Here is a 441,749-nt window from a genome sequence, read left to right on the forward strand (position 1 = left end):
GCGGGCCAGGGAGTCAATGTCGGGTTCCGCGACGTCGCGACTTTGGTCGAGGTGCTGGTCGACGGTAAGCGCCTGGGGCTCGATCTCGGCGATCCGCAATTGCTCGCGCGCTATCAGCGCTGGCGCGGGCTCGACACCTTGATGGTCGCCGCCGCCACCGACGGGCTGACGCGTCTGTTCGGCATTCCCGGCAAGACCGCCGCGGCCGTCCGCCGGCTCGGGCTGTCCGCCGTCGACAAGCTGCCGCCGCTCAAGGACTGGTTCATGGCAGAAGCGCGCGGTGAAAGCGGCGATGTGCCCAAGTTGCTGCAGGGCGAGCGGATATGATCCTGGGTGACGGTTTCACCGGCGCCTTTCAGCGCTAGCCCAGTGCCAGCATCGCCGCGAGGAGCAGTCCGAGCGGCACGGCCGGAATGATCAGGCCGAGCAGCAGCTTCCGCCGCGTATAGCGAATCGCCGCTGCGATCTCGAAGCCCGCGCCGACGAGCAGCGCCGGCGGCAGCGCCCAGGCGCTGAAAAAGGCGAGCCACAACGTCTGGTTCTGCTCCGATCCAGGCGCATCGAACATCATCACGCTCATCACCGCGAAGAATGCCGCGAGCAGCGCCGCCAGCAACTCGGCCACCGCCAGCGCCGCGGCGAGGAGGCGGAGCCGCGGCGGGCTCACTGCAGAGTCCCCCATCCTCACCATGCCGCCCGTAGAATTGCATCAGCTGGACGATCAATTCGGCGCGATCGCTGAGCGTATCGGCCTCCAGCAGCGCCTGTTTCGAAGCGGGATCGAACGGTGCGATCTGGGCGATGCCGTTGACCAGCGATTCGTCGTCGAGCCGGGTCACCGCCTCCCAATCGACGGCATAGCCCAGGCCGTCCGCAAACTTGCGCGATTCGATTTCAAGACTGGCGCGGCTGATCGAGGCGAGGATCTGGCCCTCCCCCGCCGGCTCCAGCTCGGCCTCAACCTGACGGAACGGCGTAGTGACGTCGAGCTCGCGCAGGATCGTGAAGCGGGCCAGCCCCTCGAGCACGATGTCGAAACGCCCATCGTCAAGCGCCTCGACCTCGGCGATCCGCCCGACACAGCCCATGCCGAACAAAGCCGGCGACTCACCATGCTCGCGCGGCTGGATCATCCCGATGCGCCGGTCGCGCGCCAGGCTGTCGGTCACCATAGAGCGGTATCGCGGCTCGAAGATGTGGAGCGGCAAGTGCATCCGCGGGAACAGCAGCGCCCCGCTCAATGGGAAGATCGAGAGGCGGGTCTTGGTCACCCGAACAGGATCGCCGAAAGCTTGCGCCGCTGCGCCGAGACCCAGGGATCCTCAAGACCGACGGCTTCGAACAGCTTGAGCAGGCGCGCGCGGGCGGCGCCTTCGTTCCATTCCTTGTCGTCGGCGATCATCGCCAGCAGGGTGCTTGCGGCGGCATCGCGGTCGCCTGCCGCCATCTGGCCGCCGGCGAGTTCGTAGCGCGCATCCATGTCCCCCGTTGCGGCCTGGGCGGCGAGCCCCGACAGATCCTCGACCGGCGCAGCTTCGACCGCGAGGCTGACTGCGGCGCGGGCGCGCTCGACCTCGGGTGATTTGGCAACTTCGTCGGGCAGATCGGCAAGCGCAAGCTCGGCCTCGCCGGTGCGGCCGAGCGCCAGCAGCGCGCGGGCGCGGCCCGCGGTGATCGCGGGATGGCCCGGCGCCATCTCGGCGATCTGGTCGAACACCGAAAGCGCGCGCTCGGCATCGCCTTCGGCCAGCACCTGCTCGGCCATGGCGATCAGCGGTTCAAGCTCGGCTTCCTGTGCGGCGTCTTCGCTATCCACAGGAAGCTGGCGCAGGATCTGGTCGAGCATCGTGCGCAGCTGCGTCTCGGTCCGTGCCGAAGAGAGATCGGCAACGAGCTGCCCCTGGAACATCGCATAGACCGTCGGGATCGAGCGGACCTGGAATTGCGCGGCGATGAACTTGTTAGCGTCGACATCGATCTTGGCGAGCTTGACGCCTTTGGAGGCATATTCCTCAGAGACCTTCTCGAGCACCGGGGTCAGCTGCTTGCATGGCCCGCACCAATCGGCCCAAAAATCGAGAATCATCAGCGAAGTCATCGAAGGCTCGACGACGTCGCGGCGGAAACCGTCCACGGCTTCCTTGTCGGCAGGCGTCATTCCAAGCGTGGCCATGTGGCGCTCCAGCAGTCACGGGTTCGGGGCCTATGTGGGGGTTCGGCGCGCACCCGCCAAGCATTTTCGCCAAGCACTTAGGGAGTGTGGCCAAGGGGGTTGCACTGCTTGCAGGCCGCTGCTAGTGGCCGCGCCTCACCCGCCCGGTTCCGCCGGGCAGACGCCAGAGCGGGCGTAGCTCAGGGGTAGAGCACGACCTTGCCAAGGTCGGGGTCGAGGGTTCGAATCCCTTCGCCCGCTCCAGCTTCCGCAGCGATTTAGCTGCGCTAAATCGTGATCAGCGGAGCACGGCCGCCTCGCCCTTGCGAGGACCGACGACGCGGCTTTGCCGCGGCGCTAGCGAAACCCAGCGTTTCCTCCACCGACCTTGCCGCGTCACGCCCCACCCCCACATTCGGGTTGCGTTCATCCGCTCCTCGTAGAGACCCCGTCATGAAGTCCCTGATGATCAAAATGCTCCCGGCCGCACTGGCTTCGCTCCCTTTCCTCCCCGTCACGGCCCAAGCCAATAACACCCTAATCTCCACCGAGTGGCGCAACCCGGGCAACAGCGTCCATGTCCGCATCGATCGCTGCGGCGCGCAGCTTTGCGGCACCGTGACTTGGGCGAGCCCCAAGGCGATCGCCGATGCGCGGCGCGGCGGCACCCAGAATTTGATCGGCACGCGCCTTTTCCGCGACCTGCAGCCGGTCAGCGACGGCGTGTTCCGCGGCAAGGTCTTCGTGCCCGACATTCGCCAGACCTTCTCGGGCACGCTCAACTTCGCCGGCGGCGATACGATGGTTGGCAAGGGCTGCCTGCTGTTCGGCATGGTCTGCAAATCGCAGACCTGGTCGCGCGTCCGCTGATTCGCGGCTAGGGTGCTGGGCATGACCCAGGCACCCATACGAATCGGAATCGGCGGCTGGACCTTCGAGCCCTGGCGCGGAGGCGCTTTCTATCCGCCTGGCCTGAGCCAGAAAAAAGAGCTCGAATATGCCTCACGCCAGCTGAGCGCGATCGAAGTCAACGGCACGTATTATTCGAGCTTCAAGCCCCAGACCTTCGAGAATTGGGCGAGCACCGCCCCGGACGGCTTTGTCTTTACGGTCAAGGGATCGCGCTTCTGCACCAATCGCAAGGTGCTCGCCGAAGCCGGCGAATCGGTGCAGCGATTCGTCAGCCAGGGGATCACAGCGTTGGGTGACAAGCTGGGGCCGATCTTCTGGCAATTCATGGCGACCAAGAAGTTCGACGCGGTGGATTTCCAGGCGTTCCTCGATCTGTTGCCGCGGAGCCAGGACGGCATCGCGCTGCGCCACGCCATCCAGGTACGGCATGAGAGTTTCGGAGTCCCCGAATTCGTCGAGATGTGCCGCAAGGCCGGGGTCGCGCTCGTCTATGCCGACTCGCCGCAATATCCGGCGATCGCCGACATAACCGGCGACTTCGTCTATGCCCGGCTAGAGGCGGGCGAGGATGACAACCCGCTTTGCTATCCCGAAGCCGACTTTCCGCGCTGGACCCAGGCTGCCCGGACCTGGGCGGACGGCGGGCAGCCCGAAGGGCTCCCCTATGTCGCTGACGAAGCGCCACCGGCCCAGCCGCGCGAGACCTTCATCTTCTTCATCCATGGCGGCAAGGTCCGCGCGCCAGCAGCCGCGCAGGAATTGATCAGGCGCCTCGCTTAGGGCTTGTCCGCTCCGAGACCATCCGCTCGCCATCGATCACGATCGGGCTGGCCAGTCCCGGCACACCTTCGCGCACGATCTGCATGCCGCGCGCGATCACTTGGGGATCGGCGAACACATCGGCGACAGTGTTGATCGGCCCCGCGGGCACCCCGGCGCGCTCCATCGCTTCGTAGAGATCGGCCTTGCGCCACGCAGCGATGCTGGCAGCAAGCAAGGGGATCAGCGCCGTTCGATTGGTCACCCGCGCCGGATTGGTTGCGAAGCGTTCGTCAGCCGCCAGATCGAGCCCGAGCACGCCGCACAGTTTGCGGAACTGCGAATCGTTGCCGACCGCGACGATCAAATCGCCGTCACAGGTCGCGAACGCCTGATAGGGCACGAGATTGGCGTGGCCGTTGCCCATCCGGCTCGGCACCTTGGCGGGGTTCGCCATCCAGTTAAGCGCCTGGTTAGCCAACACCCCCACCTGGGTATCGAGCAAGGCCATGTCGATATGCGCGCCTTTGCCGCTCTCGTCGCGGCGGCGCAGCGCGGCGAGGATCGCGACCGCCGAATAGACGCCCGTGAAGATGTCGGCATAGGCGACGCCTGATTTCTGTGGAGCGCCGTCGGGCTCGCCGGTCAGCGACATCGCGCCGCCCATGCCCTGGATGATGAAGTCGTATCCGGCGCGGGCCGCATAAGGCCCGTCCTGGCCAAAACCGGTGATCGAGCAGACCACCAGCCGCGGATGAGCGGCGATCAGGCTCGCGGGATCGAGGCCGTATTTGACCAGCCCGCCGACCTTGTAATTCTCGATCACGACATCGGCTTCGGCGATCAGCGCCCGCGCCTCGGCCTGGCCCTGGACGCAAGCGATATCAATCGCCCGCCCGGTCTTGCCCCGGTTGCAGGCGTGGAAATAGGCTGCGTCGAGGTTTTCGCCCTCAGGCGAATGCATGAAGGGCGGTCCCCAATGCCGGGTATCGTCGCCTTCTCCCGGCCGTTCGATCTTGGTCACCTCTGCGCCGAGATCGGCCAGCAATTGCCCGCACCACGGCCCGGCAAGGATCCGCGCCAGCTCGACGACCTTGATCCCCGCGAGCGGCTTCATGACCGGCGGATTACATAATAGACATGGTCGTGCAGCAGCGTCCCGTCGCCGCGCTCGATGCGGCCCTCTTGAAGCACCCCGCCGATCTTCTCCATCGCCTTGCGCGAGCGGATATTGTTTTGTCCGACCACGAACACCGCACCGCTGACAAAGCGATGGATGTGATCGAGCATCAGCCGCTTGATCTCGCGATTATAGGCCCCGCCCCAATATTCGCGCGCAATGAAGGTCCAGCCGATCTCCACTTCGTCGCGCACGGCGTCGGGAAAGGCATAGCGGCTCGCGCCGATGATGCGCCCGCTTGCCCTGTCCAGGATCGTCACTCCACCGCCGCTCGCCAGCGCATCCTCGAAATATTTGGCGAACACGCTTTCCTGCCAGCGATCCTTTGCCGGATGGACTTCCCAGATCAGCGGATCGCTGGCGATTGCGAACAGATCGTCCCAATCCTTGCGGAGGGTCGGCCGGATCGTGACCAGTTCGCCTTCAAGCCTCGGCTGGAGGTCCATCAGAACGCGGCGATCCCAGTGATCGCGCGGCCCAGGATCAGCGCATGAACGTCGTGCGTGCCCTCATAGGTGTTGACCGTCTCAAGGTTGATCGCGTGGCGCATCACATGGAATTCGGCGGAAATGCCGTTGCCGCCATGCATGTCGCGGGCGATGCGCGCGATATCCAGAGCCTTGCCGCAATTATTGCGCTTGATGATACTGATCGCCTCGGGCGAGAGCGTGCCATCATCGAACATCCGGCCGCAGCGGAGCGCCGCCTGCAGCCCCAGCGCGATCTCGGTTTCCATATTGGCGAGCTTGAGCTGCACCAGCTGCGTCGCAGCAAGCGGCCGGCCAAACTGCGCGCGGTCGAGCGTATATTGCCGCGCCGCATGCATGCAGGCTTCTGCCGCACCCATCGTGCCCCATGCGATGCCATAACGCGCACGGTTGAGGCAGCCGAACGGCCCTTTGAGCCCCTGCACGTCGGGAAGCAGTGCGTCCTCGCCGACTTCGACGCCGTCCATGACGATTTCGCCGGTGATGCTGGCGCGCAGGCTCAATTTGCCTTCAATCTTGGGCGCCGAAAGTCCGGCCATGCCCTTTTCGAGCACGAAGCCCTTGATCCCGCCGCCATGGGCCTCGCTTTTCGCCCAGACGACGAACACGTCGGCGATCGGCGAATTGGTGATCCACATCTTGGATCCGGTCAGCCGGTATCCGTCCGCGGTTTTTTCTGCTCGCGTCCGCATGCCCCCGGGATCGGAGCCTGCATCGGGCTCTGTCAGCCCGAAACAGCCAACCCATTCCCCGCTCGCCAGCTTGGGAAGATATTTTCGCTTCTGCTCCTCGGTCCCATAGGCATTGATCGGATGCATCACGAGGCTCGACTGAACGCTCATCGCCGAGCGATATCCCGAATCGACGCGCTCGACCTCGCGCGCGACCAGCCCATAGGCGACATAACCAAGGCCAGCCCCGCCATATTCCTCGGGGATCGTCGCGCCGAGCAGGCCGAGCCCGCCCATTTCGCGCATGATCTCGCGATCGAAATCCTCGTCGAGAAACGCCCGCGTCACGCGCGGCAGCAGCTCACCCTGCGCGTAATCGCGCGCCGCATCGCGAACCATCCGTTCTTCGTCGGTAAGCTGCGCGTCGAGCGCGAACGGGTCCTGCCAGTCGAACCGGCCCATCTCTGCCATTTTTCTTCCTCTCTTAGCCGGCGGTGGCCGGGGCCGCGACGGGAGATTCCACCGCAGCGCTTTCGATTTCGGTGAGTGCGCGCCGGGCCGAGACATAGCGCTTGGCGGCGCCGGTCCAGCTCTCGGCATTGGCGGCGCCGGGCATGTGCGCGATTTCGGCAAGCGCGGCTTCGACATCGCCGGCATCGAGCGCGCGGCGCGCGCGTGCAAGCCGGTCGCTCGGGCGCGGGCTTGGTGAACCGGCGCTGCGCACCACGATCATGTCGCTCAATATGCGGCGCGCGCGTGCCCACAGGCTGTCGTCCGGCGCACTCGCCAGCCGCGGCGCAATCGTTTCCAGCGCGAGGCGCAGATCTTCGAGCGTCACCGGTTGCGCCGCGACCTGGACGATCGCGGCAACCGCATCGCCCTGCCGCTCGCCGAAGCGCGCGCGAAGCTGGTTCTCGAGCGAACCCAGCGGCTGGCCGCGCTCGACGGCGCGGCGAACGGCGGAGGCAATCATCAGCCGCTCGGCCTGGGTCGCATAAGACGACGCGGCGCGGGCGCTGCCATCGACATCGCGGATGCGCAACTCGAGCAGGTCGAGCTTGCCGGCGAGCGCCGCCTCGCGGGCATTGAGCGTCGCGATATCCGTGCCCGGCGGCAGAGTGGGGATCGATGGCTGCTGGGCCGGCCGCGCGGCGGGCGATGCCAGCGGGGCGGTTACAGGAGGCGCTCGATTGAAGCCGCCGCCCAATTGCACTGCGCCCAGCGCGACTGCGATGCCGCCTAGAAAGGCGATCCCGCCGATCAGACTGGTGCCTTGAAGCAGATTGCGGCGCGGGGGCTCCGGCGCGAAGGGCTCGTCGCTCATTGGGCCTTAATCGCCTCGCCTGCCTGCCGGGTCAATCGGCGAGCGCCAAAGCCATGTCGATCATCGCTTCCGTCGAGGGGGTGTCAGGCACGACCACGCGCTCCCAGCCGCTGCCCGCCGCCTCGGCAACCGCTTGGCTGACTGCGACGAGAGCAATCCCACGGTTGCGCGCAATCTCCACCAGTCGCTGGGCGGCGCGTGCGGATTGGACGAGCACAACCGACCCCGTCAGCCGCGCCGCGACCTCAGGCGTGATCGGCAGCGGCTCGCTGGCATAAACGGTGACGACCCGGGCGATGATCGGGCTTGGCGCGAAGGTTCGTTCGCGCCCCGCCAGATGCAGCGCGCGGCGTACCCCGCCGGCCTCGGCCCGCGCGAGCAGGTCCGTCGCGCCCGAATCGCCATTGGTCACCACATCGAAGCCGAATCGCCGCGCCGCCTCGCCGGTCACGTTACCCACTGCATGTACTGGCAGGCCAATGAAGCGCTGGAGATTGGCCCCGCCATGGCGCACGGCGTTGGCACTGGTCAGGATCAGCGCGTCGAAATCGGCTGGATCGGGCGCCCGCCACGCCACCGGCATCGCCGCGAACAGCGGCAGCCGGATCGCGACGCGCCCTGCGGCCTCGATCGCCGCGGCAGTCACGCGGTTGCCCGGCTCGGGCCGCAGCACCGCGATGGGGCGGCTCATCCCTCGAACAGCCGCCGCACTGCCTCGGGCGCGCGATCGAGCAAATCACGCGCCAGCGCCGCGGGAAGCGCCAAATCAAGCGGTGCGCCTTCGATCTGGCCATGGACATGCTCGGCGCCGTCTTCAGAGAACAGTTCGGCGGTCAGCGTCAGAATCGCGCCTTCGATCACGGCGAGGGCCGCGACCGGCGAGTGGCAATCGGCCTTGAGCGCCGCCAGCAACGCACGCTCGGCAAGGATGCAGCGATGCGTTTCGGGATGGTCGATCGCGGCCAGTATGTCGCGTGCCTGCGCATCCTCGGCACGGACTTCGATTCCGATCGCGCCCTGCGCCGGGGCGGGGAGGATAACATTGGTCGGGATCGCATGGCCGACGTCATGGCGCCCGAGCCGCTCTAGCCCCGCGGCCGCGAGCAAAGTCGCGTGGGCTTCGCCCGCAGCGAGTCGCGCCAGCCGCGTGTCGACATTGCCGCGGAACATGACGATCTTCAGGTCGGCGCGCAGCCGTCGCATCTGCGCAGCGCGCCGGGGCGAGCTGGTGCCGATAACGGCGCCAGCTGGCAGCGCCGCCACCGAATCGGCCCCGACGATACGGTCCTGCACGTCGGCGCGCGGCAGCAATGCCGCAATCGCGATCATGTCCGGGCGGACCGTCTCGACATCCTTCATCGAATGCACTGCGCAATCGATTTCGCCCGCCAGCAATGCGCGGTCGAGCTCCTTGGTCCACAGCGCTTTGCCGCCGATCTCTGCCAGCGGACGGTCCTGCACGCGGTCGCCCGTGGTCTTGATCGGGACGATCTCGAACGCGTCATGGCCCAACGCATGCGCCGCCGCGAGCGCATCGCGCACCAGATGCGCCTGGGTCAGAGCCAGCGGCGAGCCGCGCGTACCGATGCGGAAAGCTGTCATGCTTGCGCTAATGCGCTCGCAGCCTAGATGGATGCAATGCTCATCCTCGGCCTTGAATCGAGTTGCGACGAGACGGCTGCCGCCCTGGTGACTGGCGACCGGCAGATCCTGGCGCACAAGCTTGCCGGACAGGAAGAGGCGCACCGGCCTTATGGCGGCGTCGTCCCCGAGATCGCGGCGCGCGCGCATGTCGAGATGCTGGGGCCGCTGGTTGAGGCCGCGCTGGCCGAGGCGGGCGTGTCGCTCGGCGATGTCGACGCCATTGCCGCCACTGCCGGGCCGGGGCTGATCGGCGGTGTCATGGTGGGGCTGGTGACGGGCAAGGCACTGGCGCTAGCCGCGGGCAAGCCGCTGGTCGCGGTCAATCATCTGGAAGGCCATGCCCTCTCGCCGCGGCTCAGCGATCCAAGCCTCGAATTTCCCTATCTGCTGCTGCTCGTCTCGGGTGGGCATTGCCAGTTGCTGCTGGTCGAAGGTCCAGGGCGGTACCGCCGGCTGGCCACCACGATCGACGATGCAGCTGGCGAAGCGTTCGACAAGACTGCCAAGCTGCTCGGCCTGGGCTTTCCGGGTGGCCCCGCAGTCGAGCAAGCCGCGCTGAGGGGCGACCCAAGGGGAGTGCCGCTCCCACGCCCGCTGGTCGGCAGTGCCGAGCCGCATTTCTCCTTTGCCGGCCTCAAGAGCGATGTTGCGCGCAAGGCAACGCTCTATCCTGTCGCGGACATGGCCGCCTCGTTCCAGCAGGCGGTGATCGATTGCCTGGTCGACCGCACGCGCATCGCGCTCGGCAAGGTGCAAGTGAAGGCACTGGTCGTGGCCGGCGGAGTCGCTGCCAACAAGGCGGTACGCGCGGCGCTCGAGTCGCTGGCCGCTAAACATGACCTGCGCTTCATCGCGCCGCCGCTCTGGCTCTGCACCGACAACGCGGCAATGATCGCCTGGGCGGGGGCCGAACGCTTCGCCGCAGGTCTCACCGATCCGCTCGATTTCCCGGCCCGCCCGCGCTGGCCGCTCGATCCGGATGCGGAAAAGGTGCGTGGCGCGGGAGTGAAGGCATGAAGATCGGTGTTATCGGCGGCGGGGCATGGGGCACCGCTTTGGCGCAGGTCTCAGCGCGGGGTGGACCCGTGACGCTCTGGGCGCGCGAAAGCGAAGTGGTCGAAAGCATCAATGCTGCGCACGAGAACCGCGTCTTCCTCGCCGGGGTGCCGCTCTCGGAAGCCATTCGTGCGACTTGGGATCCTGCCGACCTTGGGGATATGGACGCGCTGCTCGTCGTTGCGCCCGCGCAGCATGTCCGCGCGGTCCTGTCGGGCATGGCGGTCGGCAACACGCCGCTGGTGCTCTGCGCCAAGGGCATCGAGGCCGGAACGCGGCTTCTGGTCGGCGAAGTCGCGCACCAAGTCGCGCCCGACGCGCCGATTGCAGTGCTCTCCGGTCCGACCTTTGCCCATGAAGTCGCCAAGGGTCTGCCGACCGCGGTTACCCTCGCGTGCGAAGACGAAGCCTTGGGCGCGCGCCTCGCCGAGCGGCTCGCAGGCCCAGCCTTCCGCACCTATGCCTCGGCAGACGTTGTCGGCGCCGAGATCGGCGGCGCGGTCAAGAATGTGCTCGCCATCGCCTGTGGCGTGGTCGAGGGCGCGGGGCTCGGGCAGAATGCTCGCGCCGCGCTGATCGCGCGCGGCTTTGCCGAAATGACGCGCTTCGGGCTCGCCCGCGGTGCCCAGGCGGAGACGCTTACCGGCCTGTCGGGCCTCGGCGACTTGGTGCTCACCTGCTCCTCGACCAGCTCGCGCAATTTCTCGCTCGGGCTCGGGCTAGGCCAGGGCCGCAGCGCCGCCGAATTGTTGAGTGACCGCAAGACCGTGGCGGAGGGCGCCTTCACGGCGCCGGTCCTCCGCGAAGCTGCCGCGGAGGCAGGCGTGGACATGCCGGTCTGCGAGGCCGTCAACGCACTTCTCGACGGCGCCCCGGTCGCCTCGGTGATCGAAGCTTTGCTCAGCCGACCCCTGCGTGCCGAGGCAGTATGAGGCGCTGGGCGGCGCTGCTCCGCGGCGTCAATCTCGGCGCGCGTACGTTGCTCTCCGCTGATCTCAAGGCAGTTACTGAAGGCCTGGGCTACACTCGTGTCGAAACGCTGCTCGCATCGGGCAATGTCGTATTCGACGCCGCCGAGGATGGCCCCGAAATCGAGCGCGAGCTCGAAGCTGCGCTATTAACACACGGACTCAAGACCGACGTCATGGTCCGCGACCTTGCCGAGATGAACGCCGTGATCGCCGCCAATCCCTATCCCGAGGCTGCGCTCGATCATCCAAGCCATGTGCTGGTCACCTTCCACCGCGACGCGTTTCCGCCCGAGGCGCTGGAGCGGCTCGCTGCGCTCCATGATGGCCCCGAACTGCTCCACGCATCCGGCCGCGAGCTCTATTCGGATTATCGCAGCCAGATCGGCATGCGCGAATCCAAGCTGCTCGGCGCAATGAAGAAAGCGAAATTCCCGGCCATCGCCACCGCGCGCAATTGGAATACGGTGGGCAAGCTCGCGGCCATGCTTGCGGACTAGAAGTCGACCGCGACGCCCTTGCGTTCCCAATCGCCATAGCGCGTCGGATCAAGAGGGTCGCTGATCGGCTCGGTAGCCTCGGGCTGGGGTACCGGCGGGCTCGGCGTCAGATAGGCCGGCGGCTGGGTATTTTCGGGGCGCTCGCCCATTTGCATTGCCTCGATCGCTGTTGACGCCCAAATCGGCGCGCAATGAACCGAAATCAACCCAGGTCCTCACGCGGCGCCGTCCCTGATGCGCCCGGCGTCCCTGCGCGCCGCGCCGCGCTTCAGTTGCTGGACGCGGTGCTGCGCCGCGGTCTCGCGCTCGAAGCGGCCCTCGACAAGGCGGCCGCCGGCCTGCCGCCCAGCGATCGCGGACTCGCGCATGCCATCGCTGCCGAGACGCTGCGCCGCCTCCCCGATCTCGACGCGTTGATCGACGGCGCGACTCAGCGTCCGCTGCCCGACGATGCCAAGGCGCGCTTTGCGCTGCGCATCGCGCTCGTCCAGGCGATGGTACTCGGCACGCCTGGCCATGCCGCGATTTCGACGGTGCTGCCGCTTGTCGATGGCGGCCCGCGCAAGCTCGTCCATGGCGTGTTCGGCACGGTGACGCGCTCGGGCGCATTGCTTCCCGAGCCGCCGACGCTCCCCGATTCGGTTGCTTTGCGATGGCATGCGGCCTGGGGCGACCAGATGATCGAGGATGCCGAACTCGCCATCGCCGCGCCGCCACCCCTCGATCTCACGCTTCGTGAAGCCCTAGATCTGGAAGGCGCGGTCAGTCTCGTCCCCGGCCATGCCCGCCTCCCTGCCGGCACTTCGGTAATGGAGCTGCCGGGCTTCGAGGAAGGCAAGTTCTGGGTCCAGGATCTTGCCGCCTCGCTCCCCGCCCGGCTGATCGGCACAGGCAAGGGCACTGCGTACGACCTCTGCGCCGCCCCCGGCGGCAAAACGCTCCAGCTCGCCTTGGCTGGCTGGCAGGTCACGGCCGTGGACGTCTCCGAAAGTCGTCTTGCGCGACTTCGCGACAATCTCGACCGCACCGGCCTAGAGGCCGAGATCGTCGCCGCCGACCTACTGCTGTGGAAGCCCGGGCACCAGGCCGACGCAGTCCTGCTCGATGCTCCTTGCAGCGCGACCGGCATTTTTCGCCGCCACCCGGACGTCCTCCATCGCGTCCGGCCCTCGCTGATCAAGGAAATGGCAGAGCTTCAGGGCAAATTGCTCCACCGCGCGTCGCAATGGGTAAAGCCCGGCGGCACGCTGGTCTACGCGACCTGCTCGCTCGAACCGGAAGAAGGCGAAGGGCAGCTCGAACGCTTCCTTGCGCACCATCCGGACTATGCGATCGACCCCGTCCGCGCCCAGGAGCTCCCCGAGGGCGTAGGCCCTCTGGATAATGGCACGCTGCGCCTCCATCCCGGCCTGCTTGCCGAGCAAGGCCGTCTCGACGGCTTCTTCATCGCCCGCTTGCGACGCAACGCTTAGTTGCGCCCGAATCGCCCCGTGCTAAGGATTCCGGCATGGCCGTCCGCATCGCCCCCTCGATCCTATCCGCCGATTTCGCAAATCTCGGCGCCGAAGTGCGCGCGATCGACGCGGCGGGGGCCGACTGGATCCATGTAGATGTGATGGACGGGCATTTCGTGCCCAACATCACGATCGGGCCGGCGGTCATCAAGGCGCTGCGGCCGCATACGGCCAAGCCCTTCGACGTCCATCTGATGATCGCGCCGGTCGATCCGATGCTCGCGGCATTCGCGGACGCGGGCGCCGATTGCATCTCGGTCCATCCCGAAAGCGGCCCGCATTTGCATCGCACACTCCAGACGATCAAGGCGCTCGGCAAGCGCGCCGGAATCGTGCTCAATCCCGCCACGCCGGCGGATGTGATCGACAATGTCATCGATTTGATCGACTTGGTCCTAGTGATGAGCGTCAATCCGGGCTTTGGCGGGCAGAAGTTCATCGAATCGCAGCTCGCCAAGATCACGGCGCTTCGCCAACGGATCACCGGCTCTGGCCGGGCCATCGACTTGGAAGTGGATGGAGGGATCGATCGTGAGACTGCGCCGCGCGCAATCGCCGCCGGCGCCGACGCGCTCGTCGCCGGGACTGCGAGCTTCGCCGGCGGTCCCACACAGTATGCCGCCAATATCGCGGCACTTCGAGGCGGATGAGCGATGATGCTGCCGACTCCGCCGCCGACGGAGTCGAGCCGGGCAAGCGGCTGGTCCGTACCGGCGGAAGCGCCGGGCTCAGCCTTGCCGACCGCATCAGCGAACGCTTCCATCGCCTCGCCTGGCGCACTCCGCTGCACAATATGCGCCTGAAGGGGCGGCACCCGCTCAAGCTGATCGCCGTCGCCGAAGATCCCTTTTTCGGCGATCCCGAGCGCGGCAATGCGTTGCTTGATGGGGTAGTAATGTTCCGCGGCGAGGAGCGCTCGATTGCGGGGCTCGATTTCGCCCGCGCCGACTGGTCCAAGCCGTTCGGCGAACATCTCCAGAGCTTCGCCTGGCTGCGCGACCTCTCCAGCGTCACCGTCCGCGTCACGGCGGCGCCCATCGCAGAGACGATTACGGCGCGCTGGCTCGCAGCCCATGCCGACAAGGTTTCGGAGCCCGCTTGGCGCCCCGATCTGTGGGGCCGCCGCATCCTGTTCTGGACCGCGCACGCGCCGCTGATCCTCTCGGCCAACGATTTGGTTTATCGTTCGAGCGTGCTCCACGCGCTTGCCCGCGGTGCCCGGCATCTCGATCGCGCCGCCGATCGCGTGCCGCTGGGCGTGCCGCGCATCGCCGCCTGGTGCGGTGTGCTGGCGGCAGGACTGATGATCCCCGGCGGCGATCCGCGCCGCTCGTTCGGCGAGACGGGCCTCAAGCGCGCGCTCGACGGTTCGGTGTTCGATGATGGCGGCAGCGTTGGGCGCTCGCCCGCAGGCCAGCTCGAGGCGATCCAGCTGCTGACAATGCTGTGCGAGAGCTATGAGGCGCGCCGCATCGAGCCGCCCGCCTTTGTCCAGGCCGCGCTCGCCAAGATGGTCACGGCGTTGCTCGGCGTCTGCCACGGCGATGGCGGGCTGGCCAGCTGGCAGGGATCGGGGCCGATATCGGGTGAGGTCATTGCCCAGTCGATCGAGGCGACCGGGGTGCGCACCCGGCCCCTCAAGCAGGCGCGCGAATGGGGCTACCAGCGACTGGCGCACGGCAGCACCGTGCTGATTATCGACGCTGCCCCGCCTCCGCTCTCACGGCTCGTTCAGGGCGGCTGCGCTTCGACGCTTGCCTTCGAGCTCTCCGACGGCAAGCACCGCATCGTCGTCAATTGCGGCGGTTCGGGCATGGCCGACGCCAGTATTCCCAATGCACTCGCCGAAGGGCTGCGAACCACCGCCGCGCATTCTACGCTGGTCCTTGCCGACAGCAATTCGACGGCGATCCATTCCGATGGGACGCTCGGGCGCGGGGTGATCGAAGTCGAACTGGCGCGCCACGAAAGCGAGAATGGCAGCCGAGTCGAGGCCAGCCATGACGGCTATGTCCGTCGCTTCGGCTTTCTCCATCGGCGCGTAGTGGCGCTGGGCGGGGACGGGCGCGACATTCGCGGCGAGGACATGCTGATTCCCGTCGACAAGCGCCGCAAGAAGGGCATGACGGCGTTCGCGGTGCGCTTCCATCTCCACCCCTCGGTCGAGATATCGCCGACTGCGGATGGCCTGGCGGCGATCCTGCGCACGCCGGACGGACATCTGTGGCAATTCCGGGCCAAGGGCGCCGCGCTCGCGGTCGAGGATTCGATCTGGATCGACGGCATGGGCAAGCCGGTCGCGAGCGAGCAGCTGGTAATCACCGCCGAATCGCCTCCCGGCGGTGCGAATGTCAGTTGGGTCTTCCACCGCGCGAAGTGAAGGGTTGCGCCGCGCGTGGGCATCCGTAGATGGGCCCATGGATCAGGTCAGCATCAAGCGCGCGCTCCTCTCGGTCTCGGACAAGACCGGCATAATCGAGCTGGGTCAGTCGCTCGCCGCGAGCGGCGTCGAACTGGTTTCGACCGGGGGTACGGCCAAGGCATTGCGCGATGCGGGCCTCGAAGTTCGCGATATATCCGACCTGACCGGCTTCCCCGAAATGATGGACGGCCGGGTCAAGACGCTCCATCCCAAGGTTCATGGCGGGCTGCTCGCGGTGCGCGACAATGCCGAGCATGTCGCCTCGATGGACGAGCACGCGATCGGCGCGATCGACCTCGTCGTGGTCAATCTCTATCCCTTCGCGCAAACGGTGGCCAAGGGCGCCGAACGCGGCGAGATCATCGAAAATATCGATATCGGGGGACCCTCGATGGTGCGCTCGGCTGCGAAGAATCACGAAAGCGTGGCGATCGTCACCGATCCCGCCGACTATGCGCTGGTTGCCGCCGGCAGCACGACGCTGGCCGACCGCCGCAAGCTTGCCGCCAAGGCCTATGCCGCCACCGCCGCCTATGATGCGGCAATCGCCAGCTGGTTCGCGTTTGCCGATCAGGGCGAGCAATTCCCGGCCACGCTGCCGGTGGCGCTGACCAAGGGACCAGAGCTTCGCTACGGCGAAAATCCGCATCAGTCTGCCGCGCTTTATCTGCCGCAGACCGGCACGCGCGGTATTGCCCAGGCTGAGCAGCTTCAGGGCAAGGCGCTCAGCTATAACAATTACAACGATGCCGATGCCGCGCTCGAGCTGGTCAGCGAATTCCGCGATGGCCCGCCGACGGTGGTGATCGTGAAGCACGCCAACCCCTGCGGCGTCGCCAGCGCGGATACGCTGCTACAGGCCTATCAGGCGGCGCTTGCCTGCGATCCGGTCAGTGCGTTTGGCGGGATCATTGCAGTGAACCGTCCGCTCGACGGCCCGACGGCGGAGGCGATTGCGGGGATCTTCACTGAAGTGGTCGCCTGCCCCGCCGCCGACGATGCGGCGCGGGCAGTGTTCGCCGCCAAGAAGAATCTGCGCTTGCTGATCACCGGCGAACTGCCCGATCCGGCACGGCCGGGGCTGATGCTCAAGTCGATCGCCGGCGGCATGCTCGTCCAATCGCGCGACGATGGCCAGCTCGGCGATCTCAAGGTCGTGACCCGGCGCCAGCCGACCGAACAGGAGCTGGCCGACTGCCGCTTCGCCTGGACCGTGGCAAAGCACGTCAAGTCGAATGCCATCATCTATGCCAAAGACGGCGCCACCGCGGGCGTCGGTGCAGGGCAGATGAACCGCCTCGAATCGGCGCGCATTGCCGCATGGAAAGCCAAGGACGCCGCCGAAAAGGCCGGCTGGGCCGAGCCGCGCACGATCGGCTCGGCAGTGGCTTCCGATGCCTTTTTCCCCTTTGCCGACGGACTATTGGCGGCAGTCGAGGCTGGCGCCACCGCAGTGATCCAGCCCGGCGGCTCGATCCGCGACGACGAAGTCATTGCCGCGGCGGACGAAGCAGGACTGGCGATGGTCTTCACCGGCATCCGCCACTTCCGGCACTAGATCTTCTCTTCCACCGGCAGTGTCGCGCCGGCCGCGGGTATCTTGCGGAACAGCGATTTGTCCTCCGGCCCGAAGCCGAACTTGATGATCACATAGAGATAAGTGATCAGGATCGCCGGCATGCCGATGCTGAGCTCGGCCCATTCGTAATGCCGGGGCAGCGAGGTGAAGGCCGCACCGACCAGGCTGGCGATGGCGATCGCGGCAAAGAAGCTTGGGCGCACGCTGATCACCGGGGCGCCGGTCAGCCGGCGCAGCATATACGCCTTTATGCCCGAACCTATGGTCAGCGAGATCGCCAGCGCCAGTGCGGGGGCCGCGGCCTGATACCCAATCGACAGGCCCTCGGCGCGCGCGATCAGGATGAAGACGAAGCTGAGCACGATCTGCAGCGCCAGCACTGCGACCGACACCGCTAGGTTCCGCAGCCGGGCGATATAGACCAGAGCAGTCTCGCAGACCGCGCCCGTGGAAGCGAGCACTTCGGCGATTAGCAGGATGCAGAGCGCGCCCGCGCCGACTGGGAATTGCGGACCGATCAGCCCCATCACGCCGCCTGCCGGAATCGAGAACATCACTGCCAGCGCCGCTTGCGCGCCGATGATCCAGAAACCGACTTGGCACACCTGTCGGCCAATCGCCGCCATGTCGCCCGCCGCCAGACTCTGCGTGATTACCGGGCCCAGGATCGGATCGAAGCTGGTCTTGAGCTTCTGCGGCACCGATGCGACCTGCTGCGCCATGTAATAGATGCCGACCACCGCGGGCGAGAACATCAGCCCGAGGATGAAGCGATCGACATTGCGCGTCGCCCATTCGATCGTGTCGGCGCCGGCGAGGGGCGCGTTGCGGCGCGCGAGCTGCCAGATCTCGGCGGGACGGGGGCGCCAGCCATGCGGGATGCCATATTCCCGGAGGAAGGGCACCATCGAGGCGACCAGCGCCGCGACCATCGCCAGCGCATAGGCGAAGAGCAGCCCATCGCGCGTCGAGACATAGGAAAAGCCGAACGCCGCGATGCTGATCGTCCACGGCTCGATCACTGCCCGCGCAGTCACCGATGCCTTGACGTTGTGCCGATAAGCCAGAGCGGCGAGCACCACGTCCGAACCGGCGGTCGCGAACACCGCCAGCGCGACGAACCGCTCCGCGCCGGTGAGCGGACTGTTGGGGAACATCACCTGCGGAAACGCAATCAGCAGGCACGCCGCGATCGCCGACGCGACCAGCGCGACTACCAAGGCATCGAACACGACATGATTGTGCGGCCGCTCGGTAGTCGCCAGCGCCTGCGCCAGCCCGCGCTTGAGCCCCAAGGTCGCGACCAGCGCCGCGAACTCGATTACCAGCACCGCGATCGCATAGCGCCCGACCACATCGGGACCATAAAAGCGCCCCGCGATGAAAAGGAACGGCAACCGCGCGACGAGTCGCATCATGAAGCCGAGCATGTTGGTCCGCCCGCCCTTGGCGAGGGCATTGATGTCCTGGGAGCCCCCCATCTCGCTCAATGCGCGGCGCCCCAGCTTTTGCCGACCCCGATCTCGACGCCGAGCGGCACGCTGAGCTTGACCGCGGGCTCTGCGGCGGTGGCCATCACGCGCTCGATGATCGGCTTGGCGGCTTCGACATCGCCTTCGGGCAGTTCGAACACGAGTTCGTCATGCACCTGCATTAGCATGCGCACATTGGACAATCCGGCTTCGGCAAGCGCCGGCCCCATGCGGGCCATCGCGCGCTTGATGATGTCGGCGCTCGTGCCTTGGATCGGCGCGTTGATCGCGGCGCGCTCGGCGCCCTGCCGCTCGTGCTGGACTTTGGATTTGATGCGAGGGAAGTGCGTCTTCCGCCCGAAGAGCGTGGTCGTATAGCCCTTTTCGCGGACCTGCTCGATCGTCGCGCCGATATAATTGTTGATGCCCGGGAAGCGCTCGAAATAGCGATTGATCATGTCCTGCGCTTCGTCCGCCGTGACATCGAGCCGGCCAGCGAGGCCCCAGCGCGAGATGCCGTAGAGGATCGCGAAGTTGATGGTCTTGGCGCGCCCGCGGGTGTCACGGTTCACTTCGCCGAACAGCTCCATCGCCGTCATCGAGTGGATGTCGTCGCCATTTTCGAACGCGGTGCGCAGCGCGGGCACGTCGGCGATATGCGCGGCGAGGCGGAGTTCGATCTGCGAATAGTCCGCCGCCAGGATCACATTGCCAGGCTCGGCGACGAATGCGTCCCGGATTTGTCTGCCGACTTCGGTGCGGATCGGGATATTCTGGAGGTTCGGATCGGTCGACGACAGCCGTCCGGTCTGCGCGCCGGTCAGCGAATAGCTGGTATGGACGCGACCAGTCTCGGGATTGATCTGCGCCTGGAGCGCATCGGTATAAGTCGATTTGAGCTTCGAGAGCTGGCGCCAGTCGAGGACCTTGGCGGCCATTACCCGCCCCGGCGAGTCCTTGTCTGCTGCGATCCGTTCCAGCTCGTTGACGTCAGTCGAATAGACCCCCGACTTGCCCTTGCGCCCGCCCTTGATCCCCATGCCTTCGAACAGCACATCGCCCAATTGCTTGGGGCTGCCGATGGTGAATTTGAACCCGGCGATGCCGTGAATCTCTTCTTCCAGCGCAGCCATCTGCTTGGAGAATTCGTCCGACAATCGTGCGAGCGTCGCCGCATCGACCTTGACGCCCTCGCGCTCCATCCCCGCAATCACCGAGACCAAGTCCCGGTCGACCATCTCGTAGACGCGCGTCACGCCTTCATAGGCCAATCGCGGCTTGAAGCGGTTCCACAGCCGCAGCGTCACGTCGGCATCCTCGGCGGCGTAGCGGGTGGCGGCCTTGAGATCGACTTCGCGGAAGCTCAATTGCTTCTTGCCGGTGCCGACCACGTCCTTGAACGCGATGCAGCTGTGCGAGAGGTGCGTCGCCGCCAGCTCGTCCATGCCGTGGCCGTGCAGACCCGCATCGAGATCGAAGCTCATCACGATCGTGTCGTCATAGGGCGTCACGTTCACGCCGCGCTGGCGCAGCACGATCAGATCATATTTGAGGTTGTGCCCGATCTTGAGCACCGACGGGTCTTCGAACAGCGTCTTGAGCCGTGCCAGTGCGAGATCGCTATCGAGCTGCACCGGCTTCTCGGCGAACATGTCCGATCCGCCGTGCGTCAGCGGGATGTAGCAGGCCTTATTGGGTGCCAGTGCGAGGCTGACACCGCAGAGCCCGGCGCGCATCGCGTCCAGCTCGCTGGTCTCGGTATCGACCGCGACCCAGCCCTGATGCCGCGCATCGGCGATCCAGCGGTCAAGCGCATCCTCGGTGACCACCGTCTCGTATGCATCGTGATCGCAGGGCGGATCTTCGGGCAGGCCAGGCGCGTCGTGCACTTCGACCGGTGCATCGGCGACTGCCGAGAGCCGATTGATCAGCGTGCGGAAGCCGTGATGCTCGAGGAACGCGCGCAGCGGCGCATCGGGGATGCCCTGTAATTCCAGACTGTCGAGCGGATCGGGCAGCGGGACCTCGCAGGCGAGCGTGACGAGCTTGCGCGAAAGCCGCGCCATATCGGCATGCTCGATCAGATTCTCGCGCATCTTCGACGGCTTCATCGCGGGCGCGGCGGCGAGCACCGCTTCGAGATCGCCGAATTCCTGGATCAATTTCGCCGCGGTCTTGGGGCCGATTCCCGGCACTCCCGGCACATTGTCGACGCTGTCGCCCATCAGCGCCAGCACTTCGCCCAATTGCTTTGGCGGCACGCCGAACTTCTCGATGACCGCCTCGTCGCCGAGACGCCGGTTGTTCATCGTGTCGTACATGTCGAGCCCGGGCTCGATCAGCTGCATCAGATCCTTGTCCGAACTGACGATCGTGACCTGCCATCCCTGCGCCAGCGCCGCCTTGGCATAGCTCGCAATCAGATCGTCCGCCTCCCAACCCAGTTCCTCGATGCAGGGAAGCGAGAAGGCGCGGGTGGCGTCGCGGATCATCGGAAATTGGGGTCTGAGATCCTCGGGCGCAGGAGGACGCTGCGCCTTGTACTTATCGTACAGATCGTTGCGGAAAGTATGCTCGCTCTTGTCGAGGATGACCGCCATGTGCGTCGGCCCCTCGGCCTTGTGCAGCTCGTCTACGAGCTTCCACAGCATCGTCGTATAGCCATAGACGGCGCCCACCGGCTCGCCATGCTTGTTGGTGAGCGGGGGCAGCCGGTGGTAGGCGCGGAAGATATAGCCGGAGCCGTCGACGAGATAGAGATGGGGCATGGGAGGATGGGCTTAGCAGCGGCGAAATGCGCCGTCACCCTCGCCCTTCCGTTCCCCATCGCAACGCCGGGGGTGGCTAGCGTCCGTGATTGGAAACGATCGCCGCGGCGACCTGCTGCATGAGCATCTGCCGCTCACGCACCGGGCGCGTCGTGTCGCCGACCATCACTGCCAGAGCATAGGATCGGCCATCGCGCGCGGTGAGGATGCCGACGTCGTTGAAGCCGGCGGTGCGCCCGCCAAGATCCTGTCCGGTGCCGGTCTTGTGCGCATAGCCCCAGCCCGGTGGCACGGCGGCGCGGACGCGGGCGCGCCCGGTGCGTGCCGCCGCCATGGTTTGGATCAGCCATTCGGTCGATGTCGGCGACAAAAGCTCGCCGCGCTTCAGACGCGCCAGCGCGCCGGCGATCGCCAGCGGCGCGGCGCCATCGGGCGGATCGGAGACATAAGCCTCGAACGCCGCTTTGCGGACGGAGGGCGACAGCCGCGACCGCGCCACCGCGAAGGCATTGCCCATAGAATATTCGGGCCGCCATTCGAGCCCGGCAGTGCCTGCCTGGAGCAGCCGCTCGCCGGGGCCGAAGCGGATCGGGCCAAGCCCCCGCCGGGCAATGAAATCGCGCACCACTTCGGGTCCGCCGACCAGGCGCAGCAGCTTGTCGTTGCAGGTATTGTCGCTCATCTGCATCGCGCGACGAATGAGCTCGGCAATGTTGGTCTGGTAGGGCTGGCCATTCTTGACCAGCGCGGCAATCGGCTGGTGGAACACCGTGAAATCCTCGCGGCCGATGCTGACTGGAGTGTCGAGCGACAATCGGCCCTGATCGATCTGGTCGAGCACGGTCATCGTCACCCACAGCTTGCTCACGCTCTGCTGCGGCAATTTGCGCTCGCCGCCCGACGAGATCAGCCAGCCCTGATCGACGCTCGCCACCGACACGCCAGCCACGCCGCTGAAGTTGCGCACTAGCGAGTCGAGCGACGAGACCAGTCCCTGCGGCGCGGGCGCAGTCGGCTTGAAAATCGCCTTGAGCGCGGCCGGGACCGGCAGCGACACCTTGTAGCTGGGCGCCGGCAGATAGGCCGCGAGTTGCGCATCCTGATGTACCGAACAGCCCATCAGCATCGCCGGGCCAAGCCCCGCGATGGTCACTGCTCGCTGCATTTTCGAGAACGCGAAGGATTCCCGCACGCTTACAACCCCTTGCCCATAGGCGAACATGCGGCGGATGCGTTCCATGCGAAAGAGTCGGTCCGTGATCATGCGACGAATCACGTCTCTATAGCGGTGAACCGTGAACAGGGCGGAAATGGCGGGCATCTGCGATGCCCAACGCCCCAGCATCGCATGCGGGCTCAAGGCACCAAAATGGTGTCGACTGCCGCTGCCGCGGTCTCGGGATAGTCGATCGTGTAGTGCAGCCCGCGGCTCTCCTTGCGATGGAGCGCCGAGCGCACGATCAGATCGGCGCTTTCGAGCAGATTGCGCAACTCGATCAGATCGGGCGTCACCCGGAAATGACCGTAATAGTCGTTAACTTCCTCACGCAGCATCTGGATGCGCCGCTGCGCGCGCTCGAGCCGCTTGGTCGAGCGGACGATGCCGACATAATTCCACATGAAGCGCCGGATCTCGGTCCAGTTCTGCTTTATGACGACTTCCTCGTCGGAATGCGTCACTCGGCTTTCGTCCCACGGGCGGATGGCCGGGGGCGGGGCGAGATCGTTCCAGCGCGCTGCAATGTCGGCCGCCGCGGCCTCCCCGAACACGAAGCATTCGAGCAGGCTGTTGCTCGCCAGACGATTGGCGCCGTGCAGCCCCGATTGGCTGACTTCGCCCGCGGCATAGAGATGCGGCAAGTCGGTGCGCCCCGCGCGATCGATCACCACGCCGCCACAGGTGTAATGCTGGGCGGGGACCACGGGAATGGGCTGCGTCGTCATGTCGATGCCCAGCCCGAGCAGTTTTTCATGGATGTTGGGAAAATGCTCGCGGACGAATTCGGGGGGCATATGGCTGATGTCGAGATGGACATAATCCAGGCCGTCGCGCTTGATCTCGGCATCTATTGCCCGCGCCACCACGTCACGCGGGGCCAGCTCCATCCGCTTGGCATCGTAATCGGTCATGAAGCGCTTGCCGGTGATCGGATTGATCAGCCGGCCGCCTTCGCCGCGTACTGCCTCGGTGATCAGGAAATTCTTGACGTCGAGATTGTAGAGGCAGGTCGGGTGGAATTGCATGAATTCCATGTTCGAGATCCGGCACCCCGCGCGCCACGCCATTGCGATCCCGTCCCCGGTCGCGCCGCGCGGCGCAGTCGAGAACAGATAGGTCCGCCCCGCGCCCCCGGTCGCCAGGATCGTCGCGCGCGCAGTGAAAAGCTCCACGGCGTTGGAGGCGCGGTTGAAGGCATAGACGCCCCAGACATTGCCGGCCCCCGAATAGCGTTCCTCATGCCGGCTCGTGGCGAGATCGATCACCACCATATCGGCCACGAGTGTGATGTTCGGATGCGCGCGCGCGGCGTTGAGCAATGCCTCCTGCACCGCCCATCCCGTTGCGTCATTGACGTGGACGATGCGCCGATGGCTGTGCCCGCCCTCGCGCGTCAGATGCAGCGCGTCGTGATCCATGTTGAACGGCACGCCGAGCTTTTCGAGCCGCGCGATCGCCGCGGGCGCATTCTCGACGACGAACTCGACGACGCCGCGGTCGTTGAGCCCGGCGCCCGCGATCATCGTGTCCTCGATATGGCTTTCGAAGGTGTCGCCCGGCTCGAGCACCGCCGCGATCCCGCCTTGCGCCCAGGCCGTGGCGCCTTCGTTCATCGCGCCCTTGGCAAGCACGGTCACCTTGAAGCGCTCGGCGAGATTGAGCGCCGCAGTCAGCCCCGCCGCGCCCGAACCGATGATGAGGATGTCGCTTTCGTGCATCTGCAAAGCCTTAGAGGCGCGAGGCCCCCGCTGTACAGGCTGGCCGCTTGTTCATAGGCTGCCGGGATGGACGAGAGCCGCCGCGCCGAACTCTATGCCCGCCGTGCGGCGGCGACTGAAGCGGCGCGCAGGAGCAGCTTCGCAGCCGATCGCGCGGCGCTGGCGCGGCAGATCCCGATCCTCGCGGCGCTCGAAGATGCGGGCGAGGACTATGACAGCCGCGATTATCGCGCGCTTACCGGTGCGCTGAACCTTTGGGCGCACCGGCCGGAGGAGATGGTCACCGAAGGCTGGGTAGAGTTTCCGGGCGATCCCGCCGCGCGCGAGGCTATGATCCTTCAGGAGCTGCGCAGCCGAGTCGGCGAGGACGGGCCGATCACCGTGATCCTGCGGTGGGAGGAGATGGTGCTCCAGCTGCGCCTGCCTGTGCTCGCGCGCCATCTGGCGACGCTGGTTCGCAACGCCCATACCAGCGAGATCGGTTTCGCCGCGCCGCCGGCGGACTGGATTATCGAAGTCAACAAGCGCGGGATCGCGACCGGGCGGTTGGGCGGTTGGGCGATTAGGCCGCGGACGACCGCGTCAGATTGAGGAACACGTCCTCCAGATCGGCTTCGCGAGTCGAGACATCGACGATCCCCAGCCCCGCGCCCTGCACGGCACCCAGCACTTCGCCGGCATTCGCCTGGTCCTTGCGATAGGTGATCACCAGAATCCGCTCGCCCTTGAGCTCGATCTTCTGGAAGCACTGATTCTGCGGGGCATCGCCCACATCGCGATCGACCGTGACTTCGACGACCTTCTCCTGCGCCATCCCCACTAGCTCGCGCGTCGGCTTGTTGGCGATCAACTGGCCGTGGTTGATAATCGCGATCCGGTCGCAGAGCTGCTCGGCTTCCTCGAGATAATGCGTCGTCAGCACCACGGTCACGCCGCGGGCGTTGAGCTGCTTCACATAGGCCCAGAGCTGCTGGCGAAGCTCGACATCGACGCCCGCGGTCGGCTCGTCGAGCACCAGCACGGGGGGCGAATGCACCATTGCCTTTGCCACCATCAGCCGCCGCTTCATGCCCCCCGAAAGCGTGCGCGAATAGGCGTCGGCCTTGTCCTCCAGATGCACGGCGCGGAGCAATGCCATCGCATCGAACGCGCCCTTCTTGACGCCATAGAGTCCCGCCTGGATCTCCAGCGTCTCCTTGGGCGTGAAGAAGGGATCGAACAATATCTCCTGGTTGACGATCCCGATCGACGCCTTGGCGTTGCGCGGGTGCCGGTCCACATCGAAGCCCCAGATATCGACCTTGCCGCCGGTTTTGTTGACCAAGCCCGCCAGGATGTTGATCAGCGTCGACTTGCCCGCGCCGTTCGGCCCCAGCAGCCCGAAAATCTCGCCGCGCGGCACATCGAACGTCACCCCATCGAGCGCGCGCTTGCCGCCCTTATAGGTCTTGCAGAGGTCCTGGATCGCGATTGCTGCCTGGGTCATGCTCAAGCGCATAAGACTGTGCGGTGGCGATTGCGAGCCTTCTCCGTGCTTGCTATCGGCTTCCGCATGATCGCACCCCCTGAGACTATTCGCACCAGCCACGCCCGCGTCGCCTGTGACGGCTCGGGGCCCGGCGTCCCCGCAGCGCTCGGCCATCCACGCGTGTTTCTCCAGATCGACGAGCATGGCTATGTCGATTGCGGCTATTGCGACCGGCGCTTCGTGCTGATTGGTGGGCCCGCGGATGGCGCGGATCAGTCGCAATTGCCTGATCATCCGGCTGGCGCGAGCATCTAAGTCTCCTATATCTGCGGGATGAGCATCCCGTCAGACCCCCGCGCCTTTCTCTACCGCGACGCCCTCGATCCCGAAACCGCAGTGAAATTGACGTCCGACGCGCTCTCCCGCGCCGAGGATGGCGAGCTTTATCTGCAATATCGCAAGACCGAAGCGTTCGGGTTCGACGACGGCCGGCTCAAGACCGCGAGCTTCGACACGCAATCGGGCTTCGGCCTGCGCGCCGTTTCGGGCGAGACCACTGCTTTCGCCCATGCCAATGAAATCACGCCGGCCGCGATCCGCCGCGCCGCGGAGACGATGGCGCTGATCGATCCAGCCAAGGGCGCCAAGGCCGCGCCGCCCAAAGGCAATAACCGCCACCTTTACACCGATCAGGACCCGCTTGATCTCGTTCCCTTCGCCGACAAGGTGAATTTGTGTCAGACGATCGATGCCGCCGCTCGCGCCCGCGACAGCCGCGTCGTCCAAGTTTCGGTCAGCCTCACCGGGCAGTGGAGCGTTATCGAGATCGTCCGCCCCGACGGCTTCATCGCTACCGACGTGCGGCCCCTCGTCCGCCTCAACGTCTCGATCGTCGTCGAGCAGAACGACAAGCGCGAGACCGGCACTTTCGGCACCGGTGGCCGCGCGCTTTATGACCGTCTGCTCGAGCCCGCCACTTGGAACCGAGCGATCGACGAGGCGCTTGCCCAGGCGCTCGTCAATCTTGACGCCGAGGAAGCCCCCGCCGGCGATATGACCGTGCTGTGCGGGCCCGGCTGGCCTGGCGTGCTCCTCCACGAGGCCGTCGGTCACGGCCTGGAAGGCGATTTCAACCGCAAGGGCACCAGCGCCTTTTCGGGTCGGATCGGTGAGCGCGTGGCCGCGCCGGGAGTGACGGTGGTCGATGACGGCTCGATCCAAGATCGCCGCGGCTCGTTGTCGATCGACGACGAAGGCACCCCGACGCAGGAGAATATCCTGATCGAGGACGGCGTGCTCAAGGGCTATATCCAGGACCGCCTCAACGCCCGCCTGATGGGGGTCGCGCCCACCGGCAATGGCCGCCGCGAATCGTTCCAGCACGCCCCGATGCCCCGCATGACCAACACCTTCATGCGCGGCGGAAACGACGATCCCGCCGAACTGATGAGCCGGGTCAAGAAGGGTATCTATGCGCGCAGCTTCGGCGGCGGGCAGGTCGATATCGTCTCGGGCAAGTTCGTCTTCTCGTGCACCGAGGCCTATCGCATCGAGAACGGCAAGCTCGGCCGTCCGATCAAGGGCGCGACGCTGATCGGCGACGGGCCGACGGTGCTCAATAAGGTCACCGGCATCGGCAACGACTTCGCATTGGACGAAGGTGTCGGCATGTGTGGCAAGGGCGGGCAGAGCGTCCCTGCCGGGGTCGGCCAGCCGACCTTGCTGGTCGAGGGTCTGACCGTAGGCGGCACCGCGGCATGAGCGCGCTGCCGGCACTCGATTGGGCCGGCTGGCGCGAAACCGCGCTGCATCTGCAATTGATGACTCAGATCGTCGGCAAGGTCCGCCTCGCCCACACGCCCTGGCTCAATCATGGCTGGCATGTCGCGCTCTATCCAACTGCGCACGGCCTCGACACCAGCCCGATCCCCGCGCCCGGCGGTTCGATCCAGATCAATTTCGACCTGCTCGGCGACACGCTCTATATCGCCAGCGAGCGCGGCGAGACGCGGACCGTGCCGCTCAGGGCCGGCACTATCGCAAACTTTTACGCGGCGGTGATGACTGCGCTCGACGACCTTGGCGCGCCGACGCGGATCGCCGCGATGCCCAACGAGATGGCCGATCCGGTCCCCTTCGCCGAAGACCATCAGGAGCGCCCCTATGACGGCGACGCGGTACGCCGCTTCCACGCCGCTTTGCTGTTCGCGACGCAGCGCTTCAAGATCTTCCGCACCGGTTTTCTCGGCAAAGCGAGCCCGGTGCATTTCTTCTGGGGCAGCTTCGATCTCGCGGTCACGCGCTTCTCGGGCCGGCCTGCGCCGCTGCATCCCGGTGGTGTCCCGGGCCTGCCCGATGATGTCACGCGCGAGGCCTATAGCCATGAAGTGTCGAGCGCGGGCTTCTGGCCCGGCAGCGACGCCTATCCGCACGCCGCCTTCTATTCCTACGCCTATCCGTCGCCGGCGGGCTTCGCGGATGCCAGGGCCGGTCCCGATGCCGCGCGCTTCGATTCGGCGCTCGGCGAATTCCTCCTCGATTACGACGCGGTGCGCACATCGCCCGATCCCGAAGCGGCGCTCGCCGACTTCCTCGAGGCGACCTATGCCGCGGCAGCAGGTCTCGGCAATTGGGACCGTGCCGCGCTCGAGTGCGTGCCAGGCGTCCCACGCAAGCCGCGGACGGTCTGATGGCACTTGTCGAACTCGGCCGCTTTGATCGGCAGGAGGCCTATATCGTCCAGACTGCGCTGGAGGACGCCGAGATCATGTCATTCGTCTTCGATGCCGGTGCCAGCATCGCCGACGGCAGTTATTTGCTCATCCCGGTGCGCGTGATGGTCGATGACGAAGACTTGGGCGCCGCGCGATCTGTGTTGGACGCGGCTGCCTGATTTTTAAGCATCCTTTCGCAACTGCACAAAAAGTTACCGCGCGTTAATCGTTGATTGCGCCGCATCCCGCGGAAACGCGCGATTCTTGCGGATGGCACGGCGCTTGCTCTTGGGCCCTCGGGACATTGTCTCCGGGGAAACCGCCAAGAGGGGGCGACATGAAGCTGATCATCGCCATCATAAAACCGTTCAAGCTCGACGAAGTCCGCGAGGCGCTCACTGGCGTCGGCGTCGCCGGGATGACCGTAACCGAGGTCAAGGGGTTTGGCCGGCAGAAGGGCCAGACCGAGATTTACCGTGGTGCGGAATACAGCACCAACATGGTTCCCAAGATCAAGATCGAGATCGCCTGCGGCGCCGACATCGCCGACCGCGTGGTCGAGACGATCCAGGCCGCGGCCAATACCGGCGCGATCGGCGACGGCAAGATCTTCGTCCTCGATGTCGGCCAGGCCGTGCGCATCCGCACCGGCGAGACCGACGAGACCGCGCTGTGAAGGGGGTAATGATGAAGCAAACACTCAAGCTCGCCGGCTTGGCTGGCCTTTCGCTGTTCGCGGCGATGCCCGCCTGGGCGCAGGAAGCGGCCGCCGCGGCGCCCGCCGCCACGGTCGACAAGGGCGACACTGCCTGGATGATGATGTCGACTGTCCTCGTCCTCGCGATGATCCTTCCCGGCCTCGCGCTTTTCTATGGCGGCCTCGCCCGCACCAAGAACATGCTTTCGGTGATGACGCAGATCGGCGCCGTCGCCTGCCTCGCCATGCTCGTCTGGGTGATGTGGGGCTACACCATGGCGTTCGGCCCCGATGCGTCGGACGGGCTCAAGCCCTATATCTCGGGCTTCGGCAAGCTGTTCCTCGCCGGGGTGACCGCCGACTCCAAGGCCGCGACATTCACTGCCGGGGTCGAGATTCCCGAATATGTCTTCATCAGCTTCCAGATGACCTTTGCCGCGATCACGGTCGCGCTGGTGCTGGGATCGGTGGTCGAGCGCATCAAATTCTCGGCAGTGATGGTCTTCGCGCTGATCTGGCTGACGATCGTTTATTTCCCGATCGCACACATGGTGTGGGCAGCAGGCGGCTGGTTCTTCGAAGCCGGCGCGCTCGATTTCGCGGGCGGCACCGTGGTGCACATCAATGCGGGCGTCTCGGCGCTGGTCGCGGCTCTGCTGATCGGCAAGCGCATCGGCTACCCGACCGAGCGCATGGCCCCGCACAGCCTGACGCTCACCATGGTCGGCACCGGGCTGCTGTGGGTCGGCTGGTTCGGCTTCAACGCCGGCTCGGCGCTCGAGGCAAATGGCTCGGCGGCGCTGGCGATGATCAACACCTTCGTCGCCACTGCATCGGCAGCACTGTTCTGGATGCTCGCCGAGCGCGCAGCCGGTCACAAGGCATCGGCGCTGGGCTTCTGCTCGGGCGTCATCGCCGGCCTGGTTGCGGTCACGCCTGCCGCCGGCAATGTCGGTCCGTTCGGGGCGATCGTCCTCGGCGCGATCGCTTCGGTGGTCTGCTTCTTCTTCGTGACGGTGGTGAAGCCCAAGCTTGGCTATGACGATTCGCTCGACGCGTTCGGCATTCACGGCATCGGCGGCATCGTCGGCGCGATCGGCACGGGCATCCTCTATTACCCGCAATTCGGCGGCCCCGGCGACGGTTCGAAGCCGATGATGGAGCAGGTGATCACCCAGGCATCGGCCGTGGGCGTCACTATCCTATGGGCAGCAGTGGGCACGGCGATCGCGATCATCGTCGCCAAGGCACTCACCGGCGGCCGCGTTGCTCCCGAAATCGAGCAGGAAGGGCTCGATCTCGGCGAGCATGGCGAGCGCGCCTACAACCCTTGAGCAATCGGGCGCCGCGCGTTCACTCCTCTCCGAGTGCGCGGTGCCCCACCCAGGTTCCTCCTGCGGACATACTGGGCCGGTGGTTCGACCACCGGCCCTTTTTTTGAGCGCAAGCCGGGCGTAGACGGGCACATGGCCCGCGCAGACCAGACCGAAATCCGCATGCGGATCCTGATCGAGCAGCCGGTGACCGGGGTGCTGCACAGCCTCCAATCGGGCAATGACAAGGTGCTCGATCCGAAGGTGTCGAAAGCGGGCGAGGCTTTAGCCTTTGATTTCCCGATCCGCATCGCGCCGGGCCCCAAATTCTTCGGCGATCAGGTGCGGCGCGAGGGGCCGGAGCGGCGCTTCGTTTATATCCGCATCGGCCAGAGCGCGGGCGACTGCTTCTCGCCCTGGTCGCGGCGGATGAAGATCGACGTGCACGATATCCCGCAGGACCTGCTCGATCGCGCCATGGCGGGGGGCGTGGTCGAGCTGCTGGTCAATGGCACGGCAAGGGACGGCACGCCCGCCTGCGCCACGGTGCCGGTGACTGCGCGCCGAGTCGCCGAGCTCTAGGCCAGATCCTCACGCACGAAATCGGCACAGCGCTCGCCGATCATCACCGAGGGCGCATTGGTGTTGCCGCCGATGAGCCGCGGCATGATCGAGGCGTCGGCGATATACAGGCCTTCCACCCCGCGCACGCGCAGCCGCGGATCGACCACGGCGCCGGGGTCCGATCCCATCCGTGCGGTGCCCACCGGGTGATAGACCGTGTCCGCCCGCGCTCTGATCAGCCGCTCCAGTGCGGCATCGTCGTCCAGGTCGATCGGATAGCGGTCGCGGCCCTTGAAGCGCGTCATCGGCGGGGTTTGGAGGATGCGGTACATCGCGCGCACGCCGTGCTTGAGCACTTCCATGTCGCGCTGGTCCCCCAGGAAATTGGGATCGATCAGCGGCGCCGCAGCGGGATCGAGCGACTGGAGGCGCACATTGCCCTTGCTCTCGGGCCGCAGCACGCAGGCGTGGCACGAATAGCCATGCCCCTTCACCGGGTTGCGGCCATGATCCTCGACGATCGCGATCAGGAAATGGAGCTGCACGTCGGGCCGCTCGCCCGCCAGCGGCGTCCGGATGAACCCGCCCGCCTCGGCATAAGGCGAAGTCATCCCGCCTTTGCGCGTGAAGATCCAACGCGCCATCGAGCCCAGCGATTTGAGCGTGCCGCCGAGCGAGCGCCCGAGGAAGTAGCTGCCCTTGGTCTCGAACGCGGCGACATAGTCGATATGGTCCTGCAGCCCGGCGCCGACCTCGGGCCGGTCGACGCGCACCGCCAGCCCCATTTCCTTCAGATGCTTGGCCGGGCCGATCCCCGACAGCATCAGCAATTGGGGGGTCTGGAATGCGCCGCCTGCCAGGATCACTGCGCGCTTGGCGCGGATCTCGCGCGCCTGGCCGTCGCGCTGATAGGCGACGCCCCAGACGCGGTCGCCATCGAACAATATCCGCTCGACCAAGGCATCGGTCAGGATCGTCAGATTGTCGCGGCGCTGGCCCAGATAGGCGCGCGCCGCGGTCCAGCGTTCGCCGTTCCGCTGAGTCACCTGATAGAGGCCGACTCCGTCTTGCCGTTCGCCGTTGAAATCGGAATTCTCCGGGATCTGCAATGCAGCCGCCGCTTCGATAAAGGCGTGGCTGCCGCCATGCGCGTGGTTCTGCTCGCTCACCCAGAGCGGCCCGCTATCGCCGTGATAGTCGTCGGCACCGCGGACATTATGCTCGGCGCGCTTGAAATAGGGCAGCACTTCGTCCCAGCCCCAGCCGGCACAACCGAGATCGCGCCACTCGTCATAATCGCCGGGATGCCCGCGAACATAGAGCATCGCATTGATCGCCGAGGAGCCCCCCAGGCCCCGCCCACGCGGCTGATACCCGCGGCGGCCGTTGAGCCCCGGCTGCGGCACCGTCTCGAAGCGGTAATTGGTCGCAGGCCCCTGGAACGGCATCATGCCAGGCATCGTGGTCTTGATGCTGGTGTTGCGGCCCCCGGCCTCGAGCACGCAGACGCTATACTTGCCGCCTTCGCTCAGGCGGCCTGCGGCGGCGCTCCCGCCCGATCCTCCGCCGATGACGACGATGTCGGCTTCTTCCACGCTGCCCCCTGTTGCTGTTTCGCTTCCCAGCGCGCCTTGATGATCTCTGATGTATCGCGGCTCCCGTCATGGCTCCAGCCCGGCGGCTTGACCATATACCCGATTCGGGACTGCCAGTCGGGCGCGTGCCACACGTCCTTGGCGATGCCGATCCATTCGTGGAACGCCGCCCACAGCACATTGAAGCTGCCGAGATCCTTGACGATGCCGTAGCGTGGCCGGTCATCGTCGAGCTCGGGCGTGTAGGTGCCGAACATCTTGTCCCAGACGATGAATACCCCGGCATAATTCTTGTCGAGATAGCGCGGGTTGGTGGCATGGTGGACGCGGTGATGCGAGGGCGTGTTCATCACTGCCTCGAACCAGCGCGGCATCCGCCCGATCACTTCGGTGTGAATCCAGAACTGATAGATGAGGTTCACGCCCGCGACGAAGAACACCATCGCCGGATGGAAGCCGATCAGGAACAAGGGCACGCGGAACAGGAAGTTGACCGAGACGAACCCGGTCCAGGTCTGCCGCAGCGCGGTCGACAGATTATAATGCTGCGAGCTGTGATGGATGACATGGCTCGCCCAGAACCAGCGCACCCGGTGCGCCGATCGGTGGAAGGCGTAATAAGCCAGGTCGTCGATGACGAAGGCGATCGCGAACCAATACCAGGCCCAGCCGATATCGAAGAGCCGAAACTGCCACAGCCACATCGCCAGCGCGAACACCGCGCCGCCGGTGATCAGCCCCGCCACTGTGCTGCCGAGCCCCAGCGACAGCGACGTCAGCGTATCGCGCGGGCAATAACGCTTCCGGTCCTTCGCCCGGGCGACCACCATTTCGGCGAGCACGAGCAGCACGAAGGCGGGGATCGCGTAATCGACTGGGTTGGGCAGCGCCATCGGCTCCATTTACACTGATGTCAGCAACTCGCCAAGCCGACTAGTGCAGCGTTACGACTTCGCCTCGGCCGGCCGACCGCGCAGCGGTTTCCACTTCGCGCACTTCATTATCGGTAACGCCCAGCAGGGTAACCGAACCGAACAAGCGCTCGCCGGTGTCGATCGCCACGCCTTCGACCGCGGCGGAAAGGCGAAGCGGCGGGATCAGCCTGCGTGCTACAATCTGAGCGCCGTGCCGCTTGAGCACCGCGACCGTTCCAACGCCCGCTACCAACGCCGTCGATCCATCCACGCTCACCAGCGCCGGGCCCGATTCAAATCCGGACAGCGTGCTCTCAGCAAAGCGCGCCGCGGTCTCGGCATCGACAATCCGGCTCTCGCCCAGCTTGAGCAGCCGCGCGACTCCTGCCAGCGCAAGGATCGCGACCAGCGATCCCCCGAACAGCCAGGCCTCGTTCAAGCCTTGCCCGCCAGCTGGTCCAACACCGGACGAATGCCCGAGAGGTCGTATCCCGCCGCCGCCGCCTTGGCGGTCAGTTCCTCGGGATCGCCCCCCCGGCTGGCTTCGGCCAAAGCCCATAAATTGCACGAGCGCGTGCCCGAGCGGCAATAAGCGAGCATCGGCTTGTCGGTCGATCCGAGCGCGGCGACCATTTCATCCACCTGGCGCTGGGTCATCCCGCCCATCACCGTCGGGATCGCCACATAGCCCATGCCCGCCGCCTCGGCCGCGGCGCGCATCTCGGCGCTGCTCGGCTGCCCACCTTCCTCATCGTCGGGCCGATTGTTGATGACGAAGCCGAAGCCTGCCGCGGCGAGCGCGGGCATGTCCTCGGGCGAAAGCTGGGGAGCGACCGAAATGCTGTCGTCGATAAACCGGATCATGCCGCCTCGCGGATCACTTGCAGGAAGGCGTCACCATAAGCCTCCAACTTGCGGCTGCCTATGCCCGAGATGCGGCCGAGCGCGGCGATGCTTTCCGGCCGCGCGCTCGCCATGTCGCGCAGCACCGAATCGTGGAAGATCACATAAGGCGGCACCTGCGCCTCCATCGCCAGCTCGCGGCGGCGAGCGCGCAGCGCCTCGAACAAAGGATCGCCGATCGGATTGAGCTCGCCGCCGGGCTTGCCACGCCGCGCGCGCCGGGCGCGCTTGGGCGGCAGGACGAGCGAGAGCTTCTCCTCGCCTTTCATGATCACCTTGGCCGCGGGACCGAATTCGAGCCCGCCATGCGCATTGGCGCGCAAGGCATCGCGCAGCAGCAGCGCGCGCGCGACCGGCTTGATCAGTGCGATTTCCTCACCCTCGACAATCCCGAACACCGAGAGCTTCTCATGCCCGTTCATCAGGCTGCGCTCGCTCGACTGGCCCAGCAATATGCTCTCGATATAGCCCACGCCGAACATCATCCCCGTACGGAACACCGCCGAGAGGAATTTCTGCGCGACCACGCTCGCGTCCACCGCCGCGGGCGGATTCAGGCAATTGTCGCAATTGCCGCAATTCTCGGGTGCATCGCTCTCGCCGAAATGCCGGAGCAGGATGCGCCGCCGGCATCCCGCGGTCTCGACCAAGGCACCCAGCGCAGTCAGCCGCGTCCGCTCGCCGGGCTGGCGTGCGGGCTCGACTTCGCCGATCCGCTGGCGGGCCTTGGCGAAATCCTCGGCGCCCCAGAAAAGCTGCGCCACCGCCGGATCGCCATCGCGCCCGGCGCGGCCTGTTTCCTGATAATAGGCCTCGATCGATTTGGGCATGCCGGCATGCGCGACGAAGCGCACATCGGGCTTGTCGATTCCCATGCCGAAGGCAATCGTCGCGACGATCACCATGTCTTCGGAAGCGACGAACGCCGCCTGGTTGCGCCGCCGCACTTCGGGCTCGAGCCCGGCATGATAGGGCAGGGTGCGCCGTCCGGTTGCGGCCAGCTTTGCCGCGAGCTTGTCCACCCCGGCACGGCTCTGGACATAGACGATCCCCGGCCCCGGCTGCTCGGCGATCAGATCCTCGATCTGGCGCGTGGTGTTGTCGCGCGGGCTGATCAGATAGCGGATATTGGGGCGATCGAACCCCGCGACGATCATCCCCTCATGCGGAATGCCGAGCTGCTCGCAGATATCGGCGCGGGTATGCGCATCGGCAGTCGCAGTGAGCGCCAGCCGCGGCACCTCCGGGAAACGGTCGAGCAGCGGCCGCAGCAGGCGATAGTCGGGGCGAAAATCATGCCCCCATTCGGAAACGCAATGCGCCTCGTCGATCGCGAACAGGCTGAGCTTGGCTTGGCCGAGCAAGTTGCGGAAGCCCTCGCCCGAAGCCCGCTCGGGCGCCACGTAGAGCAGGTCCAGTTCGCCCGCACGGAACCGCGAGATCGTCTCCTCGCGATTGTCGTCGGCGCTGGTCAAAGTCGCCGCGCGAATGCCTACGGCTTCGGCGGCGCGAAGCTGGTCGTGCATCAGCGCGATCAGCGGGGAGACGACGAGGCACGTCCCCTCGAGCATCGCCGCGGGCAGCTGATAGGTCAGCGACTTGCCCGCGCCGGTGGGCATCACCGCAAGCGTGCGCTGGCCGCCGAGCACGCGGCCCACCACTTGGTCCTGCACCCCGCGAAACTCGGGGAAGCCGAAGACCTTATGCAATGTATCGAGCGCGTTCACTCGGCTCGCCTAAGCTGCCCTCGCTTGCCCCGCAACCGCGTGTTAGCCTCGCCGCCATGCACGACATCACCGACAATACCGAACGCCACCGCTTCGAACTCGCGCTGGACGGCCACACTGCCTTCGCCGCGTACGAAGTCGAAGGCGATGTGATCACCTTCACCCACACCGTCGTCCCGCCCCAGGTGCAGGGGCAAGGCGTCGCCACCCGCCTGATCGGGGCAGCGCTCGCCGAGGTGCGCAAGCGCGGCCTCAAGCTGGTCGCGCAGTGCGAGTTCGTCCGCGCTTATCTCGACAAGCATCCCGAGGACCGCGACCTCATCGCCGGCTGACTTATTCGCAGCGGACTCCGTCCGCGGGCGTCCACGGCTCCAGCCGCATCTTGCTGACCACGACGCGCTCTACCGGATAGGGCCAGTGCTCCACGCCGGTCTTCTTGGGCAGGACCACGCAGACATCGGTCGGCTGAACCTTGCCATTCACGCGGATCGTCGCGCGCCAGACAAAGGCGCGGTCATAGCCGTTGGCGATCACCAGCAGAGATCCGGGCTTTTCGCCGGCGACAGGCGTGAGCCGCAGCCGCACCAGGCCCGGCGCCACGCTCGGCACGGGTCCGGTCATCGGCTTGGCGGCTGCGCCCATTGCCTCTTGATGATCGCCCCGCGCGAATTGCGCGCCGGTCTCGGTCTCGAAGGCATCCGGCGCGATGTTTGCCGGTTTCGAGGCACCCGGCGTGCCATCAAGCACCAGCGTCACTTCGGTTCCCATCGCCACCACCGCTTTGACCTGTGCCTGCGCGGCTGCCGGCAACAGCATTGCCGCAGTCAGTGCGAGTGCAGTCCCTATCCGCATCATTTCTCTCCCCCCGGTGAAAACCCGGCCACTATCCGCCGCCCGCGCCAGCCCCGCAAGTCCATCCACAGGCTTTCGGCGAACCGAGCTTGCCTCTGCCTCCCCGCATCCGCCAAACGGCGGGCGATGACGGTACGTGTAGACATGGGGGCGGACGAGCGCGGCGATCCGGCCACGCTCGATCTGGAGGAGCTGCTCGCCACGCGTCTGCTGGTCCAGGGCAATTCGGGCTCGGGCAAATCGCATCTGCTGCGCCGCCTGCTCGAGCGCTCGGCAGGGCATGTCCAGCAAGTAGTGATCGATCCGGAAGGCGATTTCGTCACGCTGGGCGAACGCTATGGCCATATCGCCATCGAGGCTGCCGAGCACAGCGAACGCGACGTCGCCCGCTTCGCCACGCGCATCCGCGAGCACCGCGCCTCGGTGGTGCTCAGCCTCGAAGGGCTGGAGGCGGAAGGCCAGATGAAATGCGCCGCCGCCTTCCTCTCCGGGCTGTTCGATGCGCCGCGCGAGCATTGGTATCCGGCATTGGTGGTGGTCGACGAAGCCCAGCTCTTCGCGCCCTCGGGCGGCGGCGAAGTCGCCGAGGAAGTCCGCCGCGCGTCGCTGACCGCGATGACCAACCTCATGTGCCGCGGCCGCAAGCGCGGCCTTGCCGGAGTCATCGCCACCCAGCGCCTCGCCAAGCTCGCCAAGAATGTTGCGGCGGAGGCCTCCAATTTCCTGATGGGCCGTACCTTCCTCGATATCGACATGCAGCGCGCCGCCGATCTGCTCGGCATGGAGCGCCGTCAGGCCGAGCAGATCCGCGATTTGCAGCGCGGGCATTTCCTGGCGCTCGGCCCGGCAATCTCGCGCCGCCCGATCTCGATCCGGATCGGCGAGGTCGAAACCTCGGCGCGCAGCGGCAGCCCCAAATTGACGCCGCTGCCCGAGGCTCCGGCGGCAGACATGCGAGACTTGCTGCTCGCCCCCGCCGAACCGAGCTGGACTCCCCCCGCACCGCCCGAACGCGCGCCGGTCGCGTCCGGAAGCCTGCTCGAAGCACTCGCGCGCTCGGTCCCGTCGCCCGAGCCCGAGACGCAGGTCGCGCCCGAAGATGCCGCCGAACGCATCGCCGAAGTCCTCCGCGCGATCGTCGAGGATCCGGATTCGGCGCTGCGCTCGCCTTCGGTGCTCTATCAGGATTTCCTCGTCCGCTGCCGTATGGTCGGCCTTGCCCGGCCGCCGCTCGATCTCTCGGGGTTCGTCCGGCGGCTCTCGGCCGCGCGCGCGGGCATTCATGGCGACCCTGATCAGGATTGGAGTCAGGCGCTTGACGCCGCCAAGGCGCTACCCGACGACATGCTCGGCCCCTTCCTGCTCGTTGCCCGCGCCGCCCGCGAAGGGCTGCCCTGCCCGAGCGATACCGAGCTCGCCGCAACCTATGGCACCAGCTCGCTCGGCCGCGTCCGCCGTCTGGTCCAATATATCGAGAGCCGCGAGCTGTTCGTCACCCGCGTCGATCTGGCGGGCAAACGCTCGATCACCATCCCGGGGCTCGGCTGGACCACCCAGGCGGCCGAGATCGGCTAGCGACGGAGGCGATCAGCCGCGGTTAAGCCTGGCGAGTCCGTATTGCACCGTGGAGGTGCCATGATGATCAAGCTGCTGATGTTGGTCGCGCCGATAATTGTGAGCGCCGATACTGCACCCCTGATTATCGGACCTGGCCAAATGGTGATGGCGCAGGTGCATAATTTGCTCGCGCGGCTTCGCGTCGATCCCGGCGCGCCGAGTTTGCCGGTCTTTACTCCGGATTTTGCCCGGCGCGCCGCGTTCGAGGCGGGATGGATCGATGTCGAGGCGCGGATTGGCCCGGTCAAAGTCCCCGGCGAGACTGCCGTGGTCCGCTTCGACATGGGAACCGGCGAGTTCAAGCGCCGCGTCGCTTGGTTCACCGCGCCCTTTATCGAGGGATCGGATGGCACGATCGGCCCAGGCGGCCTCCCTGCGCCGGTGGTGCGCTTCGATCTGCGCCCCCCGAAACGGGGCGAGCGCAGCATCGCATTGCCCCTCGCCAGCTTCGGAGCCGAAGGCATGGGCGTGCGCATGCCGCTGGGCGGGCGGCATATCGAAGTGCTTTTCGCGCCGCACCGCGAACGCACGATCGCCACGGCAAGTGCAGGCGCCACGATCGCCGCCGCACAAAACGGCGCATTCGACGGCACACCTTCGACCATGGTCATCCATTTCGGCATCCGCCGCCCGGTCCGCCATTTGTCGCTGCTCACGCCGCTGACGATCGGGCCACTGGCGCTGTCGGGATTGACCGTCCGCACTGCGGATTTCGGAACCACAAATAGCATCCCCGACACCGCTGCCTTCGCAGCCGCCGATCCCGACGAAGTGATCGTAATGGGCAAGAAAAAAGCGAAGGAGCTGACGCTCGAAATCGGCCACGACTATCTCGACCGCTGCTCGTCGATCGTTTTCGACAAGCCGGCGCGGACGATTACGCTCAGCTGCCGTTGATCACGCGCCGCAGCCAGGCCTCGGTCAGCTCGGGTTGCGTCACCGGCAGCATGTGCCCGCCCTCGACGATCTCGACCTGTCCGCCGCGAATCGCCGAGGCCGTATCGGTGCCGTGCAGCTCGGGATCGAGCAGGGCATCGCCATGCGCATAGAGGATCGAAACCGGCACCTCGATCTCGCCGTACCGCGGCGCCTGCACTTGCATCGCGCCCTGCGCCATGCCCATCTCAAAGGTGCCTGACATGAACCCTTGCGGCCGGATCGCCAGTGCCCCGCCGCCGCGGATGGCAAAATCCTCAGGCACCGGATCGGGGTGGAACACTGCCGCGGTGCTCAATTTGCCGCGGCGCATCGCGATCGGGATGGCCAGCGTCCACGCCAGAGCTCGGCGCAGCGGCCTGGGCACGGCATAGCCCTTGAGCGGCTCGGGCGGGCGCTCGATCGGCTGCGTATAGGGGGCGATCAAGGCCAGCCCGCGGACCTTGCCGGGATGGGCCAATGCCAATGCGAGCGACACTGCGCCGCCCATCGAATGCCCCACCACTAGCGCCTTTTCGAGCCCCAACCGATCGATCAATGCGGCGATGGCATCGGCCTGCTCAGCAATGTCGAGCCGCCTGCCGGTCAGCCGCGAATAGCCCCAGCCCGGCCGGTCGATCACCACCACCCGGTGGTCGCGCGCCATCGCCGGAGCGAGGAAATACGTGAAGATCCGCCAATTGCTGAGGATGCCGTGGATCATCACGATCGTTGGCGCGTCGCGCGGGCCAAGATCCATGTAATGAAAGTCCACGCCGGCAATCTCGGTGCGCTGCCCCTCGGCCGGAATCGCACCCTCGATCTTGCGGGTTACATAAGCCGCCCAGCCAATCAGGGCGGCGATCAGAACCATCAGTCCCACCAGGCCCCAGATCATCGCGCGTCCCTCCCTTATTCGGCGGCGATCTCGCCTTGGGCACGTTCCTGCGCCTGCCGTGCCCACATTTCCGCATAAAGCCCGCGCTTGCGCAACAGCTGTGCGTGGGTGCCCTGCTCGGCGACGCGCCCGGCTTCGAGCACGATGATGCGATCGGCATGGACCACGGTCGAGAGCCGGTGCGCGATGACGATCGTCGTGCGGCCCTGCTCGATTGCCTCCAGCGTCGCCTGGATGTCCGCCTCTGTGCGGCTGTCCAACGCGCTGGTCGCCTCGTCGAGGATCAGGATCGGCGGGTTCTTGACCAGGGTCCGTGCAATCGCGACGCGCTGCTTCTCGCCCCCCGAAAGCTTGAGCCCGCGTTCGCCCACCCGCGTGTCGAAGCCGTCGGGCAGCGACTGGATGAACCCCGCGATCGCTGCGCCCCGCGCCGCATCGGCGACTTCCTCGGGGCTGGCCCCCTCGCGGCCGTAAGCGATATTGTACCCCACCGTATCGTTGAACAGCACCGTATCCTGCGGGACGATTCCGATCGCCGCGCGGAGACTCGACTGGGTGACCTGGCTGATATCCTGTCCGTCGATTGTCACGCGCCCGCCCGTGAGATCGTAGAAACGATACAATATGCGCGCGAGCGTCGATTTGCCCGCGCCCGAAGGCCCGACAACTGCAACGGTGGCGCCCGCCGGGATATCTAGGTCGATGCCCTTCAATATCTCGCGCTCGGGATCATAGGCGAAGCGCACATCCTCGAAGCGGACATGCCCCGGGCCCACTGCAAGCGGCAGCGCTCCGGGCGCATCCTTCACTTCGGCATCGGTGTCGATCAAGTCGAACATGGACCCCATGTCGATCACGCCCTGGCGGATCGTGCGATAGACCATGCCCAGCAAGTCGAGCGGGCGAAACAGCTGCGCGAGCAGGGTCGAGACCAAAACCACGTCGCCCGGCGTGAATTGTCCGCTCGACCAGCCATAGACGACCAGCACCATGCCTGCAGCCAGCATCAGATTGGTGATCAGACTCTGCCCGATATTGAGCCAAGCTAGCGAATTCTCGCTCACCGTCGCCGCCTTGGCATAAGCGGTGACTGCATCTTCGTAGCGCCTGGCTTCGCGCTCCTCGGCGTTGAAATATTTGACCGTCTCGAAATTGAGCAGCGAATCCACTGCATGCGCCACCGCGCCGGTGTCGAGATCGTTCATCTGCTGGCGCAGCTTGGCGCGCCAATCGGTCACCCAGCGGGTGAAGGCGATATAGACCACGACCATCACCAGCGTGCCCGCGACCAGCCAGCCCGAAAAGCGCGTATAGAAGATGCCGAGCACCAGGCAGAGTTCGAGGATCGTCGGCGCGATGTTGAACAGCAGGAAATAGAGCATCGTATCGATGCTCTTGGTCCCGCGCTCGACCACCTTGGTGACCGCGCCCGTCCGCCGCTCGAGATGGAAGCGCAGCGAGAGATTGTGGAGGTGGCGGAATACGTCCGCCGCCAGCCGCCGGGTCGCTTCCTGCCCGACCCGCTCGAACACTGCGTTGCGCAGATTGTCGAAAATCGTCGATCCCAGCCGCGCCGCGGCATAGCCGATCACCAGCAAGGTCACGAACACCGTCGCGTTGGGAATGCCCGCAGGCTTGGCCATTGCATCGATGGCGCCCTGCAGCGCAAACGGCGCGCCATAGACCTGCACCAGCTTCGAACAGACCACGAGCAGCATCGCGATGACGATGCGCACGCGCAGCCCCGGCGCATCCTTGGGCCAGAGATAGGGGAGGAACCGCTTTATCGTGCCGAGCAGCGGACGCTCGGGCGCGGAAGTCGAAGTTTCGGGAGGCATCGCGCCTGATTTGGGGCGTCCGGCGCATCGATGCAACGTCCAGTGTCTTCACGCCGGGAACGGCACTGGCCCCCGCGAGTTGTTAACTTTTGAAGGGACGATGCGATGGAACAGGTGATTTACTTGCTGGCGATCATGGGCTGCGGCGACGATAATCTCGCCTGCCAGCAAGCCCGCGTCGAGCCGGTTCGCTACGAATCCTTCGCGGCTTGTCAGCAAGCCATGCCCGCTGCGCTCGGTCGCAACACCGATATCGACTATCCGGTGATTGCCGCCGCCTGCCAGCGCCAGAATGTGCGCGTCGTCGATGCCAATCCGCGGACGAACACCGGCAGCTGAACCCGTTTCGCAGCGCGCGCGAATGCGCTAGCGTGCCCTCGATCGACAGGGGGCATGCATGCAGAAGGTTTTGAGCGTCGTCGCGGGGGTAGTTATCCTCTTTGTGATCCTGATCGCGGTTCAGATGTTCGCGCCGCTGCTCCATCCGATCCCTGCTGGCACGCGCCCCGGAGATCCCGCCGCGCTTGCCCTGTGGATGTCGACTGCGCCGGTTTCCGCCCAGGCACTGATCGTGCTCGCCTGGCTGCTGAGTGCGCTCGGCGGTGCCTGGGTTGCCCTCCGCATCTCGCGCTGGGCGCCGGCCGCATGGGCCATCGGCGCGATCGGCGCAGCAATGGCAGCTGCGAACGTCCTGCGCTTCGAACATCCTCTGTGGATGCAGATCGCCGCCGTGCTCGCGCCGTTGCTCGGCGGCTGGCTTGCTACTCGCCTTGGCTCGGCGCGTGGCCGCCCGGACGAGTCCATAGATGGCTAGGCCGCTCCTCTAACAGGAACAGCCGCTTGCGCGCTGCTGCCTGCCACGCCGCCTTGCCGATCCAGCCGAGCTTGTCGAACGCGCCCGTCGTCACCCGGTGATCCCAGGCATGGTCGCCCGCCGCGACCACCTTGCGGGCAATGTCGCCATAGATCCCTGCCGCTGCCAGCACGGCCCAGGCCGAGCGGAAGCTTAGCTGGCGCGTGCCGATCCGCGCGCTCTCGGCATGCTCTTCGGCGCGCTCGCCCATCCGCCGCATCAGCATGCTCAGCCGCGGCCGGAAAGGCGGCTTCATGTGCTGGCCAGGCGGCACATCGATTTCGGTCAGCCAGTCGTCGGGTAAATAGCTGCGCCCGGCGCGGTCGTCCTCTTCCACATCGCGCGCGATATTGGCGAGCTGGAACGCGATGCCCAGATCCGCGGCGCGGTCGAGCGTGTCCTCGTCCTCGGGCGATACGCCCATGATGATCGCCATCATGCAGCCGACCGCACCCGCCACATGGTAGCAATAGCGGTAAAGGTCATTCTCGTGCCGGGGCCCCCAGCCATCGGCGTCCAGAGCGAAGCCTTGGATCACGTCCCACACGAAGCGGTGCGGCATGTCGGTCTCGGCAACCACGATCCGCAGCGCATCGAATGCCGGATCGCCTACCCATTCGCCCCGCAGCGCCTGCTCGGTCTTGGCGCGCATCTCCGCCAGTCCCGCCTGCGGATCGGCAACCACGGTCATGCCATGGCCATGGTCCTGCCCGTCGGCCAGATCGTCGCACGCGCGGCACCAGGCATAAAGCAGCCATGCCCGCTGGCGGGTCTTCCGAGCAAACAACCGGCTCGCCGCCGCGAAGCTCTTGCTCCCCCGCGTGATCGACTCCCCCGCCGTCGCTACGATCGCCGCCCGCGACGGCTTCACAAATCGTCGCGCTTCATGTGGATGATCGGCACGGTCGGCGCGGCATTGGCCATCTTGTCGAGCAGCCCGTCCAGCTCGGTATCGACCAGCAGCAGCCCCTGATGCTGCGGCCGCAGGAAACCGACCTTGCCCATATGCTCCCAGAATTCGACGAGCTTGTCGTAATAGCCGGCGACGTTGAGCAGCCCGATCGGATCGCTGTGATAGCCAAGCTGCGCCCAGCTCAGGGCTTCAAACAATTCGTCCATCGTCCCGGTGCCGCCGGGCAGATTGACGAAACCATCGCCCAGCTCGACGAAGCGCGCCTTGCGCTCGTGCATCGTCTCGACGACGTGCAATTCGGTGAGCCCGCGATGCGCGACTTCGGCGTTGACCAAGGCGGTCGGGATCACTCCAATGACTTCGCCGCCTGCCTCTAGGCAGGAATCCGCGACCGCGCCCATCAGCCCGAGCTTGCCGCCGCCATATACCAGCCCGATCCCGCGTTCGGCCAGGCTGCGGCCCACGCTGCGCGCGCATTCGATATAGACCGGGTCGGCCGGGGTCGCCGATCCGCAATAGACTGCGATACGCTTCACTTATTCTCTCCAAGCATCAAAGCCGCGGTCGCCTTGGCACTGCCGACCACGCCGGGGATACCCGCGCCCGGATGCGTCCCCGCGCCGACGAAGTACAGGTTCGAAATCGCATCGTCACGATTGTGGGTGCGGAACCATGCGCTCTGCGTCAGCAGCGGCTCGAGGCTAAATGCCGATCCCAGATGGGCATTGAGATCGTCGCGGAAATCGGGTGGCGCATAGCTGAATTTGGTGACGATCCGGTCCTTGAGATCGGGGATCAGCCGCCGCTGGATTTCGGCGAGGATACGCTCCTCGAGTATCGGCCCCAATTCGCTCCAGTCCGCGGGAAACTTGCCGAGATGCGGCACCGGCGCCAGCGCATAGAAGGTTGAATGTCCCTCGGGCGCCATGCCCGCATCCGATGCGCTGGGATGATGGAGGTACAGCGAGAAATCTTCGCTCAGCACGCCATGATCGTAAATGTCCGCCAGCAGCCCCTGATAGCGCGGCCCGAACAGGATGTTGTGGTGCGGAATCTCGGGAAAGGTCCCGCGCAGCCCGAAATGCACGACGAACAGCGAAGGGGAGAAGCGCTTGCGCTCCAGGCTGCGAGCCGCGCGCTGCCCGCTGCGCGAAGTCTTGAGCAAATCCCGATAGCTGTGCACGACATCGGCATTGCTCGCCACGGCATCGACGCTCAGCTCGAATCCGCTTTGGGTGCGCACCCCGGTTACTCGGTCGCCCAGCGTGTCGATGCCCGTCACCGCGTCGCCGAGCCGGACCACGCCGCCCAGCCGTTCGAAATGCCTGACCATCCCGGCCACCAGCCGGTTGGTCCCGCCCTCGGCCCACCACACGCCGCCGTCGCGCTCGAGCTTGTGGATCAGCGCATAGATCGCGCTGGTCTTCATCGGATTGCCGCCGACCAACAATGTATGGAACGACAGCGCCTGGCGCAGTTTCTCATTCTTCACGAAGCTGGAGACCATCGAATAGACCGAGCGCCACGCTTGGTATTTCGCCAGCGACGGCGCCGCCATCAGCATCGATTTGAAATCGAGGAACGCCACCGTCCCCAATTTCACATAGCCTTCCTCATACACGCCCGCCGAATATTCGAGGAACTTGGCATATCCCGCCACATCCTCGGGATTGAGCTGCGCGATCGCCGCGCCCAATTGAGCATCGTCGTTGGAATAATCGAACGCCACCCCGTCGGGCCAGGACAGCCGGTAGAACGGCGTGACCGAGCGCAGCGTCACGTCCTCCGAAATATCATGTCCCGAGATCCGCCACAGTTCGGCCAGCGTCTCGGGCGCAGTGATTACGGTGGGGCCGGCATCGAAGGTAAAGCCGTCGCGTTCCCAATAATAAGCCCGCCCGCCGGGCTTGTCGCGCGCTTCGATCAGCGTGGTATCCACCCCCGCCGATTGCAGCCGGATCGCGAGCGCCAGCCCACCCAATCCAGCGCCGATTACTGCCGCACGTTTCACTTGCCCGTTCTCCTGAGCGCCGCCACTGCGCGCCCGATCGGCACCGGCGGCTTGCCCGCCAATGTCCGCACACGATCGAAAGTCGTCGAATTGCCCGCGTAGAAGCGCGCGATCAGCTGAGGGCTGAGCCGATAGAAACGCTCGAGCACGCGATAGCGCTCCGCCGGCTCGGCCGCCTTGAACAGCATCCGCGCCAGCATCCGGTAAAAGCGCCGCCTGCGCCACGTCACCCGCGCGAAATCGTGGAGCAGATCGTGCAACGCCGGCCCGGAAAGGTCGCTCGCACTCGCCACCAGATTTGCCGTGCGCACTGCATCGGGAAGCGAATAGCTGGTCAGCGGATGAAACAGCCCGGCGCGTACCCCGGCCTTGGCCACCTTGTTGCCCCCGGATTGCCAATAGGCCTCGAAATCGCCGCCCATCGCCACCGGCAGCGAACCCGCTTCCTCGCGCACGATCCTTTCGGCATGCCATCCCTTGGCCGTGGCATAGGCATCGAGCCGGCTGCGCACTGCTTCGAGGTCGATCTCGGACGTGTCGCTATAATAGGTGTCCTCGACGAACACCCGCGTCGCCGCAAAGGGCAGCGCATAGACGAAGCGATAGCCGTCCTCCTGCGTCACGGTCGCGTCCATGATCATCGGCCGTTCGGGGGCATGGGCATCGCCGAGCGCCAGCTCGCGTCCGTAGAATTTCTGCCAGCCGCATTCGAGCGCCGATAAATCCCCGGCGCCCCGGCAATCGATCACGCCGCCGGCCTCGATCTGATCGCCGTCCGTAAACACCACGGCCTTGCTGGTCGCCACCGCCACCTTGCGCCGCGTCATCACTGCGCCTTCGGGCATCGCCCCGCGCACCACCGCGTCGAGCCGCCGCGATTCGACCGAATAATAGGGCGCCTTGATCGTCCGCGCGTGTGCCGGAAAAGCCACGTCGTACGCAGGCCAGCCATGGCAGATCAAAGGCGCGGTCAGCCAGCGATTGGCCGGCGCCACGTCGCTCGCGAAGAACGACCAGAGATGGTTGCCGCCAATGTCGCGCCCACCCTCGATCAGCCGCACATCCAGATGCGGCCGCTTCTTCCGGAGCGCCAGGGCAAGCAGTCCCCCGGACAGTCCGCCACCGACAATGGCGACGTCGCAATGGATCGTTGCGGGCATCTTGGCGGCCTAGCCCAAGCCTTTGGTGGCGTACAAACAAAAACCCCTCCCGGCCGCAGCCGGAAGGGGCAGGGGTGGCGGGAGCGGCCGTGCGGCCACGCCCGAGAGCTTGGTTCAGGCGGCCCGAAGCAGCGGCAATTCTTCGGCCATCGCCCGCGCCACCGAAGGCCGCGCGCGCAGCCGCGTGCGATAGGCGAGCAGCACCGGCCAATCCTCGATCTTCACTTGCGAGAATTCGCACCAGTTGAGCACCGCGAGCAGATAGGCGTCGGCCACGCTGAACTGGTCCTCGAGATATTCGCGGCCCTCCAGGTGTCGCGTCAGGACCGCGAACGGCTTGGCCGCGCGCGCTCGCGCCGCATCGCGATCGCCTTCGCCCGCGGTCTTGCCAAGCAGCGGCGCGAACACGGATTTGTGGAGCTCGGTCGCAGTGAAATTGAGCCAGGCCAGCATTCGGTAATGCGCGTCCGAAAAGCCGGTGAAGCTCAGCATCCCCTCGGGCGCCAGCTCGGCGATATAGGTCAGCACTGCGGGTCCCTCAGAGAGCATGAAGCCTGTGCTGGTCTCGATCGCTGGCACATATCCCATCGGGCTGATGCCCTTGAAATCACGCCCGTCGGGCAGCCGGCAATCGGCTGGTACTTCAACGAATTCGGCGTCGAGCCCGGCTTCCTCCAACGCGATCCGCGCCGCCAGCGAGCAGGCAAAGGGCTTGAAATAAAGCTTCATTACGGCCTCCCAGGAACGACTTGTATTTTTATACAATCTCGCACAATAATAAGTGCGTCAAGGGATTTTATGCGAACCGGTACAGAAACAGCTCCGCGGCCCCGCGGCCGTCCGCGCAAGTTCGATGAGGACCGGGTGCTCTCTCAGGCGCTCCAGCGCTTCCGCACGCATGGCTTTGCCAGCACGTCGCTCGACGATCTCGCCGAGGCGACCGGCGTAAACCGCCCGAGCCTCTATGCCGCGTTCGGCGACAAGAAGGCGCTCTACCTCGCCGCGCTGGCGCGCACCCGGCAATGGCTGGAGGCCAGTTTCGACACGCTGATTGCCGCCGATTATCCGCTCGAGAAGATGCTCAAGGCGCTCTTCCTCAGTGCGATCGAGGGCTATCTCACCGGCGAGACCGGCCCCTCGGGATGCATCGCGATCAACACCGCCGCCACCGAAGCCGTGACCGATCCCGATATCCGCGCCGCGCTCGCCAGCATCCTCGCGCTGGAAGATTCGAAGATCGAAGCGGCGCTCCGTCAGGCGGGCAGCCCATCGCCCGCAGCGCATGCCCGGCTGGCCGCCTCTTTGCTCCATTCGCTGAGCGTGCGGGCGAGGGCGGGGGAACCCCGCGAGGCGCTGATCGCAATTGCTACGGACTTCACGGCAGTGATTGCCAGCGCCGCGCGCTAGTCGTTGTCGAACTCCAGGCGCCCCGCTAGCCTCCCGCTACCCCATCGGAGTGAAGCCCGTTCGCGTCCTTTTATATATTCTTCTGGCGCTCGGCATGCCCGCCGCGGCGCACGCCCAGGCCGGTGCGCAATATCCTGCAACGGCGTCGACGCGGTTTATCGATGCCGAGCGGCTGGCGGCCGAGCCCCCTAAGGGCATCGCCGAATTCGCCGCTGCGCTGCGCGCGCTTGCCGCCGAATTTGCCCCGTTGGAGGCGGCGCTGCTTGCCGATGCCGGCAAGCTCGACGAGATCGGGCGCCGCCGCGATGCGCTGAAGGGTAGCGACAAATCAAAGGAACTGGCCAGGCTCGCCGATGAATATGAAGCGGCCCGTCGCGACCTGGTTGCGCGGCGCCAAAATGGCGAGCTTCTCTATGCCAAGCGCAGCAAGGAAACGGTCCAGCCGATCACCGCGCGCATCGGGGAAGCGTCGCGGCGCTTCGCGCAGTTGCGTGGTTTCATCGATCTGCGCTTCGCCCAGCCCGAAGATCTCGCGCCCTTCGCACAGGCCGGCGCCCGCGAAGTCACCGCCGATTTCGTCTCCTGGTACGCGCGGAACGCCGCGCAATGAGCCCGCTCCGCATTCCCCGCCCGGCCGCGCTCGCGGCACTGGGCCTCGGCCTGATCTTCGCGCTGATCCTGCTGGCGATGCACCGCCCGCCCATCTGCCCCTGCGGCAGCATCAAGCTCTGGCACGGCATCGTCCAGTCGAGCGAGAACAGCCAGCATGTCGCCGATTGGTACAGCTTCAGCCACGTCATCCACGGCTTCCTGTTCTATGCCGCCGCGCATTTCTGGCTGCGCGAGCCCGCCCGCAAATGGGCGCTGCCGATCGCGGTCCTGATCGAAGGGCTGTGGGAAGCCTTGGAAAACTCGCCGATCATCATCAACCGCTACCGCGAAGCAACGATGGCGCTCGGCTATTCGGGCGACAGTATCCTGAATTCTCTATCGGACATCGCTTGGATGTCCTTCGGTTTCTGGCTCGCCACTCGCCTCTCGGCGCGGACGATCATCGCCCTGGCGCTGCTTTTCGAGGTCGCCACGCTGATCCTGATCCGCGACAATCTCACGCTCAATGTGCTGATGCTGGTGTCGCCGATCGACGCGATCCGCACCTGGCAGGGCCAAGGCGGGTTCTTCTGATCATTTTTTCGGCAGAATGGTTCGCGACAATCGAGGTTGGAAAGGCGTAAGGGCGGGGCGATGCTCGCCGCCATCCTCCTCTCCGCGCTCGCAATGACGCTGATCGTCGGCATCCGCTATCTGATCACCTCGGGTGCCTTTGCGCTCGCCACTCGCGCCAGGCACCCCGGCCTCTACACCGGCCAGACCAAGCAAATCCGCAAGGAGATCGGCTGGAGCCTCGCCAGCGCCGCGATCTACGGCGTGCCAGCGGGGGTGGTCGCCTGGGGCTGGCAGAATCGTGGCTGGACGCAGATTTACACCGATATCCACGCCTGGCCGCTCTGGTATCTGCCGCTGTCGGTGCTGCTCTATCTGCTCGCGCACGACACGTGGTTTTATTGGACGCACCGCTGGATGCATCGCCCGCGCTGGTTTCGCATAGCCCATGCCGTCCACCATGCCAGCCGGCCGCCCACCGCCTGGGCGGCGATGAGCTTCCACTGGGTCGAGGCGCTCAGCGGCGCTGTGGTAATTCCGCTACTCGTGTTCGTGATTCCGGTGCATGTCGCCGCGCTTGGATTGGTGCTTGCGATCATGACGGTTATGGGTGTCACCAATCATATGGGCTGGGAGATATTTCCCCGCTTCATCCATCGCGGGCCATTGGGGGCATGGCTGATTACCGCGAGTCACCACCAGCGCCACCACGAATTCTATGGATGCAATTATGGGCTCTATTTCCGGCATTGGGACCGGCTCTGCGGGACGGACAAAGGGCTTGGCGATTTCGCTCGCGCTGCTGCTGACCGCCGCCGCGCCCCTTCCGGAAGCTAGCCTCCAGATCGAAGTCACGGCGCTGCGCTCGCAAAAGGGCGTGATCCAGCTTTGCCTTACGCGCGAGCCGATTGGCTTTCCCGATTGCAGCAAGGACCCCGGCTCGATCCGCCGCACGCTGCCGGCGAGCAATCCGCGTATCCGGTTCACCGGCCTCACCCCCGGCAATTACGCCATCGCCGTGATTCACGACGCCAATGGCAATGCCAAGCTCGATACGATGATGGGCATCCCCCGCGAAGGCTTCGGCTTCTCGCGCAATCCTGCGATCGGCTTCGGCCCGCCCACCTTCGATGCGGCGCGCTTCGCACTCGGTGCCAGTGCCGAACTGCAACAGGTGCGGATGCGTTACCTGCTATAGGAACGCTTTGGCTCGGGCGCGCGTTTTGCACTGCAACATCGTCCCGGAGCTTTCTTATGTTCGTCCGTATCGCCGCGCTCGCCTTGCCATTGCTCCTCGCCGCGCCGGCCTTTGCGCAGGACAGCCCTCCCGCGGAGCAGGCCGAAGTCGCCAGCGAAGGCAATGCTCGGCTCACCCTGGGCGCGGGCGGCGCTTATTATCCGGATTATGAGGGATCGAGCCACAATCGCTGGTCGCCCATCCCCGCGGCCAACGGCACGATTGGGGGTATGAGCTTCACCGTGCTCGCCAATCGCGCCAGCCTCGATGTCATTCCCGATGCCGCCGGCCCCGGCTGGGACTTCCAGCTCGGCCCCGTGGCGGTGCTCAACCAGAATCGCAGCAATGCCGATGCGATCCACGACCGCCGCGTCCGCGCACTTGGCGAGATCGACACCTCGGTCGAAGTCGGCGGCTATGTCGGCATCGGCAAGACCGGGCTGATCACCAGCGATTTCGACAAGCTCACGCTCTCGGTCAGCTATCGCAAGGGCATTAGCGGCGACAATCGCAGCGGCGTCTGGAACCCCTCGATCACGTATTCCACTCCGCTCAGCACCAAGGCGCTGGTCAGCATCTTTACGTCGGCTGAGATCACCGAAGACCGCTATGCCCGCCTCTATTTCGGCGTCACTCCCGCACAGAGCCTGGCGAGCGGCCTGCCTGCTTTCCGTCCCCAGGGCGGGCAGAAGGACATCACCTTCGGCGGCTTCTTCACTTACGCGCTGGCGGGCAACCTCACCAAGGGCCTCAGCCTCGTCGTTGGCGGCACCTATCGCAAGCTCGTCAACGATTTCGCCGATTCGCCCCTCGTCGCCATCGCCGGCGATCGCAACCAATGGACCGGTGCCGCAGGGCTGGCGCTGACTTTCTGAGTTCGGGACGCCCCCGCTGGACAATCGCCGCCGCTAGCCTAGCAAGGTCATCGGGCCGGTAGGGGGAAGTCACATGGCGTTTTCGACGATTCGGGCGCTTTGCCTGTTTTCCGCTCTCCTACCGCTTTCCGCGCACGCCCAGAAACGCCTGGGCTCGGCCGGGGCGTGGGAAGTCACGCGCTATGGCGCGGGGGGCTGCGAGATCAGCACTGGCGTGTTCGACGATGCGGGCCGGTCGATCAGCATCAAGCTCCACACCAAAGGTGACGAAACCGGGCTGGAACTGTTCGGCGCCGAATCGTCGTTCAGCATCGCGCGTAGCCAATCGCTGGCGATCCGCACCGGCCCTTCGGGAGTCGATTTCGGCCGCGTGGCGGTCACGCAAAAGCCCGGCCTCAACGGCGACATGACCACGCTCCGGGGAAATCTCGCGGCGGGCTTCGTCCCGGCCCTCAGCAGCAGCGGCACGATCGTGATTGCCCGGCCCGGCCTCGCCGCGCTCCAGACCATAACCCCGCCGTCCACCACGCGCGCGCTCGCCGCGCTCGAGATGTGCCGCAAGGGCGGGCCCGAAGCGCTGGTGGCTGGATCGTCGACCGCGCCGGCGGCCCTCGCGCCCAATCGCAAGGCGGTCGCGCGCGCCCCGGAAGACTGGTTCTCGCACGCCGATTTCGCCGGCATCGACCTTGCCAGCTCGGCGCCCTGGCGCGCGAAGGTGGGGATCGATGCGGCGGGCAAGGTCACCGACTGCGCGACGATCGGCTCGACCGGCATGCCGGCGCTCGATATCGCCGCCTGCGCTTTGGTGCGGCAGCGGGGCCGTTTCCTCCCCGCGACCGACGCGCAAGGCCGCTCGACTGCCAGCGAGCGCATCATGCAGTTCGATCTGAAGGCATATCTCTGAGCGTCAACGCCGCTGGACGCCGCCCGACCTTCCGCTTACACCGCTGCCATCCCCGGGGGAGCGCTGATGCCGCGCTTGAGAGGGAGGCCGCAGCCTCCGACCCGCTGAACCTGATCCGGTTGACACCGGCGTAGGGAGTGGGCGTGGCTTCACCCGAGGTCCGTTTTCTCCCTGATTTGGAGAAGACGAATGGCCGACCTTCCCGCGCGCACCGAACTCGCCGTCACTACCGGCCCCATCCGCGGCAGCCGCAAAGTGCATGTCGGCCCGCTCGGCGTCGCGATGCGCGAAATCGATCTCGAATTGTCGTCCGGCGAGCCCCCCGTCCGCGTCTACGACACTTCGGGGCCGTACACCGATCCCCAGGCCCGCATCGACATCATGGCCGGCCTTCCCGAGCTCCGCGCCCCCTGGATCCGCGCCCGCGGCGACGTCCAGGAAGTCGCTCAACGCGAAGTCCGGCCCGAGGATAACGGCCAGCTCGGCCCTGACCGGAGCGGCGGCGTCCAGCCCTTCCCCAATGTCCGCAAGACCGTGCTGCGCGCGCGTGCCGGCATGAACGTCAGCCAGATGCATTATGCGCGGCAGGGCATCGTCACCCCCGAGATGGAATATGTCGCCGTCCGCGAGAATCTCGGCCGCCAGCGGCTGGCGGAATATAAGCGCGACGGCGAGGATTTCGGCGCCAGCATTCCCGATTACGTCACGCCCGAATTCGTCCGCGACGAAGTCGCCCGCGGCCGCGCGATCATCCCAAACAACATCAACCACCCCGAATCCGAGCCGATGGCGATCGGGCGCAACTTCCTGGTCAAGATCAACGCCAATATCGGCAATTCCGCCGTCGCCTCCAACGTCGCCACCGAAGTCGACAAGATGGTCTGGTCGATCCGTTGGGGCGCGGACACGGTGATGGACCTCTCCACCGGCCGCAACATCCACGACACCCGTGAGTGGATCATCCGCAATTCGCCGGTCCCGATCGGCACCGTCCCGATCTACCAGGCGCTGGAGAAAGTCGGCGGCGTCGCCGAGGATTTGACCTGGGAAATCTACCGCGACACCCTGATCGAGCAGGCCGAGCAGGGCGTCGATTATTTCACCATCCACGCCGGCGTCCGCCTCGGCTATATCCCGATGGCCGCCAAGCGCGTCACCGGCATCGTCAGCCGCGGCGGATCGATCATGGCCAAATGGTGCCTGGCGCACCACCGCGAGAGCTTCCTCTACGAGCGCTTCGACGAAATCACCGAGATCATGAAAGCCTATGACATCGCCTATTCGCTGGGCGACGGCCTGCGCCCCGGCTCGATCGCCGACGCCAATGATGAGGCCCAGTTCGCCGAGCTCTACACGCTGGGCGAGCTCACTCACCGCGCGTGGAAGAGCGACGTCCAGGTCATGATCGAAGGCCCCGGACATGTGCCGATGCACAAGATCCGCGAAAACATGACCAAGCAGCTCGAAGTCTGCGGCGAGGCGCCCTTCTACACATTGGGGCCGCTCACCACCGATATCGCCCCCGGCTACGATCACATCACCAGCGCCATCGGCGCCGCCCAGATCGGCTGGTACGGCACGGCGATGCTCTGTTACGTCACCCCCAAGGAGCATCTCGGCCTCCCCGACCGCGACGACGTCAAGGTCGGCGTGGTGACCTATAAGCTGGCCGCCCACGCCGCCGATCTCGCCAAGGGGCATCCCGCCGCGCAAGTCCGCGACGACGCGCTCTCCCGTGCGAGGTTCGAGTTCCGCTGGCGCGACCAGTTCAACCTGTCGCTCGATCCCGACACTGCCGAGGATTATCACGACCAGACGCTCCCGGCAGAAGGCGCCAAGTCGGCGCATTTCTGCTCGATGTGCGGCCCCAAATTCTGCTCGATGCAGATCAGCCAGGAAGTCCGCGACTTCGCCTCCAAGCAGAATCAGGGCGTCGAAGGCTTCATCGCCACCGGCCCGACCGGCGCCGAAACCGCCGCCGCCAGCAAGGCCGCGGCGCTCGCCGGCATGGAAGAGATGAGCAAGCGCTTCAAGGAAACCGGCAGCGAGCTCTATATGGGCGCCGGCGGAAGGGAGCACGACTGACCTTCACTTCCCTCTCCCCTCGGGGGAGAGGGAAGTGAGCCGCGAAGCGGCGGAAGGCTGAGGGTGAGAGCGATAGAACGCCACTCCCCCGACCACTTCGTCACCCCGGACTTGTTCCGGGGTCCAATGCGCGGCAAGCGTGAGCAAGAGGCTCATGCGACAGCGCGCGGAACCCTGGACCCCCGGAACAAGCCCGAGGTGATGGGTCCGGGATAGCCATCGCCCGACGACGGCATTACCCTCCCCGATATGCCCCCCGCCTTCCTCATGATCGACGATTTCCTGGCCAACCCGCACGAGCTCCGCCGCCAGGCGCTCGGCCTCGGCTACGATCCCGCGAACAAGAAGGGCAATTATCCGGGCCTCACCTCAGAGCGCCCGCTCGCGATCCCCGGCCTCGACGATTATGTCGGCCAAGCGATCGGCGCTCCCGTAAAGCCCGCCCCCGGCACCCTCCACGGCCATTGCCGCCTCACGCTGAAGGGCGATCGCGGCCTCAGCGGTGTCCATATCGATCCCGCTTTCTATTCGGGCATCCTCTATCTGAGCCTGCCCGAGGATTGCCGCGGCGGCACCGATTTCTACCGCCACCGCCGCACCAGCCTCGATCGCGTCCCGCAAACCGCAGAGGGCGTCCACGCCGCCGGCTATGCCGACGTCAATGTGCTGATCGAGGAAGTGGTCAACCACGACACGCTAAAGCCCGCCAAATGGGAACGCAGCTTCACCGCCCCGATGCGCTTCAACCGCCTGATCCTGTTCAGCCCCTGGATGTTCCACAATTCCGCGGCGGGGTTTGGGGATCGGCCGGAGAATGGGCGGCTTGCGTATCTGATGTTTTTTGCCGCCGCGCCCGCAGCCTAGGCGACGCTGCGCTCGGGGACGAGCTTCTCCACCAGCCGCTTCATCTCCGTCGGCGTCGTCTGTCCCGCCACCACTTCGTGATAGCCGATCCCGGCCTTGCGCAGCGCTTCCTTCTTGATCGCGTCGCGCGCTGCGGCCGTGCCCTGATGATGCCCCGTCCCCTGATATTCGATCGCGTGCCGCGCCGCGCAGCCCTCGTCCATCAGCAGCAGATCGACCCGCTTGGAATTGATGCAGCGATAAGCGGCTTCATCCTCGCTGGCGATGAACTCGCCGACGCAGACCTGCGCCATCACCTGCCAACCGGAATTGCGCGCGATCACCATGCGGTCGAGCTCGCGAAACACCCGCGCTTCGGATTTGTTGAGCAGGGCCCGGGGCTTGAACTCGGCCTGCATCACTAGCTTGAGCTGATCGACCGCCACATCCGCAGCGTCGGCAACAACCTTCGGCCGCTGCACATCCGCACGCGGAGCCCATGCTTTCTTGCCCCGCCATTTGATCCGCCGCTCCGCCCGGCGCTGTCCTTCGACCAGCCGCTCGACCGATATGCCGATCCCCGCACCCGCCGCCAGCGTCAGGAGCAGAAGCGCAGGTTGCGCGAGCAAGGCGTCGAAGGCTGCCAACATCGGAGCCCAAACTGGCATAGAACCTTATGCAACGGGTAAAAGCGGCGTCAGTGGCCACCGGGAACGCACCTTCGCCGCGCGACGCGCTTCGACCGCCTGATCCCTGTTGGCTTCCTAGTACGCACAATGCCGCCGCGGAACTTGGAATGGCGTTGAACGCGAGGCTAGCGCCTTTGATGTGGTCAGTGGCACAGTGGACGTCACTAACTAATCGATTCTTACAAGTTATCTAGGACGAACAGGCGCATACCTAATATAACCGGCTAAGTTTCGATGTCTTGCATTGAAGTAAAGATGTGGCACTATCCAGTGAGGAGGTGTTGCCATGGCTCGAGCTACAGAAGATGACATTGCATTATGCGTGGCACGTATCGCGGTGGGGCGAAGCGATAAAATTTGCACATTTAGCCGGGCCCGTAGCACCATACCCGGGATGATAAGCCTTTCGAAGGGTGACTTGGAGCAGTCCGTAGCGAGACCAGGCGAGCCAATGTGGCATCAATTGATCAGGAATATTAAGAGCCATGACGGGGTTGATGGAAATTGGATTGATCGCGGGCTCCTGGAGCACGTGAAGGGCCGTGGTTACCGAGTCACACCAAAAGGCGAGAAGTTCCTGACGTCGACGAGCTACTAGCAAAGCGGCGCTTATAACCGGTGGGAAGCCACCTTAATTCGGTATCAGGACGTGCCTCCTTATCCCAGACGAACCACGCATAGGCTGTTGTGCCAGAGCCCTTTTGAACCGCCCCAGCAGGATAGAATGTAATCCGCTCGCTGAAGACCCAGACCCGCGAGGGTGGAATTTTTCTAAAGATTGTCTCTTGTCGATTGGCTCCCTCAAGGAACGCAAGCCGAAGAAGCAATGCTAGCTTCCTTCGCGTAGTTCGAGTGCCTGCGTGAACGAATCCCTCGGCGGCGTTGTACGGGGGATTTGTTATCACGTTGTCAGCAATGCGAGTGGACTGGAGAAAATCCACACCGCCCTCCCCATAGCCACGATCGACGAGGTCCGAGCTTATAACCGGGCAACCAGTGTGTTTAAGCACTTCAGACATTGATCCGTCACCACAAGCGCTTTCCCAAATCTCACCCTCAAAATTCTCATTCTCGATGAGAGCGTGGGTGGCCCATGCCGGCGTAGGGAAGAAATCCGGACCATCTAAGTCCGCAAACCTCTTAAGGGTCGGCTTAAAGCCGCCGTTCAAATTGTAGGTCAAATCCATGGATAAAAGGTAGCAGAATCAGATATTTAGTCAAATCCGACTAAGTGACTCATATGACTTCATTTTCCGGCGATCAGACCACACACGTAAAAATGCTGTCGCGCACTTCCATTGTATATATGCCTGAGATAAGAACATAGCGGGGTGATTGAGGGAACTGGCGTGGAACACGGCGCAGACAAAGCTACGAGACACATCAATCGCGCTCCGGCAGTCAATATCCACCACGCCACGCGATATGCTCAGCGAAGTGGCCTTCCCCTAAATACCTTTGTCACCGTCAACTTTACCGAGTTAGGCATCGACGCAGTGGCGAGCAGAACGCTTCGCAAACTACTGTCTCAACGTTTTGCACCTTGGCTTCGTAGGTCGGCTCCAATCCGACAGAAGCCAGCGCCAACGTATGTCTGGACAATTGAGAATACCTCCTCGACGGTGGCCGCCCATTTGCTGGTCCATATTCCAGCAAAAACAAAACGAGCATTTAGTCAAAAGCTACTAGATTGGCTTGAAGGTCTGTCTGGTTCGCGTCCGCAGAAGCGCACGGTCCAAATTAAGCGAGTTCACAATCTAGTCGGCGTGAAGCGATACGTGCTGAAGGGGATCAATCCGGCTTGGGCCGCGCATCTCGGCATTCGGCCTTCTGATCAGGGAATTGTAAACGGAAAGCGCTCTGGCTTTAGTCGAAATCTGGGCCCGACGGCGAGGCGAGCCGGCGGTTATAAGCCACGACGGCAAGTGGTTTCTGCTTGAGGATGCCCCACCTAGCCCACATCGCCCTGCTCGTCCGAGACTATGACGAAGCCCTCGCCTTCTACACCATCACCCTCGGCTTCACGATTGTCGAAGACACCCACCAGCCCGAGCAGGAGAAGCGCCCCAGGGATTCCGCAGGAATCGCGTCCAAAAGGTGGGTCACCATCCGGCCGCCCAACGCGCTCGAAAACGCCACAACCATCCTCCTCGCCCGCGCCACCGGCCCCGAGCAGCAGGCCGCGATCGGCAATCAGGCCGGGGGCCGCGTCTTCCTCTTCCTCGCAACGGACGATTTCGACCGCGACTTCGCCGCCTACACCGCTGCCGGGGTGACCTTCGTCCGCCCGCCGCAAGTTCAGCCCTATGGCAAGGTCGCGGTGTTCGAGGATCTCTACGGCAATCGCTGGGACCTCGTGCAATTCACGCGTTGATCCCGCCCGCACCCGCGGGCATTCTCGCGGCCATGGACTCCAGCACTCCACTCGCCACGCCGCAGACCGCGCGCACCACGCTGGATATCGGCCAGAAGCTATGCATCGAGACCGAAGTGCGCGTCACGCCGATCGGGCTGATCGCAATCGGCGCATTGGTGTGCGGGATCCTGCTCTCGGTCCCGCCGATCATCCGCGCCGGCGCCCGTGCGGCCGCCGAGCGCAAGCGTCCGGGCGCCTGAAGCCATGACCTACGCTGCAGACGCTCAACCACCCTTCTACCACGGCACCCGCGCCGATCTCGCCCCCGGCGCGCTGATCGCCCCAGGCTTCGCCTCCAATTATGGCGCCCGAAATCAGGCGAGCTGGGTCTATTTCTCGGGCACGCTCGAAGCCGCGATCTGGGGCGCCGAACTGGCGCAGGGCGAAGGCAAGGAGCGCATCTACATCGTCGAGCCGATCGGCGCGTTCGTCGATGATCCCAATCTCACCGATCAGAAATTCCCCGGCAACCCGACGGCGTCGTATCGCTCGCAAGCGCCGCTCAAGGTCATGGGCGAAGTCCCGGAATGGCAGGGCCACGCCCCCGAGCAGCTCCAGCACATGAAGGATCATATCGCGCGGCTCAAGGCCGAAGGCGTCGAGGCGATCGACTAGGCGACCCGCCGCCCACCCCATCACCCCGGACTCGTTCCGGAGTCCATGGTGCCACGCGCGATGATCTGGAGGCGTTTCGTCTTCGCCAAGCCGCGCGCTGGCCCCCGGGCCTTCGCCGGGGTGCGCCCGCCTCACAAAACCCTTCCAATGTAGGAAATGATTTGCTCCACACTCGTGGATGCAACAGCCGACTCAGCCCGATCCGCCGGTCCGCGGGCACTGGACCCCCGCCCGCCAGCGCATCTTCCTCGCCGCCTTACGCGATACCGGCAGCGTCGCCCGCGCCGCGCGTGCTGCGGGCATGTCGCGCTCAAGTGCGCACCGTTTGCGCCTGCGTCTCGCCGGCACGCCGTTCGATCGCAATTGGGATCAGGCGCTGGCATTCCACGCGCGCTGCATGCACGCGCCGTTTGCGCCGGAATCGCTGGCGTCCGTCGCCGCGGCGGCGCGCGCGTGAGGCGTGGGCGTCGTCTTGGTGGCGCGCCGGTGGCGCGTCGCGGGCGCCTTCCCGGCGCGTCGCAGGCGCAAAACCGCGAAGACCCCCGATTCGACTAAACTTCCTCAACATATCCCGCCGCCATTCGCCCATGACAGAAGCGGCGCCCCGGCTTACAGGGTCGCGGGGCCTGAACATCGGAGTGAACATCAGCGTGATCAGCATCAATCCCGCCCATGATCCCGCCGAGCTGGCCAAGGCCTATGCCGCAGATGGCGGGCGCATGCAGGTGCGTGATTTCTTCGTCGCCGAGCATGCCGAGCGCCTCCACCAGATCCTGCGCACCCAGACGCCGTGGTGGCTGGCCTTCAACGAAGGCGCCAAGGTCCATCAGCTGCCCCCGAAATATCTCGCGACGCTGACCCAGCCGCAGCTCAATCAGATTCTGGCGGGGATCCAGCAGCGCGCGCGCACCGGCTATCAATATCTCTACCAGTTCAATCCGATGATCGCCGAATATTTCATGGAAGGCGGACCCGTTGGCGGGCCGGTCCTCGCGGCGATGGAGTTCCTCAATCGCCCCGCGACTCTCGATTTCTTCCGCACGCTAACCGGCTCGCCCGATATCCAGTGGATCGATGCGCACGCCACGCTGTTCCGCTCGGGCAATTTCCTCAAGGAGCATACCGACGGCGACGACAATAACAGCCGGGTCACTGCCTATGTCCTCAATTTCACCAAGGGGTGGCAGCGCGATTGGGGCGGCTTCCTGCAATTCTTCGACGAAGGCTCGTACGACGTCGAGAAGGCCTATTGCCCGACATTCAATGCCATCAACCTGTTCCAGGTCCCCCGCGATCACAGCGTCGGCATGGTCTCGTCCTTCGCCGGCGGCGAACGCTATTCGATCACCGGCTGGTTCCGCCGCGATGCGCCGCCGGGCGAATTCGGGCGGGTGCCGCTATAAGCGAGGCCGCGCCCTCAATCATTGATCGTGACCATGTTGACCGGCTTTTCCTTGGTCGAGGCATTGGCCGCGTTCGCCTTGGGCTTTTCGGCCTTGGGCTTGCGGACTTCCTTGTTCGATTTCATCTGGCCCTTGGCCATAAAGCATCCTTCGCAGGCGGGTTGCCCGCGGCCACTCTAGCGCGAACCGCGGGCCGGGGGAATCCTCAGCCGGTCGGCGTTGCGACTTCGGCCTTGCCGATTTCGAGGTCGCCCTGGTCTTCGCCGTCCCAATAATGTGCGCGCTCGCCCTTGACCTTGATCAGCACGAGTCCAGGCGTGTCGACGCCCTGCTCGAACCACATCTCCAGGTCCTTGGTCCAATGCTCCTCGAACGCGGCCTTGTCCTTGATGACGCTGGCGGTGCCTTCGATCGATACGAACACCGGCTTCATCTTGAGCAGCCCGGCCTTGCCCTGGAAGCCCAAAGCCACCTTGGGATTGGCGCGGATGTCGTCGATCAGGCGGGTGTCCTCCAGGCTGAAGAACCAATTGTCGCCGTCATATTCGACATCGCGATTGTTGCTCATCGGCCGCGAGGCGATCGTCCCGCCGGTCGAATGGGTGGAGAGCATCGCAAAATCGATGTCGCGCATCATCTCGGCGATCTGGGCGAGGGTCTTGGGCATGTGGGTGCTCCTGTGAGGGTCGGAGCGGTAACGCGGCTAACTCAGTTTAGTTCGGGCAGTGCCCAGTCGATCGCTTGGAGGCCGCGGCTCTCCAGAAAGGCATTGGCCTTCGAGAAATGCCGGCACCCCAGAAAGCCGGTATGGGCGGAGAGCGGGGAAGGGTGCGGCGCCTTGAGCACCAGATGCCGCGGATCGACAAAGGCGGCCTTCTTCTGGGCATGCGAGCCCCAAAGCATGAATACCACCGGATCGGGCTTGGCATTGACCAGCCGGATCACCGCGTCGGTGAACCGTTCCCACCCCCGCCCCTGGTGCGATGCGGCCATGCTCATCTGCACCGTCAGCACCGCATTGAGCAGCAGCACGCCCTGCTCCGCCCAATGCTCGAGAAAGCCGTGGGCGGCACGCGGAATGCCGAGATCGGCCTGCATTTCCTTGTAGATATTCTGCAGGCTCGGCGGCGTCCGCACCCCCGGCTGCACCGAGAAGCAAAGCCCATGCGCCTGCCCCTCGCCATGATAGGGATCCTGCCCCAGGATCACGACCCGCACCTTGTCCAGCGGCGTCAAATCGAGCGCGCGAAACCAGTCCTCGCTGCGCGGAAATATCCGCTTCCCCGCCGCCTTCTCCGCCACGAGGAAGGTGCGCAGCGCCGCCATATAGGGATCGGCGAACTCGCCTTTCAGCGGCTCCAGCCAGCTCGGATGCAGTTTCGGTTCGCCCATCGCCCAAGCTCTCCGCAACGAGTCCGCCCCTGTCAACGTTCAGCCCGGATGAACGCACTCGAACCGATGGAAGCCAAGTCAGTCGATACCCTGCCTTCGGGTGACGGCTGGCAATTCGAACCCAAATGGGATGGCTTCCGCTGCCTCGTCTTCAAGGCCGGCAAGGAAGTGGAGCTCATCTCCAAATCGGGCAAGCCGCTCGCCCGCTATTTCCCCGAAGTCGCAGCCGCCATCGCCGCGCTCCCGGAGAAGACGTTGGCGCTCGACGGCGAGTTGCTGATCCCGGTCGGCCCCAGCCTGTCGTTCGAGTCGCTGCAGATGCGCCTCCACCCCGCCGAGAGCCGTATCCGCAAGCTCTCTGCCGAAACCCCCGCCCGGCTGATGCTGTTCGATTGGCTCGCCGAACCCGCGCTCCCGCTCGGCGAACGCCGTAAGAAGCTGGAGGCCTTCTACGCCAGGCACCGCTCCGAAACGCTGCGCCTCTCCCCCGTCACCGAAGACCCTGTGACCGCCCAGCGCTGGCTCGATGGCGCCGGCGGCGCGCTCGACGGCGTCGTCGCCAAGCGCCTCGACGAGCCCTACCAGCCCGGCGCGCGGGCGATGCGCAAGATCAAGCGCCTGCGCACCGCGGACTGCGTCGTCGGCGGCTTCCGCTATGCCAGCGCCAGGCGCGAAGTCGGCTCGCTCCTGCTCGGTCTCTACGATGATGCGGGCCTGCTTCACCATGTCGGCTTCACCTCCGGGCTGTCCGCAGTCGACAAGCCCGCTTTGACCGAACAACTCGAAGCCCTGATCGGAGCGCCCGGCTTCACCGGCGATGCCCCCGGCGGGCCGAGCCGCTGGTCGACCGAGCGCTCGTCCGAGTGGCAGCCGCTCCGCCACGAGCTTATCGCCGAAGTCCGCTACGATCATGTTTCGGGCCGGCGCTTCCGCCACGGCACCGGCTTCCTGCGCTGGCGGCCCGACAAGGCGCCGCGCCAATGCACGATGGAACAATTGGGCGAAGAAGCGCGGCCCGCGATCGTCGAAGCTGCGCTGGCGCAGGCCGGCGGCTAGTGGCAGAACCGGGCGAAACATTGGGGAGGACCAGCATGCCCGTCACCGGAAGCTGCCATTGCGGCGCGATTGCCTATACGCTCGACGAGGAAGCGCCGACTGGGGCGATGACCTGCAATTGCTCGATCTGCCGCCGCAAGGGATATGTGCTGCACTTCTCCACGCCCGACAAATTCACGCTGCACACCAGCCGCGACGCCATCACCACCTACACCTTCAACAGCCACAATATCCGCCACCAATTCTGCGCGACCTGTGGCTGCGCACCCTTTGGCGAAGGCACCGGCCCGGGCGGCCAGGCGGCGGTGGTGATCAATCTGCGCTGCGCCGACGATGTCGACCTAGACGCGCTCCAGATCCAGAAGTTCGACGGCGCGAGCCTCTAATCCGGTGCACGTTTCGCACGACCCCGCCGCCCTCCCCGCCGAGACGATCGGCTTCGATCAATTCCTGGCGGTCGATATCCGCGTCGGCACGATCCTCGAGGCGCTGCCCTTCCCCGAGGCGCGCAAGCCCGCCTACAAATTGCTCATCGATTTCGGCGCCGCGATCGGCGTCAAGCGCTCCTCGGCGCAGATCACCGAGCATTATACGCTGGAGGAATTGCCCGGCACGCAGGTTGCTGCGGTGGTCAATTTTCCACCGCGTCAGATCGGCCCGGTCATGTCCGAAGTCCTCACTCTCGGCTTCCCCGATGCCGCGGGCAAGGTGGTGCTGGTCCGCCCCAGCGTATCCGTGCCGAATGGCGGGCGACTGTTCTAGGTATCGCTAACATTTCCAATTGATTGCAGCCGCTCTCCCGCATAGCCTTGGCGAAAATGGGGGAGAGAAGGATGTCGCTGCGCACCGCATTGGTCTTGGGCCTGCTCGCTATTCCCGCCGCTGCCGCGCCCTTTGCCGCGCAGGGCAGGGGGTCGCAGGACGACCCCGGGCCAATGATCAACGATCCGAACCCAGCGACCTTCCAGGTCTATGGCCTTCCATCGCCGCCGAAATCGGTCAAGGACGATAGCGTCCAGGGCGGTCGCGCGCTCAACGTCCCCGTCACCGGCGGCGGCACGCCTTATGCGGTCGGCGTAAACGTGCCGCTCAACAAGCCGGTAAAGGCTGGCGATCAGCTAACCGTGATGTTCTACGCCAAGCTTCAGAAGGCCGAGCCCGGCGTGACCAGTGCAAAGGTCACCGCCCAGGTCCAGCTTTCGAGTGCGCCCTATACTGCAATTGCCGGGAAGCCGTTCGACGTGCCGATGGAATGGAAGCTGTTCACGGTCACAGCTGTCGCCGACAAGGATTATCCGAAAGGCACTCTCACTGCGGCCTTCCACATCAACACCGGCAAGCAGACGATCGGGCTTGGCCTGGTCGCAGTGTTCGCCAAGCCGAAATAAGCGTCAGGCCCGGACCGCCGTCACCAGATAATTGAGCGCCTCGTTCGACGAAGTGACGAATCCCCGCGCGGGCGAGAAACTCAGCCCCGCACGGTCGATGACGCGCAACCCAGCGTTGCGAAGCAGCGCCTCCAATTCCTCGGGATTGAGGAACCGGCTCCAATCGTGCGTGCCCTTGGGGATAGCCCCGCTGCCTTCGCCGATCGTGATCATCGCCAGCCGCGACAAAGGCGTGCGGTTGGGCGTCGAGAGGATCATCAGCCCGCCCGGCGCCAGCGCATCGGCAAGCCCGCGCGCGAACGCGGCGGGATCGCTGACATGCTCGATCACTTCCATCGACACGACCAAGTCGAAGCTCCGCCCGGCAAGATTCTCGATCCCGCCCGCGACATAGACCACGGCCAGCCCCGAAGCCGCAGCATGCGCCCGCGCCGCACCGACATTCTCGGCGGCCGCGTCCACCCCGGTCATCGCCGCCCCCAGCCGGGCCAGCGGCTCGGTCAGCAGTCCCGCGCCGCAGCCGACATCCACCCCGGTCCGCCCGGCAAGCGGCGCGAACGACGTGCCATCGCCACCCCAATGCGCGTCCACGGCGGCGCGAATATAGCCCAGCCGCGCAGGGTTGAGCCGGTGGAGCATCGCCGACGAGCCCTTGGGGTCCCACCATTCGCTGGCGAGCCTGCCGAAATGCTCAGCTTCGCGGGGGTCAATAGTTGCTATTGTTGCCTTGGCCATGCGCGGCTCCTATCAGCCTGCCTTCCTCCACCCAAGGCCCGGAAGCAACCACCCCGCCATGGCACGCATCGTGATGAAGTTCGGCGGCACCTCAATGGCGGGGATCGAGCGCATACGCAGCGCCGCCGCGCGGGTGAAGCGCGAGCGGGATGCGGGCAATGAGGTCGCCGTCGTCGTGTCGGCGATGGCGGGCGAGACCGACCGGCTGGTCGGCTTCTGCCGCGAGGCTTCGTCGCTTTACGATCCCAAGGAATATGACGTCGTCGTCTCGGCCGGCGAGCAGATCACCAGCGGCTTGCTGGCGATCGCGCTCCAGGCAGTGGGCGTGCAGGCGCGCAGCTGGATGGGCTGGCAGCTCCCGATCCGCACTTCGGACGGACATGCCTCGGCGCGGATCGCCGATATCGATACCACTGCGCTCAATGCGTCGCTCGCAGCCGGCGAAGTCGCAGTGATCCCCGGCTTCCAGGGTCTGGCTCCAGGCGAGCGCGTCACCACCCTCGGCCGGGGCGGTTCGGACACTTCGGCAGTCGCGATGGCCGCTGCGATGAAGGCCGATCGCTGCGATATCTACACCGATGTCGATGGGGTCTACACGACCGACCCGCGCATCGTGCCCAGGGCGCGCAAATTGAAGCGCGTCACCTATGAGGAAATGCTCGAGCTCGCCAGCGTCGGCGCAAAGGTGCTCCAGACCCGCTCGGTGGGGCTGGCAATGAAGGAAAACGTCCGCGTCCAGGTGCTCTCTTCGTTCGTCGACGCCGATGGCGAAAGCGAGCCGGGCACCTTGATCGTGGGCGAAGAGGAGATCGACGACATGGAACGCCAGCTCATCACGGGCATCGCGCACGACAAGAACGAAGCCAAGGTGACGCTCACCGCGGTGCCCGATCGCCCCGGCTCGGTCGCCTCGATCTTCACGCCGCTGGCCGAAGCGAACATCAATGTCGACATGATCGTCCAGAACATCGCGCATTCGACCGGCTCAACCGACGTGACTTTCACCGTGCCCCAGGCCGAACTCGTCCGCGCGCTCGATGTGCTGGAGAAGTCGCAAGGTGATATCGGCTATGTGACGATGGTCCACGATACCCGCGTCTCGAAGGTCTCGATCGTCGGCGTCGGGATGCGCAGCCATGCCGGCGTCGCGGCGACGATGTTCAAGACGCTCGGCGAGCGCGGGATCAACATCCAGGCCATCGCGACGTCGGAGATCAAGGTCTCCGTGCTGATCGAAGAGGATTATACCGAGCTGGCGGTGCGTGTGCTCCACACGGCCTATGGCCTCGATGCCGTGGACGCTGCCTGAGCCTTCAGCGCAACGTGAGGGCCGCCGTCACGCCAAAATGATCGGAAGGATATTCGCTGTCCACCGGCGTGTCGCCGATCAGCCGCGCTTGGCCGATGACGAAGCTGCGCCGCTCCGCCAGGATATGATCGATCACGCGCGGCGCATGCCCGCGCGACGCGACCAAAGTCGTCTCGACCGCGCCCGGGGCCAGCGCCGTATCGAGCCCGCGCGCCAGCAGCGGCGCAATCGCGGCTTCGTCCAGCGACGTGTTGAAATCGCCCATCACCACCAGCGGTACTCCGTCCTTGGGCAGCCAGCCGAGCAAATCGCTAATCTGCTCGGCGCGCATCGGCCCTTGATCCGGTTGCCAGGCGAGATGGGTATTCACCACGTCCACCGGGCGCCCCCGCAGATCGACCCGCACCCGGATCGCAGTGCGATAGTCCTTGAGCGGTTCTAGCCTTTTCGTGTCCACCGCGATCACCGGCAGCCGCGTCAGGATCGCATTGCCATAGCGGTTCGCCGCGCCCTCGGGCGATGTCGACATAAAATGCACCGAATAGTCGCCCAGCGCTGCCGCCAGCGTCTCCGCCTGGTTGGGCAGGTTCTTGCGCGAATCCTGGAGCACTTCCTGCAGCGCGATCACATCGGGATCGGCACCGCGCAGCGCGTCCGCGATCAAGCCGAGCCGCGCCGGCCAATTGCCGGCATCGTGCCAGATGTTGAACGTCGCCACTCGCAATACGCGACGCGTAGAAGCGCGCGGGGCGCAGCCCGCGATCGGCAAAGCGGCCGCGGCGGCGATCAGGGTACGGCGGTCGAGCATGCCGGCGTCCTACATGGCCGTATCTACAATGCGAAGCCGGACTGACTTGGGCCGGGTCGATCTGCTAAGGGCGCCCGCGTGACTCACAAACTGCCCATCCGGATTGCCGCACTTTATCAATTCACGCGCTTCGATGACGTCGCGGCCTTGCAGGGCCCCCTCGCCGAAACCTGCCGTGCGCAAGGCGTGAGGGGGACGCTGCTGCTCGCGCCCGAAGGCATCAATGGGACGATCGCCGGATCGGACCAGGGCGTGGATTCAGTGCTTGCGCACATCCGCGCGCTCCCTGGATGTGCTGCGTTGGAAGTCAAGGAGTCGCGCGCCGCATCTTTGCCGTTCCATCGCATGAAGGTCCGGCTCAAGCGCGAGATCGTGACGATGGGCGAGCCCGATATCGACCCGCTCGACGTCGGCCATTATGTGGCGCCCGAGGATTGGAACGCTTTGATCGAGCAGCCGGGCACGATCCTGATCGACACCCGCAACGATTATGAAGTCGCGCTCGGCACCTTCGCGGGCGCCACCGATCCGCACACGCGCACCTTCAGCGAATTCCCCGACTGGTTTCGCGCGCATCGCGAGGAATTAGGCGCCGCGCCGAAAGTCGCGATGTTCTGCACCGGCGGGATCCGCTGCGAAAAGGCCACGGCGTTCCTCAAGGCCGAAGGGATCGACCAGGTCTATCATCTGAAAGGCGGCATCCTCTCCTATCTCGAGCACGTCCCGCCCGAACAGAGCCGCTGGGAAGGCGACTGCTTCGTATTCGACGAACGCGTGACCGTGAAGCACGGCCTCGAGCCGGGCGCCTACGAACTCTGCCGCGCCTGCCGGATGCCGGTCGGCTCCGCGGAAAAGGCGTCGCCGCTTTATGCCGAGGGGGTGTCGTGCCCCGCCTGCCACGACGAACGCAGCGACGCGCAACGCACGCGCTATGCCGAGCGCCACCGCCAGGCCCAGCTCGCAGCGAAGCGCGGCGAGGCGCATGTCGGCGCGGTGTTTACCGGCGCCGGCGCAGACACCGACTGATCCCTCGCGCCGAATCCGCCATTTTCCGGTCGCGATGCCGCCTTATCCTCTGTGCTTGTTGCGCCGCGTGATGTGGCGCGTTCCCCGATGGCGACTGGATTCGGGGCGGCTGAGCCGGCGCGGCACCGCCTTGTTGCTCGCAATTGCGATCGAAGCGCTCGTCGTGTTGCTGCTTCTGTTTCTCGTGCCGCCGATAGCAGGGCAAAAGGACAGCCGCTCGCCCACTGTCTTCTCGGTCGACGCATCCGACAAGGCCGACGAAGAGGAAGTCGCCAAGCCCGACAAGGCCAAGCCCACCGAACGCACCACGCGGCCGCCCTCCATGCTCCGACCCGAAGTGCCGCCGCCGCCTGTGCCGCCCAAGCCAAGCGGCGAAGTTCCCTTCATCGTGATGTCGCATGCCGAGCTTCGCGCTGCCGATATCGCCAATATGCGCTCAAGCCCCTCCGAGCCGGCGGCTGCGGCGCCATCCGCCGCGAGCGGTTCTGCGCGCACCGGTGATTCGCCGGTCGTCGGCAAGGCCCCCAATGGCGAGCCGCTCTACGCCGCCGAATGGTATCGCCGCCCGCGCCAGGTCGAGCTTGATCCGTATCTGCCGCGGCGCTGGGCGCGCGGTGGCTCGGGGCTGATCGCCTGCCGCACTGCGGCGCGCTACCGGGTCGAGGATTGCAAGATTCTGGGGGAGAGCCCGTCAGGATCGGGCTATGGCTATGCCGTGCTCCAGGCCTCGTTCCAGTTTCTGGTCCGCCCACCCCGCGTCGGCGGCAAGGAAAAGGTCGGTGAATGGGTGTCGATCCGCATCGACTATACGATCACGGCCAAGTGAAGGGCTTGCCGCTGGGCGCGCCTCGGGCGTAGGGGCGCTCCATGACGATCGGACAAGAGAGATTGCAGCGCCGCATGGCGCGGGGTGCCGCCTTCCTCGGCAGCGAAGTCGCAATCATGTGCGGCGCGATGTCCTGGGTCAGCGAGCGCAATCTCGTTTCGGCGATGTCGAACGCAGGCGGCTTCGGGCTGATCGCATGCGGCGCGATGACGCCCGAACTGCTCGATGCCGAGATTGCAGCGACCAAAAAGCTCACGAACAAGCCCTTCGGCGTCAATCTCATCACGATGCATCCGATGCTGATGGACCTGATCCAGGTCTGCGCGAAGCACCAGGTAAGCCATGTCGTGCTCGCCGGCGGGCTTCCGCCCACCGGCAGCCTCGACGCGATCAAGTCGAACGGCGCCAAGCTGATCTGCTTCGCGCCCGCGCTGAGCCTCGCCAAGAAGCTGATCCGCTCGGGCGTCGATGCCCTTGTGGTCGAGGGCATGGAAGCCGGCGGGCATATCGGTCCGGTCTCGACCAGCGTGCTCGCGCAGGAAATCCTTCCCGAAGTCAGCGAGCAGGTGCCTGTGTTCGTAGCCGGCGGCATCGGCCGTGGCGAAGCGATTGCGGGTTATCTCGATCAGGGCGCGGCGGGCGTACAGCTTGGCACGCGTTTCGTCTGCGCGACCGAGAGCATTGCACATGCCAACTTCAAACGCGCCTTCATCCGCGCTTCGGCCCGCGATGCCGTCGCCAGCGTCCAGATCGATCCGCGGCTTCCCGTGATCCCGGTTCGCGCGCTCAAGAATGCGTCGTCCGAGCTGTTCACAGCCAAGCAGCGCGAAGTTGCGCAGCTTTTGGATGAGGGCAAGGTCGAGATGATGGAAGCCCAGCTCCAGATCGAGCATTATTGGGCCGGTGCGCTGCGCCGCGCCGTGATCGACGGCGATGTCGACAATGGCTCGCTGATGGCCGGCCAGTCGGTCGGCATGGTCAGCAAGGAAGAGCCGGTCGCCGAAATCATCGCCACTTTGATGGCCGAAGCCGCGCACGCACTGGAGAAACGCGCCGCTTGACTGTAGCAACACAGTAAATATCCTGCGCGCCATGTCAGCGATGGCGCACCGCGTCGGAGTTCCAGGCCCCGCAGGTCGGGGGATATCGTTCGGCCTGTCGCTGGCGATCGCGTCCTTGCTGCTTTCCGCGCTGCTCGTCGGATTCCGGGTTCAGGAACTGTCGCCGCCCGACGATCCGCTTCGCGTCGATCTGCTGCCGCCGCCCCTCGATCGCCCGCCGCCCGATCCGAAGCCCAACCTTGTCCAGAAGCGCGCGCCGGTATTCGGCGGCAGCCCGAGGCCGGTCGAGCGACCCGATGTCTCGTTTCCGCCGATCCCGCTACCGGTGTCGGCGCCACCACCTTTGCCGGTTCCTGCCGACGTCAAGGCGGTCAATGTCGCGGAGGGCAAGGGCGAGATCGGCACGGGCAGCGGAACCGGCGCCGGTATCGGTGACGGCGCGGGCTCCGGCGCCGGGATCCAGCCGGCGCGCTGGGTAAGCCAGCCCGGCGACCGCGAGCTCTGGCCGTTCTATCCGCAAAAGGCACGCGCCAAGCGGCTTAGCGGATCGGCGGTGCTGCGCTGCGAACTGGTGTGGAACCAGCATGTCCGCGCCTGTCGCGTCGTCGGCCAGACGCCGCTCGGTGCCGGCTTCGGTACTGCCGCGCTGGCCGCGGCGCCCAGCTTCCGCATTCATCCGCCGAAGCGCGATGGGCAGATTATCCGCAGGAGCACGATCGAGATCGAACTGCATTTCAGGCTGCGGCCCGTCCCCTGAGGAAACGGGCCCGCCATCAGCGTCCTTTGGCGAGCCGCCAAAGCTCGACCAGGCATTGCAGGGTCCAGATCACGCCGATCGCAACCACTCCGATGTGCAGCGCCAAATCCATGCTCTCCTGCATCCTCGCGGCCGGCCCTGCCTCCATGCCGTCCGGCAACACTGTGATCAGCCGCCCTGCCTGGTAAAGGATTGCCACCACCGCCACGCCCCCGAGCGTCGTCACCACCGACAATATCGCCCGCGCACTCTTCCAGCGCGGCCGCAGCCACTGGATCAGATTGTAGACCAGCTGGGCGGCGATCAATGCGAATATCGGCCGGTAGAGCTCAGCCCAGACCGGTGCTGGCGTAAGCTGGACCCCGCCTCCTCCCGGCGCGAAGGGCAGCGGATAGGCACCCGCCCACCACAGCAGGAACGCAATCCCGATCCCGACCTCGAACGCAGATTCCCAGCTGCGCTTGCTCCGCGTTTTGAGCGCGGGCAGTTCGGCGGGCTTCCAGCTGTGGAGCTGCTCGCGCAGCCAGCCGGTGCGCTCGATCACTGCGAACAGCAGTGTCACCAATGCCGCGTGTGACAGCAGGGTCCAGATCGCGCCGTTGAAAGCGTGCATCGCGGTCTGCACCGCCGCCCGCCCGGCAAACAATGCATCGGCCACGCCGACCACCACGAGCACGGTCGCGCTGATCATCAGCACCACCCGCAGCGAAAACAGATAGAAGGGAAACAGCTCTGGGCCGATCAGCGACTGATGCTTGCGATAGCCCGAAGCTACGATCAGCGGGTGGCCGAATTCGGTGAGCAGTGTGCTCGTCTCGTCCTTGGTCAGCGGCCGGCCGAGCATTTCCTCGCGATCCTCGACTCGCGCGGCGATCAAGTCGCGCAGCTCGGCGATGATATCGTCGGCCGAATCGTCCTTTGCGCCCGGAGGCAGGTTCCAGCGCACCGCGCCGAGATAGCGTTCGATCAGGTCCATCATTTTTCCCCCTTGATATCGAGGCGCAGGATCGATTCGGAGATCGCGTTCCATTCGCCGAGCAATTGACCGAGCACGCGACCGCCATCGGTGCTGAGCCGATAGAAGCGCTTGTTGCGCTTGGCTTCCTCGCGCCATTCGCTGGTGAGCAGGCCCTGCGTCTCGAGCCGGCGCAGCAGCGGATAAAGCGCGCCTTCGTCGATCGGCAGCCCGGCTTCTTCCAGGCTCTGGCGCAGCGTGTAGCCGTAGCGTTCCTCGCGCAGCGCCACGAGCACGGCGAGCACGAGCGAGCCCCGCCGCAGCTCCACGCGCATTTTGTCGAACAGATCGTCTTCACCCGGCATCAGCCTGTATCTCGTATCGTGTATGATATACACTGTATGACACATAGTAATAAATGATGCAAGGGCTTGGCCGGGGCGACCGCAAGTATGGTAACCGGCTGATCCGCTACGTTTCTTGGCCTCGGTTTCATGTCTCGCCCCGACACTCGAACCATGGGGCATTCACGATGACGCGAGCGCTGCGCTTAATTCGATCTTTACCATTCCAGGCTCAGAGATTCGGCACGCCGGGGGGCGTCGAGGATCGAACAATGCGTGCCCCGCTTCCGCTTTCGCTTTCGCTGCTTCTGGTGCTCACGGCTTGTGCAGGCGGCACGCGGCCCGCTGCGCCCGAACTTGCCGCAGTGCCGGCACCGGCGCCGATACGCGCAATGCCGACTCCGCCATTCAGCGCCGCGCCGAACCTCGTCCTGCCGGCGCGTCTCGCCGATGGCAGCTATGCGACGCCCAATCGCGACCTCTCGGATTCGGCGGCGGTCTGGCACATGCGCTCGGCGCTCAACGTTGCGGTGCTCAATTGTACGCACAGCCCCGATCTCGCCGCCGGCTATAATCGCCTGCTCAGCGCACACCGTCCGGCGCTGGCGCGCGCGCATACGGCCCTGTCGGCCGAATATCACGACAAGGATTTCGATGCGGCAATGACGCGGGTGTACAATTATTTCTCGCAGCCGCCCGCCCAGCCATACTTCTGCCCGGTGGCCACTGCCATCCTGAGCGAGGCGGCAAGCGTTCCGGCTGCCGACTTCACCGGCTTCGCGCGCGCCGCGGTCGTCCGGCTCGATGCGCCGTTCGTCGCTTTCTACCGCGCGTATGACGCGTATCGCGCCGATCTCGCCGCATGGCGCGCCGGGGGCCAGCAAGCCATAACTCCGCGCCTCGCCTATGACGCGCGCGAATTCCTGAGCGACGATGCCATGGCGGGCGCCGAAGAAGCCCTTCGCGTCGCTACCCGCTAGCATCGTTGTAACACCGGCGCGCAATCTGTTAGCGCTGGCTTATGGCCCACACCGCAGCCGCCTCAGCCCGCGAGATCCTGACGCGCCTTCACGATGTGATGGCGCGAAAGCTGCCTGCGCAGTCGAAGCTCAATTCGGTCGTGCAGACGATTGGGGAAGTCCTCACCAGCGAAGTCTGCTCGATCTATCTGCTGCGCGAAGGCGTGCTCGAACTCTTTGCGACCCGCGGCCTTTCGCAGGACGCCGTTCACGTCACCAAGCTGGCGCTGGGCGAGGGCCTGGTCGGCACCATCGCCGCCAATGTCGAGACGCTCAATCTCGACGAGGCCGAGATGCACCCTGCATTCGCCTATCGCCCGGAGACGGGGGAAGAAGCGTTTCACAGCTTTGCTGGCGTGCCGATCATCCGGCGCGAGCGCGCAGTGGGCGTGCTCGCAGTCCAGCATGCCGAGCCGCGCCGCTATGCCGATGTCGAGATCGAGGCGCTGCAGACCGTCGCGATGGTGCTCTCCGAGCTGATCGCCAATGCCGATCTGGTCGATTCCACCGGCGGCACTTCGATCCGCCCGCAGCCCACTGCGGCGTCCCATGCGACTGGCTTCAAGCTGGTTGAGGGAATGGCCGCCGGCGTCGCCGTCTTCCACCAGCCGCGCATCACCATCGAGCATACCGTCGCCGAAGATACCGAGGCCGAGCGCCACCGCGTCTATGCCGCGTTCGACAAGATGCGCGAGCAGATCGACAAGATGACCAGCCAGGCCGAGTTCGGCGTCGGCGGCGAGCATGACGAGATTCTCGCGACCTATCGGATGTTTGCCTATGACGAAGGCTGGTCGCGCCGGATCAACGAGGCGATCGATTCCGGCCTGACCGCCGAGGCCGCGATCGAACGCGTCCAGCAGCGCACCCGTCAGCGCATGCGCGAGATCGACGATCCCCTCCTCCGCGATCGGATGCACGATCTCGAGGATCTGGCCAACCGGCTGCTGCGCATCGTCTCGGGCCAACTCGGCACTGCGGCGCAGATGGGTTTGCGTCAGGATTCGATCCTGATCGCGCGCAATATGGGGCCCGCCGAGCTGCTCGAATATGACCGGCGGCGTCTTAAGGGTGTGATCCTGGAGGAGGGCTCGCTGACCGCGCACGTCACCATCGTCGCCCGGGCGATGGGCGTGCCGGTGCTCGGCCGCGTCAAGGATGTCCGGCGCCTCGTCGCCGAAGGGGACATGCTGCTGCTCGACACTGGCGAGGAAAGCGTCTTTGCCCGGCCCACCCCGGCGATGGAGGAAGCCTTCTCCGCCAAGCTGGCGCTCAGCCAGAAGCGCCGCGCCGCTTTCGCGCGCCTGCGTGGCGAAGTGCCGGTCACCAAGGACGGCCACCGCCTTACTGTGATGGTCAATGCCGGGTTGCGCGACGATCTGGCGGCGCTGGACCTCACCGGCGCCGACGGCATCGGCCTGTTCCGCACCGAATTCCAGTTTCTCGTTTCGGCAACGCTCCCCCGGCGCGCCGAGCAGAAGCGGCTCTACAAGGATGTCCTCGAAAGCGCGGGCGACCGCCCGGTCACCTTCCGCACCGTCGATATCGGCGGCGACAAGGCTTTGCCCTATCTCAATCATGACGAGCATGGCGACGAAGAGAACCCGGCCATGGGCTGGCGCGCGCTGCGCTTGGCCCTCGACCGCGATGGCCTGATGAAGGCACAGGCGCGTGCCTTGATCGAGGCCGGCGCGGGCAAGACGCTCAACGTGATGTTTCCGATGGTCTCCGAGCCCTGGGAGTTCGACGAGGCCAAGGCATTGTTCGAGGCGCAGCGCGACTGGGTGGCGGCGCGCGGCAAGATGATGCCGCTCGAAATCCGCTACGGTGCGATGCTCGAAGTGCCGGCGCTCGCCGAAGTGCTCGACATATTGCTGCCCAGGCTCGATTTCCTCTCGATCGGGACGAACGATCTTACCCAGTTCCTATTTGCCGCGGACCGCGCGCATCCTAAGCTGGCATTGCGGTACGACTGGCTCAGCCCCTCGATCCTGCGCTTCCTCAAGCGCGTCACCGATCAGTGCAAGGCGGCGGGCGTCCAGGTCGGTGTCTGCGGTGAGATGGGCGGGCGTCCGCTCGAAGCCATGGCGCTGATCGGGCTCGGCATCGAGCGCCTGTCGATCACGCCGGCGGCGATCGGCCCGATCAAGGCGATGGTCCGCTCCCTCGACCGCGCACCGTTGCTCGGGGTGATGGAGGAGCTGCTCGCCGATGGCCGCACGCCGATCCGCCAGGCCCTCACCGCCTGGGCTTCGGAACATTCGGTCGAACTGAGTTGAACCAGGGCCGGATTTGCGGCTGGGAGCGTTGACAGGGGCGTGCACCTGAGGGACACCGCGCCTGTGGCGGGCCAACGGGCGCATTCCCGCCGCTGGAGAGCATGATGGAAGGCGAGACTGCCGAAGGCCCTACGCTGTTTCCCGCCACCGTCGGCGAGAAATTGCGCGGCGCGCGTGAGGCGCAGGGGCTCGAGCTCGCCGAAGTCGCGGCGCGCACGCGGATCCCGCAGCGGCATCTCGAAGAGATCGAGCGATCCAATTATTCGGGCCTGCCGTCGATCACCTATGCGCTGGGCTTCGCCAAATCCTATGCCCGCGCAGTGGGTGCCGACGAAGTCGAGATCGCGCGCGAATTGCGTATCGAGCTCGACCGCAATCCCGATCGCGCCGCGCCCGTCCCGTCCTATGAGATGGAGGATCCCGATCGGGTCCCTCCGCGCGGACTGGCCTGGGCCGGGCTGATCGTCGCGCTGCTCGTGCTGGTCGGCGTCGGCCTGTGGTACGGCACCGGCTGGTTCCGCGGCAGCCCGCCGCCGCCCGAAAGCCTGACCATCCCGGAAGGCACTTCGGCAGGCGCACCCGGCACCATCACGCCCGCTGTGGCGCCTGTCGCCGGGGGGCAGGTCACTCTGGTGGCGCGCGATACGGTCTGGCTGCGCGTCAGCGACGCCAACGGCCAGAAGCTGTTCGAGAAGGAAATGGCCGCGGGTGAGCGCTATGACGTTCCCGCGAACGCCGATCGCCCCCATGTCCGCACGCCGCGTCCGGATCGGCTTCAGGTGTTGATCAACGGCTCGAACGTGCCGCCTCTGTCCGAAAAGGCCGAATTGGTCGACGTGCAGGTGAGCGCCGCCGCGCTGCAGGCGCGCGGCCAGCCTTCGCCCGCGGCCTCGTCCAGCGCCACGCCGGCGCGGACCCCGGCTCCGGCCCCTTCGTCCTCGCCTGTAGCGGCTCCGTCGGCCACCCCGACCCGAGCGCCGGTTGGGCCCTCGCCGACGCCAACGCCGCGCGCGACCCCGCAGGCTGCGACGAGCAACACCACCACCGCGCCATAATGAACTGGCGGGGGCCGCGGCGTCTCCGCTATACGAAGCCGTTCTTACCAGCGGCAATCCTGCACCGGGGGGTGTGAATCTATGCGTATCTTGATGGCGGCGGCACTCGTGACCACTGCAATTGGCACTATCGGAACCGCCCAGGCGCAGGATGCCGCGATCGGCGGACGCGTCGATCGGCTCGAGCGCGAGATGCGCGCGGTCCAGCGCAAGGTATTCCCCGGCGGGGCGGGCCAGACCGTCGAGCCACAGATCGTGCCCGAGTCCAACACCAATGTGCCGGGCGTGCCGTCTTCGGGGCCGCTGGTCGATCTCGGCGCGCGCGTCTCGGCGCTCGAAAGCCAATCGGCCGCGATCACCGGCCAGGTCGAGCAGGGCCAGTATCGCCTGCGCCAGCTCGAAGAGGCCTTCAACGCCTATAAGCGCTCGACTGACGCGCGGATCAAGGCGCTGGAAGACACCGCTTCCTCGGTCGCCGAGCGCGATCCGATCGTCCCCGCCGCCGATGTTGCGGTGGTGACTCCCAAACCGGCCACGCCCAAGCCCACGACTCCCAAGCCCTCCGCCGATACGCCCAAGCCGACGGGGCCCCGCGCCGCGCAGGTTGCGGCAATCGAACGGCCCGACAGCGGCGATGCGGCGGAGGATGGCTATTCCTATGGCTATCGCCTGTGGCAGGCCAAGCTCTACCCCGAGGCGCGCCGCGAGCTCGAAACCGTCGCGACCAAATATCCCAAGCACCGCCGCGCCAGCTATGCGCAGAACCTGCTCGGCCGCGCCTATCTCGACGCCAATGCGCCGAGCCTTGCCGCGGTCGCGTTCTACGAGAATTACAAGAAGAACCCCAATGGCGAGCGCGCGCCCGACAGCCTCTATTATCTGGCCCAGGCGCTGGTGAAGCTGAAAAAGCCGTCGAGCGAAGTGTGCAAGGTCTATGGCGAGCTCACTCAGCTTTACGGCGAGAAGCTTTCCGCCGAGATGACTGCCGGCGTGGCCAAGGGGCGCACCGAGCAGAAGTGCAAGTGATCCGGTGACGCTCGATCCGGCGACGGTCGAGCGGTTCCGGCGCGACCTGCAGGCGCTGATCCAATCCTCCCCCGGAGACGGAGGGGGACCAGCGAAACTGGGGGAGGATTTTAGGGTGGCCCTCGCCGTCTCCGGCGGTCCGGACAGCATGGCGATGCTGGCGCTCGCCCATGCCGCTTTCCCCGGCCATTTGATCGCAGCCACCGTCGATCACCAACTGCGCCAGGGCTCCGCTCAGGAAGCGGCGATGGCCGCCGAACATTGCGCCACCCTCAGCGTCGCCCACACCATCCTCCGCCCCACAGACCCGATCCGCGGCGCCAGCATTCAGGCCCGCGCCCGCGAAGCGCGCTATGCGCTGCTCACCGCATGGGCGCTGGACCAGGGGGCAGGGGCCCTGCTCACTGCGCACCACGCCGACGACCAAGCCGAGACTTTCCTGATGCGCGCCGCGCGTGGATCGGGGGTTGCGGGGCTGGCCGGCATCCGCGCCCGCCGCGATCTCGAAGCCGGCGGCGGCACGCTCGCCTTGGTGCGCCCGCTCCTCAAATGGCGCCGCGCCGAACTGCGCGCGATCGCCGAGGCAAAGGGCCCCTTCGTCGAAGACCCCAGCAATGCCGATCCGGCGCATGATCGTACGCGGTTCCGCCAATTGCTTGCCGCAAGCCCCGAGCTAGACGCGGCGCAGATCGCCGCCACTGCCGAATATGCCGCCGAGGCACAGCAGGCGCTCGACGATGTGACCATTTTGCTGTGGAATGACCGTGCTATGCTGTCGGAAGGCCGCGTCACGCTCGACCTGGATGGGCTAAGCCGTGAGCTAAGCCGCCGTCTCGTTCGCCGCGCAATCGGGCATCTCCTCGCCCGCCCGTTCGACGCGGCCGGAATCGAACCTTTGCTCGACGCCTATACGGCGGGCAGAGGCGCAACGCGCGCCGGCGTGATGATGTCGGTGCGGGACAGGACGGCCATTTTCCGGCTGGCCCCGCCGCGCCGATCACACTGATCGACCCAAAGCATGCACCGTTCCATTGCCATTAACCTGCGTGCGCCTATCTTGGGGGTCACGAAAGGTGCGACATCTCGATGAACGACAACGACAAGCAGCAAGGCGACGGCAACGGCGGCGGCAGCCCCTGGATGAAGAGCCTGTTGATCTGGGTGGGGATTCTAGCGGCGCTCGCGCTGTTCGTGACGATGTTCGATCGTCCCGGCGCGCAGGCCGCGGGCAACACGATCCCCTATTCGGCCTTCCTCGACAAGGTCGAGGCGGGTGAGGTTCGTGAAGTCAATCTCTCGCCCAGCACCGGCGCCGTCGCGGGCATCCTCACCGGCGACAGCAAGTTCCGCACCACAAATCCCGGCGACGCCCAGCTCGTCGAGCGGCTCCGCGCCAAGGGCGTGGTGATCAATGCGCGTCCCGAAGAGACGCCGTCGATCTGGCTCTACATGCTCTATAATTCGCTGCCGTTCTTGCTCTTCTTGGGCATTGCCTTCTTCGTACTGCGCCAGATGCAGAAGAATTCGGGCTCGGGCGCGATGGGCTTTGGCAAGTCGCGCGCGAAATTGCTCACCCAGAAGGAAGGCAAGGTCACCTTCGACGACGTCGCCGGCATCGATGAGGCGCGCGACGAGCTGCAGGAGATCGTCGAGTTCCTCAAGGACCCGACCAAGTTCGCGCGTCTTGGTGGCAAGATCCCCAAGGGCGCACTGCTGGTCGGCTCGCCCGGCACCGGCAAGACGCTGCTCGCCCGCGCGATCGCGGGTGAGGCAGGTGTGCCGTTCTTCAGCATTTCGGGCTCGGACTTTGTCGAGATGTTCGTCGGCGTCGGCGCCAGCCGCGTGCGCGACATGTTCGAACAGGCCAAGAAGTCGGCTCCCTGCATCGTCTTCATCGACGAAATCGACGCAGTCGGTCGTTCGCGCGGCGCCGGGCTTGGCAACCAGAATGACGAGCGCGAGCAGACCCTCAATCAGCTTCTCGTTGAGATGGACGGCTTCGATTCGAACGAAGGCATCATCATCGTCGCCGCGACCAACCGCCCCGACGTGCTCGATCCCGCTTTGCTGCGTCCAGGCCGCTTCGATCGCCAGGTCCAGGTGCCGCGTCCGGATATCGAGGGCCGCGTGAAGATCCTCCAGGTCCATATGAAGAAGGTGCCGCTGGCCCCGGACGTCGATCCGCGCGTCATCGCGCGCGGCACGCCGGGCTTTTCGGGCGCCGATCTCGCCAATCTTGTGAACGAAGGCGCGTTGCTCGCTGCCCGCCGTGGCAAGCGGCTGGTGGCGGCGCAGGAATTCGACGACGCGCGTGACAAGGTGCTGATGGGTGCCGAGCGCCGCTCGATGGTGATGACCGAGGATGAGAAGCGGATGACCGCTTATCACGAAGCGGGTCACGCCCTGGTTTTCGCGCACGAACCCACCGCCGATCCGATCCACAAGGCGACGATCATCCCGCGCGGTTTCGCGCTTGGCATGGTACAGCCGCTCCCCGAGCGGGACAGCTATTCCTATCACCGCGACAAGATGCATGCCGATATCGCCGTCGCCTTTGGTGGCCGTGTCGCCGAGGAGCTGGTGTTCGGCTATGACAAGGTCAGCTCGGGCGCGTCGAGCGACATCCAGCAGGCCAGCAAGCTCGCCCGCGCGATGGTCACCAAATGGGGCCTGTCGGACGCCGTCGGCCCGCTCGATTTCAGCGACAGCCATGAAAGCTTCGGTTACGCGATGCAGCAGGCCAAGCCGATGTCGGACGAAACCGCGCGGATGATCGATAGCGAAGTCAAGCGCTTCGTCGAACAGGGCCTGGGCCGTGCGCGCCAGATCCTGACCGATCATGTCGATCAGCTTCACACGATCGCGCTGGCGCTGCTCGAATTCGAGACGCTGACAGGTGAGGAGATCAAGCGGCTGATCGCCGGCGAGGATCTCGGGCGCGACGATCCCGATGCTCCGACGCCTACGGTTGCAGTCGCGGGCACGTCGATCCCCAAGATCCGCCGTCCCAAGAATCCGTTCGGCAATCCCACGCCGCAAGGGGCCTGATCCCGCACGGCAATCGGCCGCCCGAGTTCAGCCACAGTCTTTCGCGAAAACCCTTCCTCGAAATTTCGAGGGAGGGTTTTCGTATGCGGCGTCTGGTTCTGGCGGCTTTGGCACTAACGATGATCGCGACACCGGCAAGCGCGATGAACGTGGCCGAGTTCCTCGCCAAGGCAAAGGCGCTGCAGGCCAAGGGGATGCTTGCCTGGTTTTCCTCCGATTATACGGTGCTGAAGAACGAAATGCTCGCGATCGGGTCCGCCTATCGCGCCGATGTCGATGCCGACAAGGCCGCCGGCCGCAAGCCGCACAGCTGCCCCCCACCCAAGGGCAAAGCAAAGATGACGCCCCAGGAATTGCTCGCCGATCTCGAGCGGATCCCGGCCGCGCAGCGCGGCATGAGCATGAAGGCGGCATTTTACGGCATCATGCAGCGCCGCTATCCGTGCCGCTGATCTAGCCGGTCATCCCCAGCGCGAGCAGGATCAGTAGGAACAGCAGCAGCACGATCACGATGAACACCGTCAGGATCACCGAACGCACGATTGCCGAGAACCAGCCGAGCCCATAAGCCTGTTTGAGCTGGCGGGTGAGGTGAACGAACGGCACCGCCGACAGCAACAATCCGAGCCATCCGCCGGCCAGCCCCAGCGTCGCCGCCACGGTGATGACGATGAACAGCAGTGACATGAACGCAATCGAATAGGTGATGAACACCGTATGGTCGTAGAGATGAAACTCGCGCCGCCACGCGAACAACAGCCATAGGAATGGCAGCGATAGCGGGATGAGTAACCACGAGAATTTGTAGATGCTCGATTGCAGCTTGTAGAGCATCAGCGACGGGTTCTTGTTCCACTTCTCGATGCCGTGATCGAGCGGCGGCCAGCCGCTGTAGCGCGTGGACATGTGGAAGCCATTGCCGTCGCTGGTCTTTTCGACCTTGGGCAGGTCGGCGATGACGCGGTCGAGTTCGGCAATGCGTTTTTCGTTCCGCACCCGCTTGGGATGGCCCACCGGACGGCGATCGAGCGAGGTGGCCAGTTCCTTGCGTTCTTCGATCATGCCCTTGCGCGCCGCTTCGATCTGCGTCTCGGGGCTGCCGGTCTTGATGTCGCTCGGCGCCGTGATCCCGGCCCAAGAAAACACCGCGAACATCGCGAAGATCGAGAACAGGAACAGCGCCATTGGCGAGACGAAGCGTGCCCGCTCGCCTTCCACATAGCGCCGCGTAAGCTCGCCGGGCCGCCAGGCGAGCAATGGCAGCGTGCGCCATAGCTTGCCCTCGAAATGGGCGACACCGTGCAGGATTTCGTGCCCGATCGCGCCGAGCGAGCGATGGACGTGCCCGCTCTGCCCGCAGCGGTGGCAATGCGGCCCCACCAGTGTCGTGCCGCAATTTAGGCAGAGCTCCGCCTCGCCATGTCCTTCGCCCGCGCGCGGCTCGACTGCGCGCCCGAGCATTGCGCCCGTCGCCAGTTCCCCGGCAGCTTCGATTTCCCCCACCATGATGCGGGCCTATCAGCTTCGTTTCGTGCGTGCTAGCGGATCGGAATGGCCGAACCGAACGTGCCCGAGATGATCGCCGAAATGGGCAAGCGCGCCCGTGCCTCCGCAATGCGGCTCGCGGCGATGGCCAGCGCCGACAAGAGCCGCGCCTTGCTCGCCGCGGCCCAGGCGATCCGCGAAGATGCGGAAGCGATCGTCGCCGCCAATGCTCTCGATATGGCCGGCGCGGAGGCAAAGGGCTTGTCCGGCGCACTGCTCGATCGGCTGCGGCTCGACGCTGCCCGCGTCGAGAGCACTGCCGCCGGAGTCGAAGCCGTCGCCCGTCTCGAGGACCCCGTCGGCCGCATCATCGAGCGCACCGAACGGCCCAATGGGCTGGTCCTCACCCGCGTCCGCGTGCCGATCGGGGTGATCGGCATCATCTATGAAAGTCGTCCCAACGTCACTGCCGATGCCGGCGTGCTGGCGGCGATGTCGGGCAATGCCGCGATTCTCCGCGGGGGTTCCGAGGCGGTGCACAGCAACCGCGCAATCCACTCCGCGCTCGCACGCGGGCTCGAGGCCGGGGGCATGCCCGTCGACGCAGTCCAGCTCGTCTCCACCACCGATCGCGCGGCGGTTGGCGCAATGCTCGCCGCCGAGGGGCTGATCGACATGGTCGTGCCGCGCGGGGGCAAGAGCCTCGTCTCGCGCGTCCAGGCCGAAGCCCGCGTTCCCGTGCTCGCGCATCTCGACGGCATCAACCACACTTATATCGACCGCGCCGCAGACCCCGAGATGGCGCGCGATCTCGCGCTCAACGCCAAGATGCGCCGCACCGGCATCTGTGGCGCCACCGAAACCCTGCTCATCGACCGCGCGTTTGTCGATCCCGCCCCCGTCTTGGCTTCGTTAGCCGATGCCGGCTGCGAACTGCGCGGCGATGCCGAAATCCAGGCGATCGAACCGCGCGCGCTGCCTGCGACCGGTGAAGATTGGGATACCGAATATCTCGACAGCATCCTCTCGGTGAAGCTAGTCGATGGCGCGGACGAAGCCATGGCGCACATCGCTTCGCACGGCTCGCACCACACTGACGCGATCGTCACCGAGGACGAAACCACCGCCGAGCGCTTTCTCGCCCAAGTCGACAGCGCCATCGTCATATGGAACGCCTCCACCCAGTTTGCCGATGGCGGCGAGTTCGGCCTCGGCGCCGAGATCGGCATCTCCACCGGCCGCCTCCACGCCCGCGGCCCCGTCGCGCTGGAGGGCCTGACGACGTACAAATGGGTCGTGCGCGGCACCGGCCAGGCGCGGCCTTGAAACGGATCGGCCTGCTCGGCGGCTCGTTCAACCCGGCGCATAAGGGCCATCGCGCGATCTCCCTCCACGCCATCCGCGTGCTCGATCTTGACGAAGTGTGGTGGCTGGTCTCGCCCGGCAATCCGCTCAAGCCAGCCGAGGGCATGGCGCCGCTCGCCGCGCGCGTTGCCTCAGCCCGCGCCATGGCCCGCCACGCCCCGATCCGCGCAACCGCGATCGAGGCGCGCCTCAAGACCCGCTACACCGCCGATACGCTCGCCAAGCTCCCCCGGATCTTCCCCAAGCATCGCTTCATCTGGCTGATGGGCGCGGATAACCTCAATCAGTTTCACCGGTGGCGCGATTGGCGCGGGATCGCGCGGCAGGTTCCGATTGCGGTTATCGCCCGTCCGGGATATGATGCAGGTGCCCGCGCAAGTCCTGCGATGGGTTGGCTGCGGCGCGCTGTGCGGCCCGCAGGCCAGGCTAAGAACTGGACGAGTTGGAGATTGCCGGGCCTCGTGCTGCTGCGCTTCCGCCCCGATCCGACTTCGGCGACAAGCCTTCGGGCCGCCGACCCTGCCTGGCATCGGCGTTTCCCGCCGGCTCCAAAACCCAGTGGCACAGCTCTCGTTCACCCTTAGGAGGCCCCTTGGCCACATCGCCCAATGTCACGCCTGTTCCCAAGTCCGACGGAGTCGAGGCGCTGCACAAGCTCATTCTGGCATCGCTCGACGACGATCAGGCGGTCGAGACCGTCTCGATCCCGCTCGCCGGCAAGAGCAGCATCGCCGATTACATGGTCGTGTCCTCAGGGCGCTCGACTCGCCAGGTCGCATCCATGGCGAACAAGCTTGCCGAAAAGATCAAGGCCGAGAGCGGCCGCTCACCCCGCGTTGAAGGCCTGCAGACCGCCGATTGGGTGCTGATCGATGCCGGCGACGTGATCGTCCACTTGTTCCGCCCCGAAGTGCGCAGCTTCTACAATCTCGAACGCATGTGGTCGTTCGGCGAAGCCCCCGCCGCCAACGCCTGAGCCGGCCATGCTCCTCCACATCGTAGCGAGGGGCAAGATCGGGCGCTCACCCGAGGCGGAGCTGGTTACCCGCTATCTCAAGCGCGTGACCTGGCCGACCCGGGTCACCGAATTGCCCGATACCGGCGGCAAGATGCCCGATCTCGCCCCCGGCACGCGCGTCGTGATGCTCGACGAGACCGGCGACAATCTGCCCTCGCGCGTGCTGGCCGAGCGGCTTGGCGCCTGGCGCGACGATGGCGTACGCGAGACCCGCTTCCTGATCGGCGCCGCGGACGGCTTCGGCCCGGACGAGCGCGCGCAGGCAGACCTCCTCCTCTCCTTCGGCCGTGCCACCTGGCCGCACATGCTGGCCCGCGCGATGCTCGCCGAGCAATTGTGGCGCGCCGCCTCAATCCTTGCCAACCATCCCTATCACCGCGAAGGGTGATCGCGTGATCCGCGCCGCCGTCCTCTCCGCAAGCATGTTTGCGATTCTGGCGACCGGCAGCTTGGCCGCCGCGCAAATCCCCAGCCTCGCCGAGCAGCAGGGGCGGCTGCGCAGCGCCAACAACCAGTCCCAGGCCGCACAGGCCCGCGCCAAGGCGCTTGAGCAAGCCGCCGCGGGCGAGCGTGACCAAGCGGCGCAGGCGCGCGCGCAGGAACAAGCCGCCGCCGAGCGGATCAAGGCCGCGGAGGCCGATATCGCCGCCGCCACCGCGCGGATCGGCATCGTCGATCGCCAACTCGCCGAGCAGCGCACTCTGGTCGCCGAGCGCCAGGGCCCGATCCTCCGCCTGATCGCCGCGCTTCAGTCGATGGCCCGCCGCCCGCCGGTGCTCGGCCTCGTCCAGCCCGGCTCGACCGAAGACATGGTCCATGTCCGCGCCGTGCTCGGAACCGCCATGCCGGTGGTCGAGGCGCGCACTGCCAGTGTCCGCGTCGAGCTTCAGCGTATCCGCGGCCTGCGCGCCCAGGCGGCATCCGCAGTCGCAAGCCTGCGCGAAGCACGCGGCCGGATCGAGTCCGAGCGCGTGGCTTTGGTCAAGCTCGAGGGCGAGCATCGCGCCCGCTCGCGCGAGCTCGATCGCGGCGCGCTGGTCGAATCGGACCGCGCTTTAGCCCTTGGCGAACGCGCCCGCGAAATCGTCGATCAGATGGAAAATGCCGGCGAGGCTGCCGAAATCCAGGGCGATCTCTCGGCGCTTCCCGGCCCGCTCCCGCGCACCGGCGACACGGCCGCGCCCCGCCGCAGCGCCGGTAGCGCTCCCTATCGCCTGCCGGTCGCTGGGCAAGTCGTGACCGGGCTTGGCGAGCTTTCCGCCACCGGAGTGCGCGCCCGCGGCATCACGCTAGCCTGCGTTGCCGAAGCGCCGGTCATCGCGCCCGCTGCCGGCCGCATCGTCTATGCCGGGCCGTTCCGGGCCTATGGAGCGGTGGTGATCATCGATCACGGCAAGGGCTGGACTTCGCTGGTCACCGGGCTAGGCGCGGTCGCAGTCAAGGTCGGCGATCAAGTCGGGCAGGGCGCCGCGATCGGCCGCGCGCCGGGCGGAGACGCGCCTCAGATCACGATCGAGCTGCGCCGCCGCGGCGAACCGATGGATCTTGCCCAATTGCTCGACTAGCCCGCCGGCCGAGCTTCTTCGTCACCTCCGAAACAAGTCGGGGTGGCAGCGCATGTTTGGCGAACGAACCGCACAGCGACACCTGACACGCCGTGCAAATGCCGTTATCCTGCACTACATCACTTGTGCCCTACGCTCGCCGCCAGTCGCTTATTTGAAGGTCGTCCCGATGCTCCGTCCGCTTCTCCAGGTCACCGCCGCGGTCAGCGCGCTCGCACTGATCCCCATCGCCTCGGGCGCGATGGCGCAGGTCGATACTGCGAGCTACCGCCAGCTCGACATGTTCATGGAGGTCTTCAATCGCGTGAAGGCCAATTATGTCGACAAGGTCGATGACGCGACTTTGGTGAAGGGCGCGATCCAGGGCATGCTCGCCGCGCTCGATCCGCATTCCTCCTATGCCGACGGGCTCGAATTCGACAATCTCAAGATCCAGACCGACGGCAATTATGGCGGACTCGGGCTGACGGTCACGCAGGAAAACGGCGCGGTGAAGGTCATCGCGCCGACCGAGGACACGCCCGCTGCGCGCGCCGGCATCAAGTCGGGCGATTTCATCACCCATCTCGATGGCAAGTTCATCGTCGGCGGCGGGCTCGATGAGGCGATCGAGCAGATGCGCGGCAAGCCGGGCACCAAGATCACCCTCACCATCGTCCGCCCCGGCGCCGAAAAGCCGCTCCAGTTCACGCTGGTGCGCGAAGTCATCATCCAGAAGCCGGTGAAGTGGGAAGTGAAGGACGGCGTCGGCATCATCAACATCAACACCTTCACGGCGCAGACCGGCGCGGACACGATCAAGGCGATCCAAGAGATCGACAAGAAGCTTGGCCGCAAGCCGCTCGGCTATATCGTCGATTTGCGCGAGAATGGCGGCGGTCTGCTCAGCGAGGCAATCGCCGTGTCCGACGTGTTCCTCAGCCATGGTGAGATCGTCTCCCAGCGCGGCCGCGAGAAGGGCGATATCGAGCGCTATTATGCCGAATCGATGGTCCCCGGCGATCTCGCGCGCGGGCTGCCGATCGTGGTGCTGGTCGATTCGGGCACCGCTTCGGCTTCCGAGATCGTGGCGGGCGCAATCCAGGACCATCATCGTGGGCTGGTGATGGGCGTGCGCAGCTTCGGCAAGGGATCGGTCCAGTCGATCCTGCAGATGGGCGATCGCGCCGCACTGCGCCTGACCACGGCACGTTACTACACGCCGTCGGGCCATTCGGTGCAGGAGGGCGGCATCCGCCCCGATCTCGTCGTGCCGCAAATCTCGGACAAGGATTACAAGGATCGCCCCGTCATCCGCGAAGCCGACCTCCGGCGTCACCTGATCAACAGCGATAAGGTCGACGACAATGTCCTCGAAGAGGATGTCGCGACCGATCCGCGCTTCTCCGCCACGGCGGAGCAATTGAAGAAGCAGGGGATCGAGGATTTCCAGCTCCATTACGCGCTCAAGACGATCGCGCGCCTCGGCCCCAAGCCGCAGGTCGCGGCGAAGAATCGCTGATATGCGCAGCGACGGACTTCGCACCGCGCGCCTGATCGCACTGCTCCTCCCGCTGGTGCTGATCGCCGGCGCACTCGGCTCGCAGGTGATCGGCGGTCTCGTGCCTTGCGAGATGTGTCACTGGCAACGCTGGCCGCATTATGCCGCGATCATCGTGGCTGCATGCTCGTTCGCCATTCGCCACCGGCCGACCCAGATGCTGTTCGTGCTGTTCGCCGCGGTGCTCATCGCCGTCTCGGGTGGCATCGGCATATTCCACGCCGGCGTCGAATATCATTGGTGGCCCGGAATCACCCCCTGCTCGACGCATGTCGCGGGCGGCGATCCTATGGAAATCCTGCGCCAGCAGATCGGTGCGCCGATCGTCCGCTGCGACGCAGCGCAATGGGAGCTGTTCGGAATCAGCCTGGCCGGGTTCAATGCGATCCTTTCGCTCGGCGGCGCAATATTGATCTTCGCACTGGCCGTGCGGCGCTCACGATGAGCTGGAAGCCCGGCGACGCGCGCGAGCGCATGCATTCGATGGTCCGGGTCGACCAGGCCGGCGAATATGGTGCGACGCGCATCTATGCCGGGCAGCTGGCGGTGATGGGGGATCGCATCCCCACCGCGCGCACCATCGCCGGCATGGCCGCGCAGGAAGAGCGCCACCGCGCCTTTTTCGATGCGATGATGGCGCGCCGTGAGGTGCGCCCGACTGCGCTCCAGCCTTTCTGGAACGTGGCGGGTTTCGCGCTCGGCGCAGTCACCGCCGCGATCGGCCCCAGCGCGGCGATGGCATGCACCGCCGCCGTCGAGACCGAGATCGATTTGCACTATAGCCAGCAGCTCGAGGAATTGGGAGACGGCGATCCCGAGCTGCGCGACGCCGTCGCGCAGTTTCGTGACGAGGAGCTCGAGCACCGCGACACCGCGATCGCGGCGGGGGCGGAGAACCTTATCGGCTATCCATTGTTGTCCGGACTGATACGCTTGGGCTGCCGTGCCGCGATTGCGCTGTCCAAGCGAATCTGACAGGCCAGGTTAACGCGGGCACTCGCATAAGGCGCGCTAAGCCCATCGAAGGAGCAGGCAGATGTTGAAGAAGATCGCTCTCCTGGCCGCATTTGTGGCGGCCCCCGCCTTGATTCCGACCGCACAGGCGCAGTCTGGCTCCCAAAACAGTGTGCTGCTGATCTACGGCAACGATAAATGCCCGACCAACAGCGATGGCGAAGAGATCGTCATTTGCCGCCGCCTCGACGAATCCGAGCGCTTCCGAATCCCTAAGACGTTGCGTGAGACCGAAGGTCGCCCCCAGGCCAATGAGAGCTGGGCGGTCCGCTCGGAGGGTGCGCTTGGCGCGGGCCGGATGGGCACCGGCAGCTGCTCGACCGTCGGCGTCGGCGGATCGACCGGCTGCTTCGTCCAGCAGGCGACTGCCGCCAAGAAGGAGCGCCAGGCCGCCAAGAAGGAAGCCGAGAACCTCCCCCTTCCCTAAACTCCTTACCTCCCCTCCCTCCAAGGGAGGGGCTGGGGGTGGGTGGCCTCCGGGTGATATGGCTAGGCAAGAGCTTACGGCGAGGTATCGCTAACCTTTTGCTCGCTGACCCAGCGACATCCCAAAAATCCACTCCGGCGGATCCCGCCGCACTGCATCCACAATCAGCCACAGCACCGCCGCGCCCCGGATTACCGCCGCGCACGCGACATCGGCAAAGTGCGCCGCCGGCCAGGCGCGTTCCATCCCGGCAAAATACCAGAATTCGGCGAAATAGGCTGCCACGTCCCCCAGCAGGAACAGCCCGACCGGCCATAAGCGCGGCGCCGTCAGCAGCAGCATCGGGTAGAGCCACAAGTCGAATTGCGGCGAATAGACCTTGTTGGTGAGCATGAACCAGGCAAGCACCGGCGTGAACAGCACCCAGAGATGCTCGTAGTGTCGCCGCCAGCCAAGGCCGACGATCGCCGCCGCACCCGCTACGAACAGGATCGCCGCATAGCGGTTTTGGTCGTCGGCCCAGGTGAACAGCCAGCCCATATTGGCCAGCACATTCCACGTCCCCGCCGCCGTCCCGCCGCGCTCTTGGGAAAAGCGGTAGAATTCGCTCCAATTCTCGGTGGCGAGCAGCGCCGGCAGCGCGTTGACGAGCGCCCAGGCCCCGATAGCCGCCGCCGATAGCGCAGTCGCGCGGAGCAGCCGCTCCGGCCAGGTCCGCTCGCGCTCGAACAACGCGCTCAGGCCCAGCAGCGGCAGCATCAGCACCGGCCACAGCTTCGCCGCAGTGCCGAGACCCGCCATCGCCGCCGCGCTCACCAGCCAGCCTCGGCGGGCAAGCAGCATCGCCCCGACCGCCAGCGCAACTGCCACCATGTCCCAATTATGCCCGACATACAGGATCAGCGGCGGCGCCAGCGCCCACATCCATAGCCGCCGGCTGTCCATCCCCGCATTCACGAATAGCGACAGCACCAGTGCGGCGAGCAGCGCGTTCACTACCGTTACTACGCCCAGGAAATGCGTGGCATTGGCGCTCTGCCCGAACAGCAGCCGGGTGATGCCCCCCTCCACCCAGATCGCGGCGCCGGTGAGCACCGGATATTCCATCCGTGCCTGGAAATAAGGCGCCTTGCCCTTGTCGACTTCGCGTGCCGTCCAGAACGGGACGGCGTCACTATAGCAGCCGGTAGTGTATTGCTCGCCGCCGCTCCACCCGCCAACCGTGCAATGCGCCTTGAAGAGCCAACCTAGAGAGCAAGTGAGGACGAGTGCCAACATAAGCGTCCGCAAGTTCCGCTGGCCCATCAAATCTATCCCTTCGCCGCGCATTTCCCACAAGCTGCTGGACTCTGCAATCTCAAGAACATAGATGGAACATATGGCACAATTGGATTTGCGCGCAAAACTGGCGATCCTCGCCGATGCCGCCAAATATGACGCCTCTTGCGCCTCCTCCGGCACCGCCAAGCGCAAGTCGTCGGCGGGGGGCAAGGGCATCGGCTCGACCGAAGGCATGGGCATTTGCCATGCCTATGCGCCGGACGGCCGCTGCATTTCGCTGCTCAAGATTCTGCTGACCAACAGCTGCGTGTTCGATTGCCATTATTGCATCAACCGCAAAAGTTCGAACGTCCGCCGCGCGCGTTTCACGCCGGAGGAAGTCGTTGATCTCACCCTCAATTTCTACAAGCGCAATTATATCGAGGGACTGTTCCTCTCCTCGGGAATCATTGCCTCGCCCAATTACACGATGGAGCAGATCGTCCGGGTCGCGAAGCTGCTGCGCGAAGGGCATGACTTCCACGGTTATATTCATTTGAAAACCATTCCCGACGCCGATCCCGAGCTTATCCATCAGGCGGGGCTCTATGCCGATCGTGTCTCGATCAATGTCGAGCTGCCGACGGTTGCCGGCCTCAACCGGCTCGCCCCGGAAAAATCCGCGCCGCGCATCGAAGGCGCAATGAGGGATGTCAAATCCTCGATCCAGGATTTGGGCGACGCTAAGAAGCGCTTCAAATCGGCCCCGAAATTTGCGCCCGCTGGCCAATCGACGCAGATGATTGTCGGCGCGGACGCGGCAACCGATGGCGACATCATCCAGCGCGCCGCCGGGCTTTATGACCGTTTTGCCCTGCGCCGCGTCTATTATTCGGCGTTCAGCCCGATCCCGGATGCTAGCGCCGTCCTGCCGCTGCAGCGGCCTCCGCTGATGCGGGAGCACCGGCTCTATCAGTCTGATTGGCTGATGCGTTTCTACGATTATCAGCCGGCTGAAGTCGCTCAGGCCGCTGACCCCGCGACGGGCATGCTGCCGCTTGATATCGATCCCAAGCTTGCCTGGGCGCTCAAGTTTCGCGATCGCTTTCCCGTCGACGTCAATCGCGCGCCCCGCGAAGCCTTATTGCGCGTACCCGGCCTTGGCGTGAAGGCAGTCGATGCGATCCTCGCCACGCGCCGGTGGCGGCGGCTGCGGCTCGCGGATGTCGCGCGGCTTACCGTTTCGATCGCGAAGATGCGCCCCTTCCTCGTCACCGAGGATTGGCGGCCCGTGGCGCTCACCGATCGCGCCGATCTTCGCAGCTTCGTGGCGCCCAAGCGCGAACAGCTAGAACTATTCGCCGCCTGAATTGTTAGGGCCGCGCAACAAGGGAGCTCATATGGCCGACGCGCGCATCTTTCAGGACCTCAAAGCCGATCACGACCGCCACCGCGCCATGCTCGCCGAGCTGGCCGCTGCCAATTTAGCCGATCGCGCCGAATTGTTCGAAGCGCTCCGCATCGAAATTAGCGCGCATGCCGCCGCGGAGGAGGAATCGCTCTACGCGACGATGCTCGCCAATCCCGACCTTCGCGACGAAGCCCGCCATTCGGTTTCCGAGCACAAGGAAGTCGACGATTATTTCGGTGAGCTGAGCGATCTCGATCCCGAGAGCCCCGAATGGACTGCCAAGTTCGAGGAGATGCGCCACCGCTACGAGCATCACATCGACGAGGAGGAAGAGGATATGTTTCCCGCCGCTTCCGACAAGTTGTCGAGCGCAGAGGAGGCGCGCCTCGCCGAAGTCTTCGAGCGCCGCAAGCCCAAGGAAAAAGAGCGTGCCGAAGAGACTGCGTCGGGCGACGAGCGCGAGTAATTAACAAGGGTGTCAATTCACTCCTGCTTGGCTAGACTTGCCGAAAAGCAGGAGAGAATGATGCTTCGGACCGTGCTGTATGCCGTGTTGCTGGTTGCCGCGCCTGCCGCCGCAAAGGATGTGGTGGTCGAGGCCGGCGCCAATGCCCAGGAACGGCTCCAGACCGCATTGATCGAGGCTGAGCCCGGCGATGTGGTCCGCATCGGCGCGGGGCGGTTCGATCTGACCGACGGCCTCAGCCTCGACGTCGACCGCGTCACCGTGCGCGGCGCTGGACCCGACAAGACGGTGCTCAGCTTCAAGGGACAGATGGGCGCGGGCGAAGGATTGCTAGTGACATCCGACGACGTGGTGCTGCGCGATTTCGCGGTAGAGGACACGCGCGGCGACGGCATCAAGTCCAAGGGCGCAGACCGTATCGTCTATAGGAACATCCGCGTCGAATGGACCGGCGGTCCCAAGGAAACCAACGGCGCGTACGGCGTCTATCCGGTCTCCAGCACCCACATCCTTGTCGATGGCGTGCTGGTGAAGGGCGCGTCGGATGCGGGCATCTATGTGGGTCAGTCCGAGCAGATCGTGGTGCGCAATTCCACGGTCAGCGGCAATGTCGCGGGCATCGAGATCGAGAATAGCCGTCACGCCGATGTCTATGGTAACACCGCCACGCACAATACCGGTGGCATCCTCGTCTTCGATTTGCCCAACCTCCCCAAGATGGGTGGCGGCGATGTGCGCGTGTTCAAGAATCGGGTGATCGACAATGATCAGGCCAATTTCGCACCCAAGGGCAATATCGTCGCCACGGTCCGCAAGGGCACCGGCGTGCTGATCATGGCCAATGACAATGTCAGCGTCACCGACAACGACTTGTCGGGCAACGCGACGAGCAACATCATGCTGATCTCGTACCGCGAGAAATATGACGACGCGAAATACAATCCCCTGCCGCGCAGCATCAGCATCTCGGGCAATCGCCACGGCAAGGCCGGGTTCGCGCCGCAGCTCCCCGGCGGCGATCAGCTCGCTGCGGCGTTCGGCGGCAGCATTCCCCCAATTTTGTGGGACGGCACCGGCGATCCCGCCACGCTGCATGTCGATGACGGAGTGCCGGTGCTCGGAATGGGATTGAAGCTCGGCGCGCCGGTTGAGACGGCGCAGCCGGGCCTCGCCAAGCTCACCGGTGCCGCATCTCCAAGCGCGGCGCGCGTGGTCCTGCCGCCGGCGATGGAGGCGGCGGCCAAGTGAAGTCGTTGCTTGCCGCGGCGCTGATCTTCGGGGCCGCGCTTCTCGGTCGGCCTAATGCGGTCAACGACGCGGCGATCACCGCCGATGGCTTTCCTGCGCATCTTTCGGAGTACGGATTCTTCGCCGATCTGGCGACGCGCACGCCCAACGCGCGCGTCGCCGCTTATGACCTCGAGACGCCGCTCTTCTCAGACTATGCCGAGAAGCAGCGCTATCTCTATCTGCCCGTGGGAGTGAAGGCGGGGTACCAGCCCGACAAGGCGCTCGATCTTCCTGTCGGAGCGGCGCTGATCAAGACCTTTGGCTACCAACAGGGCGGCGCATTCAAGCCGCTGGAGACGCGCCTGCTGCTCCACCGCGCCAGCGGCTGGGTGGCGATCCCCTATGTGTGGAATGCCGCGGGGACCGACGCCGATCTCAAACGCGCCGGCATGCGCGTGCCCGTAACTTTCACCGATCCTTTGGGCGAGCCGCGGAGCATCAGCTATGCGGTGCCCAACCAGAACCAGTGCAAGGATTGCCACGCGTTGGATGGCAAGATCGCGCCGATCGGGGTCAAGGCGCGCTATTTGAACCAGGACGGCCAGCTCGAAGGGCTGCTCGCGGCGGGGATGCTCGACCGGCTGCCCAGGGGGGCGCCGCGCGTGGCGCGGTGGGACGATGCCAAGGCTCCGCTCGGCGATCGCGCGCGCGCCTATCTCGAGATCAATTGCGCGCATTGCCACAATCCTGCGGGTGCCGCTTCCAACTCCGGCCTGTTCCTCGACTGGCAGCAGCCCGACGCGAACGCGCGCGGTATCCTGAAGCGCCCGGTGGCTGCGGGCAGGGGCTCGGGCGGGCGCGACTTCGCGATCCAGCCGGGCAATGCCGATGCCTCGATCCTGATCTACCGGATGGAAAGCACCGATCCCGGCATCGCCATGCCCGAACTCGGCCGCGCCACGGTCCATAAGGAAGGCGTCGCGATGCTACGCGAATGGATCGATTCCGGCGCCAAGCGTTGAGAGCCGATGCGTGTCGTAGGGTTAGCCGCCGAGGATGATTTCGAAGGCTGGCGCGATGCCGCCCGCGCGCTGGCCGGGGCTGCGGTGCCGCCCTCCGAGGTCGTCTGGCAAGTCGGCGACCGTCCGGCCGATCTGTTCGGCGACGAAGCCGTGCTCCAATCCGCAGCACCCCGCCCGTTCAAGGTGCCGCGCGCGTTTCTCGATCTCGCCCAGACCATTATCCTCCACAGCGAGCCCCAGCGCTTCGCTTTGCTCTATACCTTGCTGGCCGGGCTGATCGACAACCCCAAGCGCATCGACGATCATGCCGACCCGCTCGTCCGCCGGCTCGAGGAAATGGCTAAGGCGGTCCGCCGCGACATTCACAAGATGCGCGCCTTTGTGCGCTTCCGCGAAATCGAGCAGGACGGCGCGGCGCGCTATGTCGCCTGGTTCGAGCCCGAGCATCACATCGTCCGCGCCAATGCCCGCTTCTTCGTCGATCGCTTCGCCAACATGCGCTGGTCGATCCTCACGCCCGAGCTCTCGATCCACTGGGACGGCGAGACACTGTCGGAAGGGCCGGGCGCGACCAAGGCCGATGCGCCGGAGGGCGATCCGATCGAGGATGTCTGGAAGACCTACTACACTTCGACCTTCAACCCGGCGCGATTGAAGGTCGGCGCGATGCTCAAGGAGATGCCGCGAAAATATTGGAAAAACATGCCCGAGACGGCGTTGGTCAAGGATCTGGTCGCCGGCGCGCGCCAGCGGGAGACGGCAATGGTTCAGTCGGCGCGAGACAATCTGGGCGGCAATATCGCCGGCGCATGGCAGGCGCTACGCGACGAGGCGATGGGCTGCACGCGCTGCCATCTCTACAAGCATGCGACCCAGACCGTGTTCGGCGAGGGCCCGGTCGATGCCCGGATGATGTTCGTCGGCGAACAGCCGGGCGACAATGAGGATCTGGAAGGCCGGCCGTTTGTGGGCCCCGCAGGCCAGATGTTCGACCGCGCCATTGGCGAGGCGGGGATCGACCGCGCGGGGGTCTACGTCACCAATGCGGTCAAGCATTTCAAGTTCGAGCAGCGCGGCAAGCGCCGCATCCACTCCAAGCCCGATGCCGGAGAGATCACCGCGTGCCGCTGGTGGTACGAGCAGGAGCGGCTGCTCATCCGCCCGGAAATGACCGTCGCGCTCGGCGCCACTGCGGCGCGACAGATGCTCGGCAAGGCAGTCACGATCACGGCGATGCGCGGCCGTGCGCTCGAACTGGCCGAAGGCAAGCTTGGCTGGGTGACCATCCACCCCAGCTTCCTGCTGCGCATGCCCGATCGCGAGCGCGCCGCCGACGAATATGCGATGTTCGTCGAGGATCTGAAGGGCGCGGCCAAGGCGCTCGACTGACGCGAATGTTCCCAATGTTCGCACTGACCAAGGGCGTTGCGTGCCGGCAATTTCAAAGAGCGGACGGCAGCGCCGACCGACTCAGCCAAGCAGGCGAAATCCTATTGTGCAAGCTTTTCGGCAATAGCCCTGACTTTCTCGACCCGGCCGGGGGCGTATTTCTCGACCATCGCCTTATAGTGTGCCAGCGTCTCGGGATCGGCGCGCTCGGGCGAGCCGCTGTCGAACGGCGGATGCGGATCATATTCGAGACTGAGCTGGATGAACTTGGCGTGCGCCTCGCCACGGATCGCCGCGGTCAGCGCCAGCGCGAAATCGATCCCTGCAGTAACGCCGCCACCGGTCACGCGATTGCGATCGAAGACGACTCGCTCGGCCACCGGCTCGACCCCGAAAAAGGCCAGTTGTTCGCGTGAGGCCCAATGGCATGCCGCACGATATCCGCCGAGCAGACCCGCAGCGGCGAGCAGGAGCGAACCGGTGCACACGCTGGTCACCCACTCGGCCTCGGCGCCGACTTGCCGCAGCCAGGCGAGCGTCTCCTCGTCCTCCATCGCCGGCACCGTGCCGAAACCCCCGGGCACACAGAGGATATCGGTGCGCAGCACATCGGCGAAAGTGGCGGTCGGCAGCAGCGCAAATTGCGCGTCGGTCGGAACCGGCGCCATCGTCTTCGCGACGAGATCGAGCTTGGCATCGCCGAGCCGCGACAGGACCTGGGCCGGCGCGGTCAGATCAAGCTGGGTGACGCCCGGGAAGAGCAGGAAGGCGATGTGCAGCGGTGCAGTCATGCGGCCAGGTTTAGGCGATCCTGCTACGAACCGCCACGCCGCCGCTACGAACGTCCCCTATTGATTGTTTCGCCTTTACGGGCCGCCCGGTACCAAGGACGCGTGATCCTGGACACCAGCCCTGTACCGCCGACAATGACAGGCGGCGCGCGCCGCATGCTGGCGCTGTTCATCGTGCTGTTCTGGATCGCGCAATACGGATTGATCACCGCGCAGCGCATGGCCTTTGTCGAGAGCGAAAGCCTTGCCGGATTGGTGCCGCGATTATGCGTCGCGATGCTTGCGATCGGCTTGTCTTTCGGCATCGCCAATATCCTGGCGCGCACTCGCCGCGCCTCGCCGCGTGCCCGGGTGGCGATCACGATCGGGCTCGCGGTGGCCGCCACCCCGCTGCATGCCCTCGCCAATTTCGCGGTCTTTCAGCTGTTCCTGCCGGCGAAGAGCCCGCTCCTCGAAATCCTGATGAGCTATCTGCCGGCGCTGATGCAGTGGCTGTCATCCTATGCCGCGGTGTCGGGGATGATCTACGCGCTGCTCACGCATTTCGAAGCGCAGGAACGCGACCGCGAGATCGGGCGCCTGCAGCGCGTGGCCAGCGACGCGCAGCTGCGGGCGTTGCGCTATCAGCTCAATCCGCATTTCATGTTCAACACGCTAAATTCGGTCACGGCGCTGATCTCGGCAGGGCATGCCGAGGATGCCGAGGCGATGGTCGAGAATCTCGCCGATTTCCTCCGCGCCGGGCTCTCGCTCGATGCGCTCGAAGACATCACGCTCAAGCGCGAACTCGAGCTCCAATCGCTCTATCTCGCCATCGAGAAAGTGCGGTTCGCCGATCGGCTGCATGTCCGCGAGGAAGTCAGCGCCGAAGCCGCGCGCGCATTGGTGCCGAGCCTGGTGACCCAGCCGCTGATCGAAAATGCGATCCGCCACGCCGTCGCGGTGACGGCCGAGCCGATCGACTTGTGCATCCGCGCGCATGTCGAGGCGGAACGGCTGCACGTCGCCATCCGCAACACTGCACCGACCAACCCGCGTCCGGCGCGGCACGGCACGGGAGTGGGACTCGGCAACGTCGAGGAGCGGCTGCGCGCGCGTTTCGGGGCAGACGTGGATTTCGCCGCCGGGCCGACCGGCGACGGTAAATATGAAGTGCATTTCGCAATCCCATGCCTGCGCGCGGGAGAGGCGGAATGATCCGGCTGCTGCTGTGCGACGATGAGGCGCTGGCGCTGCAGCGGCTGGGCGACATGCTGGCGCGATTTCCCGATGTCGAAGTCGTCGCGCTCGCCAGCGACGGGGGCGAGGCGATCGAGCGCATCATCGAATTCGCTCCCGATGCCGTGCTGCTCGATGTCGAGATGCCGTATCTCGACGGGTTCGACGTGGTCGAGGAAGTGATCCGGCGCGGCGGAGCCTGCCCGCTGATCGTCTTCGCCACTGCGTTTCCGCGCTTCGCCACGCTTGCCTTCGAAACCGGAGCGATCGATTTCCTCACCAAGCCGGTGCGCCTGACGCGGCTGGAGACCACGCTCGAGCGCATTCGTGGCGCGCTTGCCGACCGAAGCGCAGGCGAGCGGCTGGCCGAACTGTCGCGCCAGCTCGAGACGCTGCGCCGCGCGGGCAATATTGCTGCCGACGATCCGCATATCTGGATCCAGCGCCGCGGCGAAACGGTGCGCGTCTCGCTCCAGCGGATCGACTGGATCCGCGCCGAGGCCGAATATGTCCGCATCGTCGTCGGCCAGGCCAGCTACCTCCATCGCGAGCCGCTGAGCGAGTTCCTGACTCGGCTGGACGAGGCCGAATTCCTGCGCGTCCACCGCTCGCTGATCGTCAATCGCCGCCGAATCGGCGCCGTGCGGCGCAATCCCACCGGCAGCTATCGGCTGACCATGGAGGATGGCACCGATCTGCCGGTCGGGCGCAGCTATCGCAAGGCCGTGCGCGGCCTGATCGCCGACGGTGCGGAGGACCGGAAATGAAGCTTGCGACCATGGCCCGATTGCCGGTGTTGGCGGCTTTGCTGCTCGTCTCCGGCAATGCTTTGCCCGATCGGAGCGACTATTCGGCGATCCGCACCGCCTGGGCCGAGGCCCGTACGGCGGCGCGCAGCGACGTGGCGGCGGCGCTTCCCCGCTACGATGCGCTGATCGAGAGTGCGAAGGGCAATAACGGCGTGCTCCTGTCGGCGATCTCGGTTGCGGCGAAGGCGCAGGATCGCGCGCGGCTGGCGCGATGGTTGGTCTTGTTCGTTGGGCAGGGCGGCGGGCTCGATGCTGGCGACCGCGCGGAGATCGCGGCGCTGCTGGGTCCCAGCTCGGAAGTCGTGCTCGCACAGGCGGCGCGCAACGCCGAGTCTATCGGTGGTGCGGAAATCATCGCGGAGATTCCTGGCGATCTACCGCTCGTCGAGGGCATTGCCCGCGACCCGCGAAGCGGCGCGCTGTTCGCATCGAGCGTCACCACGCGCCAGATCGAGCGCATCGCGCCGGGCGGCGTCCGCACGACCTTTTTGCGCCTGAGCGAAGCTGAGGGCTTCCCGATGGCGCTTGCGTTCGACAGCCGGCGGCGGCTGCTATGGGCTGCAGTCGACAGCGCGCTCTTCCCTGGCGACAGGCCGGGTGCGGGGGGAGTGATGCGGATTTCGGCATCGGGCGCGCGCGCGCTGACCGGCGTGCAGGGCGCGAAGCTGCACATCGGCGATATCGCGCTCGGCGCCGATGGCAGTGTCTTCGCCGCGGATTCGCGAAGCGGCGCGATCTATCGCTGCGCGCCGGGATGCGCGGAACTGAGCCTGCTCGTCCCGCCGGGGCGGCTGCGCAGCGCACAGGGCATGGCCGTCACCGCCGATGGCAAGCGGATCTACGTCGCCGATTATGGCTATGGCCTGCTCGCAATCGACATGGGCGACGGATCGACGGTCCGTATCGATGCGGCGCCGGGGATAGCGCTCGACGGAGTCGACGGACTGGCACTGCGTGGGGGAAAGCTGGTCGCGGTGCAGAATGGCTGGGTGCCCGCGCGGGTGATCGAGATCGGGCTCGACCGTCGCGGCATGCGCGCCACTTCGCTTCGCGTGCTGGCGCGGGGCACTCCCGCGGCCGCGGCTCCGGGGCAATTCGTGCTCGGGCCGGGCCGCGACCTGCTGATGGTCGCCAACAGTCAATGGGCGCGGCTCGAAAAGCCGGCCGCGGGCCGCTCGCCCCCGGTTTCGACGCGGCTCGTGCGCCTGATCGAGACCAAGGCGGGACGCCGGTAGCGAAAAGCGGGCGGTTGCCACGCAGCCGCTCTTCGTAGCAGCCGCACTGCCGCTCGTGGCAATCGCCGCCGGGCCGCGGCCACGCTCCCTAGGCTGGCTTTCCGAACAGGAGGCTGCCATGCAACCCACTCCCGACATTGCCCGCGCGGCAAAGGTTCGCCACCGCCTGGCGCAGCCGCCCGCGCCGCGCCGCGCCGCGCAATGCTGTCCGCATTGCGGCCATGCTGCCGAGACCGTGATCAAGCGCGGCGCGATCCTGATCCACAACGATCCGATCGAAGTGACCTGGCAGGGGCTGCCGGTGCCGCTCTCGCCGACCGAGGCGCATGTGTTCCGCATGATCGCGCTGCGCGGCCGCGCCTCCAACGTGGCGATCGACGCGGCGCTCAGCGAATTCGGCTCAAATCCCGAAACCCGCCCAGTGGTGATGATGCGCATCCGCCGCAAGTTCATCGCGCTCGGCGGCGGCGACCCGTTCGTACGGCTGGGGCAGCACGGCGTGCGGCTGCGCATCCACGCCGATGCACAGGGTTCATCGGCAACGCTGATCGGGCTCAGTGCATCGCCGCAGCTGGCGTGAACATATCAAGCAGAGCTTCTGTATAGCTGCTGTATATCTCACCCTATGTTTACAGCATTCGCTGTATGCTTGAGGTAACAGCTGAATAATCTCCGGTTTACAACCGCAAATCAAACTATAGCTAAACCAGAATATCTGGGATTTGTCTTGGGGTAATCAGGCGATCCGGATGAACAGGGAGAATCCAATGCGCAAGATATCCTATCTGACCAGCACGATGCTGTGCACGACTTTCGCGATGATCGCGCTGCCGAGCGCAGCACTCGCGCAGGACGCTCCGGCCCCCGCCCAGGCACCCAGCGAAGAGCCGGCCGCACAGGACGAAGGCGAGGCGATCGTGGTCACCGGGTCGCTGTTCCGCCGCACCAACAGCGAGACGCCGTCGCCGGTCACGGTGCTGAGCGCCGAGACGCTAGAGCAGCGCGGGTTGAATACCGTCGCCGAGGCCATGCAGCGCATTTCGGCCAATGGTGCGGGCACGATCTCGCAGGGCTGGAACACCGGCAGCAACTTCGCCAGCGGCGCGACCGCGCCTTCGCTGCGCGGGCTGACGGTGCAATCGACCTTGTCGATCTCGGACGGGCTGCGGCTGGCGCCCTATCCGCTCGCCGATGACGGCCAGCGCAATTTCGTCGACCTCAACACGATCCCGACCGCGGCGATCGAGCGCATCGAAGTGCTGCGTGACGGCGCCTCCTCGACCTATGGCGCCGATGCGATCGCGGGCGTGATCAACGTCATCACCAAGAAGGAAGTGCAGGGCCTGCACCTCGACGGCAGCGCAGGCATTTCGCAGCGCGGCGATGCCGGCGAGCAGCGCATCTCGGCGGTGTGGGGCACTGGCGATCTCGAAGAGAACCGCTTCAATTTCTATTTGACCGGCGAATATCAACGCTCGGATTCGCTGCGAGTCAGCGACCGCGATTATCCCTATAATTCGGGCGATCTGACTCGTGTCTGCAATGCGGCGGGCAGCTGCATGAACAACAACAATCTCAACAGCGTTACCCCCGAAACCGGGGTCTTCAATGGCCTGTTCAGCATTCCCGGCGTCGCCCTGGTCCGCCCGGTCAACGTGGCGGGTGCCGCCACCGGCAACGGGCGCTATGCCTATCTCAACCCCGGAGCGGGCTGCCGCGGCTTCAAGGTGGTGACCATCGCCGCAGCGCAAAACGCCGCCTCGCCGCTCAATGTTTGCGAAGTCGATAATCACGGCAATTATCGGTACCTGCAGCCTGAGATCCAGCGCTATGGCGGTTCTGCGCGCTTCACCGTCAATCTGGGTGACAATGCGCAGCTCTATGCGATGGCGCAATTCTATAACACCAAGGTCCATGCCATCGGCCTGTCCTCGGGCTTCAACGGAACGCCGCCGCCGCCGCGTCCGATCAACATGGCCGCCTATAACGTCATCCTGCCGGTCTATGTCTGCGCGGCGGGCGTGGGCACGCTCAACGGCCTGAACACCGGGTGCAACGCCGCCAATGGTACGCTGAACCCGTATAATCCCTATGCAGCCGCGGGGCAGACCGCGCACATCCTTTACCGATCGAACCGTTCGACCGCGACCGACACCGACTCGCGCACGCTGCGCGGCGTGATCGGCATCGACGGCAGCTTCGGTGACGACTGGAATTATTCCGCCAGCTTCACCGCGATGAATTCGCGGCTGATCCGCACCCAGAGTGGCTTCAACAATCTCCAGCGTGTCGCCGATGCCGTGGCGCGCGGCCAGTTCAACTTTTTCGAGCCCAATCTGACTCCGCAGGCCGTCTACGATTATATCGCACCGGAAAGCCGGGTCCGCTCGGACTCGGACCTGTGGCAGGCGAGCGCTACGCTGGCGAAGGACATACTGACGCTTCCCGGCGGTCCGCTGCAGGTGGCGGTCGGCGCGCAGCTTCGCCACGAGGCGATCAATGCGCCAAGCGCCAATCCGGAAAACACGGCCAACCCCTATAACCGCTATGTGACGATCAACGCGGTCGGCACCAAGGGCAGCCGCCAGGTCCGCTCGGCCTTCTTCGAAGTCAATGCGCCGATCATCGAGCAGCTCGAGATCAATGCCTCGGGCCGCTTCGACGATTATTCATCGGGTCAGAGCAATTTCTCGCCCAAGATCGGTGCCAAGTTCACGCCGATCAAGCAGATCGCGATCCGCGGCACCTTCTCGAAGGGCTTCCGCATCCCCTCGTTCAACGAATCCTTCGGTCTGCCGACCACGGGCTTTGTGGCGCGCCAGCTCAACCCTGCGATCCCCGCCCAGGCCGCCTTCATCGCGGCACATGGCGGCAATGCCTATTCGACCGGAGCGTTCAATTTGGGTCTGACGCAGGTCGGCAATCCCAACCTCAAGCCCGAAAGGTCGACCAGCTTCACGCTCGGGGCGATCTTCGAGCCGATCCGCAATGTCAGCTTCACCGCCGATTATTGGCAGATCCGCGTCAAAGACCTGATCACCGGCCTGTTGGACAATGGCCCGGCGTTCAATGCCTATTATGCCAATAATGGCGTGGTGAATATTCCGGGGGTCACGGCGGTGCTGCCGGGCATTCCCGACGTCGCCTTCCCGAACGCGCTGCCGCAGATCGGCTTCATCGTCTCGCCCTATCAGAATACGAGCTCGCAGCTCGCCAGCGGGTTCGATTTCGGCCTGAATGCGCGCTTCGATGTGGTCGATGGCGTCACGCTGACCAGCAACGCCGAGGCATCGTACCAGCTCAAATACGAAGTCACCGGTGACGGCCAGACCTTCGATTATGCCGGGACGCTCAGCCCCTGCAACATCACTTCCTGCTCGGGCGCGCCGCGCTGGAGGGCGAACTGGCAGAACACATTGCAATTCGGCGGAACCACGGTCTCAACGACGGTCTATTACACCAGCGGATACGACAATGCCTCGATCGACTTTGGCGGGATCAAGGGCGATTGCGCCTTTAACGCCGCCAATCACACTTCGGTGGGGGTGTATAACGATGGCTCGCCGATCCTGTGCAATGCCAAGGCGACCTGGAACGTGGATCTGACTGCGAGCCAGAAGATCGGCGAGAATTTCCTGCTATATCTGAACGTGCTCAACGCTCTCGATCTGAAGGCGCCGTTCGATCCGTCCTCGACCTATCAGATCTTCCAGTTCAACCCGGCCTGGGCTGGCCCCAACATCATGGGCCGTTATTTCCGGATTGGCGCGAAGGTCGATTTCTAGCGTAATCCAGCAGGCTAGAGCATGCTCTCGATGGCGCGGGTGGGCATCGGCCCGCCCGCGCCAAATTCGTTTCGGAGCCGCATCGTGGACCCTGCGGCCCCTTATTTCGTTACGCATGGCGGCGGAATAGGGTGTGATGGCTGTTCGAGCTGCCCGAATGTCGCTGACACAGTTCGGAAACGTATGTTAGCGCCCCTTTGGCGCCGACTTTACGGGACGTCAGGAGCAACGCCGAATGCCGCAGCCTAGATCCGGCGACGCCCGCACCGGAACAGACGGTCTCGACAATGTTCTCGCGGGAGGTTTCCAGCGTGCGCGGACGTTCCTGCTGGAGGGAAATCCCGGAACCGGGAAAACCACCATCGCCATGCAATTCCTGGCCTCCGGGGTCGAGCTGGGCGAGCGCTGCCTATATGTCACGCTTTCCGAGACCGAGGACGAACTGCGCGCCTCCGCCGCTTCGCATGGCTGGTCGCTCGACGGAATCGAGATATACGAACTGATCCCGCCCGAGAATTTGCTCGATGAAGACCAGCAGCAGAGCCTGCTTTACTCGTCGGACCTGGAGCTGGGCGAAACCACCAAGCGGATTTTCGAGGCGTTCGAGCAGATCAAGCCCGATCGCGTGGTGCTGGACAGTCTTTCCGAGATCCGCCTGCTGGCGCAGAGTTCGCTTCGTTATCGCCGGCAAATCCTCTCACTGAAACATTATTTCGCCCGCACCGGCGCGACGGTGCTAATGCTCGACGATTTGACGACCGATACCAACGACAAGACCGTCCATTCGGTGGCGCATGGCGTGGTGCGGCTCGATGAAATGGCGCCCGATTACGGCGCCGAGCGGCGCAGGATGCGAGTGATCAAATATCGCGGGCGGCGTTTTCGCGGTGGATATCATGACTTCGCCATCACCACCGGCGGCGTTAGGGTATATCCGCGATTGGTCTCTGCCGAGCACAAGACCGATTTCAGCCGCGAGCTGCTGGGGACCGACTCCCCCGAGTTGAATGCGCTGATGGGAGGGGGCGTCCATCGCGGATCGAGCCTGCTCGTGCTGGGTCCGGCGGGCACCGGCAAGTCGCTGTTGTTGCTGACGTTCATCAAGACCGCAGTGGCGCGCGGCGAGCGCGCGGCGATGTTCATATTCGACGAAGAGCGCGAATTGCTGATCGAGCGCGCCAAGGGCCTGGGCATCGATTTGCGGGCGATGATCGACGCCGGGAATCTGGTGCTGGAGCAGGTTGACGCCGCGGAATCGACGCCCGGAGAATTTTCGGACCGGGTCCGCGCGTGCGTCGAGGCGCATGGCGCAAGAACCGTCGCGATCGACAGTTTGAACGGATATCAGGCGGCGATGCCCGGCGAGCATGCCCTGGTGCTCCATATGCACGAGCTGCTCCAATATCTGAACCGCCAGGGCGCGACGACTTTCCTGACCGTGGCGCAGCACGGCCTAGTCGGTGACATGAAGTCCCCGGTGGACCTCACCTATCTGGCGGATACGGTGCTGCTGCTGCGCTATTTCGAAGCGATGGGGCACGTTCGCCGGGCGATCTCGGTCGTCAAGAAGCGCACCGGAGCCCATGAGCATGCGATCCGCGAATATCAGATCGGTGGACGCGGCATCACGCTGGGCGAGCCGCTGGTGAATTTCCAGGGCGTGCTCCGCGGCGTCCCGACGATCATCGGCAATACCGAGCTGCTGCGGCGCGAAGACGCGTGAGGCGAACCGGGGTTTCTGAACGCGCGCTGATATTGGCGCCGCGCGGGCGTGATGCCGCCATTGCCGGCGAGATGCTAGGCGAGGCGGGTATCGCCGCGGCAAAATGCGCGTCGCTCGCGGCGCTCATTGAGGAGCTCGAGGGCGGGGCGGGATTCATCGTCGTCACCGAGGAAGCGATCGCCACGGCGAACCTCAACGCACTTTCTGCGTGGATCGAGGATCAGGAGGAATGGTCTGATCTGCCCTTCATCCTCATCACGACGCGCGGCGGCGGGCTGGAGCGAAATCCCGCCGCGGTCCGCCATCTCGAAGTGCTGGGTAACGTCACTTTTCTCGAGCGGCCTTTCCACCCGACGACTCTGATCAGCCTTGCCCGCTCGGCACTTCGCGCGCGGCGCCGCCAATATGAGGCTCGGGCCAGGCTCGTGGCCTTGCGCGAAAGCGAGGCACGCTTCCGCACGCTGTTCGACACGATGGACGAAGGCTTCTGCGTGATCGAATTCGTGGACGGACCGCATGGGGTCATGAGCGACTATCTGCACGTCCAGGCCAACCCCGCTTATGAGCGCCATGCCGGCATCGCCAACGTGGTGGGCAAGCGCGTGCGCGAGATGGTGGGCGATGAGGCCGACGAATGGGTAAGGCTGTACCGCGGCGTGCTGGAGAGCGGCGAGCCCATCCGCTTCGAGCGCGAACTGGTCGCCACCGGCCGCCACCTCGAACTGGCGGCATTCCGGGTCGAGCCTGCCAACCGGCGCGAAGTCGCCGTGATCTTCCAGGACATCACCGATCGCTCGCGCGCCCAGGCGGCGCTGCGCGACTTGAACGAGACGCTCGAGCGCCGGGTTGCCGACGCCATTGCCGAGCGCGAATCGGCGCTGGCGCAATTGCATGAAGCACAGAAGCTGGAGACTATCGGCCAGCTCACTGGCGGCGTCGCGCACGACTTCAACAATCTGCTGACTCCGATCACCGGCGCGCTCGATCTGCTGGGGCGGCGCTATGAGGACGATGCCCGCTCGGCGCGGCTGATTGACGGCGCGCTGCAATCGGCGGAGCGGGCCAAGATATTGGTGCAGCGGCTGCTCGGCTTCGCGCGGCGCCAATCGCTGGAAACCCAGGCCCTCGATCTTGCCGAACTGCTGCACGGCATGCGCGATCTGGTGGCGAGTTCGACCGGCTCGGGGGTCGAGCTGGAGATCGTCGCGCCTGACGACCTGCCGCTGGCCATGGCCGATCCCAACCAGCTCGAGCTGGCGATCCTCAACCTGTGCGTCAACGCCCGCGATGCGATGCCGCGCGGCGGCACGCTGACGCTGGCGGTAGAGTCGGCTTTGATCGACAAGCGATCCAGCCTGGCGTTAGCGCCCGGCACCTATCTGCGCCTGTCGGTGATCGATTCGGGCACCGGCATGGACGCAGCGACGCTCACGCGCGCGGTCGAGCCCTTTTACTCGACCAAGGAAATGGGCAAGGGCACGGGCCTGGGCCTGTCGATGGTCCACGGACTGGCGGCGCAGCTCGGCGGGACGTTTGTGCTGGACAGCGCGCCGGGCAAGGGGACTCGCGCGATCCTGTATCTGCCGGCCGCGTCGCAATCCGCGCGCGCCGCCGTCCGACTGCCGGATTCTGCAGCCTCGGGAGCCCAGCACAAATTGGCCGTCCTGCTCGTCGACGACGAACCGCTCGTGCGCGCAGGTACTGCGGAAATGCTGCGTGAAATGGGGCATGACGTGGCGGAAGCCGCGGGCGGTGCCGAGGCTTTGGCGGCGCTGAGCGACGGGCTCGAAGTCGACGCGATCGTCACCGATTACATGATGCCGCGGATGGACGGAGCGGAGCTGGCATTGCGGGCGCGGACGCTGTTGCCCGGAACCCCGGTTCTCGTCGTCACGGGCTATGCCGGCGGTGATCTCAATATCGGGCTGCCCCAGCTGGCCAAGCCATTCCGCCAGGCCGACCTCGCAGCCGCCCTGTCGCGCCTCACGCGTGGTCAGTAAGGACGCCGTCGACCGAGGCTATTTGCGAACTGTATAGAGATACGCCGCCATGTCGCGGGCGTCGCGCTCGGTCACACCCTGATCGGGCATGCCGCTGCCGGGGGCGACTTGCTGGGGGCGACGAAGCCAGCTTTCGAGATTGCCGGGCGTGTTGGCGAGCTTGCCTGCGATCTCGGCGCGAACTGCGATGCCGTTTAGCGCGGGGCCGGTCGCTCCGGTGGCGCCCGCGATCCCCGGGATGCGGTGACATGCGCCGCAATTGTATCGGGCAATGGCGGCTTTGCCTGCGTCCGCGCTGCCGCCGGTCATTGCCTCGGCATGGGTGCGTGCCTGGGCCGCGTCCTGGCGATAGATGCCGGCGACCGATGCGATGCCGGCGAGCGCGGCGGCGCCTGCCAGGATCAGTGCGAAGCGCAGCTCAGACGGCATCGGCAGTCCTTGGCGGTGTGAGCAAGGTGCGGACGAGGACAAGCGCGGTAATCAGATGGACGAGCCCGCCCGGCACCCACATGATCAATCCAGCGATCTGCTGGTCCTCGGCAGGGCTGAGCCCAAAGGGCGCGAGCGCCAGCCGGGCATAGCCGGGATACCAGGGCGAATCCGAGAAGGCCATCAAGGCGCCCAGCGCGCCGGTTACGAACGACGTGACGAGCAGGCAGAAGGCGGCCAGCGCACGCTCGCCCAGCGCCGAGGCCCCCGCGCCGCGACGGCCGAGCATGGCGGTCCAGAAGAGCAGAGCGCTCAGGATGAAACAGACATGCTGCGCGGCGTGCCATCCCTCGCTGGCCAGCGCCATGTCGAACAATGCGGGCATGTGCCAGATCCATAGCATCGCCGCTTGAAACAGTGTCGCGACGACTGCGCCGGTGGACCAGCGGAATGTTGTCGAAACCCATCGGCTGGACGCGACCCGTCCGATCGCGCGGCGGGCGGCAGGCGGGAAAGCCCAGAGCATCGCCGAAAGCGGCTCTGCCATCACCAGCAGCGGCGCGGCGAGCAGCATCAGCAATTCGTGCTCGATCATGTGCGCCGTGAACGATTGCTCGCCCGCCGCATGAAGCGGCGAGACCAATGCGCCCGCCAGGGTCAGCCATCCGGCAGCGAAAAGCCAGCCCCGCTTGCGAAGCTGCGCCCGTCCGCCGCTCGATCGCGCATGGAGCTTCCACCAGCCCAACGCGAAGAGGGATGCGGCGAGCAGCAGCGGCAGGGTGATCCACGGATCCCAGGTCCAACCCGGCGGCTCGCCATGATCATGGCCGCCATGCGCCCAGGCGGGGGCGGCGAACATGCAGGCGCACAGCGCGATGGGCCGGATCAGTTTACGCATGACGGCACGATCAGCACGCTCAGGGTCTGGAATGCGATCGCCAGCGCGAAGATGCCGGCAAGCAATAAAGCTACGCGCGAGAGCCATGCCCGTGGGGGCGTCTGGTCGCTCGCCGGCTTGGCGCAGGGCCAGACGATCGCCGCCGCCACCCCGCATGCCGTCAGGCTCGCCATACCCCAGGCCAGCCCGAGCCAATCGCCCACCGGCTCGCAATCGACCTTGAGCACGCTGCCGAGCCCGAGTTGGAACAGGTACCAGGCAGCAGGCGGCACGAGCAGCGCGATCCAAGGCCGCACGCGAGCGCCGCGGCTGAGAGGGGCGGCTTCGCTCATCCCAGCCGCGGCGCCAGATAGATCAATGCGGCGATCGGCAACCAGCTGAACACGACGAAGGTCCAGTAATTGGCATTGTCCTCGACATCGGCAAACTGATCGTCGCCGACTTCATGCGTATAGAGCCAGACCGACTGGACCGCGGTGTCGCCGATATCGGTGATCAAATGGCTGGTGTGCAGCACCAGCAGCAGCCAGACCACCGAGCCATAAGCATTGTCGTGCCATGTCACGTTGAGATGCATGAATGCCAGCCCGCGGGGAATGAGCAGCAACAGGCCGATAATGGTCATCGCCAGCGTGCCGATCCGCACGCCATGCTCGTCCTTCGCCATCGCCTTGCGGCGGACCCACAGATTGGGAACCTCGCTGAGCAGCAGCCCCGTGGTCAGCACCGCGGGCCAGAACAGGTCCGGCGGGCGAATGCCGGCGGGCGGCCAGCCCTGCGTCTGGCTCATCAGATAGAGATAGCAGCCCATTGCCAGCGCGAAGACCGTGCCTTCGATCGCCATGAAGCCGATATTGCCCCACCAGACCAAGTGGCGCGCGCCCGATGCGCTCTCGGGCAGGTACGAGAGATCGCCGACGGTGCGGGTGCGGATTGCGTCGCTCATCGGTTGCGCGTCCGCAAGGGCCCGGTCGTCGAGCGTTCACGCTCGGGCCAGAACCAGATGGTGAGCGTGATCGCCACCGGGATGGCTCCCCAGACCAGCGCCCAGGGCGTGAAGATGCTGCCGACGAACAGCATCGTCACGGCGATCGCAGCGAATAACGGGGCAATCGAAGGCTTGGGGCTTTTCTGGCGATATTCGGGCTCGGCCTCGACCACCGACGTGACGAGCACTTCGCGGCGATCATCGGCCAGACCGGTCATCACCGCCAGCCCGTCCCTCTGCGTCCAGAGCGGGGTGAGGCTGTCGATCACGGGGGTGTGATCGAAATTGTGCTGCGGCGGCGGCGAGGGTGCCGACCATTCGAGCGTCGGCCCGCCCCAGGGATCGGCACCTGCGCGCTTGCCGCGATAATAGCTCCAGAATGCATTGGCGACGAACAGCATGCCCCCGGCGACGGCGATCGCCGATCCGATCGAGGCGACCATGTTGAGCGGCCCCCAGCCCATGCCCTCGCTATAGGTGTAGATGCGGCGCGGCATGCCCTGGAGCCCGAGGATGTGCATCGGGAAGAAGCCGAGATTGAAGCCGCCGACGATCAGCCAGAAGCTGACCTTGCCCCAGAATTCGGACATCATCCGCCCGGTTGCCTTGGGATACCAATAGGCGAAGGCACCGAACAGCGGGAACATCGCGCCGCCGATCAGCACGTAATGGAAATGGGCGACGATGAAGTAGGTGTCGGTCAGCTGCTGGTCGAGCGGCGCGGACGCGGCCATCACGCCCGAAAGCCCGCCGATCACGAAAGTGGCGATAAAGCCGGTGACCCAGAGCAAGGGCGTATCGAAGCGCGGCCGCCCGCTCCACATGGTCGCGAGCCAGCAGAAGATCTGGATGCCGGCGGGTAGCGCCACTGCCATGCTTGCAGCCGTGTAGAAATCGTTGCCGAGCCGCGGCAGCCCGACCGCGAACATGTGATGCACCCACAGCCCGAAAGCGAGCGCGGCGATGCCGAGCATCGACAGCACCACTGCGACATGGCCGAACAACGTGCGGCGCGAAAAGGTCTCGACGATCACCGAGACGAACCCCGCCGCGGGCAGGAAGATGATATAGACCTCGGGGTGGCCGAACCACCAGAAGAGGTGCTGGAACAGCACCGGATCGCCGCCTGCGGCCGATGCGAAGAACTGGGTCGAGACCAGCCGGTCGGAGATCAGCATGCTGGTGACGAGCATCACTGCCGGCAAAGCGAACACCGTCATCACCGAGGCGAGGAACATCGCCCAGACGAACAATGGGATGCGCGACAGCGTCATGCCGGGCGGGCGCATCTTGAGCACCGTGGCGACGATATTCACCGATGCCGCTAGCGCCGCGACTTCGGTGAAGGTGATCATCTGCGCCCAGATGTCGGCGCGGTGCCCGGGCGAATAAGCCGGGCCGGAGAGCGGGGGATATTCGAACCAGCCGAGATCGGGGGTGATACCGAGCGCGTGCGGCACCCACAGCATCAGCACGCCGCCCAGATACAGCCAGTAGCTGAAGGCCGCAAGGCGCGGGAAGGCAAGCGCCCGCTGTCCCAGCATCAGCGGCACCAGCCATATCGCCATCGCCTCCATCGCCGGGACAGAGACCAGGAACAGCATCGTCGAGCCATGCAGCGAGAAGGCTTCGTTATAGAGTTGCGGGGTCATCCGCTCCATGTCCGGCCCGGCGAGCTGCAGCCGCATGTCGAGCGCGAGCATGCCGGCGAGGAACAGCAGGCCGACCACGGTGAAGATATACCGCGCGGCGATCCGCTTGTGATCGACGGTGGTGAGGAAGCCCCAGATACCGGGGGCGTCGCGCCACGATGCCGCAAGCGCATCGGGCGGCGGTGCTGGCTCGTCCGGCGCGTTCATTTGAGCCCCATCAGATAGCGGGAGACGGCGTCGGCATCGGCAGGCGAAAGCGCGACCGGGGGCATCATCGTGCCCGGCTTGATCGCCTGGGGCTGGGCGATCCAGCCCTGGATCGCGCCGCGGCTCATCGTCAGCGTGCCGGCTGCTACCGAACGACGCGAGCCGAAATGCGTGAGGTCGGGGCCTGCCCTGCCGATGGCCGGCGTGCCGCGGATTACGTGGCACATCGCGCATTGGCCTTGCGTCACCACCTGCAGCCCGCGCGCTGGCGCCGGATCGGCGGGCGTGCCGGCGGGCCGTTTCTGCCCGGCGAGCCAGCCGGCGAATTCCTCAGGAGTCTCGACTTTCACGTCAAAGGCCATGTGGGCGTGCTGCGCCCCGCAGAACTCCGCACATTGCCCGCGAAACCAGCCCAAGCGCGTCGGGGTCAAATCGAGCGTGTTTATCCGCCCAGGAATCAGATCGAGCTTCTGGGCGATGTTCGGGACCCAGAAGCTGTGGACCACGTCCGACGATCCCAGCGACACGCGCGTCGTGCGGCCGAGCGGCAGATGCAACTCATTGGCAGTCTCGATCCATCCGCCGGTCGCGGGATCGCGATACTCGATCCGCCACCACCATTGATGCCCGGTGACGCGCACCTCCAGCGCATCGCGCGCCCGCGCCTGGGCGATGGTGCGATCGACCAGGAAGCTGCCGACGATAAGCGTGGTCAGTCCCACGACAATCAACCCGCACCACAGGATCAGCGAGCGGTTGAGGCCGCGATCGGCGGGATTGATGCTCGGCTCGGCGTTCTCCCTGCGCCGGCGCCAGGCCCGCCCGATGCTCACGCCCAGCGCGCCCAGCACGAGCAGGTACATGAAGCCGCACACCGCCATCATCAGCCAGAACAGCGAATGAATGCTCGAAGCCTGCTCACCGGCAGGAGCGAGCATCGACTGGAAGCCGCCGCATCCGCCGAGCGACAGCAGCGACAACGAGAGCATGATCTTGCGCGCGATCATCGGACCGGTCCGGTCCATTTGGCGCCCTGCGGCTCGCCGACTTGATCCATGTCCTGGCGGCGGCGTTTTTCGGGGGTCAGCTGCGGCAGCGTGCGGACATAGGCAGTGATCTGCCAGAGCTGCTCGGCCGGGATACGCTCGCCATAATTGGCAAGCGCCCCCGGATGGCCCTTGGCGATGAAAGCATAGACCTGATCGAGATCGCTGCCGTGCGACCACAGCTTGTCGCCCAGGTTCAGCGCGCCCCTGGCCTCGCCGCCATGGCATTCGCCGCAGCCATACCAGGTGAAATAGCGGCCGCCCTGCGAGACCTGGTAGACGTTGCGCTCATATTTGGCCGCGCGCGGATCCTGCGCGCCCGTTGGCGCGGTTTGCGGCAGATCGGCGCCCAGAGTTCGCGATTCCTCGCTGCATCCGGCAGCAAGAAATGCGCACGCCGCGAATAAGGACCAAGACACTCCGCGCACATGTCTGGGTCGCCAAATGCGCTCTATCGGTCAACAACCCAGGTTAAGTCAGGCGCGACGGTGCTGGCGATCTCAGGTCACGATGCGGACCGGCACGCCCTTGGCCGCGGGGGTCTTGGACTCCTGGTCGTGATGACTGAGCGGCACGAGCGGGTTCATCTCGGGATAATAGGACGCGACGCAGCCGCGCGGCAGCAGGAAGGGCGTGACCGTCAGCCCGTCGACCTGACGATGGACGCCGTCCCCGGCATCGCTTTTGAGCCCCACGATCTGGCCCTGCTGGAGCCCTGCCAGCGCGATCTCGTCGGGGTGCATCAGCAGCACGTCGCGGGTGCCTTCGATGCCGCGCAGCCGGTCCGAATAGCCATAGATCGTGGTGTTGAATTGATCGTTGGAGCGCAGGGTGATCAGCCGGTAGCGCCCCGGTGCATCCTCGAAGCCGACTGCCGACATGTGCTTGGGGACAGTGAATTGCGCCTTGCCGCTCTCGGTCTTCCAGATGCGTTCGCGCGCGGCATTGCCGCGATAGAAGCCGCCGGGAGTGAACATGCGGGCATTATAGTCGGCGAACTGCTCGGGATAGGTCCGCTCGATCAGGTCGCGGACATTGCCGTAATGGCCGACCCATTCGTCCCATTTGACCTTGGGATTGGGCGGAAGCGTCGCCTTGGCGATGCCAGCGACGATCGCCGGTTCGGACAACAGATGCTTGCTCGCGGGCTTGTTGGTGCCGATCGATCCGTGGATGCAGCTGAGGCTGTCTTCCATCGTCACGGTCTGGCGCCCGCCTGCCTGCACATCCTCTTCAGTGCGGCTGAGGCAGGGCAGCAGATAGGCGATCTGGCCGTTGATCAAATGGCTGCGATTGAGCTTGGTCGCGATCTGGACGGTGAGGCGCAGCCGCGTCCAGGCTTCCTCCATCTTGCCGCGCTCGGGGATCGCGCGGATGAAATTGCCGCCAAGCCCGACGAACGCTTTTACTTCGCCGCTGAGGATCTTCTCGCACGCCTCGACGGTGTTCATGCCCTTTTCGCGCGGCGGTTCGAAGCCGAACATCTCGGCAAGCTTGTCGAGCGGGACGAGCTCGGGCTTTTCGGCGATGCCGACGGTGCGCTGGCCCTGGACGTTCGAATGCCCGCGCACCGGCGAGCAGCCCGTCCCCTCGCGGCCGATATTGCCCTTGAGCAGGAGCAGATTGACCACCATCGCCAGATTCTCGAAGCCGTGGACCTGCTGGGTCAATCCCATGCCGTACATGATGATGCTGTTCTTGGCTTCGACATAGATCTGCCCGGCGGCCTCGAGATCGGCACGGGCAAGGCCGGATTCGCGCTCGATCTCGTCCCAGCCGATCGTGTCGATATGCGCCTTGAGCGCTTCGAAATCCTGGGTGTGCTGTTCGATGAAATCCACATCGAGCACATGGCGCTTGTCCTCCGCCCAGCTCTTCGCCTCGGCAGCGAACACGTGCTTGATCAGCCCTGTGATTGCCGCGATGTCGCCGCCGGGGCGGACCTGCAGATAGAGTTGCGAGATCTGGGTCGGCTTTTTGAGATGCAGCATCTCGGCCGGGCTCTGCGGATCGCGGAACACTTCGAGCCCGCGCTCGCGGATCGGATTGAAGGTAACGATCCTGACCCCGCGCTCGACCGCTTCCTTGAGCGGATGGAGCATGCGCGGGCTGTTCGATCCGGTGTTCTGGCCGAAGAAGAAGATCGCGTCGCAGTGATGGAAGTCGCTGAGCACGCTGGTGCCCACCGGCACGCCGATCAGCTTCTTGAGCGCTACCGAAGTGGTCTCGTGGCACATGTTGGAGGAATCGGGCAGATTGTTGTGCCCATAGAGCCGCGCGAACAGCTGGAACATATAGGCGGTCTCGAGGCTCGCCCGGCCCGATGTGTAAAAGACCGCGTTCTTGGGATCGATCGCCGCCAGCTCGCGGCCGATCACGTCGAACGCCTCCTGCCAGTCGCACGGCACATAGGTGTCGCTCGCCGGATCGTAGCGCATCGGGTGGGTGAGCCGCCCGAGTTGCTCAAGATCATGGTCGCGCCAGGTCTTGAGCTCGGCGATCTTGTGCTTGGCAAGCACTTTGGGGGTGCAGCGCCGGGTGGTCAGGTCCCAGAGCGTTGCCTTGGCGCCATTCTCGCAGAATTCGAGCGCATGCGGTTGCGCCGGCTTGGTCCAGGCGCACGAGACGCACATGAAGCCGCCGGGCTTGTTCTGCCGCTTGAGCGTGCGCAGCGCGCCCAGCCGATCGACTTCGCGAAGCCCCGTCTGGACGATGCCGCGCATCGATCCCCAGCCGCCCTCCTCACCTTTGTAATGGACGGTGCCCTTCTTGTCCTTGTCGTCCATGGCTCCATCTCCTCCCGCACAGCTTACGCCCCTGCTTTCCCCGATCAACTGTCATGCCCGGATAAAGGATGCACCGGCCCGGCTCGGTTCAGCGCGCCAGTGCGGCCAGATCGTCCGGCGTGTTGATGTTGACGATCGACTCTGGAAGGCTTGCCGCCTGCGCGCCCGCAACGGCGGCCCAGCCGCGCATCGAACGCCGCGGATCGCTGGACACGAAGGCGTCGAGCGCTTCGGCCAGATCGCTCGGCCACCAGCCGATCAGCGGCATCTCTGCCAGATACGTCGCGGTGCCGCCGGCGCGCAGTTTCTCGACGAGATTTTCAGGCAGCACCGGCGTGTCGCAGCCAATGCTCGCCACGCCTTCGAACCCGTTGGCTTGCGCATGAAACAGCGCGGCAGCCAGTCCGCCTAGCGGGCCTAGTCCCGGGCGCGGGCGATCGGGCAAATGGGTGATGCCGGGCAACACGGGCTCGCCGCCACACACCACCAATGCATCGATCTGCCTCCCAAGCGCGCGCGCGGCGTGCGCGATCAACGCTTCGCCGCGATATATAGCGAGCGCCTTGTTCGAGCCGAAGCGGCTGGCCGCGCCGCCCGCAAGGATCGCGCCCAGCACCGTCATTCGGGGACCATGAGCACTGCGTCGGAGCGGGCGAGCACCACCAGCCGCACCCCCGCTTCGCGCGCGCGAGCAATGGCGAGGCTGGTCGGCGCCGAGACCGTCACCAGCATCGGACAGCCGGCCAGCGCAGCTTTCTCGACCAGTTCGTACGAGCAGCGCGAGGACAGCAGCGCAAAGCCGCCCTCCCAGTCGAGCCCGCCGCGGAGCATCGCGCCGATCAGTTTGTCGAAGGCGGTGTGCCGCCCGACATCCTCGCGGACGAGCAGAAGCGTGCCATCCGCGGCCACAAGCGCGGCGGCATGGACGGCGCCCGTCACCCGGTTGAGTGGCTGATGCGCACGCAGGCTCTTTAAAGCGGCGAAGATCGTGGCATCGATCGCGAGCGATGTCTGCTTGACCCTGGGCAACGGGCGAATCGCCTGTTCGAGATTCTCGATGCCGCACAACCCGCAGGAGGATTCCGCCACCCGGTGCCGAACCCGCTCCACCACCCCCGGAACTCGCGACGGCGCCAAGGTCACACGTACCAGCTGGCCACGCTCGGCGGCATGAATTTCGATCTCGATCAGATCCTCAAAGCCCGCGATCAGGCGCTCGGAAAGCGCGAATCCGGCAGCGAAATCCTCGAGGTCGGCGGGGCTCGCCATGACGACGGCATAGCCCAGCCCATTGAATTCAAGCGCAACCGGGCATTCGACCGCAATCGCCCGCTGCAGGTCGCGGCGGACGCCATCGTCGGCGACCGACACGAGATCGTGGAGCACGGCCTGGCCTGACGCCAAGAGATCGCGATCGATGCTCATTCTGGTTGTGCAGCGGCCATTGCTGCCGACCCATGCGCCTCTCGGGCGTCACGGGACAACAGTAAAAAGCCATCATCCTCGTCGATAGGCGGCAACCATTTCGTGGATCGACGGGGTGACGTCCCCGCGCCGATAACCGAGCAGACGCGCTTCTTCGGAATCGGGATCGTAGAAAACCGTATTACCGCGACCGAAATAGATGGAGCGGTCGGGGAAGATCGGCGCCTCTTCGTCGCGCACCGGCGGCGGGGCGCGGCCGGCTGCTTCGAAATAGGCGCCAAAATATTGCTGGAAGGTGAGATTTTCGTCGCCGACCAGATAGATCTTTCCTGAATCCCCCCGATCAAGCGCACCCGCAATCGCCTCGGCGAGCGAGCGCACAGAGATGAAATTGACTCCGCCCGGCGGCACAAATTCGGGCATCGGCGCGAGTTCACCGAGTGCGAAGCGGACGTGCGAATCAAAGAAAGGAACCGACACCCCTTCGACTGCACCGATCACCAGCGGGGCGTTGACGCTTATCGCCGCAAAATCGCGGGCGGCGAGCGCGGCGATGCCGAGTTCGGCGTCGCGCCGTGACCGGATATAGGCGTTGGTTTCTATGAGATGGGGCGCGGCCTGCGTGTAGAAGCTGCCGACATTTACCGCGCGCCGAATGCCCGCGGCGCGTGCGGCTGCGAAGAAGCGGGGAACTGCCTCGGCATTCGCGGCGTGCCAATGCTCGTCTCCGGCGCCGGCCGGTTTGTGGCGTATGTCGTTGCCCGCCGTGAACACCAGCCGGTCGAAGCCGGCAAGCACCCCGGCGTCTTCTTCCCGCGTATAATCGAGCCGTGCGAAATCGAATTGGGCGAGCGGCGATCCTGTCGCGGGAGGCGTCCTGCCCGCTATCGTCACGTTGTGACCTTGCGAGCGAAGCAGATAGGCTGTGGCCGTTCCGATAAAGCCTGCACCACCCACGATCAGCGTTTTCATTTCTCACCTCCCACTCTATCTCGACCAACTCTACCAAACGGTCGGTGTCAAGATGTGGTTTCGGCTTGTACGGCCAGCGCCCTGCGGTATCTTGACAACCAAACGGTCAGAAGAATGTGAGGTTGTGCCATGCCATTGGAGCTCATCCAGATCGGGATGAATACGTCCGATCATCCGGCCAGCCTCGAACTGTTCACCGAGGCTTTCGGGTTCCGCAACGCCGGGGGCCAGGTGATCATGGGTGACCTGATCCAAATCCAGGGCCTCGATCGCTCGGCGCATGCGATGATGTGGTGGCTGGTTGGTGCGCAACCGCGCCTGCAGCTCGAATTCTTTCATCACACGCGGCCGGTGCAGCGGCCATTGCCGGAGGATTGGCGCCCCTGCGATCTGGGATGGAGCAGGTTCGGTATCGCCGTCGAGCGCTTCGACCACGCATTGGCAGAGATGGCCAGGCGCGGGATCGCACCGATCGCGGGGATTGCCATGGTGGGCGGCCTGCGGCGCTGCGCCTATCGCGATCCCTGGATCGGGGTGATCGTAGAAGTGATGGAAGATGGCGAAGCGCTGCGCATGCGGACGGGGCGCGAGGCAGGACCGGCTCTGGTCTATGCCGCGGGATCGGTGTCCGACCTCAGCGCCGCGCACGACTATTATACGCAGGTGCTGGCGCTGCCGTTGGCCATGGATGCCTCGCTGCACGATGCCGACAGCGATGCGCTGTGGGGCATGGCTGGGGCGCAATCGAAATCCTTCCTGGTCGATGCCGGCGATGTGCTGCTCGAGATCGTGCAGTACACCGATCCGTCCGGGCAGGCGCGCCGGTCTGATTATCGTGCATCGGACCAGGGCGTGGTCAATGTGGCGCTCGGCGCGCGCGAAAAGCCGCCGATCGAGGCTGCCTTCGCGCGGCTGAAAGAGGCGGGATATCGCCCGCCTTATCTGGTCGATATCGGCGAGTTGCTGGCCGGATATATCCTGGATGCCGAGCGCGAAGTCGAACTCGCGGTGATTCCGGAGGCGCTCGAGGCTCCGCTCGGCTTCGTGCCGCTTAACCCGTTTCTGGGCGCGAGTGCATGAGCGAGCAAGGCTCGATACCGGGCCCGCCGGATGTAGCCGGACTGTCGCTCGACGGAATCGAGACAGTGGTGATCGACCCGCGCGAAAATCGCGCATTGTGCGAGACTATGGGCGTGGCACCCGATCCGCAGGGCAGGGCGCATCCCAGCTATTTCTATATCGCCACCCAAATGGGCATGGGACTGACCGTCCGTGAACTCTGCGCAGCATGCGATTTCAATGTTGCTGACGGGCCGATGATGGCGACGAGCGGGGCAAGATTTCACGCACCGCTGATGACCGCGCAACCCTATCTGGTGCGAGGGCGAATCGCGAGCTTGGTTCGCAAGCAGAGCCGAAAGCTCGGGCTAATGGATCTGCTCGACTATCGGCTGCGGCTGGAGACGCTCGACGGTATTTGTGCAGTCGAAACGCATAATGTCTGGGTGCTTCCACGCGGCCCGCGGGCCGCATGACGGCGCGCGGCGACGCGATCGGGCCGGCGTCAATCCTGGTGCGGGCTGAATCGATGCCAATATGGGCCCGCGCACTACGCGATCCAAACCCCATTCATGTCGATCCCGACGCGGTCCGCGCGGCCGGCCTGGGAACCCGCGTCATCAATCAGGGGCCAGCCAATATCGGCTATCTGGTCAATGCGGTGTCTGCGCACTTTCCCGGATGCGTCTTCGAGCAGATGGATTTCAGGTTCGTCGACAATGTCAGGGCCGGAGATATCGCAGTGGCGACGGGGGTCGTCTGCTCGGTCGAGGTGCTCGACCATGGACTGCGCGTCGAATGCAATTTGATGCTCGCAGTGGAAGGCCGCGCGGCCCTGACCGGCACCGCGACGCTGGTCACGGCAGGCTAGCCCTTGACGCCGCCTCGCGGCTTAGCGGCCGGAAGCGTAAGCCCGTCGGTGAGCAGCGTGGCGATCTCCGCCGCGGCATCTTCGAGCGGACGACGGCCGTGCGGGCGCAGCCATTCGTGCGTGCTGGTGATTGCGCTCGAGATCAGCTTCGATGCAAGCGACAGGTCCATGTCGGCCGAAACCATCTTCTTGGACTGCGCTTCCTTCATCAGCCGCTGGACGGTCTGTGCATACATCTCGCGATCGGAGATGATTTCCTTGCGGCGATCCTCGGGGATATTCTCGAAATCGCGCTGGAAGATCACCAGCCGGGCGTGATTGGCGCCCGAGAAGACCGCACAGCGCTTCAGGTACAGCCGAAGCTGCTCGATCGGGTCGTCCGAACCGAATTCGACCGAGGCGACGATTTCCTCGCCATCGGTGTGCAGGCCCTTCAAGATTTCGAAGAGCAGGTCTTCCTTGGAGCGGATATAATAATATAGGCTGCCCTTGAGCAGGCCGACTGCGTCGCTGACGTCCTGCATCGAAGTACCGATGAAGCCTTTGCGGCGAAACAGATCGGTCGAGACCTCAAGAATTTGCTGCCACCGCTCCTGGGAATCCTGGCGGCCTACTTGCTTGCGCTGCGTAGCGCGCTTCGGGCCAGCTCCCATCTGCACATTGGTATTTTGCATAGGCAGCGCGCGCTCCTGAATCATCTCGCGTGTAGCGCGAATTCAACCGTTTGTCTGGCTAGCAACCCGTTATGGGATAAACAAGCAATCTATTCGCTTAGAGTTATCAACCGAACGGTTGGCATTTCGTACGCACCCTGCTAGACCTGAATCCAAGGAATTGGAGGGGTATGCATGACGGTCGAGCTCTCAGGGGAGCATCGCGCTTTTCGGGAAATGGTCGAGCGCTTCGTGGCCGCCGAAATGCCGAAGGATTGGGCGCGCGAGCTGGAGGCGCGCGAAGACGAATATCCGCTGGAGCTGTGGGACAAGTTCACGGCCGGGGGGTTCCACGGCCTTGGCATCGCCGACGAATATGGCGGTGCTGGTGGCGACGTGATCATGCAAGTGATTGCCGCGCGCGCGCTGGCACGGACGCTGGCCGGACTGGCCTGGCTTTGGGGCATCAATTCCTTTGCCGGCGCCAAGGCGCTGACCCAGCATGGGAGCGACGAGCAGAAGCGCCGCTTTCTACCCGATATCGCCGCGGGCAAGCTGCGTGCGGCGATCTCGCTGACTGAGCCGGGCGGCGGCACCGACGTGCTGGGCGCGATGCGCACTTTCGGCGAAAAGGTCGAGGGCGGCTGGCGGATTTCGGGCGAGAAGATCTGGAGCTCGCAATCGCACGTCGCAGACTATCTTTTACTGCTCGCCCGAACCGAGCGCGAGCCGGCCAAGAATCATCATGGGCTCACCCTGTTCTGGATGCCCGCGCGCTCGCCTGGCATCACCATCACGCCGCTCAAAAAGATGGGTATGCGCGCGATGGGCAGCTGCTCGATCCATCTCGACAATGTGTTCGTGCCCGACGATCTGGTGCTCGGGCAGCCCGGCAATGGCTGGTACATGCTCTTGCCGATGCTTAACAGCGAGCGGCTTCTGATGAGCGCTTTCTGTCTGGGCTATATCGATGGCGTGCTCGAAGATGCGCTCGATTATGCCAAGCAGCGCCACGCGTTCGGCAAGCCGATCGGGCAGTTCCAGGCGATCCAGCATTATATCGCCGACATCAGAATCGCCCAATATTCGGTTGAGTGCATGCTGATGGATTGCGCCGCCAAGGTGCATGCCGGCACCGACACGCTGATCGAGACGACGATGCTAAAGGTGATCGCCGCGGAGCAGAGCAATCGCTGCGCCGATCTCGGCATCCAGATTCTGGGTGGGATGGGCTATTCGGCCGAGACCGACATGCAGCGTTATTGGCGAGACAGCCGGCTCCAGCGGATCGGCCCGATCACCGACGAAATGGCCCGCAACATCATCGCCGAGCAGCTTGGCCTGCCGCGATCCTTCTGATGGAAACCGTACCGATGAAACCCGCCGCCGCCGCGCTCGCGCCGCTGTTCGAACCGTTCGATGGTGGTGGACTCTCGCTCCGCAACCGAATCGCGATGTCGCCGATGACGCGGTGGAAATCACCCGACCAGGTGCCAGGCGAGGACGTCGCCGCTTATTACCGGCGCCGTGCGGAAAACGAAGTCGGGCTGATCATCACCGAAGGAACGACAGTCGACCACCCGGTCTCCTCTTATTCGGTGCGAGTCCCCGCCTTTCATGGCCGGGCCCTGGATGGCTGGCGCCGCGTAGTGGACGAGGTCCACAATGCAGGGGGCAAGATCGTGCCCCAGCTATGGCATGTCGGGATCATGCGCGATCCGCGCACCGACGATTATCCCAATAGCCACCTGCCGAGCGCCAGCCCGTCGGGCATGTTCAAGCCGGGCGGAAAATGCGTGTTCGATCCGATCGATATCAATGAGATCCGGGCGATACAGCAGAGCTTCGCGCGGGCGGCCGCGGATGCGCGCGAACTGGGGTTCGATGGGCTCGAGATTCACGGCGCACATGGCTATATTCTCGACCAGTTCCTGTGGTCCGGGCTCAACCGGCGGACCGATCAATATGGTGGCGATGCCGTCGAGCGCGGTCGCTTTGCCGTCGAACTGATCGAGGCGGTGCGCGCCGCCGTGGGGCCTGATTTCCCGATCATCCTGCGCATCTCGCAGTGGAAGCAGCAGGATTATGACGCGCGGCTGGCAGAGACCCCGGAGGCGCTAGGCGCGATCTTCCGCCCGATAGCCGAGGCCGGCGTGGACATTTTCCATGTTTCGCAGCGGCGCTGGTGGGAGGCCGAATTTCCCAGCTCTTCGATCAACGCTGCCGGCTGGATCAAGCAGCTGACGGGACGCCCCGTGATTACGGTGGGCAGCGTGGGGCTGGCGGGGCCTATGTCAGTGACGGACCTAGGCGAACGCAGCGCACCTTCCGCCGATCTGGCGCCGCTTGCCGTGCGAATGGCAGCGGACGAGTTCGATATCGTCGCAGTAGGCCGGGCGTTGCTCACCGATCCGCAATGGGCTCGCAAGGTGAAGGAGGGGCAATTCGACGAACTTCAGCCCTTTTCCAAGGACGCGCTCAAGACGCTGTCGTGAAACGCCCGAGAGGCCCACTGGCCGGCATACGGATCGTGGAGTTCGAGGGCATTGGACCACTACCCTATGCCGTGATGCTCCTCGCCGACATGGGTGCGGAAGTTCTGCGGATCACGCGGCCTTGCGCGCCCTGGCCCGACGTCCCGATCGTGTCGCGCGGGCGGGCATCCTTGCTTCTCGATCTCAAGCGACCCGAGGATTTAGCAATTGCGAAGCAGGCGATCGCGCTCGCCGATGTGGTGGTCGAGGGCTTCAGGCCGGGAGTGATGGAGGCGTTTGAGCTGGGGCCTGATGCCATGCGCGCCGCGAACCCGCGGCTGATCTATGCGCGGATGACGGGGTGGGGGCAGACGGGACCGCTGGCCCGATCCGCCGGGCACGACATCAATTATATCGCATTGTCCGGCATGCTCGACTTGCTCGGCCGCGATGGCGCGGTTCCACAGGCGCCGCTCAATCTGCTCGGCGACTATGCGGGCGGCAGTCTGTTCGTGGTGATGGGGGTGCTCGCCGCATTGCTGGAACGGGAGAAATCGGGAGAAGGCCAAGTGATCGACGCCGCAATTATCGACGGCGCTGCGTCGCTGCTGTCGCCGATCCAGGGGATGGCGCAGGCGGGGCTGCTTGGCGACGACCCGGCCAACGGCATGCTTTCCGGGGGCGCCGCTTATTATGATGTCTATCGCTGCGCGGACGGGCAGGATCTGGCGGTCGGGCCGCTCGAGCCCAAGTTCCGTCGTGCACTGGCCCAAGCACTCAGCCTCGATCCTGCCGCGCTGGATGGCGAGGCTGCGCAGGTGCGCGATTTGCTGACGGGATTATTCGGGACGCGGCCCCGCGGCGCCTGGCAAGAGCTGTTCGAGCATATCGATGCATGCGTGACACCGGTGCTCAGCATGGCCGATGCCGCCGTCCACCCGCATCTCGTCGCCCGGGGAACCTATGTTGAAGGGATCCCGGCACCCGCGCCGCGATTTTCACGTACGCCGAGCTCGCCAGCGGTCTCGGAGGACGGCGCCGCGCGACTTGCCGCCTGGCGCGGCGGCGGCTGAGGCTACCAACCTTCGATCGCGCCGATGCCGAGTTCCTCGATCGTATCGAGGACCCGCGTCAGCCGTTCGTCCTCGATCATCTGGCGCGGCGGGCGAACATGCCCGCCAGGCAAACCGAGCCGGTTGAGCGCAGGCTTGACCACGCGAGTGCCGCCACTGTCGAGCGAGATGCCGAAAAGCCTGATGAGCTTGCCGAACGCTTCCATTAGCCCCGCCAGATCGTCCGTCTCATAGCGCTCGATAATCGATACGCAGAGCCGCGGCGCGATGTTGCCGTCCGCGGAGATATAGCCGTGTGCGCCAAGCGCCAGCGCAGTCAGCGCCTGCATCGGTCCGCCCACCATGATCGCGACGCGGTCGCCGACGGTGCGGATCAGTTCGGAGAGATAGAACAGGTCCGGATGGGTGCAGTTGATGCCGGTGAAGTGCGGGTATTGATCGACCAACCGGCTAACCAGCGGTAGCGGGAAGCGATAGCCTACGGAGAAATGCGTCGAGAAGACCAGCGGCAGGTCCGAGCCTTCGAGAACATCGACCATATAGGTCTCGATCTCCTCGGGCGTCAGCGACAGGTCGTGGCCGATATCGAGCGAATAGACTTGCGACGCATCCACCCCGCAATCCTTGGCCAGCGCCAGGAATTCGATCATCTGGCGAGACGTGCGCGGCTCAACGCCCATTGCCCGCACCGGCACTTTGCCCTTCAGCTCTTCGGCGGCGATGCGCAGCACCGTCTCGGTGTCGACGCGCGAGTTGGTATAGCCCTCTCCGCTGCCGCTGCCGCCGACATAGGCGCCGATTCCGGCGGCGCCGAGCCGCTGGAGATGGGCACGATAGGCGCCTTCGTCGATCGTGCCGCTTGCCGTGTACGGCGTGATGCTGGTGACGAACGTGCCGCGCGCGATCTCGGTGGTCATCGCGCCAATCCCCCTAGTTCATCTTGCGTTCGTCGAGGCCGAGGCTCCGGCCGATGATTTCCTTCATGATCTCCGACGTGCCGCCGAAGATGCGGCTGATCCGCGCATCGGTGTACATCCGGCTGATCCGGTACTCGTCCATATAGCCGGCGCCGCCATGCAGCTGGACGCATTCGTCCATCACCCGGCCTTCTAGCTCGCTGGTCAGCAGCTTGGCGGCGGAGGCATCTTCCGACGTCAGTTCGCCGGCGTTGAGCAGCAGCACGCACTGGTCGACAAAGGTCTGCGCCATATCGAGCTCGGCGCGCATCTCGGCCATCTTGAAACGGGTGTTCTGGAATGCGCCGATGGGGCGGCCGAAGGCGCGGCGCTCCTTCACATAATCGAGCGTGAGATCGAACGCGGTCTGCGCCGTGCCCACGAAGCAGATCGCCGCGACCAGCCGCTCCTGCGCCAAAAAGCGCGCGAGATATTTGAAGCCCTGACCCGGCTCACCGAGAAGATTGTCAGCGGGCACGCGAACGTCGTTGAAGAATAGTTCGGCGGTGTCCTGGCTCTTGAGACCCATCTTGGCGAGCTTCCGCCCGCGCTCGAACCCTTCCATCCCGCGCTCGACGATGAACAGGCTGATCCCGTGCGGCTTTACCGGATCGGTCCGCGCCGCGACGACGATCACGTCGCCCAGGATGCCGTTGGAGATATAGGTCTTGGCGCCGTTGAGCAGCCAGTGCCCGTCTTGCTGCACGGCGCTGGTGCGCATGCCGGCCAAGTCGCTGCCGGTGGAAGGTTCGGTCATCGCCACCGCCAGGATCTTCCCGCCCGCGACGATGCCGGGAAGAAAGCGATCCTTCTGCGCCTGGGTGCCAAGCTCGGCGATGTAGGGCGCGACGAGATCGTTGTGCAGGTGAATGTAGAAGCCGAGATCGCCGTGGCGCATATTCTCTTCGACGATGATCTGCTCGAAGCGGAAATCCTCGATGCCCGCGCCGCCATAGCGCTCGTCGGCCCAGGTGCAGAGCAAGCCTGCTGCGCCGGCCTTTAGATATAGTTCGCGATCGACCATCCCGGCTTCGCGCCAGCGCTCCGCATGGGGGGCAACTTCGGTCTGCATGAAGTGCCGCACCGTGCTGCGGAACTCCTCATGCTCCGGCTCGAAGATCAGGCGGCGCATGCCGGCTCCGCTGCTTCGGGCGCCTTGTAGAAAGGCTCGTTGCGCTCGGCGCGGGCACGCAGCCAGGCCGAGGGAGCGAAGCGTGGGCCATATTCCTGCGCGAGCCGATCCGCTTCACGCACAAAGGCCTGAATCCCGATCGTATCGATATAGCTGATCGTCCCCCCGGTCCATGCGGGCACGCCCCAGCCGTAAACCGAGCCGAGATCCGCATCTTCGGGCGTGGTCAGCACGCCCTCCTCGATGCAGCGCGCCGATTCAATAGCCTGGATGTAGAGCAGGCGCTTCTTGATATCCTCGACATCATAATCGTCGCGCTGCGGGAAGTGCTCGGCAAGCGCTGGCCACAGGCGCTTCTTGCCGCCCTCGGGATAGTCGTAATAGCCCCCGCCGGTCTTGCGGCCGCCGCGCCCTAATTCGTCGCGCATCCGGCGGAGCGCTGCCGAACCGGCAGGGGGCCTATAGCCTTTCACTTCCGCCACGGCCTGATCGATGATCTTGAGCGGCAAGTCGAACGAGACTTCATCCTGCAGTGCCAACGGTCCGACCGGCATGCCGATCTGGCGCGCGGCGTTTTCGATCACGGCTGGCGGCACGCCTTCGGCCAGCATCGCCCCGCCCTCATGCGTCATCACTGCAAAGACGCGACTGGTGTAGAAGCCGCGGCTGTCATTGGCGACGATCGGGGTCTTGCGGAGCTGCGCCACGAAATCGAGTGCCTTGGCGAGCGTTTCGGGACTGGTCTTTTGGCCGCGAATGACTTCGACCAGCCCCATCCGGTCCACCGGCGAGAAGAAGTGCATGCCGATGAACTGGTCCGGGCGCTGCGAGGCTTCGGCGAGGCCGGTGATCGGCAGCGTCGACGTGTTGGTGGCATAGACCGCGCCTGCGGGAAGCACTGCCTCGGCCTTGCGCGTCGTCTCGTTCTTGATCTCGGTATTTTCGAACACGGCCTCGATCACGATGTCGCAGCCGGCAAGCAGCGCGAAGTCGTCGGTCGCAGTGATCCGTGCCATTACCGCATCGGCAGCGGCCTGATCGCGTTTGCCCTTGTCCACGTCGCGGGCAAGTGCCTTGGCCGAATACGCCTTGCCCGCTTCGGCCGTGGCAGTGTCGCGGTCGATCAGCACGACCTGCGCGCCCGATAATGCACTGACCAGCGCAATCCCCGAGCCCATCATTCCGGCACCAAGCACACCGACCTTCTCAGCTCTGAACTTGGGGACGCCGCCCGGTCGGCCTGCGCCCTTTTCCGCCGCAGCCTTTGAGATGAAAGTGGTGCGAATGATGTTGCGTGCGACCGGGCCGGTAAGCAGCAAGGCGAAATATTTGCTTTCGACCGAAAGCGCCTTGTCGATCGGCAGCTGTACCCCTTCGAACACGCACGAGACGATGGCGGCGGGAGCGGGAAGGTTCGTGCCGCGCTTCGCTGCGCCCGCCGAGGCCGCTGCGAAAAACGCAGCATTGTCGGGATCCAGCAGCCCGCGAGCGCCGGGGGCTGCGTACCCCTTATTGTCCCAGGGCTTGATGGGGTCGGGGTTTGCCGCCAGCCAGTCTGCCGCCGCTTGGAGCAACTCCCCACGCGGCACCACTTGGTGGACGAGCCCCAACGCCAGCGCTTCCGAACCGCCGACCGTCCGTCCGCTGAGCAGGAGATCGAGCGCAGTGGGGATGCCTGCGATGCGCGGCAGCCGCTGGGTGCCACCCGATCCGGGAAGCAGCCCGACATTGACTTCGGGAAGGCCGACCACGGCCTTGGGATCGTCAACCAGGATTCGGCCGTGACACGCGAGGGCGAGTTCAAAACCCCCGCCCAGTGCGAGTCCGTTCAGCGCAGCGACCCAGGGCTTGCCTGAGCGCTCGATCGCGCGGTGCATGCGCGTCGCCTGCCAGCTGAAATCATAGGCCTGCTTGCGAGTGCGCGTCTCATAGGCGCCGACCAGCTGCTTGAGATCAGCCCCGGCCATGAATGCGGGCTTGGCAGAGGTGAGGATTACGCCGCGTATCGCCATATTGTCCGCAATCGCCGCGATGGCCTCTTCCATCTCCGCCACCCACTCGGCGGAGACAAGGTTCATGCTCTCCGTCGCATGGTCTAGCGCTAGCACGGCAATGCCGTCGGCGCGGAAGTCGAGCGAGATGTGGCGCATGGTCATTCCTGCAATCAGACGCGTTCGATGATGGTCGCGGTGCCGAGGCCGTTCGCGGCGCATAGCGTCACGAGCGCTGTCGAGAGGTCGCGCCGCTCCAGTTCGTCGAGCACGGTGCCCAGTATCATCGCGCCGGTGGCACCGAGGGGGTGGCCGAGCGCGATCGCGCCGCCGGCGACATTCACGATCGAATGATCGATCTGCATCGCTTCCATGAAGCGCAGCACCACGCTGGCGAAGGCTTCGTTGAGCTCCCACAGGTCGATATCGTCCTTGCTCATGCCGAGCCTGGCGAGCGCCTTGTTGCTCACCGCGGCGGGAGCCGTCAGCATGATCGTGGGTTCCGAGCCGATCGATGCAAAGCCGCGGATCTTCGCGCGGGGCTTGAGCCCGGCTTTCTCGCCGAATGCCTTGGAGCCAACCAGCACGGCGCCCGAACCATCGACGATGCCGGATGAGTTGCCGCCGGTATGGACGTGTTCGAGCGCTTCGATCTCGGGATAGCGGGCAAGCGCCACGGCACCATAGCCCGATGCCGCCAGCCCTGCGAATGCGGGCTTGAGCTTGCCTAGACTCTCGACCGTGCTTTCGGGACGGCGATGCTCGTCATGATCGAGCAGCACCTCACCCATCACGTCGGTCACCGGCACGATCGAATGGATGAAACGCCCCTGATCCCAGCTCTCCGCCGCGCGGCGCTGGCTCTCGGCAGCATAGGCATCGACGTCCTGGCGTGAGAAGCCGTCGAGCGTGGCAATCATGTCGGCGCCAATGCCTTGCGGGGCATAGTGATTGTGGATCGCGACGCGCGGATCGGAGGTCCAGGCGCCGCTGTCTGCGCCCATGAAGGTGCGGCTCATCGATTCGACGCCGCCGCCGATTCCCGCATCGCTCATCCCGCTCATCACTTGGGCGGCGATATTGTTGACCGCCTCCAGCCCCGACGCACAAAAGCGGTGGATCTGCTGCCCCGGCACGCGCTGATCATAGCCCGCCGACAAGATTCCGGCGCGGGCGATGACACCACCTTGCTCGCCCACCGGCTGGGCGCAACCAACCACGACATCATCGAGCAGCGCCGTATCGAGCCCGTTGCGGTCACGAAGCGCGCGCAGGACCTGAGCGAGCAATTCTACCGAAGTGACTTCATGAAGCGCGCCATCGGGCCGTCCGCGGCCGCGCGGCGTGCGTACGTGATCGTAGATGAAAGCATCGGTCATGAAACTGCAATACCATACGTTTGGTTGATTACAAGGTGGGTCGCATCGTGGTGTGTTCGGCTGCGAACTGCTCGCGCAGCCGGTATTTGAGAATCTTGGTCGCCGACATCGGCCATTCGTCGACGAAGCGGACATGGCGTGGGATCTTGAAGCGGGCGATCCTGCCGCTGCAGAACTCGCGCAACTCGGCCTCATCCAGTGCGTGGCCCGGCTTCAGCTGGACGAAGGCGACGGGCACCTCGCCATATCGCGCATCGGGCGTCCCGACGACTTGCGTCAGCATGATCGCCGGGTGCGTGGCGAGAAAGGATTCGACTTCGAGCGCAGAGACATTTTCCCCACCCACCTTGAGCTGATCCTTAAAGCGTCCGTGGAAGGTGAGGAATCCTTCGGTATCGACCGAGCCGACATCGCCGGTGAGGAAAAAGCCGTCGGGAGTAAATTGCCCGGCCGTCAGTTGCGGGTCGTTCCAGTAGCGATCGAACAGCGCCTTCCCGCGGATAGCGAGTTCACCGGGTACGCCCGGCAGGAGCGGCGCATGGCTTTCGACGTCGAGGATGCGGAGTTCCCAACCTTCGAGCGGCGTTCCGCATGTCCCGAGCCGCTTGGCGGCATTGTCGCCGGGCGAGCCATAAACGGCGGTGCCGCTGGCTTCGGTCATTCCAAATGCGCCAATCAGCGGCGCTTGCGGAACAGCGGCCTGAATGCGTTGCTGAAGTTCCTCCGGCGCGACGTTGCACGACAGGCGGAGGCGCGAGAAATCCGCTTCGGCGAAGCGCGGATGCTCGATTATCGCGAGCGTGATCGTTGGGAAGAGCGGGTAGAAAACGGTCGGCGGGTGACGGCGCATGATGCCGATCGCCCCCTCGGGTTCGAAATGGCGCATCCCGGCATGCGTTCCGCCTGCTGCCAGCATCATGGCGGGGAAGAGAAGGCCGCCGATGTGAAACATCGGCAGCGGACACCACCAGAGGTCGTTCGCGCTGAGCGCAAACCGGTCGATGATCGCCCAGCAATTCGCCATCAGGCCGCGATTGGTGATGACGCAGCCCTTGGGGCTGGCGGTCGTGCCCGACGTATACATCAGCAGCAGCGGATCGGCCGGGAGCGGTGCTTCGGGCAGCGGACCCTCGTCCATCGCCAACGGTCGATCGGCGCGGGCGATGACCCTCAGGTCAGGCGAAGTGTCGAGCGAGAGCCGGTGCCAGTTGTCCGGCGGTAGATCCGGAAGCGCCTCGCGGAGCAAGGATGCGAAATCGACGATCTCGGGAATCGCATCGATCGTAATCAACGCAGTCATGCCCGAATCGAGAATAAGATGACGCAGTTCGAGCGCCTTGAAGCGCACGTTCATGGGAACGAGCACCACTCCAAGCATCGCCGCTCCGGCAACGAACTCGAGATAATCGAGCCCGTTGGGCAGCAGCAGGCCAACGCGGTCGCCGCTGCGGGCGCCTAGCGCCATGATCTGCCGCGCCCGCCGCTCGGCGTCATCCCGGAACTCGGCGAAGCTGCGCGTCTCCTCATCGAGGATGAGCGCGATACGCCGGGGTCCGCGCGCCGCCGAATTGCGGATCGCTTGGGCAAGGGTCAGGGGGCGGGGCGCCACCGTTGGGCTCCTGTCGGCGGTTATTCCGCCGCCTGGGTCGCGGGATGCCAATTCCCGTCGTCATGCGTTTCATAGGGTGCGGCGATTTCCAGCAGGATGCCGTGTGCGCTCTTGGGCGAAACCCAGCCCCAGCGCTGCCAGGGCATGTTGGGATCGCCGGCGATCTCGCCCGTCAGTTCTATGCCCTTTTCCTTGAGCTCGTTCAGCGATTTCTCGAGCGTCGGCGTGGTCAGGCAGATGTGATGGACATGCTCGCCCTTCTTCGCGAGCCGCTCGCCGAGCTTGGAGGCGGGGTCGGGCTGCATCAGCTGGATTTCGACGCCATGGTCCGAGACGAAGGTGCACCAGTGCATCTTGTCACCGCCGCCATCGAAATCGTCATAGCGCACGATCGGCCGCGCCAGCTGGCCTGGATCGAGCACCGAAAGAATCTTGGTCCAATCGTCGATCGCCTGATCGAGGTCGTTCACCAGGAAGGAAATATGGGCAATCGGGCCGCTCGGCATGGTCCTCACCTTTCCGTTTCTACAAGGGTGAAATGCTGGCCAGCCGCCGATTATTTTTCCGGCGACGCAGCATCATCCTTGATCGCTTTCACGAATCGAACTATCGGTTGATTGGCGGATTGGCAACAGCCGTTGTCATTTCGCAGAAGGGCATGGGGTGCCTTCGGTAAGCGCATTGGGGAGGCAGCGGATCATGAAGCATCGAGCGATCTGCGAGCGTTTCGTGACTGCGCTCGGGCAGGGCGACTGGCCGGCAATGGATCAGATGCTTCATCCCGACTTCGAAGTCGTGGAGGCCGAAGGGCTGCCTTATGCAGGCACATATTGCGGTTTCGAGGGATGGCGGCAGCTGTCCGACGCGGTGCTCTCCACCTGGTCGGGCTTCCGCCTGCAATTGGTCGAAATGCACGGTGGCGACGATGATGCGGCAGTGATGCGCTTCGCGATGTCCGGCCGCTCCCGAAAGACGGGCACTGCCTGGGAAACCACGGTGCTCGAGCTCTGGAAATTCCGCGACGGGAAACTGGTGCGGATCGACCCCTATTATTTCGACACAAATCTACTCGCAAGGGCCGACGCTGCATGAATCTTCTTACCCAACCGGCACGAACCGGCGCTTCGGCGCAGGTCGGGCCGGCCAATCTGTTCGACGTCAGCGGCAAGACCGTCCTGATCACCGGCGGGGCGCAGGGACTTGGCCGGATGATCGCCGAAGGTTTCATCGACGCCGGCGCAACGGTGATCATCACCTCGCGCAAGCTCGAAGTGGCGGCCGAGGCTGCAGAGGAAATGGCGCGGCGTGGAACATGTCATGCGTTCCAGGCGGATCTCGGCACGACCGAAGGCTGCGAGGCGCTGACGCGCGCGATCCTCGAAAACCACGAGCAGATCCATGTGCTGATCAACAATGCCGGCCGCACCTGGGGAGAGCCGCTCGAGCAATTCTCCGATCGCGGCTGGAGTTCGGTGATGCCGATCAATCTCCAGGCGCCCTTCATGATGGTCCGCGACCTTTTGCCCGCGCTCAAGGCCGCAGCGAGCGAAGGCGATCCTGCCCGCGTGATCAATATCGGCTCGATTGTCGGCGTCGTCGTGGAGCCGCTGACGGCCTATTCCTATGCCGCGAGCAAGGCGGCGATCCACCATTTGTCGCGAGTGCTTGCCGCCGAGCTTGCCGAGTTCCGCATCACCGTGAACAGCGTAGTGCCCGGCTATTTCCCGACCAACATGACCGAATATATGCGCGATGACGGCGAATATGCGGAACTCACCGCACGGGTCCCTCTTGGGCGGCTCGGACAATCCTCGGACATCGTAGGGGCGTGTATCCTGCTCGCGTCGAAGGCGGGCGCCTACATGACCGGATCGGAAGTCACGATCGATGGCGGCATGAGCGGCTGCCGCTGACATAGTTTGACCACGCAAGAGCAGACCAGAGCTGCCAATCGAAGACAGAAAGCAGGAGAGAGTAGATGGAGCGTCCGCCCAGCCAGCCGCGTCGCGAGACAATCGCAACCGACGAACGTCCGGCCTATGATTCGATCGTGAAGCGCTTCCGTGCCTGGTTCAACGCTGGAGACGCGCCGCCGGAGGAGCATTTCGAAGTCGGCACCTATTTCGGAGCGCTGCTCAACAGCCCCAACATGTGCTCGCTGGCGTCGCAGATGGGCGGCTTCTTCCGCAATGTCGGCAACGGCACCGGCTCCTATTCGCACGCCGACCGTGAATTCGTCGATCAGGTGCTCGCGGACGAATTCAAGAGCAACGTCGTCCAGCATGTGCATATCATCGACGCAGTAAAATCCGGCGTGCGGATCGAGGCCATCGAAGCGTTGCGTGCGGGGCGGCCTCAGGATCTCAACGAGGACGAGCAGTTGCTCGACCGCTATATCCGGCAGGTGGTCAACGGGAAGGTCGATACTGAGACCTATGGCCGCATCCTTGCGCGAATGGGCGGCAAGCGCGGACTGGTCGAGTTCACCGGGTTCATTCTGTGGCTGCAATGGATCATGCGAATGATGGAAGCGCTCGACACCGGGACGTTGAGCGATCCGGAAGTCGACGATCTGGTCAAGGAGGCCCGCGCGCTTTCTGCGGAAAAGGATTGGGCAGGCGGCGGCGGCAACTGGCACCCCGCCAGCCAGCTGCAGACCCAGCAATAAGCGCGCCGGGGGAAGTCGCGATGGACATGGTGAGAATGGGCCGGTCGGGACTGAAGGTCTCGGCCGTCGGATTAGGCTGTAACAATTTCGGCTGGTCGATCGGCCCTGAGGAATCCAGGCCGGTGGTGCACAAGGCGCTCGACGCCGGCATCACTCTGTTCGACACCGCCGACTTCTACGGCTCTCCGCCGGGCAATGCGGAGACCGTGCTCGGCCCGCTGATCCGCGGGCAGCGCGACAATATCGTGCTGACCACGAAGTTCGGCTTCCCCTTCGACGGTGGCGCTCCGGACAATTCGCGCGGATTCATCCTCCGCCAGCTCGAAGGCAGCCTCGAGCGGCTCGGCACCGATTGGGTCGATATCTACATGATCCACATCCCCGATGAGGGGACGCCGCTCGACGAGACCCTGCGGGCGCTGGACGACATCGTCACTTCGGGCAAGGCGCGCTACATCGCCGTCTCCAACATGGCGCCATGGCGCGTCGTCGAGGCGGATTGGGTCGCGCGCGAATTGCGCACGCATCGTTTCATCTGCAGCCAGAACGAATACAGCCTGCTTCAGCGCGAGCCGGAGAAAGAGCTCATCCCCGCGCTTCTCCACCGCGGCATGACGCTCAATCCCTATTTCCCGCTCGCCTCGGGAATGCTCACCGGCAAATATCTCGAGGGCGGCGAGGGGAGGCTCAAGGACAATTTCCTCGGGCTCGGCAACATGTTCCTCACCGAGCGCAACCACGCCATTGTCCGCCGGCTTGATACCTACGCCAAGGAACGCGGCCATATTCTGATCGAACTGGCGATGAGCTGGCTCGCTTGCCAGCCGGCGGTGGCCGGGATCATTGCGGGCGCCACCAAGCCCGAGCAGGTCGAGCAGAACGTAAAGGCGGCATCGTGGAAGATGAGCGCGGAAGAACTCTACGAAATCGCCGCGATAACCGTCTGAGAGGAGGCTGGCATGATCAACGGTGTCCACCACGTCTCGATCGCGACGACCGATCTGGAGCCGATGCTGGTTTTCTACCGCGATCTGCTCGGCTTCGAAGTGCGCGAGGCGTGGCGCGTAGAGCAAACCGACGAGACTTTCCAGACGATCGTCGGGCTCAAGGACGCCGCCTTTCACGCCGCCTGGCTGCGTGCGGGCAATGTGGAGATTGAGATTTTCCACTACCTCCATCCGCGCGGGCGTCCGCTGCCGCCAAGCCCTGCCTGCGACGCCGGCATCCGCCACATCTGCTTCGACATCAGCGATCTCGCAGGCGAATATGCCCGGCTTAAGGCAGCGAGCGTCGAGTTCTTCTCCGAGCCCCAGCATGTCCCGGCCGCGGGGGTGACTACGGTCTATGCGCGAGACCCAGACGGCAATATCGTCGAGCTACAGGAAGTGCATCCCGGCAGCGCGATCCCGCAAATCGCGAGCTTCGCGCCGCTCGGCCGGGCCTAGGCTTCGACCGCTTCCGCCGCCGCCCTGCGCATGACGTGCTTCATGATCTTGCCGGTGCCGTTGCGGGGGAAAGCATCGACCACGTCGATCTGCTTGGGGAGCATGTGCCGTCCCAGCCGCTCTTCCATCAACGCCTGGAGTGCATTGCGGTCCAGGCGAGCGCCCGGTTTCAGGCGGACCGCGGCAGCCACTGCCTCGCCCCAGCGCGGATGCGGCACGCCATAGACCGCGACTTCGGCGATAGCGGCATCCTGCGCGATTACCTCCTCGATGTCCTTGGGATAGATGTTCACGCCGCCGCTGATGATCATGTCCTTCTTGCGGTCGACGATGAAATAATAGCCGCTGGCGTCGCGCCTGCCGAGATCGCCGGTGTGCAGCCAGCCCTTCTCCAGCGCAGCTGCGGTTTCGGCCTCGCGGCCCCAATAGCGGCTCATGATGTTGGGCCCGCGCACCAGCATCTCGCCCACCGTGCCGTGCGGCACCTCGCCGCCCGCATCGTCGGCGATCATCATCTCGCAAAGCCGCATCGGATGCCCGATCGAGCCGAGCACGGCATTATGTTCGAGTCCGCCGAGCGTGCAGCAATGCGAGGTGGTTTCAGTCATGCCATAGGCATGGACGAAGACGGGGCGACCAATCGTCGCTAGCGCGTCTTCGAGACGGGTCCGCGTCATCGGCGCAGCGCCATATTCGACCGTGCGCAGTGAAGTAAAATCGGTGACCCCGAAATCGGGATGATCCAGCAGGTCATAGATGATGGTGGGCACGCAGAAGACGTGCGTCACGCGCTCCGCCGCGATGGTCCGCAGCACGAAGCCAGGCTCGAACTTGGGCGAGAGGATCGTCCGCGCGCCAACCGACAGATGCAGTACCGAGTGGACGATCGCAGCATGGTAGAGCGGCGCGATCTGCAGGTTGACGCTGTCGATTGTCGGCCTGAGTACGGCGGCCAGATTGTGCCAGTCTGCCTGATAGCTGCCATGCGTCAGCACGACGCCTTTGGGCAGCGACGTGGTGCCGCTGGTGTAGACGATGGCGGCGTCGTCATCCGTATTGGTCTTTTCGAGCGGGCAGTCTTCCGTCGCGCCGGCCAGCAGCGTTTCATAGTCGATCTGCTCGCCGCTCGCGCCATCCACCAGAATGACCGAGCCGACTGAATCCACGCCCTCAGCCAGCGTCAGCGTCTCGGCAAAGCGCGGCGAAGAGATCACCGCAACTGGCCGGCAATTTTCCATCAGCAGGCAATGCTCGCGCGGCGTTAGCAGCGAGTTCAGCGGAACATAGAGTCCGCCGATCGCAGTGATTGCAAAGAAGGATTCGAGGAATTGCGGGCAATTGGCGAGGAGCACGCAGATGCGGTCGCCCTTGGCCACACCCCGCCCTTTAAGCGCATTGCCCAGCCGCCGCACGCGGGCCGCGAACTCCGCATGGGTCCAGCGCCGTCCCTCGAACGCAATCGCCTCGCGCGCTGGATCGATTGCCGGATTGTCGAGGATTTGGCGGGCGATATTCGTCATTGCAGAGCTTCCCCTCGTCGCCGCGCCAGTTGCCGCCTCATCCGCGGCTATAGCCCATCGCCATGAAGGTCTCCTTGGCGATGAGCACCTTCATGATTTCGTTCGTGCCGGCACCGATCTCGTGGTGCTTGCCGTCGCGGTAGAGGCGTGCGGTCTTATTGTCCTCGAGCTGTCCGGCTCCGCCCCAAATCTGGACCGCGTCACCTGACGCCTTGGTGAGCATCCGCGACGAATAGAGCTTCAGGATCGCTGCCTCGCGGGTGACCTTTTCGCCGCGGTCGAGCGCGCGGAGCAAGCGGAACAGCATGGTGCGGGACATTTCGATGCCGGTCGCCATTTCGGCAATCATCTCCTGGACGAGTTGATATTGCCGGATCGCCTTGCCGAAGACCTTGCGCTCGTCGGCATAGGCCACCGCCTGGTCGAGACAGGCCTGGGCAAGGCCGATCGTCGATGCGCCGACCAGCACGCGCTCGGCATCGAGCGAATCCATCAGCATGCGAAAGCCATTGCCGACGCGGCCGAGGATCTGGCTTTCGGGAACGCGGATATTGTCCATGAAAACCTCGCCGGTGGGCGAGGAGCGCATGCCGAGCTTGTTGAACGGGCGCCCGGTCTCGAAACCCTCCATCCCGCGTTCGAGAATGAACCAGGTGCCGCCGTCGATGCGGCTGGCTTCGTCGCTGGTTCGCGCGATGATGACCAGAAAATCGCCATCCGGGGCATTGGTTACCCACGCCTTTTGGCCCGACAGGATCCAATGGTCGCCATCCTTTACTGCGCGGGTCTTCGGATTGAGCGCGTCGGAGCCGCCGGTCGGCTCGGTGATGCCCATCCCGCCGACTTTTTCCCCGGCGAGTACCGGCACCAGATATTTGCGCTTCTGCTCCTCGGTGCCGTGGCGGTCGATCGCGCGGGCAAAGAGCATGATATCGGCGAACAGCACCAGATCGAGCCCGGCATCGACGCGTGCGGTTTCCTCGCTGACGATAGCACGCGTCGCGTACGAACCGCCCGAGCCGCCATATTCCTCGCTGAAGCACGTGCCGAGCAGGCCGAGATCGCCCAGGCGCTTCATCAGCGATCTGGGGGGGCGCCGTCGGCCTGCATCTGCGGCACCAGCGGCTCGACTTCCTGGACCATGAAGCGGCGCACGCTGTCCTGCAGCATGCGCTCGTCATCGTTGAGCAGATCGTCCATTATGCTGCCACCTCGGCGTTCCAGCCGAGCCCGAAGAGCCGGTCGATACGGTCGCGGTTCTTGCGGTCCATCTTTTCGAACACGCCGATGCGGCTGATCGCCGGCAGGCCCAGGGACTTGCCAAGGTCCGCGCGAAGCTCGGCAACCTTGAAACCGACCGACATGGTATCGAACACCGGAATTCCGGTGCCGGGCACTTCGGCCAAGCCATTGGTCGAGGCCATCACGCTCAGCCCCGCGCTGCCGAGCACGATCACATTGGCGCCGCGATCGATGAGCTTGCGCGCCGCCGCCACCACCGAGTCGATGACCGGTCCGGGCGTGACGAACCCGTCGGTAAAGGCCGCGACGGAAGGGATGCTGATCTTTTCGATTCCTGCCAGGCGACCGACCAATCCCGCGCTTTCGGTCATCGTCTCGCAATATTCGACCCAGCTCGGATCCTGCACCGTGACGATGCCGATCTTCTTGCCATATTGCGCGGCGAGATGGAGCGTGGCTTCCATCGGGCCGACCATCGGAATGTCGATCAGCGTACGCGCCTCGATCACGCCGGGATCGCCCGAACATGCGACCATGACTGCATCGCAACCCTCGGCTTCGGCCTCGACTGCGCGCTGGACGACGTCGATCTTGTTGAGGATGATCGGGAAGGCAAACACCGTATCCGCCGCGCGCCGCAGCCGCGCGACATATTTGTGGACGATCTCGGTATCCGGCCGCTTCACCCGCGCAAAATTGGCGTCGATAAGCTTGGTATAATCACGCGACAGCTCTTCGCAATTCACGTGGACGACGCAGATCTTCATGCTTTCCTCCGGATGGGGCGGGGCCTCATGTCATTGGCCTTTGAAATCGGCAGGGCGTTTTTCGAGAAATGCGGCAACGCCTTCTTGGACGTCGCGCGATCGAAACAGCCTGGCGAACAGACTGGTCTCGAGGCGCAGCGCTTCGGCCAGCCCCAGCTCGAGCCCGAGATTGACTGCCTGCTTGGCGGCGCTGACTGCGAGCGGCGCATTGCCTGCAATCCGGCGGGCGAGCGCCATGGCGTGCGCAAACAGATCGGCAGTCGCGACCACTTCATCGACCAGCCCGATCTGCTGCGCCTCGACCGCCGAGATCCGGTCACCGGTGAACAGCAGCCGCTTGGCGGTGCCTATGGGAATGAGGCGGGGCAGGTTTTGGGTTCCACCCGCGCCGGGAATGATGCCGAGCGACACTTCGGGTTGCCCAAACAATGCATCCACCGCGGCGATGCGGATGTCGCACGCCATCATCAGCTCGCATCCGCCGCCCAACGCGCTGCCGTTTACTGCCGCAATAACGGGGCAGGGGAAGTGGAAGATTACTTCCTGAATGATCTGTATGCGGCGCGCGTAGCGCTCGGCGGAAACCTCGTCGAGCGTTTGGAAATGGCGGATATCGCCGCCTGCCACGAAGAAGCGCCCGGCGCCAGTCAGCACCACCACGCGCGCGGGCGGCTGGGCTGCGGCGATCGTGTCGAACGCCGCAAGCAATGCCTCGCCCACATCGGGGTGGAATGCGTTGACCGGCGGATTGTCGATGGTGACGACATGAATCCCGCCTTCCGCATTTACGCTTACAAGCCCGCCCACATCCGCCTCGGCTTTCGTTCGCTCACGCGTCAATCGATGACGATAGGGAAGGAAGGATGGTCGAACGGCCTGTCCAGGACGAGCCCGCGATCATCGGTGCGGTGATTGGGCGCGCCGTTATAGCAGATGCGTGCGTCCATGCGCCGCGAGCCCCAGGCCCAGCGATCGTGTGTGGTCGACTGGTTGGGCTGCGAATAATGCATGGTCAGGCTGTGATGAGCCAGCGCGTCGCCCGGCATCATGTGAAACGCCGGCGAGACCTCGAACTGATCGAGCAGCCACGGATAAATCTCGACCGCACCGTCGGCGCAGAAGCTGCCGTCGGGCCGGCGATACGTCGTCGCCTTGCCCATCGGAGGCAGCTTGTGGCTGCCGCTGAGATATTGGAGGCAGCCCATGTCGGGCGTGATTTCGACGGCGGCGACCCAGATCTGGAGGTCGTTGGCCCGATCCAGCGGCGTGGCAGGATAATCCTGATGCCAGGGCGTCGCGTTGGAGAAGAAGCTGTCGCCCTTGCCGCGCGCGGGCTTGTGAAACACGCTGTCCGCGAAAAGCCGCAGCGGGCGAGTTCTGATCATCCGCGCGCTGGCCTCGCCCAGCTCGCGACAGCATGCGAGCGCTTCCATCCATGCGTCGCTCTCGCGCAAATTGGTCGAGGCGACATATTCGACGAGATTGGCGCCGGTCGTGCCCGGCGCACGCTCGCTGACATAGCCGTCCGCACCGCTGATCCGGTCCTCGATCACCTTTTGCATATGCTCGTAGAGCTCGCCGGCGAGCGCGGGGGTGAACAGCGCATCGAGCTTTACCCAGCCATATTCCTCGAAGAATTCCACTTCGGCATCGGTCACTTCGCGAATCTGGTCGAACCCCGTGGGTATCACTTGTGCAGCTTCAAGCACCTCTGCCTCCATACCGTCCAGTTTGCCCGGCTATCTACCAACCATACGGAAGGTAGGCCGGCTTGTCGAGCGCATTTGGCTCAATATGCGGCCTGCCTTCCGAATTGCGGGCGGCGCTTTTCGCGCATCGCGGCAAGCGCCTCCCGGTGATCGGGAGTCATGACCGTAAGTGCCTCATAAGCGGCGAGCATGTCGATCTCGGCGATGGCGGCGGCGCGCAGCCCAGCGTTGAGCGCGATCTTGGTATAGCGGATCGCCTGCTGGGCGCCGCGCGCGAGTTTGTGGGCGATCTGCGCAACCTTGGCGTCGAGTTCCTCTTCGGAAACGACATGGTTGATCAGTCCCATCTCCTTGCCTTCGGCGGCAGTCGCGAGATCGCCGGTCAGCAGCAATTCCTTTGCCCGCATGTGCCCGATGATGTGCGGCAGGATGATCGCGGCGCCATCGCCGGCAGTCAGCCCGACGCGGACATGGGGGTCCCCGAAACGCGCGCTTTCCGCCGCAACGATGATATCGCAGCCCAGTGCCAGCGTCGCGCCGAGCCCTATCGCGTCGCCGTTCATCCGACAGATTAGCGGCTTGGGGAATTCGAGCATCGACAGCACGATCTGCTTGATCTCCTCGATGATCGGCAGAAACCGGCAGGGATCCGCCGCGCTTTCCTCCATCCATTCGAGATTGCCCCCGGCGCAGAACGCACGCCCGGCGCCGGTGAAGATCACCAAGTCTACGCGATCGTCGGCCGCCAGCGTGCGGAACACCCAGCACAGCTCGCTATGCATCTCCGGTCCCACGGCATTGAGCTGACCGGGGTTGTCGAGCGTCAGCGTAGCGATGTTGCCGTCATGCGTGACCGTCATGGTCTTGAGATCGGTCAGCTTCATGCAGCCCTCCGCTGAGTGAGTTCGAGATGGCGGCGACGATGATAATCGAGGTCGCCGTACGTCCGCGCGATGGCCCGGATGCGCTTGTAATAATGGCCGACGGCGGTTTCCTCGGTCATGCCGATTCCGCCATGGAGTTGAATCGCCTGGCCGCAGACGAATTCGCTCGCCTGAATGATCGTAACCATTGTCGCCGAGACCGCCGCGGCACGTGCCGCAGGTGGTGCATCGGCGGCGGCGAGCCCGCGCAACACCATCGAGCGGGCGTTTTCGAGCTTCACATACATTTCGGCGATGCGATGCGTGAGTACCTGGAACTTGGACAGGGTCCGCCCGAATTGCTCGCGGGTCTTCAGATATTCGGCGGTCATATCGAGCGCCGCATGCATGCAGCCGACTGCTTCCGCCGCGAGCATCATCGATGCCTCGTCTACCGCGCAATCGAGCGCTGCTTGGGCGTCGGCGATCACGAGCGTGGCGGGGGCTGCGCTGAAAGCGAGATCACAGGCGCGGCGCTGATCGATCGTGCGGTAGCGCCGGATCGTGAGCCCTGGGGCATCCGCATCGACCCGTAGCAATGCGGTTTTGCCTTCGAGGCGCACGGAGACCAGGAAGTGGTCGGCGCTGGGGCCGTCCGGGACGATCAGCTTAATACCGTCCACGACATGCCCGTTGGCCGCGACGCGCGCTTGAGTCGCGACGATGCCGGGGTCGAAGTTCGAATTGGCTTCTTCGGTTGCCAATGCGACGATGGCTTCACCCCCGGCGATCTGCCCGATTAGCGCGGCATGATCGCCGGGCGCGTCGGCTCGAGTGAGCAGGCGCGGGGCAAGGACGGCGCCGGAGACATAGGGCGCCGCGACGAGGCCGCGACCGAAGCCCTCCATCAGCAGGGATGCTTCGATCAGGCCGCACCCCAGCCCGCCCATATCCTCTGGTACCAGGAGCATCAGCCAGCCGAGATCGGCGAAGCGCGCCCAATCCTTGCGCGAGAATCCGTCGGGCGAGTGCGCGTAGGCGTGCGCCTGCTCGAAACCGTGCTCGTCGGCCACGTATCGCTCGACGCTGTCCTTGAGCGCAACCTGTTCGTCGCTGAGCGTGAAGTCCACCTGTCTTCTCCGAGAGAGTTAGAGGCCAAACTGCTGCTTGGCGATGATCCCGCGCTGAATCTCGTTGCTGCCGGCGTAGATCGTCGTCGCGCGCAGGAAGAGCTGACGGGCGGCCAGTCCGGGGACATAGGCCGCGGGGTCGGCGGGCAGGTCGTTGCGGCCGATGTCGGCCTCGTCATAATAGATGCGGCCGCGCGGCCCGATAATGTCGACGGCGAGGTCGGCCATGCGCTGCTGCAATTCGCTGGCGACGATCTTGAGCCCCGAGGCGATGCCGGCATTCTTGCTGCCGCTGATCACTTCGCGCAGCACCGACCATTCGAGCCCGTCCAGGTCGATCTCGAGCTGCGCGATGCGACGGTGAATCTCGGTCTGGTCGCCCCTCGCTTCCAAATCTGCAATGTCCTTGAGCAGCTCAAGGTCGCGCTTGGCTCGGGGCACGTGCGCGTTGGTGATCCGCTCGTTGGCGAGGAGGAATTTGGCATAGTCCCAGCCCTTGCCGTTTTCACCGAGAAGGTTTTCGGCGGGGACGCGAACATGCTCGAAAAAGACTTCGTTGACGCTGTGGCCCTCATCGATGGTGAGGATCGGACGAACCGTCACACCGGGGGAATCCATCGGGAACATCAGCATGGAAAGGCCGCCCTTTTGCGGGGGCAGATCGGGATTGGTGCGGGCGAGGCAGAACATCCAATCGGCATAATGGGCTTCAGTGGTCCAGAGCTTCTGGCCGTTGAGAACGAAGTGATTGCCGTCGAGGATCGCGGTGGTGCGCACCGATGCGAGGTCCGAGCCCGACGAGGGTTCGGAGAACCCCTGACACCAGAAGATCTCGCCGGTGAGGATATCGGGAATGTAGCGCGCCTTCTGCGCTTCGGTGCCGAAGGTGTAGAGCAAGGGCCCGACCAGCCGCAGCCCGAAATAACTGGGGAAGGGAGCGTCGGCCGCTGCGCATTCTTCCTCGAAGATATGAACGTGGAGCGGCGACCAGCCGGTGCCGCCATATTGCTGCGGCCAGTGTGCCGCGGCCCAGCCGCGATCGTTGAGGATGCGGTTCCACAGCTTGAGATCGGCCTTGGTGGGATGCGCGCCCTGGCGCGTGCGTTGCGCCATGTCGGGCGGCACGAGACCGCGAAGCGCGGCGCGGATCTCGCTGCGAAAACGCTCGTCCGCTTCGGAGAACTTCAAATCCATATCTACTCCGATGCTTCGGCGATGCGGCGCGCGGTTTCGCGCAACAGATCCTTGCGGACCTTGCCGATCGCAGTGCGTGGCAGGTCCTCGACCAGTTCGAGATGCTCCGGGATCTTCTGCTTGGCCATGCCGGCGCCGACCAGGAAGCGTGCCATCTCGGGGAGGTCGATACGCTGGTCGCCGGTGGGAATGACGAAAGCGCAGACCATCTCGCCGGTCCGTGCATTGGGCATAGCAACCACTGCGATGTCAGCGATCGCGGGATGACCGAGCAAGACGTCCTCCACCTCCTTCGGGCTGATATTCTCGCCGCCCCGGATGATGATGTCTTTCTTGCGCCCCGTGATTAGGATGAAGTCGTCATGGACGATCCGCCCAAGGTCTCCCATTCGGAAGAACCCCTCTTCGTCGAGCGTGCCGGCATTGTCCTCTTCACGGGTGTAACCGACGAGCATCTGGGGACCGCGCGCGACGATCTCGCCTTCCTCGCCGAGGGGAAGCAGTTCGCCGGTGATCGGATCGACCACGCGGGCCTCGCATCCCAGAATCTGGCCATCGGTCTCTGCGCCGAGAGCGGCATGCGTGCGGGTGTTGATGCCGCCGGTGATGTTGGGGACCTCAGTTGCACCATAGATGCGCGAGAAGGCGCAGTGGGGAAACCATTCGGTGGCTTCGTGGATGAGTTCGGGCCGCACCTGCGCGCCGCCGCACAGATAGAAGCGTAAATCAGGAAGATGTTCGTTCGCTCGCTGGGCCTCGTCGAGCAGGTCCTGGAGAAAAATAGTCGACGCGATCATACCAGTCGCGCGGTGCCGCCGCATGGCTTCGAGCGCGGCGACGGGATCCCAGACATCGGCCAGGATCGTGGTGATGCCCAGCGTGAACGGCATGCACAACGAATAGAGCATGCCGGTAACGTGCGTGACCGGCGAGGGATTATAGAGCAGGTCGTGCGCATCGACGCCGAGATGGCGGTGCCGCGCCCAATTCTCAGCCTGAAGGCTATTGTGACTGTGCAGAACGCCCTTTGCGCGGCCAGTGGTGCCCGAGGTGTACATCACCAGCTTCACCGCGTTGGGATCGGCGCCGGGGAGGGCTGCAGTCGCATCGCCTTCCGCCAGCAGTGCATCATAGCTGGTGAGATCGCCGGGATCGCCGCGCGCCACGACGATCTCGACATCCGCGCCGATCCGCCGGGCCATCGCGGCATAGTCGAAGTTGCGGAAGACGGCCGGGATGAACAGCATCCGGCTGCGGCTGTCGCGCAGCATGAAGGCGACTTCGGAGTCGCGGTAGATCGGCGTGATCGGGCCTATCACCAGTCCTGCCATCGCCGCCGCCAGGCCGATCACCACGGCTTCGCGCCAATTGGGGAGCTGGAAGCTGATGGTGTCACCGGGCTTGTAGCCGCGGCGGACCAGCGCACTTGCGAGCAGCCGCGCTTCCCTGTCGAGCTCGCCGAGCGTGAAGCTGCGCGCGCCTTCGATCACCGCGACATGATCGGGCATCGTCGCCAGCCTCTCCGCGAGATGATCGGCAACGGTCTTGTCGGCCCATGAGCCCGACGTGACGAACTCCGCGGCGCGAGGGGCGTCCCAGCGTGTCAGCCAGCCCCCTACGTCACGCCGCACCGCATCTACCTCCCGTTTGTTTGAATAAACTTAGTTCCGGCAAATGAGGAAGTCAATTTGCTTCATTTGCCAGAATCGCATTGCCGAGCCCGCCATCACGGATCGACTGGAAGGCGCTGGCGACATGCGACAATTGGTGGGTATCGAAATGTGCCGCGATGGCGACGCTGAAGCCCTGGGCATCCATCGTGCGATTGAGCGAGCGCTTGAGAATAGAGAGTGCAAAGGGTGACGCCTTGGCGATGCGCTGCGCCAGCTCCATCGTGCGCTCCTCCAACTCGGCACGCGGCACGACATGATTGACCATGCCCAGCCTCTCGCCCTCCGCTGCGCTGATCCGCCCCCCGGTATATAGCATTTCGCGCGCCTTGCGCTGGCCGAGCACCCAGGGATGGACCAGCACTTCGACGGCTGCGGCACCCAGGCTGTGCGCCACCGGATCGGAAAAAAAGGCGTCGTCGGCGGCCATGACGATGTCGCACATGTTGGCGACCATGAAGCCGGCGGCGATGCAGGCTCCCTGGACCTGCGCGATGACCGGCTTTGGCGTGTGGAAGATCTGCAGCGTATAATCGAGATAGCGCTTCACTTCGAATTGCCAGCGCTCCTCGACGGTGAAGTCGCCGCGCTCGCGCTGCGCTTCCTTGAGATCGTGGCCCGCCGAGAAATGCTCGCCCTTGCCGGCGAGGATGATGACATGGACCGTGTCGTCCTCGGCCGCAGCGGTGAAGGCATGGTTCAGATCGTCAAGCAGCTGGCGGCTCTCTGCGTTGCGCGCCTCGGGCCGGTTATGGCTGATCCGGCGGACCGCGCCGAACTGCTCGATCGCCAGGGTTTCGTATTGCACGCAGCTTCCTTTCGAAACGGCGGGGGGCGCAGTCCACGCGCCCCTCGCTTCAGTCTATTTTGCGTAGGCCGGCTCGCGTTCGGCCTTGGCCGCGCTGCCGCGGGCGAGCGAATCGAGGCGTGACGCGTAGAGCTTGCCGCCCTTGGCGATCGCCAGGAAATTGGCGGGATCGGCGAGCAGCTTGATGTTGGCCACGGGATCGCCATCGACAATGATGAAATCGGCGAGCTTGCCCTTGGCGATGGTGCCGAGCTCGTCATTGCCCGCGACCATCTCGCCGCCGAACTTGGTGGCCCAGCGGATCACGTCGAGCGGCGGGATGCCGGCGACGGTGACGTAGAAATCGAGCTCCTCGCCATAGGTGCCGTGATCGAGCGGCTGCGCGCCGTAATCGTCTCCGAGCGTCATCTTGAGGCCGGCCTTGTTGGCGATCGGCAGCATCTCGATCATCTCGTCCATGCCGCGCTGCATCTCGTCGATCAGCGAGCCGGTCCAGATCTGGCAGGCGAGATACGGGTAGCGGATGCTGGGGACGAGGAAGACGTCCTTTTCCAGCATCGCATCGATGCATTCCTGATCCAGCCCATCGCCATGATCGACGATGTCGATGCCCAGCCGGACGCAGGCGAGGAGGCCTTTCTTGTTGGCGATGTGCGCGCGAATGCGGGCGTTGCGTGAATGCGCAGTATCGATCGCGGCCTTGAGCTCTTCCTCGCTCATCTCGAGATCGGGATAATTGCCGACCACGCCGTGCCCGGGCGTGGCAAAGATCTTGATCATTTCCGCGCCGCGCTTGAGTTCTTCACGGACCGCCCGGCGGAAGGAGTCCACCCCGTCGGCGATGTTGGTCTGGGAGGTCATGCCGCTGCCCCAATGCCATTCGAAGCCGTCCTGCGAATGACCGGTGGTGCTGACATCGCGGCTGCCGGCAACCACGCGCGGCCCCTCGATCAGACCCTGCTCGATGGCCTGCTTGCAGGCGAAGTCGATGGCATAGGGCGCGCCTGCGCTGACCACGCCGGTGAAGCCGGTATAGAGCGCCTGGCGCAGATGATTCGCGGCGCGCAGGGTCTGGATGGCGGGGGGCGCTTCCATGCCGACGGGGAGCTTCTCCGCGGCGCTGAAGCGCGTGTAGGTCGCGTGGTAATGGCCATGGACCATGCCCGGCATGACCGTACGGCCGCCCAGATCGTAGACGTCGCCATCGGGATCGCTCGATTCATAGGTGCCGGTGTCGACGGCCTCGAAGCGATCGCCGTTGACGATGATCGTGACATTGTCGCGCGGTGCGTTGTCGCCGTCGAGCAGGCGGGCGTTCGTCAGAACCAGGCGTCGCATATCAACCTCTCCCAAATTGCCTTCGGTACGGGATGCCGCGAGCCGCCGATTCGCTGTCGCGCATGCATGGGCGACAAGGATCGCAGCGCACGGCCTGCCCCGCCCAGCCGGTTACGATTGCCGATATCCTATGCCTTCCAACCGTTTGTCGCAATCAGTTTTTCTACCTTATGTTTGATTGTTTTGGATCGCGCTTGACCAATGCTGCGACGCCATGCCAAACAATCGGTAGATGGAAATTCGGAAGCATCAAGGAGAGCGGTGATGTCGAAAGTGTGGGTCAAGGGGCATGCACGGGCCAAGGATGGCGACACTGCGCGCTTCGAGAAATGGGCGGCGGATCTGGTCGAGAAGATCCGCAGCTCGGACCCCAACACCTTGGCGTTCGGCGTCTACCCGACCGGCAGCAACGACGAATATGTCTTTCTCGAGCTCTATGCCGATTCATCCGCGGCGATGGGCCATTTCGCCAATGTCGGACCGCTGCTCGGCGAGATGGGCAATGTCGCGGACCCGACCGGGGCGGCGCTCGAAGTCTATGGCAATATCAGCGATGAGCTGCGTGGCGCCTATGCGGCCTGGGGACCTGTCGTGCTTGTGCCCGTATCGGATTGTTGAGCCGCTGAAATGCAAGCGAAGCCGCGCAGCGTAGTGATTGGTGGGGGCGGGGGGCTCGGCGTTGCGATCTGCCGTGCGCTTGCCGGAAGCGGCATGCAGGTGGTGCTGGCCGATCTAGACGGCGCGCGCGCCAGGGGCCTTGCCGATGCGCTTCGCGCCGAGGGGCTGGATGTCGCCGCCGAGCAATGCGACGCCGCATCGGCCGCGGATGTAGAAGCAATGGCCGGGCGGCTGGAGGCTGGCGGGCCAGTGGATGCCGTGATCGCGATGGCGGGAGTCGTCCGCAACGATCTGGTCGTCAAGGTAAAGGATGCGGATTTCGACCTGACCATCGCCACGCACCTGAAGGGCACGCTGAACGCGTTGCGCGCCTTCCTGCCGGCGATGCGCAAGCGCGGCTATGGCCGGTTCGTCACGATGAGCTCGATCGCCGCGCGGGGATCGATGGGCGGCGCGAGCTATTCGGCGGCGAAGGCGGGAATCGAGGGGCTGACCCGCACCGCGGCGATCGAAATGGCCAGCAGCGGCGTGACGGTGAATTGCGTCGCGCCCGGCCTGGTCAATGCGGGCATGTTTCTGACCGTACCCGAAGACTATCAGAAATCGAGCCTGGCATCGGTGCCGATGGCGCGTGCCGCCGAACCCGCCGAGATCGCCGATTGCGTGCGCTTCCTCGCATCGCGCGAGGCGAGCTATGTTACCGGGCAAACGCTCAACATCTGCGGCGGGCTCAGCATCGGGCCGCTCTAGGCGCGCGCGTAGAATGAACGGAGAGGTCATGCTCAATCTCAATTCCAGGCTGCTGTTCCATATTTCGATCGAGCCCGACGACTATCAGATCCTCGGCCAGACCCATGCCGGCGGCGAGCGGATGACCGTGCCGATCCGCAGCGGCTATTTCGAAGGCGAGCGGATGCGGGGGATCGTAATGCCTGGTGGGTCGGACTGGATCATCCGACGGCCCGACGACGTGCTCCAGCTCAACGTGCGCATCACACTCAAGACCGACGACGATCAGCTCATCGCCATGCGCTATCGCGGGCTGCGCCATGGCTCACCGGAAATGCACGCGAAAGCGACGCGGGGCGAGGCGATCGACTGGGAGAAATATTACTTCCGCACCGCGATCGAATTCGAAACCGCGTCGGAGAAATATTCCTGGATGAACAAGATCTTCGCGATCGGCGTCGGCTATCGCGAAGCCGGTGGCCCGCGCTATTTCGTCCACGAGATATTGTGAGGGCAGCCGCCGCGTGACGGACAACGTGACGTTCGTCGCCGGCGGGACCGGTGGCCTGGGTTCGGCGATCTGCGAGACGCTCGCGGGAGAAGGCCGGCGGGTGTTCCTAACCTGTCACAGCAATGTGGAAGCGGCGAAGCGGCTTGTCGAGGCGGGGGCGGCGATCGGGTACAGCCAGGCCGATCTGGGGTCGATCGAGCAGGTCGAGCGGGCGCTCGATGCGGCGGGAAAGCTGGGTTCGGTCGATGCGATCGTCTATGCGGCTGGCCCGCCAATCCCGCAGCGCTGGTTCTCGTTGGTCACGCCCGAAGACTGGCGCCGCAACGTGATCGGCGAGCTCGATGGGTTCTTCAATCTCGCCCACGCCGTTCTGCCGCGGTTGCGTGCATGCGGCGCATCGGCGCTGGTGGCGGCGACGAGCTTTGCGACGCGACGCGTTATCGCCGGCGACATTCTCTCGGCAGTGCCCAAGGCGGGCATCGAAATGCTCGTCCGCCAGATCGCGCGTGAAGAGGGGCGATACGGGATCCGCGCCAATTGCGTTGCGCCAGGCATCATTGATGCTGGGCTCGGACTGAAAGCCCAGCAGGAGCATCACACGCCGAAAATCTGGGACGCCCAGCGCAGGTCCGTGCCGCTCCGGCGCTTCGGCACCGCGCAGGTGATCGCCGATGCCGTCGCGTTCCTGCTCTCCGAACGTGCCGCCTATATCACCGGCCAGTCCATCGCCGTCGACGGCGGCATGTCGACATGACCGGCCTCGTTTCCATTCAATCAGGAGTATCGTGATGGCCGAAGCATATATCGTGGCCGCTGCCCGCACTGCCGGCGGCCGCCGCAAGGGGCGGCTGTCAGGATGGCATCCTGCGGATCTGGCGGGGTTAGTCATCAATGCGCTGATCGAGCGCGCCGGAGCCGATCCGGCAATGATCGAGGACGTGATCATGGGCTGCGTCACCCAGGCGGGCGAGCAGTCGTCGAATGTCGCGCGCTGGGCGGCGCTGGCTGCCGGACTCCCCGAATCGGTTCCCGGCGTGTCGATCGACCGGCAATGCGGTTCGTCACAACAGGCACTGCATTTCGCCGCCGCGACGGTGATGTCGGGCCAGATGGATTGCGTGGTCGCAGCGGGTGTCGAGAGCATGAGCCGCGTGCCGATGGGGTTGGCGTCGGATCACCTCGGCAAAGAGGGCTTCGGATCGCATAAGGGCGTGCGCAACGAAGAGCGCTATCCCGGAATCGTATTCAGCCAGTTTTACGGGGCCGAGGAAATCGCGCGGAAGAACGGCTTCACCCGCAAGGATCTCGACCAGTTCGGTCTTTCGAGCCAGCAGCGGGCCAAGGCCGCGACCGAAGCCGGCTATTTTGATGATGAGATCGTACCGGTCGATATCATCCTGCCGGATGGCACGCCGGACATCCATCGGATCGACGAGGGAATCCGCTTCGATGCCACGCTCGAATCGATCGGCAGCGTGAAGTCGATCGTGGAAGGCGGCCGCGTTTCCGCGGCGACTGCCAGCCAGATCTGTGACGGCGCATCGGGGGTGCTTGTCGTCAACGAGCATGGGCTCAAGGCATTGGGCGTCGCGCCACTTGCACGGATTCACTCGATGACGGTGACGGGTGGCGATCCGGTGGTGATGCTGGAAGAGCCGCTGTTCGCCACCGATCGCGCATTGAAGCGTGCGGGCATGACGATCGGGGAAATCGACCTGCACGAAGTCAACGAGGCGTTTGCACCGATCCCGATGGCCTGGCTGAGACATGCCGGCGCAGATCCGGACAAGCTCAATGTGCATGGCGGCGCGATCGCGCTCGGCCACCCGCTAGGAGCATCGGGCACGAAACTGATGACGACACTGGTGCATGCGTTGAAGCGCACCGGGGGCCGATATGGCCTGCAGACGATGTGCGAAGGCGGCGGCATGGCGAACGTTACGATCGTAGAGCGGCTTTAAGGGAAACATCGCGCCCGACGCGCGAAATGCCTGCTCGCACGCCCGGAAAATTCAGTCCATTCTGGTACATAAAGGAGGGCATCCGGACTTTTCGAACGTACGATTGGTATTCTTGACAAACAATCGGTAGGCAGGCACGTTATATCGGGATTAGGGCCAAAAAGGCCATGTCGGGGAGGATTGTTTGTGAACAGGAATCGTATTCCGTTGCTGCTGGCGGCATCTGCTCTAACTGCAATTTCGGCGCCCGCATGGGCGCAATCGACGCCGGGCTCCGCCGCCAGCGAACCGGAATCAAGTCAGACTGCAGCGACCGAAACTAAGGATGACGGCGAGATTGTCGTCACTGCCCAGCGCCGCAGCGAGCGGCTTACCGACGTGCCGATTTCGGTCACCGCCATTAGCGGCGAAGCTATGAGCTCGGCAGGCGTTGCGATCACCACCGATCTTGACCGCGTGACTCCGGGGCTGACCTTCACGACGACCGCGTCCCACGCTCAGCCGAACATTCGCGGCGTCGGCAGTGCGCTCACCGGTCCGGGCGCGGACAACAACGTCGCGATCTATGTCGACGGTGTCTACCAGGCGGCCCAGAGCACGCTGTTCATGGACTTCAACAACATCCAGCAGATCGAAGTACTGAAAGGGCCGCAGGGCACGCTGTTCGGTCGCAACGCAACCGGCGGCGCGATCACAATCAAGACGCTCGATCCGGGCTTCGACTTGGACGTTCGCGCAGGCGCGAGCTATGGGCGCTTCAACGACCTCAAGCTCACCGGCTATGTGAACCTTCCAATCGGCGATAAGGTCGCGATCAACGTCGCCGGCCTGTACCGCAACATGGACGGCTACATCACCAATATCTTCAACGGGAAGAAGATACCGGGGCCGCACAACGTGGCCTTCACCGGCAAGCTCCTGTTCCAGCCGACCGAGAATTTCCGCATGATCCTGACCGGCGGTTTCATGGACCGCGAGGATCAGAAGAACGAGGCATTCGCGCCGTACGGAAAGACCTCCGCTTATTTCGCAAATCCCAGCTTCGTGGTGCCGGGCCCCTATCAGACCAATCAGGATCTTCAGCCGCGCTATCTGGTCAAATCGCGGTCGGCGAGCCTGCGTACTGAGCTTGATCTGGATGCAGGCACGCTTTCCACGACTACCGGCTATATCAAGTATAACGGCGATCTCGGGTTCGATAACGATCAGGCGCCGGGTTCTGCGGGCTTTTCGAGCCTGCTCGATCGTTCGGAGATGTTCAGCCAGGAAGTGAACTTCGCCTCCGAGAAGTTCGGTGCGTTCAGCTTCGTCACCGGTCTGTATTTCTACAAGGACGATTCGGGTCGCGACCAGCCAATCTCGGCCAGCTTCGGAGCCACGCCGTTCCTCCGCACGGTCTCAAGCGTCAAGACCACCGCTTATGCGGGCTATGCCGAAGCCAATATCGACTTGAGCGACAAGCTGCATGCTATCGCCGGCCTTCGCTACAGCCATGAAAAGAAGGTGGGCCGCGGGCGCCGCGTAGTCGGCGCAGGAACGCCGGTTGATCTCGCGGATAGCTGGAACGCTCTGACACCGCGCTTTGCGCTACGCTACGAACTGACCGATCGCTCGAATATCTATGCGAGCTACAGCAAGGGTTTCAAATCCGGCGTGTTCAACGTCGCCGGATTGCAGACCCAGCCGGTGAATCCCGAGAACATCAATGCGTATGAAATCGGGTTCAAGACGAGCAACCGCGGCTTCCGCTTCAACGCATCGGTCTTCTATTACGACTACCAGGACATCCAGGTTCAATCGCAGCTGAGCACGACGACCCTCGTGTTCCAGAATGCCGCCGCGGCGACGATCTATGGCGCCGATTTCGACGTTGCATTCGATCTGAGCGATGAATTCTCGATCACGGCCGGCGGTGCCTATACCCATGGCCGCTACGATAAATTCCCGGGCGCACTCACCACGGCGAAGGACCCGACCACCGGCCGGGTGTCCATCATCGGCTATCTCGATCAAAGCGGCAAAGCCACGGTGCGCACGCCCGAGTTCAGCGGCAACATATCGGCCAATTACAACAAGCAGACATCGGCGGGCACGCTCGGCCTGAATACGACCTACTCGTACATCGACAAATATTTCATCGGACCGGACAATCGCGCATTCGTCCCCGGTAACAGCCAACTCAGTGCCGAAGCTTCGTGGACTACGAAGGACGATCGCTGGCGCTTCGCGATTTGGGGCAAGAACCTCACCAACGAAGTCCGCCTGCTGTTCCTGACCACCGGCGCGCAGGGCGATCTCGCCATCTACGATCTGCCACGGACATATGGCGTGTCGGTCGGCTTCAACTTCAAATAAGTCTGGTCACGATCTCGCGCGGCGAGTGGCCTGGTGCTTCAATGCTCGGGCAACTCGCCGCGCTTTTGCGTCCGGCATCCAGGAGAAGAATAGATGCGAGCGATTGTCACGGGTGCGGCGAGCGGAATCGGGCGGGTAGTGGCGCATCGGCTGAACGCGGATTCGATCGCGCGCGAAGGCCGGGGGGCGCAGCTCACCCTCGCCGATATTGCTGCCGATCCCCTCGAAGCGGTGGCGGCGGCGCTGGTTGCCGAGGGCGCCGAAGTGACGACGCTAGCGGCCGATCTGGCGGACCCGGCAGTGTCGCAGCAGATCGTCGATTTGGCGGCACGCACTTATGGCGGCCTGGATACGCTGATCAGCAATGCCGGGCTGCTGCGGTCGGGGTCGCTGCTCGATCTCTCGCTAGAGGATTATGAACTAACCTTTGCAGTCAATACGCGCCCAACCTGGCTGCTTATCAGGGCCGCGCGCGAGCACCTGCGCGATTCGCAAGGGTCGGTCGTCGTCACGGCTTCGATCGCGGCGCACCATCCGATCCCCGCGCAGGGGGCCTATTCGGCCAGCAAGGCGGCGCTGCTGATGATGGCGCGCCAGCTTGCCTGCGAACTCGGGCCGGAAGGGATCCGTATCAACACCGTTTCGCCAGGGGCGACGCTGACGGGGATCGCCGGGGACATGGTGATCGACCCGGCGGTCACCGAGCGCGGCGGCCCCGAAAGGAACCGCAACCCGCTGGGGTTCATTTCGTTGCCCGAGGATCAGGCCGCGGCAATCGTATTCCTCGCCGGGCCCGATGCGCGGTTCATCACCGGCTCCGATCTAGGCGTCGATGGCGGCGTTCGGACCCAGTTGATGGTGAAGTCCGGGCACCCTCTCAATCCCAGTTGATTGCTCAGGGCTGGCGCGGGTCGAATGCGGGGCGGGGGAGGCTGGCCAAGGCGACGCTGCTCGCCGCCATGAGCACGATCGCGAGCCACAGGAACGGCCTGTAATCGCCATATCGATCGAACACATAGGACGCACCGAGCGGTCCGGTAGCGACGCTGATCGAAATCGCGGCAAGAAGTCCGCCAAACAGCGCGCCGAAGCTCTTGAGGCCGAAATGCCGCGTAGTGAGATAGACAATCACGTCCATTTCCGCCCCTACGGCCAGGCCGATTAAACATGCCGCAGCCACGACGCCGGCATGGCTATCTCCTGCTAGGAGCAGCAACAGACAGCCCCCGGCCGGCAGCAGGAATGCGCCGGCGCCGACGAGCGACGCACGGAAATGATCCAGCAGGGCGCCGGTCCCAAGCCTGCCCGCGATCGAGGAAAGGCCGATCAGCGCGGCGATGCCGGCCGCAGTGAGCGCATCGAAGCCGTTGCCCGTCAGGATTGGGACGAAGTGGATTACCAGCGCGATTGTAGGGAAGGTGAAGAGCAAGCTCGCCAGTAGCAGGCGTACATAAATGGACGAGCGAAGTCCCGTCAGAAATTGGATGCCCGAAGCATGCCGCTCGGCCACCGCCTTCACGTCGCTCTTGCCGGCAGGTTTGTCGTGCGCGCCGCGGAAGAACAGGAAAATGATCGGAAATGCGACTGCGAGCCAGATGCCGGCTTGCGCGCCCAATGCGTTTCGCCACCCGTAGCTGGCGATCAACTTGGTCGCGAGATACGGGAAAAGCGCAGCGGCGACCGAGGCTCCGCACAAGGTGACTGCGAAGGCGAGTCCGCGAGATGCTTCGAAGCGCGTGGCGACGGCGCTAGTCCAAATCGTCGCCTGCACCGGAAGCATTGCGAATGCCATTACACCCCACAGCATATACCAGTTTGCAGGATCGCCGGTCGCCGTGCCGAGCAGAGTGAAGGCGGCAAGCGTGACCACGATGCCGACCACACCGAAGATGCGCGGCCCGATTCGATCGAGCATCATCCCGATGGGAATGCCAAAGGCTGCCTGAACGAGAGTAGCCACGGTGAGTCCTGCGGTCGTCTGCATCCGCGACCAGCCGAATTCGGCGCTGATCGGGCCGATATATGAGCCCAGCCCGTAAATGTGGATGACGCTGGTGGCATAGCCGAGCGCAGCAGCGATCGGCAGCATGTAATGCTGCCGCCATTCGGCGCCTGCGCCGGTCTGGGGCTTTGTCATTCACTCTCCATCGGGCTCCGCGTCTTATGGTACCAGCCCGGCGCGAAGTACCGAAAGACTGGCTCTGACTGCATTGAACCAAACGTACGGTCGGTCAGTCAATCGAAATTCGTGATCGAGGGCCATTCCGATTGCCAAGCCATGCAAGGCCAACTACTATTTCGACCAAATGGTGGATAGAAAATCCCAGATATTGAGAGGGCTCGAGATGCAGTCATTTGACCATGAAGTCGATGTGATCGTGGTCGGCTCGGGCTCGGCCGGAATGACGGCTGCCTGGGCAGCCGCACGCAAGGGACTGCGCGTGTTGATCCTCGAAAAGACCGAATATTACGGTGGCAACAGCGCGCTTTCCGGCGGCGGCGCGTGGATGCCAAATTCTCCGGCACTGAAGCGCAGCGGTCATGTCAGCGACCCAGCGGACGTGCTCGCCTATCTGCGCACGCTGGCGCCGGAGATCGACGAAGGGCGTCACCGCCGCTTCCTCGACGAAGCGCCGCGGCTGTGCGAGGCGCTCGAGACCCTACCTTATTTCCGCAGCGGCTTTTATTGGGGCCGCGGCTACTCCGATTACCATCCCGACAAGGGCGGCGACACGCAAGGGCGCGGCATCTGGCCCAACCCGATGGACGTTCGGATGCTGGGAGACGAGGCGGACACGCTACGCGAAAGCAATCTGATGCGCGGCGCGCCAAAGGGCGTGTGGGTCACCAGCAAGGATTTCAGCGACATCATTCGGGTGCGCTGGGGCGGCTCGCTGCGCCGCTACAAGATCATGTTTCGCATGGCGTGGCGCAAGCTGCATGCCCATGCCACCGGCGCGAAGGTCATCACCTCGGGCCAGGCGCTGATGGCGAGGCTGCGCATGGCCGTGCGCGACGCGGGCGTGCCCTTATGGCTCAACACGCCGATGACCTCGCTGCTGAGCGACGGCAGGGGCGCGGTGTGCGGGGTCGAGGCAATGCGCGATGGCAAGCCCGTGCAAATCGGCGCGCGACGCGGCGTGGTGATCGCGGCGGGAGGATTCGAGTTCAACGAGACGATGCGGCGCCAGCATCAGCCGACGCTGCGCGGCGTGGGTCATAGCCATGGCTCGCCGGGAAATACCGGTGACGGGATTCGTGCGGGCGAGGAGCTCGGCGCGGCGACCGATCTGATGGACGATGCGTGGTGGATGCCCGCCATCGATACGCCGGGCATGCCGCGGCCCACGGTCAGCGAGCGCCAGGCACCGGCGCAATTCATCGTCAATCTGGAGGGCAAGCGCTTCGTCAACGAATCGGGACCCTATACCGATTTCGGCCACGCCCAGATCGCCGGCGACTACATGAAGACCTACATGATCATGGACCATCATGGCTGGACGCATAACATGGTCGCCGGGCATATGCCGGGACTGCCGATGCCCAAGGCGTGGCTGGATCACGGCACCGCGATTGTTGCCGACACGATCGAGGAACTGGCGGTGAAGATTGGCGTGCCACCGGCTAATCTGGCAGCGACCACCGAGCGCTTCAACGGCTTCGCGCGTGCGGACCGCGACTTGGATTACCATCGCGGCGAAAGCGCATACGACAATTTCTATGGCGACCATCGCTACAAGAATCCGAACCTCGCCGAAGTGAAGCACGGGCCATTCTATGCCTTCCGTATGGTGCTCGGCGATCTCGGAACCAAAGGCGGCCTCCTCACCAATGAGAATGCGCAGGTGCTCGACAAAAACGGCGTGCCGATCGCAGGGCTATTTGCCGCCGGCAACAGCAGCGCGTCGGTAATGGGACACAGCTATGCGGGCCCAGGCGCAACCATCGGTCCGGCCATGACCTTCGGCTGGATCGCAGCGCATATGCTGGCCGGCAGCAATCGCACCGAGCTGGACCACGCCGCCTGACCTTTCATCACGGATAGACTGTCGGGAAATTAGGGTGGTCGAACAGCCTGCGCGGTTCAAGACCCAGTCCGTCGGTGTTGAAATTGGCTTGGCCGGTATAGCGGGTACGCCCCGAGATTCGGTAGCTCGACATCGCCCAGCGCACGCGGTTCGTCGTGTTGGTGCCGGACGCATGCCAGGTCAGCGAATTGTGGAACAGCGCGTCGCCCTGCTCATAATCGCGAGTCTGGCTTTCCTCGAAGCGCTCGAAGAGTTGCGGATAAAGCTCGGTCGCCTTCTCGCCGACCTCGCCGACCATTCCGCCCGGCATCGTGTGCTGCGAGCCATTGAGATGAGACATCGGGCCCATCTCGCGCGTAATCGGAACCAGGGCCAGCCAGAACTGCACTGCCTCTGCCCGATCTATCGGCAGGCTCGGAAAATCCTGATGCCAGTCGACCTCGCGCGCGACCTTCGAAACACTGGGGTATTTGACGTGCAGTGTTTCGGATAGCGGCTTGACCGAGGGCACGTTCATCAGCCTGGCCGCTGCCTCGCCGAACTTGCGCTGAGTCACGTAATTGAACATCCAGGGATCCTCCTGGCGGATCCCGAAATACAAATCGAAACGCTTGGAGAATTTGTCGACGACCGCGCGGAATTCTTCCTGTTCGGCGGGATCCTCGGGCCATTCGCGCCACCGCAGACCGGTCCACGCGGCGTAATGCTCGATCACTTGTTCGCAGAGTTCGGGAGCGACGAAGCCGGGGACGTGGACCCAGCCCTTCTCGTTATAATGCGCGATCTCGTCCGCGGTCAGCGAGCGGATCTGGCTTGAAAGATCCAGGGCCTCGATGGCTGCCCCCGATTTGACGGCCGTCACCTTGCTCATTCGCTCTCCCCAACCAGGATATATTTCTACCTGCCGTTTGTATGATATAGGGGTAGAAAAGCAACAACGGTGTTTGCGAGCGTGAGAGCAGTAGGATGATTCCAAGAGACTTGCGTGTGCAGCCGCCGCGGGATGCCGTGGGCGTCGACGAACGGGCGGCGTATGACCGTGTGGTTGGTCGGCAGACTGCCTATGGCTATGCCAGCGCCACCCCGGGCTATACGCAGCGTGCCAAGGGCGAGGAGGCAGGCCCCTATTTCGGGGCGCTGCTGCGCTCGCCGCGCATCGCTGACCATATAAGCGAACTAGGCGTCTTCTACCGGCGCCGTGGCGAAGAGCCGGACAGTTTCAGCCATGCGGACCGCGAATGGGTCGACATCGTCCTCGGCAGCCATCTCGGCTACAATATGTGGGGTCATATCTGCGACGGGCTGGCAGTGGGTGTGCGGAGTGATGCAATTCTCGCGATCCTTGAGCACCGTGACGCGGATCTGGAGGCAGACGAGCGCCGCCTGGCAGATATCATTCGCCGCTTTTCCGACGGTCGGTTGGACGATGGTGAGGACTGGATATTCCTCGACAGGCGGTTCGGCGAGCGCGGCGCGATCGAATACCTCGCCTGGCTCGGTCATCTCACTATGACGATTCGCCTCATCCAGGCGTTTATCGGGCGCCAGTCGAGTTCGGATGCGGAAACTGCGATTAAGCTGCGGGCGTTGATCGAAAGCGACGCAGACTTGCCGGATCCTCTAGCGCGGATTCCACCGCTCGACTTCGAAGGCCGGGTGCTTTGACTAGCGAACGGCTGGCGAGGATGCGATTGCACCCCGGGGGGCCGGCACGGGAAGGCCGAGATCTGGCGGAGCGGGTGGGATTCGAACCCACGATACGCTTTTGACGTATACTCACTTTCCAGGCGAGCGCCTTCGACCACTCGGCCACCGCTCCGCAATGCTCTGGAAGGCGTGCCGATAGAGCGTGCGAGGGAGCTAGGCAAGCGCGGCGCGGCGTGCCAGTTTCTCGGCCATGCTCAAGCCCCTGCTCGCGCTGCTCGCGCTCTCCGCCACTTTCCCCGCTTATGCCCAAACCGCCGGTCAGGCCGCCGCGCCTTTGCCCAGCGATGCCGCGCCCGAAGATTGGCGGGATATCCCCGATGACGAGATCATGGTGATCACGTTCAAAGACGGTCGGCAGGTCTATATCCGGCTCGCGGCGCGACTGGCGCCGGGACATGTCTCAAACGTCCGGAAAATCGCGATGGCGCATTGGTGGGACAATACCAGCGTCTACCGGGTGCAGGAAAATTGGGTGACGCAATGGGGCGGGGACGAGAAGCCCGCGCCGCCCGAAATCCTGGCACGGCCGCCTGCGGAATTCGAGATCGCGGCGTTCGAGCCGGCGCAGCGCCTGTCCAGGGCCGATGGCTATTCGACGGCATCGGGCGTGACCGCCGACGGCTGGCCGATCGCGACCGACGGCAAGGCGGCGTGGCTGACGCATTGCTATGGCATGGTCGGCGTCGCGCGCGATCAATTGCCCGATACCGGCGCGGGCACCGAATTGTTCACGCCGATCGGCCAATCGGCGCGGCGGCTGGATCGCAATTACACCGTGGTCGGGCGGATTATCGAGGGCATGGCGTTCATGTCGGCAATGCCGCGGAGCAGTGCGGCGATGGGCGTATATGCCAGCCCCGCGGAGCGCACCGAAATCGCCTCGGTGCGGCTCGCCAGCCAATTGCCGGGCGACGAGCGTCCGCGCTTCCAATATCGCGCGACCGACAATGCCCGTTATGCGGCGCTGATCGCAATGCGCGAAAAGCCCGCCGCGCCGACCGTGGCGACCGGGCTGGAGGTCTGCGACTTGACCCCCGGCGTGCGCCGCAGGCCGTGAGCTGCTAGCGGCCGACCCAGTCGGCGACTTGTGCCGCAACCTGGTTTGCGGCCTGGTTGAGCGCGGCGCCGACGGGTGCCGCCTCGACCGGCGTGACCGCCACGCGCGCTTCGAAGCGGCGCTTCTCGATCACCGTTTCCTTGCCGCGGATCAGCGCCGCGTCATAGGTGACCACTGCTTCGCCGGTATCGGCATCGACGCCGAAGGTGCGCAATTCGCCCATCAGATAGGCGCCAGGATCGAGCTGCGACTGGCGCGTCGATAGCACCAGCCGGCCGGTGCGCGACGTGATCGTATCGCCGAGCATGCGCGCAAAGAGCTGGTTCGGACGCTCGACCCATTGCGCATCCTTCACATAGGCAATCGCGGTGCCGCCCAAATGAACCGGGATGCGCGACGAGGACAGTTCCTGCGGCACCGAAGGCACCGAAATGGTGATCGTCGCGGCCAAGTTCGAACGCTGTGATTCGCCCACCGGCAGATCGACCGCCGAATCGAGCGTCAACAGATTGGCCGGCGGCTTGCCCCCGAATGAGATGCAGCCCGAGAGCGATGCCGCGAGCAGCGGGACCAGGAGAAAGCGCTTGTGCATCATGGCTCTCACTTCTTCTTGCCGGGTTTATAGTCGGGCAGCTTGGGGGAGCCCAGAATGCTGCCGGCGCCGCCCTGATCGATCTTTTCGGCGACCGAGGCGAGCGACTGCGACATCACGCGCAGGTCCTGGACGAGCTGGCCAACCTCGGGGATGGTTTTCTTGGAAAAGGCCTGGATGCCGGGGCGGGCATCGCCGATCGTCGAATCGAGCGTCTCCATGCTCTTCTGCGCCGCCGCGATGGTGCGGTTCAGATTGACGATCGTCGGCTTGATATTTTCCGCCAGAACCCCGTTCGTGGTGCCGGCAAGGTTGCCGATCTGCTCGGCGGCAATGCCGGCCTTCTGGATCGCGATGCGCGTCTCGGCCAGCGTCGCGGCAATTTCGGGGCCGCGATCGGCAAGCGCGTCAGTCAGCCTGTTGGTATTCTCAAGAATGCCCGCGATCGAAACCTGGTTCTTGTCGCCGAGCAGGTCGGAGAGGCGCTCGGTCAGCGTCGAGAGCCGTTCCAGCAGCTTCGGTGCCGAACTCAGCAGCGCGCCGAGACCGCCGGCCTTTGTCGGGATGACGGGCACGCCGAGCGGGCAGGCCGCCTTGGGGTTCTCGGCGGGGCAGACGATCGGCGGCGCGCCCTTGACCGCGCCGTCGAGCTGGACGCTGGATGGGCCGGTGAAGCTGCCCTGGATTGTCGCAGTGGTGCCCTCGAGGATCGGTACGTCGGGCTTTACGGCGATGCGCACGCGCACCAGGCTGGGATCGGGTTGCCAGAAGGAGATTTCCTTGACCTGCCCCGAGGGGACACCCGAAAACGTCACCTGCGAGCCCGCGCTCAGCCCATCGACCGCCTGCTTGAAGAAGATGTCATATTCGCGGTCGTCGCCACCGCTCAGCCGGGCGAGCCAGACGGCGAAGAGCGCCAGCACAGCGAGCAGGATCAGCACGACGCTGCCGACAAGCACATGGTTCGATCGCGTTTCCATCAGGCTCTGTCCTCATGCGCGGCTTGGGCCTCGTGTCTGGCCTTTCCGGCGACCGCAGCGCGTCCGCGCGGTCCATTGAAATATTCCTGAATCCACGGATGATCCAGCGCAAGCAGCTCGGGAATCGTTCCCACTGCGATGACCTTCTTGTCGGCGAGCACCGCAACGCGATCGCAAATCGCATAAAGCGTGTCGAGATCGTGGGTGATTAGGAACACGGTGAGCCCCAGGGTCTTCTGGAGCGACGCAGTGAGCTCGTCGAACGCCGCGGCGCCGATCGGATCGAGGCCTGCGGTCGGCTCGTCGAGGAAGAGCAATTCGGGATCGAGCGCGAGCGCGCGCGCAAGCCCGGCGCGCTTCTTCATGCCGCCGGACAATTCCGAGGGGTATTTGGGGCCGGCTTCCGCGGGGAGGCCGCTCATCATTACCTTGTATCCGGCAATCTCGTTGAGCAGCGTCTGATCGAGATTGGGATAATATTCCTTGAGCGGCACCTGGACGTTTTCGGCGACGGTGAGCGTCGAGAAGAGAGCGCCGCCTTGGAAGAGGATCCCCCAGCGCTTGCGGATTTCGGTCGCCTCGGTCTCGTCGCGGCCGATCGTCGATTCGTCGAACACTTCGACTTCGCCAGCCAGCGGGGTCTGCAGCCCGATGATCGAGCGCATCAGCACCGATTTGCCGGTGCCCGATCCACCAACCACGCCAAGAATTTCACCGCGGCGCACTTCGAGATCGAGGCCGTCATGCACTACAGCATCGCCAAAGCCATTGCGCAGGCCGCGGACGCGAATGACTATTTCGGAGCGGGAGGGACGGTTCACATCCATCCAATCTGGCTGAAGAAGACCGCGAAAAACGCGTCGAGCACGATCACGAGGAAGATGGCCTGAACCACTGCGGTGGTGGTGCGGTGGCCGACCTGCTCGGCATCGCCTTCAACCTGCATGCCCTGGAAGCAACCCGCAACGGCGATGATCACGCCAAACACCGGCGCCTTGATCAACCCCACCCATAAATCCTGCATCGGCACGACTTCGCGGATCTTCATGATGAAGGTGATCGGTGGGATGCCGAGCTGGATCCAGCACAGCAGTCCGCCGCCGATGATCCCGATCAGTGCCGAATAGAAAGCCAGCAACGGCATCATCAGCACGACGGCGATGGTGCGGGGCAAAACCAGCGCCTCCATCGGCGAGACGCCGATCGTGCGCATCGCATCGATTTCCTCGGTGAGCTTCATCGTGCCGATCTGCGCGGCAAAGGCCGAGCCCGAGCGGCCCGCAACCATGATCGCGGTCATCAGCACGCCGAGCTCGCGCAGCGTGATCCGGCCGACGAGATTGATCGTGTAGATCTCGGCGCCGAACTGGCGGAGCTGGACTGCGCCCTGCTGCGCGATGACGATGCCGATCAGGAAGCTCATCAGCCCGATAATGCCGAGCGCCGAAACGCCGACGACTTCGAAGCGCTGCACCGTTGCGTTGAGCCGGAAGCGCCTGGGATGCGTCAGCACGTTCCAGAACGCGATCAGCGTCGCGCCGAGGAAGCCGAGCAGCCCGTACAGCGTCTTGACCGCGACCACGACGGCATCGCCGATCTCGCCAAGCACGCGCCCGACCAGCCCAGGCTCGGGCAGGGCCGGGGCAATCGGGCATTCGGACGCGGCGACCTGTTCGAGCAGATATTTCTCGTCGGGCTGCATGCCGACAATCTCGGCTTGGTGGTCGCGCGCGAAGCGATGGACCAGCCAGGCGCCGACAGTATCGAGCCGTTCGATCTGGTGGAGATCGAGCGTTGCGACCGGGCCAGGCTCGGCGCTCAGCCGCTCGGGCAAGTCGCCGATACAGGCAAGCGACAAATTGCCGGAGAAGCGCAGGGTCGCGCTACCATCCGAATCGATACGCTCGAAGTTCGCAGGCCCCTTCATATCGGGCACCTTTCGGCGATTCGCCCTTCTGCGGCAAGGATTTGCTCTGGTGCGGCTCTACGCCCTCGTTCTACATGTCCCAATGCGGCACCTGGCAATCTACGACATGGACAAGACGATCACGCGCCAGGCGACGTGGATGCGGTTCCTGATCGCGTCCGCCAAGCGCCGCGCGTCGTGGCGGCTGGGGCTGTATCCCGTCGCGGGGCTGGGGGCGCTCGGCTATCTGCTCAAGCTGACCGATCGCTCCGGGCTCAAGCGGTTCACGCAGCGGCTGATGCTGGGCGGCGCGCTGACGCCCGATGCGATGGACGAACTGGCCGACGCCTTCGCCGATGCCGAACTGGAACATGGCGTGCTCCACGGCGCGCGCGAACGGATCGAAGCGGACCGCGCCGCGGGCTACACGCTCGTCATGGCGACCGCGTCGCACGGCTATTACGCCGCCGCGATTGCGCGCCGCCTGGGCATGAATGCTGTAGTCGCCACTCGGGCGAGCCGCGATGAACAAGGCCGTATTCTCTCCAGTCTCGATGGGGATAACTGTTACGGCCCCGTAAAGCTCCGCATGATCCTCGACTGGATGCGCGAGCAGGGGATCCCCCGCCAAGATGCGTATATCCGCGCCTATTCGGACCATGTCTCCGATGCGCCGTTGCTGGCATGGGCGGACGAAGGATTTGCAGTCAACGCGCATGGGCCGCTCAAGGCGCTGGCTTCAGAGAAGGGCTGGCCGGAACTGGATTGGCGCTAGCGCTCAAAGCCAAGCATCCACGGCGTGGATCGCGACGCCGACCAGACCGCCCACTAGTGTCCCATTCACCCGGATATATTGCAGATCGCGGCCGACGGCGTTTTCCAGCCGGCCGGTGACGGTCTCGGCATCCCAGCCCTTGATCGTGTCCGAAACCAGCCGGACGATACCGTCGCCATAGTCGGATGCGGCGCCGACCGCGGCGCGGCGCACGAAGCGATTGATTGTATCGGCCAGGCGCGCATCGCCCTGTAGCGTCTCACCCAATTGGCGAAGTGCTCCGCCAAGGGCGCCGGCTAGCACTCGATCGGGATCGCGTGCGATTCGAAGCAGTGCGGCGCGGCCGGATTCCCATACGCCCAACCACCAATCGCCCAGCGCGGGATTGTCGAGCAGTTCGTTCTTGAATGCTTCGACTTGCTCGCGCTTCGCGGCATCATGCTGCAGATCATGGGCAAGCTGGGCGAGCCCCTCTTCCGCCTTTGCGCGCAGGGGATGGCGTGGATCGTCGGCCATGTCGTTCAGCAGCTTGGTCAGCCCGGCGATGATCTTGTTGGCAAGCGTCTCGTCGAGCCCGGTCCAGCGGAGCACTGAGCCGGCGCGTTCATGCACCATCGCGCGGATCAGATGATCGTTGGCTTCCAGCACCCGCGCCGCCCAATGGACCATGCCGTCGAGCAAAGGCCGATGGCGATCCTCCGCGATGGCGGTGGCCAGCGCCCGCCCGAGCAAGGGCGCGATCTCCAGGGCGCGGAGTCGATCAGCCAGCGCCCGCTTCGCCATGCCGCCCAGCCGCTCCTGATCGAGCGCTTCCAGCATGTCGGCCGCCAGCCGGCCGATCCCTGCGCGCAGCCGCCCGCGACCAGCGCCGGGGTCAGACAGCCAGCGTCCTGCAGCGCGGGCCACATCCAGCCACTGCATCCGCCGCGCGACGACCGCGGGGGTGAGGAAATTGTCGCGGAGGAACTGAGCGAGCGTCCCCGCGATCCGATCCTTGTTGCGCGGAATGATCGCGGTGTGCGGGATCGGCAGGCCCAGCGGGTGGCGGAACAGGGCGGTGACGGCGAACCAATCGGCCAATCCGCCCACCATCGCCGCTTCGGCAAAGGCGCGAACATAGCCGATGGCGGGGTGGACATGATCGAGGGCGCGCGCCGCGAGGAAGAGTGCGGCCATTGCCACCAGCAGCCCGGTCGCGACGATGCGCATGCGCCGCAGCTCGGGCGTTGATGCGGAAAGGGGAGCGCGCGACCCGGTCACACGCTCCCCAATCCCTGAAGCCGCAGGAGGTTCACTCCGCCGGCTGCGGCGCGTCGTCCCCGGGCTTGTGGTCGATCATCCCGCCCTTGCCGTCGGTGCCGATCACGCGGCTGCCGTCGTCGCCGGGGCGATAGGTGAGCAGCCGCTTCGATAGCCGCGGCCCGAGCCATTGTTCGAGGCCGACCGCCAGGCTGAACAGCGCCGGGACCATCACCAGCGTCAGCACGGTCGAAAGGATCAGGCCGCCGATCACGACGATGCCCATCGGCGCGCGCCACGACGAATCGCCGCTGAGCGAAATCGCCGTCGGCACCATGCCCGCAACCATCGCGACCGTGGTCATCACGATCGGCTGCGCGCGCTTGTGGCCCGCGTCGACGATGGCCGTGAACTTGTCGACGCCCTTGGCCATTTCCTCGAGCGCGAAATCGACCAGCAGGATCGAGTTCTTGGCGACGATGCCGAACAGCATCAGGATGCCGATGAACACCGGCAGCGAGAGCGGCTGCCCCGCGATCCACAAGGCGATCAGGCCGCCCAGCGGGGCGTTGAGCAGCGAGCCCATGTTGACCAAGGGCGACATGAAGCGGCGATAGAGCAGCACCAGCACCGCGAAGACCAGGAACACGCCGGTTGCCAGCGCGATGAAGAAGTTGCGGAGCATCTCGCCCTGCCACTTGGCCTGGCCGACGGTGAGCTCGCCGACCCCGACCGGCAGGTTCTTCATCACCGGCAGGTCGTGGATCTTCTTCATCGCCACGCCCGAGACCACGGCCTTGCCCGTCTTGGGATCGGTCGCGAGATCGGCGCCGACGACAATGCGGCGCTGGAGGTTGAGGCGTTCGATCTTGGTCGGGCCCGTCCCGAAGCCGATATCGGCGACGACGCCGAGCGGAACCGAGCCGCCGGCCTGGGTCGGGATCGGCAAATTCTGCAGCGTCGACAGCTTGGCGCGGGCATCCTCCTGGAGCGCGACGTTGATCGAGATCTGCCGGTCCGAGAGCGAGAATTTCGCACTGTTCTGTTCGATATCGCCAAGCGTCGCGTTGCGGACCGCACTCGAAATCGCAGCAGTGGTCACGCCCATATTGGCGGCGAGATCGAGCCGCGGACGGATCACGATCTCTGGCCGGTTGAGATCGCCCGAGATGCGCGGCGCTACGACTTCGGGCAGCTTGGACATCTGCTCGACAAGCTGGAGCGCGGTCTTGGTCAGCTGTGCGGGATCCTCGCCGCCCAGCGTGATCGTCAGCGCGCGGCCGCTCGAGCCCCAGCCGCCCTGCGCGCGGAAGCCCACCCGGGCATCGGCGAACTTGAGCAGGTCCGGAGTGATCCGGCGCGTGAACTCGTCGCTGGTTTCCTTGCGATCGTCCTTGAGCATGACCGTGACGCGGCCATTGCCCACGAACGCGCGCTCATAGATGTTGGCGACGTCGGGCTCGGTACGCAGGCGATCGGCGACTTGCTTCACGATGCGGTCGGTCTGCTCGAGCGTGGTGCCAGGCACCATCTCGACGGTGGCGGTGACCTGATCCTCGTCCTGCGTCGGCTGGAAGGTCATCGGGAGGATGGCAAAGAACAGGGCGGTGAGCGCGAGCGAGCCGATAAAGCCGGCGATTGCCGACCAGCGATGCCGCAGCGTCCAGCGCAGCAGCCCGACATAGCCGTTGAGCAAGCGGCCCTCGCCATGTGGGCGGTGCCCCTTGGCCTTGAGGAAATAGGCCGCGATCATCGGCGTGAGCAGGCGGGCGACCGCAAGGCTCATCAGCACCGAAGCGACGACGGTGAGGCCGAAATTCTTGAAGAACTGCCCCGAGACGCCCGGCATCAGCCCCACAGGCAGGAACACCGCGACGATCGACATGGTGGTGGCGAGCACCGCGACGCCGATCTCGTCGGCGGCGTCGATCGATGCCTGATAGGCGGATTTGCCCATTCGCATGTGTCTGACGATATTCTCGATCTCGACGATCGCATCGTCGACAAGCACACCCGCGACCAGGCTCAATGCGAGCAATGTCATCTGGTTGAGCGTGAAGCCCAGCAAATCCATGAACCAGAAGGCCGGGATCGCCGATAGCGGGATCGCGAGCGCCGAAATGAAGGTCGCGCGCCAATCGCGCAGGAAGATCAGCACGACGAAGACCGCCAGGACCGCCCCCTCGATCATCGCTTCCATGGCCGAATGATATTGCTGCTCGGCGTACTTGCTCCAGTTGGACAGCAGCTCGAAGCGGACCTTGGGATTGTTTTCCTGCAGCTTCTTGAGCTTGGCGTCGGTCTCGTGGAAGATCGACACGTCCGAGGCGCCCTTGGCGCGCTGGATGTCGAACGAAATCACCGAATGGCCATTGAAGCGCGCTGCACTCCGCAGCTCGGCGAAGCTGTCGCTTACGCTCGCGAGATCGGCGAGGCGCACCGTGCGGCCACTGCCGATGGCGATCTGGGTCTGGCTGAGCTCATAGGCGTCCTTGGCATTGCCGAGCACGCGGACCGATTGCTCATATCCCGAAATCTCGGTGCGGCCGCCTGCCGCATTGACGTTCACGGCGCGCAGCTGCTGGTTCACCTGGCTCGACGTCACGCCATAAGCCTGGAGCTTCGCGGGATCGAGTTGGACGCGGATCTGGCGATTGACGCCGCCATTGCGGTTGACCGCAGACATGCCCTCGATCGAGAGCAAATCCTTGGCGACCGTGTTGTCGATATACCAGCTCAGTTCCTCGACCGTCATGTCGGTCGCGATCGCCGTGAAGCTGGCAATGTCGTTGTCGCTGGCCGAATCGACGCGGCCGATCTGCGGCTCGAGAATGCCGTCGGGCAGATTGCCGCGGACCTGCTGGACTGCGCTGCGCACGTCCTCGACCGCGCGGTCGATCGGCGTGCCGATCGCGAGCTGGACGACCGTGGTCGACTGGCCCTCGGTCACGTTCGAGTTGATCTCGTCGATGCCCTGAAGGCTGCGGACCGCGCTCTCGACCTTCTGCGTGATCTGCGTCTCGAGCTCGCTCGGCGCGGCGCCCGGCTGGCTGATCGAAACCCATACCACCGGGAAATCAATGTCCGGATTGTTGTTCACGTCCATCCGGTTGAAGCTCATCAGCCCGGCGATGGTCAGGAACAGAAACAGGACGATGGGGGGAACCGGGTTCCGGATCGCCCAAGCCGAGATATTGCGAAAGCCCATGGCTTGATCCTACTTCTTGAGCCCGGCCGGGATAACTTTCTGCCCCGGATTGAGGAAGGCGCCCGCAGTCATCACGACGCGCTCGGTGCCGGCAAGCCCTTGCGTGATCGCGACGCCCGCATCGCTCACTTCGCCGGTCACGACCGGCGTGCGGATCGCCTCGTTCTTGGCGTTGAGCGTATAGACGTAATTGCCCTGCGCATCGCTCTGGATCGCCGATTGCGGCAGGATCACTGCGCTGACGGCACCGGTGGTGATCCGTGCGCTGGCGAAGCCGCCGGGACGAAGCGCCTTGTCGTAGTTGAGTGCGATTCGCGCGATGCCCTGGCGGTTCTGCGGGTCGATGACCGGCGAGACCTGCCAGACTTGGCCCTTGAAAACCGCGTTCGAGCCGGTCGGCGTAACTTCCGCCTGCACTCCGGCGCTGACCTTTTGCAGGTCGGATTCCGCGAGCTGGGTGCGCAGCTCCATCTGGCCGCCCATTGCGAGGCGGAAGAGCACGCCCGAGCCTGAGCTGACGATCTGGCCGGGCTCGACGCCGCGCGTCAGCACGAGGCCGGCTGCGGGCGCGCGAATGTCGAGACGGCGGTTGCGCGCCGAGGTTTCGGCGGCCTGCGCCTGCGCGACGCGGACGCGGGCATTGGCCTGGTCGCGAGTCGCGGTCTTGCGGTCGATATCGGCCTTGGAAATGAACCCGCCGCCGACGAGCTTCTGCGCGCGGTCCAGCTCGGACTGGGCGAGGCGCGCATCGGCCTGGGCAACGCGCACCTGCGCCGAGAGCGACTGGGCGGTCTGCGACTGGACCGAGCGATCGACCGTGGCGAGAACCTGACCGGCACCGACCCAGCTGCCCGGCTCGACGAGCACGCGCGTGATCAGACCGCCTTCGCCGGCAACGCCGACCGGCATTTCGCGGCGCGCAGCGAGCGTTCCGGTTCCGGTAACGACCGTCTGGATCGTCGCGCGTCCCGGGCTGGAGACCGTGACCGTGGGAAGCTGCGACTGGTTACCGGCAGCCGCGGACTTGCCGGCTGCGCCCTTGTCCGCGGAGCTCTTTCCCATCACATAGAAAGCAAGCAATCCCGCGACGACGATCACCCCCAACGTGATCCAGATCCAGCGGCGGCTGCGCCGCGTGCCGTCTTCCCCGGTGAATTCCAGCCGCTCCTGCCGTCCGAACATCTTGGCCTCGTAATTCATGTGCGTCTCTCGTCCCCGCCGGTTGGCCGGTCCCCCAATGACGCACTGTATTAGATGAATAAGGCACCAACGGCAAGAGCCATCGGCGCCCGGGCGGCGGAATGCGCTTTCCGGCGGTTTTTCGCAAGTGTCCGGATCGTTTCAATCAAGAAACGTGTTGCAATGCCTCCATCATGGAGCGACCTTTCTTCCCGGCTCGCCGCGACGGGCCGCAAACAGGAGGAAAATATGCCTGAGGGTATCATCCAATGGCTGCTGATCGGTCTGGTCGCAGGCGCGCTCGGCAAGCTGATCATGCCGGGCAAGGATCCCGGGGGGATCATCGTTACCATCCTGATCGGCATCGCCGGCGCGTTGCTCGCCTTTTACCTGACGCCGATGCTCGGGATCGACGTGAGCAGCGCCGGCTGGAAGGCCTATGCCGCGGCCACGGTGGGCGCTGTCGTCCTGCTGGCACTCTATCGGCTGGTGATGGTCCGCCGGGTCTGATCTTGTAGCGCCGGTACCGCGCGCACCAACGCATGTCGTTCAGCTTTCATTTGTCCCGCGTACGGCAGGCCGTGCGCGGGACAATTGTTTCAGGAGTAAAACGAATGATTCGCACCGCCCTTATCGGCACCGTAGGCCTGCTCGCTCTGTCGGCGCTGCCCGCCGCGGCGCAGGAAATGCGACCGGTTCTGCTCGACGGTACGGTGCTGGAAGTCTCCGCCGAAGGCATCAGCACCCGCGTGCCTGATGTCGCGGTAATCCAGGCCGGGGTGATCACCCAGGCTGCCAGCGCAAGTGTTGCGATGGCGCAAAACAGCGCGCGCATGGCTGCAGTGCTCGCGGCGCTTCGTGCGGCGGGGGTTGCCGAGCGCGATCTGCAGACCTCGTCGATCTCGCTCAGCCCGCAATATCGCTATGAGAATAATCAGCCGCCGATCCTCACCGGCTATCAGGCTTCGAACCAGGTTTCGGTGCGCTTCCGCGATATCGCCAAAAGCGGCGCGATCCTCGATGCGCTGGTAGAGCAAGGCGCAAACAATATCGCCGGGCCCAATCTGACGGTCGACAAGCCCGAGACCGCGCTCGACGAAGCGCGTACCGACGCCATCCGCAAGGCGCGCGCCCGCGCGACGCTCTATGCCCAGGCGGCCGGGCTCAAGGTCGATCGGATCCTGGCTATTTCGGAAAGCGGGGCGATGCCCGCGCCGGTTCCGGTGATGGCGTTCCGCGCCAAAGCCGAAGCCGCGGCCGATACGCAGGTGGTGGCCGGCGAGCAGCAGCTCAGCGTCACAATATCGGTGCGCTTCCTGCTCAAATAGGCAAACAAAAGGGGCCGCTCCGTTGCCGGAGCGGCCCCTTTTTATGCGTCTGCCTGTCTTAGCGGACCGAACCGCGACGGACGAGGTTGACGATCGCCAGCAGGACGACCGCGCCGAGCAGCGAGACCAGGAAGGTCGTGACCGTGATCGCGCCATCGTTGATATCGCCGCGGCCGAGCAGGAAGCCGCCGATTGCTGCGCCGATGATGCCGACGATGATGTTCAGGAAGATGCCCTGCTGACCGTCGGTGCGCATGATGATGCTTGCGAGCCAGCCGACCACACCGCCGATTACCAGCCAAATGATGAGACCCATGGAAAATCCCTCCGTTATTAGCCCGGCGGGCCGGGCGACGGGGGAATTACTCGCAACCGGTCATATTGGTTCCGTATCGAAATTTCACATGGATCAGGGAACTACATCGCAGAAACGAAACGGCCCGCCTTCCGGGAGGTGGAAGGCGGGCCGCTTTGCTCCTTGGGAGAAGCTCTCAATATTTCTGCTGGCGCTCATAGAGCGAGCGATAGTGCTGGATGCGCGTGACGCGCAGCCCAGGCATGCCCGAGCGATCGATCGCCCGCTGCCAACCGGCGAATTCCTCGACCGTGAGGCTGTAGCGCTCGCAGACTTCGTCCACGCTCAACAGGCCGCCATTGACCGCCGCGACGACTTCCGCCTTGCGCCGGACCACCCATCGGGTCGTCTCGGGCGGCGGTAGCGTGTCCAGCGTCAGCGGCTCGCCGAGCGGGCCGATAACCTTCGCAGGACGGATCTTCTGGTTTTCAATCATCTGACCTCACGACGGGGCGGGGGCCCCTTACTCAAACTGTGTAACGACCAATAACCGGCGGGCTTGAACATCGGTTGAAGCGGCACGGTAAACAGGCCCTTCATTTGCCTTGCCAACGCGTTAGCGCGAGCGCGGCGGCACGGTGGAACGCGCCATGCGCCGGCGCGAGCATCGCATCGACGGGAAGCGTCCTGCCGAGCCGCGCCTGCGCACGCGCCGTCGGGCTCGCCGCCTGCCGCGCGACAACGCCGACCAGCAATATGGCCAGCTCGATCGGCATGGCGGTTACCGCCACATCGCGATCCAGTCTGGCGAAACTCAAATCCACAAATACGCATCCGCTACTATGTCGTCGGATGAGCGGTTGTAGCGGCGAGTGCTGAAGGGGCCGTAAAGGAGAAGCAAACCGGCGCTTAACCAGGGTTACCAGAATCCAACGTGCGCTATTCCTTCTTCGTGACCCCTGCCTTGTGCCGGGGTCCACTCCTCCGCCTGGCACGGAGCAAGAGGTCCGAACGCCGTCGTCAGCCGCGCGGCGGACACCGGAACAAGTCCAGGGTGACAAGTTGCTATGCTGGTATCCGGCGACGCGACCGCCTATGTGGCGCGAGTCATGACTCCCGCGGATTTCCAGCTCGAAGGGCCGCTGAACAAGCGGCGGATCGTCGTCGCTATGTCGGGTGGCGTCGATTCCTCGGTGGTGGCCGCGCTGGCCGCGCAGACCGGTGCCGAGACGATCGGCGTGACGCTCCAGCTCTATGATCATGGCGAGGCCGTGGGTCGCGCCGGCTCGTGCTGTGCGGGGCGCGACATCCGCGATGCTCGCGCCGTGTGCGACAAGCTCGGCATCGCGCATTATGTGTTCGATCACGAAAGCAGCTTCCGTGAGACCGTGATCGACGATTTCGCCGACGAATATATCGCCGGGCGAACCCCGATCCCCTGCGTGAAGTGCAATATGGGGCCGAAATTCACCGATCTGTTCAAGCTCGCCCGCGATCTCGGCGCCGATTGCCTGGCAACGGGGCATTATGTGCAGCGCGTGATGGGCGCGAACGGCCCCGAACTGCACCGCGCAGTCGATCCCGCACGCGACCAGAGCTATTTTCTGTTCGCGACCACCAGCGCGCAGCTCGATTTCCTGCGCTTTCCCTTAGGCGGGCTTCCCAAGGCACGCGTGCGCGAGCTTGCTGCGGAATTCGGGTTGGGGGTCTCCGGCAAGCCTGATAGCCAGGACATCTGCTTCGTGCCCGACGGTGATTATGCATCATTGGTCAAGAAGCTGCGGCCCGAGGCGGACCTGGGCGGCGATATCGTGGACGAGAGCGGGCGCGTGCTCGGCAGGCACAAGGGCCTGATCCACTTCACCGTCGGCCAGCGCCGTGGCATCGAGATCGGCGGCACGCCCGAGCCACTCTATGTGCTGCGGCTGGATCCCGCGACGCGTGAGCTGATCGTCGGACCGAAGTCGGCGCTCGCGGTCCGCGCGGCGCGGATCGAGGGGGTGAACTGGATCGGCGAGGGTTATGAAGGCCCGATCACGGCCAAGGTGCGTTCGCTCGCCAAGCCGGTGCCGGTGCGACTGGAGGGCGACCGCGTGATTTTCGCCGCACCCGAATATGGCGTCGCGCCGGGGCAGGCGGCGGTGCTCTATGCGGGCGACCGCGTCCTAGGGGGCGGCTGGATCGCCGAGACCGAACGCGCGGAGCTTGCTGCAGCTTAGCTCCCTCTCCCATCGGGAGAGGGAAGGGGCCCGCCGCGAAGCGGTGGGAAGGGTGAGGGCGACCTGCCCCATCACCCTCACCTTTCCGGCGCTTTGCGCCTCCCTTCTTCTCCCGGCGGGAGAGGAAATTTACAGCGTGAACTCTCCCTCGATCACCGTCACGCACTGGCCGCCGAGGATCACCCAGCCCCCCTCCAGCGTGCAGGCGATATGCCCGCCGCGCTTGCTCGCCTGATAGGCCGTGAAGCTGTCGCGGCCGAGCCGTTTGGCCCAATAGGGCACCAGCACGGAATGCGCCGAGCCGGTAACGGGGTCCTCGTCGATCCCTGCCGCGGGCGCGAAGACGCGGCTGACGACATCGGTATCCGTGCCCGGCGCGGTGACGATATTCAGCGTGTGGCCGATCGCGGCGAGCGCGCGAAAATCGGGGCGCAACGCGAGGACAGCTTCGGCGCTGTCGAGCACGGTCAGGTCATAGCCATTCGGATGCCGCAGCGTCTCGCCACCCGAGATGCCAAGCGCCTCGCGCAGGCCCGACACTTCGGCAGGCTCGGGCGCATAAGCAGGAAGCGCCATGCGGTAGCCCGCGCGATCGCGCGCCACGCTGAGCACGCCCGCCTTGCGCGTCTGGAAGGATACGCCGTCGCGCGACGGATCGGCGGACAGAACGAAATGCCCGCTCGCCAGCGTGGCATGCCCGCATAGCGCCACTTCGGTACCGGGCGTGAACCAGCGCAGCTCGAAATCGGCGCCCGTGCCGCCATCATCCTCGCTGCCGGCGATCGGCACGATGAACGCGGTTTCGCTGAGGTTGTTTTCCTCGGCGATCTGCTGAAGCAATGCGTCGTCGAGCCAGGCGCGCAGCGGCATCACTGAGGCGGGATTGCCCGTGAACGGCGCGCCGGCAAATGCATCGATTTGGGCGAAGGGAATCTTCATCAGGCTTCCTTGAGCAAATCGGCCTCGGCGAGCGGATTGCCCGGCTCGTCGACATGGCCTTCGGGGTCGACGTGAATCAGGATCTCGGTGCCGGGAAATTCCTTGCCGAGCTGAATTTCCAGCGCCTCGACCACGTCATGCGCTTCGAGGATCGTCATCTGCGCGTCCATCGCAATGTGGAACTGAACGAAATCCTTGTTGCCGCTGGAGCGGGTGCGCAAATCGTGGAGGCTCTTGAGCTCGGGGTGGCGCGCCGCAACTTCGACAAAGGCGCGGCGCCTGTCCTCGGGCCATTCCTTGTCCATCAGCTGGTCGATCGCCGCCTCGCTCGCGCGCCATGCGCCCCATAATAGCCAGAAGGCGATGACGATGCCGAACGCCGCATCCGCCCCGGTCACGCCGGCCCAGCCTTCGAGCAGCAACGCCGCGATCACGGCGCCGTTGAGGAACAGGTCCGACTGATAATGGATGCGATCGGCGCCGATTGCGATCGATCCGGTCTGGCGCAGGACCGACTTCTGATATTGGGTGAGCGCCAGCGTGACGGCGATCGCGACGAGCGAGACGGCGATGCCATATTGCGCATCAGTGGTCTCAGTCTGGTGCGTCAGCCGCTCGATGGCGCGAATCAGGATCGCCAGCGCAGAGATGGTGATGATGACGACCTGAAACAGCGCCGCCAACGCCTCCGCCTTGCCATGGCCGAAGCGGTGATCGTCATCGGCGGGCTGCGCCGCCCAATGCACCCCGCCGAGCGTGACCAGCGAGGCGACCAGGTCGAGGACGCTGTCCGCCAGGCTGGCGAGCACTGCGACCGAGCCGGTCCGCCACGCGGCATAGGCCTTGAGGCTGCCGAGCAGGATCGCCGCGGCAACGCTCGCCAGCGCGGCGCGGCGCGCGAGGTTGATCACGGGTAAAGCAGCCCCTCGCTCCAGGCCTCACCGCCGCGCGTGAAGACGCGCCGTTCATGGAGCCGATGCGCGCGGTCCTGCCAGAATTCGATTGCGTGCGGCGTCACGCGATACCCGCCCCAATGCGGCGGGCGCGGCACATCCTGCCCCTCGAAGCGCGCGCGCATTTCCTCGTACCGCGCCTCGAAAGTTTCGCGGTCGGCGAGCGGGCGCGACTGATCCGATGCCCAGGCGCCAAGCTGCGAATCGCGGCTGCGGCTGGCGAAATAGGCGTCGCTTTCCGCATCGCTCGCGAAGCGTACTGCGCCCTCGATCCGGATCTGGCGGCGCAGCGATTTCCAGTGAAACAGCAAAGCCGCCTTGCTGCCGTCCCCCAGCTCGGCCGCCTTGCGGCTCTCGCGGTTGGTGTAGAAAACGAAGCCGTCCGGCCCATGCCCCTTGAGCAGCACCATTCGCACCGAAGGCTGGCCGTCCGCTGCCACCGTAGCGAGCGCCATCGCGTTCGAATCGTTGAGTTCGGTTTCGCGCGCTTCTGCGTACCAGAGATCGAATAGCTGGAAGGGATCGGTGACCATGCTGTGCCTTTAGCGAAGGATCGGAACGACTCCCAGCCTCAGGATTTGAATCGGCCTCGCAACGAAGGATTCAGGGCATGGCGGCGCGCGCATATTGGCAGGGACAGATACGGCTCGCGCTCGTCTCGATACCGGTGGAAATCTACACCGCGACCAAATCGGGCGCGCAGATTGCCTTCCACCAGATCCACGAGCCGAGCGGCAAGCGCATCAAATATGAGAAGACCGCGCCGGGTGTCGGCGCGGTCGATCCCGACGAGATCGTCAAGGGCTTCGAGGTCGAGAAGGGCGAATATGTCCTGCTCGAACAGGACGAGATCGACGCGGTCAAACTGGAATCGAAGAAGACGCTCGAGCTCACCCAGTTCGTCGACGCCCACGAAATCGACGTGCTCTATTACGAGAAGCCCTATTTCGTCGTTCCCGCGGACGATCTCGCCGAGGAAGCCTTTATCGTTTTGCGTGAGGCGCTGCGGCGTTCCAAGAAGGTCGGGCTCGGCCAATTGGCGATGCGCGGCCGCGAATATGTCGTCAGCCTCAAGCCGTGCGGTCGCGGCATGGTGCTCGAGACTTTGCGCTACGCCGATGAAGTCAACAAGGCGCAGGGCTATTTCCGCGACATTCCGGATAGCGAGCCCGATCCCGAGCTGCTCGATCTGGCCGAGACGCTGATCCAGAAAAAAGCCAGTAAGTTCGACCCCGCCGAATTCCACGACCGCTATGTCGATGCGCTGCGCGACCTGATCGAGCGCAAGAAAAAGGCCAAGGGCAAGAAGATCATCGAGGAGGAAGACACGGGCCCCGACAAGCGCGGCTCGAACGTCGTCGATCTGATGGCGGCACTCAAGAAGTCGCTGGAGAAGGGCGGCAGCGCGGCAAAGGCACCGGCGAAAAAGGCGCCTGTCAAGAAAGAACCCGCCAAGAAAGCTCCGGTGAAGAAACGTGCCTAAGCCCAATCTGCTCGACAAATATAATGCCAAGCGCGATTTCGCGCAGACCGCCGAACCTGCCGGCACGATCGCCCGCACCGGCGGCAATCGCTTCATGGTCCAGAAGCATGATGCGACGCGCCTGCACTGGGATTTGCGCCTCGAAGTCGACGGCGTGCTCAAGAGCTGGGCGGTCACGCGCGGCCCCAGCATCGACCCCGGCGAAAAGCGCCTCGCGGTGCGCACCGAAGATCATCCGCTCTCTTATGCCGATTTCGAAGGTACGATCCCCAAGGGCCAATATGGCGGCGGCACGGTGATGCTGTGGGACGACGGCGCCTGGGAGCCGATCGAGGGCAAGAGCGCGAAGGATCTGGAGAGGGGCCATCTCCATTTCCGGCTCGACGGCGTGCGGATGAAGGGCGAGTGGCTGCTGATCCGCCTCAAGCCGCGCGGCAAGGAGAAGGCCGAGAACTGGCTGCTCCGCAAGATCGACGACGAGCATGCCGGGGCCACCGATTTTCTCGTCGAGACCGGGCTGACGAGCATCAAGACCGGGCGGACGATGCTGGAGATCGCGGAGGGCGTGAAACCGCGCAAGCTCCCCAAGGCCGCCAAGGAGGCAGCGCCGCCCAAACCCAAGAAAGGCGGTGCGGGCAAAGCGCCCGGTTTCCAGGAACCACAGCTCGCCACTTTGGTGGACAGCGTCCCTGCAGGGAACAACTGGTTCCACGAAGTCAAATATGACGGCTATCGCGCGCTGATCGCAGTCGGCGCCGGCGATCCCAAGATCTACACCCGCTCGGGGCTCGACTGGACCGCGAAATTCCCCAGCATCGCCGAGGCGGCAAAGACCATCCCCGGCCCGGCTTTGCTCGACGGCGAGATCGTCGCCTACAAGGACGGCAAGCCCGATTTCTCGACGCTGCAGGAGGCGATCTCCGCCGGTGGCGAGGGACTCACCTATTTCGCGTTCGACTTGCTCCAGGAGGGCGGCGAGGATCTCACCAAGCAGCAGCAGCTTGCCCGCAAGGAGCGGCTGCGCATCCTGCTCGAAGCAGCCGACGAGCGGATCCAGTTTTCCGAGCATATCGTCGGCGCCGGCGAGAAGCTTTTCGAGACGATGTGCCGCGAAGGCTATGAGGGGATCGTCTCGAAGCGCGCCGATGCGCCCTATCGCGGCACGCGAACCAAATCCTGGCTCAAGGTCAAATGCATCCGCCGCCAGGAATTCGTGATCATCGGCTGGACGCCTTCGAGCGCCAAGGGCCGCGGCTTTCGCTCGCTGTTGCTCGCGGTCAACGGCCCCGAAGGCCTCGTCTATGCCGGCAAGGTCGGCACCGGGTTCAACCAGGAGCGGCTGTTCGATCTGCGCGACCGTTTCGACAAGATTCCCGCCGACAAGCCCGCCGCCAAGGTACCCCGCCCCGAGGCGCGCGGCGCGAACTGGATCGAGCCCAAGCTCGTCGCTGAAGTCGCCTTCTCCGAATTCACTGCCGAGAATGTCGTCCGCCACGCCAGCTTCATTGCGCTGCGCGAAGACAAGAAGCCCGAGCAGATCGTCGCCGAAAAGCCCGCGCCTTTGCCCGAGGCGCCCGAAAGCAACGTCAAGATCAGCAACCGCGAGCGCGTCATTTATCCCGAAAACGGACTGACCAAAGGCGATCTCGCCGATTATTATGCCGCTGTCGCGCCCAACATCCTGCGCTGGCTCGCCAATCGCCCGATCAGCCTCGTCCGCTGCCCACAGGGGCGGGCCAAATATTGCTTCTTCCAGAAGCACGATGCGGGATCGTTCGGCGAGCACGTCAAGCATGTCGATGTTCGCGAGAAGGACGGCTCGATCGAGCCCTATCTCTATGTGGACGATGTGGACGGCATGCTGACCTGCGTCCAGATGGGAACAATCGAATTCCACGGCTGGGGCGCACCCGTCGCCGATATCGAGAGGCCCGATCGGCTGGTGTTCGATCTCGATCCCGATGAGGGGCTCGGGTTCGAAGAGGTCAAGAAGGCCGCCTTCGACATCAAGGGGCATCTCGCCGATATCGGCCTTACCAGCTGGCCGCTGCTTTCGGGCGGCAAGGGCATCCATGTCGTCGTGCCGCTGATTCCCAAGGCCGAATGGCCCGAAGTGCGCAGCTTTGCCGAGCGCTTCTCGCGTGCCCTGGCGCAGGCCGAGCCCGACCGCTTCACCGCCAACCTCAAGAAAGTAACGCGCAAGGGCAAGATCTTCCTCGACTATCTGCGCAACCAGCGCGGCGCGACCGCAGTGCTGCCTTACGTCGCGCGGGCGCGGGAGACTGCGCCGGTCGCGGCCCCGGTCACCTGGACCGAGCTGCGCGACATCGAGAATGCCAAGCGCTGGACGATCCGCGATGCCGCGGAATTGAACGAACGCGCCGCCAGCCGCGCGCTGCATGGCTGGGGCGAGGCGAGCCAGGAATTGCCGGACCTTTAGCTTGTTACCCCAGCTCCTTCATCGTCATCCCCGCGGAAGCGGGGATCCAGAGCCAAGCAGCACATCGCCCCGCTACCCTGGGTTCCCGCTTTCGCGGGAATGACGAAGGGAGGCTAGCAGGAATGACCGAGGCGGGGCATTTCCCATGTTGCGCCACAGCATGGTTTCCCTAAGAGTCCCGTGAAAGGGGAGCCGAGTGGCCAGCAGCGCCGCCAGTTTGTTCGACGCCGGCACGATCGCCGACCGCTGGGTCGCCGATTATTGCGCCGATGCGCGCGACGGCGATGTGCTCTGCCGGACGCGCACCGACGCCGATGCGTGGAGCGCCCTGTTCGAGGAACTGGCGGGCCTTAGCGGCGAAAGCCTGGAACATGCCCGCGAACGCGCGCAGCGCCATGCGGCCGATATCGGCACTGGTTTCCGCATCGCGGGTGAGGGTGAGGGCGATGAGCGCCCCTGGCCGCTTTCGCCAGTGCCGTTGCTCATACCCCAGGCCGAATGGGCGGGCATCGAAGCGGGCGCCGTCCAGCGTGCCGAGCTGATGGAGTCCCTGCTCGCCGACCTTTATGGCGAGCAGAAGCTGGTGGCCGATGGGCACGTTCCCGCCGCTTTGGTGACGGGTAGCCCCTATTTCCTGCGGCCCCTGACCCGGCTCGATCCTCCGGGAGGCCATCACCTTCAGTTCGTAGCGTTCGATCTGTGCCGCGGCCCGAGCGGCGAATGGCGCGTGCTCGTCGATCACCTCCGCGCACCCGCTGGCGCCGGCTATGCGCTGGAAAATCGGCTGGCGATGGCGCGCACGCTGGGGGGGTTGCAGAACCGGCTCAACATCGCCCGCCACGCGCCCTTCTTTGCGGCGTTCCGCGAGGGGCTGGCGGCATCGTGCCGCCGCGTCGAGCCGCGGATGGCGCTGCTCACGCCGGGGCGGCTCAATCCCAGCTATGCCGAACAGGCGCATCTCGCGCGCTATCTGGGCTTCCTGCTCGTCGAAGGCCCCGATCTCGCGGTGCTCGACGACAAGCTCTATGTTCGCACCATCGCCGGCCTCAAGCGGATCGATGCGCTGTGGCACCGGCTCGATCCGCGGCTGCTCGATCCGCTGGCGCTCGATTCGCATTCGACGATCGGGGTGCCGGGGCTGATCGACGCCGTCGCCGCCGGCAATGTCGTGATCGCCAATGCGCCGGGCGCCGCCTTGCTCGAAGCGCCGGCCTTCGGGGCGTTCCTGCCTAAATTGAGCAAGGTGCTCGGCGAGCCGCTGCTGCTCCCCAATATCGCGACCTGGTGGTGCGGGCAGGATGCGGCGCGCGCGCATGTCGAGGCCAATCTCGATACGCTGCTGATCGCGCCGGCCTTCGGCGCGCCACCGCTCGGCCTGCCTGAAGGCAAGGCAGTCCTCGGCTCCAGGCTTGGGGCCCCGGAACGTGCGGCCTTGCTCGAAGACATGGGGCGCCGTCCGCAGGATTATGTCGGGCAGGAAGTGGTGCGGCTCTCGACCATGCCGGTCGTCGCCGAGGACGCGCTTGCCCCGCGCCCGTTCACCCTGCGAATCTTCGCGGCGCGCGGGGCGGAGGGCAATTGGTGCGTGATGCCGGGTGGCTTCGCGCGGATCGGCGAGCATGCCGATGCCCGGGCTGCGGTGATGGGCGAGGGCGTCTGGTCCGCCGACGTCGCGATCCACGGCCCCGATCCGGTCGCTCCGGTTTCGCTGCTTCCCTCAGGCGATTCGACTCAGTTGCGCCGCAATCCCGGCACCTTGCCCAGCCGCGTCGCCGATAACCTCTTCTGGCTCGGCCGCTATCTCGAACGCGGCGAAGCGCTGCTCGGCGTGCTGCGCGTGCTGCTCGGCCATTCGATCAGCGCCGACACCGGCGCTGCTCTTTCCGAAGATACGGTGCGGCGGCTTGTCGGACTGGTCGTCATGAGCGGTGCGGCGCCCGAGCCCAAGGCATATAAGCGCGCTGACCTGACGGCGCTGGTGCGCACCGCGCTCGAGGGCGAGCAGGGCTGGTACAGCGTCCGCCACGCCAATGCGCAGGCGCGAATGATCGGCGGAGTTTCTCGCGACCGCCTCTCGGCCGACATGCTGCGCCTGCTCGACGCGCCATTTCCCACGCGTGGCGGCGTGCTCGACCGGGCCGGAAGCCTCCAACGGCGCTATTCGGCGCTTGCCGGGCTGGCGGCGGAGCATATGGGGCGCACCGATGCGTGGCGTTTCCACGATCTCGGGCGGCGGATCGAGCGCGCGCAGGCGGCGATCCGTGCGCTTCGTGCATTCGGGGGGCCGGATGCGACAAGCGACGATCTTTCCACCCTGCTCGACCTTGCCGACAGCCAAATCAGTTATCGCCAGCGTTATCTGACCGGGATGGCGCGCGTGCCGGTGCTCGATCTGATCACGCTCGATCCCACCAATCCGCGCGCAGTGGCCTTCCAGGTCGCGGCGATCTCGGGGCATCTCAACAGGCTGCCCGTGCTTTCCGATACCGGCCTGGCCGAAGCCCAGCAGGAGCAGGCGCGCGAGCTTGCCGCGATCCTGGTGACCGCGCACGCGACGCGGATCGACGATATGGTGCTGAGCAACATGGCCGTGCGCCTCTCCAATCTCTCGGACGCAATCGCGCGCCGCTATTTCCTCCAGGGCGCCGAGCCCTTGCGCGCAGCGGGGATGGTGCTGGCGTGATGCTCTATAATATCCGGCATGTGACGCGCTTCGATTATGCGCGCCCGGTCGGCTTCGCCCGCAATAATCTCAGACTCCAGCCGATCTTCTGGTCGGGACAGGAAATCGAGGATTACAGCCTCACGATCGAGCCGCATGGCCGCGTCCATCCGGCGCGCGCGGAAGCCGGGCTTGCGAATGTGATGCGGATGGTGGTCGAGGCCCCGGCGCTGAGCCTCACCATCACCAGCACGGCGCGGGTGCGCGTCGATAGGCCGATCCCGTTTCCGCGAGACAGCGATCCGACTTTGGCTGAAGTCGCCAAATGGGCGCGCGAGAGCCGCGATGCGTCGGCGGCGAGCCCCGCCAGCTATCTGTTTCCCTCGCCGCTGATCCCGCTCGATGCCGAGATCGCCGAATGGTGCGCCGAGGATTTGGCGCCGGGCCGCGGCGTGCTCGATGCTGCATTCGCGCTCTCCAGCCGCATCCAGCGCGAGTTCGATTTCGACACCGAAGCGACGATGGTGGACACGTCCCCGCGTGAGGCATTCCTTAAGCGCGGCGGCGTCTGCCAGGATTTCGCGCAGATTATGATCACCGGGCTACGCAGCGCCGGGCTGCCCGCGGCCTATGTCTCGGGCTATCTGCGCACGCTGCCGCCCGAGGGCCAGCCGCGGCTGGTCGGCGCCGACGCCACGCACGCCTGGGTGCTGGTCTGGGCCGGGCCTGAATTGGGCTGGGTCGGCGTCGATCCGACCAACGGCATCTGGATGGCGGAGGATCATATCGTCGTCGCGATCGGGCGCGATTATTCGGACATCGCGCCGGTGGACGGCGTCGTGCTCGGATCGGGCGCGCAGAAGATGCACGTCTCGGTCGATGTCGAGCCCTTGACCGAGCCGGCTCCACGGGTCTTGCACGCAAGCGCTGCCGCGCCGAAATAACGCGCGGACAAAAGGGACGAGAATGGCCGATCCGTATGCAACTCTGGGGGTAACGCGCGGCGCCGACGAGGCGACGATCAAGAAGGCGTATCGCAAGCTCGCCAAGGAGCTGCACCCCGACAAGAACAAGGACAATCCCAAGGCCACCGAGCGCTTCAGCAAGGTGACCCAAGCCTATGATCTGCTCACCGACAAGGACAAGCGCGCCCGCTTCGACCGCGGCGAGATCGATGGCGACGGCAATCCGGCGGCACCCTTCGGCTTTGGCGGCGGCGGCCCCGGTGGCCCGCAAGGCGGCTTCAGTGCGCGCGATTTCGGCGGCGATAGCGGCGGCTTCAGCGACATTTTCGAAGGCCTGTTCGGCGGCCGCGGCGGCGCCAATCAGGGCGGCGGCTTTGCCAGCGGCTTCGGGCGGCGCGCGGCACCCAAGGGAGCGAATGTCGCTTATCGCCTAGCCGTGTCGTTCGAGGATGCCGCCAGGCTGAGCCCGCAGCGGATCACGCTGCGTGACGGCAAGACCATCGATTTGAAACTCCCCGCCGGCGTCGAGAGCGGCACCCAGATGCGCCTGACCGGCAAGGGCGACGAAGGCCCAGGTGGCAAGGGCGATGCGATCGTCACGATCGAGATCGGCAAGCACGCCTTTTACACACGCAGCAGCGACGATATTCGCCTCGATCTGCCGGTGACGCTCAAGGAAGCGGTGCTCGGGGCCGCAGTCCGCGTGCCGACTCCCGACGGCCCGGTGATGCTCACCGTTCCCAAGGGATCGAGCTCGGGCAAGGTCCTCCGGCTCGGCGGGCGCGGCTTCCACAAAAAGGGCGGCGGCCGAGGCAACCTGCTAGTCACGCTGATCGTCGACTTGCCCGAAAGCGATGCGGCGCTGACTGCTTTCGCCGAAGGCTGGAACGACGAGCGGAACCCCCGCGCCCGGATGGGCGTCTAGGTGTAAGTGACCGAACCGCCAGCCGAATCCACTCAAGTGGAGCCCGTCCCACCGGGCATTTCGCCCCAGTCCCCCGAGGCACGGCGGCGCGGTTTCGGCGAACGGCTAGGCGATGTCGGGGTCAGCCAGCGCGCATTGGTGATCCTCAAGCGTGTCGCGATCGGCACCTATAATGACGGTTTCACCCACGCCGGAAATCTTGCCTACCTCTCGCTCGTCACGCTGTTTCCATTCTTCATCGTCACGGCGGCGATCGCGCGGCTGGTCGGGCGCCGCGAGGATACCATCGCCGCCCTCAACGCCTTTCTCCAGACCGTGCCCCCCGATGTCGCCAAGGTGCTGGCCCAGCCGGTGCAGGACGTGCTCTCGGCGCGGTCGGGAAGCCTGTTATGGTTTGGCGCCATCGTTGGGCTGTGGACCACGGCGGGGTTCATCGAGACGCTGCGCGCGATCCTCCGCCAGGCCTATGGCACGCAATCCTCGACGCCTTTCTGGCGCTACCGGCTCGGCGCGATCGGAATGATCGTCGGTGCGGTGATCCTGGCGATGGCCGCGTTCAGCTTCCAGGTGATCCTGGCCGGCGTGGAGGAGTTCATCTACCGCGTCTTTCCCTTCGCCAGCGAAGCACAGAAGCTCGTCTCGCTCGGCAGGATCGCGCCCGCATTGGCGCTGTTCGGCGCGGTCTATATTCTCTTCTATTCGCTGACGCCCTCGCGATATCGCAAGACCAAATGCCCCAAATGGCCCGGCGCCGCATTCGTCGCGATGTGGTGGACGTTGACCACTGCATCGCTGCCGACTGTGCTGTCGTCGCTGGGCGGCTATGATCTTACCTATGGCAGCCTGGCCGGCGTGATGATCGCCCTGATCTTCTTCTTCATCATCGGGCTGGGCGTGGTCATCGGCGCCGAACTCAACGCGGCTCTGGCGGAAGTGCCGCATGACGGGGTAGAGGAGGCCCAACAGACGGAGGTTTCGGCGTGAGCGGATTGATGCAGGGCAAGCGCGGGCTGATCATGGGGCTCGCCAACGATCGTTCACTGGCATGGGGCATCGCCCAGAAACTGGCCGAGCACGGTGCCGAACTCGCCTTCAGCTATCAGGGCGAGGCGCTTGAGAAGCGCGTGCGCCCGCTCGCCGAGCAATTGGGAAGCGACTTCCTGCTCGATTGCGACGTCGCCAACATGGAAGAGCTCGACAAGAGCTTCGAGACGCTGGCCGCCCGCTGGCCGACCATCGACTTCGTCGTCCATGCCATCGGTTTCTCCGACAAGAACGAGCTGCGCGGCGGCTATGTCGATACCAGCCTCGATAATTTCCTGATGACGATGAACATCTCGGTCTATTCGTTCGTCGCGGTCTGCCAGCGCGCGGCCAGGATGATGCCCAATGGCGGATCGCTGCTGACGCTGAGCTATTACGGCGCCGAGAAGGTTATCCCGCATTACAATGTGATGGGTGTCGCCAAGGCCGCGCTCGAGACCAGCGTGCAATATCTCGCGGTCGATCTGGGGCGCGACAATATCCGGGTGAACGCGATTTCGGCGGGCCCGATCAAGACGCTCGCTGCCTCGGGAATCGGCGATTTCCGCCTGATCCTGAAGTGGAACGAGCTTAACAGCCCGCTCAAGCGCAACGTCACGATCGAGGATGTCGGCGGCGCGGGGCTCTATCTGCTGAGCGACCTAGCGAGCGGCGTGACCGGCGAGACGCACCATGTCGACGCCGGCTACAATGTCATCGGTATGAAGGCCGAGGACGCGCCGGATATCGCGCTGGCGTGACCGTCGCTATTCGCGGCGCGACGGGCGAAGACGTCGCGGCGATCGACGCGCTGCTGCGGAGTGCCTTTCCCCAGGCCGATGAAGCGCTGCTCGTCCAGCACCTGTGCATCGGCGGCGACATGGTGCTCACCCTGATCGCCGAAGACGAAGACGATGGCGGCCTTGCCGGCGTCGTCGCGTTCAGCGGGATGACGGTCGATATCGGCGGCAAGGCCATTGCCGCCGTCGCGCTTGCGCCGCTGGCGACCGAAGAATCGCATCGTGGACAGGGCGTGGCGGAGGCTCTCGTTCGGGCCGGCCTCAGCCAGCTTGCCGATGCCGGCGCATTGCTCTGCTTCATTCTCGGAGATCCGGCCTATTATTCGCGCTTCGGTTTCTCCGTCGATTGGGCGAGCGGATTTGCCTCGCCTTATGCGGGCGAGTATTTCATGGCGCTTCCGTTGCAGAACGGCGCGATGCCGTGCGGAGTAAGGGGCGAGGCGGCGCACGCGCCGGCCTTTGCGCAAATAGGCGAAGGCAATTGAGCTTCAACACCTTCGGACGCGTCTTTCGGTTCACGACCTGGGGCGAGTCGCATGGGCCCGCGCTCGGCGCGGTGGTCGATGGCTGCCCCCCCGGCCTCGCGCTCAGCGAAGCCGACATCCAGCCTTTCCTCGACAAGCGCCGCCCGGGCACCTCGCGCTTCACCACGCAGCGGCAGGAGCCCGATCAGGTCCGCATCCTCTCGGGCATATTCGAAGGCAAGACCACCGGCACGCCGATCGCGCTGCATATCGATAATGTCGACCAGCGCTCGAAGGATTATTCGGAGGTCGCCAAGGCCTATCGCCCCGGCCATGCCGATTACGCCTATGACGCCAAATACGGCTTTCGCGACTATCGCGGCGGCGGGCGCTCGTCGGCACGCGAGACGGCGGCGCGAGTCGCGGCCGGCGGCGTCGCTCGGCTGGTAATCCCTGAAGTGACGATCACTGCCTGGGTCGAGGCCATCGGCGGCGACGCGATCGATTACGACAATTTCGACGCGCATGAGATCGCGCGCAATCCGTTCTTCTGCCCCGATCCCGCCGCGGCAATGCGCTGGGAGGCGGCAATCGATGCCGCACGCAAGGCGGGGTCGTCATTGGGAGCCGTGATCGCCTGCGAGGCAACCGGGGTTCCTGCCGGCTGGGGCGCGCCGATCTATGCCAAGCTCGATAGCGAACTAGCGGCGGCGTGCATGTCGATCAACGCGGTCAAAGGCGTCGAGATCGGCGATGGTTTCACTGCCGCCTCGCTTTCAGGCGAGGAAAATGCCGATGCGATGCGGCCGGGCACCAACCACCCCGAATTCCTGGCGAACCATGCCGGTGGGATCGCGGGCGGGATTTCGACTGGCCAGCCGCTCAAGGTCCGCGTCGCATTCAAGCCGACCAGCTCGATCCTGACCCCGGTCGAGACGATCACGCGCGAAGGCGAGGCGACCGAAATCATGACCAAGGGCCGTCACGACCCCTGCGTCGGCATCCGCGGCGCTCCGGTGGTCGAGGCGATGGTCGCGCTGGTGCTCGCCGATCAGAAGCTGCTGCACCGGGCGCAGACCGGAAAATAACCTGGGTTTGCACGCGTACGATGACCGGTTTGTGGCGCGTGCCGGACCGAAGGAACTGGCGTGCAACTCAACCGGGCTGCGAGCCGTTTACGCCCAGCAAGTATCTGAAACAGCTGGAGTTTCTAACATGAGTAAGTTCTTGATGATGGCTGCGGGTGCCTTGCTGGTGCCTGGCGTTGCAATGGCGCAGACCGCTCCGGAGAATGCGCCGAGCATGTCGACCGGGCAGCAGCGCGAGGCGCAGAACGGAAGCACGGATACGCAGCGCGCTTTCGACCAGGATCGTTCGCCGGCGGCGCGCACGACGGCCACGAACCGGCAGGATGATCAGAACGCGACGCCGCAGCGCAAGGATCGCAACACCAGTCGCCGTAGTACGACGAGCCGCGATACGGACAACGCCACCCGGCCGAACGACCGCACGACTGGCACCACCGGTGCCGGTACCACCGGCACTACGGGCACCACCACCAATCCGGGTTCGACCGGAACGACCGGAAATCCGGCGCCTGGCTCGAACGATCCGGGCAGCGATACGACCGGCACCACGCCCGGGACCACTGGAACGTCTGGCAATACCGGCACCACTGGCAACACCGGCGCCGCGCCGCCACGCTGATCCCCCGGAGCCCGGCGGCGGTGCCGCCGGGCTCAATCGGCGAACGGGTCCCGCACCAGTGTCGTCGCGCGCTAATGCTCGCGGACCAGAAACTGCTCCACCGGGCGCAGGTCAAACTATTCGGCCGCTTTGGCGGCAGTTCTCCTCGAAGCACGCAGTTCCCGATGCTATCCCGTTTTGCGGGGAGGGCAGGCTATGGCTCAAGACAACGAGGCGAAAGAACCTACGCGGTGGGAAAAGGCAGACATCGCGGGCAAGTTCTTTTTAGGATCCGTCGGTTTGATACTTAGCGCCATCGTGACGGTCCAGGGAATCTGGAGTCACCGGGAGGAAAATACCCGTAATGAAAATGCTTCAAAGACGGCAGCCGAGGAGCGGTTAGTAAAAGAGTTCCAGGCTTATTATACTCTTGCGCGCCAGAATCAGACGAATGTCAGTCTAGCATTGCTCGATCTGGATTTGGCTGGCGCGGTTGCGCAAACCTTGGCCGCCGAGCCATATGCGCGTCCGTCCTATCGCGACGCAACATCGACGTATCGGAAGGTACTGGCCCCACCTCCTGCGCCAAGCGGAGACGAGTCGGCATCGACAACTACCGATTTGCAAGCGGGGGAGTCCGCCGCCGGTCCTGCTCCTACCGCCGATCCTGACGGCTGGTTCGCCGTGCTCCGCAGCTATCCTGTCAATGAAGCTGGAAAGCGCGAAGCCCTGGGATTCGCCGGAAGGATAGCAAACCGCCTGCCATGCGTTGAAGTATGGCGGACCAAGGTGAGCAAAAATTATGCAGTCGTTGCGGGCGGGCGAGTCGGTCGGGCAGTCGCGTTGACGAATGCGCAACGTGCTCGCACCCTTGAAATCGCCCCAGATGCCTTCACTCAAGCCGATCGCGGGTGGCAACGCGAAGCGTCGTGCAAGATCTGACTATATCCCCGATTGGGATTCGCTAACGGCACCGTCGGACAGACGTGCAGCGAACGCCAAGTCTTTGGATGTTGGCGATCTGCAGGCTTGCGGCTCGGAAACTGCTATGCCGGCGCAGACCGGCACTGACACTTCCCGTCATCCCCGCGAAAGCGGGGACCCAGGGTAACTAGACGCAGTGCTCTGAGCTCCGGGTCCCGCTTCGCGGGGATGGCGACAGGAAGGCGTGCCTCAATCGGCGAACGGATCCCGCACCAGGATCGTGTCGTCACGCTGCGGGCTGGTCGAGACCAGCGTCACCGGGCATTGGATCAGCTCTTCGATGCGGCGGATATATTTGATCGCCTGCGCCGGAAGCTCGGCCCAGCTGCGTGCGCCCGCAGTCGTTTCCTGCCAGCCCGGCATCGTCTCATAGACCGGCTCGACAGCGGCCTGATCCGCGGCATTGGCCGGATAATAATCGAGCATTTCGCCACGCAACCGATAGCCGGTGCAGATCGCCACTTCATCGAGCCCGTCGAGCACATCGATCTTGGTCAGCGCGATGCCGGTGATGCCCGATACCGCTGCCGATTGGCGGAGCAGCACGGCATCGAGCCACCCGCACCGACGCTTGCGCCCGGTCACCGTGCCGAACTCATGCCCGCGGGTGCCCAGCCGCTCGCCGATCTCGTTATCCTGCTCGGTCGGAAAAGGTCCCGAGCCGACGCGCGTCGTATAGGCCTTGGCTATCCCGAGCACGAAGCCGACCGCGCTCGGCCCCATGCCGCTGCCCGCTGCCGCTGTCCCCGCTACTGTGTTCGACGATGTCACGAACGGATAGGTGCCGTGATCGATGTCGAGCAGCACGCCCTGCGCGCCTTCGAACAATATCCGCCGCCCGCGAGCGCGCGCCTCGGCCAGGTCACGCCACACCGGCGCGGCAAAGGGCAGCACGAAGCCGGCGATTTCCTTGAGCTCGGCGATCAGCACGGCACGGTCTACCGGCGGTTCGCCGAAGCCGGCCCGGAGTGCATCGTGATGCGCGCAGAGGCGGTCGAGTTGCGGGCCGAGATCGTCGAGATGCGCCAGATCGCACACGCGGATCGCGCGCCTGCCGACCTTGTCCTCATAGGCGGGGCCGATTCCGCGCCGAGTCGTGCCGATCTTGCCTGCGCCGCTGGCATCCTCGCGCAAGGCATCCAAGTCGCGGTGGAAGGGCAGGATTAGCGGGCAGGTGTCGGCGATCTTGAGCGTGTCCGGGGTAACGTCCACGCCCTGGCCCCGAAGCTTCTCGACTTCGGACTTGAGGTGCCAGGGATCGAGCACAACGCCATTGCCGATCACGCTGGGCGTGCCGCGCACGATTCCGGAAGGGAGCAGCGACAGCTTGTAGACCTTGTCGCCGACCACCAGCGTGTGCCCGGCATTGTGCCCGCCCTGAAAGCGCACGACCATGTCGGCGCGCTCGGCGAGCCAGTCGACGATCTTGCCCTTGCCCTCATCGCCCCATTGGGCGCCGATCACTGCGACATTGGCCATGGGTACAGGTCTCCGCCTGCCGGCGATGCCCGACGCCGCCCTTCGACAGGGCTCGGCGGCGCGGGAGTTCCTGAAATGCGAGGCGCGAATGGCCTTGGCCGGGCCCCGCGTCAAGGTCTAAGACGTTCGGAACAACAAAGGAGAGATCATGAAACTGGCGAGCCTCAAGCACGGACGCGACGGCAAGCTCGTGGTGGTATCGAACGACCTCGCCTGGTATGCGAGCGCCAGCATGATCGCGCCGACTCTGCAGGCGGCGCTCGACGATTGGGACCGTGTCGAAGGCGATTTGCGTAACCTTCAGACCGATCTCGACCACGGCGTGATCCCGCGCGAGCGTTTCCACGAGCGTCTGGCGGCGGCACCCCTGCCGCGCGCGTTCCAATGGGCGGACGGCTCGGCCTATGTGAACCATGTCGCGCTGGTGCGGCAGGCGCGGTCGGCCGAGATGCCCGACAGTTTCTGGCATGATCCGCTGATGTACCAGGGCGGGTCTGACGGTTTCCTGGGCCCGCGCGATCCGATCCCGCTCGCCGATGAGAGCTGGGGCTGCGATCTCGAGGCCGAAGTCGTCGTCGTCACCGGGGACGTGCCGCTCGGTGCTTCGCGCGAAGACGCATTGGCCGCGGTCCGATTGGTCGGCCTTACCAACGACGTGTCGCTGCGCAATTTGATCCCCGGCGAGCTGGCCAAGGGCTTCGGCTTCTTCCAGTCCAAGCCCGCCAGCGCATTCTCGCCGGTGTTCGTTACTCCCGATGCGCTCGGCGACTGGTGGCGGGACGGCAAGCTCCACCGCAAACTTATGGTCGATTTGAATGGGCAACCATTTGGCCGAGCGGAGGCGGGCGAGGACATGACCTTCGATTTCGGCACGCTGATCGCCCACGCCGCCAAGACGCGCAAATTGGGCGCGGGCACGATCATCGGATCGGGCACCGTATCGAACCGCGATTCGGACGGCGGCCCCGGCAAGCCGATCGCCGATGGCGGGGTCGGCTATTCGTGCCTGGCGGAGGTCCGCACGGTGGAGACGATCCTGCGCGGCAAGGCCGAGACGCCTTTCTTGAAGGCTGGCGACACCGTGCGAATCTGGGCGGAGGACGACAAGCACCACCCGATCTTCGGGGTGATCGAGCAGAGCGTGGTGGCGGGTTAGGACCATGTGCAACGAACAGGCGCGGCGCGTCGCGCTGGGTTTGCTTCGAAACGACTTCAACGACCTGCGCATCCCGATACGCTTTCCGGAGGGGATGCCCAATTTGGCGCCGCTCGATAGTATCCGGATCACCGATCGCAACGTCATCGTGCGCGCGTCGCCCGAAGGCGAGGCGGAAATGGTGATGCGGCGGTGGAGCTGGCCGGGGCCGCACGGCAAGCCAGTCTATAATTTCCGCTCGGAGGGGCGGCGCTTTGAAACAGGACGTTGCTTGATCATCGCCGACGGCTTCTACGAATTCACCGATCCCGAGCCGGATGCCTCGGGAAAGAAGCCCAAGCGCAAGCGCAAATGGGAGTTTACCAAGCGGGGCGAGGACTGGTTCTGCATCGCGGGGCTGTGGCGCAGCAACCCGAAGGTGGGCGAGGCATATACGATGCTGACGACAGGGCCCGGCGCGGATGTTGCGCCCTATCACGATCGCCAGGTGGTCGTTCTGGAGCGTAAAGATCTGGCGGAATGGCTCGATCCCGAAGCGAGCCCCGAACATCTGTTGAGGCCCGCACCGGAGGGGACATTCGACGTCGCGGAGGTCGGCTGACGCCTAATGAAAATCGTGCGATTTGATCGGGATGCCCCCCTCATCGCGTTTGCTGCGGCGGGGTGCCCAGGCCTCAAGCGCGCGTTGCGGGGCCAGCCGTAGCGCATCCGGCTTGCGGTCGCGCGGATCGATGGTGCCGCCATGTGTCGCGCCGTCGCCCGGCATGGTCATGCGCGGAAGTTCGAGGTCGCCGATCTGGCGGAGCCATGGGGTAAGGTCGTAAACCGTCTCGGCGATGATATGGATCACCAGCCCCTCGCGCTGGACCCGACCGCGGATGCCCAGCATCGATGCCGACATCACGGTGCGCCGGTATTTTTCGAACCGGTCAGACCAAAGGATCGCATTGGCGATCCCCGTCTCGTCCTCGAGCGTGACGAAAACGATGCCATTGGCGCTGCCCGGCCGCTGGCGTACGAGAATTAGCCCCGCGACATCCACGATCGCTCCATCGCGCATGCTTGGCTTTGCCAGATCGCCGCAACGGACGATCCCGCGCCGGTTCAGGCGATCGCGCAGGAAACTGACCGGATGCGCGCGCAGCGAGAATTGGGTGGCGCGGTAATCTTCGACCACTTCACGCCCGGCGGTAAGCGGATCGAGCGCGACCGGAGGCTCGATGCTTTCGGGCGTGCGCGTATCGGTGACTGCGAATAGCGGCAAAGGTGTCGCTCCAAGCCCTCTGATCGCCCAGAGAGCCCGCCTGCGATCCATCCCGAAGCATTGAAAGGCATCGCCGCGCGCCAGCTTCTCCAGCGCTGCGACCGGCACGCCCGAGCGGCGCCAGAGGTCCTCGATCGAGACGAAGGGCATGTCGCCGCGATGCGTGATGATCGCGCCGGCATGCTCGTTTGAGAGACCGAGCACACTGCGCATTCCAAGCCGAAGCGGGAGGTACTTATCTGTACCCTCCTCCAATATCGCATCCCAGCGGCTGTGATTGACGCACACCGGCCGAACTTCGACCCCATGCTCGCGTGCATCGCGGACGATCTGGGCGGGTGCGTAAAATCCCATCGGTTGCGCATTGAGCAACGCCGCGCAGAAAATTTCCGGATGATGGCATTTCATCCAGCTTGAGGCGTAGGCGATCTTGGCAAAGCTGGCGGCGTGACTCTCGGGAAAGCCGTAATTGCTGAAGCCTTCGATCTGCGCGATCAGCCGTTCGGCGAATTCATCGCTGATATGGTTGTCCCGCATACCCGCCAGCAGCTTGGGGCGGAACTCGCCAATGGTGCCGTCTGCCTTGAAACTGGCCATGGCTCTGCGCAGCATGTCTGCCTGGCCGGGAGTGAAACCTGCACCGATGATCGCCACCTGCATCGCCTGTTCCTGAAACAGCGGAACGCCCAGCGTCTTCTTGAGCACCTGCTTAAGCCCGGGCGAGGGATAGGGAGGTTCCCATTTCGGATCGGAGCGCAAAAGCTCGCGCCGCTTTAGATAGGGATGGACCATATTGCCCTGGATCGGGCCAGGCCGGACGATCGCGACCTGGATCGCGATGTCGTAGAAATTCTCCGGTTTCATGCGCGGCAGCATCGACATCTGCGCCCGGCTCTCGATCTGGAAGACGCCGAGCGTGTCGGCCTTGCAGATCATCTCGAAGGTCGCGGGATCATCCTCTTGCATCTCGTTCGAAGCGAGGCCGAGCTTCACGCCCCTATGCTCGGCAAGCAGGTCGAAAGCGCGGCGCATGCAGCCGAGCATGCCGAGGCCGAGGATATCGACCTTCATCAGGCCCAGTTCCTCGATATCCAATTTCTCCCATTCGACGACGCGCCGGTCGGCCATTGCGGCGGGCTCGATCGGTACCAGCGTATCCAGCCGGTCCCGAGTGAGTACGAACCCGCCGGGATGCTGCGACAGGTGGCGCGGGGTCTTGATGAGCTGGCGAGCCAGCTCCAACGTCAAGGCGAGGCGAGGGTCGCTGCGGTCGAGGTTGAGCGCGTCGGCATGCTTGTCGTCGACTTCGTTCGACCAACCCCATGTCTGACTCGACAAGGCCGCAGTCAGGTCTTCGGGCAGACCCATGACCTTGCCGACTTCGCGAAGCGCACCGCGCGAACGGAAACGGCTGACGACTGCCGTCAACGCGGCGTGCTGGTGCCCATAAGTCTCATAGATCCATTGGATCACTTCTTCCCGGCGCTCATGCTCGAAATCGATATCGATATCGGGCGGCTCCTTGCGCTCGCCGGAAAGGAAGCGCTCGAACAGAAGCTCGTGCTTGATCGGATCGATCGAAGTGACGCCGAGCAGGTAACAGATCAGCGAATTGGCTGCCGAGCCGCGCCCCTGGCAGAGGATCTTCTGGCTGCGGGCGAACTGGACGATCGAATTGACCGTGAGGAAATAGGGAGCATAGCCCAGCTTCTTGACGAGCCGCAGCTCCTTGATGAGCAGCTTGCTGTAGCTTCGCGGCTTATAGCCTTTGAACTTGCGGCGAAGCTCGGGCCAGACCAGCCGCTCGAGCGCGCGTTGCGGCGTATGGCGGTTCATCACGATTTCGTCGGGATATTGATAATCGAGTTCGCGCAATGAAAACCGGCATCGCTCCATGATCGCCACGCTTGCCGCTAGTGCATCAGGGTAGTCGCGAAACCGCCGCGCCATGTCTTCAGGGGCCTTGAGGTGCCGGTCGGCATTGCGTTCACGACGAAAGCCTAGTTCGTCGATCGTGCATTTCTCCCGGATTGCCGTGACCACATCCTGAAGCATGCGATTGTCTGGGTCTGCATACAGCACGTCTCCGGTCGCAAGTGACATCAGGCCGTACCGGCGCGCGGCGAGGTTCAACCGATGGAGCCGCACTGCGTCGCCGGGGCGGCGGTGCTGTATCAGGCATACATGCCCGCGGTCGCGACCGAATATATCCGCCATCCATTCGAGTGCCAGCGGGTCTCCCTCGTCCGCAAGCCCTGGAATCAGCGCGCCGACCAGCCCATCGGTATGATTCGCCAAATCTTCCCAATGCAGGAAGCATTTACCCTTTTCGCCCCTTTGCGCATCGGCGCGAGACTTGCCTAGCGTGAGCAAATGGGTCAGTCGTGACCAAGCCGGGCGATCCTCAGGCCAAACCAATAGCGATGCGCCGTCGACCAGATCGAGCCGGCAACCGGCGATCATCCGGATCGGATAGCCGGCAGCGGTCAGCTCTTCCGATGCCTTGAGCCCACGCACGACCCCCGCGACTGAATTGCGATCAACGATGCCCAGCGCTGGCAGGCCCAGTGCAACGGCCTGCTTGAACAGGTTGTCGGGAGAGGAGGCCCCGCGCAGAAACGAATAATGCGTGGTCACCTGAAGCTCGGCGTAGCTCATCCGAACACGCCGTGCAGATACCAGCTGCGATCTCCGCTGATCTCGCGCTCGCCATCGCCCTTGCGGAACAGCCAGTAGCGGCAGCCGTCATCGTCCTCGACGCGGAAATAGTCGCGGATGCTGTGGCGTTCGGCATCGCGCTTCCACCATTCGCCATGCACACGCTCGGGGCCATCGGCATGGACGATACGATGCCCGCGACCCCGCCAAGTGAAGCGGCGTGGGGCGTGGTCAGGAAGTTCGGCGAGAACGTGGTCGAGACGTTCGGGGCGGGCGAGTAGGCGTACCGGCTTCAGCCATTCGGGATGCCAGGGATGTAGCGCGGGGTTGCGATCTAGCTGACGGACATCGCCGACTTTCACGCGCGCCCCGCTGCGTTCGGGGGCGTCAAGCACGGCCATCCGCGCTGCCGATCGTTCGGGCACATCGCTTTCGATTGGCTGCATCCGCCACAATCGGGGCAAGCCGATGCGCGTTGCGAGTGTGTCGATCAATGGCGCAATATCGGGTGCGGCTTCCTCCTCGAGCCGTTCGGTTATCGCTCGGGGTCCGAGCACATCGGCGCGCCGGACATGCAGCGCTAGCGCGTCGATCCCATAGCCGGGCTCCACATCCTCGATCCGTCGCGTCAGGAGTTTCAGCAGATGCGCCTCGTCCCGGCTTGGGCGGGCGAGCCCCACGCGGATACGCTGAGGAACGCCGTCGATACGGTCCGCCAACAATTCGATGCGCGTGACGCCCAGCCACCTAGCCTCAAGCGCTTCACATAGGCGACCGACGAGTTGGCTCAGCCAATGCGTGATTGCCTCCGGCGTGGCGATCGGTTCTGCGAAGCGCTGGACTATTGCGATAGGCGCTTCGGGGACGACGCGATGCAGCGGTTCGGGCAACCGCCCGAGCGCGCGTTCAAGCTGGGTTACCAGCGCAGCGCCAAATCGCTTGGCTAAAGGCGCACGAGGCATTTCTGCCAGTTGTTGAATTCGCGTGACGCCAAGCCGTTGGAGCAATTCGGCAGTCTTGGGCTCGATCCTGAGGGCCTCAATCCCTAAAGGTGCAAGCGCTTCCGCATGCGCGCCCGGGGGGCAGATGGCTGGCTGACCATGATGTGCCAATGCCCATGCCGCACCGGGTGTATCTGCGATGGCGATACGCGCGGTAAAGCCTGACCGGGCAAGCATCCGGCGTAGCAATGCCGCCATTGCCGCCTCGTCGCCATGGAGATGGGCAAGGCCGCTCAGGTCGATAAACAGAGTATCATCGCCTTCGATCGCCACAGTCGGTGCCCAACGTTGCGCCAGCATCAGCGCCAGCCGCATCAGATCGGCGCGGTCTTCATCGATAGCGGCAGGGCGGATATCCAGCCCCCGAATCTGCGCGCGCGCTTGAGCGACTGCCATGCCGGGAATTAAGCCCAGCGCACGGGCATGCGGGCAGACAGCGGCGATCTCGAGCCGGCCACCTTCGCGTATCGAGGTAATCAAGGGAATTACACCAATGTTCCGATCCTCGACGATCAGGGGAGGCACATCGTCGCGCGCCCAGCGCGCGCCAGGGCGCCATCCGCCATTGCGCGGTGCAGGGGTTAGGCTGGGGACGCGCGCCGCTTCAGGCGGCGCGGCGCGCTGCTCTGCCCGCCGCAGCCGATCGATCGGCCAGTTCGGCAGGTAGAGCGCAGCGACCCGTGGCATCGCATGCCTCCAAAATCTGAGTGAAACCTTCGCCCTGCTTTTGCCGAGCAAGCTCGACGCGCCAGCGGTGCCGCCCGACGCCTTCCACCGGCAGTGGAGTCGAGGGCGCGCAGCCGATCCGCCAGCGGGTGACCGCGGCAGACGGCATGGCGATCGGATCGGACCCCTCGCGGGCATGGCGCTTCATCAGCAAGGCGATCGTGCGTCCGCCTTCGGCCGCGAGTTGCAGCCGTCGCGTCGCCGTCATGTCGGCGCGCTTGGCTTCGCCGATCACGGCGCCCAGCCCGCGGTGGCGCAGCGCTTCCTCCATAACTGCGAGCAACTCGGCATCGTCACGCGCCTCGGCATAGATCAGTCGCTTATGATCGAGCCCAACTTGGCTGAGCCCCGGCGCGAACAGATCACGTCGCCGCACCACCCACAGAACCGGCCCCCAGGCGCGTGCCGCAATCCCGCCCATGAACAAAGTTGCCGCGCAATCCTCGGCCATGTCCGGCCCTGCCGCCGCGACCTCATGCAGCGCATCGAGCCTCAGCCCCGCGCCGACCAGCCGCGAATCCAGCGCCTCCACGCCAAACGGCAAAACCGGGCGGCGGCGGAAACCGCTGCCCTCCAGACCGTTGAGCGTCTCGCGCAATTGCTTCAGAATAGCGGGGTCGGCCACTTGAGATACTCGATGCTCACGACTCGGGAACGGGGAATGTTCCTATTCTGTTCCAATGGGGCCGCGAGTCAATTGCCATTCATCGCATTCGCTCTAGGGTGCCTTATTCCCCTATCACGGAGCCGCACCCCATGGGTCCCCGCCTTTCCCGCCGCCATGCCCTTCTCGGCTCGGCAAGCCTTCTCTCCGCGCCGTTCCTGGGCAGCCTGATGGCCTCCGCACAGACCGCCGCGCTTGATGCATCCCCGCTGCTCGCGCCCTGGCCCGGCGGTTATGGCGGCACGCCGCCATGGGACAAGTTCGCGCCGGCGATGTTTCCGCCGGCGTTCGAGACGGCGATGGCGGAATTGCGACGCGACGTGCTCGCGATCCGCGACGCCACGACCGCGCCGAGCTTCTCGAGCGTCGTCCTGCCGATGGAAAATATGGGCGGGACTATGGACCGGGTGCAGGCCGCCTGGGGCGTCTACATCTCCAATCTGGCGAGCAAGGAAGTGCAGGAGATCAATCGCGAATGGAGCCCCAGGCTTACCAAATTCTACGACGAATTGTATCTCGATCCCAAGCTCTTCGCCCGCGTGAAAGCGGCGTACGACAATCGCGCCTCCGACAAGCTCGACGCGCAGCAATTGCGCCTGCTCACCCGCACCTATCGCAGCTTCGTGCGCCGCGGCGCCGCGCTCACCGACGCCCAGCGCGCCGAAGTCAGCCGACTCAACCAGGCGCTGTCGACTGCGTTCGCAGAGTTCAGCCGCAAGGTGCTGGCGGACGAGGAAAGCTGGATCGTGCTCGAAAGCCAGGCGGACCTCGCCGGCCTGCCCGATAGCTATGTCGCCTCGCTCAAGGCCGCAGCGGACGAGCGCAAGCTTCCCGGCAAATGGGCGGTCGTCAATACGCGCTCGGCCGTCGAGCCCTTCCTCACCAATTCGACCAACCGCGCGCTTCGCGAGAAGATCTGGCGCGCCTTTGTCGGCCGTGGCGACAATGGCGACGCCAACGACACCAAGGCCGTGATCGCCGAGATCCTAAAGCTGCGCCAGCAGCGCGCCGTGCTGCTCGGCTTCAAGAACCACGCGCTCTACCGCATGGACGATACGATGGCGGAAACGCCCGCCAATGCGATGAAGCTGATGATGGCGGTCTGGCCCGCGGCCCGCGCTCGCGTGCTCGAAGAAGTCGCCGACATGCAGGCGGTCGCCGACAAGGAAGGCGCCGGCATCAGGATCGAGCCCTGGGACTATCGCTTCTATGCCGAGAAGGTCCGCAAGGCGCGCTACGATCTCGATGAGAATGAAGTGAAGCCCTATTTCGAACTGGGTAACATGCAGCAGGGCGCCTTCTACGCCGCCAGCCGCCTCTACGATATCGAGTTCAAGCAAGTCTCCGGCGTGCCGGTGTTCGATCCCGAGGTCCGCACCTTCGAAGTCACCGACAAGAAGACCGGCAAGAATCTCGGCCTCTTCTACGCTGACAATTATGCCCGTTCGGGCAAGCGCTCTGGCGCCTGGGCAACGCGCTATCGTGGCCAGCAGGAACTGGGCGGCCACCGTAACGTGCTGGCCTCGAACAACAATAATTTCGTGAAGGGCGGGGCGGGCGAGCCGACTTTGGTCAGCCTCGAGGATGCCCGGACGCTCTTCCACGAATTCGGCCACGCACTGCACAGCCTGCTCCAGAACGTAAAATATCCGGGGCTCTCGGGCACGCCGCGCGACTTTGTCGAATATCCGAGCCAGGTGAACGAGAATTGGATGCTGACGCGCGACGTACTTGATCGCTACGCCAAGCATTACAAGACCGGCCAGCCGATCCCCAAGGCGCTGGTCGACAAGATCCAGAAGTCGGCAACCTTCAACCAGGGCTTCAAGACCGTCGAGTATCTCTCCTGTGCGATCCTCGACATGCAATTGCACGACCGGGAGACGCCCGTCACCGATATCGCCGCATTCGAGAAGGAAGCGCTTGCCCGCATCCAGATGCCGCGCGAGATTGCGCTCCGCCACCGCATGCCGCAGTTCAATCACCTCTTCTCGTCGGATGGCTATTCGGCGGGCTATTATTCCTATCTCTGGTCCGAGACGATGGATGCCGACACCTGGGCCGCGTTCACCGAGACGGGCGATGTCTGGGACCAGAAGACCGCCGACCGCTTCCGCGCGACGCTCTTGTCGACCGGCAACGAGACAGACCGCAAGGAAGCATATCGCGAATTCCGCGGTCGCGATCCCGACGTCAAGGCGCTGTTCAAGCGGCGAGGGTTTCCGGTGACATAACGATCCTCCCCGGAACGGGGAGGGGGCCAGCTTCAGGCTGGTGGAGGGGACTCGCCGCGAGCAATGCCCTATGAGGAGAATCCCCTCCATTAGCATTCTGCGCTGCCACCTCCTCATGCCGGGGAGGAATGCAATTTCAGGTCAGCACCACTGACCTTGTTGCACCCATCGTTGAAATTTTATAACAAGGCTCCAAACACGAGTCCCGCGCGTTCAGCGATGCGGGAACGTCTGTCCGGAGAGATCATGGGAATCGAGCGCGACCGCTCCAATCTGCCGCCGCTTTCGCTGCACGTGCCGGAGCCTAAATTCCGCCCCGGCGATGAAGTCGATTTCAGCGATATCGTCGTTCCTCCGGCGGGTGCGGTGCGCCGTCCGGATACTGCCGACAAAGCAGATAGCTTCCACGAGCTCGCTTATTCGCTAGTCCGCGTGCTCGATGACGAGGGTAATGCCGTCGGCCCCTGGGATCCCAAGCTCGACGCCGATACGCTGCGAAAGATGCTCCGCTCGATGGCTTTGGTTCGCGCCTTCGACGAGCGCATGTTCCGCGCACAGCGCCAGGGCAAGACCAGCTTCTACATGAAGTGCACAGGCGAAGAGGCCGTATCGGTCGGCGCCGCGGTTGCGCTCGCCGCCGACGACATGTGTTTTCCCTCCTATCGGCAGCAAGGCGTGCTGCTCACCCGCGGCTGCCCGATGGTCGATATGATGAACCAGATCTATTCGAACGCCGGCGACAAATTGCAGGGCCGGCAGCTGCCGATCATGTATTCGGAAAAGCGCTTCGGCTTCTTCTCGATCTCTGGCAATCTCACCACCCAATATCCGCAGGCAGTCGGCTGGGCGATGGCCAGCGCCGCCAAGGGCGACACGCGCATTGCCGCGACCTGGTGCGGTGACGGATCGACTGCCGAGGGCGATTTCCACTCGGCGCTGACCTTCGCCACCGTCTATCGCGCGCCGGTCATCTTCAATGTCGTCAACAATCAATGGGCGATTTCAAGCTTCTCAGGCTTTGCCGGGGCCGAGGCGACCACCTTTGCGGCGCGCGCGATCGGCTATGGCATTGCCGGGCTGCGAGTGGACGGCAACGACATCCTCGCGGTCTATGCCGCGACTCAATGGGCGGCCGAGCGTGCGCGGACCAACCAGGGGCCCACGCTGATCGAGCATTTTACCTACCGTGCTGAGGGTCATTCGACCTCCGACGATCCGACGCAATATCGCTCGGCCGGCGAACCCACGTCCTGGCCGCTCGGCGACCCGATCCAGCGGTTAAAGCAGCACCTCATCACCATCGGCGAATGGGACGAGGAGCGCCACGCTGCGCAGGATCTCGAGCTCGCCGAGGAAGTGAAGGTCGCGCAGAAGCTGGCCGAGAAGAACGGCGTGCTCGGCCACGGCATGCACCAGAAGTTCGACACGATGTTCGAAGGGGTGTTCGAGGAAATGCCCTGGCATCTGAAGGAGCAATGCCAGCAGATGCTCGACGAACAGAAGGCGGCGGGCCTGTGACTCCGATGATCACGCGGCGGCAGCTGCTGGTGGCGGGCGCAGTCGGCACGGCGCTGCTCGCGATCCCGGGAAGCGCCTGGGCGCTGGGTGAGGCCGCGCCGCAGGTCCATGATCTGCCGGTCGGCCAGCGCAGCACCAAGTTGGTCACCTGGACGCCGGCCAAGGCAAAGGGCGTGTTGCTCTTTTCGCACGGCCATGGCTCCTGGCCCGAGCGCTACGAGAAGCTAATTGGGCTATTGGTCGCCGATGGCTGGGCAGTAGCGGCGCCGGTGCATGTCGATTCGATGCAATATCCCGAGCGCGACAAGTTCACGATGCAGGCGAGCTTCGGCGAGCGGATCGCCGATATGGCCGCCACTGCAACCTGGACGAACAAGGCCTGGCCCGCGCTACCGGTCGTCGCGGCGGGGCACAGCTTCGGCACGCTGATCGCGCTCTGCCTCGGCGGCGGGCTTCCCTATATCGGGCCGTTCCGCAATCCGGCGGTCAAGGCAGTGCTCGGCTTCTCGACGCCCGGCAGGATACCCGGACTGGTCCGGCCCGAAGCCTATACCGGCCTCGCGGTGCCGGTGCTGATCGTGACCGGCACGGTCGACACGGTGCCCGGCTTCGTCACCAATCCTGCCGACCACCTCTTCCCCATCGAGACCGCGCCGACCGGCTATGCGCTGGTCGTCGATGGCGCCGACCACGTGCTCGTCGCTGGCGACAAGCCTGCTTTCGCGCCCGCGGCGGCGCTCGCCCGCGACTTCCTCGACGCGACAGCACGCGGCGATGCCGTCGCGCGCCGCCGCTTCGATCGTTACAAGGCGCCCGCCGGGGCGCGCTACATCGTCCACAAGGCCCAGCCATGACCGATACCGAGACCCAGGACCAGGCTGCCATGGCGGGACCGGACGGCCCCACCGCGCGCATGAACATGATCCAGGCGATCAATTCGGCCATGGACGTGATGATGGAACGCGATCCTAACGTGATCGTGATGGGCGAGGATGTCGGCTATTTCGGCGGCGTTTTCCGCGCGACCGCCGGCCTCCAGGCCAAATACGGCAAGACCCGCGTGTTCGACACCCCGATCACCGAGATCGGCATCATCGGCGTCGCCGTCGGGATGGGTGCCTATGGCCTGCGCCCGGTGCCGGAGATCCAGTTCGCCGATTATATCTATCCAGCGCTCGATCAGATCGTATCCGAAGCGGCGCGGCTTCGCTATCGCTCGGCGGGTGAGTTCATCTCGCCGATCACGGTGCGCTCGCCCTTTGGGGGCGGCATCTTCGGCGGCCAGACCCACAGCCAGTCGCCCGAGGCGATCTTCGCGCACATCTCGGGGATCAAGACGGTGATCCCCTCGACGCCCTATGACGCCAAGGGGCTGTTGATCGCCGCCATCGAGGACAATGATCCAACGATCTTCTTCGAGCCCAAGCGCATCTATAACGGCCCCTTTCACGGCCATTACGATCGCCCGGCCAAGACCTGGGCCGGACACCCCGGCGGCGAAGTCCCCGAAGGCTATTACCGGATCGATATCGGCAAGGCTGAGATCGTGCGGCCCGGCAACGACGTTACCATCCTGTGCTACGGCGCGATGGTTCATGTCGTCGCGAACACAGTGGAAGAACTGGGCGATCTCGATGCCGAGATCATCGATTTGCGCTCGATCGTGCCGCTCGATATCGAGACAATCGAAGCCTCGGTGAAGAAGACCGGACGCTGCGTCATCGTCCACGAAGCCACACGCACCGCGGGGTTCGGCGCCGAGCTCGCCGCCCTGGTCCAGGAGCGCTGCTTCTACCACCTCGAAGCCCCGATCGAACGCGTCACCGGCTTCGACACCCCCTATCCGCACAGCCTGGAATGGGCCTATTTCCCCGGTCCGGTCCGTATCGGCGAAGCACTCAAGAAAGCGATGAGGAACTAATGGCCCGCTTTACCTTCCGCCTGCCCGATATCGGCGAAGGCATTTCCGAGGCCGAAATCGTCGCCTGGCACGTCAAGATCGGCGACCGCATCGAGGAAGACCAGCAGGTCGCCGACATGATGACCGACAAGGCGACCGTCGAGATGGAATCGCCGGTATCGGGCGTCGTGCTCGAATTGGCCGGCGAAGTCGGCGACCAGGTGCCGATTGGCTCCGCGCTGATCATCGTGGAGACCGATGCGGACGAGGCCGCAGTCGAGACTGCGCCGCCGAGCGAGGACGTGCTCGAAGCAGAGAATCCAGGCGTCGAGGAAGCGACTGCCGAAGCACCGCTCACTAGCAGTTCTTCTGCGAAAGCAGGAGCCCAGGATACCAAGCGCGACGCACCCGACTCTGGGCCCCTGCCTTCGCAGGGGAACAAAGAAGAGCAGGCGCCGGCGCCGCATACCCAAGTCCTCGCCTCCCCCGCGGTCCGCGCGCGGGCCAAGGACCTCGGCGTCGATCTCGGCTCGGTGAAGTCGGACGGCAAGCACGTCCGTCACGCCGATCTCGACGCATATCTCCGATATGGCAGCGGGCAGGGCTATCACGCCCCTAACGCATCCCGGGCCCGCGACGACGAACCCGTCAAGGTCATCGGCATGCGCCGCCGCATCGCCGAGAACATGGCCGCCTCCAAGCGCGCCATTCCGCATTTCACGTATGTCGACGAAATCGACGTGACCGCACTCGAAGAGATGCGCGCCGATCTCAACGCCAATCGCGGCCAGCGCCCCAAGCTGACGATGCTGCCCTTCCTGATCGTCGCGATCTGCCGCACCATTCCGCAATTCCCGATGATCAACGCCCGCTATGACGACGAAGCGGGCGTGGTTACTCGCCACGGCCGCGTCCATCTCGGCATGGCGGCGCAGACGGATGCGGGCCTGATGGTCCCCGTCATCCGCGACGCACAGGACTTGAACGTCTGGCAGATCGCGGCCGAGGTAACTCGCCTTGCCGAGGCCGCGCGCACCGGCAAAGCAAAGTCAGAAGAACTTAGCGGCTCGACCCTGACAATCACGTCGCTCGGGCCGCTCGGCGGTATCGTCACCACGCCGGTGATCAACCGGCCCGAAGTCGCGATCATCGGCCCGAACAAGATCGTCGAGCGTCCGGTGTTCCACGGCGACGAGATCGTCCGCGCCAAGCTGATGAACCTCTCGATCAGCTGCGACCACCGCGTCGTCGACGGGCACGATGCGGCTAGCTTCGTCGCAGCGCTCAAGAAGCTGCTTGAGACTCCGGTTCTTTTGTTCGCGGATTGATGGCGGAAGTCGTCAACCTGCGAACGGCGCGCAAGGCGCGTGACCGCAAGATGCGTGAGGCACAGGCCGAGACCAACCGCGCGCTTCATGGCCGCACCAAGGCCGAGCGGTCGCACGACGAAGCGACGCGCACGCGGATCGACAGGGCGCTCGACGGCGCCAGACGCGAGGACTGAAATGGCGCACTTCCTGCTCCGCTACGAGCTGTCGCCCGATTATCTCGCGCGCCGTGGAGAATTTCGCGATGCCCATCTCGCGCTCGCATGGCAGGCGTCGGACAGCGGCACGCTGCTCCTCGGCGGCGCGGTCGGCGATCCGATTGAAAGCGCATTGCTGCTCTTCACCGACGCCGAGGCGGCGCGCGCCTTTGCCAAGGCCGATCCCTATGTCAGTGCTGGGATCGTCACTGGCTGGCAGGTGCTGCCATGGACCACAGTGGTCGGCGAGCAGGCTGCGACCCCCGTTCATCCCAACGCCTGAAATCGAACCTAGCTCAGCGTCGCACGGACCTTCTCCTGCGCCGCCTTCATCCGCGCGACGGCATCCTTGTCGAGCTTTTCCGCTTCGCTCGCCAGCGCCGCGCGGCGCGCCTGCAGCGCCTTGTACTGCGCCGCATCGCCGCCGCTGCCGAAGCCGAAATAGCCGTTCGCATCGTGCCAGCCACGCTTGGCTAGCAGCCCGCACAGCTCTGCCGTTGCGTTCACGCTCGCAACCTGATTGTCGTACAGCGCGTCGGCTTTTTTAGGATCGGGCATCGCCATCGCGCGGATCGCGTCCTTGAGCGCTGGATCGAACGTGGCGACCTGGATTTCACGGTCGATCGCAGCCGTCCGCTCGGCCCTTTTGGCACCATGTTCGAGCGCCAGTGTCTTGATCGCATCCAGGTCGCCGCAACGCGACAGCGTCTGCAGGTTCTGTGACAGCAGATAGGGGCTGTTGAGATTGCCCGCCCCGAACTTGCCCAGCGCCTCCTCATAGGCGCGCCGCTCGCTCGCCGCCGCCTGCACCGATGCCGCGAACAACTTCGAGACCGGCCCGCGCGCTGCTGCGTCCTGCGGCAGGATCGGCGCACCCGCCGGCCCAAACTCGATTTCGGCGAAGCTGCTGGGGTCCTGCCGCCCCCCGGCATCATATTGGCGGTGCGTGAGCTGGCCCGCGAGCGCGCCCGCGCCGAGCAGGATCGCCAGCGATCCGGCTTTCCAGCCAAGTCCCGAAAACCGCGTCGTCGCGATCATGCCGGTCGCCCAGAGCACGAACCCCGCCGCCGCGCCTCCTCCTATCAGCATCGTCTGCGGATAAGCAGGCAGCATCCATGGCACCAATACAGCCGCGGCGACCAGCATCACGCAGCCGATCAGCGTGGCGATCACCGGATGATCGTGCGGGCCGTCGAGCGCAGCGCCCTGATCGTCGGTCATGAATTCCTCCCCTTTCGCGCATCTTAGCGGCGGCGCGGGGTCGCGCAAACGGCTTGGCGCATTTCCGCTTTTCTCGGACAAACGCGGCATTGCTTGCCCTTCACGCCGGTCCGCGCAATGGCCCCCCGCATGACGACGACATCTGCAATCGATCGCCGCGGCCTTGGCCTCGCCGTCGGCGCCTATGCGATCTGGGGCGTGCTCCCGCTTTATTTCCACATTCTCACCGGCGTTCCCGCGCTCCAGGTGCTCGCGCATCGTGTCGTCTGGTCGCTGCTGTTGCTTGTCGGCGTGGTCGTCGCGCTCAAGCGCGCCGGCGCCATGCTTGCAGCCGCCCGGGGCAGGACGTTGCTGTTGCTCATTGCCAGCGCGGCTCTGATCGCAGTCAATTGGCTGGTATATATCTGGTCGGTCCAGCACGGCCACGTTCTGGAGGCCAGTCTCGGCTATTTCATCAATCCGCTCGTCAACGTCGCGCTTGGGATAGCCGTGCTCGGCGAGCGGCTGCGCAAATGGCAGGGCGTGGCGATCGGTGTTGCCGGGGCCGGGGTGCTGGTGATGGCGCTGAGCGGCGGGGGATCGATCTGGATCTCGCTCACTCTCGCCGCGACATTCGGGCTATATGGCCTGCTGCGCAAGATCGCCGCGATCGATGCATTGGGCGGCCTCACCGTGGAGACGATCCTGCTCGCCCCGGTCTGCATCGCCTGGCTGCTTTACAGCGCCGTGCACGACAATAGCGGCTTCGGCCAAACCTGGCAGCTCGATGCGCTGATCCTTGCCGCTGGCGCCGTCACCGCCACCCCGCTGCTGATGTTCGCGGCGGCCGCGCGCCGCCTGCCGCTGTCGACGATGGGGCTGCTCCAATATATCGCTCCCAGCCTCCAATTCGGTCTCGCCTTGCTGTTTGGAGAGCCGCTTCGCGCGGTGCACTTCATCGTATTTCCGCTGATCTGGGCAGGCTGTGCGCTCTATGCGTGGGACAGCGTGCGCGCCGTCCGAGCCGCGGCCCTCGCGGATATTAAACCAACCAGTTGACAATCTGATCCGTTCAACCGTATTAAACCATATGGTTGAACAAAGACTCGACGCCACCTTCCGTGCCCTTGCCGATCCAACTCGGCGCGGCATGCTCGCCCATCTCGCTCTGGGCGAGACGAGCATCGGCGCACTTGCCGAACCCTTTGCGATGAGCTTCGCCGGCGCTTCCAAGCATCTCAAGGTGCTCGAGGATGCAGGCCTCGTCGCGCGGCGCAAGGCAGGGCGCTCCTATATGTGCAGCCTCAAGGCAGGGCCGCTCGGCGAGGCGGACCAATGGCTGCGCCAATGGGAGAAATTCTGGAACGTGCGCCTCGACCGACTCGAAGCGCTGATCGCCGAGGACCGCACCAAATGACCAGCATGACTCCCTTCCTGATGTTTCAGGGTGCCAAGGGCCGCGCCGCGCTCGATTTCTATGTCGAGCATTTGCCGAACAGCCGGATCGATTCGATGGAGCTGTTCGGCGCCGAAGGACCTGGGCCGGAAGGCACGATCCTGCGCGCTTATGCCACCATCGCCGGGCAGAAGGTGATGGCGCATGACAGCTTCGTCCAGCACGGCTTCGATTTCACGCCAAGCTTCTCCTTCTTCGTCGAATGCACCGACGACGCCGAGTTCGATCGGCTGTTCGCGACGCTGTCCGAGGACGGCAGCGTGCTGATGCCGCCTGACAATTACGGCTGGAGCGCCAAATTCGGCTGGCTTAGCGATCGCTTCGGCGTCTCATGGCAGCTCAATCTCGCATGAGCGTGCCGGTTATCCTGACCGTGACGCGCGATTTCGCCGCAGCGCCCGAGCGGGTATTCGATGCGTGGCTCGATCCGGCACAGGCGAGCCGCTTCCTGTTTGCGACACCGGGCGGCGAGATGCTTACCTGCGAAATCGATGCGCGAGTCGGCGGGCGCGGACTGATCGTCGAGCGGCGCCCTTCGGGCGACGCGCATCACCGGCTCGTTTTCGAAGTAATCGAACGCCCGCACCGGCTGGTCTTTCTGTTTGCAGCGGACCCCGCCGAGGAAGGCGAATGGACGCGCGTCTCCATCGAAATCGTGGCGACAGATGCCGGCTGCACGCTCCGCCTCACGCACGAAATGGCCCCCGAATGGGCGGATTACGAAGAACAGACGCGGCATGGCTGGGGCACGATCCTCGAAAGCCTGGACAGCGCATTGGAGAGCCACGAATGACCGACAGCTTCACTGCCGATACGCTCGTCTTCGAGCGCGAACTCGATGCCCCGCGCGAGACCGTCTGGCGCTATCTCATCGATCCCGAGCTGCGCGCGCGCTGGTTCATGGGCGGGCCGACTGAGCCTCGTATCGGCGGCAAGATCGGGCTGACCATGGCGCACGACAACCTGTCGGACGAGAAGGTCCCGTTTCCCGATCGCTACGCGCCTTATATGGGCAGGAGCTGGAACGAGACGATCCTCGCGGTCGATCCGCCGCGGCTGCTCACCTTCACCTGGGACGATGGCAAGAACGGCCAGGTCTCGATCGAGCTCGATGAACTAGGCGAACGCACCCGGCTGACGCTGACGCATAGCGGCATCGAAACCCGCGAAGGCGCCATCAATTTCGGCGGCGGCTGGGGCTCGCATCTCGACGTGCTCGAACGGCGCCTGCGCGGCGAGCATATCGCCAGCTTCTGGGCACTGCATGCCGAGGCCGAGGCGCGCGCCAAGGTGGCGCTCGGCTAATTCAATCGGCGAAGTTCGGCGCGCGCTTCTGCATGTTCGCCATCACCGCTTCGATCTGGTTGGGCGTTCGCAGCAGCGCTGCCTGCTCTGCGCTCTCGGCGAGCAGGATCGTGGTGGCATCGCCTTCCAGATTGGCGAGTCTCTTGGCGGCACGCACCGCATGCGGATTGCGGCCGGCGATCTCGCGGGCGAGCGCCAATGCCTGAGCATGCGGATCATCGGCGATGCGAGTGACGAAGCCCATCGAGAGGCCTTCGGCAGCGTCGAACTCGCGCGCGGTATAGGCCAGTTCGCGTAAATGATCGTCGCGGACCATCCCGCGCCACAAAGCATAGCCGGCCATGTCGGGGACGATGCCCCATTTGATTTCCATCACCGACATTCGCGTGCCCGACGCGGCGATGCGGATGTCGGCGCCGCTGGCGATCTGCAGCCCGCCGCCGAACGCCACGCCGTGTATCGCCGCGATCACCGGCACGGCCAGCGCGCGCCAGCCCCAGGCGACCTGCTGATAGTCGTTCGAGATGCCACGCGTTCGCGCCTCAATATCGACGCCGGATCCCACCGACGCCATGCTCGCCATGTCGAGCCCGGCGCAAAAGGCGCGGCCTTCGCCCGACAGCACCACTGCGCGCAGCCCGGGCATAGCCTCGAGCTGTGTGATCGCCTCTATGATCCCCGCGATCATCGCCGGGTCGAGTGCGTTCATCTTGTCCCCGCGGGTGAGGCGCACATCGGCAACGCCCTCCCTCACCTCGATCGCAACGCGTTGCTCGCTCATCCTCTCGCCCCTTGCTAGCGCTAACATTTCCGGGAAGGATAGGCGAAATCCCGCCACGGGGACAGGAGAGGAAAATGAAGTTTCTGATTGCCGCCGCCGCGTTGCTCGCCGCACCCGCCGCCTTTGCCCAGACCGATCCCGGCGATGCGCCCGTCAAACCCAAGCCCACCACCGCCGCAGCAGCGCCTGCTGCCGATCCGGCGCTCGCTGCGATCTACACCAACGCGCTGGGCGCCGGCTGGCAGAATTGGAGCTTCGCCACCGTCGAACTATCGGTGGACATTGGCAGTGCGCGCAAGCCGATCAAGGTTTCGGCCGAAGGGTATAAGGCCCTCTATCTCCACCACGCCCCGTTCAGCACCGCGCCCTATCGCGGCATCAGCTTCCTGGTTCAGGGCACCAATGGCGAGCACAAGGTCCGTGTTATCGCCACGACCGGCGGCAAGCCGATCGACGGCAAGGCCAAGATCATCACGGTTAAGCCCGGGGGCTGGACCAAAGTGGTCGCCTCCCTAGCTGAGTTGGGCGCCGAGAATATCGAGATGGACGGCTTCTGGATCCAAAACGATAGCGGCGAGACCATTCCGAACTTCTACGTGGCCGATATCGCACTGACGTCCTGAGTCGGGTTTGCGCGGTCGGCGCTCGCGGGTTAGGGGCGCGGGCAATGACAGACGCCCGTACTTTCGATCCCGAGCGCTTGTTCGCCAGCCGCTTCGCCGGGCATGGCAACACGCTCGGCATTGCCTATCACGCGCATGGCCCGGATTGGGCCAAGCTTGTCCTGCCTTACGACCAGAAACTGATCGGCGATCCTGCGACCGGCGTGATCGCCTCCGGCCCGATCCTCGCCCTGATGGACATGGCGGCCAGTGTCGGCGTCTGGCTCAAGCTCGATCGGCTGCATGCCCATGCGACGCTCGACCTGCGCATTGACTATCTCCGCCCGGCCCGTCCAGGGCATACCGTGGTCGGGCGTGGCGAATGCTACCGGATCACGCGCTCGATCGCCTTCGTCCGCGGGCAGGCGCATGATGGCGATCCGAGCGATCCGCTCGCCAATGTCGCCGGCACCTTCATGGCAGTGGAGGGCTATTGGTGAGCCTGCCTTATTCCGAACTGCTTGGGCTCACCGAAGAGCCGGGTAAGACCGCTCCCACTCTGTTGATGGAGTTCGGCACGCATCTGCTGGGCCGCCCCGGCTTCCTCCATGGCGGCGCGATCGGCGGACTGCTCGAAATGGCCGCTGTCGCCGCGCTTAAGCAGGCGCTGGCCGGCGAGGATGCCCGCTTCAAGCCCATCAATCTGACCGTGGACTATATGCGCGGCGGCCGCGACAAGCCGACGCGGGCGCGCGGGATCGTCACGCGGCTGGGCAATCGTGTCGCCAATGTCGAGGCAGTGGCCTGGCAGGACGATCCCGAGCGGCCGATCGCCGCCGCCAGGATGAACTATCTGATCGTTCGCTGAAGCTCAGCTCCGGCGCGGTTTCTTGACCTTCTTGGGCGGCGGACCGCTGCGGACGATGCTCGAAATCCGGCATCTCTCGCGTCCGGCGAGGATGGTGTCGCCGCGCTCGAGCGTGCTGCTGTTGCCGAAGGTCTTGAAGCCGACGCGGATCGCGAAGGGCAGCTCGTTACAGCGCGAGAAGAAGCGCGCAAAATACCAGTCGCGCCGCGAATTCTGGATGTACACGCCTTCGCCGTTGCGGGTGGCCTCGAAGGTGCGGACATTGCCGCGGCTGATGAACGGGATCGACACTTCCTTGCCGCCCGGCAGGGGCACGTCCTGCGCGGTGGCGGCGCCAGCAGTGAGCAAGAGGGCGGGCGCCAGCGTGATGGCTATGGCCTTGAACATGGGCTTGTCCTGAATGAGATCGGTAGCGCCGATCTACGCTCCAACACCTGTACGCTGCATGAAGTGCCGCCGGCACATCGCGACATAGCGCTCATTGCCACCCACTTCGCGTTGCTCGCCTTCGCGCACCGCATTGCCAGTCGAATCGACGCGCATGTTCATCGTCGCCTTGCGCCCGCATTCGCAAACCGATTTGAGTTCGATCAGGGCATCGGCGAGGGCCAGCAACTCGGCTGATCCCGGAAAGAGCTTGGCCTGGAAATCGGTGCGCAGCCCATAGCAGAGCACCGGGATGCCGACTTCGTCGGCGAGATGCGCCAGCTGGCGGACCTGTTCGGGCTGCAGGAATTGCGATTCATCGACAAGGATGCAGGCGAGCGGTGCCTTGAAATGCTCTTCCTCGGCGATCACGCGCAAGTCGGTCGCTTCATCGAAGGGAATCGCCCGCTGCTTGAGCCCGAGCCGCGAATCGATCACGCCCTTGCCGCCACGGTCGTGGATCCCCGCGGTGAACAGCAGCGTCCGCATGCCCCGCTCGCGATAATTGAAATCCGCCTGGAGCAGCGTGGTCGATTTGCCCGCATTCATGCTGGCATAATAGAAATAGAGCTTGGCCATGCCCGCATCCTAGGCGAGCGCGGCGCGCAAGTCAGTCCTGGGAATCGTCGACGAGATCCTGCGCCACCTTCGGATCGCGCAGCAGCTGATCGATATGGCTGCCTTCGTCGAAGCTCTCGTCCGCCAGGAATTTTAGCTTAGCGGCATATTTCATTTTGACGCGGGTGGCGACTTCGCGCTGGAGATAGGCGGTGTTGGTGCGCAGCGCCTTGAGCACCGCTTCCTCGTCCTTGCCGAGCAGCGGCTTCACGAAGACGGTGGCGTGGCGCAGATCGGGCGACATGCGGACTTCGGTCACCGAAACCATATGCTTGGCCAGCACATCGTCATGCACATCGCCGCGCTGGAGGATTTCGCTCAGCACATGGCGCGTCTGCTCACCCACCTTGAGCAGGCGGACGGAGCGGGTCTCGGGGGTTTCGGCGTGCTTCATGGCAAATCCACGCCACCCCGGCTTCCACCGGGGTGGCGATATTTTTACAGCGTCCGTTCGCGCAGTTCGACTTCGAAGGTTTCGAGATAGTCGCCCGCCTTGATGTCGGTGAAGTTTTGGGTGAACGTTACACCACACTCCAGACCGGCGCGCACTTCGGCCACGTCGTCCTTGAACCGCCGGAGCGATGCGATCTCGCCTTGATAGATGATGACGTCGTCGCGGGTGATGCGTGCCTTGAGCGCCTTGCGGATGACACCCTCGGTAACAAGCAGACCCGCAGCCTTGCCGGTCTTGCCCGCCGAGAAGACCTCGCGGATTTCGGCGCGGCCGACGACCGTTTCGAAAGCCTCGGGCCCGAGCTGCCCGGCCATGCCGGCGCGGATCTCGTCGGTCAGCTCATAGATCACGTCGTAATATTTGAACGCGACCTTCTGGCGATCGGCAATCTCACGCGCCTTGGCATTTGGGCGCACGTTGAAGCCGATGATCGGCGCACCCGATGCGCCCGCGAGCGTAACGTCGCTCTCGGTGATGCCGCCGACGCCCGCATGGAGCACCCGCGCCTTGATATCGTCGGTGGAGATCTTGTTGATTGCCGCGACGATCGCCTCGACCGTGCCCTGGGTGTCCGCCTTGACGACGATCGGATATTCCATCGCCTGCTTTTCCTTCAGCGCCGAGAACATCGTCTCAAGGCTGGCGGGAGCATTGGTGGTGCGCTTGTTCTGGATCACGCCGGCGCGGTAGGCCGCGACTTCGCGGGCGCGCGCGTCATTTTCGACGACCTGGAGCGAATCACCCGCCATCGGCACGCCCGACAAGCCGAGCACTTCGACCGGCATCGACGGTCCGGCTTCCTTGAGCTGCTTGCCCTGGTCATCGACCAGTGCACGCACCTTGCCGCTTTCGGCGCCGATGACGAAGATGTCACCGACCTTGAGCGTGCCACGCGTGACCAGCACGGTCGCGACGGGGCCGCGGCCCTTGTCGAGCTTGGCTTCGATCACGGTACCTTCGGCGGCGCGATCGGGATTAGCGCGCAGTTCGAGAAGCTCGGCTTGGAGCTGGATCTTCTCGATCAGCTCGTCGAGGCCGGTCTTCTTGAGCGCCGAGACTTCGACGTCCTGCGTGTCTCCGCCCATAGCCTCGACCTGCACGTCATGCTCGAGCAGACGCTCGCGGACGCGCTGGGCATTGGCCTCGTGCTTGTCGATCTTGTTGATCGCCACGATCATCGGCACGCCGGCCGCCTTGGTGTGGTTGATCGCCTCGATCGTCTGCGGCATCAGCCCGTCGTCCGCCGCCACCACCAGGATGACGATATCGGTAACGTTGGCGCCGCGGGCACGCATTGCGCTGAACGCTTCATGGCCCGGCGTATCGAGGAAAGTGATCTTCGACTTATCCTTCAGGGTAACCTGATAGGCGCCGATATGCTGGGTGATGCCGCCGGCTTCGCCGCGCACCACATTGGTGTCGCGCAGCGCGTCGAGCAGCGAGGTCTTGCCGTGATCGACATGGCCCATGATCGTGACCACCGGCGGGCGCGGCTGGAGAACGCCTTCTTCCTCGACGACGGTGTCAACTTCGAGATCAACATCCGAATCGCTGACACGAACGATATTGTGGCCGAATTCGGTGACCAGCAGCTCGGCAGTGTCCTGATCGATGGTATCGCCCATCGCCGAGGGCACGCCCATCTTGAACAGCGACTTGATCAAGTCGATGCCCTTTTCGGCCATGCGGTTGGCGAGTTCCTGGATGGTGATCGTCTCGGGAACCTGAACGTCGCGGACCTGCTTGATCTGCGGCTCGCGCGGGCCGCCCATGCGGCGATGTTCCTTTTCGCGGGCGCGCTTGAGCGCCGCGAGCGAACGCGCACGCGCGCCGTCATTGTCGCCAAGCGCACGATTGACCGTGAGCTTGCCCGACTGACGGCGGTCGTCACCGGGACGGCCAGCGCCACGGCTCGGACGCGCAGGCGGCTCGGGGCGTTTGGGTGCGCCGGTGCCGGGCAGCGTCCGCGGCGAAGCGGGGCCGCCTGCGGCCGGGGCCGGAGTGGCTTCGGCTGCGCGTTCCTGAACGGGCTCGGGCTTGGGCTGCGGCTTAGGAATCTCGGGGCGTGCGACCGGCGTGAAGCGGCGCGGCGCGGGCCGATTGGGATCGAGCGCGATGCCGACCGGCTCAGGTGCCGGTTCAGGCGCAGGCGTGGATGCCGGCGCCGGAGCGGCTTCGACGACCGGCTCGGGCTCGGCGGCCTTGGCCAGGGCAGGCGTCTTGGGCGCATTGGCGGCTTCGGCCTCGGCGCGGGCACGTTCCTCGGCGCGGCGGGCTTCGGCCTCAGCGGCTTCGGCACGCTCGCGCTCTTCGCGGCGACGCGCTTCTTCGAGCGCGTTCATCCGCTGCCCTTCGGCTTCGCGGAGCATGCGGGTCTGGCGCTCCTGCGCGGTCTCGCCGGCGGGAGCCGAAGGACGCGGGGCAGGGGCCGGTGGCGGCGGCGGAGCGGGCTCAGCGGCGACGGGCGCCGGCGTTACTTCCTCGGGCGCGGCGCTCTGGGGGCCAAGCACGCGGCGGCGCTTCACTTCCACAACCACGGTGTTCGAGCGGCCATGGCTGAAGCTCTGCTTCACCTTGCCCGTCTCGACGGTGCGCTTGAGGCCCAGCGGCGCGCGCATGCCCAATTTCGGCTTTTCGTTCTCGGTGTCGCTCATGCGGCTGCCTAAAGTCCTTCAGTCTGTCGTTCGTCGTCGTGCGGCGCTTCCGACGGAAGCGCCGATGCGCCTTCAGCGCTGGATACGCAAGGCACGGGCAAGGGTTCGGGTCCGATAAAGTGCAGCCAGCGGTCGAGCGCATCGCTCACCCTTCTGGCCGCTTTGGCGTCGGTCAGGCCGGCATGTACCACATTTTCGCGGCCCAGCGCCAAGGACAATATAGTCCTTGATACCGGTATTGATAAGCCCTTGAGGCTCGATCCTTCGCGATCGGATCCCACGCGCCATGCCTGGGCGAGCTTGGCCATCCCGTCGGCACTGGCATCGCTGGCATGCAACAGCATGTGAAGCTTGCCCGAGCGCGCCGCCTTGTCGAGTTTCTCGCCGCCGGTGGTGACGGCGCCCGATTTGGATTCGAGACCCAGCCGGTCGAGCAAATTGCGCTCCAGCTGGGCCGCGATCCGTTCGGGAAGGTCGTCCGGAACGGTCAGCTTCTCGCCCTTGAAAGCGCGCGCCAAGGCACCGCGCAACTTGCCCTTGGCCATCGCAGCTTCGAGCTCGGCACGATTCACGCCGATCCACGCCCCGCGGCCCGGCGCCTTGGCGCGGACATCGGGCAGCACTTCGCCATCGGGCGAGAGGGCCAGGCGCACGAGATGCTCGCGCGCTTCCTTCTCCCCCGACAGGATGCATTTGCGAATCGGTTCCTTGGCTTCGCGCATATCCGCGCGAGCCTCGACAGGCTGGCCGTCCGGCCCCTCTGTGCGAGGGGGGCCGAACTGCTTCGCTCTTCTTACCGCGCGGGTATCATTGTCCGGATTCCGCAACTGCGTCCTCCGAGCTTGCGTCCGAAGCCGGAGCCTCGTCCTCGAACCAATGCGCGCGAGCAGCCATGATGATCTCGTTGCCCTGCTCGTCGGTCAGGCCATATTCGGACAGGATCCCGCCCTTGTCCTCGGCGCGCTTGGGCGCGTCCTCGTTGCGGCGGCGCGGCTCGATGCGCTTCTTCTGGACCAGTTCGTCGGTCGCGAGATCGGCGAGATCGTCGAGCGTCTTGATGCCCGCCTTGCCTAGCGTGACCAGCATCGCTTCGGTCATATAGGGCATGGTCGCCAGATCGTCCTCGACGCCGATTTCGCGGCGCAGGGTGCGATTGGCTTCCTCGCGGCGCTCGAGCGCTTCGGCGGCGCGGCTCTGCAGCTCGGCGCCCAGATCCTCGTCAAAACCTTCGATCTCGGCGATTTCCGCCAGCTCGACATAAGCGACTTCCTCGAGGCTGCTGAACCCTTCGGCGACGAGCAGCTGTGCGAGCGTCTCGTCGACGTCGAGTTCGTTCTGGAACAGCTCGCTATTGGTAACGAACTCCTGCTGGCGCTTCTCGCTGGCATCGGTCTCGGTGAGGATGTCGATCGCCTTGGCGGTGAGCTGCGAAGCCAGGCGGACGTTCTGGCCGCGGCGGCCGATTGCCAGCGAAAGCTGATCGTCGGGAACCACCACTTCGATGCGGTCATCCTCTTCGTCGATCACGACGCGGCTGACATTCGCGGGCTGAAGCGCGTTAACCACGAAAGTCGCGGTGTCTTCGCTCCACGGGATGATGTCGATCTTCTCGCCCTGCATTTCCTGGACCACTGCCTGGACACGGCTGCCCTTCATGCCGACGCAGGCGCCGACCGGATCGATGCTCGAATCGTGGCTGATCACGCCGATCTTGGCGCGCGAACCCGGATCGCGGGCAGCGGCCTTGATCTCGATGATGCCGTCGTAAATCTCGGGCACTTCCTGCGCGAACAGCTTCTTCATGAAGTCCGGATGCGCGCGGCTGAGGAAGATCTGCGGACCGCGGTTTTCGCGGCGGACGTTGAGGATGATCGAGCGGACGCGATCGCCGACGCGGACGACTTCGCGCGGGATCTGCTGGTCGCGGCGGATGACGCCCTCGGCGCGGCCGAGATCGACCACGACGTGACCGAACTCGACGCGCTTGACGAGGCCGGTGATGATCTCGCCCATCCGGTCTTTGAATTCTTCGTGCTGGCGCTCGCGCTCGGCGTCGCGGACCTTCTGGAAGATGGTCTGCTTCGAAGCCTGGGCCTGGATGCGGCCGAATTCGATCGGGGGCAGCGGATCGACGATGAAGTCGCCGATCGCGGCGTCCTTCTGGAGCTTCTGCGCGCCCTTCAAATCGACCTGCTTGAAATAATCGTCGACTGCCTCGACCACTTCGACGACGCGCCACAAGCGTAGGTCACCCGAGACCGGGTCGAGCTTGGCGCGGATGTCGTTCTCGCTGCCATAGCGATTCTTGGCGGCGCGCTGGATCGCGTCCTCCATCGCCTCGATGACGATGGCGCGGTCGATCAGCTTTTCCTTGGCGACCGAATCGGCAATCGCGATCAGCTCGGCCTTGTTGGCGGAAATGGCGGTGGCCATCAGTCTTGTTCCTCTGCTTCCCCGTCCGCGTCCGCGGACATTTCATAGGCTTCTTCGAATTCGTCTGCGCCCTCGGTGGAGAGCGGCGCGGTCGCTGCAATCAGGCGGTCGGTCATCAGCAGCTTGGCATCTGCGACCTGCGCCCAGGAAATGGCGACTTCGCGGTGCTTACGCACGTCGATGGTGATGGTGTCGCCCTCGACGCCGACCAGATCGCCGGTCAGCTGCTTGCGATTGTCGGCGGTCGGCTCGGTCAGGTTGATCCGCGCCTCATGCCCCTTCCAGTCCTCGAAATCCTGGAGGCGCGTCAGCGGACGGTCGATGCCCGGCGAGCTGACTTCGAGGCGATAGGCATGCTCGATCGGATCGCGGCCCGCTGCTTCGAGTTCGTCCAGCCGCTCCGAGATGCGGCGCGACAGATTGGCGCAATCGTCGATGCTCAGCTGGCGCGTGTCGGGGCGCTCGGCCATCACCTGGAGCGTCGGATCGCTGACCCCGCCGAACATCTTGACGCGCACCAGTTCGAGCCCGAGCGCCTTGGCCTCGGGTTCGATCAGCTTGGTCAGTGCGGCCACGTCCGCCATTCGATCTCCGGTAATCAGATATGCAGCTTCTGCGACCGCACCCGGGTGGGAGCGGCCTCGGCATGTTTGACGATGTCGAGAAAGCACCGGCGATATACGCGCTTGTCCCCAAGGGGGCAAGTGCCCGTCAGCACTGATTATTGCGTGCCTCCGGCTCAGCCGGGTGGCGGACCGACGGGATTATGCTGGTCGAGGAACTTGCCGATCCGCACGAGAAAGTCGGTGGCGTGGCCGGGATCGGTCAGCCCATGGCCTTCATCGGGATAAATCACATATTCGTGCGCCCGGCCGATTCGCTGGAGCGCATCGTGCAATTGCTTCGATTGCGACATCGGCACGTTACGATCGTCGCTGCCATGCGCGATCAGGATCGGCACCTGCATCTTGTCGACCATCTTGATCGGCGAAATCTGGTCGAGCTCGAACTTCTTGTCGCCCTGCACACGCGCCCGCCAATCCTGGAAATAACGCGTCGCGCTCATCCCCCTCTTGTCGTAGCGGAGCATCGCATCGACATCCGAAATGCCGGCGAAGCTGATCGCGCAGCGATAGATTTCGGGATTGCGCACTGCCGCCCACATCGCCGCATAACCACCGAACGACGCACCCATTATGCATACGCGCTTGGGATCGACTTTGCCCTGCGCCGCGAGCCATTTCACGCCGTCGTCGACATCGTCCTGCATGCCCCGGCCCCATTGGCCGATGCCCTTCTTGACAAAATCGCTGCCGAAGCCCGTCGAGCCGCGGAAATTGGGCTGGAGCACGGCATAGCCCTTGCTCGCCAGATACTGGGCCCAGACGTCAAAGCCCCAGCTGTCGCGTGCGAACGGACCGCCATGCGGCATCACGACGAGCGGCAGGCCCTTGGCGTCGCGGCCCGGCGGCAGGGTGAGATAGGCGCGAATCTCGAGCCCGTCGCGCGCCTTGTAGCGGACCGGCTCCATCGCCGCGAGCCGCTTGCCGACAAGCTTGTCGTACATTTCGGCGAGCGGCTCCATCACGTTGGTGGCGCGGTCGTAGATCAGATAGGTGCCCGCCTCGCTCGCCGACCCGGTCCAGACCAACAGCTTGCTTCTCGCACGATCGGCAGAAACCACGCGATTGACGTTGCCCGGTATCGCCTTGTCGAGCTTGGCCTGGAATTTCTTGAGCTCGGGATCGAACCACATGATCTCGGGCTTGTCGTCGATATAGGTGACGCTCTGGATCTTGCCGTCGGGCCCGAGATCGAAATCGTCGATATCGACGATCGGATTCTCGTAGAGCTGTTCGCCAAGCGAATCGGCCCTGAAGTCGTAGCGATAGAGCCCGAAGCGCCCGCTCTTGCCCGATGCGATGGCGAAGCCCGAATCGCTGCCCGATATCGGCAGGAACCGGTCAATCACCGTGTCCGAGACATTGAAAGTGCGCTGCTTGGTGCGCTCGAAGCTCTTGCTGTCGCCGTCGCGGTAGAAGACCCACCATTTGCCGTCGCGGATACCGACGCCGGCGCGGATCGTACCTCGATCATCGGCGTACCAGTTCCACACGTCCTCGCGCGAATCGACGATCTTGACCGATTTGCCCGTCGCCAGATCGACGCGGTAAACCGAAGGGTATTCGAAGATACTGGCTTGGGTGCTGAGCAGCAGGAATCGCCCGTCGCGATCGACATGGATGATATTGTCGCCATCGATCCCTTGCGCGCGCGGTCCGACGAAGCTCTGCTTGCCGGTATCGAGATCGAACAGCGCCAGTCGCGTCATCCGCACATCGGTGCCCATCACGGATTCGGCGCGCGACATGCTGACGAGCAGGCGGCGGTTGCCGGCCCAGCGCGTCCATTGCAGCTGGTGCTCGGCGGGAATCTCGATCCTACGCACCCCGCCGGGGGCCACCGGCAGGGCGATGATCAGCACCATCTGCTTGCCGTTCGCCATTCCCTTGGCGGCGACCAGCTTGCCGTCAGGGGAGAGGATCGGCGCGGTTACCATCGGCGGCGCGCCGAAATCGGCGGCGGTGGGGATTGCCGGCGCGGCATCCTGCGCCGCGACGCCGGACGCGCCGAGGAGCAGGGCCGCCCAGGCAGCGAGCGCCGCGCTAAAATCTCGTATTCTCACCGGCTTGCCCCCGATCCTTTGCCCGCAGGCACGATGCCGCGAGGGCGCCATACCGCGCAAGCTGAAAAGCTGACGGAAACGGACGGATGCGCTAAGGCGTTACACACCCGAACCCCCATCGGAGTTACCGAATGCCTGCAGTCCGCCTGATGCTCCCCGCGCTTGCGCTTCTTGCCGCGTGCAATCCGCAATCCAATGCCGTGGCCCAGAACAACACGGCCCCCGGCGATCGGCCATTCACGGTCACCGAAGTCGCCGATTTCGATTCGCCCTGGGCAATGACCTTCCTCCCCGATGGGCGGATGCTGGTGACCGAGAAGAAGGGCCAATTGCTGCTCTTGTCCGCCGACGGCAAGACGAGGACGCCTGTCAACGGCGTTCCGGCCGTGATGAGCGAGGGCCAGGGCGGGCTGATGGACGTGGTCCTCCATCCCAAGTTCGCCGAGAATCGGCTCGTTTATCTCAGCTGGTCCGAAGCCAATTCGGCCGGGCTGAAGGGGGTGGCGCTCGGGCGCGGCAAGCTGGCTGCGGACGGCTCCAAGCTCGAGGGCTTCGAGGTGATCTTCCGCGCCGATCCTCACGTCGAGGGCAACGGCCATTTCTCGGGCCGCATCGCCTTCGCGCCCGATGGGCATCTGTTCTTCACCAATGGCGAGCGCCAGAAATTCACGCCGGCCCAGGATCCCAAGGCGACGCTCGGCAAGGTGCTGCGCCTCAACGATGACGGAACCCCCGCCGCGAACAATCCGCTGGCCGCACAGGGCTTCCACCCGGCAGTCTGGTCTTATGGCCATCGCAACCTGCTCGGCCTGGCCTTCGACGCGAAGGGCAATCTGTGGGAGCAGGAAATGGGGCCGAAGGGAGGGGATGAAGTCAATCTCGTCCTGCCCGGCAAGAATTACGGCTATCCCAATGCCTCGAACGGCAGCCATTATGACGGGCGCGACATCCCCGATCATAAGGCGGGCGATGGCTATGAGGCGCCGAAAGTCTGGTGGAACCCCGTGATCTCGCCCGGCGGGTTGATTGTCTATTCGGGCACGATGTTCCCCCAATATAATGGCGATCTGTTCATCGGCGGGCTGTCGAGCAAGGCGCTGGTCCGCGTCGATGTGGAGGGCACGAACGCCAAGAAAGGCGACCAGTGGGATATGGGCGCGCGCATCCGTGAAGTGGAGCAGGGCCCTGACGGTGCGATCTGGCTACTCGAGGATGGCGGCGAGTCGCAGGGCCGGCTGCTCAAGCTGACGCCTGCCAAATAGCGTGCTGGCCGCGCCCCGGCCGCTCGGCTACGGGCGCGGCATGCATGGCTGGATCATCCTCGACAAGCCCCTGGGGCTCGGCTCGACCCAGGGCGTGAGCGCCGTCAAGCGCGCGCTCCGCGACAGCGGGTTTGGCCCCAAGAAAAAAGATCTGCCCAAGGTCGGCCATGGCGGCACGCTCGATCCACTCGCGACGGGCGTGCTGCCGATTGCCCTCGGCGAGGCGACCAAGCTCGCGGGGCGAATGCTCGACAGCGACAAGGTGTATGATTTCACGATCGGGTTCGGCGTGCAGACGGATACGCTCGACCTGGAAGGTAAGGAGATCGCGGCCAGCGATGTCCGCCCGCCGCTAGCGGAAATCGAGGCGGTGCTGCCGAGCTTCACTGGCCCGATCGAGCAGGTGCCGCCGGCTTACTCCGCGCTCAAGGTGGATGGCGAGCGGGCCTATGATCTGGCGCGCGCAGGCGAAGAGGTCGTGCTGGCCAAGCGCGCAGTGACAATTCATTCGCTCGACATCCTTGAGGTGGGCCGTGACAGCGTCACTCTCACCGCCCATGTCTCCAAGGGCACGTACATCCGCAGCCTCGCCCGTGACATCGCACTTGCGCTCGGCACTGTCGGCCATGTCACCATGCTCCGCCGTATCAAGGCCGGCCCCTTCGGTCTCGACCAGGCGATTTCGCTGGACAAATTGGCCGAACTGGCTAAGGCGCGCACCCTTGAACAACACCTCCTGCCATTGAGGGCGGGGCTGGACGACATCCCGGCTTTCTCCCTCACTCCCGACCAGGCAGGGCTGCTCCGCCAAGGGCAGGTTCTGGCCGGGACAGACGCTGAAGACGGCCAATATTTCGCGCTGCTGGACCAGGTTCCGGTTGCGCTGGTGGAGGCGCAATCCGGACTTGTCCGGGTCGTCCGCGGTTTCAATCTGTAAAGCGATGTCGAAGGAAAATTGAATGACGATCACTGCCGAGCGCAAGGACGTGCTCATCAAGGAACATGGCCGCGAGAGCGGCGACACCGGCAGCCCCGAAGTCCAGATCGCGATCCTCACCGAGCGCATCGTCAATCTCACCGAGCACTTCAAGACTCACGGCAAGGACAATCATTCGCGCCGCGGTCTGCTGCTGATGGTCAACAAGCGCCGTTCGCTCCTCGATTATCTTCGCAAGAAGGATCAGGCGCGCTACACCGATCTCATCGCGAAGCTCGGCCTTCGCAAGTAACCCAGAAGGGCGCCCTCGCGGCGCCCTTTTGACATTCGGGCCGCCGGCAATCCGGCCAGCAGGCCCTCCCGGAGTGCAATCACTCCAAACCGGACGGGCCGGCTAACCCGCACACAGGCCCCCGCCGCATTGGGCAGCGGGAGTGAAGGAAACCAAATGTTCGACACCAAAAAAGTAGAAATCCAGTGGGGCGGTCAAACGCTGACTCTGGAAACGGGCCGCGTTGCCCGCCAGGCCGACGGCGCCATCATGGCGACCCTGGGCGAAACCGTTGTGCTCTGCGCCGTCACCGCCGCACGCTCGGTCAAGGAAGGGCAGGACTTCTTCCCGCTCACCGTTCATTACCAGGAGAAGTATTCGGCCGCGGGACGCATCCCCGGCGGCTTCTTCAAGCGCGAGCGCGGCGCCACCGAGAAGGAGACTCTCACGAGCCGCCTGATCGATCGTCCGATCCGCCCGCTGTTCCCGGAAGGGTTTTACAACGAGATCAACGTGATCTGCCAGGTTCTCAGCTATGATGGCGAGAACGAGCCGGACGTGCTGGCGATGGTCGCGGCTTCGGCTGCGCTGACCATTTCGGGCGTGCCCTTCATGGGCCCGATCGGCGCAGCGCGCGTCGGTTATGTCGAGGGCGAATATGTCCTCAACCCGAACAACACCCAGATCAAGGAAGGTGACCTCGATCTCGTCGTCGCCGCCACCGGCGATGCCGTGATGATGGTCGAATCCGAAGCCAAGGAGCTTTCGGAAGAAGTCATGCTCGGCGCCGTGCAGTTCGCCCACAAGGCGATCCGCCAGGTCGTCAATGCGATCATCGATCTCGCCGAGCAATCGGCCAAGGATCCGTGGGAGCTGGCCCCGGTCGCCGACAAGTCGGACACCATGAAGAAGCTGCGCAAGGCGATCGGAGACGATATCGCTGCTGCTTATAAGCTGACCGACAAGCAGCAGCGCCAGAACGCGCTCAACGATGCCCGCGGCAAGGCCCGCGACGCTTTCGCGGACCTCAAGGAAAGCGATCCGGCCCAGTATCTCGGCACGCTCAAGCTGGTGAAGAAGCTCGAGGCGGATATCGTCCGCGGCGCCATCCTCAAGGACGGCATCCGCATCGACGGCCGCAACACCAAGCAGATCCGCCCGATCGAAGCGATGGTGCATTTCCTGCCCCGCGCCCACGGCTCGGCGCTGTTCACGCGTGGCGAGACCCAGTCGATCTGCACCACCACGCTTGGCACCCGCGACGCCGAGCAGATGATCGATGGTCTGAACGGGCTCAATTACGAGCACTTCATGCTGCACTATAACTTCCCGCCCTACTCGGTCGGCGAAGTCGGCCGCTTCGGCGCTCCCGGCCGCCGCGAAGTCGGCCACGGCAAGCTCGCCTGGCGCGCGCTGCACCCGGTGCTGCCGACCAAGGAAGAGTTCCCGTACACGATCCGCGTTCTCTCGGACATCACCGAGAGCAACGGCTCGTCCTCGATGGCCACCGTCTGCGGCGGTTCGCTGTCGATGATGGATGCCGGCGTGCCGCTCAAGCGCCCGGTCTCGGGCATCGCAATGGGCCTGATCCTCGAGGGCAAGGATTTCGCGGTTCTCAGCGACATTCTGGGCGACGAGGATCATCTCGGCGACATGGACTTCAAGGTTGCAGGCACGTCCGAGGGCATCACCACGATGCAGATGGACATCAAGATCGCCGGCATCACCGAAGAGATCATGAAGGTCGCGCTCGATCAGGCCAAGGAAGGCCGCGCGCACATCCTCGGCGAAATGGCCAAGGCGCTCGATCACACCCGTGAAGAGCTGTCGGCGCATGCTCCGCGCATCGAGAGCTTCACGATCGACAAGTCGAAGATCCGTGAAGTCATCGGCACGGGCGGCAAGGTCATCCGCGAGATCGTCGCGACGACCGGAGCCAAGGTCGATATCGACGATGAAGGCGTGATTAAGGTCAGCTCGTCGGATCCGGCGCAGATCGAGGCGGCCATCGCCTGGATCAAGGGCCTGGTCGAGGAAGCAGAAGTCGGCAAGGTCTATGCAGGCAAGGTCGTCAATCTCGTCGATTTCGGCGCGTTCGTGAATTTCATGGGCGGCAAGGACGGTCTCGTCCACGTCTCCGAAATCCGCAACGAGCGCACCGAGAAGGTCTCGGACGTCCTGAGCGAAGGCCAGGAAGTCAAGGTCAAGGTCCTCGAGATCGACCAGCGCGGCAAGGTTCGCCTGTCGATGCGGGTCGTTGACCAAGAGACCGGCGCCGAGCTCGAAGACACGCGTCCGGCACGTGAGCCCCGCGAAGGCGGCGACCGTCCGCGCGGTGACCGCCCGCAGCGCGACGGCGACCGCCGTCGTGACGGCGGCGGCGGCCGTGGCCCCGGCGGTGACCGTGGTCCGCGTCGCGAAGGCGGCGGTGATCGTGGTCCGCGCGGCGAAGGTCGTGGCGACCGTGGTGATCGCGGCCCGCGTCCCGAGCGCTCGGAGAGCAAGGACGATGGCGGCGATATCGGCCTGCCGGCGTTCCTGACCGGCGACAAGGACTGATACCGGCTGGCCCCAGGCCTAGCTAGACGAAAGGGGCTCCGGGCAACCGGGGCCCTTTTTTTCGCTCCGCGCGGCGTCCACGCGCCAATATGAAACCGGAAAAACGTCGAGGCTTGCATACCTCGCCAACGTCGATTAGAAACTGAGCCATATGGTTCAGTATTCCGCTCCTGCCCTCGATCTGTCTTTTGCCGCGCTTGCCGATGCGACGCGCCGCGGCATCATCGAGCATCTCGGGCGATCGGAGGCGTCGATCACGACGCTGGCCGCGAAATTCCAGATGACCCTCACGGGGATGAAGAAACACGTCCAGGTTCTGGAGCGCGCCGGGCTGGTGATGACGCGCAAGGTCGGGCGGGTGCGAACCTGCCGGCTCGGAGTGCGTGGCTTGGCGGCGGAGGCGGCGTTGCTCGAAGACTACCGCAAATTATTCGAGGCGCGCTTCGATGCGCTCGATCGAATCATCGATGAAATGACAAAGGAGCAGAGTGATGGATCAGCAGGTTAGTTCTTCGAATGATGCCCAGTTTCGAACCTTGATCGAGCGCCGCGGCGAGCGTGAACTGGCCGTCACGCGGACTTTCAACGCGCCGCCGGCGCTGGTTTTCAAGGCGTGGAGCCAAGCCGAGCTGTTTCAGCGATGGTGGATGCCGAAGTCGGTGACCGGCGTCTCGCTGGTGTCCTGCGAAATGGACGTCCGGACCGGCGGCAAATACAAGCTGGAATTCGGCGCCGGCGATCCGGAGACCATGGCATTTTACGGCAAGTATCTCGAGGTCGTGCCGAACGAGCGCATCGTCTGGACCAATGACGAGGGCGAAGAAGGCGCGATCACGACCGTGACCTTCGAGGATCAGGGTGGCAAGACGCTGCTGCACTTCCACGAAATCTATCCGAGCAAGGAGGCGCTCGAAGAAGCGCTGCAGGGCTCGGCGGCCGGATTGCCGGAGCAATTGGAGCAGCTCGACGAGCTACTCGCGAGCATCGGCTAGCATCGGTTGGAATGCGAATGGGCGGCACCGGCAAATGCCGGGCCGCCTTTCCGCTTACGGGATCATCCTTTGGGCTGGTGCAGAACCTGCATCGCCGCCCCTGCTGCAGCCATCCGTCCGCGAACCGCTGCGTCGACGATCGGCCGCGGCTGCGCGAGATAGGCCTGGGGCGACAGTCCCATGAACCGCCGGAAATCGCGGTTGAAGTGAGACTGGTCATAATAATGCGCGTCGAGCGAGCGTGACCAGTTGGTGTTGGCGCCGAGCATGACTTCGGCCAGCGTCCGCAAAAACCGCTGGCGCCTGAGCAGCAGCTTTGGCTTGAAGCCGAAGGCCCGCCGGCTGAGCTTCGCCACCGATCGCTCGGAGATGCCGACGCGCTCCGCCAGCTCTGCCACCGTCCCGACATCGGGATCGGCCAGCGCCGCATGGGCGCGGGCGACGGCGTTATCGTCCGGCGGCGCGGTGGCCAGCAGATCGAGCAGATGGCGATTGATTGCCGCGGCCTGATCGTGCGGATCGCCATCGGCATCCTGCAATTGCGGACGCAGCCGCGCCAGATGCGCGAGGGCCGGATCGGCCTCTGCGTCGATCGTGCGATCGGCATAGGCCTCGGCCGGCTCGCCGACGAATTTGGTCCAGCCGAGCGGCAGAAAGCCGATGCCCCAGCTGCGCACCGTTCCGGTCTCGAACCGTGTCGCATAGCATGTCGGCCCGACCAGGACGCAGGCCGGAGTCGGCTGCATCTCGCCCGGGCCGATCGAGCCGACGCCGGGATCGCCTTCCATGAAGCGCAGGTTCGCCCATTCGGGATGGAGCGTATCCGCCATGCGCGTGCCCGGCACAGTCTCGATATCGTTGAGATAGATCGCGGACAGATAGGGCTCGAGCGCGGGATCGGGCCGGAAGAACCGCATCCTGGCGCTGGCTTCCGCCACTGCACTCGTCACGAAATCGCCGATCCACGCATAGGAATATACTCGGTTGCTTCGCTGCCTTGATCGGCAATCGCCGCCGCGCACGAGATGTCATGAGCGACGCCGGATATGCCCCTGTAGCGGCTCCGGAAATGCGTATCGAGCAGATTTATCCAAGTTTGCGCAAGCGTGACGGAATAGGCTTCGCGCCGTCGATGATGACTATTGGTCGAAAGGTCCAATCAATGAAATGGAACATCCTTGCCGCCACCGTCTCCCTCAGCCTGCTCGCGGCGCACCCGGTTCCGGTTCAGGTGACCGACGAGCAACTGATCGATTTCGCGCTTGAGCAAGGCAAGCTGGCGATGGATGCGACTTCGATGCCGCGCGCCAAGGCGGTCCTGCGGCGCGCCAGCAACTGCCTGATCGGCCGCGATTCGGGCTATTTCATCGTCGGCGCCGGGGGGCCGTGCAATTCACGGATCAACCTCACCACCTCGACGACCAACCTCCAAAAGCGTGAGGCGATCACCAACGCGTTCAACAAGTTCCTCGCCGGCAGCGGCAAAGCCGATCTGCAGGAAGCGCAGGATTACGCCCAGGACGGTGTGGCGCAATTGGAAGAAGCCAAGACCGCCGAGGATTGATACGCGAGGGCAGGGGCGGCGGGTGCCGTCCCTGCCCTGCCACGCATAGACCGCCTCCCGCGGCTATCGCGGCCGAAGCTTCGAACGCCTCGCGCCGGTGGTGCCGTTCATCGTGCAGCGCCAGTCGCCAAAGGTCGTCTGCCAGCACGCGCCGGTTGCGCCGGTGACCGGCGATTCATCGCAATTGAGGTTGGGATCGCCATAGATCTTGGCGTCGGCGCGCAGTTTGCACACCGACCAGGTCCAGCTGCCGCGGATCGGATAGACGCGCTTGCTCGTGTCGGCATCGGGCATGGTGACTGCATTATACATCGCCGCGAAGCTGGTCGGGCCACCAATCTGGACCTGCAGGTTCTCGACCAGCCAGGACTCGCCCGTCGACGTCGATTGCGTTTCCTTCGCGCAGCGGACCAGTTGCCCGGCAAGGGCTGCCGATGGAACCTGGCGGACCTGCGGGCAAGTTGCCGCCTTGCGCGCGCCCCAGAGCACTTTCGTATCCTGCGCCTGGGCGGTGCCGCCCACCGCGCTCAGGACCAGCCCTGCCGTCACCAACAAAGTCACTCGTGTCATGTTGCCCTCGCTTGTCTATTGTGTAGCGATTGTCACAGATCGCGGCGGGCACGACTTGGATAAAACCGCCCGAGCGCCCGCTGGCATGACGGTCGCATGCTGCGATGCAGCGGCGGAGGGATAGACGGCGGCTGCGATGCGTTCGGCGGGGAAACAGGAGTCGATGATGCCCAGTAAAAGCCCCGCCACTCTGGAGGTGCGCACTGCCACCCCGCGCGACGTGCAGGGCATATTGGCACTGATCAGTCGCGCCTATCCGGGCATCGAGAATTATAGCGCCGGCCAGGTCAGCGGGCAGATCAATAATTTCCCGGCGGGGCAGTTCGTGGCGGTCTTCGAAGGCGCAGTCGTCGGCTATTGCGCATCGTCGCGAATCGACGAGGCGATTGCGCTGGCCCCGCATGATTGGGCGACGATCACCGGCAACGGTTTCGGCAGCCGCCACGATCCGACCGGCGACTGGCTCTACGGCATCGAGATGGCAGTCGACGAGCGCCAGCGCGGACTGCGTATCGGCAAGCGGCTCTACGAGGCACGGCGGGCATTGGCCGAGCGGCTGGAGCTGCGCGGGATCGTGTTCGGCGGGCGGATGCCGGGCTATGCGCGGGTTCGATCCAAGGTGGCGGGGCCGGAGGATTATCTCGAGCGCGTGCGCGAAGGAGAGTTTCGCGATCAGGTGATCGGGTTCCAGCTCGCCAACGGCTTCACGCCGATTGGCGTGCTCCACAAATATCTGCCCTTCGACAAAGCCTCGGACGGGTTTGCCGCGCACATGGTGTGGCGCAATCCCTATGTCGATCCGAACGAGCCGCCCGCGTTTCGCGTGCCGAGAGACGTCGAGAGCGTGCGGCTGGCGACGGTCCAGTTCCAGGCCCGCGCAGTCAAGAATTTCGACGAATTCGTCCAGAACGTCGAATATTTCGTCGATGTCGCGGCGGATTATCGCTCGGACTTCGTCGTCTTCCCCGAGCTGTTCACGATTCCGTTGCTGTCCTTCGAGCCCGAGGGCCTGTCGCCGATGGAGGCGATCGACCGGATGACAGAGCATCGCGCGCCGATCGTCGCCGAGCTTTCACGGATGGCGCTGCGCTACAACATCAACATCGTCGGCGGATCGCACCCTACGCGGACCGATGACGGCAGCATCCAGAACGTCGCCTATGTCTGCCTGCGCGACGGTTCGGTTCATGCGCAGGAGAAGATCCACCCGACCCCCAACGAAGCCTATTGGTGGAAGATCAAGGGCGGCAGCTCGGTCGACGTCATCCAGACCGATATCGGGCCGATCGGCGTGCTGATCTGCTACGACAGCGAATTCCCCGAGCTCGCCCGCCGGCTGGTCGACGAAGGCGCGCGGATCATCTTCGTGCCGTTCTGCACCGACAATCGCCAGGGCTATATGCGCGTGCGCTATTGCGCGCAGGCGCGGGCGATCGAGAACCAGTGCTTTGTGGTGCTATCCGGCAATGTTGGCAATCTGCCGGGCGTCGACAATATGGACGTTCAATATGCCCAGTCCTGCATCCTCACGCCCTGCGACTTCCCCTTTGCGCGCGACGGGATTGCGGCCGAGGCGAGCGAGAATATCGAGACGCTGACGATCGCCGACGTCAATCTTGCCGACCTGACCTGGGCGCGGGCCGAGGGCACGGTGCGCAATCTCGCCGACCGCCGCTTCGACTTGTACCGGATCGACTGGAAGAAAGGCACACACCGCGAGCCGCCGCCGGAGAATCGCCCGCGTGGCACCAAGGCGCCGGGAGGCGGCTGAGCGGCGCTGGGATCCAGGGTAACGACTTAGTCGTCATCCCCGCGCAAGCGGGGACCCAGAGCCACCCAACCCACCACTGAGCAACCCTGGGCCCCCGCTTGCGCGGGGATGACCGTTTCAGTTCGGGTAGATCAAATACTAGAAGCAAAGTGGGGGACTTCTGTTGCCCGGTGTCCCCCGTACCGCTGGAATCCGCTTCTGTTGCCCGGTGCGGTCCAACCGCGCATTTTAGTCTAACCTTGGGCCGTTAAGCCGTAGGGTTAGGCCGCAATAGCGAGTGCTTCGTTATCGTTGGCACTTGTGTAATGGACCGTCACAGTGGCCCACGCTGAGAGATAGTCGGCGCTTTTCAACACACGTCGATCCTAGTTCGGCCCCGTCAAAATCCCCGGTTTCCCGAGGTTTGTGGTGGAGCCGGCGGGTACTGCCCCCGCGTCCGCTGTGCCTATTGCACGCCGTCGTTTATCCCCATAGCCGAGCGAACCCGGCAGTGCCCATATAAGCACATCGCGCTGAAATAAAAGGGCTTGGGCGGCCTGCGCCCCTTCACTTTCGGGCAGAGGATTGGCATGGGCCTAACCCATGTTGACCCAGCGGTCCCGTTACGCGCTTCGCGCCATGCTTTTCCTGGCCGGCGAACCCGCGGCGGGCGCGCCGATTCCGATGAACCGCATCGCCGCGCAGGCCAATGTGCCGCGCAAGTTCCTCGAGCTGATCCTTGCGGATCTGCGCGAGGCGGGTTTTCTGGTCTCGACGCGCGGAAAGATGGGCGGATACCGGCTGGCGCGCGCATCGCATTTGATTTCCTTGGGTGAGATCATCCGGGTGATCGAAGGGCCGCTGGCGCTAGTGCCGTGCGTGAGCCGGACGGCATATCGGGCATGCAGCGACTGCAAGGACGAAGCCGCCTGCGCGATCCGGCAGGCCATGGCACGGGTGCGCGACGAGACTGCGCGCATCCTCGACGGCACCAGCCTCGCCAATGCCGTCGCCGAAGATCTGGCGGCGGCTTAGCCTGAGCATGAATCGGTTCTTCTGGCACCCCGGACCTGGTCCAGGGTCCAGCGGGCGCCGGGCACTGGCCTAGAGGCGCAATACTTATTGCCTGCGGAACCATGGACCCCGGCACAAGGCCGGGGTGACAAAAGGGCTCAAACTTTCTTGCGCAATTCGTCGCGGATTTCGCGGAGCAGCTTGATGTCCTCGGGATCGGGCACCGGTGCCGCAGTGCCTTCTGCCTTTTCCTTTTCGACCACATGGATCGCGCGATTGACGAAGCGGACCAGCAGGAAGACCATGAAGGCGAGGATCAGGAAATTGATCACCACGGTGATGAACGCGCCGAAGCCGAACAGCGGCACGCCCGCGGCTTTCAATGCGGCATAGTCGCTGAGCGATCCCGCATAGCCGGCAGGCACTGCGCCGAGGCGGATGAAATAGCTCGAAAAGTCGAACCCGCCGAAGATCGCGCCGATCACCGGCATGATCAGATCGTCGGTCAGCGACTTGGTGATCGTGCCGAATGCGGCGCCGATGATCACGCCAACGGCCAGATCGAGCACGTTGCCGCGCGCAATGAAGGTCCGGAATTCCTTTAGCATCGTTACGCTCCCCTCTTGTTTCCGATTTCGCTTTCTCCATCTTCCCCACGTGCCGTATGAGAGCAAGGCACATTGAGTGTGGAGGGAATGCAATGAAGATGCGTGCGGTTCTGGCGCTGGCGATGGCCGCGATGCTTTCGGCCTGCGGGCTCAACAGCGTTCCCACGGCGCAGGAGGCGGCGAAGGCCAAATGGGCCGACGTTCAGACCAATTACCAGCGCCGTGCCGATCTGATCCCCAATCTCGTCGCGACTGCAAAGGGCGCAGCGGGATCGGAAGGCAAGATCCTGACCGACATCACCAATGCCCGCGCCAGCGCCAGCCAGATCAAGCTGAGCGGCGACGATCTGACCGATCCGGCCAAGGTCTCGGCATTCAATCAGGCGCAGAACGGCGTGAGCCTGTCGCTCCAGCGCCTCCAGGAGGCGTATCCGCAGCTCCAGAGCCAGGCCAATTTCCAGACGCTGATGAGCCAGCTCGAAGGCACCGAGAACCGCATCGCGATCTCGATCCGCGACTATAACGCCGCGGTGCAGAGCTATAACACCACGATCCGCACCTTCCCCGATGCGATCGGCGCCAAGATCTTCCATGGCGCCAAGCCGATGGTGCCGTTCGAAGCCAAAGCCGGCTCGGACGTCGCGCCGACGGTCAATTTCGGGAACGGTAGCTGAAGCCAGCGGCGCTCCTTTTGTGCGGGGCGCTCGCAGCCTGCAATGCTGCGGCGCCGCCGCCCAAGGCTCCGCCCGCCGGTTATGCCTTTCCCGCGCTCACCGGGTGGATCGTGGATACAGCGGACGTGCTGCCTCAGGCGGAGGAAGCCAAACTCGCTGCACGGCTTGCGAGCTTTTCGATGCGTACCAAGCATCAGTTCGTGGTGGTTACCGTGCCGAGCCTGGGAGGCCATGCGATCGACGATTACGGCCTCAAACTCGGCAATCACTGGGGCGTCGGGCGCAAGGATGTGAATGACGGCGTGCTGCTGATCGTCGCGCCGACCGAACGAAAGGTACGGATCGAAGTCGGCTTCGGTCTCGAAAAGGCACTGACCAACGACGAGGCTACGGCGATACTCCAGCAATCGGTCCTGCCGCGATTCAAGGAACAGAAGATGGCTGAAGGCATAGTCGCAGGCAGCGACGGCATCATTCGAGAGATCGGTTCATGAAAGTGTTGCGTGCCATTCTAATCCTGCTGCTGGCGATGCTGCCGCTATCGGCGCAGGCGCAGAATTTTCCCAAGCGGGACAAGGAGCCGGTGGTCGATGCGGCGAAGCTGCTCAGCCCCGAGCAGGTGGCCCAACTCACCCAGCTTTCGGAAGAGATCAACAAGACGACGACGCGCCAGTTCGTCGTCGCGACGATCCCCGATCTCCAGGGCTATGACGTCGCCGATTACGGCTATCAGCTCGGCCGCAATTGGGGTCTGGGCCAGAAGGACGCCAATAACGGCATCCTCCTGATCGTCGCGCCGAACGACCGCAAGGTGCGGATCGAAGTGGGCTATGGGCTCGAGCCGATCATGACCGATGCGCTGTCGAACCAGATCATCAACCAGATCATCGTGCCCAGATTCAAGGCCGGGGACATGCCCGGCGGCATCGTCGCAGGCGCCCAGGCGATCGGCGAGCAGATGAAGCTGCCGCTCGAAGCGGCCGAGGCCAAGGCCAAGGCGGCGGCGGACCAGGCCGGGGCCAAACGGACGCGCAAGGGCAGCGGCGGCTTTCCCTTCGGATTGCTGTTCATCGGCATCATCGTTGCCTTCGTCCTCCTGCCGGCGATCTTCGGGAAGCGGCGCGGACGGCGCTATCGCGGGCGCGGCGGCAGCGACTGGCCGATCGTGCTGTGGACCATCGCCAATGAAATGAGTCGCCATTCGGGCGGCAGTTCCGGAGGCTCCAGTGGCTGGGGCGGTGGCGGAAGCGGCGGCTGGGGAGGCGGCGGTGGCGGCTTTTCGGGCGGCGGCGGATCGTTCGGCGGCGGCGGCGCTTCGGGGAGTTGGTAGTCATGTTGCTCAGCGAAGCCGATCATGCGGCAGTGACCGCCGCGGTCTCCGAGGCCGAACTCTCGACCGATGGCGAGATCGTCACGGTCGTGGCCGGGCGCTCGGATGCCTATCATGACGTGGCGCTGCACTGGAGCGTGCTCGCGATGCTGCTCTCGCTGGCGCTGCTGGCGTGGCAGCCGGGGCCGGCCGCATGGCTGCATGCCCGGCTGATCGACGGCTGGGCCGAGAGCGTGCCGCCCGGCTGGTATCTTACCGTGGGGCTGGTGCTTTCGGCAGCGGTGTTCCTCGCGGTGCGCTTCCTGCTCGCGATCGATTCGCTGCGCCTCGCGCTCACGCCGGGGCCGACCAAGACCCGCCGCGTGCAGAGGCGCGCGCTGGCATTGTTCCGCACCGGCGCCGAGAAGCGCACCAAGGCGGCGACCGGGGTGTTGCTCTATCTAAGCCTGGCGGAGCACCGCGCCGAGATCATCGCCGACGAATCGATTCACTCCAAGGTGACGGCGGATGTCTGGGGCGAGGCAATGGCGGCACTGCTCGCCAAGGTTCGCGAAGGAAAGCCGGGCGACGGCATGTCCGACGCGGTCGCACAGATCGGCGTGGTCCTGGCCGAGCATTTCCCGCGCAGCGAAGGCGACACCAACGAGCTTCCGGATCGCTTGATCGAACTATGAGCGAACAGGTCGAGGTTGCGTGGCAGGGCAAGTGGATCACTGCGCTGCGCCGGGGCAAATGGGAATATGTCTCGCGCACGCGCGGGATCGAGGCCGTCGTCATCCTCGCCATCGATGACGGGGATGTGCTGCTGATCGATCAATATCGCGTGCCGCTGGGCAAGCGCTGCATCGAGCTGCCGGCGGGGCTGATCGGCGATGAGCACGAAGGCGACACTGCCCTGGATGCCGGGCGGCGCGAGCTTCTCGAAGAGACGGGCTATGCCTGCGAGACGGTCGAGGAACTCGGCTTTTTCCATGCCTCGCCGGGCATGGTCACCGAGGGCTTTACGCTGGTACGCGCCCGCGGGCTCACGCGCATGAACGCGGGCGGCGGGCTGGAGGGGGAGGATATTGTCGTCCACCGCGTTGCGCTCGCGGACGTGCCGGCATTCGTTGCGGCGAAGCGTGCCGAGGGTGCAGCGGTGGACGTGAAAGTGCTGCTGCTGCTCGCGGGGAGCTTGCTGGCGGGCTGATTATCACCCCGGCCTTTGCCGGGGTCCATGACCCCGAAGCTTTCCAGTTGAACCTCTTGGGAATCCCTTGCCGCCCGCTGGACCCCGGAACAAGTCCGGGGTGACGAGAGGGACGGTCAAGCGTTACCGGAAATTATCCGCATAAGCCTGGAGCTTGAGCTTGCGCTCGGGCGCGGGGACGACGTGATAGGCATAGCCTTCGCGATCAGCATAAGCTTTGGCCGCTTCCAGCGATTCGAAGCTGATCCGCACCTGGTTCGACGTATCGCCGCCGCCCGTCCAGCCGGTCAGCGGATCGGGCTCCTGCGCCTTTTGGTGCTCGAATTCGAGGATCCACGAATCGGTGCGGGCACGGCCGGATTGCATGGCGTTCTTGACGCGCTGATAGATGCGGGCGGTCTTCATTGCTCCCCCTTAACGCGGAGCCCCGCGCCTTGCATCCGCATTTTTCGTGCGAAGCGTTGCGGAGGCCGATGCGGGATCGTCGGGCCAGGGGTGACGGGGATAGCGGCCGCGCATTTCCTTGGCGATTGCTGCCCAGCTGCCTTTCCAGAAGCCTGGCAAGTCGCGCGTCGTTTGGATCGGCCGGCCGGCGGGGGAGGTAAGGCTGAGCACCAGGGGTGTGCTGCCCACCATCGGATGCGTGGCGAGGCCGAACAGCGCCTGAGGGCGAAGCTCGACGGTCGGCCCGGCCTCGGCGGAATAATTGATTGCGTGGCTGGATCCCGCGGGGCTCTCGAAGCGCGCCGGGGCGGCCTTGTCGATCGCGCGCATTGCGTCCCAGCCGATATGGGTTTGCAGCGCTTCGGTGAGCGCACTGGGTTCGATGGCATCGAGGCGGCGCATGCCCGCCAGCAGCGAGGGAAGCCACTGATCGAGCTTCGCCAGCAAGGCCTCGTCGCGCAGCGCGTCGATGCCGGCATAAGCTGCGCGGGTGCGCAACGCAGCGGCGCCGCCTGACCAGGGGAGCAGGGCAAGACCGTGGGCGCGAACGCCCTCCAGCAGCGCGGCTTCGATCGCCTCGCCGCTGGCGGAGGAGTCAGGCCCGCTCGATAACCGGATCGCGCCAAGGCGGCGTTCGCGCAGCGCTTCGATGCGACCAGTGGTGGCGTCAAAGCGCACAGTCCGCCGGGTTTCGATGCGATCGGCGAACAGCGACTCGACCATCGCCGAGTCGATCTGTGCCGCCGAGAGGATGCGCGCGCCCGAGGCCATCCCCTGTGTCTCGGCCACCGCAAGCCATTCGGCACGGGCGAGGGGGGAGGTCGGATCCAGCTTGAACCCGCGGCCGCCGGCGGAGGCCCAGGTTTCGCCGGACGCGTCGCGGCGCTTGGCGATGCGGTCGGGGAAAGCGAGCGCGATGCAGGTGGCGACATCGCCTTCGCCACTGCCTGATACGAGCCTGGCCCAGCGCTCGGCGAGCTTTCGCGCGCCCTCCGCTCGCGGACCGCGTTCGCTGCGCCAGCGGCGGAGGCGGAGTTCGAGATCGGCGTCATTGCCGCCCAGGCCGCGTTCGCCGAGTAGCACCGCGACTTGCGCGGCGGTCTGAGCCAGGCCCATCTCGCCGGCGCGGACCAGCATATGGCCGAGGCGCGGGGGCAGGGGCAGGCGAGCGATGGCCTTGCCATGGGCGGTCGGGCGGCCGTCCGTATCGAGCGCTTCCAATGCGGTCAGCCGGGCCCGCGCTTCGGCGATTGCCGCATCGGGCGGCGGGTCGAGCCAGGCGAGTTGGCGCGGATCGCTGACGCCCCAGAGCGCGCAGTCCAAGGTGAGCGCCGAGAGGTCGGCTTCCAATATCTCGGGGGGATCGAAGCGGGGAAGGCCGGCGGTGGCGGCCTCTTCCCACAAGCGATATGCGACGCCCGGCCCCTGGCGTGCGGCGCGGCCGGCGCGCTGCGTGGCGGAGGCCTGGCTGGCGCGCTCGGTGACCAGGCGGGTCATCCCCGCGGCCCGATCGTAGCGCGGGCGGCGGGCGAGGCCGGAGTCCACCACGATTCGGATGCCGTCGAGAGTCAGCGAGGTTTCGGCGATCGAGGTGGCGAGGACGAGCTTGCGGCGGCCTTGCGGATCGGGGGCGATGGCGGCGCGCTGGGCGGTGGGGTCCATGCTGCCGTGCAGGCGGTGGAGAATGATGCCGGGCGTGTCCTCCAGCCGCTCGGCGGTGCGCTCTATCTCGGCGACGCCGGGCAGGAAGCCGAGCACGCCACCTTCGGCTTCGCGTAGCGCAGTGCGGACCGCAGCCGCCATGGAATCCTCGATCCGCGATTCGGCGGCGCGGCCGATATGGCGCAGGTCGAGCGGATAGCTGCGGCCTTCGCTTTCGATCACCGGCGCATCGCCCATCAGCCCCGAGAAGCGCGAGCCGTCGAGCGTCGCGGACATGGCGACCAGGCGAAGGTCGGGCCTGAGCGCGCCTTGTGCATCGAGCGCTAGGGCGAGGCCGAAATCCGAATCCAGGCTGCGCTCATGGACTTCGTCGAACAAAACCGCCGAGACGCCTGCGAGTTCGGGATCGGACTGGATGCGATTGACGAAGATGCCTTCGGTGACCACCGTCACACGGGTTGCGGCCGAGCGCTTGCTGTCGAGCCGGGTGGCGTAGCCGAAGGTCTTGCCGACGCTTTCGCCCGCTTGGCCCGCCATGCGCTCGCCTGCCGCGCGCGCGGCCAGCCTGCGTGGGGAAAGGAGCAGGATCTCGCCGGTGCACCAGTCTTCGTCGAGCAGCGCCGGGGCCACCGCAGTGGTCTTGCCCGCGCCCGGCGGGGCGACGAGCACGGCGTTGCTGGCGCTCCGCAACGCGGCGAGCAACTCGGGTAAAACAGCATGGATCGGCAGGTGTTCGCGCATCGTGCTGCAACCAATTTCGGAAAGCCGGGTTGGGCGCAAGCAAAGGAGACCGGATAATGGCGCGTACGCTCGCACAATTCACGATCACGCCCGATGGACAGGGCGATTACACGATCAGCATGGAGGACGATGAAGGCGAAACCACCGATTTCACGGCGAGCTACGAACAGCTCGACCTGGTGGTCGAATCGATCGAGGAACTGCTCGACGCCGACGAGGAGGATGCGCTGGAGGTGGACGAGGACGAACCTGCCGAGGAATAGCGCTTATTGCAGATCGACGAATTCGAAGAAGCGCAGGCCCTGCTTGCCGAGCTGCATGGCGATCTTCGCCATGCAGCGATAATCGGCTCCGCGCGGGCGGATGACCTTGAGGGCGATGCCGCCCGCCGCCCATTCGCGCGCCTTTGCCGCCAACTCGGCTTCGGTGAGCGTGCGATCGGCCAATCGCACCCGGCATCCGCCCTTCGACTGGGCGACGATGGTGACGGTTTCGCCGGCGTCATCGATGCTGACGGGCGCCTCGCGTGCAGCCGCAGGAGGGTCTGGGGGCGCAAGTCGTTCGGGCACAGGCCCCACCCTCGACGAAAGCCGGCCGGTGGAATCGGCTGCCTTGGGGGTCTCGGGCTTGACGCTATCGCCGCCAATGCCGCGCCACATTCGGATGCGCCCAAGCGCCGCGTCGAGTGAGGCGAGCTGGGCCGTGGTCAGCATGTCGTCCCGCGAGACGCGCCCCGGCATATTGGCACCGTCGAGATAGGGGTAAGCGCCGTTTTCCAGCGCCAGTTCGAGCGCGCTCTGCCAGGGCTTGCAGACTCCTAGTGCAGCTTCGGCGAGCAATCGCGCGGGGCGTTCGGAGGCCTTGGCCAGCGCCAGCGCCTCGTTCTCGGCACAGGCTTTCCAATTGCGCTCGATCCGCAAGCGGACGATGCTCGCGCGCGTCTGGCCCTGCATCCAGTTCTTGTCGTCGAGCGAGCCGAGAATTTCGCGCCGCTCCAGTTCGAGCCGCTGACGGGTAAATTCGAACGTATCGTCAGGCACCGTCTGCCCTGCCAGCGCAGCAAGGGCAGTCAGGCCGGCGAGGACGGATGCAATCAGGCTAGGCACCCGTGCATTCTAGCTGCGCTAATAGCCCCGCGCCACTGCGAACTCGACGGCCTCGACCATCGCATCCTTGGCGGCGCCGCTGGCGAAGCCGCCCAATGCGTCGATCGCGCGCTGGCCGTAATGGCGGGCGCGGGCGAGGGTATCGTCGACGGCGCGGCTCGATTGGACCAGGCGCTTGGCCTCGGCGAAATCCTCGTCGCTGACGCGGCGACCCGAGATCGCATCCTTCCAGAAGCCGCGCGCCGCTTCGTCGCCGCGCGCATAGGCCAGGATCACCGGCAGCGTCATCTTGCCTTCGCGGAAATCGTCGCCCGCATCCTTGCCCATCTCTTCGGCGGACGAGACATAGTCGATCGCGTCGTCGACCAGCTGGAAGGCGATGCCGAGATTGCGGCCATAGGCATCGAGCGCGGCCTCATCACCTTCGCCGCGCTCGGCGACCACGGCGGCGATGCGGCAGGCCGCCGCGAACAAGGCCGCGGTCTTGGCGCCGATAATGTCCAGATAGCGCTCTTCGCTGATGTCGAGCCGGCGGACGGCAGTGAGCTGGTTGACTTCGCCCTCGGCGATCACTGCCGAGGCGTTGGAGAGGATCTTGAGCACCTTGAGGCTGCCATCCTCGACCATCAGCTCGAAGCTGCGCGAGAACAGGAAATCGCCGACCAGCACGCTTGCCGGATTGCCCCAGATGATGTTCGCGGTCCGCTTGCCGCGGCGCAGGTCCGACGAGTCGACGACGTCGTCATGGAGGAGCGTCGCGGTGTGAATGAACTCGACCGAGGCGGCCAGCTTATGGTGGCGGTTGCCCGAATAGCCGAGCAATTGCGCACTCGCGAGCGTCAGCATCGGCCGCATCCGCTTGCCGCCGCCCGCGATCAAATGCCCGGCAAGCTCGGGGATCAGCGGGATGCTCGATTGCATGCGGTCGAGGATGACTGCGTTGACGAGGTTCAAATCGGCGGCGACCAGCGCCAGCATCGGATCGAGCGAAGGCTGGGGATTGCCTCCGAGGCGGTGAATCGTCGCGCTCATGGCGGGCGCTCTGGCGCGTGGGGGCGGCAAAGGCAAGGCTTGCATGCCTTGCGGGGGCCAAGCAAAGAAGCGTCATGTCCGACCAGCAACTCCTCCGCTTCCGCCAGAGTATCGATAATATCGATGCCGCGCTGATCCATATGCTGGCGGAGCGATTCAAGGTCACTCAGGCGGTGGGCGCATACAAGGCCGAGCACGGCCTGCCCCCCGCCGATCCGGGGCGGGAGGATGCACAGATCGCGCGGCTGCGGGCCTTGGCCAAGCAGGCCGATCTCGATCCCGAATTCTCCGAGAAGTTCCTGCGCTTCATCATCGACGAAGTGATCCGCCACCATGAGCAGGCGCGCGGCGGAACCGGCGCCGCCTGATCCCGTTCGGTTGAGGCACGAGGGGACGCTTTTGACCGACGACACTCTGATTTTCCGCCCCGACGATGTGGACCTGTCGCGCTCGCCGCTGCGGCGCGGGGTGGCCGAGCCGACGCATGTGCTTGGGGCGTTCAATCCGGGGCTGACGCGGCTGCCCAATGGAAACCTGCTGCTGATGGTGCGCGTCGCCGAGGCGCTGACCGATCCGGTGCATAGCGACCACGCGCGGGCGATCCGCTGGACGCCCAACGGTTATGTCCTCGACCGTCATTCGGTGCACCAGATCGATATGGACGATCCGCGGCAGTTCGCGCTCAAGGAGCGCAGCCCGCGCCTGCTCGGGCTGACTTCGCTTTCCTGGTTGCTGCCGGTCGAGCTCGATCGCGAGGGTCGCAAGGTCGTCACGGTCCACTACGACAAGGCGATCCAGCCGAGCGCGAGCTTCATGGATTATGGCGTCGAGGATGCGCGGATCAGCCGGGTTGGGAGCGAATGGTGGATGACGGTGTGCGGCGTCTCGGCCGAGCGGCATTGCACGGCGATGTATCGCTCGACGAACGGGCTCGACTATCAATTGCTCGGTGTGGTCCTCGATCACCAGAACAAGGACATGCTGCTGTTCGAAGGCAAGGTGGCCGGCAAGTTTATGGCGCTGACGCGGCCGCTGGGGGAATGCTATTTCGCCTATCCCGCCGACAGCGAATGGCTGGGCGGCCCCTCGATCAACATGGCCCAGTCGCCCGACGGGCTGCACTGGAAGCCGCTCGACACGCCGGGCATCCGCGCGCGCAAGGGAAGCACGAGCAACCAGCGGATCGGCGGCGGCAGTCCGCCGGTGCTGACGCCCGAAGGGTGGATGCTGATCTATCACGGCGTGGAGAAGCTGGGCGCGGTGGGGGTGTATCGCAGCTTCTGGGCTTTGCTCGACCGCGACGATCCTTCGAGGATCTTGCGGCTGGAGGATAAGGTTCCGCTGCTGGAGGCGAACCCGGCGCTGACCGCGGGGATTGCGCATCAGATGTATCTGCCGACCCCGGTGGTGTTTACTTGCGGGATCGCAGATGCGGGGGATCATTATGTGGTGGCGAGCGGCGAGGCCGATCTGGCCTGCCGGATCACGCATGTTTCGAAGGAGCGGTTCGCTTGATCGACCAGGAATGGTGGAAATCCGCCGTAATCTACCAGATCTATCCGCGCTCGTTCCAGGATACCAATGGCGACGGGATCGGCGACTTGCGCGGCATCGAGCGGCGGCTCGACGACCTCAAGGCGCTGGGCGTCGATGCGATCTGGATTTCGCCAATCTTCCCCTCGCCAATGGCCGATTTCGGTTACGACGTGGCGGATTATTGCGGGGTCGATTCGCGCTTCGGGAGTCTTGAGGATTTCGATTCGCTGCTGGCGGCGGCGCACCAACGAGGGCTCAAGCTGCTGCTCGATCTGGTGCCCAACCATACTTCCGCCGAGCATCCCTGGTTCAAGGAAAGCAGGAGCGCGCGCGATAACCCGAAGCGCGATTGGTATATCTGGCGCGACGCCAGGCCGGATGGTTCTCCGCCGAACAACTGGATCAGCGATTTCGGCGGCCCCGCCTGGGAGTGGGACGAGGCGACCGGGCAATATTATTACCACGCGTTTTTGAAGGAGCAGCCCGACCTCAATTGGCGCAATTCTGAGGTGCACGCCGCGATGATGGACGTGCTGCGCTTCTGGTTCGAGCGCGGAGTAGATGGCTTCCGGATCGACGTGCTGTGGCACATGGTGAAGCACGCCGACTTCCCCGACAATCCGGCCAATGCCGAGTGGCAGGAGGGCTGGCCCGAATACATGACGGTCCACCAGCAGCATTCAACCGACCAGCCCGAAGTCTATGGCATTGCCGCCGAGATGCGGGCGATCGCGGACGAATATGGCGCGCGGGTGCTGATCGGGGAAATCTATCTGCCGGTGCCCCAACTGGTCGCTTATTATGGCAGCGAGGCGCAGCCCGGTGTCCACTTGCCCTTCAATTTCCAATTGATCGGCGCGCGCTGGGATGCACGCAGCATCGCCCGCAAGATCGCGCGCTACGAAGCGGCACTGCCTCCGGGCGGTTGGCCCAATTGGGTACTCGGCAATCACGACCGGCCCCGCATCGCCACCCGCGTCGGCTCCCCACAGGCCCGCGTCGCGATGATGCTGTTGCTCACGCTGCGGGGCACGCCGACAGTCTATTACGGCGACGAGATCGGCATGGAGGATGTCCACATCCCACCGCATCTGATCCAGGATCCGCGCGAGCTCAACGAGCCGGGCATCGGCATGGGCCGCGATCCGGTGCGCACGCCGATGGCCTGGGATGCAAGCGCCAATGCCGGCTTTGGCCCCGCCGATCCCTGGCTGCCACTGCATGGCGATTGGGCCAGGCGCAATGTCGCCGCCCAGCGCGATGACCCGGCATCGATGTGGCGGCTGACCCAGAAGCTCCTCCGCCTCCGCCACGAGCATCCCGCCCTCAAGCTCGGCGACTATCACGCAATCGAATGCAGCGGCGATTTGCTCGCTTATGAGCGGCGGCTCGGCGAGGATCGCGTGTTGATCGTGCTCAATCTCGGGGCAACGCCGCTCGCCTTCGCGATCCCCGAATGGGCGGAGGGCTTGTCGGTAGTCGCCTCTGCGCAGGGCGGCAGCGATCCCGCGCTCCTCGGCTCCAATGAAGGCTTTATCCTGGCATGAAGATCGCGATGATCGCTCCGATCGCCTGGCGCACCCCGCCCAGGCATTATGGCCCATGGGAGCTGGTGACGAGTTTGCTGACCGAGGCCTTGGTCGCGCGCGGGGTGGACGTCACGCTGTTCGCAACGCAGGATTCGATCACTTCGGGCACGCTCGCCGGGGTGGTGCCAGCGTCGTATGAGGAGGACTCCTCGATCGACGCCAAGGTCTGGGAACATGCCCATCTCGCCCATGTCTTCGAGCGCGCGGACGAGTTCGACCTGATCCACAACCAGGCCGATTTCCCGGCGCACGCCTTTGCCAATCTGGTCGATACGCCGATGGTGACGACGATCCACGGCTTCTCGTCCAACCGAATCCTGCCGATGTACAAGCCCTATGAAGACCGCGTGCACTTCGTCGCGATCTCGGATGCCGATCGGCATCCCTCGCTGAAATACGCCGCCACGATCCATCACGGCATCCGGCTCGACGAGTTTCCGTTCGTGGCGGATGGCGGCGAGGATCTGCTCTTCTTCGGCCGCATGCACCCGGACAAGGGCGCGGCTGAGGCGATCCAGGTGGCGCAGGCGACGGGGCGGCGGCTGAACCTGTACGGGATCGTCCAGGACCAGGGCTACTTCGACCGCGAAGTTGCGTCGCATCTGAACGATCGCATCATCTATCACGGCGCGGTCGGCGGCGAGCAACGCCTCCGCGCGCTCGGCAATGCGCAGGCGCTGCTGCACTTGATCAATTTTGACGAGCCGTTCGGGCTTTCGGTGGTCGAGGCCATGGCTTGCGGGACGCCGGTGATCGCAGTCAACCGCGGCAGCATGCCCGAACTGATCGAGGACCGCGTGACCGGAAGGCTGGTCGGCTCTTCCGACGAAGCCGTGGTGGCGCTCGGCGAAATTCGCGCCGTGGACCGTGCTTCGGTGCGCCGTTCCATCGAAGCGAATTTCTCGGTCGAGGCGATGGCGGACAAGTATATCCGGCTCTACGAAACTATCCTAGGATAAGAAGCGGCTTGAAAATTAATTAATGTCTTCAAGCTACTTAGCGGGCATGGAGCACAAATCACCACGCCTCGTACCCTGCTCCGGCTGCCGCGACGGCTCCGGGCTGGATTTCGATTTTTCGATGGCCTTTCAGCCGATCATGGATATCGAAGCGGGTGTGCCTTTCGCTTACGAGGCATTGGTGCGTGGGCCCAATGGCGAAAGCGCGTACAGTGTGCTGTCCCAGGTTTCGGAGGCCAATCGCTATGCCTTCGATCAGCAATGCCGGGTCAAGGCGATCGAAACCGCGGCCAAGGCCGGGCTGATCGAAACCGGCGCGCGGCTGTCGATCAATTTCCTGCCCAATGCCGTCTATTCGCCTGCCGCGTGCATCCAACTGACCCTCAGGACCGCCAAGGCCGTGGGCTTCCCCACCGATCGCCTGATCTTCGAATTCACCGAGAATGAAGAGATGGTCGATCCCGATCACGTCGCCAACATCATCGCCACTTATCAGAAGATGGGCTTCGGCACCGCGCTCGACGATTTCGGCGCGGGCCATGCCGGGCTCAACCTGCTGGCGCGCTTCCAGCCCGATATCATCAAGCTCGACATGGAATTGATCCGCGGCGTGGACACCAGCATGCCGCGCCGGATGATCGTCGAGGGCGTCGTCCGCATGTGCACCGCGCTTGGCGTGACCGTGGTTGCGGAAGGGATAGAGAGCGAGGGCGAACTCGAAGCGCTGCGGGCGATGGGGGTCCGCTATATCCAGGGCTTCTATTTCGCCAAGCCGGCGTTCGAGGCGCTGCCCCCGGTGACGATCCACGCCGCCGAGCACCGCCGCACAGCATAAGGCGCTACTCCGCCGCCAGCAGGTTCTCGGCGCTGCCCAGATCCACCGACACCAGCCGGCTCACCCCCTGCTCGACCATCGTCACGCCGAACAGGCGGTGCATCCGGCTCATCGTCGCGGCGTTATGGGTGACGATCAAATAGCGTGTCGCCGTTTCGCGAGTCATTGCTTCGAGCAGGTCGCAAAAGCGCTCGATATTGGCATCATCGAGCGGGGCATCGACTTCGTCGAGCACGCAGATCGGCGCGGGATTGGTGAGGAACAGCGCGAAGATCAGCGCAACCGCGGTCAGCGCCTGCTCGCCGCCCGATAGCAACGTCAGCGACTGGAGCTTCTTGCCGGGGGGCTGGGCCATGATCTCGAGGCCCGCTTCGAGCGGATCGTCCGAATCGACCAGTTCGAGATGCGCCTGCCCGCCATTGAAGAGCGTAGTGAACAGCCGGCGGAAATGCTGGTCGACCGCCTCGAAAGCCGCAAGCAGGCGCTGGCGGCCTTCGCGGTTGAGCGTGCCGATCGAGCCGCGCAGGCGATTGACCGCCTGGGCGAGTTCGTCGCGTTCCTGGGCATTGGTGGTGAAGGCGGCTTCGAGTTCGGCCAACTCGCTTTCGGCAACGAGATTGACCGGGCCGATCCGCTCGCGCTCGGCGCTGAGCTTTTCATGAGCCGAGGATTCGTCCTGCGGAGCGCGGACGGTGTCAGCCTCGAACCCGGCCTTGCCCGGCAACAGCGGCGGCGGGCATTCGAAGCGCTCGCCCGAGAGGCGGCCCATCTCGATCCGGCGCGCTTCCTGATTTTCGGCCCGCGCCAGCGCACCCGCACGCTCCTCGCGCGCCTGGGCCAGCGTCTCGTTGGCGGCGCGCCCGGCGCTTTCGGTGTCGCGCAGCGCCGCTTCCGCCGCCTGCTCGGCTGCCTGGGCGGTAAAGGACTGGCTGCGCGCGGCTTCGGTCTCTGCTTCGGCCGCGGTCACCTTGGCATCGAGTTCGGCGGGGCGGCTGGCAAGCCGCTCGCTTTCCTCGGCCAGCTCGAAGCCGCGCTTGTCCATTTCGGCGGAGCGGCGTGCAGCCTCTCCCGCGCGCGACTTCCAGCTCTTCGCTTCCGCCCCCGACGCCGCTAGGCGCTCGCGGGCGCTTGCGATCTCGCGCTCCAGCGTTCCGCGTTCGGCGCGTGCAGTTGCGGAGGCAGCACGATTGACCTCGGCATCGGCGGAGAGCGTGGCAACCTTGTCGCGGATTGCACTGCCATCGGGGAGTGCGGCTTTGGCGGCTTCGGCGCGGGCGAGTTCGGATCCGGCTTCGTCCTGCTCGGCGGCAACGCGCGCGCGGCGGGCGTCGAGATCGACTCGCTGCGAATCGAGCCGTTCGAGCTGCGCAGTCGCACGATCCTCGGCACGCCCCGCTTCGCGCCCTGCGTTCTCGGCATGGTCAAGCACGCGGCGGCAATCGCTCGCGGCCCGGCGGGCCTCGGCGATCGATTCCTCGATGCGCGCGAGTTCGGCATCGGCCGATTCGACGGCACGGACCGCTGCGGGGCGGAGCTTCTCGATCGCGGCGAGGCGATTGACTCGGGTGAGCCGCTCGGCGGCTGCCGCCCCGCCCGACTTGGCGACATAGCCGTCCCAGCGGCGCAGCACGCCGCCGAGGGTCACCAGCCTTTGGCCAACTGCGAGGGGCTGGCCCTTGTCGGTTTCGGCGACCAGCACCTGCGCAAGACGCCGCGCCAAGCCCGCGGGCGCCGTGACGTGGCGCGCGAGCGAAGTCGCGCCCTGGGGTGCGTCGGGGTCGCCGGGCTGGGATTCGGCGCCGGCCCAATAGCGTTCGGAGCTTTGATCGAGCCCAGCTTCGAGATCGTCGCCCAGGGCAGCGGCGAGCGCGCGCTCATAGCCACCTTCGACTTTCAATTTGTCGAGCAATCGATCCTTGTCGGAGGGCCGCGTCGCCTTGGCGAGCGCCTGGGCTTCGCTATCGAGCTGGGCGAGTTCGGCGTGAGCGGAGGCCCGCGCCGATTGCGCGCGGTTGCGGCTCTCGACGCCCGAGCGCTCTTCGGCGTCCGCGCGTGCGAGGCCGGTGCGGGCGCTTTCGGTCTGGCGGTGCGCCTGGGCGCGGGCACCGGCGGCGCGCGCCTTCTCGGCCTTGAGCGGCTCCGCATCGGGAAGCGCGCGCCATTCGGCGTCGATGCGGTCGCGGTCGCGGTTGCTGCGTTCGACGCGCGTGCGGGCGGCGGACAAAGCGGCCTCGGCGACGCGCGTTTCCGCGGCCTCGCTCGCCTGCGCCGCCAGCGCCTGTGCCAGCGTAACCTCGGCATCGCGCGCAGCTCGCTCGGCCTCGGCGAGGGCCGCGTCCAAAGTCGGCATTCTCGTCGTCGCAAAGGCGATGCGCGCGTCGAGCGCCTTTTCCTCTTCAGCCAGCCGGGCCAGCGCTTCGGCAGCGTCGCACGCCAGGGCGCCTTCGCGCCCACGATCCTCGGCGAGCCGCAGCTCGGCGTCCTTCAGTTCCCCGATCCGCCGCTCGACCGTCGCGCGCTCGCTGCGCAGGGTCGCCAGCGCGTGCATCGCCTCGGTAGCCCGGTCGCGCACCGACAGCGCATCCGCCCGCGCGGCCGCCAGCGTCGTGGCTGCCGCCTGCTGGACGCTTACCGCATCTGCGTGCGCCTGGGTCCGCTCGGCGACGAGGGCCTGCGCGGCCTCGGCCTCATTCTTGGCCGCATCCGAAGCCGCCGCCGCATCGCGCCAGCGCGCGAAGATCATCCGCGCTTCGGCGACCCGGATCCGCTCCGAAAGCTCGCGATAGCGCTCCGCTTGCCGCGCCTGTCGCTTCAACGCCGACGCGCGGGCTTCCTGGTCGCCAATAACCTCGTCGAGCCGCGTGAGGTTGGCCTCGGTCGCGCGCAATTTCTGCTCGGCATCCTTGCGCCGAACATGCAGCCCGGCGATCCCCGCCGCTTCCTCGAGCATCGCGCGTCGCTCTGCGGGCTTTGCCGAAATGATCGAGCCGATCCGCCCCTGGCTCACCAGCGCCGGCGAATGCGCGCCGGTGGCGGCATCGGCGAAGGCGAGGCCGACATCCTTGGCGCGGACGTCGCGCCCGTTGATCCGATATGCCGAACCCGCGCCCCGTTCGATCCGTCGCACGACCTCGAATTCGTCGTCCTCGCCCACCTGCTCGGCTAGGATCGAGACTTCGGCGAAGTCGCGCGCCGGCCGCGTCGCGGTGCCGGCGAAGATCACGTCCTCCATCCCGGCGCCGCGCATCGACTTTGCCGAATTCTCGCCCATCGCCCAGCGCAACGCTTCGAGAAGGTTGGACTTGCCGCAACCATTGGGGCCGACGATCCCCGTCAGCCCCGGTTCGATTCGCAGATCGGCCGGGTCGACGAAGCTCTTAAAGCCTGTCAGCCGCAGCCGCTTGATCTGCATGTCAGGCGCTCGTGCCCGGCTTTAGCGGGCGCCCGCCGCCTGCAGCGCCGGCTCGAGCGCGCCCCACGAAGCGGTGTTCGGAACGGTGCGGCCGTTGATCTGGAAGGTCGGCGTGCCGGGCAGCTGCGAATTGACGGCATCGGCATTGACCTTGGTGATGCTCTCCGCCGCCTTCTGATCAGCCAGGCAGGCGCGCGCCTTACCCTCGGGAACGCCCTGCTGCTTGATGAACTCGATATAGCCCATCGCATCGGCAAAGCCCGCCGCCGCCTGGGCCGGGGGCAGGGTCTGCAACTGCTGGAGCAGCTGCGGATTCGAGCGCTGCAGCTCCATCAACCGCTCTTCGAACTTGCCCTGATTGGCGAACAGCTGATCGAGCACAGTGAAGAATGCCTCGGTCGGCACGCACTGGTTGAGCAGGGCGGCGGCGAAATCGGGCGCGCCATGGACCAGGAAGTCGCGGAATTCGTAGCTGACCTTGCCGGTCGAGATATATTTGGTGCGCAGCGGCTCCATGCCCTCCGCAGCGAAGCGGCCGCAGACCGGGCAGCCGCGCGAGCCATATTCGACGAGCTTGATCGCGGCATTGGGGTTGCCGAGGACATAGCCGCCCTCCGCGCTCTTGTTGACGACGTCGACCCAGGCCTGGCCGGTGGGCGCAGGCGCCGGGGCAACGGCTGTGCTCGAAACCACAGGGGCCGAGCTGTTCGAATCTCCGCCGCCGCATGCGGCAAGCGCGAGCAGCGGGATCAGGGCAAGGGCGAAACGCATTGTCTTCTCTCCAGGCGAAGGGTCTCGGGGTGCAGGATCAATCGATCCTGTTGATCTTGATCTTATCGTCGCTCGCGGTGACGCCGGCGGCAAGGGCTTCGAGCACGGCTCTGAGCTCGACATCGACGATGCCGCGAAGGCTGTCGCCCATTTCTTGGGACAGCGGCTTGAGGCTGGGCGGTGCCGCGGGCGTGGCGGCCCGCTTCACGTCGCCGTGGCGGATCGAGAGCCGTGCCACTGCAGTATAGCCGAAGAAGCGATTGACCCGCTCGATGATCTCGGGCGCGATATGCTGCATCATCGGCGCGTGCGCGCCGCCGACGATCAGGCTCAACACCCCCTCGGCGCGCTTGCCCTGGGGAAAGCGGATCGATTCAGGGGTGGAGACGCGGGCATAGCGCTCGCCGACGATCTCGGGCCAGCGGCTGACGATCGAATGCTGGACGAAACCGAACTTGCGAAAGGCCGCGCGGCCGACATCGGGCAGCAGCTCGGAAACCGAGCGCGCGCGGTTGGCGCGCTGGGGTTCGGCTTTCGGCTGGCGGGTCGTGGCGCGCGGGGGCTTCGTCATTCGCCTCCGTCCATGCCATAGGGGCCTGTGCCCGACAACAAGCCTCGCGCAATCGTGGGGAACCTTCTCGACTGGTATGACGTGAATGCGCGCGATTTGCCCTGGCGCGCGCGGCCGGGGGCGAATGCGCCCGATCCCTATCGCGTCTGGCTGTCGGAGATCATGCTCCAGCAAACCCAAGTGGCAAGCGCGCGGCCGTATTTCGAGAAGTTCACGGCGCGATGGCCCAGTTACGCGAGCCTTGCCGCCGCCGAGGATGCCGAGCTGATGAGCGCCTGGGCCGGCCTTGGTTATTATGCCCGCGCGCGGAACCTGCTCGCCTGCGCGCGCGAAGTCGCCACGCGCGGTGAATTGCCGAACACCGAGGTCGAGCTTCGCAAGCTCCCCGGCATCGGCGGCTATACTGCGGCCGCAATCGCGGCGATTGCCTTCGGACAGCGCGCAGTGGTGGTCGATGCCAATGTCGAGCGCGTGGTGGCGCGGCTGTTCGCAGTCGCCGAGCCGTTGCCGAGCGCGAAAAAGCGTATCCACGCGCTCACCGACACGGTCACGCCCAATGCCCGCGCGGGCGATTTCGCCCAGGCGATGATGGATCTGGGGAGCGGGATTTGTACGGCGCGGAGCCCGCGGTGCCTGCTCTGCCCGTTGCGCCCGGACTGCGCCGGTTTCGCGACCGGCAGTCCCGAGGCGTTTCCGGTCAAGGCGGCAAAGACCCCCAAGCCCCAGCGCTACGGCACGATGTTCTGGCTCACCCGCGGCGATCGCGTGCTGCTCGTCCGCCGCCCCGCCAAGGGGCTGCTCGGGGGCATGCGCGCGCTCCCCACCGGCCCGTGGACCGATTCGCCGCCCGGTCTCGCAGGCGCGCCCGCGCCCGCCGCCTGGCGCATACTCGACGGGACCGCCACGCACGGCTTTACCCATTTCAATCTGCAACTCGCCCTTGCGGCGGCGGATGCCGGGGAGCATGAACCCGCGACGGGCGAATGGTGGCCGATAGCCGAAATGGAATCGGCGGGGCTGCCCACGGTTTTCGCCAAGTCGGCACGGATATTCGGGAGAGCATGATGCGGACAATCGGGTTCGGACTTATCGCAGGTTTCGCGCTGGCGGCTCCGGCGCTCGCGCAGCAATCGCCCCCTCAGCCGCCCGCCGCGCCAAACATCGCCGCTCAGACCGAAGTCGCGCGGCGCTATGTCGCGAACGGCACCGTCCCCGGCATCGTCATCTATGTCGGCCAGTCGAACGGCGGCAACACCGACACCGTCGTGGCCGAGGGACGGATCGGCAATGCCCCCGATTCGCCGCTCGCCGACAAGAACAGCCTGTGGCGCGTCTATTCGATGACCAAGCCGATCACCGGCATCGCCGCGATGATCCTGGTCGAGCAGGGCAAGCTCAAGCTCGACGATCCGATCAGCAAATACATTCCGGCGTTCAAGAACATGAAAGTCCTGCTCGATCCCGCCAAGGGGCTGGAGAGCCGCCCGGCGACCGCGCAGATCACCGTGCGCCACTTGCTCACCCACACCGCAGGGCTGGGCTATATCCTGCCCGGCAACACCGGTCCGCTGATCGACGAATATAGCCGGCTGGGGATCAATCCCGCGCAGGTCAATGTGGCGCTCGAAGCCCGGACGCGGCCGACGCGCCCCGCCAGCCTCGAGAAATTCGCCAACCGGCTGGCGACCCTGCCGCTGCTTTCGGAGCCCGGCAGCAAATGGAGCTATTCGATCGGGCTCGACCTGCTCGGGCGCGTCATCGAAGTCGCCAGCGGCATGCCATTCGACAAATTCGTCGACACGCGCATTTTCGCCCCCCTCAAGATGCAGTCGAGCTTCTGGACCGTTCCGCAAAGCGAAGCCGGCCGCCTTGCCGATAATTTCGCCTCGCTCGGCGGGACGCGCGTCGTGATGGATCCGGGCAAGAGCTCGGTCTATCTCCAGGCGCCCAGCTTCCCCTATGGCGGGGCGAGCCTGGTGATGTCGGCCAGCGATTATGACCGCTTCCTCCACATGCTGCTGAACGGCGGCGAGCTGGAAGGCGCGCGCATCCTCAGGCCCGAGACCGCGAAGCTGGCAATGTCGAACCTTCTGCCGGCGAGCGCGGATACCAGCCAGCTCAACGCCAATCGCGCCGGCGGCGTCACGCTCGGCTTCGGCGCGGGCGGCTCGGTCTATCTGAACGATGCGCCGGGCGGGGCGGGCAAGGGCACGTTCGGCTGGGGCGGCGCGGCCGGCACGATCGCCTGGGTCGATCCGGTGCACAAATTGCGCGTGACCGTGATGATCAATCTGTTCGGCGATCTCAAGCTGCGCGAGGATACGACCAAGGCGATCTTCGCTGACCTGAAACAATAAGCGACCCCGCGCCTATTCGTCTTTTCCTCCCTCGCGAGCGGGGGAGGGCAACCACGAAGTGGTGGAGGGGGCCTATCAGCGAGCGGTGTTCATGCGGCTAGACCCCCTCCGTCATTCCCCGTCTACGCGGGAAATGCCACCTCCCCCGCTGAAGCGAGGGAGGAATAGAATATGATCTCCGGGAGCATTGTTCGATGAACCTACCCGGCTTTACCGGCGGCACGCTCGACCGCGCGGATCGCGTCCGCCACGAGCCCGCATTGCTCGCGGCGGCGATTGCCGACCACAAGGCGCGGCTGCTGGTGCTCAACGGGCTCGATCCCGAACTCGACGATCAGGACCGGCTGGTCTGGACCAATCTCGCCGCGGCAACCGGCGAATTGCTGTTTCTCGGTTTCGACGAAGGCGCGCCGCGGTTCGTCTCGGCATTGCCGGAAGGCGTGCGCCCGCCGGCAACGCGCTCGATAGCGCTGTTCGGGATGCTCGATCGGTTCACCCGCGCGGACGCAGGGCTCTACGCAGCGGCGCGCAGCCTGGTCGATTGGCATGCACGGCACGGCTATTGCGCGGTGTGCGCGACGGCATCCGTGATCTTCCGCGCCGGCTGGGGGCGCTCCTGTCCCAATTGCCGCGCCGAGCATTTCCCGAGGGTCGATCCGGTGGTGATCATGCTCGCCGAACTGGACGACCGCGTTCTGCTCGGGCGCCAGCCGCCCTGGCCGCAGGGCCGCTATTCGGCGCTGGCGGGGTTCCTCGAGGTCGGCGAATTGGTGGAAGGTGCAGTGGCGCGCGAAATCGAGGAGGAAGCCGGCGTGAAGGTTCGCGACGTGCGCTACGTCGCCAGCCAGCCCTGGCCCTTTCCCTCTTCGCTGATGATCGCGTGCATCGGCGTGGCGGACGACGAGGCGATCACGATCGACGCGAATGAGCTGGAAGATGCGCGCTGGTTCACCCGCGACCAGGTCGAGCGCGCATTGGCGGGCGACCCGGATGCGGGGTTCATCGCGCCGCCGCCCTACGCCATTGCCCACACTTTGCTGACCGCTTGGGTGGAGGGGCGCTAAGGCCGCTCGCGGGCCTGGGGGTAGGTGCCGAGCACGCGGGTCCATTTGGTGTGGAAGCGCAATTCTTCGAGCGCGCGGCCCACGGCGGGGTCGGCTGGGCTGCCGACCACATCGGCATAGAATTCGGTTGCCGCGAAAGTGCCGCCGCGCTGATAGCTTTCCAGCTTGGTCATGTTGACGCCGTTGGTCGCGAACCCGCCGAGCGCCTTGTAGAGCGCGGCGGGGACGTTCTTCACTTCGAAGGTGAAGGTGGTCATGAACGGCCCTGGGCCCTCGTGGAGCGGGGCGGCGCGGGCGAGGACGACGAAGCGGGTCATGTTGTGCTCGGCGTCGGCGATGTCGCCTTCGAGCGTGTTGAGACCATATAAGGCGGCGGCCCGTGGGGGTGCGAGGGCGGCAACCTCCACGTCGTTCATCTCGGCGACCACCGCCGCAGCGCCCGCGGTATCGGGATAGGCAACCGGCGCGATCCCGCGCGCCTTGAGCCATTGGCGGCACTGGCCGAGCGCCTGAGGGTGGCTCATCGCCTGGCGCACCTGCTCGATGCTGCCGGTGCCCATCAGCGCGTAGCGGATCGGCAGGAAATGCTCGCCGGTGATCACAAGCCCCGATTCGGGGAGCAGGAAATGGATGTCGGCAACGCGGCCGTGGAGCGAATTCTCGATGGGGATCATCGCGCAATCGGCGCGGCCTTCCTTCACCGCATCGATCGCGTCCTCGAACGAGAAGCAGGGCAGCGGCAGGCCTTGCGGGAAGGCTTCGAGCACCGCGATGTGCGAATTGGCGCCGGGCGCGCCCTGGAACGCGACGGCGCGTTCGGGCGCAGCGGCTGCGGCTTCGATCATCGCCGCGACGATCGGGCGTGCTGGCGCGGCGAAATTCTCCATGGGGCTCGGCGATTAACCGGGGTTACTCGACCCGGCAAGCTGCTTGCGATGCGCAAAGTGCCGCACTAGAGGGGACCCAAATTTCCTCAGGCCAAAATTTTCCTCAGGGGCACCCGACGATGGACGACCGCACGAATACGATCGCAGGATGGGCTTTGGCCGGCGGCATTGCCGCGCTCGGCTTGTCGATCGTCAGCGGGATGATCTTTCACAATGAGCGCCCGCATAAGATGGGCTATCCGATCGAAGGCGTCGAGGAGGCCAGCGAAGGCGGCGGTGCCGCCGCCGCCGCGCCGATCGCGACTCGCCTGGCCAGCGCCGATCTCGCCAAGGGCGAAGCTTCGTTCAAGAAGTGCGTCGCCTGCCACACGATCGCGCAGGGCGGCGCGAGCGGCATCGGCCCGAACCTCTATGCCGCGGTCGGCAAGGCGCACGGCCATGTCCCCGGCTTCGCTTATTCGGATGCGCTGAAGAGCGTTCCCGGCAACTGGACTTTCGAGGCACTCGACGAGTGGCTGACCAGCCCACGCAAGTACGCGCCGGGCACCAAGATGACCTTCGCGGGCATCGGAGACCCCCAGGAACGCGCCAATGTCATCGCCTATCTGAATTCGCAGGGCTCGAACCTGCCGTTCCCCGCAGCCCCGGCCGCTGGCGAGACGCAGGCCGAAGCCAACGTCACGGCACATGACGATACGGGTAATCTCTCGAACGACACGACGCCCGCCACCGGCGCGACTTCGGTGGATCCGCAGGCGGCGATCCAGGCCGAGAAAAAGGGCCACTGAGCCCAGCCGGATCGGTTACAAAAAGGCCCGCTCACCAGTCCGGTGAGCGGGCCTTTTGGTTTTCAGGCTTCGGCCCGCTTGGTCGGGGTGATGTCCTGGTCCTCGCGATCGCGCCAGAACTGCTGGACGATTTCCCAGCCTTCCTCTGCGGTCTCGCAATAGTTGAACAGCTTGAGGTCCTTGGCGGCGATCACGCCTTCCTCGACCAAAGCCTCGAAATTGACGACGCGGTCCCAGAATTTGCGGCCATAGAGCAGAACCGGGATCGGCTTGATCTTGCCGGTCTGGATCAGGGTCAGCAGCTCGAACAATTCGTCGAACGTGCCGAACCCGCCCGGGAATGCCGCAAGCGCGCGGGCGTGGAGCAGGAAATGCATCTTCCTGAGCGCGAAATAGTGGAACTGCATCGACAGCGCCGGGGAGACATAGGGGTTGGGCGCCTGTTCGTGCGGGAGCACGATGTTGAGCGCGATCGATTCCTGCCCGACATCGACTGCGCCGCGATTGGCAGCCTCCATGATCGATGGACCGCCACCCGAGCACACTACGAAGTGCCGCTTGCCTGCCTCGTCGCGCGGGAAAACGCTGACCTTGCGCGCCAGTTCGCGCGCCACATCGTAATATTGGCTCTTCTCGACCAACCGCTCGGCGATCTTCCGGGCCTCGTCGCCCTGTGCCGCTTCGAGCAGTGCACGCGCCTTTTCCGGCTCGGGAATCCGCGCCGAACCGTAGAATACAAAGGTTGAGGCGATCTTGGCCTCATCGAGCACGAGCTGTGGCTTCAGCAATTCGAGCTGGAAGCGCACCGGGCGCAAATCCTCGCGCAGCAGGAAGTCCATATCCTGGAAGGCGAGGCGATAGGCCGGATGTTCGGTCTGGGGCGTGCCGCTGTTGGTGTTGGCGTTGGCGGCTTCTTCGCGAGCGGGCTGAAAGACCCGGCTCGGCACTCTTGTTTCGTTGCTCATTCGGACCGGCTTAAGCGCAATGCCGGGCGGCTGCAAATATGCAGGTTAGGCGCAGAATGGGCCACGCCCCATGTCGAGATGCAAATGATTGTAATGCGCGGCGTTGTAATCGGGGCTGAGCACCGTCTTGAAGCGGCGGCAGGCCGATTTGTGAAGCGTCTGGAGGAATTCGTGAACCTCCGGATCGTCGGAGCGCCAGCCTTTCTCGATCGTCACGCGGCGCCCGTCCCTGAGCACGAAGCCCGAGACGTCGACTGCATTGCCGAGGCCGTGCTCGGACACTTTGCCGGCAGTGGCGGCCCCGCCCCCGACGATGCCGCGGCACGAATAAGTGCCGAAGGTCTCGACGCGGACGAGTTCGCTCCCAAGGATCTGCTTGGCGGCGGGCGCGACGGCGTAGCGCACCCAGGCAGTGAAGTTTCGCGCCAGCTCGCAGCGCATCGATTTCAACCCGGTCACCGGCACGCCGATATCGAGGAGCTGGACGGCACCGGTGACAATGCATCCCCCGCCGAAATCGCGATCGGGCAGTCCCGAATAGCGGACATCCTCGCGCGACAAATCGGTGAAGCATTGCTGCACGGCGCGAGGCGTGGGGCCGTTGAGCGTGATCGGCCCGGAAGCGCGCTCGCGGATCGGCGCGGGGCGGGAACGTGGCGCATCGTCATCGCCGAACATGCATCCGGTGAGCAGAAGCGGGATGAGGACGAGGGCGAAACGCATGCAACAGCCTAACGGCAACTTGGTTAACGACCGCTAACGGGGGCCACTCAAGCACATAAATTGCGCGATGCTGCAGCGCGGCGCAATTGACTTTCGCGCGCGGCGCTTTAGGGCCGTCAGCGGGCCACGCGGTCCCAACGCCGCGCGTGCTCTCTGTGAGGAGAGTCTTAAATGACTGATTTGAATGCCCGCCCGGCGGTTAAGCCGGCGCGTCCTTACTTTTCTTCCGGTCCCTGCGCCAAGCCGCCGGGCTGGTCCGCCGACAAATTGGACACTCAGGTTCTCGGGCGATCGCATCGCTCGAAGATCGGCAAGTCGCGTCTGCAATATGCGATCGACTTGATGCGCGAGATGCTCAAGCTCCCCGATACGCACCGCATCGGCATCGTGCCGGGGTCTGACACCGGCGCCTTCGAAATGGCGATGTGGACGATGCTCGGCGCGAAGCCCGTCACTGCGCTGGCCTGGGAGAGCTTTGGCGAAGGCTGGGTGACCGACGCAGTCAAGCAATTGAAGATCGACCCCACGGTGCTCCGCGCCGATTATGGCCAGCTGCCGGATCTGCAAGCGGTCGATTGGTCGAACGACGTGCTCTTTACTTGGAACGGCACCACGTCGGGTGTGCGTGTGCCAGACGGCTACTGGATCCCGGACGATCGCGAAGGGCTAAGCTTCGCCGATGCGACCAGCGCGGTGTTCGCCTATGATCTGCCCTGGGACAAGATCGATGTCGCGACCTTCTCGTGGCAGAAGGTGCTCGGCGGCGAGGGCGGGCACGGGGTGCTGATCCTCGGGCCTCGCGCAGTCGAGCGACTCGAGAATTACACCCCCGCCTGGCCACTTCCCAAGGTCTTCCGCCTCGTTTCGAAGGGCAAGCTCGCCGAGGGTGTGTTCAAGGGCGAGACGATTAACACCCCTTCGATGCTCGCAGTCGAGGACGCGATTTTCGCGCTCGAATGGGCGCAGTCGATAGGCGGCGCAAACGGGCTGATTGCGCGTTCGAACGCCAATGCCGCGGCGCTGGAGAAGATCGTCTCCGAGCGCGACTGGCTGGGCAATCTTGCTGCGGACGAATCGATCCGCTCGAAGACCAGCGTCTGCCTCACGGTCGAAGGTGCCGACGAAGCGCTGATCAAGAAGATGGCGTCGCTGCTCGAAGCCGAAGGCGCTGCGCTCGACGTCGCTGGATATCGCGACGCCCCGCCGGGGCTGCGCATCTGGTGCGGCGCAACCGTCGATACCGCCGATGTCGAAGCGCTCGGGCCGTGGCTCGACTGGGCTTACGCTTCCGCCAAGGCCGCCTGATCTTTCCGAATCGATTTATCGCCCCGCCGCCGCGTGGGGCTGGAGAAACGACATGCCAAAAGTACTCATCAGCGACAAAATGGACCCGCTCGCCGCGCAGATCTTCCGCAACCGCGGAGTCGAAGTCGACGAGATCACCGGTAAGACTTCCCGAGGAATTGAAGGCGATCATCGGCCAATATGACGGCCTCGCGATCCGCAGCTCGACCAAGGTGACCAAGGAGATCCTCGAAGCCGCGACCAATCTCAAGGTCGTCGGCCGCGCCGGCATCGGTGTCGATAATGTCGATATTCCCGCCGCCAGCGCCAAGGGCGTCGTCGTCATGAACACCCCGTTCGGCAATTCGATCACCACTGCCGAACACGCCATCGCCCTGATGTTCGCGCTCGCCCGCCAGCTGCCCGAGGCCGATGCGTCGACCCAGGCGGGCAAGTGGGAGAAGAACCGCTTCATGGGGGTCGAGCTGACCGCCAAGACGCTCGGCCTGATCGGCGCGGGCAATATCGGCTCGATCGTCGCGGATCGCGCGCTGGGGCTGCGCATGAAGGTGATTGCATACGATCCGTTCCTCACCCCCGAGCGTGCGCTGGAAATGGGCGTCGAGAAGGTGACGATCGACGAATTGCTGTCGCGCGCCGACTTCATCACGCTTCACACCCCGCTGACCGACCAGACGCGCAACATCCTCAGCCAGGAAAATCTCGCCAAGACCAAGAAGGGCGTGCGGATCATCAATTGCGCGCGCGGCGGGCTGATCGACGAGGCGGCGCTCAAGGCGGGGCTCGAGAGCGGGCATATCGGCGGCGCGGCGCTCGATGTGTTCGTGCAGGAGCCGGCGAAGGAATCTCCCTTGTTCGGCACGCCCAATTTCATCTCGACGCCGCATCTGGGCGCATCGACCAACGAAGCGCAGGTCAATGTCGCCATCCAGGTGGCCGAGCAGATGGCGGATTTCCTGATGTCGGGCGGCGTCACCAATGCGCTCAACATGCCGAGCCTCTCCGCGGAGGAAGCGCCGCGGCTCAAGCCATACATGGCGCTAGCCGAGCGGCTGGGATCGCTGGTCGGGCAGCTTTCGCACGGCGCGCTCAGCTCGATCTCGATCGAAGTCGAGGGTGCCGCCGCCGAGCTCAATCAGAAGCCGATCACCGGCGCGGTGCTCGCGGGCCTGATGCGGGTCCATTCGGATACGGTGAACATGGTCAATGCGCCCTTCCTGGCCAAGGAACGCGGGCTCGATGTTCGTGAGGTTCGGCACGAGCGCGAAGGCGATTACCACACGCTGGTGCGCGTGACGGTCGGCACCGAGCGCGGCGACCGTTCGGTGGCGGGCACGCTGTTCGGCAATCAGGCGCCGCGGCTGGTCGAGTTGTTCGGGATCAAGATCGAAGCCGATCTGGCGGGCGACATGCTCTACATCGTCAACGAGGATGCGCCGGGCTTCATTGGCCGGCTGGGTTCGACGTTGGGCGAGGCTAGCGTCAATATCGGCACCTTCCATCTGGGGCGGCGCGATGCCGGCGGCGAGGCAGTGCTGTTGTTGTCGGTCGACGAGCCGGTGACTCCGGAGCTGATCGCGAAGGTCCGCGCGCTCCCGGGCGTGAAGACTGCGATGGCGCTCAAGTTCTGACGCGGCTAGGCGTCAAGGCATGACCGGACTTCTTCCCGAGGGCTTTCACGACCGGCTTCCGCCCGCGGCGGACGCGGCGTCTCGGCTCGAGTCGCGCGTGCTCGGCGTGGCGCGGGGCTATGGTTATGAGCAGGTCGATCCGCCGCTGGCCGAGTTCGCCGACGAGCTGGGCGCGCGGCTGAAGGCTGGCGGGCTGCGCGATGCGGTGCGCTTCGTGGATCCGGTTTCGCAGCGGACGCTGGCGATCCGGCCCGATCTGACTGCGCAGGTCGGGCGGATCGCGGCGACGCGGATGGGGCATCATCCGCGCCCCGTGCGGCTGAGCTATGCCGGGCCGGTGATGAAGCTGTCGGCCTCCGAGCTCGATCCGCTGCGCTCGATGCGGCAGATCGGCTGCGAGTTGATCGGACTGGATACCATCGCGGCGGTCACCGAGGTCGTCCTGGTGGCGATCGAGGCTTTGCAGGCGGCGGGCGTGAACGGGCTGGGCGTGGATTTCACGCTGCCTGATCTGGTCGATACGCTTGCGGCGGATACACCCGATATCGAGCTGCTGCGCGAGCGGCTCGATGCCAAGGATGCCGGCGGAGTCGCGGCAATCGATTCGCGCTATCTGCCGTTGATCGAGGCGGCAGGGCCGTTCGATGCCGCGATGGCTAGGCTGCGCGCGATCGATTCGGGCAAGCTTTCGTCGCGGCTCGATGGGCTGGCGAAGATCGCGGAGGCTATCGAGGGACAGGCGGCGCTGACGCTCGATCCGACCGAGCGGCACGGCTTCGAATATCAAAGCTGGATCGGTTTCTCATTGTTCGCGAGCGGCGTGCGCGGCGAGATCGGGCGGGGCGGCAGCTACACGATCATCCATGGCGATGGTCGTGAGGAGGCCGCGGTAGGCTTCTCGCTTTATGCCGATCCGATCCTCGATGCCGGCCTGGGCAATAGCGAGCGGCAGCGGCTGTTCCTGCCTTTGGGTACCCCTCCTGGCCTGGGCGCCACGCTCCGTGCGGAAGGCTGGGCCACGGTCGCCGCGCTCGAGGAAGACGATACGCCCGAGGCGCAGCTCTGCAGCCATGTGCTACGCGATGGTGCGCCGCAGCTGCTTTAGCGCGAGAGCAGCGACTCCGGGTGCCCGTCGAGGAAGGGCAAAAGCGCTTCGGTGACGGCGTGGCGGAAGCGCGGATCGGTGGCGAGCCTTTCGGGGAACACTTGGCGCAGCGCGAGCATCGCAGTCGCGACATCGCTTCCCGCCGCGGCGCGGACCAGCATTTCCGCGAGCGGATCGGTGATCTTTTCGCCCGTCTGCGCCTTGTGCCGCACGAAGGCGATCCACGCCGCGATCGGGACCGCCAGGCGATCCACGCTGCGGCCCGCGTCAAGTTCGTCCTGGATCGTGTCGAGGAGGCGATACGGCAGCTTCTGTGAGCCGTCCCAGGCGATCTGGCTGAGCAAGTGCCGGATCTCGGGATTGCGGAAACGGTTGAGGACCGCGTCGGCATAAGCGGGCACGTCCAGCCCATCGACCGGCTTGAGGCTGAGCGCGATATCCGAATGGACGAGGCGTGAGATGAAGCCCTCTAGCGCGGGATCGGACATGGCTTCGAAGACGGTCTCCAGCCCCAGCGCGAGGCCGATATAGGCTAACGACGAGTGCGCGCCGTTGAGGATACGGAGCTTGGCCTGCTCGTATCCGCGAACATCGTCGGTGAGCGTCACGCCGGCCGATGCGAGATCGGGCCCGTCGGGCATGTCGAAGCGCTGGAGCACCCATTGCGCGAAGCCTTCGCGCTGGACCGCGGCCTGGTCGCGGACGCCGAGATCGTGCGCGACATGCGCGAGGAAAGGCGAGTCGCTCGCGGGCGTGATCGAGTCGACCATCGAATCGGGGAAGGCGACTTGCGCTTCGATCCAGTCGGCCAGTGCCGGGTCGTCGGCCCGCGCCAGCGCGACGCAGGCCGCGCGCAGCTTTGCGCCGTTTCCGGTCATGTTGTCGCAGCACAGGACTGCGAAGGGGGCAGTGCCCGCGTCGCGGCGGTCGGACAGGCCCGCGACGATCCAGCCGATCACGCTTGCCGGCTCGGCAGGGCGGGCGAGATCGTGAACGATATCGGGGTGCGCCATGTCGAGGCTGCCGTCGACGGCGAGGCAATAGCCCTTTTCGGTCACCGTGCTCGTCGCGATGCGGACATTCGGATCGGCGAGGAGCGCGCGCAACTTCGCACCTTCGCCAGGTCCGATAGCGTCGGAATGCGCCGCGATCACGCGCAGCGATGGCGTGCGATCGATCACGGCGAGCGTGTAGAGTCCTTCCTGCGACTTGAGCGCGTCGGTCGTGCCCGGGCTGCGCAGCGAGACTGCAGCAATCCCCCAGCGCGGATCGCGATCGAGCAGGCGATCGATATATGCGGCTTGGTGCGCGCGGTGGAAGGCGCCGGGGCCGAAATGGACGATGCCGGTGCGGATGCCCGCAATGTCATGGCCGGGGCGGGCGATCGCTTGAGGAAGCGAGGCCAGAGTTGCGCGCGACAGGCTGTTCATGCCCGGGCCAAAAGCGCCCGCGGCGCGGCAAAGTCAATGCGGGCCCAGATCCGTTGTCAGTATCCGTGGCCCGGAGAGGTTCCCTCGACGCCGGGGATCAGCGATCCGGTGGTGCGCTCGCGGCGCACATTCTTGGGCATGGTGAAGCGCACCTGGCGATTGGGGAAATCGATATCGACCTTGGCGAAGCTGCGCAGCGCATCCATGCCAAGCAGCAGGGCCGGACGATTGGTCATCCCGAAACGCTCGAACGGCGCGACATCGGCAAAGGCTACCGGCATGGTGCCGAAGGCGAGCCTGCCGACGCGGATATCCGGCACCGAGGTATAATCGGCGATGGTCTTGTCTCCGGTCACGCTGGTCAGCTGGATCGGCACCGCGCGCTTCATCTTGCCGCGGCCGACGCGCTTGCGCAGCGCCGAATTGCCCATCGTCACTTGCGAGCCGGTATCGAGCACCACCTGGATCCGCGTGCTGCCATAATAGGCATCGGTGACGATCAATTGGCCGAACAGGCTCTTGGCTGTGATGACGATTTCGTCGCGCCGCGATGCGCGGCTGCGGTCACGCTTTTCGCTGGGCCGCACCGTCATCGTGCCCGCGTCGAAATCGATCGAAACCTGGTGCTTGCTCAGGGTATCGATGCCGAGCAGCCCGACCGCGCCGAGATCACGCGCGCCGAGCGACGGCGCGATAACGGTATGGAGTTGGCCGATCGACTCGATCGACAGGTTGGGGACCACGACGGTGTTGACCATGCTGACCCCGGTCATCGAGGTGAGCTGAACCGGATTGCCGGCATTCAGCCGCAGCGAGCCGGCCAGTTCGCGCGAGACCACGGTGCGTTCGGCGCCGGTGTCGATGATGAAATTATACGGGCCCTTGTTGCCGACCACGACGGGGACGGTCAGGCGCTTGTCGAGTTGGCCAAGGGCCAGGAGCGTGCCTTCGACCATATTCTCGGTCGCGATCATCTCCGGATCCTGCGGATTGAGGTCACGGCCGCCAGCGACGCTGCCCAGCGGCAGCAGCAACGGCAGGAGCAGAAGCGGGCGGGCGAGCTTGGTCATGGACCGGAGCGTATACCCTTCAATGCCGTGCAGCAATCGCGATCAATCGAGCCGCATAGCCTCGGCTGCGATGCCCTCCGCTTCCATCAGAAGCGCGTCCTCGGCGCTGCCCTGGGGCACGGCTTCGCGCCCGATCATGATCAGCACCGGCACTGCCATGGGCGAGACGCGCGGGAGATCGATATGCAGCATCGTGTCCGCAGCGGTGTCGAGCAGATTGGCGAGGCGGCCGACATCGGTCATCCGTGCGCGGGCGTCGGCCCAGGCGGCGCGGAGCAGCAGGTGATCGGGCTCGTATTTGCGCAGCACGTCGTAAATCAGGTCGGTCGAGAAAGTGACTTGGCGACCGCTCTTTTTCTTCCCCGGTATCTGCCGCTCTACCAGCCCGCCGATGATCGCCACTTCGCGAAAGGCCCGCTTGAGCAGCGCCGAGCTTTGCACCCAGTCGACGAACTCGTTCTCGAGAATGTCGGGCGAGAGCAGCGCCGCCGGATCGGTAATCTTTTCCAGCCCATACACCGCCAGCGCATAATCGTTGGCGACGAAGCCCAGCGGCTTTAGGCCCATCGCCTCCATCCGCCGCGTGATCAGCATGCCAAGCGACTGATGCGCGTTCCAGCCTTCGAAGCTGTAGGCGACCATATGGTGCCGGCCTTCGTGCGGGAAGGTCTCGACCAGCAGTTGGCCCGGCTCGGGAAGCCGCGATCGATAGGCCTGAGCTTCTAGCCATTCGCGGACATCGTCGGGGAAGCGCGCCCATTGGCTGCGGTCGGCGAGGAATTCGCGGACGCGGTTGGCGAGCGTTGCAGTGATCGCGAGCCGTGCGCCCATATAGGAGACGAAGCGCGCCTGCTTGGAGGTAGCGCGGACGATCAGGTCGGTTAGCTCTACGCGTTCGACTTCGAGTGCGAGCCCGGCGAAGAAGAAGGTGTCGCCCGGCGAAAGCGAGGAGCCGAAATTCTCCTCGACCTTGCCCAGGCGCCGCCCGTTCTTGAAGCGCACCTCGAGCATTGGCGCCTCGACGATGATGCCGGCGTTCAATCTATGCTGCGCAACAAAATTGGGCTTGGTGACGCGCCACATCCCATCCTTGTCGAGCGTCAGCCGCTTGAACTTGTCATAGGCGCGAAGGCTGTAGCCGCCATTGGCGATGAACTGGAGGACGTGCTCGAAGGTCTCCGCCTCCAGCGCCAAATAGGGCAATGCTGCACGCACTTCCTGCAGCATATCCTCGGCGCGGAAGGGGGCGGCGCAGGCCACGCCCATGATATGCTGGGCGAGAACATCGAGCGCACCTGCGCGGAAATTGTCGGGATCGAGTTCGCCTTGCTCGACGGCATCGAGCGCAGCGCGGGCCTCCAGATATTCGAAGCGATTGCCGGGGACGAGCACGGCTTCAGAGGATTCGTCGAGCCGGTGATTGGCGCGCCCGATCCGCTGGAGCATGCGCGACGAGCCCTTGGGTGCGCCCATCTGGATCACGCAATCGACGTCACCCCAATCGACGCCGAGATCGAGGCTGGCGGTGGCGACCAATGCTCGGAGCTTGCCGTCGGCCATCGCCTGTTCGGCCTTGCGCCGCGCCTCCAGAGACAGGCTGCCATGGTGCACGCCGATCGGCAGCTTCAACTCGTTGACCTTCCACAGATTCTGGAAGACCAGTTCGGCGAGGCCGCGGGTGTTGCAGAAGACGATGGTGGTCTTGTGGGTCTCGATCTCGGCCATCACCTGGGGGATCGCATAAACTCCCGAATGCCCCGCCCAGGGCACGCGGCCTTCGGGGAGCAGGATCGCGATATTGGGATCGGCGCCTTTTTCGCCCTGCACCAGCGTCACCGAATCGATGTCGCCATAGGGCGCGAGCCAGGCGCGATAGCCATCCGGGTCGGCGACGGTCGCCGAGAGCGCAACGCGGCGCAGATCAGGGGCGAGCCGGCCGAGCCGAGCCAGCGCCAGCGACAGCAGATCGCCGCGCTTGCCGGTGGCGAAGGCGTGAACTTCGTCGATAACAATGGTCTTCAGCCCCTCGAACATCAGCAGGCTGTCTTCGTAGGAAAGCAGCAGGCTGAGCGATTCGGGAGTGGTCAGCAGGATTTGCGGCGGCCGCGCTCGCTGGCGGACCTTGCGCTCATGCGGGGTGTCGCCGGTGCGCGTCTCGACCCGGATCGGCAGGCCCATTTCCTCAACGGGCGTGAGCAGATTGCGCTGGACGTCGACCGCCAGCGCCTTGAGCGGCGAGATATAGAGCGTGTGCAGCCCTTCGCTCGGCGCTTCGATCAGTTCGGCAAGCGTGGGCAGGAAGCCGGCCAGCGTCTTGCCGGCACCAGTGGGCGCCACGAGCAGCGCATGCTGTCCCGCGCGACCGGCGGCGAGCATCTCCATTTGATGCCGCCGCGGCGCCCAGCCGCGCGATGCGAACCAATCGGTCAGGGGCTGGGGGAGGTCCGGCACGATCCCCAGATAGTGCGTTACTTCGCGTCCCGCACCTTATCGTCCACATCCTGCGCGTCGTACATCCGGCGCGTCGCTTCCTCGGTGCGCTGAACCTCGCGCCGCGATCCGCGATTGTGAAGCATTGCCCAGATGATCGCGGCGGCGAGGAGGATGGGGCCGACGATCACCATGATGCCCTGCAAGGTAGCGTCCATATAGCTTCTCCGGCTGTCAGTCTGTCGGCGCTCCAACGAAGGCATGCCCGCTTCGATCCAATTGGAACCAAGTGCGCGCTCACCCATATCTGCGGCATGGCATTGGGAAACTGGATCGAGCCGCACCCGACGGGCATCTTCATTCCGTCGGCGGACGCGTGGGTCGATCCCAGCGAGCCGGTGGCGCGCGCGCTGGTGACGCATGGCCATGCCGATCACGCGCGGGGCGGGCATGGCGAAGTGTGGGCGACCCCCGAGACGCTCGCAATCATGGAGACGCGCTACGGAGCGCAGACCGGGCATCCGGTGGCGTATGGCGAGAGCATGCGGATGGGCGATGTCGATATCAGCTTCGTCCCCGCGGGGCATGTATTGGGCTCGGCGCAGATCCTGCTTGAGCACAAGGGCGAGCGCATCGTCGTTTCGGGCGACTACAAGCGCCGCGAGGACCCGACCTGCGCGCCGTTCGAAGTGACGCCGTGCGACATCTTCGTTACCGAAGCGACCTTCGGCCTGCCGGTGTTCCGCCATCCCGAGACGCAGGACGAACTCGACAAATTACTGGTCGCACTGCGGGCCAATCCGACGCGGTGTGTGCTCGTCGGCGCCTATGCGCTCGGCAAAGCGCAGCGGGTGATCGCCGAACTGCGGGCAATGGGGTTCGACGATCCGATCTATCTCCACGGCGCGATGCAGCGGCTGTGCGACCTCTATGTCGAGCTGGGCGTAGACCTCGGCGATCTTCGCCCCGCGACCGGAGTGGCGAAGAGCGAGCTTCAGGGCCGGATCATCATCTGCCCGCCGGGCGCGCTCAACGATCGCTGGTCGCGGCGGCTGCCCGATCCGATTACGGCAATGGCATCGGGCTGGATGCGGGTCCGCCAGCGCGCCGTGCAGCGCAATGTCGAGCTGCCGCTGATCCTGTCCGACCATGCCGATTGGGACGAGCTGACGCGCACGATCCGCGAAGTCGCGCCGCGCGAAGTGTGGGTCACGCACGGGCGGGAGGACGCGCTCGTCCATTGGTGCGCGCTGCATCAGATCAAGGCTCGTGCGCTAGACCTGGTCGGGTTCGAAGACGAGGACGATTGATCGGCGCGCGGGCTGCAACTAGCTTCACGCACATGCTCAGACACGTATTGCTGCTTGCCGCAACCTTGGTCCCCATGGCCCATGCGCAGGATATGAGCGAGCGTGGTGGGGCCTCGCCGGTCGATCAGGCCCGGGCTGACGCCAGGGCGCTTCGCACCAACGCCGTACCGCGCAAGCGCGCCAAGCCGCCGGCTTTCTTGCCTGCTCAGCCGGCCGATCTCGTGCCCGGCGCGGCCGTGCGTGACGTAGCGGGCGTGGCGCTCGGCACGATCGACTTGGTGCGCCCAAGCGGCGTGATCGTCGCCAGCGAAATCGGCAAGATCGAAGTCGAGTCCGGCGCGATCCGCAAGGACGCCAAGGGCCTGTTTCTCGTAATCCCAAAAGCCCGCTTCGACGCGCTGGTCAACGAGGCTCGCGCTCGCAGGGAGGGAGCGGCGGCAGCGCCCTAGATGGCGCGCCGCCGGCCATTCCCGATTTGCCAAGCAGTGATGGTAGCGTTACCATCATTCAACATCAGGAGAGTTCGATGCGGCTTTTGAAATCGCTTGCGGTGATCGCCGCCTTCACGCTCGGCGCGGGCGCAGCCCAGGCGCAGATTCTGGTCGGCGAGGAATCGCGCGATTTCAGCGGCGCCGACAAGACCAAGGCTGCCGAGGCGGAGCGCAATGCCGCGATCGCCGACACGCGTAAGGCGGCCAAGCCGGTAAAGGGCAATCGCGCTGTTCCCGCCACGCCCGATGACGTTACCGTTGGCAGCGAAATACGCGATTCGAAGGGCGCGGTACTCGGCAAGGTCAATTCGGTGAGCATGTCCGCGGCGGTGGTCGCGTCAGAGGGTGGCAAGGTCGAAGTGCCGCTCGAATCGTTCGGCAAGAACAATAAGGGGCTGTTGCTGTCGCTGACCAAGGCCGAGTTCGACGCCGCGGTGGCTACGGCGAACAAGCCAGCCAACTAGCCGGTCAGGGTTCAGGCGGCCTGCGCGTCGCCGGCCAGGAGCCACGCCTCCGCAGTCCAGGCATCGTCGAAGCAGCGCGCGTCGCGATTCGAAATTGCCCGCGACAGCTGCGTGCGCGTAAGCGTCGGGCCGACGATGAAAGCCAGGCGGCGCGAGCGGTAAAGCGGATCGGCGAGTACCCCGCGGAACGCGTCGACCATGTCCTGAGACTGGATTTTCATGTCACGCACATCGTTGAGTGTGACATGCCGATTCGCCCGGCAGCGGAGCTCGGCATGCGCCGCGCGGCGGGCGTCGATAAACGCCGCTATGTCCGCCGGGGTGAAGAACCCGGCCATGCGAATACGGATGAGATCGCGGGACGGATCTGCCTGGATGGAGAATTCGGCGCTCATTTGTCCGGGTTATGATGAAACCGGTTTCGGAATTCTGAAATCGGTTTTCGTGCCCGCCGATTTGCGGGGCGGGATGGGTCGCGATACCAATGCCCCAATTATTTCGGGGGGCGTGGAATGTTGAAACTCGCATTGACGATGGCAGCGATAGTGGGTGCGGCCGGCGCCGCACCAGCAGCTTCGGCGAGCGTCTATACCGACGACCTTTCGCGGTGCCTGGTCGAAAAGACCTCGAAGGCCGATCAATTATATCTGGTGCAATGGATGTTCGCGGCGATCTCCGCGGGGCCGGGCGTCAAATCCATGGCCGCGATCAGCGCGGAACAGCGCTCGAGCTATTCGCTAGGCGCGGGCAAGCTAATGACGCGGCTGTTGACGGTCGATTGCCGCGCGGAGAGCGTCAAGGCGATCAAATATGACGGCCCGAACTCGATCGAAACCGCGTTCGAATTGCTCGGCAAGGTCGCGATGCAGGGGTTGATGTCCGATCCTGCGGTCGCCGCTGAGCTTGCCGGCCTGGAGAAGGGCGCAGATGTCGGCGCATTGAAAGCATTGTTCGCCGAAGCCGGCTTCGACCCGCCGGTCGCTCCGCCCAAATAGACTAGCCGACGCCTTCCAACGCCTTTTGCCGGCGGCGCTGGACCGAGCTGCCGATGCCCAATGCCTCGCGATATTTGGCGACGGTACGGCGCGCGATGTCGAAGCCCTTTTCGCGCAGAAGATCGACGAGCGTATCGTCCGAGAGGATCGATTTGGCGTCCTCGGCCTGGATCAATGCGCGGATCGCAGACTTGACTGCCTCTGCCGAAACCGCGTCGCCGCCATCGGCCGACTGGATCGCCGAGGTGAAGAAATATTTGAGCTCGAACAGTCCGCGTGCGCAGCTGAGATACTTGTTGCTGGTCACGCGGCTGACGGTCAATTCGTGCATCTCGATCGCCTCGGCAACCTGGCGGAGCGTCATCGGCCGCAGATGCGCGACGCCCTTCAGGAAAAAGGCTTCCTGCTGCTTCACGATCTCGCTGGCGACCTTGATGATCGTCCGCTGGCGCTGGTCGAGCGCTTTGACCAGCCAGTTCGCGCTGGCGAGCATATCGGACATCCAGGCCTTGCTGGTCTTGTCCTGCGGGCCTGCCGAGATTTCCGCATAATAAGCTCGGTTGACGAGCAATTTGGGCAGAGTCGCCGCGTTGATCTCGACTGCCCAGCCCATGCCGCGGCGGGCGACGAAGATGTCGGGAGTCACCGCCAAAGTCGGCTCGCCGCCGAAGCGGCAGCCGGGCTTGGGATCGTAGTTCCTGAGTTCGCGGATCATGTCCGCCAAATCTTCGTCATCGACGTCGCAGATGCGCCGCAGCCGGGCCATGTCGCCGCGCGCGACCAGCTCAAGATTGTCGAGCAGGCGCGCCATGCATGGGTCGTAGCGATCGGCCTCCTTGGCCTGGAGCGCGAGGCATTCGGAGAGGCTGCGCGCGCCGACTCCAGTGGGATCGAAGGTCTGGACGATGCCAAGCACGCCCTCGACTCGCGCAAGCGGCACGCCCAGCCGGTTGGCCATGTCGAGCAGCGGCGCGCTCAGATAACCGGCTTCGTCGATCTGGTCGATCAGATGCGCCGCGATGAACAGGTCGGGCCCGGCGACGGTCGCGCCGGCCTGTGCCATTAGATGGTCGGCGAGGCTGAGATCTCCGCCCGCCATATTGTCGAAATCGGGACCGTCCTCCGAACCGCCGCCGCCCGCGCTGGCGCCGGTCATGCCCAGCCCGCCATCAAGGCCGCCGATGCTGTCCGACGGGCTATCATGGTGGAAGGTCTCGGCAGAGAAATCCACGTCGAGCGCGGCTTCGCCGTTCGCGTCGCCGCCGCTGTTGAGCAATTCGGCGGCGTCCGCGGGACTGTCGCGTTCCTCGAACTCGGCAACCGGCTCGGGCTCGCGGGCCTCGCCATCGTCGCCTGCCTGGGCATCGAGCAGCGGATTCTTGTCGAGCTCTTCGGCGATGAAGGTCTCGATCTCGAGATTCGACAGCGCCAGCAGCTTGATCGCCTGCTGGAGCTGGGGCGTCATCACCAGCGATTGCGACTGCCGCAGATCAAGGCGGGGCGCGAGACTCATGGCATGTTACAGCTCGAAGCTCTCGCCGAGATAGAGGCGGCGCACATTCTCGTCGCGCACCAGATCCTCGGGCGAGCCGGCGAAGAGTACGCGCCCGTCATAGATGATGTAGGCGCGATCGACGATGTCGAGCGTCTCGCGGACATTGTGATCGGTGATCAGCACGCCGATGTCGCGCTTCTTCAGATCCTTGATCAGGTCGCGAATATCGCTGATCGAAAGCGGATCGATGCCGGCAAAAGGCTCGTCGAGCAGCATGATCGTCGGGTCGGCGGCGAGCGCGCGGGCGATCTCGGCGCGGCGGCGTTCACCGCCGGACAATGCCATCGACGGCGCATCGCGCAGGCGGGTGAGGCCGAATTCCTCGAGCAGCTGATCGAGCCGGCGCTGGCGCGCGGCCTTGTCGGGCTCGGCGAGCTCGAGCACCGCCAGGATGTTCTTCTCCACGGTGAGGCCGCGGAAGATCGAGGTTTCCTGCGGCAGATAGCCGAGGCCCAGGATCGCGCGGCGGTACATCGGCAGCTTGGTGATGTCTTCGCCGTCGAGCATGATGCGGCCGCTATCGGGTTTGACCAGCCCCATCACCGAATAGAAGCTGGTGGTCTTGCCTGCGCCGTTCGGCCCGAGCAGCCCGACCACTTCGCCGCGCCCGACCGAGACCGAGACATCGGCGAGCACGACCCGCTTGTCGTACGACTTCGCGATCGAGACCACCGCCAGCCCGCGATCCGGGATCGGGGCGGGGTCGGTCATGGGCGTTTCCAGGGCAGTCACATCGTTCATTGCGGGGTCCTGCATGGACTGGCTTGATTACCCGATCCTTACGAGAAGGCCGGTTGGCAGGATTCCTGCATGAACTTAGGCGTCAAGGGAAGGCCCTGTGCGCCGGGCCGGGGCAAATTACTGCTTGGGGGCAGGGGCTGCGGGGGCATTGCCGCGATTGGGCACCGAGAATCGCCCGGTCACGCGCCCGCCCGAATTCTGCACACCGGTGGCGCCGCTGGTGCCGCCGCCGCTCACGCCCGAACCGTCGATCGTCGCGCGACCAGTATCGAGATTGATCGAAAGCCGGCCGCCCGAGATGTTGTTGCTGCCCTGGCGCAGGGTCACGGCGCCGATCATCGTGATGACGCGGCGATTGAGATCATAGACCGCATAATTGGCGCGCGCGCTCTGATCGGGCCGAGTCACGGTGACGCCGCCCGAGGCATCGAGCCGCGAAACCTGGGGCGAGCCGTTGGCGATCTGGCCGGTATAGGTGACCGTGGTGCGCCCTGCGGTGAGGGTCATTCCCGCCTGAGTGATGCGGACGCTGCCCGACAGGACGACGCGATTGGCGCGATCCTGCAGCTCGAAATGATCCGAAGCGAAATCGATCGGAGCATTGGAATCGTGGCGAGTCTGGGCAGCGGCCGGAGCGGTGGCGGCCAATGTCGTCAGGAGACCTAGCGGGAACAGGGCGAGTGCGCGCATCATTTCTGCCTATTCGCGCGCCCGGGATAGATCCGCAAGCGCGCATTGCCATCGATCCGAACCGTCCTCTGTTCCAGATCGGCAGTGAGTTTATTGCCCGAGAAGGTGCCCATCGGCGTGCTGCCCGAGACTGCGCCGCCGCTCTGCATGCGCCGCGTCTTGAGGTCCACTGTGGCATCGTGCGTATCGAGGGCATAGCCGTCGCTGGTGCGGAACTTGATCGGCCCTTCGACGGCGACCTGTTCCTTTTCCAGATCGTAGCGGCCCTGATCGGCCTTGAGCGAGGCCGGGCCCTCGGGCAGCTTGATCTCGGCGGAGAGGTCGCGAAGCTGGACGACGGGCTCGGCCGAGCTCTGCTGGACCGCGGAGCCGGCATGGAGGCGGAAGGGCTGGCCCTTGGCGTCCTGGCCGCGATACTCCGCGGTATCGATGCGCAGCCGCTCGCCGGCGATCTCGACCTTATTCTTATCGAGCACGAAGCTGACATCGCCGCCGGTAAGCAGAGGCGCGAGCACCAGGAACGCGCTGAGCACGCCGATCCCGGCCGGCAGGATCCACAACGCCGTGCGCACCAACCGGTCATGGCTGCTGCCGGGATGGGCCCAGGCCCGCTTTTGCGAGCGGATGCGGACGGCAACCTCAGACATTAAGGGCTTTCAGTTCAGGCATGGGCGAAGATGTCGACCTCCGGCCAGCCGGCAAGGTCCAGCTCCGCGCGCCACGGCAGGAAATCGAAACAGGCCTGAGCATAGGGCATGCGCCCTTCACGCTCGAGACGCTTGTCGAGTTCCACTTTCATCGCGTGAAGATAGCGAACATCGGAGGCCGCATAGTCCTTTTGCGCGTCCGAAAGCTCGGGCCCGCCCCAGTCAGACGACTGCTGCTGCTTCGACACTTCCTGCTGGCAAAGCTCGCGGACCAAATCCTTGAGGCCGTGCCGGTCGGTGTAGGTACGGACCAGCCGGCTGGCGATCTTGGTGCAATAGACCGGGGCTGCTGTGACGCCGAGATAGAAGCGGATCGCCGCCAGATCGAAGCGTGCGAAGTGATAGAGCTTGAGCCGCTCGGGGTCCGCGAGCACGGCGCGCAGATTGGGCGCATCGTAGCTTGAGTTCGGGCCGAACCGCACGAGATGCTCGTCGCCGCTGCCGTCCGAGAGCTGGACCACACACAGGCGGTCACGCTGCGTGATCAGGCCCATCGTCTCGGTATCGACGGCAATCGAGGCGCCGGGGGCGAACACGCCCTCGGGCAGGTCTTCTTCATGGAAATGCACGGTCATCGCGCCCGCCTAGACCCGTTCGGACCGCACCTCAATGGCCTCTCCGGGCGGAGAGGCATCAATGTGCGTCGGGCGTGCCGCCCCCGGCCTTCCGTGCCTTGGCGCGGCGCGACCAGATGTTGAGCCCTTCGACCGCCGCGGAGAAGCCCATCGCCGCATAGATATAGCCCTTGGGCACATGCGCGCCGAAGCTTTCGGCGATCAGCACCATGCCAATCATCAGCAGGAAACCCAATGCCAGCATCACCACAGTTGGGTTGCGATTGATGAAATTGGCCAGCGGATCGGCAGCCAGCAGCATCACTGCGACCGCGAAAATCACTGCGACATACATGATCTCGACATGCTCGGTCATGCCGACGGCAGTGAGGATCGAATCGACCGAGAAGACGATGTCGAGCAGCAGGATCTGAATGATAGCGGAGGTGAAGGTGAGCTGGAGCACCTTTTTCTTGTCGAGCAGGTCGTCGGTATCATGCGCATCCGCATCGACCGAGTGGTGGATCTCGGTGGTCGCCTTCCACATCAGGAACAGACCGCCTGCCATCAGGATCAGGTCGCGCCACGAAAATGCCGTCTCGAAAGCCGGCTCGCCGTGCGAATCGAGCGGGCCGACGATGCCGAGATCGAAGACCGGGTGCACCAGCCCGACGATCCAGGCGATCATCGTCAGCAGCGCGAGGCGCATGATCAGCGCCAGCGAGATGCCGACGCGGCGCGCTTTCTGGCGCTGTTCCTCGGGAAGCTTGTTCGAGAGAATCGAAATGAAGATGAGGTTGTCGATGCCGAGAACCACCTCCATCACGATGAGCGTGACGAGCGCGGCCCAGGCGGCCGGACTAGCGAGCAATTCCATGATCGAATCCATGGGACCAACCTCTGCCGTGCGGCGAAGCGTGGCGCAAGCGCCGCAGTTGCAGCCAGTTCGGCGAAATCAAGGCGAATTTCGTTCGCGCGCTGTCCGGTTTTGGGCTATGGCCGATTCTCGGCATGGTCTGTGTGCCCGAATACCCGTGCGTTCTTCGCCCGCCGCACGGGTTTGATTGTGATTTGGGCGACCGGGAAGACGAACAGGGCATGAGTTTCGATAGAGGGCGCCGCGGGGATCGCGGCGGACGTGGCCGCGACAAGCGCGACAGCTTCGGCGGCGATGAAGGCGGCGGCAGCAGCTTCGGCGGCGGTTTTGGTGATCGCGGCGGCTTCGGCGGCGGCGGCGACCGCTTCGGCGGCGGCGGCGGCGGCGGTGGTGGTTATCGCGGCGGTGGCGGCGGTGGCGGCTTCGGCGGCGGTGGTGGCGGCGGCTTCGGTGGCGGCGGTGGCGGCGGTGGCCGCGGCATGCCCCCCCAGGTTGTCGGCGAAGCGACCGGCGTGGTCAAATTCTTCAACGCGCAAAAAGGCTTCGGCTTTGTCGTTCGCGATGACGGCGGCGAAGACGTTTTCGTGCATATCTCGGCAGTCGAGCAGGCCGGCCTGACCGGTCTCGCCGAAGGCCAGCCGATGGGCTTCACGCTCGTCGATCGCGGTGGCCGCATCTCCGCGACCGAGCTCAAGATCGACGGCGAGCCGATGGCAGTCGAGGATCGCGCTCCGCGTGAGGACCGCGGCGACCGCGGTGGTGATCGTGGCGGCTTCGGCGGCAGCGGCCCAGGCGCCGGCGGTGCAGGTGGCCCGCAGCGCCAGCTCACCGGCGAGAAGGCCAGCGGCACGGTCAAGTTCTTCAACGCGATGAAGGGCTTCGGCTTCATTCAGCGCGACGACGGACAGCCCGATGCATTCGTGCACATCTCTGCAGTCGAGCGCGCGGGCATGCCCACGCTCAACGAAGGCGACCGGCTCGAATTCGAGCTCGAAGTCGACCGCCGCGGCAAATATGCCGCAGTGAACCTGACGCCGGGCAGCTAAGCCTTTAGCTGATACGCAAAACGAAAGGGCCGGGGGAAACCTCCGGCCCTTTTGCTATGCGTCGCGCCCGAGCAGTTCGGCGAGCGGCAGCGCGGCACTGAACTTGCGGCGGCGCTTGACGAAGCTGGTCTCGAAACGGCGGACCGCGGGATCGCCTTCGAGCAGCGCATCGGCGAGCGCGTTGAACGCGTCCATGTCGCGTGCGACCACCAGCAGCACAAGATCGAATGCGCCGCTGACGTCGAGCAGCATTTGGACATTGGGGCTGGCGCCGAGCCTGCGCCGGACGGCATCGACGGCGTCGGTCGAATGCCGCTCGAGCTGGACGAGCACGAGCGCCGACAGGAACTTGGCCTTACCCTCGGCAATGATCGAGATGTCCGCGGCGATGGTGCCGTCGGCACGCATCCGCCGCACGCGCCGCGCGATCGCCGAAGCAGATAGCGGCAGCCGCTCGGCAAGGGCATCGGCAGTGAGCAGAGCATCCGCCTGAAGCTGTTCGAGGATGCGCAAGTCGATCTCGTCGGTCATGGCCATTCCATTTTCGTGCAACTGGCTAACGTGGTTTGCCAGATTTCGGCGCGCGTCCAAGCACATTTGCCTGCTTTGTCGCACGGGCCTGTATAGGCTGTGTCATATGAATAACACACGGATTGAAAGGATCAGGATGAAGCGCATCATTATCGCCGCAGCGCTGGCGACGACGGCCGCGGCGGTTCCGGCATCGGCACAGCAGGCACCTTCGGCGGCATCGGCCGAAAAGATCGACACGGCCGCGGCGATTGCGGCCGTGCGCAAGTCGATCCGCCAGAATTATGTGGTCCCCGCCAAGCGCAAGCCGCTCGACGATACGCTCGCACGCGGGTTGGCGAACGGGCGCTATGCCGTGTCCGATCCGCAGGAACTGGCGAAGCGCGTTACCGACGACATGGCCGAAGTTGCGCACGACAAGCATCTCGGCATGCATTTCAATCCCAAGATGGCCGACGAGCTGGTCAAGGGCGGCGGGCAGAATGACGAGATCGCCGAGGGCGAATTCTTCAAGAAGATGGCGCGCCAGCGCAATCACGGCGTCAGCGAGCTTCGCGTGCTCGACGGCAATATCCGGCTGCTCAAATATGACGGGTTCATATGGACCGGGCCCGAGAGCGGCGCGGTGATCGACGCGGCGATGGCGTTCCTTCGCGAGGGCGACGCGATCATCATCGATTTGCGCGGCAATGGCGGCGGCAGCCCCGAAGCGGTGCGGCGCATCGCCAGCTATTTCGTTCCCGCAGGCAAGACACTGGTGACCTTCCATATGCGCAGCGAAGCGCCGACGACCTCGGTTGCCGAAGCGGTGCCGGGCGGACTGATCCAGGGTATGCCGGTCTATGTGCTGACGTCCGGGCGCAGCGCATCGGCGGCGGAGGAATTCGCCTCGCACGTCGCCGGATTCAAATTCGGGACGCTGGTCGGCGAAACCACGGCGGGCGCGGGTTACCGCAACGATACCTATCCGGTTCCCGGCGGCTTCGTACTCAGCGTTTCGGTCGGCCGCCCTGAGCTGCCCGATGGCAGCGACTGGGAAGCCAAGGGCGTGGCCCCGGGCATCGCCGTGAAGCAGGATCTGGCGCTGGCCCGCGCGCAGCAGGCCGCGCTCGAAACGCTCGCCGCCAAGGCCGAGGGACCGGAGCGCGCCGCGCTCGAATGGTCGGCCAAGGTGCAAGCCAGCCGCATTGCGCCGGCCACGCCGGCGCTGCCACTCGAGGCCTATGCCGGGCGCTATGGTCCGCGCATGGTGACGATGGAGAATGGCACGCTCTACAGCCAGCGCGAAGGCGGACCGCGCTCAAAGCTGGTACCGGTCGAGCCCGATCTTTTCGCGCTCGATCTCGACCCCCGCTCCGGTGTGCGCTTCGTCGCGGCGAATGGCGTGGTGACGAGCATGATCTTGCAGCGGCCGGATGGCAGCCGCGTGGAAGAGAAAAAGAACTAGCCCGGGCGCGCCGTTACCCGACATCCCCGCGGAAGCGGGACCCAGAGCCAAGCAGAGGCATCCCGAAGTAACCCTGGGTCCCCGCCTTCGCGGGGATGACGCCTATGGCTTGCCCCTCACTGCTCGGGATGCCGAAACCTAGCGTGTCAGGATCAGCGCCGCGCCGCCGACGATGCCCAGCACGCTGGCGGCGCGCTGCCAAGTGATGCGTTCGCCGAGGAAAAAGAATGCGATCAGCAGGGCAGTGATCATGCCGGTTTCGCGCAGTGCCGCGAGCGGGGCGGTGGGGCCCATAGCGAAGGCGCTGAGTGCGAGGCCATAGGTCAGGATCGACAGCGCGCCGGCGATCAGCCCCGGCCGCCACTGCGCCCGCATTCCGGCGATCAGGCGGCCGCGTGAGACCAGCGAGAACATCGTGACGATAGCGACGCCCGAAAAGACGAACGACCACACGATATAGCTGGAAGGATGCGGTGCGGCGCGTACGCCCTGCGCGTCTGTGACCGTATAGCAGCCGATCATCACCGCCGTGAGCAATGCCCAGCCGAGCCCGGCGCGGCCGATGTGGCGGCCCATTACCAGCACGCACACGGCGCCGCCGATCAGGGCGATCCCCGCCAGTTCGCGCGGGCTCGCGCTCTCGCCAAATATGCCGATCGCCAGCACTGCAGTGATCAGCGGCGCGGCGCCGCGCATGATCGGATAGGCGGCGGAGAAATCGCTGGTCTCGAAAGCGCGGACGACTGCGTAGAGATAGATGCAGTGGATCGCGGCGCTGGCGGCAAGCCAGCCCCAGGCGCCGTGCGGCAGCGGGACGAGCAGAGTCGCGGGAAGCAGCAGGAGCGCACTCGATCCGTCGATCGTCGCGCGCCCCGCCAATTTGTCCTTGCCGCCCTTGAGGATCGCATTGACGATCGCGTGGATCGATCCCGACGCGATCATCATCGCCGGCGGCAGCCAGGCGGCGGCGCTCAAGTCTTATTCACTCGAAGGCCGCCCGCTCGTCAGGGCTTCGGCGCCTTGGGCGCCTTCTTGGCATAGCGATTGCCGTAGGTGTTGCCTTCGTACCAGAGCGGCGCCTTGTCGCCGTCGGCGATCTCGCGCGCGATCAGGTAATTGATCTTAGCGAACTTGGCGCCAGCCTTCCAATCGAAGGGCAGCGACAGATCGTCCGAGACCTGGTGATAATGCGATTTCTCGAAGTCGCGGAAAGCCTTTTCGCCGCCATTCTTGAAGCCGGTGACCAGGAACACCGAGGGCACGCCCTGCTTGACGAAGCTGTAATGGTCGGAGCGCAGGAACAGCTTTTCCGAAGGCACGGGATCGGGGGAAAGCGTCACGCCCATCTTGGCGGCGGCGGCGGCGACGATCGGACCCATGGTCGAATGCTCGGCACCGAACGCGACGACGTCCTGGAAATCATAGAGCAGGATCGGCATGTCGAGATTGACGTTGGCGACGAACTTGCCGCTGCCGACCAGCGGGTTGCGCGCCATGAAGTCTGAGCCGAGCAGGCCCTGTTCCTCCGCGGCAAGCGCCACGAACAGGATCGAGCGGCGCGGCGGCTTGCCGCTGGTCGCGAAGGCGCGTGCGGCCTCCAGCATCGTCGCCACGCCCGAAGCATTGTCCATCGCGCCGTTGAAGATCGTGTCGCTGCCGCCGGCGCGGCCCTTGCCGATATGATCGAGATGCGCGCTGATAACGACATATTCGTCCTTCAGCTTGGGATCCGATCCGGGGATGATGCCGAGCACGTTGGGCGCGCGATAGGTGCGATCCATCTTGCCGTCGGAGAGGCGGATAGGCACCAGCTGGAACCACTTCTCAACATCGCCGCCGGGCTTCATGCCGAGCTTTTCGAACCGGTCCGCGACATAGGCCGCGGCAAGGAAATAGCCGTTGCCGACCGCGTAGCGCCCTTCGAGCTTGTCGTCGGCGAGATAGGTCACGTCGGCCTTGATGCGCTCGGGGCTGAATTCCGGCTCGGTGGTCTGAGCCTGCGCAGCGGATAGCGAAAGCGCCATCGGGAGGATGGCGAGCAGGGCGGGTAGGCGCATCGGATGTCCTTGGAAGAAGCTGGAAACGAGGCACGCTAGAATAAATAGCCGCGCGCGCAAGCGCCGTTTCGCTAGCCCTGGGCGCGATCGAACCGGCGCAAGGTTGCGCGGGCGAAAAGCCCGGTCAACGCGCCGTAGATGATGACTGCGACGTTGAGGAGTGCGAGCATCGGGCCGAAAAAGCTGAGGAACATCATCGGGAAGGCGAGCCCAGCCACCCAGATTTCCGCCAGCGTTATCGCAATCCATGCGCTGCCCGCGCCGGCCAGCACCCATCGAAGCCATGAGGCGGCGGGATCGCGGAGGAAAATCGCGCCGATCGGCATGCCGACCACGATCGTGCTGCCGACCGCGAACAATGCGAAGGTCCCGACGACGCGCCATTCCATGCCGAAACCTGGGCCCTTGCCGAGCGCGAAGAGGATCAGCAGCGCGTAGAGGGCAAGCGGCGGAAGCGCGCCGAGGACGATCGCGGCGGCGATCCGTGGCATCGGAACCTCATCCTCGATCTCGTCTTCCATGGCCGGTTTATGCCGGGCGCGCGGTCAGGTGACCAGCCGCCTGAGGCCGGCGATAGTGTCGGCCTCGCTGGCGGGTTTGTCGTTACGGATGCGGCTGATGCGCGGGAAGCGCATCGCCAGCCCCGATTTATGGCGCTTCGATTCGTGCACTGAATCGAATGCGACTTCGAGGACGAGGCTCTTGTCGGTCTCGCGCACCGGGCCAAAGCGCGCAGTGGTGTGGTTGCGCACATAGCGATCGAGCCATTTCAGTTCTTCGTCGGTGAACCCGAAATAGGCTTTGCCGACCGGCAGCAGCTCGCCCTCTTCGGTCCAGGCGCCGAAAGTGTAATCCGAATAGAAAGACGAACGCTTGCCGCTGCCGCGCTGGGCATACATCAGCACGCAATCGGCATTGAGCGGGTCGCGTTTCCATTTGTACCACAGGCCCACGCGGCGCCCAGTGACATAAGGCGAATCGCGGCGCTTGAGCATCACGCCCTCGATCGCCGCATCGCGGGCGCCGGCGCGGATTTCCTCGAGAGCGGCGAAGTCCTTCGCTTCAATTACCGCGGAGACGTCGAAGCGCTCGGGCTCCAGTTTGGTGGCGAAGGCCTCCAGCCGCGCCCGCCTTTCGGTCCAGCCCAGTGCGCGCAGATCCTCCGGCCCGTCGAAAAGGATATCATAGAGCCGCACGAACGCTGGGTATTCGCTGAGCGTCTTCGCGCTGACCACCTTGCGTCCGAGCCGCTGCTGGAGCGCATTGAAGCTTCCCGCCTCGCCACCCTGGAATTCGCCCTTTACCAGCAATTCGCCGTCGAGCACCCCCGGGGTCTGGAAGCTCGCGGCGACTTCGGGAAAGCTGTGGGTGATGTCGTCGCCGGCGCGGCTGTAGAGCCGGGTCTGGCCCGCGACGTGGACCATCTGGACACGGATGCCATCCCATTTCCATTCGGCGGCATAGTCCTGGAGGCTGACCTGGGTCTCCTCGAGCGGGTGGGCGAGCATGAAGGGGCGGAAGACTGGGACGTTCTGTGCGGTCGGCTGGGCATGCGTGCCCTCGGCCCAGCCGAACAGGCTCGCATAAGGCGGGGCAAGCCCGTGCCACACTTCCTCGACCGCCTCGACATCCAGGTCGAAGGCCTGCGCCAACGCGGTCTTGGCGAGCCGCGCCGAGACGCCCGCCCGGAGCGCGCCCATCGCCAGCTTGAGCAAGGCGAAGCGCTCGTCGGCCTCCAGCCGGTCGAGCATCGAGGCGAGCACCCCCGGCGCGTCGGACTTGCTGATGCTGCCGAGCGTATCGATCGCCTGCGCCAGCGTCAGTGGCTGGCTGGTATCCGGCGGCGTCATCGGCTCGGGCCAGAGCAAGGCGATCGTCTCAGCCGAATCGCCGACGAAATCCCGGCTCATCCGATAGAGCACCGGATCGACCCGCTCCTCGATCAGCGCACGGATGAGTGCCGGCTTCACCGCCGGCAGGTCGAGACTTCCCGTCAGCGCTGCCATCGCCCAGCCGCGATCGGGATCGGGGGTGCATTTGAGATATTCGCCGATCAGCCGCAGTTTGGCGTTGCGCGATCGGGTGTAGATCAGTGCGTCGAGCAGGTCGGCGAAAGCGCGCATGATAGTGGCAACATGGAACGAAGCCGGGGGTTCCGCCAGCGGGATGGCTTCGTTACGCTGGCGGCATGCCCAAGCGTCTCCTGATCGCGCTCGCCGCCTGCTTCGCCGCGGGCATGGGGCTCGCGCTCTATTCCTATCTGGAGGCGCGGCGCGATCCGGTGGTGCGCGAGGCGAGTGTGTCGCTGCCGGGCTGGCCTGCCGGCGCAGCACCCATGCGGGTCGTGCTGATCAGCGATGTGCATATCGGCACCGCGGCGATGGACGCCGAACGGCTCACGCGCATCGTCGGCCAGATCAATACGCTGCGCCCTGACCTGGTGGTGATCGCCGGCGACTTCATCTACGGGCATGCCGCCAACAGTGCCGAGCGGATCGGCGCACCGATGGTGGCGCCGCTCGCGGGACTAAAGGCCCGGTTCGGGGTGGTCGCCGCGCTCGGCAATCACGATCACTGGACCGGCGGCGCGGCAACGCGCGCCCTGCTCGAGCGCGCCGGAGTGACTGTGGTCGATAATGGCGCACTCCAGCGCGGACCGCTCGCGATCGGAGTCGCGGGCGACGATTTCTCGCGGCACACCGATTTGCCCGCGACGCTCGCCGCGATGCAGCCGCTCGCCGGCGCGCGGATCATGCTCACCCATTCGCCCGATATCGCGCCCAAGCTGCCCACGGACGTGCCGCTGCTGCTCGCGGGGCACACGCATTGCGGGCAGGTCGTGCTGCCGATCTACGGCCCGATCTCCGAGGTCAGCCGCTACGGCGTGCGTTATCGGTGCGGCGTGCGGCGCGAGGGCGGACGCACGGTCGTGGTGACCGCCGGGCTCGGCACCAGCGGCGGGCCGTTCCGGCTCGGTGCGCCGCCCGATCTGTGGCTGCTGACGCTCGGCAAATGAAACCCGTTGGCAAGGCGCCTGCCGCGCGGCTAGGCTGGCGTCTCCACCATCGAGGGTCCTCCCAAATGAAGTTCGCAATTCTCGCCGCCGCGGCGTTCGCTTGCCTCACGCCTGCCGCCGCTTCGGCACAGACCGCGCCTGCGCCTGCCGCAGCCCAGACCGCGCCGGCCGCCAAGTTCAACCTCGACACGCCGATCGAGCAGATCGTCGCCGACGAAAAGGCCAATGCCGTGCTCACCGCCAATTTCGGCGGCCCAGTCACGTCCAATCCGCAATATGAGAGCTTCAAGGCGATGAGCCTGAACGCGGTCGCGCCCTTCGCGCCGGACAAGCTCCCTGCCGACCTGCTCAAGAAGATCGAAGCCGATCTGGCGGCGATCAAGTAACAAGGAAAAGGGCCGGGGATGACCCGGCCCTTTTTGCATCAGCCCTTGCGGCTGGCTTCGAACAGGAACCAGGCGCGTTCCTCGGCCTGGTCGGTCCATTCGTCGACCACGCCGCTGGTGGCATTGTCGCCCGCGGCCTCGGCGGCTTCCTTGACCGCGCGGAAGCTCTCGACCAGCTTGAGATTGTCGTCGCGCAGCTCGGCGAGCATGTCGCCGGCCGAGACGAAGTCCGCATCATTGTCCTTGAGCGTCTGGCGCCGCGCAATGTCGCCGATCGAGCGCAAGGTGGTGTTGCCGGTCTTGCGCACGCGCTCGGCAATCGCATCCGTGATTGCATAGATCTGCGCCGCCTGGTCATCCATCAGCAGGTGATAGTCGCGGAAATGCGGGCCCGAGACGTGCCAGTGGAAATTCTTGGTCTTGAAATAGAGCGCGAAGCTGTCTGCCAGCGCACTGTTGAGTGCGTCCGCCACGCTCTTGGTGTCGTTGCGATTGAGATCGGTCGGCGTCTGCAGCGCCTTGGTGTCGGCCATGTCGTCCTCCGGTGATTGCACATGCGATATAGGGAGCGTTCGTTACGCTGCCACGCAATTTGCCGATCAGTTTGATCGATTAGATCAGCCGAAGCGCGCCGAGCCCGATCCAGGTTCCCGCGACGAGAAAGACGAGGGCCAGCACCACGCGCAGCTTGCCGAACGCGATGTTGCGCCAGCTGAGCTCGCCGAGCACCGAGGCGACGAAGCACACGCCGAACGCGCCCAACGCCGCACCGGCGGCGGCGAACCAGGGCTCGCCGCGCGTCGCCAGCGCCAGCGTGAAGAATTGGGTGCGATCGCCGAGCGCGACAATGAATATGCCGAGCAGCGGCGTGAAAAGCGCGCCCAGATGCCAGGCATCGAGCCGGCCCGGCGCCTTGACGCGCCACAGCCCACCGAATCCCGCCATCAGCAAGGCGATCGCGAGCAGCAGCGATTGTGCATTGGGGGTGAGGATCGGCGCCATCGACATGCCGGCCAGCGCGGCGAGCGCGTTGCCCCCGGCATGCGCCAGCCCCGCCGCGAGCGCCACGGTGAGCGGGCGCCCGTAGCGGTCGGACAGAATCGCCGTGAGCAAAGCGGGCCGTTCGCCCAATTGGGTTAGCACGGCCAAAAGAAAGGCCGGAACGATCGCTTCCATCTCGGCCTCCTTCCGCGCGCCTTTTCGCCCGTGCGCAGTTAAAGCCGTGTGAAGCATGGGTGAGACGGACCCCAGCCTTGACTTTTCAACGGGACTCGCGCATCCGCGCCGCCTGACAGCGGTGCGCCCGGCGTGCCGCTCTTTCTTTTTAACGAGATTCAAGGGTTCTGGGCCATGGCCAAGCCGACTACTGTCAAGATCAAGCTCGTCAGCTCGGCGGACACGGGTTTCTTCTACGTCACCAAGAAGAATCCGCGTAACACGACCGAGAAAATGTCCTTCCGCAAGTACGACCCGGTCGTGCGGAAGCATGTCGAGTTCAAGGAAGCCAAGATCAAGTGATGCGTAGCGCGAAAGCGCACGCGTCACCCTGAACTCGTTTCAGGGTCCAGTCCTCCCCAAGTGAAGACGTCGCCAGCGGCGCGATGGATGCTGAAACAAGTTCAGCATGACGGGTGGGTTTATTCGGGCCGGATGCCTTCGGCCCCCGGCACCAACCCCCGCACTTCCTCCATGAAGCGCACCAGGCTGATCGGCTTGGAGACATAGGCATTCGCGCCCGCCGCGCGGATCCGCTCTTCGTCGTCATGCCCGGCATAGGCGGTCACTGCCATGATCGGGATCGCGCGCAGCTGCAGGTCTGCCTTCATCTGGCGGATGATCTCGTCGCCGGTGACGTGCGGCATCTGGATATCCATCACCACCAGATCGGGCGCGAAGACGCGGGCACGGGCAACGGCTTCGCGACCGTCCTTGACCGGCTCTACTTCGAAGGCGTGCGCGCGCAGAAGATCGCAGAACAGCTTCAGATTGAGTTCGTTGTCCTCGACAACGAGCACCCTTTTTGCCACGCCCAAACCCCAATGATGATGCGGACCTGTTAGGCGATGGCGGCGGCGGAAACAAATGCGGAGGCGCTTGCGCTCCAGGCCCTGGTGTGGACGCTTGGCGATTCGCAGCGCGCGTCGCGATTGCTCGACCTGACCGGGCTCGACCCGGCGGAGTTGCGGGCGCGGGCGGGCGATCCCTCGCTGCTCGCGGCGACGCTCGGCTTTCTCGAGGCGCACGAGCCCGATCTTCTCGCCTGCGCCGATGCCCTTGATATCAAGCCCGCGCGCCTGGTCGCGGCGCGCGCCGAACTGGAAGCCGCATGAAGCCCCTGCTGATCACCGATTGCGACGAAGTCCTGCTCCACATGGTCCGCCATTTCGGCGCCTGGCTGAACGAGCATCACGATATCGATTTCGCGCTGAACGGCGGCGATTTCGCCACTTCGATGACCCGGCGTGGCGACAGCAGCGCAGTCGAGCGCGAAGAGATGTGGGCGTTGCTCGGCGGCTTTTTCCCAGGCGAGATGGGGCGCCAAACCTTGGTGCCGTATGCTCGCGAGGCGCTGGCGGCCTTGGCCGAACAGGCCGATATCGTCGTCCTCACCAATCTCGGCGATCATTGCCGCGACCATCGCATCGCCCAGCTTGCCGAGCACGGCATCGAGCATCGGGTCGAGTGCAATCAGGGCGGCAAGGGCGATCCCGTAGCCAGGCTGGTCGCCGAGTTCGGCCATCCCGTGACCGTCTTTGTCGACGATCTCGCCGTCCACCACGAATCGGTGGCCAGGCACGCGCCTGATGTCCACCGGCTGCATATGATCGCCGAGCCCGATCTTGCACCCAGCGTGCCGCCTGCGCCGCATGCCCATGCCCGGATCGACGATTGGCGCGAGGCCGAGGCGTGGATCGCCGCACGCTTCGCCGCGGGGGAATCCGCCAAAGCTTGACCGCCGACGCCTTGAGTGGTGAAGCCGCATCATGACCGACGCAATCGACCGCAAGCTCGAAGAGCTTGGCCTCGCCCTTCCCGAAGCCGCCGCGCCCGTCGCGGCTTATGTGCCCGTCGTCGAAGCTGGGGGCCTGCTCCATATTTCGGGCCAGCTCCCCTTCAAGGACGGCGCGCTGATGACCGGCCGCGCCGGCGAAGACCGCGACCTGGATTATGCCAAGGAAGCCGCCCAGCGCTGCGGGCTGATGCTGGTCGCGCAGATCAGGAAGTATCTTGGCGGCGATCTTTCGCGCGTCGAGCGCGTCGTGAAGCTTGGCGTGTTCGTCAATTCGGCAGCCGGTTTCACCGATCAGCCTGAAGTTGCCAATGGTGCGTCCGAGCTGATGCAGGCGCTGTTCGGCGAATCGGGCCGCCATGCCCGCAGTGCCGTCGGCGTGCCGGTGCTTCCGCGCGGGGCCGTGGTCGAAATCGACGCGATTATCGCTGTTCGCTGACCTTCGCGCTGTTGCAGGCTCGCAACAGTTCCGCAGCGATCCCGAGCTTCCACGGCAAATTTTGTTGTGCGCCGCAGCGTAATTCGGCACACTTTGTGCGCTGATGACAGCTGCGCAGGCCTTTGGGCTCAAATGACGCGGCATCCTCGGCAGCAGGCGGGGACCCTTCGCATTCAATAGAAAGGGATTCCATGCGCAACCTTCTCACCGGCCTGAGCGCGCTTGCGCTGGCCACCGCGGCCACGCCCGCTTTCGCTCAGGATCAGACCGATCCGCCGAGCCCGATCACGATCACGGGCAGTGCCACCGTCGTCAGCGATTATCGCTTCCGCGGCTTCAGCCAGAGCAACGAAGAAGCGGCGATCCAAGGCGGCTTCACCGTCGCCCATGAAAGCGGCTTTTATATCGGCACCTGGGGCTCGAGCATCGGCTTCAACAACGGCACCGAGATCGATGTCTATGGCGGCTTTTCGAAGCAGATCGCCGAGGGCTTGACCGGCGATATTGGCGCGACGCTCTATCTCTATCCCGGCTCGGCCAACACCAGCGTGATCGAGCCCTATGTCGCGCTCACCGGCACGCTCGGCCCCGCCAGCCTCAAGACCGGCATTGCCTGGGCACCCTCGGGCCAGGTGTCGCTTGGCAAGGATAGCGGCGTCTATGTCTATGGCGATCTCGCCGTCGGCGTGCCCAGCACCCCGATCAAGCTCAAGGCGCATCTCGGCTATTCGGAGAGCGACAGCTTCCTGGGCGGCGCGGACGGCGAAGTGCTCGATTATTCGATCGGCGCGGACTTCACCTGGAAGGCGCTGACGCTCGGCGTTGCCTATATCAACACCGATGCGCCGCGCGCCTTCGGTTATAAGGAAGCAGTCGGCGCGGATGGCGCCGTGGTCTTCTCGATCGGCGCCGCCTTCTAAGGCAAGCATCGGGGACAAAGCAAAAGGGCCGCCCCGCAAGGGACGGCCCTTTTTCATGTCCGCGAGGCCAGGCTTATTGCGGCGTGCTGGTGCTCGCATCCTTGCCGTTGCCTTCGGGCGCCGCGACGATGTCGCGCGTGGTCGAGCCCTTGTCGACGACATTGGTGTCCGGGCTGCCCGCCGTGCTGCGCGCGCCGGCATCGGCGCTGGTGCGGCCGGCGGCGTCGAGCGTTGCCTGCTCGCCGGCACTGCGCGCCGCCGAGCCGCCAAACAATGCCTCGGTCGCCTGCGAGGATGGGCTCACATCCTGTGGGCGCGGCGCGCCGGGGGCAGGGGGAACCAGCGAGAAATCGGGCGGGATCACCAGCGGCGCCTGGCGCGCGACGGCGAATTCATCGGGGCGCTCGCGATTATAGCCGCCCTTGCTGCAGGCCGAGAGCGATGCCGTGAGCGCAATGCCCGACACGATGAGGACGATTCTACGCATTGACTTCATTCTCCACAGGGGCGGGCGCGTCAGCCGACGGCGCCGTCTTATCACGCACAAACAGCGCGCGGAACAACAGGATGACTACGCCGATCGTAATTGCGGCATCGGCGACATTGAATACCAGAAACGGGCGCCACGTGCCGAAATGCAGATCGGCGAAATCGACGACATAGCCCAGACGCGCGCGATCGAGGATGTTGCCGACCGCGCCGCCCAGCACCATGCCGAGCGCGATGACGTCGGGCAGCTTCTTCTCGCGCGTCATCCACCAGGCAACGCCGATAGCGATTCCGGCCGTGAGCACCACCAGCGCCCAGCGCATGAAATCGCTGCTCGCGGGCATCAGCCCCAGCGACACGCCGACATTCTTGACGAACTGCAGGTCGAAGATCGGCAGCACGGTGAGGCTGTCGCCCTGGACATTGAGCCCGAGCGGGCCGGTCACATACCATTTGGTCAGCTGGTCGAACAGGAAGACGAGCGCCGCCACCAGCAGCCCGATCCACCGCGTAACATTCATCTGAACGTTCATACCTTCACTACCCCGGCGCATCGGTCGCACAGCAGGCCATCCTCTGCAACCTCGGGAAGATGCCGCCAGCACCGGCCGCATTTATGGCGATCGGTGGGCGTCACGGTGACCGTTTGGCCTTCAGCGACTGACGCGACGATGAACAATTCGGCCAAGTCGCCGCCGGCCAGCGGCAGATCGGGCACCGTCACTTCGGCCTCGAGGCTGGAGCGGACCTGCTTCTCGCGGCGATAGGGCTCAATCGCTTCGGTGACTGTCTGGCGCAACTGCCGGATCGCGGACCAATCGGCGCTCGTCGCAGCACCTTCGGGCAGCACCGGCCATTCGAGCATGTGGACCGACTCGTCCTCGCTCGGGAAGCGCGCCTGCCACACTTCCTCAGCGGTGAAGCTGATGATCGGCGCGGCATAGCGCACCAGCGCGTGGAACAGCGTGTCGAGCACAGTGCGGTACGCGCGGCGCTTCGGGTCCGAAGGCGCGTCGCAATACAGCGAATCCTTGCGGATATCGAAGAAGAAGGCCGAGAGGTCTTCATTGGCGAAATCGGTCAGCGCGCGGCTGTAGCGGTTGAACTCGAACGCCTCCGCGGCCGAGCGCAGTTCCGCATCGAGCTCGGCGAGCTTGGCGAGCACGTAACGCTCGAGCTCGGGCATCTGCGCGACAGGAAGCTTTTCGGCATCGGCGAAACCGTCGAGCGCCCCCAACAGATAGCGGAAGGTGTTGCGCAGCTTGCGATAGGCATCGCCGGTGCCCGCCAGGACTTCCTTGCCGATCCGCACATCCTCGAAATAATCGGTCTGCGCGACCCAGAGGCGAAGGATGTCCGCGCCGCTCTCGCCGATGATCTTGAGCGGATCGACGACATTGCCGAGCGACTTGCTCATCTTCTTGCCCTTGCCGTCGAGCGCGAAGCCGTGCGTCAACACCGCGGCATAAGGCGCACGCCCGCGTGTCCCCGCGCTTTCGAGCAGCGACGACTGGAACCAGCCGCGATGCTGGTCCGAACCTTCGAGATACAGGTCGGCGCGGACGCCTTCGCCGTACCGCGCTTCCATGACGAAAGCGTGGGTCGATCCGGAGTCGAACCAGACGTCGAGGATGTCGGTGACGACTTCATAGTCGTCGAGCCGATAATCGCTGCCGAGCAGGGCCTGGTGATCGGCCTGGAACCATGCATCGGCGCCGCCCTGGCGGAATGCCTCGAGGATGCGGGCGTTGACCGCGGGGTCCTTGAGATATTCGCCCGACTGGCGATGCACATAGAGCGCGATCGGCACGCCCCAGGCGCGCTGGCGCGAGATCACCCAGTCCGGGCGCCCCTCGACCATCGCACGGATGCGGTTCTGGCTCTTCTCCGGCACCCAGCGGGTAGTCTCGATCGCATCGAGGGCGATGCCGCGCAGCGTGCCGCCATTGCTGTCGCCGCCGTCCGCAGCGTCGACCGAGCGGTCCATCGGGATAAACCACTGCGGCGTGCACCGGAAGATGATCTTGGCCTTGGAGCGCCAGCTATGCGGATAGCTGTGCGGGAAGTCCTCGCTTGCCGCGAGCAGCGCGCCGGCCTCGCGCAGGTCGCTGCAGATCGGGCCGTCGGGCGCGACGAACTTCTTGTTGATCACCGAGCCCTGGCCGCCCAGCCACAGCCAGTCGGCACGGTACATGCCGGCGCCGTCGACCGCGAACACCGGATCGATGCCGTTGGCCTTGCACAGCAGGAAATCGTCCTCGCCATGATCGGGCGCCATATGGACGAGTCCGGTGCCGGCGTCGGTTGTGACGAAATCACCGGCGAGGAAGGGGCGCGGCTTGGCGAAGAAGCCGCCGAGATGGTGCATCGGATGCCGGGCGATGGCGCCAGCGAGATCGTTGCCCTCGTAATGGCCGAGAATTTCGCTGCTGACCACTTTCACGCCAGGTAGGAATCCGAAGCGCTGAAGCAGTGACGTGCGCAAGGTGCCCGCATAGAGGATGGTCAGAATTTCACCCCCGACCAACTCAAAGCGCTCAGCTTGATAAACGATATCCGGCCCATAAGCCAAAGCCTGGTTCACGGGAATCGTCCACGGCGTCGTCGTCCAGATCACCGCATGCGCGCCGACCAGTTCGGGCGCGTTCGGCGCTTCCGTGATCTCGAACGCCACATCGATCTGCGTCGAGACAATATCCTCATACTCAACCTCGGCCTCGGCCAGCGCGGTCTTCTCGACCGGCGACCACATCACCGGCTTGGCGCCGCGATAGATCTGCCCGCTCTCGGCGAATTTGAGCAATTCGCCGACGATCGTCGCCTCGGCGTCGAACTTCATGGTCAGATAGGGATCGTCCCAATCGCCCATGATCCCCAGCCGCTCGAATTGGCCGCGCTGCACCGCCACCCATTTCTCGGCATAAGCCCGGCATTCGGCGCGGAAGGCGACGGGGTCGACTTCGTCCTTGTTGAGCTTCTTGGCGCGATACGCTTCCTCGACCTTCCACTCGATCGGGAGGCCATGGCAGTCCCAGCCGGGCACATAGGGCGCGTCCTTGCCCATCAGCGACTGCGAGCGAACGACGATGTCCTTGAGGATCTTGTTCATCGCATGGCCCATGTGAATGTCGCCATTCGCATAGGGCGGCCCGTCATGGAGCAGGAAGCGCTCGCGGCCGGCGCGTTGCTCGCGCAGCTTCGCGTAGAGCCCGATCTTCGCCCAACGCTCGAGGATCGCCGGCTCCTTGGCGGCGAGCCCGGCTTTCATGGGGAAATCTGTCTTCGGCAGGAAGACGGTATCGCGCCAGTCGCGCGGGGTATCGGTTTGTTCGGTCATGGGTGGGCGGGAACTAGAGGAATTGCGGTCACATTCAAAGCGGATGTTGGATGCTTGGCGTTAACCATGAAGTTGCGGAACATTTGATAAGTCGATGCGTCCCAGCTTCATGCATCACAAAGTAGAGAAGGGGACTCCGGCAAGCATCTGCGATGAAATCGCCGTGCTGGCGGAGCGATACCTCATGGAACCGGGCATGCGTGGACTCCAGCGCATCGACGAGCATATCAATGCCGCGATGGCCGATTCGCGGTGGGACGACATGAGCAAGTGGCACCGTGTCCGCTTCCGCCTAATGCGGATGAAGCAGCAGCGCGCGATCAGCGACCGGCTCGGCTTCGGATGCGATTCGCGGACTGCGTCTTAACCGGCGAGTAGTTCGCGGGCGCGGGCCGCGTCGAGGTCCATCTGCGCCTTGAGCGTGGCGAGATCGTCGAACTTCGCTTCGGGGCGGATATAGTCCATCAATTGCACTTCGATCGTCTGGCCATATAGGTCTTCGGCGAAATCGAAAAAGAAGCTTTCGAGCAATTCCTCGGGCGGCTCGAAACTTGGGCGGATGCCGAGATTGGCGACGCCATCAAGCAGGCGCCCGTCCGCCAGCCGTCCGCGCACCGCATAGATGCCGTATGCCGGCCGAAGATAATTGGCGAGACGCATATTGGCCGTTGGATAGCCGAGCGTCCGCCCAAGCTGCACGCCCTTCTCCACCATCCCACGGATCGCGAGCGGCCGCGTGAGCAGTGCCGCAGCCTCGCGAGGTCGCCCGCCGCGGAGATGCTCGCGGATGCGGCTGGAGGAGACCACCCAGCCATCCAGCATCACCGGCGGCACCGTCTCCGCGACGAAGCCGAGCTCGTCGCCGAGCCGCGCAAGGGTGGCGACATCGCCCGAGCGGCCCTTGCCGAAGGTGAAGTCGCCGCCGGTGACCACCCCTGCCGCGCCGAGCCGCCCCGCCAGCCGTTCGGTAGCGAAGTCGCGGGCGCTGAGCGCGGCGAGATCGGCATCGAAGGGGAAGACCAGCATCGCATCGACCCCGGCTTCCGCCAGCAAATCGCCGCGCTGCTCCATCGTCGTCAGTCTGAACCAGTCCGATTGCGGCTGGAAATAGCGCTTGGGATGCGGCTCGAACGTGCCGACCAGGGCCGGTCGGCCCGCGGCGCGCGCACGCGCCACGGCATGGCCGACCACGGCCTGATGCCCCAGGTGAAACCCATCGAAATTGCCCAGCGCGACGATCCCGCCGCGCAAGCGGTCCGGAACCCCCGAGCCGCCGTCCAGCCGCTCCATCAGGAGGCTATAGGGGCGAGCTAGGGGTAACAGCAATCCTCCCCCGCTTCGCCAGGGAGGATTAGGAAGCGGGCGCCATCCCGCTCCGAATCACCCGCAGGATATTCCCGCCCATCACCTTGCGGATGTCGTCTGGCGCGAAGCCGGCATCGACCAGCGCCTGGGTGATCACGGCAAGCTGCGAGGTATCGAAGCTTGTCGTCACCGCTCCATCGAAATCCGAGCCCAGGCCGACATGGTCGATGCCGACGAGATCGCGGACATGCGCGATGGCTTTGACCACGTCCGCCGGCGAGGTGCCGCAGATCGCCGCGTCCCAATAGCCGATGCCGATCACCCCGCCGGTGCGCGCGACGCCCTTGATCTCTTCGTCGGTCAAATTGCGGTTGACCTTGCACGTCGCCTGGACGCCGCCATGGCTGGAGACGACCGGGCGCTTCGCCATCGCCAGGATCTGCGCGACCGAGGCGTGGCTCGAATGGGCGATGTCGACGATCATGCCGCGCTGCTCCATCCGCCGCAGCACCTGAAGGCCGAGCGGGGTCAGCCCGCTTTTGGCGACGCCGTGCATCGATCCGGCAACGTCATTGTCGAAGAAGTGCGCGAGCCCCGCCATGCGGAAGCCGGCATCGTAGAGCTTGTCGAGATTGGCGATTTGCCCCTCGATATCCTGCAGCCCCTCGATCGACAGCATGCCGCCGACCACCTTCTTGCCCGCGGCGCGGTCCGCAAGCAGCCGGTCGAGCTCCGCAGGCGTGCGGACTACGCGGAGCTTGCCGTCCGAGCCCGCCGCCGCGCGATCGAGCTTGCGCGCATGGAACAGCGAGCGCTCGAGCAGCGAGCTCCAGGTCTTGGGCGGCTGCATCTGGGCGATCGTCAGCAGCGTGATATTGTCAGTGTCGGCAGTGTTCGAATCGTAATTCTGGCCCTTGGGGGTCTTGGTCACCGACGAAAAGATCTGAAGCGCGGCATTGCCCTCGATCAGCCGTGGCAGATCGATCTGGCCGGTGTTCGAGCGATCGAGCAGCGAACGGCGCCACATCAAAGTATCGGCGTGCATGTCGGCGACGAGCAGGCTGTCGTGCAGCTTCCTGGTCTCGACGGTGACCTTCGGCAGCGCGCCCGGCGCCACCTTGTTCATGCTGCCTTCGACGATCCCCGGCACGAAGCCGAAAAAGGCAATCGCGGCGAGCACGAGCAGCACGCTTACTCCCCAGAGGATCCTCTTCATGCCACTCTCTCCAGCGTGACGAAGCTATAGGCGGGGCGCCCCGCTTCGCTCGCGAAATCCTCGCGCGCCGTCTCCCGCCATGCAAGCCCGAAAGGCGGCATCACCGTATCGCCCTCCGCTGCGTCATGCACTTCGGTCAGCTCGATCCGGTGTGCGGAATCGAGGAACAGCGCAAAGATTTCCGCGCCGCCGATCACTGCCATGTCTCCTTCACCGGCCAGCGCGACTGCCTCTTGCGGCGTGTGCGCCGCTTCGGCGCCTTCCGCCTGCCAATCGCGGTCGCGGGTCAGGACGATATGGCGGCGGCCGGGCAGGGGGCTGGGGAAGCTCTCGAAGGTCTTGCGCCCCATCACCATCGGCTTGCCCATGGTCTGCGCCTTGAACCGCTTGAGATCGGCGGGAAGGCGCCACGGCAGTCCGCCATCGCGGCCGATCACGCCATTATCGGCGCGGGCGAGATGGAAGACGATCATCTCAGCAGCGCATCAGCGCGGCCGCCGCGTCGTTGGCCGAGCCGGCGGGCGGGGTTTCGCTCAGCTTCACCTGATAGAGCTGGGGCCACATCTTGCCGGTGACGAAGATGCGCTTGGTGCCCGCATCATAAGCGATGCCATTGGGCACTTCGTCGGTGTCGGGCGTGGGCGGGCCGAGCGCCGCGACGTCGACAAAGCCCTTCACCTTGCCGCTAGCGGGATCAATCCGTGCAATCAGGTCGGTCTGCCAGATGTTCGCCCAGATCTCGCCGTCGATCCATTCCAATTCGTTGAGCTGCTTGACCGGGCAGCCATTGGCAGTGACCGCGAGCGTCGATTGCTGGGCGAGCGTGTCGGGATCGAGGAAGCGCAGCGTCGCGGTGCCGTCGCTCATGATCACCGATTTGCCGTTATGCGTCAGACCCCAGCCTTCGCCCGTGTAAGCGAATTCGCCGGCGGGGCTGAAATCCTTGGCATTGTAGATGAAACCCTTCTGATCCTTCCAGGTTAGCTGGTAGATCTTGTCCTTCCAGCCGATGATGCCCTCGCCGAAATATTGCGACGGCAGCGTGCTTTCGGCGAGGATCTGCCCGGTTTCGGGGACGGACTTGCGGAAGCCCGACATGCCTTCCTCGCCGGTGCTTTCGAACAGCAGGCCATCCTGAAAGAACAGTCCTTCGGTAAAGGCCTGGCTGTCGTGCGGCAGCGTCTTGACGACTTCGACCGACTGGACCTTGGGGGTCTCGTCCTTGGTGCCGCAGCCGGCGAGCGCGAGCAGCGCGAGCGGAGTGAGCCAGCGCATCATATTGCCACCGGCGCCTTGATATGCGCCTGCGCTTCATAGCCGGTCAGGGCGAAATCCTCATATTCATAGGCGTCGATCGAAGGCGCATTGCGAAGGATTTCGAGCTTCGGAAGCGCGCCCGGCTCGCGCGACAATTGCTCGCGGGCCTGCTCCAGATGGTTCGAGTAAAGGTGGCAATCGCCGCCGGTCCAGATGAACTCGCCGGGTTCGAGCCCTGACTGCTGGGCCAGCAGCATGGTCAGCAGCGCATAGCTAGCGATGTTGAACGGCACGCCGAGGAAGATGTCCGCCGAGCGCTGGTAGAGCTGGAGGCTGAGGCGTCCATTGGCGACATGCGTCTGAAACAGGCAATGGCACGGCGCCAGCGCCATCGCATGGAGCTCGCCGGGGTTCCAGGCCGAGACGATCTGGCGGCGCGAACCGGGATTGTTGCGGATCGTTTCCAGCAGCTCCGCGATCTGATCTATATGGCGGCCGTCCGCCGCCTCCCAATCGCGCCATTGCTTGCCGTAGACCGGGCCGAGATCGCCATTCTCGTCGGCCCATTCGTCCCAGATCGAGCATTTGCGCTCCTGCAGCCAGCGCACATTGGTGTCGCCGCGCAGGAACCACAGCAATTCGACGATGATCGCGCGAGTGAAGAGTTTCTTGGTGGTCAGCAGTGGAAAGCCGTCTGCCAAGTCGAAGCGCATCTGGTGCCCGAACACGCTGAGCGTGCCGGTGCCGGTGCGGTCCATCGTCTCCACGCCCTGGGTGAGCGCACGTTCCATCAGGTCGAGATATTGCCGCATTGCTGGAACCTAGCGGTCCCGGCCAGCGCCGCCAAGCGCGCGGCTACCTCCATTGTGGAGAAAAACTCCGCAGCCAAATGGAGGCAGTTGCGCTTCGGCAGACCGGCCGGGGCTGGCAGCTACCGGGCAGCATGCCGCTGTTCGATCCGCTCCTGCCGCAGCAGCGGATTTCCGGCCGGGGCGAAGCGGAAGCCTTTTTCGCGCCCTTGGCGGACGAGGTTCGTGAGAGCGCCGCCTTCGTGTATCTCGATACCGAGCAGCGCGTGCTTGGCATGCGGCATACGCGCTCCGAGCATGACGACCGCCTCGATTTGCCGATCCGCGCCATCGCCGCCGATGCGCTGGCGCTCGACGCGCATGGGGTCGTGATGGCGCATAACCATCCGAGCGGCGATGCGACCCCCAGCGCCGCCGATCGCGAGGCGACGCGAATGCTGGCGCGCGCGCTCGACGGGCTCGGCATCCGCCTGCTCGATCATCTGATCATGACGCGCTCGGGCGTCTCCAGCTTCCGCGCCATGGGACTGCTCTGAGCGATTGCGATTCGCGTCCGTAATGATAATTTTCCCGCGCGAATCGGGGAGTTTATGATCAGGATCGCAGGAATTGCGCTGGCGCTGCTGACCAGCACGACGGCGGCGGCGCAGGGCCGGATGTCGGATTATGTGCGCGGCATCAACGAGCAGCAATGCTTCAAACGGCAAGTCTCGGCGTGCAGCGAGCTGATCAATGCCGGTTTCGGTATTCCCGAAGCGACGCGCGCGCGGGCGCTGGCGATTCGCGGCGAAGCCCGGCTGCGGGATAATCATATCGACGGGGCGATGGACGACTTGCAGGCCGCGCTGAAAATTGCCGAAGTGCCGCAGGACCCGGCGATGGCCAAGCTGGATGCCGCGCGCGGCGCCGCAGGGCTCACGTCCGAATGGCGAAGCGTGGGCCACGCCTATCTGGCCGAGATTCTGCTGCGCCGCGAGGACAAGCCCGGTGCAGGTGCCGCCGCGGAGAAAGCCATCAAGCTCCACCCCGGCAACGCCCTGGCCTATTCGGTGCGCGGGCGGATCGCGGCCAGCGAGCAACGCTGGGCCGAGGCGCTCGGCGATATGGACAAGGCGCTCCAACTCGGCATTGCCGACAGGGTCGATCGGGGACTCGCTTATTATCGTCGCGGGCTCGTTCGGGCGATGCTCAAGCAACCGGCGGAAGCGCAGCTCGCCGACTTTACGAGCGCCATCGCCGCCGATCCCGCGCTCTCCGTCGCCTATGAACGTCGCGGCGATGTCTACAGCAATCTTCGACGTTATGACGAGGCGGTGCGCGACTATGATCAGCTGATCGCACGCGCGCCCGTTTATGCCGTCGGCTATAATTCCGCCTGCTGGACGCGCGCGGCTTATCTCAAGCGCGAGTTCGACAAGGCGCGGACGCAATGCGATCAGGCGCTGGCGCTCCGGCCGGACGCCAATACCTATGACAGCGCCGGGCTGGTCGCGCTTCAGCAGGGGCGGTGGCAGGATGCCTGGACGCTCTACGACAAGGCAGTGCAGGGCGACGCGAAGATGGCCTCGGCGCGCTATGGCCGGGGGATTGCCGCGCGGCGGCTGGGGCGTATTGCCGAGGCGGAGGCCGATATCGCTGCGGCAAGTGCGATGCACGCCGGCGTGGCAGCCGATTTCGCCGCCTATAGCCGCAGGCCCTAAGGCGTTTCGCCCTTCGGCCCGCGATCGTCGATCTTGGCCGGCGACGCGGTCTTGCCGCTGCGGCAGGCCTTGATCGTGCCGGGCTCGGGGCGCTCGCCGTTGCGGGCGAAGATCGCGATATAGCCGCCTGCCGACGGCATCCGCCGCATCGACACCAGCCCATAGCCGACCGCCGCGAACTCGCATTTGAGCAGATCGGGCGGCGTGCCGTGATGCTCGGTAGGCCGATCGGCATCGACGACGATCACTTGCCCATCGGGCGTCAGCGAGGGCCGCAGCCGCCACAGGAACTCGTAGGGACTTTCGATCTCGTGATACATATGGACCATCAGCACGCGATCGAAGCTCGCCTCGGGCAGGCGCGGATCGGCCGGGAGGCCCAGGCGGACGCTGACATTGTCGAGCCGCTCGCGGACGACGCGGGTGGCGAGCTGGTCGCGTACTTCGGGGACGATATCCTGGGCGACGACTCGGCCTTCCTTGCCGACGCGGCTGGCGAGGCGGACCGTGTAATAGCCTTCGCCCGCGCCGATATCGGCCACGGTCATGCCGGACTTGACCGAGGCCAGGTCCATAACCTGTTCGGCCTCGTTGAGCCGGTCGCGCGCCTCTTCGGTCGACCAACGCGCCGAGACGATCGTCGCGACGGGGCGGTCGGCGGCAGGGAAGCCGGTATGCGCCTCCCGCTTTTCCTCGGTCACGCGCGGCGTGCCATCGCAGCCGGCGAGCGCGAACAGGATCAGCAGGGCGGCGGCAAGCCTCAATCCACATCCTCCACTTCGACCGTCTCGCCGGTCACACGCTGGGCAAGCGCGGCGGCCATGAACGGATCGAGTGCACCATCGAGCACGTCCGAGGGCGCAGTGGAAGTGGTGCCGGTGCGAAGATCCTTCACCAGCTGATAGGGCTGGAGGACATAGGAGCGGATCTGGTGGCCCCAGCCAATATCGGTCTTGGTGGCGTTTTCGGCATTGGCGGCCTGTTCGCGGATCTGCAGCTCGCGCTCGTAGAGGCGGGCGCGGAGCTGGTTATAGGCCTCGGCCTTGTTCTTGTGCTGGCTGCGCTGGTTCTGGCACTGGACGACGATGCCGGTGGGGATGTGCGTGATGCGCACTGCCGAATCGGTGGTGTTGATGTGCTGCCCGCCCGCGCCCGATGCCCGGTAGGTATCGATGCGCAGGTCGCTCTCGTTATACTCGACGTTGATGTCGTCATCGATGACCGGATAGACCCAGACGGACGAGAACGACGTGTGCCGCCGCGCCGCGCTGTCATAAGGCGAGATGCGGACGAGGCGATGCACGCCGCTCTCGGTCTTGGCATAGCCGTAAGCATTCTCGCCCTTGATCAGCAACGTGGCCGATTTGATCCCGGCCTGCTCGCCCGAGTGAAAATCGATCAGTTCAACCTTGTATCCGCGCCGCTCCGCCCAGCGGGTATACATCCGCTGAAGCATCCCCGCCCAGTCCTGGCTTTCGGTGCCGCCCGCGCCCGAATTGATCTCGACATAGGTGTCGTTGGCGTCGGCCTCGCCCGAGAGCAGGGCGATGACCTTGTCCTTGTCGGCACGCTCGGCGAGTGCGGCGAGCGCGGCGGTGCCTTCGTCGATCATGCCCTGATCGCCCTCGGCCTCGGCCATTTCGATCAGCTCGGCGGTGTCGCTCAGCTCGCTTTCGATCGCGCGCGTAGCGCCGATCGCCTCGTCGAGGCGGCGGCGCTCGCGCATCACTTCCTGCGCGGCCTTGGCGTCATTCCACAGGCTCGGGTCCTCGACGCGCGCGTTGAGTTCGTCGAGCCGGCGAAGCGCACGGTCCCAGTCGAGGAACCGGCGCAACAGCGCCAGCGCATCGTTGATCTTGTCGACATATGCCTGCGCTTCGGCGCGCATGGTGGAACCCTCTCAGAAATCGGTCGGTACGCCGGGATGTCGCCCGGCCCGCGCAATATAGGAACGCGCGCTAGTAGATTCCGCCCTCGCGTTGCAAGAAGTCGCTGTCGCCATCCTGCTGCTTGGGCGCCGCCTTCTTCTCCACCGCCTTGGTTTCGGTGGTCTCCTCGTCCATCCGGCGGCGATCGCGCTGGTCGGTTTCGGGCTTGAACGCTTCCCAGATCACCGAGGACAAGGGATCGTTGCCCGGCCATCCGCCGAACACGCGCTTGCCGCTGGCCCGGTCGATCCGCGCCATGCGGATGCCGGCGGGGGCAGTGAAGGGCACGACTTCCATCCCCTCGAAGGCGGGCTTGGCGAAATCCTTAAAGATCGGCGCCGCGATCGATCCGCCCTGGGCATAGCCGCCCAGATTGGTCGGCGTGTCGAAGCCGAGATAGAGTCCGCCGATCATCTGCGGGGTACCGCCGACGAACCACACGTCCTTCGGGCCGGTGGTGGTGCCGGTCTTGCCCATGATCGGGCGGCCCAGATCGCGCAGAGTGGTCGCCGTTCCGCGCTGGATCACGCCCTCGGCGATATGGACCATCTGATAGGCGCTCATCGCATCGAGCACCTGGCGCGAACGCGTGACTGGGCGCGGCATCGGTCCACCCTTGTAATCGGGCGCGTTGCAGCCCTCGCACGGCCGCCAGTTTTCGGGCCAGACGACTTCGCCACGGCGGTTCTGGACGAAGTCGATCAGCGTCGGGTTGAGCGCCCGGCCATGGTTGACCAGGATCGAATAGGCATTGACCATTCGCATCACCGTGGTCTCGCCGGCGCCGAGCGCGTAGGAGAGATAGGGCGGGAATTTCTGCTTCGAGACGCCGATGCGCTGCATCAGATCGACGACATGTTCCATGCCCGTGGTGTTGGCGATCTGGACCGTCATCAGGTTGCGCGATTGCTCAAGGCCCCAGCGCATCGTGCGTGGGCCGGCCCCGCCAGCACCGCCGAAATTGGTGAAGCATTTCTGGCCGAGATTTGCACCCTGCCACACGCAGAAGGGGCCATCGACGACGATCGAGGCCGGAGTCATCCCCTGCTCCAGCGCGGCGGCATAGACGATCGGCTTGATCGTCGATCCCGGCTGGCGCTGCGCCTGGGTGGCGCGGTTGAACGATTGCAGGCGCTGATCGAAACCACCCTGCATCGCCAGGATGCGCCCGGTGCGCGGATCCTCGACGACGAAGCCGCCCGAGACCTTGGGCACGCTGCGCAGCGACCAGTTGCTGCCGCCGGCAGGCGCGACGGCGACGATGTCGCCGGCCTTGAAGGCGTTGAACGCCTGTCCGCCCTCGCCACGCACCGGCATCACTGCGGCCCATTGCGGGAGCGCGCCGGTCGATCCGTCTTCGAAGCCGATCTGCCAGCTATTCCCGGCCCGCGCGATCAGGATGCCCGCGCGCCAATCCTCGTAATCCAGGCCAAGATTGGTGTTGAGCAGACTCTGCTGCCAGCTGCGCCCGATCTCGGCATGGCCGAGCGGCCCGCTCCAGCCCCGGCCGCGATCGTAGCGCAACAGGCCGTCGCGAAGGGCCTTCTGAGCATATTGCTGGAGTTTGGGGTCAAGGGAGGTACGCACCCACAACCCGCCCGAATAGACGCTATAGGGCCCCGAGGTGTCGGTCTCGCCGAACTTGTCGAGCAATTGGCGGCGGACTTCCTCGACGAAATAGCCGCCGACGCGTTCTTCGCGCGGCGTCTGGCGCGGGATCGTGCCCAGCGGCGATGCGCGCGCGGCATCGCGCTCGCTCTGGGTGATGAAGCCGTTCTCGGCCATCTGCCCGAGCACCCAGTTGCGCCGCTCCAATGCTCGCTCGGTCTTGCGATCGGGATCGTAATTGGCCGGACCCTTGGGCAGGATCGCCAGATAGGCCATTTGCGGGAGCGAAAGGTCCTTAAGATCCTTGCCGAAATAGGCCTCGCTCGCCGCCGCGACGCCGCCGGCATTGCGGCCCAATTCGATCGAATTGAGATAGAGTTCGAGGATCTGCTCCTTGGTGAGCGTATCTTCGATGCGCCAGGCGAGCACGCCTTCCTTGGCCTTGCGCAGATAGCTCTGCTCGTTGCCGACGACGAGGTTCTTGGCGACCTGCTGCGTGATCGTCGAAGTGCCTCGCGGAGTCGAGCCGGTCAGCACGCCTTCGAATGCGGCGCGCACCAGACCCGGGAAATCGACACCGTGATGGCTGAAGAAGGTCTTGTCTTCGGCGGACAGGAACGCCTCGACCAGCTTTTGCGGATATTCGGGATAGCTCAGCTGGACGCGGCGCTCGCGCGCATAGCTGTGGATCGGCAGCCCCTCGGCGGAGCGGACATTGGTCGGCAGCGGCGGCTCATAGGAGCGCAGCGTCTCGACCGACGGCAGGTTGCGCGCGATCAGCAGCCAGATCAGGAATATGAAGATGCCGCTGAGCAGAGCCAGGATCGCGAGGATGCGGAACCACCAGCGATCATGGACGCGGCCATACCAGCCGCGAAGACCGCCGATCTCGCGCTTGATCCTCATTTTGACGCTGGAAATTGTACGCTCGGCCATGCGGAGGCGGGTTTAGCAGGATTGATGGGGGAGGGAAGCGGGAGCTTTTTGTTTAGCCTCAGGCGTCGGCGCAGACATCCGTCCGCTTGGCTCATCCTCGCATAAGCTTGGGCGCGCGTTCGCGCTCGCGGGCCTTCGGCCCGTGCCACGCTGCCGATCGAAGCCGGGTCCGGGCCGGAGGCCCGCAAGGCCGAACGGCCGTCGCGCCTTATTGGCGTAGCCAAGTGCGCGGATGCGCACGCCGGCGCTTGAGGCCAAACAAACTAACGCGAAGCCATCCGCGTCGCGAAATGGATCTCCACCGCCTTGCGCACAGTCTGCGCGATCCGCTTCTGGCCGTCGCTCGACGCGATGAACGCAGCATCGCTCGAATTGGAGATATAGCCGGTCTCGAACAGCACCGAAGGCATGTCGGGCGCCTTGAGCACCATCAGCGATGCCATGCGGTGGTAATTCTCCTTGATTGGAATCAGCGGCTGCGCCTCGCGGCCGAGCAGGCGGGCGAAGCTGGCGGAGGCGTTCATTGTCTCACGCTGCGTCAAGTCGATCAGGATCGACGAAATGTCCGGATTGGTCGCGCCGAGATCGACGCCGGCGATGATGTCGGCCTTGTTCTCGCGCGCCGCCAGCCGTGCCGCTTCCTTGTCGGAAGCGACTTCGGAGAGCGTGTAGACCGTGGCGCCCGTCGCGCTCGGATTGCCGGCGCTATCGCAATGCACCGAGATGAACAGATCGGCCTTCAGCTTGCGAGCGAGCCCGTAGCGCTCCTGGAGCACAAGGAAGCGATCGTCCTCGCGGGTCATCGCGACGCGGACCCGGCCCGAGGCGAGCAATGCGTCGCGGATCGCCAGCGCGCTTCTGAGCGTCAGGTCCTTTTCGCGCAGCCCGTTCGCGCCGATCGCACCGGGATCGTGCCCGCCATGACCGGCATCGATCACCACAAGCGGGCGCGTCGGATCGCCATAGATTCGCGGCAGCGCCGCCGCCGGCGCGCGGCGCGGCAGCGAGATCGATTCGCTATAGGGGTGGCGGCTGGAAGGCTGGAGATAGGTGAAGGGCGGGAGGAAGCTCATCCGCCGCTCGGCGGCGGCGCGGGCGAAGCGGGCGTCGTCGACAGTGCGCAGCTGCAGCGTGAGCGTCCGCCCGTCGCGCCCGAACACGCCCTCGGTGACGATTGCGGGGCGGGCGAGATCGAACACGACGCGTGCGCCCTCGGCACCCTGCGATCCCTGGCGGATCTGGGTGATCAAGCCCCCGGCCTGCGCATTGCGGCCGGGCTCGGCGCCCTTTATGTCGAGTGCGATGCGTTGCGGCCCGGCGAGCACGAAGGCGCTTGCCTGCGTGACCGGCGTGTCGAACTTCACGACGACGCGATCGCCCTGCACGCGCACTTCCTGCACCACGCCGGCCCAACTAGGCACGCCGGTCAACCAACCGGCGAGGAGAGCGAGCAGGAAAAACACGTGGCGGATATGCCGCGAGGACTGGCGGGGGGTCCAGTTCAAAAGCATCAATGTTGTTACTCGGCTGAAAAGCTGCCTGACGCCTTCCGACTAGCCCTAAGCCCCTTCCGCCGCGGTGAAGCGACGCGGTTAAAATTCGATTCGGCATATTTTTGCCGGCAAGCCTGCAGTTTATTGCCGTTTCTTACGCATCCGGTCCGATCTCGCGCACGATGGTTGCCGCGTGGCGCGGGGGGTGCTAGTCAGCCCAATGTTTCCGGTTTTGCGCCGGATTCCGTCACGCGGCGCACAAGCCGCGGCAGTTCAGGTTGACGCTCGCATGAGGCACTTTCCCCACCGTCTGATCGCCAGGGCCTTGTCGGCCCGGCGCGGGACGGTTGCGGAGCTCGCGGACCGCCGGTCCGCGCGTGCCATTGCGGCAGCAGCATCTTTCGAAACCTGCGAGACCGCAGCCGGATCGTCCGGCCCAGGCCGCAATTTGCATCGCGCGCTCGCGCCCTATCCCCTTAGGGAATCACTTGCCTTCAGGGATCCAGGCCGGCGCGCCCGGAGAATATTCAATGACCATGCGTATGCTGATCGACGCACGCCACCGGGAGGAAACCCGAGTGGCTGTCGTCAAAGGGAACCGGATCGAGGAGTTTGACTTCGAGTCCGCCGAGCGCAAGCAGCTCAAAGGCAATATCTATCTAGCCAAGGTTACCCGCGTCGAACCGTCGCTCCAGGCGGCGTTCATCGATTATGGAGGCAATCGTCACGGCTTCCTGGCCTTCAGCGAAATCCACCCGGATTATTACCAGATCCCCAAAGAGGATCGCGAGGCACTGCTTCGCGAAGAGGCTGAGCACGCCGCCGAGGAAGCCGCTCTGCGCGCCGAGGAAGATGGCGACGATTACGCCCATGAGGGCGATGACGGCGTAGAGGTCCTCGAGCGTCCGCTCGACGACGAGGACGAAGACCACGATCACGACGACCACGACCATGATCACGACGAAGCCGATGCTTCTGATGATGAAGGGTCGAGCGAAGCATCCGAAGGCGGCGACGATCGCGGCCGCGGTCGCGGGCGTGGCCGTGGCGGCAAGCGCGGCGGTGGCCGTGGCGAGAGCGCTGCCGACGAGCTGCGCAACAAGCGCATGAATCTGCGCCGCCGCTACAAGATTCAGGACGTGATCCGCCGCCGTCAGGTGCTGCTGGTTCAGGTCGTCAAGGAAGAGCGCGGCAATAAGGGCGCGGCGCTGACCACCTATCTATCGCTCGCCGGCCGTTACTGCGTGCTGATGCCGAACACCGCGCATGGCGGCGGCATTTCGCGCAAGATCAGCTCGGCCGCGGATCGCAAGCGCCTCAAGGGCATCATGTCCGACTTGAAGCTGCCGCCGACCATGGGCTGCATCGTCCGCACCGCCGGCCTCCAGCGCACCAAGGTCGAGATCAAGCGCGACTTCGATTATCTGGCAAGGCTGTGGGACGGAATCCGCGAGGAGACGCTCAAATCCTCCGCGCCGGCGCTCGTCTATGGCGATAGCGACCTGATGAAGCGCGCGATCCGCGACATCTACAATAAGGATATCGACGAGGTCATCGTCGAGGGCGAAGACGGCTATCGCCAAGCCCGGGAGTTCATGAAGCTCCTAATGCCCAGCCATGCCCGCAAGGTGAAGCAATATGCCGATGCGGTGCCGCTGTTTCAGCGCGCCGGGGTCGAGGAGCAATTGTCCGCCATGTACCACCCGGTGGTGCAGCTGAAATCCGGCGGCTATCTGGTCATCAACCCGACCGAGGCGCTGGTTTCGATCGACATCAACTCGGGGCGTTCGACCCGCGAGCATTCGATCGAGCAGACCGCGACCGCCACCAACCTCGAGGCCGCGCACGAAATCGCCCGCCAGCTGCGGCTGCGCGACATGGCCGGGCTCGTCGTGATCGACTTTATCGACATGGATCACTCGTCCAATGTCCGTAAGGTCGAGAAGGCGATGAAGGAGGCGCTCAAGAACGATCGCGCCCGCATCCAGGTCGGACGCATCTCGGCATTCGGCCTGATGGAAATGAGCCGCCAGCGGCTGCGCACCGGCGTGCTCGAAGCATCGACGCGCTCCTGCCCGCATTGCGAAGGCACCGGCCTGGTCCGCACCGCTTCGTCGGCCGGTCTCTCGGCACTGCGCCTGATCGAGGACGAGGCCGCCCGCGGCCGCGGCTCGCTGATCACGCTCCGCGCCAGCCAGGAAGCCGCAGTCTATGTGCTCAACCGCAAGCGCGCCGACATTGCCGAGATCGAGGACCGCTATGGCGTGGCCGTCGAGATCATTCCCGAAGGCGAAGTCGAAGGCGCGCGGATGACGGTCGAGGCCTCAGGCCCGCCGCCGGCGCATGCCCCGCGCTTCGAGAAGCTCATCGAAGAGCCCGAAGACGATTATGTCGAGGAGATTGACGAGGAAGAAGAGGACGAGGCCGAAGAGGCGCCGCGTTCGCGCGAGCCCCGCGAAGGCCGTGAGAGCCGCGAGCGCGAAGCCAGGGACGATGGGGGCGAAGGCCGCGGCAAGCGCCGCCGTCGTCGCCGTGGCCGTGGCCGCCGCGATCGTGAGGAAGGAGGCTCCGAATCGGGCGAGCAGCGCGAAGGCGAGAACGAGACCGAGGGCGACGAGTCCGAGGCCGGCGAACCGCGCGAGAGCGAAGGCCATGACGAGCAGCGCGAAGGCGAGAGCGAGGCCAATCGCAAGCGCCGCCGTCGCGGCCGTCGCGGTGGTCGCCGTGGCGATCGTGCGGAGGGCGGTGCCCAGGGCGCGGTGAGCGAAGGCGAAGACGAGGCAGAGGGCCCCGCCAGCGACGTCGCCGAAATGGCCGAGCCCGTCGTCGAGGAAGCGCCGGCGGAGAAGCCCAAGCGCACCCGCCGCAAGAAGGCCGATGCCGAAGCGCCTGCCGAGGCACCTGTCGCCGAGGCTCCGGCCGAAGCGGAAGCAGCGCCCGAGCCTGCCGAGAAGCCCAAGCGCACGCGCCGCAAAAAGGCCGATGCCGAAGCGCCGGCCGCCGAAGCTGCAGCTGCCGAGGCGCCTGCCGCCGAGACACCGGCAGAAGCGGCTCCCGAAGCTCCGGCCGAAAAGCCCAAGCGCACCCGCCGCAAGGCCGCGCCGGTAATCGCCGATGCGCCTGAAGCCGAAACCGAAGCCGAGCCCGTAACGAGCGAAGCGGCCGAAGGCGAAGCCGAGCCGGCAGCCCCGCGCCGCGGCGGCTGGTGGAATCGCACCTTCGGCGCCTGACCTGAACGGGCCCGCGGTGCATGCCGCGGGCCCGCTTCACTCCGCGTTCATGGCGGCGCGCCGAAAGAATTGCCGCCCAGGGAGTTTCAGACGATGATGCCGCGCATGAAGCGCTTCGCCACATTGCTGGCCCTGATCTGCCTCTCCTGCTTCGCGGCAAGCCCTGCGGTGGCGCAGAGCGTGCTCCGCGATGCCGAGACCGAAGCGCTGCTCAACGATATGGCGCGGCCGCTGTTCGAAGCCGCCGGCCTCTCGCCCAAAAATGCCAAGGTCGTGCTGATCGGCGACAAGAGCATCAACGCCTTCGTCGCCGGCGGGCAGATCGTCTATGTCCATACCGGGCTGCTCGACGCCGCCGACACCGCCAACGAAGTCCAGGGCGTGATCGCGCACGAGATCGGCCACATCATCGGCGGGCACGCCGTGTTCAACAATGATGGCGGCTATGGCACCATTTCGATCCTCAGCCTGTTGCTCGGCGCCGCGGCGATGGCGGCGGGCTCGCCCGAGGCCGGCACCGGCATCCTGATGATGGGCCAGCGCGCTGCGATCGGAAAATATCTCGCCTTCAGCCGAGTCCAGGAAAGCTCCGCCGATGCCGCGGGCTCGCGATACCTCAACAGCGCCGGGATCACCGGCAAGGGCATGCTGAGCTTCTTCAACAAGCTCACCGCCGAAATGCATCGCTACGGCTATTACACCAGCAATCCCGAAGTCGATCCGTTCAGCCAGACGCACCCGATGTCGGCGGATCGCGTCGAGAATCTCAAGGACGATCTCCAGAACGCGCCGGGCTGGAACAAGCCGCTCGATGCCGCGCTCGAAGCCCGCTTCAAGCGCGTCCAGGCGAAGCTGCGCGGCTATACCAACGAGCCCGAAGTGACGCTGCGCCGCTATCCCAAGAGCGACCAATCGATCGCCGGTCATTATGCCCGCGCCTATGCCTATCACAAATCGGGCTATCCCGAGCAGGCCGCCGCGGAGACCATAGCACTGGTGAAGGGCGCGCCCGACGATCCCTATTTCCTCGAGCTTGAGGGCCAGATCCTGCTCGAATCGGGCAAGCCGCGCGAGGCGCTGGCGCCGCTTCGCGAAGCCACCGAGCGCTCGCACAATCAGCCGCTGATCGCGACGACCTTTGGCCATGCTTTGCTTGCGACCGAGGACAAGACCAACTTGGCCGAGGCCGAGACGATTCTCCGCCAGGCAGTGGCGCGCGACCGCGACAATCCTTTTGCCTGGTTCAATCTCGGCACCGTCTATGAGCGCAAGGGCGACGAGCCGCGCACCGCGCTCGCTACTGCCGAGCGTGCGCATCTGATGGGCGACGCCCGCGTCGCGCTGATGAGCGCCCGCGCCGCGATGTCGGGCCTCACCCAGGGCTCGTCGGACTGGATCCGCGCGCAGGACATCATGATGGTGTCGCAGACGACAGTGGACGAGGAAAAGCGCAAGAAACGCCAGCTGCAATGATCGAGAAACTGACGCGCAACCCGCTGGCGCTGGCCGGCGCCTTCATCCTCTCCGCGCTGCTCGGCGCGGCGATCTTCGCCCTGATCCAGTTCATGCTGCCGGGCCTGGGCAAGCGCGCCGAGATCGAGCGCATCGTGCGCGGTTATATCCTCGCCCATCCCGAGATCATTCCCGAGGCGATCGATAAATTGCGCGCGGGCGAAGCGGCCAAGGCTGAGCAGGCGGAGCGCGATGCGCAAAAGGCAGTGCCTGGCGCGCTTGCCGCGGTCCAGAAACCCTATGCCTTGGCCTGGGCAGGCAACCCCAAGGGCGACGTCACCGTGGTTGCCTTCATGGACTATGCCTGCGGCTATTGCCGCGCCAGCCTACCCGCGATCGAGGAGCTGATCGCCAAGGACCCCAACGTCCGCGTCGTCTATCGCGAATTCCCCGTGCTCGGCCCCGAAAGCATCATCGCGGCGCGCTGGGCGCTCGCCGCCGCCGAGCAGGGTAAGTTCCTCGCCTTCCACAATGCGCTCTATGCCGAAGGCTCGCCGAGCGACCAGACCATCGCCGCCGCCGCTGCCAAGGCAGGGCTCGATACCGGCGCGGCCAAGAAGTCCATAGATTCGCAGGCGGTGGCCGCGGAGATCAAGGGCAACCATACGCTCGGCCAGAAGCTGGCGATGACCGGCACGCCGAGCTGGGTGATCGGCGGGCAATTGGTCTACGGCGCCAAGGATTATGCCGGCCTGGCGGAAGCGGTGGCTGCGGCCAGGGGTGGCAAGTAATCGTCACCCCCGCGAAAGCGGGGACCCAGAGCCAGGAGCGAGTCCCTCTATCATCCTGGGTCCCCGCTTTCGCGGGAATGACGGATGTGAGCGCTTGTCCGGACCCATGTGGCCCCCTACGTAACGGGTCCGTTTCGTTCCGGGGGCTCCATGTCATCCATCCTGTCGGTCTCCCAGGTCAGCAAGACCTATAAATCGGGTCACAAGGCCCTCGATCTTGTCGATCTCGACATCCGCCGCGGCGAGATCTTCGCGCTGCTCGGACCCAATGGCGCGGGCAAGACCACGTTGATTTCGATCATCTGCGGCATTGTCACCCCGAGTTCGGGCACGATCCTGGTCGACGGCCATGACGCGATCCGCTCCGCCCGCGAAGCGCGCAGCCGCATCGGCCTCGTTCCGCAGGAAATCGCCGTCGACATGTTCTCCACCGTCGGCTCGACCTTGCGCTTCTCGCGCGGACTGTTCGGCAAGGCGCCCAACCAGGCGCATCTCGATCAATTGCTCAAGGATCTGTCGCTGTGGGACAAGCGCGACACCAAGATCATGGAGTTGTCCGGCGGCATGAAGCGCCGCGTGATGATCGCCAAGGCATTGAGTCACGAACCCGACATCCTGTTCCTCGACGAGCCCACTGCCGGCGTCGATGTGTCGCTCCGCCGCGACATGTGGAAGATGATCGGCGGCCTGCGCGAGCGCGGCGTCACGATCATCCTCACTACGCACTATATCGAGGAGGCCGAGGAAATGGCCGACCGGGTGGGCGTCATCAACAAGGGGCAGTTGCTTTTGGTCGAGAACAAGACCGAACTGATGAAAAAGCTCGGCAAGCGCGAGATGGACATTTCGCTGGTCGAGCCGATGACGACAGTTCCGGCCGAGCTCGGCGATTGGCATCTGACGCTCGAGGATGAAGGCCATCGCCTGCGTTACGTGTTCGATGCGCAGGCCGAGCGCACCGGCATCCCCTCGCTGCTGCGTAAGCTTTCCGATCTCGGCATCGGCTTCAAGGATCTCGACACCAGCAAATCGAGCCTTGAGGACATCTTCGTCGATCTGGTCGAGCACAAGGAAGTGGCAGCATGACCGGGTTCAATCTCCACGGCATCTGGGCGATCTACAGGTTCGAGATGGCGCGCACCTTGCGCACTTTGTGGCAGTCGATCGTCACCCCGGTGATCACCACCTCGCTCTATTTCATCGTCTTCGGCGGCGCGATCGGCAGCCGGATCGATACGATCGGCGACGTAAATTATGGCAGCTTCCTGGTGCCCGGGCTGATCATGCTCTCGCTGCTGACCCAGAGCATCGCCAATGCCTCGATCGGCATCTATTTCCCCAAATTCACCGGCACGATTTTCGAATTGCTCTCGGCGCCGATCTCCGCGGTCGAGATGGTCGTCGGCTATGTCGGCGCAGCGGCGACCAAGTCGATCGTGATCGGGCTGATCATCCTCGCCACCTCCGCCTTCTTCGTGCCGCTACGCGTCGATCACCCGCTGGCGATGTTCGCCTTCCTGCTGCTGACCTCGGTTACTTTCAGCATGTTCGGCTTCATCATCGGCATCTGGGCCAATGGCTTCGAGCAACTCAATATCGTGCCGGCGCTGCTGGTCACGCCGCTCACTTTCCTCGGCGGCGCCTTCTATTCGATCGACATGCTGCCCGAGCCGTGGCGGACGATTTCGCTGTTCAATCCGGTGGTCTATCTGGTCAGCGGCTTCCGCTGGAGCTTCTTCGGGGCCGGCGACGTGGATATCTGGTGGAGCCTGGGCTTTACCGGCGCATTCCTCGCGATCTGCCTGGCGCTGATCGTCGCCATCTTCCGCACGGGCTATCGGCTCAAGAACTAGAATGCTTGCAATGTAGGATTTCGCCTGCTCGGGTGAGTCGGTCGGCGCTGTCGGCCGCTCTTTGAAATTGCTATTTTTCGCCTCGCCCAGACCCCCATGGTCAGTGCGAACATTGGGAAGATTCGCGGTAACTCAGCCGAGAAACAGCTCGGCCAGATGCTTGGGTACGCGCGCCAGCCTGCCCGATGCGCGATCGATGATCGCCCAGGTCGATTTGGCCTCGACCCGGACCTTGCCGTCGGCCCCGGTGAATTTCATGTAGCGGTCGAAGCGCGCGCCGCGCGGCGGCTCCTGCACCCAGGTTTCGGCGGTGACTGTCTCGCCGTCGGAGACATTGCCGCGATAATCGATTTCGTGCCGGGTGATCACCCAGAAATAGGCCTCGCGGTCCGCCTCGGAGGCAAGCGCGTCCCAGTGCGCCACCGCTACATCCTGAATCCATTTCACCCATACGGCATTGTTGACGTGCCCCAGGATATCGATGTCCTCGGGCTGGGCGGTTATGGTCTGTCGGAAAGGGGTCATGCGCGCTCCAATTGAGCGATCCGTTCGGCCTGTTCGCGCGGGACTGCGAGCAACGCGTCGGCCGCCGCGCCGCCCTTGCCCGCCAGCAGCTGGGCCGGCGTGGCATCGGCGACGATCCGCCCGGCCTGCATCACCAGCACGCGATCGGCGAGCAGCAGTGCCTCGGCCATGTCGTGTGTCACCAGGATCGTGGTGAGCCCCAGCCGCTCGTGCAGTGCCCGGATCGCCTTGCCGAGCCCGGCGCGAGTCACCGGATCGAGCGCACCGAAGGGCTCGTCCATCAGCAATATCCCTGGCGAGCAGGCCAGCGCCCGCGCCACCCCGACCCGCTGGCGCTGCCCACCCGAAAGCGCATCGGGCATCCGCGCCGCCATCTCCGCGGGCAGCTCGACCAGCGCCAGCAATTCGGCCACCCGCGCCGCAGTCTCGCGCTCGCCCGCCAGCCTGAGCCCGATCGCGATGTTCTCGGCGACATTCATGTGCGGGAACAGCCCGACATTCTGAAACACATAGCCGATCCGCCGCCGCAGCAGATGCGCGGGCTCGGCATGGACCAGCGCGCCGCCGATCCGCACTTCGCCGCTGCTCGGCTCGATCAGCCGATTGACCGTCTTGAGCAGAGTCGACTTGCCCGATCCCGAGGTGCCGACCAGCGCGACGAAGCTGCCGGCGGCGATTTCCAGCGAGACATTGTCGGCCGCGGTCACGCCGGTGAATGTCTTGCTGACATTTTTGAAGGTAACGTTGCGGCTTTGCTCTGGCATCGCTGCGATTTGTGCGGGATGATCGCGCAAAGGTCAAAGAGGGGGAGGGGCCGATGGGCACCAAGGCGGCATTCATCACCGGCGGCGCGTCGGGCATCGGCCAGGCGGTTGCCAAGGATCTGGCAGCGCGCGGCTGGCGCGTTGGTCTTGCGGACATCAACGCGGCGGGGCTCGAGGCGACCCAAAAAATGCTGCCTGCGGGGATGGCGACGACGCATGTGATGGACGTGCGCGATCGCGGCCAGTGGCGTGCGGCGCTCGCCGAGTTCGGCCAGGCCAGCGGCGGGCGGCTCGATTTCCTGTTCAACAATGCCGGCATTGCGGTCGGGGGCGAGCTCGAGACGATGAGCGACGAGGATGTCGATCGCGGGCTTTCGATCAATATCAACGGCATGGTCTATGGCGCGCAGGCTGCGCGGGCACTGCTCAAGGCCACGCCGGGTTCGGCGATGATCGTCACCAGCTCGGCGGCGGGGATTTCGGGCAATGCCGGCATGTCGGTCTATTGCGCGGGCAAGTTCGCGATGCGCGGTTTCGCCGAGTCGCTCAACGCCGAATGGGGACGCGACGGCATCTTTGTCGGATCGCTGATGCCAAGCTTCATCGAGACGCCTCTGCTCAATCACGTCACTCCGGAATCCAACCGCAGCGTCCGCGAATCGGTCCGCGGCGCGGGGCTGGAGATCACACCGGTCGAGGAAGTCGCCAGGACGGTGTGGGGCATTTTGGAGAGCCGCAAGCAGGTCCACACTCGCATTGGCAAGACCGCGCACCGCTTGTGGTTCATGGCGCGCTGGATGCCTGGAACGCTGCGCAAGCTGGCGGGCAAGCAGTTCAAATAAGCGCGTCGATCGCCTGCGCCACCTGGATATCGCGGATCGAGAGCCCGTCGGCATCGTGCGTGGTCAGCAATATGTCGATGCGGTTCCACACGTTCGACCATTCGGGGTGGTGATCGGCCTTCTCGGCAATCAGCGCCACGCGCGTCATGAAGCCAAACGCCTCGTTGAAGTCCTTGAAGGTGAAGCGCCGCGTGATCGCATCGCGCTCGGGATCGTGCGTCCAGCCGGGCAGCGACGCCAGCGATTCGGACCGGAGTCCTTCGGTCAGCCGCGTTACCATCACCCTCTCCTTGCCGTAGCTTGCCGCAACCGCCTATGCCGCTCGCCATGACCCGGCAAGCCCCCGACGCCGCCACGATCGAGGCGATGGCCCGCGAAGCGCTCGCGCGCATTCCCGAGCCGTTCGCCAGCCACCTCGCCGATGTGGTGCTGATCGTCGAGGAATTCGCCGATGACGAGACGCTTGACGCAATGGGGATCGAGGACCCGTTCGACTTGACCGGCCTCTATCATGGCCGCCCGATCGGCGAGAAATCCGCGTTCGAGAGCGGCGCGCTGCCCGATCGCATCCATCTCTACCGGCGGCCTCTGCTCGACGAATGGTGCTCGACTGGCGTCTCGCTCGATGCGCTGATCACCCATGTCGTGGTCCACGAAGTCGGGCACCATTTCGGCTTGTCTGACGACGACATGCACGCGCTGGAGGACGGCGCCGAGTGAGCAGCCTGGCCTTTCGCGATGTGGCGTGCGCGCGGGGCGGGCGGCTGCTGTTCGAGGGGCAGCGCTTTGCGCTGGCGCCCGGCGAGGCGGCGTTGGTCACCGGCCCGAATGGCGTAGGCAAATCGAGCCTCATCCGCGTCGCGGCGGGGCTGCTCGCGCCGGTATCGGGCAAGGTCGAGGGGGACGGCGCGCGGGCCTTGCTCACCGAAGCTGCCGCGCTCGATGCCGAGCTGAGCCTCGGCGCAGCGCTGCGCTTCTGGGCGCGGATCGACCGGCGAAACGGAGTGGCCGAAGCGCTTCAGGCAGTGAACCTCGCAGACCTCGATGCGGTGCCGGTACGCCTGCTCTCCACCGGCCAGCGCCGCCGCGCAGCACTCGCCCGCGTCGTTGTCAGCGGTGCGCCGGTCTGGCTGCTCGATGAGCCTGCCAATGGCCTCGACGACGCCTCGGTCCGCATCCTTGAAGCACTCATCGCGCGCCACCGCGGCGATGGCGGCATCGCCTTGGTCGCGACCCATCTGCCCATCGCGCTGCCAGATGCACAGGAGCTGCGGCTGTGAGCCCACTTGCCTCCATCGCCTGGCGCGAGGTTCGCAGGGCGTGGAGCAGCGGCGGGCTCGTCCTGCCGATCGCCTTCTTCCTCCTCGTCGCGATCCTGTTCCCCTTCGCGATCGGCCCCGACGGCAAGCTTCTCGCGCGCGTCGGCGCAGGCGTGATCTGGACCGCCGCGCTCCTCGCCGCGCTGCTCCCCATCGAACGACTGATCGCGCCCGATGCGGAAAACGGTGTGCTCGATCAGTTCGCCGCGCGCGGTCTGTCGGACACCGCAGTCGCCACTGCGAAGATGGCCGGCCACTGGCTCGGCTTCGCACCCGCCTTGCTGCTGGCGACGGTGATCGCTGCCGCTTTGCTCCGCCTGCCCGGCGACGCGCTCGTCCCGATCCTGACTGCGCTCGCAATCGGCACCCCCGGCCTCGCCGCATTGGGCATCGCCACCGCGGGTCTCGTCGCCGGCCTGCGCGGCGCAGGGGCGCTGGCAGGGCTGGTGATGCTTCCCTTCGCCGTCCCGCTGCTCATCTTCGGCGCGACCGCCGATCAGCCGGGCGCGCTCAAGCTGCTCGGCGCATTCAGCCTGTTGCTGGTCGCCGGCTGCCCCTTCGTCGCGGGGGCGGCGATGCGGATGGGACGGAGCTAAGCCTTTTCGGGCTTATTCGAAATGATGTCTTCAGCCAGCCGGCCGTCGGTATCGATAACCTGCAGGATTTTTCGGACTTGCATCACTCGCTTCATCAATTTGGCGAGTTTAGGGTCCGGATCCTTGACGCGATATTCGAGGCAGGCCTGTTCGAGCACATGATACGCAGACCAGTATCGCTCCGCCTTATGCAGCGGTCCTAGAAAAGTAACTAGGCTGGTCGTCACGGCGGCGATTATACCGATCAACCATGAATAATCGGCAAGATTGACGGAGAAGACGTAAATTGCCGACTTGCTACCTGTCAGATTCGGAGCCGATATCGCAGTGAGCAGCGCGCCGGCGATGACGCCCGAAAGTCCGATAAAATAATGCGTCAACCACCAGAAACGATAGAGAATTTTTGTCCTGTGAAGCAAGTCAAGAACACTGGATGGGATAGGTCTTTCATCGCTTGCCTCAAATTGTTCGTAGCGACGCTTCTGGTTTTCAGCACGACGAAGCTCTCGGGCGTTTGCAACCAATACGCGCTTAAAAAATCCTACCATTGACTGTCGCTTCCCCAATTCCCCAAGGGAGATTTATCAAGCAAAGTATTTGAAGGATAGTGGGGTTGTATTTTTGGCTTCTTAGCTAATCTTCGACGCGGCTCCACCGCGCGAAGATCGCGGTCGGCAGTTCCAGCCCGCGGGCTTCCTCGCGCACCGTCAGTTCCCCCGCTTCGACTGTCCCGCCCAGATCGGCGAAATGCTGGCGGACCAGCTCTCCGATCGCCAGCGCTGACATGCGCACCGCATAGACGGTGAGGAACAGGAAGCGCGACTCGGCGTCGAGCAAGGCGCGGCAATCGGCGATCAGCCCCGGCAGCCCCTCTTCGAGCTTCCACACTTCGCCATTGGGCCCGCGGCCCCATTTGGGCGGATCGAGGATGATCCCGTCATAGCGCCGCCCGCGCCGTACTTCGCGCGCAGTGAACTTGCCCGCATCGTCGATCATCCACCGGATCGGCTTGTCGGCCATTCCCGACAATTCGGCATTGGCCTTGCCTTCGGCGACCGACTTCTTCGACGCATCGACATGCGTCATCCGCGCGCCCTTGGCCGCCATCGCCAGCGTGCCGACCCCGGTATAGCCGAACAGGTTCATCACTTCGGGCTCGGGTTTGTCCGCGAGTCGTTCGCGCATCCAGCTCCACACCGGCGCCATGTCGGGGAAGAAGCCGAGATGGCGGAAGGGTGTGGTCTGCGCAGTGAAGGTCACTTCCTGCCATGAAAGCGGCCAGCCTTCGCGCGGGCTCGGCTTGGTATAATGCCATCGCCCGCCGCCCTCATCGTCGGGAGCGGGGAGGAACTCGCCATGCGCATCCCATTCCTCGGAGGCCGGCGCCCACATCGCCTGGGGCTCGGGGCGGATGAAGCGATAGTCCCCATAGCGCTCGAGCTTGCGGCCGTGCCCGCTGTCGATCAGCCCGTAATCGGCCCAGGGCTCGCCGGTGAGCGTGACGAGCTTCATGCGCGTGCCGCTTCCCGCGGCGTCGCGCGCTCCGCGATATAGGCCGTGACGGCTTCGAAGGTCGCGGGCAGCACGTCGTAACGCTCCTGCCGGTCGAACAGGTCGCCGACGCGCGAGGGCACCGAAGGCCGGATCCCGGTGGCGCGCTCGACGGCATCGGCGAACTTGGCGGGATGCGCGGTCGCCAACGTCACCACGGGCACATCGGCAGGCAGATCGGCGCGGCGCGCGGCGGCGAGGCCGATCGCCGAGTGCGGATCGATGACTTGTCCGGCCTCGGACGAGGCCCAGCGCATCGCCTCGTTCATTTCGCCGGGCTCGATCCGATCACTCGCGAACAAGGAAGCTGCGCCCTGCTGCTGGGCATTGCTGAGTCGCATCGCCTTGCTGGCCTCGAAGCCCGCCATCTGCTCGCCAACGCTGCCGCCCGCAAGATCGAACAGCAGCCGCTCGAAATTGGAGCTGACCTGGATGTCCATGCTCGGCGCCGCGGTCGGCGTGACCATGCCTGCCGAGTAATCGCCCGAGGAAAGCGCGCGGTGGAGGATGTCGTTGACGTTGGTCGCCACAATCAGCTTCGCGATCGGCAGTCCCATCTTGGCCGCGACATAGCCTGCAAAGACGTCGCCGAAATTGCCCGTCGGAACCGAGAAGGCGACCGGTCGGTCGGGCGCGCCGAGGCGGACGGCGGCGTAGAAATAATAGACGACCTGCGCCATCAGCCGCGCCCAGTTGATCGAATTGACCGCCGTGACCTGGAAGAGTGCCCCAAAGTCGGCATCGTTGAACATCGCCTTCACCAGCGCCTGCGCATCGTCGAAGCTGCCTTCGATGGCGATGTTGTGGACGTTGGGCGAGAGGACAGTGGTCATCTGGCGGCGCTGGACGTCCGAGACGCGGCCCTTGGGATGGAGCATGAAGATCTGGATGCCATGCCGCCCGGCGACTGCATCGATCGCAGCCGAGCCGGTGTCCCCCGAAGTCGCGCCGACGATGGTGAGGTTGTCGCCGGTCCCGCTCAGGAATTTCTCGAACAGCAGCCCGAGCAACTGAAGCGCGACGTCCTTGAACGCCATCGTCGGCCCGTGAAACAGCTCCAGCAGGAAATGGCGTTCGTCCAGCTGGACCAGCGGCGTCACCGCGGCATGACTGAACCGGCCATAGGCTTGCGTGCAAAGCTCGCGCAGCTCGGCCTCGCCGAGATCGCCCTCGACGAAGGGCAGCATCACGCGCACTGCCGTCTCGACATAAGAGAGGCCCTTGAGCCCGGCGATCTGCTCGGGCGTGAAGCTCGGCCAGCTGTCGGGCACGTAAAGTCCGCCATCGCTTGCCAGCCCGGCCAGGGTGACTTCGCGAAAGCCCAGATGCGGCGCAGTGCCTCGGGTGCTGTGATAGCGCATGGTCTGCGGTTAGCGGCGCCACGCCAGCGGAGCAAGGAAGCGGAACTTTAGCCACCTCTCGCTCAAGGAGGGGGCGCCTTGGTCGGAAGGCTCACTCGCGCGTTCAGTTACCGTGACGATCGACCCGCAGATTGTGCGCGAAGCGGCGCTGGCGTTGGTTGCGGGCCGCGCGCCGGGGGCAACGGTCTGCCCCAGCGAAGTGGCGCGTGCGGTGGCCCGCGAATGGCGAGACGCAATGCCTTTGGTCCATGCCGTGGTCGATGGGCTTGTCGATGAGGGGCTGGTGCATCTCAGCTGGAAGGGCGTGCGGCTTGCGGAGCGCGCCGGACCGTATCGCATCAACCGCGGCTAGTCAGCTCGCAGCCTTCTTCTCGCGCCATACCAGCGCCAGCACATAGATCACCGCCGCGACAAGCGCGAACAGGAACCATTGCACGCCATAAGCCAGATGGTTGTTCGGCACGCTCGAAAGCTCGGGCGTGCCATTGGCGGTGAGGCCGGGCGCGGGGGTGTCGGCGATCAGCATCAGCCGCTTGGGCGTGCGGTCGAACAGGCTTGCGAGCATCGAGCGGCTGTCGGGCGCGTGACTGATGCGGCCTTTGACCGGTCCGCCCTTCCATACCGGCTTGGCCATCGGATCGCGCGTGGTGCCGAGCTGGACGAGCATCCCCGGGCCCTCGAGACCGCCGGTGCGGCAGTCGACGATGAAGCGGAAGCCGGCATTGCCCGCGCCGGTCAGCTGGCTCGATACCGGCTTGAGACAGAAGCCGCTCGCCTGGCGGAACAGCATCGTGTCGTCGGGGAATTTGGGAAAGGCGATCGGGGGCTTGGCTGGATTGCCGGTTAGCTGCGCGAGCAATGCCTCCTTCTGCGGAAGCCGCACTGCTAGTTGCCACACGCCGAGCCCGATCATCGCCGCGATGGCGAGGACGACGATCGCAGTCGGGATCAAAGGGAAGCGCGGTATCCGCAATCCGGCTCTGCCGGATGCAACAGGGGGAGGCGAGCCTGCGCTGCCTCCCCCCATTTCACTTGGCCGGTCGTTGGGCACTTAGCCGTGCACCGCAGCGCCCCAGCCGCCCCAGACATAGATCGACGCGAACAGGAACAGCCACACCACGTCGACGAAGTGCCAATACCAGGCGGCGGCTTCGAAGCCGAAATGCTGCCGCGGCGTAAAGTGGCCCTTATAGACGCGCACCAGGTTCACGATCAGGAAGATCGTGCCGACCAGCACGTGGAAACCGTGGAAACCAGTCGCCATGAAGAAGGCGCCGCCATAGCTGCTGCCGCCCTCGCTCGCCGCCTTGAAGGGGAAGGGGGCCTCCATATACTCATACGCCTGGATTGACGTGAACAGCATGCCGAGGATGATCGTCAGCCACAGGCCCTTCTTGACGCCGTCATTCTCGCCGACGCCGAGCAGGCCCCAAAGGCCCTTCATCGCGCCGCCGCGCTGGTTGTGAAGCAGCGCATGGTGCGACCAAGTGATGGTGCAGCCCGAGCAAAGCAGGATCATCGTGTTGAGCAGCGGCAGCTTCCACGCATCGAGCACTTCCATGCCCTTGGGAGGCCAGACCCCGCCGACTGCGTCCACAGCCGAGGGGAAGAGGGCGAAATCGAACCACGCCCAGAACCAGCCGACGAAGAACATGACTTCGGAGGCGATGAACAGGATCATGCCGTAGCGCAGATGGAGCTGCACGACGGGCGTGTGATCGCCGGCATGCGCTTCCTGGATGACCTGGCCCCACCAGCCGAAGAAAGTGATCGCCACTGCCGCGACGCCGGCGAAGAACACCAAGCTGGCCGAGGGCACCGAGTGCATCCACATGATGCCCCCTGCCGCGAGCACGAGCGCGGACATCGAACCGAACAGCGGCCAGGCGCTGGGCGGCAGGATATGATAATCGTGGTTCTTGGCACCGGCCATCGAAGCGTTCCCTGTTACCCTTATTCGAGCGTGCTCTAGCTCGCGGTTTTGCCGGAATCCACCGGATAAAACGTGTAGGAGAGCGTGATTTCCTGAACGTCCCTGGTGTCGGGATCGTTCAGAATTGCCGGATCGACATAGAAGATCACCGGCATGCGGACCGTCTGGCCGGGATCGAGCGTCTGCTCGGTGAAGCAGAAGCACTGGATCTTGGTGAAATATTTGCCGGCCACCACCGGCGTCACGTTGAACGTGGCGGTGCCGGTGATCGGCTTGTCGGAAGTGTTGGTGGCCGTGAAGAACGCCATGTCGCGCCCGCCGATATCGATCGCGTCGGCGCGGCGCTCGGGCGCGAACTTCCAGGGCATGTTCTTGCCGACATTGCTGTCGAAGGCGACGGTGATCTTCTGGCCGGTTGTGCCCGGCGCGCGTTCGCCGCGCTGGGTGGTGCCGTTGAGCCCGGTCACTTCGCAGAACATTCGGTAAAGCGGCACCGACGCGAAGCCGAGCCCGGTCATCGAGCAGACGCCGATGCCGGCGAGGATGGCCGTGCGAAGATTGCGGCTGATCATCCGGCGAAGCCCATCTTTATCTTCACGATCGAAATCGCGAACACCAGCACCACGAACGCGCCGAGCAAAACTGCCATCAGCCGCGCGCGCGAGCGCTGGCGGGCACGGATCAGATCGGTCTGGTCGTCGGTCATGCAAACCACCTGTCGGCAACCACGGCGCCGAAAATGAGGAAGAGATAGAAGATCGAATATTTGAACAGCTGCCGCTCGGGCTTGAACGAATCGTCCGGTGCCGAGGTCCGCATCGCAACGCGGACGGCGAGCGCGAGGAAGACGGCATTGAGCACCAGCGCCGCCACCCCATAAATGTTGCCCAGCAGCCCCAGCGGCCAGGGCAGGATCGCCGCGGCCACCATCGGCAGCGTGTAGAGCCCGATCTGGGTGCGCGTCGTCCGCTCGCCCGAGACGACGGGGAGCATCGGCACGCCGGCATTGGCGTAATCGGTCTTCACGAACAGCGCGAGCGCCCAGAAATGCGGCGGGGTCCACAGGAAGATCATGAGGAAGAGCAGAACCGGCAGCAGCGTGATGTCACCCGTCGCGGCTGCCCAGCCGATCATCGGGGGGAAGGCGCCGGCGGCGCCGCCGATCACGATATTCTGCGGCGTCCGGCGCTTGAGCCAGATCGTGTAGATGAAGACGTAGAACAGGATCGACGCGGCAAGGATCACAGTCGCGGTCAGGTTGATCGCGAAATACATCAGGATGAGGCTGAAGCAGGCAAGGCCGACGCCGAAATGCAGCGCCGATTGCCGCGTCATCCGCCCGTCCGGAAGCGGCCGCTTGGCGGTGCGCTTCATCTTGGCGTCGATATCGCTCTCATACCATTGGTTGAGCGCACCGGCAGCACCGGCCCCCAGCGTGATGCACAGAATCGCCGTGAAGCCGAGCACCGGGTGGATCGGCACGGGCGCCGCGAGCATGCCGCACAGCGCCGTGAACACCACCAGCACCATCACGCGCGGCTTGGTCAAAGCGAGCAGGTCGCGCCAATCGGCGGGAAGGGCGGCGGAAGAGGCGGTTGCGCTGTTCATGACTCGGCTGCGCTATAGGAGGCTGCGCCGCGAGACGGAAGGGGAGTCTATCGCGTTCGGCGCGCCGCGCGGATCAGTTCCTCGATCGCCGCGACGACAAGGTCGGGATTGTCCTTGGGAATGAAGTGCGAAGAGGCGGGCACCAGCCGATGCTCACCGCGCGACGAGAGCTTGGCGGCTTCCTCGTGCAGCGCCCACCATTCCGCATCGAGCCCGGCCTGCTTGTCCTTTGCGAGATCCGGGTTCTCGTTGGATTTGCCCGCCGTCAGCACGATCAGGGGCATCGCTCCCCAGGAGCGGCGGCTGGCATCGACTTCATTCGAGGACAATTCGATGCTGCGCAGCTCGGAGGCCGCACTGCGCTGATAGCCCGGGCTGAGTTGCTGCGCGCGCCGGGCATCGTTGATCGCGGCGGGCAGCGTCTTGCTCGGCGGGTCGATACAGGCGCGGCTGGCGGAGTTGTCGGCCTTGAGCGTGCCCCCGCGACTCCGTCGGCGCACATTCCGACCGCGTCGACCATTCCCGACATTTCCGCCGCATAGCCCGGGCTGGCGGCATCCATCCGCGCGACCATATGCGGCGCGCTGGGATCGATAAGCAGCACGCCCTTGACCTTGCCTATGTTGCGATCGGCGAAGATGCGGACCGGGAGCCCGCCGAGCGAATGCGCGACGAGCACATAAGGGCCGCGAATTTGCGCCGCCTTGAGCAGGGCTTCGAGGTCGCTGGCGATTGCGCCCGCGGTTCGCGGCAGCGGTCCCGCATCGCTGAAGCCGTATCCGGCACGGTCATAGCTGCACACGCGGGTGGTGGCGGCAATCCGTGGCTGAATGTCACGCCACCAGATCGTATTGGTCGTCCAGCCGCCTTCGAGGATCACCGTCGGCGCGCCGGTTCCGGTGCAATGCACGTTCATCCGGCGGCCGTCGGCAAGCGTCACCAGTCGCTGGGCCTTGGCATAGACGCTCAGATCGGCCTCCGGGGTCTGCTGACCGATGGTGGCGAGCAGCAGGGCAATCGTGGCGGCAAGCTTCAGCATTCGGATCCCCAATGTTGCGAAGGGTCTAGCCGATCAATCGGCACGCGGCGGCATATATTTGCGCGTCGCAGTCGTGGGGCAGGAGACCGGAGCGCCGGCGATGGGAGTCAGCCGGCGCCCCGGTCGAGGCTCAAGCGGGGTGCCGCGTGCCTCTTGGCCTTCCCATTGCATCCGTTTCGGACGGACGCAACCGGCGGAATGACGTCATTCTGTCTCATTCGCTGCAAAAGAAAAGCGCCCCGGAGTTTCCCCCGGGGCGCCTGTCCGTCCGGCCTCTCGGCTGCGGCTTAGTGGTGCGAGTCGCTGTCGATCACCGGCAGCGTCTCGAACTGGTGGAATGGCGGCGGGCTCGACAGCGTCCATTCGAGCGTCGTCGCGCCTTCGCCCCACGGATTGCCCTCTGCCTTGCGGCCCGCCAGCAGCGACTGGATGATGTTCCAGAAGAACACCGCCATGCCGGCGATCATGATGAAATAGCCGAGCGTCGCGATGTGGTTCCAATAGGCATAGGCGTCCGGATAATCCGGGTAGCGCCGCGGCATGCCCTGGAGGCCCAGGAAGTGCATCGGGAAGAACAGGATGTTCACGCCGATGAAGAAGACCCAGAAATGAATCTGGCCGAGCAGCTCGTTATACATGCGGCCGCTCATTTTCGGGAACCAGTAATAGAAGCCCGCGAAGAGCGAGAACACGGCACCGAGGCTGAGCACGTAGTGGAAGTGCGCGACCACATAATAGGTATCGTGCATGTAATCGTCCACGCCGCCATTGGCGAGCACGACGCCGGTGACGCCGCCCACCGTGAACATGAAGATGAAGCCCAGCGCCCACAGCATTGGCGTCTTGAAGCTCAGCGAGCCGCCCCACATCGTGGCGATCCACGAGAAGATCTTCACGCCGGTGGGCACGGCGATCACCATCGTCGCGGCGGTGAAGTACATCTTCACGTTTACCGACAAGCCCGTGGTGAACATGTGGTGCGCCCAGACGATGAAGCCGACCACGCCGATCGCGACCATGGCATAGGCCATGCCGAGATAGCCGAAGACGGGTTTGCGGCTGAACGTCGCGACGATCTGGCTGACCATGCCGAAGCCCGGCAGGATCATGATGTAGACCTCGGGATGCCCGAAGAACCAGAAGAGGTGCTGATAGAGGATCGGATCGCCGCCATACTGTGGATCGTAGAAAGCGGTGCCGAAATTGCGGTCGGTCAGCAGCATGGTGATCGCAGCGGCCAGCACCGGCAGCGCCAGCAGCAGCAGGAACGCGGTGATCAACACCGACCATACGAACAGCGGCATCTTGTGCAGGGTCATCCCCGGCGCGCGCATGTTGAAGATAGTGGTGATGAAGTTGATCGCGCCCAGGATCGAGCTTGCGCCGGCCAAGTGGAGCGACAGGATCGCCATGTCCACCGAAGGCCCGGGCTCGCCATAGGTCGAGAGCGGGGGATAGACCGTCCAGCCGGTGCCCGCGCCGATGCTGACGAAGGGCGATGCCAGCAGCAGAACGAAGGCCGGGATCAGCAGCCAGAACGAAATGTTGTTCATCCGCGGGAAGGCCATGTCCGGCGCACCGATCATGATCGGCACGAACCAGTTTCCGAAGCCGCCGATCATCGCGGGCATGACCATGAAGAACACCATGATCAGGCCGTGCGCGGTGATCAGCACGTTCCAGAAGTGCAGCGCCTCGTCGAACGTGCCGCCGCCATGCAGCGTGCGCAGCCAATCGGGCAGATACTGGATGCCGGGCTCCATGAGCTCGACGCGCATCAGCCCCGAGATGCCGCCGCCGATGATTCCGGCGATGATCGCGAAGATCAGATAGAGCGTGCCGATGTCCTTGTGATTCGTCGACATGAACCAGCGGGCGAAGAAGCCCGGCTTGTGATCGGCATCATGATGATCATCGTGCGCATGCGCGTGATCATGGCCGTTTGCGATGGCGGTATCGGTCATCTTAATTGCCCGTCTGTCCGAGGCCCGGGGCATTCTGCGTCGCGGGCTTGTTGGTGACTGCCGGTGCGGCAGTGGCGTTGGTGAGCGGGCCTGCGTCGGTCACGTTGGTGGCGACATCGGCCTCGTTGCCCAGCGCTTCGGTAGCGCCGGTGGTGGTCGCCCCTTCGGGTGCGGGCATCTTGCCGCCCTTCGACGCAACCCACTGCGCGAACACTTCGGGGCTCACTGCCTCGACTGCGATCGGCATATAGGCATGGCGCGCGCCGCAAAGTTCGGAGCACTGGCCGAAATAGAGGCCCGGCTTCTCGATGGTGAAGCTGGTCTCGTTGATGCGGCCCGGAACCGCGTCGAGCTTCATCCAGAAGGCAGGCATTGCCCAGCTGTGGATCACATCCTGCGCAGTCGCGAGCAGGCGGATCGGCACGCCGACCGGGAGCACGACGCGCGTATCGGTCGCGAGCATGCGCGGGCCGTCCGCATCGGTGCGGTAGCGGGTGCCGGCCGGAACGTCGGCCTGCTCCTTGAGCATGTTGGCAGTAAGCTGGATGCCGCCATGATCGGGATATTCGTACGACCAGAACCACTGGTTGCCGATTGCCTTCAGGGTCACCGCTTCCTTGGGCGCGGGCTTGAACTGCGCGGCGAGCAGGCGGATCGAGGGGATGGCGATCGCGACGAGGATCAACACCGGGACCAGGGTCCAGACGACTTCGATCATCGTGTTGTGGCTGGTCTTCGACGGCACCGGATTGGCGGCGCGGCGATAGCGGATAACCACCCACATCAGCAGCGCCAGAACGAAGATCGAGATGAGCGTGATCAGCGGCATCAGGATCCAGTTGTGGAACCAAAAGGCATTGCGCCCATTCGGCGTGACCTGCGGCTGGATCCCGTAAGCAGCCGCCGTGGGCTGGCCGATATGGGGCAGCGCCACCGTCTTCGGCTTGCCCGACGCATCGAGCGTGGGATCAGCGACCGCAGGCGCGGCGGCATTGTCGGCAACCGGCGCAGCGGCGTTGTCGCCCGCAGCCGGAGCCGTGGAGTCATTGGCTGCCGCAGGCGCGGCACCGCTGGTTGCCGCTGGAACCGCGGCGGGCGGCTCCTGTGCGGCCACGGGTGCGGCGAATGCCAGCCCCGCCGCCAGGAGAATCGAAGTCAACCCAAGCATGCGCATCGTCTATCTTCACCCTGTTCGCGAGCAGCGCTGAGGAGAGGCGGAAACCGCCCCATGTGACATGGGCCTATACGCCGCACGGGGCCTTTCTCAACCCTTTTTGCATGGCCGTTGCGGTGGGGCACCCCCGGTCCTAAAGGTTGCCGCCCCGCATAGGATGAGGAAGCGACTTTGCACGGCGACGCGATTCTGGACGAGTTCCGCGACGCGGGCGCGCTGCTCGAAGGGCATTTCATCCTCTCTTCGGGGCTTCGCTCGCCGCTGTTCCTCCAGAAGATGCGGATATTCGAGGATCCGGTGCGCAGCGAACGCGTCTGTTCGGCGCTGGGGGCGCTGATCCGCGAATTGTTCGGTGAAGTCGATCTGGTGGTGTCGCCGGCGATCGGCGGGATCATCCCGGGCTATGAGACGGCGCGGGCTTTGGGTTGCAAGGCGCTGTTCGTCGAGCGCCCAAATGAAGAGAATGGGGATAGCGAATTCCAGCTTCGCCGCGGCTTCGAAATCCCGGCCGGCGCGCGGATCGTGATGGTCGAGGACATCGTCACTACCGGACTCAGCTCGCGCGAATGTATCGCCGCGATCCGCAAGCATCCCGGCGAACTGGTCGGCGCGGCCTGCATTGTCGACCGCTCGAACGGCACCGCTGATGTGGGCGTGTCTCTGGTCTCGCTGCTCAAGATGGACGTACCGGCCTACCCGGCGGACCAGCTTCCGCCTGAGCTGGCGGCGATTCCGGCGATCAAGCCGGGGAGCCGCGTCGGAGCGTGAGCGGAAGGCTTCGCCTGGGGGTCAATATCGACCATGTCGCAACCGTGCGGAATGCGCGCGGGAGCGGCTATCCCGATCCCGTCCGCGCCGCTTTGCTCGCAGCTGAGGCGGGGGCGGACGGCATTACCGCGCATCTGCGCGAAGACCGCCGCCACATCACCGATGACGATATCGCGCGGCTGGTGGCCGAGCTGACCGTCCCGCTCAATCTCGAGATGGCGGCGACCGACGAGATGCTGGCGATTGCGCTCCGCCACCGTCCCCACGCCGTGTGCATCGTCCCTGAAAAGCGCGAGGAACGCACCACCGAGGGCGGGCTCGACGCTGCCGGGCAGCACAATCACCTGGCGCCGATGGTCGCCGCGCTCAGTGACGCTGGCTGCCGGGTCTCCTTGTTCATCGAGCCCGATGCCCGCCAGATCGATGCCGCGCTTCAGCTGCGCGCGCCGGTCGTCGAGCTGCATACGGGGCGCTATTGCGAACTCGCCGAGCATGAGCGCGAGGCCGAGCTCAAGCGCATCGCCGACGCTGCCGCGCTTGCCGCCAAGGCGGGGATCGAGCCGCATGCCGGGCACGGGCTGACTTTCGACAATGTCGTGCCGATCGCGGCGATCCCGCAGGTGATGGAGCTTAACATCGGCCACTTCCTGATCGGCGAGGCGATCTTCGATGGTCTGGCGCCGGTGGTACAGCGGATGCGCGCGCTGATGGACGGGGCGCGGTGAGGAGCCAAATTCGTCGCCGGGGCGGCGCGCTGGGGTGCGCGTCGTGATCATCGGCACCGGCTCGGACCTCTGCAATATCGAGCGCATCCAGTCCTCGCTGGACCGTTTCGGGACACGATTCGAGCAGCGCGTCTTCACGGAAACCGAGCTCGCCAAGGCCGCGCGACGCCCGCACACCCGCGCCGGAACCCTTGCCAAGCGCTTCGCCGCCAAGGAAGCTTTCTCCAAGGCAGTCGGCACCGGCTTTAAGGCGGGCGTGTTCATGAAGGACATCGGCGTGGTCAATTCGCCATCGGGCGCGCCGGCCCTGGCGCTTTCCGGCGGGGCCAAGGCCAGGCTTGACGCGCTAACCCCCTCGGGCCACGTCGCTAAGGTGCATTTAACGCTAACCGACGATCATCCCTGGGCTTTCGCCATGGTGATCATCGAAGCGCTTAAGGACGAGTGATGGCCGCGGAAGGGTTGGCGTTGGGGCGAAGCGACATCGATACGGTTAGCTATATCGACGAGGACGCACGCTCGCGCACCGATTGGTGGGCGGAGCTGCGCGGCGTCTTCTGGCTCGTGCTCGCAGTGCTCGGCTTCCACAGCCTGATCGCCAAACCCTTCTACATTCCATCCGAATCGATGATGCCGGGGCTGCTCGTCGGCGATCGGCTGGTCGTGACCAAATATCCCTATGGTTATTCCTTCGTGACCCCGACCTTCCATTTGCTGCCCTTCATGCGCGGCCGGCTGCTGGGGCGTCTGCCCGCGCGCGGCGACGTGGTGATCGTCACGCCTCCGGGCACGACCACCGATTACATCAAGCGCGTGATCGGGCTTCCGGGAGACCGGATCGCAGTGCGCGGCGGAATCGTCTATCTCAACGGCGTCGTGATCCCGCGCCACGCGATGGGCGAGCGCGACATTCCGGTCGATGCCAACACCAAATGCGATTCCGATCAATATCGCGAACGCACCGTCCGGCATGCCGACGGCAAGCTGTTCTGCCGCCTGCCGGTCTATCGCGAGACGCTGCCGGGCGGCCGCTCCTACGACACGATCGACAAAGGCGTGGGCGCGAGCCGCGGAGACAATTATTCCGAGATCCGCGTGCCGCGCGACCGCGTGTTCCTGATGGGCGACAACCGCGATAATTCGGCGGACAGCCGCTATTCGGTCGCCGATCAGGGGCTGGGCGGCCCGGTGCCGTGGGAGAATATCGGCGGCCGCGCCGAATTCATCACCTTCAGTCTCGATGGCAGCGCGACCTGGAATCCGCTCACTTGGGGCAATTCGTTCCGCGCCGGCCGCGCCGGCACGTCGCTCCATCCCAGCAAGGCAGGCGAATGAGCGACCCCGTTTCCCCCGACGAAGTCTCGATCGTCCAGGAGCCCGGCCCCAACGAGATGCGCGATCCGGCGATGCGCGCCGAACTCAAGCGCGCCTCGGTGTGGTTCGGGCTGGCCGTCGCCATGGCGCTAGTGGTGCTGCTGATCCAGCCGCTGCTGATCATCTTCGGCGCATTGGTGTTCGCATCGATGCTCGATGGCGGCGTGCGGCTGATCGGGCGCGTGCTGCCGATCCCGCGCGGGCTGCGGCTGCTCATCGTCGTGGTGCTGGTAATCGCCTTCATCGCCAGCGTTTTCTACCTGACCGGCGTCCAGATCGCGCAGCAGGCCGAGCAATTGCGGGTGACGCTGGAGATCCAGGCCAATCGCGTCGTGGCCTGGTTGACGTCGCTCGGCGTGATGCCGGGGCGCTCCGACCTAACCGGCATATTGCAGCAGGCGCTGGGCTCGGTCGGGCGGCTGACTTCGGCGGTCGGCTCGGTGCTCGGCGCGGGTGCCAGCCTGTTGATGGTGATGACGATCGGGCTGTTCGTCGCAATGGAGCCGCGGCTGTACGAGCGCGGGCTGCAATGGCTGGTGCCGATCGAGCAGCGCGACCAATTCTCGGTGACGATCGCGCGGATGGCGCGGACTATGCGCGTGCTGCTCGCCGGGCGTCTTGCCGGCATGGTGTTTGAGGGCGCGCTGACCTGGATTCTGCTGTCGATCGCCGGCGTGCCGATGGCGTTGCTGCTCGGCATCATCACCGGCATCCTTGCCTTCATCCCCAATATCGGTGCGTTCGTGTCGGGCGTGCTGATGATCGCGGTTGGGTTCAGCGCCGGGCCCGATCAGGGCTTTTGGGCGATCGTCATCTATTTCGCGGTGCAGACCTTCGACGGCTATGTGCTGATCCCGCTTGTCGCCAAGCGCACGGTGGATCTCCCACCGGCATTGACGCTGTCGGCGCAGATTCTGGCGAGCACCCTCTTCGGCGTCATGGGCTTGGCGCTTGCCGATCCGATGGTCGCGATGATCAAGGTGGCGCTGGAGAGCGAGGCCGAGCGTGCCGCGCGGGCGAGCAGCGGCAAGCGGGCATTGTGGCGGCGTGCGCCGCCCGGGGACCCGGCGCCGCAGGAGCCGTGATGCTGCTCTACGATTATTTCCGTTCGTCCGCCGGCTATCGCGTGCGGATCGCGCTCAATCTCAAGGGCGTGGAGTATCAACGCCGCGAAGTGATGCTGCTCGAGAATCAGCAGACCAGCCCCGAGCATCTCGCGCGCAATCCGCAGGGGCTGGTCCCCGCGCTCGAAGCCGATGGCATGGTGCTGACCCAAAGCCTCGCGATCATCGACTGGCTCGACGCCAGAGATCCCGAACCGCGGTTGATCCCCGCGGAGCCCGAGGCGCGCGCCAAGGCGCTGGCACAGGCGATGGTGATCGGGATGGACGTCCATCCGCTCAACAATCTGCGCGTGATGCGGCGGCTGAAAGCAATGGGCGTGGACGAAGAAGCGCGCAACGACTGGACCCGCCACTGGATCGCCGAGGGCTTTGCCGCGTTGGAGGCTCTGGCCGGAGACGGCCCGTTCCTCGGTGGCGATTCGCCGGGACTGGCCGATATTTTCCTGGTGCCCCAGATGTTCAACGCCCGCCGTTTCGACACGCCGCTGGAGGCCTATCCCAGACTGGTCGCGGCTGACGCTGCCGCTGCCGCGCTCACTGCCTTCGCTGCCGCACACCCTGACCGCGTCGCGCCGTGATGCGCTCCGCCGTGGTGGCGGGGATGCTGCTCGCCGCTCCTGCTTTCGCACAGGAAATGCCGCGCGATCCTGAGGAGGTGGTCATCACCGGCCAGGGGCTCGCGCCGCCGCCGGGCGACGCGGCCTATGCAACCGTCACCATTACGCGCGAACGGCTGGCCCGCACCGCGAGCGGGCGGCTCGAGGATGCGCTTCGCGACGTGGGCGGCCTCGCCCAGTTCCGCCGCTCCGATTCGCGCTCGGCGCATCCGACCAGCCAGGGCGTCACGCTGCGGGGGCTCGGCGGCAATGCATCGAGCCGGGCGCTGCTGCTGCTCGACGGGGTGCCCCAGGCCGATCCGTTCGGAGGCTGGGTTGCGTTTCCCGCATACCTGCCCGAACGGCTTGCCTCTGCCCGTGTCACCCGCGGCGGGGGCAGCGGCTATGGGGGGCCGGGCGCACTCGCGGGGACGATCGAACTGGCCAGTGGATCGCCCGCCGAACTCGGACGCCTCCAGGCAAGCGCAAGCTATGGGAGCCGCGAGAGCGTCGATGGGCGGGTCGTAGCCGCAATCGATCTGGGCAGCGGCTTCGTCACGGTCGCCGGCCAATATGCCCGAGGCGACGGCTTCATCCCCGTCGTCGCCGAGGACCGCGGCCCTGCCGACCGCGCCGCGCCGTACGAGCAAGCGAGCATTGCGCTGCGCGGCGCGATCGATCTTGGAGGGACGGAGCTACAGGCCAATCTCTCGACTTTCGCAGACCGGCGCGACCGCGGCCTGGCGTTCACCCAGGTAAAGAGCGAGGGCGCCGATGCCAGCATCCGCCTGGTCCATCGCGGCCGCTGGGGCTGGTCCGCGCTCGCCTATCTTCAGACCCGCGGCTTCGCGAGCGGGTTTGCCAGCATCAACGACGCCCGCAACACCCCCGCGGCGACGCTCGACCAATATAATGTGCCCGCCACCGGCATTGGTGGCCGTGTCGAAATCGAGCCTCCGATCGGCGGCGGCGTCACCCTGCGACTCGGCGGCGATGTCCGCCGCGTCTCGGGCCGCACGCAGGAGCTTTACACCTTCGTCGCGAGCGCCCCCACCCGAAGCCGAGTCGCCGGGGGTGAGAGCACGACGCTCGGCGGTTTCGCCGACGCAAGCTACGAGGCTGGCGATCTCACGCTTAGCCTTGGCGCCAGGCTCGACCATTGGAGCATCGCCAACGGATCGCTGGTCGAGCGCCCGCTGGGCGGCGGCGCGGTGCTCACCGACACCCGCTTCCCCGACCGCCGGGGTTGGGAAGCCACCGGCCGCGCCGGGCTGGCTTATGCGCTGGGCAATGTGACGCTCCGCACAGCTGCCTATCGCGGCTGGCGCCTGCCGACGCTCAACGAACTCTATCGCCCGTTCCGGGTCGGCGCCGACGCGACTGCCGCCAATGCCGCGCTCGATCCTGAGCGGCTGAGCGGGGTCGAGGCGGGGATCGACTGGCGGCCCTTGCCCGCGCTGACGCTGCGTACGACGCTCTACTGGAATCGCCTGACCGACGGCATCGCCAATGTCTTCGTCGCCAACGGCCCCGGCACCTTCCCCGGCGCGGGCTTCGTCTCGGCGGCGGGCGTCTATCGCCAACGCCGCAACCTGCCCAAGCTCGAGGCCAAGGGTGTCGAACTCGACGCGCGCTACACTGCGGGCAAGTTCAGCGCTTCCGCATCATACGCCTATGCCGATTCGCGGATTGGGGCGCTCCGTCCGGCTCAGACTTCGCCCCACCAAGGCAGCGCGACACTGGCCTGGAGCGGGCTATCGGCGACTGCGCGCTATGTCGGCCCGCAATATGAGGACGACCAGAACCTCCGCCGGCTGAACAGCGCCTTCACCCTCGACGCTGCTGCTGTGCTGCCGCTTGGCCACGGCCTGGCCATCGAAGCGCGCGGCGAGAACCTCGCCGATGCGCGGATAGAAGCGGGGATCAGCGGCCCCGGCGTGGTCGAGCGCGCGTCCCCGCGCACCCTATGGCTAGGGCTGAGGCTGCGCCTTAACTAGCGAATCGAACAGAGCGAGATAGTCGCGGATGGGATCGCCGCCCGCAACGACTGGCGCGGGCCGCCCCCGCCCCAGCGTCAGCCAATGGTTGAGCGCCGCGACCAGACCTTCCGCATCCTCACGGTTGATCACGCTGCCCAATTCGGGCGAAGTCACGATCTCGCGCACTGCGACGCTGGATTCAGTGGTCACCACCGGCGTCCCGACCGCCAGCGCCTCGCGCAGCACGCCTGGCACGCCTTCATAGTCCGATGTCAGCACGGCCAACGCCGCGCCCTGCAGCGCCGGAAGTGGATCGCCGGCATGGCCCGGCATCGAGACGCGTTTGCCTAGTCCCAAAGCGGCAACCTGCGCCTCGAGCGCCGCCCGCGCACTGCCTTCGCCGAGGATCAGCAGCTTGATGTCGCGATCCGCCAGCCGTGGCAGGGCCGCCAGCAGCCGGTCCCAGCGCTTCTGGGGCTCTAGCCGCCCGACGCCGATCATATAGCGGCCTTCTGGAATCGCGACCGGTGCAACGCCTTCGCGAGGCGCCGCGGGCGGATTGGCGATCACATGCACGCGCTCCGGCGGCATCCGCATTTCGGTAGTGGCTTCCGCCGCCATTCCCGGCGTCATCGCTACCACCGCGTCGAGAAACGCCGGATGCAGCCGCAGCCAGCGTCGATAACCCCATGCCGCAACTGCGCTCAATTCGGGCCGAACTAGGGCATTGGAGACCTTTGCCACGATCGGCGGGCTTTGCGCTCCCAGCCGAGCGCGGGCGAGGGCAACGATGCCGGTATAGTGATTTCCGGGGCAAAAGATCAGGTCGGGCGCCACTTCGCGTACATGATCGGCCAGCGCAAACAGGGCGCGATGCTCGCCACTTCCCAGTTCGTGCACTTCGATCCCCTCGGGAATCTCCGCAGCCAGCGGCCCTTCGCGGCTCCCCAGCACCAAAGTGACGCGCCGCCCTGCCTTCAGCCAGCCATCGGCCATGCGCAGCATCGCGCGCTCGACTCCGCCACCCTGCAGCCGCTGGGCGCAGGTGAGGATATGACGTGCACTTTCGGAATAGGTGCAGTGCAACATATTCTCTTGCGCAATGCCCCTTCAATGCCCAAATCGCCACCTTAATAGACCGCAATTCGATGTCAGTCAGCCGCGCGTTCGTCGCATTTTAGGATCACATCGATTGCGAGCGAATGGAAACAAAACCAAATCCATTCGTCATGCGGATGGCGGAAACGGTACTCCCGTGAATGAAGCAGGTCTGGAGGCTTCGGTGAACACAAAAGTCGTCGAAGCTCCGCGTATGGCGGTGCCCGACCTGGCAGGCCTAGAGCCGGTCGAGAAGATCAAGCGCCGCTGGCCCATGATATTGGGCGGGGGACTGACTTTGCTCATGATCCTGAGCCTAGGCCGCGAGCTGTTTGGTTCGGGATTGTCGGGTTTCACCCGCGCGCTGCCGACCAATCCGCTCTTCTATCTGGCGTTCATGGTCTATTATCTGGGGCCGCCGAGCTTCGATTACCTGATCTTCCGGCGGCTGTGGCGTATCCCTCTCGACGGGATGGCGGCGCTCCACAAGAAGCGCATCGCGAACGAAGTGCTGCTGGGGTATACCGGCGAGGCCTATTTCTACGCCTGGGCGCGCCAGCGCACGCAGATGGTCGCGGCGCCGTTCGGGGCGGTCAAGGATGTGATGATCCTGTCGGCGATCGCCGGCAATGCCGTCACGCTTGCCGTAATGGCGGTGGCGCTGCCTTTGTGCATCGATCTGCTGACCCCGACCTATCAGGGCTACGCCTATGGCTCGGTCGCGGTGATCATCGCGATGTCGCTGCCCTTCCTGATCTTTTCCAAACGCGTCTTCTCGCTGCAGCGCCGGATGCTCGGCTGGATCTTCAGCATCCACTGCCTGCGCATCGTGCTCGGCGCAGTCGTGATCGCGCTTGCCTGGCATTTCGCGATGCCGAGCGTGCCGATCGGCTTCTGGCTGCTGATGGCGGCGGGACGGCTGCTCGTCTGGCGCCTGCCGCTGGTGCCGAACAAGGAGCTCGCTTTCTCGTTCATCGCCGGGATCATGATCGGCGAGGGCCAGGCCCTGTCCGAGCTGATGGCGCTGATCGCGGGCATGACCTTGCTGTGCCACGTTGCCTTGATTGGCGGGTTCAGCGTTCAGGCATTGGTTGCTAAGATAAAGGCATGATCCGTCTCACCGCCCTTTCCCTGGTCCTGAGCGCCGCGTTCGCCACCCCGGCGTTCGCGCAGCTCGATCCGGTCGAGGGTGGTTGCTCGCTGGTCTCCGGGCCGATGGTACGGGTCAATGTGGTGGGCCTCAAGGATCGCACCGGGCGCCTCAAGGTCGAGATCTATCCGAACAACGAAACCGATTTTCTGCGCGACGACACCGGGCTCAAGAACGACAAGCGCCCGTTCCGCCGCGTCTGGATGAAGACGCCCGCCGGATCGGGTCCGGTCAGCGTTTGCATCCGCGCGCCCTATGCCGGGCAATGGGCTATGCTGCTGACGCACGACCGGGACGGCAAGAACAAGTTCAATTTCTGGCAGGACGGCGCGGGCTTTCCGAGCAATCAGAAGCTTGGGCGCAGCCGCCCCAAGGTACGCCAGGCATTGCTTAACGTGCCGGCGCAGGGCGGGCAGGTGACGATCAAACTGCAATATCTCCAGGGGCTCGGCGGCTTCGGCCCGATGGACGATTGACGCGATGCGCGTCGTCGACCTCAACGAATTCTATTCGCCCACCGGGGGCGGCGTCCGCACCTATCTCGATCGCAAGATGGGGATCATGGCGGACATGGGTCATGAACTGATCGTCATTGCCCCCGCGCTCGAAAATTCGATCGAAGAGCGGCCGGGCGGCGGCAAGATCTACTGGCTCAAATCCCCGCCGCTGATCTTCGACCGCAATTATGGCATCTTCGTCCATGACGAACCGATCTTCGCCCTCTTCGACGAGCTCAAGCCCGATGTGATCGAATGCTCATCGACCTGGCTTCCGGCATGGACCGTGGCGCGCTGGCAGGGTGACGCGGTGAAGGTTTTCTTCGCGCATGGCGACCAGATCGGCGCCTATCCGCAGCGCTGGCTGGATTCGGTCGCCACCGTGCGCCAGGTCGAGCGCGCCTTCGATTTCTACACTCAATATATGAACAGCTTCCTGGTCCATTACGACGCATTCGTGACCAACGGCCCGGCGCTCGCCAAGCGCTTCCGCCGCCGCGGGCAGACCGTACATGCCTCGATGCCGCTCGGGATCGAGCGCCAATGGTTCTCGCCCGATCAGCGCGACGAGCAGCTGCGCGTCGACATGCTCGAGCAATTGGGCCTGCCGCCCGAGGGGCATTTGCTGCTCGGCCTCGGGCGCCATCACAAGGAAAAGCGCTGGCCGCTGGTGATCGACGCAGTCGAAGCCGCCGGATCGGACCTGCCCGTCGGGCTGGCTCTAATTGGCGACGGGCCGCAGCGCCGGGCGCTTGAGGACCGCATTGCCGGCAGCCCGCACATCAAGATCTTCCGCCCGGTCTATGATCGCGTCCGCTTCACGCGGATCATGGCCAGCTGCGATGCGCTGATCCATGGATCGGATGCCGAGCCATTCGGGCTGGTGGCACTGGAAGCACTCGCTTCGGGGCTGCCGCTGATCGGGCCCGACGAGGGCGGGTTTGCCGAGATCGCCGATCCGCTGTTTGCCGAAACCTATGCCGCGCGCGATGCGCAGTCCGCCGCAGATGCGGTCCGCCGCCTGTTCCGCCGCGATCAGCCGATCCTGCGCGCCGCCGCCCGCGTCGCCGCCGGCAAGGTCCGCAGCGATGAAGACCATGCCGCCGAGCTGATGAAATATTATTCCGAACTCGTCGAAGCCAAGCGCGGCGGCGGGGCGCTGCGTGCCGTGGGCAATTCGTAGACCGAGATCATCAGGTCACCGAGCGGCCAGCGGCCCTTCAACCGATATCCCATCGCCGCCATATGCACGCGGCTCCGCTGGCGCACCGCAAGTCGCTCACCATAATATTCGGGCCGCATCACGACGATTTCGGGCCTCTTGGCGAAGACGCGATCGACCTCGGCAATCTGGTCGACTCCCAGCGCGCCATTCTCGCGCTCGCGCGACAAGTGGCTCGGGAAGATCCACGGCGTCACTGCGCAGCGCCCGGTATAGCTATAGAGGATGGCGTTGCCCGAATGGACATACATGCAGCCGGGTCCCTTGCCGATCCCGGCCGCCAGCGCTTCGAGCTGCTGCGCGTTGCCGCGGTGCCATTTGGCGCTCCACGATGTATAGGGTCCGGCAAAGGCGCCGCAGGCGAGCATCACCGGCGCGAAATAATGGCGACCGAGATAGGTGCTGCCGAGATAACCGGCGCAGCACAAGGTCGCAGTCACCATCACCGGCAGCGCATAATGGTTGAACCAGGATCCGAACACGATCAGCCCGACGACCGAGGCGATCAGCCAGCCGAACAGCAGGTGCCGGACATGGACTTCGTTGTCGTCGCGCGCAGGCACATGGCGTGAAAGGCCGCTGACGATCAGCGGAATCCCCATGATCAGTGCGATCTTGAGGAAGGCGCGGACCAGCACCCAAAAGGGATCGCTCTGCCGATCGAGGATCGAGCCGAAATTGGCATAGAACCAGGCATCGCCATGCCCGATCGCGATATAGGCACCCCAGGCCGCAAGCGTCGGCGCCCAGGCGAGCAAACCGTAAATTGCGGCGCGCAGCACGATCCTGCCCACAGGAGTTTTCAAGCGCCACTCGTGCCAGATCAGCCAGACGCCCAGAAATCCGCCTTCGAACAGCACCGAATATTTGATCTGGAGCGCAATGCCGATCAGCAACATCGCCACGCAGGCGCGCAGCACCCGGCGGCTGTCGTCGCTGAGTTCGCCCGTCCGCGGCACCACCAGCGCGACTGCGCCGATCACCAGCAGATTGTAGAAGACCGGGGCCTGCCCACCTTGGCCGTCGCCAAAGCCCAGCATCAGCAGATAGAGCAATGCCGAAGTCATCGCCCCCTTGGCCCAGCCTGCGCGCTCGGCGAGGTGCGCAATCAGCAAGGCAGTCGCAACCACGCAGGCCAGCGCCATCAGCTGATATACCCATATCCCCGCCGGCACGCCGAGCGCCGCGGCAGGCATGTAGAGTAGGAAAAGCCCGACCGGCTTGCGGTCCCAGATGTCGACAAAGGGCAGGGCGCCGTGGAGCATTCCCTGCGCAGTGACGAAATAGAATTCCTCGTCGACATGGACGACCGGGTTACCAAAGGCGACCCAGCGCGTTGCCACTGCGACCACGAGCAGCACGAGCCAGCGCGGCAGTGCTTCGATGCGGTCGAGCATGGTGGGCCGCGTGCCTGCGGGCACGGGAGTGTAGAGGTTCATGCGAAGCGGGAAATCGGCAGGCGGCGAACGCGCATCGGGAGAAACGGCCTTGTTGCGGGCAGATGGGCTACGCCTTAGCGAGAGGCAGGCGCGCTGTCATCAAAGGCTGCTACGGAGAGATGTGCCATGACGCTGTGGATCGATCGCCGCTCGCTGGTCCTCGCCGGTACGCTGGGGCTTGCAGCGCTGGCCATCCCGGGTTTTCACCGGACGCTCGATTTCGGCAGTGGTTTCACTCATTCGGTCGCAAGCGGCGAGCCGGGACCGGACACGATGCTCCTCTGGACGCGCTTTGTCCCCGCGAATGGCGAAGCAGCGAAGCTGCGCGCGGAGGTTTCGGCCACCCAGGATTTCGCGCGGATCGTCTCGGGCGGTGAGATGATCACTGGTCCCTGGCGCGATCACACCGCCAAGATCACCGTTCAGGGCCTCAAGCCCGGCACGAACTATTTCTACCGCTTCATTGCCCCCGACGGCAGCATCTCGCCGACCGGCCGGACCCGCACGCTGCCGGCCGGCAATGCCAAGCGCTTCGGCATCGCGGTCTTCTCCTGCGCCAACATGCCCTTCGGTCATTTCAATGCCTATGCGCATGCTGCGATGCGCGACGATGTGGATCTCGCTGTGCATCTCGGCGACTATTTCTACGAATATGCGAAAGGCGCCTATTCGCCCGAGCGCGGCGCAATCGATTCGCGCGTGCCGCTTCCCAAAGACGAGACCCTGACGCTGGCCGACTATCGCCTGCGCTATGCTAGTTACCGCGCCGATCCCGATCTCCAGGCACTCCATGCGCTGAAGCCGATGCTCGTCTCGATGGATGATCATGAGAGCGCCAATAACAGCTGGGAAGGCGGCGCGCAGAATCACCAGACGAACGAAGGCGAATGGTATGCCCGCCGCGCTGCCGCGATGCAGGTCTGGCGCGAATGGATGCCAGTCTCCGAGACACCTTGGGGCAGCTACGACATCGGCACTCTTGCTACGCTGTTCCGCACCGACACGCGCATGATCGCGCGCACCCAATCCACGGATATCGCGCCGATGATGCAGCAAGCCGATCCGGCAAAGGCGCTGGCCGCATTCCGCGACGGCCCCTGGCGCGACAGTGCCGCGACGTTGCTCGGCACCGAGCAGGAAGCCTGGCTGGCGCATGCGATGCAGCGCTCGGTAAACGCCGGGCAGAAATGGCAAGTGGTCGGCTTCGGCACGATCATGGGCAGGAACCGCCTGCCCGAACAGGCCATGGACTGGCTGAAGCCCGACGCTTCCCAGCGCCTGCGCGATGTGACGCTGGCGGGCGTGACCGGCAGCAAGCTGGGCCTGCCCGCCGATCTCGACAATTGGGGCGGCTATCCCGCGGCCCGCACGCGCTTTCTCAAATCGGCGCAGGGCGTGGGCGCAAATCTGGTCGTGTTGTGCGGCGACAGCCACAATGCCTGGGCATTCGATCTCGGCGAGGACGGCAAGCCCGCGGGCGTCGAGTTCGCCGGCACCAGCGTCACCTCGCCTGGGACCGAGAACTACACCGCAGTCGACCCCAAGGAGATCGAGGGCGCGCTGATCCAGGCCAATCCCGAGCTAAAATGGTGCGAGATGCGCCGCCGCGGCTACATGGCGGTAACGCTGACACCCGATCAGGTACGCAACGACTGGGTGTTCATGGACACGATCGCGGAGCGCTCGCTGAAGGCGAGCGTGGGACATAGCGCCGTAGTCCAGCGCGGGCGCAATGTGATGGCTTAAGTCTTTCCCGGGACGGGGAGGGACCGCCGCCGAAGGCGGTGGTGGAGGGGGGCTCTCCGCACGCGGCTCGTTCGCGGCCCCCCTTCTGTCACGCTACGCGTGCCACCTCCCCGTCACGGGGAGATCGGTCAATCCAGTGACTTGGTCGCCTGCTCGAACATGTCCTTGCTCAGCCCCGGCGTCGCCACGATCCGCTCGAGTTCGGCGCGCATCTTCGCGGCGCGGCCGGCATCGAATCGCTTCCACCGCCCCAGCGGCGGGATCAGCTTCGCCGCGGTCTGGGGGTTGAGCTTATCGAGCGCGATCAACTGGTCCGCGACGAAGCGATAACCGCGCCCGGAAACGTCGTGGAAGGCGCGCTGGTTGACGCTGAATGCGCCGATCAGCGCCCGAGCGCGATTGGGGTTGGCAAGGCTGAAATCGCGGTGTTGCGCCAGCGTTTCGACGGCCTGCGCGGCATCGTCACGCGTCGATAGCGCCTGGGTCTGGAACCATTTGTCGAGCACCAGCGCATTGCCAGCATAGCGGCGGTAAAAATCAGTCAGCGCCGCTTCGCGCTTGTCCGACGCGCCGTTAACCAGGGTGGTCAGTGCGCCCTGCCGGTCGGTCATGTTGTCGGCGCCCTCGAACTGGGCATAGGCCAATTCTGCGGCATCCTTTGCGCCCGATGCGGCGATATAGCCGAGCGCGACATTCTTGAGCCGCCGCGCACCCTTGGCCGCGGGTGAATATTCGAAGCGATTGGCCCGCGCGCCTTCATAAGCCGCCCGCCATTCCTTCTCGAGGGCCTTGCCCAGATCGGCGCGCAAAGCCTCGCGCGCATCGTAGATCGCATCGGGATCGACCATCGCCATCTGGTCGCCGATGAAGCTGTCGGATGGCAGCAGCACTGCCTCCGCGATGAAGGCGTTGTCGAGGCTCGCATCGGTTAGCGTGTTGCGCACCGCCTCGATCACTGGCTTGTGATCGGCCCGCCCGCTCGCGACCGCGCCGACCAGCGTATCGAGCATCAATTGCTGCATCGCTTCGTAGCGCGCGAAGGGATCGTCATCGTGCGCCGAGAGGAAAGCAAGGTCCTTGGCGGTGCGGTTGGTCTCGACCACCACCGGCGCGGAAAAGCCGCGGTTGATCGACAAGACCGGCGTCTCGGGCAGATTCTCGAAGACCAGTTCCTGTTCGGGCGCGCCCAGCAAGACCAGTTGCTCCTCACACAATGCCCGTCCGGTAATCGCACCGAACAACTTGACCTTGAGGGGCAGCACCATCGGCTGCTTGACCGGCTGGCCCGGCGTCGGCGGCACGCTCTGCGAGAGCTTCAAGCGTGCGCGGCCGCCTTCCTGGGTCAGGCTCGCAGTCACGCGCGGTGTCCCCGCCTGGGTATACCAAAGGCGGAACTGGGTGAGGTCGACGCCGCCACCTTCCTCCATGCACGCGACGAAATCCTCGCAAGTCGCGGCAGTCCCGTCGAAGCGCTCGAAATAAAGATCTGTCGCCGCGCGGAATTTCTGCGGGCCCAGGATCGTCGCCATCATCCGGATGACTTCGGCGCCCTTGTTGTAGATCGTCGCGGTGTAGAAGTTCGAGATCTCGATATATTCATCAGGGCGCACCGGGTGGGCGAGCGGGCCGCTATCCTCGGGGAACTGGCTGGCGCGCAGGCCGCGCACATCCTCGATCCGCTTGACGGCAGCCGAGCCCTGGTCGGCCGAAAAGCCCTGGTCGCGAAAGACCGTGAAGCCTTCCTTGAGGCTGAGCTGGAACCAGTCGCGGCAGGTTATCCGGTTGCCCGACCAGTTGTGGAAATATTCGTGCGCAACCACCGCGGCGATCGCGTCATAATCGTAATCGGTCGCAGTGTCGGGGTCGGCCAGGATGTAGCGCGAATTGAAGACGTTGAGGCCCTTATTCTCCATCGCGCCGAAGTTGAAATCGTCGACGGCGACGATGTTGAACACGTCGAGATCATATTCGCGGCCATAGACCTTCTCGTCCCAGGCCATCGACGTCTTGAGCGCGGCAAGTGCGTGACCGGTCTTGGGCAGATCGGGCTCGCGAACCCAGATGCCGAGCTCGACCTTGCGGCCAGACATGGTGGTGAAGCTGCCGCGATTGGCGAACAGGTTTCCGGCGACCAGGGCAAACAGATAGCAGGGTTTGTAGAAGGGATCGTGCCATTCGGCCCAATGCTTGCCGCCTTCCAGCTCCCCTGAAGCAATCGGATCGCCATTGGCGAGCAAAACCGGGAAGCGGGCCTTGTCGGCAGTCATCTTGACGCGGTAGCGGCTCAGCACGTCAGGCCGGTCGGGGAAGAAGGTTATCCGGCGAAAGCCCTGCGCCTCGCACTGGGTGCACAAATTCCCGCCCGAGGCATAAAGCCCCATCAGCTGGGTGTTGCGCTCGGGCGCGATCACCACTTCGGTCTCGATCTCATGCGCTGCGCCGGACAGCGTGACAACCAGATCAGGGCCTTCCATCCGCCACTCGGCTTCGGCACCATCGACGCGTACCGTCACCGGCTCGAGCCCGTCGCCATTGAGCACCAGCGGGCGATCGTGCGTGCCGCTTCTCTCGACGCTCAGCTTCGCGCGGACGCGCGTGCTGGCAGGATCGAGATCGAAATCGAGCGCGATCTCGGGCACCCGCCAATCGGGTTCGCGATAATCCTCGCGCCGGGTGATCTGGGGAGTTTGCAGTGCAGTGCGAGCATCGGCCATCGCCAAGAGATAAGGATCAACCGCCAAGACTGCCACGCAAAAAACCGGAAATGCTTCACTGCTTGCGCAAGCGACCAGCCGTGCTACCGGTGCGGCACACCGCATTCTCCCCGAGAGGTTCGTCCATGGTTCGTCTGACTGCGCCGCTGGCGCTCGCAATGTTCGCCGCATTCCCCGCCATGGCGCAGGATCATCCGGCGGTTCCGCCGCTCGCCGCGCCGCTGCCGACACCCGAGAAAAATGCGATCATCAATGCGGAGCTGCCCGCGGACCAGGCGGCGATGAAGTCGCACGTCATGTTCCTCGCCTCGGATCCGATGAAGGGCCGCGAAGCCGGCACCAACGAATTCGACATCGCCGCGCAATATGTTGCCGCGCAATTCTACGCCGCCGGCCTCCGCCCCGCGGGCGACGAAGGCTCGTTCCTGCAGAAGGTGCCGCTGATCAGCGTCAAGCCGGCGGGCAAGGGCAGCATGGCGTTTACTGCCAAGAAGGGTGCAGCCGCCACCGATCTGGTCTTCGGGGAGGATTATTATCCCGGCGCCAATGCCGCGAAGCTCGATTACAGCCTGACGGCGCCGGTGGTGTTCGTCGGCTATGGCATCGTCGGTCTCGGCCGCGACGATTACAAGGGCGTCGACGTCCGCGGCAAGATCGTCATCTTCTTCCCCGGCGCGCCCGGCGATTTCCCGCCCGAAGAGCGCGCGCACTTGTCGGGCGGAGCGGCCAAGGCCGCCATTGCCATGCAGAAGGGCGCAGTCGGCTATATCACGCTCGAATCGCCGCGCACCGGCCGTGGCAGCCTGCCCTTCGCCGCGCTGACTGCCTTTTGGGATCGTCCGCGCGTCGGCTGGGCCAATAAGGACGGCACCGGCCATATCGCCAGCCCCGCCACGCCAGGCCTCGGCCTGCTCAGCAAGGCGGGTGCCGCCAAGCTGTTCGAAGGCTCGAAAGCCAAGTGGGCAGACGTGATCAAGCTCGCCGAGGACGACAAGGCAGTGTTCAAGGCGATCCAGCTTCCGGGCACGCTGACCGTCAATCTCAAGACCGAATTCACGCCGCTCCCCAGCTACAATGTCGCCGGCCTGCTCAAGGGCACCGATCTGTCGGACGAAGTCGTCGTTCTCTCCGCGCATCTCGACCATGTCGGCGTAGGCAAGGCCAACGCATTCGGCGACACCATCTATAACGGCGCCATGGACAATGCCGTCGGCATCGCCTCGCTGATCGAGGAAGCCAAGCGCTTCAAGCTGTCGGGCAAGGCGCCCCGCCGCTCGATCCTGTTCCTTGCCGTCACTGCCGAGGAAAAGGGCCTGGTCGGCGCGGATTACTACGCCAACAATCCGACGCTGCCGAAGGGCAATCTGGTCGCCAACGTCAATCTCGACATGCCGATCATCAACTACAAGTTCGAAGACATCGTGCCCTTCGGCGCGGCGCATTCGACGATCGGCCAGATCGCGACCAAGGCGGCTGCCGAAGTGGGCGTGACCGTCTCCCCCGATTCGCGTCCCGACGAAGCATTCTTCGTCCGCTCGGACCATTACCGCTTCGTCCAGCAAGGCGTGCCCTCGATCTTCCTGTGGCCGGGCGAAAAGGGTCCGGGCAAGGCCGCGGTCGACGCCTTCCTCGCGAACAATTATCACAAGCCCTCGGATGAAGTCGTCCAGACCCCCGCGATCGATTGGGAATCGGGCGTGCGCTTCGTCGACGTGAATTATCGCATCGCCCGCGCGATCGCCGATGGCGACCAGAAGCCGGTGTGGAACAAGGGTGATTTCTTCGGCACCACCTTCGGCGGAGCGATGGCCAAGTGATCCGCGCGCTCCTCCTCGCCACCACGCTCCTCGCCGCGGCTCCGGTCGCGGCCCAGGATCTCTCCCCCGACGCGGCTGCGCTCAAGGCGCACGTCCAGTTCCTCGCATCCGATGCTATGAAGGGACGCGACACCGGCTCGCCCGAAATCGCGATCGCTGAGCAATATGTAGCAGCCCAGATGCTCGCAGCAGGCCTCAAGCCGGGCGCGACCGGCGGCACTTGGCTCCAGCCCGTGCCGCTCGTCGGCTTCCAGAGCGCCGATCATGGCAGTTTCGTGGTCAAGCACGGCGCGACTTCGGTGCCGCTGGAATGGGGCACGCATTATTTCGCGCGCGCCAATCCGCATGTCGCCAAGGTCTCGGTTTCGGCTCCGGTGGTCTTCGCGGGCTACGGCGTGGTCGACAAGGCCAGCGGCTATGACGATTACAAGGGCCTGGACGTGAAGGGCAAGATCGTCGCGGTGCTCCGCGACGCTCCCAAGCACTTGCCCGGCGATGCTCGCGCGCATCTGGGTCAGCCCGACGAGCAGGCCCGCGTCGCCGCCGAGCATGGCGCGATCGGCGTGATCCTGATCGAAGGCAATACCCGCCACGGCCTGTTCCCGTTCGCGGCGACCAAGCCCTATTGGAACAACCCGGCGATGACCTGGTCGGACGGCCAAAGCGGCACGACCGCCAGCGCGCCCGCCTTCGCCTATCTCGGCTTCGACGGGGCCGCCAAATTGTTCGAAGGCAGCAAGATCGACTGGGCGGCGACGCTCGCGGCCGACAAGGCCGGCAAGGCATTGAAGCGGGGGGCCCTCGGCGTCTCGATTGAGGCGACTGCCAATACCGACATCAAAAAGGTCGCCGGCAACAATGTCGTCGGCCTGCTCGAAGGTAGCGATCTCAAGGATCAATATGTCGTCATCTCGGCGCATCTCGATCATGTCGGCGTCGGCGAGCCCGATGCGACCGGCGACAAGATCTATAACGGCGCGATGGACAATGCCGTCGGCACCGGATCGATGCTCGAAGTCGCCAAGCGCTTCCGCGACGGCGGCAAGAAGCCGCGCCGCTCGATTCTGTTCGTCGCTGTGACTGCCGAGGAAAAGGGGCTGGTCGGCTCCGAATATTTCGCCGCGCGCCCGCCGGTTCCCGCCAGCGCGATCGTTGCCGACGTCAATCTCGACATGCCGATCCTCACCTATGCGTTCGAGGATCTGGTCGCAGTCGGCGCCGATCACAGTTCGGTCGGCACCGTCGTCGCAGCGGCTGCCGCGACCGAAGGCGTCAAGGTCGTCCCCGATCCCGAGCCTGAGCAGAACTTCTTCGTCCGCTCGGATCATTACAGCTTCGTCAAGGCGGGCATCCCGTCCGTTTCGCTCGACGTCGGACCCGGCGGTCCCGGCGCTGCCGCGGCCAAGGAATTCCTCGAGAAGCATTATCACAAGCCCTCGGACCATATGGAACTGATCGACTGGACCCAGGGGCTGCGCTTCGTGAAGCTCAACCATGCGATCGCCAGCGCGCTCGCCAATGCCGATGAGCGCCCGACCTGGAACAAGGGCGACTTCTTCGGGACTTTGTACAAGGGGCCAATGGCGAAGTGACGAAACCGGCTTGGGCGCTGCTGCCCTTCCTGCTCCTCGCCGCGCCCGTCGCGGCCCAGGAGCTTCCCGCGGACCAGGCCGCGCTCAAGTCGCACGTCCAGTTCCTCAGTTCCGATGCGATGCGTGGGCGCGAAGCGGGCACGCCTGATTTCGACGTCGCCGCCGAATATATGGCCGCGCAGATGATGGCACGGGGATTGAAGCCTGGGGCGGAGGGACAGTGGTTCCAGCCCGTCAAGCTGACCACCTACAAGCCTTCCGAAAAGGCCAAGTGGACGATTACGCGCGGCGGCTCGGCGATCCCGTTCCAGTTCGGCATCGACTTTATCAACACCACCGGCACGCTTGCGCCCGAGACCGTGGTTCAGGGCGGGCTGGTCTTCGCCGGCTATGGCGTGGTCTATCCGCAGGGCAAGATTGACGCATATAAGGGCCTGGACGTCCGCGGAAAGATCGTGGCGATCTTCCCCGGCACCCCCGCGGGGCTGCCCAACGAAGTCGCCGCGCATTTCGGCGACGACGACCAGAAGGCCAAGCTCGCCGAGGCGCGCGGCGCCAAGGGCGTACTGATCATCGAATCCCCGGCGCGCCGCGCGCAATTCCCTTTCGAAGCGATCGTTCCCTATTGGGATTATGAGCGCAGCGGCTGGGCAGGGCCTGACGGCAAGCCCAACGCCCCGGCACCGGGAGCTCCGGTGATCGGCTATGTCGGGCCCGTCGGTGCCGAAAAGCTATTCGCCGGTAGCAAGATCAAATGGGCCGATCTGATCGCTGCCGAGAAGAAGGGCGCCAAGCTGCCCACCGGGGCACTCCTCGGCACGCTCTCGGCCTCGACCAAGGTTACGGTACGCGCCAGCGCGACCAAGAACGTCGTCGGGTTGATCGAGGGATCGGATCCGGTTCTCAAGAACGAATATATCGTCCTTTCCGCCCATCTCGACCATGTCGGCGTTGGCGAACCCGACGCAAAGGGCGACCGCATCTATAATGGCGCGATGGACAATGCCGTCGGCAATTCGATCATGCTCGAAGTTGCGCGCGCCTTCCAGGCATCGGGCAAGCGCCCGCGCCGCTCGATCCTGTTCGTGTCGCTGACCGCCGAGGAAAAGGGCCTGATCGGCTCGGACTATTTCGCCAATTTTCCTGTCGTGTCGAAGAACAGGATCGTCGCCGACGTCAACATGGACATGCCGATCCTGACCTACCCGCTGGAAGACGTCGTCGTCCTCGGCGGCGAGCGCTCGAGCCTGGGTCCGGTGGTCGCCAGGGCCGCCGAAGCCGAAGGTCTTAAGGTCGTCCCCGATCCCGCGCCTGAGGAAATGTTCTTCGTCCGCTCGGACCATTACAGCTTCGTCAAGGCAGGCATCCCCGCGGTCTCGATCGACACTGGCCCCGGCGGCGCGGGCGCTGCCGCGCAGAAGAAATTCCTCGAAGAAAATTACCACAAGCCTTCGGACCAGATCGACTTGCCGTTCGACTGGAGCTCCGTCGCCAAATTTGCCCGCCTGAATTACGCCGTCGCCCGCGCGCTCGCCGACGGCGACAAGCGCCCGAGCTGGAACAAGGGCGATTTCTTCGGGCTCCAGTTCGATGGGTATGGCGCGAAGTAAGAGATCCCCCCGGAACGGGGAGGGGGACCAGCCGAAGGCCGGTGGAGGGGGAGCGCCGCGGGCGATGCGGTGCGGGGAGAGCCCCCTCCGTCACGCTTCGCGTGTGTTCGAGCTTTGGCCAGCCCCCGGCTGGCCAATATCGTGTCCGGGGGACGCGATATCATTCGAACACTCCCCGTGCCGGGGAGGATCTAGTGCGCCTCCTGATCTTCGGTCCCGGCTACACCGCCTCGCGCCTGATCGCGCGACTAGCGGACAGCGGCCGAATCGCCACGGTCACCCGCGATATTCTCCACGACGCCGACCGCACTGCGTTCGAGATCGCGCACGCCACGCACATCCTCTCCTCGGTCCCGCCCGGCGAAGCCGATCCGATCCTTGCCGCCTATGCACCGCAGCTCGCCGCCACCGGCGCCTGGCTAGGCTATCTTTCCTCGACCGGAGTCTATGGCGACACCAAGGGTGCCTGGGTCGATGAGAGCGCCCCCATCGGCACTGGCCGCCGCAGCGCCCGCGCGCAGGCCGATAGTGGATGGCTCGCAATGGGCGCGCGCGTGTTTCGCCTGCCCGGCATCTACGGCCCCGGCCGCTCGGCGCTCGATCGCGTCCCTGCCTTCCGTGTCCATGCGCCCGGGCAGGTCTTCAGCCGCGTGCATGTCGACGACATCGTCGAAGGCGTCATCGCCGGCTTCGACGCTCCAGCCGGGGCGTACAATCTCGCCGACGATATGCCCGCGCCGCAAAGCGAAGTGATCGCCCATGCCTGCGCGCTGCTCGGCCGCGCCCCGCCGCAGCTGGTCCTGCTGGAAGAAGCCGATCTCAGCCCCCAGGCGCGCGCATTCTATTCGGAGAACCGCCGCGTCGCGAACGGCAAGGCGAAGCGGATTCTCGGCTGGCGCCCGCTTTACTCGGATTACCGGTTGGGCCTGCGCGCCTTGAGCGCGATCACCAGCCCGGCCATCACCAGCAGCGCGCCGGCACCCGCGATCCACGACCAGACATAGCCTTCGAACAGCGTCGACAGCAGCATCGCGATCACGGGGATCAGCACGCTGGTATAGGCGGCTTTGGCCGGGCCGATCGTCTGGATCAGCCGGAAATAGAGACTGAACGCAAAGGCCGAACCGAGCACGCCGAGATAGATCAGCCCGGCGATATAGCTCGGCCGGGTGTCGAACACGGGCGCGCCCACCGTCGCCAGCGCGAACACCGCGTTGATCGCTGCGCCGCTCAGCATCGCCCAGCCGATGATCGTCGACATCGGATAGGCCTTCGACGTCCGCGTTCCCTGCATCACGTTCGCGGAGGACGCACAGAGCACCGCGGTCAGCGACAGCCCGATGCCGATCAGCGTCTCCCGGGTCCCGGTCGGGCTCAGCCGACCCTCGTGGACGAAGAGCAAGGCCACGCCGGCGACCGCGACCACCGATCCGACGAGCAGTTGCCGCCCCATCCTCTGCCCGAGAAACACGCGCGCCAGGATCGCATTGGGCACCAGCAGCAATGCGAACACCACTGCGACCACCCCCGAAGTGATGTGCTGCTCGGCGCGGTAGACCAGGTTGAAGTTGAGCACGAACTGCGCGAACCCCAGCAGCGTCGCAAAGATCAGCCCGCGCGCATCGAGCCCCAGCCGGTCCTTGCGCATCGCCGCCCAGATCAGCATCGCCACGCCGCCGACCGCGAAGCGATAGGCCACCGACCAGCTTGGCGGCACGCTTTCGAGCTGGTCCTTGATGACCAGCCAGGTCGAGCCCCAGATCAAGGTTATGATCGCAAACGGGATCAGCACCGACAGGCGCGTGGATTGGGGCTTATCCATCAGATCCTCCCCGGAACGGGGAGGGGGACCATCCGAAGGATGGTGGAGGGGGCGCCCGCAAAGGAGTCACTTGCGGAGGTCCCCCTCCGTCACGCTGCGCGTGCCACCTCCCCGCGCCGGGGAGGATCAAGAGAGCGCCCCGATCGCATCGGCCAGCGGCCGGATCGCGTCCTCGGCCTGGTCCCAGCTTACCACCAAGCGAGCCTCACCAACCCCCCAGTCATAAAAATCGAACCCCAACGCCCGCAGCCCAGCCGCTTCCTCCCCCGAAACCCGTAGGAAGACCTCGTTCGCCTCGACCGGATAGACCAACCGGTCCCCCGCTGCCTCGGCCAGCAGGCGCGCGCCCGCATTGGCCGCATGCGCGTTCGCCAGCCACAAATCCCCGTCGAGCATCGCCAGAATCTGCGCCGCCGAATAGCGCCCCTTGGACGAAAGCAGGCCGGCGCGCTTGCGGCGATAGAGCGTCGCATCGGCCAGCTCGGGCTTGAAGAACAGCAAAGCCTCCGCGCTCATCCCGCCATTCTTGACGAAGCCGAAGCTGAGCACGTCCACGCCCGCCTTCCAGGTCACCTCCGCCGGATCGCAGCCCAGATGGGCCACTGCATTGGCGAAGCGCGCGCCGTCCATGTGCAGCCCCAGCCCGCGCTCCTTCGCCAGCGCGCCGATCGCTGCCACTTCCGCGGGCGAATAGACCAGTCCGTATTCGGTCGCCTGGGTGATCGATATCGCGTGCGGCTGGACCTGGTGGACGTCGTCGCGAATCGCCGAGACCGTCGCCAGGATCGCCTCCGGCGTCAGCTTGGCGCCCGGGCCATCGACCGGCATCAGCTTGGCGCCGTGCGTGTAGAATTCGGGCGCGCCGCATTCGTCCACATTGATGTGCGCCTCGCGGTGGCACACGATTCCGCCATGCGGCGGGCAGAGCGCGGCGAGCGCGAGGCTGTTCGCCGCGGTCCCCGTCGCCACCCAGAGCGCACGCACCTCGGTCCCGAACAATTCCGAGAACCGCCCGTCCATCTGCTTAGACCAGCGATCGCCATCATAAGCGGTGTCGAGAATGTTCACTTCGCCAAGTGCAGCGAGCACCTGCGGGCAGACGGGGGCGGCATTGTCGGAGAAGAAGCGCATGGCGCCCGCAATGCGGGCGGCGTTCGCTCAGGTCAACGCCGCTCGTCGCGCCGGTCGGGTGCGCGACGGTCGGGGAGGAAGCGGTCGTCCCCGGTCGGCTCGTCCTCGGGTTCTAGCGGCGCTTCCTCTTCGTCGCGCGGGCGGATGATCTCGGTGCGAATGCCACTATCGTCGAAGAACCCGCCGACGCCGTTGACGACATCCTCGAGATCGATGGTGAAATTGTCGGGCTCGGTGGTCGGCTCGGGCGGCGGGATGCGCAGGTCGAGCGCGCGCGTCATGAAATCGCGCCACACCCGCGCCGGCAGTCCGCTGCCCGACAGGCCCGGATTGGGCGAATTATCGTCATTGCCCAGCCATACGCCGGTGACGATGTCGCCGGCATAGCCGATGAACAGGGCGTCGCGATTGTCCTGCGTCGTCCCGGTCTTGCCGAAGGTCGGAATCGGAAGCGCCGCGCCGCGCCCGGTGCCGCTCTCCACCACGGTCGAAAGCAATTCGCGCAACTGGTCGAGCTGGCGGGTCGAGAATCGCTGCGGCGCGCCCAGCCGCCGCACCAGCCAGTCGCTCGCTGCCTCGTAATCGGACAGGCCCTTGGGCCGCACCGGATAGGAGCCGTTCGCTACCGATGCATAGGCCGCGGTCAATTCGAGCAGGGAGACCGTCGAGGTGCCGAGCCCTACCGAAGCGTCGTTGCCGATCGGAGTCGAAATCCCCAGGTCGCGCGCCGCCTGCGTCACGGCGCCGATGCCCAAGCGATGCGTCAGCCGCGCGGCGACGACGTTGCTCGACTTGGCAAACGCTTGGCGCAGCGAGATCCGCCCGGCATAGCGCCCGTCGCTGTTCGAAGGCTTCCAGTCGCCGATCTGCACCGGCGAATCGTCGACGACGCTGTCGGGGGTCATCCCCGCGCGCAGGGCCGCAAGATAGACGAACAATTTGAAGGTCGATCCCGGCTGGCGCCGTGCCTGGGTCGCGCGGTTGAACGGACTCGCCGCGTAATTCTTGCCGCCGACCATCGCGATCACGCGCCCGTCGCGCCGCATCGCCACGATCGCGATCTGCGATTTGTTGAGCCCGGCATTCTTGACCGCGCGCTCGGCGGCCTGCTGCGCCGCGACTTCGAGCGTGGTCTTCACGGTCTGCTCGGTCGCGACTTCGCCTGCGCGGTCGCGCGCCTGGGGCAGCACCCAATCGGCGAAATAGGTCCCGTTGGGCAAGTCGCGGCTCTTGCCGAGCTTGAGCACCGCCGGGCGCACATTGGCGCCCTCGGTCTTGGTCAGCAGCCCCGCGCTCACCATTGAGGCGATCACCAGCTTTTGGCGGTCGCGCGCGCCCTTGAGGTTGCCGGTGGGAGCAAGCCGCGAAGGCGCCTGCACTAGCCCGGCGAGCATCGTCGCCTGGCTCAAGCTCAGCTCGTCGGCAGCGCAGCTGAAATAATGCTGCGCGGCAGCCTCCAGTCCATAGGCGTTGTCGCCGAAATAGACGTTCGAGAGGTAGCGCGAGAGGATCTCGTCCTTGCTCAGCCAGCCCTCGAGCCAGAACGAGATCAGCACTTCCTGCGCCTTGCGCCCGAAGGTCCGGTCCGAGCTCAGGAACGCATTCTTGGCCAGCTGCTGGGTGATCGTGCTGCCGCCCTGCGAGCGATCGTCGCTGGTGATGTTGTGCACGAAGGCACGCATGATCCCGCGCGGATCGACGCCCATGTGCGAGTAAAAGCGCCGGTCCTCGATCGCGATGAACGCGTCGCGCACATGCTTGGGCAGCTTGGCCGCATCGACCGGCGCGCCGATCACCGCGCCGCGCCGCGCGATCTCCTTGCCCTCGGCCGAGAGCAATGTGATCGAAGGTGGCACTGGCGGCTGGAGCGATTTGGAAAGCGGCGCCGTCAGCGCCAGCCAGGCCACCGCGACGATGAACAGCACGACGAACGCCGCGATGCTCCGCGTCAGCCATTTCCACGAACGCTTCTTGTAAGCGACCGGCAGATTGCTGGTGTAGCCCCCTGCAGGCACCGGTTCGGCATACGCCGGCGGCGGGGGAGGGGGCGGAGGCGGAGACGGCGGCAACACCGCGCGCCGGACCCGTTCAAACATAGGCTCGGCATCGGGGGGCGGCATCCCGCCGCTCAGTTCCAGCGGCTCGGGCTTGGCAGGCCGCGGGCGCCACGCCTTCGCCTCGCGCTTCACCGCGACCGGCTCAGGATCGCTGTCCTGGCGCCGAAGCGGGAAGCGCACATCAAAAGGGCCGGGTTCGCGCGCCATTCAAACTGCCTTACCGGTCAGCGGCGAATCAGAAAAGCACAACACCACGGTGTGTTATTAGAATAAGACAGAACGAGGCTCAAGCCTCCAACTCGACATCCCAATACAACCAGTCCCGCCACGTCTCGTGCAAATGGTTCGGCGGGAACCGCCGCCCGTGCTCCTGCAGCTGCCAGCTCGTCGGGCGGATCGGCTCGAGGTGCAGCGGCATCTTCGCCTGTTTCGGCGTGCGCCCGCCCTTGCGCAGATTGCACGGCGCACAGGCAGTGGCGACATTCTCCCAGGTAGTGCGTCCGCCCTGGGCACGGGGGACCACATGGTCGAAGGTGAGGTCGCGCGGAGTGCTGCAATATTGGCACTCGAACTTGTCGCGTAGGAAGAGATTGAAGCGCGTGAAGGCGGGGAATTGCGAGGGACGGACATATTGCTTGAGCGCGATGACCGAAGGCAGCTTCAGCACCGCGCTGGGACTTCGGACTTCGCGTTCGTAGAAGTCGACCACATCGACCCGGTCGAGAAACAGCGCCTTGACCGCGGTCTGCCACGGCCACACGGAGAGCGGATAGTAACTGAGCGGCGTATAATCGGCATTGAGGACGAGCGCAGGACAACCATCCGGATGGCGGATCAGATCGGGATGATACATGCGTACCCCTTCACCCTTCTGCGCGCCCCGCATCTGCCAGCGAAGCGTGATGGCCGCGAGACTGCACAGGCCGTGACTCGCGGTCAAGAGTCGCAATCATGGAAATCGTAACCCGGTTCGCGCCGAGCCCCACCGGGCGGCTGCACCTGGGGCACGCCTGGTCGGCGATCCTCGCGCACGATTTTGCGAGGACGCACCAGGGCCGCTTCCTGCTCCGCATCGAAGACATAGACGGCACCCGCTCGCGTCCCGAGCATGTCGCCGCGATCCTCGCCGATATGGAATGGCTGGGATTGGAATGGGACGGCAAAATCACCTTCCAGTCGCAGCGCCTCCCGCTTTACGAAGCCGCACTCGACCGGCTCATAGCAATGGGCCTGCTCTACCCCTGCTTTTGCACCCGAGCCGATATCGCTGCCAGCCTGACTGCACCACACGGCCCGGAAGGCGCGGTCTATCCAGGAACCTGCCGCGGGCTGGCGGCCCCGGACCTGACCAAACCGCATTGCTGGCGGCTGGATATGGAAAAGGCGCTCGCAAAGGCTCCCGCCCTGTCTCACAGGGAAAGAGAACTGATGTGGACCGACCACGGCACACCTATCCCCGCCGACCCCCGTCCGGCCGGCGACGTCGTCCTCGCTCGCAAGGACGCCCCAGCCTCATACCACCTTGCCGTAACCCTGGACGACGCCGCCCAGCACGTCAGCCATGTCATCCGCGGCGAAGACCTGTTCCAGGCCACACACGTCCACCGCCTGCTCCAGACGCTGCTCGATTTGCCCACTCCCGAATACCGCCATCACCCCCTGCTCAGCGGGCCTGGCGGCACTCGCCTCGCCAAGCGCCACAATGCGCCCACGCTCGAAGCCATGCGCCTCGCCGGAGCAGATGGCCGCGGGCTCGCCGATCGCCTGCGATCCGGCCAGCTTCCGGTTGGAATCGCCCCCGCAAAGGCGTAGACGGCAGCCATGCTGCTTTTCCTATCCTTCGTGCTGCTCGCGCTCGTCATCTCGGTGGGCGTCGTATTGGTCCGCGGCCTCGTCAACATGGCGGGCACCACTACATCGGATCTCGAAGGCGAAGGCCCCAGCGAGCGCGCGCTCAAATCGAACAAGCTGATGATGCAGCGCATCCTGCTCCAGGGCGTCGCGATCGTGGTGATCGCGCTGATCCTGATGATCATGTCGTCCAAGGGCTGAGTTGATTGCCCGGTCTTCGCCGCAGTGAGGGCCCAGGGAAGCGGAATGGTAAAGCTCAACAAGATCTACACCCGCACCGGCGACGACGGCACCACCGGGCTGGTCGATGGCTCGCGCATTGCCAAGTCCGCGCCGCTAATGGCTGCGATAGGCGATGTCGACGAAGCCAATAGTGCGATCGGAGTCGCCCGCTCGGCGCTCGGCCCCGGGGGCTTCAGCGATATGCTCGCGCGCATCCAGAACGATTTGTTCGATCTCGGCGCCGATCTTGCGACTCCTGAGGGCATAGATGGCGCGCTGCGTATCGTCCCCAACCAGGTCGAGTGGCTGGAGGAGCGTATCGATCACCTCAACACCGCGCTCGGCGCGCTGACCAGCTTCATCCTGCCCGCCGGCGAAGCGGGCGCGGCTGCGCTCCATCTCGCCCGCGCAGTCACCCGCCGGGCCGAGCGCGCCGCCGTCGCCGCGAGCGCGTCGGCCCAGCCGCTCGCATATCTCAATCGCCTCTCCGACTTTCTTTTCGTCGCGGCGCGCGCAGTGAACCAACATGGCAGCGGAGACGTTCTCTGGGTCCCGGGAGCCTCGCGCTAACTTGCATTAGCGCTGCTTGATCCCATCTATCCGTTGCGTTTGGAGAACATAATGCGAACGGAGCCCGGTCCCGTCCCAGCTTCCACTTTGCTTGCCGAAAGCTTCACGCGGACACGCGCGCTGAGCGTGGATCTGGTCGCCCCGCTCTCCGACGCCGACGCAACCCTTCAGTCGATGGATGATGCCTCCCCGGCAAAATGGCATCTCGCGCACACGACCTGGTTCTTCGAAACCTTCATCCTGCGCGATCACGTCCCTGTCTATCGCCCTTATGACGAGCGCTTCGCCTATCTGTTCAACAGCTATTACGAAGCCGAAGGCGCACGCCACGCGCGGCCCCGGCGCGGCATGCTGTCGCGTCCGTCGCTGGCGGAGCTGCTCGCCTATCGCGCGCATGTTGATGCGGCGATGCAGGAAGTGCTCGGGCAGGCACGCGAAGAGATCGCGGCTTTGGTGACCTTGGGGCTGCACCACGAGCAGCAGCATCAGGAATTGCTGCTTACCGATATCCTCCATCACTTCTCGGTAAACCCGCTTGAGCCCGCGGTGTGGCAGGGTCAGCCGAAAGTTCCCGTGGCGATGCCGGGGCCGATCGAATGGATCGAGGGCACGGCAGGAATCGCCGAGGTCGGCGATGACGGCGCGGGTTTCGCCTTCGATTGCGAAGGGCCCCGCCATCAGGTCCTGCTCGCGTCTTATGCCCTTGCCGACCGTACCGTCACCAACGGCGAATGGGCGGCGTTCATCGCCGATGGCGGCTATCGCGATTCGCGCCACTGGCTGTCGGACGGCTGGGCCTGGGTGCAGGCGGAGCGCATCGAGGCCCCGCTTTACTGGCGCATGGAGAAAGGCGCCTGGACGCGCTTCGGGCTCGACGGCCGCCGCCCGATCGATCCCGCCGCGCCGGTCACGCATGTCAGCTTTTACGAAGCCGACGCCTATGCCAGCTGGGCGGGTGCACGCCTGCCTACCGAATTCGAATGGGAAGCGCTGGCGTCTGGCCATGACCCCGCGGGTGGCAACCAGCTCGACGCGGCAGGTCCGGTCGAGCCGCGCCCATCGCCCGGCGGCCCGGCATTCTTTGGCGATGTCTGGGAATGGACTCGCAGCGCCTATCTTCCCTATCCGGGCTTCAAGCCTGCCGAAGGTGCGGTCGGCGAGTATAACGGCAAGTTCATGAGCGGGCAGTGCATCCTGCGCGGTGGCAGTTGCGCGACGCCGCGCGGACACCTGCGCGCCAGCTATCGCAACTTCTTTTACCCGCACCAACGCTGGCAATTCACCGGCGTGCGCCTGGCGAGGGACCTATGACCTTTTCCTTCCGTCATGCTGAACTTGTTTCAGCATCCAAGGAGCCGCGAGCAATGTCCTTGATCGAGGGTTGGACCCTGAAACAAGTTCAGGGTGACGAAGGTTTCGGGAGTGTGGCGTCATGTTGAAACAAGAGCCCGAAGACGGCCAGTCCACCCTGGCCGACCCTAATTTTCGCGCTGATGTCCTCACCGGCCTCGCCGCCACCCCGCGCGCGATCCCCGCCCGTTGGTTTTACGATCGCCGCGGTTCGGAGCTGTTCGAAGCGATCACCGCGCTGCCCGAATATTACCCGACCCGCACCGAGGCCGCGTTGCTGGAATCGGTCAGCGCCGAGCTCAAGTCGCTCGCCGCGCCCAATGCTGCCGTGGTCGAATTCGGCTCGGGCTCGTCCACCAAGACGCCGACCTTGCTTCGCGCGATACAGCCTGCGGCCTATGTCCCGATCGACATTTCCGGCGATTTCCTCCGCCAGTCGGCCCGCGCTTTGTCCGCCGATTTCCCCGGTCTGCCGGTCTATCCGCTGGAGGCGGATTTCCTGCGCCCGCTGCCGCTGCCGGAGCAGGTCTCAAGCCTGCCCAAGCTCGGCTTTTTCCCCGGCTCGACGATCGGCAACATGGAAGCGCTGGATGCAGTCGATCTGCTCCGGGCAATGCGCGAATGGCTGGGCGAGGGCGCGCGGCTGCTGATCGGCATGGACCGCATCAAGCCCGCCGAAATCCTCGTCCCCGCTTATGACGATGCGCAGGGCGTCACCGCGGCGTTCAACTTGAACCTGCTCGAGCGCATCAACCGCGAGCTGGGCGGCACGATCCCCGTTGACGCCTTCCGCCACCGCGCGATCTGGAACCCCGACGCCGCCCGCATCGAAATGCATCTGGAGGCAGTGCGCGACGTAGAGTTCGCGGTCGATGGCCGGCCCTTCGCGATGCGATCGGGCGAGACGATCCACACCGAGAACAGCCATAAATACGGCCCCAACGCCGCGCGGCTGTTGCTGCGCGCCGGCGGCTGGACGCCTATCGCCGAATGGACCGATCCGCAGGACTGGTTCGGGCTGATCCTCTGCGAAGCCGAGCCTCGCCGCCGCGCGCCCTAGCGCCAGTTGGGCTGGGCGCGGAACACGGTCAGCCAGTTGATCGATCCGCGGCATTCGCCGAGCACGCGCGCCTCGATCATGCGGAAGCGGGTGCCGTCCCACACCCAGCTTTGTGAGGTTCCGCAATCGCCGAGCCCGCGCCCCTTGGAAAAACTGCTCAGCACCGCGCCTTCGGTGGTCGAGAATGCAGCGTTGGTCAAAATGCCCGGTCCGTCGCCGCCGAGCCAGTCCGGCGTGGTGTCGAATTCCGCCGGGGCGCCCTTGCCGCCGCGCAGCACGAACGCTGCGCTATTGAAATTATATGCCCCGCTCCCGCACGGAATCAGGATCAAAGTCGCCTGGGCGTCGAGCCGGTAGCGCTCGACCGGCAGATCGGCGAGCGTAGAGAGGTCGCAATCGCCCAGCTTGGCAAGCTCGCCGAGCAGTGGCTTGGCCGGTGTCTCCGCCGCCCCCGGGGCGGGGCGTACGGCCCGGACGGCGGGCAAAGCTGCCGCCGCGGGCACGCTCGTCGCGGCCTTGGCCCCCGAGGCAACCAGCGCCGTCACGGTCCCGGCGCGGCCCTGTTCGGCATCGATATAGCGCAAGGTCGCCGAGATGCCGGCTAGCGAGATTTTCGCCAGCGGCTTGCCGCCGCCGCGAAGCTCGAGCCAGCTCCCTGCGGCCATCGCTTTGGCCAGCTGTTCGGCGGCAGCGCCGCTGACGCGGTAATTCTCGCCGATCGTGCCGCTCGCCGCTTCCTTGCCGTCGATCAGCAGGGTCACCGGCCCTGCAACCAGTTCGGCTGGGTCGATCGCGATGCTGAGTGCGCCGGCCGGCCCGGCGGCGCGAGTCAGCAGCAGTTGGGTCGGTTGGTCGCCGAACTGGTCGGGTGCCTGCAGCGCAGTCGCCTCGCAGCTTTTGACATTGTCGCAGGCCACCGCCCAATCGTCGAATATGCGCTCCTGCGGGCGGTCCTGGGATTGCGCGAGCGCGGCGACGGCAAGGAGCAAGCTGAGCATGGCGGATATCTAGCCGAAAGCGCTGGGCCGGGGTAGGGGCGGGGCAAGAACAGGAGAGAAGGCATGAAGACCGTTGGCGTGATCGGTGCGGGGCAGATGGGCGCGGGGATCGCGCAGGTGTCGGCGCAGGCCGGCTACCGCGTATTGCTGTCGGACATGGACCAGGCCCGCGCCGAGGCCGGCAAGGCTGGGATCGCCAAACAACTCGCCCGCGCGGTCGAAAAGGAAAAGATCACCCAGGCCGATATGGATTCGGCGCTGGGCAACATCGAGTGCGTCGGCGGCGTCGATGCCTTTGCCCCCTGCGATCTCGTCATCGAAGCCGCGACCGAGCGCGAGGCGATCAAGCGCCAGATCTTCGAGAATGTCGGCAAAGTGCTCGGGCCGGACGCGATCCTCGCCAGCAACACCTCGTCGATCCCGATCACGCGGCTGGCCCAGGCCTCGCCCGATCCGGCGCGCTTCATGGGCGTCCACTTCTTCAATCCAGTACCCGTCATGGGCCTGATCGAGCTGATCCGCGGCCTCGCCACCTCGGATGCCACCGTGGCTGCGGTCGAGAAGTTCGGCCAGTCGCTCGGCAAGCGCATCGTCCACGCCAATGATGCGCCCGGATTCATCGTCAATCGCGTGCTGATGCCGATGCTCAACGAAGCCTGCTTCGCGCTCGGCGAAGGCGTGGCGACGATCCCCGATATCGATGCCGCGTGCCAGCTCGGCCTAAACCATCCGATGGGCCCGTTCACGCTCGCCGACTTTATCGGCCTCGATACCTGTCTAGAAATCACCAAAGTCCTCTTCGAAGGCACCGGTGACCCCAAATTCCGCCCCGCGCCCCTCCTCGTCAAATATGTCGAAGCGGGCTGGTACGGCCGCAAGACCAAGCGCGGTTTCTATGATTATAACGGAGCCGAGCCCGTTCCCACTCGCTAGGAGCAAGCCCCATGAAGACGCTGCTGATTGCCGCCGCCGCATTCGTTCTTCCCGCGAGGCATGGGCCCAGGCGACACCCGCGCCTACGCCCGCCCCGGCCTACGGCACGCCCATCGGCCTCGATGCGGCGCAGGCGCTGATCGACAAGGCAATCGCCGCGGGCAGAGCGCGGGGCTTCCGCATGGCTATCGCCGTGGTCGAGCCCTCGGGTGAGTTGGTCGCCTTCGCCAAGATGGACGACACCCAATACGGCTCAATCTACGTCGCGCAGAAAAAAGCCGAGACCTCGGCGCGCTATCGTGGCGCGACCAGTGCGATGGAGGCGCGGACCCTTGCGGGCCGCACGATCACGCTCGCCAATGCGGATTCGCTCCCCATCGCCGGCGGCATTCCGATCGTGGCGGGCGGCAAGATCATCGGCGCGATCGGCGTCTCCGGCGCTGCAGCGGCCGAAGACGACGAGATCGCCAAGGCCGCGTTAGTAGGGCAGCAATAGCCCCGCCAGCGCCGCCGACATCAGGTTCGCCAGGCTGCCCGCGATCAATGCACGGATGCCGAGCTTGGCAATCATCGGCCGCTGATTGGGCGCGAGGCTTCCGGTCGCAGCCATCTGGATCGCGATCGAGCTGAAATTCGCGAAGCCGCACAAGGCGAAGGTGATGATCGCCACGGTGCGCGGCGCCAGATCCTTCATCGTGCCCAAATCGATGAACGCGACGAATTCGTTGAGCACCAGCTTGGTGCCGAACAATCCGCCCGCCGAGACCGCCTCGTGCCACGAGATGCCGAGCAGATACATGACCGGCGCGAACACCGCGCCGATGATCTTCTGGAAGCTCAGATCGGTGAGATAGGTCTGTGCCCAGCCCTGGAAGCCGGTCCCGAAGGTCGCCGAATGCGCCACGACCCAATTGCCCAGGCCGCCGAGAAGTCCGTTGGCTAGCGCCACCAGCGCCACGAACGCCAGCACCATCGCGCCGACCGCAACCGCGATCTTAACGCCGGTCGATGCCCCAGTCGCCGCCGCCATGATCAGGTTCGCGGCCTTTTCTTCCTCGACTTCTTCCTCCACCGCCTTGATCACCTGATCTTCTGCAGGCGCATCCTCGAGCGGCAGCTCGCCATCCTTGGGCAGGATTTCGTCGGGCATCATCATCTTGGCCATCAACAGGCCGCCGGGCGCCGCCATGAACGAAGCTGCGAGCAGATAGGGCAGGGACTGCGGGCCAAGCAGGCTGGCATAGGCCGCAAGGATCGTCCCTGCGACGCCTGCCATGCCCACGGTCATCACCGCGAAGAGCTGCGAAGGCGTAAGCCGCGCCAGATAAGGCCGGATCACCAGCGGCGATTCGCTCTGCCCAACGAAGATGTTGGCCGCCGAGCATAGCGATTCGACCTTGGTAACGCCCACGACCTTCTCGATCGCCCCGCCGATCCAGCGGATCAAGAACTGCATGATGCCGAGATGATAGAGGATCGAGACCAAGGCCGCGAAGAAGATGATCACTGGCAGCGCCGCAATCGCAAAGCTGTTGCCACCGAGCTCGGGCTTGGCGAGCGAACCGAACAGGAAGCTCGTGCCCGCGCCCGCATAGCCGAGCAATGCGCTCACCCCTCCGGAGAGGCTATGGATCGCAGCGACGCCCCAGCTGGTGCGCAGCACGATGATGGCGATGCCGGCCTGAAGCAGAAATGCTGCGCCGACCACGCGGATGCGAATCGCGCGGCGGTTGCTCGAAAGCGCGAAGGCAATGGCGAGGATCGCCAATATGCCGAAAATGCCGATGGGGAACTGGTTCATTTGGACCTCTTTGCGGCGCGTTCAGCGAGGATTTCACGGCCCTTGGCAAGCGGCAGCGCATCGCCCAGCGATTTGCTGGCGGGCTGCGAGGCACCCTTGGAACAGGCGAATTTCAGGATCGTCTCGCCCTGCGTGCCAGGATCGGTTCCGTCCCACTCGTCCGCCATGTCTGCCGGGGCATCATGCATCAAGGCAGCGTCGAACATTTCGCCGGTCAACATCCGCGATTTCGAAGTGCTGCATGCGAACTCGACGACGAAGCGATAGGCAGCAACGCCGTCCTTATCGGCGGCCAGCACCGAGAACATCGAGGCTTCGATATTGCCCGCCGCATTGGCGCGGATGCTGTCCTTGTCGATGAAGGTGATGTTGCTGCCTTTGGCATCGGCATCGACCAAATACCAATCGCTGCTCGGTGCGGCGGTGGCGCCGAGCGACAGGGCGATTGCTGAAACTAGTGAAAACATGCGTCCCCCGGATTCCCGCAAGGCGCGGGGAATAGCGGGAAGCTTGGCGCGGCGGCGGTCCGAACGCAAGTGGTGCCCGCGCAGCACCGGGGCTTGCAGCGCCCGGAATTGGCGCTAGCGTCCGCGCATGGCCACGAACCCTCCCGCGCTCCAGCGCTCGCTCTTCGTCCTTTCGATCTTCTATGGCGGCATGGTCTGCATAGCGGGCGTGCTCGGCAACAAGCAGGTCTCGCTGGGGCCGCTTTCCGAAATCGGAAATTGGGTTGGAACGGGGCCGCTCGCGGTCGAGGCCGGCATCTTCGCGTTCCTGCTGCTGGTCGCGGTATCGAGCGCAATCGCGGAGCTGCACGGACCGGATACCGCCAAGAAGCTGGTGCTGTGGGGCTTCGTGCCACTGCTCACCTCGGTGGTGCTGTCCTGGCTCGTGCATGCACTTCCCGCAGCATCGGGAATGCAGCCCGAAGGGTTGGCAGCGGTCCAGTATGTTTTGGGCGCAACGTGGCGCATCTGGCTGGGCGGGATCGTGGCCTATGGCATTTCGCAGATCCTCAACGTCACGATCTTCGGCGCGCTCAAGCGTAGTGGCGGGGGCCTGCTCTGGCTGCGATCAGCCGTGGCCAGTGTGCTAAGCCAGATCACCGATACGCTGATATTCGTGACCATTGCCTTTTACGGCGTCTTCCCGATCGGCGAATTGCTGGTTGGTCAGATGTTGGCCAAGGTGGTGCTGTCGATCCTGCTGGTGCCGCTGCTGATCTACGCGTTCGTCGCCATCGGCCGTGCGCTGGATAGACGCCCGGCCTGACCGGGCCTAAAGGGCCGCGATGACCAACGCACCCGACCCCGCACTGCTCGCCAAGGCGGAAACGCTTACTGAGGCTTTGCCCTATCTGCAGCGCTATGCGGGCGCCACGTTCGTCGTGAAATATGGCGGCCACGCCATGGGCGACCCCGAGCTGGCGCGCGACTTCGCCGAGGATGTCGTGCTGCTTCAGGCAGTGGGGATCAATCCCATCGTCGTGCATGGCGGGGGGCCGCAGATCGGCGCGATGCTCAAGCGGCTCGGCGTCGAATCGCAGTTCGTCGGCGGCCTGCGCGTCACCGATGCCGAGACCGCACGGATCGCCGAAATGGTGCTGGCCGGCAGCATCAACAAGGAAATCGTCGGCTGGATCGGCCAGGCCGGCGGCCGCGCGGTCGGCATCTCGGGCAAGGATGCCGGGCTGGTCACCGCCGAGAAGGTGAAGCGCGCCGAAGCCGATACACTGCAGGGCATCGAGCGCCATGTCGATCTCGGGTTTGTAGGCGAGCCGGTCGCAGTCGATCCGTCGATCCTTTCCAGCCTGGCGCGCGAAAAGGTGATCCCCGTGATCGCGCCGATCGCATTGGGTGCCGACGGGCACACCTATAATATCAACGCCGATACGATGGCTGGCGCGATCGCCGGCGCATGCGGCGCGGCGCGCTTCTTTCTGCTGACCGATGTGGCGGGCGTGCTCGACAAGTCAGGCGCGCTGCTCACCGATCTAGACCCTGCGGGCATCGCCGCGCTCAAGGCCGACGGCACGATCTCCGGCGGCATGATTCCCAAGGTCGAGACCTGCGTTGCAGCGGTCGAGGCCGGTGTGGACGCCGCGGTCATCCTCGACGGCCGCGTGCCGCATGCGATGCTGCTCGAGATATTCACGCGCCAGGGCGTCGGCACGCTGGTGCACGCCTGAGCTTGGCACCAGGCCTGCTTTTCCTATATCTCGGCCAAAACCGGCGTCGCGGAGACTATATTGACCCCCATCCTGATCATGCTCCTGCAAATCCTGCAGCTGCTGCTGACCGTGGTCACCTGGATCATCATCGCCCACGCGATCATGTCGTGGCTGATCGGGTTCAACGTCATCAACACCTATAACGAGTTCGTCCGCACGATCTGGACCGCGCTCGAGCGGATCACTCGGCCGATCTACGATCCGGTGCGGAAGATCATGCCCGATTTCGGCGCACTCGATCTGAGCCCGCTGGTCGTGCTGCTGATCCTATACATCCTCAACAATTATGTGCTGCGAACGGCGATCGAGCAGCTTGCCAGCGCGGGCTATTGAGCCTCACAACGCTGGCGGGAGCCGCTCTCGGCCTCTATGGCGGCGGGCATGACGGCTGAGATCATCGACGGAAAGGCCTTCGCGGCCGGATTGCGCGCTCGCGTGGGCGCGTTGACTGCGGAATTCACGCCGCAGGCGGGCCGCGCCCCAGGGCTGGCAGTGGTGCTGGTCGGCGAGGACCCGGCCTCCGCGGTCTATGTCCGCTCGAAGGGCAAGGCGACGCGCGAAGCCGGGATGGAGAGCTTCGAGCATCGCCTTTCCGCGGAGACCAGGCAGGAGGCGCTGATCGCGCTGGTCGACAAGCTCAATGCCGATCCCGCGGTCGATGGAATCCTCGTCCAATTGCCGCTGCCCAACCATATCGACGAGCAGGCCGTGCTCACCCGGATCAGCCCCGACAAGGATGTCGACGGTTTTCATCCGGTCAATGCCGGCCGCCTCGCCACCGGCCTCCACGGTTTCGTGCCCTGCACGCCGCTCGGTTGCCTGATGCTGCTTCAGGACCGGCTCGGTGACTTGTCCGGCCTCGATGCAGTCGTGGTCGGCCGCTCGAACATCGTCGGCAAGCCGATGGCGGCATTGCTTACCAAGGCTAATTGCACCGTCACCATCGCGCACTCGCGCACCCGCGATCTGCAGCGCCACCTTCGCCACGCCGACGTGGTCGTTGCCGCGGTCGGCATTCCGCATTTCGTCAAGGGCGAGTGGCTCAAGCCGGGCGCGGTCGTGATCGATGTCGGCATCAACCGGACCGAAGAAGGATTGGTCGGCGACGTGGATTTCGCAGGTGCGATGCAGGTTGCGAGCGCAGTCACCCCAGTGCCGGGCGGCGTCGGCCCGATGACGATCGCGGTATTGCTCCGCAACACCCTCGTCGCGGCACATCGCAACGCAAAGGTGCGGCTCGAAAAGGGAGCGATCTAGATGCTGTTCCTGCTGCTGGCCGCCGCCGATCCCGACACGAGCGCAGTCGAGGCCGAACGCGCCTTCGCCCGCGCCGCGCAGGCCAGGGGGCAATGGACCGCCTTCCGCGAATTCGCTGCGCCGGATGCGGTGATGTTTGTGCCGCACCCAACCAACGCTCAAGCTTGGCTCAAGGACCGTAAGGATCCGCCGAATTCCGTCGAATGGTGGCCGACTGCGAGCTATGTGTCCTGCTCGGGCACTGTGGCGGTCAATACCGGCGGGTGGACTCGCGCCGATGGCAGCGTTGGATATTTCTCGACGGTCTGGACCCGGCGAAACGACGGCAGTTGGAAATGGCAATTCGACGGTGGCGATGCGCTGGCCGTTGCTCGTCCTCGAACGACGCAGCCGAAGGTTGTGCGGGCGTCCTGTGGCGGAAGGCCGGAGATCGACATGGGCGGCTGCCTTTCTGATGATGACCTAGGCGTGGGTTGCTACGCAGCCAAGGACCAGTCTCTGCAGGCCCATTGGACCTACGCGTCCGGCCGCCGCACGTTCACCGTTTCGATCTGGAACGGTCATCGCTGGGAAGAGATGCTCAGCGACACTGTATCCGAGCCGACTCAATGATCGAGCTTTTCGTCTCCAGCTTCATCACCTTCTTCGTGGTGATAGATCCCCCCGGCTGCGCGCCGATCTTCGCCGGACTGACTTCGGGCACGAGTGCGACGCATCGCCGCGTGATGGCGGTGCGCGCGGTGCTGGTCGCCTCGATAATCCTGTTCGGCTTCGCATTGTTTGGCGAAGCATTGCTCGGCGCGCTCGGCATCAGCCTCAATGCGTTCAAGATCGCCGGCGGGATCATGCTGTTCCTGATCGCGCTCGAAATGGTGTTCGAGAAGCGCACCGAGCGGCGCGAGGACCGGGCCGAGAAGGTCAAGGCCTCTGAGGAAGCGGCGGACATCTCGATCTTCCCGATGGCAATGCCGATGATCGCCGGTCCGGGCTCGATCGCCTCGGTGATGCTGCTGATGAGCCAGAATGACGGGATCGAGCGATCGGCCGCGGTGCTCGGCGCGATGGTCGCGATCCTGGCGTTGACGCTGGTCGCATTGCTCGCCGCCGGACCGATCATGCGGCTGGTCGGCGCCAAGATCGAAGCAGTGATCTCGCGGCTGCTGGGCGTGTTGCTGGGCGCGCTCGCCACCCAGTTCGTGATCGACGGGATCAGGGCATCGCTGGTTGCGGGGGCGGCATTCTCGGGCGGCCATTGACCGGCGCGTCGGGCACTTCCGGCAGCACCGCCCGGATCTTCCACAATTTGAACGGCGCATTGGGCGCAAGCTTCACGGGCTCGAGCCAGTTCGGCACCTGCCCCTTGACCAGCTGCGCGTAAAAGCCGTTCGGCGCGCGCGAGCGATACAAGGTCGTCTCGGACATGTCGGGGCAGACCAACAGATAATCCGCCTTATGCGCCGCCAGGATCGCGCGCGCCGCATCGGGCGTGCCGGTAAAGGCATGATGCACGTCGAGGATCGCGCGACCGTTGCGGTGATAGGGTCCCGCCACGCCGTTATGATGCGTGACGGTGATCAGGCGCGGCCCCATGTCGACATGGCTGAACATCGTCGCGCGCGGGACTGCGTTAAGCGTCCGTAGCGCCGAGAAGCGTGCGCAGGCGGCATTGGCCTGGCCGACCTTGTCGGCGCCCGAGCCCGGCTTCGAGCCGCTGGGCAGATAGGGCAGGACAAAGCCGGCAAACAGGCCCGACACCACCAGGAACGCCGCCACCGATCCGATCACGCGCACCGCCACCCAGCGTTGCCTGAGGAACCAGGGGACCACCACCCAGGCGAGCGCGCAAGCGCCTGCTACGCTGAGCATCTGCGCCGCGGGTCCGGCGCGGACCTGCCAGAGCAGCATTGCCCCGGCGAAGGTCGTGAACAGCGCGATCGCCGCCCAGCCGACCATTGCCTCGGTCCCGCGCGCGCGCCAGGTCGCGACGCATGCGCCGATGATCCCGATCACCGGCAACACCGCTATCGGGAAAGCGGTCTTGAGGTTGTGCCGATAGATCGGCCGCGCCTCGCGGACATTGTTGAGCCAGGTATTGGCAAGCTCGTCCGAAACCTGCTCGGGACGGCCCAGGCATTGCGGGAAGAAATAGACGAAGCCCGCGACGATCGCCACGCCCGCCATCGCACCCAGCGCCAGTCGGACCAGGCGGTTGCCCGGATTGAGCCGGCCGATCAGGAACAGCAACGTCCCCGCGACGACCATCACCGAAAGCCATACGGGAGTCAGCGCGTCGCAGCGCATGACCTGATTGGCATTCGATGCGAACGCCGCGAAACCGAGGGCCGATCCGCCCGCAAGCGTCAGGCCATAGACCATCATCCGCCGGGCCTCGGCGGCTTCCCAGATCCAGCGCAGCGCGATGATCGCGCCCGCCATCGCGCAATAAGGCAGCATCTCGAGGCCGATGGTGAGCGAAAAGGCGCTCGAAATGCCCACGGTCGCGCCGCCGCGAGCACGGCGCGGATCGGCGAGCCCGGCCACGGTCATCGCCAGGGCAGCGAGCTGCCAGCCATGATGATCGATGCGCAGCGGCGCATACATGGTCATGGTCGAGGTGCAGCCGAGCAGGATGATCATTGCCAGCGGCCACGCATAAGGCGCGATCAGCCGGCGTACGGTGAGCGTCAGCCCGGTCATCGTGACGGCGAGCGGCAGCAGCGGCGCGATCCCGCACGCCCAGCGCTCGGCCTGCGCCACCCCGAGGAACGGCTTGAGCGCGAGGATCAGAGCCGCGATCGGCAGATCGGGCAGGCGCGACCAATGAATGTCGAACCCACCATTGGCCGGATCGAGGCGATAGTTGCGAAGATCGTACCAGCCTTGTCCGCCGAGCCAGGCGCGGACCTGCATCAATCGCATATTGTCGTCGGTGTCGCCGAGCATCAGCCAATAGATGTTGGCCTGGCGCTGGACGAGGAACCACGCCGCGACGCACGCCCAGAAGACCAGCATCCAGCGCCACCATTGGCGGCTCAATTCGTCCTCGATGCGGAACCCGCCCAAATGCCCGAGCTTCAAAATCGCTTCCCTCGCCAGTCTCCTGCCATTACGGCGGCCCCCACTTCCGGGGCAAGCGATTGTGACTTCAATAGTTCGGCGAATCGAGACGATGCGGGCGAGCGGTATGCTCGGCCAGTTGCTGCGCTTCGGCATCGCCGGGGGCATGGCGACTGCCCTCTACACCGCCGTCTATTCGCCGCTCGCGGGATTCAAGATCACGTCCGAGCAGGTCGCCAATATCTGCGGCTATCTGGTCGCGATGGGCTCGGGCTATCTCATGCATAGCAAGTGGAGCTTCCGCGGCCACGGTGCCGAGGCGTCGCAGACCACCTGGCGCTTCTTCGTGGTGTCGCTGGTCAGCCTGGCGATCAACTCGGCATTCGTCTGGCTGCTGACCGACGATGCAATGCTGGCCGGCCCTTGGTGGTGGCCGCTTATCCCGATATTGTTCGTGACGCCGCTCATCACGTTCGCACTCAACCGCTTTTGGGTATTCGGCTAAATGGACCGCGTTGTTTACGACCGCATGGCTGCGCATGATACTACGCACTGGTGGTATCGCGCGCGCCGCGAGATCCTCTCCGATTTCCTCAAGCGATGGGGCGGGGTGCCCGATCGGGCGCACATCCTCGAGATCGGCTGCGGCACCGGCCACAACCTCCCGATGCTGGCGCAGTTCGGCGATGTCGATGCGATCGAGATCGACGAGACTGCCGCCGCCAAGGCCAGCGAGCGGCTGGGCAAGGCAATCGGTTCTTCGCCGCTTCCCGAGCTCGATGGAGTCGCTCCCAACAGCTACGATCTGGTCGCGGTGCTCGACGTGGTCGAGCATGTCGAAGACGATGTCGCCGCGCTCAAGGCGATGGCGCGGGCGCTCAAGCCGGGCGGTCAGATCCTGATCACCGTTCCCGCGCATCAATGGATGTGGAGCGCGCACGATGTCGTGAACCATCACAAGCGCCGCTATTCGAAGAAGACGCTGATCGCTGCGCTCGATGCCGCCGGCCTTCAATACCGCAAGCTCGGCTGGTTCAATTCGCTGCTCTTCCCGGTTGCCGTCGCGGCGCGTTTTGCAGGTAAGCTTATGGGCAAGGACGACAGCGACGATTCGCCCCCGCCCAAGCTGCTCAACACTGCCTTCGAGAAGATCTTCGGGCTCGAACGTCACTTGGTCGGGCGATTGCCCTTGCCGCCGGGGCTGTCGCTGATCGTGCTCGCTTCGCCCAAATAATCCTCAGCGAATTCGCGCGCCTCGGCGCTGTCTTCGAAGCGATAGCCAAGTCGGGCATGCCCCATCACTGGGCCAGTGACGTCCGCGACCAGATAGAGCGGCCGCCGCTTCGATTCGACATAGAGCCGCCCGAGATACTCGCCGATCATTCCCAGCACGAACATCTGCACCGCGCCGAGCACGACGACGACCAGCATCAGCGAGGTCCAGCCGGCAATGGCGTGGCCGAACAGCCAGCCGCCAAGGATGTAGAGCACCAGCAGCGCCGATGCCGCAGTCAGCACCAGCCCGGCATGGCTGGCAAAGCGCAAGGGCGCAGTCGAGAAGCCGGTAACGGCGTCGAATGCCAGGCGCATCATCTTCGAAAGCGGATATTTGGTGTCGCCAGCGTGCCGCTCGTGCCGGTCATAGGGGAAGGGCACCTGCTTGAACCCAACCCAGGCGACCATCCCGCGGATGAAGCGCGCCTGTTCGGGCAATGATAAAAAGGCGTCGAGTGCGCGCCGGCTCATCAGTCGGAAATCGCCGGTGTCGAGCGGGATCGGCGTATCGGTAATCCGGTCGAGCATTCGGTAAAAAACCGCCGCAGTCGCCTTCTTGAACAGGCTTTCGCCCTCACGCTTGCGCCGCACCGCATAGACCACGTCGGCACCTTGCGACTTCATCGCGGCGCGCATGTCGGTCAGCAATTCGGGCGGGTCCTGCAAATCGGCATCGATCACCAGAATCTGCTCGCCCGCGCACAGATCGAGCCCAGCGGTCAGCGCGAGCTGGTGGCCATGGTTGCGCGACAGGTTGATCGCGACCAGCCGCGGATCGGTGAGCGACAGGCGCTGCATCACTTGCCAGCTCGCATCGCGCGAACCGTCGTTGATCAGCACGATCTCGTAATCCTTGCCGACCGCTGCCTCCGCCGCCGCCGAGACGCGCGCATGCAACATCTCGAGGCACGCCTCCTCATTGTAGCAGGGGATGACGACGGAAAGCTGAGGCCTCTTCATGGGCTCGCGTCTTAGCGATGTTGCCGTCGTGCGTCGAGCAGGACAGGGGGACTAGGCCCGCTCCGCCGAGCTCACCACATCGGCCGCCCGCAGTGCCGCCAGCAGCCGCATCAGATGCGCGGCATTGCGTACTTCGAGTTCGATCGCGTTGGTGTGGAAAGTGGTGTCGCGATTGTCCATCCGCATGCCCAGGATATTGGCCTTGTGCTGGCCGATCAGCGTGGCGATCGCGCCCAGTGCGCCGGGCTCGTTCTTGAGGGTGACGGCGATCCGGGCGACTCCGCCTTCAGCCTTCTCGCCCCAGGTCAGGTCGATCCAGTCTTCCTCGTCGCTGTCCGCCAGATTTGCACATTCGATCGCATGGACTTCGATCGGCTTGCCCGGGCGGCGCAGCCCGACGATGCGGTCGCCGGGGATCGGCCGGCAATCGACGGCAAAGTCGAACGCTACTCCGGGAGTCAGCCCCTTGATGTCGATCGCATGCTTTTGCGGCGGATGCTCGTGTTCGTCGCCGGTGGCCGAGCCCGGCATCACCGCTTCCATCACTTGCGCGTCGGTGAGCTTGCGCCGCGCGATCGCTTCCATCAGTGCGCTCGCGTCGGGCAGCTTCAGACGCTTCAAGGCATCCTTGAGCGCGCTGTCGCCCACCGGTGCGGGTAGCCGGGTGACGATCTCGTCATAGAGCTTGCGCCCCAGCCGCATCGTCTCGTCGCGTTCCTTGTGGCGGATGTGCCGGCGGATTGCCGCGCGCGCCTTGCCGGTAATCGCGAAGTTTAGCCAATTGGCCTGCGGCTCCTGTGCCTTGGAGCGCAGGATCGAAACCTGGTCGCCCTGCTCGATCACGGTGCGCAGCGGCACGACTTGGCCGTTGATCTTGGCGCCTACTGCCTGGTCGCCGATGTTCGAGTGCACGCCATAAGCGAAGTCGATCGGAGTTGCGCCCTTGGGAAGCTGGATCAATTCGCCCGCAGGGGTGAAGGCGAAGATGCGATCCTGGTACATTGCCATCTTGGTATGTTCGAGCAGCTCCTCGGGGCTGTCGGCATGTTCCAGGATTTCGATGAGGTCGCGAATCCAGCTCACCTGGGTGTCGGGCCGTACTGCGTCCTGCTTATAGGCCCAGTGCGCGGCGAGGCCGTATTCGGCCTGGGCATGCATGTCGCCGGTGCGGATCTGAATTTCGACGCGCGTGTCCCCGGCATGGATGATCGTCGTGTGAAGCGAGCGATAGCCGTTGCGCTTGGGAGTGGAGATGTAGTCCTTGAACCGCCCCGGCACCATCGGCCAGCGCCGGTGGATCACCCCCAACGCGCGATAGCATTCCTCTTCCGTGGCCACGGTCGCGCGAAACGCCATGATGTCGGAGAGCTGTTCGAGGCTGACATGCCGCTCGGACATCTTCTTCCAGATCGAGAAAGGATGCTTCTCGCGTCCCGAGACCTCGGCCTCGATCCCGCCGCGCGACAGCAGCAATTTGAGCCCCGACCCGATCTTGGCGATCCGGTCCTCGCCCTCGACCTTTAGCGCTTCCAGCCGCTTGGTGATCGATTCATACGCCTCGGGCTCGAGCTCGCGAAAGGCGAGGCTCTGCATCTCCTTCATGAATTCGTACATGCCGATCCGCTCGGCGAGCGGGGCATAGATATCCATCGTCTCGCGGGCGATGCGCTTGCGCTTGTCGGGATTCTTGATGTGGTGGAGCGTGCGCATATTGTGCAGCCGGTCGGCCAGCTTGACCAGCAGCACGCGAATGTCGTCGGACATCGCCAGCAGGAACTTGCGGAGGTTTTCGGCGGCGCGCTCGGTGTCGGTCTGTGCCTCGATCTTGGAGAGCTTGGTAACCCCGTCGACCATGCGCGCGACGTTGTCGCCGAACAGCGCCTGGATCTGCTCGGGCGTGGCGACGGTATCCTCGATCGTGTCGTGGAGGATCGCCGTGGCGATGGTCTCGTCGTCGAGATGCAGGTCGGTGAGGATGCCGGCGACTTCGATCGGATGGCTGAAATAGGGATCGCCCGATGCGCGCTTCTGGCTGCCATGTGCCGCGACCGAAAACACATAGGCGCGGTTGAGCATCGCCTCGTCGGCGTCCGGATCGTAGCTCAGTACCCGATCGACCAGTTCATATTGCCGCAGCACAGGACTAATTGGGGTCCTGTGCTGCTGCATTGCAATGATTTTTAGGAATTAGCGCGCCTTGGCGTTGCACTTTGCGAGCGCTGCCTCGTCGAACTGGGTGCCGTTGGCGCGGAAGGCGGTCAGCGTGCCGACTTCACGAACGACGAGCTCGCAGACAATGTTGTCGCGCGCATCGGCCTTGGCCGCGACGCAGACGCCTTCGCCGCACTTCCATACGGTCGAGCGGCTGACGATGCTGGTCTTGGCGGGAGCCGCTGCCGGAGTGGCCGAATAATAGCCGCGCGTTGCGCCCTGGGCGAAGCCGGTCGCAGGGGTGAGCGCCAGCGTAGCCGCGGCTGCTGCCGCGACGGCAATAAAACGGTTCATGACAAGTCCTCCTGGGGATGTGCTTGCAACTAGGTTGCGAAACACCACCTAATTGACACTAGGGTAAGTTGCAAGCAGAAACTGTTGCTGCGCCGCAATAAGTTAATCCGTTCCGAAAGCACGGAAAATGGAGTATGCCAAGATCATGGGTGTCAACAAATTGCGAGAGGACCTCTCGGCGCTGTGCAGTCTGCCTGCCGCGCTTGAGGCGATGGGGGAACGCTGGTCGTTCCTGATTCTCCGCGGCTCGTTCAACGGGCTCCACCATTTCGAGGAATTCCAGTCCGAGCTTGGCATTGCGCGTAATATCCTGGCGAACCGGCTTGCGCGGCTGGTCGATCACGGCATCCTCGAGCGCGCGCCCTGTGCCGACGATCGCCGCAAGGTCGAGTATCGCCTCACCGATAAGGGCTTTGCCTTACTTCCGACGATGGTCGCGCTGCGCCAATGGGGCGAGCGCTGGGAAACCGGCGTTCCCGCCACGCCGATCCTGGTCGATGCCCGCGATGGCCAGCCGATCCGCCAGGTCGAAGTGCTCAGTCATGACGGCCGCGCTTTGACCAAGGCCGATCTTCACTGGGCGCTGCCCGAGGACGTCGAGACGGCCCAGGCCGCGGAGTAGGCTGCTGCGGCTTCCAAGGTAGGAAATGGCATGCTCTGCTCGCCGCCGCTCTTGTGAACGGTCGAGATCAACCAGATGCCTGCGCGAAACATCATTTCACTGGGGCGCAACGAAATTGCCGAAAGCACGGGAAAAGTGAGAAGCTAAGCGCCGCGGCGCCCGCGAATCAGCCCGCCTTCGCGCCGCCAGTATTGACTCCCATCGACTGGAGATACTTCTTCACGTTGCGCGCCGCCTGGCGAAGGCGCTGCTCGTTCTCGACCATCGCGATGCGGACAAAGCCCTCGCCATTCTCGCCATAACCGACCCCCGGCGCGACCGCGACCTTGGCGTGGCTGAGCAATTGCTTGGAGAACTCCAAGCTGCCGAGATGGGCCAGCGCCGGAGGCAGCGGCGCCCAGGCGAACATGCTCGCGGGCGGGGCGGGCACGTCCCAGCCGGCACGGCCGAAGCTCTCGACCAGCACGTCGCGGCGCTTGTGATAGAGTTCGCGGTTGCGCTCGACGATATCCTGCGGTCCGTTGAGCGCGGCGCAGGCGGCCGCCTGGATCGGAGTGAAGGCGCCGTAATCGAGATACGACTTCACCCGCGTCATCGCCGCGATCAGCTGCTTGTTGCCAACCGCAAAGCCCATCCGCCAGCCGGCCATCGAATAGGTCTTGCTGAGCGAGGTGAATTCGATCGCGACGTCCTTGGCGCCCTTGACCTGCAGGATCGAGACCGTCGGCTTGCCGTCATAATAAAGCTCGGAATAGGCCAGGTCGGAAATGATCCAGACCTGGTTCTCCTTCGCCCAGGCGACCAAGCGCTCGTAGAAAGCCAAGTCGACCGTTTCCGCAGTGGGATTGGACGGGTAGTTGACCACCAGGATCGAGGGGCGCGGCACGGTGAAGGCAATCGCGCGATCGAGGCTGTCGAAATAGGCTTCGTCCGGAGTAGTCGGCACTGCGCGGATCGTCGCGCCGGCGAGGATAAACCCGAAAGTGTGGATCGGGTAGCTGGGGTTGGGCGCCAGCACGACGTCGCCCGGTGCAGTGATCGCCGTGGCGAGGCTTGCCAAGCCTTCCTTCGATCCCATCGTCACTACGACTTCGGTCTCCGGATCGACATCTACGCCGAAACGCCGCCCGTAATAATTGGCTTGCGCCCGGCGCAGGCCGGGAATGCCCTTGGACTGCGAATAGCCATGCGCATCGGGCTTGCGCGCCACCTCGCAGAGCTTTTCGATCACATGCGGCGGCGGCGGCAGATCGGGATTGCCCATGCCGAGATCGATGATGTCCTCGCCCCCCGCCCGTGCCGCGGCCCGCATCGCGTTGACTTCGGCGATGACATAAGGGGGCAGGCGCTTGATGCGGTAGAACTCTTCGGACATTCGCGATCCTTTCAGCGTTCCGCACCTCTACGCGACCAGGCCGGGATCGTCACCCCAGCGAAAGCTGGCATCTCGTGAAGAATAATGCTGCACGAGATGCCAGCTTTCGCTGAGATGACGGTTCGGAGTAAAGCTGGCGCAATAGGAGAGACGCATGGCCGAGACCCCAACGCCGACCCCAAGCCTCGAAGATCTCCAGCACTGGACATGGGTGCTCGGCAAGGCGCAGCAGATGATGCTCGAACAGGGTCTGGACGTGATGCAGAAGGCGCCTGCCAATCCGGCTTTCGCGCCGATGCTCGACCCCGCCGCGGCGATCCGCGCGAGCGCGGACTTTTGGGCGGATACGATGCAGCTGTGGCAGCGCTTCCTCGATCCTTCGCGTGCCCAGCCCTTCGAGGAGACTCCCGAGCAGGCGCGCGACAAACGCTTCAAGGCCCCGCAATGGCGCGAGGAACCGGTGTTCGACTTCCTCCGCCAGAGCTATTTCACCATTGCCGATCATTTGCTGAAGGGCGTCGATGCGCTTGAAGGCGTCGAGCCCAAGCAGAAGGACCAGATCCGCTTCGCCACCAAGGGCTTTATCGACGCAGTCAGCCCGACCAATTTCCCCGCGACCAATCCGCAGGTGCTCGAGAAGATCGTCGAAACCAAGGGCGAAAGCCTCTTGAAGGGCCTTCAGCACATGCTGTCGGATATCCAGAAAGGCCAGATGACGCAGACCGCCGAGGGTGCGTTCGAGCTCGGCCGAAATCTGGCGATGACTCCCGGCAAGGTCGTCAAGCGCACCGATCTCTACGAGCTAATTCAATATTCGCCGACCACCGAACAAGTCTTCAAGACGCCGCTGATCATCTTCCCGCCCTGGATCAACCGCTTCTACATCCTGGATCTCACGCCTGAGAAGAGCTTCATCGCCTGGGCGGTGTCGCAGGGCCTCACGGTGTTCATCGTCTCGTGGAAATCGGCCGACGCCAGCATGAAGGACGTCCGCTGGGACGATTATGTCGAGGCGGGCCAGATCGATGCGATCGATACCGTGCGCGAATTGCTCGGCGTCGAAGCGGTGCACGCGATCGGCTATTGCGTCGCGGGCACGACGTTGGCCGCAACCCTCGCGGTGCTGGCGGCGAGGGGCGGGAAGGACAAGGTCGCCTCCGCCACTTTCTTCACCGCGCAAGTCGATTTCTCCGAAGCCGGCGACTTGCAGATGTTCATCGACGACGATCAGTTGGCGCTGATTCAGTCGCTGGGCGGGGAGGGGTTCCTTGACGGCCGCTACATGGCGACAACCTTCAACCTGCTGCGCGGCCGCGACCTGATCTGGAACTACGTCACCAACAATTATCTGATGGGGCAGGACTATGCGCCCTTCGACCTGCTCCACTGGAATTCGGACGTCACCAACCTGCCTGCAGGCTGGCATCTCGATTACCTCCGCGACCTCTACCGCGACAACAAGCTCGTCCAAGCCGGGGCAATGGCGATCCACGGCACGCCGCTGGATTTGTCTAAGGTGGCTACGCCAACCTACGTCCAGGCGGGTCGCGAGGACCATATCGCGCCTGCCGCGAGCGTCTGGAAGATCACCCATCATTTCAAGGGGCCGATCCAGTTTGTGCTTGCGGGGTCTGGGCACATAGCCGGGGTGGTCAACCCGCCGTCAGCCGGCAAATACCAATATTGGACCAATGACGAGAAGGTCGAGACGCTCGCCGAGTTCGTTGCCGGCGCCAAGGAAACTAAGGGCAGCTGGTGGCCACATTGGATTGGCTGGATCGAAGAGTTGGACGGCACCAAAGTGGCCGCAAAGGACGCACGTGTGCCTGGGAGGGGTAAGTTCAACGCTCTGGGAGATGCGCCCGGTACTTATGTCAGGACCCGCTGACGCCTCAATTCCCTAGCGTAATTGACATATGTTGCAGTGCACAAAAAACCTCTTGCAACGCAGCACGTGCTTGCATATATGCCGCACTGCAGCAATCAAGCAGGGAATGTCAGATGGCAAGCAAGGGAAAGAAGAACGGATCGGCCAAGGCCGCCGCTTCCAAGCCCGCAGCGCGTCCGATGGCCGCGCCCAAGGCAGTCGTTGCTGCGCCAAAGGCTGAGAAGCCCGTCCAGGCCGCGCCCGTCGAACCGCTTGTCACGGTTGTCGAGGCGCTGCCCGAGCCGGTCCCGGCCCTGGAAGCAGCACCGCAGGAAAAAGTAATCGAAACCGCCCAGGCAGTCGAAGCCGCGATCGAGCCCGTTCAGGAAGCCATCGCCCAGATCACCGCCCCGGCAACTCAGAAAGTGGAAACCATGATCGAAGCAAACACCGCAAAGGCCCAGGCCATGTTCACCGACTTCAACGATCGCAGCAAGGCGGCCGTCGAAAAGTCGACCAAGCTGATCGAAGACGCCAACGACTTCGCCAAGGGCAATGTCGAGGCGATCGTCGAGTCGAGCAAGATCGCAGCCAACGGCCTGCAGACGCTGGGTCAGGACGCCGCAGAGTATAGCCGCAAGTCGTTCGAGACCGCGACTGCCGCGCTCAAGACCTTCGCAACGGTCAAGTCGCCGACCGAGCTGTTCAAGCTCCAGAGCGATTTCTTCCGCACTTCGTTCGACTCGTATGTCGCCGAAGCTTCGAAGAACACCGAAGCGATGCTCAAGCTTGCCGGCGACGCCGCGCAGCCGCTGTCGGGCCGCTTCGCGCTCGCAGCCGAAAAGGTGAAGACCGCGGCGTAAGCCACGGACTTTCCGAACAGATAGAAAGGGCGGTCATCCCGAGGGGTGGCCGCCCTTTTCCTTTGCAACTTTTACCCTGCTAGTGTCGCGCCATGCTTCATACCCGTTCTCTTGCCGGCGCCGTCAAAGTCGATGGCGAGGAATATGCCTGGGAATTACGGCGTGAGCCGCAATGGTCCACGGTCGAGGGCTGGAAGGGCATGGAAGTCGCGCTGCGGCGATCCGACGCCAAGCGTGAGGCCCTGCTTGAGTTCCCGATGCCTAAGCGCGCAATGAAAGGCTCGTCGCAGCTGCAGCGTCCGCAGATCAATGACGCGCTGGCTGAAAACGGGGTGCGGGCGGCGCTGGCCGCGGGATGGGACCCAGGATCGCGTGGCAAGCCCGTGATTTTCATGGTGGATGCGGATGGCAACTAGCTGAAAGCGAAGCTCAGGCGACGGCTTGCCCTTGCCCTTCCATTCCCAAGCCCATATTTTCACGAGCGATGCAGCACATCACCGATTTCCAGATCCGCATGGCCGAAGATGGCGACGACGACCGCCAGGGGGACGATCCGTCGATCGGCCTCGCCACGCGTACTCGCACGCGCACCAAGCAGCCCACGCCCTATCGCGTGCTGATGCTCAACGACGATTACACACCGATGGAATTCGTCGTGCTGGTGCTCCAGCGCTTCTTCAAGATGGACATGGAGGCGGCGACGCGGGTGATGCTAGCGGTGCATCAGCGCGGCGTCGGCGTCTGCGGAGTCTTCAGCTATGAAGTCGCCGAGACCAAGGTGAGCCAGGTGATGGATTTCGCCCGGCAGAACCAGCATCCGCTGCAATGCACGATGGAAAAAGCCTGATCGGCTTGGGCGGGCCCAAGCCGCATCAGTTCGGCTTGGGCAGCCAGTTGAGGCTCAGCCCCTCATAGCGATTGACGTAATTGGCCGCGCGGCCGAGCCCCCGTTCGTCCAGCAGCGTGACCCGGCCTGCCTCGCGCGCGATCATCTTTTCTTCCTCGAGCTGGCGAAGCATGCGGTTGACGTGGACTGCGGTCAGCCCGGTGGCGTCGCCGATTTCTTCCTGCGTCAGCCCCAGCGCAAAGGCATTGGCCACACTCTTGTCGGTGGCACGCAGCCGGTTGCGCAATTCGAGCAACAGCGCAGCGATGCGTGCCTTGGCCGATGTGCGGCCGAGTGCGGCAAGCCGATCGGTTAGGGCGACGCGCTCGATCTGCGAATAGACCAGCACCATCGCCGCGAGCCGGGGATGCGCGAGCATCATCTCGGCCAGGGCCGCGCGGTCGAACGGGCTCACCACGCAGTCCGAAAGCGCGGCCAGCGTCTCGGGGGCTTCGCGATAGATCGCAGCGGATACGCAGAGCATGTCGCCGGGGAACAGGAAGCGGAGGATCTGCCGGCTGCCATCGGCGAGCAGCACATAGCTCATCATCAGGCCCTTGCGGAGGATGAACAGCTCGCCCGATGCTTCATTCTCACGCTGCAGCACCGCCCCGCGGCGCACAGGCCGCTGGCGTTCCTCCAACTTCACGAGCGCGTCTCGTTCGACTTCCGTCAGATCGATCAGTTCGCTCAGCACTTCGGCAAAACAACTACCGGACACGCGTTCGCTTCTCCCCACCGCTTATCTGTGAAGCAGTGCCGTAGAATCAATGCATTAAAGTCGATCAAGCCTGGCAAAATCGACCGCGCTTGCTTGGGGCGGCGCAGCGGCTAGAAGCCACCGATGGACCGAATTCTCATCCGGGGCGGAAACCGCCTTTCAGGCCAGATCCCCATCTCCGGCGCCAAGAACGCCGCGCTCACGCTGATGCCTTGCGCGCTCCTGACCGACGAACCGCTGACGCTGCGCAATCTGCCACGCCTCGCCGATGTCGACAGCTTCGGGCACCTGCTTAACGAACTCGGCGCATCGACTGCGATCGAGGGCACCCGGCCGACCGATTTCGGGCGCGTGATGACGATGCGCGCGGGCAATCTCAGCTCGACCGTTGCGCCCTATGACATCGTCCGCAAGATGCGCGCCTCGATCCTCGTCCTCGGGCCTTTGCTCGGCCGCGCGGGCGAGGCGACCGTGTCGCTCCCCGGCGGTTGTGCGATCGGCAACCGCCCGATCGACTTGCATTTGAAGGCGCTGGAAGCGATCGGCGCGGAGATCGAAGTCGCTTCGGGATATGTGAAGGCGAGCGCGCCCAACGGCGGGCGCCTGTCGGGCGGGCGCTATCGCTTCCCCGTGGTCTCTGTCGGCGCCACCGAAAATGTGCTGATGGCGGCGGTGCTGGCAAAGGGCACGACCGTGCTCGAAAACGCTGCGCGCGAGCCCGAGATCGTCGATCTGTGCAATCTGCTGGTCGCAATGGGCGCGACGATCAACGGCATCGGCAGCGAGACGCTGGAGATCGAAGGCAAGGGCCGGCTCCACGGCGCGACCTACAAGGTGATGCCCGACCGGATCGAGGCGGGCAGCTATGCCTGTGCCGCGGCGATCACCGGCGGCGATGTCGAGCTGATCGGCGCATCGGCGAACGACATGCGCGCGACGCTCGATGCGCTGATTGATGCCGGCGTGACGGTCGAAGAGAAGAAGAGCGGCATCCGCATCGCGGCCGATGGCCCGCTCCAGCCGCTGACCCTCAGCACGGCGCCATTCCCCGGTTTCGCCACCGACATGCAGGCGCAATTCATGGCGATGCAGTGCAAGGCCGAAGGCGCGAGCATGTTCACCGAGACGATCTTCGAAAATCGCTATATGCACGTGCCCGAGCTCGCGCGCATGGGCGCGAACATCGAGGTTCGCGGCCGCACCGCCGTGGTCCGTGGCGTCGAGCGGATGAACGGGGCGCAAGTCATGGCCACCGATCTTCGCGCATCGATGAGCCTGATCATCGCCGGGCTGGTCGCCGAGGGCGAAACGCAAGTGAACCGCGTCTATCACCTCGATCGAGGCTATGAGCGGCTCGAGGAAAAGCTTCAGGCCGTCGGCGCCGATATCGAGCGCGTCGGCGACGGCTGAGGCTTATCGCTCCTTGGTCAATTCGATCCCGGCGTGAACCAGCGCGATATAGCTCGGGCTCATGTTCACGACATATTCGTTCTCGCCCCAGAAGAACGGCCAGTTCTCGCTATTTTCCGGGAAGTCAGGCTTCAGGATCAGCGCGCCGGGCACCACGCCGCCGGCGATAAACGAGAAATCGGCGCGGTTGCTGCCATAAGCGACTTCCTTGGAGATCGTGCCCACGCCCGAGACGAACGAGATGTCCGATCCCGGATGCGTGCCGTGGAGATAATCGAGCGCGCGGAACACGGCCTTGCCGTCGCTTATCGCCGGGAAGGCCTTGTGGATGGCATAATCGGTGAGGCCAGTCTGGATCACGGCGCCATTGCCCGCCCAGCCGCCTTCGGTGATCGGGACGCCGTACGGATTGGTGGGCGCGGGCTGTCCCTTCCACGCACGCGCGGCGGTTTCGACGGCAGAGCGGTATGAGACAGGCATGTTGGGCAGGGCCTGGACTGCAGTCGTCGCATAGCCGCCGAAGCGCTTCGAGACCTCCGGCCAAAGCGCCTCGATCCGAGCGGCATATTTCTTGTCGCGCGTCGCGGTCAGCAATTCGACTGCGGCGGTGAACTCCTCGCCCGGCAGCCAGCCGCCAGTGGTGTTGCCATGGCTGAAAGTGTTTGGGGCGTGGCTCTGCTCCTCGTCCCACACGCCGGTGGCGAGCTTCAGCGCCTTGGCCGCGAGCGCATCGTCATGCCCCTTGAGCGCCCGGCTCGCCGCTGCGAGCGACGCAGCCGATCCGTAATTGAGTGCCGAGGATTTGCTGGTGAACACCCAGCGATCGTCGGGTGTGCCGCTCTTGCCGTCCTTGCGCTCGCCGCGCTGGAGGGCGGGGTCATAGATGAGCCCGTCGGTCTTGGAGGCGGCATCGCCGAGATGGGTATATTGCGCGACATCGGGCTCGACTACGCCGTGCACCGCATAGCCAACCGCGTCGTACATCGATGCGAGATAAAGCACGCCGTGCTTGATCTGCTGGAGCATGTCCGGGGCGCCGTCAGGCACATGCATTTCGACATGGCGCAGGTCCCAATCGACCAGCGTCTGGTCGCGGGCCGGGCGGTGCTGCTCCCAGATGCTCACCAGGCTGCGGATCACTGCATATTGGGTTTGGGTGCGGATATCGAAATCGCCGGCATCGAGCCAGCCGCCGACATTCATGCCGGGGATATGCTCGCCGGGTGCGAACCTGGTGTCGGTGGTCGGGCCCTGGCGGTAGAGGTCGATATGCTCGTGATTGACCGGCGCTTGGCGGGCATCGTCGCGGTGGCTGTCGCCGTGCCAGACGCGATAGGCCTCGTTGACCAGCATATGGTCCATTTGGACGGGCAGATAGACGTCGAGGCTCGGATGCCAGGCCTTGTCGTAGACGTCCGTCGCGATACGGAAGGGCGCGGTGCGCTTGCCGGCATATTCGAGCATGTAGATGCCGGGCTCGCGGACCTTGCTGAAATCGAAGCTGCGATACTGATAGCGCAGATACTTGCCCCAGGGTGCCGCGGGGCCGCTCAGTACCTCCGCGGTATCGCCTTTGTCGGTTATCCGCAGCAGCCGCGCGGTCTCGGCGCCCGATTCCTTGGCGTCGAGCTCAATCACCGCGCGCTTGGCCTGTTCGGGCGCATAGCCGAGCTGCGAATGCCCGATCACCGGCGCGCGCTTCCACCCCGCTACGCTGTTCGGCGTCACGGTCCATTCTATCACTCGCCCGGTCTTGCCCGCAGGGATCAGGCTGCGCACCACGAACCAGCCATTCTGCGCTTGGTCGCGCCCGTCGAACAATTCGAGCCGCGAGGGCGAAGCGATGGTCACGCGGCGGGCGGGATCCTCGGGCGCCAGCACCAGCGTCTTGCCGCCGGTCAGCGCCAGCGGCTCCGCACCCGGTCCCACATCGCGCCCGCTCGCCGCGTTGCGCTCGCCGCCCGCCTGCATGTCGCTCGACGGATGCAGCGGGAAGATGCCGCTCGCGCCGTCGGCCATCCAACTCTTGCGGAAATAGGCCGAGGGCAGGAATTCCAGGTTGAGCCCGGCCTTGCCTGCCAGCGCCGCGGGGAGCGGCTGATCGAGGATCACCGCCAGCACGACTGCATTGCCCTTCCGCTCAGCGTGGACGTGATATTGGAATTTGTGCTCCGGATATTCGAGCAGCACGTCGACCGCGCCGGTCTTCGGATTGACTTCGCGCTTTACCATTCGGCCGATCGGATCCCATTGGCCGGGGGTCGCCGAGAGGCGGACGTCGCCATTGGTGGCAGTGCGCTCGCCCTGCTGGATGATCTCGAGGCCGCTAATCTTCGAATCGGCGAACAGCCCGTCATACCAATTGGAAAAGACGAGCAGATTGACCCCGTCGGCTTCGAAATAGCCTGCCGGGCTCAGCTGCAGCTCCTGCGCCGTGGCGGGCAGGGCAGTGCTGCCGAGCAGGCACGCGCAGATCATTCGAAAGGCCTTGGCTTTCACATCGCTCTCCATTTCGGCGGGTTTTCCACGCTGAAGTTAGCGCTAACACAAGCCAGTTGGTGCGCAAAGCGCGGAGCGCCGAGGAAGGCCGCCGTCCGTGGCCAGCCGACTTCGCCAGGACATGAAAAACGCCTTGATCTACGTTAGTTGGGCTTCAGCTGACGGAACCTCCCTCGCCGTCCGCCTGTTCCTAGTTGGACAGGAGACATTGACTCATGGCCACTCGTGCCCCCGACTTTGCAAACGATACCGGTTCCCAGTTCCTGAAGGACAGCTTCCAGCGCGGGCTCGCGCATTGGAATCGCGAGCGGCTGATGCCTGCATTCCCCAGCGACGGCTGGCAGCATCGCTTCGAGCGCGACGTGAAGATGCAGCGCCTCGAAAGCGGTTTCCTCGAAGAACTGCGTGCCGAAGTGATCGAAGAGGCCGCTGCGGCGCCGACCGATGCTGATGGGTTTATCCGCTGGTTCGAGGACCTCAAGGCGACCGGTCCGGGGCAAGGCGACCCGCTTTTCCCTTGGCTCGCCGAGCAGGCCGACAAGGACCAGCTTCGATGGTTCTTCGAACAGGAGGCCGCCGGCGAAGCGGGGTTCGACGACCTGGTTGCGATGACTCAGGTCAAGCTGCCGGTCGAGCCCAAGCTCGAACTCGCGCGCAATTACTGGGACGAAATGGGCCATGGCACTGCCAAGGGCATGCACGGCCCGATGCTCGATGCGCTGGTCGAGACGCTCAAGGTCGAGCCGGTGATCGAGAAGACCGTGTGGGAAAGCCTCGCGCTCGCCAATGCGATGACCGCGATGGCGACCAACCGGCGCTATGCCTGGCATTCGGTAGGTGCGCTGGGTGTGGTCGAGCTGACGGCGCCGGGCCGCTCGCAACACGTGGCGGACGGTCTCCGGCGCGTTGGTCTCTCCCCCAAGGAAGCGCGCTATTTCTCGGTCCACGCGGTGCTCGACGTCAAGCACAGCATCGAGTGGAACAAGAACGCGATCCGCCCCGCAGTCGAGGAGGACCCGCGCACGGCCACGGCGATGGCCGAAGGCGCGCTGATCCGCCTCAAGTGCGGCGAGCGCTGCTTCGCCGCTTATCGCGAGCGGCTCTGGGGCTAGTTATCGCGAGCGGCTCTGGGGCTAGGCTTGCCCGCGCTTGCGGCATAGGCTGGCGCGATGAAGATCGCCCTGCTCGCGCCGCTGTTGTTCGTGATCCCCGACACGATGCCGCTGGCGGTGCACAGTCCTGCGCGCGTGTCGGCGGAAGGCCGCTTCGGTTGGCCGGGCGGGTATTTCGAGAGCCGATTCAAGGGCAGGGATGTGACCGTCAAGGTCGACACCGGCGGCGAGCCGTTGCGGCTGTTCGTCGACGGCGAACTGCGCGCGACTTTGACGAAATCGGGCGTCGCTAACTTCAAGGTCTCGGGGCTGGCAGACGCCGAGCATTCGGTGCGGCTCGAAAAGGTGACCGAAAGCCAGTCGGGCGGGCCGCGCTTCCTGGGGTTCAGCACCAGCGGGCAGGCGATGAAGCCGGTTCGCCGCGCCCGCCAGATCGAATTCATCGGGGATTCGCACACCGTCGGCTATGGCAACACATCGCTCATGCGTGACTGCGACAGCGCGCGGGTTAGGGCGACCACCGACACCCAATTGGCGTTCGGCCCGCTCGCGGCGAAGGCACTCGGCGCCGATTATCGCGTGATCGCTTATTCGGGCTACGGCGTGGTCCGCAATTATGCCGGTAATATTCCCGGCTCCAATCTGCCGTCCATCTATGCCCGCGCAGTGCCCGGGGAAACTACGCTTTGGGTCACTGCGGAAGATCTGAAGTGGCGACCGCAAATAATCGTCATCAATCTGGGCACGAACGATTTCTCGACCCCCCTCAAGCCTAGCGAACCGTGGGAAAGCCCGGCCTGGCTCCACACCGACTATCGCATCCACTATGTCGCCTTCATCCGCTGGCTTCGGCGCGAGCAGCCACAGGCGAAGTTCGTGCTGATGGCCGCAGACAATTTCGCCGCCGACGTCGAGGCTGTGGCGAAGGAATCCAGCGCCACCGTCATCCACGTCCCCGCTCTCGAGCAGACGGGATGCAATTGGCACCCGTCGCTGAAGGATCACCGGACGATGGCAGCATTGGTAGAGAAGGCTGCCGCGCCGCTTTTCCAATGACTCGTCATTTGGCCTTGATCCGGGACCCAGGGTTACTCCGCGCTTCGCATAGTAACCCTGGATTCTGATTTTCGTCAGGATGACGAAGCGGGCTAGACTGCCTTCAGCGCTTCCTCGAAGTCCGCGATCAGATCGTCCGCGTCTTCCACGCCGATCGAAATGCGCACCAGATTGTCGGTGATCCCCAGCGCCTGCTTGCGCTCTTCAGGGACCGACAGATGCGTCATCGCGGCGGGCGCCGATGCCAGCGTCTCGGTGCCGCCCAGCGACACCGCCAGCTTGGCAATCTTGAGCGCGTCGAGGAATGCGAACGACTCCTTTTCGCCACCCTTGAGATAGAGCGAGAAGGTCGATCCGGCACCGATGCAGTGCCGGCGATAGATATCGGCCTGACGGGCATCGCCTTGCTCTTCGAGGAAGCCGAGATAGCCGACCTTCTCGACCTTGGGATGGCCATTTAGGAAGTTGCAGACCTTCACGGCGTTCTCGCCGGCGCGGCTCATGCGCAGCTCCAGCGTTTCCAGCGAGCGGAGCAGCATCCAGGCGGTGTGCGGGTCGCAGATCGTGCCGATGGTGTTGCGCATCAGCCGGATCGTGTTGATGTGGTCCTTCTTGCCCAGCACGCCGCCCGCGACGAGATCCGAATGGCCGCCGGCATATTTGGTCAGCGAATAGACGACGATGTCGGCGCCCTGCTTCATCGGCTGCGCCCAGATCGGGCCGAGGAAGGTGTTGTCGATCGCGATCGGCGGCTTGTTTTCGCCCGTGAAGATCGCATCGCGGCTGTCGCGGACGGCCTCGACATCGACCAAGGCATTGGTCGGGTTGGCGGGGCTTTCGAGATAGATCAGCGCTACATCGCCGGTCTCGCGGGCCTTTGTAAGGACTGCGTCGATCTCTTCGCGCGTCGCGCCTGCCGGGAAATCGAGCCACTTGACTCCGAAGCGGCCGAGGATGCGGCCGATCAGCGTCTCGGTCGCGGCATAAAGTGGGCCCGAATGGACGATCGTATCGCCCGGCTTGGTCATCGACAGGAAGAGCGTGGCGATCGCGGACATGCCCGAGGAGAAAGCGAGCGCGTCCTCGGCCTCTTCCCAGATCGCGAGGCGGTCTTCGAGGATCTCCTGGTTAGGGCCGTTGAAGCGCGAATAGACCAAGCCTTCGGCGCCGCCCGGGCGCTTGCCGGTGACGCCTTCGAAGTGGCGCTTGCCGGCCGCGGCGTTCGGAAACACGAAGGTCGAGGTCAGGAAGATCGGCGGCTTGAGCGAGCCTTCCGAAAGCATCGGATCGTAGCCGTGTCCCATCATCAGCGTCGCGGGACGAAGCTTGCGCCCGCCGACCGATTCGACATTCGCCTTGGGGCGGCGGCGCGGAGTGGCGCCGGTCAGATCGGCTTCGGTTTCGTCGGTCATGCTCGTCTCCGGATTTTGATTGCCCGGCCTCTAGCGCAAAGACCGTCTCAAATGATACCAATTATCGAAATCTGCCGGCCGTAGTCGCTTTCCTGCGCGTGGGTGGCGCGGCGGAAGCTGTAGAAGCGCTCGGGCTGGGCATAAGTGTCCTCGCCGAGCATCTCGACCGTGCGGATTCCGGCCGTGGCGAGGCGGTGCGCGACATAGGCTTCGAGGTCGAACTGATGGTGTCCGGCGCGCCCTTCGATGAAGAAGCGTTCATTGGCCTGGTCGGCCTCGGAGAAGCGGCGCAGGAAGCCGTCATCGACTTCGTAGCTGGCGCGCGCGATGCACGGGCCGATTGCGGCGGCGATGTGATCGCGCCGGGCGCCCAGCGTCTCCATCAGCGCGATCGTGGAATCGGTGACGCCCCCGAGTGCGCCCTTCCATCCCGCATGCGCTGCGCCGACAACGCCAGCCTCGCGGTCCGCGAACAGCACGGGCGCGCAATCGGCAGTGAGGATGCCGAGCGCTAGGCCGGGGCGGTCGGTTACCACCGCGTCGGCATGCGGCCGCTCGGCGAAGGGGCCGTTCGCGACCACTGCGTCGGCAGAGTGGATTTGATAGACCGTGACCAGCTCGCCGCCGGGCAGGACTGCCTCGGCCGCGCGGCGCCTATTCTCGGCGACGCTCTCCGCATCATCCTGCGATCCGATGCCGACATTGAGCCCGGCATGCACTCCGGTCGAGACCCCGCCGCGCCGCCCGAGAAAGCCATGCGCCACGCCTTCCAGCGCCCGCGCGCGATTGACTTCGACGCTCACAGGACCAGCCGCATCAGACGGTCTTCGTCCTGATGATTGCCGACCATGAACGCGTACGGCCCCTGATCCTCGAAGCCGTAGCGCTCGTAGAAGCGCTTGGCGCGGTGATTGTCGATATAGACCGACAACCACATTTCTTCGGAGCCCCGCGCCTGCGCCGCGGCGATCGCCCATTCGATCAAAGCCTGAGCCGCGCCGGAGCCCTTGGCGCGATCGCTGAGATAGAGCTGGCGCAACTCGGTCGTCCGCGCGCTGGTTTGAGCCGGCAGTTCGAGATCGCTGATCTTGCAGAAACCGGCCAGGCCTTCGCCATCCTCGGCGAGGCGGATCCGCAAATCGAGCAGCGCGAATTCGCCCGCCCATGCCTCGGGCGTAAACTGGGCAAGGAAGCTCGCCAGATCTTTCCCCGCATATAGATGCCCGAAGGTCGCAACGAAGCTCTCGCGGAAGAGCGCGTCGATCGCGGGCAAGTCGGCGGCAGTGGCGTCGCGATAGTTCATGCGAACCGGGCCGGCACCGGCCACCCGGGGGCCGTGAGCGCAATCACCTTGAACAAATCGCCCATCTGCTCGGGATCGGTCAGCCGGGCGCGGTCGATCGCGAGTTGCTCGGTGCGCTCGGGCGAGGCCTTGGCCAGTGCCTCGACCCGCGTCGCGATGCCGAGCGCCTCGAGGAACGCGCCCTGAGTCACTGGTCCATACACCACCAGCCCCTCGACTTCGGCCGCCTCTTTCAAGGTCGCGAAATCGACATGCGCGGTGAGGTCGGCCTCGCCGGGGGTGTCGAATGGATTGGCGTAGGCATGGCCTTTCACGGCCTGGAGCGTGTCGCCGATGGCGGGGCCTTCATAGCCGTAATCGATGATCAGCGCCGCGCCGCCTTGTTCGAGCAGCCGCGCCGCCAGATTGCGCAGGATCGCTACGCTCGCCGGCGAGGTTTCGAGGATCGATCCAGGCTCCGAATGCAGCAGATGCTTTGGAATAATCATGTCGAAAGCGCGGTCCCCGGCGATCGGCAGGAACAGCGTGTCCTGACACGCGACCAACCGCTCGCGCCAGCCTTCGTGGGTCGCAATCAATTGCCGGATCGGCAGCGCATCGAAGAATTCGTTGGCGACCACCAGCAAAGGCGCATCGTCGGCAAGTCCCACCAGGTCGAGGTGGAATTCGGCATGAGGCACCCGTTCTGCCTGCATCGCGCGAAGCATCGGGCTGGTCTCGACCAGATCGACCGGCGGCGTCAGTCCGGCCTTCGCCATCGCCCGCAAAGCATCCTGCGCCAGCGTCCCGCGCCCGGGCCCCAGTTCGACATAGCGCGCCGCCGGCCGTCCGGCGCGGTCCCATATATCCGCCAGCCACAGCCCGATCAGCTCGCCGAACATCTGGCTGATCTCGGGTGCGGTGGTGAAGTCACCGCGTGCGCCCAGCGGATCGCGGGTGCCGTAATAATGCGCGTTCGCCGCGCCCATGAATTGCGACAGCGGGATCGGCCCGGCCATCGTGATCGCCCGCGCCAGCCGTTCACCGAGCAATGGTTCGGCAGCATTCTCCGCGCGCTGTTCGGGCGCGGCGGTCAGGGGGTTGTCGTCGCTCACCTGGACTAGGCCACGCTCTCCGAACCGACGATCGGCTCGACGCGCTGGCGGCGGCCCTTGGCGGTCGCGATCAGATACACTCCGCCCGCGATCATCGGGACGCACAGCCACTGGCCCATATGCAGCCCGGTCGCGTCGGCGAGCCAGACGAGCTGGCGATCGGGCTCGCGGTAGAACTCGACCAGGAAGCGGCACAGGCCATAACCGAGCAGGAAGATGCCGACGAGCTTGCCCGGCTCGTAGCGCGCCTTGGTCCGCCAGAAGAAGAACCACAGGATCGCGAACAGCAGCAGCCCCTCAAGGCCCGCCTCATAAAGCTGGCTCGGGTGCCGCGCAGGCTCGATCTGGCCGGCATTGACGGTGTCGCGGAAGACGATCCCCCACGAGACGTCGGTCGGCTTGCCCCAGAGCTCGCCATTCACGAAATTGGCGAGCCGCCCGAAAAACAGCCCGAACGGCACGGCGCAGGCGACATAATCATGCACGCGCAGCCAATTGAGCCCGTTGCGGCGCGACATCAGGATGATTGCCAGCGTGACCCCGAGCACGCCGCCATGGAACGACATGCCGCCATCCCACAGGCTGATCGCGCGGATGGGATTGCCGAGCATCTCGGGCGCATAGAACAGGATATAGCCGATCCGCCCGCCCAGGATGATGCCGAGAGTCGCGTAGAACACCAGATCGTCGGCATGGCGCTTGCCCATCGGCGCGCCGGGTTCCTTGAGCAGCTTGAGCAGATACCACCAGCCGATCAGGATGCCGGCGATATAGGCCAGCGAATACCATTTGATCGTGAACAGCCCCAGATCGAGCGCGACCTTGCTGAGGCCGAGGTCCTCGAAACGGATATGGCCCGCGGCCGTGGCGGATAGGGTCAGGAGATCGCTCATCGGCCTTTCGATAGAGCAGCTAGGTTGCAAACCCAATAGCTCTCGCCTCGTCTTCGTTGGGATGAAGGATAATTGGGCGATGACACATTCTGGGGGCCAAGCTAGAGCATCGTCGATGGCGCTGGACCTTCCCAAGCTCGACCTGTCGAAGCTCAAAAAGCCCGACCGGCGCACGCTGCTTATCGGCGGGGGGATCGGCGCGGGGCTGGTGGTCGCTTGGGGCCTGTGGCCGCGGACCTATCTCCCCAATCTCACCGCGGCGCCCGGCGAGAGCCTGTTCGGCGCGTGGCTCAAGATCGGCAGCGACGGGCATGTCGCCGTCGCCGTGCCCCAGTGCGAAGAGGGGCAGGGGGTTTACACTTCCATGCCCCAGATAATCGCCGACGAGCTGGGCGCGGATTGGAAGATGGTCGGCGTCGAGCCCGCCCCGCTCAATCCGCTGTATGCAAATCCGCTCGCCGCCGCGACCTTGTTCGAGCTGGCGCTGGGCGGGTTGCCCCAGCAATTGCAGCGCACCCATGCTTCGCGCGCCGGCCTGATGCTCACCGGCTGCTCGACCTCGATCCGCAATTTCGAAAACGATCTGCGCCACGCCGGCGCCGCCGCGCGCGTGCTGTTGTGCAAGGCGGCGGCGCGGCGCTGGAGCGTCGACTGGCAATCGTGCGGCACGGCGGGCGGCTTCGTCGTCCATGGCGAGCAGAAGCTCGGCTTTGGTGAATTGGCCGGGGAGGCGGCGGACGAGAGCCTGCCCGATGATGTACCGCTGCGCACCGGTGAGACCGACCGGCTCTATGGCCAAGGCGTGCCGCGGCTCGATGCACCCGCCAAGGTCGACGGCAGCGTCAATTTCGCCGCGGACATCCGCTTGCCCAACATGGTTTTCGCCTCGATCCGCCAGGGGCCGACCGGAGAGACCGAATTGGTCAAGCTCGACCGTGCCGCCGCTGACAAGGTGCCCGGCATGCTCGCCGTGGTGACTACCAGCCAGTGGGTAGCGGCGGTGGCAAACAATAGCTGGGCCGCCGAGCGCGCGATCGATGCGATGCGCCCGCGCTTCAAGACGCCTGAGAACGTCGTCAATTCCGACACGATCGATGCCGCGCTCACCGCCGCGTTCGAAGAGGAGGGCGCACGCATTGCTTCGGCAGGCGATTTGCGCGCCGAGTTCAAGGGCGCCAAGCTGGTCAGCGCCGAATATCGCGTCGGCCTTGCGCTGCATGCTGCGCTCGAGCCGATGACCTGTACCGCCAATTACGCCGACGGCCGGCTGACGCTCTGGCTGCCCACACAGGCGCCGGGCCTCGCCCGCAGCGCCGCCGCGCGCGCCGCGGGCGTGAGTGAGGCCAGCGTCTTCATCCACGCGACGATGGCCGGAGGTTCGTTCGGCGCCAAGCTCGAACATGACGTCGCGGCGCAGGCCGCGTTGCTCGCGGTCCGTATCGGCCGCCCGGTCCAGCTCACCTGGCCGCGCGGCGAAGACTTCCGCCACGATCGCTATCGCCCCGCCGCCGCCGGGCGTCTCTCGGCCAAGCTCGACGGCAAGGGCCGCGTCACTGGCTGGCTCGCCAAGATCGCTGCGCCAGAGACCGGTCGCGAGCTCGCCAACCGCCTGCTCGGTGGGGATGCGATCGTGAAGGCCTCGCTCGCTCTGCCGGGATCGGGCGACCCTTCGGCAATTGCCGGGGCTACACCGCCTTACATCCTTCCCAATTTCGCAGTCGATCATCATCCCGCGACGATCGGCGTGCCCACTGGCTATTGGCGCTCGGGCGCACACAGCTACACCGCCTTCTTCACCGAGAGCTTTATTGACGAGCTTGCCCATGTCGCTGAGCAGGATGCGCTGACGTTTCGCATGGCGATGCTCGGGAGCGAGCCGCGCCTTGCACGCTGCCTCCAGATGGCCGCGCAATTGGGGGGTTGGCAGGGCGGCCAGCCGGGAAGCGGGCAGGGCATCGCCGCGCACATGTTCCGCGGATCCTATATTGCGGTAATGGCCGAGGCGCGGCTTGCTGGCCGTCAGGTCAAGGTCGAGCGGCTGGTCGCGGCGGTCGATTGCGGTCGCGTGGTCAATCCCGACCTGGTCAAGCAGCAGATCGAGGGCGGACTTATTTTCGGCATGGCGGCGGCGATCGGGGCGAGCACCGGGTTTACCGAGAATGTCGCCGATGTGCGCGAAATGGCCGGACTGAACCTGCCGACGCTCGCCAGCACGCCGGATATCACCGTCGAGATCATCGCCAGCGGTAGCGATCCGGGCGGCGTGAGCGAGCTCGCGGTGCCCCCCACAGCACCGGCGATCGCCAACGCGCTTCAAGCGGCAAGCGGCGTCCGGTTCCGCCGGCTGCCGCTCCTGTCGGACGCTGAATAATGGTTGGTCTGAATTTTCCCCCGGCGACGGCCGGGGCCCAGGCTTGGTGCGAAGCGCCGAGGTACATGCTGCCGCGTGCAATCGGGTTAGAGGGCTGGGCCCCGGCCTCCGCCGGGGAAAAATAATGGCATTGCCCCTCGATCACCCCCCCGTAGCTACCGGCAAGATCGGCGTGCTGCTCGTCAATCTGGGCACCCCCGATGCGCCCGACGCCGCATCGGTGCGCCGCTATCTAGGCGAATTCCTCTCGGACAAGCGCGTCGTCGAGATACCGCAGCTCGTCTGGCAGCCGATCCTGCGGGGTGTCATCCTGCGCACGCGGCCGAAGAAATCGGCGCACGCTTATGGCCTGGTATGGCGCGAGGATGGCTCGCCGCTTGCCGCGATCACCCGCGCCCAGGCAACGGCGCTGCAGGGCGCGTTCGGCTCCGAGGTGATCGTCGATTACGCGATGCGCTATGGCCGCCCGGCACTCGGCGAACGCCTCCGCGCTCTCAAGGATCAAGGCTGCGAGCGCATCCTGATCGCGCCGCTCTACCCGCAATATTGCGCAGCCACGACCGCCACCGCGAACGATGCTGCGTTTGCCGAACTGGCGAAAATGCGCTGGCAGCCCGCGATCCGCACGCTGCCGCCTTATCATGACGATCCCACTTATATAGCCGCGCTAAAGGCATCGGTCGAAGCCAGCCTGGCGGCGCTCGATTTCGAGCCGGAAGCGATTCTCGCCAGCTTCCATGGCATGCCCCAGCGCACGCTCGAGCTGGGCGACCCCTATCATTGCCATTGCCAGAAGACCGCACGGCTGCTGTCCGAGGCGCTTGGCCGCAAGCTGACCGTTACTTTCCAGTCGCGCTTCGGCCGTGCCAAGTGGCTCGAACCGGCCACGGACACGACGCTCGCGGCACTCCCGGCCAAGGGCATCAAGAAGATCGCCATCGTCGCCCCCGGCTTCTCGGCCGATTGTCTGGAGACGCTCGAGGAGCTCGCGATCCGCGGGCGCGAGACCTTTCTGGCCAGCGGCGGAACCGATTTCGCTTATCTGCCTTGTCTGAACGACAGCGATTGCGGGGTAGAAATGCTGCGCAGCATTTTGCAGCGGGAGCTTGAAGGCTGGGTGTAGCCCGCCTAGCCTCTGACGAAACAATGGGAGAGAGATTTATGGCACGCGTAGCGATCGTGACGGGCGGAACACGGGGCATTGGCGAGGCGATCAGCGTCGCGCTCCAGGAAGCGGGGATGACCGTCGCCGCTAACTATGCCGGCAATGACGATCGCGCCCGCGCGTTCACCGAGCGGACCGGCATCAAGGCATACAAATGGGACGTGGCCGATTACGACGCGTGCCAGGCCGGCTGCGCGCAGGTGGCCGATGAGCTTGGACCCGTAGATGTCGTCGTCAACAACGCCGGCATCACCCGCGACGGCACGATCCTCAAGCTGACCTACCAGATGTGGAAGGAAGTCATGGACACCAACCTTGGCGGTTGCTTCAACATGGCCAAGGCAGTCTTCCCCGGCATGCGCGAGCGCAAATGGGGCCGCATCGTCAATATCGGCTCGATCAACGGCCAGGCCGGCCAATATGGCCAAGTCAATTATGCCGCCGCCAAATCGGGCATCCACGGCTTCACCAAGGCGCTGGCGCAGGAAGGCGCGCGCGCCGGCGTGACGGTCAACGCAATCGCGCCGGGCTATATCGACACCGACATGGTCGCCGCGGTCCCCGCCGATGTGCTCGAGAAGATCGTCGCCAAAATCCCGGTCGGCCGTCTCGGCCAGGCCAGTGAAATCGCGCGGACCGTCAGCTTCCTCTGCTCGGAGGATGCCGGGTTCATCACCGGATCGACGCTGTCAGTGAATGGCGGGCAGCATATGTACTGACGGGCTCTGGAATCGAAGGGGGCCGGTTCGCTAGGAACCGGCCCCCAACCCTCGATACGCTACGCGAGGGAAACGATACGCGAACAACACATGTTATCTAAAGCGGTTCCATTGACGGCTTGCTGAACAGCGTGGTTACCGTGCGTTCATCTCTGCTGGCCGCGCCCGAATGAGCGGCTATGACGGCGCGATGCGCCGCCTCGCCCCGATCGCAATGCTCCTTCTGTGCCTGCTGGCAAACGCGTCGGACCCCAGCCAGCGTGCCCAGCTCGGGCGCGATGCGCGGATCATCGCCAGCTCCGTACCCTTGGATTCGAAAGATCCCGCCCGAATCCGTGTCGGCATGCTCACGTATCTAGGCGGCGTCGAGCTGAAGAGTCCCGATCCTGCCTTTGGTGGCTTCTCGGCGATGCAAGTCACGGGGGACCGCTTCCTGCTGGTCAGCGATGCGGGAAATATCATCCGCTTTCGCCTGGATGCCGATTTCGGCCTGTCCGAACCCAGTTTCGGCGATGTGACGCTGGGTCCCGAAACCGGCCAGTACAAGCCCGATCGCGATGTGGAATCGCTCGCCAGCGATCCGAAGACGGGCCGGATATGGCTGGGCTATGAGCGCGAGAACGCGATCTGGCGGTATGACGCGACGCTGATGCGCGAAGTCCGCTTCGCCCGGCCGCCGGCGATGCAGGACTGGTCGGCCAATGGCGGCGCCGAATCGATGGTGCGGCTGCGCGACGGGCGCTTCGTCGTCATCAGCGAAAGCGCGCGGCCGCGCGGCCCCTTGGCGCAAACCGGCCGCCAGGCGCTGATGTTTGCCAGCGATCCGACCGAGGGACCGGACCAGGGCTTCCGCTTCACATATGTCCCGCCGGTGGGGTTCAACCCGACCGACATGGCCGAATTGCCCGATGGCCGCCTGCTGGTCCTCAACCGGCGCTTCGCGCTTCCGGGCCTGTTTACTGCCAAACTCGTGCTGATTGACGGCAAGGCGATTCGGCCGGGCGCCGCGGTCCAGGGCCGTGAGATTGCGCATTTCGCCGCGCCGCTGCTCCACGACAATTTCGAAGCGCTGGCCGTGACGCGCGAGGGCGAGGACACGATCCTGTGGATCGCCTCAGACGACAATCAGCAATTCTGGGAACGCTCGCTGCTGCTCAAGTTCCGGCTGGAACACTAGCAACGCGAAAAACCCGCTCTTCCCCATGGAAGAACGGGCTGACGCTTTTCCTTAAATAGGAAAGTTTAGGCGGCCGACTTCTCGGCAGTCGCCTTGCGCACATCGCGCTTCAGGCGGCGGGCGCGCAGCGAGAGATCGTCGTCGCTGGTCTTGAGCAGCCAATTGTCGAGACCGCCATTATGCTCGACCGAGCGCAGGCCGTGCGTCGAGACGCGCAGGCGCACGCTCTTGGCCAGCGTATCGCTGATCAGCGTCACGTTCTGCAGGTTCGGCAGGAAGGTGCGCTTGGTCTTGTTGTTGGCGTGGGAAACGTTGTTACCCACCATCCGGCCCTTGCCGGTCAGCTCGCAAATGCGCGACATCGCAATAAATCCTGGTTCTAGGCAGTGTGCCGGAAAGGCCGCGCCGATACCCGCAATGGGACGGAGCGTCAACCAATTCGCCCAAGGAAAGCCTTGTGCGGACGCAACCCCCGTGGTTGATGTTTGTTAATTACGCAAGCGATTCAGTTTTGGGGAGAATGAATGATGCGCGGACTTCTGGTGCTGATCGGGCTGATCGCAATCGCGGTGGTGGTGCTAATGTCGATGGGCATGCTCAAGATCACCCAATCGACTCCGGGCTCGTTGCCGAGCGTGGCGCTCGACATGCAGGGCGGCAAGCTGCCCACGATTCAGGCCGAAACCGGCACGGTCGGGATCGGAACCACCAACAAGAGTGTTACGCTTCCGACGGTTGAGATGAAGAACACGACGGTGACATTGCCCACGATCGAAGTGAAGCAGGCCCCGGGCGCCAGCCCGACGCCTGCCGCCAACTAATGCGCGCGACCCCGGGCCGCATCGCCGCGGCGGCATTGCTGCCGCCGCTCGGCGTGTACCTTCACCGCGGCCCGGGGCGCGATTTCCTGATTGCCTGCGGGCTGACCGTGCTGGGGTTCCTGCCGGGCGCGGCGTTTGCGTTGTGGACGGTGTTGCGGAGCGACGCCAGGCCGCTGGCTGCGGCCTAGCCCAATTCGTCATCCCCGCGGAAGCGGGGACTCAGAGCCGAGCAGGGCATCGTTTCATAACCCTGGGTCCCCGATTGCGCGGGGATGACGTTTGAGGGCTGGGGCGCTAACCCGTCCCCCATGTTCCCCTTACCCGAACCCATGCGCCGAGCGCTCGACGCCGCTCGTGCCGCATCGGAGACGGGTGAAGTGCCTGTGGGCGCGGTTCTGACCTGCAACGGCGAGGTAATCGCCACCGCCGCCAACGCTCCCCGCACTCTCCACGACCCCACCGCCCATGCCGAGATCCGCGCAATCCGCGACGCCGCAGCCGCGCTTGGCCGCGAGCGGCTCGAAGATTGCGACCTGTGGGTCACGCTGGAGCCCTGCGCGATGTGCGCCGGTGCAATTGCGCATGCCCGCATCGCGCGCCTCTATTACGGCGCCAGCGATCCGAAGGGCGGCGCAGTCGAGCATGGCCCGCGTTTCTTCACCCAGCCGACCTGCCACCACCGCCCTGAAATCTATTCGGGAATCGGCGAAGACGAGGCAGGCGCGCTGCTCCGCGATTTCTTCCGCGAGCGGCGCGGTTGAACTTTCCTCTCTTCGTCACGAGGGAGAAAAGTCGATCTCTAATCCTTGGTAGTTGTGCGCCGCCGCACAGTGCGGATATGAGGGCGCCACACCATGCAGGCCCCCTTTCCCTGGATCGACGTCGCGATCATCCTCGTGTTGATCGCCATCAACGGCCTCTTCGCCATGTCGGAGCTTGCCATCGTCTCGGCGCGCCCGGCGCGGATGGAGGCGCTGGCGCGGGTCGGCAAGCGCGGCGCCAAGACCGCGATCCTGCTCGCCTCCGATCCCGGCAAGTTCCTCTCAACCGTCCAGATCGGCATCACGCTGATCGGTATCGTCGCCGGCGCCTATTCTGGATCGAGCCTCGGCATGCCCGTCGCGCAGCGGCTGGGATGGCTGGGGCTTTCGCCCGAGACCACGCAGACCCTGGGCTTCGGCATTGTGATCGCGATCACCACCTATGCCTCGCTGATCGTCGGCGAGCTGGTGCCCAAGCAATTCGCCTTGCGCTCGCCTGAGCCGATCGCGGCGATCATGGCGATCCCGATGCTGTGGCTCAGCCGAATCACGGCGCCGATCGTCTGGCTGCTCGATCGATCGAGCGCGCTGATCTTCCGCGTGATCGGCCTCAACCGCGAATCGGAAAACCGTGTCACCGCCGAGGAGCTCCATTTGATCGTCGCCGAGGCGAGCAAGTCCGGCGTGATCGAGGAGCATGAGCGCTCGATCATCTCGGGCGTGGTGCGCCTTGCCGACCGCCCGGTGCGCGAAGTGATGACGCCGCGCACCGAAGTCGATTGGCTCGATGTCGATCTTGACGGCGACGGCATTCGTGACGCCTTGCTCGCGACTCCGCACACGCGCCTGCCGGTGGCCGAGGGCTCGGTCGATGCCGTGATCGGCGTCGTCCAGGCCCGCGACATCGCCGCGGCACTCTTTCGCGGCGAGCCGCTCAACCTGCGCACGCTGATGCGGATCGCGCCGGTGCTCCCCGATCAGGTCGATGCGATGGATGCGCTTGGCGCGCTCCGCCGCGCCGAAGTCCCGATGGGCCTCGTCCATGACGAATATGGTCATTTCGAAGGGATCGTGACCCCCGCCAATCTGCTCGCGGCGATCGCTGGCGATTTCGTCTCAGACAGCGATCCTGGCGACAATCCCAACGTCGTGGTCCGCGAAGACGGCTCGCTGCTGGTCTCGGGCGCGATGCCTGCCGATGCGCTCGCCGATCGGCTGGGAATGGACCTGCCCGAAGACCGCGACTACGCCACCGTCGCGGGGCTCGCGCTGGCAGTACTCAAGCATCTGCCTGCGGAAGGCGAGCGCTTCACCGAACAGGGCTGGCGCTTCGAGATCGTCGATCTGGATGGCCGCAAGATCGACAAACTGCTGGTGAGCCAGATCACCAAGCGCGGCGAAGACTGAGGCCGATCACCCGAGCTGGTCGGTGCCCCATCCTGTGAGCAGGGCGCAAGGAAAAGGCCGCAAATATTACGGCCCTGGCTTCTGCGCCTTCACAGCTTCCCGAATACCCCCTCGAAACCGGCAATGTCGCCGCTGGCCAGATAGCCGGCCTGCTCGATCCACCGGTCGCGGTGGATGCGGCCCTGGAAATCGCCGAGCTTGGCGTCGAGCGCATCGGCGTCTTCGGGCGTCAGCGCCGCAATCTGGGCGAAGCTGGTGACCCCCACGTTGTTGAGCCGGTTGGCCAGGCGCGGGCCGACACCCTTCATGCGGGTCAGTTCGTCCGCCGCGGGCGTGGCCAGCTCTGGCACGGCGGTGGGCTCGGGCGCGGGCTCCGGCACATCGGCCGCAATCAAGGCTGGGGACGCGTCGAAAGGCGCGGCCGCAGCGATCGGCTCGTCGGCCATCGGCGCAGGTTCGGGCGCTTCGTCCGGCACATAGGGCGAGCTCGGCTCCGGCTCGCGGGCGGCCAATGCTTCGGGCGCGGGCGCAACGATCGCTGCAGGTTCCGGCTCAGCGGCAGGCTCAGGCTGAGGCTCGAAGACAGGCGCTGGCTCAGGCGCCGGCTCCGGCGCAACAAAGGCGACTGGCTCGGGCGCGGCTTCGATCACCGGCGGCGCGAGCGGTTCCTCGAGCAGCGGCGGCGGGGGAGGGGTGACCGGCGGCGGCGTGATCGGCCGGACGACGGGCAGTTCTTCCTCATAAACGGGCTCGGCAAAATCCACGTCGCGAACCGGGCGGCGCGTCAGCCGGCTGAGCAGCCAGAGCACCAGCAGCGCCAGCACCACGCCTGCGCCGATAAGAACTGCCGGATCCCTCGCCCATAGAGGTAGATTGCTCATAAGCTGTTGGAACTGGTCGTTCATGCATGCGCTCCCGACGCCGTACAGATGCGTGTTTCCGCATCTGCATAGCGTCGGGCGGCGGCGAGCAACACCCTATTCGCGGCGGCGGGGTTGTCCCGATTCGGCCAGGCGGACGAGCCGCACGAATTCGCTGCGCCAGTAACTGCTCGATGCCGGGGCCAGCGCGCCGATCTGCGCATAGCCAAAGCCGTTCAGATATTTGTCGCCGCGCAGCTTCTGCCCGAACGCTGCGACCGCCGTGACGAACGCCATGTCGCCCTGGGGGGCGCGGGCATTGTGAATCAGATTGGCGTATAGCGGGCGGGCGATCAGCCGCGACGCGCTTTCCCCCGGCAGCTTGTAGCGCAGCTTCACATGCGCGAACTCGCCGCCGCTGATCCCGGCCACCGGCTGGGGCGGCTTTTCATAGCGCCGCTCGGGGAGCCAGCCCGCACCTCTTGCGGGGACGATCTCGTACAGCGCAGTCACCTGATGCCCCGCGCCGATATCGCCGGCATCGACTGCGTCGTTGGCGAAATCCTCTTCGGCCAGCGCCCGGTTCTCATAGCCGATCAGCCGGTATTGCTTGACCTGGGCAGGGTTGAACTCGACCTGGACCTTCACGTCCTTGGCAATGGTCAGCAAGGTCGCGGAAAGCTCCTCGTCGAGCACCTTCTGCGCTTCCATCGCACTGTCGATATAGGCGTAATTGCCGTTCCCGGCGTCGGCCACCTGCTCCATCATCGCTTCGTTGTAATTGCCGGCGCCGAAGCCGAGCGTGGTCAGGGTGATGCCGCTGTCGCGCTCGCGCTTGACCATGTCGATCAGCGCCTTGTTGTCGCTGACCCCGACGTTGAAATCGCCGTCGGTCGCCATCAGGATGCGGTTGACTCCGCCCGGAAGGTAATTGGTGCGGGCGAGATTGTACGCCATCTTCATCGCCTCGCCGCCCGCGGTCGAGCCTTCGGCGTAGAGGCAGTCGAGCGCCTGACGGATGTAGTTCTTGTCGGAAGTCGGCTCGAGCACGGTCGCGACCGTTCCCGAATAGGCCACGATCGAAACCTTGTCGCGCGGGCCGATCCGGTCGGCGAGCATCGACAGCGATTTCTTGACCAAGGGCAGCTTGCTGTCCTCGTCCATCGATCCCGAGACATCGACTAGGAATACGAGATTGGCGGGCGGACGGCCGCGTGCAGTTACGTCATAGCCGCGCAGCCCGATCCGCATCAGCCGGGTGTCGGGGTTCCAGGGGGTGGTCGATATGTCGGTGGTGACGCTGAACGGCGCCTCGCGGCTGTCCGGCCGCGGATAATCGTAGCGGAAATAGTTGATCAGTTCCTCGGTGCGCACGGCTTCTGGCGGCACATCGCGGCCCTGGGTAAGCATCCGCCGCACATTGGCATAGGCGCCGGTGTCGACATCGACCGAGAAGGTCGAGACCGGCTGGTCGGCGACCGACAGGATCGAGGCGACTGCCTTGCCGTCATAGCGTTCGGTATTTTCGCGCGAGCCATATTCGGGGGTGGTGCGTCCGGCCTTGCCCGCGGCCTGGGTCGCCATCGGCACTGGTGCCGCCCTGGATACCACCGGAGGCGGCGGGGCCATGGGCGCAGGCGGTGCAGGTGGTGCGAGGGAGGGCCGCGGCTCGGACATGACCATCGGCGCCGGAACGCGCTGCATTGCCTGCGCCTGCACTCCCATTGCGTGCCGACTGTACCGTTCGCGCTCCCGGGGCACGCATCGCACCGGTGATCGTCGATCCTGACCGATTCCGCCAGGCCTGTCGGGCGGCGGTGGGGCCGCGGATGTCAGGAGGATCGCGGAGCAACCAAGCAGCAACACCGAACGCGACATATCACTCTCCCCTTACGTCTCTCGGGATTGTCACGAAGCCGCGATGACCCGAGGATGAACGGTTATGTTATCTTGTATCATTAAGAGATCAAGGGTGTTCGACTTCGTTCGGCGTCGGCTGAAACGGCTAGAGTTTCTCGCGCTGGATCTCGCGCCAGCCGATGTCGCGGCGGAAGAAGCCGCCGGGGAAATCGATCGCATCGACCGCCTTGTACGCCGCGGCCTGTGCCTCGCGGACATTGCGGCCCAATGCCGTGACATTGAGCACGCGACCACCGCTGGCGACTAGCGTCTCGCCCTCCATCCGCGTGCCGGCCTGGAATACCTTCGCGCCATTGGTCTCGGCTTCGTGCACGCCGCGTATCGCGCCGCCACTCTCGGGAGTGGCGGGATAGCCGTTCGCTGCCATCACCACGGTCAGCGCGCTGTCCTCCGAGAATCGCGGCGGCTCGCGCCCGGCAAGTTCGCCGCGCGAGGTTGCGACCATCAGTTCGAGCAGGTCGTCTTCCAGCCGCAGCATCAGCACCTGGCATTCAGGATCGCCGAACCGGGCATTATATTCGATCAGCTTCGGGCCGTCGGCCGTGAGCATCAGCCCAGCGTAAAGCACGCCCGAATAAGGCGAGCCCATCCGCGCCATGGCCTCGACCGTCGGGCGCACGATCGTCTCGATCGCGCGGGCCTCAAGCTCGGGGGTCAGCACCGGGGCGGGGCTGTACGCGCCCATTCCGCCGGTGTTCGGCCCGACATCGCCATCGCCGACCCGTTTGTGATCCTGCGCCGATCCGAAGGGCAACAATGTCGTCCCGTCGGTAAGCACGAACAGGCTGGCTTCTTCACCTTCGAGGAATTTCTCGATCACTACGCTCGCCCCGGCTTCTTCAAAGATCGCCGCCACGGCTTGCTCGGCCTCAAGCCGCGACATGGCCACAGTCACGCCCTTGCCCGCCGCCAGCCCATCGGCCTTGATCACCACCGGTACGCCGAAATCGTCCAGGGCCGCGAGCGCGCCATCCTTCAACTCCGCCTTCGAAAAGGCTGCAGTCGGGATATTCTCGCGTGCGCAGAGATCCTTGGTGAAGCCCTTAGAGCCTTCGAGCTGTGCAGCGGCCTTGTTGGGGCCGAACACTCCGATCCCCATTGTCCGCAAATTGTCGGCAAGCCCGGCGACGAGCGGCGCTTCCGGACCGATCACCACGAACGAAATCGAGTGGCGCAGGCAGAAATCGATGATTCCACGATGGTCGCTCGCCGGGATGTCGGCTAGTTCGGCATATTCCGCGATCCCCGGATTTCCGGGCGCCGCCCATAGCTTTTCGAGTGCCGGTGATTGCGCCAGCTTCCAGGCAAGCGCATGTTCACGGCCTCCCGAACCCAGCAACAGGACATTCATGCCCGACCCCTTTTTCGACGAAAGCGTTTCTGAGAATGGTGTTGGGCGGCTCGTAGCCGAGGCTTTGCCCGGCGACAACGCAGCCGCGATGAGCGTCAGCGAGCTTTCGTCGAAGCTCAAGCGCATGGTCGAGGGCGAATTCGGGCATGTCCGGCTGCGCGGCGAGATTTCGGGCTGGAAGCGTGCCGCCTCGGGCCATGCCTATCTGTGCCTCAAGGATGCCGACGCTGTGATCGACGGCGTAATCTGGCGCGGCGCTGCATCGCTGCTGCCGTTCAGCGCCCAGGACGGGCTCGAAGTCGTCGCGACCGGCAAGCTGACGACTTATCCCGGCCGTTCCAAATATCAGATCGTCATCGAGCGGATGGAACTGGCGGGCGAAGGCGCGCTGATGGCGTTGTTCGAGAAACTCAAGGCCAGCCTGGCAGCGGAAGGCCTGTTCGATCGCGAACGCAAAAAGCCGCTGCCATACATGCCTCGCACCATCGGCGTGGTCACGTCGCCCACCGGCGCCGTGATCCGCGACATCCTCCACCGGCTCGAGGACCGCTTTCCCACCCATGTCGTGGTCTGGCCGGTCAAGGTGCAGGGCGATGGCGCCGCGGCCGAAGTCGCGGCGGCGATCCGCGGCTTCGATGCGATTCCCGCCGATGGCCCGGTCAAGCGACCCGATCTCATCATCGTCGCGCGCGGAGGCGGTTCGATCGAGGACCTGTGGGCGTTCAACGAAGAAGTCGTCGTCCGCGCGATCGCCGCTTGCTCGATCCCGCTAATCTCCGCGGTCGGGCACGAGACCGATACCAGCCTGTCGGACTTCGCCGCCGACCTGCGCGCGCCGACGCCCACCGCCGCCGCCGAAATGGCCGTCCCCGTGCGCGCTGAAGTGGCGAACACGATCGCCAGCCTGTCGCTGCGCACCGAACGCTGCGCGCGGCGCTATCATGAGCGCGCGGGCGAGCGGCTGGCGGCGCTGGTCCGCGTCCTCCCACGCCGCGATGCCCTGCTCGGCCCGCAGCGCCAGAAGATGGACGATCTCGGCAGCCGGCTCGATCGTGCGCTGGAGCGCCGCGTGACGATCGCGCGCAGCCAGCTCGAACGCTCCTCAGGCGCGCTTCGCCCGGCGATGCTCAGCCAGCGGCTGGAGACTGCGCGGCAGCGGCTCCAAGCAGTGGAGCGGCATCTGGAGCTGGTCGATCCCGACAAGCTGCTCGAGCGCGGCTATGTCCGCGTCGGCGCCAAGGCGAGCGGCAAGGTGGTCATGACCGTAGCGGACGCCCGCGCCGCGGGCGCCATTACGCTCCAATTCAGGGACGGCACGGTAGACGCCAAGGTTGAGCGGCCCGGCGGCAAACCCTATGCAGCCGGAAAGCCCGAACAGCCGAGCCTGTTGTAAGGCGGAGAAAAGACGATGCTGATGTCGAACACCGCGCGCCCGGCGCGGCTGCATTATATGGCCAATGGCTTCCGCGTGCTTGCGCCGGGCGATCATGTCGTCTGCGCAGTCAGCGGCGAGCGGATCGCGATCGAGGCGCTGCGTTACTGGAGCGTCGCCAAGCAGGAGGCCTATGCCAGCGCCGAGGTCGCGGCCAAGGCAATGCACGGCTGATGGGGCTCGCCGCGCGTCTTCCAGCCACTGCAATCGCATGGGTGCTCCTCGGCACCTGCATCCAGCTGCCGATCGCCGATGCTGCCGATGTCGCTCCGTTCGCAGCGATCCCGGCCGCGCCCCAGAGCGATCCTGCGCTCCGTTTCGCATTCGAAGGCCAGATGATTCAGGGTGGCGCCGTGATCGGCACCGCCCCCAAGGGCGCGACCCTGCTCACGCTCGACGGCGCGGCGGTTCCGATCGCGTCCGACCGTCGCTTCCTCATCGCCTTTGATCGCGATCATGGCCTCGCCGCTACGCTGGTGGCGACGCTCGGCAACGGCCAGCAGGTGCGCCGCCAGCTCGTCATCGCGCCGCGCGCCTGGGACATTTCGCGGCTCAACACCCTGCCCAAATATCCAGTGCCGCGCCCTGAATTCGAGCGGCTTCGCCCTGCCGAACTAGCTCAGATCAACGGCGCCCGGCGCATGCAAAGCGATTCGGCGGGCTGGCGGCAGAATTTCCTGTGGCCGGTGACCGGCCGGATCTCGACGCTGTTCGGCTCGCAGCGCATCTATGCCGGCGAACCCGGCTCCTATCATTCGGGCATCGATGTCGCCCGCCCGACCGGCACCGTCGTGCTAGCGCCCGCGGACGGCGTCGTCGTCCTGGCTGCGGCCAAGCCCTTCACGCTGGAGGGCAATCTGCTGATGGTCGATCACGGCGCCGGATTGAACAGCGCGTTCATGCACTTGTCCAAGATCAACGTGCGCGTCGGCGAGCATGTCCGGCGGGGGCAGCCGATCGGCGCAGTTGGGATGACCGGCCGCGCGACGGGTCCGCATCTCCACTGGAGTCTCAAATGGCGCGATGCGCGTATCGATCCGCTGCTGATCGCCGGACCTATGCCCGCGGCCGAATGATCCTTCTCGCGACCGCAACATAAACGAACAGATTTAGGCCCCCGCACGCAACAAAATGCGCGGCAATGTGTCATTTTGGATACAGGTAAGCCAAAAGCGGGCGCAGCAATCTGAATGGCAGCTTTACAGCGACCCGGTCCATCTTCATCGAGCGTAATCAAGCTTTGCCCGAAGTGCGCGCTGCGCGTGGGAGGTCAAGCGGGGAGACACCCCGGCCGGGGCACAACGAAACGGCCGGACCAAGCGAGGGAAGTTCATGAAGAAGACCCAGATCACCAGCGGCCTGCGCGGGGGCTCTGCCCTGTCGGCGCTCGTCCTTGCCAGCGCGATGTTCGCTGCGCCTGCGTTCGCGCAGGACACGACGACCACCACCACCACGACGCAGACACCTCCCGCCGCTGACCAGCAGGCGGACGATGGCGAGACCGTCGTCGTCACCGGTTCGCTGTTCCGCCGCACCGACGCGGAAACCCCGTCGCCGGTCACCGTGCTGAGCGCAGCCACGCTCGAGCAGCGCGGCATCAACACCGTCGCAGAAGCAGTGCAGCGCGTTTCGGCCAATGGCGCCGGCACGATCACGCAGGGCTGGAACAACGGCAACAACTTCGCGACCGGCGCAAACGCAGTCTCGCTGCGCGGTCTGACCGTGCAGTCGACCCTGACCATCTTCGACGGCCTGCGCATGGCGCCGTACCCGCTCGCAGACGACGGTCACCGCAACTTCGTCGATCTGAACACGATCCCGAACGCGATCATCGAGCGCATCGAAATCCTTCGCGACGGTGCATCGTCGACCTACGGCGCCGACGCGGTTGCCGGCGTGGTCAACGTGATCACCAAGAAGGAAATCCAGGGCCTTCACATCAATGCTTCGGCCGGCGTGTCGCAGCGTGGCACTGCTCCCGAGCAGCGCTTCGACGCCACCTTCGGCTATGGCGATCTGGAAGAGCAGGGCTTCAACTTCTACGTCAACGGCGAATATCAGCGCAGCGACGCGCTCTATGCCCGTGACACGGATTTCCCGTTCAACTCGGCTAACCTCAGCAGCATGTGCGCCCCGTCGCTCGGCCGTGCAGCCGGCACGCAGGGTCCGACCGATCTCGGCGTTCCCGCTGGCACGACCGTCTGCCGCGCCAACGGCATCCAGAACTCGGTTCGCCCGTCGGCTGTCCCGGCTCAGGCTGGCCTCGGTGGCCTGCTGTTCAACGGCCTGTTCGCGACTCCGGTCCCGACCGTCCGTCAGATCGGCGCTCCGATCCTCGACAATCCGGCCACGCCGCTTGTCAACGAAGCCAACGCAGCACCGGTTCTCAGCCGCTTCAACCTGCTCAACGCCGCTGCAGGCTGCCGTAACCTGACCCCGGTCAACGTTCCGCAGAACCTGTCGGCAACTGCAGGCCCGCTCCAGTGCTCGCGCGACAACCGCGCGCTGTACTCGACGGTTCTGCCGAAGCAGGAGCGTTTCGGTGGTGCATTCCGCTTCACCGCGAACCTGGGTGACCGCGCGCAGTTCTATGCTGCAGCGAACTACTACCAGGTCAACACCGACACGCAGGGTGCGCCGGTTGCTTTCAACGGCACCACGCCTCCGCCGACGGCCTTCGCGCTGACCAACATCTACCTGCCGGCCTATGTCTGCGCAGGTGGCGTCGGCTCGACGACCGGCCTGACCACGGGCTGCACCGCGGCCAATGGCACGCTGAACCCGAACAACCCGTTCGCCGCTGCCGGCAACCGTGCACAGCTGCTCGCAACCTATGATCGTCCGCGCGAAATCTCGGCGCGCGCTCGCAGCCTTCGTGGTGCGATGGGCGTCAACGGTTCGTTCGGCAACGACTGGAACTACTCGGTCGAAGCTACGGTTTCGAACGTCCAGCTCGACATCGTCAACCGCAACACTCTGATCCCCGGCCGCGTCATGGACGTCGTCGCTCAGGGCACCTACAACTTCGTCAACCCCGAAGCGAACAGCCAGACGATCCGCGATTATATCGCGCCCGTCTCGACCAACCGTTCGAACTCGGACCTCTGGCAGGTTTCGGCGACCCTCGCGAAGGATCTGTTCGAGCTTCCCGGCGGTCCGCTCCAGGCGGCAGTCGGCGGTTCGTATCGTCACGAGTCGATCAACAACCCGTCGGCCAACCCGGCCAACACCGCTCGCCCGCAGGATCGCTATTATGTGATCAACGCGGTCGGCGCGATCGGTTCGCGTAACGTCAAGTCGGCGTTCTTCGAAGTCAACGCACCGATCCTGCCGCAGTTCGAAGTCAACGCTTCGGGCCGCTATGACGATTACTCGTCGGGCCAGTCGAACTTCTCGCCGAAGATCGGCGCCAAGTTCACCCCGATCAAGCAGATCGCCATTCGCGGCACCTATTCGAAGGGCTTCCGTATCCCTTCGTTCAACGAAGCGTTCGGCCTGCCGACCACCGGTTACGTCACCCGTCAGCTGTCGACGGCGGTTCCGGGCTATGCGGCATTCGTCGCAGCGCACGGCGGCAATGCCTATGCTACGGGCCAGTTCCCCGTCGGTCAGACTTCGATCGGCAACGCGGCACTGAACCCGGAGAAGTCGACCAGCTGGACGCTGGGCGCCATCTTCGAGCCGATCCGTAACGTCAGCTTCACGATCGATTACTTCAACATCGAAGTGCGCGATCTGATTGCCAACGCTACGTACGACATCGATCAGGTGTTCGCTCAGTATTACGGCAACAACGGCGTCGTGAACATTCCGGGCATCAACGTTCTCCCGGCACAGCCCGACATCAACTTCCCGAATGCGCTTCCGCACATCGGGTTCATCGAAGCCTCGTTCGAGAACACTGACTCGCAGCGTGTCTCGGGCCTCGACTTCGGCATGAATGCTCGTGTTCCGCTGTTCAACGACGTTACCCTGACCAGCTCGTTCGAAGCTTCGCTCACGCTGAAGTTCAACCGCGTGTTCCCCGGCCGTGTCGAGGAATATGCCGGTACGCTTTCGCCGTGCGACGTGACGTCGTGCTCGGGCGCGCCGAAGTGGCGTGGCAGCTGGCAGAATACGATCCAGACCGGCGGCACCACTGCTACCGTGACGGCGTATTACACCAGCGGTCTCGACCTGGCGTCGATCGATTACGGCGGGACCAAGGGCGATTGCCGCGGTTCCATCGGTGGCTCGGTCGTGACGTATGAAGATGGTGTGACGCCGGTCCTTTGCGAGACGAAGGCCCAGTGGAACGTCGACTTCAGCATCAGCCAGCGTATCAACGACAAGTTCATGATCTACGCGAACGTTCTGAACGTGCTGAACATCAAGCCGGTCTTCGATCCGTCGGGCGGCTACAGCATCGGTCAGTACAACCCGGCATGGTCGGGCCCGAACATCCTGGGCCGTTACTTCCGCGTTGGCGCGAAGGTCGACTTCTAGTCGAACCTGACTACCGAAAAAGAGGGGCGGCTTCGCAAGAGGCCGCCCTTTCTTTTTGCCCTCGGCAGCGCGCAACAGCCGGAAAGCAAAAGGCCGCGGTCATCGGAGTGACCGCGGCCTTGCTGCGCCGGGGGAGGGCGATCAGACGATGGTCAGATCGAGCGCGCCATCGCCTTCTTCGACCTTCACCACGGAGCCGTCGCGGACCTCGCCGCGCAGGATCTTGTCAGCGAGCGGATCCTGCAAGTAGCGCTGGACGGCGCGCTTCAAGGGCCGCGCGCCATAGACGGGATCATAGCCCACCCGCCCGAGCCAGGCGCGGGCCGCATCCGACAGCTCGATCTGGATCTTGCGATCCGCAAGCAGCTTGGCGAGCCGCCCGACCTGGATATCGACGATCGGCGCCATGTGATCGGCGGCGAGCCGGTGGAACAGGATAATCTCGTCGAGACGATTGAGGAATTCGGGACGGAAATGGGCCCGAACGATCTCCATCACCTGCGGCTCGACACTCTCGGTGCTCTGCCCTTCGCCTAGATTGGCGAGGTACTGGCTGCCCAGATTCGAAGTCAGGATGATGATCGTGTTCGAGAAATCGACCGTGCGGCCTTGACCGTCGGTCAGCCGCCCGTCGTCGAGCACCTGGAGCAGGATGTTGAACACATCGGCGTGGGCCTTCTCGACTTCGTCGAACAGCACCACCTGATAGGGCCGGCGCCGCACCGCCTCGGTCAGCACGCCACCCTCCTCATAGCCGACATAGCCGGGGGGCGCGCCGATCAGCCGCGCGACCGCGTGCTTCTCCATGAATTCGCTCATGTCGATCCGCACCATCGCAGTTGGGTCGTCGAACAGGAATTCGGCGAGCGCCTTGGTCAGCTCGGTCTTGCCGACGCCGGTCGGCCCTAGGAACAGGAACGAGCCGAGCGGCCGATTGGGATCCTGCAGCCCCGCACGCGAACGCCGCACCGCGGTGGCCACGGCTTTCACTGCGTCGGACTGACCGATCACTCGCTTGCCCAGCGCCGCCTCCATGGCGAGCAATTTGTCGCGCTCGCCTTCCATCATCCGCTCCATCGGGATCCCGGTCCAGCGAGCGACGACCGCGGCGATATCGTCGGCGGTGACCTTCTTCCGTAGCATCGCGCCCTCGGTAGCCTCCGAAGCCTCCTCAAGCTTCTTGATCAGGGCGGGAATGGTGCCGTAATTGAGCTCGGCCATCTTGCCGAGATCGCCTGATCGCTGCGCCTGGTCGAGCTGCAGGCGCGCCGCGTCGAGTTGCTCCTTGAGTGTGGTTTCGGCGCCGATCTTCTCCTTCTCTGCTTGCCAGCGGCTGGTCAACTCGCTCGATTGTTGGTCGAGATTGGCGAGTTCGGACTCCAGATTGGCAAGCCGGTCCTTCGATGCGGCGTCAGTTTCCTTCTTGAGCGCCTCGCGCTCGATCTTGAGCTGGATGATCCGCCGGTCGAGATTCTCGATTTCCTCGGGTTTGGACTCAACCTCCATGCGGATGCGCGAAGCGGCCTCGTCCATCAGGTCGATTGCCTTGTCGGGCAGGAAGCGGTCGGTGATATAGCGGTTCGACAAGGTCGCGGCGGCGACGATCGCCCCGTCACCGATATCGATGCCGTGGTGCAGTTCGTATTTGTCCTTGATCCCGCGCAGGATCGAGATCGTGTCCTCGACGGTCGGCTCGCCGATAAACACCGGCTGGAAGCGCCGCTGGAGCGCGGGGTCCTTTTCGACATGCTTGCGATATTCATCGAGCGTGGTTGCGCCGATGCAATGCAGTTCGCCGCGCGCCAAGGCGGGTTTCAGCAAATTGCTCGCGTCCATCGCACCTTCAGATTTCCCCGCGCCGATCAGCGTGTGCATCTCGTCGATGAACAGGATGATATCGCCCTCGCCGGCCTTGACCTCGTCGAGCACGCCCTTGAGCCGCTCCTCGAATTCGCCGCGATATTTGGCACCCGCGATGAGGCTGCCCATGTCGAGCGCCATCAGCGTGCGGTCCTTGATGCCATCGGGCACGTCGCCATTGACGATACGTAGCGCCAGGCCCTCGGCGATCGCCGTCTTGCCGACGCCGGGCTCGCCGATCAGCACCGGATTGTTCTTGGTGCGCCGCGCGAGAATCTGGATGGTGCGACGAATCTCCTCGTCGCGCCCGATCACCGGATCGAGCTTGCCGGCGCGAGCATCGGCAGTCAGGTCGCGCGCGAACTTCTTGAGTGCATCGTAGCGGTCCTCGGCGCCGGCGGTGTCGGCGGTGCGGCCGTTGCGCAATTTCTCGATCGCGGCATTGAGATTGTTCGGGGTCACACCCGCCGCGGCAAGCGCCTTGCCCGCGGGCGTGGTCGCAGCGAGCGTCAGTGCGAGCAGCAGCCGCTCGACCGTGACGAAGCTGTCGCCGGCTTTTTGCGCGACCTGCTCGGCCTGGTCGAGCACGCGTACCGCGTCGTTATCCAGCCCTGGAGTCTGCTGCGCGCCGCCGCCCGATACTGCGGCGATCTTGCCAAGCGCCGCATCGGTTTCGGCGAGCGCGCGCTTGGCGTCGCCGCCCGCGGCTGCGATCAGTCCGCTTGCCATGCCCTGCTCGTCTTCGAGCAATGCCTTCAAAAGATGCTCAGAGCCGATCCGCTGATGGCTCATCCGGATCGCAACGGTCTGCGCCGATTGGAGGAAGCCCTTGGCGCGGTCGGTGAATTTCTCGAGGTTCATGTTTGTCCCTGCTGGTCTGATAGCAGACAGATGGTGTGATATTTGGGCAACACAAGGGGGTGCGGCGGATGCCTGGCAATCTGCGCCGCTCGTCGCCGCGATGCAAACAGGCCCTTCCGTCATCCCCGCGTAAGCAGGGTCCTAGAGCCAAGAATGAATCGCTTGTTACGCTGGGTTCCCGCTTTCGCGGGATGACGATATGGAAAAGGGAGGAGAGCGCGATCACGCCTGAGTAGCGCCTCGTTAACGGTCTCCCTTTAGAAATTCCCTGACACGCCATCCGGGGGAATGTGTGGCCACGCAGTTTTCCAGCCAGTTCGCCGCCACGCCAGCGCCCACGGGCTCGCTCGCCGATCCGTCGCGCGCGATCCTCGGGCCCAAGCGAGATGCGCTGCTTTTCTGGGGGGCGCCGCTGGCGGCATTCCTGTTCGTCCAGCTCTGGCTGCGCGGATGGGATTCGTTTGCTCCCGCTGCTGTCTCAAGCCAGGCAGTGGTCGCTTTGTTCGGCTTCGTATCGGTGCTGACCTGGGCGCATCTGATCGCCGTGGTGCCGCGCGCTTATATGAACCCGGAGGTTTTCGCCGCCTACCGGCTCCGCCTCACCATCGTCCCGGTGCTGCTGCTCGCGGCGCTTTTCCTTTCGCATACGGCGCTGATCGCGGCGGCAGTGATCGCAGTGTTCTGGGACGTCCACCATTCGGCGATGCAGAATTTCGGCTTCGCGCGGATTTACGACATGAAGGCTGGCAATTCGCCCAACATGCTGCGCGCGACCGATCTGCGCCTCAACTGGATGCTCTATGTCGGTCCGCTCGCCGCCGGCGCGGCGCTGGCCACCCACACCATTTATTTCCAGCAGTTCGATGGCACCACACTGAGCGCACTCACCAGCCTGCCCGGCGTGCTGGAGGCAAGGCATGACGGCGTGCGGCTGGCTGCGATGCTGGCTTATGGCGGCGTGATCGGCTGGGCGGCGCTCGATTATGCCCGAGCGATTCGCGCCGGGTACAAGTTGCCCGCGCACAAGCTCGCAACGCTCGTCGTTACCGGCACGGTTTCGATCCTTGCCTGGGGCTTCTCGCCCCCGCTTGTCGCGCTCGCCGCGATCAATCTCTACCACGCGGTCCAGTATTTCGCGCTGGTCTGGGTCAAGGAAGGCGCGCGGATGCAGGGGCAGGGGACCGCGCTGCGCGCCGGCCTGATCTTCGCTTTGGCCTGCGCCGTTTTCGGCCTGGCCTATGCCGCTGCGGTCTCGGGCAGGCCGACGCTGTTCGTCGCGCCCTTCATCGCCTGCTCGCTGCTCCATTTCTGGTACGATTCTTTCGTCTGGTCGGTACGCAAGCGGCAAGTGTAAGCTACTGTCCTGAGCCGCGAATCCAGCGGCGGGGGGAGAGCCGGGAATGCGCGTCGTCAAACCGATCCTGTTGGGCGTCGTCGTGCTGCTTGTGCTGACTGCGATCGGACTGGCGACCTGGGAACCTTTGCTCGCCGCCCGCGCCGCGCCGCCACCGCAGCACAAATATGACGTGAAGATCACGCGCGACAATTTCGGCGTGCCGCACATCTTCGGCAAGACCGACGCCGACGTCTCCTATGGCATCGCCTATGCGCATGCCGAGGACGATTTCGAGACGCTTCAGGAAGTGATCGCGATGACCCGCGGCCGGCTGGGCGCCATCAATGGACAGGACGGCGCCAAGACCGATTTCGTCGTCCATCTGCTCGGCGCGCGCGCCACCGTAGAGCGCGACTATATGAAGCAGCCGGCGGATATCCGGGCGCTGCTCGATGCCTATGCCACCGGCCTCAATCGCTATGCCGAGCGGCATCCGGAAGAGGTTAAGCTCGCTAGGCTCTTTCCGGTCAATGGCCAGGACGTCGCGGTCGGCTTCGTCGTCCGCTCGCCTTTCTTCTTTGGGCTCGAAGGCGTGCTCGGCGCGCTCTCGGGCGACAAGCCGCTGCCGATCGAAAAGGGCCTGGACAAGCCCGACGCTCCGGACGCGCCCAACATCACGCCGCTCGGCCCCAATTCGGCAGAGAACGGATCGAACGCCTTCGTCGTCGCGCCAAAGCGCTCGGCGGACGGCTTCACGCGAATGGTCTCGAATTCGCACCAGGGCTGGCGCGGCGGCGCCGCGTGGTACGAACTGGTCGTCCATTCGCAGCAGGGCTGGAATTTCGCCGGCGCAACTTTCCCCGGCGCGCCCTATCCCTTGCTCGGACATAACGAGCATCTCGGCTGGACCAATACCGTCAACCGGCCCGACATGGTCGATCTCTACAAGCTCGTGCTCAATGAAGGCGGCGACCAATATCGCTACGATGGCCAGTGGAAACCGCTCGAGGCCGAGCGTGTCTGGTTGCCGGTCAAGCTCTGGGGTCCGTTCGTCCTCCCGGTGCCCAAGACCGTGTACCGCGCCGTGCAGGGGCCGGTGCTGATCAACAAATCGGGCGCCTTCGCCATCAATTATGGCGGCAAGGACCAGCTCGGCATGGTCGAGGAATATTATCGGCTCAACCGCGCCCAGAATTTCGACCAATGGCAAAAGGCGCTGGCGCAGCACGCGATCCCCGGCACCAATTTCATCTATGCCGATGCCGCGGGCAACATCGCCTATTTCTACAACGCCAATTTCCCGAATCGGAAGCCGGGTTTCGACTATCGCCAGGTGCTGGCCGGCGACACTTCGGCCAACTACCAGCCGGGCACGGTGCCGTGGGAGATGGTGCCGCGGAACGTCAATCCGGTGTCGGGCTTCCTGATCAACGCCAACAATTCGCCCTTCCAGGCGGCGGGCGCGGGGTCGGAAATCAAACCCGAGGACTGGTCGCCTTTATTGGGGATCGAGACCGACACCACCAATCGCGGCACGCGCTCATTGGAGCTGATGGGCGCCGACCCGTCGATATCGGCTGAGGATCTGTACCGGATCAAGTTCGACAGCGGCGTCAGCCAATATTCGTATCTCCATGCCTGGTTCAAGGAACTGATGGCAGTTGATCCCAAGGGCGACAAATTGCTGACGGAGGCGCGCGAGCTGCTGACCCATTGGGATTGGAATTGGGACGGCAAGGGGCCGGCCGACGCGCTGGCCTTTTCGGTGCTGCGCGTGCCCAACCGCTGGCATTACGAGCGCAAGCCCAAGCCCGATCCGCGCACCGTGCTCGCCGAGGCGGCGGGCTATCTCCAGAAGCATTTCGGCAAGCTCGAACTGCCACTGGGTGACTTGATCCGGCTCCAGCAGGGCAAGGTCGATTTGCCGCTCGACGGCGGTCCCGACGCGTTGCGCGCCGCCACCAGCTATGACGAGCGCCCCGACGGCCGCCTCGCCATCAAGCATGGCGACAGCTTCGTGATGTTCGTGACCTGGGACAAGGCCGGCAAGGTACGATCGGAATCGATCCAGCCTTTCGGCTCGGCAAGCACGCGCCCGGATTCGCCGCACTACACCGATCAGGCGCCGCTGTTCGTGCAACACAAGCTCAAGCCGGTATGGTTCGATCCGGCGGGGCTGAAGGGTAATGTCGAGCGGAGTTACCGGCCCTAACCGCAAATCGCTCCACTCCCTGAAAGGGAGGGGTTGGGGGGTGGGTCGGGTGCTCGCGATATGTTGGCTAGCCGATGTTGGGCGCCGTATCGTCAGGACGCCACCCACCCCTCGGTCCCCTCCCTTGCAGGGAGGGGAAGCAGTCAGTTCGCTGGCTTGGCGACGGGCGCCACCGCAGGCCGCTTTGCCTTGGGGGCATCCTTGGCATAGCGGTCGCCATATTGGTTGCCCTCATACCAAAGCGGCGCTTGTTTGCCGTCGGCAATCTCGCGCGCGATCAGATAATTGAGCCGCGCAAACTTCGCCCCAGCCTGCCAATTAAACGGCAGGCTCACCTGGTCCGAGACCTTGTGATAATCGGTCGCGAGGAATTTCTTGAAGGCCTCTTCGCCGCCATTCTTGAAGCCGGTGACAAGGAATACCGAGGGCACGCCCGCCTTGACGAAGCTGTAATGGTCGGAGCGCAGGAAGAGCTGCTCCTGTGGCATCGGATCGGGCGAGAGCGTCACGCCCATCTTGGCCGCGGCGGCCTCGACGATCGGACCCAGCGTCGAATGCTCGGCGCCGAACGCCACTACATCCTGGAAGTCGTAGAGCAGGATCGGCATGTCGAGATTGACGTCGGCAACGACCTTGCCGGTGCCGACCACCGGATAGCGCGCCAGATATTCCGAGCCGAGCAGCCCGTCTTCCTCGGCGGTCAGCGCCACGAACAGGATCGAGCGCTTGGGCGGCCTGCCGCTCTGCTTGAAGGCGCGGGCGGCCTCCAGCATCGTCGCGACGCCCGATGCATTGTCCATCGCGCCGTTATAGATCTGGTCGCCGGGCAGCTTGGGATCGAGCCCCTCGTGATCGAGATGCGCCGAGAGCACGACATGCTCGGCGGCAAGGGCGGGGTCCGAGCCCGGCAGCAAGCCGATGACATTGGGACTGGAGACGATCTTGACCTTGCTCGTCCGCGCCGTGGTCACGCGCCGCTTCAATGCGAAGCCCTTGATCGCGCCCGGCTGCGCGGCGGCGGCGAACAGCTGCTCGGCGCTCATCGGCGCGCCTTCGAACAATGCCGCACCGGCAGTGGGATTGATATAGGCGCCGATCTTGATCCCGGGATCCTCACCCTTCGGTGCGCCGTTCGGGCCTAGCCAGTTGGTCTGTTTCTGGCTGAAGAAGCTCATCGCATTGATCCAGGGGAAGGCGCCCTTCAGATCCTCCGGGGTGATCAGATAGAGCACGCCGAGCGCGCCATGCTTGCCGGCGATGATCGGCTTGTCGGTCGCGCCCGCGGCCTTGACCTGATCCGGCGTCATACCTTTGGGGGTGCCGATCAGCGTCACGACGAACTTGCCGCGCACGTCGAGCCCCGCATAATCCGCTTCGAGGCCGTGGCCCACGAACACGGCGTCGCCGCCGACGATCTGCTCGTCCTGCCCGTAACGCGGGCTCGCCGAGACCAGAACCTCGGCGCCATTGGCGAACTTCTTGCTGCCGATCGTGATCGAAGCGGGCTTGGCGGCGTCGAGCTCATATTCGGCGAGCGGCACTTGCTGGTACCAGCTTCCGTCCGCGCCTCCTGGCTTGAGCCCCAAAGCTGCGAAGCGCGTCGCGACATAGCGTGCCGCCACATCATAGCCGCGGGTGCCGGCATTGCGCCCCTCGAGCAGATCGTCGGCCAGGAAGCTCACATGGGCGCGCACTTCCTCGGCGCTGAAGACGGGCTCGTCGGGCGCCTTTTGAGCCAGGGCACCGGGCGCGAGGCCGAGCGAGAGCACGGCGAAAAACAAGGGCAGGCGCATCGGGAAGGCTCCGTGGGGCAGGGCAGTGAAGCCGCGACGCTAATCCAAAAGCCGGGCGACGCAAAGCGCGGTTTGCTTGCCTGCCGGCCGCGGCTAAGGTCTCGCGATAACGCTGTTTTCGAGGATGCCTGCACTCATGAGAACCCTGCCCCTGTTGTTGGGAGCCGCTTCGCTTGCGCTCGCCGCCGCGGCACAGCCTGCCGCCGCGCAACAGGCTTCGGTGGCCAAGCCTGCGCCCGTTGCCGAACTCGTCAAGCGCGTCGACATTCCCTACGAGAGCTTCACCCTTGCCAACGGCCTTCGCGTCATCGTCCATACCGATCGCAAGGCGCCGATCGTCGCGGTCTCGACCTGGTACGATGTCGGATCGAAGCACGAGCCCAAGGGCAAGACCGGATTCGCGCACCTCTTCGAGCATTTGATGTTCAATGGCTCTGAAAATGCGCCGGGCGAATTCTTCGAGCAGCTCAAGGATTTCGGTGCCACCGATTATAACGGCACCACCAATTTCGACCGGACCAATTATTTCCAGACCGTGCCTGCGGCTGCGCTCGAGCGCACCCTGTTCCTCGAAAGCGATCGGATGGGCTGGCTGCTCGGCGCGATCGACCAGGCGGTGCTCGATGAGCAGCGCGGCGTCGTCCAGAACGAGAAGCGCCAGCGCGACAACCAGCCTTATGGCCTGCTCTATTACAGGTTGCTCGACGAGCTGCTGCCCGGCAATCCGTATGGCCACAATGTCATCGGATCGATGGCCGATCTCGATGCCGCCAGCCTCGACGACGTCAAGAACTGGTTCCGATCGCATTACGGACCCAACAACGCCGTGCTGGTCATTGCCGGCGATATCGACGCCAAGGCGGCCCGGCCGCTGATCGAGAAATATTTCGGCAAGATCGCGGCAGGCCCCAAGAGCGTGCTGCCCAAGGTCGAGATCCCGACGCTGGCCGCGCCCCGGAACGTGACGCTGAAAGACCGTGTCGCCGCCACTCTGGTGCTGCGCGCCTGGGCCGTGCCGGGAATGAACGCCAAGGACTCGGTCGCGCTCGATGCGGCGAGCGACGTGCTTGGCGGGCTCGCCAGCTCGCGGCTCGATAATATCCTGGTGCGCAAGGAAAAGCTCGCAGTGAGCGTCTCGGCGGGCATCCAGTCCATGGCGCAGCTCGGCATCTTCACGGTGCAGCTCGTGCTCAAGCCAGGCGTGGACCGCGATACTGCGGTCAAGCGTCTGGACGAGATCCTGGGCGAGCTCATCGCCAAGGGCCCCAGCGAAGACGAAGTGCTGCGCGTCGCCACCACCAGCGTTGCGGACCGCATCGAGGGCCTGGAATCGGTTGGCGGGTCCGGCGGCAAGGCCGTCGCGCTTGCTGCGGGCCAACTTTATGCAGGCGATCCGCTGTTCTTCAAGAAGCAGCTCCTGGAAACCGCCAGGCTGACTCCCGGCGAAGTTCGCGCGGCGGCGGCGAAGTGGCTTGCGCGTCCATCGGTGACGGTCACGGTCGAGCCGGGCGTGCGCGAAGCCTATCAGGAGGCGCAGACGGTGGCTCCCGCCAAGCCGGTTGCCGAAGCGCCCAAGGCGTCGCCCGTCAACACTCGCGGCGCCATGCCGGCGATCGCCGAGATCCGCGATCTCGATTTTCCTCGGGTCAGCCGCACGCGCCTCTCGAACGGCGTCGAATTGGTCTATGCGCAACGCACCGCCGTGCCGGTCACCCAAGTGGTGATCAGCTTCGATGCCGGCGTCGCCGCCGATCCGGCAGGCAAGCTCGGCACGCAGGGTCTGACCCTCTCGATGCTCGACGAAGGCACCGCCAGCCTCGATTCGACCGGGATCGCCGAGGCGCGCGAACGGCTCGGCGCCGATATCGGCGCGGGCAGCTCGGCCGACCGCACCTATTTGTCGCTCGGCACGCCCAGCCCCAATCTGGCGGCCTCGCTCGCTTTGTTCGGCGATGTCGTGCGCAATCCGGCATTCGATCCGGCAGAAGTCGAGCGCCTGCGCGCCTCTCGGCTCGCGGGCATCGCGCAGGAGCTGACCAGCCCGCAGGGGTTGGGCGGGCGTGCGCTGCCGCCTTTGCTGTATGGTCCCGCCAGCCCTTATGCCAAGCTTGCGGCAGGATCGGGCGATCCGGCGGCGATCAAGGCTCTCACGCGCGACGACTTGATCGCGTTCCACCGCGCCTGGATCCGCCCGGACAAGGCCAAATTCTTCGTGGTCAGCGATCGTCCGCTTGCCGAAGTGCAGGCGGCGATCGAAGCGCGCTTCGGCGACTGGAAGGGCGCGGGCACACCCGGCATCAAGAGCTTCGCCGCTGCCGCCAAGCAGGCGACACCGCGCATCGTGCTGATCGATCGCCCCGATTCGCCGCAATCGCTGATCCTTGCCGGGCAAATGACCTCGCTCGATCCACAGACCGAATTGCTCACCGTGCTGACTTCGAACGAGATCCTCGGCTCGGACTTCCTGTCGCGGATCAACATGGACCTGCGCGAGGCCAAGCACTGGTCTTACGGGGTCAGCGGCGGCTTCGGCTGGCTTGAGAACGCCGTGCCCTACACGATCAGCGCACCGGTCCAGGCCGACAAGACCGGCGAATCGGTCCAGGCGCTGATGCTCCAGGTCCGCGAGTTCCTGACCACGCGCGGCGTCACCCCGGCCGAGCTCACCCGCACGATCAACGGCAATGTCCGCGAGCTCGCCGGGCGATTCGAGACTGCGGGCGCAGTGCTCGGCGCGATGCAGACCAACGACATCCGCAAGCGCCCCGACGACTTCTACAATTCGATCGCGCAAAAATATCGCGGCATGACTGCGGCGCAGCTTGACGCTGCGGCACGCGGGGCTTTGCGCGCCGATGGCTTCGTCTGGGTAATCGTCGGCGATGCCGCCAAGGTGCGCCCGCAGCTTGACAGTATCGGCCTGCCTGTCGAGGTGATGCCCGCAACGGCGCTCGTGGCCCCGGCCGCGCCCGCCGCGAAATGATCAGGAGAGCGAAAAATGGCAAATGTGGATGGCAGCTGGAACACCGTGGCCAAGACCCCGATGGGCGATCAGGCTTCGACCATGACCGTCAATTCGAGCGGCGATAGCTTCACCGGCACCTTTTCGGGTGCGATGGGCAACACCGAAGTCAAGGACGGCAAGGTTGACGGCGATCGCCTGACCTTCACCTTCGACATCACCGTGCCGATGCCGATGACGCTGACCGGCGACGTGACCGTGGACGGCGACAATATGAATGGCACCGTGACTGCGGGCGCGTTCGGCGCATTCCCGCTCACCGGTACGCGGGCCTAAATCTTCTTTTTCCTCCCTCGCGAAGCGGGGGAGGAAAAAACTCTATCCCGCGACCCGCCCGCGCATCGCGGCATAGGCCACGCGAGCGCGCTCCATCACCGGCACCTTCGCGAGCAGGCTGGCCTCCCCGCGAAACGCGGCAAGGGCCGCCGGCGCGATTTCGCCGATCTCGGCCTGCCACGCGGCCCAATCGCGATCGCCGGCCACGCGCTGATCCTGCGCGGCGAAGCCGTCGATCAGATAATGCCGGCTGCGATCGACGACGCGTGCAAAGCCCTCCTCATCCTCCATCGCAAACACCGCGACCGGCACGATCATGTCGCGCGATGGGAGGATCGCATGCACCGGACGCGCTCCGAAGCCGACCCGCGCCTTCACCCATTGATCGAGCCCGACCAGGCCGAGCGTCGGATCGGCGGGCACCCATTCGGCCGTCGTCGCGTCCAGCACTTCCAGCCAGCGATGATCGTTATACCCGGCTCCGAACACCGATCCGCGCGGGCCGATCTTGGCGATCTGTTCGGCGGCGTCGCGCCCGCGCTGCTCGCTGAACGGCTGCAGGTTGATCTCGGCCATGCGCCGCGTCTTCACCCCGAGCGAAGTCAGCATCGCGCGTGCCACCCGCATCTGCTCGGCGCAATTGCCGCCGCGCTGCGCGATCAACTCGGCCACGCTGCGCTTGGCATAATCGGTCGCATTCCAAGTGAAATTGGCATTGAGCCAATCGACCACCAGCCGCGTTCGCCTGAGCGGGTCGGTCTCGGTCCCGACGATTTCGCGGGCCAGCGTCTCGACTGTATCGGGCGCCGCGATCGCGACAGGCGGTACGGGCACCGGGGACGAGGCGAAGGCGAGAGCAAGCAGAAGGGCGCGCATGGCAGCTCCGTGGCGAGAATGCCGCAGCATCCATGGTCCGCGCGCCGAACGGGCAATTATGCCACGAGCAGCATCCTGCGCGGCACGAACGTCCCGCAGCGGCGAATTACAGCCCGCGCGTTACGCGCGTCAGATGCCCCATCTTGCGCCCGGGACGCGCATTTCCCTTGCCATAGAGATGTAGATGCGTCCCCGGCTCGGCGAGCAATTCGGCCCATGCCTCGCCCTCGCGCCCGATCAGATTGAGCATTTCGACATGGCTGCCGGTCAGTCCGGTCGAGCCGAGAGGCAGGCCGCAGATCGCGCGGATATGGTTCTCGAACTGCGAGCATTCGGCGCCCTCGATCGTCCAATGACCCGAATTATGCACCCGCGGCGCCATTTCGTTGAACACCGGCCCATCGGGGGTCGCGAAGAATTCGAGCGTCAGCACCCCGACATGGTCGAGTGCCTCCGCCACGCGCGCGGAGAGCGCCGCGGCCTGCGCCCAGTGGATCGCGATCTCGGCCGGGGCGGGCAGGGTGGATCGCGCGAGGATCCCATCCTTGTGCTCGTTCCAGGGCGGCGGATAGCTGGCCAGCCCGCCATCCAGCCCGCGCACCGTGATGATCGAGAATTCGTGGCTGAAGTTCACGAACCCTTCGAGGATCGCCGGCCGCTCGCCGATATCGGCCCAGGCGGCCTCGGCATCGCTGGCATCGTGGATGCGCACCTGGCCCTTGCCGTCATAGCCGAGCCGTAGCGTCTTGAGGATCGCGGGCGCGCCGATCTCGGTGATCGCGGTCTTGAGCTCGTCGAGCGTCGAAACCGGCGCCCATGGAGCGGTCCGTCCGCCAAGCTCACTGACGAAGGTCTTCTCGCGCGCCCGATCCTGCGCAATCTCCAGGCTCTTCGGGCCCGGCCGCACTGGCACCTTGCCCGCGAGAAAGCTGACCGGCCCGAGCGCAATATTCTCGAACTCGTACGTCACGACATCGGCATGCGCCGCGAGATCGTCGAGCACGATTCGGCTGTGATAGTCCGCGCGGGTGAAGCTGGAGGCAGTCTGCGCCGCGACGCTCTCGGCATCGGGTGCCAGAATATGCGTGCGGTATCCCAATTGCGCCGCCGCGACTGCGAGCATCCGTCCAAGCTGGCCGCCGCCCAATATTCCGATTGTCGATCCGGGGGGCAGCGCGCTCATTCGGGCGAGTCCGCCACCGCTTCCGTCTGCGCCGCGCGCCATCGCTTGAGCCGTTCGGCAAGCGCTTCGTCGGAAGTCGCGAGGATCGCCGCAGCCAGCAGTCCCGCGTTGATCGCCCCGGGCTTGCCGATCGCCAGCGTGCCCACCGGAATGCCGCCCGGCATCTGCGCGATCGAGAGCAGGCTATCCATGCCCTTCAGCGCCTTGGATTCGACCGGCACGCCGAGCACCGGCAGATGCGTCATCGACGCCGCCATTCCCGGCAGATGTGCCGCCCCGCCGGCCCCGGCGATAATCACCTTGAGGCCGCGATCCGCCGCGCTCGTCGCATAGTCATAGAGCCGCTGCGGTGTGCGGTGTGCGGAGACGACCTTAGTCTCGTGCGCCACGCCCAGCGCCTCGAGCATCTCGGCGGCATGGCGCATCGTCTCCCAATCGGAAGTGCTGCCCATGATGATGCCGACCATAGGTGTCACGTCGCGCCCCGCGTTCAGGAAGTGGGGTTGTTAGAGAGCAGCGGTTTGGAGAGCAACCTCACCGTTCGCTCAGATAATAATTGTCCTTCGCCACCAGATCCTGGTCGAGCTCAAAGATGATCGGCTGTCCGGTCGGGATTTCCAGGCTGACGATGTCGGTGTCGGCGATCTTCGAGAGATGCTTGATCAGCGCGCGCAGCGAATTGCCGTGCGCCGAGATCACCACGCGCTTGCCATCCTTGAGGTCGGGCGCGATCTTCTGCTCCCAATAGGGCAGCACCCGCGCGATCGTGTCCTTCAGGCTCTCGGTCTGCGGGATCTTGATCCCGGCATAGCGGCGGTCCTTGGCGAGGTCATATTCGCTGGTCGGCTCGCCCAAGGGGGGTGCGATGTCGAAGGCGCGGCGCCAGATATGGACCTGCTCGTCGCCATGGATCGTAGCGGTCTCGGCCTTGTTGAGCCCGGTCAGCCCGCCATAATGCCGCTCGTTGAGTGCCCAATCCTTCTCCACCGGCAGCCACAGCCGCTGCATCTCTTCGAGGACGATGTTGAGCGTCTTGATCGCCCGCGTCTGCAGGCTGGTATAGCATTGGTCGAAGTCGAAGCCCTTGTCGAAGAGCAGCTTGCCGGCGGCCTTGGCCTCCTCGATCCCCTGGTCGGTCAGATTGACGTCCCACCAGCCGGTGAAGCGATTTTCGAGGTTCCAGGCCGATTGGCCGTGGCGGATCAGGACGAGCGTGGGCATGGCGGACTCCTTGCAACCGGTCGGATGCGTCCTTAGCGGCATGCGCGGAGCGGACAAGGGAGTGACGCATGAGCATTCGGCGCGAGACCATCGTCTATCAAGGGCCCGGCGGCCCGTTCGAGGGCGTGGCTGCCTATGACGATGCGATCGCGGGCAAGCGCCCGGCGATCCTCGTGCTCCCCAATGTGCTGGGCCAGAAGGAGGCCGACAATCTCAAGGCCGATGCCCTTGCCGGGCTCGGCTATGTCGCGCTGGTCGCCGACGTCTATGGCCAGGGCAAGCGCACCACCCATGCCTCGCTCAATCGCAGCGAATATATGGATGCGCTGAACGCTGACCGCGCATTGCTTCGCGACCGGCTCCGCGCCTCGCTCGACGCGCTCACTGCGCTGCCCCAGGCCGACCCGTCGCGCGTTGCGGCCATTGGCTATTGTTTCGGCGGCAAATGCCTGCTCGACATGGCCCGCGCCGGCCTCCCGATCCTGGGCGGCGTCTCGTTCCACGGCGTCTATGACGCGCCCGATTATCCCAGCGTCACGCCGATCACGGCCAAGCTGCTGATCTGCCACGGCTGGGAAGACCCGATCGCCCCGCCCGACGCCACCGTCGCGCTGGCCCACGAACTGACCGCGGCCGGCGCCGACTGGCAGATCCATGCCTATGGCCATGCCGGCCACGCCTTCACCGATACGGAGCGTAAGGAATCGAAGGTGCCGGGCGTGATCTACGAACCCAAAGCCGACCGCCGCAGCTGGCAGGCAATGCGGAATTTCCTGGAGGAGCTGTTCGCCTGAATCTCCCTCTCCCGATGGGAGAGGGGTTTACAGCATCCGCGTCATGAACCGGCTGAACGGGTCTTCCTTATACTCCCCAAACGGCCCGCAATCGGTGAAGCCGAACTTGCGATACAGCGCGATCGCCGGCTCGAACGCCTCGCCCGATCCGGTCTCCAGGCTCAGCCGCTTGAGCCCCTGCGCCCGTGCCGCGCCCAAAATATGCGAGAGGATCGCCGCGCCGGTCCCGTTGCGCAGCCTGCCCGGCGCGGTGCGCATCGACTTGATCTCGCCCTGCGCCGCATCGATCCGCTTGAGCGCACCGACACCCGCCAGCTCCTCGCCGTCCCAGGCGCTCCAGAAGCTGATATCCGGCGTCTTCAGCCCCGAAAGATCGAGGAAATGACAGCTGTCCGCCGGCGAGTTCGCCAGCATCCCCTGCGCGTGCAGCCGCAGCAGTTCGGCGACCCGCGGGTCGTCCAGTCCCCCCTCGCGAATTTGCATCAGATTTCGTCGATCATCCCGGCGAGTGTCTCGAGGCAGGCGTGCGCCAGTCCCTTGCAGCGCTCGGGCGACCAGGCGAATTCCGGATCCGGGTTCGCATCATGGTCCTTGAACGGCATTTCCAGCGTCATGGAGACCGCGCCGAAACGCTCGGCAAGCTGGTTGGTCGACATCGAGAGGTTGGCGGTGCCCGGCGCCGATCTGACATAGCCGAGCTCGGTCTGGAAATCGGGCGTCTGCGCGGCGAGCCGCCGGGCATATTCGTAGAATTTCTCGCCATGCTCGTCGGTCCAGCGCGGAATGCCTTCGAAGCCGGCAAGGAAATTGGCCGGGATCGCCTCGTCGCCATGCACGTCCATCGCAAAATCGCAGCCGGCCTCGTCCATCGCGGCGCGGACCAGGAAGACTTCGGGGCTCTTCTCCATCGAAGGCGCATGCCATTCCCGATTAAGGTTCACCCCCGCGGCATTGGTGCGAAGATGCCCGCGGCGCGATCCATCCGGATTCATGTTGGGCACCACATGGAAAGTCGCTTTCTCGCGCAGCGCCGTTGCAGTGGCATTGCCCGACGTCAGGAACTCCAGCGCCCCCTCGGCCCACCACTCAGCCATGCTCTCGCCGGGATGCTGGCGAGCATAGATCCATACCTGCTTGGACCCGTCGCCCATCGTCAGCACGTCCATCGGCTGGCCATCCAGCGTTACGCCGAGCGCACGGTGCGAGACGCCCGGCAACAAGGCGATGCGGCTGACCAGATCGTGATGCCGCTCCATCGAATAGGGCGCGAAATAAGCGAACCAGGCGAGATCGCTGTCGAAGCTATGGGTGAATTCGAGAACGCCATTGGCGAAGCTGCTCGGGGCGAGTCGCCATGCCTCACGGTCGGTCGAGACGCGCGCCTGATAGTCCGGCCAGCCGTCGGGATAGGCCGAACCCCCGGCATTGAGGATACGGAAGGTGACCGTGCGCCCCTTGGCGCCGCTCGCCCGGAAGTGAAACCACTGGTAGAAATCGGACTGGTGATCGGTCACGATCTCGAGATCGGCCCGGTCGCCTTCGACGTTCAGGACGCGAATGTTGCCGCTGTCGAAAGCGGCGTTGATATTGATGGTCATTTGACCGTGATAGTCACCCCTGACTCGCCGGGGAAGCCCTTGAACAGCGCATTTGCGAGCCTTGCCGCAGTCTCGACCGGCTGGTCGCCTGCCGATTCGGTGATGGCGCGGCCTTCCCAGATCGTGGTGTTGTCGCTGCGCCGGCGCAATTGCACCGAGAGTTCGGACATATAGAGTTCGCGGGTCTTGCCGCCGATCCCGAACGAGACCCCGCCGCCGACACCAACGCCGCCGCCGCGCCGCCCGCCGCCATAGCTGCCGCCGCCCAAGCCGATCGATACCGGCGGCTGCTCGCGATAGGCGCCGCGCGAGGTGCGCAGGAAGCCGACAGCGGCGATATAGCCCGAGGCCATGTCGTTGCCGCCCTTCACGTAACCGAGCCGCTCGAGCTCGGTGCGTACGGCGTCGGCATAGAGCTGATATTCCGGTCCCATGCTCGCCTCGGTGCTGATCGGCTCGATCGCCACTGTGGTGCGCTCGGTGATCGGCTGGCCGAGGTGATAGCGCGTCACGTCGATCGGGCCGTTGCGGCTCGTGGCGGTGCACCCGCCGAGCAGCGCAGCGCCGGCCAGCAGAGCGATAGTGAAGGGCTTGGTCACCGGGCTTCTCCATGTTTCGCGGGCGCAACGTCCCATCGGGCATGTAACAAGAGTCGCGGCGAGTCGGTTCCCGGCCACGTTCAATGGCTTCCATGCCTTGACTTGGCCCGGCCCGACCTCTAGGCGACCCCCTCTTTTCCAGACACCAATATTCGAGAAGCGAATCGGTCATGAAGATCGTGAATTCATTGAAGTCGCTCAAGGGCCGTCACCGCGATAACCGCGTGATCCGCCGCCGTGGGCGCATCTACGTCATCAACAAGACCAATCGCCGGTTCAAGGCCCGCCAGGGCTGAGCGGGATGGGGACGCCTTCTGCCGTCATCTTCGATGTCGGCAACGTCCTCTTTCCTTGGGATCCGCGCAGTCTTTATGGGCGCCTGATCGAAGACGATCGGGCGCTCGACGCGTTTCTGGCCAAGGTCGTCACGCGTGAGTGGCATTTCCAGCACGATCAGGGCCGGCCCTTCGCCGAGACTTCGGCCGAGCTGATTGCGCAGTTTCCCGAGCACGAATCGCTGATCGCCGCCTGGGGGCCGCGCTTCAACGAAACCATCGGCGATGCGATTCCCGGCATGCCCGAAATCGTGGCCGATCTCGATTCGGCCGGCGTTCCCTTGTTCGGCATCACCAATTTCTCGGGCGAGTTCTGGCGCGCCTGGGCGCCGCAGCACCAGGATATTTTCGGCCGCTTCCGCGATGTCGTCGTCTCGGGCGACGAGAAACTGCTCAAGCCCGATCCGGCAATTTATCGCCTCGCGCTCGCCCGCTTCGGGATCGAGGCCGCCGATGCGGTGTTCGTCGATGACAATGAAGCCAATGTCGAAGCCGCCAATGCGCTCGGCATCCATGGCGTATTGTTCACCGGCGCGGAGGCATTCCGCGCCGAGCTCGTCCGCCTTGGGCTGTTGCCCGGCTGATCAGCCGCCCTCGCTGTCGCCCTTGTAGTTCTTGAGCTCGTCGCCGACGAGCGTCACGACATGGAGCACGTTGGTCGATCCGGGGGTCCGGAACGGCACGCCCGCGCACAGGATCAGCCGGTCGCCGGCCTTGGCGATATGATGCCGCAGCGCCATCCGTTTGGCCTTGGCGACCATCTCCTCGAACGAATCCACGTCGCGCGTATGCACGGCATGCGTGCCCCATAGCAGCCCCAGCCGCCGCGCCGTCTCGATTCGCGGCGTGAGCACCATGATCGGCACCGATGGCCGCTCGCGCGCGATCCGCCGCGCCGTCGATCCCGAGCTGGTGAAGCACAGGATTGCAGTCGCCGACACGGTATGCGCGATGTTCTTCGCCGCTTCCGCCAATGCATCGGCGGTGGTCGGATCGGGGCGAGTGACGGTGAAATGAACGCGGTCGCCATGCGCGGGATCACGCTCGACGGCGTCCGCGATCGAATTCATCATCGCCACCGATTCGGTCGGCCACTTGCCCGCCGCGCTCTCCGCGGAAAGCATGATCGCGTCGGCGCCGTCATAGACCGCGGTTGCGACGTCGGAGACTTCGGCGCGCGTCGGCGATGGGCTCTCGATCATCGATTCGAGCATCTGCGTCGCGACGATCACCGGCCGGCCCAGCCGCCGCGCGGTTTCGACGATGCGCTTCTGCAAAGGCGGCACGGTCTCGGGCGGCAGCTCGACACCCAGATCGCCACGCGCGACCATCACCCCGTCGCATTGCTCGACAATCTCTTCGAGCCGCGCGATTGCGCTCGGCTTCTCGATCTTGGCGAGCAACGCCGCCTTGCCCTGGATCAGCCGGCGCGCCTCCATCAGATCCTCGGGGCGCTGGACGAAGCTGAGCGCGATCCAGTCGGCGCCCATCTCGACGGCAAAGGCCAGGTCGCTGCGGTCCTTCTCGGTCAGCGCTGCCATCGGCAGCACCATGTCGGGAACGTTCAGTCCCTTATTGTTCGAAAGCGTCCCGCCGACCTCGACGATCGTGGTCAGCCGGTCGGGCTGCGCAGAAGTCACGCGCAGCACCATCTTGCCGTCGTCGAGCAACAGCCGCGCATCGGTAACCGCGGCCTCGAAGATCTCGCGGTGCGGCAGTTCGACACGGGTGGTGTCGCCCGGCGTGGAATCGCGATCGAGCGTGAACTGGTGTCCGGCGATCAGCGTCACCTTGCCCTCGGCGAATTTGCCAACGCGCAGCTTCGGCCCCTGCAGATCGGCAAGGATCGTGCTCGGCCGCCCCAGCTTCTTCTCGAGGCTGCGGATCGCCTCGAACACCGCAACCTTCGATTGCTGGTCGCCATGGCTCATATTGATCCGGAATGCGTCGGCGCCGGAATCGAACAGCCGCTCGATCATCTCGGGAGTCGAACTCGCCGGACCGAGGGTCGCGAGAATGCGGACCTTGCGGGAGCGGGGGCTTATGGCCTTTGTCATCTTGGGAGCTCTCTCGCTTGTGCGCGGTTGGCTCTAGTCCCAAATACGGAGGGATCAACCCGGGAGGTGCGCAAATGGACGATCTGGATCAATTGGACGATGCAGTCGCCGCGCGCGCGTTCCGCCGCCTCGTCCGCCATCTGCGCCACCGCAAGGATGCCGAGAATATCGAGCTGATGGGGCTTGCGGGCTTCTGCCGCAATTGCCTGGCCGATTGGGTCAGCGAAGCCGATCCCGCGATCGGCAAGGATCAGGCGCGCCAGCTCATCCACGGCATGCCCTTCGCCGAATGGAAGGCCAAGCATCAGGGCCAGGCGACGCCCGACCAATTGGCGCGGATGGAAGAAAGCATGAAGCGCAACGAGGAGGCGCTGGACGAAGCGCTCGACGAGAGCTTCCCCGCCAGCGATCCGCCCGCGATGACCGAACCGAACCGGTAAGGGCGCCTCCCCTCCCAGGAAGGGAGGGGCCGGGGGTGGGTAGGGTCCTGACGATAGTGCAGCCAGGCATTCTGCCTCGCCGTATCGCGTGCAAGGACCCACCCTAACCCCCCTCCTTTTCAGGGAGGGGAATCGCTACTTCAGCGCTGCCGCCACCTTCGCGCGCCAGATCGCATAGCCGGCAGGCGTCATGTGCAGCCCATCCCCCAGAAACAGTTCCGCCCGCGGCTTGCCGTCGGCCCCCAGCATCGCATCGAAGATGTCGACATAGCCCAGCCGCCTGTCGCTGGCGGCATAGGCGCGGATCAGCCGGTTGGCTTCGCGCGCCTCGGCCACCTTGCCCCAGCGCGCGATGCTCGGCTTGATCGACACAAACAGGATCCGCGTTTTCGGCAGCGCCGCGTGGACCTTCGCCGTCATGGCCTTGAACGCGGCCAGCACCTGCGCCGGCGTCTTGCCCGCTTCGATATCATTGTCGCCCGCATAGAAGACGATCGTCTTCGGCGCATAGGGGATCGCGATCCGATCGGCATAAGCCAGGCTGTCGGCGATCTGCGAGCCGCCGAAGCCGCGGTTGATCACCCGCAGTCCGGGAAAGTCCTCCGCCAGTGTGCGCCACATCCGGATGCTCGAACTGCCGAGGAACAATACGCCGCCTTTGGCTGGCATCGCCTTGGCATCGGCAGCTTCAAATGCAGCGATCTCGGCGGCGAAGCGCGGGGTCTGGGCGGCGGCGAATTGGCTGCTCAGCATCAGGGCAGCGAGCGCGAACAGGAGCGTGCGGATCATCGCGCCCGCCTATGCCGATCGGCCGTCCACTGCAAATCGCCGCATGGCCCTTGAGCCTGCGCCGGGGCTTCTCTATCGCCCCCGCTTCAACTTCAGGAGCCTTCAATGTCCGACTCTGTTTCCGCCGAACAATTGCGCCTGTTCATCGAGCGCATCGAGCGGCTCGAGGAAGAGAAGAAGGGCATCGCCGACGACATCAAGGACGTCTATGCCGAGTCCAAGTCGACCGGCTTCGACGTCAAGACGATGCGGCACATCGTCCGCCTGCGTAAGATGGAAAAGCATCACCGCGACGAGGCCGATGCCTTGCTCGAGACCTATCGCAACGCGCTCGGGCTGCACTGAGCGGGCACCCTCGGCTTGCGCCAGCACGACGAGGCGATGCCACGGCGGGCAGCTAGGCCGGGAACGCCGCTCTCGTCTGACGGCGTGGCCGGCAAGTTGAGCCCAGTGCCCTGACGCTCTATGGCATGCCGCAACACCATTCCGCAGGACGTTTTCATGGCAGGCCATTCCAAATTCAAGAACATCATGCACCGCAAGGGCGCGCAGGATAAGAAGCGCTCGGGCATGTTCTCCAAGCTCAGTCGCGAAATCACCGTCGCGGCCAAGATGGGCATGCCCGATCCGGACATGAACCCGCGCCTGCGCGCCGCGGTCAACGCCGCCAAAGCGCAGTCCATGCCAAAGGACAACATCACCCGCGCCATCGACAAGGCCAGCCGCGGCGATGCCGAGAATTACGAAGAGATCCGCTACGAGGCGTTCGGCCCCGGCGGCGTGAGCCTGATCGTTGAAACCCTCACCGATAATCGCAACCGCACCGTCACCAACGTCCGCACTGCGATCAGCAAGAATGGCGGCAATCTCGGCGCGCCCGGCTCGGTCAGCCACGCTTTCGATCGCGTCGGCCTGATCAGTTATCCGGCGACGGCGGGCGATGCCGACAAGGTCTTCGAAGCCGCGCTCGAAGCGGGTGCGGAGGACGTGACTTCTAGCGAGGAGGGCCACGAGATCTGGACCGCCCAGGGCGATCTCCACGAAGTCGCCAAGGCCCTCGAGCCCGTGCTCGGCGAGCCCGAAGGCGCCAAGCTCGCCTGGAAGCCGCAGACCATGGTCGAAGTCGACGAAGGCGATGCAGGCACCCTGCTCAAGCTCCTCGACGTCCTCGACGACGATGACGACGTCCAGACCGTCTGGGGCAATTACGAAATCGCCGACGACGTGATGGAGAAACTGGGTTGATCATCCTCTCCCTCTCCCGTCGGGAGAGGGAAGGGGCCCGCTCGGCGAAGCCGAGTGGGAAGGGTGAGGGTCGAGATCGACTGCACCCATCGACCTTCACCCTTCCGCGCCTTCGGCGCTCCCTCCCTCTCCCGATGGGAGAGGGATTTTGTTGATATTCGGCCTCGATCCCGGCCTCGGCACCACCGGCTGGGGACTTATCCGCGCCGAGGGCAATCGCCTCAGCCACATTGCCAACGGCCGCCTCAAGACCGACACCGCCGCCGCCCTCCCGCGCCGCCTCGCCCATCTCGACGCGATGCTCACCGCCCTGATCGCCGATCATCGCCCCGAAGCGGCCGCCTGCGAGGAAGTCTTCGTCAATTCCAATCCGCAATCGACGCTCAAGCTCGGCCAGGCCCGCGGCGTTGTGATCTGCGCCGCGGCGCGCTCGGGGATCGACGTCGGCGAATATTCCCCGAGCATCGTCAAGAAAGCGGTGGTCGGCACCGGCGCCGCGGACAAGGCGCAAGTCCATGCTATGGTCGCCCGCCTGCTCCCCGGCGTCAAAATAGATGGACCGGATGCCGCCGACGCGCTTGCAGTCGCGATCTGCCACGCCCACCATCTCGCCACTGCCCGCCGGGCTGGCTGAAAAGGCTTTCCTACAGGTCCATGTTCCTGTTAGGTTCCCCGCGATGCGGGCCTATCCATTTCTTCTGATCGAGCGGGCGTCAATCCGCGCGACCCCCCCCGAAGTTTCTAAACTTCCTAAACATATTTGCGGGGCGCCGGCATGATCGCGCATCTGAAAGGCCGCCTCGCATCCACCGGCGCGGATCATGCGGTGATCGACGTGAACGGCGTCGGCTACCTCGTCGGCGCTTCGGCGCGCACCCTCGATGCGCTGGGCGCAATCGACAATCTCGTCACGATCCACACCGAGATGCTGGTATCGGAGGATTCGATGCGCCTGATGGGCTTCGCCTCCGCCGCCGAGCGTGACTGGTTTCGCCTGCTCACCAGCGTCCAGGGCGTCGGCGCAAAGGTCGCGCTGGCGATCCTCTCGATTCTCAGCCCCGACGAAGTCCAGACCGCCGTCGCCCGCGCCGACAGCGCCATGATCGCCCGCGCCAACGGGGTCGGCCCAAAACTCGCCCAGCGCATCGTCAACGAACTCAAGGACAAGGCCGGCGGCGCCGCGGTCGGCGCCGGGGCGGTGACACCCGCAGGCGGCGCCGCGCAGGACGCGGTCTCGGCGCTGATGAACCTCGGCTTCAAGCCCGCCGAGGCCAGCAGCGCGGTCGCCGCAGCGAACGATGAACTCGGGACAGGGGCGACGCTCGACGCGCTCGTGCGGCTGGCGCTGCGGAAGGCGGCGAAGTGAACTCTCCACGATTCCGTCATGCTGAACTTGTTTCAGCATCCATCGTGCCTCGCAGGAACTGCGCCGATGAAACAACCCTGCGTCTACATCCTCGCCAGCCAACGCTTCGGTACGCTCTATATCGGTGTAACTTCGAACCTGATCCCACGGCTATATCAGCATCGAACCGCCGCCACGCCTGGCTTCACAGCCCGCTATTCGATTTACCGTCTCGTCCGCTACGAGTTCTTCGCAACAATGCCGGAAGCAATTGCGCGCGAAAAGCAGCTCAAACGCTGGCATCGGCAATGGAAGATCAATCTTATCGAAAGCGAGAATCTCGATTGGGCAGACCTCGGCGTAGCGCTTGGCTTGGAACCTCTGCCGACTCGCGTGGTGCGCGATGGATGCTGAAACAAGTTCAGCATGACGGTCGGGGGATTGGATGACCGACACCGACCGCATCCTCACCCCCGTCCGCAAGCCCGAGGACATCGACGCAGCCCTGCGGCCCAAGACCCTCGAGGAATTCGTCGGCCAGCGTGCCGCGCGCGAGAATCTGCGCGTCTTCATCCAGGCCGCCAAATCTCGCGGCGAGGCGCTCGATCATGTGTTGTTCTTCGGCCCGCCCGGCCTCGGCAAGACCACGCTCGCGCAGATTGTCGCGCGCGAAATGGGCGTCGGTTTCCGCGCCACTTCAGGCCCTGTCATCGCCAAGGCCGGCGATCTTGCGGCCCTGCTCACCAATCTTGAGGATGGCGACGTCCTCTTCATCGATGAGATCCACCGCCTCAATCCCGCAGTCGAGGAAGTCCTCTATCCGGCGATGGAAGACCGCGCACTCGATCTGATGATCGGCGAAGGCCCATCCGCGCGCAGCGTCCGCATCGATTTGCCGCGCTTCACTCTGGTCGGCGCCACTACCCGCCAGGGCTTGCTCACCCAGCCGCTCCGCGATCGCTTCGGCATCCCCGTCCGCCTGCAATTCTATACGGTCGATGAGCTCGAACGCGTCGTCGCCCGCGCCGCCCAGCTCCTCGACCTCCACGTCGCCGCCGATGGCGCGCACGAGATCGCCAAGCGCTCGCGGGGAACCCCCCGAATCGCCGGCCGCCTGCTGCGCCGGGTCCGCGATTTCGCCAACGTCCTCGGCGAAGCGACCGTTCACGCCCAAGCCGCCGATGCTGCGCTGACACGCCTCGAAGTCGACAAGCTCGGGCTGGACAGCATGGACCGGCGCTATCTGACGATGATCGCCGACATCTATCGCGGCGGCCCGGTCGGGGTGGAGACGCTTGCCGCGGGCCTCAGCGAGCCGCGCGACACGATCGAGGAAGTCATCGAGCCCTATCTGATCCAGATCGGCATGATCGCGCGCACCGCCCGCGGCCGCTGCCTTAACGCCGCCGGCTGGAAGCATCTCGGGCTCGAGCCGCCATCCACCGCGCAGGAAGGGCTGTTCGACTGACCATAGGGGTTCCGCTCACAGAGTCGCTGGGTTAGGGCAGCGGCCATGGACGCACTGCCACCCGTCGGCCATTTCTCGGGCCAGGAGCATCATTTCGTCCTGCGTGTCTATTTCGAGGACACCGATCTGACGGGCGTGGTCTATCACGCCAATTATCTGCGGTTCATGGAGCGCGCCCGCTCGGATATGCTGCTTGCCGCGGGCATCGATCAGCGCGTGGCGCAAGAGGGGGGCGAGGGCGCCTATGCGATCCATGCATTGGCGATCCGCTATCGCGCCCCGGCTCGTCTCGGGGATGAACTGACGGTCATCAGCCGTCTCGTGCGGCTTCGCGCCGCGTCAGTGGATATTCATCAACGAGTTCATGCGCGGGTCTGTCATACTGAGCGAAGCGGATGTCGAGGCGGCGTTCGTCACTCCCGAGGGTCGCGCGCGGCGGCAACCGGGCGCTTGGGTGGCGGCGTTCGAACCGTTGATCTGGAAGGGAAACTAGCAGTCTCATGGAATTTCTGAGCACCGACGCCGCGACCATGTCTCCCATCGGCCTGTTCCTCCAGGCCGACTGGATCGTGCGCGCCGTGATGGCCGGCCTCCTGCTGGCAAGCCTGTGGACCTGGGCGATCATCCTGAGCTTCGGCTTCAAGATCTCCGGCGTGAAGAAGGCGATCGACAAGTTCGAGGCCGAATATCGCGAGGCCGACGACATCGACGAGTTCCACCGCCGCGTCGCCGGCCGCGACCAGCCGATCAGCCGCGTATTCTCCGCCGGTGTCACCGAATGGCGCCGCTCGACAGCGGGCAAGACGATCGACCGCGAAGGCACGCGCGAGCGGCTGGGCACCGCTATGGGCGCAACGATCGCGCAAGAGATCGACCGGCTTGCCGACCGCCTGAATTTCCTCGCCACCGTTGGCTCGGTCGCGCCGTTCGTCGGCCTATTCGGCACGGTCTGGGGCATCATGCGCAGTTTCACCAGCATCGCCCAAGAGCAAAGCTCGTCGCTCGCAGTGGTCGCGCCCGGCATCGCCGAGGCGCTGTTCGCGACTGCGATCGGGCTCTTTGCCGCGATCCCCGCAGTGATCGGCTACAATCGCTATTCGCACGGCATCAACCGCGTCGAGCAACGCCTCAACCGCTTCGCCGACGGCTTCCACGCGACGCTCAGCCGCCGCCTGGAGATGGAGGCCTAAAGCATGGCCATGCACCTCCCCTCCGGCAAAGGCCGCGGCCGCCGCCAGCCGATGGCGGATATCAACGTCACGCCGATGGTCGATGTCATGCTCGTGCTGCTGATCATTTTCATGGTCACTGCGCCGCTGATGACGTCGGGCGTGCCGGTTAACCTGCCCGAGACGCGCGCCAAGGCGCTCGATCAGGAGCAGAAGCCGGTCCAGATCTCGATCGACGAAAAGGGCCAGATCTTCGTCGATAACGAGCAGGTCACCGATGCGGCCTTGCCCGCGCGCCTCGCCGAGATCGCCGCCAAACCGGGCGCCGACGGCAAGCCGCCGCAAATCTATCTGCGCGCCGATACCACCTTGGCTTATGGCAAGCCGATGGCAGTGATGGGCGAGCTCAACCGCGCCGGGCTCAACCGCGTGTCGCTGCTCACGACCACGGCGAGCAACCCCTGATGGACCGCGGCGAGGGCTTCGGGCTGACACTGGCGATCGCAGGGCATGTCGGCCTGTTCGCTTTGCTGTCGGCCAGCTTCCTCGCCAATGCGGACACCCCCAAGATCAAGCCGCAGCCGATCGAAGTCGCGCTGGTCGAAGATGTCGGGCTCGAAAGCACCTCGCCTAATCCGACGATGGAAGAGCCCGCCGCTAAGCTCTCGCCCGTCGAAGCGCCGATCGAGCCCGAAAGCGCGCCGCCCGAACCGGTCGAGCAGCCGCCTCAGCCCGAGGCCAAGCCTCAGCCAGCGCCGCCCAAGCCTGCGCCCGCGCCGGTCGCCAAGCCGGTGCCCAAGCCGCCGGCCAAGCCGACCAGCGCCGCGCCGCCCTCCAAGCCCAGGACTGCGCGCAACACCGCGCCGACCGGGCGCCTGGACGGCATCGTCGCCGGGCTGACCGACAAGCCTACGGCGAGCAAATCGACCACGCCGCCCGCTGCGACCCTCGGCCCGCAGGTCAAGTCGGCGCTCGCCGCGGAAATCCTCCGTCAGATCAAGCCACGCTGGTCGCCGCCGAGCGGGGCGGATTCAGATCAGCTGCGCACCACGGTGCAGGTTCGGCTCAACCAGGATGGCTCGATCGCGGGCGAGCCGCGCGTCACGCAGACGGGCGTGACTGCTGGCAATCGCGCACAAGCTGCGCTCCACCGCGAGCGCGCGATCCGCGCAGTCAAGCTCGCCGCACCGTTCAAGCTTCCCGCGCAATTTTACGAAGCGTGGAAGACGATCGCACCTACTTTGTACGAGGGTTTGTGAACATGAAGGCCATGCGAATCAGCGCTATGATCATGCTGGCGGCAAGCGCAACCGCAGTCGCGCACGCGCAGGACGTGCCGGCAGCCCCGCTGACCTTGCCGCAGGATGCCGTTCAGGATCCAAACCAGGAATCGGTGCTGCGTGTCGATGTGACCAACCAGGCGGCGCAGGACATGGTGATCGCCATCCCCGCGCTCAGCACCGCGCAGGTCGCCTCCACTGCCGCCGGCCCGACCGACGAGCTGGGCCGCCAGCTCGCCAAGGTGATCGACGACGATCTGCGCAACACCGGCCTGTTCAAAACGCTCGGCCCGGGCCAAGCGGGCGGCATCGGCTATAGCGAAGTGACCGCGCCGAATTACGCGAGCTGGAGCGGCCGCTCGGCCCAGGCCCTGGTCCAAGGATATGTTCGCGCCAACGGCAACGGATCCCTCACCGTGGGCTGCTATCTCTACGACGTCGCGCTCCAGTCCGAACTGGTCCGCCAGGGCTTCGTCGTCTCGCCCGGCGACTGGCGCCGCGCCGCGCACAAATGCGCCGATGCGGTCTATACCCGGCTGACGGGCGAGGGCCCCTATTTCGATAGCCAGCTCGTCTATGTCGCCGAACAGGGCCCCAAGAACCGCCGCCGCAAGCAGCTGGCGATCATGGATCAGGACGGCGCCAGCCATCGCTTCCTGACCAACGGCCAGTCGATCGTGCTGACGCCGCGGCTCTCGCCCAGCCAGAACCAGATCGTGTTCATGAGCTATGAGAACAAGAAGCCGTCGATCCGCATCTACGATATCGGCCAGCGGACCACGCGGCTGCTTGTCGACAATGCCAGCCTGACCTTCGCGCCGCGCTTCTCGCCCAATGGCCGCGACGTGCTGTTTTCGATGGCAGTGGCGGGCAACACCGATCTCTACCGCGTCCCCGCATCAGGCGGAACGCCGCAGCGTCTGACCAACGCACCCGGCATCGATACCGGCGGCAGCTATTCGCCCGATGGCAGCAAGATTGTCTTCGAAAGCGATCGCGGCGGCACCCAGCAGCTTTATGTCATGAACGCGGACGGCTCGAACCAGCGCCGGATCAGCTTCGGCAGCGGCCGCTATGCCACGCCGAGCTGGAGCCCGCGCGGCGACTTGATCGCCTTCACTCGCACCGGCGGCGGTTTCCGGATCGGCGTGATGTCGCCCAGCGGCGGGGGCGAGAAGTTGCTCACCGATAGCTGGGGCGACGAAGCCCCGACCTGGTCGCCCAATGGCCGCGTGCTCATGTTCTTCCGTGCGGCTCAGGGTTCGGGCCGCCCGGATCTCTGGTCGGTCGATCTTACGGGAGTCAATGCGCGCAAGATTCCCACCCCGCTGGATGGGTCCGATCCCAGTTGGGGACCGATTCGCCCCTGAACTTGTTACGCAGGTGAGTGATTTCGTGCTCCTAAGCGGGTACAGTTCAAAAAAATGGAGGAAGAACCATGGCTAAAGTGATGACCAGCGTGGTGCTGGGCCTGGCGCTCGTGGCTACTGCGGGCTGCACCAAGAAGCGCATCACCGATGTGCCCCCGGGCCCGATCACGGACAACGGCCCGATCGACAACAGCTCGGGCGAGGAGCAGTCGAGCGCGCTCAACGAGCAGTTCAAGCGCGAAGTATCGAGCAACACGATCCACTTCTCGTTCGACCAATATGACATCGATCCCGAGGCGCGCGCGATCCTCGACAGCCAGGCACGCTGGCTCGCCGCGCATCCTGGCGTGCGCATCACCATCGAAGGTCATTGCGACGAGCGCGGCACCCGCGAGTATAACCTCGCATTGGGCGATCGCCGCGCCAACGCCGCCAAGAACTATCTCGCAGCTCGCGGCATTTCGCCGATGCAGATCAACACGATCAGCTATGGCAAGGAACGCCCGGTCGCACTGAGTTCGGACGATTCGAGCTGGGCCCAGAACCGCCGCGCCGTGACCATCGTCATCAGCTAGGCCTTTTCCCTCTCCCCGCAAGCGGAGAGACGGGGTTAGGGTTTGAAAAGGCCGCTGGAGCACCGCTCCGGCGGCTTTTTCATGCCTCTTGCACAGCCTCCCGAATCGATATAAATACGATATCATAATTATTGGGAGGCAATGATGACCGACGACCGCTACGCAACCCACGCGCTCAGCCAGAGCCGCGAAAGGCCGGCGAGCACTGCCAGCGGCTATGGGATGCTGCTAGTAATGCTGCTTGGTCCGGCGATCGGCATCGCCGCGATCAGCCAGATCGACCGTCTGGCCGACGGATTCATCGTCGCCGGGTTCTTCGCCGCGGTCTTCGTCTTCCTGTTCGTCGCCATCGGCTTCTACTTGCTTCAGCCCAACCAGGCTGTGGTGATCACCCTGTTCGGCGACTATCGCGGCACCGATCGCACCACCGGCCTGCGCTGGACCTGGCCCTGGATGGGCAAGCGCAAGATCTCGGCGCGCGCCAACAACATCATTTCCGAGCGGATCAAGGTCAACGATCTGCGCGGCAACCCGATCGAGATGGCGGCGCAGGTGGTGTGGCGCGTGACCGACACCGCGCAGGCGCTGTTCGACGTCGACGATTACAAGGCGTTCGTGAACGTCCAGATCGAAGCCGCGGTGCGCACGATCGGCTCGCGCTACCCCTATGACGATTTCGAGCATCAGGAGATCACCCTGCGCGGCAATCACGATCAGGTCGGCAATGAATTGCGCGCCGAGTTGATCGCCCGGCTGACCGTCGCGGGCATCACCGTCGACGAATGCGGGTTCACGCATCTCGCTTATGCTCAGGAAATCGCCGGGGCGATGCTCCGCCGCCAGCAGGCCCAGGCCGTGGTCGCCGCGCGCCAGACCCTGGTCGAGGGCGCAGTCGGCATGGTCGAGATGGCACTCGACCAGCTCAGCGCCAAGAACGTGGTCGAGCTCGACGACGAGCGCCGCGCCGCGATGGTCTCGAACCTGATGGTGGTGCTGTGCGGCGAGCGCGACACCCAGCCGGTGGTCAATGCGGGCTCGCTCTATCAGTAAGGCCTGAACCGTGTCGCAGCCCCCGCAGAAAAAGGCGTTCCCGCTGCGCCTCGATCCCGCGCTCTACGCGGCAATCGAGCGCGCGGCGGCAAGCGACCTGCGCAGCGTCAATGCCCAGGTTGAATGCCTGCTGCGCGAGGCGCTGGGCAAGCGGGGGGTCAAGCTCGCCGATCCGGTCCGCGCCAAAAGGGGCCGGCCGCCCAAGAATGCAGGAGATGAAGGATGAAGCTCGCCGATTTGCGCCGCCGCTACAGCGTCCGCCCCGGCTATTGGTTCGCACCCAAGGCAGTCGGCTACGGCGCCGTCCCGGTGACCTGGCAGGGCTGGGTGGCGACGCTGGCCTTCGTCCTCGTCGCCGCGCTCATCGCCAATACCGCCGAGCATCGCTCGCCAATCTGGTTGACCCTGCTGGTGCCGGCGATCCTGATCTTTGTCGGCCTCTGCTGGGCAAAGACCGATGGCGATTGGCGCTGGCGCTGGCGTGGCAATAGCCGCTAGCTCAGCGCCTCGTCGAGAAGCCGCGCCAGCCGCAGCCCGCCGCGCACGATTTGCTGCCGCGCCGGCTCCACAAGCTTGTCGATCGCCTCGGGACTGAGCGACCCGCGTGCCGGCGCAGTCGGCGCGCAAGCATCGCCGCCAAACGCGCTGGCATAGGCAAAGTCCTTCGCCACCAGCCAGTTCTCGCGGCTCCAATCCTCGGTCGTCCCACCCGACATCGCGCCGCGCTCCTCGTTCGAATAGAGCCGCACCATCGATGGCGGCGTCGAGATCGCGCGCTCGGCGAGCAGACCGTCCCAGATCGTGTGGAGATTGAGCTTCTCGGTCGAATAGACGCCGTAGTTCGAACGCGCCCGGTTGCCGCCGAGATCGGCCTTGTCGCCGGCATGCAGCGGCTGGTGGAGATCGCCGACGAAATGGACCAGGAACGCCAGCGCCATGATCCGCTCCCGGGTCGGCACGCCGCGATCCTTGAGCAATTTCACGTCGCGGTCGATCTGCGCCGAGACGCAATTGCCGTCCGGGCAGTTCGATTTGACGTCGAACGGCTTGCAGATATTCACGTTCTGATAGTGCCAGTTATAGGCATAGCTGAAGCGCGGCCCGAGCGTCTTGATGCAGTCCGCCCAGACGCTGGCCTGCTCGATTGTCTTGGCCGGGCAGCCCTGCGTTTCCAGCAGCGCCGCATTCCTGAGCAGCCGGTCGATCGAAACGCGGACTTCGGGCGTGACGTTGCGATAGGCGATCGCCGCGATCGTCTCATGGCCCCATTCCCAATAGGCCTGGGCGGGCGATGCGAAGCCGATCAGGGCGGCGAAAATAACCAGCAAACGCTTCACTTGTCGTCTCCATAGAAAGCCACGACGCGCTCGCCGTTAGACGATGCGCGGCCGCGATACATGCCCGGCGTATTGAAGCTCCACGCCATCTCGCCGCTTGGTCCGGTGACGATGACGCCGCCCGTTCCGCCCAGTTCCTTGGTTTCGGCCATCACCAGATCCGCGGCCGTCTTCAGGCTCTCGCCCTTGAAGCGAACCCGCGCGCAGATCTCGTGCGCCACGCCTTCGCGGATGAAATATTCGCCCGCACCGGTCGCCGAGACCGCACAGGCGCGGTCGTCGGCATAAGTGCCCGCGCCGATGATCGGCGCGTCGCCGATCCGGCCCCAGCGCTTGCCCGTCATCCCGCCGGTGGAGGTCGCCGCGGCGACATGGCCTTTGCTGTCCAGCGCGACGGCGCCGACGGTGCCGTATTTGCGATCGACATCGTACCAGCTGAGCTTGTCGTTGGTCTTCATCCGCTCAAGCTGCTTGCGGCGCTCGGGTGTCGCGAACCAGATGTTCTCGACCTGCTCCAGCCCCTGCTCGCGGGCGAACTGGTCGGCGCCGGCGCCCGAAAGCATCACGTGCGGGCTGCCTTCCATCACCTTGCGCGCCAGTGCGATCGGATGCCGCGTAGTCGTCGCGCCCGCCACCGCGCCCGCCTTGCGCGTCGTGCCGTCCATGATCGCGGCGTCGAGCTCGTTGCGGCCCTCCCAGGTGAACACCGCGCCGCGCCCGGCATTGAAATGCGGATCGTCCTCGAGCACCTGCACCGCGGCCTGCACGGCATCCATCGCATCGCCGCCGCCATCGAGCACCTTGGATCCAGCCGCCAGCGCCGCCTCGAGTCCGGCGCGCACGCCAGCTTCCTGCGCGGGCGTGACCGTGTCCTTCTCGATGATCCCGGCGCCGCCATGGATCACGAGCGTCCAGCGCGGCTTCTGCGCTGCCCCTCCCTGGGCCTGCGCCGAAAGCGGCACCAGCAGGGCTCCGATCAGAAACGGCAAGAGTCGCATATGGGGCTCCGCGGACAAGCGATGCGCCGTCCTAGCAGATGCCCGCGCGCATGCTACCGCCCGCGGCCAAGGCTGCTAAAAATCGTGGCTCCGCCGATAGGCTACGCGCCACATCACTGCCCCGATGCACGCTGCGATCACGGCCAGCATGGCGCTCGATGCCAGCGCGCTCAGCCAGCGATAGATCCAGGCGCTATTGTCCATCGGCGGCTTCTCGAACAGTCCGAAGCCATAGGTCTGCGCGCCGACGAAGATCGCCATGGCCGTGACTGCGCCCACCAGGGCGGCATGGCGCGCACGGCGCAGCCCGGCGACATGCATGACCAGCCATAGCGGTCCTCCCACCGCAGTGATCGCAATGCCGGCGAAGAGGCTGCCGATGATCCAGCCGCTGGCCAGCGTCAGCGGATCGCGCTGCCCGCCCAGCAGCAGCAGCCCGAGCACGATCCCGCCCGCCAGCAGACTGCCCACGCCGAGGGCAAGCCCGGCGCGGTCGATCGAACTTTCATAGCGGCGCGGTGCGCGCATTGCGCGGTCGTTCACTTTGTGCAGCTCCCCAGCCCCTGAGGGAAACATATGCCTAACAGGATTTTGCCGCAACGGCGCGAATCGGCGGGCTTTTGCCGTTTTGATACGCTCAGCGAAAGGCGGCTAACCGCCCGGCGTGCTCGCACGCGTCCAGCGCAGTGAAATCGGGGGAGGGCGGCGCGGCGCCTAGCGCGGGAATTTCCATGGGCTGTCCGATTCTGGTCG

450 protein-coding genes, 2 tRNA genes, 1 other RNA gene, 4 pseudogenes and 1 riboswitch (2 of these 458 only partly in view) are annotated in these 441,749 nt (G+C 65.1%); of the genes and pseudogenes, 255 read left to right on the forward strand and 202 right to left on the reverse strand.

Going from position 1 to position 441,749, the window contains the following annotated elements:
• A protein-coding gene (locus tag ACZZZM_RS03400) for a UbiH/UbiF/VisC/COQ6 family ubiquinone biosynthesis hydroxylase (protein WP_463593703.1) crosses the window boundary here: on the forward strand, positions 1–327 show its 3' portion. 903 nt of this gene lie to the left of the window's left edge; only the last 327 of its 1,230 coding nucleotides appear in the window; its start codon lies off the left edge, out of view; its stop codon occupies positions 325–327.
• A 34-nt stretch (positions 328–361) separates the two neighbouring features.
• On the opposite strand, the gene ACZZZM_RS03405 is transcribed toward ACZZZM_RS03400, so the two are convergent.
• The 3 genes and pseudogenes from ACZZZM_RS03405 to ACZZZM_RS03415 all read right to left on the reverse strand — a co-directional run bounded on the left by ACZZZM_RS03405 (position 362) and on the right by ACZZZM_RS03415 (position 2,158).
• Positions 362–667, reverse strand: a complete 306-nt coding sequence (locus ACZZZM_RS03405; protein ID WP_463596480.1) for a hypothetical protein — start codon at positions 665–667, stop codon at positions 362–364.
• Positions 668–680: 13 nt separating this feature from the next.
• Positions 681–1,271: pseudogene (locus ACZZZM_RS03410) on the reverse strand (LON peptidase substrate-binding domain-containing protein); the annotation flags it as partial.
• Entirely contained in the window at positions 1,268–2,158 is an 891-nt protein-coding gene (locus ACZZZM_RS03415) for a tetratricopeptide repeat protein (protein ID WP_463596370.1), read from the reverse strand. The pseudogene ACZZZM_RS03410 and the gene ACZZZM_RS03415, both read right to left, overlap by 4 nt.
• Positions 2,159–2,341: 183 nt before the next feature.
• On the opposite strand from ACZZZM_RS03415, the gene ACZZZM_RS03420 reads away from it, so the two are divergent.
• From ACZZZM_RS03420 to ACZZZM_RS03430, 3 genes are all read left to right on the forward strand, one after another.
• Positions 2,342–2,416, forward strand: a tRNA-Gly gene (locus ACZZZM_RS03420).
• Between the two features lie 201 nt (positions 2,417–2,617).
• Positions 2,618–3,022, forward strand: a complete 405-nt coding sequence (locus ACZZZM_RS03425) for a DUF2147 domain-containing protein (protein ID WP_463593704.1) — start codon at positions 2,618–2,620, stop codon at positions 3,020–3,022.
• Positions 3,023–3,043: 21 nt separating this feature from the next.
• Positions 3,044–3,844, forward strand: a complete 801-nt coding sequence (locus ACZZZM_RS03430) for a DUF72 domain-containing protein (protein ID WP_463593705.1) — start codon at positions 3,044–3,046, stop codon at positions 3,842–3,844.
• On the opposite strand, the gene ACZZZM_RS03435 is transcribed toward ACZZZM_RS03430, so the two are convergent.
• From ACZZZM_RS03435 to hemC, 6 genes are read right to left on the reverse strand one after another with little or no spacing between them, the layout of a single operon-like run.
• On the reverse strand, positions 3,828–4,940 hold the full coding sequence (locus ACZZZM_RS03435) for a CaiB/BaiF CoA transferase family protein (protein ID WP_463593706.1): 1,113 nt from the start codon (positions 4,938–4,940) through the stop codon (positions 3,828–3,830). The two genes, ACZZZM_RS03430 and ACZZZM_RS03435, sit on opposite strands and share 17 nt — an antisense overlap.
• A complete protein-coding gene (locus ACZZZM_RS03440) occupies positions 4,937–5,449 on the reverse strand; it encodes a GNAT family N-acetyltransferase (RefSeq protein WP_463593707.1) in 513 nt (170 codons plus the stop codon). The genes ACZZZM_RS03435 and ACZZZM_RS03440 overlap by 4 nt, the downstream gene beginning before the upstream one ends.
• Entirely contained in the window at positions 5,449–6,633 is a 1,185-nt protein-coding gene (locus ACZZZM_RS03445) for an acyl-CoA dehydrogenase (protein ID WP_463593708.1), read from the reverse strand. The genes ACZZZM_RS03440 and ACZZZM_RS03445 overlap by 1 nt, the downstream gene beginning before the upstream one ends.
• A gap of 13 nt (positions 6,634–6,646) precedes the next feature.
• Entirely contained in the window at positions 6,647–7,486 is an 840-nt protein-coding gene (locus tag ACZZZM_RS03450) for a hypothetical protein (RefSeq protein WP_463593709.1), read from the reverse strand.
• A 31-nt stretch (positions 7,487–7,517) separates the two neighbouring features.
• A complete protein-coding gene (locus tag ACZZZM_RS03455) occupies positions 7,518–8,177 on the reverse strand; it encodes a uroporphyrinogen-III synthase (RefSeq protein WP_463593710.1) in 660 nt (219 codons plus the stop codon).
• Positions 8,174–9,088, reverse strand: a complete 915-nt coding sequence (gene hemC / locus ACZZZM_RS03460; RefSeq protein ID WP_463593711.1) for a hydroxymethylbilane synthase — start codon at positions 9,086–9,088, stop codon at positions 8,174–8,176. The genes ACZZZM_RS03455 and hemC overlap by 4 nt, the downstream gene beginning before the upstream one ends.
• Positions 9,089–9,115: 27 nt before the next feature.
• On the opposite strand from hemC, the gene tsaD reads away from it, so the two are divergent.
• The 3 genes from tsaD to ACZZZM_RS03475 are packed head-to-tail and all read left to right on the forward strand — an operon-like array spanning position 9,116 to position 11,654.
• Positions 9,116–10,147, forward strand: coding sequence for a tRNA (adenosine(37)-N6)-threonylcarbamoyltransferase complex transferase subunit TsaD (gene tsaD / locus ACZZZM_RS03465; protein WP_463593712.1), 1,032 nt, complete (start codon positions 9,116–9,118; stop codon positions 10,145–10,147).
• On the forward strand, positions 10,144–11,118 hold the full coding sequence (locus ACZZZM_RS03470; protein WP_463593713.1) for an NAD(P)H-dependent glycerol-3-phosphate dehydrogenase: 975 nt from the start codon (positions 10,144–10,146) through the stop codon (positions 11,116–11,118). Before tsaD ends, ACZZZM_RS03470 begins: the two co-directional genes overlap by 4 nt.
• Positions 11,115–11,654: a DUF1697 domain-containing protein gene (locus ACZZZM_RS03475; protein ID WP_463593714.1), complete on the forward strand. Its 540-nt coding sequence runs from the start codon at positions 11,115–11,117 to the stop codon at positions 11,652–11,654. The genes ACZZZM_RS03470 and ACZZZM_RS03475 overlap by 4 nt, the downstream gene beginning before the upstream one ends.
• On the opposite strand, the gene ACZZZM_RS03480 is transcribed toward ACZZZM_RS03475, so the two are convergent.
• Positions 11,651–11,803, reverse strand: coding sequence for a DUF1674 domain-containing protein (locus tag ACZZZM_RS03480; protein WP_463593715.1), 153 nt, complete (start codon positions 11,801–11,803; stop codon positions 11,651–11,653). The genes ACZZZM_RS03475 and ACZZZM_RS03480 overlap by 4 nt on opposite strands.
• Before the next feature lie 42 nt (positions 11,804–11,845).
• On the opposite strand from ACZZZM_RS03480, the gene ACZZZM_RS03485 reads away from it, so the two are divergent.
• From ACZZZM_RS03485 to purH, 4 genes are read left to right on the forward strand one after another with little or no spacing between them, the layout of a single operon-like run.
• Complete coding sequence (locus ACZZZM_RS03485) at positions 11,846–13,126, forward strand: RsmB/NOP family class I SAM-dependent RNA methyltransferase (protein WP_463593716.1); 1,281 nt, start codon at positions 11,846–11,848, stop codon at positions 13,124–13,126.
• A 35-nt stretch (positions 13,127–13,161) separates the two neighbouring features.
• Positions 13,162–13,818, forward strand: coding sequence for a ribulose-phosphate 3-epimerase (gene rpe, locus ACZZZM_RS03490; RefSeq protein WP_463593717.1), 657 nt, complete (start codon positions 13,162–13,164; stop codon positions 13,816–13,818).
• Positions 13,815–15,548 carry a heparinase II/III family protein gene (locus ACZZZM_RS03495; RefSeq protein ID WP_463593718.1) on the forward strand — a complete coding sequence of 578 codons (1,734 nt, stop codon included), beginning with the start codon at positions 13,815–13,817 and terminating at the stop codon, positions 15,546–15,548. The genes rpe and ACZZZM_RS03495 overlap by 4 nt, the downstream gene beginning before the upstream one ends.
• Positions 15,549–15,585: 37 nt before the next feature.
• Positions 15,586–17,148: a bifunctional phosphoribosylaminoimidazolecarboxamide formyltransferase/IMP cyclohydrolase gene (gene purH, locus ACZZZM_RS03500; protein ID WP_463593719.1), complete on the forward strand. Its 1,563-nt coding sequence runs from the start codon at positions 15,586–15,588 to the stop codon at positions 17,146–17,148.
• Here purH and ACZZZM_RS03505 read toward each other — a convergent pair.
• The 4 genes from ACZZZM_RS03505 to nadB form a co-directional block, all read right to left on the reverse strand.
• Complete coding sequence (locus ACZZZM_RS03505) at positions 17,145–18,650, reverse strand: lipopolysaccharide biosynthesis protein (RefSeq protein ID WP_463596371.1); 1,506 nt, start codon at positions 18,648–18,650, stop codon at positions 17,145–17,147. The two genes, purH and ACZZZM_RS03505, sit on opposite strands and share 4 nt — an antisense overlap.
• Before the next feature lie 5 nt (positions 18,651–18,655).
• On the reverse strand, positions 18,656–21,409 hold the full coding sequence (gene polA / locus ACZZZM_RS03510; RefSeq protein ID WP_463593720.1) for a DNA polymerase I: 2,754 nt from the start codon (positions 21,407–21,409) through the stop codon (positions 18,656–18,658).
• A 76-nt stretch (positions 21,410–21,485) separates the two neighbouring features.
• Positions 21,486–22,574 (reverse strand): serine hydrolase, encoded by a 1,089-nt coding sequence (locus tag ACZZZM_RS03515; RefSeq protein ID WP_463593721.1) that lies wholly within the window; start codon positions 22,572–22,574, stop codon positions 21,486–21,488.
• Between the two features lie 191 nt (positions 22,575–22,765).
• Positions 22,766–24,346, reverse strand: a complete 1,581-nt coding sequence (gene nadB, locus ACZZZM_RS03520) for an L-aspartate oxidase (RefSeq protein ID WP_463593722.1) — start codon at positions 24,344–24,346, stop codon at positions 22,766–22,768.
• Positions 24,347–24,412: 66 nt separating this feature from the next.
• Between nadB and ACZZZM_RS03525 the strand changes: the two genes are divergently transcribed.
• On the forward strand, positions 24,413–24,937 hold the full coding sequence (locus ACZZZM_RS03525; protein WP_463593723.1) for a hypothetical protein: 525 nt from the start codon (positions 24,413–24,415) through the stop codon (positions 24,935–24,937).
• Here ACZZZM_RS03525 and ACZZZM_RS03530 read toward each other — a convergent pair.
• Positions 24,909–25,832: an ABC transporter ATP-binding protein gene (locus ACZZZM_RS03530; RefSeq protein WP_463593724.1), complete on the reverse strand. Its 924-nt coding sequence runs from the start codon at positions 25,830–25,832 to the stop codon at positions 24,909–24,911. The two genes, ACZZZM_RS03525 and ACZZZM_RS03530, sit on opposite strands and share 29 nt — an antisense overlap.
• Positions 25,833–25,898: 66 nt before the next feature.
• Here ACZZZM_RS03530 and ACZZZM_RS03535 point away from each other — a divergent pair, with 66 nt between their 5' ends.
• The 7 genes from ACZZZM_RS03535 to ACZZZM_RS03565 all read left to right on the forward strand — a co-directional run bounded on the left by ACZZZM_RS03535 (position 25,899) and on the right by ACZZZM_RS03565 (position 31,120).
• Positions 25,899–26,129, forward strand: a complete 231-nt coding sequence (locus ACZZZM_RS03535; protein ID WP_463593725.1) for a zinc-finger domain-containing protein — start codon at positions 25,899–25,901, stop codon at positions 26,127–26,129.
• Positions 26,130–26,147: 18 nt separating this feature from the next.
• The gene (tldD, locus tag ACZZZM_RS03540; protein ID WP_463593726.1) at positions 26,148–27,575 is read left to right on the forward strand and encodes a metalloprotease TldD; all 1,428 of its coding nucleotides are present in this window, start codon (positions 26,148–26,150) and stop codon (positions 27,573–27,575) included.
• Positions 27,572–28,504, forward strand: coding sequence for a DUF5996 family protein (locus ACZZZM_RS03545; RefSeq protein ID WP_463593727.1), 933 nt, complete (start codon positions 27,572–27,574; stop codon positions 28,502–28,504). Before tldD ends, ACZZZM_RS03545 begins: the two co-directional genes overlap by 4 nt.
• Positions 28,504–28,707, forward strand: coding sequence for a putative signal transducing protein (locus ACZZZM_RS03550; protein ID WP_463593728.1), 204 nt, complete (start codon positions 28,504–28,506; stop codon positions 28,705–28,707). Before ACZZZM_RS03545 ends, ACZZZM_RS03550 begins: the two co-directional genes overlap by 1 nt.
• 158 nt (positions 28,708–28,865) lie before the next feature.
• Positions 28,866–29,204 carry a P-II family nitrogen regulator gene (locus ACZZZM_RS03555; RefSeq protein WP_463593729.1) on the forward strand — a complete coding sequence of 113 codons (339 nt, stop codon included), beginning with the start codon at positions 28,866–28,868 and terminating at the stop codon, positions 29,202–29,204.
• Between the two features lie 11 nt (positions 29,205–29,215).
• Positions 29,216–30,559, forward strand: coding sequence for an ammonium transporter (locus ACZZZM_RS03560; RefSeq protein WP_463593730.1), 1,344 nt, complete (start codon positions 29,216–29,218; stop codon positions 30,557–30,559).
• 132 nt (positions 30,560–30,691) lie between these two features.
• Positions 30,692–31,120: a DUF5990 family protein gene (locus ACZZZM_RS03565; RefSeq protein ID WP_463593731.1), complete on the forward strand. Its 429-nt coding sequence runs from the start codon at positions 30,692–30,694 to the stop codon at positions 31,118–31,120.
• Here the strand turns inward: ACZZZM_RS03565 and ACZZZM_RS03570 are convergent.
• The 5 genes from ACZZZM_RS03570 to recQ are packed head-to-tail and all read right to left on the reverse strand — an operon-like array spanning position 31,117 to position 36,241.
• The gene (locus ACZZZM_RS03570; protein ID WP_463593732.1) at positions 31,117–32,697 is read right to left on the reverse strand and encodes a GMC family oxidoreductase; all 1,581 of its coding nucleotides are present in this window, start codon (positions 32,695–32,697) and stop codon (positions 31,117–31,119) included. The two genes, ACZZZM_RS03565 and ACZZZM_RS03570, sit on opposite strands and share 4 nt — an antisense overlap.
• The gene (locus ACZZZM_RS03575; protein ID WP_463593733.1) at positions 32,631–33,590 is read right to left on the reverse strand and encodes a sterol desaturase family protein; all 960 of its coding nucleotides are present in this window, start codon (positions 33,588–33,590) and stop codon (positions 32,631–32,633) included. The genes ACZZZM_RS03570 and ACZZZM_RS03575 overlap by 67 nt, the downstream gene beginning before the upstream one ends.
• Before the next feature lie 40 nt (positions 33,591–33,630).
• Positions 33,631–34,050 (reverse strand): hypothetical protein, encoded by a 420-nt coding sequence (locus ACZZZM_RS03580; RefSeq protein WP_463593734.1) that lies wholly within the window; start codon positions 34,048–34,050, stop codon positions 33,631–33,633.
• Positions 34,047–34,475 (reverse strand): protein tyrosine phosphatase family protein, encoded by a 429-nt coding sequence (locus ACZZZM_RS03585; protein ID WP_463593735.1) that lies wholly within the window; start codon positions 34,473–34,475, stop codon positions 34,047–34,049. The genes ACZZZM_RS03580 and ACZZZM_RS03585 overlap by 4 nt, the downstream gene beginning before the upstream one ends.
• The gene (recQ, locus tag ACZZZM_RS03590; RefSeq protein WP_463593736.1) at positions 34,472–36,241 is read right to left on the reverse strand and encodes a DNA helicase RecQ; all 1,770 of its coding nucleotides are present in this window, start codon (positions 36,239–36,241) and stop codon (positions 34,472–34,474) included. Before recQ ends, ACZZZM_RS03585 begins: the two co-directional genes overlap by 4 nt.
• Before the next feature lie 56 nt (positions 36,242–36,297).
• Here recQ and ACZZZM_RS03595 point away from each other — a divergent pair, with 56 nt between their 5' ends.
• The gene (locus ACZZZM_RS03595; protein ID WP_463593737.1) at positions 36,298–36,573 is read left to right on the forward strand and encodes a GNAT family N-acetyltransferase; all 276 of its coding nucleotides are present in this window, start codon (positions 36,298–36,300) and stop codon (positions 36,571–36,573) included.
• A gap of 1 nt (position 36,574) precedes the next feature.
• On the opposite strand, the gene ACZZZM_RS03600 is transcribed toward ACZZZM_RS03595, so the two are convergent.
• Entirely contained in the window at positions 36,575–37,096 is a 522-nt protein-coding gene (locus ACZZZM_RS03600) for a hypothetical protein (RefSeq protein ID WP_463593738.1), read from the reverse strand.
• Between the two features lie 123 nt (positions 37,097–37,219).
• Here ACZZZM_RS03600 and ACZZZM_RS03605 point away from each other — a divergent pair, with 123 nt between their 5' ends.
• Together ACZZZM_RS03605 and ACZZZM_RS03610 are read left to right on the forward strand one after the other, a co-directional pair.
• On the forward strand, positions 37,220–38,668 hold the full coding sequence (locus tag ACZZZM_RS03605; protein ID WP_463593739.1) for a helicase HerA domain-containing protein: 1,449 nt from the start codon (positions 37,220–37,222) through the stop codon (positions 38,666–38,668).
• 60 nt (positions 38,669–38,728) lie between these two features.
• The gene (locus ACZZZM_RS03610; protein WP_463593740.1) at positions 38,729–39,607 is read left to right on the forward strand and encodes a hypothetical protein; all 879 of its coding nucleotides are present in this window, start codon (positions 38,729–38,731) and stop codon (positions 39,605–39,607) included.
• On the opposite strand, the gene ACZZZM_RS03615 is transcribed toward ACZZZM_RS03610, so the two are convergent.
• Both ACZZZM_RS03615 and ACZZZM_RS03620 read right to left on the reverse strand, forming a co-directional pair.
• Positions 39,594–40,523: an alpha/beta fold hydrolase gene (locus ACZZZM_RS03615; protein WP_463593741.1), complete on the reverse strand. Its 930-nt coding sequence runs from the start codon at positions 40,521–40,523 to the stop codon at positions 39,594–39,596. The two genes, ACZZZM_RS03610 and ACZZZM_RS03615, sit on opposite strands and share 14 nt — an antisense overlap.
• Before the next feature lie 14 nt (positions 40,524–40,537).
• Positions 40,538–42,361, reverse strand: coding sequence for an ABCB family ABC transporter ATP-binding protein/permease (locus ACZZZM_RS03620; protein ID WP_463593742.1), 1,824 nt, complete (start codon positions 42,359–42,361; stop codon positions 40,538–40,540).
• 105 nt (positions 42,362–42,466) lie between these two features.
• On the opposite strand from ACZZZM_RS03620, the gene ACZZZM_RS03625 reads away from it, so the two are divergent.
• On the forward strand, positions 42,467–42,700 hold the full coding sequence (locus ACZZZM_RS03625; RefSeq protein ID WP_463593743.1) for a hypothetical protein: 234 nt from the start codon (positions 42,467–42,469) through the stop codon (positions 42,698–42,700).
• Between the two features lie 58 nt (positions 42,701–42,758).
• A complete protein-coding gene (locus tag ACZZZM_RS03630; protein WP_463593744.1) occupies positions 42,759–43,175 on the forward strand; it encodes a hypothetical protein in 417 nt (138 codons plus the stop codon).
• On the opposite strand, the gene ACZZZM_RS03635 is transcribed toward ACZZZM_RS03630, so the two are convergent.
• The 5 genes from ACZZZM_RS03635 to ACZZZM_RS03655 all read right to left on the reverse strand — a co-directional run bounded on the left by ACZZZM_RS03635 (position 43,123) and on the right by ACZZZM_RS03655 (position 48,027).
• Positions 43,123–44,085 carry a phytoene/squalene synthase family protein gene (locus tag ACZZZM_RS03635; protein ID WP_463593745.1) on the reverse strand — a complete coding sequence of 321 codons (963 nt, stop codon included), beginning with the start codon at positions 44,083–44,085 and terminating at the stop codon, positions 43,123–43,125. The genes ACZZZM_RS03630 and ACZZZM_RS03635 overlap by 53 nt on opposite strands.
• Complete coding sequence (locus ACZZZM_RS03640; RefSeq protein WP_463593746.1) at positions 44,082–44,663, reverse strand: LOG family protein; 582 nt, start codon at positions 44,661–44,663, stop codon at positions 44,082–44,084. Before ACZZZM_RS03640 ends, ACZZZM_RS03635 begins: the two co-directional genes overlap by 4 nt.
• Positions 44,660–46,138 (reverse strand): phytoene desaturase, encoded by a 1,479-nt coding sequence (locus ACZZZM_RS03645; protein WP_463593747.1) that lies wholly within the window; start codon positions 46,136–46,138, stop codon positions 44,660–44,662. The genes ACZZZM_RS03640 and ACZZZM_RS03645 overlap by 4 nt, the downstream gene beginning before the upstream one ends.
• A complete protein-coding gene (crtY, locus tag ACZZZM_RS03650; RefSeq protein WP_463593748.1) occupies positions 46,135–47,298 on the reverse strand; it encodes a lycopene beta-cyclase CrtY in 1,164 nt (387 codons plus the stop codon). Before crtY ends, ACZZZM_RS03645 begins: the two co-directional genes overlap by 4 nt.
• A 114-nt stretch (positions 47,299–47,412) precedes the next feature.
• A complete protein-coding gene (locus tag ACZZZM_RS03655) occupies positions 47,413–48,027 on the reverse strand; it encodes a glutathione binding-like protein (RefSeq protein WP_463593749.1) in 615 nt (204 codons plus the stop codon).
• Positions 48,028–48,096: 69 nt separating this feature from the next.
• Between ACZZZM_RS03655 and ACZZZM_RS03660 the strand changes: the two genes are divergently transcribed.
• The 9 genes from ACZZZM_RS03660 (at position 48,097) to ACZZZM_RS03700 (ending at position 55,834) form a co-directional block, all read left to right on the forward strand.
• Positions 48,097–48,705 (forward strand): TetR/AcrR family transcriptional regulator, encoded by a 609-nt coding sequence (locus tag ACZZZM_RS03660; RefSeq protein ID WP_463593750.1) that lies wholly within the window; start codon positions 48,097–48,099, stop codon positions 48,703–48,705.
• A 94-nt stretch (positions 48,706–48,799) separates the two neighbouring features.
• Positions 48,800–49,315, forward strand: coding sequence for a hypothetical protein (locus ACZZZM_RS03665; protein ID WP_463593751.1), 516 nt, complete (start codon positions 48,800–48,802; stop codon positions 49,313–49,315).
• Positions 49,312–49,890: a DUF2585 domain-containing protein gene (locus tag ACZZZM_RS03670; RefSeq protein WP_463593752.1), complete on the forward strand. Its 579-nt coding sequence runs from the start codon at positions 49,312–49,314 to the stop codon at positions 49,888–49,890. The genes ACZZZM_RS03665 and ACZZZM_RS03670 overlap by 4 nt, the downstream gene beginning before the upstream one ends.
• A gap of 60 nt (positions 49,891–49,950) precedes the next feature.
• Positions 49,951–50,706 carry a sterol desaturase family protein gene (locus ACZZZM_RS03675; RefSeq protein ID WP_463593753.1) on the forward strand — a complete coding sequence of 252 codons (756 nt, stop codon included), beginning with the start codon at positions 49,951–49,953 and terminating at the stop codon, positions 50,704–50,706.
• Complete coding sequence (locus ACZZZM_RS03680) at positions 50,651–51,067, forward strand: DUF2141 domain-containing protein (RefSeq protein ID WP_463593754.1); 417 nt, start codon at positions 50,651–50,653, stop codon at positions 51,065–51,067. The genes ACZZZM_RS03675 and ACZZZM_RS03680 overlap by 56 nt, the downstream gene beginning before the upstream one ends.
• 56 nt (positions 51,068–51,123) lie before the next feature.
• A complete protein-coding gene (locus ACZZZM_RS03685) occupies positions 51,124–51,981 on the forward strand; it encodes a MipA/OmpV family protein (RefSeq protein WP_463593755.1) in 858 nt (285 codons plus the stop codon).
• Between the two features lie 73 nt (positions 51,982–52,054).
• On the forward strand, positions 52,055–52,885 hold the full coding sequence (locus ACZZZM_RS03690) for an energy transducer TonB family protein (RefSeq protein ID WP_463593756.1): 831 nt from the start codon (positions 52,055–52,057) through the stop codon (positions 52,883–52,885).
• 44 nt (positions 52,886–52,929) lie between these two features.
• Positions 52,930–53,039, forward strand: a riboswitch (TPP riboswitch).
• 35 nt (positions 53,040–53,074) lie between these two features.
• Positions 53,075–54,970, forward strand: a complete 1,896-nt coding sequence (thiC, locus tag ACZZZM_RS03695; protein WP_463593757.1) for a phosphomethylpyrimidine synthase ThiC — start codon at positions 53,075–53,077, stop codon at positions 54,968–54,970.
• Positions 54,971–55,219: 249 nt separating this feature from the next.
• Positions 55,220–55,834, forward strand: a complete 615-nt coding sequence (locus ACZZZM_RS03700) for a DUF6445 family protein (RefSeq protein WP_463593758.1) — start codon at positions 55,220–55,222, stop codon at positions 55,832–55,834.
• On the opposite strand, the gene ACZZZM_RS03705 is transcribed toward ACZZZM_RS03700, so the two are convergent.
• The gene (locus tag ACZZZM_RS03705) at positions 55,831–56,460 is read right to left on the reverse strand and encodes a DUF2726 domain-containing protein (protein ID WP_463593759.1); all 630 of its coding nucleotides are present in this window, start codon (positions 56,458–56,460) and stop codon (positions 55,831–55,833) included. The genes ACZZZM_RS03700 and ACZZZM_RS03705 overlap by 4 nt on opposite strands.
• A 596-nt stretch (positions 56,461–57,056) precedes the next feature.
• Positions 57,057–57,689 carry a hypothetical protein gene (locus ACZZZM_RS03710; protein WP_463593760.1) on the reverse strand — a complete coding sequence of 211 codons (633 nt, stop codon included), beginning with the start codon at positions 57,687–57,689 and terminating at the stop codon, positions 57,057–57,059.
• 755 nt (positions 57,690–58,444) lie between these two features.
• On the opposite strand from ACZZZM_RS03710, the gene ACZZZM_RS03715 reads away from it, so the two are divergent.
• From ACZZZM_RS03715 to ACZZZM_RS03735, 5 genes are all read left to right on the forward strand, one after another.
• Positions 58,445–58,876, forward strand: coding sequence for a VOC family protein (locus ACZZZM_RS03715; RefSeq protein WP_463593761.1), 432 nt, complete (start codon positions 58,445–58,447; stop codon positions 58,874–58,876).
• A 32-nt stretch (positions 58,877–58,908) separates the two neighbouring features.
• On the forward strand, positions 58,909–59,118 hold the full coding sequence (locus ACZZZM_RS03720) for a hypothetical protein (RefSeq protein ID WP_463593762.1): 210 nt from the start codon (positions 58,909–58,911) through the stop codon (positions 59,116–59,118).
• Between the two features lie 4 nt (positions 59,119–59,122).
• Positions 59,123–59,533 (forward strand): NAD(+)--rifampin ADP-ribosyltransferase, encoded by a 411-nt coding sequence (arr, locus tag ACZZZM_RS03725; protein WP_463593763.1) that lies wholly within the window; start codon positions 59,123–59,125, stop codon positions 59,531–59,533.
• 178 nt (positions 59,534–59,711) lie between these two features.
• Positions 59,712–59,990: a LysR family transcriptional regulator gene (locus ACZZZM_RS03730; RefSeq protein WP_463593764.1), complete on the forward strand. Its 279-nt coding sequence runs from the start codon at positions 59,712–59,714 to the stop codon at positions 59,988–59,990.
• A gap of 181 nt (positions 59,991–60,171) precedes the next feature.
• Positions 60,172–60,936, forward strand: coding sequence for a 2OG-Fe(II) oxygenase (locus tag ACZZZM_RS03735; protein WP_463593765.1), 765 nt, complete (start codon positions 60,172–60,174; stop codon positions 60,934–60,936).
• Positions 60,937–60,950: 14 nt separating this feature from the next.
• Here the strand turns inward: ACZZZM_RS03735 and ACZZZM_RS03740 are convergent, their stop codons facing one another.
• The 3 genes from ACZZZM_RS03740 to ung form a co-directional block, all read right to left on the reverse strand.
• Positions 60,951–61,076 carry a hypothetical protein gene (locus ACZZZM_RS03740; protein ID WP_463593766.1) on the reverse strand — a complete coding sequence of 42 codons (126 nt, stop codon included), beginning with the start codon at positions 61,074–61,076 and terminating at the stop codon, positions 60,951–60,953.
• Between the two features lie 65 nt (positions 61,077–61,141).
• Positions 61,142–61,603 (reverse strand): pyridoxamine 5'-phosphate oxidase family protein, encoded by a 462-nt coding sequence (locus tag ACZZZM_RS03745; RefSeq protein ID WP_463593767.1) that lies wholly within the window; start codon positions 61,601–61,603, stop codon positions 61,142–61,144.
• A gap of 41 nt (positions 61,604–61,644) precedes the next feature.
• Positions 61,645–62,328 carry a uracil-DNA glycosylase gene (gene ung, locus ACZZZM_RS03750; protein ID WP_463593768.1) on the reverse strand — a complete coding sequence of 228 codons (684 nt, stop codon included), beginning with the start codon at positions 62,326–62,328 and terminating at the stop codon, positions 61,645–61,647.
• Positions 62,329–62,376: 48 nt separating this feature from the next.
• Here ung and ACZZZM_RS03755 point away from each other — a divergent pair, with 48 nt between their 5' ends.
• The 4 genes from ACZZZM_RS03755 to ACZZZM_RS03770 all read left to right on the forward strand — a co-directional run bounded on the left by ACZZZM_RS03755 (position 62,377) and on the right by ACZZZM_RS03770 (position 64,772).
• Complete coding sequence (locus ACZZZM_RS03755; RefSeq protein WP_463593769.1) at positions 62,377–63,384, forward strand: ATP-dependent DNA ligase; 1,008 nt, start codon at positions 62,377–62,379, stop codon at positions 63,382–63,384.
• Between the two features lie 35 nt (positions 63,385–63,419).
• Positions 63,420–63,770 carry a GFA family protein gene (locus ACZZZM_RS03760; RefSeq protein ID WP_463593770.1) on the forward strand — a complete coding sequence of 117 codons (351 nt, stop codon included), beginning with the start codon at positions 63,420–63,422 and terminating at the stop codon, positions 63,768–63,770.
• Positions 63,771–63,774: 4 nt separating this feature from the next.
• A complete protein-coding gene (locus ACZZZM_RS03765) occupies positions 63,775–64,146 on the forward strand; it encodes a tRNA-binding protein (RefSeq protein WP_463593771.1) in 372 nt (123 codons plus the stop codon).
• Positions 64,147–64,217: 71 nt separating this feature from the next.
• Positions 64,218–64,772, forward strand: coding sequence for a carbohydrate binding domain-containing protein (locus tag ACZZZM_RS03770; protein ID WP_463593772.1), 555 nt, complete (start codon positions 64,218–64,220; stop codon positions 64,770–64,772).
• Positions 64,773–64,775: 3 nt separating this feature from the next.
• Here the strand turns inward: ACZZZM_RS03770 and ubiG are convergent, their stop codons facing one another.
• The gene (gene ubiG / locus ACZZZM_RS03775; protein ID WP_463593773.1) at positions 64,776–65,507 is read right to left on the reverse strand and encodes a bifunctional 2-polyprenyl-6-hydroxyphenol methylase/3-demethylubiquinol 3-O-methyltransferase UbiG; all 732 of its coding nucleotides are present in this window, start codon (positions 65,505–65,507) and stop codon (positions 64,776–64,778) included.
• 58 nt (positions 65,508–65,565) lie between these two features.
• Here ubiG and ACZZZM_RS03780 point away from each other — a divergent pair, with 58 nt between their 5' ends.
• A complete protein-coding gene (locus tag ACZZZM_RS03780) occupies positions 65,566–66,816 on the forward strand; it encodes an aspartate kinase (protein WP_463593774.1) in 1,251 nt (416 codons plus the stop codon).
• A gap of 4 nt (positions 66,817–66,820) precedes the next feature.
• On the opposite strand, the gene ACZZZM_RS03785 is transcribed toward ACZZZM_RS03780, so the two are convergent.
• Positions 66,821–67,624, reverse strand: a complete 804-nt coding sequence (locus ACZZZM_RS03785; protein WP_463593775.1) for an endonuclease/exonuclease/phosphatase family protein — start codon at positions 67,622–67,624, stop codon at positions 66,821–66,823.
• Positions 67,625–67,702: 78 nt separating this feature from the next.
• Here ACZZZM_RS03785 and trhO point away from each other — a divergent pair, with 78 nt between their 5' ends.
• The 4 genes from trhO to ACZZZM_RS03805 all read left to right on the forward strand — a co-directional run bounded on the left by trhO (position 67,703) and on the right by ACZZZM_RS03805 (position 71,294).
• Complete coding sequence (gene trhO / locus ACZZZM_RS03790) at positions 67,703–68,650, forward strand: oxygen-dependent tRNA uridine(34) hydroxylase TrhO (RefSeq protein WP_463593776.1); 948 nt, start codon at positions 67,703–67,705, stop codon at positions 68,648–68,650.
• A gap of 70 nt (positions 68,651–68,720) precedes the next feature.
• On the forward strand, positions 68,721–69,476 hold the full coding sequence (locus tag ACZZZM_RS03795; RefSeq protein ID WP_463593777.1) for a hypothetical protein: 756 nt from the start codon (positions 68,721–68,723) through the stop codon (positions 69,474–69,476).
• Between the two features lie 41 nt (positions 69,477–69,517).
• Complete coding sequence (locus ACZZZM_RS03800) at positions 69,518–70,537, forward strand: NAD(P)H-dependent flavin oxidoreductase (protein ID WP_463593778.1); 1,020 nt, start codon at positions 69,518–69,520, stop codon at positions 70,535–70,537.
• 31 nt (positions 70,538–70,568) lie between these two features.
• Positions 70,569–71,294 carry a TonB family protein gene (locus tag ACZZZM_RS03805; RefSeq protein ID WP_463593779.1) on the forward strand — a complete coding sequence of 242 codons (726 nt, stop codon included), beginning with the start codon at positions 70,569–70,571 and terminating at the stop codon, positions 71,292–71,294.
• A 16-nt stretch (positions 71,295–71,310) separates the two neighbouring features.
• Here ACZZZM_RS03805 and ACZZZM_RS03810 read toward each other — a convergent pair whose 3' ends face one another.
• Together ACZZZM_RS03810 and ACZZZM_RS03815 are read right to left on the reverse strand one after the other, a co-directional pair.
• The gene (locus ACZZZM_RS03810; protein WP_463593780.1) at positions 71,311–72,273 is read right to left on the reverse strand and encodes a hypothetical protein; all 963 of its coding nucleotides are present in this window, start codon (positions 72,271–72,273) and stop codon (positions 71,311–71,313) included.
• Entirely contained in the window at positions 72,270–72,614 is a 345-nt protein-coding gene (locus ACZZZM_RS03815; protein ID WP_463593781.1) for a PadR family transcriptional regulator, read from the reverse strand. Before ACZZZM_RS03815 ends, ACZZZM_RS03810 begins: the two co-directional genes overlap by 4 nt.
• Before the next feature lie 251 nt (positions 72,615–72,865).
• Here ACZZZM_RS03815 and ACZZZM_RS03820 point away from each other — a divergent pair, with 251 nt between their 5' ends.
• The 7 genes from ACZZZM_RS03820 to ACZZZM_RS03850 all read left to right on the forward strand — a co-directional run bounded on the left by ACZZZM_RS03820 (position 72,866) and on the right by ACZZZM_RS03850 (position 81,472).
• The gene (locus ACZZZM_RS03820) at positions 72,866–73,573 is read left to right on the forward strand and encodes a hypothetical protein (protein WP_463593782.1); all 708 of its coding nucleotides are present in this window, start codon (positions 72,866–72,868) and stop codon (positions 73,571–73,573) included.
• 41 nt (positions 73,574–73,614) lie between these two features.
• The gene (gene ptsP / locus ACZZZM_RS03825) at positions 73,615–75,891 is read left to right on the forward strand and encodes a phosphoenolpyruvate--protein phosphotransferase (protein ID WP_463593783.1); all 2,277 of its coding nucleotides are present in this window, start codon (positions 73,615–73,617) and stop codon (positions 75,889–75,891) included.
• 104 nt (positions 75,892–75,995) lie between these two features.
• On the forward strand, positions 75,996–76,946 hold the full coding sequence (locus ACZZZM_RS03830; protein WP_463593784.1) for a helix-turn-helix domain-containing protein: 951 nt from the start codon (positions 75,996–75,998) through the stop codon (positions 76,944–76,946).
• Between the two features lie 81 nt (positions 76,947–77,027).
• A complete protein-coding gene (locus ACZZZM_RS03835; RefSeq protein ID WP_463593785.1) occupies positions 77,028–77,972 on the forward strand; it encodes a tetratricopeptide repeat protein in 945 nt (314 codons plus the stop codon).
• Positions 77,973–78,087: 115 nt separating this feature from the next.
• Entirely contained in the window at positions 78,088–78,978 is an 891-nt protein-coding gene (tilS, locus tag ACZZZM_RS03840; protein ID WP_463593786.1) for a tRNA lysidine(34) synthetase TilS, read from the forward strand.
• A gap of 80 nt (positions 78,979–79,058) precedes the next feature.
• Positions 79,059–81,020 (forward strand): ATP-dependent zinc metalloprotease FtsH, encoded by a 1,962-nt coding sequence (gene ftsH, locus ACZZZM_RS03845; protein ID WP_463593787.1) that lies wholly within the window; start codon positions 79,059–79,061, stop codon positions 81,018–81,020.
• Positions 81,021–81,103: 83 nt separating this feature from the next.
• Positions 81,104–81,472 carry a hypothetical protein gene (locus tag ACZZZM_RS03850; protein ID WP_463593788.1) on the forward strand — a complete coding sequence of 123 codons (369 nt, stop codon included), beginning with the start codon at positions 81,104–81,106 and terminating at the stop codon, positions 81,470–81,472.
• Between the two features lies 1 nt (position 81,473).
• Here the strand turns inward: ACZZZM_RS03850 and ACZZZM_RS03855 are convergent, their stop codons facing one another.
• The gene (locus ACZZZM_RS03855) at positions 81,474–82,526 is read right to left on the reverse strand and encodes a DUF3667 domain-containing protein (protein WP_463593789.1); all 1,053 of its coding nucleotides are present in this window, start codon (positions 82,524–82,526) and stop codon (positions 81,474–81,476) included.
• 45 nt (positions 82,527–82,571) lie between these two features.
• Between ACZZZM_RS03855 and ACZZZM_RS03860 the strand changes: the two genes are divergently transcribed.
• The 9 genes from ACZZZM_RS03860 (at position 82,572) to ACZZZM_RS03900 (ending at position 89,434) form a co-directional block, all read left to right on the forward strand.
• Positions 82,572–83,831, forward strand: a complete 1,260-nt coding sequence (locus tag ACZZZM_RS03860; RefSeq protein ID WP_463593790.1) for a glutamate-5-semialdehyde dehydrogenase — start codon at positions 82,572–82,574, stop codon at positions 83,829–83,831.
• Positions 83,828–84,454 (forward strand): nicotinate-nucleotide adenylyltransferase, encoded by a 627-nt coding sequence (locus tag ACZZZM_RS03865; protein ID WP_463593791.1) that lies wholly within the window; start codon positions 83,828–83,830, stop codon positions 84,452–84,454. The genes ACZZZM_RS03860 and ACZZZM_RS03865 overlap by 4 nt, the downstream gene beginning before the upstream one ends.
• A gap of 8 nt (positions 84,455–84,462) precedes the next feature.
• A complete protein-coding gene (rsfS, locus tag ACZZZM_RS03870) occupies positions 84,463–84,846 on the forward strand; it encodes a ribosome silencing factor (protein ID WP_463593792.1) in 384 nt (127 codons plus the stop codon).
• A gap of 7 nt (positions 84,847–84,853) precedes the next feature.
• Positions 84,854–85,276 carry a 23S rRNA (pseudouridine(1915)-N(3))-methyltransferase RlmH gene (locus ACZZZM_RS03875; protein ID WP_463593793.1) on the forward strand — a complete coding sequence of 141 codons (423 nt, stop codon included), beginning with the start codon at positions 84,854–84,856 and terminating at the stop codon, positions 85,274–85,276.
• Between the two features lie 4 nt (positions 85,277–85,280).
• Positions 85,281–86,453, forward strand: coding sequence for a murein hydrolase activator EnvC family protein (locus tag ACZZZM_RS03880; RefSeq protein WP_463593794.1), 1,173 nt, complete (start codon positions 85,281–85,283; stop codon positions 86,451–86,453).
• Positions 86,454–86,622: 169 nt separating this feature from the next.
• Positions 86,623–87,954, forward strand: a complete 1,332-nt coding sequence (locus tag ACZZZM_RS03885; protein ID WP_463593795.1) for a S41 family peptidase — start codon at positions 86,623–86,625, stop codon at positions 87,952–87,954.
• A gap of 1 nt (position 87,955) precedes the next feature.
• Entirely contained in the window at positions 87,956–88,438 is a 483-nt protein-coding gene (locus tag ACZZZM_RS03890) for a disulfide bond formation protein B (RefSeq protein ID WP_463593796.1), read from the forward strand.
• Positions 88,435–88,968 (forward strand): demethoxyubiquinone hydroxylase family protein, encoded by a 534-nt coding sequence (locus tag ACZZZM_RS03895; protein WP_463593797.1) that lies wholly within the window; start codon positions 88,435–88,437, stop codon positions 88,966–88,968. Before ACZZZM_RS03890 ends, ACZZZM_RS03895 begins: the two co-directional genes overlap by 4 nt.
• A 61-nt stretch (positions 88,969–89,029) precedes the next feature.
• A complete protein-coding gene (locus ACZZZM_RS03900; RefSeq protein ID WP_463593798.1) occupies positions 89,030–89,434 on the forward strand; it encodes a hypothetical protein in 405 nt (134 codons plus the stop codon).
• A gap of 90 nt (positions 89,435–89,524) precedes the next feature.
• On the opposite strand, the gene ACZZZM_RS03905 is transcribed toward ACZZZM_RS03900, so the two are convergent.
• Positions 89,525–90,712 (reverse strand): hypothetical protein, encoded by a 1,188-nt coding sequence (locus tag ACZZZM_RS03905; RefSeq protein WP_463593799.1) that lies wholly within the window; start codon positions 90,710–90,712, stop codon positions 89,525–89,527.
• A gap of 100 nt (positions 90,713–90,812) precedes the next feature.
• Here ACZZZM_RS03905 and ACZZZM_RS03910 point away from each other — a divergent pair, with 100 nt between their 5' ends.
• The 5 genes from ACZZZM_RS03910 to ACZZZM_RS03930 are packed head-to-tail and all read left to right on the forward strand — an operon-like array spanning position 90,813 to position 96,212.
• The gene (locus ACZZZM_RS03910) at positions 90,813–92,063 is read left to right on the forward strand and encodes a putative DNA modification/repair radical SAM protein (RefSeq protein WP_463593800.1); all 1,251 of its coding nucleotides are present in this window, start codon (positions 90,813–90,815) and stop codon (positions 92,061–92,063) included.
• A gap of 31 nt (positions 92,064–92,094) precedes the next feature.
• A complete protein-coding gene (locus tag ACZZZM_RS03915; RefSeq protein ID WP_463593801.1) occupies positions 92,095–92,571 on the forward strand; it encodes a hemerythrin domain-containing protein in 477 nt (158 codons plus the stop codon).
• Between the two features lie 60 nt (positions 92,572–92,631).
• Positions 92,632–93,819: a parallel beta-helix domain-containing protein gene (locus ACZZZM_RS03920; protein ID WP_463593802.1), complete on the forward strand. Its 1,188-nt coding sequence runs from the start codon at positions 92,632–92,634 to the stop codon at positions 93,817–93,819.
• Positions 93,816–94,823 carry an SO2930 family diheme c-type cytochrome gene (locus ACZZZM_RS03925; RefSeq protein WP_463593803.1) on the forward strand — a complete coding sequence of 336 codons (1,008 nt, stop codon included), beginning with the start codon at positions 93,816–93,818 and terminating at the stop codon, positions 94,821–94,823. Before ACZZZM_RS03920 ends, ACZZZM_RS03925 begins: the two co-directional genes overlap by 4 nt.
• A 6-nt stretch (positions 94,824–94,829) precedes the next feature.
• Positions 94,830–96,212: a UdgX family uracil-DNA binding protein gene (locus ACZZZM_RS03930; protein ID WP_463593804.1), complete on the forward strand. Its 1,383-nt coding sequence runs from the start codon at positions 94,830–94,832 to the stop codon at positions 96,210–96,212.
• A gap of 101 nt (positions 96,213–96,313) precedes the next feature.
• Here ACZZZM_RS03930 and ACZZZM_RS03935 read toward each other — a convergent pair whose 3' ends face one another.
• Positions 96,314–97,003: a DJ-1/PfpI family protein gene (locus tag ACZZZM_RS03935; RefSeq protein ID WP_463593805.1), complete on the reverse strand. Its 690-nt coding sequence runs from the start codon at positions 97,001–97,003 to the stop codon at positions 96,314–96,316.
• Positions 97,004–97,105: 102 nt separating this feature from the next.
• Here ACZZZM_RS03935 and ACZZZM_RS03940 point away from each other — a divergent pair, with 102 nt between their 5' ends.
• The 7 genes from ACZZZM_RS03940 (at position 97,106) to ACZZZM_RS03970 (ending at position 107,773) form a co-directional block, all read left to right on the forward strand.
• Complete coding sequence (locus tag ACZZZM_RS03940; RefSeq protein ID WP_463593806.1) at positions 97,106–98,200, forward strand: sensor histidine kinase; 1,095 nt, start codon at positions 97,106–97,108, stop codon at positions 98,198–98,200.
• The gene (locus ACZZZM_RS03945) at positions 98,197–98,988 is read left to right on the forward strand and encodes a LytR/AlgR family response regulator transcription factor (protein WP_463593807.1); all 792 of its coding nucleotides are present in this window, start codon (positions 98,197–98,199) and stop codon (positions 98,986–98,988) included. Before ACZZZM_RS03940 ends, ACZZZM_RS03945 begins: the two co-directional genes overlap by 4 nt.
• Complete coding sequence (locus ACZZZM_RS03950; RefSeq protein WP_463593808.1) at positions 98,985–100,265, forward strand: SMP-30/gluconolactonase/LRE family protein; 1,281 nt, start codon at positions 98,985–98,987, stop codon at positions 100,263–100,265. The genes ACZZZM_RS03945 and ACZZZM_RS03950 overlap by 4 nt, the downstream gene beginning before the upstream one ends.
• A gap of 118 nt (positions 100,266–100,383) precedes the next feature.
• Positions 100,384–100,845, forward strand: coding sequence for a hypothetical protein (locus ACZZZM_RS03955; protein ID WP_463593809.1), 462 nt, complete (start codon positions 100,384–100,386; stop codon positions 100,843–100,845).
• 187 nt (positions 100,846–101,032) lie between these two features.
• Complete coding sequence (locus tag ACZZZM_RS03960) at positions 101,033–104,050, forward strand: TonB-dependent receptor plug domain-containing protein (RefSeq protein ID WP_463593810.1); 3,018 nt, start codon at positions 101,033–101,035, stop codon at positions 104,048–104,050.
• A 235-nt stretch (positions 104,051–104,285) separates the two neighbouring features.
• Positions 104,286–105,773 (forward strand): ATPase domain-containing protein, encoded by a 1,488-nt coding sequence (locus ACZZZM_RS03965; RefSeq protein WP_463593811.1) that lies wholly within the window; start codon positions 104,286–104,288, stop codon positions 105,771–105,773.
• Positions 105,770–107,773 (forward strand): hybrid sensor histidine kinase/response regulator, encoded by a 2,004-nt coding sequence (locus ACZZZM_RS03970; protein WP_463593812.1) that lies wholly within the window; start codon positions 105,770–105,772, stop codon positions 107,771–107,773. The genes ACZZZM_RS03965 and ACZZZM_RS03970 overlap by 4 nt, the downstream gene beginning before the upstream one ends.
• Positions 107,774–107,791: 18 nt before the next feature.
• Here ACZZZM_RS03970 and ACZZZM_RS03975 read toward each other — a convergent pair whose 3' ends face one another.
• From ACZZZM_RS03975 to ACZZZM_RS04025, 11 genes are all read right to left on the reverse strand, one after another.
• Positions 107,792–108,202, reverse strand: coding sequence for a c-type cytochrome (locus tag ACZZZM_RS03975; protein ID WP_463593813.1), 411 nt, complete (start codon positions 108,200–108,202; stop codon positions 107,792–107,794).
• Positions 108,192–109,100 (reverse strand): cytochrome c oxidase assembly protein, encoded by a 909-nt coding sequence (locus ACZZZM_RS03980; RefSeq protein WP_463593814.1) that lies wholly within the window; start codon positions 109,098–109,100, stop codon positions 108,192–108,194. Before ACZZZM_RS03980 ends, ACZZZM_RS03975 begins: the two co-directional genes overlap by 11 nt.
• On the reverse strand, positions 109,088–109,432 hold the full coding sequence (locus ACZZZM_RS03985; RefSeq protein ID WP_463593815.1) for a hypothetical protein: 345 nt from the start codon (positions 109,430–109,432) through the stop codon (positions 109,088–109,090). The genes ACZZZM_RS03980 and ACZZZM_RS03985 overlap by 13 nt, the downstream gene beginning before the upstream one ends.
• Entirely contained in the window at positions 109,429–110,046 is a 618-nt protein-coding gene (locus ACZZZM_RS03990; RefSeq protein WP_463593816.1) for a cytochrome c oxidase subunit 3, read from the reverse strand. The genes ACZZZM_RS03985 and ACZZZM_RS03990 overlap by 4 nt, the downstream gene beginning before the upstream one ends.
• A complete protein-coding gene (locus ACZZZM_RS03995) occupies positions 110,043–111,947 on the reverse strand; it encodes a cbb3-type cytochrome c oxidase subunit I (RefSeq protein WP_463593817.1) in 1,905 nt (634 codons plus the stop codon). Before ACZZZM_RS03995 ends, ACZZZM_RS03990 begins: the two co-directional genes overlap by 4 nt.
• Positions 111,944–112,972 carry a cytochrome c oxidase subunit II gene (gene coxB / locus ACZZZM_RS04000; RefSeq protein ID WP_463593818.1) on the reverse strand — a complete coding sequence of 343 codons (1,029 nt, stop codon included), beginning with the start codon at positions 112,970–112,972 and terminating at the stop codon, positions 111,944–111,946. The genes ACZZZM_RS03995 and coxB (ACZZZM_RS04000) overlap by 4 nt, the downstream gene beginning before the upstream one ends.
• Positions 112,951–113,412, reverse strand: a complete 462-nt coding sequence (locus ACZZZM_RS04005; RefSeq protein WP_463593819.1) for a c-type cytochrome — start codon at positions 113,410–113,412, stop codon at positions 112,951–112,953. The genes coxB (ACZZZM_RS04000) and ACZZZM_RS04005 overlap by 22 nt, the downstream gene beginning before the upstream one ends.
• Positions 113,413–113,493: 81 nt before the next feature.
• Complete coding sequence (locus tag ACZZZM_RS04010; RefSeq protein ID WP_463593820.1) at positions 113,494–115,779, reverse strand: FdhF/YdeP family oxidoreductase; 2,286 nt, start codon at positions 115,777–115,779, stop codon at positions 113,494–113,496.
• A gap of 88 nt (positions 115,780–115,867) precedes the next feature.
• Positions 115,868–116,401 (reverse strand): molybdenum cofactor guanylyltransferase, encoded by a 534-nt coding sequence (gene mobA / locus ACZZZM_RS04015; RefSeq protein WP_463593821.1) that lies wholly within the window; start codon positions 116,399–116,401, stop codon positions 115,868–115,870.
• A complete protein-coding gene (fdhD, locus tag ACZZZM_RS04020; RefSeq protein WP_463593822.1) occupies positions 116,398–117,204 on the reverse strand; it encodes a formate dehydrogenase accessory sulfurtransferase FdhD in 807 nt (268 codons plus the stop codon). The genes mobA and fdhD overlap by 4 nt, the downstream gene beginning before the upstream one ends.
• Before the next feature lie 72 nt (positions 117,205–117,276).
• Positions 117,277–118,176, reverse strand: coding sequence for an NAD-dependent epimerase/dehydratase family protein (locus ACZZZM_RS04025; RefSeq protein ID WP_463593823.1), 900 nt, complete (start codon positions 118,174–118,176; stop codon positions 117,277–117,279).
• A 129-nt stretch (positions 118,177–118,305) separates the two neighbouring features.
• Here ACZZZM_RS04025 and ACZZZM_RS04030 point away from each other — a divergent pair, with 129 nt between their 5' ends.
• Genes ACZZZM_RS04030 through ACZZZM_RS04040 form a run of 3 tightly spaced genes read left to right on the forward strand, consistent with a single transcriptional unit; the run spans position 118,306 to position 120,106 of the window.
• On the forward strand, positions 118,306–119,256 hold the full coding sequence (locus tag ACZZZM_RS04030; RefSeq protein WP_463593824.1) for a VOC family protein: 951 nt from the start codon (positions 118,306–118,308) through the stop codon (positions 119,254–119,256).
• Positions 119,253–119,711 (forward strand): hypothetical protein, encoded by a 459-nt coding sequence (locus ACZZZM_RS04035; protein ID WP_463593825.1) that lies wholly within the window; start codon positions 119,253–119,255, stop codon positions 119,709–119,711. Before ACZZZM_RS04030 ends, ACZZZM_RS04035 begins: the two co-directional genes overlap by 4 nt.
• Entirely contained in the window at positions 119,708–120,106 is a 399-nt protein-coding gene (locus ACZZZM_RS04040) for a MaoC family dehydratase (RefSeq protein ID WP_463593827.1), read from the forward strand. Before ACZZZM_RS04035 ends, ACZZZM_RS04040 begins: the two co-directional genes overlap by 4 nt.
• Here ACZZZM_RS04040 and ACZZZM_RS04045 read toward each other — a convergent pair.
• A complete protein-coding gene (locus ACZZZM_RS04045; RefSeq protein WP_463593828.1) occupies positions 120,103–120,780 on the reverse strand; it encodes a TetR/AcrR family transcriptional regulator in 678 nt (225 codons plus the stop codon). The two genes, ACZZZM_RS04040 and ACZZZM_RS04045, sit on opposite strands and share 4 nt — an antisense overlap.
• Positions 120,781–120,954: 174 nt before the next feature.
• Here ACZZZM_RS04045 and ACZZZM_RS04050 point away from each other — a divergent pair, with 174 nt between their 5' ends.
• The 3 genes from ACZZZM_RS04050 to ACZZZM_RS04060 are packed head-to-tail and all read left to right on the forward strand — an operon-like array spanning position 120,955 to position 124,306.
• Positions 120,955–122,118: an acyl-CoA dehydrogenase family protein gene (locus tag ACZZZM_RS04050; protein ID WP_463593829.1), complete on the forward strand. Its 1,164-nt coding sequence runs from the start codon at positions 120,955–120,957 to the stop codon at positions 122,116–122,118.
• A gap of 14 nt (positions 122,119–122,132) precedes the next feature.
• Complete coding sequence (locus ACZZZM_RS04055; protein ID WP_463593830.1) at positions 122,133–123,254, forward strand: NADH:flavin oxidoreductase; 1,122 nt, start codon at positions 122,133–122,135, stop codon at positions 123,252–123,254.
• Positions 123,251–124,306 carry a CaiB/BaiF CoA transferase family protein gene (locus tag ACZZZM_RS04060; RefSeq protein ID WP_463593831.1) on the forward strand — a complete coding sequence of 352 codons (1,056 nt, stop codon included), beginning with the start codon at positions 123,251–123,253 and terminating at the stop codon, positions 124,304–124,306. The genes ACZZZM_RS04055 and ACZZZM_RS04060 overlap by 4 nt, the downstream gene beginning before the upstream one ends.
• A gap of 2 nt (positions 124,307–124,308) precedes the next feature.
• Here the strand turns inward: ACZZZM_RS04060 and ACZZZM_RS04065 are convergent, their stop codons facing one another.
• Genes ACZZZM_RS04065 through ACZZZM_RS04090 form a run of 6 tightly spaced genes read right to left on the reverse strand, consistent with a single transcriptional unit; the run spans position 124,309 to position 131,879 of the window.
• The gene (locus ACZZZM_RS04065) at positions 124,309–125,223 is read right to left on the reverse strand and encodes a dihydrodipicolinate synthase family protein (protein WP_463593832.1); all 915 of its coding nucleotides are present in this window, start codon (positions 125,221–125,223) and stop codon (positions 124,309–124,311) included.
• 13 nt (positions 125,224–125,236) lie between these two features.
• Entirely contained in the window at positions 125,237–126,394 is a 1,158-nt protein-coding gene (locus tag ACZZZM_RS04070) for an acyl-CoA dehydrogenase family protein (RefSeq protein WP_463593833.1), read from the reverse strand.
• Positions 126,382–128,544, reverse strand: coding sequence for a 3-hydroxyacyl-CoA dehydrogenase NAD-binding domain-containing protein (locus ACZZZM_RS04075; protein WP_463593834.1), 2,163 nt, complete (start codon positions 128,542–128,544; stop codon positions 126,382–126,384). Before ACZZZM_RS04075 ends, ACZZZM_RS04070 begins: the two co-directional genes overlap by 13 nt.
• A 14-nt stretch (positions 128,545–128,558) precedes the next feature.
• Positions 128,559–129,764, reverse strand: coding sequence for an acetyl-CoA C-acetyltransferase (locus ACZZZM_RS04080; RefSeq protein WP_463593835.1), 1,206 nt, complete (start codon positions 129,762–129,764; stop codon positions 128,559–128,561).
• A 28-nt stretch (positions 129,765–129,792) separates the two neighbouring features.
• Entirely contained in the window at positions 129,793–131,373 is a 1,581-nt protein-coding gene (locus tag ACZZZM_RS04085) for a class I adenylate-forming enzyme family protein (protein ID WP_463593836.1), read from the reverse strand.
• Positions 131,374–131,393: 20 nt separating this feature from the next.
• Positions 131,394–131,879 (reverse strand): VOC family protein, encoded by a 486-nt coding sequence (locus ACZZZM_RS04090; RefSeq protein ID WP_463593837.1) that lies wholly within the window; start codon positions 131,877–131,879, stop codon positions 131,394–131,396.
• A 193-nt stretch (positions 131,880–132,072) separates the two neighbouring features.
• Between ACZZZM_RS04090 and ACZZZM_RS04095 the strand changes: the two genes are divergently transcribed.
• The 5 genes from ACZZZM_RS04095 (at position 132,073) to ACZZZM_RS04115 (ending at position 135,486) form a co-directional block, all read left to right on the forward strand.
• The gene (locus tag ACZZZM_RS04095; RefSeq protein ID WP_463593838.1) at positions 132,073–132,465 is read left to right on the forward strand and encodes a nuclear transport factor 2 family protein; all 393 of its coding nucleotides are present in this window, start codon (positions 132,073–132,075) and stop codon (positions 132,463–132,465) included.
• Positions 132,462–133,286: an SDR family oxidoreductase gene (locus ACZZZM_RS04100; protein ID WP_463593839.1), complete on the forward strand. Its 825-nt coding sequence runs from the start codon at positions 132,462–132,464 to the stop codon at positions 133,284–133,286. The genes ACZZZM_RS04095 and ACZZZM_RS04100 overlap by 4 nt, the downstream gene beginning before the upstream one ends.
• A 65-nt stretch (positions 133,287–133,351) precedes the next feature.
• Complete coding sequence (locus ACZZZM_RS04105; RefSeq protein ID WP_463593840.1) at positions 133,352–134,041, forward strand: hypothetical protein; 690 nt, start codon at positions 133,352–133,354, stop codon at positions 134,039–134,041.
• Between the two features lie 20 nt (positions 134,042–134,061).
• Positions 134,062–134,988, forward strand: a complete 927-nt coding sequence (locus ACZZZM_RS04110) for an aldo/keto reductase (protein ID WP_463593841.1) — start codon at positions 134,062–134,064, stop codon at positions 134,986–134,988.
• A 12-nt stretch (positions 134,989–135,000) separates the two neighbouring features.
• On the forward strand, positions 135,001–135,486 hold the full coding sequence (locus ACZZZM_RS04115) for a VOC family protein (RefSeq protein WP_463593842.1): 486 nt from the start codon (positions 135,001–135,003) through the stop codon (positions 135,484–135,486).
• Here ACZZZM_RS04115 and ACZZZM_RS04120 read toward each other — a convergent pair.
• From ACZZZM_RS04120 to ACZZZM_RS04175, 12 genes are all read right to left on the reverse strand, one after another.
• Positions 135,483–137,006 carry an AMP-binding protein gene (locus ACZZZM_RS04120; RefSeq protein WP_463593844.1) on the reverse strand — a complete coding sequence of 508 codons (1,524 nt, stop codon included), beginning with the start codon at positions 137,004–137,006 and terminating at the stop codon, positions 135,483–135,485. The two genes, ACZZZM_RS04115 and ACZZZM_RS04120, sit on opposite strands and share 4 nt — an antisense overlap.
• 37 nt (positions 137,007–137,043) lie before the next feature.
• A complete protein-coding gene (locus tag ACZZZM_RS04125; protein WP_463593845.1) occupies positions 137,044–138,084 on the reverse strand; it encodes an acyl-CoA dehydrogenase family protein in 1,041 nt (346 codons plus the stop codon).
• Complete coding sequence (locus ACZZZM_RS04130; protein WP_463593846.1) at positions 138,084–138,206, reverse strand: hypothetical protein; 123 nt, start codon at positions 138,204–138,206, stop codon at positions 138,084–138,086. The genes ACZZZM_RS04125 and ACZZZM_RS04130 overlap by 1 nt, the downstream gene beginning before the upstream one ends.
• Positions 138,206–139,015 (reverse strand): aspartate/glutamate racemase family protein, encoded by an 810-nt coding sequence (locus ACZZZM_RS04135; protein ID WP_463593847.1) that lies wholly within the window; start codon positions 139,013–139,015, stop codon positions 138,206–138,208. Before ACZZZM_RS04135 ends, ACZZZM_RS04130 begins: the two co-directional genes overlap by 1 nt.
• Before the next feature lie 30 nt (positions 139,016–139,045).
• Positions 139,046–139,822 carry an enoyl-CoA hydratase/isomerase family protein gene (locus ACZZZM_RS04140; RefSeq protein WP_463593848.1) on the reverse strand — a complete coding sequence of 259 codons (777 nt, stop codon included), beginning with the start codon at positions 139,820–139,822 and terminating at the stop codon, positions 139,046–139,048.
• 29 nt (positions 139,823–139,851) lie between these two features.
• On the reverse strand, positions 139,852–140,724 hold the full coding sequence (locus ACZZZM_RS04145) for a phytanoyl-CoA dioxygenase family protein (protein WP_463593849.1): 873 nt from the start codon (positions 140,722–140,724) through the stop codon (positions 139,852–139,854).
• 80 nt (positions 140,725–140,804) lie between these two features.
• Complete coding sequence (locus tag ACZZZM_RS04150; RefSeq protein WP_463593850.1) at positions 140,805–141,608, reverse strand: enoyl-CoA hydratase/isomerase family protein; 804 nt, start codon at positions 141,606–141,608, stop codon at positions 140,805–140,807.
• Positions 141,605–142,717 (reverse strand): acyl-CoA dehydrogenase family protein, encoded by a 1,113-nt coding sequence (locus ACZZZM_RS04155; RefSeq protein ID WP_463593851.1) that lies wholly within the window; start codon positions 142,715–142,717, stop codon positions 141,605–141,607. Before ACZZZM_RS04155 ends, ACZZZM_RS04150 begins: the two co-directional genes overlap by 4 nt.
• A gap of 18 nt (positions 142,718–142,735) precedes the next feature.
• Positions 142,736–143,911 (reverse strand): acyl-CoA dehydrogenase family protein, encoded by a 1,176-nt coding sequence (locus tag ACZZZM_RS04160; protein WP_463593852.1) that lies wholly within the window; start codon positions 143,909–143,911, stop codon positions 142,736–142,738.
• A gap of 2 nt (positions 143,912–143,913) precedes the next feature.
• Complete coding sequence (locus ACZZZM_RS04165; protein WP_463593853.1) at positions 143,914–145,542, reverse strand: AMP-binding protein; 1,629 nt, start codon at positions 145,540–145,542, stop codon at positions 143,914–143,916.
• A 52-nt stretch (positions 145,543–145,594) separates the two neighbouring features.
• Entirely contained in the window at positions 145,595–146,389 is a 795-nt protein-coding gene (locus tag ACZZZM_RS04170) for an enoyl-CoA hydratase (RefSeq protein WP_463593854.1), read from the reverse strand.
• Between the two features lie 54 nt (positions 146,390–146,443).
• Entirely contained in the window at positions 146,444–147,727 is a 1,284-nt protein-coding gene (locus ACZZZM_RS04175; RefSeq protein ID WP_463593855.1) for a metal-dependent hydrolase family protein, read from the reverse strand.
• A gap of 264 nt (positions 147,728–147,991) precedes the next feature.
• On the opposite strand from ACZZZM_RS04175, the gene ACZZZM_RS04180 reads away from it, so the two are divergent.
• The 7 genes from ACZZZM_RS04180 to ACZZZM_RS04210 all read left to right on the forward strand — a co-directional run bounded on the left by ACZZZM_RS04180 (position 147,992) and on the right by ACZZZM_RS04210 (position 154,792).
• Entirely contained in the window at positions 147,992–148,345 is a 354-nt protein-coding gene (locus ACZZZM_RS04180) for an antibiotic biosynthesis monooxygenase (protein ID WP_463593856.1), read from the forward strand.
• A 9-nt stretch (positions 148,346–148,354) separates the two neighbouring features.
• Positions 148,355–149,095 (forward strand): SDR family oxidoreductase, encoded by a 741-nt coding sequence (locus ACZZZM_RS04185; protein WP_463593857.1) that lies wholly within the window; start codon positions 148,355–148,357, stop codon positions 149,093–149,095.
• A gap of 13 nt (positions 149,096–149,108) precedes the next feature.
• Complete coding sequence (locus tag ACZZZM_RS04190; protein WP_463593858.1) at positions 149,109–149,585, forward strand: DUF3237 domain-containing protein; 477 nt, start codon at positions 149,109–149,111, stop codon at positions 149,583–149,585.
• A gap of 13 nt (positions 149,586–149,598) precedes the next feature.
• Positions 149,599–150,339, forward strand: coding sequence for an SDR family NAD(P)-dependent oxidoreductase (locus tag ACZZZM_RS04195; protein WP_463593859.1), 741 nt, complete (start codon positions 149,599–149,601; stop codon positions 150,337–150,339).
• Between the two features lie 34 nt (positions 150,340–150,373).
• Positions 150,374–151,546, forward strand: coding sequence for an acetyl-CoA C-acetyltransferase (locus tag ACZZZM_RS04200; protein ID WP_463593860.1), 1,173 nt, complete (start codon positions 150,374–150,376; stop codon positions 151,544–151,546).
• Positions 151,547–151,732: 186 nt separating this feature from the next.
• Positions 151,733–153,901 carry a TonB-dependent receptor gene (locus ACZZZM_RS04205; RefSeq protein ID WP_463593861.1) on the forward strand — a complete coding sequence of 723 codons (2,169 nt, stop codon included), beginning with the start codon at positions 151,733–151,735 and terminating at the stop codon, positions 153,899–153,901.
• Positions 153,902–153,994: 93 nt separating this feature from the next.
• Entirely contained in the window at positions 153,995–154,792 is a 798-nt protein-coding gene (locus tag ACZZZM_RS04210) for an SDR family NAD(P)-dependent oxidoreductase (protein ID WP_463593862.1), read from the forward strand.
• A gap of 4 nt (positions 154,793–154,796) precedes the next feature.
• Here ACZZZM_RS04210 and ACZZZM_RS04215 read toward each other — a convergent pair whose 3' ends face one another.
• Positions 154,797–156,038, reverse strand: a complete 1,242-nt coding sequence (locus tag ACZZZM_RS04215) for an MFS transporter (RefSeq protein WP_463593863.1) — start codon at positions 156,036–156,038, stop codon at positions 154,797–154,799.
• 208 nt (positions 156,039–156,246) lie between these two features.
• Here ACZZZM_RS04215 and ACZZZM_RS04220 point away from each other — a divergent pair, with 208 nt between their 5' ends.
• Positions 156,247–157,929 carry an FAD-dependent oxidoreductase gene (locus tag ACZZZM_RS04220; protein ID WP_463593864.1) on the forward strand — a complete coding sequence of 561 codons (1,683 nt, stop codon included), beginning with the start codon at positions 156,247–156,249 and terminating at the stop codon, positions 157,927–157,929.
• A gap of 7 nt (positions 157,930–157,936) precedes the next feature.
• Here ACZZZM_RS04220 and ACZZZM_RS04225 read toward each other — a convergent pair whose 3' ends face one another.
• Positions 157,937–158,800 carry a phytanoyl-CoA dioxygenase family protein gene (locus ACZZZM_RS04225; RefSeq protein ID WP_463593865.1) on the reverse strand — a complete coding sequence of 288 codons (864 nt, stop codon included), beginning with the start codon at positions 158,798–158,800 and terminating at the stop codon, positions 157,937–157,939.
• A 137-nt stretch (positions 158,801–158,937) separates the two neighbouring features.
• Between ACZZZM_RS04225 and ACZZZM_RS04230 the strand changes: the two genes are divergently transcribed.
• On the forward strand, positions 158,938–159,594 hold the full coding sequence (locus ACZZZM_RS04230) for a hypothetical protein (protein WP_463593866.1): 657 nt from the start codon (positions 158,938–158,940) through the stop codon (positions 159,592–159,594).
• A 63-nt stretch (positions 159,595–159,657) separates the two neighbouring features.
• On the opposite strand, the gene ACZZZM_RS04235 is transcribed toward ACZZZM_RS04230, so the two are convergent.
• Positions 159,658–159,748 (reverse strand) — tRNA-Ser (locus ACZZZM_RS04235).
• 78 nt (positions 159,749–159,826) lie between these two features.
• Here ACZZZM_RS04235 and ACZZZM_RS04240 point away from each other — a divergent pair.
• A complete protein-coding gene (locus ACZZZM_RS04240) occupies positions 159,827–160,693 on the forward strand; it encodes a peptidylprolyl isomerase (RefSeq protein WP_463593867.1) in 867 nt (288 codons plus the stop codon).
• A gap of 4 nt (positions 160,694–160,697) precedes the next feature.
• Here ACZZZM_RS04240 and ACZZZM_RS04245 read toward each other — a convergent pair whose 3' ends face one another.
• Genes ACZZZM_RS04245 through ACZZZM_RS04260 form a run of 4 tightly spaced genes read right to left on the reverse strand, consistent with a single transcriptional unit; the run spans position 160,698 to position 164,192 of the window.
• A complete protein-coding gene (locus ACZZZM_RS04245; RefSeq protein WP_463596372.1) occupies positions 160,698–161,285 on the reverse strand; it encodes an ABC-type transport auxiliary lipoprotein family protein in 588 nt (195 codons plus the stop codon).
• A gap of 8 nt (positions 161,286–161,293) precedes the next feature.
• Complete coding sequence (locus ACZZZM_RS04250; protein WP_463593868.1) at positions 161,294–162,265, reverse strand: MlaD family protein; 972 nt, start codon at positions 162,263–162,265, stop codon at positions 161,294–161,296.
• Positions 162,265–163,086 carry an ABC transporter ATP-binding protein gene (locus ACZZZM_RS04255; RefSeq protein WP_463593869.1) on the reverse strand — a complete coding sequence of 274 codons (822 nt, stop codon included), beginning with the start codon at positions 163,084–163,086 and terminating at the stop codon, positions 162,265–162,267. The genes ACZZZM_RS04250 and ACZZZM_RS04255 overlap by 1 nt, the downstream gene beginning before the upstream one ends.
• Entirely contained in the window at positions 163,083–164,192 is a 1,110-nt protein-coding gene (locus tag ACZZZM_RS04260) for an ABC transporter permease (protein WP_463593870.1), read from the reverse strand. The genes ACZZZM_RS04255 and ACZZZM_RS04260 overlap by 4 nt, the downstream gene beginning before the upstream one ends.
• Positions 164,193–164,274: 82 nt before the next feature.
• Here ACZZZM_RS04260 and ACZZZM_RS04265 point away from each other — a divergent pair, with 82 nt between their 5' ends.
• Positions 164,275–164,946, forward strand: coding sequence for an HAD family hydrolase (locus ACZZZM_RS04265; protein WP_463593871.1), 672 nt, complete (start codon positions 164,275–164,277; stop codon positions 164,944–164,946).
• Positions 164,947–164,949: 3 nt separating this feature from the next.
• Here the strand turns inward: ACZZZM_RS04265 and ACZZZM_RS04270 are convergent, their stop codons facing one another.
• The 3 genes from ACZZZM_RS04270 to ACZZZM_RS04280 form a co-directional block, all read right to left on the reverse strand.
• Positions 164,950–166,155 carry a DUF445 domain-containing protein gene (locus ACZZZM_RS04270; protein ID WP_463593872.1) on the reverse strand — a complete coding sequence of 402 codons (1,206 nt, stop codon included), beginning with the start codon at positions 166,153–166,155 and terminating at the stop codon, positions 164,950–164,952.
• A gap of 82 nt (positions 166,156–166,237) precedes the next feature.
• On the reverse strand, positions 166,238–169,393 hold the full coding sequence (locus tag ACZZZM_RS04275; RefSeq protein ID WP_463593873.1) for an efflux RND transporter permease subunit: 3,156 nt from the start codon (positions 169,391–169,393) through the stop codon (positions 166,238–166,240).
• Between the two features lie 9 nt (positions 169,394–169,402).
• The gene (locus ACZZZM_RS04280) at positions 169,403–170,593 is read right to left on the reverse strand and encodes an efflux RND transporter periplasmic adaptor subunit (RefSeq protein WP_463593874.1); all 1,191 of its coding nucleotides are present in this window, start codon (positions 170,591–170,593) and stop codon (positions 169,403–169,405) included.
• A gap of 228 nt (positions 170,594–170,821) precedes the next feature.
• Between ACZZZM_RS04280 and ACZZZM_RS04285 the strand changes: the two genes are divergently transcribed.
• Together ACZZZM_RS04285 and ACZZZM_RS04290 are read left to right on the forward strand one after the other, a co-directional pair.
• A complete protein-coding gene (locus ACZZZM_RS04285; protein ID WP_463593875.1) occupies positions 170,822–171,082 on the forward strand; it encodes a GlsB/YeaQ/YmgE family stress response membrane protein in 261 nt (86 codons plus the stop codon).
• 104 nt (positions 171,083–171,186) lie between these two features.
• Complete coding sequence (locus ACZZZM_RS04290) at positions 171,187–171,900, forward strand: SIMPL domain-containing protein (RefSeq protein WP_463593876.1); 714 nt, start codon at positions 171,187–171,189, stop codon at positions 171,898–171,900.
• Positions 171,901–171,958: 58 nt separating this feature from the next.
• On the opposite strand, the gene ACZZZM_RS04295 is transcribed toward ACZZZM_RS04290, so the two are convergent.
• The 3 genes from ACZZZM_RS04295 to ACZZZM_RS04305 form a co-directional block, all read right to left on the reverse strand.
• Positions 171,959–172,216, reverse strand: a complete 258-nt coding sequence (locus ACZZZM_RS04295) for a GlsB/YeaQ/YmgE family stress response membrane protein (protein ID WP_463593877.1) — start codon at positions 172,214–172,216, stop codon at positions 171,959–171,961.
• A gap of 175 nt (positions 172,217–172,391) precedes the next feature.
• Positions 172,392–172,691 (reverse strand): CtrA inhibitor SciP, encoded by a 300-nt coding sequence (gene sciP / locus ACZZZM_RS04300; RefSeq protein ID WP_463593878.1) that lies wholly within the window; start codon positions 172,689–172,691, stop codon positions 172,392–172,394.
• 100 nt (positions 172,692–172,791) lie between these two features.
• Positions 172,792–173,019, reverse strand: coding sequence for a hypothetical protein (locus ACZZZM_RS04305; protein WP_463593879.1), 228 nt, complete (start codon positions 173,017–173,019; stop codon positions 172,792–172,794).
• Between the two features lie 285 nt (positions 173,020–173,304).
• Here ACZZZM_RS04305 and mnmA point away from each other — a divergent pair, with 285 nt between their 5' ends.
• Positions 173,305–174,414: a tRNA 2-thiouridine(34) synthase MnmA gene (mnmA, locus tag ACZZZM_RS04310; RefSeq protein WP_463596373.1), complete on the forward strand. Its 1,110-nt coding sequence runs from the start codon at positions 173,305–173,307 to the stop codon at positions 174,412–174,414.
• A 129-nt stretch (positions 174,415–174,543) separates the two neighbouring features.
• On the opposite strand, the gene ACZZZM_RS04315 is transcribed toward mnmA, so the two are convergent.
• The 3 genes from ACZZZM_RS04315 to pdxH are packed head-to-tail and all read right to left on the reverse strand — an operon-like array spanning position 174,544 to position 176,839.
• Positions 174,544–175,353: a PhzF family phenazine biosynthesis protein gene (locus ACZZZM_RS04315; RefSeq protein ID WP_463593880.1), complete on the reverse strand. Its 810-nt coding sequence runs from the start codon at positions 175,351–175,353 to the stop codon at positions 174,544–174,546.
• Positions 175,353–176,264, reverse strand: a complete 912-nt coding sequence (locus ACZZZM_RS04320; RefSeq protein WP_463593881.1) for a cation diffusion facilitator family transporter — start codon at positions 176,262–176,264, stop codon at positions 175,353–175,355. The genes ACZZZM_RS04315 and ACZZZM_RS04320 overlap by 1 nt, the downstream gene beginning before the upstream one ends.
• Entirely contained in the window at positions 176,261–176,839 is a 579-nt protein-coding gene (gene pdxH / locus ACZZZM_RS04325; protein ID WP_463593882.1) for a pyridoxamine 5'-phosphate oxidase, read from the reverse strand. The genes ACZZZM_RS04320 and pdxH overlap by 4 nt, the downstream gene beginning before the upstream one ends.
• Before the next feature lie 77 nt (positions 176,840–176,916).
• Here pdxH and ku point away from each other — a divergent pair, with 77 nt between their 5' ends.
• The 11 genes from ku to ACZZZM_RS04380 all read left to right on the forward strand — a co-directional run bounded on the left by ku (position 176,917) and on the right by ACZZZM_RS04380 (position 189,696).
• A complete protein-coding gene (gene ku / locus ACZZZM_RS04330) occupies positions 176,917–177,789 on the forward strand; it encodes a non-homologous end joining protein Ku (RefSeq protein ID WP_463593883.1) in 873 nt (290 codons plus the stop codon).
• The gene (gene ligD, locus ACZZZM_RS04335) at positions 177,782–180,229 is read left to right on the forward strand and encodes a DNA ligase D (RefSeq protein ID WP_463593884.1); all 2,448 of its coding nucleotides are present in this window, start codon (positions 177,782–177,784) and stop codon (positions 180,227–180,229) included. Before ku ends, ligD begins: the two co-directional genes overlap by 8 nt.
• 196 nt (positions 180,230–180,425) lie before the next feature.
• A complete protein-coding gene (locus tag ACZZZM_RS04340; protein WP_463593885.1) occupies positions 180,426–182,912 on the forward strand; it encodes a circularly permuted type 2 ATP-grasp protein in 2,487 nt (828 codons plus the stop codon).
• On the forward strand, positions 182,912–183,835 hold the full coding sequence (locus ACZZZM_RS04345) for a transglutaminase family protein (RefSeq protein WP_463593886.1): 924 nt from the start codon (positions 182,912–182,914) through the stop codon (positions 183,833–183,835). Before ACZZZM_RS04340 ends, ACZZZM_RS04345 begins: the two co-directional genes overlap by 1 nt.
• 22 nt (positions 183,836–183,857) lie before the next feature.
• Positions 183,858–184,781: a DnaJ C-terminal domain-containing protein gene (locus ACZZZM_RS04350; RefSeq protein ID WP_463593887.1), complete on the forward strand. Its 924-nt coding sequence runs from the start codon at positions 183,858–183,860 to the stop codon at positions 184,779–184,781.
• A 6-nt stretch (positions 184,782–184,787) separates the two neighbouring features.
• Positions 184,788–185,765 (forward strand): YihY/virulence factor BrkB family protein, encoded by a 978-nt coding sequence (locus tag ACZZZM_RS04355; protein ID WP_463593888.1) that lies wholly within the window; start codon positions 184,788–184,790, stop codon positions 185,763–185,765.
• The gene (fabI, locus tag ACZZZM_RS04360; RefSeq protein ID WP_463593889.1) at positions 185,762–186,565 is read left to right on the forward strand and encodes an enoyl-ACP reductase FabI; all 804 of its coding nucleotides are present in this window, start codon (positions 185,762–185,764) and stop codon (positions 186,563–186,565) included. Before ACZZZM_RS04355 ends, fabI begins: the two co-directional genes overlap by 4 nt.
• Positions 186,562–187,089 carry a GNAT family N-acetyltransferase gene (locus tag ACZZZM_RS04365; protein WP_463593890.1) on the forward strand — a complete coding sequence of 176 codons (528 nt, stop codon included), beginning with the start codon at positions 186,562–186,564 and terminating at the stop codon, positions 187,087–187,089. The genes fabI and ACZZZM_RS04365 overlap by 4 nt, the downstream gene beginning before the upstream one ends.
• Positions 187,086–188,156, forward strand: coding sequence for a chorismate synthase (gene aroC / locus ACZZZM_RS04370; protein WP_463593891.1), 1,071 nt, complete (start codon positions 187,086–187,088; stop codon positions 188,154–188,156). The genes ACZZZM_RS04365 and aroC overlap by 4 nt, the downstream gene beginning before the upstream one ends.
• 127 nt (positions 188,157–188,283) lie before the next feature.
• The gene (locus ACZZZM_RS04375; RefSeq protein ID WP_463593892.1) at positions 188,284–188,775 is read left to right on the forward strand and encodes a hypothetical protein; all 492 of its coding nucleotides are present in this window, start codon (positions 188,284–188,286) and stop codon (positions 188,773–188,775) included.
• Positions 188,776–188,970: 195 nt separating this feature from the next.
• Positions 188,971–189,696, forward strand: coding sequence for a hypothetical protein (locus ACZZZM_RS04380; RefSeq protein WP_463593893.1), 726 nt, complete (start codon positions 188,971–188,973; stop codon positions 189,694–189,696).
• A gap of 231 nt (positions 189,697–189,927) precedes the next feature.
• Here ACZZZM_RS04380 and ACZZZM_RS04385 read toward each other — a convergent pair whose 3' ends face one another.
• Positions 189,928–191,217: an adenylosuccinate synthase gene (locus tag ACZZZM_RS04385; RefSeq protein WP_463593894.1), complete on the reverse strand. Its 1,290-nt coding sequence runs from the start codon at positions 191,215–191,217 to the stop codon at positions 189,928–189,930.
• On the opposite strand from ACZZZM_RS04385, the gene ACZZZM_RS04390 reads away from it, so the two are divergent.
• From ACZZZM_RS04390 to ACZZZM_RS04400, 3 genes are read left to right on the forward strand one after another with little or no spacing between them, the layout of a single operon-like run.
• A complete protein-coding gene (locus ACZZZM_RS04390) occupies positions 191,216–191,338 on the forward strand; it encodes a hypothetical protein (protein WP_463593895.1) in 123 nt (40 codons plus the stop codon). The genes ACZZZM_RS04385 and ACZZZM_RS04390 overlap by 2 nt on opposite strands.
• 27 nt (positions 191,339–191,365) lie before the next feature.
• Complete coding sequence (locus ACZZZM_RS04395) at positions 191,366–192,373, forward strand: fumarylacetoacetate hydrolase family protein (protein ID WP_463593896.1); 1,008 nt, start codon at positions 191,366–191,368, stop codon at positions 192,371–192,373.
• Between the two features lie 4 nt (positions 192,374–192,377).
• On the forward strand, positions 192,378–192,974 hold the full coding sequence (locus ACZZZM_RS04400; RefSeq protein WP_463593897.1) for an SOS response-associated peptidase family protein: 597 nt from the start codon (positions 192,378–192,380) through the stop codon (positions 192,972–192,974).
• 3 nt (positions 192,975–192,977) lie between these two features.
• Here ACZZZM_RS04400 and ACZZZM_RS04405 read toward each other — a convergent pair whose 3' ends face one another.
• Genes ACZZZM_RS04405 through ACZZZM_RS04415 form a run of 3 tightly spaced genes read right to left on the reverse strand, consistent with a single transcriptional unit; the run spans position 192,978 to position 198,647 of the window.
• A complete protein-coding gene (locus ACZZZM_RS04405; RefSeq protein ID WP_463593898.1) occupies positions 192,978–196,295 on the reverse strand; it encodes an error-prone DNA polymerase in 3,318 nt (1,105 codons plus the stop codon).
• Positions 196,292–197,983 (reverse strand): Y-family DNA polymerase, encoded by a 1,692-nt coding sequence (locus tag ACZZZM_RS04410; RefSeq protein WP_463593899.1) that lies wholly within the window; start codon positions 197,981–197,983, stop codon positions 196,292–196,294. The genes ACZZZM_RS04405 and ACZZZM_RS04410 overlap by 4 nt, the downstream gene beginning before the upstream one ends.
• Complete coding sequence (locus ACZZZM_RS04415; RefSeq protein ID WP_463593900.1) at positions 197,901–198,647, reverse strand: ImuA family protein; 747 nt, start codon at positions 198,645–198,647, stop codon at positions 197,901–197,903. Before ACZZZM_RS04415 ends, ACZZZM_RS04410 begins: the two co-directional genes overlap by 83 nt.
• Before the next feature lie 131 nt (positions 198,648–198,778).
• Between ACZZZM_RS04415 and ACZZZM_RS04420 the strand changes: the two genes are divergently transcribed.
• From ACZZZM_RS04420 to ACZZZM_RS04450, 7 genes are all read left to right on the forward strand, one after another.
• The gene (locus ACZZZM_RS04420) at positions 198,779–200,920 is read left to right on the forward strand and encodes a M3 family metallopeptidase (protein ID WP_463593901.1); all 2,142 of its coding nucleotides are present in this window, start codon (positions 198,779–198,781) and stop codon (positions 200,918–200,920) included.
• Between the two features lie 246 nt (positions 200,921–201,166).
• Positions 201,167–202,438 (forward strand): thiamine pyrophosphate-dependent enzyme, encoded by a 1,272-nt coding sequence (locus ACZZZM_RS04425; RefSeq protein WP_463593902.1) that lies wholly within the window; start codon positions 201,167–201,169, stop codon positions 202,436–202,438.
• The gene (locus ACZZZM_RS04430; protein WP_463593903.1) at positions 202,435–203,292 is read left to right on the forward strand and encodes a serine aminopeptidase domain-containing protein; all 858 of its coding nucleotides are present in this window, start codon (positions 202,435–202,437) and stop codon (positions 203,290–203,292) included. The genes ACZZZM_RS04425 and ACZZZM_RS04430 overlap by 4 nt, the downstream gene beginning before the upstream one ends.
• 59 nt (positions 203,293–203,351) lie before the next feature.
• Entirely contained in the window at positions 203,352–204,359 is a 1,008-nt protein-coding gene (locus ACZZZM_RS04435) for an alpha-ketoacid dehydrogenase subunit beta (protein ID WP_463596374.1), read from the forward strand.
• Positions 204,359–205,666 (forward strand): dihydrolipoamide acetyltransferase family protein, encoded by a 1,308-nt coding sequence (locus tag ACZZZM_RS04440; RefSeq protein ID WP_463593904.1) that lies wholly within the window; start codon positions 204,359–204,361, stop codon positions 205,664–205,666. The genes ACZZZM_RS04435 and ACZZZM_RS04440 overlap by 1 nt, the downstream gene beginning before the upstream one ends.
• Entirely contained in the window at positions 205,666–205,842 is a 177-nt protein-coding gene (locus ACZZZM_RS04445) for a DUF4169 family protein (protein WP_463593905.1), read from the forward strand. The genes ACZZZM_RS04440 and ACZZZM_RS04445 overlap by 1 nt, the downstream gene beginning before the upstream one ends.
• A 1-nt stretch (position 205,843) precedes the next feature.
• Positions 205,844–206,146 (forward strand): YciI-like protein, encoded by a 303-nt coding sequence (locus tag ACZZZM_RS04450; RefSeq protein WP_463593906.1) that lies wholly within the window; start codon positions 205,844–205,846, stop codon positions 206,144–206,146.
• Between the two features lie 8 nt (positions 206,147–206,154).
• Here ACZZZM_RS04450 and ACZZZM_RS04455 read toward each other — a convergent pair whose 3' ends face one another.
• On the reverse strand, positions 206,155–207,084 hold the full coding sequence (locus ACZZZM_RS04455; protein ID WP_463593907.1) for a hypothetical protein: 930 nt from the start codon (positions 207,082–207,084) through the stop codon (positions 206,155–206,157).
• A gap of 129 nt (positions 207,085–207,213) precedes the next feature.
• Between ACZZZM_RS04455 and rarD the strand changes: the two genes are divergently transcribed.
• From rarD to ACZZZM_RS04480, 5 genes are read left to right on the forward strand one after another with little or no spacing between them, the layout of a single operon-like run.
• Positions 207,214–208,122 carry an EamA family transporter RarD gene (gene rarD / locus ACZZZM_RS04460; protein WP_463593908.1) on the forward strand — a complete coding sequence of 303 codons (909 nt, stop codon included), beginning with the start codon at positions 207,214–207,216 and terminating at the stop codon, positions 208,120–208,122.
• Positions 208,123–208,153: 31 nt separating this feature from the next.
• Positions 208,154–208,480, forward strand: a complete 327-nt coding sequence (locus ACZZZM_RS04465) for an ArsR/SmtB family transcription factor (RefSeq protein ID WP_463593909.1) — start codon at positions 208,154–208,156, stop codon at positions 208,478–208,480.
• A complete protein-coding gene (locus ACZZZM_RS04470) occupies positions 208,477–208,872 on the forward strand; it encodes a VOC family protein (RefSeq protein WP_463593910.1) in 396 nt (131 codons plus the stop codon). The genes ACZZZM_RS04465 and ACZZZM_RS04470 overlap by 4 nt, the downstream gene beginning before the upstream one ends.
• The gene (locus ACZZZM_RS04475) at positions 208,869–209,312 is read left to right on the forward strand and encodes an SRPBCC family protein (RefSeq protein ID WP_463593911.1); all 444 of its coding nucleotides are present in this window, start codon (positions 208,869–208,871) and stop codon (positions 209,310–209,312) included. Before ACZZZM_RS04470 ends, ACZZZM_RS04475 begins: the two co-directional genes overlap by 4 nt.
• Entirely contained in the window at positions 209,309–209,824 is a 516-nt protein-coding gene (locus ACZZZM_RS04480; protein WP_463593912.1) for an SRPBCC family protein, read from the forward strand. The genes ACZZZM_RS04475 and ACZZZM_RS04480 overlap by 4 nt, the downstream gene beginning before the upstream one ends.
• Before the next feature lies 1 nt (position 209,825).
• On the opposite strand, the gene ACZZZM_RS04485 is transcribed toward ACZZZM_RS04480, so the two are convergent.
• Positions 209,826–210,605, reverse strand: a complete 780-nt coding sequence (locus tag ACZZZM_RS04485) for a crotonase/enoyl-CoA hydratase family protein (RefSeq protein WP_463593913.1) — start codon at positions 210,603–210,605, stop codon at positions 209,826–209,828.
• Positions 210,606–210,679: 74 nt separating this feature from the next.
• Between ACZZZM_RS04485 and ACZZZM_RS04490 the strand changes: the two genes are divergently transcribed.
• From ACZZZM_RS04490 to ACZZZM_RS04500, 3 genes are read left to right on the forward strand one after another with little or no spacing between them, the layout of a single operon-like run.
• Positions 210,680–211,228, forward strand: coding sequence for a hypothetical protein (locus tag ACZZZM_RS04490; RefSeq protein WP_463593914.1), 549 nt, complete (start codon positions 210,680–210,682; stop codon positions 211,226–211,228).
• 44 nt (positions 211,229–211,272) lie between these two features.
• Positions 211,273–211,707, forward strand: a complete 435-nt coding sequence (locus tag ACZZZM_RS04495; protein WP_463593915.1) for a PaaI family thioesterase — start codon at positions 211,273–211,275, stop codon at positions 211,705–211,707.
• Positions 211,704–212,075 (forward strand): PaaI family thioesterase, encoded by a 372-nt coding sequence (locus tag ACZZZM_RS04500; RefSeq protein WP_463593916.1) that lies wholly within the window; start codon positions 211,704–211,706, stop codon positions 212,073–212,075. The genes ACZZZM_RS04495 and ACZZZM_RS04500 overlap by 4 nt, the downstream gene beginning before the upstream one ends.
• Positions 212,076–212,078: 3 nt before the next feature.
• On the opposite strand, the gene ACZZZM_RS04505 is transcribed toward ACZZZM_RS04500, so the two are convergent.
• The 8 genes from ACZZZM_RS04505 to ACZZZM_RS04540 all read right to left on the reverse strand — a co-directional run bounded on the left by ACZZZM_RS04505 (position 212,079) and on the right by ACZZZM_RS04540 (position 221,346).
• The gene (locus ACZZZM_RS04505) at positions 212,079–212,462 is read right to left on the reverse strand and encodes a DUF6491 family protein (protein WP_463593917.1); all 384 of its coding nucleotides are present in this window, start codon (positions 212,460–212,462) and stop codon (positions 212,079–212,081) included.
• 33 nt (positions 212,463–212,495) lie between these two features.
• Complete coding sequence (locus ACZZZM_RS04510; protein WP_463593918.1) at positions 212,496–213,080, reverse strand: thymidine kinase; 585 nt, start codon at positions 213,078–213,080, stop codon at positions 212,496–212,498.
• 31 nt (positions 213,081–213,111) lie between these two features.
• Entirely contained in the window at positions 213,112–213,513 is a 402-nt protein-coding gene (gene rbfA / locus ACZZZM_RS04515) for a 30S ribosome-binding factor RbfA (RefSeq protein ID WP_463593919.1), read from the reverse strand.
• Positions 213,514–213,557: 44 nt separating this feature from the next.
• Positions 213,558–216,227 carry a translation initiation factor IF-2 gene (infB, locus tag ACZZZM_RS04520; protein ID WP_463593920.1) on the reverse strand — a complete coding sequence of 890 codons (2,670 nt, stop codon included), beginning with the start codon at positions 216,225–216,227 and terminating at the stop codon, positions 213,558–213,560.
• Positions 216,228–216,235: 8 nt separating this feature from the next.
• Entirely contained in the window at positions 216,236–216,949 is a 714-nt protein-coding gene (locus ACZZZM_RS04525) for a DUF448 domain-containing protein (RefSeq protein WP_463593921.1), read from the reverse strand.
• Positions 216,950–217,034: 85 nt separating this feature from the next.
• Positions 217,035–218,660, reverse strand: coding sequence for a transcription termination factor NusA (gene nusA / locus ACZZZM_RS04530; RefSeq protein ID WP_463593922.1), 1,626 nt, complete (start codon positions 218,658–218,660; stop codon positions 217,035–217,037).
• Positions 218,660–219,244 (reverse strand): ribosome maturation protein RimP, encoded by a 585-nt coding sequence (rimP, locus tag ACZZZM_RS04535; protein ID WP_463593923.1) that lies wholly within the window; start codon positions 219,242–219,244, stop codon positions 218,660–218,662. Before rimP ends, nusA begins: the two co-directional genes overlap by 1 nt.
• Positions 219,245–219,399: 155 nt before the next feature.
• Entirely contained in the window at positions 219,400–221,346 is a 1,947-nt protein-coding gene (locus tag ACZZZM_RS04540) for an alpha/beta hydrolase family protein (protein ID WP_463593924.1), read from the reverse strand.
• A 131-nt stretch (positions 221,347–221,477) separates the two neighbouring features.
• Here ACZZZM_RS04540 and ACZZZM_RS04545 point away from each other — a divergent pair, with 131 nt between their 5' ends.
• The 6 genes from ACZZZM_RS04545 (at position 221,478) to ACZZZM_RS04570 (ending at position 227,367) form a co-directional block, all read left to right on the forward strand.
• Positions 221,478–222,608 carry a PQQ-dependent sugar dehydrogenase gene (locus tag ACZZZM_RS04545; RefSeq protein ID WP_463593925.1) on the forward strand — a complete coding sequence of 377 codons (1,131 nt, stop codon included), beginning with the start codon at positions 221,478–221,480 and terminating at the stop codon, positions 222,606–222,608.
• A 40-nt stretch (positions 222,609–222,648) separates the two neighbouring features.
• Positions 222,649–223,545 (forward strand): tRNA pseudouridine(55) synthase TruB, encoded by an 897-nt coding sequence (gene truB / locus ACZZZM_RS04550; RefSeq protein WP_463593926.1) that lies wholly within the window; start codon positions 222,649–222,651, stop codon positions 223,543–223,545.
• Between the two features lie 22 nt (positions 223,546–223,567).
• Positions 223,568–223,837 (forward strand): 30S ribosomal protein S15, encoded by a 270-nt coding sequence (rpsO, locus tag ACZZZM_RS04555; protein ID WP_463593927.1) that lies wholly within the window; start codon positions 223,568–223,570, stop codon positions 223,835–223,837.
• A gap of 156 nt (positions 223,838–223,993) precedes the next feature.
• Positions 223,994–226,375: a polyribonucleotide nucleotidyltransferase gene (gene pnp / locus ACZZZM_RS04560; RefSeq protein ID WP_463593928.1), complete on the forward strand. Its 2,382-nt coding sequence runs from the start codon at positions 223,994–223,996 to the stop codon at positions 226,373–226,375.
• Between the two features lie 151 nt (positions 226,376–226,526).
• Positions 226,527–226,883, forward strand: coding sequence for an ArsR/SmtB family transcription factor (locus ACZZZM_RS04565; RefSeq protein WP_463593929.1), 357 nt, complete (start codon positions 226,527–226,529; stop codon positions 226,881–226,883).
• A complete protein-coding gene (locus tag ACZZZM_RS04570) occupies positions 226,867–227,367 on the forward strand; it encodes an SRPBCC family protein (RefSeq protein ID WP_463593930.1) in 501 nt (166 codons plus the stop codon). Before ACZZZM_RS04565 ends, ACZZZM_RS04570 begins: the two co-directional genes overlap by 17 nt.
• Before the next feature lie 62 nt (positions 227,368–227,429).
• On the opposite strand, the gene ACZZZM_RS04575 is transcribed toward ACZZZM_RS04570, so the two are convergent.
• Positions 227,430–228,284 carry a helix-turn-helix domain-containing protein gene (locus tag ACZZZM_RS04575; RefSeq protein WP_463593931.1) on the reverse strand — a complete coding sequence of 285 codons (855 nt, stop codon included), beginning with the start codon at positions 228,282–228,284 and terminating at the stop codon, positions 227,430–227,432.
• 245 nt (positions 228,285–228,529) lie between these two features.
• Between ACZZZM_RS04575 and ACZZZM_RS04580 the strand changes: the two genes are divergently transcribed.
• The gene (locus tag ACZZZM_RS04580) at positions 228,530–228,931 is read left to right on the forward strand and encodes a hypothetical protein (RefSeq protein WP_463593932.1); all 402 of its coding nucleotides are present in this window, start codon (positions 228,530–228,532) and stop codon (positions 228,929–228,931) included.
• Positions 228,932–228,994: 63 nt separating this feature from the next.
• On the opposite strand, the gene ACZZZM_RS04585 is transcribed toward ACZZZM_RS04580, so the two are convergent.
• Positions 228,995–229,501, reverse strand: coding sequence for a hypothetical protein (locus tag ACZZZM_RS04585; protein WP_463593933.1), 507 nt, complete (start codon positions 229,499–229,501; stop codon positions 228,995–228,997).
• A gap of 163 nt (positions 229,502–229,664) precedes the next feature.
• On the opposite strand from ACZZZM_RS04585, the gene ACZZZM_RS04590 reads away from it, so the two are divergent.
• Positions 229,665–231,272, forward strand: a complete 1,608-nt coding sequence (locus ACZZZM_RS04590; protein WP_463593934.1) for a GNAT family N-acetyltransferase — start codon at positions 229,665–229,667, stop codon at positions 231,270–231,272.
• A gap of 187 nt (positions 231,273–231,459) precedes the next feature.
• On the opposite strand, the gene ssrA is transcribed toward ACZZZM_RS04590, so the two are convergent.
• Positions 231,460–231,799: a transfer-messenger RNA gene (gene ssrA, locus ACZZZM_RS04595) on the reverse strand.
• Positions 231,800–231,854: 55 nt separating this feature from the next.
• On the opposite strand from ssrA, the gene ACZZZM_RS04600 reads away from it, so the two are divergent.
• On the forward strand, positions 231,855–232,286 hold the full coding sequence (locus ACZZZM_RS04600; RefSeq protein WP_463593935.1) for an RrF2 family transcriptional regulator: 432 nt from the start codon (positions 231,855–231,857) through the stop codon (positions 232,284–232,286).
• Between the two features lie 137 nt (positions 232,287–232,423).
• Here ACZZZM_RS04600 and mscL read toward each other — a convergent pair whose 3' ends face one another.
• Positions 232,424–232,873 carry a large conductance mechanosensitive channel protein MscL gene (mscL, locus tag ACZZZM_RS04605; RefSeq protein ID WP_463593936.1) on the reverse strand — a complete coding sequence of 150 codons (450 nt, stop codon included), beginning with the start codon at positions 232,871–232,873 and terminating at the stop codon, positions 232,424–232,426.
• Positions 232,874–232,965: 92 nt separating this feature from the next.
• On the opposite strand from mscL, the gene ACZZZM_RS04610 reads away from it, so the two are divergent.
• The 5 genes from ACZZZM_RS04610 (at position 232,966) to ACZZZM_RS04630 (ending at position 236,066) form a co-directional block, all read left to right on the forward strand.
• Positions 232,966–233,547, forward strand: coding sequence for a LemA family protein (locus ACZZZM_RS04610; protein WP_463593937.1), 582 nt, complete (start codon positions 232,966–232,968; stop codon positions 233,545–233,547).
• Between the two features lie 110 nt (positions 233,548–233,657).
• Complete coding sequence (locus tag ACZZZM_RS04615; protein ID WP_463596375.1) at positions 233,658–234,041, forward strand: TPM domain-containing protein; 384 nt, start codon at positions 233,658–233,660, stop codon at positions 234,039–234,041.
• Complete coding sequence (locus tag ACZZZM_RS04620; protein WP_463593938.1) at positions 234,038–234,877, forward strand: TPM domain-containing protein; 840 nt, start codon at positions 234,038–234,040, stop codon at positions 234,875–234,877. Before ACZZZM_RS04615 ends, ACZZZM_RS04620 begins: the two co-directional genes overlap by 4 nt.
• Before the next feature lie 2 nt (positions 234,878–234,879).
• Positions 234,880–235,551 carry a TPM domain-containing protein gene (locus ACZZZM_RS04625; protein ID WP_463593939.1) on the forward strand — a complete coding sequence of 224 codons (672 nt, stop codon included), beginning with the start codon at positions 234,880–234,882 and terminating at the stop codon, positions 235,549–235,551.
• A complete protein-coding gene (locus tag ACZZZM_RS04630) occupies positions 235,548–236,066 on the forward strand; it encodes an NUDIX hydrolase (RefSeq protein ID WP_463593940.1) in 519 nt (172 codons plus the stop codon). The genes ACZZZM_RS04625 and ACZZZM_RS04630 overlap by 4 nt, the downstream gene beginning before the upstream one ends.
• A gap of 123 nt (positions 236,067–236,189) precedes the next feature.
• Here the strand turns inward: ACZZZM_RS04630 and ACZZZM_RS04635 are convergent, their stop codons facing one another.
• On the reverse strand, positions 236,190–236,471 hold the full coding sequence (locus ACZZZM_RS04635) for an ETC complex I subunit (RefSeq protein WP_463593941.1): 282 nt from the start codon (positions 236,469–236,471) through the stop codon (positions 236,190–236,192).
• A gap of 9 nt (positions 236,472–236,480) precedes the next feature.
• Positions 236,481–238,913 carry an ATP-dependent helicase HrpB gene (gene hrpB, locus ACZZZM_RS04640; RefSeq protein WP_463593942.1) on the reverse strand — a complete coding sequence of 811 codons (2,433 nt, stop codon included), beginning with the start codon at positions 238,911–238,913 and terminating at the stop codon, positions 236,481–236,483.
• A 56-nt stretch (positions 238,914–238,969) separates the two neighbouring features.
• On the opposite strand from hrpB, the gene ACZZZM_RS04645 reads away from it, so the two are divergent.
• Positions 238,970–239,176, forward strand: coding sequence for a hypothetical protein (locus ACZZZM_RS04645; protein WP_463593943.1), 207 nt, complete (start codon positions 238,970–238,972; stop codon positions 239,174–239,176).
• Between the two features lie 3 nt (positions 239,177–239,179).
• On the opposite strand, the gene ACZZZM_RS04650 is transcribed toward ACZZZM_RS04645, so the two are convergent.
• Both ACZZZM_RS04650 and ACZZZM_RS04655 read right to left on the reverse strand, forming a co-directional pair.
• The gene (locus ACZZZM_RS04650) at positions 239,180–240,019 is read right to left on the reverse strand and encodes a hypothetical protein (protein WP_463593944.1); all 840 of its coding nucleotides are present in this window, start codon (positions 240,017–240,019) and stop codon (positions 239,180–239,182) included.
• Positions 240,020–240,037: 18 nt separating this feature from the next.
• Positions 240,038–241,051, reverse strand: coding sequence for a polyprenyl synthetase family protein (locus ACZZZM_RS04655; RefSeq protein ID WP_463593945.1), 1,014 nt, complete (start codon positions 241,049–241,051; stop codon positions 240,038–240,040).
• Between the two features lie 74 nt (positions 241,052–241,125).
• On the opposite strand from ACZZZM_RS04655, the gene ACZZZM_RS04660 reads away from it, so the two are divergent.
• From ACZZZM_RS04660 to ACZZZM_RS04680, 5 genes are read left to right on the forward strand one after another with little or no spacing between them, the layout of a single operon-like run.
• Entirely contained in the window at positions 241,126–241,419 is a 294-nt protein-coding gene (locus ACZZZM_RS04660) for a chorismate mutase (protein WP_463593946.1), read from the forward strand.
• A gap of 31 nt (positions 241,420–241,450) precedes the next feature.
• Positions 241,451–242,566 (forward strand): glycoside hydrolase family 130 protein, encoded by a 1,116-nt coding sequence (locus ACZZZM_RS04665; RefSeq protein ID WP_463593947.1) that lies wholly within the window; start codon positions 241,451–241,453, stop codon positions 242,564–242,566.
• Positions 242,563–244,134: an alpha-amylase family glycosyl hydrolase gene (locus ACZZZM_RS04670; RefSeq protein WP_463593948.1), complete on the forward strand. Its 1,572-nt coding sequence runs from the start codon at positions 242,563–242,565 to the stop codon at positions 244,132–244,134. The genes ACZZZM_RS04665 and ACZZZM_RS04670 overlap by 4 nt, the downstream gene beginning before the upstream one ends.
• Entirely contained in the window at positions 244,131–245,135 is a 1,005-nt protein-coding gene (locus ACZZZM_RS04675) for a glycosyltransferase family 4 protein (protein WP_463593949.1), read from the forward strand. Before ACZZZM_RS04670 ends, ACZZZM_RS04675 begins: the two co-directional genes overlap by 4 nt.
• A 46-nt stretch (positions 245,136–245,181) precedes the next feature.
• Positions 245,182–245,970: an EAL domain-containing protein gene (locus ACZZZM_RS04680; protein ID WP_463593950.1), complete on the forward strand. Its 789-nt coding sequence runs from the start codon at positions 245,182–245,184 to the stop codon at positions 245,968–245,970.
• A 4-nt stretch (positions 245,971–245,974) separates the two neighbouring features.
• On the opposite strand, the gene smc is transcribed toward ACZZZM_RS04680, so the two are convergent.
• From smc to ACZZZM_RS04695, 3 genes are read right to left on the reverse strand one after another with little or no spacing between them, the layout of a single operon-like run.
• Positions 245,975–249,382 carry a chromosome segregation protein SMC gene (smc, locus tag ACZZZM_RS04685; protein ID WP_463593951.1) on the reverse strand — a complete coding sequence of 1,136 codons (3,408 nt, stop codon included), beginning with the start codon at positions 249,380–249,382 and terminating at the stop codon, positions 245,975–245,977.
• Positions 249,383–249,403: 21 nt separating this feature from the next.
• Positions 249,404–250,153 carry a thioredoxin domain-containing protein gene (locus ACZZZM_RS04690; protein ID WP_463593952.1) on the reverse strand — a complete coding sequence of 250 codons (750 nt, stop codon included), beginning with the start codon at positions 250,151–250,153 and terminating at the stop codon, positions 249,404–249,406.
• A gap of 37 nt (positions 250,154–250,190) precedes the next feature.
• The gene (locus ACZZZM_RS04695; protein ID WP_463593953.1) at positions 250,191–250,724 is read right to left on the reverse strand and encodes a DUF721 domain-containing protein; all 534 of its coding nucleotides are present in this window, start codon (positions 250,722–250,724) and stop codon (positions 250,191–250,193) included.
• Positions 250,725–250,751: 27 nt separating this feature from the next.
• Between ACZZZM_RS04695 and ACZZZM_RS04700 the strand changes: the two genes are divergently transcribed.
• The 3 genes from ACZZZM_RS04700 to nudC all read left to right on the forward strand — a co-directional run bounded on the left by ACZZZM_RS04700 (position 250,752) and on the right by nudC (position 254,145).
• The gene (locus ACZZZM_RS04700) at positions 250,752–251,789 is read left to right on the forward strand and encodes an A/G-specific adenine glycosylase (RefSeq protein ID WP_463593954.1); all 1,038 of its coding nucleotides are present in this window, start codon (positions 250,752–250,754) and stop codon (positions 251,787–251,789) included.
• Positions 251,786–253,081 (forward strand): serine hydrolase domain-containing protein, encoded by a 1,296-nt coding sequence (locus ACZZZM_RS04705; protein ID WP_463593955.1) that lies wholly within the window; start codon positions 251,786–251,788, stop codon positions 253,079–253,081. The genes ACZZZM_RS04700 and ACZZZM_RS04705 overlap by 4 nt, the downstream gene beginning before the upstream one ends.
• 194 nt (positions 253,082–253,275) lie before the next feature.
• Positions 253,276–254,145 (forward strand): NAD(+) diphosphatase, encoded by an 870-nt coding sequence (gene nudC / locus ACZZZM_RS04710; protein WP_463593956.1) that lies wholly within the window; start codon positions 253,276–253,278, stop codon positions 254,143–254,145.
• Here nudC and ACZZZM_RS04715 read toward each other — a convergent pair.
• Positions 254,142–255,032 carry a prephenate dehydratase gene (locus tag ACZZZM_RS04715; protein WP_463593957.1) on the reverse strand — a complete coding sequence of 297 codons (891 nt, stop codon included), beginning with the start codon at positions 255,030–255,032 and terminating at the stop codon, positions 254,142–254,144. The genes nudC and ACZZZM_RS04715 overlap by 4 nt on opposite strands.
• Before the next feature lie 119 nt (positions 255,033–255,151).
• On the opposite strand from ACZZZM_RS04715, the gene ACZZZM_RS04720 reads away from it, so the two are divergent.
• The gene (locus tag ACZZZM_RS04720; RefSeq protein ID WP_463593958.1) at positions 255,152–255,820 is read left to right on the forward strand and encodes a c-type cytochrome; all 669 of its coding nucleotides are present in this window, start codon (positions 255,152–255,154) and stop codon (positions 255,818–255,820) included.
• Positions 255,821–255,882: 62 nt separating this feature from the next.
• Here the strand turns inward: ACZZZM_RS04720 and ACZZZM_RS04725 are convergent, their stop codons facing one another.
• Entirely contained in the window at positions 255,883–256,785 is a 903-nt protein-coding gene (locus ACZZZM_RS04725) for an LOG family protein (protein WP_463593959.1), read from the reverse strand.
• A gap of 45 nt (positions 256,786–256,830) precedes the next feature.
• Complete coding sequence (locus ACZZZM_RS04730; protein ID WP_463593960.1) at positions 256,831–257,508, reverse strand: extensin family protein; 678 nt, start codon at positions 257,506–257,508, stop codon at positions 256,831–256,833.
• A gap of 171 nt (positions 257,509–257,679) precedes the next feature.
• Here ACZZZM_RS04730 and ACZZZM_RS04735 point away from each other — a divergent pair, with 171 nt between their 5' ends.
• The 3 genes and pseudogenes from ACZZZM_RS04735 (at position 257,680) to ACZZZM_RS04745 (ending at position 261,549) form a co-directional block, all read left to right on the forward strand.
• On the forward strand, positions 257,680–258,813 hold the full coding sequence (locus tag ACZZZM_RS04735; protein WP_463593961.1) for a phosphoserine transaminase: 1,134 nt from the start codon (positions 257,680–257,682) through the stop codon (positions 258,811–258,813).
• Between the two features lie 52 nt (positions 258,814–258,865).
• Positions 258,866–260,444, forward strand: a pseudogene (gene serA / locus ACZZZM_RS04740) (phosphoglycerate dehydrogenase).
• A gap of 19 nt (positions 260,445–260,463) precedes the next feature.
• The gene (locus tag ACZZZM_RS04745; RefSeq protein ID WP_463593962.1) at positions 260,464–261,549 is read left to right on the forward strand and encodes an ATP phosphoribosyltransferase regulatory subunit; all 1,086 of its coding nucleotides are present in this window, start codon (positions 260,464–260,466) and stop codon (positions 261,547–261,549) included.
• On the opposite strand, the gene ACZZZM_RS04750 is transcribed toward ACZZZM_RS04745, so the two are convergent.
• The 4 genes from ACZZZM_RS04750 to ACZZZM_RS04765 are packed head-to-tail and all read right to left on the reverse strand — an operon-like array spanning position 261,546 to position 266,697.
• On the reverse strand, positions 261,546–262,979 hold the full coding sequence (locus ACZZZM_RS04750) for a mannitol dehydrogenase family protein (RefSeq protein WP_463593963.1): 1,434 nt from the start codon (positions 262,977–262,979) through the stop codon (positions 261,546–261,548). The two genes, ACZZZM_RS04745 and ACZZZM_RS04750, sit on opposite strands and share 4 nt — an antisense overlap.
• 56 nt (positions 262,980–263,035) lie before the next feature.
• Complete coding sequence (locus tag ACZZZM_RS04755) at positions 263,036–264,049, reverse strand: aspartyl protease family protein (protein ID WP_463593964.1); 1,014 nt, start codon at positions 264,047–264,049, stop codon at positions 263,036–263,038.
• 42 nt (positions 264,050–264,091) lie between these two features.
• Positions 264,092–266,479, reverse strand: a complete 2,388-nt coding sequence (locus tag ACZZZM_RS04760) for a ligase-associated DNA damage response DEXH box helicase (protein WP_463596376.1) — start codon at positions 266,477–266,479, stop codon at positions 264,092–264,094.
• A 38-nt stretch (positions 266,480–266,517) separates the two neighbouring features.
• Entirely contained in the window at positions 266,518–266,697 is a 180-nt protein-coding gene (locus tag ACZZZM_RS04765) for a hypothetical protein (protein WP_463593965.1), read from the reverse strand.
• A 96-nt stretch (positions 266,698–266,793) separates the two neighbouring features.
• Between ACZZZM_RS04765 and ACZZZM_RS04770 the strand changes: the two genes are divergently transcribed.
• From ACZZZM_RS04770 to ACZZZM_RS04780, 3 genes are all read left to right on the forward strand, one after another.
• Positions 266,794–267,789, forward strand: coding sequence for a ligase-associated DNA damage response exonuclease (locus ACZZZM_RS04770; RefSeq protein ID WP_463593966.1), 996 nt, complete (start codon positions 266,794–266,796; stop codon positions 267,787–267,789).
• 32 nt (positions 267,790–267,821) lie between these two features.
• Positions 267,822–268,238, forward strand: coding sequence for a hypothetical protein (locus ACZZZM_RS04775; protein WP_463593967.1), 417 nt, complete (start codon positions 267,822–267,824; stop codon positions 268,236–268,238).
• Positions 268,239–268,315: 77 nt separating this feature from the next.
• On the forward strand, positions 268,316–268,744 hold the full coding sequence (locus ACZZZM_RS04780; RefSeq protein WP_463593968.1) for a hypothetical protein: 429 nt from the start codon (positions 268,316–268,318) through the stop codon (positions 268,742–268,744).
• An 11-nt stretch (positions 268,745–268,755) separates the two neighbouring features.
• Here the strand turns inward: ACZZZM_RS04780 and ACZZZM_RS04785 are convergent, their stop codons facing one another.
• Entirely contained in the window at positions 268,756–269,139 is a 384-nt protein-coding gene (locus ACZZZM_RS04785) for a hypothetical protein (protein WP_463593969.1), read from the reverse strand.
• Positions 269,140–269,277: 138 nt separating this feature from the next.
• Here ACZZZM_RS04785 and ACZZZM_RS04790 point away from each other — a divergent pair, with 138 nt between their 5' ends.
• Positions 269,278–269,739, forward strand: coding sequence for a hypothetical protein (locus ACZZZM_RS04790; protein WP_463593970.1), 462 nt, complete (start codon positions 269,278–269,280; stop codon positions 269,737–269,739).
• A gap of 1 nt (position 269,740) precedes the next feature.
• Here ACZZZM_RS04790 and rpoN read toward each other — a convergent pair whose 3' ends face one another.
• The 6 genes from rpoN to ACZZZM_RS04820 form a co-directional block, all read right to left on the reverse strand.
• Positions 269,741–271,252: an RNA polymerase factor sigma-54 gene (gene rpoN / locus ACZZZM_RS04795; protein ID WP_463593971.1), complete on the reverse strand. Its 1,512-nt coding sequence runs from the start codon at positions 271,250–271,252 to the stop codon at positions 269,741–269,743.
• 6 nt (positions 271,253–271,258) lie between these two features.
• Complete coding sequence (gene lptB, locus ACZZZM_RS04800; protein ID WP_463593972.1) at positions 271,259–272,035, reverse strand: LPS export ABC transporter ATP-binding protein; 777 nt, start codon at positions 272,033–272,035, stop codon at positions 271,259–271,261.
• A 117-nt stretch (positions 272,036–272,152) separates the two neighbouring features.
• The gene (locus ACZZZM_RS04805) at positions 272,153–272,728 is read right to left on the reverse strand and encodes an LptA/OstA family protein (RefSeq protein WP_463593973.1); all 576 of its coding nucleotides are present in this window, start codon (positions 272,726–272,728) and stop codon (positions 272,153–272,155) included.
• Positions 272,725–273,372, reverse strand: coding sequence for an LPS export ABC transporter periplasmic protein LptC (gene lptC / locus ACZZZM_RS04810; RefSeq protein WP_463593974.1), 648 nt, complete (start codon positions 273,370–273,372; stop codon positions 272,725–272,727). Before lptC ends, ACZZZM_RS04805 begins: the two co-directional genes overlap by 4 nt.
• A 14-nt stretch (positions 273,373–273,386) precedes the next feature.
• A complete protein-coding gene (locus tag ACZZZM_RS04815) occupies positions 273,387–274,007 on the reverse strand; it encodes a ribonuclease D (protein WP_463593975.1) in 621 nt (206 codons plus the stop codon).
• Positions 274,008–274,065: 58 nt separating this feature from the next.
• Complete coding sequence (locus ACZZZM_RS04820) at positions 274,066–274,875, reverse strand: TerC family protein (protein WP_463593976.1); 810 nt, start codon at positions 274,873–274,875, stop codon at positions 274,066–274,068.
• A gap of 209 nt (positions 274,876–275,084) precedes the next feature.
• Here ACZZZM_RS04820 and ACZZZM_RS04825 point away from each other — a divergent pair, with 209 nt between their 5' ends.
• Positions 275,085–275,909: a cold-shock protein gene (locus tag ACZZZM_RS04825; protein WP_463593977.1), complete on the forward strand. Its 825-nt coding sequence runs from the start codon at positions 275,085–275,087 to the stop codon at positions 275,907–275,909.
• Positions 275,910–275,963: 54 nt separating this feature from the next.
• Here ACZZZM_RS04825 and ACZZZM_RS04830 read toward each other — a convergent pair whose 3' ends face one another.
• Positions 275,964–276,440 (reverse strand): Lrp/AsnC family transcriptional regulator, encoded by a 477-nt coding sequence (locus ACZZZM_RS04830; RefSeq protein WP_463593978.1) that lies wholly within the window; start codon positions 276,438–276,440, stop codon positions 275,964–275,966.
• A 136-nt stretch (positions 276,441–276,576) separates the two neighbouring features.
• On the opposite strand from ACZZZM_RS04830, the gene ACZZZM_RS04835 reads away from it, so the two are divergent.
• The gene (locus ACZZZM_RS04835) at positions 276,577–277,887 is read left to right on the forward strand and encodes a S41 family peptidase (RefSeq protein WP_463593979.1); all 1,311 of its coding nucleotides are present in this window, start codon (positions 276,577–276,579) and stop codon (positions 277,885–277,887) included.
• 138 nt (positions 277,888–278,025) lie between these two features.
• Here ACZZZM_RS04835 and ACZZZM_RS04840 read toward each other — a convergent pair whose 3' ends face one another.
• The 4 genes from ACZZZM_RS04840 to ACZZZM_RS04855 form a co-directional block, all read right to left on the reverse strand.
• A complete protein-coding gene (locus tag ACZZZM_RS04840) occupies positions 278,026–278,862 on the reverse strand; it encodes an EamA family transporter (RefSeq protein WP_463593980.1) in 837 nt (278 codons plus the stop codon).
• Between the two features lie 29 nt (positions 278,863–278,891).
• Positions 278,892–279,944 carry a M28 family metallopeptidase gene (locus ACZZZM_RS04845; protein WP_463593981.1) on the reverse strand — a complete coding sequence of 351 codons (1,053 nt, stop codon included), beginning with the start codon at positions 279,942–279,944 and terminating at the stop codon, positions 278,892–278,894.
• Positions 279,945–280,015: 71 nt separating this feature from the next.
• Entirely contained in the window at positions 280,016–280,465 is a 450-nt protein-coding gene (locus ACZZZM_RS04850) for a hypothetical protein (protein WP_463593982.1), read from the reverse strand.
• Positions 280,466–280,489: 24 nt separating this feature from the next.
• Positions 280,490–282,067: a cisplatin damage response ATP-dependent DNA ligase gene (locus tag ACZZZM_RS04855; protein WP_463593983.1), complete on the reverse strand. Its 1,578-nt coding sequence runs from the start codon at positions 282,065–282,067 to the stop codon at positions 280,490–280,492.
• A 65-nt stretch (positions 282,068–282,132) separates the two neighbouring features.
• On the opposite strand from ACZZZM_RS04855, the gene ACZZZM_RS04860 reads away from it, so the two are divergent.
• Both ACZZZM_RS04860 and ACZZZM_RS04865 read left to right on the forward strand, forming a co-directional pair.
• The gene (locus tag ACZZZM_RS04860) at positions 282,133–282,960 is read left to right on the forward strand and encodes a metallophosphoesterase (RefSeq protein ID WP_463593984.1); all 828 of its coding nucleotides are present in this window, start codon (positions 282,133–282,135) and stop codon (positions 282,958–282,960) included.
• Between the two features lie 65 nt (positions 282,961–283,025).
• Positions 283,026–283,346 (forward strand): hypothetical protein, encoded by a 321-nt coding sequence (locus tag ACZZZM_RS04865; RefSeq protein WP_463593985.1) that lies wholly within the window; start codon positions 283,026–283,028, stop codon positions 283,344–283,346.
• A gap of 38 nt (positions 283,347–283,384) precedes the next feature.
• On the opposite strand, the gene ACZZZM_RS04870 is transcribed toward ACZZZM_RS04865, so the two are convergent.
• Both ACZZZM_RS04870 and ACZZZM_RS04875 read right to left on the reverse strand, forming a co-directional pair.
• Entirely contained in the window at positions 283,385–283,879 is a 495-nt protein-coding gene (locus ACZZZM_RS04870) for a Dps family protein (protein WP_463593986.1), read from the reverse strand.
• A gap of 79 nt (positions 283,880–283,958) precedes the next feature.
• Positions 283,959–284,522 (reverse strand): TMEM165/GDT1 family protein, encoded by a 564-nt coding sequence (locus ACZZZM_RS04875; RefSeq protein ID WP_463593987.1) that lies wholly within the window; start codon positions 284,520–284,522, stop codon positions 283,959–283,961.
• A 174-nt stretch (positions 284,523–284,696) separates the two neighbouring features.
• Between ACZZZM_RS04875 and rpmG the strand changes: the two genes are divergently transcribed.
• Positions 284,697–284,864 carry a 50S ribosomal protein L33 gene (rpmG, locus tag ACZZZM_RS04880; protein ID WP_463593988.1) on the forward strand — a complete coding sequence of 56 codons (168 nt, stop codon included), beginning with the start codon at positions 284,697–284,699 and terminating at the stop codon, positions 284,862–284,864.
• 119 nt (positions 284,865–284,983) lie between these two features.
• On the opposite strand, the gene ACZZZM_RS04885 is transcribed toward rpmG, so the two are convergent.
• On the reverse strand, positions 284,984–285,373 hold the full coding sequence (locus ACZZZM_RS04885) for a response regulator (protein WP_463593989.1): 390 nt from the start codon (positions 285,371–285,373) through the stop codon (positions 284,984–284,986).
• Between the two features lie 36 nt (positions 285,374–285,409).
• Here ACZZZM_RS04885 and ACZZZM_RS04890 point away from each other — a divergent pair, with 36 nt between their 5' ends.
• The 4 genes from ACZZZM_RS04890 to ACZZZM_RS04905 all read left to right on the forward strand — a co-directional run bounded on the left by ACZZZM_RS04890 (position 285,410) and on the right by ACZZZM_RS04905 (position 287,715).
• A complete protein-coding gene (locus ACZZZM_RS04890; protein WP_463593990.1) occupies positions 285,410–285,676 on the forward strand; it encodes a DUF3572 family protein in 267 nt (88 codons plus the stop codon).
• Entirely contained in the window at positions 285,673–286,299 is a 627-nt protein-coding gene (locus tag ACZZZM_RS04895) for an HAD family hydrolase (protein WP_463593991.1), read from the forward strand. The genes ACZZZM_RS04890 and ACZZZM_RS04895 overlap by 4 nt, the downstream gene beginning before the upstream one ends.
• Before the next feature lie 31 nt (positions 286,300–286,330).
• The gene (locus ACZZZM_RS04900) at positions 286,331–286,795 is read left to right on the forward strand and encodes a RidA family protein (protein WP_463593992.1); all 465 of its coding nucleotides are present in this window, start codon (positions 286,331–286,333) and stop codon (positions 286,793–286,795) included.
• Positions 286,796–286,986: 191 nt separating this feature from the next.
• On the forward strand, positions 286,987–287,715 hold the full coding sequence (locus ACZZZM_RS04905) for a TorF family putative porin (RefSeq protein WP_463593993.1): 729 nt from the start codon (positions 286,987–286,989) through the stop codon (positions 287,713–287,715).
• A 73-nt stretch (positions 287,716–287,788) separates the two neighbouring features.
• Here ACZZZM_RS04905 and ACZZZM_RS04910 read toward each other — a convergent pair whose 3' ends face one another.
• From ACZZZM_RS04910 to ileS, 3 genes are read right to left on the reverse strand one after another with little or no spacing between them, the layout of a single operon-like run.
• A complete protein-coding gene (locus ACZZZM_RS04910; protein WP_463593994.1) occupies positions 287,789–288,202 on the reverse strand; it encodes a DUF3035 domain-containing protein in 414 nt (137 codons plus the stop codon).
• The gene (gene lspA, locus ACZZZM_RS04915; RefSeq protein ID WP_463593995.1) at positions 288,195–288,737 is read right to left on the reverse strand and encodes a signal peptidase II; all 543 of its coding nucleotides are present in this window, start codon (positions 288,735–288,737) and stop codon (positions 288,195–288,197) included. Before lspA ends, ACZZZM_RS04910 begins: the two co-directional genes overlap by 8 nt.
• A complete protein-coding gene (gene ileS / locus ACZZZM_RS04920; RefSeq protein WP_463593996.1) occupies positions 288,734–291,541 on the reverse strand; it encodes an isoleucine--tRNA ligase in 2,808 nt (935 codons plus the stop codon). Before ileS ends, lspA begins: the two co-directional genes overlap by 4 nt.
• Before the next feature lie 196 nt (positions 291,542–291,737).
• On the opposite strand from ileS, the gene ACZZZM_RS04925 reads away from it, so the two are divergent.
• Complete coding sequence (locus ACZZZM_RS04925; protein WP_463593997.1) at positions 291,738–291,908, forward strand: hypothetical protein; 171 nt, start codon at positions 291,738–291,740, stop codon at positions 291,906–291,908.
• Here the strand turns inward: ACZZZM_RS04925 and ACZZZM_RS04930 are convergent.
• The 5 genes from ACZZZM_RS04930 to ACZZZM_RS04950 all read right to left on the reverse strand — a co-directional run bounded on the left by ACZZZM_RS04930 (position 291,905) and on the right by ACZZZM_RS04950 (position 296,131).
• Positions 291,905–292,831, reverse strand: a complete 927-nt coding sequence (locus ACZZZM_RS04930; protein WP_463593998.1) for a bifunctional riboflavin kinase/FAD synthetase — start codon at positions 292,829–292,831, stop codon at positions 291,905–291,907. The two genes, ACZZZM_RS04925 and ACZZZM_RS04930, sit on opposite strands and share 4 nt — an antisense overlap.
• Positions 292,832–292,892: 61 nt before the next feature.
• Positions 292,893–294,062 (reverse strand): dipeptidase, encoded by a 1,170-nt coding sequence (locus tag ACZZZM_RS04935; protein ID WP_463593999.1) that lies wholly within the window; start codon positions 294,060–294,062, stop codon positions 292,893–292,895.
• Positions 294,059–294,535, reverse strand: coding sequence for a dihydrofolate reductase (locus ACZZZM_RS04940; protein WP_463594000.1), 477 nt, complete (start codon positions 294,533–294,535; stop codon positions 294,059–294,061). Before ACZZZM_RS04940 ends, ACZZZM_RS04935 begins: the two co-directional genes overlap by 4 nt.
• A gap of 1 nt (position 294,536) precedes the next feature.
• Complete coding sequence (locus tag ACZZZM_RS04945) at positions 294,537–295,340, reverse strand: glutaminyl-peptide cyclotransferase (protein WP_463594001.1); 804 nt, start codon at positions 295,338–295,340, stop codon at positions 294,537–294,539.
• Entirely contained in the window at positions 295,337–296,131 is a 795-nt protein-coding gene (locus ACZZZM_RS04950) for a thymidylate synthase (protein WP_463594002.1), read from the reverse strand. The genes ACZZZM_RS04945 and ACZZZM_RS04950 overlap by 4 nt, the downstream gene beginning before the upstream one ends.
• A gap of 77 nt (positions 296,132–296,208) precedes the next feature.
• Here ACZZZM_RS04950 and ACZZZM_RS04955 point away from each other — a divergent pair, with 77 nt between their 5' ends.
• Complete coding sequence (locus tag ACZZZM_RS04955) at positions 296,209–296,664, forward strand: JAB domain-containing protein (protein WP_463594003.1); 456 nt, start codon at positions 296,209–296,211, stop codon at positions 296,662–296,664.
• Positions 296,665–296,718: 54 nt separating this feature from the next.
• Positions 296,719–297,828, forward strand: coding sequence for a tetratricopeptide repeat protein (locus tag ACZZZM_RS04960; protein ID WP_463594004.1), 1,110 nt, complete (start codon positions 296,719–296,721; stop codon positions 297,826–297,828).
• Here the strand turns inward: ACZZZM_RS04960 and ACZZZM_RS04965 are convergent.
• From ACZZZM_RS04965 to ACZZZM_RS04980, 4 genes are all read right to left on the reverse strand, one after another.
• On the reverse strand, positions 297,825–298,592 hold the full coding sequence (locus ACZZZM_RS04965; protein WP_463594005.1) for a class I SAM-dependent methyltransferase: 768 nt from the start codon (positions 298,590–298,592) through the stop codon (positions 297,825–297,827). The genes ACZZZM_RS04960 and ACZZZM_RS04965 overlap by 4 nt on opposite strands.
• Positions 298,589–299,716 carry a peptide chain release factor 2 gene (prfB, locus tag ACZZZM_RS04970; RefSeq protein WP_463594006.1) on the reverse strand — a complete coding sequence of 376 codons (1,128 nt, stop codon included), beginning with the start codon at positions 299,714–299,716 and terminating at the stop codon, positions 298,589–298,591. Before prfB ends, ACZZZM_RS04965 begins: the two co-directional genes overlap by 4 nt.
• Before the next feature lie 70 nt (positions 299,717–299,786).
• Entirely contained in the window at positions 299,787–302,270 is a 2,484-nt protein-coding gene (locus ACZZZM_RS04975) for a penicillin-binding protein 1A (protein WP_463594007.1), read from the reverse strand.
• Positions 302,271–302,563: 293 nt separating this feature from the next.
• A complete protein-coding gene (locus ACZZZM_RS04980; protein ID WP_463594008.1) occupies positions 302,564–303,811 on the reverse strand; it encodes an N-acetylmuramoyl-L-alanine amidase in 1,248 nt (415 codons plus the stop codon).
• Positions 303,812–304,323: 512 nt separating this feature from the next.
• Here ACZZZM_RS04980 and ACZZZM_RS04985 point away from each other — a divergent pair.
• The 5 genes from ACZZZM_RS04985 to ACZZZM_RS05005 all read left to right on the forward strand — a co-directional run bounded on the left by ACZZZM_RS04985 (position 304,324) and on the right by ACZZZM_RS05005 (position 311,119).
• A complete protein-coding gene (locus ACZZZM_RS04985; RefSeq protein ID WP_463594009.1) occupies positions 304,324–307,023 on the forward strand; it encodes an Rne/Rng family ribonuclease in 2,700 nt (899 codons plus the stop codon).
• Between the two features lie 105 nt (positions 307,024–307,128).
• A complete protein-coding gene (locus ACZZZM_RS04990) occupies positions 307,129–308,496 on the forward strand; it encodes a M48 family metalloprotease (protein ID WP_463594010.1) in 1,368 nt (455 codons plus the stop codon).
• Positions 308,493–309,266 carry a DsbA family protein gene (locus tag ACZZZM_RS04995; protein ID WP_463594011.1) on the forward strand — a complete coding sequence of 258 codons (774 nt, stop codon included), beginning with the start codon at positions 308,493–308,495 and terminating at the stop codon, positions 309,264–309,266. Before ACZZZM_RS04990 ends, ACZZZM_RS04995 begins: the two co-directional genes overlap by 4 nt.
• Positions 309,267–309,416: 150 nt before the next feature.
• Positions 309,417–310,352 carry an ABC transporter ATP-binding protein gene (locus tag ACZZZM_RS05000; protein WP_463594012.1) on the forward strand — a complete coding sequence of 312 codons (936 nt, stop codon included), beginning with the start codon at positions 309,417–309,419 and terminating at the stop codon, positions 310,350–310,352.
• Entirely contained in the window at positions 310,349–311,119 is a 771-nt protein-coding gene (locus ACZZZM_RS05005; RefSeq protein WP_463594013.1) for an ABC transporter permease, read from the forward strand. The genes ACZZZM_RS05000 and ACZZZM_RS05005 overlap by 4 nt, the downstream gene beginning before the upstream one ends.
• Positions 311,120–311,251: 132 nt before the next feature.
• Here ACZZZM_RS05005 and ACZZZM_RS05010 read toward each other — a convergent pair whose 3' ends face one another.
• Positions 311,252–311,644 (reverse strand): acyl-CoA thioesterase, encoded by a 393-nt coding sequence (locus ACZZZM_RS05010; protein ID WP_463594014.1) that lies wholly within the window; start codon positions 311,642–311,644, stop codon positions 311,252–311,254.
• The gene (locus ACZZZM_RS05015) at positions 311,641–312,408 is read right to left on the reverse strand and encodes an ATP-binding cassette domain-containing protein (RefSeq protein ID WP_463594015.1); all 768 of its coding nucleotides are present in this window, start codon (positions 312,406–312,408) and stop codon (positions 311,641–311,643) included. Before ACZZZM_RS05015 ends, ACZZZM_RS05010 begins: the two co-directional genes overlap by 4 nt.
• Before the next feature lie 53 nt (positions 312,409–312,461).
• Between ACZZZM_RS05015 and ACZZZM_RS05020 the strand changes: the two genes are divergently transcribed.
• Positions 312,462–313,250 (forward strand): SDR family oxidoreductase, encoded by a 789-nt coding sequence (locus ACZZZM_RS05020; protein WP_463594016.1) that lies wholly within the window; start codon positions 312,462–312,464, stop codon positions 313,248–313,250.
• Here the strand turns inward: ACZZZM_RS05020 and ACZZZM_RS05025 are convergent.
• Positions 313,243–313,557, reverse strand: a pseudogene (locus tag ACZZZM_RS05025) (4a-hydroxytetrahydrobiopterin dehydratase); the annotation flags it as partial. The gene ACZZZM_RS05020 and the pseudogene ACZZZM_RS05025 sit on opposite strands and share 8 nt — an antisense overlap.
• A gap of 20 nt (positions 313,558–313,577) precedes the next feature.
• Here ACZZZM_RS05025 and ACZZZM_RS05030 point away from each other — a divergent pair.
• Genes ACZZZM_RS05030 through ACZZZM_RS05040 form a run of 3 tightly spaced genes read left to right on the forward strand, consistent with a single transcriptional unit; the run spans position 313,578 to position 315,165 of the window.
• Positions 313,578–313,970, forward strand: coding sequence for a metallopeptidase family protein (locus ACZZZM_RS05030; protein WP_463594017.1), 393 nt, complete (start codon positions 313,578–313,580; stop codon positions 313,968–313,970).
• Positions 313,967–314,530 (forward strand): heme ABC exporter ATP-binding protein CcmA, encoded by a 564-nt coding sequence (ccmA, locus tag ACZZZM_RS05035; RefSeq protein ID WP_463594018.1) that lies wholly within the window; start codon positions 313,967–313,969, stop codon positions 314,528–314,530. The genes ACZZZM_RS05030 and ccmA overlap by 4 nt, the downstream gene beginning before the upstream one ends.
• The gene (locus tag ACZZZM_RS05040) at positions 314,527–315,165 is read left to right on the forward strand and encodes a heme exporter protein CcmB (RefSeq protein WP_463594019.1); all 639 of its coding nucleotides are present in this window, start codon (positions 314,527–314,529) and stop codon (positions 315,163–315,165) included. The genes ccmA and ACZZZM_RS05040 overlap by 4 nt, the downstream gene beginning before the upstream one ends.
• On the opposite strand, the gene ACZZZM_RS05045 is transcribed toward ACZZZM_RS05040, so the two are convergent.
• The 3 genes from ACZZZM_RS05045 to thrC all read right to left on the reverse strand — a co-directional run bounded on the left by ACZZZM_RS05045 (position 315,162) and on the right by thrC (position 318,077).
• Entirely contained in the window at positions 315,162–315,713 is a 552-nt protein-coding gene (locus ACZZZM_RS05045) for a hypothetical protein (protein ID WP_463594020.1), read from the reverse strand. The genes ACZZZM_RS05040 and ACZZZM_RS05045 overlap by 4 nt on opposite strands.
• Positions 315,714–315,798: 85 nt before the next feature.
• On the reverse strand, positions 315,799–316,677 hold the full coding sequence (locus ACZZZM_RS05050) for a class I SAM-dependent methyltransferase (RefSeq protein ID WP_463594021.1): 879 nt from the start codon (positions 316,675–316,677) through the stop codon (positions 315,799–315,801).
• Positions 316,674–318,077: a threonine synthase gene (gene thrC / locus ACZZZM_RS05055; protein WP_463594022.1), complete on the reverse strand. Its 1,404-nt coding sequence runs from the start codon at positions 318,075–318,077 to the stop codon at positions 316,674–316,676. Before thrC ends, ACZZZM_RS05050 begins: the two co-directional genes overlap by 4 nt.
• 112 nt (positions 318,078–318,189) lie before the next feature.
• Here thrC and ACZZZM_RS05060 point away from each other — a divergent pair, with 112 nt between their 5' ends.
• The gene (locus tag ACZZZM_RS05060) at positions 318,190–318,429 is read left to right on the forward strand and encodes a DUF3253 domain-containing protein (protein ID WP_463594023.1); all 240 of its coding nucleotides are present in this window, start codon (positions 318,190–318,192) and stop codon (positions 318,427–318,429) included.
• Here the strand turns inward: ACZZZM_RS05060 and ACZZZM_RS05065 are convergent, their stop codons facing one another.
• From ACZZZM_RS05065 to coxB (ACZZZM_RS05105), 9 genes are all read right to left on the reverse strand, one after another.
• Positions 318,430–319,044, reverse strand: a complete 615-nt coding sequence (locus ACZZZM_RS05065; protein WP_463596377.1) for an SURF1 family cytochrome oxidase biogenesis protein — start codon at positions 319,042–319,044, stop codon at positions 318,430–318,432.
• A gap of 84 nt (positions 319,045–319,128) precedes the next feature.
• Positions 319,129–320,010: a cytochrome c oxidase subunit 3 gene (locus ACZZZM_RS05070; RefSeq protein WP_463594024.1), complete on the reverse strand. Its 882-nt coding sequence runs from the start codon at positions 320,008–320,010 to the stop codon at positions 319,129–319,131.
• A gap of 35 nt (positions 320,011–320,045) precedes the next feature.
• Complete coding sequence (locus ACZZZM_RS05075) at positions 320,046–320,582, reverse strand: cytochrome c oxidase assembly protein (RefSeq protein ID WP_463594025.1); 537 nt, start codon at positions 320,580–320,582, stop codon at positions 320,046–320,048.
• The gene (locus ACZZZM_RS05080) at positions 320,579–320,716 is read right to left on the reverse strand and encodes a hypothetical protein (RefSeq protein WP_463594026.1); all 138 of its coding nucleotides are present in this window, start codon (positions 320,714–320,716) and stop codon (positions 320,579–320,581) included. Before ACZZZM_RS05080 ends, ACZZZM_RS05075 begins: the two co-directional genes overlap by 4 nt.
• Positions 320,713–321,618, reverse strand: coding sequence for a heme o synthase (locus ACZZZM_RS05085; protein WP_463594027.1), 906 nt, complete (start codon positions 321,616–321,618; stop codon positions 320,713–320,715). Before ACZZZM_RS05085 ends, ACZZZM_RS05080 begins: the two co-directional genes overlap by 4 nt.
• Positions 321,619–321,665: 47 nt before the next feature.
• Entirely contained in the window at positions 321,666–321,902 is a 237-nt protein-coding gene (locus ACZZZM_RS05090) for a hypothetical protein (RefSeq protein WP_463594028.1), read from the reverse strand.
• Positions 321,893–322,657, reverse strand: coding sequence for an alpha/beta fold hydrolase (locus ACZZZM_RS05095; RefSeq protein ID WP_463594029.1), 765 nt, complete (start codon positions 322,655–322,657; stop codon positions 321,893–321,895). The genes ACZZZM_RS05090 and ACZZZM_RS05095 overlap by 10 nt, the downstream gene beginning before the upstream one ends.
• Before the next feature lie 287 nt (positions 322,658–322,944).
• Positions 322,945–324,621 carry a cytochrome c oxidase subunit I gene (ctaD, locus tag ACZZZM_RS05100; protein WP_463594030.1) on the reverse strand — a complete coding sequence of 559 codons (1,677 nt, stop codon included), beginning with the start codon at positions 324,619–324,621 and terminating at the stop codon, positions 322,945–322,947.
• A gap of 1 nt (position 324,622) precedes the next feature.
• A complete protein-coding gene (gene coxB / locus ACZZZM_RS05105; protein ID WP_463594031.1) occupies positions 324,623–325,789 on the reverse strand; it encodes a cytochrome c oxidase subunit II in 1,167 nt (388 codons plus the stop codon).
• Between the two features lie 177 nt (positions 325,790–325,966).
• On the opposite strand from coxB (ACZZZM_RS05105), the gene pyrE reads away from it, so the two are divergent.
• Genes pyrE through ACZZZM_RS05140 form a run of 7 tightly spaced genes read left to right on the forward strand, consistent with a single transcriptional unit; the run spans position 325,967 to position 332,379 of the window.
• Complete coding sequence (gene pyrE, locus ACZZZM_RS05110; RefSeq protein WP_463594032.1) at positions 325,967–326,563, forward strand: orotate phosphoribosyltransferase; 597 nt, start codon at positions 325,967–325,969, stop codon at positions 326,561–326,563.
• Complete coding sequence (locus ACZZZM_RS05115) at positions 326,560–327,288, forward strand: pyridoxine 5'-phosphate synthase (RefSeq protein WP_463594033.1); 729 nt, start codon at positions 326,560–326,562, stop codon at positions 327,286–327,288. Before pyrE ends, ACZZZM_RS05115 begins: the two co-directional genes overlap by 4 nt.
• A gap of 43 nt (positions 327,289–327,331) precedes the next feature.
• Positions 327,332–327,736 (forward strand): holo-ACP synthase, encoded by a 405-nt coding sequence (acpS, locus tag ACZZZM_RS05120; protein WP_463596378.1) that lies wholly within the window; start codon positions 327,332–327,334, stop codon positions 327,734–327,736.
• Positions 327,736–328,623: a signal peptidase I gene (gene lepB / locus ACZZZM_RS05125; RefSeq protein ID WP_463594034.1), complete on the forward strand. Its 888-nt coding sequence runs from the start codon at positions 327,736–327,738 to the stop codon at positions 328,621–328,623. The genes acpS and lepB overlap by 1 nt, the downstream gene beginning before the upstream one ends.
• A complete protein-coding gene (locus ACZZZM_RS05130; RefSeq protein WP_463594035.1) occupies positions 328,620–329,747 on the forward strand; it encodes an AI-2E family transporter in 1,128 nt (375 codons plus the stop codon). The genes lepB and ACZZZM_RS05130 overlap by 4 nt, the downstream gene beginning before the upstream one ends.
• Entirely contained in the window at positions 329,747–330,364 is a 618-nt protein-coding gene (gene maiA, locus ACZZZM_RS05135; RefSeq protein ID WP_463594036.1) for a maleylacetoacetate isomerase, read from the forward strand. The genes ACZZZM_RS05130 and maiA overlap by 1 nt, the downstream gene beginning before the upstream one ends.
• Complete coding sequence (locus tag ACZZZM_RS05140) at positions 330,364–332,379, forward strand: TonB-dependent receptor (RefSeq protein ID WP_463596379.1); 2,016 nt, start codon at positions 330,364–330,366, stop codon at positions 332,377–332,379. Before maiA ends, ACZZZM_RS05140 begins: the two co-directional genes overlap by 1 nt.
• Here ACZZZM_RS05140 and ACZZZM_RS05145 read toward each other — a convergent pair.
• Positions 332,353–333,450, reverse strand: a complete 1,098-nt coding sequence (locus ACZZZM_RS05145; protein ID WP_463594037.1) for a glycosyltransferase — start codon at positions 333,448–333,450, stop codon at positions 332,353–332,355. The two genes, ACZZZM_RS05140 and ACZZZM_RS05145, sit on opposite strands and share 27 nt — an antisense overlap.
• Positions 333,451–333,643: 193 nt before the next feature.
• Here ACZZZM_RS05145 and ACZZZM_RS05150 point away from each other — a divergent pair, with 193 nt between their 5' ends.
• From ACZZZM_RS05150 to ACZZZM_RS05160, 3 genes are read left to right on the forward strand one after another with little or no spacing between them, the layout of a single operon-like run.
• Positions 333,644–334,570: a hypothetical protein gene (locus ACZZZM_RS05150; RefSeq protein WP_463594038.1), complete on the forward strand. Its 927-nt coding sequence runs from the start codon at positions 333,644–333,646 to the stop codon at positions 334,568–334,570.
• A complete protein-coding gene (locus tag ACZZZM_RS05155; RefSeq protein WP_463594039.1) occupies positions 334,567–335,085 on the forward strand; it encodes a DUF2141 domain-containing protein in 519 nt (172 codons plus the stop codon). The genes ACZZZM_RS05150 and ACZZZM_RS05155 overlap by 4 nt, the downstream gene beginning before the upstream one ends.
• A gap of 4 nt (positions 335,086–335,089) precedes the next feature.
• Positions 335,090–336,289, forward strand: a complete 1,200-nt coding sequence (locus ACZZZM_RS05160; RefSeq protein WP_463594040.1) for a glycosyltransferase — start codon at positions 335,090–335,092, stop codon at positions 336,287–336,289.
• Here ACZZZM_RS05160 and ACZZZM_RS05165 read toward each other — a convergent pair.
• Positions 336,226–337,767 (reverse strand): ArnT family glycosyltransferase, encoded by a 1,542-nt coding sequence (locus tag ACZZZM_RS05165; RefSeq protein WP_463594041.1) that lies wholly within the window; start codon positions 337,765–337,767, stop codon positions 336,226–336,228. The genes ACZZZM_RS05160 and ACZZZM_RS05165 overlap by 64 nt on opposite strands.
• A gap of 126 nt (positions 337,768–337,893) precedes the next feature.
• Between ACZZZM_RS05165 and ACZZZM_RS05170 the strand changes: the two genes are divergently transcribed.
• The gene (locus ACZZZM_RS05170) at positions 337,894–339,513 is read left to right on the forward strand and encodes an alkaline phosphatase D family protein (protein ID WP_463594042.1); all 1,620 of its coding nucleotides are present in this window, start codon (positions 337,894–337,896) and stop codon (positions 339,511–339,513) included.
• A 128-nt stretch (positions 339,514–339,641) separates the two neighbouring features.
• On the opposite strand, the gene pepN is transcribed toward ACZZZM_RS05170, so the two are convergent.
• On the reverse strand, positions 339,642–342,227 hold the full coding sequence (gene pepN, locus ACZZZM_RS05175) for an aminopeptidase N (RefSeq protein WP_463594043.1): 2,586 nt from the start codon (positions 342,225–342,227) through the stop codon (positions 339,642–339,644).
• 125 nt (positions 342,228–342,352) lie between these two features.
• Here pepN and ACZZZM_RS05180 point away from each other — a divergent pair, with 125 nt between their 5' ends.
• The 4 genes from ACZZZM_RS05180 (at position 342,353) to ACZZZM_RS05195 (ending at position 348,250) form a co-directional block, all read left to right on the forward strand.
• Complete coding sequence (locus tag ACZZZM_RS05180) at positions 342,353–344,044, forward strand: M28 family metallopeptidase (RefSeq protein WP_463594044.1); 1,692 nt, start codon at positions 342,353–342,355, stop codon at positions 344,042–344,044.
• On the forward strand, positions 344,041–345,636 hold the full coding sequence (locus ACZZZM_RS05185; protein WP_463594045.1) for a M28 family metallopeptidase: 1,596 nt from the start codon (positions 344,041–344,043) through the stop codon (positions 345,634–345,636). The genes ACZZZM_RS05180 and ACZZZM_RS05185 overlap by 4 nt, the downstream gene beginning before the upstream one ends.
• Entirely contained in the window at positions 345,633–347,246 is a 1,614-nt protein-coding gene (locus tag ACZZZM_RS05190; protein ID WP_463594046.1) for a M28 family metallopeptidase, read from the forward strand. Before ACZZZM_RS05185 ends, ACZZZM_RS05190 begins: the two co-directional genes overlap by 4 nt.
• A gap of 194 nt (positions 347,247–347,440) precedes the next feature.
• On the forward strand, positions 347,441–348,250 hold the full coding sequence (locus tag ACZZZM_RS05195) for a Rossmann-fold NAD(P)-binding domain-containing protein (protein ID WP_463594047.1): 810 nt from the start codon (positions 347,441–347,443) through the stop codon (positions 348,248–348,250).
• Here ACZZZM_RS05195 and ACZZZM_RS05200 read toward each other — a convergent pair.
• The 4 genes from ACZZZM_RS05200 to ACZZZM_RS05215 form a co-directional block, all read right to left on the reverse strand.
• The gene (locus tag ACZZZM_RS05200; RefSeq protein WP_463594048.1) at positions 348,160–349,068 is read right to left on the reverse strand and encodes a DMT family transporter; all 909 of its coding nucleotides are present in this window, start codon (positions 349,066–349,068) and stop codon (positions 348,160–348,162) included. The genes ACZZZM_RS05195 and ACZZZM_RS05200 overlap by 91 nt on opposite strands.
• Positions 349,069–349,194: 126 nt before the next feature.
• Entirely contained in the window at positions 349,195–350,199 is a 1,005-nt protein-coding gene (locus tag ACZZZM_RS05205; RefSeq protein WP_463594049.1) for a threonine aldolase family protein, read from the reverse strand.
• A gap of 32 nt (positions 350,200–350,231) precedes the next feature.
• Positions 350,232–352,319 (reverse strand): transglycosylase domain-containing protein, encoded by a 2,088-nt coding sequence (locus ACZZZM_RS05210; RefSeq protein ID WP_463596380.1) that lies wholly within the window; start codon positions 352,317–352,319, stop codon positions 350,232–350,234.
• A gap of 223 nt (positions 352,320–352,542) precedes the next feature.
• A complete protein-coding gene (locus tag ACZZZM_RS05215) occupies positions 352,543–353,109 on the reverse strand; it encodes an HNH endonuclease (protein WP_463596381.1) in 567 nt (188 codons plus the stop codon).
• Between the two features lie 98 nt (positions 353,110–353,207).
• On the opposite strand from ACZZZM_RS05215, the gene gluQRS reads away from it, so the two are divergent.
• The 5 genes from gluQRS to egtD all read left to right on the forward strand — a co-directional run bounded on the left by gluQRS (position 353,208) and on the right by egtD (position 357,309).
• A complete protein-coding gene (gluQRS, locus tag ACZZZM_RS05220) occupies positions 353,208–354,068 on the forward strand; it encodes a tRNA glutamyl-Q(34) synthetase GluQRS (RefSeq protein ID WP_463594050.1) in 861 nt (286 codons plus the stop codon).
• Positions 354,069–354,077: 9 nt separating this feature from the next.
• A complete protein-coding gene (locus ACZZZM_RS05225) occupies positions 354,078–354,308 on the forward strand; it encodes an HIG1 domain-containing protein (RefSeq protein ID WP_463594051.1) in 231 nt (76 codons plus the stop codon).
• Between the two features lie 45 nt (positions 354,309–354,353).
• Positions 354,354–354,899 carry a cob(I)yrinic acid a,c-diamide adenosyltransferase gene (locus ACZZZM_RS05230; protein ID WP_463594052.1) on the forward strand — a complete coding sequence of 182 codons (546 nt, stop codon included), beginning with the start codon at positions 354,354–354,356 and terminating at the stop codon, positions 354,897–354,899.
• A gap of 51 nt (positions 354,900–354,950) precedes the next feature.
• Positions 354,951–356,210, forward strand: a complete 1,260-nt coding sequence (gene egtB / locus ACZZZM_RS05235) for an ergothioneine biosynthesis protein EgtB (protein WP_463594053.1) — start codon at positions 354,951–354,953, stop codon at positions 356,208–356,210.
• A 121-nt stretch (positions 356,211–356,331) separates the two neighbouring features.
• Positions 356,332–357,309, forward strand: a complete 978-nt coding sequence (gene egtD, locus ACZZZM_RS05240; protein ID WP_463594054.1) for an L-histidine N(alpha)-methyltransferase — start codon at positions 356,332–356,334, stop codon at positions 357,307–357,309.
• Here the strand turns inward: egtD and ACZZZM_RS05245 are convergent.
• A complete protein-coding gene (locus tag ACZZZM_RS05245) occupies positions 357,306–358,307 on the reverse strand; it encodes a DUF1176 domain-containing protein (protein ID WP_463594055.1) in 1,002 nt (333 codons plus the stop codon). The genes egtD and ACZZZM_RS05245 overlap by 4 nt on opposite strands.
• Before the next feature lie 63 nt (positions 358,308–358,370).
• Between ACZZZM_RS05245 and ACZZZM_RS05250 the strand changes: the two genes are divergently transcribed.
• Together ACZZZM_RS05250 and ACZZZM_RS05255 are read left to right on the forward strand one after the other, a co-directional pair.
• The gene (locus ACZZZM_RS05250; RefSeq protein WP_463594056.1) at positions 358,371–359,240 is read left to right on the forward strand and encodes a 3-hydroxybutyryl-CoA dehydrogenase; all 870 of its coding nucleotides are present in this window, start codon (positions 358,371–358,373) and stop codon (positions 359,238–359,240) included.
• Positions 359,203–359,736, forward strand: coding sequence for a GlcG/HbpS family heme-binding protein (locus tag ACZZZM_RS05255; RefSeq protein WP_463594057.1), 534 nt, complete (start codon positions 359,203–359,205; stop codon positions 359,734–359,736). The genes ACZZZM_RS05250 and ACZZZM_RS05255 overlap by 38 nt, the downstream gene beginning before the upstream one ends.
• Here the strand turns inward: ACZZZM_RS05255 and ACZZZM_RS05260 are convergent.
• Together ACZZZM_RS05260 and ACZZZM_RS05265 are read right to left on the reverse strand one after the other, a co-directional pair.
• Positions 359,719–361,041 carry a NupC/NupG family nucleoside CNT transporter gene (locus tag ACZZZM_RS05260; protein ID WP_463594058.1) on the reverse strand — a complete coding sequence of 441 codons (1,323 nt, stop codon included), beginning with the start codon at positions 361,039–361,041 and terminating at the stop codon, positions 359,719–359,721. The genes ACZZZM_RS05255 and ACZZZM_RS05260 overlap by 18 nt on opposite strands.
• On the reverse strand, positions 361,038–361,508 hold the full coding sequence (locus ACZZZM_RS05265) for a surface-adhesin E family protein (protein ID WP_463594059.1): 471 nt from the start codon (positions 361,506–361,508) through the stop codon (positions 361,038–361,040). Before ACZZZM_RS05265 ends, ACZZZM_RS05260 begins: the two co-directional genes overlap by 4 nt.
• A 127-nt stretch (positions 361,509–361,635) precedes the next feature.
• Between ACZZZM_RS05265 and ACZZZM_RS05270 the strand changes: the two genes are divergently transcribed.
• The 6 genes from ACZZZM_RS05270 to ACZZZM_RS05295 all read left to right on the forward strand — a co-directional run bounded on the left by ACZZZM_RS05270 (position 361,636) and on the right by ACZZZM_RS05295 (position 365,784).
• Positions 361,636–362,313, forward strand: coding sequence for a queuosine precursor transporter (locus ACZZZM_RS05270; RefSeq protein WP_463594060.1), 678 nt, complete (start codon positions 361,636–361,638; stop codon positions 362,311–362,313).
• 19 nt (positions 362,314–362,332) lie between these two features.
• On the forward strand, positions 362,333–363,229 hold the full coding sequence (gene argB, locus ACZZZM_RS05275; RefSeq protein WP_463594061.1) for an acetylglutamate kinase: 897 nt from the start codon (positions 362,333–362,335) through the stop codon (positions 363,227–363,229).
• A 69-nt stretch (positions 363,230–363,298) separates the two neighbouring features.
• Positions 363,299–363,604, forward strand: coding sequence for a YggT family protein (locus ACZZZM_RS05280; protein ID WP_463596382.1), 306 nt, complete (start codon positions 363,299–363,301; stop codon positions 363,602–363,604).
• A gap of 48 nt (positions 363,605–363,652) precedes the next feature.
• On the forward strand, positions 363,653–364,528 hold the full coding sequence (gene folD / locus ACZZZM_RS05285) for a bifunctional methylenetetrahydrofolate dehydrogenase/methenyltetrahydrofolate cyclohydrolase FolD (RefSeq protein WP_463594062.1): 876 nt from the start codon (positions 363,653–363,655) through the stop codon (positions 364,526–364,528).
• Positions 364,529–365,140, forward strand: a complete 612-nt coding sequence (locus ACZZZM_RS05290; protein ID WP_463594063.1) for a Cif family virulence factor — start codon at positions 364,529–364,531, stop codon at positions 365,138–365,140. It abuts the gene before it with no gap.
• Positions 365,137–365,784: a MarC family protein gene (locus ACZZZM_RS05295; RefSeq protein ID WP_463594064.1), complete on the forward strand. Its 648-nt coding sequence runs from the start codon at positions 365,137–365,139 to the stop codon at positions 365,782–365,784. The genes ACZZZM_RS05290 and ACZZZM_RS05295 overlap by 4 nt, the downstream gene beginning before the upstream one ends.
• On the opposite strand, the gene ACZZZM_RS05300 is transcribed toward ACZZZM_RS05295, so the two are convergent.
• Positions 365,738–367,540: an AcrB/AcrD/AcrF family protein gene (locus ACZZZM_RS05300; protein WP_463596383.1), complete on the reverse strand. Its 1,803-nt coding sequence runs from the start codon at positions 367,538–367,540 to the stop codon at positions 365,738–365,740. The two genes, ACZZZM_RS05295 and ACZZZM_RS05300, sit on opposite strands and share 47 nt — an antisense overlap.
• 127 nt (positions 367,541–367,667) lie before the next feature.
• Here ACZZZM_RS05300 and ACZZZM_RS05305 point away from each other — a divergent pair, with 127 nt between their 5' ends.
• Both ACZZZM_RS05305 and ACZZZM_RS05310 read left to right on the forward strand, forming a co-directional pair.
• The gene (locus tag ACZZZM_RS05305) at positions 367,668–368,090 is read left to right on the forward strand and encodes a GtrA family protein (RefSeq protein WP_463594065.1); all 423 of its coding nucleotides are present in this window, start codon (positions 367,668–367,670) and stop codon (positions 368,088–368,090) included.
• On the forward strand, positions 368,091–368,819 hold the full coding sequence (locus ACZZZM_RS05310) for a class I SAM-dependent methyltransferase (RefSeq protein WP_463594066.1): 729 nt from the start codon (positions 368,091–368,093) through the stop codon (positions 368,817–368,819).
• Here ACZZZM_RS05310 and ACZZZM_RS05315 read toward each other — a convergent pair.
• Genes ACZZZM_RS05315 through ACZZZM_RS05325 form a run of 3 tightly spaced genes read right to left on the reverse strand, consistent with a single transcriptional unit; the run spans position 368,753 to position 372,325 of the window.
• Positions 368,753–369,820, reverse strand: coding sequence for a glycosyltransferase family 2 protein (locus tag ACZZZM_RS05315; RefSeq protein WP_463594067.1), 1,068 nt, complete (start codon positions 369,818–369,820; stop codon positions 368,753–368,755). The two genes, ACZZZM_RS05310 and ACZZZM_RS05315, sit on opposite strands and share 67 nt — an antisense overlap.
• Positions 369,821–369,871: 51 nt before the next feature.
• The gene (locus ACZZZM_RS05320) at positions 369,872–371,959 is read right to left on the reverse strand and encodes a RelA/SpoT family protein (protein WP_463594068.1); all 2,088 of its coding nucleotides are present in this window, start codon (positions 371,957–371,959) and stop codon (positions 369,872–369,874) included.
• 48 nt (positions 371,960–372,007) lie between these two features.
• A complete protein-coding gene (locus ACZZZM_RS05325) occupies positions 372,008–372,325 on the reverse strand; it encodes a CC_3452 family protein (RefSeq protein ID WP_463594069.1) in 318 nt (105 codons plus the stop codon).
• 127 nt (positions 372,326–372,452) lie between these two features.
• Here ACZZZM_RS05325 and ACZZZM_RS05330 point away from each other — a divergent pair, with 127 nt between their 5' ends.
• A complete protein-coding gene (locus ACZZZM_RS05330) occupies positions 372,453–372,947 on the forward strand; it encodes a winged helix-turn-helix transcriptional regulator (protein WP_463594070.1) in 495 nt (164 codons plus the stop codon).
• A gap of 166 nt (positions 372,948–373,113) precedes the next feature.
• On the opposite strand, the gene ACZZZM_RS05335 is transcribed toward ACZZZM_RS05330, so the two are convergent.
• Positions 373,114–374,322 (reverse strand): LL-diaminopimelate aminotransferase, encoded by a 1,209-nt coding sequence (locus ACZZZM_RS05335; RefSeq protein ID WP_463594071.1) that lies wholly within the window; start codon positions 374,320–374,322, stop codon positions 373,114–373,116.
• Positions 374,323–374,349: 27 nt separating this feature from the next.
• Entirely contained in the window at positions 374,350–374,478 is a 129-nt protein-coding gene (locus ACZZZM_RS05340) for a hypothetical protein (RefSeq protein WP_463594072.1), read from the reverse strand.
• Between ACZZZM_RS05340 and ACZZZM_RS05345 the strand changes: the two genes are divergently transcribed.
• From ACZZZM_RS05345 to clpS, 4 genes are all read left to right on the forward strand, one after another.
• The gene (locus ACZZZM_RS05345) at positions 374,477–376,210 is read left to right on the forward strand and encodes a PHA/PHB synthase family protein (protein ID WP_463594073.1); all 1,734 of its coding nucleotides are present in this window, start codon (positions 374,477–374,479) and stop codon (positions 376,208–376,210) included. The genes ACZZZM_RS05340 and ACZZZM_RS05345 overlap by 2 nt on opposite strands.
• 113 nt (positions 376,211–376,323) lie before the next feature.
• Positions 376,324–377,052 carry a phasin family protein gene (locus tag ACZZZM_RS05350; protein WP_463594074.1) on the forward strand — a complete coding sequence of 243 codons (729 nt, stop codon included), beginning with the start codon at positions 376,324–376,326 and terminating at the stop codon, positions 377,050–377,052.
• 92 nt (positions 377,053–377,144) lie between these two features.
• On the forward strand, positions 377,145–377,468 hold the full coding sequence (locus ACZZZM_RS05355; protein ID WP_463594075.1) for a hypothetical protein: 324 nt from the start codon (positions 377,145–377,147) through the stop codon (positions 377,466–377,468).
• Between the two features lie 98 nt (positions 377,469–377,566).
• Complete coding sequence (clpS, locus tag ACZZZM_RS05360; RefSeq protein WP_463596384.1) at positions 377,567–377,899, forward strand: ATP-dependent Clp protease adapter ClpS; 333 nt, start codon at positions 377,567–377,569, stop codon at positions 377,897–377,899.
• A 25-nt stretch (positions 377,900–377,924) separates the two neighbouring features.
• Here clpS and ACZZZM_RS05365 read toward each other — a convergent pair whose 3' ends face one another.
• Complete coding sequence (locus ACZZZM_RS05365) at positions 377,925–378,659, reverse strand: Crp/Fnr family transcriptional regulator (RefSeq protein WP_463594076.1); 735 nt, start codon at positions 378,657–378,659, stop codon at positions 377,925–377,927.
• A gap of 123 nt (positions 378,660–378,782) precedes the next feature.
• On the opposite strand from ACZZZM_RS05365, the gene murA reads away from it, so the two are divergent.
• Complete coding sequence (gene murA, locus ACZZZM_RS05370) at positions 378,783–380,069, forward strand: UDP-N-acetylglucosamine 1-carboxyvinyltransferase (protein ID WP_463594077.1); 1,287 nt, start codon at positions 378,783–378,785, stop codon at positions 380,067–380,069.
• A gap of 3 nt (positions 380,070–380,072) precedes the next feature.
• On the opposite strand, the gene ACZZZM_RS05375 is transcribed toward murA, so the two are convergent.
• Complete coding sequence (locus tag ACZZZM_RS05375) at positions 380,073–382,568, reverse strand: glycoside hydrolase family 9 protein (protein ID WP_463594078.1); 2,496 nt, start codon at positions 382,566–382,568, stop codon at positions 380,073–380,075.
• 215 nt (positions 382,569–382,783) lie between these two features.
• Between ACZZZM_RS05375 and ACZZZM_RS05380 the strand changes: the two genes are divergently transcribed.
• Both ACZZZM_RS05380 and ACZZZM_RS05385 read left to right on the forward strand, forming a co-directional pair.
• Entirely contained in the window at positions 382,784–383,680 is an 897-nt protein-coding gene (locus tag ACZZZM_RS05380; protein ID WP_463594079.1) for an iron-containing redox enzyme family protein, read from the forward strand.
• A 57-nt stretch (positions 383,681–383,737) separates the two neighbouring features.
• The gene (locus ACZZZM_RS05385; protein ID WP_463594080.1) at positions 383,738–384,736 is read left to right on the forward strand and encodes an SGNH/GDSL hydrolase family protein; all 999 of its coding nucleotides are present in this window, start codon (positions 383,738–383,740) and stop codon (positions 384,734–384,736) included.
• 92 nt (positions 384,737–384,828) lie between these two features.
• Here ACZZZM_RS05385 and ACZZZM_RS05390 read toward each other — a convergent pair whose 3' ends face one another.
• From ACZZZM_RS05390 to lgt, 5 genes are read right to left on the reverse strand one after another with little or no spacing between them, the layout of a single operon-like run.
• A complete protein-coding gene (locus ACZZZM_RS05390) occupies positions 384,829–386,148 on the reverse strand; it encodes a cystathionine gamma-synthase family protein (protein WP_463594081.1) in 1,320 nt (439 codons plus the stop codon).
• 47 nt (positions 386,149–386,195) lie between these two features.
• Positions 386,196–386,951, reverse strand: coding sequence for a peptidoglycan editing factor PgeF (gene pgeF, locus ACZZZM_RS05395; protein WP_463594082.1), 756 nt, complete (start codon positions 386,949–386,951; stop codon positions 386,196–386,198).
• A complete protein-coding gene (locus tag ACZZZM_RS05400; RefSeq protein WP_463594083.1) occupies positions 386,948–387,451 on the reverse strand; it encodes an N-acetyltransferase family protein in 504 nt (167 codons plus the stop codon). Before ACZZZM_RS05400 ends, pgeF begins: the two co-directional genes overlap by 4 nt.
• Positions 387,448–388,545 carry a class I SAM-dependent methyltransferase gene (locus ACZZZM_RS05405; protein ID WP_463594084.1) on the reverse strand — a complete coding sequence of 366 codons (1,098 nt, stop codon included), beginning with the start codon at positions 388,543–388,545 and terminating at the stop codon, positions 387,448–387,450. Before ACZZZM_RS05405 ends, ACZZZM_RS05400 begins: the two co-directional genes overlap by 4 nt.
• A gap of 5 nt (positions 388,546–388,550) precedes the next feature.
• Positions 388,551–389,438 (reverse strand): prolipoprotein diacylglyceryl transferase, encoded by an 888-nt coding sequence (gene lgt, locus ACZZZM_RS05410; protein ID WP_463594085.1) that lies wholly within the window; start codon positions 389,436–389,438, stop codon positions 388,551–388,553.
• 115 nt (positions 389,439–389,553) lie between these two features.
• Here lgt and ACZZZM_RS05415 point away from each other — a divergent pair, with 115 nt between their 5' ends.
• The 4 genes from ACZZZM_RS05415 to ACZZZM_RS05430 all read left to right on the forward strand — a co-directional run bounded on the left by ACZZZM_RS05415 (position 389,554) and on the right by ACZZZM_RS05430 (position 394,870).
• Positions 389,554–391,809, forward strand: coding sequence for a xanthine dehydrogenase family protein molybdopterin-binding subunit (locus ACZZZM_RS05415; RefSeq protein ID WP_463594086.1), 2,256 nt, complete (start codon positions 389,554–389,556; stop codon positions 391,807–391,809).
• A 124-nt stretch (positions 391,810–391,933) separates the two neighbouring features.
• Complete coding sequence (gene hemH, locus ACZZZM_RS05420) at positions 391,934–392,932, forward strand: ferrochelatase (RefSeq protein WP_463594087.1); 999 nt, start codon at positions 391,934–391,936, stop codon at positions 392,930–392,932.
• 38 nt (positions 392,933–392,970) lie between these two features.
• Complete coding sequence (gene phbB, locus ACZZZM_RS05425) at positions 392,971–393,693, forward strand: acetoacetyl-CoA reductase (RefSeq protein WP_463594088.1); 723 nt, start codon at positions 392,971–392,973, stop codon at positions 393,691–393,693.
• Positions 393,694–393,862: 169 nt separating this feature from the next.
• Positions 393,863–394,870: an esterase-like activity of phytase family protein gene (locus ACZZZM_RS05430; protein ID WP_463594089.1), complete on the forward strand. Its 1,008-nt coding sequence runs from the start codon at positions 393,863–393,865 to the stop codon at positions 394,868–394,870.
• Positions 394,871–394,935: 65 nt separating this feature from the next.
• Here the strand turns inward: ACZZZM_RS05430 and rpmB are convergent, their stop codons facing one another.
• Positions 394,936–395,232: a 50S ribosomal protein L28 gene (gene rpmB, locus ACZZZM_RS05435; RefSeq protein ID WP_463594090.1), complete on the reverse strand. Its 297-nt coding sequence runs from the start codon at positions 395,230–395,232 to the stop codon at positions 394,936–394,938.
• Between the two features lie 162 nt (positions 395,233–395,394).
• On the opposite strand from rpmB, the gene ACZZZM_RS05440 reads away from it, so the two are divergent.
• The 4 genes from ACZZZM_RS05440 (at position 395,395) to ACZZZM_RS05455 (ending at position 397,859) form a co-directional block, all read left to right on the forward strand.
• The gene (locus ACZZZM_RS05440) at positions 395,395–395,691 is read left to right on the forward strand and encodes a hypothetical protein (protein WP_463594091.1); all 297 of its coding nucleotides are present in this window, start codon (positions 395,395–395,397) and stop codon (positions 395,689–395,691) included.
• Complete coding sequence (locus ACZZZM_RS05445) at positions 395,691–395,879, forward strand: YqaE/Pmp3 family membrane protein (RefSeq protein WP_463594092.1); 189 nt, start codon at positions 395,691–395,693, stop codon at positions 395,877–395,879. The genes ACZZZM_RS05440 and ACZZZM_RS05445 overlap by 1 nt, the downstream gene beginning before the upstream one ends.
• A gap of 141 nt (positions 395,880–396,020) precedes the next feature.
• Positions 396,021–396,452: a nucleoside deaminase gene (locus tag ACZZZM_RS05450; RefSeq protein WP_463594093.1), complete on the forward strand. Its 432-nt coding sequence runs from the start codon at positions 396,021–396,023 to the stop codon at positions 396,450–396,452.
• A 93-nt stretch (positions 396,453–396,545) separates the two neighbouring features.
• Entirely contained in the window at positions 396,546–397,859 is a 1,314-nt protein-coding gene (locus ACZZZM_RS05455) for a hemolysin family protein (RefSeq protein ID WP_463594094.1), read from the forward strand.
• 89 nt (positions 397,860–397,948) lie between these two features.
• Here the strand turns inward: ACZZZM_RS05455 and ACZZZM_RS05460 are convergent, their stop codons facing one another.
• From ACZZZM_RS05460 to purD, 3 genes are all read right to left on the reverse strand, one after another.
• Entirely contained in the window at positions 397,949–398,764 is an 816-nt protein-coding gene (locus ACZZZM_RS05460; protein WP_463594095.1) for a hypothetical protein, read from the reverse strand.
• A gap of 72 nt (positions 398,765–398,836) precedes the next feature.
• A complete protein-coding gene (locus tag ACZZZM_RS05465) occupies positions 398,837–400,303 on the reverse strand; it encodes a vWA domain-containing protein (RefSeq protein WP_463596385.1) in 1,467 nt (488 codons plus the stop codon).
• A 421-nt stretch (positions 400,304–400,724) separates the two neighbouring features.
• The gene (gene purD, locus ACZZZM_RS05470; RefSeq protein ID WP_463594096.1) at positions 400,725–401,990 is read right to left on the reverse strand and encodes a phosphoribosylamine--glycine ligase; all 1,266 of its coding nucleotides are present in this window, start codon (positions 401,988–401,990) and stop codon (positions 400,725–400,727) included.
• Between purD and xseA the strand changes: the two genes are divergently transcribed.
• From xseA to ACZZZM_RS05490, 4 genes are all read left to right on the forward strand, one after another.
• On the forward strand, positions 401,989–403,383 hold the full coding sequence (gene xseA, locus ACZZZM_RS05475; RefSeq protein WP_463594097.1) for an exodeoxyribonuclease VII large subunit: 1,395 nt from the start codon (positions 401,989–401,991) through the stop codon (positions 403,381–403,383). The genes purD and xseA overlap by 2 nt on opposite strands.
• A 15-nt stretch (positions 403,384–403,398) precedes the next feature.
• Positions 403,399–403,596 (forward strand): DUF2093 domain-containing protein, encoded by a 198-nt coding sequence (locus tag ACZZZM_RS05480; protein WP_463594098.1) that lies wholly within the window; start codon positions 403,399–403,401, stop codon positions 403,594–403,596.
• Positions 403,597–403,628: 32 nt separating this feature from the next.
• Positions 403,629–404,498, forward strand: a complete 870-nt coding sequence (locus tag ACZZZM_RS05485) for a M23 family metallopeptidase (RefSeq protein WP_463596386.1) — start codon at positions 403,629–403,631, stop codon at positions 404,496–404,498.
• Between the two features lie 256 nt (positions 404,499–404,754).
• Positions 404,755–407,907 carry a TonB-dependent receptor plug domain-containing protein gene (locus ACZZZM_RS05490; RefSeq protein WP_463594099.1) on the forward strand — a complete coding sequence of 1,051 codons (3,153 nt, stop codon included), beginning with the start codon at positions 404,755–404,757 and terminating at the stop codon, positions 407,905–407,907.
• Positions 407,908–408,048: 141 nt separating this feature from the next.
• On the opposite strand, the gene clpB is transcribed toward ACZZZM_RS05490, so the two are convergent.
• A complete protein-coding gene (gene clpB / locus ACZZZM_RS05495) occupies positions 408,049–410,628 on the reverse strand; it encodes an ATP-dependent chaperone ClpB (protein WP_463594100.1) in 2,580 nt (859 codons plus the stop codon).
• 292 nt (positions 410,629–410,920) lie between these two features.
• Here clpB and ACZZZM_RS05500 point away from each other — a divergent pair, with 292 nt between their 5' ends.
• Entirely contained in the window at positions 410,921–411,982 is a 1,062-nt protein-coding gene (locus ACZZZM_RS05500; RefSeq protein ID WP_463594101.1) for a hypothetical protein, read from the forward strand.
• Between the two features lie 46 nt (positions 411,983–412,028).
• A complete protein-coding gene (locus ACZZZM_RS05505; protein WP_463594102.1) occupies positions 412,029–414,176 on the forward strand; it encodes a penicillin acylase family protein in 2,148 nt (715 codons plus the stop codon).
• A gap of 143 nt (positions 414,177–414,319) precedes the next feature.
• On the opposite strand, the gene ACZZZM_RS05510 is transcribed toward ACZZZM_RS05505, so the two are convergent.
• Entirely contained in the window at positions 414,320–415,969 is a 1,650-nt protein-coding gene (locus tag ACZZZM_RS05510) for a M20/M25/M40 family metallo-hydrolase (RefSeq protein ID WP_463594103.1), read from the reverse strand.
• Positions 415,970–416,105: 136 nt separating this feature from the next.
• On the opposite strand from ACZZZM_RS05510, the gene ACZZZM_RS05515 reads away from it, so the two are divergent.
• Positions 416,106–418,952 (forward strand): M16 family metallopeptidase, encoded by a 2,847-nt coding sequence (locus ACZZZM_RS05515; RefSeq protein ID WP_463594104.1) that lies wholly within the window; start codon positions 416,106–416,108, stop codon positions 418,950–418,952.
• A gap of 15 nt (positions 418,953–418,967) precedes the next feature.
• Positions 418,968–419,267 carry a hypothetical protein gene (locus tag ACZZZM_RS05520; RefSeq protein WP_463594105.1) on the forward strand — a complete coding sequence of 100 codons (300 nt, stop codon included), beginning with the start codon at positions 418,968–418,970 and terminating at the stop codon, positions 419,265–419,267.
• A 42-nt stretch (positions 419,268–419,309) separates the two neighbouring features.
• Here ACZZZM_RS05520 and ACZZZM_RS05525 read toward each other — a convergent pair whose 3' ends face one another.
• The 4 genes from ACZZZM_RS05525 to gpmA form a co-directional block, all read right to left on the reverse strand.
• Positions 419,310–420,143 carry a transglutaminase-like domain-containing protein gene (locus ACZZZM_RS05525; RefSeq protein ID WP_463594106.1) on the reverse strand — a complete coding sequence of 278 codons (834 nt, stop codon included), beginning with the start codon at positions 420,141–420,143 and terminating at the stop codon, positions 419,310–419,312.
• A gap of 106 nt (positions 420,144–420,249) precedes the next feature.
• A complete protein-coding gene (locus tag ACZZZM_RS05530; RefSeq protein WP_463594107.1) occupies positions 420,250–421,326 on the reverse strand; it encodes a 5-(carboxyamino)imidazole ribonucleotide synthase in 1,077 nt (358 codons plus the stop codon).
• Positions 421,323–421,793 carry a 5-(carboxyamino)imidazole ribonucleotide mutase gene (purE, locus tag ACZZZM_RS05535; protein WP_463596387.1) on the reverse strand — a complete coding sequence of 157 codons (471 nt, stop codon included), beginning with the start codon at positions 421,791–421,793 and terminating at the stop codon, positions 421,323–421,325. Before purE ends, ACZZZM_RS05530 begins: the two co-directional genes overlap by 4 nt.
• A 67-nt stretch (positions 421,794–421,860) precedes the next feature.
• Entirely contained in the window at positions 421,861–422,547 is a 687-nt protein-coding gene (gpmA, locus tag ACZZZM_RS05540) for a 2,3-diphosphoglycerate-dependent phosphoglycerate mutase (RefSeq protein ID WP_463594108.1), read from the reverse strand.
• Between the two features lie 68 nt (positions 422,548–422,615).
• Here gpmA and ACZZZM_RS05545 point away from each other — a divergent pair, with 68 nt between their 5' ends.
• The gene (locus tag ACZZZM_RS05545; protein WP_463594109.1) at positions 422,616–423,341 is read left to right on the forward strand and encodes a dienelactone hydrolase family protein; all 726 of its coding nucleotides are present in this window, start codon (positions 422,616–422,618) and stop codon (positions 423,339–423,341) included.
• A 27-nt stretch (positions 423,342–423,368) separates the two neighbouring features.
• Here the strand turns inward: ACZZZM_RS05545 and ACZZZM_RS05550 are convergent, their stop codons facing one another.
• Genes ACZZZM_RS05550 through ACZZZM_RS05560 form a run of 3 tightly spaced genes read right to left on the reverse strand, consistent with a single transcriptional unit; the run spans position 423,369 to position 425,538 of the window.
• Positions 423,369–423,824: a GNAT family N-acetyltransferase gene (locus ACZZZM_RS05550; RefSeq protein ID WP_463594110.1), complete on the reverse strand. Its 456-nt coding sequence runs from the start codon at positions 423,822–423,824 to the stop codon at positions 423,369–423,371.
• Complete coding sequence (locus ACZZZM_RS05555; protein ID WP_463594111.1) at positions 423,824–424,939, reverse strand: M14 family metallopeptidase; 1,116 nt, start codon at positions 424,937–424,939, stop codon at positions 423,824–423,826. Before ACZZZM_RS05555 ends, ACZZZM_RS05550 begins: the two co-directional genes overlap by 1 nt.
• Positions 424,936–425,538, reverse strand: a complete 603-nt coding sequence (locus ACZZZM_RS05560) for a DUF4136 domain-containing protein (RefSeq protein WP_463594112.1) — start codon at positions 425,536–425,538, stop codon at positions 424,936–424,938. Before ACZZZM_RS05560 ends, ACZZZM_RS05555 begins: the two co-directional genes overlap by 4 nt.
• A 170-nt stretch (positions 425,539–425,708) precedes the next feature.
• Between ACZZZM_RS05560 and ykgO the strand changes: the two genes are divergently transcribed.
• Positions 425,709–425,834 (forward strand): type B 50S ribosomal protein L36, encoded by a 126-nt coding sequence (gene ykgO, locus ACZZZM_RS05565; RefSeq protein ID WP_066482602.1) that lies wholly within the window; start codon positions 425,709–425,711, stop codon positions 425,832–425,834.
• Positions 425,835–425,839: 5 nt separating this feature from the next.
• Positions 425,840–426,457: an HAD family hydrolase gene (locus tag ACZZZM_RS05570; protein ID WP_463594113.1), complete on the forward strand. Its 618-nt coding sequence runs from the start codon at positions 425,840–425,842 to the stop codon at positions 426,455–426,457.
• Here the strand turns inward: ACZZZM_RS05570 and pyk are convergent, their stop codons facing one another.
• Positions 426,458–427,930 (reverse strand): pyruvate kinase, encoded by a 1,473-nt coding sequence (gene pyk / locus ACZZZM_RS05575; protein WP_463594114.1) that lies wholly within the window; start codon positions 427,928–427,930, stop codon positions 426,458–426,460.
• A gap of 74 nt (positions 427,931–428,004) precedes the next feature.
• Between pyk and ACZZZM_RS05580 the strand changes: the two genes are divergently transcribed.
• Positions 428,005–428,370 (forward strand): DUF1244 domain-containing protein, encoded by a 366-nt coding sequence (locus ACZZZM_RS05580; protein WP_463594115.1) that lies wholly within the window; start codon positions 428,005–428,007, stop codon positions 428,368–428,370.
• A 135-nt stretch (positions 428,371–428,505) separates the two neighbouring features.
• Here ACZZZM_RS05580 and ACZZZM_RS05585 read toward each other — a convergent pair whose 3' ends face one another.
• A complete protein-coding gene (locus ACZZZM_RS05585; protein WP_463594116.1) occupies positions 428,506–429,159 on the reverse strand; it encodes an SGNH/GDSL hydrolase family protein in 654 nt (217 codons plus the stop codon).
• A gap of 105 nt (positions 429,160–429,264) precedes the next feature.
• On the opposite strand from ACZZZM_RS05585, the gene ACZZZM_RS05590 reads away from it, so the two are divergent.
• The 15 genes and pseudogenes from ACZZZM_RS05590 (at position 429,265) to ACZZZM_RS05660 (ending at position 439,159) form a co-directional block, all read left to right on the forward strand.
• On the forward strand, positions 429,265–429,504 hold the full coding sequence (locus ACZZZM_RS05590; protein ID WP_463594117.1) for a DUF2312 domain-containing protein: 240 nt from the start codon (positions 429,265–429,267) through the stop codon (positions 429,502–429,504).
• A 156-nt stretch (positions 429,505–429,660) separates the two neighbouring features.
• Positions 429,661–430,404, forward strand: a complete 744-nt coding sequence (locus tag ACZZZM_RS05595) for a YebC/PmpR family DNA-binding transcriptional regulator (RefSeq protein WP_463594118.1) — start codon at positions 429,661–429,663, stop codon at positions 430,402–430,404.
• Between the two features lie 148 nt (positions 430,405–430,552).
• The gene (gene ruvC / locus ACZZZM_RS05600; protein WP_463594119.1) at positions 430,553–431,038 is read left to right on the forward strand and encodes a crossover junction endodeoxyribonuclease RuvC; all 486 of its coding nucleotides are present in this window, start codon (positions 430,553–430,555) and stop codon (positions 431,036–431,038) included.
• A 141-nt stretch (positions 431,039–431,179) separates the two neighbouring features.
• Positions 431,180–431,770, forward strand: a complete 591-nt coding sequence (gene ruvA, locus ACZZZM_RS05605) for a Holliday junction branch migration protein RuvA (RefSeq protein WP_463594120.1) — start codon at positions 431,180–431,182, stop codon at positions 431,768–431,770.
• Positions 431,771–431,836: 66 nt separating this feature from the next.
• Positions 431,837–432,163 carry a GIY-YIG nuclease family protein gene (locus ACZZZM_RS05610; RefSeq protein WP_463594121.1) on the forward strand — a complete coding sequence of 109 codons (327 nt, stop codon included), beginning with the start codon at positions 431,837–431,839 and terminating at the stop codon, positions 432,161–432,163.
• A gap of 31 nt (positions 432,164–432,194) precedes the next feature.
• Positions 432,195–433,217 carry a Holliday junction branch migration DNA helicase RuvB gene (ruvB, locus tag ACZZZM_RS05615; RefSeq protein ID WP_463594122.1) on the forward strand — a complete coding sequence of 341 codons (1,023 nt, stop codon included), beginning with the start codon at positions 432,195–432,197 and terminating at the stop codon, positions 433,215–433,217.
• Between the two features lie 45 nt (positions 433,218–433,262).
• Positions 433,263–433,710 (forward strand): annotated as a pseudogene (locus ACZZZM_RS05620) (YbgC/FadM family acyl-CoA thioesterase).
• Between the two features lie 7 nt (positions 433,711–433,717).
• Positions 433,718–434,407 (forward strand): protein TolQ, encoded by a 690-nt coding sequence (gene tolQ, locus ACZZZM_RS05625; RefSeq protein ID WP_463594123.1) that lies wholly within the window; start codon positions 433,718–433,720, stop codon positions 434,405–434,407.
• A gap of 3 nt (positions 434,408–434,410) precedes the next feature.
• Positions 434,411–434,851: a protein TolR gene (gene tolR / locus ACZZZM_RS05630; RefSeq protein ID WP_463594124.1), complete on the forward strand. Its 441-nt coding sequence runs from the start codon at positions 434,411–434,413 to the stop codon at positions 434,849–434,851.
• Complete coding sequence (locus tag ACZZZM_RS05635) at positions 434,851–435,645, forward strand: TonB C-terminal domain-containing protein (protein WP_463594125.1); 795 nt, start codon at positions 434,851–434,853, stop codon at positions 435,643–435,645. Before tolR ends, ACZZZM_RS05635 begins: the two co-directional genes overlap by 1 nt.
• 11 nt (positions 435,646–435,656) lie before the next feature.
• The gene (gene tolB, locus ACZZZM_RS05640) at positions 435,657–437,036 is read left to right on the forward strand and encodes a Tol-Pal system beta propeller repeat protein TolB (protein WP_463596388.1); all 1,380 of its coding nucleotides are present in this window, start codon (positions 435,657–435,659) and stop codon (positions 437,034–437,036) included.
• A gap of 68 nt (positions 437,037–437,104) precedes the next feature.
• Positions 437,105–437,611, forward strand: coding sequence for a peptidoglycan-associated lipoprotein Pal (gene pal / locus ACZZZM_RS05645; RefSeq protein ID WP_463594126.1), 507 nt, complete (start codon positions 437,105–437,107; stop codon positions 437,609–437,611).
• A 144-nt stretch (positions 437,612–437,755) separates the two neighbouring features.
• Entirely contained in the window at positions 437,756–438,661 is a 906-nt protein-coding gene (locus ACZZZM_RS05650; RefSeq protein ID WP_463594127.1) for an SPFH domain-containing protein, read from the forward strand.
• A 10-nt stretch (positions 438,662–438,671) separates the two neighbouring features.
• Positions 438,672–438,887: a type II toxin-antitoxin system antitoxin gene (locus ACZZZM_RS05655; protein ID WP_463594128.1), complete on the forward strand. Its 216-nt coding sequence runs from the start codon at positions 438,672–438,674 to the stop codon at positions 438,885–438,887.
• Entirely contained in the window at positions 438,884–439,159 is a 276-nt protein-coding gene (locus ACZZZM_RS05660) for a hypothetical protein (RefSeq protein ID WP_463594129.1), read from the forward strand. The genes ACZZZM_RS05655 and ACZZZM_RS05660 overlap by 4 nt, the downstream gene beginning before the upstream one ends.
• On the opposite strand, the gene ACZZZM_RS05665 is transcribed toward ACZZZM_RS05660, so the two are convergent.
• From ACZZZM_RS05665 to ACZZZM_RS05680, 4 genes are all read right to left on the reverse strand, one after another.
• Positions 439,156–439,998, reverse strand: coding sequence for a S1/P1 nuclease (locus tag ACZZZM_RS05665; RefSeq protein WP_463594130.1), 843 nt, complete (start codon positions 439,996–439,998; stop codon positions 439,156–439,158). The two genes, ACZZZM_RS05660 and ACZZZM_RS05665, sit on opposite strands and share 4 nt — an antisense overlap.
• Positions 439,995–440,996, reverse strand: a complete 1,002-nt coding sequence (locus tag ACZZZM_RS05670; protein WP_463594131.1) for an isoaspartyl peptidase/L-asparaginase family protein — start codon at positions 440,994–440,996, stop codon at positions 439,995–439,997. The genes ACZZZM_RS05665 and ACZZZM_RS05670 overlap by 4 nt, the downstream gene beginning before the upstream one ends.
• Positions 440,997–441,071: 75 nt before the next feature.
• On the reverse strand, positions 441,072–441,539 hold the full coding sequence (locus ACZZZM_RS05675) for a hypothetical protein (protein WP_463594132.1): 468 nt from the start codon (positions 441,537–441,539) through the stop codon (positions 441,072–441,074).
• 94 nt (positions 441,540–441,633) lie between these two features.
• A protein-coding gene (locus ACZZZM_RS05680; RefSeq protein WP_463594133.1) for an MBL fold metallo-hydrolase crosses the window boundary here: on the reverse strand, positions 441,634–441,749 show its 3' end. It continues 1,075 nt past the right edge of the window; only the last 116 of its 1,191 coding nucleotides appear in the window; the start codon falls outside the window, past its right edge — the gene reads right to left on this strand; its stop codon occupies positions 441,634–441,636.

Source organism: Sphingomonas sp. AC522, from assembly GCF_979258125.1.

Excerpts from the sequence above, each read along its gene's own strand:
- ACZZZM_RS04830 (WP_463593978.1), bottom strand. The coding sequence starts at position 276,440 with ATGACCGACGAGATCGACTTGCGCATCCTCGAACAGCTTCAGGCGGAT.
- ACZZZM_RS04110 (WP_463593841.1), top strand. The coding sequence starts at position 134,062 with ATGGACATGGTGAGAATGGGCCGGTCGGGACTGAAGGTCTCGGCCGTC.
- pdxH (WP_463593882.1), bottom strand. The coding sequence starts at position 176,839 with ATGGTCACCGATCCCTTCCAGCTATTCGATCTCTGGTACGCAGAAGCG.
- ACZZZM_RS03445 (WP_463593708.1), bottom strand. The coding sequence starts at position 6,633 with ATGGCAGAGATGGGCCGGTTCGACTGGCAGGACCCGTTCGCGCTCGAC.
- rimP (WP_463593923.1), bottom strand. The coding sequence starts at position 219,244 with ATGGCGGACGTGGCCGCACTGACCAAGCTGATCGAACCCGAGGCCAAG.
- ACZZZM_RS05670 (WP_463594131.1), bottom strand. The coding sequence starts at position 440,996 with ATGCGACTCTTGCCGTTTCTGATCGGAGCCCTGCTGGTGCCGCTTTCG.
- ACZZZM_RS03885 (WP_463593795.1), top strand. The coding sequence starts at position 86,623 with ATGCTCCGTCCGCTTCTCCAGGTCACCGCCGCGGTCAGCGCGCTCGCA.
- ACZZZM_RS05290 (WP_463594063.1), top strand. The coding sequence starts at position 364,529 with ATGCTGTTCCTGCTGCTGGCCGCCGCCGATCCCGACACGAGCGCAGTC.
- mobA (WP_463593821.1), bottom strand. The coding sequence starts at position 116,401 with ATGACGGTGCTGGGCGCGATCCTTGCGGGCGGCGCGGCCAGCCGCTTC.
- ACZZZM_RS03745 (WP_463593767.1), bottom strand. The coding sequence starts at position 61,603 with ATGCCCAAGACCCTCGCCCAGATCGCCGAGATGATGCGCGACATCGAT.
- ACZZZM_RS05230 (WP_463594052.1), top strand. The coding sequence starts at position 354,354 with ATGGTAAAGCTCAACAAGATCTACACCCGCACCGGCGACGACGGCACC.
- sciP (WP_463593878.1), bottom strand. The coding sequence starts at position 172,691 with ATGATTGAAAACCAGAAGATCCGTCCTGCGAAGGTTATCGGCCCGCTC.
- ACZZZM_RS04100 (WP_463593839.1), top strand. The coding sequence starts at position 132,462 with ATGAATCTTCTTACCCAACCGGCACGAACCGGCGCTTCGGCGCAGGTC.
- prfB (WP_463594006.1), bottom strand. The coding sequence starts at position 299,716 with ATGCGCGCCGAAGCGCAGGCATATGTCGACAAGATCAACGATGCGCTG.
- ACZZZM_RS03795 (WP_463593777.1), top strand. The coding sequence starts at position 68,721 with ATGTGGCGCGTTCCCCGATGGCGACTGGATTCGGGGCGGCTGAGCCGG.
- ACZZZM_RS05515 (WP_463594104.1), top strand. The coding sequence starts at position 416,106 with ATGAGAACCCTGCCCCTGTTGTTGGGAGCCGCTTCGCTTGCGCTCGCC.
- ACZZZM_RS05205 (WP_463594049.1), bottom strand. The coding sequence starts at position 350,199 with ATGCGCTTCTTCTCCGACAATGCCGCCCCCGTCTGCCCGCAGGTGCTC.
- ACZZZM_RS03670 (WP_463593752.1), top strand. The coding sequence starts at position 49,312 with ATGAGCCCGCTCCGCATTCCCCGCCCGGCCGCGCTCGCGGCACTGGGC.
- ACZZZM_RS03990 (WP_463593816.1), bottom strand. The coding sequence starts at position 110,046 with ATGAGCGACGCAATCCGCACCCGCACCGTCGGCGATCTCTCGTACCTG.
- rarD (WP_463593908.1), top strand. The coding sequence starts at position 207,214 with ATGACGACGACATCTGCAATCGATCGCCGCGGCCTTGGCCTCGCCGTC.
- ACZZZM_RS03700 (WP_463593758.1), top strand. The coding sequence starts at position 55,220 with ATGCCCCCCGCCTTCCTCATGATCGACGATTTCCTGGCCAACCCGCAC.
- ACZZZM_RS05030 (WP_463594017.1), top strand. The coding sequence starts at position 313,578 with ATGACCCGGCAAGCCCCCGACGCCGCCACGATCGAGGCGATGGCCCGC.
- ACZZZM_RS03835 (WP_463593785.1), top strand. The coding sequence starts at position 77,028 with ATGCGTATCTTGATGGCGGCGGCACTCGTGACCACTGCAATTGGCACT.
- ACZZZM_RS03900 (WP_463593798.1), top strand. The coding sequence starts at position 89,030 with ATGTTGAAGAAGATCGCTCTCCTGGCCGCATTTGTGGCGGCCCCCGCC.
- coxB (WP_463593818.1), bottom strand. The coding sequence starts at position 112,972 with ATGGACCGGACCGGTCCGATGATCGCGCGCAAGATCATGCTCTCGTTG.
- ACZZZM_RS05215 (WP_463596381.1), bottom strand. The coding sequence starts at position 353,109 with ATGTATCATCCCGATCTGATCCGCCATCCGGATGGTTGTCCTGCGCTC.
- ACZZZM_RS05335 (WP_463594071.1), bottom strand. The coding sequence starts at position 374,322 with ATGTCCGAAGAGTTCTACCGCATCAAGCGCCTGCCCCCTTATGTCATC.
- ACZZZM_RS04990 (WP_463594010.1), top strand. The coding sequence starts at position 307,129 with ATGAAGCGCTTCGCCACATTGCTGGCCCTGATCTGCCTCTCCTGCTTC.
- hemC (WP_463593711.1), bottom strand. The coding sequence starts at position 9,088 with ATGACAGCTTTCCGCATCGGTACGCGCGGCTCGCCGCTGGCTCTGACC.
- ACZZZM_RS04930 (WP_463593998.1), bottom strand. The coding sequence starts at position 292,831 with ATGGAGCGGCTGGACGGCGGCTCGGGGGTTCCGGACCGCTTGCGCGGC.
- ACZZZM_RS04135 (WP_463593847.1), bottom strand. The coding sequence starts at position 139,015 with ATGAAGATCTGCGTCGTCCACGTGAATTGCGAAGAGCTGTCGCGTGAT.
- ACZZZM_RS03575 (WP_463593733.1), bottom strand. The coding sequence starts at position 33,590 with ATGGCGCTGCCCAACCCAGTCGATTACGCGATCCCCGCCTTCGTGCTG.
- ACZZZM_RS05570 (WP_463594113.1), top strand. The coding sequence starts at position 425,840 with ATGGGGACGCCTTCTGCCGTCATCTTCGATGTCGGCAACGTCCTCTTT.
- ACZZZM_RS05445 (WP_463594092.1), top strand. The coding sequence starts at position 395,691 with ATGCGCGCGACCCCGGGCCGCATCGCCGCGGCGGCATTGCTGCCGCCG.
- ACZZZM_RS03605 (WP_463593739.1), top strand. The coding sequence starts at position 37,220 with ATGACGGTACGTGTAGACATGGGGGCGGACGAGCGCGGCGATCCGGCC.
- ACZZZM_RS04565 (WP_463593929.1), top strand. The coding sequence starts at position 226,527 with ATGGTTCAGTATTCCGCTCCTGCCCTCGATCTGTCTTTTGCCGCGCTT.
- ACZZZM_RS05580 (WP_463594115.1), top strand. The coding sequence starts at position 428,005 with ATGGACGATCTGGATCAATTGGACGATGCAGTCGCCGCGCGCGCGTTC.
- ACZZZM_RS04030 (WP_463593824.1), top strand. The coding sequence starts at position 118,306 with ATGCCATTGGAGCTCATCCAGATCGGGATGAATACGTCCGATCATCCG.
- ACZZZM_RS04025 (WP_463593823.1), bottom strand. The coding sequence starts at position 118,176 with ATGAAAACGCTGATCGTGGGTGGTGCAGGCTTTATCGGAACGGCCACA.
- ACZZZM_RS05520 (WP_463594105.1), top strand. The coding sequence starts at position 418,968 with ATGGCAAATGTGGATGGCAGCTGGAACACCGTGGCCAAGACCCCGATG.
- ACZZZM_RS05155 (WP_463594039.1), top strand. The coding sequence starts at position 334,567 with ATGATCCGTCTCACCGCCCTTTCCCTGGTCCTGAGCGCCGCGTTCGCC.
- ACZZZM_RS05070 (WP_463594024.1), bottom strand. The coding sequence starts at position 320,010 with ATGGCCGGTGCCAAGAACCACGATTATCATATCCTGCCGCCCAGCGCC.
- ACZZZM_RS05260 (WP_463594058.1), bottom strand. The coding sequence starts at position 361,041 with ATGAACCAGTTCCCCATCGGCATTTTCGGCATATTGGCGATCCTCGCC.
- gpmA (WP_463594108.1), bottom strand. The coding sequence starts at position 422,547 with ATGCCCACGCTCGTCCTGATCCGCCACGGCCAATCGGCCTGGAACCTC.
- ACZZZM_RS04995 (WP_463594011.1), top strand. The coding sequence starts at position 308,493 with ATGATCGAGAAACTGACGCGCAACCCGCTGGCGCTGGCCGGCGCCTTC.
- ACZZZM_RS04210 (WP_463593862.1), top strand. The coding sequence starts at position 153,995 with ATGCGAGCGATTGTCACGGGTGCGGCGAGCGGAATCGGGCGGGTAGTG.
- ACZZZM_RS03655 (WP_463593749.1), bottom strand. The coding sequence starts at position 48,027 with ATGAAGCTTTATTTCAAGCCCTTTGCCTGCTCGCTGGCGGCGCGGATC.
- ACZZZM_RS04735 (WP_463593961.1), top strand. The coding sequence starts at position 257,680 with ATGACTGATTTGAATGCCCGCCCGGCGGTTAAGCCGGCGCGTCCTTAC.
- ACZZZM_RS04730 (WP_463593960.1), bottom strand. The coding sequence starts at position 257,508 with ATGCGTTTCGCCCTCGTCCTCATCCCGCTTCTGCTCACCGGATGCATG.
- ACZZZM_RS03435 (WP_463593706.1), bottom strand. The coding sequence starts at position 4,940 with ATGAAGCCGCTCGCGGGGATCAAGGTCGTCGAGCTGGCGCGGATCCTT.
- egtB (WP_463594053.1), top strand. The coding sequence starts at position 354,951 with ATGCGAACGGAGCCCGGTCCCGTCCCAGCTTCCACTTTGCTTGCCGAA.
- ACZZZM_RS05010 (WP_463594014.1), bottom strand. The coding sequence starts at position 311,644 with ATGACCCCTTTCCGACAGACCATAACCGCCCAGCCCGAGGACATCGAT.
- ACZZZM_RS05545 (WP_463594109.1), top strand. The coding sequence starts at position 422,616 with ATGAGCATTCGGCGCGAGACCATCGTCTATCAAGGGCCCGGCGGCCCG.
- ACZZZM_RS04575 (WP_463593931.1), bottom strand. The coding sequence starts at position 228,284 with ATGCGGTTCTTCCGGCCCGATCCCGCGCTCGAGCCCTATCTGTCCGCG.
- ACZZZM_RS04080 (WP_463593835.1), bottom strand. The coding sequence starts at position 129,764 with ATGACCGATGCTTTCATCTACGATCACGTACGCACGCCGCGCGGCCGC.
- ACZZZM_RS03730 (WP_463593764.1), top strand. The coding sequence starts at position 59,712 with ATGCAACAGCCGACTCAGCCCGATCCGCCGGTCCGCGGGCACTGGACC.
- fdhD (WP_463593822.1), bottom strand. The coding sequence starts at position 117,204 with ATGAGCATCGATCGCGATCTCTTGGCGTCAGGCCAGGCCGTGCTCCAC.
- ACZZZM_RS05165 (WP_463594041.1), bottom strand. The coding sequence starts at position 337,767 with ATGAACCTCTACACTCCCGTGCCCGCAGGCACGCGGCCCACCATGCTC.
- ACZZZM_RS03450 (WP_463593709.1), bottom strand. The coding sequence starts at position 7,486 with ATGAGCGACGAGCCCTTCGCGCCGGAGCCCCCGCGCCGCAATCTGCTT.
- clpS (WP_463596384.1), top strand. The coding sequence starts at position 377,567 with ATGGCCGAAGATGGCGACGACGACCGCCAGGGGGACGATCCGTCGATC.
- ACZZZM_RS03630 (WP_463593744.1), top strand. The coding sequence starts at position 42,759 with ATGCAGAAGGTTTTGAGCGTCGTCGCGGGGGTAGTTATCCTCTTTGTG.
- ACZZZM_RS03545 (WP_463593727.1), top strand. The coding sequence starts at position 27,572 with ATGAGCGCGCTGCCGGCACTCGATTGGGCCGGCTGGCGCGAAACCGCG.
- ACZZZM_RS04130 (WP_463593846.1), bottom strand. The coding sequence starts at position 138,206 with ATGGACGATCTGCTCAACGATGACGAGCGCATGCTGCAGGACAGCGTG.
- ACZZZM_RS05210 (WP_463596380.1), bottom strand. The coding sequence starts at position 352,319 with ATGCCGCCCCCCGATGCCGAGCCTATGTTTGAACGGGTCCGGCGCGCG.
- thiC (WP_463593757.1), top strand. The coding sequence starts at position 53,075 with ATGGCCGACCTTCCCGCGCGCACCGAACTCGCCGTCACTACCGGCCCC.
- ACZZZM_RS04820 (WP_463593976.1), bottom strand. The coding sequence starts at position 274,875 with ATGGATTCGATCATGGAATTGCTCGCTAGTCCGGCCGCCTGGGCCGCG.
- ACZZZM_RS03615 (WP_463593741.1), bottom strand. The coding sequence starts at position 40,523 with ATGATCTGGGGCCTGGTGGGACTGATGGTTCTGATCGCCGCCCTGATT.
- murA (WP_463594077.1), top strand. The coding sequence starts at position 378,783 with ATGGACCGAATTCTCATCCGGGGCGGAAACCGCCTTTCAGGCCAGATC.
- ACZZZM_RS04510 (WP_463593918.1), bottom strand. The coding sequence starts at position 213,080 with ATGGCCAAGCTCTATTTCTATTATGCCAGCATGAATGCGGGCAAATCG.
- ACZZZM_RS04215 (WP_463593863.1), bottom strand. The coding sequence starts at position 156,038 with ATGACAAAGCCCCAGACCGGCGCAGGCGCCGAATGGCGGCAGCATTAC.
- ACZZZM_RS04380 (WP_463593893.1), top strand. The coding sequence starts at position 188,971 with ATGGCTCAAGACAACGAGGCGAAAGAACCTACGCGGTGGGAAAAGGCA.
- ACZZZM_RS03980 (WP_463593814.1), bottom strand. The coding sequence starts at position 109,100 with ATGCGTAAACTGATCCGGCCCATCGCGCTGTGCGCCTGCATGTTCGCC.
- ACZZZM_RS04345 (WP_463593886.1), top strand. The coding sequence starts at position 182,912 with ATGCTCTATAATATCCGGCATGTGACGCGCTTCGATTATGCGCGCCCG.
- ACZZZM_RS04935 (WP_463593999.1), bottom strand. The coding sequence starts at position 294,062 with ATGAAGAGGATCCTCTGGGGAGTAAGCGTGCTGCTCGTGCTCGCCGCG.
- ACZZZM_RS04495 (WP_463593915.1), top strand. The coding sequence starts at position 211,273 with ATGACAGACGCCCGTACTTTCGATCCCGAGCGCTTGTTCGCCAGCCGC.
- ACZZZM_RS03890 (WP_463593796.1), top strand. The coding sequence starts at position 87,956 with ATGCGCAGCGACGGACTTCGCACCGCGCGCCTGATCGCACTGCTCCTC.
- ACZZZM_RS04645 (WP_463593943.1), top strand. The coding sequence starts at position 238,970 with ATGGCGCGTACGCTCGCACAATTCACGATCACGCCCGATGGACAGGGC.
- ACZZZM_RS05225 (WP_463594051.1), top strand. The coding sequence starts at position 354,078 with ATGCTGCTTTTCCTATCCTTCGTGCTGCTCGCGCTCGTCATCTCGGTG.
- ACZZZM_RS04695 (WP_463593953.1), bottom strand. The coding sequence starts at position 250,724 with ATGACGAAGCCCCCGCGCGCCACGACCCGCCAGCCGAAAGCCGAACCC.
- ACZZZM_RS04315 (WP_463593880.1), bottom strand. The coding sequence starts at position 175,353 with ATGAAGATTCCCTTCGCCCAAATCGATGCATTTGCCGGCGCGCCGTTC.
- ACZZZM_RS03660 (WP_463593750.1), top strand. The coding sequence starts at position 48,097 with ATGCGAACCGGTACAGAAACAGCTCCGCGGCCCCGCGGCCGTCCGCGC.
- ACZZZM_RS04185 (WP_463593857.1), top strand. The coding sequence starts at position 148,355 with ATGCAAGCGAAGCCGCGCAGCGTAGTGATTGGTGGGGGCGGGGGGCTC.
- ACZZZM_RS03505 (WP_463596371.1), bottom strand. The coding sequence starts at position 18,650 with ATGGGGGGCTCCCAGGACATCAATGCCCTCGCCAAGGGCGGGCGGACC.
- ACZZZM_RS04630 (WP_463593940.1), top strand. The coding sequence starts at position 235,548 with ATGAGCGAACAGGTCGAGGTTGCGTGGCAGGGCAAGTGGATCACTGCG.
- ACZZZM_RS04580 (WP_463593932.1), top strand. The coding sequence starts at position 228,530 with ATGAAATGGAACATCCTTGCCGCCACCGTCTCCCTCAGCCTGCTCGCG.
- ACZZZM_RS04245 (WP_463596372.1), bottom strand. The coding sequence starts at position 161,285 with ATGCACAAGCGCTTTCTCCTGGTCCCGCTGCTCGCGGCATCGCTCTCG.
- ACZZZM_RS05270 (WP_463594060.1), top strand. The coding sequence starts at position 361,636 with ATGGCCACGAACCCTCCCGCGCTCCAGCGCTCGCTCTTCGTCCTTTCG.
- ACZZZM_RS05660 (WP_463594129.1), top strand. The coding sequence starts at position 438,884 with ATGAAGCTCGCCGATTTGCGCCGCCGCTACAGCGTCCGCCCCGGCTAT.
- ACZZZM_RS03470 (WP_463593713.1), top strand. The coding sequence starts at position 10,144 with ATGAAGATCGGTGTTATCGGCGGCGGGGCATGGGGCACCGCTTTGGCG.
- ACZZZM_RS04200 (WP_463593860.1), top strand. The coding sequence starts at position 150,374 with ATGGCCGAAGCATATATCGTGGCCGCTGCCCGCACTGCCGGCGGCCGC.
- ACZZZM_RS04720 (WP_463593958.1), top strand. The coding sequence starts at position 255,152 with ATGGACGACCGCACGAATACGATCGCAGGATGGGCTTTGGCCGGCGGC.
- xseA (WP_463594097.1), top strand. The coding sequence starts at position 401,989 with ATGCCCGACCCCTTTTTCGACGAAAGCGTTTCTGAGAATGGTGTTGGG.
- ACZZZM_RS04635 (WP_463593941.1), bottom strand. The coding sequence starts at position 236,471 with ATGAAGACCGCCCGCATCTATCAGCGCGTCAAGAACGCCATGCAATCC.
- ACZZZM_RS04960 (WP_463594004.1), top strand. The coding sequence starts at position 296,719 with ATGATCAGGATCGCAGGAATTGCGCTGGCGCTGCTGACCAGCACGACG.
- ACZZZM_RS03985 (WP_463593815.1), bottom strand. The coding sequence starts at position 109,432 with ATGAGCGAAGCCGCCCCTCTCAGCCGCGGCGCTCGCGTGCGGCCTTGG.
- ACZZZM_RS04485 (WP_463593913.1), bottom strand. The coding sequence starts at position 210,605 with ATGAGCGAGCAACGCGTTGCGATCGAGGTGAGGGAGGGCGTTGCCGAT.
- ACZZZM_RS03895 (WP_463593797.1), top strand. The coding sequence starts at position 88,435 with ATGAGCTGGAAGCCCGGCGACGCGCGCGAGCGCATGCATTCGATGGTC.
- ACZZZM_RS03800 (WP_463593778.1), top strand. The coding sequence starts at position 69,518 with ATGACGATCGGACAAGAGAGATTGCAGCGCCGCATGGCGCGGGGTGCC.
- ACZZZM_RS05465 (WP_463596385.1), bottom strand. The coding sequence starts at position 400,303 with ATGGCGACCCAGGCCGCGGGCAAGGCCGGACGCACCACCCCCGAATAT.
- ACZZZM_RS03485 (WP_463593716.1), top strand. The coding sequence starts at position 11,846 with ATGAACCGAAATCAACCCAGGTCCTCACGCGGCGCCGTCCCTGATGCG.
- lgt (WP_463594085.1), bottom strand. The coding sequence starts at position 389,438 with ATGAGCGATCTCCTGACCCTATCCGCCACGGCCGCGGGCCATATCCGT.
- ACZZZM_RS04525 (WP_463593921.1), bottom strand. The coding sequence starts at position 216,949 with ATGCGCGAAGCCAAGGAACCGATTCGCAAATGCATCCTGTCGGGGGAG.
- pnp (WP_463593928.1), top strand. The coding sequence starts at position 223,994 with ATGTTCGACACCAAAAAAGTAGAAATCCAGTGGGGCGGTCAAACGCTG.
- pal (WP_463594126.1), top strand. The coding sequence starts at position 437,105 with ATGGCTAAAGTGATGACCAGCGTGGTGCTGGGCCTGGCGCTCGTGGCT.
- ACZZZM_RS03710 (WP_463593760.1), bottom strand. The coding sequence starts at position 57,689 with ATGGATTTGACCTACAATTTGAACGGCGGCTTTAAGCCGACCCTTAAG.
- ACZZZM_RS04675 (WP_463593949.1), top strand. The coding sequence starts at position 244,131 with ATGAAGATCGCGATGATCGCTCCGATCGCCTGGCGCACCCCGCCCAGG.
- ACZZZM_RS04955 (WP_463594003.1), top strand. The coding sequence starts at position 296,209 with ATGGAGGCAGTTGCGCTTCGGCAGACCGGCCGGGGCTGGCAGCTACCG.
- ACZZZM_RS04090 (WP_463593837.1), bottom strand. The coding sequence starts at position 131,879 with ATGCCGAGCGGCCCGATTGCCCATATTTCCTTCCTGGTGAACGACCTC.
- ACZZZM_RS04435 (WP_463596374.1), top strand. The coding sequence starts at position 203,352 with ATGAACATGATCCAGGCGATCAATTCGGCCATGGACGTGATGATGGAA.
- purE (WP_463596387.1), bottom strand. The coding sequence starts at position 421,793 with ATGGTCGGCATCATCATGGGCAGCACTTCCGATTGGGAGACGATGCGC.
- coxB (WP_463594031.1), bottom strand. The coding sequence starts at position 325,789 with ATGCTTGGGTTGACTTCGATTCTCCTGGCGGCGGGGCTGGCATTCGCC.
- ACZZZM_RS04890 (WP_463593990.1), top strand. The coding sequence starts at position 285,410 with ATGGCGGCGGCGGAAACAAATGCGGAGGCGCTTGCGCTCCAGGCCCTG.
- ACZZZM_RS04095 (WP_463593838.1), top strand. The coding sequence starts at position 132,073 with ATGAAGCATCGAGCGATCTGCGAGCGTTTCGTGACTGCGCTCGGGCAG.
- ACZZZM_RS03715 (WP_463593761.1), top strand. The coding sequence starts at position 58,445 with ATGCCCCACCTAGCCCACATCGCCCTGCTCGTCCGAGACTATGACGAA.
- ACZZZM_RS04425 (WP_463593902.1), top strand. The coding sequence starts at position 201,167 with ATGGGAATCGAGCGCGACCGCTCCAATCTGCCGCCGCTTTCGCTGCAC.
- ykgO (WP_066482602.1), top strand. The coding sequence starts at position 425,709 with ATGAAGATCGTGAATTCATTGAAGTCGCTCAAGGGCCGTCACCGCGAT.
- ACZZZM_RS04805 (WP_463593973.1), bottom strand. The coding sequence starts at position 272,728 with ATGATGCGCGCACTCGCCCTGTTCCCGCTAGGTCTCCTGACGACATTG.
- ACZZZM_RS05250 (WP_463594056.1), top strand. The coding sequence starts at position 358,371 with ATGAAGACCGTTGGCGTGATCGGTGCGGGGCAGATGGGCGCGGGGATC.
- ACZZZM_RS05455 (WP_463594094.1), top strand. The coding sequence starts at position 396,546 with ATGCAGGCCCCCTTTCCCTGGATCGACGTCGCGATCATCCTCGTGTTG.
- ACZZZM_RS04115 (WP_463593842.1), top strand. The coding sequence starts at position 135,001 with ATGATCAACGGTGTCCACCACGTCTCGATCGCGACGACCGATCTGGAG.
- ACZZZM_RS03610 (WP_463593740.1), top strand. The coding sequence starts at position 38,729 with ATGATGATCAAGCTGCTGATGTTGGTCGCGCCGATAATTGTGAGCGCC.
- ACZZZM_RS04835 (WP_463593979.1), top strand. The coding sequence starts at position 276,577 with ATGAAGCGCATCATTATCGCCGCAGCGCTGGCGACGACGGCCGCGGCG.
- ACZZZM_RS04975 (WP_463594007.1), bottom strand. The coding sequence starts at position 302,270 with ATGAGGATCAAGCGCGAGATCGGCGGTCTTCGCGGCTGGTATGGCCGC.
- ACZZZM_RS04400 (WP_463593897.1), top strand. The coding sequence starts at position 192,378 with ATGTGCAACGAACAGGCGCGGCGCGTCGCGCTGGGTTTGCTTCGAAAC.
- ACZZZM_RS04045 (WP_463593828.1), bottom strand. The coding sequence starts at position 120,780 with ATGCAAAATACCAATGTGCAGATGGGAGCTGGCCCGAAGCGCGCTACG.
- ACZZZM_RS05330 (WP_463594070.1), top strand. The coding sequence starts at position 372,453 with ATGGAGTATGCCAAGATCATGGGTGTCAACAAATTGCGAGAGGACCTC.
- ACZZZM_RS03430 (WP_463593705.1), top strand. The coding sequence starts at position 3,044 with ATGACCCAGGCACCCATACGAATCGGAATCGGCGGCTGGACCTTCGAG.
- ACZZZM_RS05550 (WP_463594110.1), bottom strand. The coding sequence starts at position 423,824 with ATGCAAATTCGCGAGGGGGGACTGGACGACCCGCGGGTCGCCGAACTG.
- lepB (WP_463594034.1), top strand. The coding sequence starts at position 327,736 with ATGGCCGCGGAAGGGTTGGCGTTGGGGCGAAGCGACATCGATACGGTT.
- ACZZZM_RS04175 (WP_463593855.1), bottom strand. The coding sequence starts at position 147,727 with ATGCGACGCCTGGTTCTGACGAACGCCCGCCTGCTCGACGGCGACAAC.
- ACZZZM_RS04490 (WP_463593914.1), top strand. The coding sequence starts at position 210,680 with ATGAAGTTTCTGATTGCCGCCGCCGCGTTGCTCGCCGCACCCGCCGCC.
- ACZZZM_RS05355 (WP_463594075.1), top strand. The coding sequence starts at position 377,145 with ATGCTTCATACCCGTTCTCTTGCCGGCGCCGTCAAAGTCGATGGCGAG.
- ACZZZM_RS04780 (WP_463593968.1), top strand. The coding sequence starts at position 268,316 with ATGCGGCTTTTGAAATCGCTTGCGGTGATCGCCGCCTTCACGCTCGGC.
- ACZZZM_RS05380 (WP_463594079.1), top strand. The coding sequence starts at position 382,784 with ATGGCCACTCGTGCCCCCGACTTTGCAAACGATACCGGTTCCCAGTTC.
- ACZZZM_RS04010 (WP_463593820.1), bottom strand. The coding sequence starts at position 115,779 with ATGGACGACAAGGACAAGAAGGGCACCGTCCATTACAAAGGTGAGGAG.
- ACZZZM_RS04865 (WP_463593985.1), top strand. The coding sequence starts at position 283,026 with ATGAAGTTCGCAATTCTCGCCGCCGCGGCGTTCGCTTGCCTCACGCCT.
- ACZZZM_RS03955 (WP_463593809.1), top strand. The coding sequence starts at position 100,384 with ATGCAACCCACTCCCGACATTGCCCGCGCGGCAAAGGTTCGCCACCGC.
- ACZZZM_RS04050 (WP_463593829.1), top strand. The coding sequence starts at position 120,955 with ATGACGGTCGAGCTCTCAGGGGAGCATCGCGCTTTTCGGGAAATGGTC.
- ACZZZM_RS04475 (WP_463593911.1), top strand. The coding sequence starts at position 208,869 with ATGAGCGTGCCGGTTATCCTGACCGTGACGCGCGATTTCGCCGCAGCG.
- ACZZZM_RS05390 (WP_463594081.1), bottom strand. The coding sequence starts at position 386,148 with ATGACCGACGAAACCGAAGCCGATCTGACCGGCGCCACTCCGCGCCGC.
- ACZZZM_RS03495 (WP_463593718.1), top strand. The coding sequence starts at position 13,815 with ATGAGCGATGATGCTGCCGACTCCGCCGCCGACGGAGTCGAGCCGGGC.
- ACZZZM_RS04405 (WP_463593898.1), bottom strand. The coding sequence starts at position 196,295 with ATGAGCTACGCCGAGCTTCAGGTGACCACGCATTATTCGTTTCTGCGC.
- ACZZZM_RS03850 (WP_463593788.1), top strand. The coding sequence starts at position 81,104 with ATGCGGCGTCTGGTTCTGGCGGCTTTGGCACTAACGATGATCGCGACA.
- ACZZZM_RS04850 (WP_463593982.1), bottom strand. The coding sequence starts at position 280,465 with ATGGAAGACGAGATCGAGGATGAGGTTCCGATGCCACGGATCGCCGCC.
- ACZZZM_RS05555 (WP_463594111.1), bottom strand. The coding sequence starts at position 424,939 with ATGACCATCAATATCAACGCCGCTTTCGACAGCGGCAACATTCGCGTC.
- ACZZZM_RS05350 (WP_463594074.1), top strand. The coding sequence starts at position 376,324 with ATGGCAAGCAAGGGAAAGAAGAACGGATCGGCCAAGGCCGCCGCTTCC.
- ACZZZM_RS03930 (WP_463593804.1), top strand. The coding sequence starts at position 94,830 with ATGCGTGTCGTAGGGTTAGCCGCCGAGGATGATTTCGAAGGCTGGCGC.
- ACZZZM_RS03425 (WP_463593704.1), top strand. The coding sequence starts at position 2,618 with ATGATCAAAATGCTCCCGGCCGCACTGGCTTCGCTCCCTTTCCTCCCC.
- ACZZZM_RS04745 (WP_463593962.1), top strand. The coding sequence starts at position 260,464 with ATGACCGGACTTCTTCCCGAGGGCTTTCACGACCGGCTTCCGCCCGCG.
- ACZZZM_RS03965 (WP_463593811.1), top strand. The coding sequence starts at position 104,286 with ATGCCGCAGCCTAGATCCGGCGACGCCCGCACCGGAACAGACGGTCTC.
- ACZZZM_RS05255 (WP_463594057.1), top strand. The coding sequence starts at position 359,203 with ATGATTATAACGGAGCCGAGCCCGTTCCCACTCGCTAGGAGCAAGCCC.
- ACZZZM_RS05140 (WP_463596379.1), top strand. The coding sequence starts at position 330,364 with ATGCGCTCCGCCGTGGTGGCGGGGATGCTGCTCGCCGCTCCTGCTTTC.
- ACZZZM_RS04940 (WP_463594000.1), bottom strand. The coding sequence starts at position 294,535 with ATGATCGTCTTCCATCTCGCCCGCGCCGATAATGGCGTGATCGGCCGC.
- ACZZZM_RS04450 (WP_463593906.1), top strand. The coding sequence starts at position 205,844 with ATGGCGCACTTCCTGCTCCGCTACGAGCTGTCGCCCGATTATCTCGCG.
- ACZZZM_RS04945 (WP_463594001.1), bottom strand. The coding sequence starts at position 295,340 with ATGATGCGCTGGCTCACTCCGCTCGCGCTGCTCGCGCTCGCCGGCTGC.
- ACZZZM_RS04790 (WP_463593970.1), top strand. The coding sequence starts at position 269,278 with ATGGCAGCGATAGTGGGTGCGGCCGGCGCCGCACCAGCAGCTTCGGCG.
- ACZZZM_RS04715 (WP_463593957.1), bottom strand. The coding sequence starts at position 255,032 with ATGGAGAATTTCGCCGCGCCAGCACGCCCGATCGTCGCGGCGATGATC.
- ACZZZM_RS05045 (WP_463594020.1), bottom strand. The coding sequence starts at position 315,713 with ATGGTAGGATTTTTTAAGCGCGTATTGGTTGCAAACGCCCGAGAGCTT.
- ACZZZM_RS04755 (WP_463593964.1), bottom strand. The coding sequence starts at position 264,049 with ATGACCAAGCTCGCCCGCCCGCTTCTGCTCCTGCCGTTGCTGCTGCCG.
- ACZZZM_RS03915 (WP_463593801.1), top strand. The coding sequence starts at position 92,095 with ATGGCCGACGCGCGCATCTTTCAGGACCTCAAAGCCGATCACGACCGC.
- ACZZZM_RS05340 (WP_463594072.1), bottom strand. The coding sequence starts at position 374,478 with ATGCGTCTCTCCTATTGCGCCAGCTTTACTCCGAACCGTCATCTCAGC.
- ACZZZM_RS04855 (WP_463593983.1), bottom strand. The coding sequence starts at position 282,067 with ATGCGCGCTTTCGCCGACCTGCTCGACGCACTGATCTACACCCGATCG.
- tolR (WP_463594124.1), top strand. The coding sequence starts at position 434,411 with ATGGCCATGCACCTCCCCTCCGGCAAAGGCCGCGGCCGCCGCCAGCCG.
- ACZZZM_RS04385 (WP_463593894.1), bottom strand. The coding sequence starts at position 191,217 with ATGGCCAATGTCGCAGTGATCGGCGCCCAATGGGGCGATGAGGGCAAG.
- ACZZZM_RS03810 (WP_463593780.1), bottom strand. The coding sequence starts at position 72,273 with ATGATGGACCTGATCGAACGCTATCTCGGCGCGGTGCGCTGGAACCTG.
- infB (WP_463593920.1), bottom strand. The coding sequence starts at position 216,227 with ATGAGCGACACCGAGAACGAAAAGCCGAAATTGGGCATGCGCGCGCCG.
- ACZZZM_RS05490 (WP_463594099.1), top strand. The coding sequence starts at position 404,755 with ATGAAGAAGACCCAGATCACCAGCGGCCTGCGCGGGGGCTCTGCCCTG.
- ACZZZM_RS03665 (WP_463593751.1), top strand. The coding sequence starts at position 48,800 with ATGCCCGCCGCGGCGCACGCCCAGGCCGGTGCGCAATATCCTGCAACG.
- ftsH (WP_463593787.1), top strand. The coding sequence starts at position 79,059 with ATGAACGACAACGACAAGCAGCAAGGCGACGGCAACGGCGGCGGCAGC.
- ACZZZM_RS05430 (WP_463594089.1), top strand. The coding sequence starts at position 393,863 with ATGAGCGGCTATGACGGCGCGATGCGCCGCCTCGCCCCGATCGCAATG.
- ACZZZM_RS03515 (WP_463593721.1), bottom strand. The coding sequence starts at position 22,574 with ATGCAGCGAGCAGTGACCATCGCGGGGCTTGGCCCGGCGATGCTGATG.
- ACZZZM_RS03550 (WP_463593728.1), top strand. The coding sequence starts at position 28,504 with ATGGCACTTGTCGAACTCGGCCGCTTTGATCGGCAGGAGGCCTATATC.
- ACZZZM_RS03805 (WP_463593779.1), top strand. The coding sequence starts at position 70,569 with ATGTCAGCGATGGCGCACCGCGTCGGAGTTCCAGGCCCCGCAGGTCGG.
- nudC (WP_463593956.1), top strand. The coding sequence starts at position 253,276 with ATGAACCTACCCGGCTTTACCGGCGGCACGCTCGACCGCGCGGATCGC.
- ACZZZM_RS04775 (WP_463593967.1), top strand. The coding sequence starts at position 267,822 with ATGCTCAGACACGTATTGCTGCTTGCCGCAACCTTGGTCCCCATGGCC.
- ACZZZM_RS04750 (WP_463593963.1), bottom strand. The coding sequence starts at position 262,979 with ATGAACAGCCTGTCGCGCGCAACTCTGGCCTCGCTTCCTCAAGCGATC.
- ku (WP_463593883.1), top strand. The coding sequence starts at position 176,917 with ATGGCGGCGCGCGCATATTGGCAGGGACAGATACGGCTCGCGCTCGTC.
- ctaD (WP_463594030.1), bottom strand. The coding sequence starts at position 324,621 with ATGACCGATACCGCCATCGCAAACGGCCATGATCACGCGCATGCGCAC.
- ACZZZM_RS04545 (WP_463593925.1), top strand. The coding sequence starts at position 221,478 with ATGCCTGCAGTCCGCCTGATGCTCCCCGCGCTTGCGCTTCTTGCCGCG.
- ACZZZM_RS03760 (WP_463593770.1), top strand. The coding sequence starts at position 63,420 with ATGCCCGTCACCGGAAGCTGCCATTGCGGCGCGATTGCCTATACGCTC.
- truB (WP_463593926.1), top strand. The coding sequence starts at position 222,649 with ATGCATGGCTGGATCATCCTCGACAAGCCCCTGGGGCTCGGCTCGACC.
- ACZZZM_RS04815 (WP_463593975.1), bottom strand. The coding sequence starts at position 274,007 with ATGACCGTGCATTTCCATGAAGAAGACCTGCCCGAGGGCGTGTTCGCC.
- ACZZZM_RS04875 (WP_463593987.1), bottom strand. The coding sequence starts at position 284,522 with ATGGAAGCGATCGTTCCGGCCTTTCTTTTGGCCGTGCTAACCCAATTG.
- rpsO (WP_463593927.1), top strand. The coding sequence starts at position 223,568 with ATGACGATCACTGCCGAGCGCAAGGACGTGCTCATCAAGGAACATGGC.
- ACZZZM_RS04455 (WP_463593907.1), bottom strand. The coding sequence starts at position 207,084 with ATGACCGACGATCAGGGCGCTGCGCTCGACGGCCCGCACGATCATCCG.
- ACZZZM_RS04395 (WP_463593896.1), top strand. The coding sequence starts at position 191,366 with ATGAAACTGGCGAGCCTCAAGCACGGACGCGACGGCAAGCTCGTGGTG.
- ruvB (WP_463594122.1), top strand. The coding sequence starts at position 432,195 with ATGACCGACACCGACCGCATCCTCACCCCCGTCCGCAAGCCCGAGGAC.
- ACZZZM_RS03600 (WP_463593738.1), bottom strand. The coding sequence starts at position 37,096 with ATGATGCGGATAGGGACTGCACTCGCACTGACTGCGGCAATGCTGTTG.
- ACZZZM_RS04390 (WP_463593895.1), top strand. The coding sequence starts at position 191,216 with ATGGGTACAGGTCTCCGCCTGCCGGCGATGCCCGACGCCGCCCTTCGA.
- ACZZZM_RS04290 (WP_463593876.1), top strand. The coding sequence starts at position 171,187 with ATGATTCGCACCGCCCTTATCGGCACCGTAGGCCTGCTCGCTCTGTCG.
- ACZZZM_RS03920 (WP_463593802.1), top strand. The coding sequence starts at position 92,632 with ATGCTTCGGACCGTGCTGTATGCCGTGTTGCTGGTTGCCGCGCCTGCC.
- ACZZZM_RS05145 (WP_463594037.1), bottom strand. The coding sequence starts at position 333,450 with ATGTTGCACTGCACCTATTCCGAAAGTGCACGTCATATCCTCACCTGC.
- folD (WP_463594062.1), top strand. The coding sequence starts at position 363,653 with ATGACGGCTGAGATCATCGACGGAAAGGCCTTCGCGGCCGGATTGCGC.
- lptC (WP_463593974.1), bottom strand. The coding sequence starts at position 273,372 with ATGTCTGAGGTTGCCGTCCGCATCCGCTCGCAAAAGCGGGCCTGGGCC.
- ACZZZM_RS05200 (WP_463594048.1), bottom strand. The coding sequence starts at position 349,068 with ATGGATAAGCCCCAATCCACGCGCCTGTCGGTGCTGATCCCGTTTGCG.
- ACZZZM_RS04180 (WP_463593856.1), top strand. The coding sequence starts at position 147,992 with ATGTCGAAAGTGTGGGTCAAGGGGCATGCACGGGCCAAGGATGGCGAC.
- ACZZZM_RS04055 (WP_463593830.1), top strand. The coding sequence starts at position 122,133 with ATGAAACCCGCCGCCGCCGCGCTCGCGCCGCTGTTCGAACCGTTCGAT.
- ACZZZM_RS05610 (WP_463594121.1), top strand. The coding sequence starts at position 431,837 with ATGAAACAACCCTGCGTCTACATCCTCGCCAGCCAACGCTTCGGTACG.
- purD (WP_463594096.1), bottom strand. The coding sequence starts at position 401,990 with ATGAATGTCCTGTTGCTGGGTTCGGGAGGCCGTGAACATGCGCTTGCC.
- ACZZZM_RS03475 (WP_463593714.1), top strand. The coding sequence starts at position 11,115 with ATGAGGCGCTGGGCGGCGCTGCTCCGCGGCGTCAATCTCGGCGCGCGT.
- ACZZZM_RS04285 (WP_463593875.1), top strand. The coding sequence starts at position 170,822 with ATGCCTGAGGGTATCATCCAATGGCTGCTGATCGGTCTGGTCGCAGGC.
- ACZZZM_RS05525 (WP_463594106.1), bottom strand. The coding sequence starts at position 420,143 with ATGCGCGCCCTTCTGCTTGCTCTCGCCTTCGCCTCGTCCCCGGTGCCC.
- argB (WP_463594061.1), top strand. The coding sequence starts at position 362,333 with ATGACCAACGCACCCGACCCCGCACTGCTCGCCAAGGCGGAAACGCTT.
- ACZZZM_RS03740 (WP_463593766.1), bottom strand. The coding sequence starts at position 61,076 with ATGGCCAAGGGCCAGATGAAATCGAACAAGGAAGTCCGCAAGCCCAAG.
- ACZZZM_RS04410 (WP_463593899.1), bottom strand. The coding sequence starts at position 197,983 with ATGCCACGGGTCGCTGCGCTCTACCTGCCGAACTGGCCGATCGATCGG.
- ACZZZM_RS04905 (WP_463593993.1), top strand. The coding sequence starts at position 286,987 with ATGCGCAACCTTCTCACCGGCCTGAGCGCGCTTGCGCTGGCCACCGCG.
- ACZZZM_RS04470 (WP_463593910.1), top strand. The coding sequence starts at position 208,477 with ATGACCAGCATGACTCCCTTCCTGATGTTTCAGGGTGCCAAGGGCCGC.
- ACZZZM_RS04900 (WP_463593992.1), top strand. The coding sequence starts at position 286,331 with ATGACCGACGCAATCGACCGCAAGCTCGAAGAGCTTGGCCTCGCCCTT.
- ACZZZM_RS04265 (WP_463593871.1), top strand. The coding sequence starts at position 164,275 with ATGCGGCACCTGGCAATCTACGACATGGACAAGACGATCACGCGCCAG.
- ung (WP_463593768.1), bottom strand. The coding sequence starts at position 62,328 with ATGGGCGAACCGAAACTGCATCCGAGCTGGCTGGAGCCGCTGAAAGGC.
- ptsP (WP_463593783.1), top strand. The coding sequence starts at position 73,615 with ATGGCCCACACCGCAGCCGCCTCAGCCCGCGAGATCCTGACGCGCCTT.
- ACZZZM_RS05650 (WP_463594127.1), top strand. The coding sequence starts at position 437,756 with ATGACCGACGACCGCTACGCAACCCACGCGCTCAGCCAGAGCCGCGAA.
- ACZZZM_RS04445 (WP_463593905.1), top strand. The coding sequence starts at position 205,666 with ATGGCGGAAGTCGTCAACCTGCGAACGGCGCGCAAGGCGCGTGACCGC.
- ACZZZM_RS05505 (WP_463594102.1), top strand. The coding sequence starts at position 412,029 with ATGCGCGTCGTCAAACCGATCCTGTTGGGCGTCGTCGTGCTGCTTGTG.
- ACZZZM_RS05415 (WP_463594086.1), top strand. The coding sequence starts at position 389,554 with ATGGCGCTGGACCTTCCCAAGCTCGACCTGTCGAAGCTCAAAAAGCCC.
- ACZZZM_RS05400 (WP_463594083.1), bottom strand. The coding sequence starts at position 387,451 with ATGAACTATCGCGACGCCACTGCCGCCGACTTGCCCGCGATCGACGCG.
- ACZZZM_RS03565 (WP_463593731.1), top strand. The coding sequence starts at position 30,692 with ATGGCCCGCGCAGACCAGACCGAAATCCGCATGCGGATCCTGATCGAG.
- ACZZZM_RS04280 (WP_463593874.1), bottom strand. The coding sequence starts at position 170,593 with ATGAATTACGAGGCCAAGATGTTCGGACGGCAGGAGCGGCTGGAATTC.
- ACZZZM_RS04190 (WP_463593858.1), top strand. The coding sequence starts at position 149,109 with ATGAACGGAGAGGTCATGCTCAATCTCAATTCCAGGCTGCTGTTCCAT.
- ACZZZM_RS04150 (WP_463593850.1), bottom strand. The coding sequence starts at position 141,608 with ATGAAGCTGACCGATCTCAAGACCATGACGGTCACGCATGACGGCAAC.
- ACZZZM_RS04590 (WP_463593934.1), top strand. The coding sequence starts at position 229,665 with ATGATGCCCAGTAAAAGCCCCGCCACTCTGGAGGTGCGCACTGCCACC.
- ACZZZM_RS03960 (WP_463593810.1), top strand. The coding sequence starts at position 101,033 with ATGCGCAAGATATCCTATCTGACCAGCACGATGCTGTGCACGACTTTC.
- rpmB (WP_463594090.1), bottom strand. The coding sequence starts at position 395,232 with ATGTCGCGCATTTGCGAGCTGACCGGCAAGGGCCGGATGGTGGGTAAC.
- ACZZZM_RS05530 (WP_463594107.1), bottom strand. The coding sequence starts at position 421,326 with ATGAGCGCGCTGCCCCCCGGATCGACAATCGGAATATTGGGCGGCGGC.
- ACZZZM_RS05075 (WP_463594025.1), bottom strand. The coding sequence starts at position 320,582 with ATGATCAGCCGCAATCTTCGCACGGCCATCCTCGCCGGCATCGGCGTC.
- ACZZZM_RS05635 (WP_463594125.1), top strand. The coding sequence starts at position 434,851 with ATGGACCGCGGCGAGGGCTTCGGGCTGACACTGGCGATCGCAGGGCAT.
- ACZZZM_RS04120 (WP_463593844.1), bottom strand. The coding sequence starts at position 137,006 with ATGACGAATATCGCCCGCCAAATCCTCGACAATCCGGCAATCGATCCA.
- ACZZZM_RS04625 (WP_463593939.1), top strand. The coding sequence starts at position 234,880 with ATGTTGCTCAGCGAAGCCGATCATGCGGCAGTGACCGCCGCGGTCTCC.
- ACZZZM_RS04570 (WP_463593930.1), top strand. The coding sequence starts at position 226,867 with ATGGATCAGCAGGTTAGTTCTTCGAATGATGCCCAGTTTCGAACCTTG.
- ACZZZM_RS05090 (WP_463594028.1), bottom strand. The coding sequence starts at position 321,902 with ATGCCCCTGATCGTGCTGACGGCGGGCAAATCCAACGAGAACCCGGAT.
- polA (WP_463593720.1), bottom strand. The coding sequence starts at position 21,409 with ATGCCCCATCTCTATCTCGTCGACGGCTCCGGCTATATCTTCCGCGCC.
- ACZZZM_RS05160 (WP_463594040.1), top strand. The coding sequence starts at position 335,090 with ATGCGCGTCGTCGACCTCAACGAATTCTATTCGCCCACCGGGGGCGGC.
- ACZZZM_RS04925 (WP_463593997.1), top strand. The coding sequence starts at position 291,738 with ATGCGTGGACTCCAGCGCATCGACGAGCATATCAATGCCGCGATGGCC.
- ACZZZM_RS04480 (WP_463593912.1), top strand. The coding sequence starts at position 209,309 with ATGACCGACAGCTTCACTGCCGATACGCTCGTCTTCGAGCGCGAACTC.
- ACZZZM_RS04240 (WP_463593867.1), top strand. The coding sequence starts at position 159,827 with ATGCTCAAGCCCCTGCTCGCGCTGCTCGCGCTCTCCGCCACTTTCCCC.
- ACZZZM_RS04845 (WP_463593981.1), bottom strand. The coding sequence starts at position 279,944 with ATGCGCCTACCCGCCCTGCTCGCCATCCTCCCGATGGCGCTTTCGCTA.
- ACZZZM_RS04895 (WP_463593991.1), top strand. The coding sequence starts at position 285,673 with ATGAAGCCCCTGCTGATCACCGATTGCGACGAAGTCCTGCTCCACATG.
- ACZZZM_RS05595 (WP_463594118.1), top strand. The coding sequence starts at position 429,661 with ATGGCAGGCCATTCCAAATTCAAGAACATCATGCACCGCAAGGGCGCG.
- ACZZZM_RS03720 (WP_463593762.1), top strand. The coding sequence starts at position 58,909 with ATGGACTCCAGCACTCCACTCGCCACGCCGCAGACCGCGCGCACCACG.
- ACZZZM_RS05345 (WP_463594073.1), top strand. The coding sequence starts at position 374,477 with ATGGCCGAGACCCCAACGCCGACCCCAAGCCTCGAAGATCTCCAGCAC.
- ACZZZM_RS03905 (WP_463593799.1), bottom strand. The coding sequence starts at position 90,712 with ATGTTGGCACTCGTCCTCACTTGCTCTCTAGGTTGGCTCTTCAAGGCG.
- ACZZZM_RS04125 (WP_463593845.1), bottom strand. The coding sequence starts at position 138,084 with ATGAAGCGCCTGGGCGATCTCGGCCTGCTCGGCACGTGCTTCAGCGAG.
- gluQRS (WP_463594050.1), top strand. The coding sequence starts at position 353,208 with ATGGAAATCGTAACCCGGTTCGCGCCGAGCCCCACCGGGCGGCTGCAC.
- mnmA (WP_463596373.1), top strand. The coding sequence starts at position 173,305 with ATGACTCCCGCGGATTTCCAGCTCGAAGGGCCGCTGAACAAGCGGCGG.
- ACZZZM_RS04260 (WP_463593870.1), bottom strand. The coding sequence starts at position 164,192 with ATGAAGGGGCCTGCGAACTTCGAGCGTATCGATTCGGATGGTAGCGCG.
- ACZZZM_RS04690 (WP_463593952.1), bottom strand. The coding sequence starts at position 250,153 with ATGCGTTTCGCCCTTGCCCTGATCCCGCTGCTCGCGCTTGCCGCATGC.
- ACZZZM_RS03685 (WP_463593755.1), top strand. The coding sequence starts at position 51,124 with ATGTTCGTCCGTATCGCCGCGCTCGCCTTGCCATTGCTCCTCGCCGCG.
- maiA (WP_463594036.1), top strand. The coding sequence starts at position 329,747 with ATGCTGCTCTACGATTATTTCCGTTCGTCCGCCGGCTATCGCGTGCGG.
- ACZZZM_RS05245 (WP_463594055.1), bottom strand. The coding sequence starts at position 358,307 with ATGCTCAGCTTGCTCCTTGCCGTCGCCGCGCTCGCGCAATCCCAGGAC.
- ACZZZM_RS03530 (WP_463593724.1), bottom strand. The coding sequence starts at position 25,832 with ATGACCCAGGCAGCAATCGCGATCCAGGACCTCTGCAAGACCTATAAG.
- ACZZZM_RS04420 (WP_463593901.1), top strand. The coding sequence starts at position 198,779 with ATGGGTCCCCGCCTTTCCCGCCGCCATGCCCTTCTCGGCTCGGCAAGC.
- ACZZZM_RS04250 (WP_463593868.1), bottom strand. The coding sequence starts at position 162,265 with ATGGAAACGCGATCGAACCATGTGCTTGTCGGCAGCGTCGTGCTGATC.
- ACZZZM_RS05080 (WP_463594026.1), bottom strand. The coding sequence starts at position 320,716 with ATGACCGACGACCAGACCGATCTGATCCGTGCCCGCCAGCGCTCGCGC.
- ACZZZM_RS05325 (WP_463594069.1), bottom strand. The coding sequence starts at position 372,325 with ATGAACCGTTTTATTGCCGTCGCGGCAGCAGCCGCGGCTACGCTGGCG.
- ACZZZM_RS03690 (WP_463593756.1), top strand. The coding sequence starts at position 52,055 with ATGGCGTTTTCGACGATTCGGGCGCTTTGCCTGTTTTCCGCTCTCCTA.
- pepN (WP_463594043.1), bottom strand. The coding sequence starts at position 342,227 with ATGGCCGATGCTCGCACTGCACTGCAAACTCCCCAGATCACCCGGCGC.
- ACZZZM_RS04600 (WP_463593935.1), top strand. The coding sequence starts at position 231,855 with ATGTTGACCCAGCGGTCCCGTTACGCGCTTCGCGCCATGCTTTTCCTG.
- ACZZZM_RS05050 (WP_463594021.1), bottom strand. The coding sequence starts at position 316,677 with ATGAAGCTCGTCACGCTCACCGGCGAGCCCTGGGCCGATTACGGGCTG.
- tsaD (WP_463593712.1), top strand. The coding sequence starts at position 9,116 with ATGGATGCAATGCTCATCCTCGGCCTTGAATCGAGTTGCGACGAGACG.
- ACZZZM_RS05300 (WP_463596383.1), bottom strand. The coding sequence starts at position 367,540 with ATGCTGGTCTTCTGGGCGTGCGTCGCGGCGTGGTTCCTCGTCCAGCGC.
- ACZZZM_RS03415 (WP_463596370.1), bottom strand. The coding sequence starts at position 2,158 with ATGACGCCTGCCGACAAGGAAGCCGTGGACGGTTTCCGCCGCGACGTC.
- ACZZZM_RS04065 (WP_463593832.1), bottom strand. The coding sequence starts at position 125,223 with ATGACCACCGAGATCGCGCGCGGCACGTTCGTCACCAGCATCACGCCG.
- ACZZZM_RS04275 (WP_463593873.1), bottom strand. The coding sequence starts at position 169,393 with ATGGGCTTTCGCAATATCTCGGCTTGGGCGATCCGGAACCCGGTTCCC.
- ACZZZM_RS04075 (WP_463593834.1), bottom strand. The coding sequence starts at position 128,544 with ATGCGCCACATCTCGCTCGACTTCCGCGCCGACGGCATTGCCGTGCTA.
- ACZZZM_RS03995 (WP_463593817.1), bottom strand. The coding sequence starts at position 111,947 with ATGAACGCGCCGGACGAGCCAGCACCGCCGCCCGATGCGCTTGCGGCA.
- ACZZZM_RS03560 (WP_463593730.1), top strand. The coding sequence starts at position 29,216 with ATGAAGCAAACACTCAAGCTCGCCGGCTTGGCTGGCCTTTCGCTGTTC.
- ACZZZM_RS03875 (WP_463593793.1), top strand. The coding sequence starts at position 84,854 with ATGCTCCTCCACATCGTAGCGAGGGGCAAGATCGGGCGCTCACCCGAG.
- ACZZZM_RS05450 (WP_463594093.1), top strand. The coding sequence starts at position 396,021 with ATGCGCCGAGCGCTCGACGCCGCTCGTGCCGCATCGGAGACGGGTGAA.
- ACZZZM_RS05265 (WP_463594059.1), bottom strand. The coding sequence starts at position 361,508 with ATGTTTTCACTAGTTTCAGCAATCGCCCTGTCGCTCGGCGCCACCGCC.
- ACZZZM_RS04105 (WP_463593840.1), top strand. The coding sequence starts at position 133,352 with ATGGAGCGTCCGCCCAGCCAGCCGCGTCGCGAGACAATCGCAACCGAC.
- ACZZZM_RS05095 (WP_463594029.1), bottom strand. The coding sequence starts at position 322,657 with ATGCTGAAGCTTGCCGCCACGATTGCCCTGCTGCTCGCCACCATCGGT.
- ACZZZM_RS04860 (WP_463593984.1), top strand. The coding sequence starts at position 282,133 with ATGCCCAAGCGTCTCCTGATCGCGCTCGCCGCCTGCTTCGCCGCGGGC.
- lptB (WP_463593972.1), bottom strand. The coding sequence starts at position 272,035 with ATGAACGATGTGACTGCCCTGGAAACGCCCATGACCGACCCCGCCCCG.
- ACZZZM_RS03785 (WP_463593775.1), bottom strand. The coding sequence starts at position 67,624 with ATGCTCGACCGCCGTACCCTGATCGCCGCCGCGGCCGCTTTGCCGATC.
- ACZZZM_RS03625 (WP_463593743.1), top strand. The coding sequence starts at position 42,467 with ATGGAACAGGTGATTTACTTGCTGGCGATCATGGGCTGCGGCGACGAT.
- mscL (WP_463593936.1), bottom strand. The coding sequence starts at position 232,873 with ATGCTAAAGGAATTCCGGACCTTCATTGCGCGCGGCAACGTGCTCGAT.
- pyk (WP_463594114.1), bottom strand. The coding sequence starts at position 427,930 with ATGACAAAGGCCATAAGCCCCCGCTCCCGCAAGGTCCGCATTCTCGCG.
- ACZZZM_RS03620 (WP_463593742.1), bottom strand. The coding sequence starts at position 42,361 with ATGCCTCCCGAAACTTCGACTTCCGCGCCCGAGCGTCCGCTGCTCGGC.
- ACZZZM_RS04765 (WP_463593965.1), bottom strand. The coding sequence starts at position 266,697 with ATGGACGCTACCTTGCAGGGCATCATGGTGATCGTCGGCCCCATCCTC.
- ACZZZM_RS05000 (WP_463594012.1), top strand. The coding sequence starts at position 309,417 with ATGTCATCCATCCTGTCGGTCTCCCAGGTCAGCAAGACCTATAAATCG.
- ACZZZM_RS05385 (WP_463594080.1), top strand. The coding sequence starts at position 383,738 with ATGAAGATCGCCCTGCTCGCGCCGCTGTTGTTCGTGATCCCCGACACG.
- ACZZZM_RS03595 (WP_463593737.1), top strand. The coding sequence starts at position 36,298 with ATGCACGACATCACCGACAATACCGAACGCCACCGCTTCGAACTCGCG.
- ruvA (WP_463594120.1), top strand. The coding sequence starts at position 431,180 with ATGATCGCGCATCTGAAAGGCCGCCTCGCATCCACCGGCGCGGATCAT.
- ACZZZM_RS04950 (WP_463594002.1), bottom strand. The coding sequence starts at position 296,131 with ATGCGGCAATATCTCGACCTGATGGAACGTGCGCTCACCCAGGGCGTG.
- ACZZZM_RS05295 (WP_463594064.1), top strand. The coding sequence starts at position 365,137 with ATGATCGAGCTTTTCGTCTCCAGCTTCATCACCTTCTTCGTGGTGATA.
- ACZZZM_RS04225 (WP_463593865.1), bottom strand. The coding sequence starts at position 158,800 with ATGAGCAAGGTGACGGCCGTCAAATCGGGGGCAGCCATCGAGGCCCTG.
- ACZZZM_RS03755 (WP_463593769.1), top strand. The coding sequence starts at position 62,377 with ATGAACGCACTCGAACCGATGGAAGCCAAGTCAGTCGATACCCTGCCT.
- ACZZZM_RS04660 (WP_463593946.1), top strand. The coding sequence starts at position 241,126 with ATGTCCGACCAGCAACTCCTCCGCTTCCGCCAGAGTATCGATAATATC.
- ubiG (WP_463593773.1), bottom strand. The coding sequence starts at position 65,507 with ATGGCCAAGGCAACAATAGCAACTATTGACCCCCGCGAAGCTGAGCAT.
- ACZZZM_RS05590 (WP_463594117.1), top strand. The coding sequence starts at position 429,265 with ATGTCCGACTCTGTTTCCGCCGAACAATTGCGCCTGTTCATCGAGCGC.
- ACZZZM_RS05170 (WP_463594042.1), top strand. The coding sequence starts at position 337,894 with ATGACGCTGTGGATCGATCGCCGCTCGCTGGTCCTCGCCGGTACGCTG.
- arr (WP_463593763.1), top strand. The coding sequence starts at position 59,123 with ATGACCTACGCTGCAGACGCTCAACCACCCTTCTACCACGGCACCCGC.
- ACZZZM_RS03820 (WP_463593782.1), top strand. The coding sequence starts at position 72,866 with ATGCGTGCCCCGCTTCCGCTTTCGCTTTCGCTGCTTCTGGTGCTCACG.
- ACZZZM_RS03770 (WP_463593772.1), top strand. The coding sequence starts at position 64,218 with ATGTCGCTGCGCACCGCATTGGTCTTGGGCCTGCTCGCTATTCCCGCC.
- ACZZZM_RS03525 (WP_463593723.1), top strand. The coding sequence starts at position 24,413 with ATGGACGAGAGCCGCCGCGCCGAACTCTATGCCCGCCGTGCGGCGGCG.
- ACZZZM_RS05585 (WP_463594116.1), bottom strand. The coding sequence starts at position 429,159 with ATGATCCGCACGCTCCTGTTCGCGCTCGCTGCCCTGATGCTGAGCAGC.
- nusA (WP_463593922.1), bottom strand. The coding sequence starts at position 218,660 with ATGGCCACCGCCATTTCCGCCAACAAGGCCGAGCTGATCGCGATTGCC.
- ACZZZM_RS03945 (WP_463593807.1), top strand. The coding sequence starts at position 98,197 with ATGATCCGGCTGCTGCTGTGCGACGATGAGGCGCTGGCGCTGCAGCGG.
- ACZZZM_RS04040 (WP_463593827.1), top strand. The coding sequence starts at position 119,708 with ATGACGGCGCGCGGCGACGCGATCGGGCCGGCGTCAATCCTGGTGCGG.
- ACZZZM_RS05130 (WP_463594035.1), top strand. The coding sequence starts at position 328,620 with ATGAGCGACCCCGTTTCCCCCGACGAAGTCTCGATCGTCCAGGAGCCC.
- ACZZZM_RS05085 (WP_463594027.1), bottom strand. The coding sequence starts at position 321,618 with ATGAACAGCGCAACCGCCTCTTCCGCCGCCCTTCCCGCCGATTGGCGC.
- ACZZZM_RS04505 (WP_463593917.1), bottom strand. The coding sequence starts at position 212,462 with ATGTTCAAGGCCATAGCCATCACGCTGGCGCCCGCCCTCTTGCTCACT.
- ACZZZM_RS03815 (WP_463593781.1), bottom strand. The coding sequence starts at position 72,614 with ATGCCGGGTGAAGACGATCTGTTCGACAAAATGCGCGTGGAGCTGCGG.
- tldD (WP_463593726.1), top strand. The coding sequence starts at position 26,148 with ATGAGCATCCCGTCAGACCCCCGCGCCTTTCTCTACCGCGACGCCCTC.
- ACZZZM_RS04655 (WP_463593945.1), bottom strand. The coding sequence starts at position 241,051 with ATGAGCGCGACGATTCACCGCCTCGGAGGCAATCCCCAGCCTTCGCTC.
- smc (WP_463593951.1), bottom strand. The coding sequence starts at position 249,382 with ATGCAGATCAAGCGGCTGCGGCTGACAGGCTTTAAGAGCTTCGTCGAC.
- purH (WP_463593719.1), top strand. The coding sequence starts at position 15,586 with ATGGATCAGGTCAGCATCAAGCGCGCGCTCCTCTCGGTCTCGGACAAG.
- ACZZZM_RS04610 (WP_463593937.1), top strand. The coding sequence starts at position 232,966 with ATGAAGATGCGTGCGGTTCTGGCGCTGGCGATGGCCGCGATGCTTTCG.
- ileS (WP_463593996.1), bottom strand. The coding sequence starts at position 291,541 with ATGACCGAACAAACCGATACCCCGCGCGACTGGCGCGATACCGTCTTC.
- ACZZZM_RS04375 (WP_463593892.1), top strand. The coding sequence starts at position 188,284 with ATGAGTAAGTTCTTGATGATGGCTGCGGGTGCCTTGCTGGTGCCTGGC.
- crtY (WP_463593748.1), bottom strand. The coding sequence starts at position 47,298 with ATGCCCGCAACGATCCATTGCGACGTCGCCATTGTCGGTGGCGGACTG.
- ACZZZM_RS04620 (WP_463593938.1), top strand. The coding sequence starts at position 234,038 with ATGAAAGTGTTGCGTGCCATTCTAATCCTGCTGCTGGCGATGCTGCCG.
- rpmG (WP_463593988.1), top strand. The coding sequence starts at position 284,697 with ATGGCCAAGCCGACTACTGTCAAGATCAAGCTCGTCAGCTCGGCGGAC.
- ACZZZM_RS03860 (WP_463593790.1), top strand. The coding sequence starts at position 82,572 with ATGGCCGAACCGAACGTGCCCGAGATGATCGCCGAAATGGGCAAGCGC.
- ACZZZM_RS05310 (WP_463594066.1), top strand. The coding sequence starts at position 368,091 with ATGGACCGCGTTGTTTACGACCGCATGGCTGCGCATGATACTACGCAC.
- ACZZZM_RS03910 (WP_463593800.1), top strand. The coding sequence starts at position 90,813 with ATGGCACAATTGGATTTGCGCGCAAAACTGGCGATCCTCGCCGATGCC.
- ACZZZM_RS04705 (WP_463593955.1), top strand. The coding sequence starts at position 251,786 with ATGATGCGGACAATCGGGTTCGGACTTATCGCAGGTTTCGCGCTGGCG.
- ACZZZM_RS04295 (WP_463593877.1), bottom strand. The coding sequence starts at position 172,216 with ATGGGTCTCATCATTTGGCTGGTAATCGGCGGTGTGGTCGGCTGGCTC.
- hemH (WP_463594087.1), top strand. The coding sequence starts at position 391,934 with ATGGCATTGCCCCTCGATCACCCCCCCGTAGCTACCGGCAAGATCGGC.
- ACZZZM_RS04160 (WP_463593852.1), bottom strand. The coding sequence starts at position 143,911 with ATGGATTTGAAGTTCTCCGAAGCGGACGAGCGTTTTCGCAGCGAGATC.
- ACZZZM_RS04585 (WP_463593933.1), bottom strand. The coding sequence starts at position 229,501 with ATGACACGAGTGACTTTGTTGGTGACGGCAGGGCTGGTCCTGAGCGCG.
- ACZZZM_RS04985 (WP_463594009.1), top strand. The coding sequence starts at position 304,324 with ATGACCATGCGTATGCTGATCGACGCACGCCACCGGGAGGAAACCCGA.
- ACZZZM_RS04980 (WP_463594008.1), bottom strand. The coding sequence starts at position 303,811 with ATGCTTTTGAACTGGACCCCCCGCCAGTCCTCGCGGCATATCCGCCAC.
- ACZZZM_RS03535 (WP_463593725.1), top strand. The coding sequence starts at position 25,899 with ATGATCGCACCCCCTGAGACTATTCGCACCAGCCACGCCCGCGTCGCC.
- rpe (WP_463593717.1), top strand. The coding sequence starts at position 13,162 with ATGGCCGTCCGCATCGCCCCCTCGATCCTATCCGCCGATTTCGCAAAT.
- ACZZZM_RS04440 (WP_463593904.1), top strand. The coding sequence starts at position 204,359 with ATGGCCCGCTTTACCTTCCGCCTGCCCGATATCGGCGAAGGCATTTCC.
- ACZZZM_RS03675 (WP_463593753.1), top strand. The coding sequence starts at position 49,951 with ATGCTCGCCGCCATCCTCCTCTCCGCGCTCGCAATGACGCTGATCGTC.
- ACZZZM_RS04070 (WP_463593833.1), bottom strand. The coding sequence starts at position 126,394 with ATGCGCCGCCTGATCTTCGAGCCGGAGCATGAGGAGTTCCGCAGCACG.
- ACZZZM_RS03555 (WP_463593729.1), top strand. The coding sequence starts at position 28,866 with ATGAAGCTGATCATCGCCATCATAAAACCGTTCAAGCTCGACGAAGTC.
- ACZZZM_RS05015 (WP_463594015.1), bottom strand. The coding sequence starts at position 312,408 with ATGCCAGAGCAAAGCCGCAACGTTACCTTCAAAAATGTCAGCAAGACA.
- ACZZZM_RS05440 (WP_463594091.1), top strand. The coding sequence starts at position 395,395 with ATGATGCGCGGACTTCTGGTGCTGATCGGGCTGATCGCAATCGCGGTG.
- ACZZZM_RS05315 (WP_463594067.1), bottom strand. The coding sequence starts at position 369,820 with ATGAAGAGGCCTCAGCTTTCCGTCGTCATCCCCTGCTACAATGAGGAG.
- ACZZZM_RS03480 (WP_463593715.1), bottom strand. The coding sequence starts at position 11,803 with ATGGGCGAGCGCCCCGAAAATACCCAGCCGCCGGCCTATCTGACGCCG.
- rpoN (WP_463593971.1), bottom strand. The coding sequence starts at position 271,252 with ATGAGTCTCGCGCCCCGCCTTGATCTGCGGCAGTCGCAATCGCTGGTG.
- ACZZZM_RS04870 (WP_463593986.1), bottom strand. The coding sequence starts at position 283,879 with ATGGCCGACACCAAGGCGCTGCAGACGCCGACCGATCTCAATCGCAAC.
- rbfA (WP_463593919.1), bottom strand. The coding sequence starts at position 213,513 with ATGAAGCACGCCGAAACCCCCGAGACCCGCTCCGTCCGCCTGCTCAAG.
- ACZZZM_RS05460 (WP_463594095.1), bottom strand. The coding sequence starts at position 398,764 with ATGAACGACCAGTTCCAACAGCTTATGAGCAATCTACCTCTATGGGCG.
- ACZZZM_RS03950 (WP_463593808.1), top strand. The coding sequence starts at position 98,985 with ATGAAGCTTGCGACCATGGCCCGATTGCCGGTGTTGGCGGCTTTGCTG.
- ACZZZM_RS04825 (WP_463593977.1), top strand. The coding sequence starts at position 275,085 with ATGAGTTTCGATAGAGGGCGCCGCGGGGATCGCGGCGGACGTGGCCGC.
- ACZZZM_RS05510 (WP_463594103.1), bottom strand. The coding sequence starts at position 415,969 with ATGCGCCTGCCCTTGTTTTTCGCCGTGCTCTCGCTCGGCCTCGCGCCC.
- ACZZZM_RS03585 (WP_463593735.1), bottom strand. The coding sequence starts at position 34,475 with ATGATCCGGTTTATCGACGACAGCATTTCGGTCGCTCCCCAGCTTTCG.
- ACZZZM_RS04910 (WP_463593994.1), bottom strand. The coding sequence starts at position 288,202 with ATGCGTAGAATCGTCCTCATCGTGTCGGGCATTGCGCTCACGGCATCG.
- ACZZZM_RS03440 (WP_463593707.1), bottom strand. The coding sequence starts at position 5,449 with ATGGACCTCCAGCCGAGGCTTGAAGGCGAACTGGTCACGATCCGGCCG.
- ACZZZM_RS05005 (WP_463594013.1), top strand. The coding sequence starts at position 310,349 with ATGACCGGGTTCAATCTCCACGGCATCTGGGCGATCTACAGGTTCGAG.
- ACZZZM_RS03455 (WP_463593710.1), bottom strand. The coding sequence starts at position 8,177 with ATGAGCCGCCCCATCGCGGTGCTGCGGCCCGAGCCGGGCAACCGCGTG.
- ACZZZM_RS04465 (WP_463593909.1), top strand. The coding sequence starts at position 208,154 with ATGGTTGAACAAAGACTCGACGCCACCTTCCGTGCCCTTGCCGATCCA.
- clpB (WP_463594100.1), bottom strand. The coding sequence starts at position 410,628 with ATGAACCTCGAGAAATTCACCGACCGCGCCAAGGGCTTCCTCCAATCG.
- ACZZZM_RS04725 (WP_463593959.1), bottom strand. The coding sequence starts at position 256,785 with ATGAGCAACGAAACAAGAGTGCCGAGCCGGGTCTTTCAGCCCGCTCGC.
- ACZZZM_RS04270 (WP_463593872.1), bottom strand. The coding sequence starts at position 166,155 with ATGCGCATCGTCGCGACCGGGCTGCTGGTGGCAATGGCCGCACTCTTC.
- ACZZZM_RS05020 (WP_463594016.1), top strand. The coding sequence starts at position 312,462 with ATGGGCACCAAGGCGGCATTCATCACCGGCGGCGCGTCGGGCATCGGC.
- ACZZZM_RS05480 (WP_463594098.1), top strand. The coding sequence starts at position 403,399 with ATGCTGATGTCGAACACCGCGCGCCCGGCGCGGCTGCATTATATGGCC.
- thrC (WP_463594022.1), bottom strand. The coding sequence starts at position 318,077 with ATGCGCTATCACAGCACCCGAGGCACTGCGCCGCATCTGGGCTTTCGC.
- ACZZZM_RS03780 (WP_463593774.1), top strand. The coding sequence starts at position 65,566 with ATGGCACGCATCGTGATGAAGTTCGGCGGCACCTCAATGGCGGGGATC.
- ACZZZM_RS04680 (WP_463593950.1), top strand. The coding sequence starts at position 245,182 with ATGGAGCACAAATCACCACGCCTCGTACCCTGCTCCGGCTGCCGCGAC.
- ACZZZM_RS04350 (WP_463593887.1), top strand. The coding sequence starts at position 183,858 with ATGGCCGATCCGTATGCAACTCTGGGGGTAACGCGCGGCGCCGACGAG.
- ACZZZM_RS04770 (WP_463593966.1), top strand. The coding sequence starts at position 266,794 with ATGGCATTGGGAAACTGGATCGAGCCGCACCCGACGGGCATCTTCATT.
- tolB (WP_463596388.1), top strand. The coding sequence starts at position 435,657 with ATGCGAATCAGCGCTATGATCATGCTGGCGGCAAGCGCAACCGCAGTC.
- phbB (WP_463594088.1), top strand. The coding sequence starts at position 392,971 with ATGGCACGCGTAGCGATCGTGACGGGCGGAACACGGGGCATTGGCGAG.
- ACZZZM_RS03830 (WP_463593784.1), top strand. The coding sequence starts at position 75,996 with ATGGAAGGCGAGACTGCCGAAGGCCCTACGCTGTTTCCCGCCACCGTC.
- ACZZZM_RS05180 (WP_463594044.1), top strand. The coding sequence starts at position 342,353 with ATGGTTCGTCTGACTGCGCCGCTGGCGCTCGCAATGTTCGCCGCATTC.
- nadB (WP_463593722.1), bottom strand. The coding sequence starts at position 24,346 with ATGCACGAAAGCGACATCCTCATCATCGGTTCGGGCGCGGCGGGGCTG.
- hrpB (WP_463593942.1), bottom strand. The coding sequence starts at position 238,913 with ATGCGCGAACACCTGCCGATCCATGCTGTTTTACCCGAGTTGCTCGCC.
- ACZZZM_RS03935 (WP_463593805.1), bottom strand. The coding sequence starts at position 97,003 with ATGACTGCACCGCTGCACATCGCCTTCCTGCTCTTCCCGGGCGTCACC.
- ACZZZM_RS04035 (WP_463593825.1), top strand. The coding sequence starts at position 119,253 with ATGAGCGAGCAAGGCTCGATACCGGGCCCGCCGGATGTAGCCGGACTG.
- lspA (WP_463593995.1), bottom strand. The coding sequence starts at position 288,737 with ATGAACGTTCAGATGAATGTTACGCGGTGGATCGGGCTGCTGGTGGCG.
- tolQ (WP_463594123.1), top strand. The coding sequence starts at position 433,718 with ATGGAATTTCTGAGCACCGACGCCGCGACCATGTCTCCCATCGGCCTG.
- ACZZZM_RS03975 (WP_463593813.1), bottom strand. The coding sequence starts at position 108,202 with ATGCCGTCTGAGCTGCGCTTCGCACTGATCCTGGCAGGCGCCGCCGCG.
- ACZZZM_RS03855 (WP_463593789.1), bottom strand. The coding sequence starts at position 82,526 with ATGGTGGGGGAAATCGAAGCTGCCGGGGAACTGGCGACGGGCGCAATG.
- ACZZZM_RS04220 (WP_463593864.1), top strand. The coding sequence starts at position 156,247 with ATGCAGTCATTTGACCATGAAGTCGATGTGATCGTGGTCGGCTCGGGC.
- ACZZZM_RS04785 (WP_463593969.1), bottom strand. The coding sequence starts at position 269,139 with ATGAGCGCCGAATTCTCCATCCAGGCAGATCCGTCCCGCGATCTCATC.
- egtD (WP_463594054.1), top strand. The coding sequence starts at position 356,332 with ATGTTGAAACAAGAGCCCGAAGACGGCCAGTCCACCCTGGCCGACCCT.